Here is a 345084-nt window from a genome sequence, read left to right as displayed (position 1 = left end):
TATTTTTGAGGAATTTAAAACCGTTGTTATTGAGTATTTTACAACCGTTGATTACATCTGTAGATAAAAAGTATTTAAAAAGCTAATTTACATAGAAGAAGATTATTCGTAAATGAAGGTGTCCTTTTGTTTTTAAACTTGTACTTCACTCATCAATGCATGAATAGGATCTTCTGTACCTTTAAAAAATACTATCCACGTTTCGGTTTGTCCCATTTTCGCTACCACATGCGGTTCATCAATAAAGATAACGCCTTTACCTACGAATTGTTCGCAAGTATCTTTAATATTCTTGACTTAAAAATAAAGAGCGAAGCTGGCATGGGCGAACTTTTCTTTTTGACGAATTGTTAACATGGATTCTTAATCCACCCCATTCGAAGAAAGCCATATTGTCAGTATAAAATAAAAGAGAGAAACCAAGATTCTCTTTATAGAAATCCACTGCTCTATGTGACTTTGTAACAGGTACCCCAATTTGTCCAACATGCTTAACCATTGTAGAATCCACAAAACACTTCTTCCTTCATACCTTATATTACATAAATAATAGTATAAAATTGGAGGATAAACTAAAATGTTTTACCATTCTTCTGAACAATACTAATTAACTGCATAGCCTTGAGTTATACAAAGTGAATACATTTGTCACGAATTAATCGTTTAATTTGTTTAGCTTAGGAATATTCTCTTGATAGATGGACGGATAATGAGAGAAAATAAGAGTAGGTGGATAAACTGAGTGGTATCGGACACTAGTTGTTCATTTGATAAATATTAACATGTTTTTATGTTTGAAAATCATGGAGTAAGCATGATATAAGATAAAAGAAGTAGAACATTTGGCTTTCTGTTTTCTGACCAAGTGTTTGAAGTTGTATTTAATATGAGAGGAATTGAGCTAGACATGATAGATAATTTCTGGCGTGATTTACCGCGACCATTTTTTGTATTAGCACCAATGGAAGATGTGACGGATGTGGTGTTTCGTCACGTTGTTAGCAAAGCAGGGCGCCCTGATGTTTTCTTCACAGAGTTTACAAACTCCGATAGTTATTGCCATCCAGATGGTATCAACAGTGTGCGCGGCCGTCTACTTTTCACAGAGGACGAGCAGCCAATGGTGGCGCATATTTGGGGAGATAATCCTGAATACTTCCGCCAAATGAGTATCGGCATGGCCGAGTTAGGGTTTAAAGGAATTGACATCAACATGGGCTGTCCTGTGCCGAATGTAGCAACCAGAGGGAAAGGTAGCGGCCTTATCCTTCGTCCCGACGTTGCGGCCGAGCTCATTCAAGCAGCAAAAGCAGGCGGCCTCCCTGTCAGTGTAAAAACCCGAATCGGCTTTCATAAAATTGATGAGTGGAAAGCATGGTTAACACACGTGTTACAACAGGATATTGCCAACTTGTCGATTCATTTACGTACAAGAGATGAAATGAGCGACGTTCCTGCGCATTGGGAGCTCATTCCAGCTATCAAGGATTTACGTGATTCTATTGCACCTGATACACTATTAACGATTAATGGTGACATCCCTGACCGTCAAAAGGGCCTTGAACTTGCTGAGCAGTATGGCATTGATGGCGTCATGATTGGCCGAGGCATTTTTAAAAATCCATTTGCATTTGAAAAAGAGCCAAAAGAGCATAGCAGCCAAGAATACTTGGATTTGTTAAGACTTCAGCTCGATCTTCAAGATCAATATTCGGAAATTGTGCCACGGCCGATCACAAAGCTTCATCGCTTTTTCAAAATTTACGTAAAAGGATTCCGTGGAGCGGGTGAATTGCGAAATCAGCTGATGAGCACGAAATCAACAGATGAAGTGCGTGCATTGCTTGACCGCTTTGAAAGAGAAGTGTGAGTTATATCTGTGTAAAAGGAAGGCGATAATAAGTAAATAAATGGTACTACTTTTAAGAAGCGTCAAGGCATCAGTCATGCCTTTGACGCTTTTTTCAATGGATGAATCTTGATGCTCTATAGAAATGAAGAATTTTTTGTATTTGATAGTCATAGATCTTACGAGTTCTGTCTTTACAATCAGGGTACTTATGGGTTCTTCACTCGATCTCTACATGCAACTGAACGTATTCTCCAACCTCTTCTACTTTGCTTATGACAACCTCTTTTAATCTCGGGACATTCATGATAAAATTCATATGCACACAAACTCCAATCCTTGTACTTTTGTCTCGACAACTCAAGTATAAAAGAATTGGATACTTGTGTGCTTTTTAATTTCATTAATAGTTTCTTTACCAAAAAAAATATGATAGAGCCAAAAGAAAGGAGGAGAAGTGGTGGGGCTATTTGAGAAGCTGTATACAGTTTTGATTATCGTTTCTGTGTTGCTTGGCTTGGTCATCGGCCAAGTGAATGAAGTAGCGATGTATGCGGATCAATGGATTTTGCCATTATTGATGCTTATGTTGTATTTGACGTTTTTACAAATTCCCTTAAAGGATCTTAAACAGTCATTTTTAAATCGGACATTTACATGCGCAAGCATTGGAATAAACTTTGTGTTAACACCACTATTTTCCTGGCTTTTAGCAACGCTTTTCTTAGCCAATCAACCTGCGCTATGGCTTGGATTTATGATGTTAATGGTGACACCTTGTACGGATTGGTACATCATCTTTACAGGAATTGCGAAAGGGAATGTTGCATTATCGACGAGCATTTTACCTTTAAATTTAATTTTGCAGCTGCTGTTATTACCGGTATATCTGTATGTATTTTCTGGAACAGTGGGGGTTGTTGATTTTCAGCTTGTAATGAAGAGTATGCTTTTGGTGTTGGTGCTGCCTTTTGTATTAGCTGCCGTTACACGACATTATCTTTTAAAGTGGAACAAGGATGTTTTGATCGAAAAAGTTAGTTCGTTGCCAGTGATTTTTTTATGTCTGGCCATTTTAGCGATGTTTGCTTCTCAAGGGAGCTTACTACTAAATCACTTGGATTTATTTGTGCAGTTACTTTTACCGATTCTCACATTTTTCCTCATTACTTTTCTAATCGGGCGTCTAGTTGGAAAAGGTCTTGCATTTACGACACCTAATATTGCGAGTTTACATTTAACGACGTTAGCTCGGAATTCACCAGTAGCCTTAGCGATTGCGATGACGGCTTTTCCTCATGAACCACTGATTGCGTTAGTATTAGTCATGGGTCCGTTAATTGAGTTACCGTTATTGTCACTTATTTCTTATATCATTTTAATTCTAGATCAACACCATACAATAAGTGGAAGGTCGTAAAAGTGATGAAGAAAAAGTATTACACAGCGTTAGTCGCGCTTGCACTTCCAGCTATTATGGAGCAAGCGTTGCAAAGTATGGTTGGCTTTATTGATATGATTTTTATTTCAAAGCTAGGTTTAAATGAAGTGGCCGCTGTCGGTGTAACGAACACCATCCTCCAAATTTATTTTGCTGTGTTTTTAGCATTAGGTGTATCATCTACTGTTTTCGTGGCGCGTTATACGGGGGCCAAGCAAGAGGAAAAAGCAAAAATGGTAACACATCAATCTATTGTGCTAAGCTTAATCATTGCATGTTCTTTGGGGATTATTTCTATGTGGTTTGGAGAACATCTTTTCCGATTGTTAGGTGCAGACGAGGATGTTGTTTCACATGGTTTGATTTATTTTAAAATCATTGCAATTCCATCTGTACTTATCTCCTTGATGTTTACGTTTGGAGCGATTTTTAGAGGATATGGAGATACGAAAACACCACTTAAAATAGGTATTCAAATAAACATCATTCATGTTGTCTTGGATTATGTCTTGATTTTTGGGGTGTTCTTTGAAGGTTTTGGTCTCATGGGAGCTGCTATGGCAACGGTTATAGCAAGATTCATTGGTGTGAGCTTATTTATTAAGTACATGCTGAAACGAGATATGCTTTCTAGAGCTAAAGAGGCTTGGAGAATCAACAAGGAAGAGATGAGCGGGCTCATACGTATAGGCGTCCCTGCTGGGTTAGAACGATTGTTTATGAGGTTTGGTCAAGTGATTTATTTTGGAATGATCGTGAGGATGGGAACAGGTGTATATGCTGCTCATACATTAGCCGGCAACTTTACCATTTTTGTATCAGTCATTGGCTCTGGCTTCGCCATTGCGACAACGACTCTTGTTGGAAAGAGTATTGGAGCAGGAGACTTAAGTGCAGCGAGGGTCTATAGTAAATGTTCAATGATGTTAATGGTAGGAATCATGACGCTTGTCAGTGTGGTAGTTTATTTGCTTTCTCCTTACGCTGCCTCTTTTCTTGTTCATCAATCATCTGTTATCACTTTAATTGTTACCGTTCTTGCTATCGATATAATTGCGCAACCTGCAACCGCCCTCGTATCGAGTTTAACCGCTGTCTTACAGTCCGGTGGCAGCACAAAATTCCCTATGTATGTCACAGCGCTTGGCATTTGGTGTATTCGCACACTTGGTGTTTATGTATTAGGAGTATCGCTTGGCTTTGGATTAGTTGGAGTTTGGGTGTCAATCGCGCTAGATAACTATGTAAGGGCGACAATCTTGATGATTAGATATCGGCGAAATGGTTGGATTAAACAGTTAGCCTAATCACAACTACATAGAGATAAAAGGGATTGGAACATAACCTAGTGATTCTTTCTTAAAGGCGAACAATGACCTTTTGATTATCGTTGCGCTTTATTGTACTACGGCCATTCGTTTTGTGCGAGGAGGAAGCTAATTTTCTTTCCTGTTGAGTATCACCCTCTTTGTGTTCACTTTTCTTTTAAATGGGAAATATGATTTGTCTACGATATGAGTTAAAAAATAGCCGATACCAAGTCAAATGGTATCGGCTATTTTGCATTGAGAGGCTAGCCTCTCAATGCATGATTAGTTACGGATCAGATAATCAAAAGCGCCTAATGCGGCTGTTGCACCTGATCCCATGGAGATAATGATTTGTTTGTAAGGTGTGTTTGTACAATCTCCTGCAGCGAATACACCAGGGATGTTTGTTGCACCATGCTTATCAACCACAATTTCCCCAATACGTGTACGTTCGATGTCATCGCCTAACCAATCTGTGTTTGGCACAAGACCGATTTGAACGAATACACCTTCTAATTCAACGTGTTTTTCTTCCTCAGTCTCACGATCCACATACGTAATACCGTTTACTTTGTCTGTTCCGGTAATTTCTTTTGTTTGGGCGTTTTTAACGACTGTTACGTTTGGAAGGCTGTTTAGGCGCTCTTGTAACACGGCATCTGCTTTCAATTCAGGCATAAATTCAAGAACGGTTACGTGTTTAACAATTCCAGCAAGGTCAATCGCTGCTTCTACACCAGAATTTCCTCCACCGATAACCGCTACGTGTTTTCCTTCGAATAAAGGACCGTCGCAGTGTGGGCAGTAGGCTACACCTTTGTTTTTGAACTCTGCTTCTCCAGGTACCCCAACATTACGCCAGCGAGCTCCTGTTGACAGAATCACTGTTTTACTTTTTAGAACAGCACCATTTTCTAGTTCCAGTTCAATGAGGTCTTTTTTCTCCAAGCGACGAGCGCGAACAAGGTTCATTACATCAATTCCATAATCCTTCACGTGCTCTTCTAAGCTTGCCACAAGTTTAGGACCTTCTGTTTTCTTGACGCTAATAAAGTTTTCGATGCCCATTGTGTCCATCACTTGGCCACCAAAGCGCTCAGCGATGATACCTGTGCGAATACCTTTACGCGCTGCATAAATGGCAGCACTTGCACCAGCCGGACCGCCACCAACAACAAGTACATCGTAAGGATCTTTATTAGCAAACTCTGCTGCATCTGGGCCGCTACCCATTTTATTTAAAATTTCTTCAATTGTCATACGACCACTACCGAACTCTTCCCCGTTAAGGTACACAGTTGGTACAGCCATAATGTCTTTGCTCTCTACCTCGTCTTTGTAAGCAGCACCATCAATCATTGTGTGAGAGATGCCATCATTTAAGATACTCATAAGGTTAAGAGCTTGTACAACATCTGGGCAGTTATGGCAGCTTAAGCTGATATAAGACTCAAATGTATACTCTCCCTTGATGTTCTTAATTTGGTCAATCACTTTTTGATCTACTTTTGGTGCACGTCCACTTACTTGTAATAAAGCAAGAACTAATGAAGTAAATTCATGTCCTAAAGGGACACCAGCAAATGTTACACCTGTGTCTTCACCGATACGATTTACGCTAAAACTCGGTGTACGCTCTAATTCAGTATTTTCAATTTTAATGCGAGGCGACATTGTTGCTAGCTCATCGACAAGTAAAAGCATGTCGCGAGATACTTTGTCTTCTCCTGCGCTTACCTTTAGTACAATGTCACTTTCTAATAATTGAAGATACTGATCTAGCTGTGCTTTGATATTTGCATCCAATAACATATAATCAAACTCCTTAGATTTTACCTACAAGGTCAAGTCCTGGCGTAAGTGTTTCAGAACCCTCTTGCCATTTAGCTGGGCAAACTTCACCTGGGTTTTTACGTACATATTGTGCTGCTTTAATTTTATTAACAAGCGTACTTGCATCGCGGCCGATACCACCAGCGTTGATTTCAACTGCTTGGATTACGCCATCTGGATCGATGATGAATGTTCCGCGGTCAGCAAGACCTTCTTCTTCGTTTAGTACTTCAAAGTTACGAGAAATCTTTTGTGAAGGATCACCAATCATAATGTATTCGATTTTGTTAATTGTTTCTGAATGATCGTGCCATGCTTTGTGTGTAAAATGAGTATCTGTAGAAACTGAATATACTTCTACGCCTAATTCTTTTAATGCTGCGTATTGATCTTGTAAGTCACCTAATTCAGTTGGACATACGAATGTAAAATCTGCTGGGTAGAAGCAAACTACGCTCCATTTACCTTTGAAGTTTTCTTCTGTTACTTCAAGGAATTCACCTTTTTGGTAAGCTTGTGCTACGAATGGTTTTACCTCTGTTCCGATTAATGACATATTAAAATTCCTCCTTGGAAGTTTATAATAATTCTAATTCGATACTCATTATCATATAAAACACATTGTTTTGTCAAAGGAAATGTGGTTACTTTTTAAAAAAAGTTGTCGAATTTTCTTATTTCCTTTGAAAATCAAGCGTTTATCGAGTGTTTTCTTCTATATTTTATCACTCCTTTGTGCTTTTTATCTAATAATATGATTGTATAAACTGGAAATAGATAAATGTATTTTAATTGACGTGGAGGAGAGAGCTATGAAAATCAGGGGTTTGCATTGAGAATAATGGAAGTCTAGTCATCAAACAGTTCAAGTTTGGTATCGCGAGGCAAATAAGAGATAATACATCTATCAAAGGCGGAAAAGGTGATCGTGATGCATGATGTAATTGTAGTTGGAACTGGTTTTGGTGGATTAACGTCCGCTGCGTTGTTAGCAAAAAGAGGAATGCGCGTGTTAACACTTGAAGCCGCAAATGAGCTCGGTGGCAGTGCAGGAAAGTTTGATCGACAAGGATTTCGGTTTGCGGCTGGAGCGACAGTTGGCATGGGCTTTGAGAAAGATGGCTTGTTGACAGAGTTGTTTCATGAGCTAGAGATGAATCCTCCTTCAATGCAGCAGTTGGAGACAATTATGAATGTGTATTTACCAGATCGACATGTGATGTATTTTGCACAAAAAGAGCGATGGTTTGAGGAAGCCGGGCGTGTGTTTGAGAAGAGTGAGCGCATTCAAGCGTTTTTTCATGAGGTGTTTTCTGTTGCAGAGAAGCTGTATCGTTTTGTGAAGCAGAAGATAATCTTTCCACCGGTAACAATTCGAGAGTGGAAAAATTTTCTACAAGCCATAGACGTGTCCATTCTTTCATTAGCACCTTATTTGCATCAATCTGTTTATGATCGGTTACGTAAATATGAGCTACACAATGACAAAGCATTTATGACATTTTTAAATGGTCAGTTGATGGATAGTGTGCAAACAACGGCTGAATATAGTCCGTCGTTGCTTGGATACATGGCGTTAAGTGTGTTTCACCGCGGTGCTTTTTATGTTCATGGCGGGTTGGCTTCTGTGATTGAGGCGCTGTCGGTTTCGTTTCAGCAAAATGGTGGAGAGTTGAAGATGCGCTCAAAGGTGATTTCCCTGAAAAAGAGTGGAAATCATTGGCGTGTGGAAACGAAGCGAGGCGATATGTATGAGGCAAATCAGCTTATCGTCAATGCCCCAATTCATAATATCTTTGAACTGTTAGCAGATCAAGAAAGAAAAGCGCTACCGATTAAGCAAGAAAAAGAAGAACAACAAACGTCATGGGGTGCGTTTACATTATATGTGGGAGCGAAAGAAGGCTTTTTAGATGAAAAAAGCTTCTTTACCCCGTTTCATCAATTTATCGGCACATACGACCGTCCTTTGTCAGAGGGAAATCAATTTTTATTTTCGGTTTCAAGTCCAGACGATGATACATTTGCGCCAGATGGAAAACGAGCAATTACTATCTCGACCCATACAGAAGTAAAGCAGTGGTGGAACAAGGAAACGTACGAAGGGCTGAAAGACCGGTATGTGAATGACATTCTTTATCTTATTGAAAAGAGATTTAACGGGTTTTCAGCACATACCGAGGTGCTACTGCCAGGAACCCCTGTGACGTTTCAGCGATTTACACAGCGTAAGCATGGGTTAGTTGGCGGTTATGTACCGACAAGTAAATATAGCTTGTTTAAAGCCTATTCACCAAACGCACGAATTGAAGGACTGTGGTTCTGTGGAGATACGGTCTTTCCTGGAGCGGGCTCGTTAGGGAGTAGTTTGAGCGGGTGGACAGTTGCGAATGAGTTGATTCAAACATACAAGTAGAGGTGCTTGTGTTTAATCGTTATACGTATCTTTTGATTGTAGAGTCATCAATGTGAGCGTTCTTGTTCTTTTTTCTCTATAATATGTAGTTTGTATTGTGAACCGTTGCTATGACAATGGTGACTCGTTTATGTCTCCTTTTTTAGAGAAGGCACTTTAGTCATTTAGGAAATGAAAATTATTCCATAAAACCTTCTTCAACAAACTTCTCCCTTTTTAACAAACTCTAAATAGTTTATAATTATTAGATAAGAAGACATTTTCTGAAAACTAAAGGGTGTAAGGATGGGAGAAATGAGCAACAGAGACCAAAACACGGATGTGATCTTAATTGGCGCAGGTATCATGAGTGCCACATTAGGAGCACTCTTAAAAGAATTAGTACCACAGTGGAATATAAAAGTATTTGAGAAGCTTGGAAGTACAGGTGAAGAAAGCTCAAATGAATGGAATAATGCAGGTACGGGGCATGCTGCGTTGTGTGAGTTAAATTACACAAGTGAACGACCAGATGGTTCTGTGGATATTAGTAAAGCAATTAAAGTAAATGAGCAGTTTCATGTATCGAAGCAGTTTTGGTCGTATCTTGTAAACAACCAACTGATTCGTAATCCGCAAGATTTCATTATGCCATTGCCTCATATTAGTTTAGTACAAGGGGAAAGCAATGTGGCATTCTTAAAGCGACGTTTTGATGCCATGTCTAAAAATCCGCTATTTGCAGAGATGGAATTCTCTGACGATCCGAAAAAATTAAAAGAGTGGATTCCGTTGATTATGCAGGATCGTATATCAACTGAACCGATTGCGGCGACGAAAATTGACGCAGGAACAGATGTAAACTTTGGAGCATTAACTCGTATGTTGTTTGACCACCTAACAAGTAAAGGGGTGGAAATGCACTATCATCATAGTGTAGATAACTTAAATCGTACAAGTGATGGCTTGTGGGAGCTAAAAATACGAAATGTCCAAAACGGTCAAGTTGAACGCCACACAGCGAAGTTTGTTTTTATTGGAGGCGGTGGAGGAAGTCTTCACTTACTTCAAAAGTCAGGCATCCCTGAAGGAAAAGGCATTGGGGGCTTCCCAGTAAGTGGACTCTTTATGTCTTGTACGAACCCAGAGGTGATTGCACAGCACCATGCAAAAGTATACGGAAAAGCTCCTGTTGGGGCTCCACCGATGTCGGTTCCGCATTTAGATACACGCTATATTGATAACAAAAAATCGTTATTATTTGGACCGTTTGCAGGCTTTTCACCAAAGTTCTTGAAAACGGGTTCTATGTTTGATTTGATTACATCTGTTAAGCCTGATAACGTATTAACAATGTTAGCGGCAGGAGTAAAAGAAATGTCGTTAACAAAATATTTAATTCAGCAAGTCATGTTATCAAAAGAGAAGCGTATGGAAGCACTGCGAGAATTTATTCCAAATGCGAAAATTGAAGATTGGGATTTAGTCATAGCGGGCCAACGCGTACAAGTGATTAAAGACACCGTTGAAGGCGGAAAAGGAACGCTGCAATTTGGAACAGAAGTGGTTAGTGCATCTGATGGCTCGATTGCGGCATTACTAGGTGCCTCTCCGGGTGCTTCAACAGCTGTTCACGTCATGATTGAAGTGATCAAAAAGTGTTTTCCGCAACATATGAAAGAGTGGGAGCCGAAGATCAAAGAAATGATTCCATCATACGGTGTGTCATTGATGGAAAATCCCGCACTCATTAAAGAAATTGAAGCATCAACGGGTCAAGCGCTTGGTTTAAACGAAAACGAGCCTGTTTGTTGCTAGTATAGTTGTTTAATAGAAAAAAGGTTGCTCATTTGAGCAGCCTTTTTTTGGAAACGTAGACGTTAATTGTTGTTTGGAGCTTCTAGCTTTTCACTTAATGTGTAATTGACACGTACAATGATGTTATTGGTTTCATTTCTTACTTGTGTATAGAGCTGTTGAAACGCTTCTTGATTATTTTTTGGATCGTTAAATTGACCGAGCTGTCCCCACATGGCTTGAACCATTTTCATATTTTCAAATAGTTGTAGGTCGAGTGGTGTTTGAGGAGCTGGAACCATCACGCTTGGTGAACCTAGTTTTTCAAAATCTTCTAGCATAATCTTAAATGCTTCATTTTCGTAATCATTTTGTTGTGAGAAGTAGCCAATGCTATTGAGTGAAGGGGCCATCAAGTAAATCATCTGCATGATTCCTCGTTCTAAATTTGTTGCTTCTTCCCACGTTCGGTATTCTGAAGGGTCTTTTCCAGCTAGCTCCGCTGGTGGATTCGTGATAAAGAGTTGATAAGCGCTATCCATAGCTGGTTGGTTAGAGAGCCCATAGGCTTCTGCTTCCATCATATCAATGAACGTGTCACCGTAGTTTGTCACGTTTGTGATGTTGCCGTTTTCACCACTTGTGATGCTTCGGATAGGCTGTTCATCTAAATTGAAATAAATTCTGCCGCGTTCGTCCATGTATTCTTTTACAAATTCAATTTCATCATGTTCAAATTTAATATTTCCGTCTTCGTCAAACGGTGACTCGATCGGTGTAGTTGGAATCTTTAATAGTGCAATCTCAGCCTTACTTAAACTCGGCTTTGAGACAGGCTGATCAGCTTGCTCGGTGCTTGGATCTTGTGTGGCTATTTCTTCTGTGGGTGTTGGGTCTTTCTTCTTTGGTTCTTCTTCACTCTGCTTGCTGTTACAGCCTACTAAAAGACCACAAGTGAGTAAGATGATTACATATTTCTTCATACATGAAACAACCTTCCATTTGTTAGTTATTACCTTTTCTTGGTTATGATAGCACAAATAGAAATGGTTGTTTGTGAAAACAAACACAAAGCGAAAATAGAGCTAACTAAAAATGGAAAATCGTAATAAATGCCTAGTTAGTAAGAGGGCTACACGTATGAAGAAAGAATGGTTTTATAAAAAAAGCTTCTTGCTGAAGTCAACAAGAAGCTTTTATCATTATTGCCAATTCGTATGGAATGTTCCTTCTCGGTCATTACGCTCATACGTATGTGCGCCGAAATAGTCACGTTGTGCTTGTAAGATGTTTGCATTTGACTGTCCTGTTCGGTATCCGTCGTAGTACGTAACCGATGTACTTAAGCAAGGGAAGGAGATACCAGAGAAGATACCTTCACATACCACTTTACGCAATCCTACTTGATAGTTCTTTAACTTTTCTGCAAAGTATGGATCAAGTAGAAGGTTCGCTAAGTTTGGTTGCTTGTCATACGCTTGACTAATTACATTTAAGAATTGTGCACGAATGATACAGCCACCACGGAAGATAAGTGCGATATCTTTAAGCGGTAAGTTCCAATCATACAATTCAGATGTTGTTTTGTATTGATTAAAGCCTTGTGCATAGGCACATACTTTCCCCATGTAAAGGGCTTGTCTTACATATTCAATCCACACGTCTTTGTCTAGTGGCTGTTTGTCCGTTTCTGGTCCAACTAATACGTCAGAAGCTGCAACACGCTCTTCTTTTAAAGCGGAGATGTAGCGTGCAAATAAAGACTCAGTGATGATAGAAGACGTAATGCCATTGTCGATTGCTTGCATACTCGTCCATTTTCCTGTTCCTTTTTGGCCTGCTTTATCAAGAATGACGTCAATGATTGGAAGACCTGTTACGTCATCTTTCTTTCGTAAGATATCCGCTGTAATTTCCATCAAATAGCTTTGTAGTTCGCCTTCGTTCCAAGTTTCAAAAATATCAGCAACCTCATCTACAGATAAATGAAGTCGTTCTCGTAAAAACGTATACGCTTCTGCGATTAGCTGCATATCTGCATACTCGATTCCGTTATGTACCATCTTCACAAAATGACCTGCTCCTTTTGGTCCGATGTACACACAACAAGGATCGTTATCAACTTGAGCCGCAATCTTTGTAAAAATAGGGGCTACTTGTTCATACGCTTCTTTGTCGCCACCTGGCATAATAGAAGGGCCTTTTAACGCACCAACTTCACCACCCGAGATTCCCATTCCGATGTAATGAATGCCTGCTTCTTTTAATGTATCGTATCGACGCTCTGTATCTTCATAATGAGAGTTTCCACCGTCCATGATGATGTCGCCTTTTTCAAGAAGTGGAGTGAGTAACTCAATCACAGAGTCGATTGGTTTACCAGCTGTCACCATTAAAAACACTTTACGAGGTGCTTGTAATGATTGTACAAACTCTTGTAACTCATAATAAGGATGAAGTGCTTTGTTTTCACTTTGTGTTTCCATTAACTGATCGGTTAAGTCTCTTGTGTAGTTATAAACGGCTACTTGTTCGCCTTTACTTGCCATGTTTAAAGCAAGATTACGACCCATAACACCTAACCCAATCACACCAATTGTATTTAACATGTTTCGAACTCCTTTTTTATCAGATCAAAAGGTAGTATATCCTTACACATACGCTGTGGCAAGGGTATACTACCTGCTTTTTCATTTGTAAACGGTTAAATTTTATCAAACCACTAGGCTTAATAAAAGAACAAATGCTAATCCAACAACAGAAATGATTGTTTCTAGTAATGTCCAAGTTGCGAACGTTTCTTTCATGGTTAACCCAAAATATTCTTTAAACATCCAGAAACCAGCATCATTGACGTGTGAAGCAATTAAGCTTCCGGCACCGGTTGCAAGTACAACTAATGCGAGATTGACATCGGATTGTCCGAGCATTGGAATGACTAAGCCGGCCGTTGTTAATGCAGCTACCGTTGCTGATCCTAATGAAATACGTAAAATCGCTGCGATGATCCATGCAAGTAGAATGGGAGATAGAGATGTACCGTCGAATAAGTTGGCCACATAATCCCCGACACCACCATCAATTAACACTTGCTTAAAGGCTCCACCGCCTCCAATGATTAAAAGCATCATTCCAATTTGATGAATCGCTGTTGAACAAGAGTTCATCACTATTTTCATCGGAATGTTACGAGCAATTCCCATTGTGTAAATCGCAACTAAAAGTGATAATAGCATTGCAGTTGATGCATCTCCGATAAAACGAATCCCAGATAGAAAAGCATTGTCATCTAAACCGGTTGTTTTTTGAAGTAACGTGATAACGGTTGCAATCGACATTAAAATAACAGGAAGCATCGCTGTAAAAACACTAATACCAAAGCCGGGTGTTTCTTCAAGTTTAAATGTCTTTTGTTCACCTAAAGAAGCAATGTTTCCTGTTTTTGTAAATGATTGAGGTACAAGCTTCTTTGCGAGTTTTGTAAACAGCGGTCCTGCGATGATGACCGTTGGAATCGAAACGATGAACCCGTAAAGCAACACTTCACCAAGGTCAGCGCCGTACTCACCTGCGATAACAGTCGGGCCTGGATGAGGTGGTAAAAAGCCATGTGTCACCGATAATGCAGCAACCATCGGAATACCTAGGTGCAAAATAGATACCTTCAATTCTTTTGAAATCGCAAACACAATTGGAATTAACAACACAAGTCCAACTTCAAAGAATAGCGCAATTCCGATGATAAATGAGGCAGCAACGACCGCCCATTGAATGTTTTTCTCACCAAATTTGTTCACAAGTGTCATCGCGATGCGTTGAGCACCTCCTGCATCTGCGATAAGCTTCCCTAACATCGCCCCTAGACCGAAGATTAATGCCAGGTGACCAAGTGTACCACCTAATCCTGCTTCGATCGTTTTTACGATGCTGTCAAGTGGCATTCCAAGCACTAATGCGACACCAAAAGATACGATAATCAAGGAAACAAACGTATTGAGTTTGAATCCCATGATCAAAATGAGTAACGCTAAAATCCCAAGGGCTACAATAAGTAATGGCATGTGAATCCCTCCATGTTTTTTATCTTGTTGTGTTCGTTAAGTTTCTTTGATACGTTGCAATTCTTTCATAATCACTTTCTAGTACTCTCGATAAATGAATAAAAATAGGGAGTAACTGTTGATATTCATTTGTCGCTTCTTTGTTTGGTGTATGCCTATACGTCTCTCCAATCATCTCTGAAACCACATCAAAAGAATCAATCTTTCCAGTGGCATAAAGCCCTAATATGCATGCTCCTAGGCAAGAGCTTTCATAGCTTTCTGGAACGACAACGTCTGATTCAAAAATATCGGACATCATTTGACGCCATACGTGAGAGCGAGCAAAGCCTCCCGTTGCTTGAATACGAGTAACCGAACAATCCATGCATTCAATTAAGGCTAAAAACACCGTATATAAGTTGTAAATGACACCTTCTAATGCTGCTCGGATCATATGCTCTTTTTTATGGGCCATCGTTAAGCCGAAAAAGGAGCCACGTACATCTGGGTTCCATAATGGAGCACGCTCACCTGCAAGATAAGGGTGAAAAAGGAGTCCGTCAGCACCAGGCCTAACACGTTCTGCAATTTTCGTTAACACTTCGTATGGATCAATACCGAGTCGTTTTGCCGTTTCCGTTTCAGAAGAAGCAAATTCATCTCGAATCCAACGAAGGACCATGCCGCCATTATTGACAGGGCCACCAATTACCCAATGATTTTCCGTTAAGGCGTAGCAAAAAATTCGTCCTTTTTCATCTGTTTGTGGCTTATCGATGATAGTACGAATCGCACCACTTGTCCCAATCGTCACCGCAATTTCACCTTTTTGAATAGCGTTTACCCCTAAATTTGAAAGCACACCATCACTAGCACCAATCACAAAAGGTGTTTGTGGATCAAGTCCAATTTGAATTGCCAATTGTTCGTCACAATTCGTAAACGTTTGCGTTGTCGGTACCAGCTCAGATAACTGATCACGTTTAATGCCTGCAACGTGTAACGCTTCTTCATCCCAATCAAGGGTATGGAGATTCATCATGCCCATCGCTGAAGCTAACGAATGATCGACAACATAGTGGTCAAAAAATTTCTTAAATACGTATTCTTTAATTCCGATGTACTTTTTCGTTTTAGTAGCGATGTCAGGGTGTTCATTCACGAGCCACATAATCTTACTTAAGGGAGACATCGGATGAATTGGTGTGCCTGTGCGTTTATAAATGTCATGTCCATTGCAGTCATTCTTTAGTTTGCGTGTCCATGCTTCGCTTCGGTTATCTGCCCACGTTATACATGAAGTAAGTGGTTGGTCGTATTCATCCATCGCAATGACGCTGTGCATGGCACTACTAAATGAAACAAAAGAGATATTCTTTTTGCCGTGCTTTTGCATAATATTTGTCATTGTCTGTAAAACTGCTTGAAAAATCTCTTCAGGGTCTTGTTCAGCCGTTGAAATGGTAGGTGTATAAAGGGGATACCCGACATTCTCTTTGTGGATGACTTCCCCTTTTTCGCTAAACAGAACCGCTTTTGTACTAGTGGTCCCTATATCGACTCCTATCATGTAGTTAGTCATGGTCTTGTTCGACTCCTTTGGATAGAATTTGTTGCGACATCCAGAGGTCTTCTACTTTTCCTTGAACATCATCAAAGTTTTGATGCAATGACTCAATCATTCGCTCTCGATTTTTTGTTCGAATCGCTTCAACATATAATTCATGATTGCTCAAAATGCGGTTAAAATCATCGAGCTTTTCTTTAAAACGCATTCTCATCGATAGAAGAATGAGACTTTCCATCGTTGGCTTTAAATTACTCCAAATCATTAGGATGTGCGAGTGGTTGATAGACCGAATAATGGTTTCGTGAAATAACACATCTTGAAACGAAAACTCATCAGCATCTTCATATTTAATCGCGACCTTCATCATCTCAAGTATTTTACTAAGCTCTGTTACAAGCTCCGTTGTATCCATTTTGACAAGACGCTCAAATACAAATGTCTCAATAAGTAGACGTACATCATAAATTTCTTCAATTTCTTTTTCTGTTAATCCAACGACAACCGCACCCATGCGTTCTAAACGAATCATGTTTTCAGATGCGAGGATTTTTAATGCTTCACGCACTGGTGAACGACTTACAGCAAAATCGGCAGCAATTTTATTTTCTGACAACTTGGTACCGCTCTCAATTAAACCAGAAATAATACGCATTCGAAGCTCAGACGCCACGCGATCACCAGAAGAAGCTTTCAATAACCACTTTGTAGGATATAAAAATTCAGTTGATTCAGCCATACATTCACCTCTTTTGTCAATCAAGTATACTTGTATACAAGTATTATAATATAATGAATCCATTTTGCAAGTGCTTTCATTTTTCTATTAAAAGAAATAGTCAAAGAGTAGGAATAAAAGTAGAAAGTAATACACTAGGTGTTGCGCTCTATGACTGCATGGTTAGCTCTTCCGATGTGTAACCTAACAGATAGGGTAAACAGAAATATGAATAAAAAACGGAACTGCTTTGAGGACTATTCGTAAGAAAGAGAGGAAGAAACAATAAAAATCAATTATGATAGAACAAAGCTATTCAGTAAACAGTAGGAGGTTTTTGTGATGTCAACATCTAAAACCATGAAATTAATTACAGGTGGATTGGAAGCATTCTGGGGTATTCCCATTCTAGGAGGAGCCATTATTCTGGGTCTTTCATAGACGCCTTTAGTTTTTATGCTTGCTCTACACATTGTGACGCTTGTTTTCACAAAGAAAGATGGCGGCGCTTCAGCAGGAAGTATTTTAGGAATTGTTACATCATGTATTGGCTGGATTCCATTTGTCGGCATGGTGATGCATATTATCACCGCTGTTTTCTTATTCATTAATGCTTTTCAGTCAGATCGCCATGTTGTGACGAACCGCTCTGACATTTAATCATTAATTCCAGCTTGGAAACTCTCATCATTTCCATGTCGCTTCTCAAACAAAAGTAAAGGCAATTACTCATAGAAAAAAGCTCAAAGCAGATCACTTTGAGCTTTTTTATGTTTATTCACCTAAATCTACATTGTGATACACACGTTGAACATCTTCTAAGTCTTCAAGGGCGTCAATTAGCTTTTCAAACTGTGCTTGTGCATCTTCTGGTAATTCGACATCGTTTTGAGCAAGCATTGTTAACTCTGCCACTGTGAAATCTGTAATACCAATTCCTTTGAACGCTTCTTGCACCGCGTGAAATTGATCAGGTTCTGCATAGACAATTACTGCTTCTTCTTCTTCTAATACGTCGCGCACATCAATGTCTGCTTCCATTAATAATTCTAATACGTCATCTGCTGTTTTTCCTTCTATACCAATTACAGCTGTTGCATCAAACATGTAGGCAACAGAACCACTCACACCCATGTTTCCGCCATTTTTACCAAAGGCAGCACGTACATTTGAAGCGGTACGGTTTACATTATTTGTTAGTGCGTCAACAATGATCATTGAGCCATTTGGTCCAAATCCTTCGTAGCGCAGTTCGTCGTAACTTTCCTCACCGCCACCTTTTGCTTTATCAATGGCACGATCAATAATATTGCGTGGTACGTTATATGTTTTCGCACGTTCTAGCACGAATTTTAAAGCTTGGTTTGACTCTGGATCTGGTTCACCTTGTTTGGCAGCTACATAAATTTCAAGTGCAAACTTCGAATACAAACGACTTGTATTTGCATCTTTTGCTGCTTTTTTTTCTTTAATATTATTCCACTTACGACCCATTCTATTTCACTCTCTTTCAATTGTGAATCTATTTAAAATCTACTCTCTATTATAACGCAAATGAGAACCAGTTTACGAGTATCTAGTTTAAAAAGGCATATGCTATCTTATATACCTAGATAAGATAGTACAATTTGTTCATTTATTGTAAAAATTTAGTGAATTATATGTATAAAGTCATTATAATACAAATATAGGTAATTATCCCTCTTATTCCACTGCTTTAATAGGAGGAATGAATACGTGTCATTTTATAGTTTGTTAGTGTTGATTCATGTGATTGCAGCAGTTGTTGGATTAGGAGCTAGCTTTGGAATGCCTGTAGTCGCAAAGTATAATGCGAAGTCGGTTTCGAATGCAAAGTTGTGTTTTAAAAATTAATAAAAAAATTGAGAAGTTTGCGAAAGCAGGCTCACTTATCCTACTAGCAACTGCCATCTTAATGGGAGTTATCAATCCTAACCTATGGACACAAGGCTAGTTCATTGCTTCTCTTGTCATCTACTTTCTAATTCAAACAGTTGTTGCGGCTATGATTCCAAAAACAGTCGAGAAGCAAGTGCAAATTGTAATGGATAGTAAAGGTGATTCTTTGTCAGCTGACTATCATAAGTTAGATAAGAAAATTGCCAAGTTAAACATGGTCGCACACGCCGCGGCCATTATCTTAATTGTTTTGATGTCAACAAAACCATTTTAAGTTAAAAGAGAAAGGGTGTTACACGTGAAACATGAAAAACCGGTCTATTTTGATGGCAGTGGAATTGGAAAGAAAGAAGTAAAATCATCCTCTTCAACGAAGTCCAAACAAGTCGTTATCACAGAAGACATGCGAAAACAACTAAGTGGAAATCCTTATGTAGCAAAAAGTTTTTGAAGGAGCAATCGTAGGTTAATAATTTTCACGAAATAAAAAATCCTTACCTATTATCTAGAGGGTATTCTAGATTCAATAGGTAAGGATTTTTCATTATTTAACGCCTTTCATCAGTTCTTGAATTTTCGGCGATAACGCAAATAAGATGATACTCAATATGATGGATGCTCCACCGATTGAACCGAAGTATAAGATCTCATTTTCAGCGTTATAAAATTTAACAAGTTGAGCGTTAATAGCTTGAGCTGCCGCACTCGATAAAAACCATAAGCTCATCGTTTGTGCAGAGAACGCAGCGGGTGCTAATTTTGTTGTTGCAGATAACCCAACAGGAGATAAACATAATTCTCCAAGAACAACAATGAAGTAGCTAAGAACGAGCCATAATGGATTCACAAGTGAGTCACTACCACCAAAGTACGCAGGTAATAAAATCACAAGGAACGATAAGCCGGCAAATAATAGAGAAAGCGAGAACTTTTTCGGTACAGATGGCTGACGGTCACCAAGCTTTACCCAAAGCCATGCAAACACAGGTGCAAGCACAATAATAAATAATGGATTTAATGATTGAAACCAAGCAGGTGAAATGGTGATGCCTGCAAATTCTAATTGTGTACGCTTATCTGCATAGTTAGCTAAAATGGTAGAACCTTGTTCTTGAATCGCCCAGAACATAACAGAAGCAATGAAGAGCGGGATATATGCGATAAGACGCGAACGCTCTACATCTGTTGTTTTTGGACTGCGGTACATGACAGTAAAATAAATCGTTGGAATTAAAATACCTAAAATACCAACAAGTCCAACAAAGACATTCAAAGTTAAGATACCCATTGAGATTGTAACAGCGATTAAAACAGCTAGAATAACTGTAGCAACCCCAATTCTTGTAAATACCTTTTTCTTTTCATCTGGTGCTAATGGATTTGGCACATACGTACCTGCAAGACCAAGGTTTTTCTTCTTTGTTAAAACGAAAACAAGTAATCCTAAAAACATTCCAACAGCCGCTAAACTAAACCCTAAGTGAAAGCTCACTTCTGTCCCAATTGTTCCAACTGTTAACGGAGCAATGAAAGCCCCAAGGTTAATTCCCATATAGAAAAGACTAAACCCAGCATCACGACGATTATCATTTGTGCTATAAATGTCTCCGACTACACTTGAAACGTTCGGTTTTAATAAACCAGTACCAAGAACGATAAGAACCATTGATACGAAAAACAATGATAAACTACCTGGAAATGCTAAGGCGATATGACCAAACATAATCAGTACTCCACCGTAAAAGATGGCTTTTGACGTTCCGAAAATACGATCGGCTAGCCAACCACCGATAATTCCGGACATATAAACGAGTGCGCCGTAGATCGACATAATGGATAGAGCTGTATTCTCATCCAGTCCTAATCCACCTTTTGATACTTCATAGTACATATAAAAGACAAGGATCGCTCTCATTCCATAATAAGAGAAACGTTCCCAAAATTCTGTGAAGAAAAGCGTGAAGAGTCCCTTAGGGTGTCCAAAGAATCCTTTTTGGGGAACGCTTGACACAATTTTCTGTTTATTAAAATCTGACATAGGGTAACCTCCTTATTCTTTTAATATAATACTTTTAGTTGTGATGTGTTGTCAAAGAAATATTTGGAAAAGTAATAATAAAGGGTTTTTAAACAAATTTTAGATAAATTGTATAGGTTATACAATTTACTAAAATAGTAAAACATTTAGGTGTAAAGGAATGCGCATCTTTAGAGTTTTGAATAAATTTCTAATTAAAAGAAACAATAGGTGATAAATAAGTATTTTTATAGACTTCAGAATTAAGAAGAAACTGAAGAGAAAGTAGATATCTGTTATAGTTAGAAGATGTGCAAACGTCCCATTGGGCAAAAAATGAGAGATAGGATGAAACGAATGAGCGTAGAAGTAACGCTACAAGTGAATGAAACATTTAGTAGTAAGTATAAAGAGGGATATCCTCTTATTCATAAAGAAGCATTAAAGAACAGTAAGGGTCTTGATTCAGAAGGAACGATTGTGACACTAGTAGACGAAAATAAGAAGTTTATCGGGAAAGGATATTATGGTCGACAAAATAAAGGGTATGGATGGGTGATTAGCTACAACCGAAACGAGTCATTTAACCAGGCTTTTTTTAAACAAAAGTTAGCAGCAGCCATCCAGGCGCGTTCTTCTTTTTATCAATCGACAGATACAACGGCTTTTCGTGTGTTTAACGGAGAAGGAGATGGAATTGGCGGATTTACGTTAGAGTATTTTGATGGGTACTATTTGTTTAATTGGTACAGCAAAGGCATTTATACATTTCAGCCATTGATTATTGAAGCATTAAAAGAGCTTGTTGAATTTAAGGGGATTTATGAAAAGAAACGTTTTCATACAGGTGGTCAGTATATTGAAGATGATGAGTTTGTAGCTGGAGAAAGAGGTGAGTTCCCACTCATCGTTAAAGAAAATGACGTGAATTTCGCGGTGTATTTTAATGAAGGGGCCATGGTAGGTGTCTTTTTAGATCAACGCAACGTTCGTCAAACAATTTTAGAAAAGTATTCAAAAGGAAGAACCGTTCTGAATACCTTTTCCTATACAGGTGCCTTTTCTGTATTTGCCGCATTAGGTGGAGCAGCTAAAACAACGAGTGTAGATTTAGCAAATCGAAGTCTGAATAAAACAATTGAACAATTTAGCATGAACGAAATTGATTACGAAGCACAGGATATTATTGTGGAAGATGTGTTCAAATACTTTAAATATGCAGTAAAAAAAGAGTTAACCTTTGATACGGTTATCCTAGATCCACCAAGCTTTGCACGATCAAAAAAATTCACGTTTAGTGCGTCAAAAGGCTACAAAAACTTACTAAAAGAAGCGATTGCAATCACAGAAAATGGTGGAACAATTGTTGCTTCGACAAACTGTAGCTCCTTTGGTATGAAGAAGTTTAAAGGATTTATTAAAGATGCATTCAAAGAGATGAAAATGAACTATCAGCTACTTGAAGAGTTTTCATTGCCATCAGACTTTAAAACGATTAAAGAGTTCAAAGAAGGCGATTACTTGAAGGTTGTTTTTATTAAAAAAATCGACAAGTAAAAACAAGTGATTGTGTCGTGTTTTGTCTAGTTTTATCACCTAGGAAATAAAAAAAGAAAAGAAGAGGTGTCTTATTTGCAAGACTTTTTACAGTTAGGAATTGACCAAGAATTAAACCGAGCATTAAGAGAGAACGGAATTGCCCAACCAACACCTGTGCAAGAAGCGTCCATTCCGCGTTTACTTGAGGGGAAAGACGTTGTTGCTCAAGCACAAACCGGTACAGGGAAGACGCTCGCGTTTGCACTGCCGATGATTCAAAGGATAGATACACATAAGGCTGAAGTGCAAGGGTTAATTGTTGCTCCAACAAGGGAGTTAGCGCTTCAAATTACAAATGAAATTAAGAAAGTTCTCGCCTACAAGAAGGATGTTAATGTACTTGCTGTATACGGTGGACAAGATGTGGAACGACAAATTAAGAAGTTAAGTGGAGGTGTACATCTTGTCATTGGAACACCTGGTAGAATTCTTGATCATATGAGAAGACAAACCCTTGACCTTTCCACAGCAACTCACCTTGTCTTAGATGAAGCTGATCAAATGCTTCACATCGGCTTTTTACATGAAGTAGAAGACATTATTAAGGCAACAAGCTCACATCGCCAAACGATGCTGTTTTCAGCAACGATGCCGAATGAGATTCAGCGTTTAGCAAAAGCCTATATGAACAAACCTGAAAAAGTAAAAGTAGAAAGTACACAAATTACCCTGACAGATATTAAGCAATCTGTTATTGAAACGACCGATCGAGCAAAACAAGCCTCACTGTTTCACGTTCTTGATATGTATCGACCGTTTTTAGCTGTCATTTTTTGCCGTACAAAGCGACGTGTTAGTAAGTTGTATGAGGCATTAAAGCAACATGGTTATAATGCTGATGAGCTTCACGGTGATTTATCTCAAAATAAGCGTGAAAAAGTAATGGAACGCTTCCGTTCAGCTGACATTCAATTTCTAGTTGCGACAGACGTAGCGGCTCGCGGACTTGATGTTGAAGGAGTTACCCATGTGTTTAACTATGACATTCCAGAAGATGTGGAAAGTTATATTCATCGTATTGGTCGAACGGGTCGCGCCGGCGGGTCAGGAGTAGCTGTTACATTTGTTGCGCCGAAAGACCGAGGATACCTTCAACTTATTGAAAAGGGAATCGAGCAGACGATTAAGCGAAAAACGATTGAACTCGAAACAACGAATGAACAACATGCACCAACAGAAAAACAACACCAACGTGAAAAGAAAGAAAGCAAAAGCCACACGAGTAGAGGCGGTCAGAAACGAAAAGCCAAGCCAAGCAATGAAAAGTCTTACTCAAGTCAAAAGCGATCAGCCACCTCAAAACCAAAACGATCGTCTCGTCCGAAACGCCACTCACAATAACGTGTGAAGCCACTCTTTTACAAGTCAACCTGTAGAAGGGTGGCTTTTTGTTTATGATATGAAAGAGGTGTAATCACTATTTTCAAGCATAACGAACAAAGGTGAAAAAGGATTTATACTAGAAGTTATAACCTTCACTTAGAACCAAGTAATAAAATTAATTGACAACTATGAAAATCTATTGATAACATAATAGTTGTGGTTAGAAGTAGGTACTAAATGTTGAGATGAATGATTAACATGTTGCACGTTCGCGTCTTAAATAGTTAGAAAATTCGAAACGATAAAATGAATGGTTTCTTCATTTTCAGCAACATGAGTGGATGTCATAGTCATTGAGAGTAATAGGAGTTGAAAATGGAAGGAGCTAATAGAATGAAAGAGTTAAAAACATTTGGATGGTATGCAGCGAGAGTTGCTCCTCACCTTCCTAAAAAAGCATTTAAGCCTGTCCCCACTCGTCTTCTAGGAGGGCTTGCTTATCTTCTGGTGGTAATTGGGGGATTTTTGACAATTGGATTACTAGAATTAAATTCATGGATTAGCCTGGGCATATCCGTTATTTTAGGTTCTAGCTTTGCTGCAATGGGGTTTTTAGGACACGAAATTTTACATGGTACGGTTGTGCGAAAAGCATGGCTTCGTGACTTTTTAGGAGCTGTTTCGTTTTTCCCGTTGAGTGTTGGACCTCGACTGTGGAGAAAGTGGCATAACATGAATCACCATATTCATACGCAAGATGAAGAGAAAGATCCAGATGCATGGCCAACGGTCGATAAAATTGCTAGAAGTCGATTTTTACGTTGGGTCTATCGCATTCCGCATTCATTTCGAGCGTTTGCGAGTTTTTGCTTTTTAGCGATCTCGTTTTCTCTTCATTCTACGAAAATGTTTAAGCTTTACATCAGTGAATTTAAGCCTACAAAACGTCCAGGGGTTTGGCTTCAACTGATTCTTCCATGGGCAACGTGGATTACTCTGCTATTTATCATGGGGCCGACAAAGTGGTTTTTCGCATTTTTATTACCGTTACTAATTGCAAACTTTATTGTCATGTCTTACATTGCAACCAATCACCGCTTAAATCCATTAGTTCCGGTTAATGATCCATTAGCAAACTGCTTAACGGTCACTGTACCGAAGTGGGTAGATGTTCTTCACTTTAACTTTTCGTATCATACAGAGCACCACTTATTCCCAGGAATGAACCCGAAATACTATCCGTTAGTGAAACATCATATTAAACGAATGTGGCCAGACCGCTATCATGAGATGTCATTTATGAAAGCGATGATTGCACTTTGGAAAACGCCGCGCGTCTACTATCAAGGAAGCGAACTAGTCGACCCGTATCAAAATAAAATGTATGGTTCACTCGGTCACGGCCTTGACCCCCAAAATATTAAATATCGAGTAGAAGAACTAAAAGACCAAGTGCTTCCATCTAAAAAGAAAAAAACAATGTAGAAAGTAAAATATCCCCCTGTTATAAAAAACAGGGGGGTATTTATGTCGTTAAACGTTGGCATTGTTTTTTTGTTTCGTCAACCATCTGTAACTCAATCCGTAACTCAGTGAAATGAATAGAAATGTCATAAATCCCGGAGAGATAGATTCTGGAATGGTAAAGTATAAAATGATTCCGATAAATAGATGAAAAAATGCGATTTTATTCATCGATCGATTTTTTTGAGTGAGAGATATTAAGTCAATTTGCTTCTTTTTTATCCATAAAAAGTCTGTGACAATGACGGCTGAAAGCGGAATAATAAAGGCTCCCAGTAACGCAATGTATGTTTTCGCTTCATTCACAAGTTGTGGAAGCATGCTTAAAATGAGCGCAAACACTCCAAATAAAAGAGCTGCTTTTATTCTACCTAGAGCTGGAAAGCTATTTAATAAACTAAGGCTACCCGTATAGGCATTGCTTAAGTTAATCGAAATCATCGATAAAAGCGTACATAGTAAAATAAACGCAATGAGCCACTTTGACGTCGTCAGTGACATAGCTGCGACATACGGATTGACATGTTGAAAAAGGACTGCACTAAATGCACCTAAAACAGCTGTGACAAGAAATCCCCATACATTTCCAACTAAAACGCCATAAAATCCATGTTTTGTGGATTTGGCGTACCGCGTCATATCAGAAGCAGCACTTACACCTGATACATACTGCATAAATGCTAAACTAGCAAAAAAGCTCATCGTTAAAAAGGACGACGATGTGCTAGAAGAAAGATCTGTCGTCGTAAATGCATCAGACTGAACAAACAAAATAATCATCACGACTTGCCCGATTAATAAAACGGGAAAGAACTTTCTGGTGACGCTTTTAACCGCATCAAATCCAATGAGAGAGAGTAAAATCATGATGCTACTAAGTAATAACGTGATAAGTGCAAATGGAACATACCATCCAAATGAGTGTACGACTACCTCTTGTACAACGTAGGCTCCGCCAATGACTTGAACACTAAACCAATATAAAGATGTAATGGAGCGGATGGGAGATGAAACCCATTGTGTACCTTTTATCCCTAAAATGGACCGAATGGCAAATTGAGCAGGAATACCATGCTGCGCCCCTGGCAGTGATAAAAAAGAAACGAGCCAAAAAGCTAGTGTGGCTCCTATTGTAGTGGAGACAATTGCAGACATAACCGAAAGGCCACCTTGTAAAACGGCGAAAGCAGGTACGAGAAAATTACCAGCATTGACAGCAAAAGCGGCTTGTAAACTCGCATACTCATACCATTTTGTTTGCCGAAGCTCTTTTGGGACCGCTTCTAATCCGTACCGCTCGATTTTAAATTCTCGTTTTTCGACACTTGTATTCATAGAAATCTCCTTCTAATTTGTTCCTCTTTTTATTATAGCTTTACTGGTTAAAATGAGAAGGATGAAAGATAGGACTATAGTCTCCAAAATGAAAAATTCAAATAATTTTATTGTGCAAACGTTTCCATTTTTTATATAATAGAGTTGTTCTTTACTAGATTAAAGAGGGGATGGGGTACCGTGAGAGCAAAACGTTGGTTTGCGATAGTAACGGTGCTTGCAATGATTGCATCTATTTTTTCGAGTTTTCCAATGCAAACGCTTGCAAGTGCAACAAAAGTGATTATTCATTATCAGGAGAAGCCTGAAAATACAAAAGACTGGAATTTATGGGTATGGCCAGAAGGCGGGGATGGGAAAGCCTATGAGTTTACAGGGGAAGATGCATTTGGCAAATATGCTGAAATTGAAGTACCAGGAGATGTGAAACGTGTCGGATTTATTGTCCGTACAGATACATGGGAAAAAGATGGAGAAGACCGTTGGATTAACATTCAAAATGGTGAAGGAGAAGTATGGATAAAAGGTGGAGATACAACGACGTATACAGAGCCACCAGATGGAGAATATCGTGATTTCCCATCATATGAAAAAGTCAAACTGACAATCCATTATTCTCGTTATGATCAAAACTACGACGGCTGGAACCTATGGATGTGGCCAGAAGGAAAAGATGGACAAGCTGTTCAATTTACGGAAGAAGATGAGTTTGGAAAAGTCGCAACCGTCGAGTTGTCAGATCCAGAAGGCATCAAGAAAGTTGGGTTTATTGTTCGCCAAAGTGTAGAAGGCAATGAGTGGGCAAATAAAGAGTTTAATGATCGTTATGTGACAAAGTTTAATGAAGATGGTTCTGCTGAAATTTGGATTGCACAAGGAATGGAACGAGTGTTTTACGATCCATCTGTTATTGATCGTAATCCAAAAGTTGTAAAAGCAGCCATTGATAAAATGAATGAAATTACGTTTGAAACGAATGTGCCTTTTAAGGTAAATGAAGGTACAAATGCTGGTATTACATTGAAAGGTGCTGAAATTAAAGAAGTCGTACCTTTTAACGGCAAAGATGAAACGACCAATAAAGTTCGAATTATGACAAAAGAAAACCTTGATTTAACGAAATCATATACGGTTTCAAAAGCGTTATTTGGAGAGGCCACTGTAGAAGTAGGAGCAGCTGTACGTTCAAAAGAGTTTGACGAGTTGTTTTATTATCAAGGCAACGATTTAGGAAATACGTATACAAAAGAAAAAACAGCCTTTCGTCTGTGGGCCCCAACAGCAAGTGAAGCAAAACTTGTTACATATAAAAAGTGGGATGACACGACAGGCACAGAAATCGACATGAAACAAACTGAAAAAGGAACATGGACAGCAGAATTAAAAGGTGACCAAGATGGTCTCATTTACACGTATAAAGTAAAGATTGGCGACAAGTGGAATGAAGCAGTCGATCCGTATGTTCGTGCTGTAACAGTAAACGGTGACAAAGGAGCCGTTGCGGACTTAAGCTCAACGAATCCAAAAAAGTGGCCGGCGAAAAAGCCAGCTTTACAAAAGCCAGAAGATGCGATTATTTATGAATTACACGTTCGTGACTTATCTATTCATAAAGACAGTGGCATTCAACATAAAGGGAAATTTTTAGGGGTAACGGAAGAAGGAACGAAGGGTCCAGGTGGTGTGAAGACAGGATTAGACCATATTAAGGACTTAGGTGCAACACACGTTCAGTTTATTCCAATCTACGACTATCGTACAGTTGATGAAACAAAGCTAGATCAACCTCAATACAACTGGGGGTATGACCCTAAAAACTACAATGCACCAGAAGGTTCTTATTCAACCAATCCATACGAACCCAAAGTGCGTATTCATGAAATGAAGCAAATGGTGCAATCGCTACATCAAAATGATTTACGTGTCATTATGGATGTTGTGTACAACCATATGTATGCAGTAAACGAGTCAAACTTTAATCAGCTTGTTCCTGGCTATTACTTCCGTTATAACGAAGACGGAACATTAGCAAATGGAACCGGTGTTGGAAATGATACGGCTTCAGAGCGCAACATGATGCGCAAATTCATTGTCGATTCTGTTACTTATTGGGCAACTGAGTACAATTTAGATGGATTTCGCTTTGATTTAATGGGAATTCATGATGTTGAAACAATGAATGAAGTTCGCAAAGCATTAAACAAAATTGACCCAAGCATCATCATTCTAGGCGAAGGTTGGGACTTAAATACCCCACTCCCTGCTGACCAAAAAGCCAATCAAAAAAATGCAGGCAAAATGCCAGGTGTGGCACACTTTAACGACACGATTCGTGATGGATTAAAAGGAAGCGTGTTCTATGATGAGGAAAGTGGCTTTGTCAATGGCAAGCAAGGCATGGAAGATATCATGAGGAAAAGCGTAGTAGCTGGTCTTGACTATAATGCTGCTACTGCGACGTACAAAGACCCTGAACAAGTCGTTACGTATGTGGAAGCGCACGATAACCACACATTATGGGATAAGTTACTTTTAACAAACCCAGACGCAACAGAGCAAGAGCGTAAGCAAATGCATAAATTAGCATCATCGATCATTTTAACATCACAAGGAATGTCATTCATTCACGCTGGTCAAGAGTTCATGCGCACAAAAGGCGGCGACCATAACAGCTACAAATCACCTGATGCGGTCAACCAATTAGACTGGGTGCGTCGAGGTGCGTTTAACGAAGAAGTCGAGTACATGAAAGGTTTAATTGAATTACGCAAACAGTATCCGGCATTCCGTATGGCGACTGCTGAAGAAATCAAACAACATGTATCGTTTGTTCAAGCGCCTAAAAATGTCGTAGCGTACACGTTAACAGATCCAGCGAAAAAGAATGCAGCAAAACAACTCGCAGTCATTCACAATGCAAACAAAGAAGCAATGACAATTACGCTTCCTGGTAAAAGTGATTGGTCATTGCTTGTGAACGGAGAAAAAGCAGGTACAAAAGCAATCAAAAAAATAAAAGGAAATGTCATAACAATTCCAGCTCTTAGCACGTTCGTGTTAGAAGGAAACACAGGTTCAAATCAAGGGAAATTCCCGTTCAACGATGTACCAGCTGGCTACGAGTGGGCAAAACCTTACATTCAAGAGCTTGTTGATCAAGAAGTGACAACAGGGGTTACACCGACTGAATTTCAACCAGGAAAATCTGTCACACGCGCTCAGTTTGTCACGATGATCGGACGAGCGTTGAAAGTTGAAGCAGCAGCATCTAACGAAACGTTTAAAGATGTAAAACAAGGCGAGTACTATACGCCTTATGTATTAAAAGCAGCAGAGATGGGGCTTGTAAAAGGAGACGATGGCTTTTTTAAACCAAACGCTCCGATTACACGTGAGCAAATGGCTCTTATCATCACAAGACTTTATGATCACCAAAAAGTAGAGGTTCCAACAGGTGACTATAAAGCATTTAAAGATTATGATAAGATCTCTCCCTATGCGCGAGAAGCGATTGGAGCATTAAAAGCGTTAAATATTATCTCTGGCAAAGCCAATGGAACTTTCGCACCGAGAGAGCGTTTAACACGAGCACAATCTGCGAAAGTATTAGTCGAATCACTTCAACACGTTAAGTAAACAAAAAAAGCCTGCGATTTTAGATACGTCTAAAATCGCAGGCTTTTTTATGTTCATACTCATTCTCTTGAATCACCCCAACAAGTGTAAAGAAAGGGTCTTCCGTTATGGCTAGGGGTGTAAGTACGTCTCAGGTCTTAGTTGAAAATAAAACTCAGGCTCGTTATGGCGATTTTTATTTATAGATAGAATAAAGACATGAAGAAACGAAAGGAGGAAATAGAACGTGAAGAAATTTGGATTGTTTATTCTAGGAGCTGTCGCAGCGGTGGTGTTACTAGCGAATTTAGGCCCGATGATTGCACTAGCCATTAGCTTAGCGATTCTGTACTTTGTTTTCAAAGAATTTGTAAAAGCACATACAACAGGTAAGAAAGTGTTATGGGTTGGAATTGGCTTAGTTGTGGTAGCCGCTTCAATTTCAAATATTCCAGCTATTGTCGGTGTCATTGCCGCTTATGTTTTATACGTTATCTATAAAAAGTGGAACGAATCAAAAGATGTGGTAGGAGACACAACAGATCCGTTCATGAGCTTTGAAAAAGAATGGTCTCAATTAAAACAAAATCGATAAAAAGGGAGAGAATAAAATGAGTAACTTATTTACACGTATGAAAGATTCAATTATATCCGATTTACATCAATTACTTGATCAAAAAGAACAAAAAAACCCACTTGGCTCGTTAAATCATTACTTACGCCAATGTGAACAAGAAACAGAAAAGGTTCGTAAATTAGTCGAGCGTCAATACTTGTTAAAAGAAGAATTTACTCGTGAATATCGTTATGCAAAAGACATGGCTGAAAAGCGTCAATATCAAGCAACGATTGCAGCAAAAGCGGACGAAAGAGAGCTTCATGACTTCGCAATGCAAGAGCAAGTTCAATACGAAGAGCGCACACGTCACCTGCAAGAGGCAGTGCAAAAAGCAGAGCAGCAATTAGCGGAACTTGAGCGAAAATATGAAGAAATGAAGCATAAGTTAAAAGATATGCACATTAAGCGTATGGAACTGATGGGACGTGAAAACATTGCACGTGCACATCATCGTATGAACAAAGTGTTAGAAAATAACGCATATTCGACTAAATCATTTACACGCTTTGAAGACATGGAAAGTTACATTGATCGCCTTGAACATCAAGTAAACAATGACTATCACCGAAGCACGATTGATAGTCGTATTGCTCAATTAGAAAAAAATGACAAAAAGGAAGAAGCGCCTGCTATTTCATAAGTACAAAACATGGTATGCTAAGAAAGACGTACACAGTTGCGTCTTTTTCGTATATTCTCAGCGACCAACGACGAAGGGAGGAAAAGCAATGAAGATAAACAAAACAGACTATATGAATTGGATCTTACTAGTAGGGGTTGTTTTGCTTTTACTAGAGCTTTCCTTTTTTAATGGAGGGCTCATCTTTTCACTTCTCGTGGCCGCTGGTTGTATTTATATAGGCCGTAGACGCCTCCCAAAACAATCAGGAAAGCTCTTGTTTTGGGGTGGAGTCATTGCATTTGTTTTTCAAATTTTAAACATGATGACGTTTCAGTTTTTTTTACTCGCTGTTTTGATTCATCTCGTGTTGAAGTTTGTGCAAACAAAGCGTACACCAACGCTGATTAAGCCAACTATAACAGAACCATCGATTACAAATGGTGAAGTCTTTAAAAAAGCGCCGCTGTTTCAAAATACCTTATTTGAGCGTCAAAAAACGCCAGAACATGTGTATGAGTGGAACGATATTAACATTCAAAGTGGCATTGGCGATACGGTGATTGACCTTAGCTATACCGTTCTACCTAAAGGAGAAGCTGTGATTGTCACTCGTCATCTCATTGGAAACGTACAAATCCTCGTTCCTTATGAAGTAGAAGTCTCAGTTCGTCATTCAGCGATTGCAGGGAACGTAAAAATTTTTGAGCACGAACATCCGAAATTTTTTAATCAAACGATCTGTTTTCAAACGGCTCAATACGAAGAAGCTTCGCAAAAAATAAAAATTGTAACAGCTATGATGACAGGTGATTTAGAGGTGAAGCGAATATGAGTGCGATTCAACGTCAACTCTTATGGGGTATCTCTTTATCACTGTTGCAGTTCTTTACACTCATGATCCTCTTTTTTACTACTTTTCCATTGTCAGACTGGCGTCTTCTATGGGAACTTGAGATCTTTGATGTGCCATTTATTGTCCTTTCACTTAGTGTGAGTTTAACAATTGGTCTGTTGGCAGGAGTTGTGAACGGGTTTGTGTGGCGTAAGCAGTTACGAGTCGTGTCAAATATGCTTCACGATGTTGAACTAGGTAAAAGTAGTTCTGTTCCAGACGGGGCACTTACACATGAGTTAACTGCAATGACAAACCGTGTGACGAACATTCATAAGCAAATGACAGAGCAAACGAAAATCTCACAAAAAATGGCGAATGAAAAAGTAGAAGATCAAGAAAAGCGAATTCAAGAAATCGTTTCTCAAGAACGCAACCGTTTAGCACGAGAATTACATGATTCAGTGAGTCAGCAACTTTTTGCTGCTTCGATGCTAATGTCAGCGATTACTGAAACGAGGGAAGAAATAAATTCATCGGAAACAAAGCAATTAAAGATGGTTGAAGAGATGATCAATCAATCGCAGTTAGAGATGAGAGCTCTACTTTTACACTTACGTCCGATAGCATTAAAGGGAAAATCCTTACAAGAAGGAATGAAAGAGCTACTAATCGAACTGTCTCAAAAAGTACCAATGGATATTACGTGGAAAGTCGAACATATCTTATTAGATAAAGGTGTAGAAGATCATTTATTCCGCATTCTCCAAGAGTCTGTCTCCAATACACTTCGACATGCAAAAGCGACAAGCTTAGACGTATTACTTGTCCAACGAGATGATTTAATTATTTTACGAGTTGTAGATGATGGAAAAGGATTTGATGTCGAAACGGAAAAAGCAGGATCTTATGGGCTGCAAAACATGTATGAACGAGCGTTAGAAATTGGTGGCATGATGAAGATTGTGAGCCTAAAAGATAAAGGGACACGACTAGAAGTAAAAGTACCATTCGTAAAAGGAGAGGGTGAAAGCGATGATTAGAGTGTTATTTGTAGATGATCATGAAATGGTAAGGATTGGAGTGTCTTCTTATTTATCCGCGCAAGCAGATATTGAAGTGGTAGGAGAAGCATCAAATGGTAAAGATGCGATAGAGCTTGCATTGTCGTTACGCCCTGATATCATTTTAATGGATTTAGTCATGGATGGAATGGACGGAATCGAGGCAACGAAAAACATTATTGAAAGTTGGCCAGAAGCCAAGGTGATTATTGTCACGAGTTTCCTTGACGATGAAAAAGTCTATCCGGCTTTAGAAGCAGGTGCAGTTAGCTATATGTTAAAAACGTCAAAGGCAAGCGAAATTGCAAATGCTATCCGTTCGACGTATGAAGGGCAATTTGTCTTAGAACCTGAAGTAACAGGAAAGATGATGATGAAGATGCGCCAAAAGCCGATGGTACACTTACATGAGCAACTAACAACCAGAGAGATGGAAATTTTATTATTGATTGCTGAAGGAAAAACGAATCAAGAAATTGCTGATGAGCTATTTATTGCGTTAAAAACGGTCAAAACACATGTAAGTAACATTTTAAGTAAGTTAGAAGTTCAAGATCGTACGCAAGCTGTAATTTACGCGTTTAAACACAATTTAGCTAAATAAGGAAATAATCATGGTCTTTGTACCTACATGTCGCTCAACTCATAAGTCTAAACCACCCCTGCCAAATAACCAATAAATGTCTTCTTTTGTCGAAACGGTAGAAATAAGCCTTTCGCTTCCCTATGATGAACAAGGTATAAAAAATCAAAGAGGAGCGATACATAGTGAATGACCAACATACATCAAGAGCAGAAGCTGGTGCTACGATCGAAACGGAACAAACACCAAAGCGTGTTCCGAAGAAATGGATTGTAGCGGCGGCTCTTATTTTTGTACTCATCGGCGCATCTGTGACGTTCGGTGTGTTCTTCAGTAAGTCTGCAAAAGATATTTATTTACTCTCCGAATATAATGCCTATCAACAATTATCAAAAGAAATACATAACAAATACGGTGATCAACTTGCGTTTCAAGAAAAAACATTTGAAAAGCCATCAAGCACAGACATGAAGATCAGTGGAAATGTCGACATGGAAATGGCACAAGGAGATCCCAATTTAGAAATGTTACAAAAGATTTTAAAAGAAACAGCCATTACCGTTAAAACGGAGCAAGACCCAAAAACGGCAGTGAGTGCTAGTAGTATCTTGTTAAACTCACAAGGTACAAAAGTGGGCTTTGACATGTTTTATTCAGAAAAACAAGCAGGTGTGAAAGTACCACTCATTTATGATGATTATTTTTATTTGAATACGAATGACTACGGAAACTTGATGCGTATGTTTGATCCGTATTACACAGGAACAGAAACATTAGAAATTGATTACTTTGAGTGGAAAGATGCTAAGTTAACAGAGGTAGAACAAGCGCATTTAAAAGAACACTATGGAACATTCATGATGGACCAACTAAAAGAAGAATATTTTACAAAAGAAAAAGGAATTGCGTATAAACATGAAGGAGAAGAAATGAAGCTAACAAAAGTAACGTTAGCGATGTCTCCAGAAGAAATAAAAACGTTTTTATCTAACGTTGTAGGTCGAATGAGTGAAGATGAAAAGCTCATTGATATGTTAACAAAGCGTATGGTAAGTATGGCCAAAGCTTCTTCTATGAATATACAGCCTCAAATGGAAGCTGATTATACAGATCCTAAAGTAGCAAAGAAAGAAATTGAACAGGGTCTAAAAGAAATGAAACAAGATATTAAAGATGCTCAATATCCGAAGGGCTTTACATCAACGCTATTGGTCACAAAAGAAGATGTTGTCATTGAGCGCAATATGCAACTGGCTGTTCAGCCAAAAGATCATATCGAAAGTGAAGAAGCAGTCGAATTTTTAGTAGAAACAAAGAATGTTCCTGTTGGTGAGAATAAAACAGATAAAGCATTTAAATTTGAAGCAGGGACAAAGGGGAAATCAGACTCGTTCCTTTCTTTTGAATCAACAAAAGCAATTGAAAAACAAAAAGAAAGTCGTGTAGAAAAACGCACGTTAAACCTTCTGCTTGAAGAAAAAGGAGCTGAACCAACGAATGTTGGGTTAACAGTTGACTCAACATTTAAAGAGGCTGGTAAAGTGGAACGTGAATTCTCGTTACAAGCGGATGAAGGGATCCCAGCTATAAATGGAATGTTGATGCAAGAGCAAGATATTAATCTTGAAAAAGAATATGCGAATTATGTCTTTGATATCGAACTTAACGTAGAAGATGGTCAAGAAGCGGGAACACTATTCTTAAACGTAGATTCTAAGACAGAATTAAAAGACAAAGTAACGATGCCTAAAATGAACACAAACAGCGCAATCAATGTGTTAGAGATGACTGAAGAAGATATGTATGCTGTACAAGAACACGCAGCATATCGCATTCAAGCCCTAATGCAAGAATTGAGCAATAAGTATTATTAAATATAAGTGGATCTGAGAGCAAAGAAGCAACTGCTCATCGGTAACTCTGTCCTAAAAGAACTCCTTGTTCCTAACCTCCATTCACATAAATGGATACATGAGCAAGGAGTTTTTTCATTATTTTTTAGCCTTATCCTGTCTCACTTCTTATTAGGTATTCACCCATTTTGATGTGCGTTCATATGTTAGAACATGTGACATATTTTCTTTCAACTAAGGGAGGATTATCATGGCTGGAAACGTGAAAAACTACTATGCAGCTGGTAATACAGCGAGAGGGTTTCATAGCTTGTTTGATTCCAATTTACAAGGGTTAGACCGTTTATTCATTTTAAAAGGCGGACCTGGCACAGGGAAATCCACTTTAATGAAACAGATTGGTCAAGAGTGGAATGACAAAGGTTTCGATGTAGAATACATTCATTGTGCATCGGACAACGGTTCGATTGATGGTGTCATTATCCCTGCATTAAAAGTGGGGATTGTCGATGGGACGGCTCCTCATGTTATTGAACCAAAGGCACCAGGGGCAATTGAGGAGTATGTGAATTTAGGAACGGCGTGGGATTCCGCACAGTTAGCTAGTGAAAAAGAAGTGATTGTCACGCTTTCTAATCAGATTAGTCAATCATTTCAAGCGGCGTATCGTCATTTTGAAGAAGCATTGCGCGTTCATGATGAGTGGGAGAAATTCTATATTGAAAATATGGATTTTCAAAAAGCTAATGAGTTAACTACTAATTTAATTGCTTCTTTATTTCAAGGGAAATCATCAAACAAAGCGGCCAATGTTCGCCATCGCTTCCTTGGGGCTGCCACGCCAAAAGGGGCCGTTGACTTTGTGCCTAACTTAACAGAAGGGCTAGCAAAGCGCTATCTCATTAAAGGTCGTCCTGGATCTGGGAAATCGACAATGCTTAAAAAGTTGGTGACGGCCGCTGAGCAACGAGGCTTTGATGTAGAAGTGTATCATTGTGGGTTTGATCCAAACAGCTTAGACATGGTCATTGTAAGAGAGCTTGGATTCGCGATCTTTGATAGTACGGCTCCTCATGAATATTTCCCAGAACATGATTCAGATGAAGTGGTAGATATGTACGGAACGGTGATTGCGAGTGGGACAGACGAGAAATACGAAGAGGAATTAAAAGACGTGGCGGCAAGATACTCAACAAAAATGAAAGAAGCGATTGCTTGTCTAGCTCAAGCAAAACAACTTCACGACCAGCTTGAACATTATTACGTCGAAGCGATGGATTTTACAAAGATTGATGCGTTTCGTCAGCAGTTAAACGATGAAATCAACAAGTTAACGTATTAAAAAAGCACGGCCTGATGGCCGTGCTTACTTGCGTATGTTAACTTCTACACCAAAGTGATCAGAGACAACAGGCTTATGTTCACCATTAAAGATAACGGCCGACTTCGCCACGGCTACTTCTTTGCTTGATAAAATAAGGTCGATACGTAAATCCTGTTTGTTTTGATCCCACCCAGCAATTTTACCTTTAACCGTAATGCCGCTATCTTTCTCATCAGCTAACTGATACGTATCATAGAGGTTGTGGCTCATGAGATAATCGTAGCCTTCGTTTCGAATATAAGCATTATTGTTAAAGTCACCCATCAAGAAAAATGGCTTATCTTTTGGAACGTGAGCAAGCAGTGCGTCGATTTGTTCTTTCACTGGCTCTTCCTCATCGTTCCACCAGCCAAGATGACAAGAGTAGAACGAGAGCTCTTCATTGTCATAAGCAATCGTTGCACCAACAATGCGACGTGTTTTCCAAAAATCTGTGTCCTTGCTTTGCGAGATGAAAAATGAATGACTTTCAACAATCGGATGTTTTGTTAAAATGGCTAAACCTTCTTCATACACATCGTACCCGATATGAGCAAAGTCCCAAACAAGGGAATACTCGTCAATTCCAAGCTTTTTCAATTCCTCGACTAAAACAAGTCCATAGTTTCCTTCTTTTACGTTGTCATAAACAAGCGGCTTTTCAATGAGTTGACTCACTTCTTGTAAAGCAATGACATCGTACCTGTTTTCTTTGATAGTCTCAGCTAGAGATTGAATTTTCTCTAGCTGATTTTCTTCTTGCCATGAGTGGCAATTGAGTGTTAAAAGTTTCATGTAATTACGCTCCTAACAAGTCCTGAATATCTGATTTTAATACATCAGCTTTTGGACCGTAAATAGCTTGTACACCTTTATCTTTTACGATTAACCCTAATGCACCGTTTTTCTTCCAATCCGCTTCGCCTGCAACAAACGACGTATCTTTTACTGTTACACGTAAACGAGTCATACACGCGTCAACGTCTTGGATATTTTCTTTCCCACCTAGTAACTCAATGATTGTTGGAGCAAGTGAATCTGTTTTCACAGCGTTCGATCCGCCAGTGCTTGCTTCATCTTCAATGTAGTTACCGTTACGACCCGGAGTTGGGAAGTTGAATTTCTTAATCATAAAGTTTGCAACTGTAAAGTTTAAACCGAAGAATACTAAACATGCTACAACAAAGTTTACTAAGTCTAACCATAAACCTGCTTTTACGATCATTGGTGTACGAGTTAATAACTCAATTACACCGAATGCGTGAACACGTACATCTACTAAATCAACAACCGCAAACGCTAAACCAGTCATAACTGCATATACAACGTATAGTACTGGAGCAGCAAACATGAACATGAATTCGATAGGCTCAGTTACACCTGTTAAAAATACAGCTAAACCAGCTGAGAAGAACATTGATTTGTACTTTGCACGCTTATCTTTGTCTACGTTACGGTACATGGCATACGCGATACCAATTAATGATGCACAAGACAAAATCATTTGACCTACTTTAAAACGAGCAGGTGTTACATCATTTAATAATTGATTGTAGCTAGCTGTGTCGCCAGCTGCAAGGAAGTTATTTAAGTCTGCAATCCAAGCTAACCATAAAGGATCTTGTCCAGCTACTGTTGAGCCAGCGCCAGAACCTGTAAGAATTTGATACGTTCCACCAAGTTCTGTATAGTTCATCGGAACCGTTAACATGTGATGTAAACCAAAAGGTAGTAATAGACGCTCTAATGCACCAAAGATGAATGGCGCAATAATTGGCGCTGTGTTACGAGATGTTGCAATCCATTGACCGAAATCGTTAAGCAAGCCTTGGATAAACGGCCACACTAACGACATAATAATAGCGGTTACAATTGATCCACCAATTACAACGAATGGAACGAAACGTTTCCCGTTAAAGAATGATAATGCATCTGGTAATTTATCGTAGTTATAGTATTTGTTGAAAAGATTTGCACCTAAGAAACCTGAAATAATACCGACGAATACACCCATGTTTAAAGCAGGTGCACCTAATACAGATGTGAAGTAATCTGCTACAACTAACTCTTGACCGAATAATGAGTTCACCGTTGCTTCTGGGTCTGCAAGCATTGCCCCATTTACACCGAAGATTGCACCAGTGATACGGTTAATTAAAATAAATGCGATTAATGCTGCGAAAGCACCGCCTGCACGTTCTTTCGCCCATGAGCCCCCGATGGCTACTGCAAATAGAATGTGAAGATTTGTAATAACACCCCAACCGATGTCTTCCATCACACGTGCAATCGTTTGCACCAATGTGATGTCTCCACCAGTCATCGCCACTAACTTACCAAGGGAAATCATAATCCCTGCTGCTGGCATAACGGCTACAACAACTAATAACGCTTTACCGAACTTTTGCCAAAAATCAAATGAAAATAATTTTTTCATAACGTTAGCTCCCTCCCCTATGTATGGGTTTTCATTATTTTTAAAAAGAATTGTTTAAAAGAACAAGATTTGAATGCAACTTTTGTGCAACTCAGTGCAACCGTTTGCATGAACCTATTGTAATAAAAGTGCTTACATAATGCAATAGTATTATTTGCTATTTTACTATTTTTTTATTTTTTCTTTTTTTAGGTATTAAAAAGAGGAGCAGTTTAACAGCTTCGTCACAGCTTTTTACGCTATTATTGTGCTAAAATAAATGGAAAGAAAGAGGGGAGAATGCATGAAAGCCGTTATCTTTGATTTAGATGGAGTGATTGCAGACACGGTACATTTATATTACCTTGCCAATAAGCGTATTGCTGATGAAGTAGGGGTTGCGTTTACAAAAGAATGGAATCAGCAGCTTCAAGGGATTAGTCGAAAAGAAACAATTGAAGCATTCATTCGTCAAAGTTCTCAATTTTATACAGAAGAAGAGAAAGTCCAGCTAGGTGAGAAAAAGAATGCTTTTTATCAAGAGTCTATTCAACAGCTTACTCCAAAAGATTGCTTACCAGGTATTCGAGAACTGTTAGCTTCTTTACAAAAAGAAGGAATAAAGACGGCTGTTGCCTCTTCTAGCTCAAATGCACAAGCTGTTCTTCACAAATTAGAGTTGTCTACGCTCTTTGATCATGTAGTGGATGTGAAAACGATTAAGTATGGAAAGCCTCATCCAGAGATTTTTCTAACCGCAGCAGCATCGCTAAACGTGAAGCCACGTGATTGTGTAGCAATCGAAGATGGTGAAGCAGGTTTACAAGCGATTCAGCAAACAGACATGTTTTCAATTGGAGTCGGTGCACATGAAGCGATGGAACATGCAGATTGGCATGTAGAATCCACAACGGAACTAACACTTACACACATACAAAAGAAATTCGCAGAGAGAGGTAGAGAGTAAATGAAAAAATGGTTGATGATAGTAATGACTATGAGCATGGTTGGACTGTTAGCCGCATGTGGCAGTACAGAGAAGCAAGAAAACAGTGCGGGAAATGAGGAGTCAGTGCCGGCAACAGGTGAAGTAAAAGAAGTGACGGTTGTTGGGAAAACAGGAGATAACCCTGAAGACTTTACGTTTGAGCCAGCAGAGGTTGTGGTCAATAAAGGAGATACGGTTCAATTAACATTAGATAGTGAAGGCGGTGTTCCTCACGGGCTGTTGATTCCTGGATTAAATGTGAAGGTGGAAGAAAATCAAACAGCTGAATTTGTGGCATCGCAAGCAGGTGAATACCTAGGTAAATGTACCGTACTGTGCGGAGTAGGTCATGCAACTATGCCGTTTAAAATCATTGTAAAATAAACCAAGACATTAACTACTTACTCAAATAGCGCGATATAGATCGTTTCTTTAAGTGAGTAGTTGTTTTTTTATGAGTTCAAAAGGGTATGTTTCATATAGGTGAGGATAAAGATAAGAAACAAGACTTTTACAAAAAGCATATAAAAGGTCAATGTGTACCTGTTACGATAAAATGAACAACAAGGACTTACATAAAAGGAAGGTGTCGTCACACGTTATGAAATGTATTGCGATTGACATGGATGGAACATTAGTAAACAGTGAACAAGTAGTCAGTAACGAAAACGCAGATGCGATTCGAGCAGCTCAGCGTGCAGGCATAGAGGTTGTCATTGCAACAGGGCGATCTTACGCAGAAGCAAAGTATGTGTTAGAAGAGGCAGGGATTGATACGCATATTATTTGTGTAAACGGATCGGAAGTTCGAACACCAAAAGGAGAAACGCTTTCTTCTGTTGGATTAGATGCCACCCATATTAAACAGGTACAACAAGTATTTCAACAGCATGACTTGTACTTTGAAGTGTATACAAACGAAGGAACGTATTCGAATGATTATGACAAAGCATTAGCCGTTGTTATGGATATCTACATGAGTGCAAGCCTTAAAAATGACTATGAAAAGTTGTTAGAAGGAGCAAAAGAGCGCTTTGAAAAAGGAAATGTGAAGCTTATTGATGAGTATGACGTCCTTTATAATGATGATCGCATTTCAATTTACAAACTTCTTGCGTTTTCATTTGATGAAGAAAAGCTTGAAAAAGCCAAAGTGGATTTAGCCGACCTTGAAGGCATTGCAGTGAGCTCATCAGGTAAAGAAAACATTGAGGTCAACGATTTTCGTGCACAAAAAGGACTAGCTCTCGAACAATACGTAAACGAGCGTAACATCGATTTAAAAGATACAATGGCCATTGGCGATAACTACAATGATGTGTCAATGTTCAAAAAGGCAGGAAAAGCAGTTGCCATGGGGAACGCACCTGATGGCGTGAAAGTCTATAGTGATGAAGTGACGGGAACAAACGATGAAGATGGTGTTGCACAAGCGGTTTTAGCTGTTCTTTCCACACACATGTCAAAAAAGTAGCGCCCGTAAAGGACGCTACTTTTTTTATGCGTTAACTGTTTCTTTTTGACGACGGTATGCACCGTGGTTTGTTGGACCAACGTATTGGTTTAGCGGGAATGAGTGACGAATCGCTTCTGTAATAAATGCTTTAGCTGTTTCAATCGCTTCTTTCACGTCTTTTCCTTTTGCTAGTTCAGCTGTAATCGCAGCTGAGTATGTGCAACCAGCTCCATGTGTATACGTTGTTTCAATGCGATCAGACTCTAAAAGGTCGAATGTTTGTCCATCGTATAGTACATCAACCGCTTTTTCATGAGCTAATTTACTTCCACCTTTAATAAGGACGTATTTCGCACCTAATTCATGAATTTTAACTGCTGCTTCTTTCATCTGCTCAATCGTTTTAATTGGATCTAATCCACTTAATTGACCAGCTTCAAATAAGTTAGGTGTGACAACTGTTGCTTTTGGCACAAGCACATCACGTAAGCTAACTGTTGTTTCAGGGTGTAGCACTTCATCTTCCCCTTTACACACCATTACTGGGTCTACAACAACATTCTGTAAATTGTGTTGCTCAATTGTTTTGGCTGCAAGCTCAATGACTTCAACAGAACCAAGCATGCCCGTTTTTAAAGCTGTTACGCCGACACCTTGTACAATTGTTTTTAATTGCTGTTCGACTGTTTCTACCGCTTGAGGAAACACGCCGTGAGACCAACCATTTTCCGGATCCATCGTTACGATTGTTGTTAAAGCAGTCATACCGTAAACGCCTAGCTCTTGAAACGTTTTTAAATCAGCTTGAATACCAGCACCACCGCTAGTATCTGAACCCGCAATTGTTAAAGCTTTATACATTGTCATGAAAATCCCCCTCATCATTCTATCTTTTCCGATAGAATTTCATGTGTTTCCTCTATTATAGCTTTTATTTCAAAAATTGTAAGGTGATTGAATGATTCTCTAGTTTTTACCTGGTTTATACATACGAGGTACGCGCTTTCCGATTAAACAAACAACTTCATAATTAATGGTACCCATGATTTCTGCTACTTCATCTACTGATTGAAATGAGTTGTCATCGTATCCGAAGATTGTTACCTCATCCCCGATGTTAATATTATCAATTTTTGTGACATCAATCATCGTTTGGTCCATGCAAACTCTTCCAACGATTGAAACTTTTTGTTCTTTTATTAGCATGTGTCCTTTATTAGATAACAGTCTCGATAATCCGTCTGCGTATCCAACCGGTAATGTAGCAATCGTACTCGTTTCTTTCGGAGCATACGTACACCCATAGCTAATCGGTTGCTCAGCTTCAACTTCTTTGATAAATGCAACAGATGTTTTAAAGCTCATTGCCTGCTTCAATTGAATGTCGTGATGCTTTAAACTATCGTCCGGATATAACCCATACAGCCCAATACCCACTCGAACCATATCTAAATGCATTTTTTTAAAATTCATTGTTCCTGCAGTATTGCAACAATGTTTTATTGGTATAGTAATATCATTTTTGTGCAAAAACTCGATAATTGACGAAAACGTTGAAAATTGTTTTTCGGTATAATAAGAATCCGTGCTGTCTGCATGTGCAAAATGAGTGAAAATGCCTTCAAGCTTTACCCAAGAAGCCGCTTGTAATTTCGTAGCTAGTTCATAAGCCTCTTCACTTGTTCTAACACCGACCCGTGACATTCCTGAGTCAATTTTCACATGCACGTTCACCATTTTCTTTGCTTGTTCAGAAGCAGCAATGATTGCATCGGTCACTTCATGATCAAAAACGGTGAGTGTAACATTCGCTTCTATTGCTTTTTTAATGGCATGAGGAGCCGTGTAACCAAGAATTAAAATTGGCACATCAATGCCCGCTTCTCGTAGTTCTAGTGCTTCATCTAATAACGCAACGCCTAAATAAGTAGCGCCTCCTGCTAATGCTGCTTTTGCTGCTGCTACGGCACCATGTCCGTATCCATCTGCTTTTACAACGGCCATTAGTTGAGTAGAAGGTGCGACATATCCTCGGAATTGTTCCATGTTAAATTGAATGGCATGTACATCAATTTCTACCCATGTATCACGGTAACTTGTTGTTTTCATGTTAACATCCCCTATAGTGTGTGTATGAAAAAGAGGCTGATCCGCTCATGTTCAGCTTCTCCATGTTACATTCTATATTGTACTTATATCCAACTAAGACACAATATATTTGTATGGAGGTGCTAAACACTCGTTTGGATCAGCCTCTTGGTGTGTGTAAATTAGATTGCTGCTAATTCTTTTTCAAGTGCTTTTTCAACTGATACATACTCATAGCCAAGGTCGCGTGCCACTGCTTCATATGTTACAGCGCCGTTTGCTACGTTTACACCTAACTTCAGTGCTTCGTTTTCTGCAATTGCTTTGTGAGCACCTTTGTTAGCGATTTGAAGTGCATATGGAACCGTTACGTTTGTTAATGCAATGGTTGATGTTCTAGGAACCGCACCAGGCATGTTTGCAACTGCATAGTGAACAACACCGTGTTTATCATATGTTGGGTTGTCATGAGTTGTAATGTGGTCGATTGTTTCAACAACACCACCTTGGTCAATTGCTACGTCTACGATAACAGAACCTGGCTTCATTGCTTGAACCATTTCATCTGTTACAAGTTTAGGCGCTTTTGCACCAGGAATTAATACAGCACCAATTAAAAGGTCTGCTTCTGCCACTGCTTCTGCAATGTTCATTGGATTAGACATTAATGTTTTAATTTGGTTACCGAAAATGTCGTCTAATTGACGTAAGCGGTCAGCGCTTAAATCGATAATTGTTACATCTGCACCTAAGCCGATTGCCATTTTCGCAGCATTTGTTCCTACAACACCGCCACCGATGATTGTTACTTTACCGCGGTTAACACCTGGAACACCTGCAAGAAGAATTCCTTTTCCGCCGTTTGATTTTTGTAAGAATTGAGCACCGATTTGAGCAGCCATACGACCTGCAACTTCACTCATTGGTGTTAATAATGGTAGTGTACGATTCACTGCTACTGTCTCGTAAGCAATAGCTGTTACACCTTTTTCAGTTAAAGCTTGTGCTAAAGCTGGCTCTGCAGCTAAGTGTAAATATGTGAAAAGGATAAGACCTGGACGGAAGTAATCGTATTCACTTGGTAGTGGCTCTTTTACTTTCATTACCATGTCAGCTTGTGCCCATACGTCAGATGCAAGTTCGATAATCTCAGCACCTGCTACTTTGTAATCTTCGTTTGTAAAACCGCTTCCCATACCTGCATTTGTTTCCACTAATACACGATGGCCCGATCCGATAAATGAAGCAACTCCAGCTGGAGTAATTGCAACGCGGTTTTCATTATTTTTAATTTCTCTAGGTACACCAATAATCATGGTAAAAATCCTCCCTTTGAAAACGTTTAACGTTTTGTTGTAACTACAGTATAAAAAACTTTTTTTTGTTTTTCATTGTCTAGAAAAGAGAATCGATTCTCATGTTTTTGTGAAATTCCACAAAAGAAAGCGTTTACTATTTTGTTGAAAATGTTCATTTGTCAGGTAAAATGACAAAAGACTTGAGTGTAATAAAAAAGTGTGAGTGATAAGCACCCACACGTTGGACTAATTTGCTTTTAGCTTCATTAATTTAATATCGATGTAAAGTGTTATTTTTTGGTTCGGATCACGCAAGTCAATATCGCCAATTTCTGAAATTCTTTTTAATCGATAACTTAATGTATTTGTATGAACATTTAATTCTTTTGCGGCTTCATTGATGTTATGATCTTTGTTTAAAAATACTTCTAATGTTTCCACTAAGTTACTATTGTGGCGTTCGTCATAATCGACAAGCTTTTTCAATGAGTAATTTTCAAATTGATCAAGCTTTCGCTTTTCTAGAATCACATCAAGTAATTGATAGATGCCAAGTTCTTGATAGCCTAGAACATGAGCTGTTTCATCTGGAAATGTCTTTTTAATCTTTAAAACGGTTAACGATTCTCCGTAACTCTTTTCAATTTGCTTATACGTGGAGTAAATGCTACTAAAGCTTGCTTGAATTTGATCAACACCAAATCGTTCTTTCATTTTTTTCGTGAAAGATTCTACGAATTGTTTTCGCTCTTCCGTCGGTTTTTCGATACCATCAAGAGAAATCAGTAAAATGAGATCATTGCAATCAATCGTATACAACACAAGTTTCAATCGCTGCATCGTTTTTAAAATATAGGAGATTTGTCGTTCGGCTTCTGGCGTAATATCTTCCTGAAAGCGAAAAATGGCAATCGAAAAAGAAGAAGGAGGCGTAATGTGAATGTCATGGAACTTTTCGACAATTTCTTCGTGCGATTTGATATGACCGGTTAAAAGTCGCCAGAAAAACTCTTGAAATCTCTCTTCTTTCTTATATTTACGTACTTGTAATTGTAAAAGTTTATTTTTAACAGCGTTTGCTGCTTGTTTTAAAAGTGACAATTCTTCTTCATTTAACGTTTTATCAATTTCAATGGCCCAAATAAACCCCAACACTTCTTCGTTTTTCCAAATCGAAATCGCCACACGATCTCCAAGACCAATTTCATCAATGTTTTTTACCCGAACAGGTTTGTCTGTTTCAAGCAAGGCAGGAATGGTGCCTTCTTTCCATAAATTATTGATCACTTTTTCAGGTACGCGACGGCCGATAATGGTTGCAATTCGCGCTTGGTCTGTACGTTCGTCGTGCGTACTATACGCAATTAGGCGATGATTCGCATCTTCAATTGTAATTGGACATTGTAATACTTCACTAATTCGATCGGCAAACTCATCTAATGTATCTAAATTTCCTTTAAATGGGTCTATGTTCATAGCGCTCATTTTTAGCTCCTCTTTATTAAAATAATACATGTTGATTTATCATAAATGTTTTGGTACTCTGTTGACTATTGAAAAAAAGTATTTTGTGAAAATAAACAAAAAAAGCTTTCCTTTTTTTTATATTTTAACAAAAAAACTTGTTCACAAAAATGTTAATATTATAGCAACGGGACTATTGAAGCGCTTACATTAACTGTAAGCGTTAACAAATAGGGGAGGAACTACAAATGGATTTACTAGACATCTTAGGTAAAATCAACGGGGTGTTATGGGGAACACCTAGCTTAATCTTATTATTTGGGACAGGGCTATTTTTAACCGTTGTATTACGAGGTTTACAGTTTAGAAAGTTAATCTATGCGTTTAAATTAGGTTTTACAAGAGAAAAAGAAGAAGATGCAAAAGCTGAAGGAGACGTAAGTAATTTTAAAGCACTTATGACAGCTCTTGCTGCAACAATTGGAAATGGTAACATTGCAGGAGTTGCAACCGCTATTACAGTGGGTGGTCCAGGAGCGATTTTCTGGATGTGGGTTGTTGGCCTTCTTGGGATGGCTACAAAATATGCAGAAGCATTATTAGCGATGAAATATCGTGTTAAAAATGATAAAGGTGAATATTCAGGCGGTCCGATGTACTATGTTGAAAAAGGGCTTGGACCAAAGTTTAAAGTTTTAGCGTTAGCGTTTGCGCTATTTGGAGCATTTGCGGCGTTAGGAATTGGAAATAGTGTTCAATCAAATACAATTGCAAGTGTAATGGATAAAAGTTTTGGTGTAGGAAACTTAACAACAGGTATTGTACTAGCTGTTTTAACAACATTGATTATCTTTGGTGGTATTCAACGTATCAGTACAGTAGCAGGATTTTTCGTACCATTGATGGCGTTTTTATACATCGGAGGCGCACTTGTCATTATTGGGTTAAATCTTGATCAAGTACTTCCAGCATTTTCATTGATTTTTGAATATGCGTTTAGCCCAATTGCTGCAACAGGTGGATTTGTGGGAGTAGCGGTTTCAGAAGCGATTCGAAGTGGTGTATCACGTGGGATTTTCTCGAATGAAGCTGGTTTAGGGACAGCGGCATTAATCGCAGGTAACGCACGTGCTGACCATCCCGTTAAGCAAGCGTTAGTAGCGATGACAGGTACATTTATTGTGACAATTATTGTTTGTACAATGACAGGTCTTGTCCTTTTAATGACAGGTTTTTGGGATCCGACAGGTGGGTTGCTTTCAGGTGTAACACATGATCCAGGTTTAGATGGTGGAGCGTTAACATCGGCAGCATTTGCTTCATCGTTAGGGTTTGTTGGAGAATACATTGTTGCTTTCTCGGTTATTTTCTTCGGATTCTCAACGATTGTTGGCTGGTATGTATACGGAGAGAAATGTTTCGAATACTTATTTGGTACAAAGTTAACAAGCTTATATCGTGGGATTTATGTCTTTGCTTGTGGATTAGGTGCTGTTGCAAACTTAACAGTTGTGTGGGCTTTCGCAGATATGGCAAACGCACTGATGATGATTCCAAACTTAATCGCATTAATCTTACTTTATAAAGTCATTGTAGGAGAAACAAACGATTACTTTGAAAATCACTATAAAATGACAGAAATGAAAAAAGCAAGCTAATAGAAAAAGGGTGTCGGTTCAACATGCCGACACCCTCTTTCTATTAAGCTACTTTTGAAGCAATGACGATCACTTTGCCACGGTCTAATTGCTCTTCATATTGTTCTGCTTCAGGTTTTGACAGCCCGAGTGATGTCATTTTTGATCGTAATTCATCACCACGTGAGCGGAAAATATTTGCCATAGAATCAAACAAACCTTGTTCAGATACACCAATATTATTGATATTAATAGCTTTTTCTAAGTCTTCTGAGCGTGTTTTGTCATGTGCTAACAAGTAAATTTCTTTCATTGTGAATCCACTACGTGCAAATTGCTCAACAACTTCCTTCGCTTGTACACCATTCTCCACTACTTTTACGTTTACCATCATAAAAACCTCCTAATGTTTTTTCATCTCTTTTTCCTTATACATTTAAACGTCATATGAGGTTGTAGCTACAACTTTGTTTCTTGCTTACTATATAGCCTGTCTTTTACAGGTTAAAACCACATCTTTCAAAAAAAACAGAAATGAATGTTCATACTAAACAAAACATAAATGACCATGTTTGTTAGATACTACAAGAGAAGACTCAATGGTTTCGGTAGGATTGCATCTAACTTGAAAAACTTGTCTTTCTTATGTTATTTTCAAGAAAGTATTAAAAGCTTAGGCGACTGAACATGTTTGCGAAGTCCCATAAATTAAAGAAGGGAAGAAAGCATATGTCAAAACAACAAATCGGTGTAATTGGTTTAGCAGTAATGGGTAAAAATCTTGCTTTAAACATTGAAAGCCGAGGGTATTCTGTTGCTGTATACAACCGATCATCTGAAAAAACAGAAGAATTTTTAAAGAACGAAGCAGAAGGTAAAAACTTCGTTGGTACATACAGCATTGAAGAGTTTGTTCAATCGTTAGAAACACCACGTAAAATTTTATTAATGGTAAAAGCGGGTGCGCCAACAGACGCAACGATTGAGTCATTAAAACCTTATTTAGATAAAGGTGATATTTTAATCGACGGTGGAAATACACTATTTTACGATACAATTCGTCGCAGTGAAGAGCTTGCTGAAGCTGGCTTAAACTTTATTGGTACAGGTGTATCAGGTGGAGAAGAGGGAGCACTAAAAGGTCCTTCTATTATGCCAGGCGGTCAAAAAGAAGCATATGAGCTTGTAGAGCCCATTTTAAAAGCCATTTCTGCTAAAGTGGATGGTGATCCTTGCTGCACATACATCGGACCAAATGGAGCAGGCCACTATGTGAAAATGGTTCATAACGGGATTGAATATGGAGATATGCAATTAATTTCTGAAGCATATTTCATTATGAAGCACGTACTAGGATTGAGTGCACAAGAATTACATGAAGTGTTCGCTGAGTGGAACAAAGGTGAGCTTGATAGCTACTTAATCGAGATTACGGCTGATATTTTCACAAAGGTAGATGATGAAACAGGTAAACCACTTGTTGATGTCATTTTAGATACAGCTGGTCAAAAAGGAACAGGGAAATGGACAAGTCAAAGTGCATTAGACTTAGGTGTACCACTTCCAATTATCACAGAATCTGTTTTTGCACGCTTCATTTCAGCAATGAAAGACGAACGTGTAAAAGCAAGCAAAGTGTTAAGTGGTCCTGAAGTAAGCGCATTTGACGGTGATAAGAAAGAAGCAATCGAAGCGATTCGTAAAGCATTATACATGAGTAAAATTTGTTCATACGCGCAAGGGTTTGCACAAATGAAAGCAGCTTCTGAAGAATATGATTGGAACTTGCGTTACGGCGATATTGCGATGATTTTCCGTGGAGGGTGCATCATCCGTGCGCAATTCTTACAAAAAATCAAAGAAGCATACGACCGTGATGCAAACTTAACGAACTTATTATTAGATGAATACTTCAAAGATATTGTAGAAAACTATCAATCTGCATTACGTGAAGTCATTTCGCTTGCGGTTCAACGTGGAATTCCTGTACCAAGCTTCTCAAGTGCACTTGCATACTATGACAGCTACCGTACAGAAACGTTACCAGCAAACCTTTTACAAGCACAACGTGACTACTTTGGCGCGCACACGTATCAACGTGTCGACAAAGAAGGTATCTTCCATACAGAGTGGTTGAAGTAATAAAGAAAAGAGGAGGGCATTCCCTCCTCTTTTTTACTTACTTAATCCATTTTATGACGTCTTTTTTATCTTGGCGTACTTTAGGACGTGGGTCGTGAGTGCGATAACCGAATGCAGCCATAACGGCTACGTCGAAGTTTCCACCTTCTAAAACACCTGCTTGTTCTAAAATATCATGCACTTTTTCTTGATCAAACCCTTCGATTGGACAAGAGTCGATGCCGATTTGAGCCGCAGCTGTCATCATATTGCCTAGAGCGATGTATACTTGCTTGGCAGCCCAGTCAAACATTGCACGGTCGTTTCCAACAAGTTTGAAGTCTGATTCTAAAAAGGTTTGATAGAAACTGCTAATGGCATTGTATGCTTCTTCTGGAAGTTGTTTGACATCTTTCTTCATATGTTCGATGTAATCAGAGTTGTACATCATATCATCTGCAGTACGCGCGAGTATGACAACGTAGTGACTAGCAGTTGGAAGCTGCTTTTGTGCTCCCCACGAAACGGGCTTTAATTGTTCACGAAGTTCTTCATTTTGAATGACTACAAAGCGCCAAGGCTCAAATCCAAATGAGCTTGGAGATAGACGTCCAGTCTCTAAAATAAATTCAAAATCTTCGTCAGAAATTTTCTTTTTCGGATCAAATTCCTTTGTCGCATGTCTGAATTGGTAAGCTTCTAAAATTTCTTGTTTTTTTGCTTCTTTATTCATGTTCATCACTCCTTTGATGTTTAGTTCTATAAGATGAAAGATTAGTTGTTTGTCTTTATACGTTATATTATAAGAGTAGCCACAAAAAATAAAAGTACGCACATTTTTGTAATATAGTATCATTTTTTATACTAAAGGAGAGGATTGAGATGGTAGCTAAAATTAATCTTTCCAACTGGGAGCCTCACGGATATTCCTGCCCAGTTGAAGCAACCCTTGATATTATTGGTGGAAAGTGGAAGAGTGTTATTCTTTATCACTTAACAGATCAAACATTACGTTTTAACGAACTTAAACGACTTGTTCCTGGTATCACTCAACGCATGCTGACATTGCAGTTACGTGAACTAGAAAGAGATGGAATTGTTCACCGTGAAGTCTATAAGGAAGTTCCGCCGAAAGTAGAATATTGCCTTACAGAGTTTGGTCAAACACTTATACCTATTATTCAACTTATGTTGAAATGGGGCATTGAAAACACTAATAAAATTGTTCAGCATCGGGAACAAGCTGAAGGAGAGTAAAACGAAAGCTCAGAATGCTTTGGTTTTTGTTTATAGAACTAATGAAGTAGTGATTGGATAAAAGTTTAAAATATGAAAATAAGACCGTCAACGGACGGTCTTATTTTCAATAGGTTATCTTGAAAAAGTCATTTCTCTTCTTAAGACAACCTTCTTTATTCAGTTTCTAACGTATGATTCGTACTTATGTTCCACCATTGGAATCCATCTTTTCCTAAAAGCGCGTCAGAAGCTTTTGGTCCCATTGAACCGGACTCATAGTTCGGGAAGCTTTCTTCTTTTGTGCTTGCCCACGCTTCTGAGATTTTATCAACAAACTCCCATGAAAGAGATACTTCATCCCAATGTGTAAAGTTCGTTGCATCACCACGCATGCAGTCATAAATAAGACGCTCATATGCTTCAGGTGTATTCATTTTATCTCCACAGTTGTTGCAGTAATCCAGTTTGATTGGAGTAGATGTTGCACCGCCGTCTGCTTTGCGAGCATTTAAGTGCAGCGTAATGCCTTCATCCGGTTGAATATGAATCACTAATAAGTTTGGATGAATGTTCTTCCCTTTGTTAAAGTATAGGTTCATTGGCAAGTCTTTAAATTGAACAACAATCTCCGTTGATTTTGCACTCATACGCTTTCCTGTACGAATGTAAAACGGTACACCAGCCCAGCGGAAGTTATCAATTAAAAGTTTACCTGACACAAATGTTTCTGTATTCGACTGCGGATCGACAGAAGGCCCTTCTCGGTAGCTGTCTACTTCTTTTTCTTCGACGATTCCTTTTCCATACTGTCCACGTACGAAATAATCTTTTACTTCGTCCACTTCAAACTTACGAAGGGCGCGTAGTACTTTCACTTTTTCACTGCGAATCTCTTCTGGTGTTAATTTAATTGGTGGTTCCATCGCAAGTAAAGCGACCATTTGTAACATATGGTTTTGGACCATGTCGCGCAGTGCACCAGACGATTCATAATAACGCCCGCGGTCTTCCACCCCTAGTACTTCACTTGATGTAATCTGAATGTTTGAGATGTATTGGTTGTTCCACATTGGTTCAAACAATGCGTTGGCAAAGCGAATGACTTCGATATTTTGAACCATTTCTTTCCCTAAGTAATGGTCGATACGATAAATTTGGTCTTCGTTAAATGCTTCACGAATCTGTTCGTTAAGCTGTTGCGCTGAAGGATGATCGTGACCAAATGGCTTTTCAATCACGAGTCGGCTCCATCCACTTGTTGATGTGAGACCTTCATTTTTTAAATTAGATGCAATGGTGCCAAAGAATTCCGGAGCCATCGCTAAATAAAAGATACGATTACCTGGAACGTTATATTGTTGATCTAGATCACTTAGTAAATGATTCAACTCTTGATAAGATGCAATATCTGTCACATCAAAAGGCTGGTAGTAAAAATGTGAAGCGAACTTTTCTACATCAGCGTCTCCGCTTTGTAACTTTTCGACCGATTGTTTGACGTTGCTACGAAGCTCGTCATTTGTCCAAGGTCTTCTTGCTACACCTACTACAGCAAAATCTTCTGATAGCTTATTTTCTTTGTATAAGCGGAAAATAGAAGGGAATAATTTGCGTTTTGCTAAATCACCGGTAGCTCCAAAGATTACAATAATGGATTTCGGTTGTGTATTTGTCATCACTTACAGGACCTCACTTTGTTGTAATACGTTTACTCTTCGTTATGTACATGTTGTTGTTGCAAAAGCAACAGATGTAAAAGTTTAAAGTAAATAATAGACGTTTTGTTGTTATTATTCCATGTTTTTGCTCACTTTAAAAGCATTTTATTCGATATTGTACAACACATAACCAAGGTTAGTGTTTACTAAAGAGCTATCTTCATTCTATGAAAGGAACAAAAAAAGGAGTTCATTTTCTTCGATAGCCGCTTGTTTGCTATCTTAAAAAAGGAATCTCCTATGTGTATATCGATACATATACTCGTTGATTGTTGTTTTTCACTCATAACGTCCTTTACTTGTAGGTTGATAAGTAACCAATTTGTTCAACCCCATTTAAAGATGGATAATGCGAATCAAAATGAATATAAACAGGGCATTGCTCTAAAAACGGGTGTGTGCTAAAAAATGTTTGGTCACCTTGATGCATCGCTTTTAGGGCAAGAGGGATTTGTTTTGAAAACATGTCATGACGTTTACGAGCTGTATGAAAATCTGCTTTCTCACTAATATAACAGTATAGATAAAGAAAATAATGATGACGATGAAATTTAAAAGATGCTAACAATTCATCTCTCGATTGCTTCATTTGATCGTAAGCATATTCTAAGCCTACAATCATGGTAATGATTGAGTTGTTTGAAACAGGAAGAAACGTGTACTTACGTGGAACGATTGGTTGTGTTGGTGTAGTACCTAGTTGGTATTTGATATCAACTTTGTCGGGATTTAAAATAAGCATGGTAATCCCTCCTTGAATTGAAAATCTTCTCTTTATTATCTTATACAAATAAAAGCAGAACATGACAATGAGATGTTGAACAGTGGTTGAGAGAGCGTAATTAGGGTATTCTAACTGTATCTATTATTGAAATAAAGGTGTGAGACGATGTCAGTTTTAAAGAATGATTGGGCTCCGTTATTAGAAGATCAGTTTCATGAGCCTTATTATTTAAAGTTAAGAGATTTCCTTGTTGAGGAGTATAATAATCAAACGATTTATCCAGATAAATATGATATTTTTAATGCGCTACATTTAACGAGTTATGAAGATGTAAAAGTCGTCATTCTTGGTCAAGATCCCTACCATGGTCCAGGACAAGCTCACGGGTTAAGTTTTTCAGTAAAACCTGGCATTAAAACACCTCCATCACTTGTGAATATATACAAAGAATTGCAAGCGGAATTGAACTGTCACATTCCGAACAATGGTTACTTAGTGAAATGGGCAGAGCAAGGCGTCTTACTGTTAAACACCGTTTTAACCGTGAGGCGAAGTAACCCAAACTCCCATAAAGGGAAAGGGTGGGAACAGTTTACGAATCGAGTAATTGAGTTAGTTGCTGAAAAAGAAGAACCAGTTGTCTTTATGTTGTGGGGGAGACATGCGCAGGAAAAGAAGACGCTTATTAACAGTAGTCATCACCTCATACTTGAGAGTCCTCATCCAAGTCCCTTTTCAGCCAATCGAGGTTTCTTTGGAAACGGTCATTTTTTAAAAGCCAATCAATTTTTAGAGAAAAATGGCCGCAAACCGATTGACTGGCAAATTGACAACATTGAATGATAGCTTGTCTTTTCACCTTTTGTTAAAATGATGAAGAGATAAAAAGGCTTTAAAGGAACGAAGAGGTGACAATGAGTATGGATATTACAATTGCTCGTTTGCTTGATAAGATGAGTGAAGAAGTGGGGAAGGCAAAGCAAAAAGCAAGCTCTTCTCAACAAGCTCAAGTTCGCGATCAGCTTATTGCGATTAAAACATTGTGCGAACTAGCGCTTGATCAACAAAAAGGACAAGTACAACAATCCGTAAGTACACCTTCAACTCAAGCGATTCAGTATGTACAGCCACAAATGATGCAACCAGGACCTTCTCAACAAGAAGGGAAAAAGTACGTATCTGATGATGCTAATGGTGATAGTCTTTTTGATTTTTAAGTAAAGGGTAGGGGAGAACGGTATGAAGATTTTTCTCATCTTAGGAGCCATTAACGCGCTTTTAGCAGTGGCATTAGGAGCATTCGGTGCTCACGGTTTAGAAGGTAAAATTTCGGCAAAGTATTTAGAAGTGTGGAAAACAGGCGTTCTTTATCACATGTTTCATGCGCTCGGCTTGTTTGTTGTGGCATTTTTAGCAGGTCGCTTTCCTGAATCATCACTCGTTCAAGCTTCAGGATGGATCATGTTGGTAGGAATTGTCTTATTCTCAGGAAGCTTGTACGTATTGAGTACATCTGGCATTAAAATTTTAGGCGCAATTACACCGTTTGGTGGCGTTGCTTTTATCGTTGCATGGATTCTAATTGTAATTGCAGCGATTAAATGGTTATAAAAAAATCGTTGAAAAGCCCTAAACACCTGTTACATAACGGGTGTTTAGGGCTTTTTTTAACGCGGAGAGTAATTGCTGAGCTGTGGTTGAGCACCGTTAAACGGATAGTTGTAATTAATTTCTTCATCAAATGTAATGTAGTCTAAGTATACCATTAACAACAAGTATCGCTTTCCTGTTTGCGGATCACTTAAAATTAAATGGTCACGTCCAGCGGCTTCAATGACACCTTTAAACACTTTCGCATTCCATTGGTTGTTATTTTCAAATGTCATATACACCGTTGCGATTTTTCCACGATTCAAACGTAAAATATTTTCAATGTACGACTCTTCAATAGGCAGCATGGATGAATCTTGAGGAGCGCCTGAACCTCCAGCTGGAATTTGTGGAGGCATTTGCATCTGACCCCCTTGCTGTCCTTGGCCTTGATAAGGACTGTTATAGTATGGATAGTTATAACTCATGTACGGGTTTTGCATGTAAGCTTGTTGCTGTTGTTGCTGCCCTTGACCTGATTTTGGTTTTTTCATGATAGATAAAACCTCCTTTTAACTAATACACTTGAGGACAATCTGCACGTGTTGGAATATAAAAACAATGCGATTTAAACCGTCCGCTATTGTTTTGGTTATACCATTGAGCGGGACAACTTCCACTAGGCTTAAAAAACCATAAAGAATTTCTAGCAGGGTCAAATCTCTCACCTCGTAGAACTCGTCTTGCAAGTGCGATCTCTGAATCCCTAGCTCGTTGATAAAAATAGCCTTTTTGAGTTGCTTCAAATCCACCAGGACTTTGAAACACCATCTGTCTAATGGTTCGAATATTCTTAAAGTCTAAGCAAGTTGCTCTGGCTCGGTTCACTCCAGTATTTCCTACTAGCAGCATTCCTTGCTTACCCTCGCCTTCAGCTTCAGCGCGTAGGAGTCTGGCTAGAAGCTTTACATCTTCTTCGTTGTGTGCAACTACTGCCATCTTCTCACCTCGCTTTAACACTCCACTATTTCATAAATATGAGGAGCAACATAGAATATGCTTTGTTTACACAAAAAAAGCTCTCACTGCACAAAAGGCAATGAGAGCATTAATTACACATGAAGAAATTGCTGAATGCGCTCTTCAGGAAGGATATTTCCAACAAAGAAGCTACCAAATTCTCCATAACGAGCGCTTACTTCGTCGAAGCGCATTTCATAAACTAATTTTTTGAACTGTAGAACGTCATCAGCGAATAATGTAACGCCCCACTCGTAATCATCAAATCCAACCGAACCAGTAATGATTTGTTTTACTTTTCCTGCATATTGACGTCCAATCATACCGTGACTACGCATTAAATCGCGACGCTCTTCCATCGGAAGCATGTACCAGTTATCGTTTCCTTGACGACGCTTATCCATTGGGTAGAAACAAATATGCTTTGCTTTTGGTAATGTTGGATATAAGCGAGCGCGAATTTGAGGATTTTCATATGGGTCTTCTCCGGCAGGTAGGTAGTTACTTAACTCTACTACGGATACATACGAATATGTAGGAATTGTATATTCTGCTAATTTCGTTTTATTAAACTCTAGTTCAATTTCGTTTAACTCTTCCATTGTTGGACGTACGAACATTAAAATAAAGTCTGCTTTTTGGCCAACAACTGTGTATAACGCGTGGCTTCCTTGCTGTTCTGCTTCTGTCTTCTTCCATTTTTCCATTAATCCTAAAAATTCATGAATGGCCGCTTGACGTTCATCGCTAGATAAGCGCTTCCACGCACTCCAGTCAATTGAACGTAAATCATGAAGAGAATACCATCCGTCTAGTGTTTGAGCAGCTTCTGCCATTATTTATTCACTCCTATTAGCACAATTTGTTGAGATCTTCTTTTACTATATCACAGTTTAACCGAATCACCTTAACGAAAAACCCTCAAATTTGTGACTAAAGGAAAGAAAGGAAGTTCATATTATAAAGAGATGTTTAAGAGTTGTTATTTGTGGAAAATTAGCAATTGAAAGACTTTTTACCGGGTGAAAAATATTAAGGTAGATTCCTTTGAATTTCACAAAAAGTAAAGTATCCTATTATGATGAAAGCTTTTTTACATATTAAGGAGGATTCACCGTGAGTGATTTATTTACAGGACTAAAGAACAAAGTATCTGAAAAAGACATTAAAATTGTCTTTCCAGAAGGATTAGATGAGCGTATTTTAGGAGCGGTAAGACGCTTAGCAGGTGAAAATATCTTAACACCAATCGTAATTGGAAGCAAAGAAGAAATTGAAACGAAAGCAACTAATTTAAACGTAAGCCTAGATGGCGTTGAAATTTATGATCCAACAAACTTCCCTGCATTTGATGAAATGGTTGCATCATTCATTGAGCGTCGTAAAGGGAAAGCGTCTGAAGAAGATGCTCGTAAGATTTTACTAGATGAAAACTACTTCGGTACGATGCTTGTTCATATGGGCAAAGCGGACGGACTTGTAAGTGGAGCAGCCCATTCAACTGCAGATACAGTACGTCCAGCTCTACAAATCATCAAAACAAAAGAAGGTATAAAGAAAACGTCTGGTGTATTCATCATGGTTCGTGGCGATGAGAAATACGTATTTGCAGATTGTGCAATTAACATTTCACCAGATAGCAATGACTTAGCAGAGATTGCGATTGAGAGTTCTCGTACAGCGTCCATGTTTGATATTGATCCACGTGTTGCGATGTTAAGCTTCTCAACAAAAGGTTCAGCAAAATCTCCTGAAACAGAAAAAGTAGCAAAAGCTGTTGAGATTGCGAAAGAGAAAGCACCAAGCCTAACACTAGATGGTGAATTCCAATTCGATGCAGCGTTTGTTCCATCTGTAGCAGAAGCAAAAGCACCGGGTTCTGTTATTAAAGGGGATGCGAACGTATTTGTTTTCCCTAGTTTAGAAGCAGGTAACATAGGCTATAAAATTGCACAACGCCTTGGAAACTTTGAAGCAGTGGGACCAATCTTACAAGGTTTAAACAAGCCTGTAAATGATTTATCTCGTGGCTGTAACGAAGAAGATGTGTATAAACTAGCTCTTATTACAGCAGCTCAAGCGCTGTAAAATCAATAAAAGCTGACTCGAGTAAAAGAGTCAGCTTTTTATTTGTAGAATTCACCTAGTGCCTTTTCATTTCGATCATACATGCGCTGTAAATTTTGATTGAAAAGTAATCCCTCTTGTTCGTTAAGCGCAGAAGGTGTGAGGGAAGACCCAAACTTTTGCAAGGTTTGATACAGTGAAAGCATGACAGAAGCGACCGTTATGTCATCACCTACTAGTTCTGTCAACGATGCCATTGTTTCTGGAACAATTGTTGGATAAGTGAATTTTGTTTGTTCACCTTGAAGAGCGAGTGAGTAAAACTCTTTAATGAGCTGTGCTCTTTTTGCGCCACTTCCTGATACACATAAATAAATCTGAACAGCGACACCACCACGTACACGACGTTGCGAGATGCCTGCAAATTTTTTGTTTTGAATGCTTAAATCATAGCTTCCGGGACAATAAGATCCGACAATTTCTTTTGCTTCGATTTTGACATCATAAGATTGAAAGACTTCTTTAATCAACATCCACATCGCATCATATCCGCGGTCAATATTAATTCCTTTGTCCGTATCGGGGAAAATTAGCGAAAGGTTTAATACTCCTTCATCTAATACAACAGCCAGTCCACCAGAATTGCGAACGATGGCGCGGAACCCTTGTTCACGTAAAAAAGAAACGCCTTGTTCTAGGTAAGGAAGGCGCGCATCTTGAATACCTAATACAATGGTTTGGTGATGAACCCAAGAGCGAATGGTAGGAAGAGATTCTTTCTTTCCAACAGATGTACAAAGCGTATCGTCAATGGCAAAGGATTGAAGCGCATCAAACTGAGGTCCAAGGCTAGATTGATCGATCAATCGCCATTGCGGCTGAATTAAAAGTTCAGAGGTCATAGAATCCACACGAGTTAACTCCTTTTATCTAATAAAATTGTTCTCAATATATAAGCCGAACATATTATAGCACATTCTGAAAACAGAAAAGACGAACCACTCAAAAGAGTGCTCGTCTTTTCATCTATAGAATAGGGGGATGGGATTCCTACTTTTAGTATGTCCATTTCTTCTTATCTTATTCAGCTACTTTTTCTAAATTTCCATTTCGATCCATCTTAAACTTTGTGGACGGTCTTTCTTCATCATCAAGCAAGACAAATTTTCGTGCGCGATTCATGATCTGCATTAATGTTTCATAGTCTTCTTGAATAGTAGTAGCGTTCGCCTCGAGTAATTCGACTTTCTTCATTAATTCTTGATTCTTTCGCTTAAGCTCTTGATTTTCTTGTGCAAGACTCAAGTTTTCATTAAGCACTACGTGAAGATCACCAGCTTGAGAGCGTAAGGTTTGTAAATATTGAATGACACCATCTAACGTAAGGTTTGCTGTAGTCGTCGGTGTGGTAGCAGGTATACTGGTGTACATGCTCGGTTGAGTTTGAATCACTTCACTCTGTACAGAGATTACCTCTTCTTCTTCAACTGAATCTATCATCTCTAAATTAGGTGTAGGTGGTGTATACAGTAACTTCTTTTTGCCTTGGGTTTGTCCAAGTGCGCGCATCCGCTGCTTTCGTTGCTTTTTAGCTAACTGTAATGCTTTTTCGTACTGATGTCTCACGACGGCATTCCATCGAAATCCACATGCAGCCGATGTACGGTTTAGTTCATCTCCTACTTCTTCAAATGCATTTAATTGTGTGCTTCCTTCACGTACATGGCGAAGGACCGTCTCTGCTAATAACAAATCATTTTCTTCTGTCCAAGCATCTTGTCTATCTTTCATTTTATTCACTCCTTGCGGCTATTTAATAGAGAAACTTCGTTACTATCAGCATGGACAAAAGGAAACTAGTTTATACCAAAGTACTAATATATATAAATCGATTCTAGAAACTGAGCCATGACGGAAGGGCTGTCATGGTTCAGTTTCTAGACCTAAGTGAATGATGCCCCCCTTGCGGGGTTGTCATCATTCACTTAGGTGGATCTTTGAGGGTTTATTCAAGGGTGTCTAGGTTGTAGGTGTTCTTTTTGTCTTATTTCCAACTACCCTAGCTTGCATTGATGGTTAAATAAATGTAAAATACCCTTTAGGTTAAAAAGGATTTGTTGAACGAATTTTGAAAGGGTTGTATGAGAATGGCAAATGAGTTTCGAGTTTGTGATGATTGCCAGGCTACAAACTTAAAAACATTATTACCGAAGTTACAGAAAGTAGATGCAGAGGCGAAAGTCGAGATTGGTTGCCAGTCATATTGTGGACCAGGTCGTAAGAAGTCGTTTGCGTTTGTCAATAATCGTCCGGTTTCAGCTCTAACTGAGGACGAGCTTATAGATAAGATTGAAAAAAAATTAAACAAATAACGTGAAACAGCGATTTCAACATGAGGTCGTCAGTTGAGCGGATTGAGATAAAGTCACCTTTGTTTTTTATAGAAGGTGATTTTTTATTCGTGCTTCTCACTAGGAAAATCTCTACTAGATGTAGAAAGTAATAGCAACAAGTATAAAAAATAGAGAGGTATGTAGTAGATGGCATATCCTAACGAAAAGTTAAGTGAAGAAAAAGTATTTAAAGATCCTGTTCATCGATATGTTCACGTTCGTGATAAAGTAATTTGGGACTTAATTGGTACGGCAGATTTTCAGCGATTACGTCGAATTCGTCAGCTAGGAACGACATATTTAACGTTTCACGGGGCAGAACACAGTCGATTTAATCATTCCCTTGGGGTGTATGAAATCATTCGTCGTATTATCGATGATGTGTTTCAGGATAGAGAGCATTGGAATAATGAAGAGAGGCTTTTATGCCTTTGTGCCGCTTTGTTGCATGATTTAGGTCACGGCCCTTTTTCGCACTCGTTTGAAAAGGTCTTTCACTTAGATCACGAGCAGTTTACGCAAGCGATTATTATGGGTAACACAGAAGTGAATCACGTGCTAAGAAAAGTAGCAGAAGACTTTCCAAAAAAAGTAGCAGAAGTCATTGCGAAAACGTATAAAAATAAGCTTGTTGTGAGCTTAATCTCAAGTCAGATCGATGCAGATCGAATGGATTATTTGCAGCGTGATGCTTACTATACAGGCGTTAGTTACGGTCATTTTGACATGGAGCGTATTTTACGTGTAATGAGACCGAGAGAAGATCAAGTCGTCATTAAAGAGAGTGGTATGCATGCGGTTGAAGACTATATTATGAGTCGTTACCAAATGTATTGGCAAGTATATTTTCATCCAGTCACACGAAGTGCAGAAGTGATTCTAACAAAGATTTTACACCGCGCAAAAGAATTACACCAAGGGTATTATCCATTTAAGCAACAACCTGTTCATTTTTACTCAATCTTTGAAGATGAAGTATCTGTTGAAGAATACTTAAAACTAGATGAATCGGTTGTGTTGTTTTATTTTCAAGCGTGGCAAGGCGAAGAGGATGAGATACTGTCTGATTTATGTCGTCGCTTTCTTAATCGGAAATTATTTCAGTATATTGAATTTAACCCAAATTCACAAATGAAAATGTGGATGGAGTTAACACAGCTCTTTAAAAAAGCAGGGATTAATCCAGACTATTACCTCGTAGTAGATTCTTCAAGTGATCTTCCTTATGATTTTTATCGTCCAGGCGAAGAAGAAGAGCGTCTTCCGATTCATTTGTTAATGCCTACTGAAGAATTAAAAGAGCTTTCTCGTCAGTCTGAAATTGTCGAGTCTATCTCTGGTAAGAAACGAACCGATCATAAGCTTTACTTTCCGCAAGAATTAATTGATCAGTTATCGTCTAAGAGAAAAGTGAAAGAGCAAATTTTAAACTTATTAAAAAACAGATAAGAGTTCAATAGTATAGGAGTTGAAGGGGCTTTGCTGAACGATCATGCAAAAATTGTAAAGGTATTTGCGGCAGCTGGAGAAGTTGTGGGGCGAAAAAAGCTGCAAAAAATGATTTTTATTGCAAAAAAACTGAGGTTTCCTTTTTATGAAAAGTACAATTTTCACTTTTTCGGACCGTATTCTGAAGAATTAACACTTCGTATTGAAGAACTGTGTAACTTAGGATTTTTAAGTGAAGTAAAAGAGAAAAAGGGCGGCTACATGCAATATCGTTATAACTTAACAGAAGAGGGGAAGGGGTTTCTTAGCCACTATGAGCTAGAGTTACCCAATCTAGAAGGTTGTATGACGAACATGAATGACCGAAGCTCTAAGTTTCTTGAGCTCGTATCGACTGTGCTGTACTTTGAAGATTTATCAAAAGAAGAAGTAAAAGAAAAGGTATTTACGCTAAAAAGCAAGCAGCGTTATACAGAAGAAGACATTGAAGAAGCATATGACTATATTGAAGAACTGAGAAAAACGATGACCATTCAAGGGACAGAGAGGTTCATTCACTAATCGTATTTATGCTTTTTGAAAAGGTGGAGAGCGACCTTATACGTTGAACGCTGAATTCTGAGGTCGCTCTTACCATCTTTGTTAGTGTTATGTACACCTATTCTTGGTCGCTTAGGCGCTTCCCACCTACACCATAGTGGTTTTTAGACATTTCTTCGATAAATACTGCAATTTTCTCAGAAGGTGCACCTGTTGTTTCAGAAACAGCTGCTGTTACTTTCTCAACAAGCGCTCGTTTTTGATCTTCTGTACGCCCTTCAAGCATTTTAACGGTTACATAAGGCATTAAAATCGCTCCTTTCATTCATAAAATCTACTGTAAAGATAACTAGGTTCACAGCACAATGCGAACGTGTTTCATCTCTACATCTATAGTATACTTGTAAGACAGTGAAAACAAAAATAAAGGAGTTATGATGTGGATCAATTTTTAGCGTTTCCTCTTTCAACCATTCCTTATGTCGTGATTACCTTGTTAATTGCTTTTACATTTCATGAGTTTGCACATGCCTATGTTGCGTATAAATTTGGTGATCCAACGGCTAAGAATCAAGGGCGTTTGACACTTTCTCCGCTCTCTCATCTCGACCCGTTTGGAACACTTTTAATTATCATTGCGGGGTTTGGGTGGGCACGTCCTGTTCCTGTAAACCGTTTCTTCTTTAAAAATCCGCGTTTAGCAGGCATTCTTGTTTCAATTGCAGGGCCAATCAGCAATTTTATACTCGCTTTTCTAGGAATGGTAATTTGGTATTTATGTATTCGCTTTGGTGTTGATGCAGGAACAAGTCAATGGCTATATGAGTTCTTTAATATGTTCATTGTCATTAACATTGTGTTGTTTTTATTTAACTTGTTGCCATTTCCGCCTTTAGATGGGTATCGTATTATTGAGGATTTAATGCCAGCAGATCTTCGGGCGAAAATGACGCAGTACGAATCATGGGGTATTCTCATTTTCCTTGTTATTGCGATTACGCCACTTAGCAATTACATCATTGCACCCATCTATAACGTCGGAGTCCAATTTTTTATGACGATGTTTGAACAATTACTAGATCCAATCATACACGTAACGATAGGAGGATTATTATGACAGATCAACCAAAAAAGAAAAACATTGGTTTTAATATTATTAAAAATGATCCAACAGATGGACATGGAGGATTTGGTGTTGGTGCGTTAAGTTTAGATAACATCTCTCCTGTATTTGTTGATCCGGCAGAAAAGGAAGCATTTGTCGACATCGGTGCGATGCATGCGCGTAGTGTTGTGGAAAAAGGAATTAAATTTCTTCCAAACAAAGAAGAAGTACCAAACGGCAAATTGTACTGGCTTGTGTGGGTAACGATTGATCGCAGAGAAGAAGGGCCTTATTATGCAGGTGTCACGGCATGTGAAATGACGGTAGACCGCGAAATCCGTAGAGGATACAAATCTTTGCCAGAACATGTAAACAAAATGGATAAATCACTAAAACGCCACATCATGGTAGACCATATGGATGAAACATCAAAGCACGTTTTAAAAGAATTTTTAAAAGGACACAACCCGAACATGTGGGATGCTTCTGAAACGAAATTGAAAGAAGATTTATTAGATAAGTAATCGAAAAAAACGAACGAAATGTGTCTAAATTGTGACGGTTGTCTTTTAGCTACTTGAGGTTTTCTCACAAAATAAGTAAACTTAAAATAATTATGGATATTTTATAGAACTAGGACACTAGAAAAGCCGAAGGGGAACTTTCCCTTCGGCTTTTCTAATTGAACCAAGGCAACCATCGTTTGTACCATTTTGGTTGGTGTGGTAATTCTTTTTTACTTGGAGTGACTTCGTCATTGTTGTGCAAATGGGCCGTACATTGTTCAGTGGGTTCTGTGCCACTAAGGTAATAAGCGGTATGTTTGATTGGACAATTTTCTGTCGCTAATAAGCCGTTTTCTGGGTTAATTTCCGCTTTCTTTACACCTTTAGGTAACTCAAATGAAGAAGCAGGTTGGTCACGCAATGCTTCTTCCATAAATGTGACCCACATTTTCTTCGCGTAAGAGCGTTCTGGCACCGAGTCAATCGACTTTCCTTTGTCGTAACCTGTCCAAACCCCTGATACTAATTCATTAGAATAGCCAATCATCCAACTATCCGTAGCCGTCGTACCAGACTTACCGGCATAAGGACGAGAAGTGTACTTTAAAATGGGTTTTCCTGTAATGGTTGTGTAGCCATTTAAACTTTCATCAAACATGCCAGTCATTAAGTGAGTCATCACAGATGAAAGGTCTTCATCTAGAATTTGCTTTTTTTCGTTCTTTGCTTCATACAATAAGTCTCCATCATAGGTTTCTACTTTTGTAATAAATGTTGGCTTAACTTCTTTTCCTCCATTTGCCAAAATGCTATACGCATTCACCATTTCAATCACTTTGACTGGAGATGTTCCTAAAGCAAGGGAAGGGACAGGTTTTAGCGCAGTGGTAATACCCATTTCTTTCGCTGCCTCAATTAAACGGTTTTGACCAATAAATAGGTGGGTTTTCACCGCATACACATTATCTGATAAAGCAATAGCTTGTGCGAGTGTGATCGGCCCTTTTGCGTAGTAGTGATTAAAGTTACTAGGCGTATAGGTAGATACCCCGTCATCAAACGTAAACGTCGTACGTTCACTTCTCATTAAGGTTGAAGGGGTAAACCCGTCTTCGAGTGCTGCATAGTACAGTAATGGCTTCATCGTTGAACCAGGCTGTCGAACCGCCTGCGTCGCTCGGTTAAATGGACTTTCTTCGTAATCTCTCCCACCAATTAATGCTTTTACTTCTCCATTGTTAGGGTTCATGGCGACAAAAGCAGCTTGAATGGAAGACTCTTTTGCAATGGTGTCATGCATTTTCTCTTCTGCAATTTTTTGTAGCTTTGGATTCAGGGTTGTGTAGACTCTTAACCCTTTTGTTTTAATCATCGTTTCGTCAATCTGAAGTTCGTCTTTTAACTGTGACATCGCAGCAGCTACAAAGTAAGGAGCGATTGGTTCCTTCGTGTCAAGAGGTGCTGAAGCAAAGGTGATATTTTTGTTGTGGGCCTGATCTGCTTGTTCTTTTGAGATGAATCCATCTTCTATCATCATGGTTAAAATAATACCCTGACGAGTTTTCGCATGATCAAAATGAACAAGAGGAGAATAGTAACTAGGTCCCTTTGGTATCCCTGCTAATAGTGTTGCTTCGCTTAGTGTTAGTTCACTTGCTGATTTGCCAAAATAAGTTTTAGAGGCTGCTTCAATGCCGTAAGCTCCGTGTCCGTAGTAGATTGTATTTAAGTAACCTTCTAAAATGCGATTTTTATCATAATTTGCTTCTAAACGTATCGCATAGAACGCTTCTTCAAGTTTGCGTTTCCATGTTTTGTCATGCTCTAAAAATAAATTTCGCGCGTATTGCTGTGTGATTGTACTAGCACCTTGTACTTTCGACATCGCTTTTATATCTGCGAGCACTGCACCGGCAATTCGTTTGTAATCAAAACCATGATGTTGATAAAATCTCTTATCTTCAACCGCTAATGTTGCTTGTAAAAGAAATGGAGAGATCTCATCGATGGGAATCCAATATCGTTTTTCACCGTGATGAACTTCATCGAGGACCTCTTCCCCATCATCTGTATAAAAGATAGCTGTCTGAGGAACAGTGAGAGGGGGAGGACCTTGTATTTTGGCGTAAAGAAAAATGCTTGCCACGATAAAAAGAAAGAAGATTAATAGGATAAAGGCAATAACGGCTATCATGCGCAAATATTTACGTGCTCGTTTTAGTTGTTCAATTCGTACAGCTTCCATCGTTTTCACCGTCCTGTTATTCACTCTTCAACAGTATGAAATGGAAACTACTTTTTTAAACGTCATTCATATAAATATTAAAAAATTTACTTGCATTTTTGCTAGATTCCTCTATACTTTTTTCATGTTTGTATAAATTATGTTAGGGTAATCTATGGATAGGTCTAATACAAAATAGAAGGGAAGAACACAAATGGAATTATGGTTCACTGAAAAACAAACGAAGAATTTCGGTATTACGGCAAAAATTAAACGTACTTTACATACAGAGCAAACTGAGTTTCAAAAATTAGATATGATTGAAACAGAAGAGTTTGGTAACATGTTAGTGTTAGACGGCATGGTTATGACAACACAAAAAGATGAGTTTGTGTATCATGAAATGGTTGCACACGTGCCTTTGTTTACACACCCTAATCCTGAAAACGTCCTTGTAGTAGGGGGCGGAGACGGTGGAGTTATTCGTGAAGTATTAAAGCACCCAAGTGTGAAAAAAGCGACACTAGTTGAGATTGATGGAAAAGTAATTGAGTACTCAAAGAAATACTTACCTGAAATTGCAGGTAAGTTAGAAGATCCACGTGTAGAAGTAAAAGTAGATGACGGTTTCATGCACATTGCACAAAGTGAAAATGAGTATGATGTGATTATGGTTGACTCAACAGAACCTGTTGGACCAGCTGTTAACTTATTTACAAAAGGGTTCTATGCAGGAATCTCTAAAGCATTAAAAGAAGACGGTATTTTTGTTGCGCAAACAGATAATCCTTGGTTCACACCAGAGCTTATTACAAACGTACAACGTGACGTAAAAGAAATTTTCCCAATGACACGTCTTTATATCGCAAACATCCCAACATACCCAAGTGGCATGTGGACATTTACAATCGGCTCTAAAAAGCACGATCCATTAGAAGTAAGCAGCGAGCGCTTCTTTGATATTGATACAAAGTATTACACGCCAGAACTACACAAAGCTTGCTTTGCTCTACCTAAATTTGTATCTGATTTAATTAAATAATAAACGACTCATCATGAAACAAGGCAGAAGTACGTTCACTTCTGTCATGTTTCATGTGTATAGACAAGGAGGATTTCACCATGCGTTTTGATGAAGCTTATTCAGGAAATGTGTTCATTAAAAGCCATCCAAGCTTTGAAGAAAGTGAAGCGGTATTATATGGCATGCCGATGGACTGGACAGTAAGTTACCGACCCGGTTCTCGCTTTGGCCCAACACGTATTCGTGAAGTGTCAATTGGTTTAGAAGAATACAGTGCGTATTTAGATCGTGAATTAGAAGAAGTAAAATACTTTGATGCAGGTGACATTCCACTACCATTCGGAAATGCACAACGCAGCTTAGATATGATTGAAGAGTACATTGATCAATTATTAGCTGCAGGGAAATTCCCTCTAGGGATGGGTGGAGAGCACTTAGTATCTTGGCCAGTAATGAAAGCTATGTATAAAAAGTACCCAGATTTAGCAATTATCCATATGGACGCTCATACAGACTTACGTGAAGAGTATGAAGGAGAGCCTTTATCTCATTCAACTCCTATTCGTAAAATTGCTGAATTAATTGGTCCTAAAAATGTATATTCATTTGGTATTCGCTCAGGTATGAAAGAAGAGTTTAAATGGGCGAAAGAAAATGGCATGCGCATTTCAAAATTTGAAGTGCTAGAGCCATTAAAAGAAGTATTGCCTCAATTAGCAGGTCGTCCTGTATATGTGACGATTGATATTGATGTATTAGACCCTGCGCATGCACCTGGTACAGGTACAGTTGACTGTGGAGGCATCACATCAAAAGAGTTGCTTGCGTCAATTCATGCGATTGCTCATTCAGATGTGAATGTAGTGGGAGCAGATTTAGTAGAAGTAGCACCAATTTATGATCCGTCTGAGCAAACAGCGAATACGGCTAGTAAGTTAATCCGCGAAATGATCCTAGGCTGGGTGTAGGATTGATCTAGCAAAAAAGGACATCACGGAAGGGCTGTGATGTCCTTTTTTGCTAGACCCAAGCGATGGATGCCCCCCTTGCGGGGGTGGCATCCATCGCTTGGGTGGACCTTTTAGGGAGTGTTCGAGGAGGTCTGGGTGGCAGGTTGAGAGTGGTTTTTTAGTTTGGTGAGGTTATTCAGTTGATGTGGAGATGTGTATAGATGGATTTAGAAAGAAAGGGAATAACGGAAGAGCTGTTATGCCCTTTTTTGCTAGACCTAAGCGATAGATGCCCCCCTTGCGGGGTTGGCATCCATCGCATATGTGGACCTTTTGGGGAGTGTTCGAGGAGGTCTGGGTGGCAAGGTTAAGAGGGTTTTTTAAGTTTGGTGGAGGTTGTTTAGTTTATGCAGGTAAGGCTGTGTAGAAAGAAGATAGCGGAGCCTTTTAGCTTATAAAAACAAAACAGAGGTAAGCGCGCTTACCTCTGTTTTGTTTTTGTTATTCAAATGTCCCTTTGATAAGAGCTTCTTTTTCTTTCACCATGCAGATACCTTTAGCAAAAACAGTGTCAATTTCGAGTGTGTTTTTATCCACTAGCACTAGATCTGCATCTCTACCTGTTTGAACTCTACCTTTTTGATGTAGTTTTAATAACTGGGCAGGGTTTGCTGTGATGACGCGGATAGCTGTTTCGATTGGTACGTGTTCCTCTAGGATAGCGTCTTTTACTTCGCGATAAAGCGAAGATACTCGCCCGATTTGAAGACCTAGTAGCTCACCTTTTTCGTCAAAGTCAGGTAAGCTTGCTTGACCGTCAGATGTAAAAGTGATTTGCTCAATCGCTACTCCTGCGTCTAGCATTCGTTTTAACCCTTCGCTACATTTTACTTCGCCCATCTCTAAAAAGCGTGGGATGGTACTGGTTGTGAAATCCACATACCCACCTTTTTTCGCAAATTCAATCCCTGCTTCAAATAAGTAAGGGTTGCGGTTAATGTGAGTAGGGTGAAACGTGCGAATGGGAATATCCGTCGTTTCGACGACTTCTTCTAACAGTGATAGCTTCGAATGACTATCTCCTAAATGAACATTGACAATGCCGGCTTTTCCGGACAACATGCCTCCGATTCGAGTAGCAGAAGCAATTTTCGCCATTTCTTCAACAGTTGGTTGCGAAGAGCGATGATCACTAATGGCAATTTCGCCTGTTCCAATAATTTTATCAATTAAAATTAAGTCATCTTCAATCTTTCCAGTGAGAGTTTTCACAGGTACTTGGTAGCTTCCTGTATGCACATAGCATGTAATCCCTTCTTCGTCTAACCCGCGAGCTTTTGCAAGAAGGGCACTCATTGTGCGTGTTGTACCATCTGTCCCAATGACACCAACTACAGTTGTAATTCCAGATGTGGTCGCATCTGTAAGCATCATTTCAGGAGTGCGGGTTTTATAACTTCCTTCACCGCCACCTCCCATAATATGAACATGTGAATCAATAAAGCCAGGAAATAAAAGTTTTCCTTCAGCATCAATGGTTTCTGCTACGAGTGTTTCATCGATTTGGATGGAATCACGAATGTATCCAATTTTATCTGATACCACGAGCACATCCTTTTTACCAAGATAGTCTGGGCTATATATTTCTGCGTTTTTAATTAATGTAAGCATATCTAGAACTCCCTTTACCGAAATTGAACGTGTCGCTCTTAGAATGCGATTAAAGCACCGATAATAACAAAAATACTAGAAAGAACGAACAATAAGATTTGAAACTTAAAAATAAACTTAAACCAAGTTCCCCAGTCGATACGAGCTGCACCTAACGTTCCCATTAATGCTGCTGACGTTGGAACGATAATGTTTGTTAAACCGTCACCTAATTGGAAGGCAAGAACGGCTACTTGGCGCGTCACTCCTGCTACGTCCGCTAATGGAGCCATTAAAGGCATTGTGAGAGCGGCTTGACCTGAACCTGATACAACAAAGAAGTTAAAAATGGATTGGAATGTTAACATAAACCAAGCTGATAAAGCGGCTGGCATGTTGTCTGTTAAGCCACCTGCATGATATAAAATCGTGTTTAATACAGAAGGAGCATCAGGTGAGTCGCCACCTAAAATTAACACAATTCCCTTTGCCATACCGACCACTAATGCTGCAGGTAACAAATCTTTTGCACCTTGTGTGAAGCTTTCTGCAATGCTGTTTACTGTCATGTTATTTAACTTGAAGATAACTCCGATAATACCAGCGATAAACCCGATGATAAAGAACTGTGTAGCAATTTCCGGGATATAATAAGCATGTTTGACAACTCCCCATACAATCCATACAATCCCGAGTACAAGTGTGAGGACAACTAAGCTATGCCCTAATCTAAAATCTGCTTTTAATTCTTCTTTGTCTTGTTGTTTCTTGAAGTATTCGCTCGTGCTGTATGCTAATGATTTTGTAGGGTCTTTACGAATTTTTGAAGCATACCACATTGTATAGGCAACACCTACTGCTGTGAAGACAATCCACATGACGATACGAAAAGGCGCACCCGATAAAACCGGTACTCCCGCAACACCTTGAGCAATGGCGACACCGAATGGATTCATCCAAGATGCGGCGAATCCAATTTGAGTGGCAACGTACGTAATCATAACCCCTGTAATCGCGTCATAACCAAGTCGAATCACAATCGGTACAAGAATCATCGCAAATGCAATCGCTTCTTCTCCCATTCCAAATACAGCTCCACCAAGTGAGAAGAGAAAGAACATTAATGGAATTAATAAGATTTCTTTTCCTTTTGTTTTATCAATCATTGATAGCAAACCATGGTCAATGGCTCTCGTTTGCATCACGATACCAAACGCTCCACCAATAATTAAAATAAAGGCAACTACTCCAACGGCAGATCCCCATTTATCTCCTGATACAAGACCTTCAAACACATAGTTTAAAATACCAACTTCACCAAACGGTTCGAATAAACTGACCCCTTCTTTAACAGCATTTCCGCTATCATCTGTTTCGTATTCAAAGCTGTCAGGAACCAGAACGGTTTTGGTGACTTCGCTTCCCTGATCGGAATACGTAATTTCCTCTGTTTGGAACATCCCTTTTGGTACTAAATAAGTAAGTAAAGCTGCAAATAGTACAACAAAAAAGATAATGACAAAAGTGTGTGGCATTGAAATCGCTTTCGGTTGCTTTTTTTGCTCTTCTTTCATAACTGGTATCCCCTCTCTACTTTTGCTTTTTATTTATCTACTACATCATACATGCAAGAAGTGTGCCAACATACTCAAATTGTTATTATCAGTTTTTTTAGAAATCTTTTTTGTGAATTGGATGTAAATGAGGTTCTTTTGGTTGTTATAATAGAACCAATTAGGGGGAGGTTCAACATGAGAAAGCATTCGTTGACATTAATTGCAGGTACCATTGAAACAAAAGATGCATTAACGAAGCAACTGCATCATTTAATGGGAGAGTTTTTACATATTCATAGTTTTGCAGTAGACGAAGGGGTGCCGAGTAAGATTGATGGAGATACCATTTTGTTGTCATCTAATCATGTTCTACATGAAGTGAAAGAACGATTATCTACGCAATCGAACGTCATGGTGGCGAATCGTACGGTCAATCATGAACAGCTAGATAAATTATTAAAGCTTGAAAAAGGAAAAAGAGTGTTAGTTGTGAACGATTTTAAGGAAACGGCTCTAGAGCTCATTGACACACTTCTTGAAATTGGCTTGCAGCACCTAGACTACATTCCTTATGATTCAAACAAACGCTATTACAACGATATTGAAATTGCTATCACTCCTGGTGAGATGAATATTATTCCAAAGTATATTCCTCAGAAAGTCGATATTGGAGTGCGGTTATTAGATGTGTCCACTATTTTAAAGCTCGTTAATCATTATTCGCTAACGTACATTGCAACTGTGGTGTCACAGCGTTACATCCAAAGCTTTATTCATTTAAACCAAAAGCTCTTGTATGCAGAAAAACAAGCAGATAAGTTACGTCTACATCTAGAGAACGTGGTAAATGCTGTAGATGAAGGAGTTTTTGCATTAAACGAAAAGAAAGAAGTAACCGTTTATAACGAATTTGCAGCGAAAGTATTTGGTCTTCCTCAGCAAGAAGTCATTGGTAAAAGACTAGAAGAGTTAAGAATCCAAAAAGACGTTGTGGCGTTTATTCAAAGAAAGCAAGGAGAAGATGGTTTATTTACGATTAATGGGATTGATGTCGTTGTGCATCCGCTAGAGCTTGAACAAGAAAAAACGGTTGTCGTGACAATTAAAAATGTCAATCAAGCCATTGAAATTGAAAAGAAAGTAAAGAAAGAACAATTAAAAAGTGGGCTTGTTGCGAAATATCAATTTACTCATATCATCGGTTCTCATCCTACCATCAAAGAAACGAAGAAAATTGCCAGGAAGCTCGCTCAATCAGAACTCCCAGTCTTAATTCAAGGGGAGACTGGGACAGGGAAAGAGCTATTTGCTCATGCTATGCACCATTCGTCGTTTCGAAATAGCGGCGCTTTTTTAGCAGTGAACTGTAGTGCGATTACGGAAACGTTACTAGAAAGTGAACTGTTTGGGTATGAAGAAGGAGCATTTACCGGTGCGCAAAGAGGTGGAAAGAGAGGGTTATTTGAATTGGCTGATGGTGGTACCATTTTCTTAGACGAAATTGGTGATATCAGTCCAAACTTACAAGCACGATTGCTTCGTGTATTACAAGAAAAAGAAGTAAGAAGAATTGGTGGAGAAAAGCTAATCCCGATTAATGTAAGGGTCATTGCCGCCACGAATAAAGACTTACAAGCAAAGATTTTAAAAGGAGAGTTTCGTTCTGATCTCTACTATCGCTTAAATGTATTAAGCCTTCAGCTTCCGAGTTTAACAGAAAGGAAGTCAGATATTCCATTATTGGTCGAGCATTTTATGAGTCAAAGCAATCAAACAGTTGAAATAGAACATGTAGTCATGGATATGCTTATTCAACATAAATGGGAAGGGAATATTCGTGAATTAAAAAATACAATTGATTACATGTTGACGGTTTGTGATGGAGAGCGGTTAACGCTGCGAGACATCCCTAAAAACTGGTCGTCTATTACGCATTCAGTAGAAGATGTGTTTCATGTGAAACAATCTCATTTAACGCTAATGGAGAAAAAAGAGTATGGGCTTATTCTAGACATTGTAAGACGCTACAATGAAGAGGGGCAAACGGCAAGTCGAAGAATCATTGTGGAAGAACTGGCGCGTACTCAGCACTTCTTAACTGATCAGCAAATTAGACATCGCCTTGATTTACTAGAACAGCAGTCACTTGTTACGAAGGGAAGAGGAAGGGCTGGAACGAAGATTACGATACAAGGAATTAGTTTCTTGCAATCGCTACAAGAAAACAGGTAAGAGAAACTAATCATGTTTACATTGACAGCTTGTTGAATTCTTGTTCTAGAATGTTTATACTAGTTAGGTTATAACCATATAGGTAAACTGAATTGTTTAATAAGGAGTGTTTTTTGATGGAACATGATTCATCAGAAAAGAAGTCCGTTCATATTCGTATTGTCACAGACATTCGAGATGGTCATCGTAAAGAAACAACGGCGATGGATGCAAAAGGAATGTATTATAAAAAAGGTGAAACCATCTACTTACTGTATAAAGAAAAGCAAGAAGTTGGTGAGATCCAAACGATTGTAAAAGTAGCGCAAGAAGAAGTGAGTGTAACACGATCTGGTGCTGTCAAAATGAAACAAGTGTTTCGAAAGAAAGAGTCCTTAGGGAGTACATACATCAGTCCGTTTGGGCGTATGGACATGGAGACACTTGCCCATAACATTGAATATAAACAAATGAATAAAAAAGGAAGATTGTTTATGACGTATGATTTACATATGCAAGGAGATTATGCAGGTAAATACGCGTTAACAATCACTTTTAAGGAGGCGTAACGTCATGAATATAGTGGAAAAAGTTCAATTGAACCTAAAAGAAGAAGTGAAACAAGCGGTTTTAAATGCAGGACTGGCGAAAGAAGAAGAAATTCCAGATGTCATTTTAGAAACACCAAAAGATAAAGCGCACGGTGACTATTCAACAAATATGGCGATGCAATTAGCTCGTGTGGCAAAGAAAGCTCCTCGTATGATTGCAGAAGAGCTCGTTAGTCACTTTGATAAAACAAAAGCATCGATTGAAAAGATTGAAATTGCTGGCCCAGGATTTATTAACTTTTATATGAACAACTCATACTTAACAGGCCTTATTCCAACGATTCTAGACGCAGGTGAAGCGTATGGAGAAACAAACACAGGAAACGGTGAAAAAGTACAAGTAGAGTTTGTATCGGCGAATCCTACAGGAGACTTACACTTAGGTCATGCGCGCGGAGCGGCTGTGGGAGACTCACTTTGTAACGTCTTGGCAAAAGCAGGATACGATGTGTCACGTGAATACTACATCAACGATGCTGGAAACCAAATTAACAACTTAGCCAAATCAGTTGAAGCTCGCTACATGCAAGCATTAGGTAAAGAGCAAGCAATGCCTGAAGATGGGTATCACGGTGAAGATATTATTAACATTGGAAAAGAGCTAGCAAATCAACACGGTGACCACTATGCAAATGTATCAGAAGAAGAGCGTTTAGCGTTTTTCCGTCAATACGGACTAGAGTACGAGATGGAAAAATTGAAGCGCGACTTAGAAGAGTTTCGTGTGAAATTTGATGTTTGGTATTCAGAAACGTCTCTTTATAAAAACGGAAAAATTGAAGAAGCACTTTCAACGTTACGTGAGCAAGACCATATTTTTGAAGAAGAAGGTGCAACTTGGTTCCGCTCAACAACATTTGGCGACGATAAAGACCGCGTATTAATTAAAAACGATGGTTCTTATACGTATTTAACACCAGATATTGCATATCACCAAGATAAAATTAAGCGTGGGTTTACCAAGTTAATTAACATCTGGGGTGCTGATCACCATGGTTACATTCCACGTATGAAAGCAGCAATTCAAGCGCTTGGATACGAAAAAGATACGCTTGAAGTTGAAATCATTCAAATGGTACAACTTTATCAAAATGGTGAAAAAATGAAGATGAGTAAGCGTACAGGTAAAGCTGTGACAATGCGTGATTTAATTGAAGAAGTAGGATTGGATGCAACACGTTACTTCTTTGCAATGCGCAGTGGTGATACGCACATGGACTTTGACTTAGACCTAGCCGTATCTCAATCAAATGAGAACCCAGTTTATTATGCACAATATGCACATGCTCGTATTTGCAGTATCTTACGTCAAGGTGAGGAAATGGGTATTTCTCTAGATAACGACTTCGTATTAAGCCATATTAGTGCCGAAAAAGAAATGGATCTATTAAAGAAAGTGGGAGAGTTCCCTGCAGCAGTAGCAGAAGCTGCAACAAAACGTATTCCACACCGTATTACAAACTATGTGTTTGATCTTGCTTCAGCGCTTCATAGCTTCTATAATGCTGAAAAGGTATTAGATAGCGAGAACGTGGAAAAAAGTAAAGCTCGCTTAGCTCTAATTAAGTCTGTGCAAATTACTCTTCAAAATGCATTAAAACTAATTGGTGTATCTGCACCAGAAAAAATGTAAGAAGATAGAACATCAGGTAATAAAGGAAAGTAAAGGAAATTTGAAGGCCGAGTCAATAGGGATGCTTTTTTGTCCCATTTGACTCGGTTTTTTTAATAGCGAATGGTAGCCCCACCAATTCGCTTCACACCGCGTACTTTCGTAATGTCTTCTACTAGCTTTAACAACGCCTTATCTTTTAATTTTGCTTCAATCATCACATCGAAATCTTGATTTAATTCTTTAGCCATTTCAAGAAACGGATGAATAAACTCAAAAGAAACATAATCGGCATGACTACGAAAAGCTTGTTCAGACTTAGGAGAAGAGAGATGTACTTTTGGTTTTAGTCCAATGTGTTTCCATGTTGCGAATATCTTTGGAAGTAGCGTTTCTAAAGGTGTTTCGCAAGGATTGGCTTGATGGTGATGATAATCAAAAAGAAGCGGAATTTTTTCTGCTTCACAAACGGCTAGTGTTTCTTCTGTGGTGTACGTTTTATCATCATTTTCAAGTGTCATCCGTTTTTTAATAGGTAACGGAAGCTTTTGAATGTTGTGGTGAAATCGTTCAATCGCTGTTGTTTTGTTCCCATATGCACCTCCTACGTGGATATTAATAAGGGATTGATCTGCCACGCCCATCGATTCTAACATGTCATAGTGATAGGTCATATCAACGACTGCATTTTCAGTAATATGCTTTTTATCACTTGTAAACAGAGTGAATTGATTAGGGTGAAAGCTGACACGGAGGTGGTGTTTTTTAATTAACTCTCCAAGCTCTCTCCATTCATCTCTAAAAGCCGAAACATAATCCCACTGTGCTTCGGGATGAGTAGCGAGTGGGACAAGTGAAGAAGATAGGCGATAAAGGTGAATTTCGTGTGCAATATTAAAATGTAAAGCTCGTTTTGTATGGTGTAAATTTTGTCTAGTCACGTCCAGTAATTTATTAGTTCGCTCTTCTTTGTCCATTTTGCTCCATCTTGTAAACGTGAGTGTTTTAGCCGGAGAGCAATCCCAAAGTGACAGAGCGTGAGACACATAGCCAAATCGAATATCCATGTAGAAATCCTTTCTTTGTGTTAGGTTATTTTCTAACTAGAGTTCTTAATTAAAAGCTTAAGTTGGGCGCAACCACTCTCTTTTACGATCTCTTACAGCAAAACCCTTAACCTTGTTACAAAAGAGGAGAGATGAATGTTGCAACAGCTTGTTTTAACTGATCAATTCTTGTTCGTTTCTCCAAATCTTTTATCTTTAGCTGTTTTGAGTCTTCTAAGCTCTTGTAGAATGTTTCTTTTGCTTGGCGAATAAATGCTGGGTCATAAATGTAACAATTCACTTCTTGGTTTAAGAATAAACTCCGTCGATCAAAGTTTCCTGTACCAATGTCACAAATCTTATCATCAACAATGATCACCTTTGCATGATAGAAACCGTAATAATATTCGTACACGAACCCACCTGCTCTTAAAAGTGTAGGAATATAAGCAAAAGCTGCATCACGTACAAAGGGGTGATCGGCTCGCATTGGAATTAACACACTTACTTTCACCCCGCGTTTTACCGCTTTTAATAGTTCATCAAATAACTTTTCACTGGGAATAAAATAAGGGGTACCAATAAGAAGTTCACGCTCTGCTTTTTGAACGAGCACTAAAAAATCTCGTTCTAATGTATTTCCTTCAGTTGCTTTCAGTTGAACGGTTGCCGTACCTGTGGGCTTAGCTGAAAAATACCTTGATTCATGAAGTAAATCATTTTTTGTATTTGCTTTCCAATCTGTTAAAAATTGTTGTTGCAAGTCATTTACAATCAACCCATGAAGTTTTAGATGATAGTCTTTCCACTTCCCCAATGTAGGGTCAAGCCCTAAGTATTCTTGCCCAATGTTAAATCCACCAACGTATCCTGCTTTCCCGTCAATGATAGAGATTTTTCGGTGATTTCTTGAGTTGATGGTATAAAACAAAAAAGGCAAGCGAGGCATTTGGCTGTAGGAAAATTGAACGCCATGCGTTTTTAAAGAAGAAATATCTTTTTTTCGTACTTTTAAACTTCCGATGCGATCAATCAATAGCCGAACTTCCACACCTTCACTTGCTTTTTTCTCTAAAAGCTCAAAAAACTGCTGACTAATGTTGTCTCGTTTAATAATGTAAAACTCAATGTGGATATAGTGATCGGCTTGCTCGATTTGTGCAAACAAATCTTTAAAAAGATCGGTCCCATTTGTAAACAATTGAATATGTGCATCATGCTTAGAAAAGGTTTGTTCTTTTTGCTGTTTCAGGTGTGCTTTTTTTCCAAGTGAAAAATCGAGTGCAAACCAAGCGATAAGAATGATAAAGAGCAAAATCATCACGAGAGTAGCTAACAAATGTAACTCCTCCTTTTTCTTTTTATTAGTTTCACCTTCTTTACCAAGAATATGAAAAGAAGTAAAAAAACCTGTTGACTGAATGCTCATTCATAATTACAATAAAACTAACAATATTATCTGAAAATTTATTATAGTCAAACACCTAAGAGCCGACTATAATGAGGATGAAAGGAGTTTTCAGCGTGGATGTTTTAGTATGGATCAACCTCGTCTTATTCCTAATTGTAACCGCTTACGCATTATCGTTGTTTGTGTACCTGATCAAAACCCGTATTGCGTATATTCAGTTAGGAAAGAAAGTGGAGTTTGACCGCAAATTTAAAGAGCGTCTTGATAAAGTTTGGGTGAACGTTTTTGGACAAAAGAAGTTATTGAAAGATAAAAAGAGTGGCATTATGCATGTCATGTTCTTTTACGGCTTCATCCTTGTACAATTCGGTGCCATTGATTTTATTTTAAAAGGACTTATTCCAGGGGCTCACTTACCATTAGGCCCGTTATATCCTGCATTTACTTTCTTCCAAGAGATTGTCACACTCACCATCTTAGTTGCTGTTATTTGGGCATTTCACCGTCGTTATGTTGAAAAATTAGTTCGTTTAAAAAGGGGCTTTAAATCCGGACTTGTTTTAATCTTCATTGGTTCATTAATGTTATCCGTCTTATTTGGAAATGGAATGTCAATCATTTGGCATGAACATAGCTTAACGTGGACAGAGCCTGTTGCATCTGCTTTTGCTTTCCTATTAGGTGGCATCAATGAAACAGTTGCCATTGCTTTGTTCTATGTATCATGGTGGATTCACTTACTAGTTTTGCTTGCATTTTTAGTGTATGTACCACAATCAAAGCACGCACATTTAATTGCAGGTCCAGCAAACGTCTTTTTTACTCGCTTATCCAATCCTGGAAAGCTTGAAAAGATTGATTTTGAAGATGAATCTCAAGAATCTTTCGGTGTTGGGAAAATTGAAGATTTTACGCAATCGCAATTAATTGACCTGTATGCTTGTGTAGAATGTGGACGATGTACAAACATGTGTCCTGCCACAGGTACAGGAAAAATCCTATCACCGATGGATTTAATTGTTAAACTGCGTGATCACTTAACTGAAAAAGGAGCAGTCGTTACATCAAAAGCTCCTTGGGTACCAACATATGCATTTGCAAACACAAAAGGAAATCAGCTAGCTATGATGGCTGCTGGTAGCGGAAGTGTTGAAGCAGCTGCGACAACTGAGTACAATCCTTCTTTAATTGGTGATGTTATCACAGAAGAAGAAATTTGGGCATGTACAACATGTCGTAACTGTGAAGATCAATGTCCAGTTATGAATGAACACGTTGATAAAATTATTGATCTACGTCGTTTCCTTGTTTTAACAGAAGGGAAAATGGACGCAGATGCTCAGCGTGCAATGACAAATATTGAGCGTCAAGGTAACCCGTGGGGATTAAACCGTAAAGAGCGTGAAACTTGGCGTGAAGCACGTGAAGATGTGCATGTTCCAACGGTAAAAGAAATGAGTAAAGCTGGCGGAGAATTTGAGTATTTATTCTGGGTCGGTTCAATGGGTTCATATGACAATCGCAGTCAAAAGATTGCACTATCTTTCGCGAAACTATTAAACGAAGCTGACGTGAAATTTGCGATTCTCGGTAATAAAGAGAAAAACTCAGGAGACACACCGCGTCGCTTAGGAAACGAATTCCTATTTCAAGAGCTTGCAACAAAGAATATTGAAGAGTTTGCAAAAAATGATGTGAAGAAAATTGTCACGATTGATCCCCACGCATACAACATCTTTAAAAATGAATACCCAGACTTTGGTTTAGAAGCAGAAGTCTATCATCATACGGAACTATTAGATCAGCTTGTGAAAGAAGGCAAGTTGAAGCCAACATTTGAAGTAAACGAAACGATTACCTTCCATGACTCTTGTTATTTAGGTCGCTATAACGAAGTGTATGACCCACCACGTGAGATTTTAAAATCCATTCCGGGTGTCAAGCTCGTCGAAATGGAACGTAAGCGTGAAACAGGCATGTGTTGTGGAGCAGGTGGGGGCTTAATGTGGACAGAAGAAACCACAGGTCAACGTGTGAATGTTGCACGCACAGAGCAAGCATTAGCAGTTAATCCAAGTGTCATTAGTGCAGGATGTCCGTATTGCTTAACAATGTTAAGTGATGGAACAAAAGCAAAAGAAGTTGAAGAGCAAGTATCCACATACGATGTAGCAGAGCTTCTAGAAAAAGCCGTATTCGGTACACAACAAGAATTAGTGTCTTAATCGTTGAAAGGAAATAGGTGCGTATGCACTATTTCCTTTTGTCTTTAGATGGTGTCGAGCGAGCGTTCAGTCAAAATCATAGGGGAGGAATTTGGTATGAGTCGAACAGTGATTTTAAGTGGTGTCCGTACACCGTTTGGAAAATTAGGGGGAAGTATCAGTTCACTAAAAGCAGCTGAACTAGGTGGAATTGCCATTGAAGAAGCACTAAACCGAGCTGGTGTTGCGAAAGAAGCAGTGGAAGAGGTATTAATGGGGTGTGTGCTACAAGGAGGACAAGGTCAAATTCCTTCGCACCAAGCGAGTCATTACGCAGGTCTTCCTTCACATGTAAAAACAGAGACCATTAACAAAGTGTGTGCATCTGGACTACGTAGTGTCACGATTGCTGATCAAGTGATTCGAGCTGGAGATGAAGAGGTGATTGTTGCAGGTGGTATGGAATCAATGAGCAATGCACCTTATATGCTTCCGAAAGCTCGTTGGGGACTACGAATGGGCGACGGTGCTGTGAAAGATTTAATGATTCATGATGGCTTAACATGTAGCTTTACAGGCGTGCAAATGGGTACGTACGGCAATGATATTTCAAAGGAAATGGATATCTCAAGAGAAGCGCAAGATCAATGGGCGTTTCGTAGTCATCAACTGGCGGTGGCGGCTCATGAAGAAGGAAAATTTCGTGATGAAATTGTGGACGTGAAAGTGCCACAGCGTAAAGGTGAGCCACTTGTTGTGTCAAAAGACGAAGCACCAAGAAAAGATACATCGATTGAAAAGTTATCGACCCTTCGACCAGTGTTTGGTCAATCTGGAACCATTACGGCAGGGAACGCGCCAGGAGTAAACGACGGAGCGGCGGCGCTTGTTTTAATGAGTGAAGAACGAGCATTAAAAGAAGGCAAAAAGCCACTTGCGACTATTTTAGGTCATGCATCGTTAGCAGGAGAGCCGAAAGACTTCCCGAAAACACCAGGACTTGTCATTACAAAACTATTAGAGAAAACAGGTAAAACAGTCGCAGATATTGACCTTTTTGAGATTAACGAAGCGTTTGCGGCTGTAGCCTTAATTAGTATGAAGTTAGCAGATATTCCAGAGGGGAAAGTTAATGTAAACGGTGGAGCTGTAGCACTTGGACATCCAATTGGCGCAAGTGGTGCACGTATCATTGTCACACTCATTCATGAGCTGAAGCGTCGTGGCGGCGGCATTGGCATTGCATCGATCTGTAGCGGTGGCGGCCAAGGTGACGCGATTATGATTCAAGTAGATTAAGAGAGAAACAGGGGGATGAATATGAACATAAAAAAAGTAATGGTTATAGGGGCAGGACAAATGGGGTCTGGTATTGCACAAGTGTTTGCAATGGCTGGATATGAAGTGAAACTTCAAGACTTACAAGAAGATTTTTTACAGCGTGGGATGAACACGATTGAAAAAAATTTAAACCGACAAGTAGAAAAAGGAAAGTTATCAAGTGATGACCGAGATCAAATCTTAAGTCGTTTACAGCCAACTGTGGAAGTAGAAGCAGTAAAAGAAGTGGATTTAGTCGTTGAAGCCATTGTTGAAAACATGGATGTGAAAACGAAGTTGTTTGCAAAGTTAGACGAACTAGCGCCTGCACATACCATTTTAGCATCAAATACATCTTCGTTACCAATTACAGAAATTGCAGCTGCAACAAACAGACCAGAACAAGTCATTGGCATGCACTTTATGAATCCAGTTCCTGTTATGAAACTAGTAGAGATTATTCGTGGGTTAGCAACGAGTGATGATGTGTATCAAGCGATTTATGATACAACGAACGTCTTAAATAAAGTTCCAGTTGAGGTAAATGACTTTCCAGGCTTCGTTTCAAATCGTATTTTAATGCCAATGATTAACGAAGCAATCTATACATTGTACGAAGGGGTAGCAACGAAAGAAGCCATTGACGATGTCATGAAACTTGGAATGAACCATCCGATGGGGCCGTTGACGCTTGCTGATTTTATTGGGCTTGATACGTGTCTGTATATTATGGAAACACTTCACGAAGGATTTGGCGATGATAAATACCGACCATGTCCACTTTTGCGTAAATACGTAAAAGCAGGTTGGTTAGGAAAGAAAACAGGCAGAGGCTTTTATCAATACGACTAATCTCTTAGGGGGGACAACATGATTCCATTAACAGAAGAACAAAAGATGATGCAAACAATGGTAAGAGACTTTGCCATAAATGAAATTGAACCGTTTGTTGAAAAGATGGAACAGGGACAGTTTCCACGTGACATCTTGAAAAAAATGGGTGAACTAGGGTTGATGGGAATTCCAGTATCAGAAGAGTATGGCGGTTCTGGCATGGACTTTTTATCTTATATCATTGCGATTCATGAGATCTCAAAAGTAAGTGCGACAGTCGGAGTGATTTTATCGGTTCATACATCAGTTGGCACGAATCCTATTTTGTACTTTGGAACAGAGCAACAAAAACAAAAGTACGTACCTAAACTAGCGACTGGGGAGTATTTAGGAGCGTTTTGTTTAACTGAACCACAAGCAGGATCAGACGCAGCAAGCTTAAAAACTAGAGCGCGTAAAGAAGATGATGCGTATATCTTAAATGGCTCAAAAGTCTTCATTACAAATGGGGGCGAAGCGGATACGTATATCGTCTTTGCTACAACAAACGCAGAGTTAGGCAGTAAAGGGGTTACTGCGTTTATTGTTGAAAAAGAAATGGCTGGTTTCCACATTGGAAAAGACGAACAAAAAATGGGCTTATATGGTTCAAGAACGGTTCAAATTACTTTAGAAGATGTACGTGTTCCGCTTGAAAACCGTTTAGGAGAAGAAGGCGAAGGGTTCAAAATCGCGATGGCGAACTTAGACGTTGGAAGAATTGGAATTGCCGCACAGTCGTTAGGCATTGCTGAGGCAGCTTTAACGAAAGCGACGCAATACGCAGAAGAGCGGCATCAATTTGGAAAACCAATTTCAAGGCAACAAGGAATTGCCTTTAAGTTAGCTGATATGGCAACAAGTGTAGAAGCTGCAAAACTATTAACCTATCAAGCTGCTTATTTACGTGCAAACAACATGCCATGTGGTAAGCAAGCATCGATGGCAAAATTATTCGCCTCACACACGGCTATGAATGTGACGACAGAAGCCATTCAAGTATTTGGAGGTTACGGTTATACGAAAGACTACCCAGTTGAGCGTTATTTCCGTGACGCTAAAGTGTGTGAGATTTACGAAGGTACAAGTGAAATTCAACGAATTGTCATTAGTAAACATTTATAAAACGGGGGATGAAATTATGTATTTTAAACTATCAGAAGAGCATGAAATGATTCGTAAAATGGTGAGAGACTTTGCAAAAAATGAAGTAGAACCAACAGCGGCAGAGCGTGATGAAGAAGAGAGATTCGATCGTGACATTTTTGATAAAATGGCAGACCTCGGACTAACTGGTATTCCTTGGCCTGAACAGTACGGCGGAATTGGAAGCGATTACTTGGCTTATTGTATTGCGGTTGAAGAGTTATCACGTGTCTGTGCATCAACAGGGGTAACGTTATCTGCTCATACGTCATTAGCAGGTTGGCCGATTTACAAATTTGGTACAGAAGAGCAAAAGCAAAAGTATTTAAAACCGATGGCACAAGGAAAAAGCATTGGAGGATATGGCTTAACAGAGCCAGGTTCTGGTTCAGATGCGGGTGGCCTACGCACAACAGCTAAAAAAGATGGCGATGATTACATTTTAAATGGGTCAAAAATCTTTATCACGAATGGTGGAATTGCTGATTTCTATGTTGTCTTTGCATTGACAGATCCAAATCAGAAACAACGTGGAACGACTGCATTTATCGTTGACAAAGACATGAAAGGTTTTTCAGTTGGGAAGAAAGAAAGCAAACTTGGTATTCGCTCATCACCAACGACAGAAATTATGTTTGAAGATTGCCGAGTGCCGAAAGAAAACGTGTTAGGTGAAGAAGGCGACGGCTTTAAGGTAGCCATGATGACTTTAGACGGCGGCCGCAACGGCATTGCTGCTCAGGCCGTTGGGATTGCACAAGGAGCGCTTGATGCGGCCGTGGCTTATGCGAAAGAGCGTCATCAATTTGGCAAGCCGATTATTGCGCAACAAGGAATTGCCTTTAAATTAGCGGATATGGCGACAAGCATTGAAGCGGCACGTTTATTAACGTACCAAGCAGCTTGGTTAGAATCAGAAGGTCTTCCTTACGGTAAAGAATCTGCGATGTCGAAGCTTTATGCAGGGGATGCAGCCATGAAAGTCACAACAGAAGCGGTTCAAGTATTTGGTGGCTATGGCTATACAAAAGACTATCCTGTTGAGCGCTTTATGCGTGATGCAAAAATCACTCAGATTTATGAAGGAACACAAGAAATTCAACGTCTTGTGATTTCTAGATATTTAGGAAAGTAAAATTTAGCTGTTAAATGAGGTGGAGGGTTTGAAGAAACGAGAAGTACCGGCTTCTGTCAAAGATGAGCGTTTAATAGAGAAACGACGTAATGAAATGGTCAAAGGAGCGGTAAATCTTTTTAAAGAAAAAGGGTTTCATCGTACAACGACAAGAGAAATTGCGAAGTCTTCAGGTTTTAGCATTGGTACCTTATACGAGTATATTCAAACGAAAGAGGATGTCCTCTACCTTGTTTGTGACAGTATCTATGACCAAGTTCGCCAACGCTTAGAACAGGCCATTCATACAGAGCAATACACCTTAAGAAATTTAGAGAAAGCAATTGAAAACTATTTCAAGGTAGTGGATGAGTTACAAGATGAGGTCCTTGTCATGTACCAAGAGGCAAAGTCGTTATCAAAAGATGCACTGCCCTACGTCTTAAATAAAGAAGTTGAGATGGTCGGTATGTTTGAAACGATTATTCAAGGTTGTGTTCTAAATCATGAGTGTTCGTTAACAGAAAAAGAAATTCAATTGCTGGCTCATCATATTTTTGTTCAAGGTCAAATGTGGGCGTTTAGGAGATGGGCTTTGCATCGTCTATATAGTCTTGAAGAATACACAAAGATGCAAATCAAATTTTTATTACAAGATTTCTCGCGTCAAACGACGTGTTAACAAGGGGGATTTTACGTGTCGGGGTATAAATTAAAAAATCATGTACGTTTTGTGACAGCTTCTAGTTTATTTGATGGTCATGATGCTTCTATTAATATTATGCGTCGTATTCTGCAAGCTGGCGGGGCAGAGGTGATTCACTTAGGTCATAACCGTTCGGTTGAGGAAATTGTGAATGCAGCGATTCAAGAAGATGTGCAAGGAATTGCCATCTCTTCGTATCAAGGTGGTCATGTTGAATACTTTAAGTACATGTATGATTTGTTAAAAGAAAGAGGCGCCTCACACATCCGCATCTATGGTGGTGGCGGTGGTGTCATTATTCCGCGAGAAATTGATGAGCTTCATGAATATGGGATTGCACGCATTTTCTCACCGGAAGACGGAAGAGAGTTAGGATTACAAGGGATGATTGATGTCATGCTTCAAGAGTGTGATTTTACAACGATTCAACATCTTGAAAGTGATGTAGCACACTTGTCTCCTTCAAATCATCTCTCCATTGCACGCCTTATTAGTTTAGTAGAAAACGCTCACCAATTAGTGGATGAACATGCGGCTACGTTAGAAGAAGTGAGAACGAAGAGTAGCGAGGAAAAGAAGGTAGCTCCTGTCATTGGGATTACAGGCACAGGGGGAGCAGGTAAAAGTTCATTAACAGACGAGTTAGTAAGACGCTTTTTAACAGAAGTAAAAGATATTCACATTGCGGTCCTTTCTGTTGACCCAACGAAACAAAAAACAGGGGGCGCTTTGCTGGGTGACCGCATCCGTATGAACTCTGTTTCCTCCTCACGTATCTATATGAGAAGTTTGGCGACGCGTCAATCAGGAACAGAGTTATCAACAGCTATTAAAGATGCCATTTCAATTGTACGAAAAGCAGGCTTTGACTTGGTTATTGTTGAAACGAGTGGGATTGGGCAAGCTGATGCACAAATTAAGGACATTTCAGATGTGTCTCTTTATGTGATGACAAGTGAGTTTGGAGCACCATCTCAATTAGAAAAAATTGAAATGATTGACTACGCAGACTTTGTTGTCATTAACAAGTTTGAAAAGAAAGGTTCGTTAGATGCGAAACGTCAAGTTCAAAAGCAATATCAACGAAATCATGTTTTATTTGAAAAAAACATTGATGAAATGCCTGTATACGGAACCATCGCGAGTCAATTTAATGATGTTGGGACGAATACATTCTTTGCTAAGTTGTTAGATCGTGTGAATGAAAAGTTCGAATTAAATTGGCAAACGACATTAGAAGTAGCAGCCATAGTTGAAAAGCAAAACATCATCATTCCAAATGAAAAACAGCAATACTTACGAGAGATTTCAGATACGGTTCGTACGTATCATAAGCATGCTGAAGAACAAGTTGAAATCGCGCGCAAGTTTTATCAACTTGAAGGGGCGTTAGAAGAAGTTCGTGATGAACCAGTCGTTCAAACGTTAACATCTGTAAAAGATCAGTATGAAGAAAAGTTGACGCAAGAATCAAAACACATTTTAAAGACGTGGGATGAAACAAAGAAAGCATACAGTGGTGACAAGTTAATTACAAAAGTTCGTGACAAAGAAATTGTCACGGTTCTTCGTACTGAAACATTATCAGGACTATCTATTCCGAAAGTTGCATTACCAAAGTTCAAAGAATACGGAGAGATTTTACGTTGGGTGTATCGAGAAAACGTTCCTGGAGTATTCCCATTTACAGCGGGAGTGTTTCCATTTAAGCGCGAAGGAGAAGATCCAAAGCGACAATTCGCGGGTGAAGGAACGCCTGAGCGTACAAACCGACGCTTCCATTACTTATCAAAAGATGATGATGCAAAGCGCTTAAGTACAGCATTTGACTCGGTTACCCTTTACGGAGAGGATCCAGATTACCGTCCGGATATTTTCGGAAAGATTGGTGAAAGTGGGGTCAATGTTTGTTCTCTTGATGATATGAAAAAACTCTATAAAGGCTTTGACTTATGTGCACCATCTACATCAGTTTCCATGACGATTAATGGTCCCGCACCTATTATTTTGGCGATGTTTATGAACACAGCGATTAGTCAGCAAATCGAGAAAAAAGAAGCTGAGTTGGGGCGTATACTAACGTTAGAAGAATATACAGAGGTGAAGAAGCGTACGTTGCAACAAGTGCGTGGAACGGTTCAAGCGGATATCTTAAAAGAAGATCAAGGTCAAAATACATGCATTTTCTCAACCGAATTTGCGTTAAAGATGATGGGGGATATCCAAGAGTATTTTATTGGAAATCAAGTGCGTAATTATTACTCTGTCTCCATTTCGGGATACCATATTGCAGAAGCAGGAGCAAACCCAATTTCACAGCTTGCTTTTACATTAGCAAATGGGTTTACGTATGTAGAGTACTATTTAAGTCGCGGGATGAACATTGATGATTTCGCACCAAACCTTTCATTCTTCTTCAGCAATGGCCTAGACCCAGAATATAGCGTAATTGGCCGTGTAGCACGTCGCATTTGGGCTGTTGTGATGCGAGATAAATACGGAGCGAATGAACGTAGTCAAAAGTTAAAGTATCATGTACAAACATCAGGTCGCTCGTTGCATGCACAAGAAATTGACTTTAATGACATTCGTACAACGTTACAAGCCTTAATGGCGTTGCATGATAACTGTAACTCTCTTCATACAAATGCCTATGATGAAGCAATTACAACACCAACGGAAGAATCCGTTCGTCGTGCGATGGCCATTCAGATGATTATTACAAAAGAACACGGATTAACAAAGAATGAAAATCCACTTCAAGGAGCTTTTATCATCGAAGAGTTAACAGACTTAGTAGAAGAAGCGGTTTTACAAGAGTTTGAGCGAATGAGTGACCGTGGTGGTGTATTAGGAGCCATGGAAATGCAATATCAACGTGGTAAAATCCAAGACGAATCCATGTATTATGAAATGAAAAAGCATACAGGTGAACTTCCGATTATTGGTGTCAACACATACCTAAATCCAAATCCGCCTTCAAAAGAAGAATTGAATGAAATTGAATTAGCGCGTGCTTCAAACGAAGAGAAGACGTATCAAATTAAACAGCTTCAACAATTCCAAGAGCAGCATCGTCATGAAAGTGATGAAGCGCTTGAAAAGTTAAAAGCCGTCGCTAAAGCAAATGGAAATATCTTTGAAGAGTTAATGGAAACGGTAAAGGTAGCAAGTCTTGGTCAAATTACAAAAGCACTTTATGAAGTAGGCGGTCAATACCGTCGTAACATGTAAAAGAAAAGAAGCTGAGAAAACAACCTTGTTTGGCTCAGGCCACAACAACCCTTGCCCACAAAATCCTGTAGTAGTAGCAATGGATAGAGAGGCAGGGGTTGTTGCATGTACATGTTCTTTTTTAGCTTTCGCTACTTCTGTCTTAAACTCTTTCTTTCTACACATAGTTTTTTAAAAGGAACACTAGCATAAATGTATTGAATTTGTTTATAATGAATGGTATGTATTTATTCATTTCCATCATTTTGCACGTATGATGCACGTATGAAATAGATTTTATGTATACATAGAAAGGATGTGCCTAATTTGAGTCTAGCACAATACTCAAACAAGCAATTAAAAGAGATGTCAATGATTGGACTAACTTATACGCTTCTTTCTGAGAAAAAAGACCGTACACCAATGTCTTTTCAAGAAATCATGGAAGAAGTAAAAACCATCTTAGAATTGACTGATGAAGAAGTAAAAGCGAAAATCGCACAATTTTATACAGATTTAAACATTGATGGTCGTTTCATTTCTGTGGGAGAGAATCGCTGGGGTTTACGCAGCTGGTACCCATACGATCAAATCGATGAAGAAGTACTTCCAGTTGCAAAGCCAAAGAAGAAAAAGGCAAAGAAAGCTGTGGCTGAAGACATTGAAGACTTTGATGATTTAGATGAAGAAGATCTAGATTATGAAGATTTAGATGTCCTTGATGATGACGACGATGAAGATGAAGAAGAATTTGAAAGCATTGATGCAGACGAATTTGACGATGAATCAATCGAAGATGAAGAAGAAGACTATGATTTAGAGGACGAAGAACTAGAAGATGATTTAGATTACGAAGAAGAGGAAGAAGAAGATAAATAATCGTCTCTTGACTTTTTAGGTTGAAATGGGTAGAATCTTTTTTGGGCTCTTCAAGTAAGGATTCTAGTAAATAGAATCTACGTATATAGATAATTGCTCCCAATCCTTTTAGGTATTGGGAGCAATTTTTTTGTTTTTCACCAACATAAAACGGTTATTTTAGAGGCTTTCATGAATGAATGACAATGGTTTATGTGAACACTTTTAATATTGTATTACTTCAATTTTGAGGGGGAAGAAAAAATGACAAAATATATTTTTGTAACAGGTGGCGTAGTGTCATCTTTAGGAAAAGGAATCACAGCAGCATCATTAGGACGTTTATTAAAAAACAGAGGATTAAATGTAACGATTCAAAAGTTTGATCCATATATCAACGTAGACCCAGGTACAATGAGTCCTTATCAACATGGTGAGGTATTCGTAACTGACGATGGTGCTGAGACAGATTTAGATTTAGGTCACTATGAGCGTTTTATCGATATTAACTTAAACAAGTACAGCAACGTTACAACAGGTAAAGTATATTCAACAGTTTTACGTAAAGAGCGTCGCGGTGACTACTTAGGTGGTACAGTGCAAGTAATTCCCCACATTACAAATGAAATTAAAGAGCGTGTATTTCGTGCTGGTAAAGAAACAAATGCAGATGTGGTTATTACAGAAATCGGTGGAACAGTAGGGGATATTGAATCATTACCATTCTTAGAAGCGATTCGCCAAATTAAGAGTGACATCGGAAGAGACAACGTGATGTACATTCACTGTACGCTTGTTCCTTACATCAAAGCGGCTGGTGAAATGAAAACAAAACCAACACAGCATAGCGTAAAAGAATTACGCAGCTTAGGTATTCAACCAAATGTTATTGTTGTTCGTACAGAAATGCCAATCTCTGATGACATGAAAGACAAATTGGCTTTATTCTGTGACATTGACTCAAAAGCAGTTATTGAGTGTCGTGATGCAGAGACATTATACGAAGTACCTTTAGCGTTACAACAACAAAAACTCGATCAAATTACATGCGACCACTTAAAATTAGATTCTAAAGAGCCAGACATGGCAGAGTGGACAGCGCTAGTAGAAAAAGTGAAAAGTTTATCAAAAACAACAAAGATTGCGCTTGTTGGTAAGTATGTAGAACTGCAAGATGCATACATTTCAGTTGTAGAAGCGTTACGTCATGCTGGATACGCGTTTGATGCAGATGTAAACGTGAAGTGGGTTAACTCTGAACACGTGACAACTGAAAACGCAAAAGAATTACTATCAGATGTTGATGGGATCTTAGTTCCAGGTGGATTTGGCGATCGTGGTGTTGAAGGTAAGATTGTTGCAACACAATATGCACGTGAAAATAAAGTGCCTTTCTTAGGGATTTGCTTAGGAATGCAACTGGCTTCAGTTGAATATGCACGTAACGTATTAGGTTTAACAGACGCTCATTCAGCTGAGCTTAACCCTGAAACAACAAATCCAATTATTGATTTATTACCGGAACAAAAGGATGTAGAAGACTTAGGTGGAACATTACGTTTAGGTTTATATCCTTGTAAATTAACAGAAGGTTCATTAGCGTATGAAGCATACCAAGATGAAGTGGTTTATGAGCGTCATCGTCATCGTTATGAGTTCAACAACGAGTATCGTCAAGCGATGGAAAAAGAAGGATTTATCTTCTCGGGTACAAGCCCAGATGGTCGTTTAGTTGAAATTATTGAATTAAAAGATCACCCTTGGTTTGTTGCATCACAATTCCATCCAGAGTTTAAATCACGTCCGACAAGACCTCAACCTCTATTCAGAGATTTTGTTCGCGCGTCAATTGAACTTGGTGAAAATAAATAATGATCATAAAAGCCGTCCCAATTGGGGCGGCTTTTGTTGTTATTCGTATTCTTCAATCATTTCTTTCATCGTAAATGCTAAGCCATGGTAAGCGTATAACGCAGTCATTGTTGCAGGAAACCCAAAGCGTATTCCATCTTCACCAGGGATTAGTGGTTTTAGAAGTTTTGTGTCAATGTGTACATCTGTTATAGAATGAACAGATTCACTTTCAACCTCTTTTGGAATCGTCCCAATACTAACAGTCGGAATGCCCTTTTCCTGTAATTGTTTTGCAACCTTGATAACTTTTTCATTCGTTGAGAAGCGAGAAACAAGTAGTACGCGATCAACAGATGTGATGTCATCAGAGGATACAAAAGGTTTTGCATAAGGAAGCGGCTCTTCGCTTATGGTTGCTTCTAATGTAACAGCCTCCATCTCTTCAACTCCATAGACATAAATGATACCGTCTCCTACCGCTGCTTGTGCTAATACACGTGCACCATCTTCTATATTCAATTCTTCTTTTTCATCAATTCGCTTAAATAACCCTGTTAGTTGCGTTGTGAAAATTTTAAGCATGTTGTTTGTCACCTTTCTCTTTTTTCATTCTGTTAGTCATTATAACGAAAGTGCATACACAAAGAAAGGAAACGAACGAGACCGAATGTAGACAAACAAAAGGTTTTATTCATTATGTTACTATATAAAATGGACGCTTCCTCCTTGTTCGAATGAACGGATTAAAATGGGGTATTTTTACTAAATTGTAATAAAATAGAACCTTCTTATTAGTAAAGAAACGAATCATTTATAGATAGACTATTTTTAAAAGAGATGAGCTATTCAGACAATCCTTGTAGCATTTTGTTAGAAAAGAAGGGATTTTATTATTCAAGTCGAAATATAGAAATAGTTATGTTTAAGAGGGATTTCTTATAAAAGGTGGGGTTACATTGAAAGAGAATATTTTAATTGTTGACGATCAGTACGGAATTCGGATTTTATTAACCGAAGTCTTACAAAAAGAAGGATATAATACATTTCAAGCTGCAAATGGATTTCAAGCAATTGAAATTGCACAGAAGCAAACACCAGATTTAGTGTTATTAGACATGAAAATTCCTGGGATGGATGGAATTGAAATTTTGAAAAGGCTAAAAGAACATGACCCTGATATTAAAGTGATTATCATGACCGCTTACGGTGAATTAGATATGATTCAGGAGTCAAAAGACCTAGGTGCTTTAACGCACTTCGCCAAGCCGTTTGATATTGATGAAATACGCCAGGCTGTTAAACAGTATTTACCAGTTAGGGCAAATGAAGCGTAATCATTTTTAAAAAGCCAAACATTTTTTGAATATCTGCTCAAAAATGTTGCTGTTTTGCTTTATAGTTGGTATCCTAATTACTGTGATTGACTATTCGACAAGTTTAGATATTATAGTCTCATTACATGAAAGTTTCATTCAGGAACATACTATGTACGTCAAGCTTTTCGAATAGTACTGATAATGGCTTATCTCAAGGAGGATTTATCATGCCTTTAGTATCAATGACAGAAATGCTAAATAAAGCAAAAGCAGAAGGTTATGCAGTAGGTCAATTCAACTTAAATAACTTAGAATTCACTCAAGCAATTCTTCAAGCTGCACAAGAAGAAAACTCCCCAGTTATTCTTGGTGTATCTGAAGGTGCTGCACGTTACATGGGTGGTTTCAAAACAATCGTAGCATTAGTAAAAGCTTTAATGGATGAGTACAAAGTAACTGTTCCAGTTGCAATTCACTTAGACCACGGTTCAAGCTTTGAATCATGTGCAAAAGCAATTCATGCAGGTTTTACATCTGTTATGATCGATGCTTCTCATGACCCATTCGAACAAAACATTGCAACAACTTCTAAAGTAGTAGAGTTAGCTCACTTCCACGGTGTATCTGTTGAAGCAGAGTTAGGTGTTGTTGGTGGACAAGAAGATGATGTAATTGCTGATGGTGTTATTTACGCTGATGCAAACGAGTGTGAAGAACTTGTTAAACGTACAGGTATTGACTGCCTAGCACCAGCGTTAGGATCTGTTCATGGTCCTTACAAAGGTGAACCAAACCTAGGTTTCGCTGAAATGGAAGACATCGGTAAGCGTACAGGTGTACCTTTAGTACTTCATGGTGGTACTGGTATCCCAACAAAAGATATCCAAAAAGCGATTTCTTTAGGAACAGCAAAAATTAATGTAAACACTGAGAACCAAATTGCTTCTGCTAAAACAGTTCGTGAAGTATTAGCTGCACAACCAGAGCAATACGATCCACGTAAATACTTAGGGCCAGCTCGTGATGCAATCAAGGAAACGGTACAAGGTAAAATGCGTGAGTTCGGTTCTTCTAATAAAGCGTAATAGAAGTCTTTCTTCTATTAAAGCTTCATTCAGAAACCGCCTTATGAGTAGGGCGGTTTCTCTTTAATCAAAAAAAGTAAGCGTTTCCTTTTGGGAGATATAGTTATCATAAATTGTTTAAAGGAAACAGAAGGCATCTTAAAAATATGGGATATTCATCAAAACAACGGGGGAATGGACGATGAAATTTTTTATTGATACAGCTAACTTAAGCGAAATAAAAGAAGCGCATTCATTGGGTCTATTATCAGGGGTGACGACAAATCCAAGTCTAGTAGCAAAAGAAGGGGTTAAGTTTGAAGATCGCTTAAAAGAGATTACTAGCTTTGTGTCTGGTTCTGTTAGTGCTGAAGTCATTGCGACAGATGCAGAGGGTATGATTTCAGAAGGAAAAGAACTGGCAAAAATCGCACCGAACATTACAATTAAAGTACCGATGACGCCAGAAGGACTAAAAGCCGTAAATGTCTTTGCTCGCGAAGGCATTCAAACAAACGTAACGCTTGTCTTTTCTGCGAACCAAGCGTTGTTAGCTGCACGAGCAGGGGCTACATATGTATCACCATTTTTAGGTCGCTTAGATGATCTTGGTCATAATGGTATACAACTAATCTCTGAAATTGCTGACATCTTTTCAATCCATCAGCTTTCAACAGAAATTATTGCAGCATCTATTCGTCATCCGATGCATGTAACAGAAGCAGCATTAAATGGTGCGCATATCGCAACAGTTCCTTACAATGTGTTGATGCAACTATTTAAGCACCCGTTAACAGATTCTGGAATTGAAAAGTTTTTAGCAGATTGGGAAAACCGTAAAGTCTAACATTAAAACAATGTTCTCCTTTCTATTCCAATGTTAACAAGAGATAAAACCGCAATATATGGTTGAGGTTGGATCAAAGAGATTAAATAGCTTCTTTGGCTCAACCTCCATTTTTCTGTAAAATTTACGATTTTATACATGAAAAAATTTTTTTCGTGTAAACTAGTAGGTAATAAGGAAAATAACCATTCTTTTGTTTATTTGATTTCCAAATTATTCCTTATATAATGGATAGGGAAGATAATAGGCATCTTCGCTAGAAAGGAGAAGTAAATGGAAAAATTAAAAATACAAGGTGGATTCACACTTAGTGGAGAAGTTCGGGTGAGTGGAGCGAAAAATAGTGCGGTAGCTCTTATACCTGCAACTATTTTAGCTGAGTCACCAGTAACAATAGAAGGATTACCAGATATTTCTGATGTGCAAATACTAAGTGACTTAGTAGAAGAGATTGGTGGACAAGTAACATATGAAAATAACGAATTGACTGTTGATCCATCAAGAATGGTTGCGATGCCTTTACCGAGCGGAAAAGTAAAAAGACTACGTGCTTCTTATTATTTAATGGGTGCGATGCTAGGACGTTTTAAGAAAGCGGTTGTAGGTTTGCCTGGAGGGTGTCACCTAGGTCCTCGTCCTATCGATCAACACATTAAAGGGTTTGAAGCGCTTGGTGCGACTGTAACCAATGAACAAGGAGCTATTTATCTACGTGCAGATGAGCTTAGAGGAGCACGGATTTATCTAGATGTTGTGAGTGTAGGAGCTACGATTAATATTATGTTAGCGGCGGTTCGCGCCAAAGGTCGTACAATCATTGAAAATGCAGCAAAAGAACCAGAGATCATTGATGTCGCTACGCTATTAACTAACATGGGCGCAAGGATTAAAGGAGCTGGAACAGACGTTATTCGTATCGATGGTGTAGATGAACTAAAAGGATGTCGTCATTCCATTATTCCAGATCGTATTGAAGCAGGTACGTATATGATTATGGGTGCAGCAATGGGGAAAGAAGTAATCATTGATAATGTTATTCCTCAGCATTTAGAATCAGTTATTGCCAAGCTGAGAGAGATGGGCATTCGGATTGAAACGAGCTCAGACCAGATTCTTATTGCGACACAACCTACTTTAAAAGCAGTTGATATTAAAACATTAGTATATCCAGGGTTTCCAACAGACCTTCAACAACCTTTTACGTCACTCTTAACTAGTGCGACGGGGACAAGCATGGTTACGGATACTATATATGGTGCGCGCTTTAAGCATATTGATGAATTAAGACGAATGAATGCATCGGTAAAAGTAGAAGGACGAGCAGCCATTATTAATGGACCTGTTCAGTTGCAAGGTGCACGTGTGAAAGCATCCGATTTACGTGCGGGTGCAGCGCTTGTAACAGCTGGATTAATGGCAAGAGGAATTACAGAACTTACAGGATTAGAACATGTAGATCGTGGTTATAGCCATCTCGTTGATAAGTTATCAAACTTAGGTGCAATGGTTTGGCGTGAACGAATGACTGAGCTTGAAATTGAGCAATTTCAAAATTCATAATACACATAAATTAGAGCTGTTTGATTGACAACAAGGGGGAGAAGTCAGATGGAACGAAGTTTATCAATGGAGTTAGTACGTGTAACAGAAGCAGCTGCTTTAGCTTCAGCTCGCTGGATGGGTAGAGGAAAGAAAGACGAAGCCGATGATGCAGCTACTTCTGCAATGCGTGATGTGTTTGATACGATTCCAATGAAAGGGACAGTTGTCATTGGAGAAGGGGAAATGGACGAAGCGCCGATGCTTTATATTGGTGAAAAATTAGGGACAGGCTATGGACCGCGAGTAGATGTAGCGGTGGATCCCTTAGAAGGCACAAGTATTGTGGCATCCGGTGGTTGGAATGCGTTAGCTGTTTTAGCTGTGGCAGATCATGGAAACTTGTTACACGCACCTGATATGTACATGGATAAAATTTCCGTTGGACCTGAAGCTGTTGGTCAAATCGATATTAACGCACCTGTTATCGATAATTTAAGAGCGGTGGCCAAAGCGAAGAACAAAGACATTGAAGATGTTGTTGCCACGGTCTTAAATCGTCCAAGACATGAGAAGATTATTAGTGAATTGCGCGAAGCGGGTGCTCGTATCAAATTAATCAATGACGGAGACGTAGCAGGTGCAATTAATACGGCATTTGATCATACAGGTGTTGATATTTTATTTGGATCAGGTGGTGCACCTGAAGGCGTGATTGCAGCTGTTGCTTTAAAATGTCTCGGTGGAGAGTTACAAGGAAAGCTTCTTCCACAAAGCGATGAAGAGTTACAACGTTGCTTAAAAATGGGGATTACAGATGTGAACCGTGTATTATACATGGACGACCTTGTAAAAGGGGACGATGCCATTTTCTCAGCGACAGGTGTAACGGATGGTGAACTTCTAAAAGGTGTTCAGTTTAAAGGGTTAACGGGTACAACTCAATCCATTGTTATGCGTGCAAAATCAGGGACGGTTCGTTTTATTGATGGCAAACATAGCCTGAAGAAAAAACCAAACTTAGTTATTAAACCTTAATCAAGCATCTGAGAACGTTTGGAGTGATAACCACAATGGTTTTCGCTCCTTTCTGTTCTTGTATATTTTACCTATTTCTAACTCGTAACCTTATAATCTAGCAAAAATCAGCGTTCTATGTTTTAGTAGAACGTGGGCTAGAGAAAAAAAGATTGATTAAAAAGATAGAAAAGGGGTAGAATATAAATTGCTACGTTAACTTAATTATTTGTGTAAACGGAAATAGGAAGTTCTATCTTTTAAATGACTTGTCTGAACACATCTAAAAGATTCTACTTATGCATACTTCTAGACTACCTTCTCCATCTTCAATTATACATTCCATCCATATCATATCTCATGTAAACGGTTGAATTTAATATGGGGGAAATCAGAAATTATTTCATTAAATAAAGAGTGGTGTTCCCATGAGTTTGACATTATCGAATTTAGAAAATATGAAATTAAAAGAGTTATACGAACTTGCACGGGAGTATAAAATTTCATACTATGGTAAATTAACAAAAAAAGAGCTTGTATTTGCAATTCTAAAAGCACAAGCAGAACAAGACGGTCTTTTATTTATGGAAGGTGTATTAGAAATTATTCAGTCAGAAGGGTTCGGATTCCTTCGACCAATCAACTATTCACCTAGTTCGGAAGATATTTACATTTCAGCTTCGCAAATTAGACGTTTTGATTTACGTAATGGAGATAAGGTTTCAGGTAAAGTAAGACCACCGAAAGAGAATGAGCGTTATTACGGATTGCTTCATGTAGAAGCAGTCAACGGTGACGATCCAGAGTCGGCAAAAGAACGTGTCCATTTCCCAGCTTTAACGCCAATTTATCCAAATCGCCAAATGGTTTTAGAAACAACTCCACGCAGTTTTTCGACAAGAATCATTGATTTAATTGCACCGATTGGATTTGGTCAAAGGGGCTTAGTTGTTGCACCCCCAAAAGCGGGTAAAACGATGTTGTTAAAAGAAATTGCTAATAGCATTACAACGAACCATCCAGAGGCAGAGCTAATTGTACTGTTAATTGATGAGCGTCCAGAGGAAGTAACGGACATTGAACGTTCGGTTGCAGGTGATGTTGTAAGCTCGACATTCGACGAAGTACCAGAAAATCATATTAAAGTAGCGGAGCTTGTGTTAGAGCGCGCGATGCGTCTTGTTGAACATAAGAAAGACGTAATCATCTTAATGGATAGTATTACACGTCTAGCAAGAGCATATAACCTTGTCATTCCGCCAAGTGGTCGAACGTTATCTGGTGGTATTGACCCAGCTGCGTTCCATCGTCCAAAGCGCTTCTTTGGAGCTGCGAGAAACATTGAAGAGGGCGGAAGCTTAACAATTTTAGCAACGGCACTTGTTGATACGGGATCACGTATGGATGATGTCATTTACGAAGAGTTTAAAGGAACGGGTAACATGGAGCTTCATTTAGACCGTTCGTTAGCAGAGAAACGTATCTTCCCAGCAATCGATATCCGTCGTTCAGGTACGCGAAAAGAAGAGTTACTCATTCCAAAAGAGCATCTTGATCATTTATGGGCGATTCGTAAATCAATGACGGACACACCGGACTTTGTTGAAAAGTTTATGAAACGATTAAGACAAACAAAAACAAACCTTGAGTTTTTCCAAATGTTAGATGAAGAGCGAAAGGCATTGCTTGCTTCGAAAAGGTAATTTATAATGGGTGGCAGTGTGACGTAAAATCTACATGATGAAAGATTGAATGATTGTCAAAACAGGTGGTTGCAAAACGTTAGAACCCTTGTTATAATTTCATCATGTGTGTTGATAAATTACAGTATCAAGTAGTACAAACTATGGATGCTGACGTTTATCGATAAACTCTGTTTCAAAAATGATTCAGGGCGGAAGGAGATGAAAAGAATGAAAGCAGGAATTCATCCAAACTACAAAAAAGTTATGGTGAAATGTACTTGTGGAAACGAATTTGAAAGTGGTTCTGTAAAAGACGAGGTGCGCATCGAGACTTGTTCTGAGTGTCATCCATTTTACACTGGCCGTCAAAAATTCGCTGAAGCTGGTGGACGTGTAGATAGATTCAACAAAAAGTACGGTATTAAATAATCAACATTGTTTAAAGGAACAGGCAAGTAAATTTACCTCTTGCCTGTTTTTTTACTTGTAAAAGCCTTTTTTACGCGAAAAGCATGATTCATGAGAAGTCCAATTTGGACGAACATTTCATATAAATCGTATCATCTACATAAATAGGTAGGTTATACAAAGTAGCGGTTCGCTCAATGATAATGATAAAGACAGAAGGGAGAGACCCGCAACATGTACGTAATGAAACAAAGTGGTTGGATTGAAGTAATTTGCGGTAGTATGTTTTCTGGTAAATCAGAAGAATTAATTCGTCGTGTACGTCGTACACAATTTGCAAAGCAGGCAGTTGAAGTATTTAAACCTGCTATCGATAATCGATATAGTGAAGAGGCAGTTGTGTCACACAATGGTACGTCTGTGATGGCTCAGCCTATTTCTGATTCGTTGACAATCTTAGACAAAGTGTCTAAAGAAACAGACGTCGTTGCGATAGATGAAGTTCAATTTTTTGATGATAATATTGTAGAAGTTGTCCAGAAATTAGCGAACAGAGGATATCGTGTGATTGTAGCGGGTCTAGACCAAGATTTTAGAGGTGAACCGTTTGGACAGGTTCCGCGCTTAATGGCAATTGCTGAATCTGTTACAAAGCTACAAGCGGTTTGTGCATCATGTGGTTCACCAGCAAGTCGAACACAACGCCTTATCGATGGGGAGCCAGCTTCCTATGATGATCCGATTATTTTAGTTGGTGCGTCAGAATCGTATGAGCCGAGATGCCGTCACTGTCACGTTGTCAAGAAGAATCGAGTTGGTCATATGAAGATGACAAGTGAAACAACAAAGTAAATCATAGCTTCCATAGAAAGCACCGGAAAAAGTATAGGTGGATATACTTTTTCCGGTGCTTTCTTTTTTACGTAAATTTTAAAAAAGTGTGGGAAAGCTAAGAGGAGGAGGTGTATAAAATGAAGAAAATTCTTCTTCTATCAATCCTGTGCTTAGCAGCTTGTTCGAATCAGTCAAATCAAGCGAACGAGCGTCAAAATGAAGATGGCTCTAAGTTAATGACATACACAAAAAGTGAAAAAGAAGTGAAACGAGAAACAGAAAATTATTTAGAGTCCACAGATCAAAATCCAAACTTTCCCAATACAACGCCTATTCGTTCAGAATCAACCAATAACAATAAAAAGTTTCAAGAGATTATTCATGCAAAGACGCCTTATGAAGTAGGTAACGTTGTCGTAAATGGTCGAGATGCCTGGATAACGGTGCACACAGGACAAGAGATGACAAAATCTCAACAAAAGAAAACGACAGAAGAAGTTACGGGCATTTTATCAGAAGGATTACCGCGTTTGCATTTTCATGTAAATGTAAAGCCTTAACGATTGTTAGCACGTTATTGACCGTAGGCAATTTGCTTTTGACTCAATTTGTGACCTATACTATAATTAGAATGTTATGGGTAAAAAGCAACTTCTTATTGAATAGAACAGCGATGTTCTAGCACATATAAGAGGTTAAATGAATAGAAAAGCAATGATTGTGTTTGTAGAGAAAAGTGAAAAATGAGGTGAATAACGTGTTTGATCGTTTAGAAGCGGTAGAGGCTCGTTATGAGAAGCTAAATGAGTTTCTTAGTGACCCGGAGATTGTGAATAATCCTTCTAAGTTAAGAGAGTATTCAAAAGAACAATCAGATATCCAAGAAACTGTAACAGCTTATCAAGAATATAAAGAAGTAAGTGAACAGCTAAAAGAAGCAAAAGCGATGCTTGAGGACAAGCTAGATGCAGAGATGCGTGAAATGGTGAAAGAAGAAATTAACGAGCTAGCAGATCGTGAAGAAGATCTAGTAGAACGTCTGCGTGTACTATTGTTACCAAAAGATCCGAATGATGATAAGAACGTTATTATGGAGATTCGTGGAGCAGCGGGTGGAGATGAAGCAGCTCTTTTCGCTGGTGATTTGTATCGCATGTATTCTCGTTATGCAGAAGCACAAGGTTGGAAAACAGAGGTAATGGAAGCAACATCAACAGGTGTTGGAGGGTACAAGGAAATTATCTTTATGATCAACGGTAAAGGTGCTTATTCAAAAATGAAATTTGAAAATGGTGCTCATCGTGTTCAACGCGTACCAGAAACAGAATCAGGGGGACGTATTCATACGTCAACGGCGACAGTTGCATGTTTACCAGAAGCTGAAGAAGTCGAAGTGGATATACATGAAAAAGATATTCGTGTTGATACATTCGCATCAAGTGGCCCTGGTGGACAAAGTGTTAATACAACGATGTCAGCTGTGCGTTTAACTCATCTTCCAACAGGTACCGTAGTTTCATGTCAAGATGAGAAATCACAAATTAAAAATAAAGAAAAAGCAATGAAAGTATTACGTGCTCGTGTTTATGATAAGTTCCAGCGAGAAGCACAAGCAGAATACGATGCAACTCGTAAACAAGCGGTTGGTTCAGGTGATCGTTCAGAGCGTATTCGTACATACAATTTCCCGCAAAATCGTGTAACTGACCATCGCATCGGTTTAACGATTCAAAAGCTTGATCAAATCCTAGAAGGAAAAATGGATGAGATTATTACCGCTCTTATCATGGAAGATCAAGCATTAAAGATGGAGCAAGCAGACTAACATGTCACAAAAAGTATTTGAAGCCCTTAAATGGGCTTCTTCTTTTTTAAAGTCAGCAGGTCGCGATGAAAATGCTGGGGAATTATTGTTACGTTATCATATGAATATGAGTCGAGCGCAATTGTTGAGTTCATTTCGGGATGAACTCAATGAAGACATCTTTAAAAAGTTTGAAGAAGATGTAAAAAAACATGTAGAAGGTATTCCAGTTCAACATTTAATGGGGTATGAAGAATTTTATGGTCGACGTTTTTATGTCAATAAAGAAGTTCTCATTCCACGTCCTGAAACGGAAGAGTTGGTAGAGGGCATCGTCAGTCGTGTTCAACGTATCTTTCCACACGATTCCATCGAGGTTGTAGATATTGGAGCAGGTAGTGGTGCGATTTCAATTACATTGGCATTAGAGTTACCATCTGCATCTGTTACAGGGACGGATATTGCACAACAGTCATTAGATGTAGCAAAGAAAAATGCAGAAGCATTACAAGCGAATGTGTCCTTTATTCAAGGTGACTTACTACAACCATTTATACAACAAGGAAAGAAAGTGGATGTGCTCGTCTCAAATCCACCTTATATTCCTGATGAAGATGCGGCGGCACTATCTACAGTAGTTAAAGACCATGAACCAAGTCGAGCGTTATTTGGTGGACAAGACGGGTTAGATTTTTACAGGCGTTTCATGGAAGAACTACCGCTTGTCATGAATGAAAAAGGAATTATTGGCTTTGAAGTTGGAGTGGGACAGGCAAAAGTAGTCGCACATATGCTTCAACAAACATTCACTCAAGCCAAAGTCGAAGTCGTCTACGACATAAACGGCAAAGACCGAATGGTTTTCGCTGAACTATAAAAATCGATTTACAGACATAAGGTGGTTCGAAATCCTTAGTTGAATCTTTGCTAGAGGATTCAAGAGATCTAGGTGACTGCTTGATAAGGGAATCATGCTGACTTATTTAATTAGATTTAGATCATACAGGGGAATGCCCTTCAATTTCCCTGTATGATCTAACATCGATTTTTTTAAGATTGGTAGTTTAATATGGGAATCCACTGTCCATACTGTTTGATGAGGGGATGGTGGAGAACATGAAAAAACAAGTAATCATTTATTTTATCTTATTATTAATAGGAGCTCATACGCACCTTTTATATACAAGTCAAGAAGTGCAAGCAAATGAACCAATGGTGATTCCAGACGAGGCAATTCGATTACGGATTCTTGCAAATAGTGATGCTGATGAAGATCAACATGTAAAGAGATTAATTCGTGACCGTGTGAATGCTGAAATCACAGAGTGGGTACAAGAACTAACATCGGTTGAAGAAGCGCGTCGTATTATTCGTGGAAATCTAGATGAAATTGAAAGCATTGCACAGCAAGTATTAAAAGAAGAAAATGTAAATCAATCCGTTACAGTTGACTTTGGTAAAGTAAGCTTCCCGACAAAATTATATGGACAGTTTTTATATCCAGCAGGTGAATACGAAGCAATCTTAATTTCGTTAGGAGAGGCAGAAGGAGCGAATTGGTGGTGTGTACTGTTTCCGCCACTTTGTTTCTTAGACTTTTCAAACGGTGAAGCAGTTCAAGAGCCATTGAATGAAGAAGAACAAGCTGAAGTTACTGAGGAACCACAAGTTCAACAACAAGAAGTTGAGGTTAAATTCTTTCTAGTAGAATGGTTTACGAAAATCTTTTCATAGAGAATGTTTTTCTAAAAGGTCGTTGTTTTCAAGCGAACCAATCGCCACACTTAGCTCACTAGCAAGAAGTTTGCAGATGCAACCTACTTTTATAAATGTGACTTCATAAAAAATGCTAGGAAGCAGTTCTAATTCTCTCAATCGCTCATAGATTAGTTACTAGAAAACTAGTCGAGGTGATAGGAGAATGAACGAATTGATTCGAGTAGCCCATGTAAAAGATGTACGGAAAGTGAAGACTTTTCTAGAGAAAGCTTGTGTGAGCGTAGAAGAACTAGAGTCGAACATTGAGCACTTTGTTATAATGGAAAATAGTGAAAAAGAAGTAGTCGCAACAGTGGGGTTTCAAAAAGATGGACATGCTGGGTTGTTACGGTCACTTGTGATCGTACCAACATTAACGCAAGATAAAATCTTAATGTTATTTAAAAGTGTAGTTCGTTTAGCAAAAGAAAGTGATATTGACCAATTGTTTCTTGTAACGAATAAAGAAGCTTCTCTCTCTTTCTTTGAATTGCTACACTTTCAAGTGGTTCCGAAAGACACCGTACCAGCGGGTCTACAAGAACAGTCAGCTCTTTTACAAACGGACAATGTGGATAAGTTATACGTAATGTGTTATCAAGATTGAAGGTTTAGTATCCACAAACTTACCCACAAACAAACAAGCTTTATCCACAAAATGTGGATAAAGCTTGTTTGTTGATAAAATAGAAGAATAATTACCATAATAAGAAGAGGTAAAACCTTGATATTTCAGTTTTTTTATAAGTAGAAATAAAAAACAAAGGGAGTGGAATAAGTTGGATACAACAATATGGACTGTGGATAATAATGTTGATGAAAATAAAAGTTATCTACAAATAAACGAAGCGGCTAAGCGATTACGCGCAGGTGAAGTAGTAGCTTTTCCTACTGAAACCGTATATGGATTAGGTGGAGATGCAACTTCAGATCAAGCTGTTGATAAGATTTTTTTAGCAAAAGGAAGACCTAGTGATAATCCACTTATTGTCCACATTGGGCATAAAGAGCAACTTCATAGCATTGTCGCAGACATTCCTGCAAAAGCTGAAAAACTAATTGAACAGTTTTGGCCTGGTCCTCTAACCGTGATTTTACCGAAAAAAGCTGGGTTATCAGAGAAAGTAACAGCTGGTTTATCAACAGTTGCTGTGCGAATGCCTGCTCATCCTGTTGCACTGGCGCTTTTAAAAGAAGTGAACCTTCCCATTGCTGCTCCGAGTGCGAATTTATCAGGAAAGCCTAGTCCTACGTTAGCTAAGCACGTAATGAATGATTTGAACGGTCGAATTAGCGGTATTGTGGATGGAGGCCCAACAGGGGTCGGTCTAGAGTCAACCGTATTAGACTGTACAGGAGAGGTTCCAACCATTTTAAGGCCAGGTGGTGTGACAAAACATCAGTTAGAGCGTGTCATTGGTAACGTACATACTGATCAAGCTCTAGTGGATGAAAAGCAAGCACCTAAATCTCCGGGAATGAAGTATACACACTATGCACCTGATGCTTCATTAATAATTGTGGAAGGCTCCAAACAGTTTTTACAAGAAAAGATAGTAGAATATCAACGACAAGGGAAAAGAGTAGGGGTTTTGACAACAGTTGAAAATGAATCCTTTTATCAAGCAAATGTCGTACTTTCTTGTGGAACAAAGAAGAACTTAGAAACGGTTGCAAGTCATCTTTATGATACATTACGAGCATTTAATGAATGTGAAGTTGATATTATTTTAAGCGAAAGCTTTTCTTCTGATGGCGTTGGACAGGCTATTATGAATCGATTAGAAAAAGCAGCAGGTCATCAAATCATTTCAGAATAACGGCTAGAAGAGCATTGAAAAACTTATTCTAAACACCCTTGTACATGCATATGGTGAAATAGGCAAGTCCGAGGGGGAGAGGGATGAATTTTTCTGAGATTGTTAGTGAAATGATTACACTAATTATTATGGCATTTGCATTAGGACTCGATGCCTTTTCAGTAGGGCTAGGTATGGGACTTATAAAACTTCGGTTAAAACAGATCTTTTATATTGGTGTGATCATTGGCTTCTTTCATCTATGGATGCCTTTATTAGGGATGTCCATTGGTAAATTGTTATCAGACAAATTAGGGAATATCGCTTCTTATGCAGGTGGTATTTTACTCCTTGCTCTTGGTGTGCAAATGATCTATTCTTCTTTTAAAAAAGAAGAGGATTCATTTATTAAACCAGTGGGCTTTGGACTATTAGTTTTTGCGTTGAGTGTGAGCTTAGATAGCTTTTCAGTTGGGTTAAGTCTGGGGATTTTTGGTGCCCGAACACTCATGACGATTGTAGTATTCGGCATTGTAAGTATGATTTTAACATGGATGGGTCTGTTACTTGGTAAGAGAGTTCAAGGCTGGATTGGTTCTTATAGTGAAGTGTTAGGTGGTAGCATTCTTTTGGCTTTTGGAATTAAACTCTTATTTCCTATATAATAAAGCTATGTTAAAAAGTATAGTGGGTTGAAATGACGCTTCTTCTTATGCGACGTACTAAGTTGCATAAGAAGAGTGTCATTTTTTGTATAAAAGATTATGAACATGTTGTGAAAAGGATTATACGAGTGGGTATTATCACTTATAATAGGTAAAAAGGAGGTCTTTTTGTGAAGCATGTTTTATTTGTTTGTACAGGAAACACATGTCGCAGCCCGATTGCTGAAGCGCTGTTAAAGGCAAGGGGCGTAAAAGGAGTAGAGGTGAAGTCAGCGGGTGTCTTTGCTTCACCCGGAAGCGATGCTTCTTCTCATGCAAAGCAAGCGCTAAAAGAACGAGGAATTAAACATCAACATGTAGCTAGTTTATTAGATGAAGAGTTAATTCAATGGGCGACTCACATTTTTACTATGACAGATACTCATAAGCAATTTGTGATAGATCGTGTACCAGAAGCGATAGATAAGACATACACCTTAGGGGAATTTGTGGGAGATCGTAAAGATGTGTCAGATCCATTTGGTGGGTCGTTATCGGTCTATCGGGGTACTTTAGAAGAAATTGATTCATTTATAGAGAAACTTGTCAATGAATTAAAATAAGTAGGAGGCCAATATGGGGGAGAAATCGCATTATCGGTTTGGTTTAAGAGTAAAGCTTGTTGTGTTTATCTCAATTTTAGCTATTATTACGTATTCTACAAGTGCATTCTTTATTTACTTTATCTATCCTTTTGTCGAAGGGTATATGAATCAGCACACCTTTACAATTGGCACGCTTTTTCTAGGAATTTTTTGGTCTGGCTTATTAGCTTATCTAGCTGCGGGTTTTATTATTAGACCTCTTCAGGAGTTAGAGATTGTAGCTAAAAAAGCAGCAGAAGGGATTCTGACCGAAGAAGTAAACGTTTCAAAGTCGGATGATGAGATTCGTGCACTGGGACTTGCATTTAATCAAATGCTTGAAAATGTGAAAGGAATCATTCATAGCATCAATCAAAACTTTGAGAAAACGAATGACGGAGTGATTTCCATTTCGGTTTCTTCGAGTGAAGCCGCTGTGCAAGCAGAAAACATCGCTCGTACCATTGACGAAATTTCTAAAGGGGCAGAAGGGTCTGCTGTATCCATTCAAGAAACATCAGAGTCTGTTGATGAAGTCATTGTCATTGCCGAACAAGTACAACAAAAAGCGTATACCTCCATGGAACTTTCAAAGGAAATGGTTGGAACGTTACAAACGAGTAAAGAGGCAACTACTTCGCTAATTGATGGAATCCGTGTATTAGCTAAAAATAATGAGCAATCGCTCAATGCCGTTCAACGACTTGAGAAGCATGCGAAAGAAGTTGAGTACATTATTTCACTGGTTGGAGATATTGCAGGCCAAACCAATTTGCTAGCGTTAAATGCGTCCATCGAAGCGGCAAGAGCAGGTGAACAAGGAAAAGGGTTTGCAGTGGTTGCGGAGGAAGTAAGAAAGCTAGCTGATGAAAGTGCAAAAGCTGTGCAAGGTATTACAAGTCTCATTCAAAATATCCAAGACGAAGTGACAAATGTTGTCGTACATATTGAGAAGCAAGTGACCATTGCAAGACAAGAAGCAAATAAAGGAAATGAAACGACAAAAGAAATGACAACGATGACACATTCTGTTCACCAAGTAGTAGAAGCAGTAAAAGATATTACGGATCTTGTCGAACAGCAAATGGAAAGCATCCGTCACACGGCTCATCAATCGCAAGAAGTGGCCGCCATTGCCGAGCAAACATCAGCAGGTGCGCAAGAAGTCAATGCGGCTACTCAACAACAAAGTGCACTCATTGACCAAATCGATGAAGCGTCAAAACAGCTATCGTTCCAAGCCAAACAACTACAAGAGACGATTAACAAATTCATTATATAGGTAGAGACAAAAACAATTTCTTTTGAATCAGTTTGTAACATCCCTTGCCAATTAAGTCCAGTAGCAACATGGATATACAGGCAAGGGATGTTATATATAAAGATTCTTTATGTGTCTTTTCCATCTTTAAAGTGACCACAAAGAAATTCTGTTTCAGTATGTATAGCTAACTCACAAACTTAGCTTAATTTGTAAAAGAGAGATAGTTCTAAATGTGGCTTTCGAGACCGCTTGAATTTTCTAGATACATTTATATATTTTTGCGTTTAAATGATGTAACATTATGATAATTGATTTTAGTTAGTCCGAGTCTTTTTTCTATAGGATGGTTGTTTTTAAGTTTGTTTTTTGGAAGGTCGTGTTTTAAGGTTAATTGAAGCGAAAGGTGCGAGTCACCCTAAGGAGAAATTTCTCTTCCTTTCAACTACTTGTTAAACGGCAACAGAGTCTATAGAAATAGCCAGACAAAAAGAAGCAAGAGGAGGATATTAGAACATGAAAGTAGCAATTGCATCTGATCATGGCGGTGTAAATATTCGCCAAGAAATTATTGAATTAATGAAAGAACTAGACATTCAGTACGAAGATTTAGGGTGTGAGTGTGGGACGTCTGTTGATTATCCTGACTATGCAATTCCAGTAGCCGAAAAGGTTGCAAGCGGTGAAGTAGATAGAGGGATTTTGATTTGTGGAACAGGCATTGGAATGAGTATTGCGGCAAATAAAGTCAAAGGTATCCGTTGTGCGCTTGTTCACGATACTTTTAGTGCAAAGGCAACGAGAGAACACAATGATAGCAACATTTTAGCGATGGGTGAGCGTGTTATCGGTCCAGGTCTTGCTCGTGATATTGCGAGAATTTGGTTAACGACTGAGTTTGAAGGTGGACGACACGAAAACCGTGTGAATAAAATTAAGCAGTACGAAGGGTAAATTAGCTTTTTATTGAAAAGAAGGTGTCCAAATTGTCTATTCTACAGTGGCAAGAAGAGCTTCAAACGATTCTGCATGATTTTCACAAGCAAATAAACATCACGAGAGGTCAACTAATGGTGATTGGTTGCAGTACAAGTGAAGTGGTAGGGGAACGTATTGGTACAGCTGGAACGAAAGAAGTAGCAGAGATGCTTTTTCGGACGTTCACGCACTTTCAGCAAGAAACAGGTGTTTCATTGGCGTTTCAATGTTGCGAGCATTTAAACCGAGCCCTTGTTGTGGAAAAAGAAGTAGCGGAGAAGCGAGGACTTGAAGTTGTTTCGGTTATCCCTATTCGTAAGGCAGGAGGCGCAATGGCTACGTATGCGTATCACCATTTTAAAAACCCTGTTGTGGTGGAGTTTATAAAAGCTGATGCAGGAATCGATATTGGGGATACATTTATCGGAATGCATCTAAAGCATGTGGCAGTACCTGTTCGTTGTTCAATAAAGCAAATTGGAAATGCACATGTGACATTTGCGACAACTCGGCCAAAATTAATTGGAGGAGTTCGGGCTGTTTACGAACAATCTGAAGAAAACGAAGAGTGTTAGAACGTTTTTAGTTTCAAAAATCCGTTATATCATGTTACAATGTAACTGAATTTTATAAAAAACGAACGTTATCATCGTGAGGAGGATTTTGATGGAGAACCGATTAATGCAGCAAGATCCAGAGATTTACAAAGCAATACAAGAGGAATTAGGAAGACAACGTACAAAAATTGAGTTAATTGCTTCTGAGAACTTTGTAAGTGAAGCCGTAATGGAAGCACAAGGCTCTGTTTTAACAAACAAATATGCAGAGGGGTACCCTGGTAAACGTTACTATGGTGGTTGTGAACATGTAGACGTAGCCGAAGATTTTGCTCGTGATCGTGCAAAACAATTATTTGGTGCAGAACATGCGAATGTACAACCTCATTCTGGTGCTCAAGCAAATATGGCTGTTTACTTTACTGTGCTAAACCCTGGTGACACGGTTTTAGGTATGAATTTATCACACGGTGGTCATTTAACGCATGGTAGCCCTGTTAACTTCAGTGGTGTTCAATATAATTTTGTTGAGTATGGTGTCGATGAGCAGTCTCACCGCATTAACTATGAAGATGTGTTAGAGAAAGCTCGCTTACATAAGCCAAAGCTCATTGTGGCCGGCGCAAGTGCGTATCCTCGTGAAATTGACTTTAAACGTTTTCGTGAAATCGCAGATGAAGTAGGCGCTTATTTAATGGTTGATATGGCGCATATTGCTGGATTAGTAGCAGCTGGTCTTCATCCAAATCCAGTTCCTTACGCAGACTTTGTGACAACAACAACACATAAAACATTACGTGGACCACGTGGTGGAATGATTCTTTGTCGTGAAGAGTTTGCAAAGAAAATCGACAAATCAATCTTCCCTGGGATTCAAGGTGGCCCACTTATGCATGTGATTGCTGCCAAAGCTGTTGCATTTGGAGAGGCGCTACAAGATGATTTTAAAACGTACGCACAAAACATCATTGATAATGCAAAGCGTTTAGCAGAGTCGTTAAAGAAAGAAGGCTTTACGCTTGTTTCGGACGGAACAGATAACCATCTTGTGTTAATCGATGTTCGTTCAATGAATCTAACGGGTAAAGTGGCTGAAAAAGCTCTTGATGATGTTGGAGTAACAGTCAATAAAAATACGATTCCGTTTGATCCTGAAAGTCCATTTGTTACAAGTGGTATCCGTATCGGGACAGCAGCGGTGACGAGTCGTGGTTTTGGATTAGAAGATATGGATGAAATAGCTTCGATTATGGCACTTACATTAAAGAATGCAGATAATGAAGAAAAGTTAGAAGAAGCAAAAAAACGTGTTGAAACGTTATCAGCAAAGTTTGAGCTATACCCAACACGTTAAGTAAGGTAAAGGGACCATCTTAGGAGATGGTCCCTTTTGACGAATATAACAAAATCCTAACAATCCTTGTCATTTTACTGATAACGCTTGAACTCAATTTTCTTTTTCTGTAAAATAGACGCAATGCCTAAAACGGTATCGTATTATTTTTAAGTAAGTGGCTGACAAAATGAAAGAGCTGAACTATTTCGATTTATTCGTTCGTTTCTTTATAAGAAGGGGATACTAACGAAAAAGAAAGGTAAGCTTTTATGAGTCAGCCACTTCCATGTGTCTAAGTTTTGAATCAAGTCGCATTGCGACAATTAGTTCCACTTTTATTTAAAGGAGAGATATAAATGGCTAAAGTATATGTGTTTGACCACCCTCTTATTCAACATAAGCTAACGTACATACGTGATATTAAGACAGGTACAAAAGAATTTCGCGAGTTAGTAGACGAAGTAGCAAGTTTAATGGCATTTGAAATTACACGTGATTTACCTCTTGAAGAGGTTGAAATTGAGACACCTGTATGCAAAACAACGTCGAAAGCGTTAGCAGGTAAAAAGCTTGGTATTGTGCCAATTTTACGTGCGGGAATTGGAATGGTAGACGGAATCTTGAAGTTAATGCCAGCTGCAAAAGTTGGACATGTTGGTTTATATCGTGATCCTGAAACATTACAACCTGTTGAATATTATGTGAAATTACCAAACGATGTAGAAGAGCGTGATTTTATCGTTGTTGATCCGATGCTAGCAACAGGTGGTTCTGCCGTTGAAGCAATCAATTCTTTAAAAAAACGTGGAGCGAAAAACATTAAATTTATGTGTTTAATTGCTGCTCCTGAAGGGGTAGAAGTTGTGAAAGAAGCTCACCCTGATGTGGATATTTACATTGCAGCATTAGATGAAAAGTTAAATGACCATGGTTACATTGTGCCAGGTTTAGGAGATGCAGGAGACCGTTTGTTCGGTACAAAATAATTTGATAAGTTCAGGTGATAGAGAATGAAAAAACCAATCAAAGTAATGACAATATTTGGAACTAGACCTGAAGCAATTAAAATGGCGCCTCTTGTATTAGAGTTAAAAAAGCGTCCGGAAGAATTTGAAGCAATCGTAACTGTAACTGCACAGCATCGTGAAATGTTAGACCAAGTACTAAGCATCTTTGAGATTACACCAGATTATGATTTAAATATCATGAAAGATCGTCAAACATTAATGGATGTGACAACAAGAGGATTACAAGGGTTAGATGATGTGATGAAAAAAGTACAACCTGATATTGTCCTTGTGCATGGTGATACAACAACAACGTTCATTGCAGGTTTAGCAGCCTTTTATAATCAAATTGAAGTAGGCCATGTAGAAGCAGGGCTTCGTACGTGGAATAAATACTCGCCGTATCCTGAAGAAATGAACCGCCAGTTAACAGGCGTGTTAGCCGACCTCCACTTTGCACCAACGGAAAAGTCAGCGGGTAACTTACTAGCTGAAAATAAGCCGGAGGAAGCGATCTTTATTACTGGAAACACAGCGATTGATGCATTAAAAACAACGGTCAAAGAAGAATATTCACATTCCGTATTAGACCAAATTGGTAATGATCGTTTAGTTCTTTTAACTGCGCACCGCAGAGAGAACTTAGGCGAGCCGATGAAAAACATGTTCCGAGCGGTAAAGCGAATTGTTGATGAACACGATGACGTTCAAGTTGTGTATCCAGTTCACTTAAATCCGGTTGTACGTGAAACAGCAGCCGATATCTTAGGGGATGACCCGCGTATTCATCTCATTGAACCACTTGATGTGATTGATTTTCATAACTTTGCCGAGCGAGCGCACCTTATCTTAACCGATTCAGGTGGTGTCCAAGAAGAAGCGCCTTCTTTAGGTGTTCCGGTATTAGTGTTACGTGACACAACGGAGCGACCAGAAGGAATCGAAGCTGGAACGCTTAAACTAGCAGGAACAGAAGAAGAAACAATCTATTCGTTCGCGAAAGAACTATTAACGAATCAGCTTGCTTACGATGCAATGTCCAAGGCGTCCAATCCATACGGAGACGGATTAGCTTCAAAGCGAATTTGTGATGCGATTAGTTATCACTTTAAGCAGCGAAACGAGCGACCGGAAGAATTTCGTCCTTTAACTTAAAAGGTTGATTCGTAAAATGAACACCTCTTCACATGAAATGTGCTCAATTGAGACACGCTAAAGTGAAGGGGTGTTTTTTATGTTTTTATCAAAGTGGATGCTATCATTATTTCTTTTCCTCTCAACAAGTCTTCCTTCCGCATTTGTCTTTCCAAATCGTCCTTCTATTCAAGATGTTAAAGTAGACATCGAAGAAACAAAAATTATCGTATTGGACGATCAGAATGTGAAGCGTGTAAAAGAAACCGTGAAAAGGAAATATCCAACCTTACAAGTACAAGCTACGTTTGAAACTGCTTTTTATGGATTATCCATTAAAGGAACGCATGCAGAATTAAAAAAATTAGAAGAAGAACATTTTGTGGAAAGTTCCCATTCGCTTTCTGAATATAAAGTAACGATGAATGAGAGTGTTCCGTTCATTGGAAGTGAACAAGTGCGGGGGATTTTCGATCAAGATAATAAGCGTTTAACAGGTAAAGGAATCAAAGTCGGTGTCATTGATACTGGAGTCGATTTTACTCACCCTGATCTGCAACGTAATTACATTGGGGGTTATGATGTCATTGATAAAGACTATAAACCGATGGAAACGAGAGAAGGGGAGGGGGATCCGACTGTTCACGGTACGCATGTAGCAGGTGTGATTGCAGCAAACGGCAAAATGAGAGGGGTTGCACCTGAGGCAGAAATCTATGCATATCGCGCGCTCGGCCCAGGTGGCGTTGGAACATCAGAAAGTGTCATTTTAGCAGTTGAAAAAGCCATTCAAGATGGAGTCGATGTCATCAATTTATCACTTGGTAACGAAGTAAACGGCCCGGATTTACCAACGAGCCTTGCTTTAAATAAAGCATCAGAAAAAGGGATTGTGACGGTGACATCAAGTGGAAACTCTGGTCCTGAACTGTGGACGGTAGGATCACCAGGTACCGCATCCAAAGCTATTTCAGTAGGAGCCTCACTTCCTCCTGTGAAATTTCCTTACCTTCAAGTTGGTTCTCACTCCAAAAAGATAGAAGTAAACCCACTTCAAGGGTCAGTTCCTTGGTCATTTCGTCGAGGTTATCCAATTATAGCGGGTGGGATAGGCAGAGAGAATGAAATCAAACATGCATTGGGGAAAGTGGTGCTAGTCGAAAGAGGGGGATTGTCTTTCACACAAAAAGCATTAAACGCAGAGAAAGCAGGAGCGGTTGCGTTAATCATTGCGAATAACTTAAAAGGTAGTTTTTTAGGAGCGTTAGAACAAGAAATAAGCATTCCGGTTGTTTCAATGAGCAAAGAAGATGCACAAGCGTTAAAAAAAGGGATGCAATCGAATGAACTTTTGTACACGCATCATAAAGTTATTCAAGACTTTTTAGCCTCTTTTAGTTCGAAAGGACCAGTGACATCAACGTGGGAGATTAAGCCAGATGTTGTCGCGCCAGGATATAGCATCGATAGCACAATACCAGGAGGTTATGTCTCGATGCATGGAACCAGTATGGCCGCTCCTCATGTAGCGGGTGCTTGTGCTCTCTTATTACAAGCTCATCCTGATTGGTCACCGGAACAAGTGAAAGCAGCACTTATGAATACAGCCAAGCCATTAGTGAAGCCTAATGGTACACGGTATGCGCCATACGAGCAAGGAACGGGAAGAATACAAGTAGATAAAGCGATAAAGTCAACGTCTCTCGTTTACCCAAGTGCACTATCTTATGGTGTTTATAAAAAAGAAGAATCTTCTCGCTTTATTAAAAAAGTCATCACATTTGATAATCAATCGACTCGCACTCAGCAATATACCATTGAGTTTCCTCATTATGAAAAAGGGTTAAAGTGGGATGTTCCACTTTCTGTTACAGTAGCGCCTAAGCAGAAGAAACAAGTGGAGATAGGGTTAGAAGTAGAAGCTGATAAGTGGGAAGCGGGGATGCATCATGGTGCTTTACTCGTTCAATCCGGTCAAGAAGTCATCGAAATTCCATACTTATTTATTGTTGAAGAGCCAAATTATCCGAGAGTAATGGGTTTTCAATTTGTCAAAGGTGATGAAGAAGAGGTATACATGTACGAATTATTTTTACCAGAAGGTGCAGATGAAGTAGGGATTGCCCTTTATGATCCAGATACGTTAAGGTTTGTTACGTATGTCGGTGTGGAGGAAAATGTCGAAAGAGGGACTATACGTCGTATACTTGAAATAAGTAAGACAATTCCACGTGGAATGTACAAAGCGATTGTATTTGCGAAAAAGAATGGTCACGAAGATACAATGGATGTTACAATTGAAATACAATAAAGAACTCTTTAGTCTAGCTTTCTAAAGAGTTTTCTTTATGGTATGACAAATTTGTGAACAACACTTGACAGTTTGTGAAGTTTTTGGCTCAAAGACATTGACAATAAATAGTACCTATTGTATGCTTACAGGGGATATAAATGGTAAGGTTTTCAATGTTGAAAAATCAACGTTTTTGCCATAATTTTTCGACAATATTTTACCCTCTTTTAGCAATATTTTCACATTGTATATACATATAATGGAGTAAAGAAAAATATTTCGAATAGATGAAATATTTGCTAAAAAGGAGTGGGATAAATGAGTCGAAAACAACGTCACCCTTTACAAGCAATGGCGCTTATGACAGCCATTCTTTCGCAATTAGCGGGGTCAGTCTTAATAGGGCTATTTTTAGGGAAATGGCTCGACGAAAGATTTGTAACCGAACCACTGTTTTTAATTATTGGCCTTCTATTAGGGCTTGCAACAGGTGTCTATGCCATGTTGCGATCAGTCCGACATTTTTTCTCAGGAGAATAATCCTATGCAAGAATTGCACCAAATGTTTCCACGACTTCGTTCATACATGTTCAATTTACTAGCTTTATACGTATTAGGATGGGGATTTACTAGCTATCAGTCTGTCTTTTTAGGGTTGATTTTAGGAACATCACTCAGCTTGTACAGCCTTTGGGTGCTAGTGAAAAGATCAAAACAGTTTGGACAAGCGTTAGAAGAGGGGAGAAGACCCCGTTCAGTAGGAACGTTTGCACGGTTTGCTACTGCTGCATTAGCAGTCATTGTTGCAATGCGTTATCCAAATCATTTTCATATCATTAGTGTTGTTTTGGGATTAATGACATCCTATCTTGTCATAATCATAGATTTAGTTGTTCAAAATTTACGTAAGAGATGGGAAGAGAGGTGAAAACAGTTGGGTCACGAATCGCCAACTACGGAGTTTTTAGGTCTTACCTTTAACTTAAGTAACGTCTTAATGATTACAGTAGCTTCTGCCATCGTATTTCTTATTGCTGTCATAGCCACTCGTTCTTTAGCTATGAGACCAACGGGTATTCAGAACTTCATGGAGTGGATTGTTGATTTTGTGAAAAACATTATTAACAGCACGATGGACTGGAAAACAGGTGGAAGATTCTTAACACTTGGTATGACATTACTAATGTATATTTTTGTATCAAACATGTTAGGTTTACCATTCGCAATCATTGTAGATCACAATTTATGGTGGAAATCACCGACTGCCGACCCAGCGATTACTTTAACATTGGCAGCCATGGTCGTTGTGTTATCACATTACTATGGAATTAAGATGAAAGGTTTCGCAGAATACGGGAAGGACTACTTTAGACCAATGCCTTTCTTATTCCCACTTAAGATTATTGAAGAATTTGCGAACACATTAACGCTAGGTCTTCGTCTTTTCGGGAATATCTATGCTGGTGAGATTTTATTAGGTTTACTAGCAGGTATGGCAGCAACTGGCTTTATGGGCGTACTTGGAGCAGCAATTCCAACGCTTGTATGGCAAGGATTTAGTATTTTCGTAGGTTCAATCCAAGCATTTATCTTTACAATGTTAACAATGGTTTATTTGGCACACAAAGTGAGTCAAGACCATTAATTTATACACCTTTTTGTTCAAATACCCATTTTGAACAATCTGAAACTTTGTTGAAAAAATTCTACATACATTAAGGGAGGACTTTATACAATGGGTTTATTAGCAGCTGCAATTGCAATTGGTTTAGCCGCACTAGGTGCAGGTATTGGTAACGGTTTAATCGTATCTAAAACTGTAGAAGGTATCGCTCGTCAACCAGAAGCTCGTGGTACTTTAACAACAACTATGTTCATCGGGGTAGCATTAGTAGAGGCGATTCCTATCATCGCTGTAGTTATCGCGTTCATGGTACAAGGTCAATAATAGTAATTTAACAACGTTCAAAAATGGCGAAGATCATTCGAAAAGAACCTTCGCCATTGCTTTATGTTTTTAATGAACAAAAATTTGTCTTACATTCACATATGTTGAATCTCTGAAGGGAGTGAACATGGTCGTGTCAAATATGTTTGTAGTAGGAGCTGCTGGTCTAAATACGGGAGATATTCTTTTCCAATTAGTCATGTTCCTTATCTTATTAGTATTACTTCGTAAATTCGCATGGGGTCCATTAATGGGCATCATGAAAGAGCGTGAAGACCATATCGCAAACGAGATTGCTTCAGCAGAAAAACAAAATGCAGAAGCGAAAAAGCTGATGGAAGAACAACGTCAAGCAATGAAAGAATCTCGTCAAGAAGTACAAGCTTTAATGGAAAGTGCAAGAAAGTCTGCAGAAGACAAGAAAGAAGAAATCATGGCTACAGCTCGTGCTGAAGCTGATCGTATGAAAGAAGCAGCAAAGAAAGAAATCGAGCAAGAGAAAGAGCAAGCTGTTGCAGCTTTACGTGAGCAAGTAGCGTCATTATCTGTTCTTATCGCTTCTAAGGTAATTGAAAAAGAACTTTCTGAACAAGATCAAGAAAAATTAATCAATGAGTACATTCAAGAGGTAGGGGACGCGCGATGAGCAACGAATTAGTCGCAAAGCGCTACGCACTCGCTCTTTTTCAATTAGCAAACGAACAGAACATGGTCGATCAAATTGAAGATCAGTTACTTGTTGTGAAACAAGTGTTTGTAGAAAACAAAGACTTATTGGAGCTATTAACGCACCCAAAAGTTGAGTTAGAAACAAAAAAACAAATGGTTAGTTCAGCTTTTGCAGGATTAGTACCGTTTGTACAAAATACACTCTTCTTACTATTAGAGCGTCATCGCGTTCATAGTACAGTAGGTGTAATCAATGAATATGTAACACTAGCGAATGAAGCGCGTGGGATTGCTCAAGCAACTGTGTATTCTGTAAAACCTTTAAGTGAAGATGAAGAAAAGGCATTATCAGGAGCATTTGCACGTAAAGTTGGTAAGCAATCATTACGTATTTCAAACGTTGTAGATAAAAGTTTAATTGGTGGCGTGAAGCTTCGAATCGGTAATCGTATTTATGATGGTAGTATCCACGGTAAACTAGAGCGTATCCATCGTGAGCTTCTAGCGAACAGATCGTAGATAGGGGTGAAATGCATGAGCATCAAAGCTGAAGAAATTAGTGCGCTTATAAAAAAGCAAATTGAAAACTATCAGTCTGAAATTAAAGTGAGTGATGTAGGTACAGTTATTCAAGTTGGTGACGGTATCGCACGTGCTCATGGCCTCGACAATGTCATGGCTGGAGAACTTGTTGAATTCTCAAATGGTGTCATGGGTATGGCACAAAACCTTGAAGAAAATAACGTAGGTATCATTATCCTTGGTCCTTATACAAGCATTCGTGAAGGTGACGAAGTGCGCCGTACGGGTCGTATCATGGAGGTACCAGTTGGTGAAGCATTAATCGGTCGTGTTGTAAACTCATTAGGTCAACCAGTAGACGGTTTAGGTCCTATTGAAACAACAAAAACACGTCCAATTGAAAGCCCAGCACCAGGTGTAATGGATCGTAAATCTGTACATGAGCCATTACAAACAGGTATTAAAGCGATTGACGCACTTGTGCCAATCGGTCGTGGTCAACGTGAGTTAATCATCGGTGACCGTCAAACAGGTAAAACATCGGTTGCAATTGATGCAATTCTTAACCAAAAAGGTCAAGATATGATTTGTATCTATGTAGCAATCGGTCAAAAAGAATCAACAGTACGTAACGTAGTAGAAACACTTCGTAACCACGGTGCATTAGATTACACAATCGTTGTAACAGCATCAGCTTCTCAACCAGCTCCATTATTATTCTTAGCACCTTATGCTGGGGTAACAATGGGTGAAGAGTTCATGTATAACGGCAAGCACGTTCTTGTTGTATACGATGATTTAACGAAGCAAGCAGCGGCTTACCGTGAGCTTTCATTATTACTACGTCGTCCTCCAGGTCGTGAAGCATATCCTGGTGACGTATTCTACTTGCATTCTCGCTTACTTGAGCGTGCTGCAAAATTATCAGATGCAAAAGGTGCAGGTTCTTTAACAGCACTTCCATTCATCGAAACACAAGCAGGTGACGTATCTGCTTATATCCCAACAAACGTAATCTCGATTACAGATGGACAGATCTTCTTACAATCTGATCTATTCTTCTCGGGTGTACGTCCAGCGATTAACGCCGGTCTTTCTGTATCACGTGTAGGTGGTTCAGCACAAATTAAAGCAATGAAGAAAGTATCTGGTACGCTTCGTCTAGACTTAGCATCATACCGTGAGCTTGAAGCATTTGCACAGTTTGGTTCTGACTTAGATCAAGCAACACAAGCGAAACTTAATCGTGGTGCACGTACAGTAGAAGTATTAAAGCAAGGCTTACATAAGCCACTTGCTGTTGAAAAACAAGTTGCAATCCTTTACGCGTTAACACGTGGCCATTTAGACGATGTTCCTGTAGCGGATATTACACGTTTTGAGGACGAGTACTTAACATGGTTAGGTTTAAACAGTAAAGAATTACTTGAAACAATTCGCACAACTGGTGGGTTACCAGAAGATGCTGATTTCGAAGCAGCAATCGCAGCATTTAAGAAAACGTTCGTTCCATCTGAATAATAAATAAAAATGAAGGTGAGCATGACACCATTCTGTTCACCTTCCATTACCATGTGATCTTCTGAAAAAAGGTGGTGAAACCTTTGGCATCATTACGTGATATAAAAACAAGAATCACATCGACAAAAAAGACAAGCCAGATTACAAAAGCAATGGAGATGGTTTCAGCTGCCAAGCTTAACCGAGCAGAGCAAAATGCGAAATCATTCGTTCCATACATGGATAAAATCCAAGAAGTTGTAGCAAGTATTGCTGTTGGTAGCAAAGATGCATCTCATCCAATGCTTGTATCACGCCCGATTAAAAAGACAGGTTATCTTGTTATTACATCGGACCGTGGTCTAGCAGGAGCTTACAACAGTAACGTATTACGTACGGTTTATCAAACAATTCAAAAGCGTCATAAGTCAACAGATGAATATGCAATTATTGCCGTTGGTCGTGTAGGTCGTGATTTCTTCAAAAAACGTCAAATTCCGGTGTTTTTAGAAATTACAGGTTTATCTGATCAGCCAACATTTGCTGACATCCAAGGCATTACCTCTCAAACAGTGAATATGTTTGGAGATGGAACGTTTGATGAACTTTATATGTTCTACAACCACTTTGTAAGCGCAATTTCACAAGAGGTAACGGAAAAGAAATTGCTTCCATTAACAGACATTGCTTCTTCAACAAAGCTTATGTCGTATGAATTCGAACCATCACAAGAAGAAATTCTTGAAGTATTATTACCACAGTATGCAGAAAGTTTAATTTACGGTGCATTACTAGATGGTAAAGCAAGTGAGCACGCTGCTCGTATGACAGCGATGAAAAGTGCTACAGATAATGCAAAAGAACTTATTAATTCACTTACTCTATCTTATAACCGAGCTCGTCAAGCTGCAATTACGCAAGAGATCACAGAGATTGTCGGCGGTGCAGCTGCATTAGAATAGAAAATAACTGGTTCTATATCATAGAGAAGCAAGTTAGGAGGGAACACGATGGCAAAAGGACGCGTTACTCAAATCATGGGTCCTGTTGTAGACGTAAAGTTTGACAGCGGACACCTTCCTGAAATTTATAACGCCCTTAAAATTTCTCATAAAGCGAACACTGAAAATGAAGTAGGCATCGAATTAACACTTGAGGTGGCGCTTCACTTAGGTGATGACACAGTTCGTACAGTAGCAATGTCTTCTACTGACGGATTAGTTCGTGGTTTAGCAGTAGAAGATACTGGTGCACCAATTTCTGTTCCTGTTGGTGATATAACATTAGGACGCGTATTTAACGTACTTGGTGAAAACATCGATCTAGATGCACCAATTGAAGCGGGTGCTCGTCGTGACCCAATTCACCGTCAAGCACCAAAGTTTGAAGAATTATCAACACAAGCAGAAATTCTTGAAACAGGTATTAAAGTAGTAGACTTACTTGCACCATACATCAAAGGTGGAAAAATTGGTCTATTCGGTGGTGCCGGTGTAGGTAAAACGGTATTAATCCAGGAATTAATCAACAACATCGCTCAAGAGCACGGCGGTATCTCGGTATTCGCAGGTGTTGGTGAGCGTACACGTGAAGGTAACGACCTTTATCATGAAATGACTGATTCAGGCGTTATTAAGAAAACAGCGATGGTATTCGGTCAGATGAATGAGCCACCTGGAGCACGTCAACGTGTTGCATTAACTGGTTTAACAATGGCAGAATATTTCCGTGATGAGCAAGGTCAAGACGTATTATTCTTCATTGATAACATTTTCCGCTTCACGCAAGCTGGTTCTGAGGTATCAGCATTACTAGGTCGTATGCCATCAGCCGTAGGTTATCAGCCAACGTTAGCAACAGAAATGGGTCAATTACAAGAGCGTATTACGTCAACAAGCGTAGGTTCTGTAACATCAATTCAAGCGATTTACGTACCAGCCGATGACTATACGGATCCAGCTCCAGCAACAACTTTCGCTCACTTAGATGCAACAACAAACCTTGAGCGTAAGCTATCAGAGATGGGTATCTACCCAGCCGTGGATCCTTTAGCATCAACATCTCGTGCGTTATCACCTGAAATCGTTGGTGAAGAGCATTATGCAATTGCTCGTCAAGTACAGCAAACATTACAACGCTATAAAGAGTTACAAGATATTATCGCGATCTTAGGTATGGACGAGCTTTCTGAAGAAGATAAGCTTGTTGTACAACGTGCACGTCGCGTTCAATTCTTCTTATCTCAAAACTTCCACGTGGCTGAGCAATTTACAGGTCAAGCAGGTTCATATGTACCTGTAAAAGAAACAGTTCGCGGCTTCAAGGAAATCCTTGAAGGTAAGTATGATCATTTACCAGAAGATGCATTCCGTCTAGTAGGACGCATCGAAGAGGTAATTGAGAATGCGAAGCGTATGGGAGTAGAAGTTTAATTTAGGGACATAGGAGGTTTTTTAAATGAAGACGATCCATGTCAGTGTAGTCACTCCTGATGGCCCGGTTTATGAATCAGATGTGGAAATGGTAAGTACTAAAGCTCAAAGTGGTGAGTTAGGTGTTTTACCAGGACATATCCCAATGGTTGCTCCTTTACAAATTGGAGCTGTCCGCTTGAAGAAAGGAAGCAGCACAGAACTTGTGGCTGTTAGTGGAGGCTTTCTTGAAGTAAGACCTGACAAAGTGACAATTTTAGCACAGACTGCTGAAAAAGCTGAAGATATTGATTTTGTTCGTGCTGAAGAAGCGAAAAAGCGAGCAGAAGCAAGATTAAACAGTAAACAAGATGACGTTGATTTCAAACGTGCAGAACTTGCACTAAAGCGTGCGATTAACCGTATTGAGATCACACAATATAAATAAAAAAACTTGAGGGCTATCCCTCAAGTTTTTTTTTATTAGCAAATTAGAGAGGTAACAATTGAAATTATTTGTTAATTAAGGAATAATATAAAAGGTGTGTAAAAAGACCCAAATGAGGGGGTTAAGGTCTCAAAAGACGGATAAATAGCTTGAAAAGCAACTTGTGGTTATACAACAGGTAGTATAGGGACGAAAGGTAATCGTAACGTAGAAATATAGAGGAACAGTCCATAGGACGGTACAGAATGGGAAGGGTAGTGGAGATGAAAAGCATTAAGGGGAAAATATTAATCGGTTTTTCAATCGTGTTAATAATGTTTGCATTGTTAAGTACATATAGCTATGTAACCATTCGTGCTTTATCAAAAGAATTAGATGAAATTGCTTCTCATAATATTCAAGTGTTAGAAGCGACAAATGCTATGTCATTTAGTGTAGCGAACCGAGCGAAGCTAGCAAGGGACTACATTTTGTTTGATCGTGACGAATCCAAAGAACAATTTATTCAAGAAACGGAAAAAGCAATTGAACAAGAAAAACGACTATTTGAATTGAGTAAACAGGGAGAGGCTGAAACCGTTCAACAGCGCGAATCTGCTTTGCAAAAGGCGCAAGCAGAGACAGCGAAATGGTTAAATCTTGTCATACAGGAAATTATTCCAATGTATGACGCTGGGAAGACAGAGGAAGCGCTTAAGTTAATGGAAGTGAAATGTTTGCCATATAGTGAAGCTGCCATTAATGCTTGGATCGAGGTGGTTAACCTACAAGATCAGGCAACGAATAAGCAGGTAGATGAAATGGAGAGTGAAGTTGCACAGTCAAGAGTGGTGTTGTCAGTTGCTTCACTTATTGCGATTTTGAGTGGTATTTTTATTGCTATCTTTCAAGCTCGTCGCATCTCCTCTGGTATTGAACTTGTAGTAGGTCGCCTTGAATCAGTCGCAAAGGGTAATCTTCAGCAAGAACCATTGAAAGTAAAAACAGAAGATGAAGTAGGTCGATTAATGTATGTATTAAATGAAATGACACAAAAACTTCAATATTTAATCGGCCAAATTAGTCGTACGTCTCGTCAAGTGGGAGAGTCAGCATTAGATTTAAGTGAAACAGCTGAGCATTCTTCGTATATTTCTAAACAAGTGACATCTTCTATTCAGGAAATTGCCTATGGAGCTGAAACATCTTCACAAAGTGCAAAAGAATATGTAACGGCAATGGATAGTATGTCTATTCAAGTTCAACGAATTGCGGAGTTTTCTCTTGATATGGCGAATGAAGCTCATAAAACATCGGAGCAAGCAGGAGAAGGTGACAACTTTGTTCAAAAAGCCATTTCTCAAATGAACTCAATTGAAGAGTCCGTTGGTGTATCTGGAGAGTTGGTAAGTCGATTAGGCGAACATTCAAAAGAAATTGGACAAATTGTAGAGGTCATTACAGCCATCTCAGGGCAAACCAATTTACTTGCTTTGAATGCAAGCATTGAAGCAGCTAGAGCTGGGGAACATGGTCGTGGCTTTGCTGTTGTAGCTGAGGAAGTGCGTAAATTAGCCGAACAATCTAAACACTCTGCTGATCAGATTACACAGTTAGTAACAAGTATTCAAGTGGATACAATAAAAGCGGTTGAATCGATGTCAAAAGGCAAGCAAGATGTAGCTGAAGGAATGTTACTCATTAATAAAACAGGTGAAGTTTTCCAGACTATTTTACAGTCTATTCAGAACGTCTCGGAAAAAATGGAAGAAGTTTCTTCTTCTACTGAACATATAGCTGGCACTGCGGAAGAATTAAATTCAACAGTTGTGGCACTATCCCAAATTTCCGATCAATCTTCTGAGCATTCAAAAGGAGTGTTGACAATATCCGAGCAGCAATTGCAATCCATGAAGCACGTAAATGAAGCTGCGGCAACCCTTACCGCTTTATCAAAAGAATTGAATGAAGAAACGACAAAATTTACGTATTAAGATGTGGATACCTATAGTCTGTTCAAAATGAGTCAAAGCCCTTAAAGAGCAACATTTTTAGACGTGTTTTTAGTTAAAGGGTAGATAAAATATAGATACTAAACCATTATTTTCTTAAAATAAATGTTTTTCATAAAAATCCTTGGGTATAAAACAAGTAAACAATAAAGAAACTTATACATAAGGAGTGATGATAAAATGTTATGGACAATTATTGGAGTTTTATTATTAGCATGGTTACTAGGTGTAGTCTTCGACGTAGGTAGCTTAATTCATGCACTACTCGTTATTGCTCTAATCGTTCTAGTTGTTAAATTAATTAAGCGTGCTTAACGAAATAACCGCTCTTTTTCAAAAGAGCGGTTATTTTTTTGTAGCTTATTTACTACATATAGTAGAGACAGGTTTGCAGTCTTAATTTTGTCGACACTATTAACTAGATTTGTTATAATGATAGCGATTACATTTAGAAAAATCAGAAAATTAGGCAGGAGGTGGGTAAGTGAACTTCCAAAATGTTTATTTTAATAATTATGTCATTGTATCAGCTTTTTTACTGATTGGTATTTTACTTCCGGTTGTTGCGTTGACGATTGGAAAATGGTTGCGGCCACATGCGCCAACGAAAGGGAAGCAAACAACATATGAAAGTGGTATTGAACCGTTTCACGATGCAAGAATTCAATTTAACGTAAGGTATTACATCTTTGCGTTATTATTTGTAATCTTTGATGTCGAAGCGGTTTTTTTATACCCATGGGCAGTAGCTTACAACGAGCTTGGTTTATTTGCACTCGTTGAAATGCTTATTTTTGTGGCGATGCTATTAATTGGTCTTTTATATGCTTGGAAGAAGAAGGTGTTGAAATGGAATTAAACATGAGTAACATCTCAAAACAAGAATTAGAAGAAATGCAAAAAAACATCTTTTTAACAACACTTGAACAATTAAAGGCATGGGCAAGAAGTAATTCCCTATGGCCACTTACATTCGGACTGGCTTGCTGTGCCATTGAAATGATGGGAGTAGGATCTTCTCACTACGATTTGGATCGATTCGGTTCTTTCTTTCGGACATCGCCTCGTCAATCTGATGTGATGATTATCTCAGGAACGGTAACAAAGAAGATGGCCCCAGTTGTTAAAAGGCTGTATGATCAAATGCCTGAGCCAAAATGGGTCATTGCGATGGGTTCTTGTGCAACCGCTGGAGGACCATATGTGAAGTCATATGCTGTTGTAAAAGGTGTGGATCAAATCATTCCTGTTGATGTCTATATCCCGGGGTGTCCACCAAATCCAGCTGCTTTAATTTACGGTATTAATAAGTTAAAAGAGAAAATAAGATACGAAGCGAAGACAGGAAAGCGAGTGATGTAGTCGATGAGTGAAGACAAATCACTAGAGGAAGTAAAAAGGGAAGCGGCAAGAAAAGCAAAAGCAGCCGCAGCAGCGAAAGCGAAGGCCGCCGCCAAAGCAAAAGCAGTCCATGAAAGTGAATCTAACCATCAACCACAACAAGAAGAAAAACCATCTCCTAATCAATCATTTCTAGATAAATATGTAACGGTCATTCAAGAGCATTTAAATGAATATGCCATCCACGATTACTATATTAATCGTCTCTCAAAACACGTACCCACTATCGTAGCCAACCATGATACATACTTCCAAGTTGCGCAATTATTACAAACACATGAAGAATTAGCGTTTGATTATTTATCTGATTTACACGGAACGGATTTTCAGACACATTTTGAGATCTATGTACATTTATTTTCATCTCAACATAAACAATCTGTTGCGTTAAAGGTGAGAGTAAATCGAAATCATCCTGTCGTTTCATCCCTGCAACCCGTTTGGCCTGGAGCTGATTGGCCAGAGCGCGAAACGTTTGATTTATTAGGAATCTCTTTTACTAATCATCCAAACTTGAAGCGAATTATGCTATCAGATGATTGGGTTGGTCATCCTTTACGAAAAGACTACGAAGCTGATGATGTGGAGGTGTAGCGAGTGATTCGTACAGAAGAAATGCTTTTAAATGTCGGTCCGCAACACCCTAGTACACACGGCGTGTTTCGTCTCGTTTTAAAAATTGATGGCGAAATCATTACGGAAGCTACACCTGTAATTGGATATTTGCACCGAGGAACAGAAAAATTAGCGGAAAATCTTCAATATACACAAATCATTCCTTATACCGATCGTATGGATTATTTATCAGCAATGACGAACAATTATGTATTATGTCATGCGGTCGAAACAATGATGGACATTACATTGCCTGAGCGAGCTGAATATTTGCGTATCCTTGTGATGGAGCTAGGTAGAGTAGCAAGCCACCTTGTTTGGTGGGGAACATATTTACTTGATATTGGTGCAGTTAGTCCATTTTTGTATGCGTTTCGTGAAAGAGAAATGATTATTAACTTACTAAATGAATTATCAGGAGCACGTCTCACCTTTAATTATATGCGTATAGGGGGAGTGAAATGGGATGCTCCAGAAGGGTGGATTGAAAAAGTAGAGGAGTTTGTTCCGTACATGAGGGAGCAGTTAAAGGGTTACCACGATCTTGTATCAGGCAATGAAATCTTTTTAAATCGTGTAAAAGGCATCGGCATTTACTCAAAAGAAGAGGCTCTGCAATATTCACTAAGTGGGGCGAACTTACGGTGTACAGGAATGAAATGGGACCTTCGGAGAGCTGAACCTTATTCGATCTATGATCGTTTTGATTTTAACATTCCTATTCGTGAAAAGGGAGATGCCTTTGCGAGATACGAGTGTCGACTTGAAGAAATAGAAGAATCACTCAAAATTATTGAACAAGCGGTTGAACAAATGCCAAGGCACGGAGACATTATGGCAAAAGTACCAAAAATCATTAAGCCGCCTAAAGGAGAAGTGTTTGTTCGAATTGAATCGCCACGAGGTGAAATTGGCTGCTACATTGCCAGCGAAGGCAAAAAAGAGCCTTACCGATTAAAGTTTCGTAGACCCTCTTTTTATAATCTACAAATCTTACCGAAATTGTTGAAGGGAGAGAACATTGCAAACTTGATTACGATCTTAGGCGCCATTGACATTGTGTTAGGGGAGGTCGACGGTTAATGATTGAGAGTTTACTGCAATCATCTCCTAGTTGGATGAACTTTTTTGTGTTTTTTGGATTAGCCACTTGTTTTTTATTTGTAGTTTTAGGGTTCGTTACGTACGGCATTCTAGCTGAGAGGAAAGTCATGGGATTTATGCAAGGAAGGTATGGGCCGAACCAAGTTGGTGGACGATGGGGATTGTTACAAACAGTGGCGGATGTATTAAAGCTTCTTTTAAAAGAAGATACAATCCCGAAAGTGGCCGATCGTCCGTTGTTCATCTTGGCTCCAGTGTTGGCATTTACTCCAGCGTTTATGGTGTTAGCGACGATTCCTTTTACAGAGCAGCTTCAGTTTGCCGATATCGGTATTGGTTTACTTTATTACATTGCGATTTCAGGATTATCAACGGTGGGGATTGTTGCAGGGGCTTGGGCATCGAATAATAAGTATGCACTTTTAGGAGGAATGCGTGCAGCGGCGCAAATGATTTCGTATGAAGTGCCCCTTGTCATGTCCATTGTTGGAGTTGTCCTTTTAACAGGCAGTTTAAATTTAAATGAAATTGTGTACGCACAACAAGATGTATGGTATATCTTTGTGCAGCCTATAGGATTCATTGTTTTCTTTATTGCTTCTGTAGCAGAGTTAAACCGAACACCTTTTGATTTACCAGAAGCGGAGTCTGAGCTTGTTGCGGGATTTCATGTTGAATATTCAGGGTTCCGCTGGGCGTTCTTTATGCTTGCTGAGTACGTTTACTTTTTTGCGATGGCATCATTAACAACGGTTTTATTTTTAGGAGGATGGCATCCTGTTTTCTCGTTAGACTTTATTCCAGGAGCCGTTTGGTTTGCGTTAAAGTTTAGTGTAGTTGTGTTTGTGCTTATTTGGTTCCGTGTCTCATTTCCACGTGTACGTGCAGATCAACTCATGGAATTTGGGTGGAAAGTGTTGCTTCCGGTGGCATTAGCCAATATCTTTATCACCGCTCTTGTGAAGGAACTATTCTTTTAATGATGTAAGTAGAAAGGAAAGGGTGAAGAATATGCTTGGTTTAGCAAAAGGATTAGCTTATACACTTAAAAACTTAACGAAGAAAAAAGTCACATACGACTATCCAAATGAACCTTTACCGCTTCCAGATCGCTTTCGAGGTATTCAAAAATTTTATCCTGAAAAATGCATTGTGTGCAATCAGTGCGCCAATATTTGTCCAACTGACTGCATTACATTAACAGGTAAAAAACACCCCGATCCAACGAAAAAAGGGAAAATCATTGATACGTATGATATAAATTTTGAGATTTGTATTTTATGTGATTTGTGTACAGAAGTTTGTCCGACAGAAGCGATTGTTATGACAAGCAATTTTGAATTAGCTGAGTATAGTCGCGATGCGCTGTTTAAAGATATGAAGTGGCTTGATGAAAATAATCAACACGTGCGAGAGGAGAATAAAGCATGATGTTCTCAGGTGAATACATCATCTTTTTATGTCTTGCTCTTATTGCCATCGCAGGGGGCATTTGCATGTTGAGATTGTCTAAAGTGGTGCACATGGTCGTTGCCCTTGTTTTTACATTTGTCAGTATCGCTGGTTTATATGTGTTGTTATCAGCAGAATTTGTCGCTGCTGTGCAAATTCTCATTTATTCAGGTGCGATTACCATCATCATGTTATTTGGAATTATGCTTACTAAACACAATGACCAAACATTTCCTCATATAAAAAGGTGGAAAAAGGCAATCATCCTTGCATCCATTCTTTTATTTGCGATGGTGATGTTTTCTGCCATTAGTAACTTACCACTAGAAGGTGAAGCCACTTCACTACATGAAGAGAACACAAAACAGATTGGAATTGCATTGTATTCAACTTTTATTATCCCATTTGAATTAACGTCTGTCTTATTATTAGTAGCACTTATTGGAGCTGTTATTCTAGCTAAGAAAGAAGATAAGGAGGCGGAAAACAGTGAGTAGTAATCCGTTATCGTCGTATCTGGTGTTAGCACTTATTCTATTTTGTATCGGCTTATATGGTGCGCTTACAAAGCGTAATGCAGTCATTGTGCTTATTTGTATTGAATTGATGCTAAACGCGGTAAATATCAATTTAATCGCATTTAGTAAATATGGAATGGATGCGAATATAACAGGTCAAATCTTTTCGTTGTTTACCATTACTGTAGCAGCGGCAGAAGCAGCGGTCGGCTTAGCTATTTTAATTGCGCTTTATCGCAATCGTAAAACGGTAAATGTGGATGACATGAACGCATTAAAGAATTAAGAGAGAACCTTTCATTAAAAAAGGGGGGACAAATCGATGATGGCGAATGCTTGGTTGATACCACTCTTTCCACTTGTCTCGTTTATTTTACTGCTAGTTATAGGAAGAAAGTTAAAAGAAAAAAGTGCATATGTCGGTATTCTTTTCACTTTTGTTTCTGTGGTTTTTTCAGCCCTTGTGGTTGTTGACCGTTTCTATATGCCGACACTTAAGCAAGAAGGTACATGGTTTACGATTGGTGATGTGTTGGTCCAATTTGGGTTTGAAGTCACACCGTTAAATGCGCTAATGCTTATCATTGTTTCAGTGGTTAGCCTGCTTGTACATATATATGCGAATGCTTATATGAAAGGCGAAGAGCGATTATCAACCTTCTATGCGTACCTTGGTCTATTCACCTTTGCTATGCTCGGCCTCGTTTTATCGCCTAACTTGCTGCAACTTTATCTGTTTTGGGAGCTAGTCGGACTTGGCTCATTTTTGCTTATCGGATTTTATTTTCAAAAAGAAGAAGCAAAAGCCGCTGCTAAAAAAGCGTTTATCATGACACGCATTGGAGACATTGGCCTTTTTATTGGTATCATTCTATTATTTTGGGAGGTTGGTAGTTTTAATTATGAAGACATCTTCACCGCCCTTAATGGTGAGACCCTTTCACCTACAATGATTACACTAACAAGCATCCTTATCTTTATCGGAGCGATTGGAAAATCAGGTCAATGGCCACTTCATTCATGGCTGCCCGATGCAATGGAAGGTCCCACTCCTGTTTCAGCTCTGATCCATGCTGCGACGATGGTTGCTGCAGGTGTATACCTCGTTGCTACAATGTTTCCGTTATTTTTAGAGAGTAAGCTTTCTTTAACAATTGTTGCAACAGTCGGAGGATTAACAGCTCTATTTGCTGCATCGATTGCGTTAGTGCAAACAGATATAAAAAGAATCTTGGCGTATTCGACGATTAGCCAACTGGGGTATATGATGCTTGCGTTAGGATCAGCAGGCTATGTGGCGGGAGTTTTTCACTTAATGACACATGCATTTTTTAAAGCGCTTCTCTTTTTAGCAGCAGGGAGTGTCATTCATTCCATCCACGTTCAACATGTTGAAAAACTCGGTGGACTTTGGAAGCCGATGAAAGTGACAGCTCTCTTTTTTCTAATCGGCACGTTAGCCATTAGTGGTGTACCTCTATTTTCAGGCTTTTTTAGTAAAGAGGAAATCTTAATCGCTACATGGAATGACGGTCGATATGTTTTGTTTATCTTGGCACTTCTCACCGCTTTTTTAACAGCATTTTATATGTTCCGCTTATTTTTCCTTGTGTTTGCTGGTAAATCTCAAGCACCTATTCCTAAACAATCCGCTACATCTCTATACATGACGGTTCCTATGGGGGTATTAGGCTTTTTAGCTATCTTTAGTGGGTATGTTCATACACATTGGTTTGGGACGTTTTTAGGTGATTGGCTCATTAGTGATCGTCCGTCATTGCAAACTTCTCACGCTGAAGGACCTCTTTGGATCATGGTTGTAACAGTCATGCTTTCACTACTTGGAATTGGTTTAGCTTATATCGTATATAAAAGGGAGGTTATCTCTCGGAGTTGGTTGAGTAATTCGTTTCCAACTACCACAAAAGTACTTGTTCACGGCTACTACGTAGATGAGCTTTACAAAGCAACGATTGTAAAGGGCGTCTTACTGATTTCTCTCCTATTTAATTATATTGAAACGTTCCTTGTTAAAGGGGTGCTAAATAGCATTGTGAGTACGGTTGTAACTTTAAGTAAGTTAGGTTCTCACAGTCAAAACGGTCAAGTTCAGCGCTATGGGTTTGTTGCCTTTATTGGATTGGCGTTGCTGATGTTGTTATTCGTTTTGAAGGGAGGCGTATAATATGTTGCTTACGTTTTTAATTTTCTCCCCGCTTCTTGGTTTACTTGCATTGCTTTTTTTAAAAGAAAAGAACAAAAAGCGAACACGATGGAGTGGAGTCCTTTCCACACTCACTCCACTCATATTGGCATGGACAACATATATACAAGTACGAGCAGGGCGATCTTATACATCGTTTTCACAACAGCATGAATGGTTTCGTTTTGGATATGTAGAAAATCCAACCAACTTGTATGCCATTCAGTATGAGGTTGGAATTGATGGGTTTTCGCTTATTCTTCTCGTATTAACGGCCACTCTGTCGACATTGGCAGCCATTGCTTCATTATCGATTCAAACGGGGGTAAGAGCTTACTTTTCTTTATTTCTACTATTAGAAGTAGGGATGCTCGGTGTATTTACAGCTCAAAACCTCATTTTGTTTTTCATCTTTTTTGAGTTAACACTCATCCCGATGTTTTTGTTAATTGGTAAATGGGGTGGTTTTCAACGGGAAAAAGCAGCTTACACTTTTCTTCTATACAATGGAATCGGATCGGCCATTTTATTAGTTGTCATTATGACATTATTTGCGAAAACAGGTACGTCGAATTTTAATCTTTTAACAGATATATTAACAAATGAAACGATAACCGTCTTATCACCGAAAGAAAAGTGGGGAGTTTTCCTTGCGTTACTCGTTGCCTTTGCAGTTAAGTTACCGGTATTTCCTCTTCACACGTGGATGGTACGCGTTCATGTGCAAGCACCACCGCCAATTGTGATGCTTCATGCCGGTGTTTTATTGAAAATTGGTGCGTTTGGGTTCATTCGATTTGGAATGGGGTTATTTCCAGAAGAGTTTGCATCGATTGCCATGATCATTGTGGCATTGGGAGTTGTGAACGTCTTATACGGTGCATTCTTAGCTTGGAGACAAGATGATTTACGAAAAGTACTTGCTTATTCAAGTATTTCTCACATGGGGATTGTGTTAATAGGGCTAGGTGCTTTAAATAGTGCCGGTATTCAAGGAGCGATGTTTCAAGTCATTTCTCACGGATTAATTTCGGCTTTGTTGTTCTTCCTTGTCGGTCTTTTGCTAGAGCGAGCAGCAACGACAACAATCTCAAAGTTAGGTGGAGTAGCAAGCTCAATGCCTATTTTTGGTGGCGTACTACTAACAGGTGCAATGGCTTCGTTGGGCTTACCTGGCTTATCAGGATTTATTAGTGAATTTATGGCCTTTTTAGGGGCATTTAAGCAATTTCCTTGGTTAGCGACTGTTGGAACGATTGGGCTTATTATGACCGCTGTTTATATGTTAAGAGCGGTATTGAGTATCACATTTGGTCGATTAAATGTATCGCTCGTTCATCAGACAGATATGGCTAAAACAGATATAATGGTCGCCTCTATCTTTCTCTTCTTCATTATAACAATTGGTGTATACCCGAACGTACTAATAAGCGTTATTCAACCATCGTTACAAGTTATACTAGACGGGTTAGGGGGTGGATGATGTGAACATGGAGACGTTATTAAGTTATCAGTGGGGAGCTATGGTACCAGAGTTTATTATTTTAGGAGTCGCAACATGTTTGTCGCTTCTTGATTTATTTGCTTCAAAGAATGTGAACCGGCGATGGTTTGGTTATATCGGAATAGTTGGAATTGCACTCGCATTTGTTTCACTTCTTACATTATTAAATGAACCACCTATTACGATTTTAGAAAATACGTTTCGACTTGATGGGTTTGCCAAAGCATTTAAACTTCTTTTATTAGTAGGTGGCGCGATTGTCATGATGTTAGCTATTCAATACGAACCAAAAGAGAGGATAGACGATAGAGGGGAGTTTTATTATCTTTTCTTAACCGCGTTACTAGGAGCGATGTTCATGACTTCTAGCGGTGATCTTATTACATTGTTTATTGGGTTAGAACTTCTGTCTCTTTCTTCTTATATTTTAGCAGGTATTAGAAAAAAACATCTTCCATCGAATGAAGCGGCGATGAAATATGTCATTAACGGTGGTATTGCAACGGCGATTACGTTATTTGGGATAAGTTATGTATACGGATTGACTGGATCAACGAACTTACTGACGATTGCGTCAAAAGTCACCTTTTTAGATGGCCAGTCTTATGAGCAAATGCTGTCGCTTGCTTTTATGCTTATGCTTGTGGGCCTATCCTTTAAAGTAGCGACTGTACCTTTTCACATGTGGGTACCTGATGTATACGAAGGCGCTCCGACACCTGTCACCGCTTTTTTGAGTGTTGTGTCAAAAATAGCAGGATTTGCTCTTTTACTTCGTTTGTTTTTAACAGTTTTTGCAAGTGCTCCAGCACAACAAATGACAACATCAATCTTACAGTCTATGCAAAGTTACATTGGAATCATAGCGGGAGTGACGATGATCGTTGGTAATCTCATTGCATTGAGGCAACAAAATATAAAGAGATTATTTGCCTATTCCAGTATTGCTCATGCAGGTTACTTATTTGTGGCATTTACTGCGTTATCACCTTTTATGTTAGATGCAATTTGGTTTTATTTATTAGCCTATGTGTTCATGAATCTAGGTGCATTTGCTATTATTCAACTTGTAGCGAGTTCGAGTGGTACTACAAAATTAGAATCGTTTACGGGGTTATATAAGCGATCGCCGTTTCTGGCAGTGAGTATGACAATCTTCTTGCTTTCTTTAGCGGGAATACCAGGTACGGCGGGTTTTATTGGTAAGTTAAATATTCTTGTGGGTGCACTATCTGTTTCTGCTACTCATTATGTGCTCGTAAGCATTATGATTATAACGACTGTCATTTCTTACTACTATTATTTTACAATATTTGTTTACATGTTCTTTCGGGGTGGTGATAGAACCGAACCCTTTAAGAAGCCGAGTGGGTTCGTTTTATCAATTGGTTTTTGTGCATGTATTACGGTTTTGTTAGGAGTAGTACCAAACCTTGCTTATTCGTTCTTCTTCGATCAGTTTAGTGGTTTTACAGATTTTTTCTCCTAAAGTGATATTTACGTAAGAACAGGTAGTGTGCTTTAATAAGTGGAAGACGAAAAGGATTGACAAGAGAATTTAGCTTGTCAGTCCTTTATGTGTGAACTTGAAGTGTTAGAAAAATGAGGGAGTGAATATTATATGATGATACCAGGAGCTGGGCCACAAGCTTTGTTAGCCATTATTTCTCATTTATTATTCATGATTATTACTTGGTATGCATTGCAAGGGTTCCAACTTGAGAAATTGATGAAACCAAATCGGGTACTGCAAGCAAGAGTAATGATGATTTTATTAACAATTGCAATTGGATCGGCCGTTAGCAATTTCTTTTTAGATTACTTATTCTGGTCTCAACGTATTTCTTCATTATTTTAATGACGTTTTTATCTCTTTAATTGTGAAAGATTGAACATGCAAAAATGTCGCTTCTCTGTCTAAATGTGACGACCATTTTCATGTATGCCACTTTTTATTCTGGAAAAAATGAGGATAAGGAGAGGGAGTGGCAAAATGAATAAAAAAATTAGTGTCTTTTTAGCTATTTTCATTCTAGCTTTATTCATATATCATGGAAATTATGTGAGTCAAGCACAAAGCAACGATAGGACGATTGTGCAATTGGCTCAAGTTCTTCAACAACAAGAGATTGATGTAGACGAATGGTCGTTATATGCAAAGGAAGAAGTAACATCGATTCAAGATGAAGATGACTTTTACAAAAAAATAAATGAGCTTAAACGTGTATTTAGTGGTTTCAATTGGGAGTTAAAGAGGGAAAGAGAAGTGTGGAAAGCCGTTGGTCTAAATGTAAGTGGCTCAATCACAGAGAAAATTACCTTTGCTTATACACCCACAAAAAAGATGAAGCATGCGTATATACTATATCATGTGACAGGCATAGGCTGGAGCAACGATAAGTGGCGTTCTTATGAAGAGATGTTTCAAGCACGTTATGACAAGCTCTTTTTATCAAATCCCATAATTTTCTCTTGTATAAAAGGTGAATTAGATGATAAGATGGAAAGTGTTTTGTCTTTGGAAATTGATCATTTATTAAAAGCTTTTCATGCAACACCGGTTGAATCGATTACCGAAGAGTCATTCGTATCAGTGTCGGCATATACTGAATTGTGGGAAAACGCAATTTCGACAAAAGAACAGCAGATGAATTTACAGATAGCACTACGAGAGACAGGATTGGGCGGTCAAACAACCCTAGTTGTTGGCACACCCATCATCACGTCTGAATATTAATATATAGAAAATGGACGCGGAGGGGAATACCTTGGAAAAAATCATCGTCCGCGGCGGAAAAAGGTTAAACGGTACTGTAAAAGCAGAAGGTGCTAAAAATGCCGTGTTACCTATTATCGCTGCAACTTTATTAGCTAGTGATGGAAAAACAGTTCTAAATGATGTACCAGCTCTCTCCGATGTATTTACAATTAGCGAAGTTTTACGTCATCTTAATGCAGAAGTAGACTTTGGGACAAATCGTGTTGTTGTAGATGCATCGAGAGAATTAAAAACAGATGCACCGTTTGAATATGTAAGAAAAATGCGCGCATCCGTTCTTGTTATGGGTCCACTACTAGGACGCACAGGAAAAGCACGCGTTGCATTACCAGGTGGCTGTGCAATTGGCTCAAGACCGATTGATCAGCACCTTAAAGGCTTTGAAGCAATGGGAGTTAAAGTGAAAGTCGGAAACGGATTTATTGATGCAGAAGTAGACGGTAAATTACGTGGAGCTAAGATTTATCTAGACTTCCCAAGTGTTGGTGCAACAGAGAATATTATGATGGCAGCAGCATTAGCTGAAGGAACAACCATTATTGAAAATGTTGCAAAAGAACCAGAAATTGTCGATCTAGCAAACTTTCTAAATGCAATGGGAGGTAAAGTGCGAGGTGCTGGTACAGGTACAATTCGAATTGAGGGTGTTAAGAAATTATATGGTGCAAACCATGTAATTATTCCAGACCGTATTGAAGCAGGAACATTTATGGTAGCTGCTGCAATTACAGGTGGAAATGTACTTGTGCGCGGTGCTGTAATGGAGCACTTAAGCTCACTTGTTGCCAAAATGGAAGAGATGGGTGTTAAAATTACTGAAGAGGAAGATGGCCTACGTGTTATCGGTCCTGAAAAGTTAAAAGCAGTGGATATTAAAACAATGCCACACCCAGGCTTCCCAACTGATATGCAGTCACAAATGATGTCATTATTGCTAGCAGCTGAAGGTACAAGTATGATTACTGAAACTGTGTTTGAAAATCGTTTTATGCACGTTGAAGAGTTCCGTCGTATGAATGCCGATATTAAAATCGAAGGACGTTCTGTGATTATTAATGGACCTTCTAAGCTTCAAGGTGCAGAAGTAGCAGCAACAGATCTTCGCGCAGCAGCAGCTTTAACATTAGCTGGTTTAGTAGCAGATGGATATACACGCGTAACGGAACTAAAACACTTAGATCGCGGTTACGTCGATTTCCATGGTAAATTACTTGCATTAGGTGCCGATATTGAACGTGTAAACGAAGCAGTTGAAACAAATGATGAAGCAAAGCAAGTCTCATCTGATATAAACTAATTTTTCGATAAAAAGTCGTCCTTGGGTTTCCAAGGGCGACTTTTTTATTTCAGTCATAAAAGGTTGTCCATCTCCATACAAATGTTATGAAGATCATTCTTATCCTAAACAGGCAATGGAGGTTCAATATTGATGAAGCATCTAAAACCAGTAGTCCTACTCGTCTCAGCTTTCTTTTTTATTGTATTAATGATTCCCACGTTACTTGTCATTCCTTTTGGTGATAAAACAGGTGGTGAGCTTACAGAACAACCTTCATCGGTCAAGCAACAGACAGAAGCGAAAGTAGGTCCTAAAGTCGAAGTAGCCGTTTATAGAATGAAAACAAAACAAGTTGAAAAGCTACCATTAGAAGATTATGTTGTTGGCGTAGTGGCATCTGAAATGCCAGCTAATTTTGAAATAGAAGCGTTAAAGGCACAAAGTTTAGCAGCTCGAACTTACATTGTACAAAGAATGTTAAATGGTGATATTGGTACAGAACTTCCTGAAGGAGCCAATATTTCTGATACCGTGACTCATCAAGTGTATAAAAGTCCAGATGAACTAAAGCTTCAATGGAAAGGTGATTACAAAAGAAACATGGAGCGAGTCACCAAGGCTGTGCAAGAAACGGCAGGACAAATTTTGACATTTGAAGATCAACCTATTAGCGCACAATTTTTCTCAACAAGTAATGGATATACAGAGAACTCAGAAGAATACTGGTCAAATGCTCTTCCATACTTGAAAAGTGTAGAAAGTCCATGGGATAAAAAATCACCAAAATTCACAGATCAAAAAGTGATGTCATTAAAAGAATTTGAACAACGTCTAGGGGTAAAATTTCCGACAGATGGTTCGCTAGGTAAAGTCGTTTCTCGCACAACAGGAAAGCGAATTGCAACGGTTGAAATTAGTGGTAAAACATTAACAGGAAAAGAAATTCGAGACAAACTAAGTTTAAACTCGGCAGATTTTAATTGGGTAAAGAAAGGTAACCAAATTGTCATCACAACAAAAGGTTCAGGTCACGGTGTTGGAATGAGCCAATATGGTGCAAACGGGATGGCAGCAGAAGGAAAATCCTATCAAGACATTGTTTCGCATTACTATAAAGGAGTCGTCATTGCATCACCCGATCAATACGCGTCAAAACTAACTGCGAAACAATAATAGAATCGATGCAGGCGTCGTGCTTGCATCGATTTTTATTTGTTGGAATAGGGTAGGTAATTGATGTCATTTTTCCTTCAATTAACGTAGTCAATGTTATCTTAAAAGAGTAGTATCCTTAAATGAGGTAATCTCATTTAAGGGGTAGAAGAGAAGGATAGAAACCAATAAGGGATCAACAATGAGGACGTCTATTTTATCTTCTATGGAAGGCGAGCTATCTTCAGTGAAAATTAATCGGTTATTGTTTTCTAGCGACTTAATCAAAGTTCGTCATATCAACTTGTATAATCCTGCAAACTTTGTCGAACAATAATCTAAAAAACTTTTTTTCATGTGTATATATTTAACAGATTCTGTTCACAATGATTGCAGAGGTGATTATAAATGAGAGAAGAAGAAAAGAATCGAGTTTCTCAATCGTCAAAATTACAAAAGGTTTTAAGAAAACGTTGGGTATTTCCGGCAATTTATTTAATGAGTGCAGCAATCATTCTTACAGCAGTCCTTTGGTTTCAAGCAAATGGCCCAGAAAATGCACAAGATAAAAAGAATGATGCTTCAGAAGGTACAGCATACGATCCTAATCAAGATGCAGTAGAAGTAAACAGTGCAATGGAAGAGTTAGTAATGCCTGTAGCAGAAGAAGTAGAAACAGTGATTCAAAAGCCATTCTACGATAGCAAAGCTTCAAAAGAAGAACAAGAAGCAGCGCTTGTATTCTACAACAATACGTATCATCCAAATACAGGAATTGATATTGCTGCAAAAGATGGTAGTGCATTTGAAGTAGTTGCTGCAGCTAGTGGTTCGGTTGTTAATGCTGAAAAAGATCCTTTACTTGGATATGTTGTCGAAGTAGAGCATGCAGATGGTGTCGTTACAAACTATCAGTCGCTAGAAGGTGTGAGTGTAGAAGTGGGTGACACAGTTACACAAGGTCAAGTGATTGGACAAGCTGGTCAAAATATCTACAATCAAGAAGCAAAAACGCATGTCCACTTTGAAGTACGTAAAGATGGCGTTGCGGTTAATCCAGATAGTTATTTTGGAAAAACATTATCATCGATTAAAGTAGAGGCAGAAACACCAGCATCTGAATCAGATAAAGAAGACGCTGAGTCAGGTGAAAAAGAAGAAAGTAAACCTGAATCAGATGAACCATCAACTGATAAAGACAAACAGTCTGAAACAGAAGGTTCTTCAGATGAAGAAAAAGATGTGAACGATGTAAAAGAAGAAGATTCTTCTACATCTCTTAATAAAACAGCATAATGAAGAAGAAGTCGAGAATGACTCGGCTTCTTTTTTTTTTTTGACTCATCAGTTAACAGGTTATCTTATAAGCGAAAAGACTCATATTCCAATTATATGAGAACAAGTATTGACGAATGGATAAAAAAATGTAATATTTTACTTATTAGAATATTCTTAAAATTAATAGTTGTTTCGTTAGAACAATATTGATAACGGTTACAAAAGAGGAGGGATAGCATGCTGGTGTTGAGTTTACTCGTTATCATTACACTAATTAGTATTTTTTTGGGATTACGGAAACGAAAAACATTCTTCTTTGCCGTTCCATTTTTAAGTTTATTTCTTTATTTTGTGGTTGAAGTTGCACTTGTACCAGCTCCATTCTTTGAAACAGTTAAATTTATTTTTAGTTTGCAGTAAAAAATATGTTCACCTCTAGTTTAGACACCTCGTTCTTTACCTTACAGCAAGAATTCACATTTTGGATATTCATTCATTTATCACCTATCTCAACAAAGTAATAAGGAAACCACCACTTGTTCTTGTACACCACTGTATCGTTTTAACTACCTATCGATTTTTTTCTATCAAGTTCTTTTTTTAGATCGCTGTTTTTTATTATTTAAGGATGAGCAAAGCAGAAATGAACGCTTTGTCGTTTTTATCAACATGTAATTGTGTCCTCAAGTGACGTCTCTTTCATTTCTGTTATTTTTTACTTTGAAAGGATGTGATGCGTATCAATTAATGCATAGGAAAAAGTTGTGTGGAAATAAAAAGCTTTCAACATTTTTTGGGGGTGGAACAATTGAAAAAAATTGATAAAAAAATTGCTGATTCTTATTTTCGTGAGCGAACAAAGCTCATTGCTGTTTGCTTAGTTATTTGGTTCATCGTATCATTTGGCGTCGTTATGTTTGCGGAATCATTAATGTTTACGTTCCTTGGTTTTCCGTTTCACTACTTTATGGGAGCGCTAGGGTCTATTTTGGTCTTTATTTCTTTACTATTTGTGAATGCAAAAGTCAGTGATTCAATCGATGCCAAATATGGAATTGATGAAGCGAAAAACAAGCAGTTGTCAGAGGGGAAAGTGTTCGATCATTAATTAAGATAAGACGGGGATTAGAGAAACACGCTCAAATAAAGGGGGAAACGTGAATGGATACGCAGTTTTGGGTCTCATTTTCTATTATTATTGTTACGTTTGCATTATATATCGGAATCGCTATTTATAATAAAGCACGTGCGACGTCTGAGTTTTATGTAGCCGGTCGGGGGATCCCAGCTATTTATAACGGAATGGCAATTGGAGCAGACTGGATGAGTGCAGCATCGTTTATCGGTATGGCTGGAACCGTTATGTTAATGGGGTATGATGGACTAGCTTACATTATGGGATGGACAGGCGGTTATTTACTCTTAACATTTTTATTAGCACCACAACTTCGTAAATATGGCCGATATACAGTACCTGAGTTTATTGGTGATCGATTTAATAGCCACCCAGCGCGTATTATCGCGGCGATTTGTACGATTTTAATTAGTTTTACGTACTCCGTAGGACAGCTATCAGGGTCTGGGGTTGTAATTGGTCGTTTATTTGAAATCGATGCAAAAGTAGGAACAATGATTGGGGTTGTCCTTATTGCCTTTTATGCGTCATTTGGTGGAATGAAAGGGATTACATGGACGCAAGTAGCTCAGTATATTATTTTAATCATTGCATATTTAATTCCAGTGATTTTTATGTCTCTTCAATTAACGAACAATCCAATTCCTTGGTTATCATATGGAAAAATAGTGTCTGAATTAGGAGAACTTGACCGCGCACTAGGTATCTCTGAATACTTTGCGCCTTTCACAGTCGATACGAAATGGCAGTTCTTAGCTCTTATGTTTACGTTAATGGCAGGTACAGCAGGCTTACCACACGTAATCGTACGTTTTTATACCGTGTCAACGATGAAAGCAGCAAGATGGTCAGGAGCATGGGCTTTATTGTTTATCGGTTTGTTATATATTTCAGCTCCGGCATATGCGGCATTTTCTCGTTTTATTTTAATGAAAAATGTAGCAGGAAGTGATATTAATAATTTACCAGCGTGGACAGAGTCGTGGGTTAACACAGGTAAATTACAATTAGCAGATGCAAATAGTGATGGAATTTTACAATGGTCAGAACTGATGATTGATAAAGATATTGTCGTAATGGCGACGCCTGAAATCGCGAATCTAGGTGTATTTGTCATTGGATTAGTAGCAGCAGGGGCGATGGCAGCAGCCCTTTCAACAGCCGGTGGATTAATGATTGCCATTTCGTCTTCGTTCGCTCATGACATTTACTATCGTGTATTAAAACCAGATGCATCTGAAAAGAAACGCTTATTTATGGCTCGTCTATCAATTGCATTAGCGGCTCTTTTTGCAGGATTAATTGCGTTAAATCCTCCAGGAGCGATTACACAAATCGTCGCGTGGGCATTCGCCATTGCATCGGGTACATTCTTCCCAGCGCTTTTATTAGGAGTATGGTGGAAGCGTTCAAATGCACAAGGCGTCATTGCGGGTATGCTTGTTGGGTTGTTTGTGACGTTAGGTTATATCATTGCAGCAAAATACGGTGGCTTCACAATTGCAGGTGTTATTGATACAGGTGCGGGTGTGTTTGGAGCGTTAGCGGCTATTTTAGCAAATGTTGTGGTTTCACTTGCAACGAAAGCACCTTCACAAAAAATTCAAGAAGAAGTGATGGATCTTCGTTATCCTGAACAGATGACCTATAAAGACGGTGAGGTTTGGATGAACGATGGAACAGACAAACAAATGTAAGCAACAAGCGCTGTTAAAAGTAGAACATCATCCATTGTTTCAAGGATTAACAAACGAAGAGATTTCGTCACTTTTACAATCATGTCAGTTAAAAAACTATCAATCTCATCATAATATATTGTTTGAAACGAAGCAGCAAAAGGGTCTCCTTTTGCTGCTTCATGGCATTGCAGAAGTATATATTAAAGATTCACAACATGAGCGTGAAGAAGTACTAGAAGTTGTGAGAGACGGACAACTTATCGGGTTTCCTACACTAGCTAATTTTCTAACAGAGACAGAAATTACTTCGCATGAAGATAACTTAGAAGTTCGCACATTAACAGAAGTAGAAGCAATACTTGTGCCACTTTCAGTTGTTGAAAGTAGGCTGCAAGATGAACACGTCAAACATTATTTATTAACACAAGTGTCTATTCGATTAAAGGGAGTTTATCAATCATTAGCGGACCAAATTGACTTAGCCAGTTCATTTGGCGAGAAGGATTCCATCATTTTACGTGTTCAAGAAGTCATGTCTCGTGATGTCGTTTCAGCGTCGTCTAATACGTCTATTTACGAAGTATCAAAGCGGATGATTGACCGCAATATTAGCTCGGTTGTTGTCATCGACCAACATGAGCTAGTCGGCATTGTGACCGAAAAAGACTTGGTGAAGCGAGTTGTTGCAGAAAAAAGAGATGTAGAAGATCCTATCGCAACGATTATGACACCACAGCCTGTTACGGTATCTCGTTTTTCTTATTACTATGAAGCGCTCGCGATGATGTTACTAAGAGGAATCAAGCATCTCCCCGTAATTGATCAAACGCAAGTAGTAGGGGTTGTCTCTTTATCTGATTTGTTACGTAAGAAAAATGAGAATATGATGAAGGTCATTCAAAAAATTGATCAAGCAGATGCATCTACTCTACCAGTCGTGAAAGAAGCAGCTTACGAAGTGCTCCAAACACTCCTTCGGCACCAAGTACCCGTTCTCAGTTTATTAGATATTATAACGAAACTTTATGATCGCCTCGTTACCCGTTGCATCGAGCTAGCTTTACAAGATTTAGAGAAAGAAGGACAGCAGCAACCGGCAGATTTTTGCTTTTATCAAATGGGAAGCAGTGGTCGCAAGGAACAGTTTCTCTTAACCGATCAAGACCATTTTTTAGTCTATGAAGGAGACAACCATGATTATTTTATGTTGTTAAGCAAGCGAATTGTAGAGTTACTTGAACAAGCGGGCTATGAGCGTTGTAAAGGTAACATGATGGCAAGTAATCATTACTGGAGAGGATCTGTTGAACAATGGAACAATCGTCTCCATTCTTGGACGCTTCAATCAACGAATGAAGTGATGTTAAATGTGCAAAACTTCTTTTCGTATCGCTTCTTGTATGGAAATGAATCGGTTCATCAATTGTTTGAATCTCACGTTCAAACACATATGAAGAGAGGCCAAATCTTATTATATCGATTAGCTGAACAAGAGAAGACAAAATTAATCCCGTCTATTCAGCAACGCTTTCGTTCCCTGCTACACCTTGAACGAAAACAAATTGATTTAAAAAAAGAAGTGTTGTTTCCGTATCATCATTCACTACAAATTTTAGCGGCTACTCATCAGATGCTTCAAGGCTCTTCGATGGACCAAATTGATCGACTAGTTCAACAAGGGGTGTTTACTGCTTCTTTTTCACAAGATATTAAAAAAGCGATTGAAACAATCCTTGAACTCTATATGCAATTAAAGTGGCGGCAACATGTCAATCATGAAGAGAAAAGCTCTGTGTTATCTTTTCAGACATTAACACTTCGTCAAAAGGATGAACTCATCTGGAGCCTCAAAACATTAAAGGAACTACAAACTAAAATGTTCCTACACTTCTCATTGTGAAGAGAAAGGGGGTAACGTGTGTTTTTTACAAGAAAACCATTTCCTGTTCAATTACATGAGCAACTTCCGCTCAACACAAGGATTGAAGATGTTGTATTTACAGTGTTTGACACAGAAACGACTGGATTTCAAATTGCATCGACAGACCGGTTAATTGAAATGGCAGCGGTGACCATAAAAGGGTGTGAAGTTCAACAGTCTGACACATTTCGATTATATGTGAACCCAGAACGACAAATTTCTCAGGAAATAACGGATTTGACAACCATCTCAAATGAACATGTTGCGGGTGCACCACTTTCCTTAGAAGCAATTGAACAGTTCTTTCATTTTGTTCAGAAGCATGGCACCACTTGTCTTGTTGGTCACTATGTCGCATTTGATATTCTTGTTTTGAAAAATGAGCTAAAACGGAATAAGTTTCATTTGAAGAAACTCCAACATCTCGATACACTCGACTTAATTGGTTTCATTGCTCCTTCTTTTGACATGAGAGATCTTGAAAGATATGCTCAAGTATTTGGTACGCGGATTTATCCTCGTCATCAAGCAATGGGAGATGCATTAACCACTGCTTATCTATTTGTGGAATTATTAGAGCATTTCAAAGATCGAGGCTACTCAACATGGGGAGATCTTCTACAAGTGACTTATTCGCCAACGCGGTATTTGTCTTTTTAAATCAGCTTGTTACTCAATATGTCGAACACCAAAAAAAAAATCAAAAAAATATGATAAAATCCTTGTCCCTCTTGACTTTTCTAGCATATATCCTCACCCAAGCTAATAAAATGTTACAAACCTAACAAAGAGAGTGTTTGAGGTGAGGCCGTAAACGAATCATTTCCTTTTGGAAAAGTCAGTCTCATTTCACACTTCTCACATCCAATTTGGGGAGGGCGAGTGGTGTGCACGATTACATCAAAGAGAGGACTATCAAGATTGGAAAGTATATCGTGGAGACAAAGAAAACCGTTCGTGTGATTGCGAAAGAATTCGGTGTTTCCAAAAGTACTGTCCACAAAGATTTAACTGAGAGGCTACCAGAAATAAACCCTGAATTAGCAAATGAAGTAAAAGAAATTCTCGATTACCATAAATCCATTAGACATCTACGCGGAGGGGAAGCAACAAAGTTAAAGTACAAAAAAGAAGAATTACAAGAGGAGCCTGTCAAATAAACCCGACAGTCAATTATGAAAAATCCAATCAACATAGTAAATAAAGATCAGGAGCAAACGCAACATGAGCGCTCCTGGTCTTTGTTTGTTTTTAGACGCAACCTCTTAGCCACCTACATATCTTAGATACTCGCTAAATAATCTTCCTCAACACTCCATAAGGGGGTATCCTACACTGAGATTTATTTTTGTAATTATCTACATGTGAAACCAATTTATGATAAAATAGTAAATTAGGGAAAAAAGATTCATCTTCCTATATAGAATGGTTAAATGGAAGGAGATTGTAAGTATGTTAGCTAAGGATATTGGTATCGATTTGGGTACCGCTAACGTCTTAATTCATGTAAAAGGAAAAGGAATCGTGTTAAACGAACCTTCAGTTGTTGCAATAGATAAAACGAATGGGAAAGTTCTAGCGGTTGGAGAGGAAGCTCGCCGAATGGTAGGGCGTACTCCAGGTCATATTATTGCAATTCGTCCATTAAAAGATGGGGTAATTGCAGACTTTGAAATTACAGAAGCGATGTTACGACATTTTATTAATAAGTTAAACGTAAAAGGCTTGTTATCAAAGCCTCGTATTTTAATTTGTTGCCCAACGAATATCACATCTGTTGAGCAAAAAGCAATTCGTGAAGCAGCCGAGAAAAGTGGCGGAAAGAAAATTTATTTGGAAGAAGAGCCAAAAGTAGCGGCAATCGGCGCTGGTATGGATATTTTCCAACCGAGTGGAAATATGGTTGTCGATATTGGTGGAGGTACAACAGATGTTGCTGTACTATCTATGGGAGATATCGTGACAGCTTCTTCAATTAAAATGGCTGGCGACAAGTTTGATAACGAAATTTTACAATATATCAAGCAGAAATATAAATTGCTGATTGGTGAGCGTACTGCCGAGGAAATAAAAATTAAAATTGGAACAGTATTTCCTGGTTCACGTGAAGAAGGGCTAGAGATTCGTGGACGTGATATGGTGTCAGGCTTACCACGTACTGTGACTGTTCATTCTCACGAGGTAGAAGAGGCGTTACGTGAGTCAGTGAGTGTGATCGTTCAAGCATCTAAAAGTGTATTAGAGCGTACACCACCAGAACTTTCTGCCGATATTATTGATAGAGGTGTTATTTTGACAGGTGGAGGCGCGCTGCTTCACGGGATGGATCAATTATTAGCAGAAGAGCTAAAGGTACCGGTTTTGATTGCTGAACATCCAATGGATTGTGTAGCGATTGGAACAGGTATTATGTTAGATAATATGGACAACCTTTCTCGTCGTCAGCTCATCTAATACACCTTTTTCGATAGATTATTGATGATAAAAAGAGGTGACTACTTTGTTTAAAGGCTTTTATACAGCAACAGCCGGTATGATTGCACAGCAAAGAAGAACAGATTTGTTAACAAACAATCTGGCAAACGCAAATACACCTGGATTCAAAGCAGATCAATCGTCACTACGAGCTTTTCCTGAGATGTTATTGCAACGTTTGGAATCCAAAGACGTCCCTGTGCAAAATGCCTTTCGTTTGCCAATGCAACAAACGGTTGGGTCTATACACGCAGGGGTTTATATGCAAGAAACGATACCTAATATGGCGCAAGGAGACATGCAACAAACAGGTCGCTTAACCGATATAGCCCTACTAGAACGTGCTGTGCCAGTAGATGAAAGTGGGCAAAAAGGGGCATTGTTTTTTGCGGTAGAAGGTAACAACAATGAGTTGAATTATACTCGAAATGGTAACTTCACAATTGATGCAGCAGGTTTTTTAACAACAACAGATGGACGTTACGTCTTAAGTGAGACAAACGAACGTATTCAATTGCAAGGTGAAAATATTCGAGTGAACGAAGCCGGAACGATCTTTGAAGGTAATACTCAAGTGGCACGTTTAAACGTGGCATATGCAAATGATTTATCAAATATCGTCAAGCGCGGAAATGGTCTCTATCAAACAGAAGATGGGCAACCATTGCCCTCTGCTATCGGAAATAATACGATTGCTTATGATATTCAGCAAGGCTTTTTAGAGCGATCAAGCGTCGACACTTCTCAAACGATGACAGAGATGTTAACTGCTTATCGTGCGTTTGAAGCAAACCAAAAAGTGATGCAAGCCTACGATCGAAGTATGGAGAAGGCTGTAAGTGAAATTGGGAGAGTTCGCTAAGAACGTTTAGGGGGATTATGAATGAATAGATCAATGATTACTGCCGCTAATACAATGAGCCAACTACAGCAACAATTAGACCTTATTAGTCATAATGTAGCTAATGTGAACACCGTAGGATACAAAAAAAGAGATGCAACGTTTAGTGAGATGCTGTATCAACAGTTTACGAATCAAAACATGGAAAGAAATGAAACGAATCGTCTTACACCCCCGGGTATTCGTCAAGGCGTCGGTGCAAAGTTAGGTGAAACGAAGCTTGTACTTACTCAAGGGGTGATTCAGGAAACAAGCAGAGATTTAGACGTTGCATTTTCGAAAGAAGGAATCTTCTTACAGGTTCTTGTAGAACAAAATGGTCAACGTGAAGTTCATTATACACGAGGTGGAAATCTTTATGTTAGATCAAGTGGTGAAGATGAAGCGATGTTAGTGAACGATAGTGGACACCCAGTTCTTGATGTCAATGATAACCCGATTGTGTTTTCGAACAACCCAAGAGACATTATCATTACACCAAGTGGAGAATTTGTCATCAAACCCCTTGACGAAAGTCTTCCAACACAAATCTTTGAATTGGGACTTGTTAAAGTCAATCGTCCGCAATTGTTAGAAGGTCGTGGAGGTAACCTCTTTACGTTATCTCTTAATAATGCAGAGGGTGCTGTTGAATCGCTTATAGGGCGAGAGCGTGAGCAAGCAGGGTTGCAACAAGGCGCACTTGAACAATCGAACGTAGATGTAAGTAAAGAGATGACGGACATGATGGTTACTCAACGGGCTTATCAATTTAACTCCCGTGCAATCTCGATTGCTGATCAAATGATGGGGCTTGTAAATGGTATTCGCTAATAATGGTACTAGTTTTTAGTAGTTGGTCATAAAAAATGATTGCACCATTGACAAGCATTCGGTATAGTTAAAGTAACTTATGCTTTTATCCGAAAGGAGACTACACTATGCTTGATATCCAACAAATTAAAGACATTATTCCACATCGCTATCCATTTTTACTAGTGGATCGAATTTTAGAAATTGAAGAAGGCAAGAGTGCCGTTGGAATTAAAAATGTTTCTGCAAACGAAGAATTTTTCAACGGACATTTTCCAGACTATCCAGTTATGCCTGGTGTACTAATTGTGGAAGCGTTAGCTCAAGTTGGTGCAGTTGCCATGCTGAAAAAGGAAGAAAATCGTGGTCGTTTAGCTTTTTTTACAGGCATTGATAATTGTCGTTTTAAAAAGCAAGTGAGACCAGGTGACCAACTACGTTTAGAAGTTGAAATGGTTCGCGTCAGAGGTGCAATTGGAAAAGGAAGAGGCATTGCCACTGTAGACGGAGAACTTGTTTGTGAAACAGACATTATGTTTGCATTAGGTGAAAAAAACGAATAGTTCATTTTATGATAAAAGTTGCTTCAGGAGTGAATGGAAGCAGCTTTTTTGTATTGGTGTAAGGGATATGAATATTTCGTTAATCAATGGGTAATCTATACACAGACCGCTGCAATTTGTGGTCATACATACAAGAGAAAGGAGACGAACTGATGAAGAAACTATCTTTGATGGTAACAGCATTACTTTTATCGGCAATGGCGTTAACAGCTTGTAATAATCAAGAGCCTCCACCAGAAGAAGATCCAAACATGGAACAAGCTCCTGAAGATAACAACGGTGAAAACGACATGGCGCCAGAAGAAGATCAAGCTCCTGGTATGGAAGAAAATGATTCAATGGGCGACGATGAGAACATGGAATCAGATGGTGAAGACATGATGGAAGACCCGGAAGATATGGGCGATAAAGACAAGAAAGACGAATAATAGGTAAACACCAATCCCTTTTCTTAAAGCTTTTTTAAGAAAGGGATTTATTTTTGATTAAGTCAATTTATCTCCTAATAGAGAAGGATTAGTACGGATAAGTATGGATAAGTGAAAAAGAGTGATAGATCGACCTCAACTCTGATGGAAGATGACAGTCTTTGTAAAGTTTGATAAAATTATTAAATATGGAAACTAGATGTTGGAGGTACTTTCAATAAATGTTAAAAAATTTATCGCCTGGCACCAAGAGTAGTATTACAAGATCAATTGCTACAACGTTTAAAACGTATATGAGCAACATTGAGTGGAACGAGGAGCAATTTAAGTTAGAAGACTTTATTCAGGAATGGAAGCAGTATATTGCAGAACATGCATCTTGGTATAAGAACCTTGATGAAGAAATAAAGGTCAATCCCACGTTTCATGAGGAATTAGCAGGTAAAATTAATGAGACAATTGACAAAGTGTTAAAGGAAAGTCCGACTGAAGAGCAGATTGAATTAGTAGAAGCTCTTTTAAAACAACACAATATGACTCATATTCATTATTCGTGTAAAGAAGAAGCGCGTTTCTGGATTGAGAAGCTTCAAAGTAAGGGATAAAGTAGAGTAAAGGATAAGTAGACAGAACGGAAAAAACCTTCACATTACCGCTCACTACATGTTTAACGATCGGTTAATAACAAGCATGCAATTTCTTGTCGAAAGAAATGATAAATGAAAAGATGTTGTTCTCAAAAAGCAATGAAAAAACGAAATGTCATCTCGTTTTTTCATTGCTTTTTAGTCATTTAATTCCGCTAATTGTGTAATGAATGAGGTTATCAGTGGAACACGATTTTTTTGTTTGACTAAGGATAAATGTGTGAGCTTATGTAAGGAAAATTGTAAAAGAGGATAGTTTGTAAGTAATTCCACAACCTCATATAATCCTGCATCTAGTACAGGTTGGCCGACTTGGTAAGATGATCGTCCTTCTGATAAGGTTTGCATTTTTGAAAAGTCTCTTCCGACAAGGTAATCAAGGCTAATATTAAAAAAATCACAAATTGTTGTTAGATCTTCTAAAGAAGGAGATTGAGTGTTAATCTCAAACTTCGCTAACTTTGAACGTGACATCTTTATTCGATGAGCTAATTCGTTTTGTGAAAGTCCAGCTTGTTTCCGCAAAGATATTATTTTTTCTCCAATAGACTTCATGGATAAACACTACTTTCTAAGAAATTTGTCACATTTTTTACTACCAAAAGACAAAAAGAACACTTTTTTAAATTTGTTCGTATTATGAACAATATTAGGTTTTTACGTAAAAAACGATCGAGGTATGACATCAACGAATTTCTTATTAATTAAGAGAACAAAAGGAAAAAAGTAAGTTAACTAGATTTGTATAGTGATAATCTTATTAATAAGTAAAGCTGATTAAGATGAATAAAATAAGATGAAAACCTTCGTGTTTTGCGTTTCTAACAAAATAAAAAACGTGTTGTAATTTGGTAAAAAAGGTTTATTATTACAATTGTAACATGTAAAAAGGAGGGGGAAAATGGCGAAATATTACCTACGAAAGCCACATAGACATAAAAGAGATGTAAGATTAAATCGAGACGCCCATTTATTTTTAGGAAAGCGACAGCCGCATTCTGTATTCGATCCACTTCAAAACTATTCTCTTCAGCAATGCTGCGTTCAAAAAAAGGAAATAAATCAACCATCGAAATTTGTTTCCATACTTCCTAACTCTCCACCTTAAATGATCACTGTATAGTTAATTCGTTACTGTGCTGATGGACGTGTTGTCTTTTTATCTTGTAGATGCAATCTGAATTGGGTTAACAGTTGTGGACCGCTTAAACCTTTTTCAATTAAATCAGCTAATACGATCTCTGACATATTCGTTCTTCGCTCCGTTAACAATCCATCCATTAATACGCTAATTCGATTACCAATTGTGGTAATATGTGTGACAACTGCAGACAGTGTTGCTGGATCATTACTCTTTTTTGAAATGGTTGCGTACACTTTAAACGTTTCCTTATTCATCATTAATCTTTGAAACATAACTTCATATTCCTTATCAAGCAAAGCTTCTAAAACCCAATGGTTTTCACCATCTTCTTTATTGATAATCAATCCATCTAGTAACGTAACAGGCTGAGGTTTATCGTGTTTATCAGCAAATTGAAGAGCCACTAATTTAAAGGTTTTCATAATTGAATCCTCCTTTACAATTAATTGGAAGCTTTCATGTGAACCATTATAACATACGAACGAGTTAATTTTCACATTATTCTTTCTAGTTGAAAGAGCGGCCAGTATGATGTCAGATGAACAGAAAGGTTGAGAGAATGTGATCAATCAATTAGTTCTTGTCGGTCGATTAACAAAAGATCCAGAGCTTCGTTATACAAATGAAGGAATTCCTTTTTCACATGTGACTCTTGCGGTTAGTCGCCATTATCGCAACTCAGATGGAGAAGTAGAAGCTGACTTTGTAAATGTCACGCTGTGGAAGAAGCAGGCTGAAAATACGGTTAGTTATTGTAAAAAAGGCGCCCTTATAGGAGTGACAGGTAAAGTACAATCCAGGTCATTTGAAAACCAACAGCAACAACGCGTCTACGTAACTGATATTGTAGCTGATTATGTGAAATTTTTAAGTAGTAAACGTGAAATGTAATTAAAGAAAAAGAAAGGGGGTGGTGAGTGAGATGCAGTACTTGATGTGGAAGGGGGCGAATTGGAATAAAAGGGACGATAACAAAAAGGTAACGTAACTGTCATTATAATCATTCATTAGCAACTTTCTATGTTGTACATGTTCACATGCGAATATAAAAGAAAAACCTCTAAGGTGCTGAAAAGAAGCACTGTCCTCTCAACAACGAGTTTAGTCACTAAACTCTCTCCAAAACGCTGTTCCAAAGATAAGAAATAATCCGCTTATATGATGCACGAAAGTGCCCTCTACTTATTGAACTGTTGAAACATTGTTTTCAACAGTCTTTTTTTGGGGAGAGAAGATATATAGGCCACGTTACATTTTTCAGTGATACCATGTAACGTGACCTTTTGGATCAGTATGTTATTCGTAAAAGAGGTTACTAGAGGAGTTTATCTAGTAACCTCGTAAGTATCTATCTAAATGGTAATTAGGATTGAGTATAGCGTTTTGCACCAAGGTAACGTGCTTTCCAGTAACTATTGTCTAGGTTTGTAATGGTAACACCAGTGGATGATCCTGCATGAATAAAGGAGTTGTTACCAACATAGATCCCCATGTGAGACGGCCCTGCTGCATAAGTAGTGAAAAAGACAAAATCTCCTGGCTGAAGGTTTGTGACAGGTTGTGATGCATTCCAGTAGCTAGCTGTATTTACTCGCTTTGCATTAGGTTGCTGTTTATTTAACACATAATAAATAAAGCCACTGCAATCAAAGCCTTTTGGAGTAGAACCTCCCCACTGATAAGGAACTCCCATCAAGGATTTTGCATCGTCAATCAATGTCGTGACATTGACACGATTAGGTGTAGGTGTATTTTCAACAGGAGTTGGCCTCGGTGACTCGTTTCCACCTTTAATCGTCAACTCTTGACCGACACGAATCGTATCAGAACGCAGTAGATTAAGTGCTTTAATGTCTTGAACTGATAGGCTAAAACGTTGTGAAATGCCCCATAATGAATCGCCACTTTTCACTACATACGTAGTTGGTTCAGCCTTAACAGGTTGTGGAATAGGGGGAGTAGGTGGTGGAGTCGCGACTACATTACCTGTAGAGGAAGAGGGAATGACTAACTGTTGTCCAATATAGATTGTATCTGAAGTTAGATTATTCTGACTTTTTAAGTCTGCAACTGATACTTGATAAGTGCGTGCAATCCCCCATAGTGAATCGCCGCTTTTAACCTTAATGGTTTCTGTCGAGGCTGCCGCTGACGACTGAAACAAAAAAGTACCTCCAATTAAAGCTCCAAATGTAACCGCCATCCTTTTTTTGTTCATGCTTTTTTCCTCCTAATTTGTAAAAGATAATTGAAACCTAGTTATCTACTAACTAAGTATGTTTATGTATAAATGATTTAATAGTCTGATAATAATCTTTTGAATGGATAAAAACGATGTAAGTATCATCAATTATTCATGAAAAAAGAGTATTTTCCTGCTAATTATTCCAATTTGTTACGTGTTTTTTCAGAAATCTAGCAAATCTGACATCTATTTTCTCTATTATGTCGCATTTACTAGATTGAGCCATATATATGTATAATATGATAGAAAAAAAAGAAAAAGTAAAGAGTCCGAACTAGGACTTTTTAACTTTTTCTTTTAAAATCTTGTAAAATGTTGTCCATTTCTCTGATTTTTTAGTTGTTTGGACTTGGTTCTTTTGAATCTGTTGCGCCTTCTTTGTGATAAGTCAACAACTCCTTTAGATCATCAGTAGATAGATCGGTTATCCACTGATTTTCCCCGATAATCTGTTCATTTAATGCTTGTTTGTCGCTCATCATTCTGTCAATTCTTTCTTCGATTGTTCCAACTGTCATCAGCTTGTGAACGTGAACAAATTTTGTTTGACCCATTCGATACGCTCGATCGGTTGCTTGATTTTCAATCGCAGGGTTCCACCAGCGATCGACGTGAATGACATGGTTTGCCGCTGTTAAGTTAAGACCCGTGCCCCCGGCTCGTAACGAGAGAATAAAAATAGATGCGTTTCCTTCTTGAAATGTTTCGACCATTTCGTCTCGTTGTGTTTTAGAAAGTCCTCCATGTAAAAATAGAGCTTCTTCGTTTCTTTCTTTTTTAACCATTCGCTCAATCATCATGCCCATTTCCACATATTGAGTAAAAATGAGACAGCTTTCACCATGCGCTCGAATTTCGTTTATTAATGCTAGTAATGTCTCTAGTTTGTGAGAGCGTTGAATTGTTTGTTTTGTGACAGGTTCTTTTAGATAAAGAGCTGGATGATTGCACAGTTGTTTTAATTTAGTTAACATCTGTAAAATAAAACCTTTTCGCTCAAACGATGATCGCTTTTCGACTTCTGTTAATGTATCTTTTACGAGCTGTTCGTATAAAGAAGCTTGCTCAATTGTCAGTGGAATGTAGTGCTTTTGTTCACTTTTACTTGGTAAGTTCAGCTGGACTTGCTGATCTTGTTTGGTGCGTCGCATCATGAATGGCTGAATGAATCGCTGCAGCTGTGTCACTTTTTGTTCATCTTTTTCTTTTTCAATGGGTGTAACAAATGTTCGTTGAAAAGCCGGCAATGTTCCTAAATAGGTTGGGTTTATAAAATCGTAAATGGCCCACAGTTCTGTTAAACGATTTTCCATCGGTGTCCCAGTTAGGGCAATTTTATGTGTACCCATTAGCTTTCGAATCATACGAGATTGCTTCGTGTAAGCGTTTTTTATATGCTGTGCTTCATCTAAGCAAACGGTAGACCAATGAAGAGAAGACAACATGTCAAAATCAAGAACGGCCAGTTGATAAGAGGTAATAACGATATCCGCCTTCTTCGCTTGAGTGTGAAACGTTTCCTCACTTGCTCGCTTTGCCCCGTAATGTACGTAAATGTTTAACGAAGGGGCAAATTGTTTGAATTCACGTTCCCAATTGCCAATTAATGATGTTGGACAAATAAGCAATGATGATTTTGCATCTTTTTGTTTGTGTACATGAGTGAAATATGCAATAAGCTGAATCGTTTTTCCAAGTCCCATATCATCGGCTAAGCAGGCGCCTAGACCGTGTTGGCGTAAAAATAAAAGCCAATCTACTCCTTCTTGTTGATAAGGTCGAAGCTTACCTTGAAACGAAGAAGGAACACCATGTGTTGCTAATGGCTTTTTCCTATTTAAATGTTGAATGAACTCTTTGAATGACTGTGATAAGTCAATGGAAACAGAAGAGCGTGATGCTGTGTCATCTTCTGATTGAATCATTTCGTGAGAAGAGCGATTTAGCTCAGTTGAAAGCACATCCCGCACATGAATGCCACGTTTCGTTGCTTCACGCAAAAGTGACTGTGCTCGTTTGATAAAGTGGGGATCTAGTTTGATCCATTGTCCATCAACATAAAGCAAGCGGCGCTTTTGCTCAACAAGACGTTGAAATTCTGCTTCTGACAAAGATACACGACCTAACGAAAACTTCCACTCATAATTGACAAGTGATTGTAAGCCAAAAAATGACGTGCCTTCATGACTTGGTTCATCTGTCAGTGATACACTCATCTTCATATTTAACTTATTGACTGCTTGCCACCAAGCTGGTAAGTGAATATCAACACCTGCTTGTAGCAATGTTTCACTTTCATTTGTCAAAAAAGTCCATGCTTCTTCTTCTGTTAACCATTCATTGACCCACACTGATTCACCGTCTAAAATAGGTGCAAGCTTTTTCCACTTTGCATGTTGTCTTGCAATATAAGATGTGTGTTGATCCCATTCATGAGGCAGGGAGCCATGAAAGATAAATGGCTCTTTGTTCTCATGATGTGGAAGGATCAGTGTTTGTATGTGCCATAGACCTCCGTCTTCATCAGGCTCCATAAGGCGTAAAATGAGTTGAAAGGGCACATCTACTTCCTGAAGTCCTCCTTGCTCCAGCCAATCCTGCTTATCGACAATAATGGAGTCAGATTGGAAGGATGCATGTTGAGTGGTGATGTCATTCCAAGCGACTCTCACTTGTTCATCTTCATCAATCAGCTCATTCACCACATGAGAAAGTAAATACGTTGTTTCTACGTCTACATAATCAATCGTTGCTTCCCATTGAAGGGTTCCATTTTCCCAACCCGTCAAGCTTGGAATAAACTGTTCACGTTCAATTAACTTTTCCACGTCTTTTGCTCGGTTGACCCACTTTTCTGTCTCAGTTGAAAGAGACAATTGCAGAACAGATTCACCCCATGATTGTTTCAGTAAGCAAAAAGCCTCCCACGGCGACAGTAAGATACCTTCCTTATCATGAAGTGTTGTCGTTTGAACGAGTGTTCCATAATACGTCGGCTGATGCCACAAAAGGACAGCTTTTTTCCATGAGTCCACTTTGATTCCATCACCTTGCTTTGTGGTGCAATAAATGAAAAATTGGTGACTTGGTTGTAGGTCTACATGTAAGGTCATATCAAATAAATCAAACATGAATCAGCTTTCCTTTCTGCAATGCTTGTTGAAACGCCCGTAGCGATTTTGTTGATGCTGTTAGTTTTTTTAAAAAAATATCATACTCTTGTTGTTCATTTAGAGATACATACAATTCTTTTAATTCACATAGAACATGAACGGCTTCTTCATAGCTCTTTCGATTTCGCTGCTCAATAAGGTGGTGAATGGATTGGTGATAAATCGGTAACAGCCATCGAAGGTTTTCCCTTTTTATCACGGCTAACACGTCTTTTTCGTACTCAATCATGTTGTATTGAAAAGAGGTTTGCAGTTCAATCCATTGCTTTAACTCTGCTCGTTCATATAAAAAGCGACTATATTCAATAAAACTGTACGGAAGTAATTGACGCAATGCTCGCACATAAGAGTGTTCGTCGTACGATTCTGCTACTGTTAAAATCATTGCCACCATATTTCGGCTGCCTTGGTAAGAAGGGATACTTCGGATATAAGCGCTCATCTGTTTCTCGATATACGTCATCCATTTCTGTGCACGTTTTTTTTCTCCACTCATCACAACAGAAGTAGCCCATTTCATGGCATGAAGAAACGTGACAAGAGGTTGAGATTTGATACAAGTAATGGCTTTGACATCTTTTTGTTGCAAGAAAAATAAATGAGCTTGAGCAACCGTTTGCTCTAATGAATCTCCTTTAGTGTGTTGTTGTTCACGTTGAATCCATTCAGGTTTTGCAAACAAGTTCGACCATAGCATTTGATAAAGCTCGAGCTTTTCATTTTGCAACACGGTTGATGGATGCAACAATGTACGTACGTGCGACATACTAGAGAGAAGAAGCGTTTCCTCATAAGGAGATAAATCTTGCTCGTGTAGATGAGAAAGATGAAGATCAACCTCTTCTAACAATGAATAAACATACGGGCGTACAAATGAATCTAAGCGCTGTGACGTGATGTCTTGAGTCGCAATCAACTCTCCTACTTTTAAAAATAGATACACGCCACCGTAAATAATATAAAGCTCTCGTAACGGTGAAGAAGTAGGAGCTTGCTTTTTGACTTTGTGATGATAGTGGCGATATAACTTCTCATAAATGGTAAAATCAACGGTTGAATGCTGCTCGATAAAAGCCTCGTACTGTTGTTGAAATTCTTCGTTCCAATGTGCAAAAGAGTTAGATATTTTTGATTGAGATGAAGGTTTTAACGCTGATAATGAAAGGAGCGGTTTTGTTTGCTCCTTCCATGCACGAATGAATGCCATAATGTCATGTTGTGACGCATAGTGATGAAAGCATGCAGCAAAAATGTGTTCACAAGGAAAAGGCTTGCCACAAGAACATGTGCAGTTTTGTAAGTACTGTTCATGAAAGTGAACTTGTTCATTTTCAACAAAGGTGCGCTCTAACGCGTCTTTTACTGTTACTTGTCCCGAACGATATAGCTGAAGTCCAGTTAATGCCGCTTTTCTAGTCGTCACATCGTCATATGAAAATAATTGAAAAAATTGCTCCTTCATCGTTGACTAATCCTTTCGTTCTAAGCCTAAGAGAGAGTTTGTGTTTTCTTGGCTGATGATGTACCTCTCTTTTTTTGAGTAAAGTGGTTACATCGTTTAAATATCTATCAAAAAATTATAAAGGAATGCAGATAGAAAATCTAATGGGCAAGTTGCATAAACATTCTTTGTAAAACGAAAGAGAGGCGAAACATAAGATTTATGCAAATTTATACGAGTTAAAACACTTCAATATTTTCCACCTTTTGTAAAGAAGATTCGCGTTATATTTACGGAATAGAAATAGAATTACCCTACCCATTTTGGTATGATAAGGATGAAAAGAACGAGATGAGCGATCCTTTAGCATGAAAAAGCGCTTCCTTACGATAAGATAGCTCTATAAGCGATATAGAGGATAGGGGGACAATGAATGAAAATACGTAAAGCCATTATTCCAGCTGCGGGATTAGGGACGAGGTTTTTACCTGCGACAAAAGCGCAGCCAAAAGAGATGTTACCGATTGTTGATAAACCAACCATTCAATATATTGTAGAAGAAGCAGTTGCATCAGGAATTGAAGATATTATGATCATTAGTGGTCGAGGTAAACGTGCGATTGAAGATCATTTTGATAAATCTTATGAGTTAGAAGAAACGTTAGCGCAAAAAGAAAAATGGGATTCTCTTGAAGAGATTCAAGCGATCTCAAACTTAGCGAACATTCACTACATTCGCCAAAAAGAGCCGAAAGGGCTAGGGGACGCTATTCATTGTGCACGAAGTTTTATTGGCAATGAGCCTTTTGCTGTGATGTTAGGCGATGACATTGTACAATCAGATGTGCCGTGTTTACGTCAATTAATGGATGTGTACGAAGAGCATCGCTGCTCGGTTGTAGGTGTGCAAGAAGTAGCCGATGAGGATGTTTCAAAGTATGGAATCGTTGCTCCAAAAGAATCAACGTTACATAATCGGATTTTAACGGTTCAATCACTTGTTGAGAAGCCTTCATTTGAACAAGCTCCTTCAAACTATGCGATTATGGGACGTTATATATTAACACCTGAAATTTTTCATATTCTTCAGGAGTTACCTCCAGGTACAGGGGGAGAAGTACAGTTAACCGATGCGATTCGACAGTTGAGTGAATTTCAATCTGTCCTTGCTTACTATTTTGAAGGAGTGCGCTATGATGTCGGAGATAAGTTTGGTTTTATTAAAGCAACCGTTGATTTTGCACTAAGACGAGAGCATCTTCGAGATGAGTTATTGGCGTATTTTGATGATATTATGAAGCAAGGGTAAGCAAGGGATCACTCACATTTTATAAAGTCGATTATGGGACATATGTAGGTTTTGAAAAAGTGAGATAGATTGTAGATGTGTGGAGGTAGTTTTGTGGAAATTTCAATTGCAGGAACGGGATATGTAGGCCTTGTGACAGGTGTTTGTTTGTCTGAGGTCGGCTATCATGTGACGTGCTATGACATAGATGAAGAGAAAGTGCAACGCATGAGAGATGGTGTTTCACCAATTTATGAGCCAGGCCTTGAAGAGCTAATGAAAAAGAACATTGAAGCAGGTCGCCTTCACTTTACGTCATTAGCAACCGAAGCGTATAAAGATAAAGATTTCATTTTTATTGCCGTAGGAACACCTGAGCGAGAAGATGGGTCAGCGAATTTACAATACGTAGAGGCGGTAGCCAAAGCCATTGCGACGCATGCAACAAAAGATACGATTGTCGTTACGAAGAGTACGGTACCCGTTGGAACAAATGAACATGTAAAAGCGATTCTAACAAAGGAAAATAAGCATGATGTTCAGTTTTACATTGCGTCAAATCCAGAATTTTTACGAGAAGGTTCTGCTGTCTATGACACATTCAATGGTGATCGAATTGTCATTGGGGCAGAAAATGAAGAAGTAGCATCGAAAGTAGCGGCTTTATATGAGCCGTTTCGTTTACCAATGGTGAAAACGAGCATTCGCAGTGCTGAGATGATTAAATATGCAGCGAATGCATTTTTAGCTACGAAAATTAGCTTTATTAATGAAATGGCCAACATCTGTGAGCGAGTAGGTGCGAACATTGATGATGTGTCATCAGGGATTGGCATGGACAAACGCATTGGAAAAGAGTTTTTACGTGCAGGAATTGGCTATGGTGGCTCTTGCTTCCCTAAAGATACAAAAGCACTGCTTCAATTAGCGAGTGAACAGGATTACACGTCTCCGATGCTTCAGTCTGTCATTGAAGTGAACGACAAGCAGCGAGTTGTGCTTTATCAAAAAGCCATTGAAAGACTTGGCTCATTAGTAGGAAAACGCGTAGCCGTACTAGGTCTTGCTTTTAAGCCGAACACAGATGATATCCGTGAAGGAGCGTCTCTGTTGTTAATTGATGCCTTATTAAAAGATGGCGCACACGTATCTGTGTATGATCCAATTGCGATGCCACATGTGGAGAAGTTATTTGGTGAAAAGCTTCAATATGCCGCATCTCCAGTTGATGCCATTACTGAAGCAGATGTTGCGTTTATCGTAACAGAGTGGAACGACATAAAGAGCTTGCCACTAACGACTTATCTCGAAAAGATGCACACACCAATCATTTTAGACGGACGAAATTGTTATACCATAGAAGAAGCGAAGAAACATCCGATTACGTACGTATCAATCGGTCGAGAGTCCATCGAACAAAGTCGCTTATAAGCGACTTTTTTGTTGTGTGAAATGATAATAAGAATAAACCTCTAAACAAATAATAAGGATACTCAACTTTTCTTTTTAAATAGGTAGGAATTGTTACCTCCTGTTTTTAAGTTTCTTCAGTCTTTTTATTAGGAAGTAAGGTTTGTTTTTTATGTATCATGATAGAAATATGCACAGCCCATTGAGGCGGCAAGAGATAAATTCTTTTCATGTTTTTCGATAAATGCTATCATGATTTTGTATTTTTCGATATAATATCATGTAGGTTAAAATTACAAAGGAAGTCATACAAAGGAGATTTTCTGCAATGACAAAGAAGTTATGCGTAGTTGGCTTAGGCTACATTGGACTACCAACAGCTGTGATGTTTGCAAACCATGGCTTAATGGTTCATGGTGTAGATGTAAATGAAAGAGCAGTTGAATTAATTAATAAAAAACAACTTCACATAGAAGAGAATGGATTACAAGAACGCTTAATATCAGCGGTTGAAAGCGGAAACTTTACTGCTTCAACGAAACCGGAAGAAGCGGACGTATTTATCATCGCCGTTCCCTCTCCAATTAATGCGGATAAAACAGCAAATTTAAATTACGTGCGTGAAGCAACGAAATCGATTGCTCCATTTGTTCGTAAAGGCAACTTAGTGATTTTAGAATCAACTGTTCCTCCTCGTACAGTAGAAGATGTGATGCTACCTGTATTAGTAGAAACAGGCCTTGAGATTGGAACAGACATTTTCGTTTCGCATTCACCTGAGCGCGTGATTCCAGGTAAAGTATTTGAAGAGTTAATTAACAATGACCGTATTGTTGGTGGAATTAATGAAGAATCAAGTCGCCTAACTGTTGAACTTTACCAAACATTTGTTAAAGGAAATATTCATGTAACGGATGCGACAACAGCCGAAATGGTAAAAGTAATTGAAAACACGTACCGCGATGTGAATATTGCTTTTGCAAATGAGTTGGCTAAAATCAGTGAAAAAATTGGAGTGAATGCTTGGGAAGCGATTAAACTTGCCAACTATCATCCACGTGTAAATATTCATTTACCAGGCCCTGGTGTAGGTGGTCACTGTATTGCGGTTGACCCATGGTTCTTAGTAGAACTTCAACCTGAGTTAGCGAAGATTATTTCATTGTCTCGTCAAACAAACGACTCGATGCCAGAATATACAGCATTAAAAGCAAAGAGCATTATTGAGCAAAAAGGGATTCAGCATGGTCGTGTAGCCGTACTAGGGTTAGCGTTCAAAGGAAACATTGATGATATGCGTGAAAGTCCTTCAACAGAAGTGATTCATCACCTAGAACAAGCTGGCGTAGACTATACAGCTTTTGATCCACATATTAAAGAGAACAAGTTAGCGCGTCAAACACAAAGCTTAGAAGAAGCGGTTTCTCACGCAGACTTAATTCTCGTTTTAACAGATCACAATGAATTTAAAGAATTAAGTCCTAAAACAGTCAAAGGATCTATGCGCACACCAGTTATTTTTGATACGAAAAACTGCATTGATCGTCAAAAGTGGGAATTAGCTGGATTCGACGTTGTTTCATTAGGTGATTCCAAAAACTCATCTTTATAAGGTAAGGGAGCAAAGATGGGCAATTTGCCCGTCTTTCTCCACTTCTTTTTATACCGCTTCTTCGTTATAGTGCGGCCCAAATAGATTGTATGTAGTTTGAGCGATAAGTGCTCAAGAACTCTTTTGAATAGGTGATTTGATGAAAGAAAACATCTTAGGGGTAGATGTTTGTAGCGATACATATGAACAATTAGCCGGAAAATTGTTAGAGGATATCGAACATGGGCGAAAGTCATTTATTGTTGCAATCAACCCGGAAAAAATAATGAAAGCACAAGAAGATGAAGAGTTACATTATCTTTTAAATCAAGCCACGTACCAAATTCCAGATGGAATCGGTATTCTTTTGGCTTCGATGTTAAAAGGTGGAAAGATTCGTAATCGTGTAACAGGAATTGATATGATGCTTCATCTTTGTAAAGAAGCAGCTATTCATCAAAAGAAAGTTTTCCTGTATGGAGCAAAGCCAGGCATTGCTGACGAAGCAAAAGCAAAGCTTGAGGAAATGTATCCTGGTATTCAAATTGTTGGCACATTAAATGGATATGAAAAAGATGAACAGGTCATTCAATCCCGCATTAATGAATCACACGCAGATATTATCTTTGTCGCACTCGGAAGTCCATCACAAGAAAATTGGATCATCGCACATAAGGACAAGCTTTCTCCTTCTGTGTATCAAGGTGTAGGTGGTTCGTTTGATGTGATTTCAGGTCGTTTAAACCGTGCACCTGCTATTTTTCAACGTTTCGGATTAGAGTGGTTGTATCGATTATTAAAAGAGCCATGGCGTTGGAAGAGACAGCTTGTGCTACCAAAATTTCTAATTAAAGTATTAAAAGGATAGAAGGGGTTGCTATGTCAAAATTAAGGTTTGCAACTCTTTTATTTTTTGTTTCCACTTTTGTTCTGAAATTTTCGAGTATGATACGTGAAGTAGTCATTGCAAACTACTTCGGTTCAACGGCTATGGCCAGTGCTTATTTTGCTGCCATGACGATTCCAAATGCGTTTATTTTATTTATGTTAACGGGAATGAAAGAAGCTTTTTTACCTAGCTACTATAAATTTGAAGCAAAGGGAAAAGGTTTTTCGCACTTAACGAACATTTTAAAAGGAACGTTTTGGATTTCGTTAGCTGTATCGATTATTGGCATCGCTTTATCACCTTTTTTAATGCCTCTGATTTACCCGAAATGGGCAGGGGAAGAAGAAGTCATCCAAGTGGCGATTTGGACATCCATCATCTACTTCGGCTCTGTCTTTTTAGTCGGCATTAATGCTGTCTACGAAGGGTACTTTGACTCTCAGAAGAAGTTCTCATTTTCAACCTTTTCTCAAACGATTGTCGTTCTTTGTACGATCGGTGGTGCAATGTTGCTTCATACGTCATTAGGCATTTATTCCGTACCACTTGGTTATTTGATTGGAACGGTCTTATCGTTCTTAATCAAGTTAGTGTACGTAAAACCAAAGAATTTTCTCGATTGGAAGCAATCAATCGATCGAAAAGAAGTCTATGCATTCTATTTAATCTTCTTACCGGTTGGACTGACGATTGCAGTTGGGCAAGTTAACTTGTTTGTTAACACGCTATTCTCTGCTCAATTAGAGGATAAAACGGCTTTAGCAAATTTAAACTATGCGTTTCGTCTAGTGAACATTCCACAAGCGGTATTTGGAGTGACCATTGCTACGATTATCTTTCCAATCATTGCTCGTGCGAAGACGGAAAATAACATGGGTTTATTTAAGCGAGGAATTGAAAAGGGACTTTCCTTTATGTTCTTATTGCTAGCGCCAACGGTTGCAGGAATGATCTTTTTAATGCAAGAAGTCGTTCAGATTGTATACCAGCGAGGAGCATTTGGAGCAGATGCAGCCTCTGAAACAGCGAAATATGCTGTTTTGTACACAGGTTCTGTGGTCTTCTATAGTATTCAAGCTGTTATTGCAAAAGGGTTTTATACACTTGAAAAAGGACATTATATGCTTAAGGTCGGTATTATTTCGATCATTTGTAATGTCATCTTAAATGCGATTCTATCCAAAACAATGGGAGCATCAGGTCTAGCTCTTTCCTTTTCACTTGTTGGCTTTATTTATTCTGCAATCACATTCACAACCCTATATCGGATGATTGAGGGCTTCAGTTTGCGTTATGTCGGTTCAGAATATATGAAAATGACGATTGCAACAGCGGGAATGCTAGGAGTACTCTGGGTTGCAAAAATGGAATTGCCACTTCAACAGCTTCATGTGTATCTTTATGTAGCTATTATGGGAGTAATCGGTGCACTCGTTTACTTTATCCTTTTATGGTTCATGAAATCACAATCCGTGCGAGAGTTAATCAACCTTAAAGAATTTAGACGCCAAGCGCGTGAAGGGAGGTAAGTGGGGATTAAACGTAAGTCGTTTTTTACCCTGAAAAACAATATGTTTAAAAATAATCGCCTCATTCAGGCTATTAACAAGCATGACGTATTTTCGCCTTATATATTCTTTCCTGCGATTTTAGTTATTTACTTCTTTTTAAGTATTTTTGACTTTGGTCGAATTGAGTACTTTGAAGCGCATAAGAATATTTTATGGCCGATTTTAGTTGGATTAGCTGCTTACTATTTAGCGGTATACGCGATCCAGCGATTAGGTTGGACGTTTCCAGCGTTTGGACTTGGCTTCTTAAAAGGAAAAACGATTTATTTCTTATATTTATTAGGGATTATCGGGCTTGTTAGTTACATCATTATGTTAGCCACAGGTCAAATTGGCATTACAGATGAATCAGTTCGTCGTAACTTAGATCCAAAACTAAACTTTTTAAGCTCATTTTTATGGTTTGCGGTTATTTTCTTAATTTGTTACCGCGTGATTAAAGAAAAAGAACTAACATCAAAACGTAAATTATTTTACTTGATTTTACTTGCATTCGTATTCGTTGCATTCATTTTAATGGGATATCGTACACCGATTGCGGTTATGTTCTTTACATCTTTAATTGTTTTCCACTACATTGTGAAACGAATTAAAACATCTTGGCTTATTTTGTTTATGGTTATTATCGGGGTATCATTTTCTCTATTTGGTTTGTTCCGTATTGTAACTGAAGATACAACACAAAAGTTTAACAGTCGTGAAGGCCCGAAAGTAGAACAGCCTCGTGAACAAGAAGAGGTATCAAAAGATTTAGAGCTCATCCGTAAAATAAATAGTACGCCGAAGTGGGTACGAGCAATGACGGGTGAAATGGTAACAGGACGTATCGTTGTAAGTAAAATCATAGAGCATACAGAAGAGAGTGGCTACATGTATGGCCGTTTGCACACAGGCATTTTCTCAACGGTGTTACCAGGTGAACAGACGTCACCTCGTATGATGATTACACAGGTTGTTAATGAACGAACAGTCGATGAAGGCAAGTATGTGACACGTCCTGGGCGTACAACGACACCAACCATCATTGGTCAATTCTTTATCGAAGGTGGCTATATTGCCATTGCACTTGGTTTTGCATTATATGGAGCTGTTTTATCAATGATCTATAACCAAATGCAGCGCACAGGTGTGAAATCGTATCAATCACTTGCTTATGGCTTTGTCCTGACAATCTTTGTTATTTCAATTCATACAGGCTTGTTAGACCTCGTCTTCTTGTTGATGATTGCGTATGCAATTGCCTCAACAAGTATTGAGCAAGAGCGTCAAAAGGTAAAAGCCTCGACATAAAAACGCCCATATTTTTGTAACTGAGGCTCGTAAAGTATGACTAAAAATAATTAAAGAAAAACAAAAAAACCAATTGTCCAATTGAGGTTTCGGTGATAGAATAGAAGCAGAGAGAAATATTTCCTTCTTTTGAAATAATAACCTCGGTTGGTAGCCCAATGAGAAAAACGCCTAATAGATTAGGCGTTTTTCTCATTTCAGTTTGACGAAAAGGTAGAAGACTTTGCGTCAAACTGACTTATTTTATAATGTAATTACTAAGATAATAGAGAAAACGTAACAAAATAGCCCATGACCCAACTGCTTTGAGGTCGTGGGTTATTTTGTTGGATGTTGACCATTGTATAACAATAAATCGAAAAAAAGATACAAAAAAGCTGTTGAGAGATGAAGTCTCAACAGCTTTGTTTAGTTCTAAAAGAATTATTGTTTCGCATATGCTCGCCATTTGCTTAAATCCACTTCTTCTTTTTGAACAAGTTCAGCAGGAAAGATGAAGGTCCATGGCTTTGTTGTATGTGCTTTTACCATTAGATTATCTAATGTAAAACCACCCGTTGCCACAACTTCACCTGTTGCATCTTCAACAAAGAGAGGAAGTTGCTGCAATGTTAAATCCTTGTCACTACCATTTCGAATTAAAAGAGTGATGTGCAAACTTTTATCTTCTGGACGATTCGCTTGAAGGCCTGTGAAGTTCACTTCTCCTTCTTTTAATGGTGGTAATTTTGTTTCAACAAGCTCTTTTAATGATGCTTGCTGATCAGGAGTTAATGACTTTTTCCAAGCTTCATCTAAATCAAGTTGATGAGATGGTTTTAATTGAAACGCCAACTTCCACTCGTTTTCTGGCAATTCTGCTGCTAGAATTGTTTCTTTTTCGAATACAAACTGCCACGGGCGACTTGATTTGGCTGGAATTTCTCCGATTGCTGCTAAATCAAATGTTTTCTTTGCGAGTATTTCATTGTTTGGTCCAATTAACACGAGCGGAGCAGCTTGTAGTTGAATCGTTTGTGAAAGACTGCTACGTACAAGCGCTGTAACGGTGATACTTCCTATACCTTCTTCGCGATGCAAATCAAGACCTGATAAAGAAAGTTGATTTGGCTTTAATGGATCGCAGCTATTATGCATAAATTGATAAATGTAACGATCTTCTTCTGATACATTCCAATCAGGATGAATGGATAACGTTGTTTGTACTTCTTCTTCAGCAGCTGCTTCTTCAATATCGACAATCTCTTTTGATTCAACTGTGCTATCTAACCCTTGCTTCTCAGGGGTTTTTCCTCTTCGTTTGAAAAATGAAAGCATGTGTAACCTCCGTTGTTATGATAAGTTTCCTTGTCGCATTTCTTCTGTTGCTTCGATAAGGCTCGAGAGTTGTTTCACCGCGACTTTTTCTAATTCGTGATAAGAAATCGTAAATAATTCTAATCCTTCACGTTGATATTGGCGCATCGGATCTTCTTGACTATATCCACGTAAACCAATGCCTTCTTTTAAGCGTTCCATCGCTTCAAGGTGCTTAATCCACTCTACATCAATCGCATTTAAAAGAAGGGGCTTTAACGAACGTTGAAATGCTTCGTCTTCTTTATAAAGCGTTAGCTTCTCCACATAGTGCTCGATCGCAGGTTTCACAGCTTGATCAATTTCATCACGGTCATGTACAGTGTGGGTAAATGAAACAGCTTTTTCACCAAGTAGTGCGTTTACTTCCTCTGCTAACGCTTGAACATCCCACTCTTCTGGAAGCAACTCTTCTGGGCAATAATCGTTCATTGCATAGTCGATACAAGATGAAACCATTGGTTCAATCACAGATAGACTGTCATCACCCTCAAGCGTCTTATCACGAAGAGAGTAAATCACTGAACGTTGCTCGTTAATCACATTATCTAGTTTTAAGTTGTACTCACGAACTGCATAATTACTACCTTCACAAATGCGCTGTACACGATCAACAAATTCTGTAAGTTTAGTATTTAAGATTAATCCTGTTTCGTCTGTTTTAAGGTTCTTCTCAAACTTTTCCGTTTCTTCTTTTGCAAATCGGCGGAACATGTCATCTTCAATTGAAATGAAGAATTGAGAGCGACCAGGATCACCTTGACGACCAGAGCGACCTTTTAATTGATTATCGATACGGCGAGACTCATGGCGCTCTGTTCCAAGAACAAATAAACCACCTAGCTCTTCCACACCTTCACCAAGCTTAATATCTGTCCCGCGTCCAGCCATATTTGTTGCAATGGTCACTTGATGTTTGTGACCGGCAAGTGAAATAAGATCTACTTCTTGTTCTACACTTTTCGCATTAAGCAATTGATAAGAGAGGCCGATTTCTTTTAGGTAATCCGCTACTTTTTCAGATTGAAGAATGGAGGTGGTACCAATTAAAATAGGTTGCCCTGTTTCATGAATACGCTTTGCTTCAATTGCCATCGCTTTATATTTTTGATCAATCGTTGCATAGACACGATCGGTTTGATCTTCACGTTGAATCGGACGGTTCGTTGGAATTTGAATAACATCCATTCCGTATAATTCTTGAAACTCTTTTTCCTCTGTTTTCGCTGTACCAGTCATACCAGAAAGGGTTGGGTACAGGCGGAAGTAGTTTTGAATCGTAATGGACGCTTGTGTTTTGTTTTCTTCAGTAATTTCGACGCCTTCTTTTGCTTCAATTGCTTGATGAAGGCCGTTACTTAATGTACGTCCTTCCATTGGACGCCCTGTAAACATGTCGACTAATAAAATTTTGTTGTCTTGCACGATATAATCGACGTCACGCGTGAACATTACATGTGCACGTAACGCTTGAATCATGTAATGATACAACGTTTGGTGCTGAAGGTCATAAAGATTATCGATAGCAAATCCTTTTTCGATTTTCTCAATGCCTTCTTCTGTAAAGCTTGTGGCTTTCGTTTCTTCGTCAAAATGATAGTCCACATCACGTTTGAATGTCTTTGCAATACGCGTACATAGTTGGTGGAAGTTTGCGCTTACGCCACTTTTACCAGCAATAATCAGTGGTGTTTTTGCTTCGTCAATTAAGACACTATCGACTTCGTCAACGATGGCAAAATGATAAGGACGTTGTACACGCTGGCTTTTTTCGTAGACCATGTTGTCACGTAGGTGATCAAAGCCAAATTCATTTCCAACTCCGTATGTAATGTCTGCTTGATAAGCTTTTTGCTTTTCTTCTAATCCCATCATTGGTAGGTTCAAGCCGACGGTTAAGCCTAAAAACTCATGAATTTGTCCGATGAGTTCACGGTCACGTTTGGCTAAGTAATCATTCACGGTAATGACGTGTACGCCTTTTCCTTCTAACGCTCGCAAATAACTAGGAAGAGAAGCAACGAGTGTTTTTCCTTCCCCTGTAGGCATTTCGGCAATGTTTCCTTCTGATAAAACAAGACCTCCAATAAGTTGAACGTCAAAGTGTCGCATGTTTAAAACGCGTTTTGCAGCTTCACGTACTGTCGCAAATGCTTCGGCACGGATATCAAAAATGGTTTTCCCGTTCTGTAATTGTTTTTTAAATACGATCGTTTTATGTCGTAGCTCTTCATCTGAGAGCGTCGCAAACTGTTCTTCAAGAGATTGAATCTCTTCAACTAATTTATAGTATTTTTTAATGCGCTTTTCTTGGTTGTCACCAATCATTTTTTTGATGTAAGATAACATCTTTCTTCTCCTGGCCTTTCTAACTAATTTTCTAGGTTTAGTATAGCACTGTTCAATTCCACTTTCATCTTAAATTGGTAGAGTCTCTCTTTTATTCCATATCCAATTTAAGGAATTTGATAATTAATAGTTCTATTTAACTATTAATTAGAAAATTATAGTTTTATATGAAACTTTTACCTGCATTCAGCCGTCTTATATATTGTAGGTAAAATTCAGGTAATAACAGGGGGCTTTTAAAAGATGAAGAATTGGAAAAAGAAAGCGGTTGTTGCTAGTATTGCATCTTCACTCGTCATTCCGACTGCTGTATCTGCAGCACCAGCGAATGTAGAGAAACCAGAATACGATGCAAAAGAGCGATTGGGATTATCTTCAAAAGAAAAAACGAAGTTACTGTACAAACAAAAGCAAGAAGAAATGAAAAAATATAGCCAAGACACGATTGTTGTGAAGTATAGTAAAAAGCTATCAGCTGCGGATCATCGTCGTCTTGGTGGGCAGGTCATTCGTACGTATCCGGAGTTTGGATACGATGTGGTGAAGTTGCAAAAGGGAAAGAAGCTTGAAGATGCGCTACGGGCCTACCGTCAATTAGGAGGTGTGGTATCTGCTACACCGAGTGTGAAAGTCGAAAAATTTGGTGGACAAGCAGATCCGAAAATGAAGGAGATGTATCACCTTTCGCTCTTAGAAATTGATAAAGCATTGACGCTAGCAGGGAATCATAAGGTAAAAGTAGCGGTAATTGATACAGGAATTGATGTTAATCATCCTGAATTAAAAAATAAAGTATTGGCTCCATATAGTGTAAATGATCCAGCGAACCCAGGGCGTCCCGAAGAGCACGGAACACATGTAGCAGGTATTATTGCTGGTGAAGCCAATAATGGAATCGGTGGAAAAGGTGTGAATCCAAATGCGACTATTTTACCGATTGACGTGTTTGGTGGCATGATGGGAGCAACTGATTACTCTGTTGCTGATGGAATTTTATATGCTGTAGAGCAAGGTGCAAATGTAATTAACATGAGTATAGGTAGCTATTATGAATCGCCAATTATTAAAGATGCTGTAAAAAAAGCAGTAGACAAAGGAATTGTTGTTGTAGCGGCAGCGGGTAATGGTGCTGAGATGAATTATGAATATCCTGCTTCGTTTGATGGTGTCATTAGCGTTGGTGCAACAAATGACAAAAATGAAAAAGCTTACTTTTCAACATATGGTCCAAGTATTGATGTAGTAGCGCCTGGAGAAAATGTTTATTCATCTCTTTATACACCATTTAAAGGATCGACGTTTGCGAACATGAGCGGTACATCAATGTCATCACCGATTGTGGCGGGTGTGGCTTCATTAATTAAATCAAAATATCCAGACTTAAATTCATATCAAGTCAATTACATTTTACAGCAAACAGCGAAAGACTTAGGGAACAAAGGGTTTGACCTTGATTATGGTCATGGATTAGTTGATCCGGTTGCGGCATTAAAGATGGATGTGAAAGACATTCCTTCGTTTAAAGAGAAAACAGCTTCAGAGGTGTTAAAAGCAGCCGTAGCTATCGATGCTGCAAAGCAAGGTGCGACGAAAACAGGTTCGTTAAAAGCAATGAAGCAAAAAGATTGGTATAAAGTAGATGTGAACAAAGGTGACTATGTTCAGTCTATTTTAGAAGGAGCGGCCAACTACGACTACAAGCTTGAGTTACGTTTTTATCCAGAAGGAAAAACAGAAAGTGCAGAGCCTGTTCAAGTTCAAACAGTTAAACAAGGCGAAGTAGAAGGTTATTTATACAAAGCCGACAGCAAAGGAACGTTAGTCATTGGTGTAGCAGATCGAAATGAAAACTACAGCAAAGAGGGAAAATCAACGTATCAATTAAAAGTGATGAAAGATCAGCCAAATCAAGAGTTAAAAGCAACAAAAGAAGAGCCAATTCCAATTGCATCGCTTCCGTTTAAACAATCAGATTTACAATTATTAGGTGAGAAAGATGCAGCAGGTAAACACTACTACACGTTTACATTTGATGAACCAACAAAGCTAAATGTGGATTTATCTGCTCTTCCTGGCTTAGATACAGAGTTAAAAGTGTATACAGCTGATATGTTTAACGAAGAGCCGCCCGCCGATTTACCGGAGTGGGAAAAAGATATGTGGCCTCACGCTGAGTTTGTGAGCAATAACTACGGCTACAGCAAAGGAGAATCACTTACATTTGAAGCTTCACCTGGAATGCAGTATATCCTTGAAGTGTCTTCTGAGGCATCGTCATATTCTTCTATTTTTGACTTTTTGTTTGGTGGGCCAATGAGTGCAACATCAAATGTAAAATCAGCAGGTTCTTTACTACCTTATGAGCTCAATGTGACGACGAAGGAATTACCAGAGGATGAAGATGGCTTCCCAGTTTATGAACAAGAGCCGACACCGGAAGAACTAGAAGAAATGATGAAAGAAATGAATCCACAAGCTCGATTCTCTCGTAAATCTAGCTTATTAGCAGATACGTACGATATGAATTTCTTCTTCGGATGGTCTGAATATGGAAAAGAAGAAGTCGCTCTTATTAAAGAACGTGCACAAGAGATGAATATCAGTGAAACACAAAAAGGCTACTTCCAAGTGATGGGTGATCAAGATTGGTTCAAGCTAAATGTAGATGAATCAGCTATTTATCAATTTGCGATGGGTAAGTCAAAAACCTTACAGCCGAACATAGGTATCTACGAGTATGATCCTAAAACAGATACGTTGTTCGAAGTGACGAATTCTTGGTTTGAAGATCATCCAGCTCTTCATACAGATCGCGAGCAAAAAGCGTATGCAACGCTACATCTAGATAAGTCTAAGCATTATTTTGTGAAAGTAGAGAACGGAGGCTACCTTTCATTTGATGCCTATCAACTAACATCAAAGAAAATCAAAGACGATATTGTAGACCAGAATGAAAACAACGATACTGACATTAAGTCAAAGGTGTTAAAAGCGGGGAGTAAAGTGAAAGGAAACTTTATGAAGCAAAATGATGTAGATATGTTCTACTATAAGCATCGTCAAGCTGATGGATTATTTGGTTTCTATGTTAACCCACTACAAGCAACAGCATCTGAAAAATCAGGGTTACCCCTTCACTTGACATTACCGTTAGATCCACTTGCAGTAATTGTCGAAGATACAAACGGCAATATGCGAATGGACGGTAGTGAAATTAATAGTGCGATGTTTTACGACTACGGTTGGGGAAATGAACCTGAAGTAGGTTCATTTAAAGCGAAAAAAGATGTGGGCTACTTCTTTATTTTAGAAAGCTGGACAGGCTCTAACGTAAATGGCTATGAACTCTCACTAAATGCCTTAAATACAAAAGATGAAGACGCTGATTCTAAAGTAGTGAACAACGTTCCATCAAAGCCACTTTCATTGAAGAAAGTCAATGATAAGAAATGGGAAGCGAAAGGGTTGTTAAATGCAGGCGTCCCATTTGGCGATAAAGATTACTATCAATTGGATGTTGCGGCAAAAGGGAACTATACGTTTACGTTCAATGCACCAGTCGAGTTAGATGGTGTAGTGACGATTTATAATGCGAAAGGTCAATTAGTGAAAAAGATGGACCACTACATGACAGGTGATCAAGAAATTGACACATTATCATTGGACAAAGGTAAATATTTTGTTGAAGTAAGAGATGCTGATATGCGTTCAAGTAGTAACGCTTATGCATTAACGATTGAAAAGAAGTAACAGAAGTTAAGGTGTAAGTGAGTTAAATCGCATAGGCCGCTTTCATTGCTCATCTGTTCGTTCATAGGAATGAATGATGACGCAATGAATGGTCCAGGATGAGTCGAAAAAGTGCGATTTTTCGACTCATCCTTTTTGTTGTCTTCTTCTCCTTCTTAAACGGTTGTTTATGATAAAATTTAGTAGACTTTACGTCTAGTAGTGTCATAGAGAAGGAGGACATGTATGAAAGCATTTATAAGGTCTCTTATTTTGGTGGGTGTACTTTTCTTTTCTGTGCAAGCGAGTGACGCGTATGCACAGGTCGTAGACGAAACCAAGGTGAAAAGTGCCCAGTCTAGTTATGAAGAGTATTATCAACTGATCGCTACATATAAAGGGGAAAGTGGTGTGACCGTTAAGAGTTACAGCTCGAAGTGGAACACAGCGAGTAAGTTAAAAGAGCTTGAACAAGAATTGTTGCGTAATAAACATGGAAAAGAACTCTCTCTTTTAAAAGAAGTAATTATTTTTCCCAACGCCCCCGCCGGCAAAGGGGTATTAGGTCAGTATTTTGCTGAATATGACCTTCGACAAAAGAAGTTATTACCAGGACGCAAAATCCATCTATATAACGGAAATACGAATGAAACGGTGGACGCACTTGCCCTCACACTGTCTCACGAGTATGGCCATCATTTTACATTTTATCATCTATTAAACAATGAACGATTGTTACCAGACGACTGGCTAAAGTCGAAGTATGCAAAAGTACGTGAGCTCGATCAGTATTCGAAGGTAAATACAGGAGATGGCGACTATCTGTGGATGATTCCAGAAATTTTAGCGGAAGATTATGTGCAATTATTTGGATCTGAAAAAGCCCTCATGCAGCATATGCAAATGAATGCACAACTGCCAACGGCCTTTGAAACAAGCGGACTACAAGCCTATTGGCAGCAGCATCTGTCATCGCCTGACTATCAAATTCAAATACCAATCGTCGTAAACTTAACTCAATATCGATTGAACCGCATAGACAATCAATACGTTGACCTTCAGTTGTTTTCTCAACATCTACAAAATAAAACAACACATATTTTAGGGCAAGATTATGAAGGAAGATATCTTCCTGTACTATTTGGTTCTGTTAAAAGTGGAGATGATGGCGAACAGTGGTTTGAACAAAGTAATCTTCGTACAAATAAATGGTTGTTAAACAAAAGTGAGATTGATCAAGTAAGTCTTCAAGCTGTTCAACACGCAGAGAGAGGATTTAATCGTGGCTCTGCACGATTACATTTGGCATACGATCACCTTGATGATGCAAAGCGAGATAAAGAAGAGCTCATAAGAGAAGAACGTGAGCGTACTTATTATCTCGGAGAAATGGTGTACATGAAAAAAGCTGCGCCCTATGTAAGTGGAATAAACGGAAAAGAAGTCACAATGCTTCCAATGTATACACCGCTTCAAGTGATGAGTGGACCATATAAGCAATCCGATTCGACGTTTATGTATGAAGTAAAGGGCTATAACTTTGAAGGGTATGTAGAGCAGTCCTATCTCCAAAAAGGAGACCTTCACTTCTTTTACGACATTACAGGTGAAGACCGAGAACTCGCTGCAGCAACCGCATATTTACAGCTCAATCGCATTATTAAAGGTTACGATGATGGAACATTCAAACCGCGAAATGTCATTCAGCGTCAGCATGTAGCGAAAATGTTAGTCGATGCGCTCGGTTTAACGTTACCTGAAGGGTATAAAGTAAAATCGACTGATATTAAACCAACAGACCTTTATTATCGTCAAATGGCAACGGTCGAAGCACATGGATTGATGGGAGTAGGGGGGAAGTTTCAACCGACTGCTAATTTAAGTCGTTCTCAAATGGCATCTATTTTAACAAGAGTCTACAAAGACACATACAGTCCTGCTTCAACAGAGCGAACATTTAAAGACGTTCCGGTGTCTTATCACAGTTATGACGCGATTAATCAATTAGCGGCTAACAACATCACAGTTGTAACTGACTATTTTAGGCCCACTCAATCTGTTTCGCGCGGACAATTTGCGTTGTTTTTAACGCGATCTGTACAATTAAAGCCTTAAACAACAAGATCCTACGCGCTTCAGCGTAGGATCTTGTTGTTTATCTTATAAACCTCGATATAAGAAAGTAGCAAATTGTGCACGGTTTACTTTCGTTTCCGGCCTAAATGAGCCATCGTCATAACCCGTTGTAATACCTGATGCAGCCAGTTGGTTTACATAGTCATTTGCCCAATGAGTAGAAGGTACATCTGTGAAAGTAGTTGCTGTTGTTTTTTGTAAATGAAATGCTTCTACTAATACTTTCGATAGTTGCGCGCGTGTTAAGCGATCATTCGGTCGGAAGTTTCCGTTGTTATCTCCGTTCATAATGCCTTTTGCGTGAAGGGCATTAATGGCACCGACAGCCCAGTGATTCGTTGGAACGTCTTTAAACGTTTGCTTTCGATTTGACATTGGTAAGTCGAATGATTTAGCAAGCAGAGCGGCTACTTCCGCTCTTGTAATTGTATCATGTGGCTTAAAATAGCTCCCTTGATAGCCTTGTACAATGTCATTATTCGCAAGTGTTTTAATTTCATGATGCGCCCAGTAAGATGTGTTAATGTCTTTGAACTGTCCTTGTGCTAACGGATAAGAAAGAACGCGACGAGCGCCTATGTATTTCTTGCCCCAATAATAAGGGTCGTTAAGGTTAGAGATACTAATGCCTTTTGAAGATGAAGAATGAATGAATTCATTATCTCCTATGTAAATACCCGCATGAGAAGGGATGCGTCCGGTTGTATTAAAGAAAACGAGATCTCCTACGCGTAAATTTGCTTTTGAAACGGCTTGTCCCACTCTATACATGTCAACCGTTGTGCGAGGTAGTTTAATACCTGCTTCATTGTACACATATTGAATGTAACCAGAGCAATCAAACCCAGTAGGAGCAGTCCCTCCATACCGGTACGGAATGTTCATGTACTTCTTAGCGGCTGGGATAATTTTATCATAGTTCACTAATGATGTAGTGGCATGTACATTTATGGGTTGATAGGTAAATAAAACTATAAATAATGATGAAACGATTCCGACTATTAAACGTCTAATCATATGTACACCTCGTAATATAATCGATATTATCGAATTTTGTATGTATTTAAAGTATTTTCTGAAAATAGTCTATCATAAAAAAGAGGGGGATTATTTTACAATTGTGTAACAAAAAGAAAGAATAATTAATTCTATAGTCTCATATTGTAAAATTGTTGACTTCTTAAGTTGTGAACATAAAAACCTATTTTTCTACAAAGTTATGTAAAAAAGTATTGAAACTTCCCTAGAAACATGTAGAATAATAGGTATAGTTTGTTAATTAATCATGTAAATGGTAAATAAAAAGAGAAAAAAAGTATGTTTAAACCATTTATGAAAAATATTGACAATAAAACTAGTAATTATTATACTGTAATTTGTTAACAGCTAGTATTAAGGATTATAGATACATATAGTACAAATCTCTTAATGTTAGTCTAAATATTTTATTTTTTACACAACCAAGGGAGGAAATAATTCAATGGCTTACCAACCAAAGTCTTATCGTAAATTTGTAGCAGGTACTGTTACAGCAGCAGTAGTTGCTTCTGCACTAGCTCCAGTAGCAAGTGCTGCAGAAAAAACATTCCCAGATGTACCAGCAGGTCATGAACACGCTGAAGCAATCTACTCATTAGTAGAAAAAGGTATCATCAAAGGTTTACCTAATGGAACATTCGCACCGTATGCAGAAATCACTCGTGCTCAAGCAGCAATCATGATGGCTCGTGTACTTCCTGGCGAAGGTAAAGTTGAGCAAGTATTTGAAGATGTTCCAGTTACTGCAGATGAAGAGTTAGTGAAAGCTGCTTACGAAGTATTCCATGCAGGTGTTATGACTGGTTCAGAAGGGAAGTTAAATATTCAAGGTAAAATTACTCGTCAACAAATGGCGAAAGTTCTTGTTGAAACTTTTGGCTTAGAGCGAGTTGAAGGTAAAGAAAGCAAAGTGAAAGATTTAGATCTTGCTTTTGAAGGCTTCCGTGAATACATTGAAATTCTATCTGAAAATGGAGTAACTGTAGTAGAAAACTTTAACCCTCGTGGTAACATTTCTCGTGCTGCGTTTGCTTCAATGGTATACCGTGCACAAGCTTCTACTAAAGAGACTATCGAAAACGTTGTTGCAACAACTGCAGACGAAGTAACAACTGTAACTGCAGATGTACGTAACGCTGAAAAAGCAACTGTAGAAGTATTCGCTAACGGCGACACTACTAAAGATGCAGCTGCTAAAAAAGAAGTAGAAGTAAAAGGCGGTAAAATTTCTACTTCATTTGAAAAGCTTCCAGCAGGTAAGCACGTTGTACGTGTAACAGCTGGTGAAGCTAAAAAAGAAGCTGAGTTTACTGTTGTAGCTGTAAATCCAGAAGTTACTTCTGTTAGTGCGGTTAACCTTAAGCAAGTTGTAGTAACTTTCAACAAAGATGTTGACTCAACTACTGCTGGTTCAACAGGTAACTATACGTTTGCGTCTGGTAGCGGTGTAACTGTTACTGCTGCTGAAGTAAACGGAAAATCAGTAACATTAACTGTTTCTGGTACTTCTCAACAGCAATCTGCTGATTTAACAGTTGAAGGTGTTAAAGTAGCTGATGGTACAGTTGTTGCAAAAACAACTAAATCAGTGAAATTCGTTGATGCTGTAGCTCCAGTTGTTTCATCAGTTGATGCTATTGGACCAAAAACTATCAAAGTTAAATTCTCAGAACCATTACAATCTGCTCCAACTTTCTCTCTAAATGATGGAACAATTGCGATTGTTACAACTGCTTTCACAGCTGGTTCAAGTGAAGCTACTTTAACTTTAGGAACAGCACCAGCTTCTGGCACGCTAAAACTAAAAGTCAAAGATGGTCTTGATTATGCTGGATTCAAAATTGATGAAGTTGTTAAAGAGTTCACATTTGCGGTTGATACAGTTGCACCTGTATTAACAGTTAAATCTGCATCTCCTACTCAAATCGTACTTTCTTCAAACGAAGATTTCACAGGAGTTGCTGATAACAATGTAGAGTTTTTCCACACTTATAATGGAGTTGCAGCTTACAAAGCTACTAAATCAGTTAGCGGTAAAGAAATCACTCTATCATTTGCTAACCCACTTCCAGAAGGTACATTCAAGTTATTCTTGAATTATGCTGTGGATAATGGTACACAAATTGCTGACCTTTGGGGTAACAAAGTCGCTGAACAAACACTAACTGGTACAGTTGTCTCAGATACAGTAGCTCCAACTGTAACAAAAGTAGAAGTAGATGGAAATACAGCATTCAAAGTAACATTCAGTGAAGCTGTATCAGGTGCTACAACTGCAGCTAACTATGAAATCAAAGATGCAAGTGGTAACACAGTTTCAGTTAATGGGACAATTACAAATGTAAGTGGTAACACATATTCGATTCCTGTTGCTGCTTTAAACGGTGGTTCTTATACATTAACTGTTAAGAACATTAAAGATACATCAATTAACCAAAATAAACTTGCTGATTACACTACAACTGTAGCTATTAAAGACGTAGTTGCTCCAACAATTACTGACCTTGATACAGTTACAAGCGGAACTCAAGCTCAGCTTTTATCTTCTAAGAAAGTTAAAGTTGTATTCAGTGAAGCAATGGATAGAGCTTCAATTGAAAATAAACTTAACTACTTATTTGGTGGAGTTGCGTTAGACAGTAAAGTAACTGTTACTGCTGTTGATAACAACAAAGCAGTAATACTTGACTTCACAGATGTAACAAGTGGTCCACAAGCTACACCTGCTTCTGCAACTTTACAAGTGCTACGTGTTGCTGACGCTGCTGGTAACCCAATTGCAGTTGCTTCAACTAACGTATTAGTACCTGCAGGAGTTACTGCTCCATTATTTGACAAAGCAGAAGTAACTGGCAAAAATACTATTAAACTTTACTTCAAAGAACTAATTACATCTGCACAAGCTGCTGACTTCTTAGTATCTAATGACAATGGTTCTAGCTATTCAGCTGCTGGAAGTATTTCAAATGAAGTAGTTGACGGTAAGTCGGTAATTACTTTAACAACTTCACAAGACCTTCCAACTACTGCTGCAAACGTATTAGTTAAGACTACTGGTTCAGTAAGTGCTAAGAACGGTTTCGGTACTGCTGTAAGCTTAAATGCAACATCAGCTGCCGATAAGTATGCTCCAATGGCAACTGTTGCAACAGCTATTGATAACGATGGTGATACTTTCGTTGACCGTTTCACTGTACAATTCAGCGAAGCGCTTTACGTAGCATCTGTTCAAGACGGTGATTTTACAATTGAAGGATACGAAATTACAGGCGTTTCTGTAAGTGGAGATACAGTAACACTAACTGTAAAAGAGAAAACTACTAATGATTTAGCTGCAACACCTAAAGTAACTTTAGTTGGTACTGTTGAAGATGCTGCTCGTAATGCTCGTACAGGTCAAGATGCGTTAACAGCTGTTGCCGCTCAAGTAGCTATTGATGCTCAGGCACTTGCTGCCTCTAAACTAGCACTAGGTAATGCAGTAACTGCTGCCCAAGCTAAACATGATGGAGCTGCTCAAGGAAATTATGCAGTAGGTTCAAAAGCTACTCTTCAAACAGCGATTAATGCAGCTAAGGCTGTACACGACAATGCGGCTTCTACAAAAGCTCAACTTGACCAAGCGAAAGCTGATTTAGATGCTGCTGTAAATGCATTTGAAGCAGGAAAAGTTGCTTAATAAAGGAAAATGGGAAAAGGGTTCATAAAATCAGTCACAGTGACGCCCCGAAAAATCTTGTTTCACAAGACGTTTCACGGTTGAGTGATTGATTGTATGAAAGGAAGTTCTGTGGAGAGAGATCTCTGCGGGGCTTTCTTTTTTGTATCAATTTGTATAAGAAAGGCCCTGCATCTATCTTTGCAGGGCCTTCTTTGATTAACGATAACTCCATGTAGGAATGGAGGTTGATAGGCGATTGTAGAAGCGGATATATTCGTGTGCTTCTTTTGTTTTAGGGTAAGATGTGTTTTCAAAGTACATATAAGGGTGTTCGCCTGGCGTTTGCATCACGTATGTGTAGGAGGAGCCTTTGGCGATGACAACTGCATCCGGACCAAAGAATGGCTCGACATATTGGGAACGCACGCGGGATACGCCACTTATCCATACTGGCTGTTTGGCTACGGATGTGTCGTTGTAATAAAAGCTAACGATATCTGCTTTTACACCATACGTATCTTCATGTGTATGTTCTTTGATGATTAATTTGTTTTTCATATAGTTTGGTAAGGTCATGTTTACATTTAGTTTCGAGCTTGTATACGTATAGGTTTTAAAATCATTGTTTAAGGATCGTGAGAGAAATACACTAAATTGAGCGCGTGACACTTTGTTTTTAGGGCGAAACGTTTGATCGCTGTAGCCAGTTGTAATGTTGTTGGCAGCAATTTTTGTGATGTATGGATAGGCCCAGTATTGTTTTGGTACATCTTTAAAGGTTATTTTGCTTTCTCCTTTTAAGTCAAAAGCCGTTGTAATCATTCTAGCCATTGTTTCACGAGACATGGGTTCGTGTGGATGAAGGTAGGTTCTACATAGCTTGCTTTAGCATGGAAGTCAGTCATTCTTTGAAACAGCATAAACCAAAAAATGGCCTACTCTTTTTTGACAAGTAGGCCATTCTTTAGGTAAGAATTTATACTCCATGCAGAGAGAGTCTGGTAATGTGCTAGATGAATGATAAACCTACAATTACCCAGTTCCTTTTTGATAATAAGGATCCACGGCAGGAATATGTAAAGAGCGTGCTAGTATGCGGGCGCCTTTGTCGTGAGAAGCAAATACTAACAGCGTACCTGCTTTGACTTCACTCGCGATCCCCATAACGATGCGTTGATCAGCATCTTTAATACGAGAGTCTTTCCTCGTCCATTGTAGTCGGTGCGCTTTTTGGTAGAGTTCTAAAATATCAAATCCAAGTTGTGCTGCATTTCTGGTGTTCCAATCAGAGCTTTTCTTTAGTCCTTCTAGTTCCCCAAAGACTGTTGGATGAAGGTAAAGATCAAAGCGAGCTTCTTGATAAAGTTGAAACAACACTTGGTGATAATGCATGAGAAAATTAGTATCTACAGCCACATGATAACCTCTTTGGACATGCTCGAGTAAGCCGTGACGATAGGCATTCATGATTTCGCTCATTTTCTCTTCTCGTTGTTGTTGCTTTTTTTCTTTTTCTTTTTGATGAATGCGACGACGAGCTTGGTTGGCATAATGAGCGCTTCCGAAAGCAGGAATGAGAAGTGAGGCTAGAAATATGAGTGCTTTCATATCGTCTGAATGAATGAGAAGCATACTAATTAGCGCACATACAAAGAGTCCAATGTTAATCCAAGAATAGACCACAGCAGATGCATAAGCATAACCACTTCCGGGAGAAATGATTTGTAGGAAGAAAGCTAATCGAGCACTTCGACTTTTGTCTTTCAACCACTTTCCTATATAGATAAACAAAACATTGATTGTACATACAGCAAATGTGTAAATAAATAACAGTGCGATATTACTGTCTGCTAAATCTTTGAGCAAATTTATAATCATCTTCAGAACTCCCTTTATAGTTATTTAGGCTCAATGAATGTATATATGTAGTAATTATTATAAGTTAAAATAACTACTTTTTGAAGGTTTACTATAAAATTCGTCACAGTGACGTCCCGAAAAATCTTGTTTCACAAGACATTCCTATCTCTTTTTCTATCATTTTCCTAATAGTTATGGATGATAAGACGATATACCTAGTAGAGAGATGTGAAGAATTTTCCAATAGAGGTGAGATGATTGAGTAGGAAGCAATGTGTTGTGTTGGTTGTTATGGTGACACTGTTAACGGGTCTTATTGTCACTCAGACAACATCGGCTAGTACACTTGTAAAAGGAACGTTTGTTGATGTGACGTATGAAGAGGTACCAGTGGACAATGAGCAAACAGAAAAGAGACTAGCAAGTATCACGATTAAAAATACAGAAGGTAGAATGACGACGCTTCGTATGGATTCGACAGCGGTTTTGTCGATTAATGGACTGCTCGTTTCAATTAATGCATTTAAAACAGGGATGGAAGTCGAAGCGGATGTGCAGTTTCGACGTGTAAGTGAATTGCGCGGAACTTCCGCTGCGACTCCTGGAGCCATCAATTCGCGAGAAAAGGTCGTGACAGGTACGGTCAATCAGGTTGATAAAAGTGGAAAGTACTTGTCGCTTCGACTGGATCAAGGACAGGAGCGAACCTATTATTTAAATGAAAAAACAGAGATTTTTAAAGGAACGAATTTATCTGATTTGAGTGTTCTTTTTGAAGGAGATCGAGTGAAGTTAACGTTTTCTGAGTATGACACAAACTTTATTGATTCCATTGAAGTAAACGAACAAGGAACGCACATTCAAGGTCTATATAAAGGAACAATTCAACAGATTGATCCGATAAACCGCAAAATCATTCTAAAGAATCAAAAGATGTTTTTAAATTGGTTGTGGCAGCCGTTGCAGGCAAATAGTATCAGTAGCTACACGTATTCTTCAAAAATACCGATTTATGTAGGGGATCAGCAAATCGATCGTGATCGCTTACGCCATTATGCCAATCATGAAGTGTACGTTGTGACGGTCAACCAATTTGGCAAAGAAATCATTGAAAAAATGGTGATTAAACGAACCAACGAGCGAACCTTTTATGAATCGATGCGTGCGGTTAACTCAGCAGTAAAGTGGGTTGAATTAACGAATGCAGGCAAACTGCGCTATCACGATGGGACCATTCTAATTCGTAACGGACGCATTGTCGATTCAAAGAGTTTGTATGCAAGTGGGACAGCTTTTGTCGTGACAGATGGGGTGACAAAAAGTCAGTATGCCAATGTCGTTCATGTATCAAACGACGGCTTTCAAAGTCCGAACTTAGCTAATCATCAACTCTATTATGGCAAGGTGTATGCGACATCACCGTATAAAGTAATGCTTAGTCACGCAAAAGTATTATCCAATAACTATTGGCAAAATGTATCCGCTCCATTGCTTACGTTTAGCAATGATACAACAGTTGTTGAAGATTCAAGGAATTCTGTCTTAAAAGTGTTACCTAGTGAAAATGAAGTAAGTGACCGAGTTGGTCAGTATGGTTATTTTTATGTAGCGAACGGTCACATTAGGGCGCTTCATATCATCGGGAAAGATTTGCCAGCGACATTAGTATCTGTAGGGCGTGTAGAAAGTGTGCAACGATTCAATCCAGCTGTCATTTCTGTTCGGAATGTCAGTCAATGGCAGCAAGAATCTTGGCGTGAAACAGGCAGCATTTCAAGTATGAACATTGAACAAGCAACGATTATAAAAGCAGGAAAAATCATCTCACCGAAAGATTTGCAAGTGGGTGATCGTCTGTACTTACTGCATGAATCACATGTAAAAGGGCGCGTTTTGTTGGTTGATTAGGATCATCATCAATAGGGGGTTATTGAAATCCCCTGTTTTCTTTTTGAAGAGGCAACCAATCGTACTCAGATAGGAGGAATCACAATCGTGATTATAAAATTACGACAAGGGGTAGTGATGACAACGTTTATGTTTCTCGCCTTTTTTCTAGCTACTATCCCTTCAGTCGAAGCAAAAGTGCTAGATGTTCATGGTGGTGTGCAAAATGAATACGTCTACGAAGAAGTCTTTTTTCTAACAGGTAAGCCAATTAAATTCACAGGTAAGGCAACCGTTACAGAGAGAGAAAGTAAAGATAGGGTAACAACCACTCATAAATTTTCGTTAACGAGTGGGACAGATGATAAGTTAACACGTACAGTCATGTATGAAACAGTGCGTACGACACGAGATGATAAAGGACAAACAACTTCATCAACATCTGTGAAAAGCTTCTCAGAGAAAGTGACCATTGGAAAGATGTCTTATACGTTGGACGATTATCAGCTTTCTCAGGCTTCAATTAGTGATAACCGACCAGCATCTGACTTTTATTCTGGTAATCTCGTTGGTCGTAAAATTTATAAAGTGAATAATACAAATGAATTAGTAACAGTTCATTTGACTGGTCGAAACATGGGGTATGAAAACTTTTGGGGTGCTACGGAAACGCAGTTAGTTGATTATGAAATTGAGTCTGCTTTAGGAAAAGCATTTATCAAAAGTAAAGTATCTGACAGTAAGTCGAAAACACTTCAATATGAGCCTCATATGCCAGACTTATCAAGCTTTGTTGGTGGTTATGTGGCGATTAATAGCTCAAATACGATTGGCGAATATACATATGACATCCCTTATGGAAGTGGAAAAGGAACCGTTCATCTTTCCAAAGAAAACGTGCCAATTATTGAGCGTTTGATTGTACCGAAGTTTCGAGACTTATCGGGGAATTGGGCAAAAGACCATATCGAGCGTTTATATTCGTTAGGAATTTTTGAAGAATCGTCGCCATTTTTTGCACCGAACGTACCGATGAATCGATATGAATTCACAGTGGGTGTGTTAAAAGCAGTGAATTTACGTGTACTTGAGCAACCAAAAAATCAAAAAGTACCAAGAACACCTATTTTTAAAGATTTAGATCCGAAAGATCCCGATTACTTATTGATTGAAAGTGCAGTGGAGAAAGGGATTATTAAAAAAGGAGACTACTTTAAGCCAAAGGCATCACTAACTCGTGTGCAAGCGACAGCCATTCTTATTCGTGCATTAGGAATGGAAGGGCGTGCACCAAGTCCAGGCTATCAAACTCGCTTCCTTGATGATAGTCAAATTGAAAGTTGGGCGAAAGATAGTGTGTACATGGGGAGTGAACTAGGACTGATTCAAGGGAGTAATCACTATTTCCTTCCTTACAATCCGTTAACAAGAGCACAGGCCTCAGCATTAATCATTCGCTTCCTCGATTTTATGGAAAATGATTTAAAGCAGAATTATCGTGATGATGTTCTCTTTTTTAACTAGGAAAGGACGGCGCACAGGATGTCGATGACGAAAAAGTTTGTTCTTTTTTTAATGATGATGTTTTTGTTTTTAGGAAATAGTTCACTTACAGCAAGTGCTGCGAGCCCTTTTAAAGATGTCAAAACAACTCATTGGGCTTATTCATCCATTGAATGGGCCTTTCAAAAAGGGTTAATTAAAGGGTATGCAGACGGAACTTTTCAACCAGAGCGTCCTGTAACGGAGTCTCAATTTGTTGCAATGCTCATTCGGTATGATTGTTCATCTCAGAATGGCTTCCCTGCCAAAGTAGGTGAACATAGTGCTTCAGGAAACTATCGTTATTTAATCAATAAACATATCCCGCTAAATGGATACACAAACGCCTCTTTACGTGATAAGCCGATTACAAGAGGACAAGTTGCGAAAGTGATTACCGCTTTTAATGGACTTGATTTAAGTACGCCTCATGCTGCGCAGTATCTGTATATGCAAAATCTTTCAAGTGGTCAAACAGGAAAGAGAGATTATGCAGATTTTGGTGTCGACCGTCCCATGACTAGAGCGCAAGTTACGGCATTTTTTCAGCGGCTTTCAAAACAGGGAAGTTGCCAAATGAAAGGTTTAAAGCAGAAAGCAACGGGAAAAGATGATGTTCAAATTCCATTGCCACTCCACTTCATGGGAGAAGAAACGGTCAAATTTCCAGACCCTGAAAAAGAAAAGCCCTCTTCACCACCATCTAAACTCTCAAATGTAGAGATCAAAGTTGAAAAGCCTTCATTGATTGCCAATGGAGTCGATTCAACATTTATTCATCTAACATTAAAAGATTGCAATGGTAGGGAGATTCCTTATGAACAGAATCATCTCTTCAATGTTACATCGAGAAATGGTGCAATGATTAAAGACGAAGACAATGATTATGATAAAGTAGGTTTGGGTTATCAACTTTCTGGTTCTAGTTCGACTGAAACAGATGGTCCTGATTTGAGTGTGGAAGTGGTTGCGCCTAAAACGAGTAAAGAAGTAACAGACAAAATTTCGTTTCAGGTAGCAAATGGTGCAGCGAATATGGCTTGTTATAAAACGCCTATTGACGTGAATTTGACTTATGCTCCTCAAGCAGAAGTCAGAATAGAAGTGGACTATGAAACGAGTAAGTTGAGTCCTAAAGTACTACCGATGAATCAAAGTGCATGGGTAAGAGCCACGATTGTTCGTCCTGGTGGGCAAACAGCGTACAATTTTAATGGCCGTATTGCTTTTCGGTCGTCTAAAGGAGCTTCATTAGGAAGTTCAGAAGTGAGCGTGGTCAATGGAGTAGCCAGTACATATCTTTATCCACTCTCGTCTGAAAGTCTTGTAGATGATACCATTACCGCAGAAATTGTTCAGATGGATTCACGTTATGAAAATGAATTATCTTCTTTGGTGAATAAACGATATGTCTTTGAAGTGGCTTATGAACCATCTTTGACGATTAATAATGCGTGTAATCGTGAAGAAACCGAAGTGGCAGTTGTAATTGATTCTTCAGGAAGCATGAAGCAAAACGACCCAGAGCGGTTACGCGTTTCTAAATCAAAAGCCTTTATTCGCACTTTGAATGCAACGCAAAACATTGCTACGCACTTTAATTCCCAAGGATATCTTCTAGACACAGGGTTACCGTATCCAGTGAGTAATCGTTTAAATGGAGTTCGACAGTCGGGTGGGACGAATATTGCACAAGGATTAGAGAAAGCTTTTACGCATTTTACCGGCAATCAAAAAAAGGTGGCCATTCTCTTAACAGATGGCAAATCAAATGAAGTAAAAGTGTTACAAATGATTGATCGAGCGAAGCGAGAAGGCATTACCATCTATCCAATTGGACTAGGTAAGAAACAACAATTAAATGAAGCTCTTTTAGAAAAAATTGCGTATGAAACAGGTGGGCACTATTACCATATTGAACAAAATATCCATATTGGATCTGCGTATCAGTCGATTTTGGATCGTATCAACTGTGGGACTCCACCTAACAGTTGTCTGTTACCTAGTTATGTATTCGACACACCGGTTTTAGAAAAGAAAAATAATCATGTGTACATGAATACGTCTATCAATTCAAGTATTTGTGGAGAAGTAGAAAGAGTTGTTGTCCGTTTCCGCTCAATAGACGGAGATGTGGACTACGAGTTAGTATATCGCGGGCAGGATTATTTTGCCCTTAAGAAAGAAATTGCTGAAATTAAAGGTTATACCTTCTATACAGAAGCGGTGTTTTTAGCTTTTAACGCTGAGGGTCAGAAAGTCGGGGAAAGAACCGTTGTAGAGACGTTACATGTTTACTGAAATTTGTCCAAACAAAAGCTATTTTTATAGGTCCTCCTTTAATTGTTAATGATCCATGAGACGCGGAGAGGTAGCGATTGGGCGACTGGAGAGTATCATTTTGGCTACCTTTACTCCCTTTAGTTTTGTGCCTCCATTCTCAATGAGTTTGCTTTTTCGCAGACTTATGTGATTGTTTACATAGTACTAGATAACAGGTGGTAACTAATAGGTAAAAAGACACTTAATTCGAGATTTTTCGACTTTTTTAGATCTTTTTCATCATCAACTATTCAAATGAAAGGATAAGACGAGTTCATTGTCTTTTTACTTTGTTTGTTTACTTTAAAGCCTTTACTCTTCTAGTTTTAAGCCTCTTTTTAGGTTAAAGTAATTTGTTACTAGCTTGATAGTGATTAAGAATAAATGACTAATTTGTGTATAAATAGACATTTTCTTTGAAAACTATTAAGACTTGAAGTGACAGGTAGTAGGTAACAGACTATAATAAAAAAGTATGGAATTTATATGAAAATACTTTTAATAAATAGAAGAGGTGCTAGTACATGGAAAGTCCGCAAGTGAGGGCTGAACGTAAATGGAGTAAGAAGTGGATTGTGAGTATTGTGGTTGGTTTGTTCGTACTTGCTGCGATTGGTGGAGTAATCGCTGCGCAGGTAACAAGTCAGCCAAAGCTTCAATTTAATACAATTGCCAAGCCTGAAAAAAATGAAGTGAATACGCTAAAAGGACAAGTAGTTCCAAGCGATGTTCAAGTGGTATATGCTGATTCAAAAGAAGATGGTGTTCAAGAAATAGCGGTTGAAGAAGGACAAGAGGTTGCGGCAGGAGATTTGCTTTTTACGTATGAGAACACAGAAATCGATCGTCTACTAAGTGAAAATGCAGTGAAGCAGGAGATGGCACAGCTGCGTATTTCTCAAGCAGAAAAAGCAGTTAGTGAGATTCGAAGTGAAATAGCAATAATTGAAAATAATACGTTAATCGAATCAGACTCAACGATGGGCGCATTTGTGTTAAAAAGAGAGTTAGATGATAACGAAAACAATAAAGAGCTTGCGCAATTAGAGCTTGAAAAAGCGAAAACAGAGCAACAAGTGTTAGAGTCAGAGAAAAAAGAGTTAGAAGTGACAAGTAAGATAGATGGAATTGTTACACATATCGAAGATCCTGCGAATGCTAGTAGTGAGAAACCGCTCATAACGATTCTTTCTAAGGAACCTTATCAAGTTCAAGGTGTTTTAACGGAACGTCAGCGCAGTGAACTCGAAGAAGGATTTCCTGTTAAAGTCACATCAAAATCGGCTCCTGGACAACTATGGTCAGGTAGCTTTGCAACAATCGATGAGTATCCGCAGCTAGATCAGCTTCTTTCAATCGTAGGAGAGCAAAAGAAGAAAGAGAAACAAGTCTCAACGTTTAACTTCCGTATTGCACTTGATTCAGCGGATAAACTTTATTTGGGTTATCCAACTGACATTCGTGTTGAAATTCCGTCTGAAATGGAAATCACGATTCCGAAACAAAGTGTAAGAGAAAAAGAAGAGAAGAAGTTTGTCTACGTCGTTAGTCAGGGCAAATTAAAAAATCGTGAAGTCGTTCTTGAAGAAGTAGATGAAAAAACTTATCGTGTGATAGAAGGATTAAAACATGGTGAAACGTATTTAGTGAATCCAAAAGCTTCACCAGAAGTAAAATCAGGATTAAAAGTCAAAGTGAAATAAATAAAGAGCTAGGTCAAAAGGGGTAAAGAACACCCCGGCTTGACCCAACCGGCAAAAATCCTTGCCCCAACAATCCAATTGTATTAATGGATAGAGAGGCAAGGATTTTTGTATGTCTACGTTCTTTTTTCATCTTTCGCTACTTATGTCTCAACCTCTTGGTCATTATGGGATAAGTTATTCCTCGGTCGATGATCGTTTTTGATGCTTCATTTCATTTGTAAGATCATCAATGCTATGGCGAATGTTGCCTTTGCCAGCATAGTTTTCAATAAGTTCTTTAACATCAATGCCAGAAGAGGCTTTTAACGATTCTTGAAGAGTGGACATCAAATTGGTTGCATAACCCGTTACTTTGTTTGCGCCACCATTTTCACTCGTGCTTCCTGTATCTACAACCGTAATTTTATCAATGTTAGCTAGAGGACTCGCTACTTGCTTGGCGTACTCTGGAAGCATTTTAATAATCATATCAAGGACGGCCGCTTGGCCAAACTGTTCGAATGCTTCGGCGACCTTTTGTTTCGCTTCAGCTTCCGCCAGACCTTTTAAACGGATAATGTCGGCTTCTGACTCACCTTGCGCGCGCTGGGCCTCAGCCTTGGCTAATCCATCAACACGGACGCGCTCGGCTTCTGCCTTCGCCATCGCTTCAATACGGTACTTATTGGCATCGGCTTCCGCTAGTTGCTTCGCTTTGTCGGCTTCTGCTGATTGCTCAACAGCATAGCGGTCTGCATCTGCTTTTTTCTTTACTTCGGAGTCATACTGACGCTCACGACGTAAAATTTCTTTTTCTTCAAGCTCAATTTGTTTTTGACGTTCAATGATTCGAATTTGCATTTCGTGCTCTGTTACTTCTTGTTTTGCGCGAGCTGTTTCCAAATCATACGCCTGGTCAGCACGTGCTTTTGCGATATCTTGCTCGCGACGATACTCGGCTGTTTTTAACTGATTCATCTTTTCAGCTTCCGCAATCTCCGTTTTGCGCTCTAACTCCGCTTTTTGCGCTTCTTTGTCAGCTTCCGCCCGTTTAATGCGTGTTTCTTTCTCCGCTTCTGCTGTTGCGATGTCAGCGTCACGCTTCACTTGTGCGATACGTGGTTTACCGAGAGAGTCTAAGTAGCCGTTTTTATCACGTACATCTTTAATCGTAAAAGAAACAATCACAAGCCCCATTTTAGCCAAGTCTTGCGAAGCCACACGCTGAACTTCTTGCGAGAACTTTTCGCGATTTTTATAAATTTCTTCTACTGTCATCGAACCAAGAATAGAGCGGAGGTGCCCTTCTAATACTTCACGTGCTTCAGTTTCACGATCAGCTTTCGTTTTACCTAAAAATTGCTCGGCCGCTGTGGCGATTTCACCAATTGAGCCACCGATTTTAATAATAGAGACCCCATCAGCCATTACGGGTACACCTTGTTCTGTATACACTTCAGGAGTAGAAACCTCTAATTTACTAGACAGAAGGCTCAGTGGTTCCGCTTGTTGAAAAACAGGTAAAACAAACGTACCACCACCACGAACGATCTTAATCCTATTACCCGATTCATCGATATGCACATTTTTATTTCCTAAATAACTGCCTGTGACAATTAACGCTTCATCAGGTCCTGCTGTTCGATATTTCATGACAAACACGGCTACGAATGCGATCAGTAAAAAGAAAACAAATCCAATAATAATAAATGATAATGTACCCATTCTATCTCCTCCTTTAAATTACGTTTCATATGGGACAACAGCTACATTTCCTTTTTCAGCTTCAATGATTAATACGTTTGTATCAGATGGAATCGGAATGTGTCGATAGCTGAAAGCGGGTTTCGAAATGGTTCCACTTATTCCTTCAATGACCACTTCACCAAACCCATCTTCAGGAATAGAGATAATGACTTTTGCGACACGTCCTCTTAATGACTCTTCCGTGAACGCAAGTGATTCTTCAGCTGACCTTAACGGTACAAGAACGAATAAATGAAGAATAGTCACAAGAACAAGTGCCATGATAAACGAAATAGCCATAATGAGTACGGTTGACAATGAGCTAGTTGTTTCAAATAAATAACCACTCGCACTAAAAATCGTTAAAAAAGGAAAGATGAGGGCGAGATTAAAGAGAGGAATGGCTTCGAATAGTCCGTCGAATAGATCACCAAATAAAATAAATAAAAGCGTCATACTGCCACTAATGATGAGAACATAAAGGTAAAATGTTTGAATGGGTATTCCGAATAATTCCACTACATCACCCCCTTTTCTAAGTACTCTTATTTATTACATGCGCTCCTTTCTCTTTTATGATGATTTCTATGTAATACGGATTATAAGGAAAAAAGTTTCTTTTATTCTGAAATTTCTTTTATTTATATTTATAACTATAAATGACATCATTCATTTTACAATGAGGTGGAATGATAAAATGATTATAATAGAAACTTAAAACTGTTATTATTAGAATAAATAGAAATATATATTAATATAATTTTTATACATAAATATGTTTAAATATGTTATGATATTTCTGTTCTCGAAAGGAATATGATAGAATTCTAGTAGAGTATAAAAACAAGAAGAGAGAGGAGAGGTGTCCATGAATCAAAAAAAATGGTCCCTTTTGTTGGCGTTTACACTTGTGGTTTCACTTATCTTACCGAACTTTGTAAGTACCGCAACTGCTGATGCCACAAAAACATCAATGACAGTGAGTCAATCCTTATTGTCTATGACAGAAGCGCGTGATGTAGAAGTTGAAGTAGAGTTAGGTTACAAAGCAAACCTTAAACACTTAACGTGGACGTTTGGAGGAAAGACGTTCGATGAGTGGAAGAAGTGGAATAGTAAAGCGGGAGATTTTACGGGTGATCCGTATATTACCTTTAAAGAAGAGCCTCACTATGTCAAAGGAACAAAAAAAATTAAAGCAACGGTTCGTTTTGATTTGTTATTCAATACAACGGATTTATCACCACGTTCTATTCGCACGAAATACCCTCAATTCCTAAATAACTATGAATTAGCTGTAACAGACGTAAAAAAACAAGAAAAAGCTAGTGCTTCTTTAAAGCTTAATGTCTATGATAGCTATCGTACATACGATGAAATCAAAAAAGAGATGGACGAGCTTGTTGCGAATCCTTCAAAAGGTCGTTACATTGAATATCAATCACTTGGTCAATCAGTCCAAGGAAGAGATATGCACTTTGCTATTTTAGCAAAGGACAAAGAAGCCATTGAACGCTATCAAAAAGACATTTTACCAAAAGCGTTAGAAAATCCAGCGCAATTGCAAAAAGACATTAAATCTGGAACGTTAACAGACTATCAGATTCCAATTTGGTTCAACAATATTCATCCAGACGAAGCACCAGGTGTCGATGCGATGATGGATATTTTAAAGCAATTCGCAACAGAAGATGAGATTACGTATAAAGCAACAAACAAAGAAGGAAAAGAAGAGGAAGTCAGCATCAACGTAGAAGAAGCGTTGGATCAGTTTATTTTCATCTTTAATCCCGGTCATAACGCAGATGGTCGCGTAAACAACACACGTCAAAATGCAAACGGTTTTGACTTAAACCGCGATAATGGATACCAAACTCAGAAAGAGTCTGTCATCGTAACAGAAGAAATTGCAAAATGGACACCGCTTTCCTTTGTTGATCTGCATGGATTTGTAAAAGACTTCTTAATTGAGCCTTGTACACCCCCACATAACCCGAATTTTGAATATGATTTATTAATGGATGGCATGATTGAGCATGCTCATGCGATGGGGAATGCAGGTATAGCGAACACTACTTACGACAGCTATAAAATTCCACTAGAAGACTATGAAAATGGGTGGGATGATGCAACGACTGCTTATACAGCGATGTATGCGATGTTCCATGGAGCAATGGGTCATACAGTTGAAATTCCTGACTTAAACGAAGAATCAAACAAAGCGTTAGTCTATGCAAGTCTAGGGGCGATTAAGTATTCGTTAGACAACAAAGAACGTCTCTACACAAATCAATTGGAAATCTTTAAGCGTGGAATTGAAGGAACAGAAAGTAAAGAAGTGGATAAATGGTTAGTGAACCAAAAAGGTGATGTTGTTGGCCGTGATTACTCAGAGAGCGGACAATTCTTCCCGGATTATTACGCGCTACCAATCGATCAGTCTTTACAAAAAAATAAGTTAGAAGTCTACAACATGATTGACTATTTAATTCGTAACGGAGTAAAGGTAGAAGAAACGACAAAACCGGTCAAAATCGATGATGTCACCTATCCAAAAGGCACATTCATTGTTCCGTTACACCAAGCAAAACGTGGGTTAGCCAATGCAGTATTATCCGATGGTGAAAATGTATCAGATTGGGATGCTATGTATGATTCGGTCATTACGAACTTCCCAGATTTAAGAGGATTTGACCGTTATGCGATTTACGAAAAGGGAGCATTTGCATCTGATGTAAAAGATGTAAATGATGTGAAGCAACTAGTAACGAATACAAAGTTCCAACAAGCCGATTTAATTGTCCCGAACACAAATAACGATGTCATTCGTGTAGTAAACCAATTACTAAAAGATGGAAAACCAGTACAAGTCATTACAGAATCTGGAGATGGATATAATAAAGGCGACTTTATCTTAAAGCGTATTTATCTTTCTCACTATAAAAAGGATTTCTTTGTTGAAACGAAGCCTAAAAAAGGGAAAGTACCAACTGTTGCCCTTAAAAAGCCAATCGTTTCAGCGAATGGTAGTGCCGCATTAAAATATGCGTTAAAAGACTTAGGTTTTGAATTAGGAGAAGCAAAAGACAGTGTAGTCATTGTGGATGATCAAGGACGAGTGAAGCCTGAAAAAGGGAAAGCTTACATTTACGCAGGTGGAAGTGCAGCTCAGTTCTTAACGTCACAAGAGGTAGTGCCGAACTTAAAAGCAGAAACAACTGATTACTATCATGAAGGTATTTTAAAAGTGAATGTCAAACCTCATCCATTAACGAATGGCTATAAGTCAACAGAATGGCTGTACACAGGATCAGGTACATGGTTCACAAGTGTTCCGCAAAATGGCGAAGTCTTACTTCAAGTAAGCGATGATGCAGATTTTTATAAAGCTGGCTGGTGGCCGGGACAGGAAGCAGTAAAAGGAAAAGACCTTGCATTTACATGGTCAGAAAACGATTATCGTATTACTGCTTTTGCAAATGATTTAACGTTCCGTGCTCACTCACAGCAAAGTTATCGATTATTAGCAAATGCTATCTTTGAGCATTCAGTAAAATAAAAGGCCGAGACAAAAGGGAGAAAAACACTCCTGTTTGACTCAGCCTACAACAACCCTTGTCACGAATCTAGTTATTGAAGTGCACCCCAAATGTTAGACACCGAATCTAACATTTGGGGTGCTTTCTTATGGATAGAGAGGCAAGGGATGTTTCATGTCTACGGTCTTTTTTATTTACTTACGTCCCACTCTTTTTACGATGGTTGTGCCGCGATATGTTGTTGTGCTCTTATTAACATCGCGCAAAATTGAGCGCGGGTTAAGGAAGCATTTGGGTGGAACATGTCTTGTTTTGTAATAATGTTTAACTTAACTAACTGTTGAATGGCATGATAGGCATCGTGTGAAGAGGGAACATCCCGAAACGTATGAACTGCTAACGATTGATTAACACTTACTTGCAATGAGCGTGCTAATAGGATGGCCATTTGAGCGCGTGTTAAGCGCCGTTCAGGACGGAATTCTTGTCCGTACCCTGTTACAATCCCTTGATGATACGTAGATAAAATAGAAATAAATCCAGGTGTCTTGATCGTGATATCCTCAAAGGGTAGTTCGAGTGACGAAGGTAACGGCCATTGAAATAAGCGATTTAACATCATCACGCTATGTCGTCGAGTAATGGATTCCATGGGCCGAAACGTCCCGTCTTCATATCCATTTATTAGTTCTGCCTCATGTGCTTTTTTTATCTCTTCATAGCCCCAAAATGATGGGGGAACATCTTTTAATGTACGAGTTGCTTGAACTTGGTGATGTTGAACAGGAAAATGAGTAGTAGATAAAATATGCCTGCTTTGATCAACGAGTAGCGTGTGTACATCTACTTTTTTCTGACTAGACTGTACAACTGGAAAAGTGAAAAGTTGCAACGAGTCTTCGATTGTTCTACGCTCAACAAGTGATTCGTTTACAAATAGCAACGCATCTTTTTGGAGGAGAGATGGGCTTGTGCCTAGTAGGTAGCTACCACCTTTACGCAATGGTTGATTCGGTTTTAGATTTACCCATTCCGCAGCGTAAGTGGGTGGTTTTTGTGATAGCACTTTGTCGACTTGTACAATACCTCTACCTGTCCATTGATCGTATCCTCTGTCTTTTATATCAACGGCTGTGCGTAATAAGTGTTGTCGTATTGTGATTGCATCGAGGTGAGGGTATGTTACTTTTAATAACGCAGCCGCACCTGACACAAAAGGAGTAGCCATCGACGTACCTCGCATTGTTTTGTACTGGTTGTTTAGGTGAGTGCTTAAAATAGAAGCACCTGGAGCACTAATGTCAACAGCCCAGCCGTAATTAGCTATTGCAATAGGTACATTTGTTTGTTCAGTACCTGTCACAGTTAAGACACCTGGATAGGAAGCGGGATAAATGTGATCCGTTGGTACGTGCTGATTACCAGCTGATGCTACAATGAGAATGTTCTTTTTAAAAGCGTTCATCACAGCTTCTCTTAGCACGGCCGTTTCGCCTTTGCCGGCCAAACTCATGTTAATAACATCTACATCCATTTTTGTAGCGTCTTCAACAGCTTGGCTAATCTCAAAGTCTGTTCCATTTCCAAACTCATCAAGCACTTTCAGTGGAATAATATCAATAGGTGCGTTACCAATGATACCCGTCATTCCTTTTTCGTTATGACCACAAGCAGCTAAAATACCCGTAACGTGAGTACCATGTCCGAATTGATCTCTCGCATAAGGAAGCTTTTCTCTGTAATCTTTTCCCAGACTGATTAATAGGTTGTCGCAAAAGTCTTCATGTGGTATCACACCAGAGTCAACCACTGCAACGCGAGCATGATTGACGCCTGTCACTCGTTTAATCGTAGGTGGAGACGTCCATTTTTCATCTGTAATAAGTTTCATTCGTAATACAGTGTACGTTCGATTCTTTGGTACTAACACATCGAGTGTTGGTAAGTCGCCTTTATTTTGACCGATTAATTGGTTATGTTCGTCGTATACCTCAATGGACCATAAAGCATGTGTGTTCATTAATGTAACGGAAATTCGTGATAATGGTCTTTCTTTTCCACTTAGTGTAAAATGAGAAGTGGTGAACGGTTGCTCTTGATACGTCATCTTTTGGCCAGACGGTTCAAGCGTTAATTGCGTTCCTTTTAAGGCATTAACTTGTTTATCGCGATATCTTTTCAATGTGTGAAGAGCATCCAATTTGGATAAAGCCCATTGTTGAGAAAATAATGGATCATTATAGGGAGCTGTTTGAGCGGTTGCGCTTTTTGTGTAATTTGGCTCTACATTCTTTACAAAGGGTAATTGCTCAACTTTGTCTATAAAAGAAAGAGAAGCAGAAAAGCTAACAATGCGATTTTCTGTATCAAAAATTGTGGATGGATAACGCTCAAGGAATTGACTCATATGATGCGTAGAATCAAAGTAAATAAGCCAGTCTTTTTTGTTGTCTTCCGCTGCATAGATTGTGGGCGAAAAAAGAAAAAACACGAATAAAAAGGCAATCGACATGCTTCTCATTGACATCATCCATTTTCTCCTTGTTTAAGAATGTTATTATCTATCATTTTACTATAGTTGTTTGAAAATAAAACGGAAATTCAATAGAATATATGTACGTAAAAAAGGTTAAAAAAAGAGGGCTTTCTCCAAATGAGAAGCCCTACACACACATGGTTTACCAACCAAAATCTTATCGTAAACGTATTATACGAAAAATCGCTTTGAATTGCATGTTGATAAATATGGAATTATGTCTATTTATTTCATTAATATATAAAAAATGTAAAACAGAGGGAGATAAGTCTTGATCATAAAATGAAATAAATTAAGACTTAGTAACTGTTTTTTAGAACAGCAGATTTTACCGGTTGAATCTATACCGTTTTCATATTACAGTAGATATACCAACCGAGGTTGAATATAAATATTTGACCTCACTTAGCAAATAATCAATTTGACTATTTGCTTTTGAGCTGCTAGCACTATGCTAGCAGCCTTTTTGCTTTTTAAGGCCTTTATTGATGGATTTAGATGCTTTTATCATGTGTGTAAGTAATAATTCGTCTATGAGGTGTTCACCAACGCTCCTATGTTTCTTTTATTTTACCGGTGATCATTGCTCTCGTACACTTGTTGAAGAAAATACGAATAGGACTTTGGATTTAAAGTGCGCTTCTTTCACAAAATGGTTCATTGGATATAGAAAAGGTTAACTTCAAAAATAAGTGGAAATAAAAAGAAAAAAATTATCTAAAACCTGCCTCATAACCGACATTTGTCATAAATACCACGCCTTTATTCTCCTCTTTAAGACTTATCTGTCTAAATGAATAGTCCTAAATTCGTGAATAACCCCCATAAAACCAAAATGGCTTTGTTATAATAGAAACAATAAAGGTAGATAAGAAAATCAATAGGTAGGCAGAGGTGAAATGAGATTGAACCGATTTATTAGCTTAGTAATCATGATGTCTATCATATTAGGTTTTACAGGGAATCACTCTCATGATGCACATGCTAACAGTGCCTTATACTATCGAGACTTTGTAGAGGAAGCCTACTGGGCTGATTCAATGAAATGGGCTGTTCGTGAGCAAATCATTACAGGTGATGAAAATGAACGAAAACTGAAGCCGGATGCTACTTTAAGTGAAGTCCAATATTTACGTATGATTACGCACTATTTATCTCCTGACAGTTCGAACGACATGGATACAAGCGATGTTTCTGCATACTATACGTTAGCCAGTCAGTATAACCTTCATGTAAAAGGTAATCGAGACAAGGGCTTTGATCAGCCGATACGTCGAGGAGATGCCGTTAAATTACTTGCAGAAGCGATAACTGGTAAAGAGATGACAGAGAAAGAAGCTGTTCAATGGGTATACGACCACGAGTTATTCGCGACAGTGAAGAACAATTCGAAAACCTATCGCGCATTTAAACCAGATGCATCGTTAACGAGAGCAGAAGGAGTCACGCTTTTATATCAGCTTCATAAGAGTTCTCTTCCAAAAGAAATGAAAAAAGTGCAAAAAGAAAAGCCTTACTCAATTAAACGTATTGCCATTGGTGACCGCCAAGAAGATGTGGAAGAAGCATTTGGTGCTTCGAAGCGAACATCGTTAAATGAATACGGAACCTACTGGCATACATACCACAAAAAGTACAATCAGTTCTTTATGGTGAGTTATGTACACGGAAAGGTCATGGGGCTTTATACTAATCATGATTTATTTAGTGGTGTAGAAGGAGTGACGCTAGGTTCTACAAAAGAAGAAGTTCATAACCAATTAGGTGAACCCATCACTTCGATTGAAAAACAAACCGGTCATTATGTGATTGAAGATGAGCAATACGATACGTATTTAGTGGAAAACTTTTACGTGACGTTCTTTTATGACATTCATGATGAGAATAAAGTAACGGCTGTTCAACTCATTGATAAAGAGATTGAACAAAACAAACAAGGCTTTTATGGGGTGAAAAGTGAAGAACTTCGTCAAAGTTTTGAAGAACAACTGTTTGACCTTGTCAATGCTTCAAGAATGAAGCATGGATTGTCTGTATTAAAATGGGATGAACCTATTTCAAGAACAGCTTTTCAACATAGTAATGATATGGCAACAAATGAGTATTTTGATCATACAAATTTGGAAGGAAAGTCTCCATTTGATCGTATTCAAGAAGATGGGATTCCTTACATGATGGCTGGGGAGAACATTGCGATGGGGCAGTTTAGTAGTATATTTGCACATGAAGCCTTACTAAACTCATTAAGTCATCGTCGCAATATTTTACAGCCGAAGTGGAAGCGCCTCGGTGTAGGTGTGGCTTTCGACGCTACGAACGTCCCTTATTTTACACAAAACTATTATACTCCTTAAGCGACTGCTGTCTGAGCAGTCGTTTTTTTTATCGATAATTGTTCTTGTGCTTTCATCAAACATCTATTTATGCAAAGGCTTCATTTTTCCTTTCTCTAGCTCGTGTAGCTCCGAAAGCGCTCCTCATGTTGGATAAGATGTGCCTTTTAGACAAAAACAAACAAAAAATGTAATTTTTTGTTAAGATGTTCAACTTTAAGTCCGATATATTATAAGTGTTCACATTTAAACGAGATTAGAAGGAATGAGCGTTATGGTTAAACAGGTAGTACTTATAGTAATCGCTTGGATTATATTGTTTGTAGGTACGGGAATAGATGTTACGGCAAAAACAACAACCTTTTTAGTGAAGCAAGATGTTGTAATTTTTAAAAGTGAAAAAGGTGTGTTAAAAAGTGTTGGTTTATTGAATAAAGGACAAAGTTTTCAAGCAGTGGGGGAAACGAAAAGTCATTATGCCATTCAATTAGGTGAAGAAGTAGGATATGTTGCAAAAAGCGCTAGCACTCCCACAACCATGAATATTCATTCAAATGTAACGACTCAAACGGCTTTGACCACAACGACCACCGTCCATATTTATATAAACAAAGAGGGAACTTTAATCCAAATTGGTGCACTTCATCCAGGTATTCGCTATTCAATTATTTCTGACTACGGAGTCAATTGGTATAAAATTCATTTTGGAGGTCAAGAAGCTTTTGTACCTAAAAAAGGTGTGACTACTAAGGCATCTTCGACATTAGAGTCAGTGAAAGAAACAACGCCTATCAATCAGAAGGGCAGTGAGGTGTCACCGCCTATTGAAAAAAAGCCAGTTCATGAGCGAGTGGTTACCACTAAGCGTGCAACTGTGTATGTAAATCGAGCGGGAGCTTTAGTAGAAGTTGGTATATTAGAAAAAGGAACGCGGTATAAAGTGAGACAAGATTACGGCCCAAATTGGTATGAAGTTGAGTATGACAATCAAAAAGCATTTCTTTGTAAGTGTGCGGTGAATCCTGATAAAGGCATTCCTGTTTTGATGTATCATCATATTTTAACCGCGGAAGAGAAAGCTGAATCTATTTATGCGAATGCTAGCACAACCGTGACGGATCAAGAGTTTTATACGCAGATGGATTATCTGAAAGAAAATGGATTTAAATCAATTACAGCACAAGAATTATTTGACATCGTTACAGGGGAGAAGGAACCACCAAGTAAAGCGGTACTCATCACATTCGATGATGGGCTAAATAGTGTCTTAGAATACGGATATCCGAAGCTAAAAGAACATCAATTTAAAGCCATACAGTTTATCATTTCTGGACGTATCCCTGCGTCTTCACAACCGTTTCATCCATTTTCATTGCGATTTCTTAGTATGCAGGAAATGAATCAAATGTCAGATGTATTTGATTATGGAGGTCACACTCATCAGTTACATAACCTTGTAAATAATCAATCTGAATTTGTATCAAAGTCGCATGCTCTAGTTATGGAAGATTTGCGGAAGAATAGACAAGAAATTACTGACACTACTTTTTTCGCTTATCCATTTGGTCAATATACAACGGAACAAATCAAACAAATTAAAGAAGCCGGATTTACGATGGCTTTTACAACGAAAAATGGAAGAGTTCATCCGCATGACGATATCTACCAATTGAAACGTCAAAACGTAAATCCTGGGATCACCCTTGAACAATTTGCACAGATGGTAGAAAACTAACAACATGAAGTCACGAGATCACTTCCACTATCTTATTAAAAATATCATGAAAACTTCTAATTCCCTTTCACAGAGTTTTAACAAGTCTATTAATCAAATCTTTTCAAGGTAGTATCACTCAATTAAGTGTAATAAAACCCCTCTGATAGCATTATCAGGGGGGTTTAGTAAATAGAATAATTTTCTATGGTTTATAAGTTAATATCATCCTATTAAACCTATCATTACCTAATAGTCTTATAGTATTATACAATAGTACGACAAAATAAGGGTTTTATTGTAAAAATATGATGGGAAGCCAAATTTTATCATCATATTTTCATAGATGGAAATAAGGAGTGTAGTAGGAGAATGAAGTTTACAAAAGCGTTACTTGCATCGTTACTTGCTGTTCAAGTCTTGGCGGTTGGTTTGCCTCCTGAGCAAGCAGAAGCGAATGTATCGACTGGAACGGTGAGAGAAACGATTCAAGTAACACCGGGAGTGAAGTATCAAGATATCCGTCATGGAGGATCGATGCCACAAGCTGTGCGAGTCATGGAGATGAATTTAGCAGATTCGTACACAAAAGTAGAGCTAGGAATCAATAATCCAGTGACAAAACGCTCAACAGTTACAAATTTAGCAAAGTCACAAACGTATGCGAATCATTCAGTGGTAGGAGCTATTAATGCTAGCTTCTTTCATATGAGTAGTGGATTACCAGCATACTTATTATCTGTCAACAATGTCATCGTCAATTTAGGGGTCATTTCAACAGGATTTGATGAGTACATGAGTGTGCCTACAGCGTTCGGGATTGCAAATGACGGAAAGCCGTTAATTGACCGTTTTGCTTATGAAGCAACATTCACGTATAACAATAAGCCGCTACGAGTTTCTTCTATTAATAAAGCACGTAGCGCGAGTGAAGTTATTGTGTATACACCGCAGTTTAGTTATCCAAGTACACGAACGAATACATATGGCATGGAAGTTGTCGTCACAAATGTATCAAAGCCTGTAGACCAAGGGTTGAAATTCGGAGAGAAAGTAACTGGTACGATTCAATCTGTTACTCCGTACGGCCAAGGAAATTCAACGATTCCAGAGAATGGATTCGTGCTATCTGTTCAAGGAGGCGCATTGGCTACTACTCTTAGTGGAATGAAAGCGGGAGATCCCATTCAGTTAACTATTGATATGGAACCAAAGTGGAAAAATGCAGAATATATTTTAGCAAGTGGTCCTATTCTTGTCCAGGATAGCAAAGTATCCATGACAATTGATCCAAATAGCCCTCGTGCAAGAGAGCGTCATCCTCGTACAGCAGTAGCGATTGATCAAAGTCGAAACAAAGTATTCTTTGTTACCGTAGATGGTCGCCAATCTGGTTATTCAGCAGGCATGACCTTATCTGAGTTCGCGAATTACTTAGTTAGTTTAGGTGTGGATCGTGCGCTTAATCTGGATGGTGGCGGTTCAACAACGATGGCTGTACGTAAGGTAGGAAGTCAGTATGCGACACTTGCAAATAGCCCATCTCAATTGACAGAACGCGCAATTTCAACAGCGCTACATGCTGTAAGTACGGCCCCAACAGGAGATGCGGTACGATTTAAAGCCACACTCTCACAAGCAAGTCCATTAACACTTGGAAGTGCAGTGGATGTTCGCATTAGTGATGCTTTAGACAGTTACAATAATATCGTACCAATTGATGTATCGAAGGTAACCCTAAAGACAGAAGGCAGTTTAGAGGGTACATTTAACGGACTGCAATTTACGCCAACAAAAGCGGGCGAAGGTTCAATTGTTGTGATGTTTGGGAAAACAGCAACCCGAATTCCGTTAAAGGTAGTGGATTCAATAAAGGGTATTTCAGTGAACCCCAATCGTCTCATAATCGGTGAAGGTGCTTCTGTACAACTAATGCCAGCAGGTGTAGATGCACAAGGTAAGTCTGTACCTCTTGGTTCATCGCTTGTAAAGTGGAGTACACCAACGAATATTGGAACCGTTACAGCTAATGGCCAATTTAAGGCGAGCACTTCACCAGCCACAGGTACAATTACAGCAGCATACGGAGATCATACTGCTTCTACTTCCGTTACAGTAGGCAGTCAGCCGACTACTGTGTCAACGTTTGACGATGTTTCACACTGGACAAGCTCAGCAGCGCGTGCCACAGCTTCTATTGGAAATAGTGAACAGGTGACAGAAGGAAAAGGTGCTGTGAAATTACAATACGATTTTACGTCGGCTCAAGGTGAAATTGCAGCAGCATATGTCAATGCAAAGCAACCGGCAGCCATTCAAGGTGTTCCTTCTAGTTTAGGATTATGGGTGTACGGAGATGGTGGAAAACATTGGCTGCGCGGTAAGATTGTTGATAGAAACGGCAATGAACATACGATCAACTTCACTGCAGAAGGTGGACTTGATTGGACAGGTTGGAAACATGTTCGTGCTACACTTCCAAGTAACTTGCCACTTCCGTTAACATTTAAGCAAATTTATGTAGCGGAAGCTTACGAAGATCGTCAAGGAAAAGGAGCCATTACATTTGACTTTCTTCAAGCGTTTTATCAGCAAAACCCAACGGTCACAAAACCTGAAGGAACACCTGTAGTACCAATAAACACAACATTTAAAGATGTCCCTGCTGCTCACTGGGCGTATGAAGAAATTAATCACTTAGTAAAAAAAGGTGTGATTACGGGTTACAACAATCAAACGTTTAAACCAGAAAATTCGTTGACTCGTATGCATGCAGCGTTGCTGTTAGCGAAGGTGTTAAACCTAGATACAACGAACCCGGTTAATCCAAACTTTAAAGACGTTTCGTCCTCACATATGTACTACAACGTCATTGCAACGGTAGCGAATAAGGGTATTATGAATGGTAAAAATAGCGAAACGTTTGATCCAACTGGAACATTATCACGTGCACAAATGGCCGCTATTTTAACTCGTGCCTACAAACTAACCGGAGAAGTACCAAAAGACTTCAATGATGTACCTGCTACACATTGGGCATACAAAGAAATTTCAGCTCTTGCAGCAAATAAGGTGACAACGGGTTATGAAGTAGACCATACGTTTAGACCTCAAAACTCTGTATCACGTGCGCAGTTTAGTGCTTTCTTATATCGTATCAACCAATAAATAATCTGAACAGAAAATCAATTACACCCCTGTCTACGATCTCTACTAGCTTAAAGAGGCAGGGGTTCAGTTTACGTAGGTTAAAAATGGTTCTAAATTGGTAAAACATAGATGTTTTTTCCTATTTATCAATAGATGATGCATTTTCCTTTAATATTGTCTCCATTGTCCGATACATAAAGTGGTAGAAATGACCGAAGAAGTCTGCGCTCATTCTTAGAAAGAGATGAAAAGCGAATACATAGATTCTAAAAATTACATGTTCTAAATGTCTTTCAGTAGAGAATCTTCATTCATTTGGCAAACGTAGAGTCATTCATCCTAAAGATAGTAATAGAAAATCAGTACTTATATTTTATAGAAATAAAGGAAGATATTTGCTAATCTAGTAACATAGTGTGTTGGAAGGAGTCGGAAAATGATGTTGAAAAAGGTATTATCGTGTGCGATAGCAGGAGCGATTGTCGTTAGTTCTCCTATTGCGGTGATAAAAGATAGCGTAGAAGCTTCAAGTGTAAGCTTTCATGATGTTTCGAGCAGTCATGTGGCATATGACGAAATTGGGTACTTACGTTCAAAAGGGATTGTGAGTGGATATGAGAGCACAAGTGGAGATTATTTTGCACCTAATCGATCTGTCACTCGTGCTCAAGCAGCTAAAATGCTGTTAACTGCAATTGGTGAGAAAGAAGCGACTGTGACCACTCAACGATTTTCAGACGTTCCTAAAGGTCACTGGGCAGCAGGGTGGATTGAGCGTGCAGTACAATTAGGAATCTTTTCAGGAAACGCAAATGGTACATTTAGTCCGGAAAACACATTAAATCGTGCTCAAATGAGTAAGGTGTTGGCTGAATCATTCGATATAACAGGTGACAAGAGCTTAGGAGAGCCGTTCGACGATGTTTGGGTAAATCATGATTTCCGTGAACGTGTCATTGCATTGTATTGGGAAGGCATTACAACAGGTGTGAAACCGAATCGTTATCAGCCATGGGGCAATGTCACTCGTTCACAAATGGCCATGTTCCTAGCACGTGCAATGGAGCCTAAATACCGTGTCAAAGTCTCACAAGGTGAGCCTGAACCAACTCCAGAACCAACACCAGAGCCTATTAAAACAAGTACAGAAGCGGTTATTTTAACAAATGGTTTAAATGTTCGTTCTGCACCGTCGACAACAGCGCCTGTAATTGGAACCTTATCTAAAGGGCAAAAAGTTGCAGTGCATTCAGTGGACAACTATTGGGTAAAAGTACAATACGGCAGTCAAGTTGGATATGTACATAAGCTGTATACAAAGTTACGTAATCTATCCGGAACACCTGTGGCAAACCGTATCATTGTTATCGACCCAGGGCATGGTGGGAAAGATCCAGGTGCTGTGAGTGGTGGCTCAACAGAAAAGGCTATTGTACTAGCTGTGTCTCAATCGTTAGAGAAGAAATTAAAAGCTGCAGGTGCATCGGTGATGATGACTCGCGCTAGTGATACATATCCAGCGTTAGCAGATCGTGTAAACTTCGCGAAAAAGAATTATGCTGATATGTTTGTAAGTATTCATGCAAATGCAGCCGCTGCATCTGCAAACGGTACAGAAACGTTCTATGACACATCTTCCAACTTGAACGGAGAAGAAAGTAAGCTACTCGCTGCTGAAATCCAAAAGCAAATTGTTGCACTTTTAAATATGAGAGATCGTGGTATTAAAGACAACGGATTTTATGTGATTAAAAACAATGACATGCCAAGTGTACTCGTTGAACTTGGTTTCATTACAAATACAAGTGATCGTGAAAAAATGTTAAAAAATCAAGACTTATTCGCAGAAGCTATTTATCGTGGTATTTTAGAATACTATAAAAAGTAAGGTTTAAGTTCAAGTATGCTCGTCACAACATAGTGGCGAGCATTTCTTTATCTAATAATGATGAAGTGAATTTCTAGAAAGCGGGCTATTTAAACTTCAATCAATCGGACAAGCCGATGTTGAAATCGCCGCATTTACTACTGATTCATGAAAACCTTTTATTACTCTATACCACGTTATCCAAAAGATAAACGCTCTCTTTTCATCCAAGGTAAAAAATTGATATAATGCATAAACAATGGTTTAATCATTGTTATAACAGTAGTATAATGAAAAAGTTGATGTTTCGTAACGTGAAGCAAAAAGAACGTATTACGTAAAGAATAGGTGTGTCTCATGAACGTAGGCATAATTGGAAATTATGGGCACGATAATAATGGTGATGAAGCCATCTTATCGGGCATCTTAGCTCAATTAACAGAAGAGCTTTCAATCAAAAAAGAACAAATTATTGTATTCAGTAATAACCCTGAGAATACCGTCAATCGTTATGGTGTTCAGTCAGTAAGGTTACTTCATAAAAAAGGAAGTTTTGCAAAGTCTATTTTAGCAACTGTGAAAGAAAGCTATGTGACGATGAAACAGCTCGATTTGCTCATTATTGGTGGCGGCGGGTTGCTAATGGATATGTACAAACGTGATGCTCCGCTTTATAGTACACTAGGATTGCTAGGCTATTTTGCAGGTTGTAAAGTAGTGATCTATGGCGTAGGCGCAGGTCCTATTACAACCAAGCCAGGTACATTCTTTATTAAAACGCTTGCTTCGAAAGTTCATTCGATTTCTGTTCGAGATGAGCAATCAAAAGCGTTATTGAAGTCTATTGGAATCAAAAAAGATGTACAGGTCATCGGAGATCCTGCTTTTTTTGTTCCAACGGTGAAGGAGAAGCGTCGCACAGCTTCTATTAAGAAAGTTGCGGTGACAGCCGTTCCTTATTTTAGTCAGCAATATTGGCCTTCTTCAAACGAAGAAACTTACCAATCCTATATTCGTGGGATGGCTCATAACTTAGATGAATTGGTGAAGCAAAAAGGAATTGAGATTACCTTCTTTTCAACAAAGTATCCTCAAGATATTGAAGTGACAAAAGATATTACTCAATTGATGGAGGAAAAAGAAGCTGTAACGGTTTTAGAAGAAAATTTATATCCAGAGAAAATTGTAGAGATTTGTGGAGAACATGATGTGGTGATTGGGACACGCTTGCACTCTCTTATCTTGTCAGTCGTTGCAAAAACACCAATTCTAGGTATAGGATATCATCGTAAAGTGAAAGATTTTATGAAAACCATTAATCAAGTGGCGAATTTTGTAGAAATTGATAGGCTTCATCAGAGTGATCAGCAGTTTGTCTCTCTTATTAAACAAATGGAAACAGAGTGGGATAAGACGAATGAGACATTTGGGAATCTATCCGCTCAATTTCGACAAGAAGCTGCCAAAGGGTTAAATCAGTTAACGAAATTAATGTAAGCATGGTGAAGAGGAATGAAGACACGTAAGCTACTCGTACTTAGTAATATGTATCCAAGTCAAGAAGCAAAGACATTTGGTATTTTTGTGAAAAACCAAGTCGAAGCATTAAAAGCAGCAGGGATGGATGTAGATGTCGTTGCCGTTCAAAATCCAAATATGGGAAAAGCAAATGTCATCAAGAAATATAGTGCGTGGCTTCTTCAGACCTTTTCTAATCTGTTATTGAAAGGGAAGTCGTACGATGTTGTTCATGCACATTACGTCTTTCCAACAGGTTTGCTTGCGTTAGCCTATAAAAAGTGGTTCGGTAAACGAATGATTGTAACAGCACATGGTGGAGACATTGATAAAATGGCGAAAAAATCACCACGTATTCGTCGCTTAACGACACAAATCTTGCAACAAGCTGATCATGTCATTGCGGTGGGGCATGAGCTTCATCAAACAATTCATGAAGAGTTTGGCGTACCGAAAGAAAAACTATCCATCATTAACATGGGAGTCAACCGAAAGGTCTTTGCGCCAATGGATAAGCAAGAAGCTCGTCGTACGTTAGGTGTGTCACAGGATGAAAACATTATGTTGTTTGTTGGGAACTTAATTCGACAAAAAGGTCTTGTGGAGCTTGTCGAAGCGTACGAAAAAGTAAAAGAGCGGAAGAGAGAAGCTTCCTTGTATTTAATTGGTGCCACAAAAGACGTTCGTTTTCGCCAAAAGTTAGAACAAATGATTCAAACAAAAGGGTTAGAAGACGTACACATCATTGACGCGTTGTCACAAAGTGAAGTGGCCACTTGGATGAATGCAGCAGACTTATTTGTGTTACCTTCTCATATTGAAGGATTTGGTCTCGTTGCACTTGAAGCGATGAGTTGTCATACACCAGTTGTCGGAACACGTGTTGGTGGTTTGCGCTATCTACTAGCAGATGATGCAGGTGTACTTGTTGAACCACAAAATGCGCATTCTTTATACGAAGGAATAATGAGTGTGTTAGAAAACGACACGTTTGTGGAACACTTAATACAAAACGGTGAGCAACAAGCCCAGAAAAACGACCAAGAACAGTTAATACAACGAGTATTGGAAGTTTATTCTCCTCTTGGAGGGTAGAAGCATGAAAAAGAATAACAAGAAAAAGAAGAAAGTATTATTTATCGCATCACTTGGGGGACATTTGACGCAATTGTTGCAGTTAAAACCACTTTTTTCTGAATACGATTATCATATTATTACCGAGAAGTCTGTCATTACAGAAGCGTTAAAAGAAGAATATAACATGTCTTTTCTCGTATACGGGGCACGCAATTATTTGTTTCGTTACTTGTTTAAATTTACATATAACACGATGAAGTCACTGTATTACTTTTTACGAGAGAGACCGGATGTGATTGTCACAACAGGGGCTCATACTGCAGTTCCGATGTGTTATATTGCAAAATTGTTCGGGAAAAAAGTTGTGTTCATTGAAAGTTTTGCGAAAACGACAACTCCGACGATTTCAGGTAGAATGGTGTATCCTATTGCTGATTTATTCATCGTGCAGTGGGAATCAATGAAAGTACATTATCCAAAAGCTGTGCATGGAGGGTCAATCTATTGATTTTAGTTGTGTTAGGTACTCATGAACTACCGTTTACTCGGTTGCTAAAAGCGATTGATGAGCAAATCAAGCGTGACACCATTCGCGATGAGGTGGTTGTACAAGTTGGACATACACCATTCAAATCAAAGCACATGAAGTTAGTGAAATTTACGAGTTATGAAGAGATGGACCGTCTGTATGACGAAGCTGATTTTATTATTACACATGGTGGAACAGGCTCCATTACAACGGGTTTGAAAAAAGGAAAAAAGATGATTGCTGCACCTCGTCTTGTTAAATATGGAGAGCATAATGACAATCATCAACTAGAGATTGTCAATCAATTTGAAGAGACAGGACATCTCGTTGCGTGGCATGATGGGATTGACTTAAGTGAAGCCCTCTCAAAAATGCCAACATTTCAACCTGAACCTTTTCAAAGTGGTAAAAAGCAAATTATCTCCATTTTACGAGAGTTTATTGATAAGTAAAACAAGAGGTGGAGAGAGGACTAGAACCCTCTCCTTACGTCTTTTACCATTCATACCGTTAGATGAATACATAATCTCCATGTGGCTTTTCGTTAGAGAGTAGCGGTTAGACGGTTTAACACCGTCTTTTTTTGTGTAGAAAGTGAAGAGGTGAATGAAGTGGCTAAAAAATCTTTGTTTGCAATTATAGGGATTGTGACAATTATCAACGTCGTATCGCGCTTGTTCGGCTTCATTCGTGAGGCTGTTATTGGTTATCACTTTGGTACGTCATCACAAGCAGATTCTGTCATATTAGCTTATACCATTCCGACGTTTCTTTATATGGTTGTCGGAGGTGCCATTACGACTGCTTTTATTAGTATTTATAAAAAAATAGATAGACCGGAACAACAAAAACAATTTAAAGAGCTAATTTTGACCTATACGGTACTCATCATGGGCTTATTATCGATTGTTTTTGTGCTGTTCGCAAAGCCGATTACGTCGTTTTTCTTTACAGGGTTATCAACAGAAGAAGCACGAGTCACGGCGTTTTTATTTGCAGTGATGGCGCCTTCAACTCTATTTCTAGTGACGTCTATGTGGCTATCAGGAGTGTTAAATGTACATGATCGCTTTTTTAGTCCTGCTCTTGCAACACTATTAAATAATGCAGGTTTTGTTCTGTTAGCCGTTCTTTTATATCCTGCTATCGGAATTCAAGCCTACGGTGTCGGTGCAGTGGTTGGAGCCGTAGGGATGTTTGTCTGGCTTATTTACGACGTGCGTAAAAATCGCTTGATGTCATTTCGTTTTCGTTTCTTTTTAGAGCAAAGTGAATATGTCAAAAGAATGTTAAAGATTGGGATTCCCATTTTGCTTGGTGGGGCGACTCTGCAGTTTTACTTCTTATTGCACCGCGTGTTTGCGTCGGAGTTAACAGAGGGGTTCATTGCAGCATTGAACTATTCGTCAAAGCTTGTGCAGTTACCTCAAGTTATTTTAATGACCGCTGTTACAACGGTGATTTATCCAAAGCTTGCAGGTCAAGTGGCGAAAAAGCAGTTTGATGAAGTGAGTATGATGTATGAAAAAGGAATTCGATTACTGTTTTTGTTTATTGTACCGGTGTCGATTTTCTTGTATTTCTATGCCGAAGATACGGTACGCTTTATTTTTGAATATGGTTCGTTTACCACGGAATCGACACGTATAACCGCCGAGCTATTGCAGTTATTTGTAATTGGTATGTTTGCACATGCAGCGAATGTGTATGTGACGCGCTTTTTCTACGCGATGGAGCATCCGTTGTATCCTGTCGTGAGTGGTGTGATCGCAGTATTTGGCCTTAATATTGCTTTAATCGTGCTTTTTATTGATTCATTTGGAGCGCATGCGATTGCTGCTGCTACGACCATTAGTGCATATGCACAACTAATTTTTCTATTCATCATTAGTCAGTTCGTGTTAAAATTAACAAGAAAAGGATTCCTGTTTTTATCAAAATATGTCATGTTATCCATTCTATTAACAGGTGGTATGTTCCTTTTTGTTGAGCTTATACCTAGTTCAGTTACACTTGTGAATTTAATGGTTGGATTTATAGGATTTATTGTTCTTTTTCTTGGGTTAGGTAAACTATGTCGAATCTCAGAAATTGAGATGATTTGGATGAAACTTACACGAAAGTGAAGCAATCTTGGGAGAGGTTGAGATGAAGTCGATGAAAAAATGGTTCGTCATGAGTATAGGATCGATGTTACTCCTATCTGCATGTAGTGAAAACGTGATCGAGCAGGAAACACAAGCACAAGAGAGCGTTGAGGTTGCAAGTACTGAGTGGGTAGATGACCAAATGAACACGGTTGATGCTAAAGCAACAGCTGTTCATACACGAGCGGATGCGTTACAAAAAGAAATTAACGTACTGCTCGCTTCAACAAATCGTTCGCTGTTTAAAGATGTATCATCAGATTACTGGTCTTATTCACATATTAAAAGCTTATATGAAAAACAAATTATTAGCGGATATCGTGATGGAACATTTAAACCAGAAGTGTCTATTACACGCTATCAAGCAGCAAGTATGTTAGTGAAAACATTCAATTTGCCGCTTTCTAATTCACCTTACATATTTAAAGATTCAGTCAGCGATAGTCGAGTACGCCAAGAAATGATGACTGCGTACGAAGCAGGCTTTTTCAAAGGAAACAATGGATACTTTGATCCTTCTAAGCCAATGAAGCGACACCATATGGCGATGGTGTTACAACGCGCCTTTAAGTTAACTGATAACGGAGTAGCTTATACGCCTTTTCCAGACGTTCCTCAAAATTTAGAAGCGTACGAAGCGATTAAAGTGATTACGCAGCATAAAATTTCTACAGGAAGTAAAGGAATGTTTCAGCCTGACAATGCGACAACACGAGCACAGTTTGCTGCATTTGTAGACCGAGCTTTACCCTATAAATAAAAAGGTTGAGTATCCCTTGTTACTCAACCTTTTTGTTTATTTTAATGCTTTGACTTCTGTACCTGTATAATAATGCTTTAAAATCGCATCATATGTGTAACCAGCTTCAGCCATGCCGTAAGCACCCCATTGACTCATCCCAGCACCATGCCCATTGCCGCTACCTGTAAACGTGAAGCTAACAGGGGAAGTTGGAACGAGCGTGCTACTGTTTTTCGTTTTTACTTTTAAGTTGACATCATCAACGGTTGTAACGGTACCATCTGCTTTTTGAACTTTGTAGCCAACAAGATAGTCCGTTTTTTGAACAGTGCCACTGCCAGTCATAATGGCATTTGATGTACTTGGTTGGACACTAAATCGACTGCTAGGTAGACTACGCTCCATACCGCTTTCCGTTGTTCGGAAAAAGCTACGATACGCATCTGGAGAGCGAACGTCGGACCCAAGAAGTGCTTTTCTCGATACCGTTTTTGTTACGCGATTAAAGATGACAGCTTCTACTTCTCGTGCATTTCCACCAACTGTCCGACTTTTGATTTCTAATCCAATTGCTAACTCGGAACTTGATAGTTTTAATCGTTGAGCGAGCTGTGCGTTACTTAATGTGCGATTCCAGTTGTAGTGTGTGTTCCGGGCGTGTTTATCATAAGGATCCTCGACTGAACGCATATAAGGAAGTGCTGAACCACCCCATACATCTTCAGAGTTCTCTGTGCGACCACCAGAGCTTGAATAAAACAACGTTTTGATTGGAGATCCGTTATAGGTTAAGTACACATTCTTTGTTGCTTCAACTGCTTTTGTTGTTTGATTATGTATCGCTACATTTTCTTTGCCTTTGTAAACTTGACTTTGTTCAGTCATTTCAATATAAGGTTTATTCTTCAAATCCACATGTGCAAAACTTCTCGCGACAATGGCTTGTGCTTTTAATGCTTCCATTGGAAAATAATTCGACATTTCATAAGGGACAACGCCTTTTAAGTAGTTTTGCATGTCCAACGTATTGACAACTAACAATGCCGCTCCACTTGGCTGAACGGTTAAAGATCCACGAACGGTCATGGTGTGATTCTCTACTTTTGCATTGGCGTGCATCCCGGTTAGCGTTAATTGATTTGCATCTTGATGCGTTGTTTCATGCAACATGAATCCTTTTGTGGAGACAAGCGCTTGTGTGCCAACTGTGATCATCACTTGTCCAGTCTTTGCTTCAAAACGTACAGATTTATTTGTGCCGAGATTAATCGGTGCGTTTGTATCTAGGTTAACGAGCGTGTATTGACCATCTATTGCCGTTGTAAACGTTGAATTGGTTAATAAACGAACATTTACTTCATTTTCATAAGAAATAGGTGTTGTACCTGCGAATGAAAGGTGAGGAAGTGAAAAGAAACAACCTATTGTGAATAAAATCATCCATACTTTTTTCATGTTCGTCACCTATTGATTCACTTGCTTTTTTAACTCTGCAACTTGAGCCTCAAGATCTTTCACTTTTGTTTCTAACTCTGTGACTTTTTTCGATAAAGGATTCATTTTACTGTTGACCCATTCGACACTCGCAAGCATTGTTTCGCTATTTGCAAATGTTTTAGGGACGGCAAAAGCGGATATAGAAATGATGGATGCAAGTACGATTACCGCTGCTTTTTTTCTCATTTTCATTATGAAAAGACCTCCTAATTTGGTTGGGAAATGTCAGTATTGATTTATCTAGCATTATATCAAAAATTTGATAGAATTTGACTTATTTTTGAATAAAAGCAGGAATTTTGGATGGAAGGTAGAAAAATACAATAGTCTGAAAGAGTTAGGAGGTTTTGAGAATAAATTTCTATTTAAGTCATAGAATCAATGTGTTATAATCCTCATTGTGTGAATAAAAAAACCGACATAACTTTTTATAAAATTCAGAAAAAAATAAAATGTAATAGTATCCATTTGATTCATACAGTATGCATTGTTGCATGTTTTGGTTAAGATAAACCTGAGGAGGGTCTATATGCTGTATTTGACCTTGTTTATTTGCTTCATCGCATCGATTTTATTAACGCCACTTGTGAAAAAGCTTGCGTTTAAAATAGGTGCAACGGATAAACCGAATCAACGAAAAGTCCATCAAAAAATCATGCCTCGCCTTGGAGGTTTAGCAATATTCATTAGCTTTTTGATCGGTTACGTTATTTTACAACCAGAAAGCACGTATGCGTTACCGATTGTTCTTGGAAGTTTTATCATCATTATCACTGGTGTATTAGACGATATGATGGAGTTATCGGCTAAAGTAAAATTAGGCGGTCAGCTATTGGCTGCATGTATCGTGGTCATCTATGGTGGCGTGCAAGTGCTATTCATTAACTTGCCATTTGGTCTCGTTCTTGAATTTGGTTACTTCAGTATTCCGTTAACGATTTTATGGATTGTTGGAATTACAAATGCCATCAATTTAATTGACGGTTTAGATGGCCTTGCAGCAGGTGTGTCATCCATTGGCCTTATTACGATCTCTGGAATGGCGATTATGATGGGCGATGCGTTTGTCGCAAGCATGGGCTTTATCATGTTAGGAAGCATCTTAGGCTTTTTAGTGTATAACTTTCACCCAGCGAAAATTTTCATGGGAGATACAGGAGCATTGTTTTTAGGCTACATGATTGCGGTGCTTTCATTGTTAGGCTTTAAAAACGTTACGCTTATTTCCTTTATCGTACCGGTTATCATTTTAGGTGTACCGATTTCAGATACGTTTTTCGCGATTATTCGTCGTATTGTGAAAAAACAACCGCTATCTGCACCGGACAAGTCACATCTACACCATTGTTTATTACGATTAGGGTATAGTCATCGCCAAACGGTATTAATTATTTATGGCATGAGTGCCATTTTCGGTCTAGCAGCTGTAATCTTCTCACAAGTCGAAACAATGTGGGGCTCATTTTTAGTCCTTGCCATTTTATTGTTTGCGATTGAGATCATTGTAGAAAAGATTGGACTTGTTGATAAAACATACCGTCCAATCTTGAATATGGTACGCGGATTCCGCGTCAGCCGATAAAAAAACATCCTCTTTAAAGAGGATGTTTTTTTATCAATGTTAACAATAAGCCTTATATGCAAACATCCCTTGCCGATCGATCCATTGTCGTACTGGATATCTCAGCAAGGGATGTTATTTATTCGCTTTTATTTGGATATTCGCCACTTTTTAGTTCGAGATGTGTACGTAGCGTATCCGAAATTTCTTCAACTGATTCTTCATCTAACTTGTAGTAATAGATTCCGTCATCCCGGCTATCTTCACCTTTAAGATTTAATGTTTGGACGTCAATGTTTGTACCTTGTGTACCGTAGTCATAGAACGAAAGCATTTCCCCAAACGTCAAGTTCGTTTTCATATTGTCGCCAACTGCTTCAATTAGGTTACCATACTTGGTAACAGATCCGATAGATGAAGCTTCTTTAACCATCGCTTCAATGATTTGCTGTTGGCGTTTTCCGCGTTCTACATCGTTATCGTACTTTCGTGTACGAGCTACCGCTAGCGCTTCTTCACCATCTAATGTTTGCATGCCTTTACTTAATACAACACCGTTGTGACGATCATTGGAATCTTTTTCTTTTAAGTCGTAAGGAACGTCGAATTTAATTCCACCTAACGCATCCACAATATCAATAAACGCTTTAAAGTTTACTTTGACATAGTAATCAACAGGGACATCAAACAAATATTCAACCGTTTCAATGGTTGCTTTTGTGCCGCCATACGCATGAGCGTGATTGATCTTACTTTCCGTGCTTCTTTCTGGAATATACACTTTTGAATCACGAGGAATGCTGACTAACTTCACTGACTTGTCTTTTTCATTCAGCGTTGCAAGTAAAAGCGCATCAGTACGAGACGCGTCGCCATACTTTCGATTGTCATTATCATCAATTCCCATAAATAAAACAGAAATGTTATCTTGTTTTGGATCAATTTTACCTTCACGCATCGGTGATGATTGACGATCAAGCTCTTCATAGGAACCTGATACGACGGACTTTGCTTTTGCAAATAAGTATGACCCATAAGCCGTGGCACTGAGTCCGACAATTAAAATAGGAAGTAAAATAAACAAAAACATGCGCCTTCTTCGCTTTCGTTTGTTCACTTTCTTTTGGAAACGTCTGTATTGCTGCATACGGTTTCTCCTTTTTAGCCATTTCGAGCATAAATAGTGTTGTTAGTATATGTAACTTCTGATGATGTATCAAATATTTGAGCTTTTATCGTTAAATGTTGTCTTTATTTTCGCTATAAAAAGCAATGATTCGAGCCATTGCGCTAAAATTCATTGTACCTTTTTTTGACGATTTCGTAAATAATCAGTTTACGTCTTCCTCTAAATAAGTGATTTCTCCTTTTGACAGTTCACATTGCCCGTTTGTTAACTCAGTCATCCATTCAGAAAAAGCATCTGCTTGATCTTCTTTTACATACACTTCAATGTCGACTTGATCAAGGTAATGAATGTTTTTTACTTGATAAACGGAGTTTCGCAGTTCGTTTTCCAGCTTTCCAAGCCATGTGTAGTCCACTTTTGTATGCATGACTTGCATTAACGTACGGTTTACAACACCGATAGCATTTAACCCTTCAGAAACGGATTTTCCGTATGCGCGAACTAAGCCGCCTCCACCGAGTTTGATGCCGCCAAAGTAACGAGTGACCACAACGACGGTGTCTTTTAAACCACGCTTTTTTAATACTTCAAGCATGGGAACACCAGCTGTTCCACTTGGCTCACCGTCATCGTTTGCCTTTTGAAATTGATCTCGTTCACCAATGAGATAAGCCGAACAGTTATGGTTTGCATCCCAATGTTTCTTTTTAATATCTTGAATAAAAGCTTGTGCATCTTCTTCTGTTGTTGCACGTTGAGCGTAACAAATGAATCGAGACTTTTGGATGACAATCTCATGTTCACCGTATTTTTTTACTGTATGGTATTGAGGTAGCATTTAAATAAACCTCCTAATTTAAAAAATAAGTTTATCTCACTAAAAATAAGGGTATGGCATGGAGATATGAAGAATGTTGTCGGGTTTTGATAAATCTCTTCATTTATTATAAAGTTTCAGCTTCTAGCCAGCAATTAATATTCCTTATCGAAAGAAAATGTTTCCATCATCATGAAAATAGGGCAAATGGACGGGTTGAATTTAGCTAGCAGATTGATTAAGCTTGGCTAATAAGTGTTTATTTATGGAATAATGAAAAGAAATGAGTTCTATCCTCAAAAAGAAATGAGGAAATACGAACTATATAGATGGATGTAGAGAAATACATGAGATTTACGGACTTACTTTGAGGTGAAGTGATGTCAAAAAATAAACTAAGCAGCAAGGCGTTAGATGAAATTTTAGAAAAAATCATTTTAACAGTGGATACGAGTAAAGGAGAAATTTATCAATTAGCGGAAGACGCGAGACAAGAATATGATAAAATTCTCGAAGAATTAGAAATACTAAAAGTGAAAGTCATTGACACCATTCAAGATGCTGAGAAGCTAGAGATGCAGTCTCGTGTGGCGCGAAAACGCCTTTCAGAAGTAAGTCGCCACTTTAAAATTTATTCTGAGCCAGAAGTAAAAGAAGCATACGAAAAAGCACACATGCTTCAAACAAAACTTTTGATGACACAACAACAAGAGTTCCAACTTCGTAACCGCCGAGATGAATTGGAGAGACGTTTACGTACGCTCCAAGAAACCATCCAACGTGCGGATCATCTTGTTGGTCAAATTTCAGTGGTGTTGAATTATTTAAATAGTGATTTAAAGCAAGTAGGGGAAATTGTCGAAGATGCGATTCAAAAAGAGTATTTTGGGTTCCGGATTATTGAAGCTCAAGAAGAAGAGCGGAAGAAATTATCACGTGAGATTCACGATGGACCAGCACAAATGCTTGCTAATGTGATGATGCGTTCGGAACTTGTTGAGCGAATTTACCGAGAGCGCAGCCCTGAAGAAGCCATGCAAGAAATTAGAGACTTACGTAAAATGGTTCGTTCGGCTCTATACGAAGTTCGTCGCATTATCTATGATTTAAGACCGATGGCATTAGATGACTTAGGATTAACACCAACACTCCGAAAATATTTAGCCACGATTGAAGAATACAATGACGGAAATCCACGAATTACGTTTATTTCCATTGGACAGGAAAAGAGAATTCCGTCAAAATTAGAAGTAGCATTATTCCGTCTCGTACAAGAAGCGGTGACAAATGCACTAAAACATGCGAAGTCAACGGAAATTCAAGTAAAGATTGAATTTAACGAAAAGCATGCTATTCTGATAATAAAGGATAATGGCCAAGGCTTTCATCCTGAAGAGAAAAAAGAAAACTCGTTTGGACTTATGGGAATGAAAGAACGAGTAGACTTACTAGATGGAACACTATCAATCCATTCAAAGATTGGGCAAGGTACACTTGTCATAATACATGTACCTATTATACATGTTCCAGATACGAAATAGAGAGAGAGAGAAAAGAATGTAAAGTAAAAGGGGTCAATATAGATTAACCACTTTGTTGTTTGATTTGGGGAGGCATAACAAATGAAAACAAAAATTGTTATTATTGATGACCACCAATTGTTCCGTGAAGGTGTTAAACGAATTCTTGATTTTGAAAAAGACTTTGAAGTTGTAGCAGAAGGTGATGACGGAAGTGAAGCGTTAGCTCTTGTTGAGCAGCACACACCAGATGTTGTCATTATGGATATTAATATGCCATCAGTAAATGGTGTTGAAGCAACTAAGCAACTAGTTGACGCAAACCCAGATACAAAAGTCATTATTTTATCGATCCATGATGATGAGACGTATGTAACACATGCGCTTCAAACAGGTGCACGTGGCTACTTATTAAAAGAGATGGACGCAGATGCGCTAATCGAAGCCGTTAAGGTTGTAGCAGAAGGCGGATCGTATTTACATCCGAAAGTGACGCACAGCTTAGTGAAAGAATACCGTCGTCTAGCATCTCAAGGTCAATCGTCATCTTATCCGAACGAGCCAATTGAAATTCGTCGCCCACTTCACTTATTAACGCGTCGTGAGTGTGAAGTTCTTCAATTATTAGCTGACGGAAAGAGTAACCGTGGCATTGGTGAAGCATTGTATATTAGTGAAAAAACAGTTAAAAACCATGTAAGTAACATTTTACAAAAAATGAACGTAAACGACCGTACACAAGCCGTTGTTGTGGCAATTAAAAACGGTTGGGTAGAAGTTCGCTAAGACAAGCAGAACCCCTTGACTAAAAACAGTCAAGGGGTTCTTTGTGTATGCGAGCTACTTACCGAAAGAGTGAAAGACATTTATTTCTTACTCTCTTCATCTGTCCGTTCTTCTATTCTACGAAAAAATAAAGATTCATTCAGATAAAATAAACCTTTTTTACTAGTTCTTTAGTCTATATAATAAACTTGTAGATTTATAGTTTAGTGAATGGGGTGTTTTTGTGGGTATTCATTGTAGTAGATGTAGAAGTGTTTGGTTGGTGTTGTTCGTCGTGTTTAGCATACTGTTGACAGCGGATGATGTTCAAGCGAGCGAGAAGTATGTGACGGTGACAGCAGAGCGGTTGTCGATTTATGAAAATCAAAACGGTCAATTAGTCGAAATGGGTCACCTGTTAAAAGGAATGGAGTATGGAGTCATAGCTGAGTCTGGCAACTGGCTAGAAATTCAGTACGGAGATCGTCGCGCGTATATTTTAAAAGCAGCGACAACGTCCTCAGATGGAAAAAGTATCATCAAAAAGAGTGGCAATAAAAAGGAAGTCGGAGCCATTGAGGTAACGGAGGATACAACCATCTATGATAATGCGACAGGTGCATTAATTCCTTTTGGTGTTATGAAAAAAGGTGTTTCGTATCCTGTGATCAACGATCTTGGTAATTGGCTAGAAGTTCATGTTGCAGGAAGAATCGGCTATATCCATTCTTCAACCACGAAAAAGATTTTCTCACCAGCAGACCGTTATTTTAAAGTGGTACGTGATAATGTCCCGATTTATGAGAATCGCAACGGAACGCTCATTGAAGTGGGGCGTGTTGTAAAAGGAATGGACTATGAACGTGTTAAAGATATCGGAAACTGGCATCAAATTGATTTCGGTGGCCGCACTGCTTTTGTGTTAAAACAAGCAACTGAACCATCGGCTGGAAAGGCTGTTACATGGCAAGGAAACGTCGCGGGTAAATATAGCTTACAAGCAAAAGAAGATGCGACCATCTACGATAATAGCACAGGAAAGCTTGTTCCATTTGCGACTGTTAAAAAAGGCATTAGTCTTAACGTAACCAATATGAGTGGCAATTGGATCGAAACCATTGTGGGTAATAGGAAAGGATACATCTATATAGGGAGTGTTACATTTTTACCTACTGACGTTGTGAATCCGAAAACTGTTTATACATACACACAAATGCAACGAGATTTAACGATTCTTGAAAAGATGTATGGTGACTTTCTTGAAGTACATACAATTGGTCAGTCGGTTGATGGGCGTCATTTGTATGCGGTGAAGCTTGGAAAAGGCAAAAAAGAAATCTTTATTAATGGTTCTCATCATGCACGCGAATACATTTCCACTAATTTAGTGATGGAGAAAATTGATCAATATGCATATTCGTATGCGCGTGGTACAAAAATTGGTGCTTACCATACACGAACGGTGTTAGATGATACAGCCATTTGGTTTGTTCCGATGGTGAATCCTGACGGGGTGTCGCTTGTTCAGCTTGGTCATAAAAGTGCGAAGCGACCACAAGACGTGTTAAAAATGAACGGTGGTAGCACGAACTTTGCTTCATGGAAAGCAAATGTTCGTGGTGTGGATTTAAATAAACAGTACCCTGCAAATTGGAACAATCTTTGTTGCAATGCGCGTTATCCAGGGCCTGAAAACTACAAAGGCACAAAAGCACTTAGCGAACCAGAAGCAAAAGCGTTGTATGATTTTACGTTAAAGCACAACTTCCGTGCAGCAATTTCGTATCATTCGTCAGGAGAAATTCTGTACTGGTACTTCAAACAACAAGGCAGTCAATTACAGCGTGATGAAAAGTTAGCTCGCAAAATTTCGAACACAACAGGGTATTCAATGGTTCCAAAATCAGCGAGTGGAACGGGTGGAGGGTATAGTGATTGGTTTATTAGCACGCAAAAAATGCCTGCATTTACACCTGAACTATCTCCTTACGCAGGAAGACAACCTGTACCGCTTAAAAACTTTGACCGAATTTGGAAGCAAAACGTTACCATTGGGTTGATGGTGGCAAGTGAAATGAAGTAAATAGGAAAGGTTGTGTAGAGGGGTTCCTTTTAGGTAGATAAGCCTAAGGGGAACCCCTTAACGATGTGTATCATCTAACCGATAAAGAAAGAAGAAACGGTGAATAAAAATGGAGGTTGGATTTTTTGCAGATTTATAATCAGTTAGGTGCGTATGCAAATACCGCCTCGCAAGCAATGGTTACAGCAAAACAAGGAATGCAAGTAACAGGGACAATTCAACATGTGTTTAGTAAATTTGAAGGCATCATGAACGTAAATGGAAAGATGATGCGCGTAAAAGTTGATCAGCCGATTGAAGCAAATCAAAAAATGACAATGGAGATTACGAATGTATCTCAGTCAGTCATCGAAGGAAAAGTCATAAAAGAAGCATTTCAATCTCCTTCAATGTCAAGCAGTCAGTCTGTTGATCAACTTTTGACGAACATTCCTGATCAGCAAGTTCGCGACGAAGTAAAGGAACTTGTTCGCACTTTAGAAACAAAAGGAGTATCTTTACGAAAAGAAGATGTTCAAAAGCTCGTTTCATTTGTTACGGAAACGAAAGGAACGATTGAGCAAAAGCTACAAACGATTGAAGCACTTATAGCAAAAAAACTTCCTCTTATGCCAGAACTACTAAAGCCTATTCACGAAGCACTTCACGGCCGTACGTTTACAGAGCTATTAAATGAGGTGGAAGTAAGTGAAGAAAACAATCGCTCTGTCTTAACCGACATAGTGACAGAGGTTCTTCAACAACTAGAACAAAGTCAAGGAAATGAAAAAGCAATGGAACAAGCTGATCTTTTACTAAATGATGACACAAACCTTGAGAAAGGACACGCAGAGGGTATCCGATATAAAGGAGACATTCAACCACCTTCGCCTCCTTTTCAACAGCCGGTTTCTGGTTTATTGAATGAATCAAAGCAAGTCATTGTCAACGTCGTTACAGAGAAGCTTGCAGCATTAACGAATGAATTTACCGATGCAAAGCGTGTTCTCTTTAAAAATGTGCAAGCACTTGCTGACTATGTCGTGCCGCAAAAGCCAATAGCAGAGCAAGCACATAAATGGTTAGAAGCAGCGATTAAAAAAGTTGATGATTTGTTGTTAAAAAGTGATGTCATGCTGTATGCAGATATGAAGACAGAAAAGCAACTGTTAGAAGTGAGCACAAATTTGCAGCAAGCGAAAAAGCATCTTGCCAATGGACAAGTAAAAGAAGGGGCAGAAGTAATCAAACAAGTAAAAGCTCTTTTAGAGGAAATCGACTACAAGCCATCGGTCACGAAAATGGTCCACGTTGTAAACAATGAACTTCTAGTTGGACAGAAGGTTACTTCTTTTCAAAGTGCAAATATGCAAGGGGCGATGGCTGGGCCAAAAAGTCATGATACGAAGATGCCTTCCGCTGTTATATCGCAAATGCAGAAAGTGTTAATAGAAGCAGGAGAACAACCGTCAGGGCGACAAGTGTTAGAAGTGTTAAAAAAGCTAGGGGTTGGTCATGAACGTGAAGTTGTTCGTTCTTTGTTTTTTCAAAAAAACAACCAACCGACTGCTGTTCAAAATGTAAAAGAAGCACTGTTACAAAGCATTCAAACATCGCCAAACGGAAAAGTACCGATTGGAGTGGAACAAGCGCTCAACAACTTAACGGGTCAACAATTGTTAAGTAAGCCAGAACACGGAACAAGCTTGCAAAGTTTATTCTTTCAACTGCCCTACATGTTAGAAAATCAAATTAAAAGTGTGAACGTGTACATTCAATCGCAGAAACAGAAGGAAACGATTGATTGGGAAAATTGTCGTTTGTATTTTTTGTTTGAAACAAATAAGCTTGGGCCGATGGGGCTGTTATTAACAGCGGTCGAGCGGAAGCTGATGTTAACGTTTAAAAACAATGATAAACAGTTTGTCGAAAAAGCAGCACCTCTTGTAGAATGGTTAAAGGAGAAAGTGCAGGCTGTTGGTTTTCGGATTGAAGGAGTGAATTACCAATCGCTCACTCCATCTTCATCACCTGAACCACAACAAACAGAGGTCGTCGCGTCATCTGCTGAGGCTACGAAGGAAGGGTTTGATTTTTCAGTATGATTTATGAACATGTTAACCAACTTAATCGTAAGAAACACTCGGCAAAGAAAGCGATGATGATTCGTTATGAAGAACATGCTGATCAACAACCACAAGTAATCGCACAAGCAACAGGATTAGCGGCTCAACAATTAATGGAACAAGCTCGGCAACAAGAGATTCCAATCGAAGAGAATATGGTGTTATTGCATAACTTGATGGATCTCGATTTAGGGGAAAACGTTCCACCTCAGCTATACGCTGTCATTGCGGAAGTGTTAATGTTTATTCAAGAAATTGAAAAGCAGTAAGGAGGTCAAAAAGATTTGGAAATCCAGCGATTGCAACAAGCATCTCTTCAAAAGATGAAAGCATCAGACAAGGGTGTAACGGCTTCAACAACGTTTACGGAAGTGATGAGGCAAAAGAAACAAGATATCACGTACGAACGATTACACAAGCTGATGGAACAAATTGAACGTCAAGGAGAAGTGTTAGCGAAGCATCGTTCCATTGATGGACTTCGCCACTATAAAAAACTGGTTAAACAGTTTATGGACGATGTCGTGAAAAACGGGTTAGATCTTGATCAACAGCGTGGCTTTAACAACCGTGGCTCTTATACGACGTACCATACCGTACGAGAAGTGGATCATCGTCTGCATGAACTAACCGAAGCGGTGCTTCATAAAGAGCGAGGTCAATTAGACTTACTGCAAACCATCGGGGAAATTCAAGGGTTGCTTGTGAACATGTATGTCTAGTTAATATGCTTTGGTTGACTTGCATCTCGCTCAAGGGATTCGATAATGCAAACAAATTGAAAATGGTGTACAATAAAGAAATTGATATGAACCTATGTCACCACTCGTTTAAAGAGGTTTAGAAAGGTGCAAATAGGTCAGTTGTACAAACACAACGCTACTTTATTTACATGTACAAAAAATTTTCAAAAAAACAAAAGGATGGTTCCTTTATGAAAACGGCAATTATCACGGATAGTACGGCTTATATTGACCACTCAGTACTCAATAAGCTCAACATACATATGGTTCCACTTAGTGTGATTTTCGGTCAAGAAACGTACCGAGAAGAAGTGGACATTACAGCAGAACAATTTTATGAACAAGTACGTCAAGCAGAAACACTTCCGACGACATCACAACCACCTATTGGGCAATTTGTTGAATTATTTGAACAGCTAAAAAGCGAAGGGTACGATGCAGCGGTTGTCGTGACGTTATCAAGCGGAATTAGCGGCACGTATCAAGGTGCCATTACAGCAGGTAGCATGGTCGATGACATCGATGTGCGCGTATATGATTCAGAAATCAGTTGCATGATTCAAGGATTTTACGTCATTGAAGGAGCGCAAATGGCAAACGAAGGAAAAGGACCGGATAATATTTTAGCTCGTTTAGATGAAATGAAACAATCGATTCGTGCATACTTCATGGTTGATGACTTGTCTCACTTACAGCGCGGTGGACGATTAAGTGCAACGCAAGCGTTCGTTGGAAGTCTTCTTCAAGTGAAACCATTGCTTCACTTTGTAGATACGAAAATCGTTCCGTTTGAAAAAATTCGCACACGCAAAAAAGCGATTAAGCGCATTGTTGAACTCCTTGATCAAGACGCAGCTCATAACGAGCCAATGAAAGCAGTCGTGATTCATGCGAATCGTCATGAAGAAGCAGCAGAGCTAAAAGCAGAGCTTGAAAAAGAATACCCACAAATTGAATGGGGCATTTCACATTTTGGTCCAGTTATCGGTACGCATTTAGGTGAAGGGTCAATGGGCATTGGTTGGTACAAACTATAAATCATAGCAGGAGAGTTCGTTTACGATGACGAACTCTTTTTTGTATGCTTTTACATGAAAGGAATGATGCAATGAAATTCTTCGTTTCAAATGATTTGCTTGTGTTAAATCGTGACAAAGGCTACCCTTTTTCACACTGTGACACATGGAAAACACCCCCTTTAAATCCCACCTTTTCTTACTCGTTGGACCTTCAACAGCTTTTAAGTGGAAAGCAACTTCTCTTCGATGAAATTTCTTTTCCTGTTGACATGATTCATGAACATTATAAACAAGGGTATATCACGTACCGTAAAGGAATTGTTCAGCATCCTTTTTTAACATGTCAGCGTTGTGGTAACGAAGATGTTCAGCGGTTTTCTTCATTTGATTGTGCGCGTTGTGGACAGCACTGCCAATATTGCCGGGCGTGTATCATGATGGGACGAGTAAGCGAATGCACACCGCTTATTAGTTGGTGTGGGCCGTTCGTTCCACATAATGAAGATGTTCATGAGCTTCATTGGAAAGGGGAATTGTCACCTGCTCAACAAGTCGCTTCTGATGCTGTTGTGGTAGCGATTGAGAAAGCTGAGAGCTTGCTCGTGTGGGCGGTATGTGGTGCAGGCAAAACGGAATTGTTGTTTCAAGGTATTGAATCAGCACTTCAAAAAGGAAAGCGAGTATGCATTGCGACGCCTCGAACCGATGTCGTGTTAGAGTTAGCCCCGCGTATTCAGCAAGCTTTTCCCCATGCGAATGCAATTGCGTTATACGGCGGTAGTCCTAATCGTCACGTGTACGCCCCGCTTGTCATAGCCACTACGCATCAACTATTTCGCTTTTACGAAGCATTTGATGTTGTCATTGTCGATGAAGTCGATGCGTTTCCGTATTCAATGGATCACACCCTTCAATATGCCGTTCAACATGCACAAAAAACGAAAGCAACTGTCATTTACTTAACTGCAACACCAAATGAAGCATGGCAAAAAGAAGTGAACGAAAACAAGCGAAAAGCGGTCACAATCCCTGCTCGTTATCATCGTCATCCTATCCCTGTGCCAGAGTTTGTTTGGTGTGGGAACTGGCGTAAAAAAGTGAAAAAGGAGTGTCTCCCCACGGCGCTTGAACGGTGGCTTCAAACACGCATTCACGAAAACAAAGCCTGTTTTGTATTTGTTCCGCGCATTGATGTACTAGATGCTGTTGTTCAGCTTATAAAGGTGATGGGTGTGACGAGTGAAGGCGTGCACGCAGAAGACCCGAATCGAAAAGAGAACGTACAAAAATTTCGCAATCGTCAAGTAGACGTGCTCGTGACGACGACGATTTTAGAACGAGGTGTGACCGTACCGAACGTTGATGTAGCGGTGTTAGGGGCAGAAGATGAGATTTTTACGGAAAGTGCGCTCGTTCAAATTGCAGGGCGCGTCGGACGCAGTGCAGACTATCCGACGGGAGATGTCACATTTTTTCATTACGGCAAAACAAATGAAATGGTCAAAGCGAAGAATCACATTCTCAATATGAACGAACTCGCAAGAAAGCGAGGGTTGATTCATGACTAATTGTCTTTATTGTGAAGAACCACTTGTTGTTTCAGTTAGTTGGGAAGGGTTATTTTCACCAACTAAACGAAACGTTCTTTGTGAAGCTTGTCAGCAACAACTGGTTAAAATTCAAGGGAATCTGTGTCAAAAGTGTGGAAGGTCTCTAGCGACGTTATCTCCTGAACATTATGAAGGAGAGATGTGTACTGATTGTCAAATGTGGCAATGTTCTGAGTGGAAAGGTGTGTTATGTCAAAATCGCTCGCTTTATCACTACAATGATTTTTTAAAAGCATGGATGGCTCAATTTAAATTTCGCGGTGATTACGCACTAATTGAGGCAGTGAAAAACGACTGGTGTTCATTGTTTCAGAAGACATACTCTTCTAAACACCTTATTGTCCCTATTCCGCTTAGTGATGAACGATTATATGAGCGAGGCTTTAATCAATCAAATGTTCTTGCAAACATGCTTTCAAATGACGTATATGATGGGTTGTATCGAACGAATCATGAAAAACAATCGAAAAAATCACGAGCAGAGCGTTTACAAGTGAGAGATTTTCTTGCAGTAAAAGAACGTGAGAAAGTGGCAGGAAAAGAGATTCTCTTAATTGATGATATTTATACGACAGGGATGACGCTTCATGTGGCAGCGAAGCAGTTAAAACAAGCAGGTGCTACTTCTGTTCAATCTTTCACACTCATAAGAAGTTAATACTTTTGAAAGTGAGACGATATAATGAGTAAATCGTCATAGATGGAGGATTAAAGATGGGAGATATTATAAACTGTCCAAATTGTCATAGTATTTTTAGAAAAAATGCATTTCGCGAAGTGTGTGATACTTGTTTCAAAGATGAAGAGCGTCAATTTAATTTAGTGTACAACTTCATTCGTCAACGTCAAAATCGAACAGCTACACTTCTTCAAGTAACAAATGCAACAGGAGTATCTGAGGCTCTGATTTATAAATTCATTAAACAAAAGCGACTACAAATCTCACAATTTCCGAATTTAGGCTATCCGTGTGAACAATGTGGAGAGCTTATCCAAACAGGAAAAATATGCGGAGGTTGTCAAGCGAGATTTAATAAAGAATTGAGCAAATTAAAAGAAGCGGAACAGCGTCAACAACACCCAGAAGTGAAAACGAATCGAACGTATCATACGTTCGATGGGGGTAAGAAGGAGTTATAACGACTCCTTCTTTTAAACTTGAATGTTTAGTTTCTAGGTCTCATTTTTGATTGTGTATCGATAGGTCAAAAAATCTATCATTTGAACAGCTTTGTGCTATTTGAATCATCTTTTGTGAAAAAGTTAATTTTTTGTGAAAAAAGCCGATAATAGAAGTAATGAAACGTGAAGCGAAAGGATGAGAAGATGAAAATCAATCGATACGGATCGTTTAGTGTGAACCCATATAAGAAACAAATGGATCAACAACAAAAAGCGAATGTTATAGATCATAAAAAAGATAAAGTGGAAATTTCGTCACAAGGAAAAGAAATGCAACATGTGAACGCTTTTTCGACAGAACGTCAACAAAAAGTAGAGGAATTAAAGAAACAAATTCAACAAGGAACGTATAAAGTAGAACCTCAAGATGTAGCCAAAAGCATGATTGATTTCTACACGAAAAATAAATAGAGAGTTGGATGAACGTGTCAATGCAAACTCTTATTAGCTTGTTAACCAAACTTTTAACCTTACATCAAAGTCTGCATCAGCTTGCAGAACGGAAAACAGAAATCGTAAAAGAAGGAAACCTTGAAGCGTTAAACACATTAATGAACGAAGAACACGTACACATTACGGCCATTGCCAAAGTAGAAGAAGCACGAAATGAAGCGGTCATTCGTCTACTAAGCGGTCAAACCATTCAAGGAAATTCTCCTACGTTACAAGATGTGATTAATCATGCGAACGAAGAAGAGGGAAAACAGTTAACTCACCTACAAACAGAGCTAATAAGCTGTCTCACTCATTTAAAGAAACGAAATGAACTGAATCAGCAACTAATCTATCAATCGCTACAATTTGTGAACGTGACAATGGACCTTGTACGTCCTCAAGCGAAGTCTTATAACTACGAACGACCAACTCAGCTAACACAGCCAACACCAACAGCTTATTTTCATTCAAAAGCATAAGAAAAAGGAGGAACATAGATGCGCTCAACATTTCACGGTCTTGAAGTAGCGAGACGAGGCATGACGACACAACAAGCGGCACTTTATACAACTGGCCATAACATTGCCAATGCGAACACACCAGGCTATACACGTCAGCGCGTGAACTTTGTTCAAACCGAGCCTTACCCTGCACCGTCACGAAATCGTCCTGAAATACCGGGTCAAATGGGAACGGGTGTTGAAGCAGGAAGCATTCAGCGTGTACGTGAAGGGTTCTTAGACGTGCAATACCGCGGAGAAAACCAAAAGTTAGGGTATTGGGAAGCAAGAAGCAATAACATTTCACGTATGGAAGACATTTTTACCGAAATCGGTGGAAGTGGTTTGTCAAAAGTAATGGATGAGTTTTGGCAGTCGCTTCAAGATTTAAGTGTGAGTCCGGAAAACGAAGGAGCACGTGCGGTTGTTAGACAACGTGGTATCGCCGTAACGGATACATTTCATTACTTGTCTGACTCATTACATCAAGTGCGAACGGAAATCGGAAGTCAAATTGGGGTTTCAGTTAATGAAGTAAACGCCATTTTAGAACAAATCGCCAAAGTAAATGCGCAAATCAACGAGATTGAGCCTCACGGTTATTTGCCAAACGATTTGTATGACAAACGCGATCAATTAGTGGATGACCTATCGAAACATATGGCCGTAAAAGTAACAGCAGTAAAGCTTGATTCAGAGAAAACAAACGCGTCACCAATGGCAGAAGGATCGTACACCATCTCATTTATACATAGTGGAACAGAATACAAGTTGGTGGAAGGAACTCAATTCGACAAAGTGTCAGTCGAAAATGGGCAAGATTTGGACGGAGACGGTGTGACGGAAACACCCGGTGAGAGCTTCACAGCATTTCAATTGACAGGTGCGTTAAACGGAGGAGTGACGATTACGGCAGGTTCGGGCAACGAAGCTGCTTTTCCGATGGGGAGACTCAAAGGGCTAGTCGAGTCATACGGATATGGAACGACCGATCCACAACAAGGACTGTATCCACAAATGTTGAATAACATCGACCACCTAGCGTATTCATTCGGTACGTTATTTAATGAGGTTCATAAACAAGGTCACGGAATTGGTGATGATAACACCAATAAGTCATTCTTTGATGGACTAAACACAGGCGGTACTCCTCCTCACAAAGGAGCGGCCAAAGCAATTGTGTTACATAACGACATTGAAATTGACTTGAAAAACATTGCTGTATCGACTGAAAAAGGAGAGACAGGGAACGGGCTTCATGCGCTTAATCTCGCAAACTTAAATAGTACGAATTTAGCAAATGGATCAATGAAACTAGTTGGCTTGCCTGACCTGGCCTTACCTAATGATATTTTAACTAGTGGGACATTAAAAACGAACTACGGTGGTTGGATTGGAAAGCTTGGGGTAGACGGCCAACAAGCGGTGCGTATGCAGCTAAATACAAATACGTTACTGCAATCGGTTGAAACGAGAAGACAATCTGTCAGTGCGGTATCACTCGATGAAGAAATGACCAATATGGTAAAGTTTCAGCACGCGTATAATGCAGCGGCACGCAACTTAACGGTTATTGACGAAATGTTAGATAAAATCATTAACGGCATGGGCGTCGGAGGAAGGTAGGAGAGATTAATGCGTGTGACACAAAGCATGCTCGCAAACAACATGTTGCGTAATTTAAGTCAAAGCTATGCCAACATGGGTAAATACCAAGATCAGCTCGCAACAGGTAAAAAAATTAACCGACCATCTGACGACCCTGTTGTCGCGATGAAAGGCTTAACATACCGAACAAACTTAATGGAAGTCGAACAATACAAACGAAACTTCTCAGAAGCCTATACATGGACAGAGAATACAGACGCAGCGCTCGATAAAGCGACTCAAGCTCTACAACGTATGCGTGAATTAACCGTTCAAGCAAGTAACGGCACGTATGAAGGCGATCAGCGTAAAGCGATTGAAGAAGAGATAAAACAGTTAAAAGAACATCTCGTCACAATCGCGAATAGTAAAGTTGGCGATAAATACATTTTTAACGGAACGAATACATCGAACGAGCCTGTCACAGTCGGAGCCGACGGTAAAATTACTACCACGTCAACGAATGCGAATGAAGTGAAAATCGAACTATCAAAAGGCATTTACATCGGTGTAAACGTACCTGGAAATAAACTGTTTAATGCTGACTTCTTCAATCGAATTGAAGCGCTTCAAGATAAACTCACAAGTAACGGTGAGGATATTAGCGACTCGTTAAAAGAGTTAGATGCCAACTTAACGGCGATTTTATCGGTACGGGCAGAAATTGGGGCACGTCAAAATCGCATCGATATGATGGAGTTACGCATCGACGAACAAGAAGTAATTGCGAATCGGATTTTATCGGATAACGAAGATGCCGATATTGAACGAGTTATCACTGACTTGAAAACACAAGAAAGTGTCCATCGTGCTGCACTTGGCGTAGGGTCACGTATTATTCAGCCGACCTTAATGGACTTTTTAAGATAAAGATACTTGTCACAAACACATTCATTACAATCACTGTCACATTGTTCATTTTTTACGTGAACATGCATCGACAGTGATTTTTGTTAGGGAGGGAAGGAAATGCGCTTACCGCAAATTCGGTTAGAGTCCACGTCGGCAAAAGTGAATGTACAAACCGTACCCGCTAAAATGGAACAAAGTCAACCAGCTGCTGATTTGTCGATTCAACAGCCACAAGCCGAAATGACGATTGAGCGAACACCGTCTCAGTTAAGCATTGACCAAACAAAAGCGTGGGAAGACATGGATTTAAAGCACATTTCAAGACGTGTGGAAGAAGCAGTGGATCAAGGCCATGAAGATTGGCTAGCTGGAATCGCTCGACGTGCACAAGAAGGAGAAGATCTCATGCGAATTGAAGACGGAGGAAACCCGATTCCAGATCATGCGAAACAAAACAGTGAGTCGCCAACGTACGACTTTAACATCGGCTGGATTCCGTCGCCTGGTGGTGTAAAGATTGGCTACACCCCTGGTAAAGTAGACATTCGTTGGAAAACGAATGCGCCAATTATTCAATCATCAATCAATAAGCCTGTCTTAAATTATGAACCAGGAAAAGTGAATGTTAGTATGGCGCAATATTCGTCGTTAAAAATTGACTTTGAACATCTTTATTACCGAGGAACAAACTACGAACAAAAAATATAAGGTTGTGAACATATGAACATTAAAACGAAATACCACGGAAGCATGGAAGTAAAGAAACAAGACATTCTTCACTTTCATGACGGACTGCCTGGATTTGTAGAAGAAAAAACATTTATCGTCTTACCACTTGGAGACGACAACGTGTTTTACTTTCTGCAATCGACGCAAACACCCAATCTCGGATTTGTGATCACGAATCCGTTCCTATTCTTTAAAGAATACGACTTTGAACTAGACACGTCACATCTTCAAAAGTTAGAGATAAAAGATGAGGAACACGTAGCCGTCTACACCATCTTAACGATGACGGACCAAATCGAACAGTCAACCGCAAACCTACAAGCACCAATTGTCATCAACACAAAAACAAACAAAGCGAAACAAATCATCTTAACCAATACAAGCTATAAAACAAAACACTCACTCGCAAAACAATCAATCAAGTAAGGAGGGAGGAGCATGTTAGTTCTCACACGAAAAACGAACGAATCGATTCAAATTGGTGACGATATCGAAATCACGATCCTAAAAGTCGAAGGCGATCAAGTCAAAATCGGCATCAACGCACCAAAGCACATCGACATTCACCGAACCGAAATTTACGAAGCCATTCAACAAGAAAACAAACAAGCATCCGAAACAACGATAAACTTGTTTCAACAACTAAAAAAGTTACAAAAAGAGAAATAAATTCACTAAACAACTCCTCCTCCATGACGATATAACTAGTGTAAAGAATGAGTCAAAAGGCGGCCGACTTCGAGACTCATTCCCAAACCATCCACAAGGACGTGGAATCGATACTCAAGGAGGAAAAAGGAAATGAGAATTAATCATAATATTGCGGCGCTTAATACTTATCGTCAGTTGAATAGTGCTACAGGCGCTCAATCTAAATCAATGGAGAAATTATCTTCAGGAATGCGTATCAACCGTGCAGGTGATGATGCAGCAGGTTTAGCTATCTCTGAAAAAATGCGTGGGCAAATTCGTGGATTGGATATGGCTGCTAAAAATTCACAAGATGGAATTTCTTTGATTTCAACTGCTGAAGGTGCATTAAATGAAACTCATGCTATCCTACAACGTATGAGAGAGTTAACAGTTCAATCTCAAAATGATACAAATACAGATGATGACCGTACAGCTTTAAACATGGAATACCAACAGTTATCAACTGAAATAACTCGAATTGGGAATAATACTGAATTTAACACTCAAAAATTGTTAAATGGCTCACTTAGTTCAAGTGTTGCAAATACTGGTTCAGATTTGACAACAGCTAATGGTATTGTAGGTATCAAGTCAAATGGTGCAGAGGTACTAACTGGATATAGTATAGATATTGATACTTCTGCGGGAACAATTACATTAGATAATGGAGCTGGTAAGTCTGAGACCATTAATTATGGTGGTGCTCCTACTGGTTTTGATACGAAAGAGGTTAACTTTGGGTCATTAGGTATTAGTGTTGAGATTAATAGTAGCATCGCAGATGTCTCTTCAAACAATACTTTTGATGTTACGTCAACAGGTTCTATTGACTTACAAATTGGTGCAAACAGTGGGCAAAAAATGAATATAGCTATTTCAGATATGCGTTCTACTGCACTTGGTGGAGCTACTAAAGTTAGTGCTACAAGTATTGATACTAAGGCAAATGCTAACACTGCACTTGATGTACTAGATAATGCAATTAAACAAGTTTCTGATGAACGTGCAAAGTTAGGTTCTTACCAAAATCGTCTAGAGCACACAATCAATAACTTAAGTACATCTTCTGAAAACTTAACTGCTGCTGAATCACGTGTTCGTGACGTAGATTATGCTTTAGCTGCATAAGTAGAAAGCGTAGCTAAGCACAGTCGTCCTAGTTGGTAACGACTAGTGATAATTATCGGGTGAATTGCTGGAAACCCCTTAGAGCTTTTCTTACCACAACGTAGTTGGAAACGACAGGCGTGATGGTTTGAAAAAAGAAAAGATGTGGGCAATCAGCAGCCAAGCTCCTGTCTCGAAAGAGTGGAGAAGGTTCAACGACTAGGATAGACCATCTAAGGCCAAAGCTATGATGATGAAATCCATAGGTGAAACAATGTCCATCAGCATTGTGAATCTGAAGTGCCCGACCCCTCCTAGAATGCTAGAGGGTGAAGATATAGTCTGGTCATTTATGAAAGTAAATGTTCGCACGATGGCGAAAGAAATGATGGAACAAACTAAGAATTCTATTCTTTCTCAAGCAGCACAAGCGATGTTGGCTCAATCAAATCAAATGCCTCACGGAGTATTACAACTCTTGAGATAATTGATTAGAAGGGCGTCTTATCTGGTAACGGATAAGAGGATAACTGGGTGAATTGCTGGAACTTCCTAAAGCTTCATCAACCACAACGTAACCGGAAACGGTCAGCGTGAAGGTATGAAAATGGTGAAGATGAAACAATGGATAATCAGCAGCCAAGCTCCTGTGAGGAAACTCTGGAGAAGGTTCAACGACTAGAGAATACGGTCTAAGGCGAAAGCTATGACTATGAATCTCGTAGGGCAGCACAAGCTGTTCGAAGTGCCCAGCTCCATGACAAACATGGATGAAGATATAGTCTATTCTGTAATCGAAAGATGCAGTCGCAAAGCAAGCGAACCAACAACCACAAGGAGTTCTACAACTTCTTCGTTAATATTATTAAGCAAATCAGGGACTCTAGCATTGCTAGGGTCTCTTTTTAATAGGAGGTTTAGATTTTATGCTTCATACAGAGCTAATTCGAAGTTTTCCGAGTAATTCACAGGAAAAGGTAAGAATTGAGATTGGTGTAATTGAGGACTTGGTTATACGCAAACCAACTGAGACGTTTAATCTTACTCTGGATATAAATCAGTACGTTACCTTTGTGGAGAAGAAAATAGATATGATGAACCATGTTCCTACAGTTAAGATAATCTATCCTTTTGGAAGTCCGCTTATTATTGAAGGTGATAAAACTGTAATGTATGAAAAAAACTATATTGAAATTAAATTCCTGTAATCATTACTCATAAAAATGATTAGAAAAAATAAGCATATATCATAATATTGAGCATTTATGTACAGGATGTTCGTCAAACTGGGCTTCTCTCTTCGGAGGGAAGTCCTTTTTCAATTGAAGGAGGAGAAAAGATAATGCATTTAGACTGGTTTATAGGAACAATGAAAAAGACGTTTAATATCCATGTCAAAAGAGAGGAGGTAGGTTATGAAGCCTATGATTTCTATCATGAAGAACTGGATGATTTGCTCATTCCAGCGGCACACTTAGAAAAGCTACCTAACCCATTGCTCATTGAAACACTTTCGTATGTGGATGATAAAGGGTACGAGTGGATTGCTGGTTATGTATTGGAAGAGGAAACGAGAAAGAAGTTGTACGAAGTATGGATAAAGAATGGGGAACAAATTGCTTATGAGATTTATGCTGACTAAATGGGATTCACGACATTTCTTACTGCAATCTTACGACAAAACTAAAAGGAATAAAATCATGTTTTGCAGAATGTATGAGTGACAAAGAAATGGAATGGTATCTGTATGAAAAAACTGCCGACATTATTATATAACTGTCGTGAGCGGACTAGAAAGGGACTGGAAAATGAATAAAAAGAAAACGTAAAAGGCTATTGGTGTATAACTGCGTACATCAATAGCCTTTTTTCATTTTTGGAGGTGAATCAATCTTGGAAATAGCTGAGTTTAAGCAATGGCTATTTGCAGAGGGCAAAGCAGCTAAAACAATCGAGTCCTATGTAAATGATGTGAAAGGGTTCCAATCATATTTGCAAGAGAAATTGAAGGATATTCCAGTCCTATCCCGCTTCTCATTTGTTAGGTACAAGGAACATTTGATGAAGGAGGGCTATGCTGTTTCAACGATTAACAAAAAGATTAATAGCCTAAAAGTTTACAACGATTTTCTAAGAACCAAAGGAATTATAAGTAAATCATTCATCCAGTTGAAGCGAGATAGAATTAAAATTGCCGCTGGCAGTGAGGACAATGTGGAAGCTTTATCAGATGAACAGGTGGAACAGTTACTTTTCTATGTTGAAAACAGAAACAAGGTAAGCGTTCGTAACAAGCTGATTGTATATTTACTGCTTTATACGGGTGTAAGGGTTAGCGAACTAGTCGGAATCAAGATTACAGACATTGATTTTCTAACGAATCAATTGACGGTGATTGGAAAAGGCGGAAAGAGACGTGAAATCGGGCTTAGACAGGATGTGCTTCAATTAGTAAGGGACTACATGAAGGAAGAGCGTTCTGAGTCTAATTTCCGTCATAGCGACTATCTATTAGTAAGCCAGCGAGCAGAAAAAATGCATCGTGATGCTGTAAGGGATTGGTTAGCAAAGATTTCAAAGGAACTAGGGTTTAAATTACATCCTCATTTGTTTCGTCATACATTTTGTACAAGGCTATTGAAAAAGGGTGTAGACCTTACAACCGTAAGCAAGCTGGCAGGGCATTCCACTGTAAGTATGACAGCAAGGTTCTACATCCAAACAACCAAGCAAGAGAAGATGGATGCGGTTAATCTACTATAAGGATGGTGGAAAAATGTTTGAAAAAGAAAAGCCAAGATACGCAACACGCCAAATAGCATCTAACGTGAGTGTTGAAATACAAGTACTTCTTTGGACGATAATAGACAACCAAAGGAACAATCAAGAACCATTAGACTATTTACAAATGTTTCATCTTCAAAGAATCAGTGATATGCAAATGATTACCAACAAGCAGGAACAGCCGCCAATGGAAATGGTAGTCCGATTAGACCTCAAAGAAAGTCAACCTATTGATACAACCATTTGGATTATTGATGATGGTTCCCATTGTATCATGCTGTTTCCTAATGAATACTGATTGAGGTGAAAAAGATGGATACTAAGCAAGTTCTTATCATTAAAAAAGTAGTATGTGCTATTCTTACGATTGCTTTAGAAGAACTGTCTAAGAAAAATAGAAAATAAATGAGTCACATTTGTACAAACGAATGAACAAGAATCCGTTGTGGTTCTTGTTTTTTTTTTGGCAATTCAATTTGAATTCCTAATGAAGGGTCAGAAGTGTAAGTAGCAACAGTTTGACGCTACTGACGCTATTCTAGTAAAGCTTGTGAAATCCTATTTCTTAATTTTCTGCTAAGAATGATATGATAAAGAAAACGAATAATGAAGGTTGGTCAGGAAAAATGAAAAAGGAGCAGCATAAGCGTAAGAATAGTAAAAAAGAGAAAACAAAGCAGTCCTATTCCCTTAGGGAACTTGTCCCTAAAATAACAGGAGTAAAAAAAGACGATTATAATTTTGATGCTGAATATAAAGCTGTACAGCGAATAGTCCAAGTGATGAGAAACATAACGGGGAACATCGAAAGTAACAAACGAATTCCACAAGATGAAAAGGATTCGTTTGTTATAATAACGAGAAATTTGTACAACTTGGTAAAAAATGAACAGTCGGGGCAAGGACAAGAACTATTTGCAAGAATGGCAGCAGGAGAAACATTAACTGCAAAGGAATATGAATTGTTAATTAAATTATTCAAAGAAGGATTTGAAGCAAATCCTGAACTACCATTACATAAGTTATTGCTTGAGCGGGTTAATAGCGAGAACCGCTTCTATCAATTACAAGATGAGATAGAGCAGTTAGTGCAACAAGACATTAATCTTCTTATCGATTTAGAACTCTTTTCTATACGGGAGCAACGGGCAACGGAATATCTTTCATTACTGAGAGATTCATCGCATATGAATACATGGAGAGCAAATGTACATACAGACCTAAGGGGAGAGATATTCAAGAAAAAGATGATTGCGATTGCAAACGAAAAAGGGTTAGATGTTCAAAAGGTTTTGGAAGGAAAAGACCACAACCTATTAGAAGAAGTCATAAGTGAAATGATTAGAAGAGATGTGGATACATATCTAAAAAATACGGATGGAACAGACAGTTGATGATTGTCTGTTTCTTTTTTTTGTTAGGAAGTCCAATAACTCAAAAGTTGTCAAGCTTAATCCATTCAATTTTTGAGACAAAATTGCTCTGTTTTGTGTCCCACTTTTTGTTATTGTTTGCAATTAAAATAAACGTGTGAAGGGTTAGTACTGAAAAAGGCTAATCAATTAGTTAATAGCAAATGGAGGTTCATTAAAAATGAATAAATCAAAATTAGTTCGTCCGTCTAACAAGAATGTTTTAGATGAAGGGGCACAAAAGGGGAAAATCTTTTCGGTGGAAATTAAAGAGTTTGATAGTATCTATCACGCTTCAGGTAAGCGGGATGCGCTTAATCTTAAAGTAGAATTTATTAAACCGAACGGTGACCTAGTCTACTTGTTTTATGCACCAACCATTACATGGTCACCAAAAGGAAAGTTTATGAAAATGCTACATGACCTAGATAAAGTTCCAGCTATGGGTGAAGAACTAGATATTAATTCACTGGTCGGTATGAATGTGACAGCTACGATTGAAAACGTGGAACGTGACAATGTTGTTTATAGCAATATTGTCAGAATCCAGAAAAGAGCAACTAGCATTCCAGTTAAGCCATCGAATGAAGAAGATAGTGAAATGATGGATGAATTGTTCAATGTTGATGACATCGACTTTGATGACATGTAATCACCCTAACAAAGCAACAGTACCGACTATAGTGACCAGAGTTCCTATAGTCCCTACTGACGCTACATGAGACAAAAAAAGACAAAAAGGAGACTACTAGAATGACACACACAGAAGTTAGAACAACGGAAGAATCGCTTTCTATTATTAAATCAGATGGAGAGGTATCGGAAGTGCGCATCTTAAAAGCGCAAAGAGGTGCAATTAGCGGCTATTTTGATGATTACCAAAGGTTAGCGGATGTTGTAGCGGAATATGATGGGAAGGTTCCAGCAATCTATTTCACATTAAATCCAGTAAAGCCCGATTTGCTTTCAAGAGCGGCAAATCGTATTGTGCAACGAGCAAAAAATACAACCGCCGATGCTGACATTGAATGCAGACGTTGGCTTCCAATAGATTTTGACCCTGTACGTCCATCAGGTATTTCATCAACTAATGAAGAACACCAAGCCGCACTGACAATGGCAAAAGAAGTGCATCAGTTTTTGTCGGAAAGGGGCTGGAGTGAACCTATTTTTGCCGACAGTGGTAACGGTGCCCATCTATTATACCCTATTGACCTTCTAAACGATGATGAAAGTACAATGCTTGTCAAACAGGCATTGGAAGCATTGGACTTCCAATTTAGTAATGAATCGGTCAATGTCGATAGAAGTGTATATAATGCGGCTCGCATTTGGAAGCTTTATGGAACGATGGCTTGCAAAGGTGACCATACAGAAGAACGACCACATCGGCTATCCAAAATTTTGACATATCCAGAAGAGCTAAAAGAAGTATCAGTAGAACAGCTGAAGACATTAGCAGATTTATGCCCAACGATGCAGACCAAAGGGAAATCATCTTCCAAAAAGAGCAACACAGAAACAGGATTCAATCTAGAGGAATTCATTGAACAACATGAATTGGATGTATCTTTTTCTGCCCCATGGCAAAAAGGTGCAACAAAGTATGTATTGTCAACTTGCCCTTGGAATGAGAATCATACGAATAAAAGTGCGTTCATCATTCGATTTGAAAATGGAGGGATTGCCGCAGGTTGCCACCATAATAGTTGTTCGGAAGAAAGCTGGCAGACATTACGGAAGAAACTTGACCCAAGCTGAGAACCTTTATCTCAAGAAAAATCAAAGGGTGAATCACAAGCAGACATTTTGTTGCGGGTAAGTGATGAAGCCGAGTTCTTTCAAAATGATTTGGGTGAAGCTTTTGCTGGGGTAACCATCAATGGTCATAAAGAAGTGTTAAAAGTGAAAAGTAAGAAATTCAAAATGTGGCTAACGAAGCAATACTATGATGCTACGAAAAAAGCACCGAGCAGTGATGCCATGAATCAAGCACTAGGTGTCGTGGAAATGAAAGCTGCCTTTGATGGGGATGAACATCGCCTGCAGTTACGAGTAGCAGAAAAAGATGGTGTCTTTTATTATGACCTAGCGAATGAAGATTGGAGTGTAGTGAAGATTGAACCGAATGAATGCCAAGTATTGAATGAACCTCCAATTCTGTTTACTCGCAACAAGAATACGAAAGCACAAGCTTTGCCTGATTTCGCTGGTGACTTGAAGCTATTACTAAATCACATACGAATCAAAAATGAAGATGACCAAATTCTTTATCTCATTTATATTGTGACGTGCCTTATTCCGAGTATTCCGCATGCTGTACTCGTATTCAGTGGAGAAAAGGGAGCGTCTAAATCCACCTCTATGCGATTGACTAGACAAGTAGTTGACCCTGCCGTACAAGATTTGTTAACAATGCCAAACGGTATGCAAGACCTGGCGCTTTCATTGTCTAACAATTACATGCCTTCTTTTGACAATTTGGATGGGTTGTCGGCTGAAAAAAGCGACCTATTATGTATTGCTTCTACAGGCGGGGGATTTAGTAAGCGAACATTGTTTACAGACGAGGATGAAACGATACTCGACCTCCGAAGATGTGTTGGATTGACAGGTATCAATGTAGTCGTTACAAGAGCGGATTTGATTGACCGTTCCATTATCATTGAACTTGACCGTATTCCAGAAAATGAACGAAAAGAAGAACGTGAAGTATGGGAGGCATTCGAAAAAGACAGAGGAAGCATAATCGGAGGGGCTTTGCAGGTTTTGGCAAAGGCAATGGCAATCTACCCGAATGTAAAGTTAGACAAGCTTCCACGTATGGCAGATTTCACCCGATGGGGCTATGCCATTGCAGAAGTCATAGGGTTTGGAGGAGAACGGTTTTTACAAGCCTATCGCAGAAATCGTAATCAATCGAACGAAGAAGCCATTTCCTCACATCCAGTTGCGGCAGCGGTTGTTGCCCTAATAAGAGAAAATCACTCATGGTCGGGTTCTGTCGCAAGTTTGTTGAATGAACTTGAACGAGTAGCCTTCCAAGAAAAAATTAATACCAATCTAAAATCATTCCCGAAAGCGGCTCACATTTTGAGCAGAAGGCTAAAAGAAGTGAAGTCCAATTTGGAGGATGTGGGGATTACATTCGACATCCGACATGCAGGGGATTCGAAAAAGATTTCCATTCAAAGGTCTAGCGGTAATGTTGTTCCAATTCGTCCACAACAAGGAACATTGAAACTGACGGGAACCGATTCAAATGAAGCCACAGACATTGAACTGTCGGAAGATTACGATGAATTTGCGGGATGGTAATCATTCCTTTGTACCAACAGTAGTGTCAGTAGCGAAAGAAGGGTTGCTACTGACGCTATTGGAGGCACTTCCTACCCGAATCAAAACAAGAATCCAAAATTATATTATTACCTTGTATGAATTAGAAAGGGGATATTGGCATGTTATTCATGGAATCAGTCGAACTGTTTGGGAGGTACCAAGGGAATATTGAGCGGAGTCCAGTTACCATTAAAGCATATCGTGAAGATTTATCACTATTGAATCGTTATCTTGAAGAGAAATACAACAGTCCAGTTTATTTGGAGGACATTACACAAGAAGATGTTGAGGAGTATCTTTATTATCTAAAGGAAGTTAAAGGTCACCAACCCATTAGCAGGAAACGTGTGTTAGGGAGCATGCGGTCATTCTTCGGCTATGCATACAAGAGTGATTGGTGCGACAAGAATGTGACAGTAAGGTTGGAGCCAATCAAATGCCAGCAAAAGGAGCGTCAGTATCTTTCTGAGGAGGAGGTTAATCAATTTGTGAATGCCATTCAACATGACCTTGCACGTTTAGTCGCACAAACGCTTTATTACACTGGTATGCGGATTTCTGAGTGCCTAAATCTTCAAGTGGATGATGTAGATTTGGAAGAAAATCTAATTCATATTAGGCATGGAAAGGGCAACAAAGACCGCTTTGTTCCAATTAATTCAAAATTGAAGGAGTTGCTGGTGGATTATGTGGAGAACTGGAAGGTGAATTCTGACTATTTCTTTGCTACTAGAAATACGGGGATGTTTTCTAAAACTAGAGTATCAAAGATTTTCAGGGATACGAATCTAGCATTGGGGTGGAAAAAGAACGTGACTGCACATATCCTGCGCCACTCCTTTGCTTCTAAGCTAGTAAAAAACGATGTTCATTTGGTCAAGATTTCGAAGCTACTTGGGCACAGCAGCCTGAAAACAACCAGCATTTACGTTCACAGCAACATGGATGATTTGATGGATGCCGTTAATACAATGTAAAGGGGAGAGGAATCAATGGCGAAGATAGAAGCAATGCAACCTGTTTATGATGATAAGGTTAAAGGAATTTTGAAATTGTTAGGGGAGGGTTTTTCAAGGGAAGAGGTAGCTGAACAGTATCGCTATTCAGGTTATCGTTCGATGGAAAGCTTTATGAGGCGTAAAAACTTTGTTTGGGATAAGCAAAAGGGGAACTATGTACCAGCGGATGCCTTAAAAGCTTCATTAGAAACAATGGTCAATTTCCCATCAGACAGAGTACGAAGAATTGTGATGGAATTGAACAAGGAAGGAGCGGATTTGAAGAAAGTTGCATTGAAGGTAGGGTTTGAAAATCATTTGGAAATGGCAAGCTACATGAAATCAAAAGGCTTTGAGTGGTCGCAGGAAGCAGGGAATTACCTCTCAGCTTCCCCGACTATGCCGAATGATGAGGACGGGATTTCTTCTGCCAGTAGTGACGCTTCATTGGAGGGTTCTTTGTCCATCGGAAATGGTGGTGGTATCGAACAATTTCTACCTTTACTTGGATGGTTAGCTTCGAACAAGGAGGGCTTGCAAAGTCTTTTAGAAGCGTCAGTAGCGTCAGGACAAATTCCCCGCTTTACCCTTCAAGGTCTATTTGTGACAAAATCAGTCCACATGACGAACACCCTTGACCAAATGGTTCGAGATTTCAGCAAGGAAAAGAACATCAATCAGCGGGAAATCTTTGAGGTTGCATTGATTGAGTTCTTTCAGAAATATGGCTATGAGCGAGAAGTTGAGACATTGTTACAACAAAATGCCTAGCCAATGGATTTCTAATGGAAGAAATGACAAACAGTTCTAATGGTTTCCTAATGACCTGCTGTTTTTCGTTCTTCCATTTTTTTATGATTTCCTAATGTTTTGGAACGAGTTCTTTCCATTCTATTTGGTTTTCCTAATGATGCAACTTCACTTTCTGCAAATTCTTTGAGTTACATGGGTTTCTTGGTTAGGGAGATTTTTGATTTTTGAGGTTACTTTTCGTCAGTTGAATAGTGCTTCAGGTGCTCAACAAAAATCAATGGAAAAGTTATCTTCAGGTCTTCGTATTAACCGTGCTGGTGATGACGCTGCTGGTCTTGCAATCTCTGAAAAAATGCGTTCACAAATCAAAGGATTAGACATGGCATCAAAGAACTCACAAGATGGTATCTCTATGATTCAAACAGCTGAAGGAGCGTTAAATGAGACTCATGACATTCTTCAACGTATGCGTGAACTAGCAACTCAATCAGCAAATGATACAAATACTACAGATGACCGTAAAGAAATACAAAAGGAAATTAACCAATTAACTTCAGAAATCAATAGAATTGGTAATACAACAGAATTTAACACTAAAAAATTGCTAAATGGTGATGTTAAAGGTACTGGTGGTGCTGGAGCAGCTAATGCATCTGCAACTTTTGACTTTGGTGTTTCTGCTGGTACAACTGGTTCTACTGTTTTATCAGTTGGAGGAACTGATTATACAATCAATTTCCAAGCTGATGCTGACTATGTAGCTGGCACAACTACTTTCAATGCGACAACTAAAACTATCAACATTAAAACAGGAAATAGTATGGGTACTAACACTGCGCCAACAGCTCAGCAATTAACGGACGATTTAGTTCGTGCTTTCTCAGATATGAGAGGTGCAGACCCAACGCTTTCTTTAACTGAGTTTACTTTTACAAATGATACAGATAAATTAAAGATTACAGCTAATTCAGCGGGTAACTATGCTGGAACAGCTGGTAAAGATAGTATTGATTTTAAATCAGGGCGTTCGGTAACAATTACTGGTCAGGTTGAAGGTTCAAACGGAGCAAGTGGAGCTGCACAATTACAAATTGGAGCAAATAATGCACAAGCATTCGTTATTTCAATTAATGATATGAGAGCTGCGTCACTTGGTATTGCGGGAACTGCTGGTGGAACTGCAAACGGTGTAACTAATATTGAAGGAGGAGTTACTAACGGTTCTGTAGGAGCTAGTTTTACAGCTGCAGACGGAGTAACAAATGGTACATCAAATACACCTGGTGAAGCTGGACTAGATGTATCTACTCATGATAAAGCAACAAAGGCAATTGAAGTTCTTGATAATGCTATTAAAAACGTTTCAGCAGAACGTTCAAAACTTGGTGCATATCAAAACCGTTTAGAACACACAATCAACAACTTAAACACATCTTCTGAAAACTTAACAGCTGCGGAATCTCGTATCCGTGACGTAGATTATGCTTTAGCTGCGTAAGCAGTGACAAGCACAGTCGTCCTAGCTGGTAACGGCTAGAGATCATTATCGGGTGAATTGCTGGAAAACCCTTAGAGCTTTTCTTGCCACAACGTAGTTGGAAACGACAAGCGTGATGGTTGGAAAAAAGAAAAGATATGGGCAATCAGCAGCCAAGCTCCTGTTCCGAAAGGATGGAGAAGGTTCAACGACTAGGATAGACCATCTAAGGCGAAAGCTATGATGATGAAATCCGTAGGTGAAACAATGGTCATCAGCATTGTGAATCCGAAGTGCCCGGCCCCTACTAGATTGCTAGAGGGTGAAGATATAGTCTGGTCATTTGTGAAAGCAAATGTTCGCACGATGGCGAAAGAAATGATGAACCAAACAAAGAATTCTATTCTTTCTCAAGCAGCACAAGCAATGTTGGCTCAATCTAATCAGTTGTCTCAAGGAGTATTACAACTTTTGAGATAATTGATAAGAAGGGCGTCTAGCTTGGTAACGAGCTAGAGGATAACTGGGTGAATTGCTGGAACTTCCTAAAGCTTCATCAACCACAACGTAACTGGAAACGGTAAGCGTGAAGGTGTGAAAATGATGAAGATGAAACAATGGATAATCAGCAGCCAAGCTCCTGTTCCGAAAGGATGGAGAAGGTTCAACGACTAGAGAACACGGTCTAAGGGAAAAGCTATGACTATGAATCTCGTAGGGCAGCAAAAGCTGTTCGAAGTGCTCAGCTCCATGAAAAACATGGATGAAGATATAGTCTATTCTGTAACTGAAAGGTGCAGTCGCGAAGCAAGCGAACCAACAACCACAAGGAGTTTTACAACTTCTTCGTTAATTTTAAATGATATAAAAAGGCTCTAGCGTGGCTAGAGTCTTTTTTCATGAACAGATACTAGTTCTATTCATCTATCTATTTAATGAGAGGAGAAACAAGGTGAATTCAAAAGATCCAGAACATCAACAATTTCTAGAACAGCAACTCAATTGGTGCAAGGAGCAAGATGATATTTTAGAAGCAATCGAAGTGAAGCTTCATGAGATGAGAGATATTGTAATGTATGCTTTAGGTTATGAATTGACTGCTTTTGACACAAGAGATTTAAATAGGCGGCTAAACGAATTAAAATATGAAGTAGACTTTTTAGAAACACATTTGCGTCCTGTTAATCATTAATTTAATTGTTTGTTAAAGAGTATCTACTATTTTATCAAAAAACAAAGGTAAGTAATTTGGCTATAGTTAAGTCCGGTAAATATTTTAATCTTGTATAAGCCTTGTAAAGTACGTGGACTTAACTGAATTTGATAGCCGTTTGTTTCGGATTTTTTTGTGTTTGTAATGATCGGAAAGTAGCTTTGAAACAAATTTTCGTACATATTGCGATTCGATATTTTTTCTTGGAGGATAGGAAGTAGCTTTAAAGTGTTTGTTATCTCTTTTGTGGGTTCGTTTATTTCAATGTGAATTGGTAGATAAATCGTTGTACGTTTAGCTGTAGAGAGTGTTGGGATGTGTTGTGACATCACCATTTGTTTTCGATTCATGCTGTTGTGAATAAACGGCTTGATTAAGTGAAGGAAGTAATACATTTGTGGCTGGTCATAAAGAAGTAAACGATTTTGACCGTCAACTGAAAATGTTAGTTGAAATTTATCGTATAATAGTTTAGTAAGCTTTGTATTTTCGTCTTTTGTAAATGCGTCAGTTGATAACACAACTTTTTTTACGATACCTTTTTCCCTCTTTAAGTGTCCGTCATCTTGATACCACCAGGCAAGAGCTTCTCTAGAAAGATATTGGTTTAACAGTTCAAAAGGAATCGTTTTCGAGTTGTTAGGATACCAACTTTCTTTTAGTAAATCAATCACCTCACTTGTTCTTGATTGTACGTAATATTTTTCTGTGTACCCTTTACTTACACGCTTGTCCATTACCTTCGTGTAAACGGGAGCAGGAACTGGAATATAGTCTTTTAGTCTTGTGTAACAGTAATAACACCATTCTCGATCTGCTGCACAGTGAGAAAAGTAGAGCCGAGGTCGCTTCTTCTCTTGAATATTGAGGTTTGCATCTCCTAGCAACTTTCCTATTAATAAAGAAATTACATCTTTAGGCAAGAGTGTTGATAGTAATTCTACTTGCTTCATACATATGTAACTCCTCTCAAACATTCTATATTTGTTAATTTTTATTATATTTATTTCGCTAAAAAATGTAAATGTAATTGACACTGTTTTTTGTCTAAAACCTCCTCCTATTTCCCTATTCAAATTTCCTCACCTCATCCGATAAACAAAGTAAAAGGGTTGGGAGTTGAGGAGATGGTTGATCGCATTTCTTCAGTATCAAGAGATTTATACAACTCAGATTCTATCAAGAAAGTCTCAACAGGTGAACGTTCACAAGAACGAAAGGTTTCATCTGAAGTGAAACATGAAGAGCGTTATCAAAAAGAACAGTTAGAAAAAGCAGTAGAGGAATTAAATGCGTTTTTGGAACCAACGTTTACTGCGGTACATTTTGAGCTTCATGAAGAAGCGAAGCGGTATTACGCCAAAGTGGTTGATGTGAAAACACAAGAAGTAATTCGGGAAATTCCTCCTAAGAAGCTGATTGATATGTATGTAGAGATGAACCGGTTTCTCGGTTTGTTGTTTGATTATAAAGTGTAACGGTGGTGAGTGTGATGGTACGGATTGGTGGATTAGCAAGTGGAATGGACATCGATTCGCTTGTGAAAGATTTAATGAAGGCAGAGCGAATGCCATTAGATAAATACAAGCAAAAGAAGCAAACGTTAGAGTGGAAGCGTGATGATTATCGCTCAATGAACACGTTAATGCTTTCGTTACGAGATTTATCATTTGATATGAGGTTAAGTTCTAATTACCGCGCAAGATCAGTGAGTTCGTCGAATGAGTCAAAGGTTACGGCTACTGGAACAAGTGCTGCGGCGTTATCGTCATATACTGTGTCGAGTATTGAACGTTTAGCAACGGCAGCGACTAAAATTAATAAAGAATCAATCTCAAAATCAACTACGTCTAAAATCGATCAAACGAAGAGTTTATACGAAATCAAAGATACCTTTAAAAACGACACATTCGGCTGGAAACGTGGAAGTTTAGAAACGGAAACGATAACTGCAGCTGAGAGTGGGGCTACGTTTAATTTGAAAGTTCCAACGGGTGTTACTGTAAAGGCAGATCTTGCTGGGATGTCTGTAAAAGTAAACGGCACGTCTTTTAAAGTGGTAGACGGCACTGCGCCACTTGAAAAAGGGCAAGTCATGATTGATTCAGCTGGTAAGCTCACGTTCGGTGAAACGATTGCCAAAGGGAGCACCATTAAAGTTGATTATGCAGCCAATAAAAAAATTGATACGTTTCAGTCTTCAACGCCACTGAAAGAGTTACAACTAACAAAAGGTTCAGTTTACGCAGCAGAAGGTTCTGTAACCATTGAGGTAGCTAGTAAAACGTATACAAGTAATGTTGCTGGTGAAATCAAAGATGAAACTGACATCGTTGTTGGAAACATCGATTATGCGACAGGTAAAGTAACGTTTAATGCTGGAAAGGAGCTTCCAGCGAATGAAGAAGTGAAAGTGTCTTATCAACAAAATTACTTTACAATTGCATTAACCACTCATAATGCCAAGGGGCCTGTCGAAGAGAAGTTTAGTGTAGCAGGAACAGAGTCACTAAACAATGTGTTAAGTCGCATCAACACCTCTCAAGCAGGCGTGACGGCGTTTTACGACTCGTTTACTGACCAAGTAACGTTAACGCGCAAAGAGACAGGTAACTTCAATGAAGCTGGTGCTGAAATTACGACAACGGGTAGTTTCTTAAATCAAGTGTTACAGTTTGGGGGTACAACGGAAACGGGTGGTGAAAATGCTCGTTTTACCGTGAACGGACTCACAACAGAGCGTACGTCTAATACATTTGAAATGAATGGTGTGACGTTAACGTTAAAAGATACAACGTTACCAGGAGATTCACCGATTTCATTGAATGTATCGAACAATACAGATGCCGTGTTTGAAAACATTAAAAAGTTTGTAGATAAATATAATGAAGTGATTGGAACGCTTCAAAAGAAGTTATCGGAAGATGTGTATCGTTCATATAAACCGTTAACTGATGAGCAAAAAGAACAATTGTCAGATAAGCAACAAGAGCAATGGGAAGAAAAAGCAAAAAGTGGATTGCTTCGACGAGATCCGATTTTATCTGGTGTATTGAGTCAAATGCGTCTTGATTTTTATACGCCAGTTAAAAATAGCCGAAATGCAGAATCGCCGTTTCAACAGCTTGCATCAATTGGGATTAAGACGAGTAACAACTATCTTGAAGGTGGAAAGTTAACAATTAACGAAGCTGAATTAAAGAAAGCGATTCAAGAAAATCCAACAGCGGTTGAGCAATTGTTTTCGAGTTCTGGTGACACGTACGGTGAAAAAGGAATCGTAAACCGCTTATACGATAGTCTCCAAAAATCAATTGGTGATATTCGTGCAAGAGCAGGAAGTAGTTTATCAACGAATACTCAATTTACGATTGGGAGAGATTTGAATAATGTGGATAAACAAATTGGTTCATTCGAATCACGCCTTTTACAAATCGAAGACCGCTACTGGCGTCAATTCACGGCAATGGAAAAAGCAATTCAACGTTCAAATGAGCAAGCGATGTTTATGATGCAACAATTTGGTGGGTAATAGTAAAGGAGTGAGTGGAGATGGCAGTGAATAATCCATATCAAGCGTATCAACAAAACAATGTCAATACAGCGTCACCTGGACAATTGACGTTAATGTTATATGAAGGATGTTTGAAGTTTATTAAGCTTGGAAAGTTAGCCATTGAGCAAAAAGATATTTCAGCGAAAAATACAAACTTATTAAAAGCACAAAAGATCGTTCAAGAGTTAATGGTGACGTTAGATAAAAAATATCCCGTGTCAGAGCAACTATTAGTGATGTACGATTATTTAAACAATCGTTTGATTGAAGCGAACATCAAGAATGACATCGCGATTTTAGATGAAGTCGAGGGCTATGTGATCGAATTTCGTGATACGTGGAAACAAGTGGTTCAACTGAGTCGCCAGCAATCACACGGTCAAGGTGGGCAAGCGTAGTGAGTGTGTTTCAAACGCTCTATGATCTCACAAAATCGTTACATACACACGTGGGGACGACACCGTTAGAAGAAGAACGCGATGAGTACATCGCTCGTGTTGATGAGTTATTAGAAGCTCGTCAAGCACTCCTTCCTCATATCGTCGCACCTATGTCGGTTGAAGAGAAGAAACAAGCACAAGACATGATTAAGATGAATCACGAGATTGATCAAGCACTTGTGATAATCAAAGAGCACGTTGCCATTGATATTCGTAAATTAAAAACGAAAAAAACACAAGCAGATCGTTATGTAAATCCGTACGTAAACGTATCATTTGACGGTACATTTTACGATAAAAAGAAATGAGTGAAATTATGACATCCGTAGCTAGTCAACAAGATGTATTCAAAACGTATTATGAACTTCTACAAACGATTGAAGAAGGGCTTCTTTATGTGGAAGCAAGCTTTGATGATGAAACCAAAACAGAAGCTGACCGTATTTTAAGTGATGTGCTAGCTGCGTTTAGTCAGCTCACTCATACAAATGAGCAGCTCCAGAAAGACTTTGCTGAAAACAAAACCATGATGACAACGGTTGATCAGTATGAAACGGTGTTACGTGCGGTTCTTCGATTAGAAGGTCACATGAACGATTATTATATGAAGCAACGTATTCTAATTGGAGATATTTTACCAACATTCGAGAAGTGGAAAACGCGAATGGAACAACAACTTCATCCACAGTTTATGCATTAATCAACAAAACTCCTTGTTTTTATGCTCATTCATAGTGAATGACTTGAAGAAGGAGTTTTTCTTTTTCATGAAAGGAATTGTTCGTGACATATAATGGTTGTGGAGCACAGAGACACTCCGATAGCTGTGTCTTACATACTCTGCTTTTTCTAGAAAGAACGTTCTTCGGTTGTCTTGTAATCATGAGTGAAAAACAGCTTATACTTAGGCTGAAATGTTTGAAAAGATCGTTAAAAAAGAACGAGGTGTCAATGATGAAGGTAATGGAAACAGAGCGGTTACTTCTTCGCTGGCTTGAGCTTGAGGATGCAGCATTTATTTTTCAACTGCTGAACGAGCCAGGATGGTTGCGGAAGAATATATGTTATATGCGCTTACTCTTTAGTGGAAATGTTAAGGGGTTGTTTGAAAGTGTAGCAACCACGATTATTACCAGTGCACGATGTGACGTTTCATGGATACTGATTGTAAAGAAATAAACGCTTGATCTCTTCTTTGTTAGACGCATTTTTTCCTTTTTATTCTCATACTATTTTCTAAATACATTGCCATACTAAAGGAGTGAAAGTGAAGAAAAGATATATTCACAAAATTTTCACATAATTTATTGGTTTAAGAAGGAGATGTGTCGGGTATTGTAGAAATATAGATACATACCTTGGATTAAAGGAGGAGTTCAAACATGATTTACAACATTCGCGGTGAAAACATTGAGGTAACTCCAGCGATAAAGGATTACGTGGAGAAGAAGTTAAGCAAATTAGAAAGATATTTTGATGAAACTCCGAAAACAGATGCGTATGTAAATTTAAAAGTATACAACAACAATCAAAAAATAGAAGTAACCATTCCGATGACGGATTTAGTTCTTCGTGCAGAAGAAACACATGGAGATCTGTACGCAGCGATTGACCTTGTGGTTGATAAGCTAGAGCGTCAAATCCGCAAACATAAAACAAAAGTAAACCGTAAGCTGCGTGAAAAAGGCGCACCGAAATATGTATTCGCACAATTAGAAGACGAAGCAGCGGCAACAGCGATTGCGACTGAAGAGGAAGAAGACTTAGAATTAGTTCGTACAAAGCGCTTTAACTTAAAGCCAATGGATAGTGAAGAGGCGATTCTTCAAATGAACATGCTTGGTCACAGCTTTTTCGTCTTCACAAACGCAGAAACAAACGTAACCAATGTCGTTTATCGACGCAAAGACGGAAAGTACGGCTTAATTGAGCCAAGCTAATCCGATACATAAAGGCTGACGCATTTTCGCGTCAGCCTTTTATCGTTTCGCCGATTCCCTTCTAGTACGTGAGGGGAGGCCGGTCTTATCTACCTTCGAATTAAGACAATGATTTAATAATCGTCGTGTTCATCGATTGACGCAAATCAATCTCAAATAGAAGAAATTCCTTTTTTCTTAAAAGGTTAATGACGATATCCGTTAGTTTCGTTCCTTTTTTCAAAAGCACGCTATTGTTCGATCCATAGATATGATTACCTAACGTATCCCCCGCTTGAGCCTCCATAATTGAGATTCTTTTCATCTACCTGCCCTCCATTTGTCTGTATATAACGTCACTTATCTAGTAATTTAACTATATCATAAACACATGAAGAATATGTATAATTTATGAGTCTTTAGAACTAATAATCAGTAGTGTCAGACGAACCCTCATAAATAACCTCCCCGAATCCTCCCAAAAAGATCTACCTAAGCGACTGATTCCAACCCCGCAAGAGGGAATCAGTCGCTTAGGTGTAGTGGGCATGACGAGGCATCTTTACCGTCTCGTCATGCCCACTACGTCGATTATTTGTCATGGTTATCCCATGAATGTTACAATTTTACTGATAATCATATATAATAGAGAAAACAAATACGCTTATGAATCATTCAGCGTGTGAAAGTGATGTAAACTAAACTTTAAAAGTGAGAATTGTTTATAAAAGAGTTGATTGAAACGGAAGGTGCGAGACTCCAGCGAGACAGGTGAGGCCCCGTAGGAGCGTTGCGACGAGGAGGCTTACTGCTCGAACCGCGACCTAAGGAGGAAATGAATTTCTCGTTCAAAGAGCCGTCAATCAGCTACTAGATAGATGTTGAATTGAATTCATTATAAATAGAGGAGCGTTTTAGATGCTTGGATTATTTAAGAAAGTATTCGATGGCAACCAACGCCAAATTAACCGTTATGAAAAGATGGCCGATCAAATTGATGCGTTAGGATCACAAATGGGTGGACTAACAGATGATCAATTGCGTGAAAAAACAGCAGAGTTTCAACAACGTTTTCAAGCGGGTGAAAAACTCGATGATATGTTAACAGAAGCTTTTGCGGTTGTACGTGAAGCGGCGAAGCGTGTATTAGGGATGTATCCGTACAAAGTACAGCTTATGGGGGGGATTTCCCTTCATGAAGGAAACATTTCTGAGATGAAAACAGGGGAAGGTAAAACGTTAACAGCGACGATGCCTGTTTATTTAAATGCGATTACTGGTAAAGGTGTTCACGTTGTCACAGTCAACGAATACTTAGCAAGCCGTGACGCGACTGAAATGGGACGCTTATATGAGTTTTTAGGTTTAACTGTTGGTTTGAATTTAAACAGCTTAACACGTGAAGAAAAGCAAAAAGCGTATGCAGCTGATATTACGTACAGCACAAATAACGAACTTGGCTTCGATTATTTACGTGATAACATGGTTCTTTATAAAGAGCAAATGGTTCAGCGTCCGCTTCACTTTGCGGTCATTGATGAAGTTGACTCAATTTTAATTGATGAAGCGCGTACGCCATTGATCATTTCAGGTACGGCTCAAAAGTCAACGGCGCTTTACATTCAAGCGAATGCGTTTGTACGTACGTTGAAAAAAGAAGATGATTTCACGTATGACGTGAAAACGAAAAGCGTGCAGTTAACAGAAGACGGAATGTCAAAGGCTGAAAAAGCATTCGGCATTGAGAATCTGTTTGATATTGCTCATGTTGGGTTAAATCATCACATTAACCAAGCATTAAAAGCACATGTGACGATGCAAAACGACGTAGATTACGTAGTTGAAGAAGGAAAAGTAGTTATCGTTGACCAATTTACAGGTCGTTTAATGAAAGGACGTCGCTTCAGTGAAGGTCTTCACCAAGCCATTGAAGCAAAAGAAGGCGTTGATATTCAAAATGAAAGCATGACGCTTGCGACGGTTACGTTCCAGAACTACTTCCGTATGTATGAAAAATTATCAGGTATGACAGGTACAGCGAAAACGGAAGAAGAAGAGTTCCGTAACATTTACAACATGCATGTTGTCGCAATTCCAACGAATAAACCAATCGCACGTGATGATCGTGCTGATTTGATTTATAAAACGATGGAAGGGAAGTTCCTTGCAGTCGCAGGAGACATCGTCGAGCGCCATAAAAATGGACAACCTGTACTTGTTGGTACGGTTGCGATTGAAACGTCTGAACTTTTATCGGCGCTATTAAAGAAAAAAGGTGTGCCTCATCACGTGTTAAATGCGAAGCAGCATGAGCGTGAAGCGGAGATCATCGAGAACGCTGGTCAAAAAGGAGCGGTAACAATTGCGACAAACATGGCTGGTCGTGGTACGGATATTAAACTTGGCGAAGGTGTACGTGAAGTAGGTGGACTTGCGGTTATCGGGACAGAGCGTCATGAGTCCCGCCGTATTGATAATCAGCTTCGTGGACGTGCAGGTCGTCAAGGTGACCCAGGGGTGACGCAATTTTATCTTTCAATGGAAGATGAGTTAATGCGCCGCTTCGGTTCAGATAATATGATGGCGATGATGGATCGTCTCGGTATGGACGATTCACAGCCAATTCAAAGTAAAATCGTCACGCGTGCCGTTGAATCTGCGCAAAAACGTGTCGAGGGTAACAACTTTGATGCGCGTAAACAGTTACTTCAATATGATGACGTTCTTCGTCAGCAACGTGAAGTGATTTACAAACAACGCTTTGAAGTGTTAGATTCCGATAACCTTCGTGAAATTGTCGAGCGTATGGTTCGTTCAACGATTGAACGTGTGGTGGAAGCCAATGCACCACGTAAAGAACTTGAAGAAGAGTGGAACTTAAAAGCAATCGTTGATTACATGGCAGCGAACATGTTAGAAGAAGGAGCTCTTTCTGAAAGTGACCTTCGTAACAAAGAACCAGAAGAAATGGTTGAGATGTTAGTTGAAAAAGCGAAAAAACGCTACGATGAAAAAGAAGAGCAACTGCCAGAAGAGCAAATGCGTGAGTTTGAAAAAGTCGTTGTACTTCGTGCTGTTGACTCAAAGTGGATGGATCATATCGACATGATGGATCAGCTTCGTCAAGGGATTCACCTTCGTGCATATGGTCAAACAGATCCGCTTCGTGAATATCAATTCGAAGGCTTTGCGATGTTTGAAACGATGATTGCAAGCATTGAGGAAGAAGTCGCGAAGTATATTATGAAAGCAGAGATTCATAATAACTTAGAGCGTCAAGAAGTTGCAAAAGGGCAAGCGGCTGTTCATCCGAAAGAAGGCGGCGAACCGGTAAAGAAAAAGCCAAAAGTAAACGCAATTGAAGTTGGACGTAACGATGCGTGTATTTGCGGAAGCGGTAAGAAATACAAAAACTGTTGCGGACAGCAAGCGTAATCTCTCTTGTTAAACAGGTAGAGAGGTTAAAGAAGCAACATTTAGTTGTAGCAACTCTTACACGGTGTAATATGCTACAATAAAAGGCAGTCAACTGAAGAGTAACCATCACAAGGAAATGGGGGATTCCTCATTTCTTTTGTGTGTATAACATGAATGAAACTAACAATAGAGGTGTGTTAAACATGGAATTAGTAGAAATTAAGCAAGAACTTGATAGAACAGCTAAGCGATTAGCGGACTTTAGGGGGTCTCTTTGACCTCGATAACAAACAAGCTCGCATTAATGAGTTAGACGAGCAAATGGCAGACCCAAGCTTCTGGGATGATCAACAAGCAGCACAAACGGTTATTAATGAAGCGAATGCATTAAAAGATGCGGTCAATCAGTTCAACCATTTAGATGAAATGTATGAAAACTTACAAGTATCGTATGAGCTTGTAAAAGAAGAATACGATGAAGATTTAGCAGAAGAGCTTGTTTCTGAGTTGAAACAACTTACAAAAGGCATGAACGAGTTTGAATTAGAGCTATTATTAAGTGAGCCTTATGATAAAAACAATGCCATCTTAGAGCTTCACCCAGGTGCAGGTGGAACAGAGTCTCAAGACTGGGGGTCCATGCTTTTACGTATGTACACACGTTGGGCAGAGAAAAAAGGCTTTAAAGTGGAAACGATGGACTATCTTCCTGGTGATGAGGCTGGAATTAAAAGTGTTACATTGTTAATTAAAGGTCACAATGCGTATGGGTACTTACGTGCAGAAAAAGGCGTACACCGTCTTGTTCGTATTTCGCCGTTTGATTCATCAGGTCGACGTCATACGTCATTCGTATCGTGTGAAATCATGCCAGAATTCAATGACGAGATTGAAATTGATATTCGCACAGAAGACTTAAAAGTTGATACGTATCGTGCAAGTGGTGCCGGTGGTCAGCATATTAATACGACGGACTCAGCTGTTCGTATTACCCACCTTCCAACAGGTGTAGTGGTATCGTGCCAAACGGAGCGTTCACAGATTAAAAACCGTGATCAAGCAATGAAAATGTTAAAAGCTAAATTGTACCAACGTGAAATTGAGAGACAACAAGAAGAGTTAGCTGAAATTCGTGGAGAGCAAAAAGATATCGGATGGGGAAGTCAAATTCGTTCGTACGTGTTCCATCCGTACTCAATGGTAAAAGATCACCGTACAAACACAGAAGTTGGTAACACCCAAAGTGTGATGGACGGCGACTTAGATCCATTTATCGATGCGTATTTACGTTCAAAGATTTAATTTGCTTTGAACATGGTGAATCAACGTTAATCAAAAGGTGGGTGACTCTAGCGGAAGTCAATGACGTTCTTAGCGAGCACCACATCCATTTAAAATAAGAGGAAACCAGGCCCGTGCATAGTTGTATGCATGGGCCTGGTGATTTTGTGGGAACCTTTACTAAGGTAAATAAATGCAGAAGTAGAGTGGAGGCGCGTATGAGTCGCAGGCAATTGTATGAAAAATTAGGTCCTTATCGTCGTATCATCAACATCTTATATGTGTTAATTGGTTCAGCCATTGTGGCGATTGCATTTAATTTATTTTTACTACCTAACCGCGTGGCATCTGGTGGCGTAAGTGGGATTAGTACGATTTTAGATTCGTTGTTTGGGTGGGAGCCAGCCTATGTACAGTGGGCATTTAACATTCCACTCTTTATTGCAGGTATTCTCTTACTAGGATGGCAGTTTGGGGTAAGAACGTTAGTCGGCACGGTCTTTTTACCGATGGTTGTTTTTCTGACAAAAGATATGGAACCTGCGACGACCGATCCGTTGCTAGGTGCACTCTTTGGGGGAATTGGTGTTGGTCTTGGTTTAGGTCTTGTGTTTAGAGGGCGTGCATCTACGGGTGGAACAGATTTGGCAGCACAAATTGTTCATAAATATTTTGGGATGTCTCTAGGTGTTTGTGTCGCGATTATTGACGGACTCATTGTGCTAACAGCAGCGATTGTGTTTGACATTGAACTTGGATTGTATGCGCTCATTGCGTTATACGTCACAAGTAAAACGATTGATATCGTGCAAGTCGGTGTAGGTCGCTCGAAAATGGCACTCATCATTACAAACAAAGAAGAAGAGATTCGTGAAGCGATTTTACATAAAATTGACCGTGGTGTGACCAAGCTATCGGCATATGGAGGCTACACAGATAGCGAGCGTCCAATTTTAATGGTTGTGGTTGATCAAGCAGAATTCACAAAATTGAAACAAACGGTTCAAAGTATTGATGCGGCTGCATTTGTCATTGTAGCGGACGCATCAGAGGTACTCGGTAAGGGTTTTAAACAATAAGAAGTAGGCTATAATAAGATAGATATGGAAAAATTTATTAGATAAGGGGGACCTTATAGTGAAAAAACGATTAGTCGCACTATTCATGGGAACATCACTTGCATTAGCTGCATGTGGTGGAGGTGACGATACAGCAAAAGAGCCTGCAGAGAACGAAGCGGCGCCTGCAGGTGAAACGGCAGATGGTGGTGAAGCTGAAAAGTTGTTTCAACAAAGCTGTGCGTCTTGCCATGGAAACAATCTTGAAGGTGGAGTTGGACCAAACCTTACAAAAGTAGGAAATAAGTATTCAGAAGATGAGATTGAAAATATCATCATCAATGGTCAAGGGTCCATGCCTAAAGGATTGTTAAAAGGGGAAGAAGCAACAAAGGTAGCGGAGTGGTTAGCGACTCAAAAGTAATGGATTTCTTTTTACAAGTGAATCAGAGAGTCATACGAGCAAATACGACATATGTATTTGCTTTTTTTATGTTTTGTTGTTTTTTGGGAAATGATGTTTTTATGTCGAACAAGTGCCATTTAGTTTATTTTACGAGATAAAGATATGGTTTTTTATGTAAAAACAACATACTTTTGACACTGTTGAAATGAAATTGTAATATTTTTAGGGCTTATATTGTAAAAAAGAGATGTTATAATGGTAGAGCGTGTGAAAGTAGAGAGCGGATTTTTTGTTGGAAAAAATATGATTTTGTTGATAAGCGTCGAACTATCATTTCAGTATTCTCAACAAGACAATCAATTAGGTGGTTATCTATGATCGAAATGCAAGAAGTCTATAAAACATATCCAAATGGTGTTCGTGCCATTAATGGAATTACAGTAAAAATCAATCAAGGCGAGTTTGCCTACGTGGTTGGGCCAAGTGGTGCAGGTAAGTCTACATTTATTAAAATGATGTACCGCGAAGAAAAGCCGACATCAGGAAGTATCATTGTAAATGGTATTAATCTTGCAAAGTTGAAAAACAGCAAGGTACCTGTTTTCCGTCGTAATATCGGCGTGGTCTTCCAAGACTTTAAATTACTTCCGAAGTTAACGGTGTATGAAAATGTTGCATTCGCACTTGAAGTAATTGAAGAACATCCTGAGAAAATTAAACAGCGAGTAATTGAAGTTCTTGACCTCGTTAAGTTAAAACATAAAATGCGTTCCTTACCAGATGAACTGTCGGGTGGAGAGCAGCAACGTGTATCTATTGCTCGTTCGATTGTCAATAAACCAAAAGTGGTTATTGCCGATGAGCCGACAGGAAACCTCGACCCTGAAACATCATGGGAGATTATGGACATTTTTGAGGAAATCAACAAAGCAGGCACAACGGTTTTAATGGCAACACATAACCGTGAAATCGTTAATACCATTCGCAAACGTGTTATCGCAGTTGAAAACGGTAAGATTGTTCGCGATGAAGTGAGAGGTGAATACGGTTATGAAGGCTAGAACATTAGGACGTCACTTCCGAGAAGGAACGAAAAGTCTTGGACGTAACGGATGGATGACATTTGCTTCAGTGAGTGCTGTAACCGTTACCCTTTTATTAGTTGGTGTTTTCCTTGTGTTAATGCTAAATTTAAATCATTTTGCGACCGTTATTGAAGAAGACGTAGAAGTTCGCGTACATATTGATCCAGCCGCAACTGAAGCAGATCGAAACGCGATGGAAGCAAAAATAAAAGCGATTAAAGAAGTAGATACGGTTACATTTTCTTCAAAAGAACAAGAGCTTAAAAGTTTAATTGAGAGCTTGGGAGATGAAGGAAAAGCATTTGAACTGTTTGAGCAGCAAAATCCATTAAATGATGTATTCGTCATTAAAACGGACAAGCCAACAGACGTGTCAAAAGTTGCGAAACAAATTGAAAAGTACCCATACGCTGCGAAAGTAAAGTATGGTCAAGAGCAAGTCGAAAAAATGTTCAAAGTATTAAGTGTCTCTCGTAACATTGGACTTGGTTTAATTATTGGTCTTCTGTTTACAGCAATGTTCTTAATCTCAAATACAATTAAAATTACGATTGTCGCACGTCGCGAGGAAATTGAGATTATGAGATTAGTTGGAGCAACGAACTCCTTTATTCGCTGGCCATTTTTCTTAGAAGGATTATTTTTAGGATTACTTGGTGCAGTCATTCCAGTAGGGATTGTCATTGCTTCATATAGCTTTGTTGTTGATAACTTTGATCCCAAATTAGAAGGGCTATTTGAATTATTACCGAAATTCCCATTCACGATTCAAGTGTCATTATTACTCGTGTTACTTGGAGCATTTATCGGAATTTGGGGAAGTATGTTGTCGGTTCGTAAGTTCTTAAAGAAATAAGTTTTATAGATACTATAACCTGGTTACGTACGGCTTAAACGTCGTACGTAATCCTTTATACATATTAGACGATAAGCAACGATGAAAAGTTTCAAAAAAGTGAGGAGAAATGAAAAATGAAGCGGAAATGGTTAACAGTTACGACAGCCGCTGTAATCGGTTTAAGCGGTCTGTTTGCCGGAGCAGGGGACACAGCACAAGCTAGCACGATTAACAGTCGAATGAGTGATGTTCAGCAGAAGCGCTCAGACGTAAAAGATAACATGAACGAAAATCGTTCAGAAATTGAACAATTAAAAGCGAAGCAACAACAAGCTGAAGCGGAAATTGAAAAGTTGGATGCGCAAATTTCGGAAACGAACGGAAAAATCCGTGACCGTGAAATAGAAATTAAAACAACGGAAGAAGAAATTGCACAGCTGAAAAAAGAGATTGAGATTTTAACAGAACGTATTAATAAACGAAATGAATTGTTAAAAGATCGTGCTCGTTCATTACAAGAAAGTGGCGGCATGATTGATTACATGGATGTGTTATTAGGAGCGCAAAGTTTTAGCGATTTTATTAGCCGTGTGAGTGCGGTCAGTACAATCGTTCAAGCAGACCGTGACTTATTAATGCAACATGAAAATGATAAAAATGACAAGCAAGAGAAAGAAACACAAGTAAACGATAAACTCGATTCATTGAAGCGTGCATTAGCTGAACTTGAAACGTTACGTGCAGATTTAGAAAAGCAAAGTAACGAGAAAAATGAGTTAATGAAACAACTTCAAAGTCAAGAGCAAGCAGCTCATGATGAATTAGTTGGTTTAGAGCAACAAGATGCGACGCTTGCAGCTCAAGAAAAAGCGATTCAAGCGGAATTAGCAGCTTGGGAGAAGCAACAACGTGAGCTTGCAGAGCAACGTAAACGTGAAGCGGCAGCAGCAGCGGCGCAACAACGTGCATCAAAACCAAGTTCTAATAGTTCTAATTCAGGTGGTTCAAGCAGTAGTGAGCCACAAGATTCAAAGCCACCAGTTACAAGCGGTTCGTTTATGAGACCAGCAGCTGGACCTGTTACATCTGAATATGGATATCGTCCAACATTTGGCCGTATGCATTACGGAATTGATATTGGAAAACGCGGCGCGAATGTACCAATTGTTTCTGTAGCAGATGGTCGTGTGTTCCGTTCTTACTACTCATCTTCGTATGGTAACGTAGTGTATGTAACGCATAACATTAACGGTCAAGTATGGACAACGATTTACGCTCACTTAGAAAATCGTGCAGTATCCGAAGGTGAAACAGTGAAAAAAGGCGAGTTCCTAGGGTACATGGGGAACACAGGTCGTTCATTCGGTGCTCATTTACACTTTGAATTACACAAAGGCACTTGGAGAGGAAGTAGTTCTGCTGTAAATCCAAGAAGCTACATTAATTTCTAATCATCACTTTTTTGCATACATCGTACAAGCTTATCATAAGAATGTAATAAAAAGGCATCACACAATCAAGTGTGATGCCTTTTGTTACAAATTACGTAAACATCCTTTTTATTACATAGTTTGTCCACTATCTACTATAATAAAAAGAGATGGGTCAGGGTTGAGGAGGATGAAACGTTTTGAATCGAAAAATCGTTGCAATGTTAATGGTACTTGCACTAGCAGTCGGAGCAGCTGGAACGTATGTAGGACTTCACTTTTTTGGTGGAGGCGTCGGGGGGACACAAAGCTTATCACTAGCGGACACAGGTGATCAATCTGTAAACGTCGATGCAGAATTCGATAAAATTAAACAAGCGTACGAATTGATTTCAACACAGTACTATGAAGATGTGAATGAAAAGCAATTACTTGAAGGTGCGATTCAAGGGATGGTGGAAACATTAAAAGACCCTTACTCTGTGTATATGGATAAAGACACTGCACAGCAATTCACCCAATCTCTTGATTCTTCATTCGAAGGAATCGGTGCAGAAGTAAGCATGGTCGATGGCAAAGTAACCATCGTCGCACCGTTCAAGTCGTCACCAGCAGAAAAAGCAGGCTTAAAGCCAAACGATCAAATTTTAAAGATTGATGGAAAAAGCATTGAAGGTCTTGATTTGTATCAAGCCGTGCTAAAAATTCGTGGTGAAAAAGGAACAACGGTTGAGCTAGATGTTCAACGCCCTGGTGTGAAAGATGTCATGACAGTCAATGTTGTGCGCGATGAGATTCCGATTGAAACCGTTTATTCATCAACAAAGAAAGTCGATGGTAAAACGGTCGGATACATGGAAATCACATCATTCTCTGAATCCACTGCAAAAGAATTTAAAGAGCAGTTAAAAGCACTAGAGAAAAAAGATATTGAAGGCCTTGTACTTGATGTGCGTGGTAACCCAGGTGGTTATCTACAAAGTGTCGAAGAAATTTTAAAAGAATTAGTAACAGATGAGAAGCCTTATGTTCAAATTGAAAAACGAGATGGTGAAAAAGATCGTTTCTTCTCTTCGTTGAAAGAGAAAAAGGATTATCCAATCGTAACGCTGATTGACCGTGGAAGTGCCTCTGCGTCTGAAATTTTAGCTGGTGCATTAAAAGAAGCGGGTGGCTATGAAGTTATTGGGGAAAAATCGTTCGGAAAAGGAACAGTTCAACAAGCAGTTCCAATGGAAGACGGCAGTAACTTAAAATTAACGTTTTATAAGTGGTTAACACCAGACGGTAATTGGATTAACGAAAAAGGTGTAGAACCAACAATTAAAGTAAATCAACCTGATTATTATTATGCAAACCCGATCCAAGTAGAAGAAAAGAAAGCATTAACACGCGATATGAATGATAACCAAGTGAAAAATGCACAAGTGATGTTAAAAGGTCTAGGATTTGAACCTGGTCGTGAGGATGGTTATTTCAGCCTTGAAACAGAAACAGCGGTAAGGGCCTTCCAAAAAGCCAATGACCTTGAAGTAACAGGTAAAATTGATGGTGATACAGCTGAGTTGCTACAAGCAAAATTGCTTGAAAAAGTGCAATCAGATGACACAGACATTCAATTAAAATCAGCATTAAAAGTAGTAAGTCAATAACAATGAAAGCACCTCTGTTTGCAAACAGAGGTGTTTTTTTATAAAAGTTCGACGGGTGGATGTAATATGAAAAATTATCCATAAAACGACATTGTTCTTTAATCCATTCATTTGCTAAAATAGGAGATATAAGCGTATGACGCCCCCCTGCGGGAAGACTCATGATGTTTACGTGACTGTTTGTGGAGTGTCTTCCTGTTTGACGAGCTCTATTAGATTGTTTAGTAGAATATATAAATGAATCAATGTATTCGATGTTCTGCTAGCTTAAGTAAAAGAGCAATACGTGTGGTAAATGAGATTTTAAAGATACATAAAAAGAGTTTGATAACGTTATTTTTAATAAACAGTAGATGATTTGAATAGGTGGTGGATAGGTTGGATGTTGTTGTTGAAGGACTTAGAGGCTTCGGGCGTTTGTTTTTACATCCGTTAACGTATGTGTTTATTATGGTTGCTTATTTTGTTGGATTAGCCCGTGTGAAAAGGGAACGGAAACATTTTCACATTCGAGTGTTTGATTTTATTCTTGAACTCAAGTATTTGTTCTTTCCTGGTATTTTAATTGGACTTGTGCTATCTGTTTTCACGATATTACTAGGTACATATTTATCACTAGGTACGATTGCGTTAATTGGTGTCATCACGTTTCTATTAAGTGGACCGTTTACGTTTAGGTGGTTATCACCTGTATTTGTACTTGGATTTGCGATGATTGCCGCACTGCTCATTCCTCAGGATGGATTGGGATCGGGAATGGTAGCTAATCTTGTCATGGAAGCGAAGGATATGCATTTACCGTCAGTGGTTGTCTTAATGTCGCTTTTATTACTAGCAGAAGGATTTTTAATTTGGAAGTATGGTCATAAAGGCACGTCACCGATTATGGTAACGAGTAAACGTGGACAAGAAGTAGGCGCGCATTTCTCCCAAAAGCTATGGGTCGTGCCGGTATTTACACTTATTCCAGGTGATGCGATTACGAGCATTTGGTCGTGGTGGCCAGTTTTAACGGTGAATAACGCGACGTTCAGTTTATGTCTTGTGCCATTTGCGATCGGGTTTTCACAGCGCGTAAAGGGAATGTTGCCAATTCATTCTATCAGTTTCACAGGAAAGCGTGTGTTAGGACTAGGTGTGTTTATTACACTAGCGAGCATTGCTGCCTTCTTTTATCCACTTGTGTCCATTTACATCGCTGTCATTGCTATCTTCATCCGTGAATTTATTACCATTCATCAGCGCATGACAGATGAGCGTGCTCCGGTGTTCTTTTCAAAAAGAGATAGTGGCCTTGTCATTTTAGGAATTATCCCAATGTCACCGGCAGAAAAAATGTCGCTTCGAGTTGGAGAAGTCATTACGAAGGTAAATGGTCTTCCTGTTTTACATGTTTCAAGCTTTTATGAAGCATTACAAGCCAATAACCGCGCGTATTGTAAATTAGAAGTGGTGGATGAAAATGGAGAAGTTCGCTTTGCGCAGCGAGCGCTTTATGATAACGAACATCACGAATTAGGTATCATTTTCGTACAAAATTACCAAAAACGTGAATCAGAAGTAGACGTAGGATAATGAAAAAAGGTAGAGACTGAGACAAAAGGGGTAAAAAAACATCCCTATTTGACTCAGCCCCTACCTTTTTATGTTTAGATATAGAAGATTAACTAGATCTCCTTTCGCTATGTAAGACTGTTTCCACTAAGATTGATTACGGCGTTCTTTTTCCGTTGCAAGACTCATAATCTAGTAAAAACAAGTTTACTAGAGAAGCGGAAGGGGTTCGTGTTAATTGATGAAAAAATGTGTGTGGGTGATGGTTAGTTTTATGCTGTTCGTTTCATTAAACACTGTTCAAGCTTCAAGTTCGTTCACAGATGTTCCTCAGAATCATTGGGCGAATAGTGAGATTATGTATTTGGCTTCACGAAATATCGTGTCTGGCGTCAACCAGCCATTTGGAGTGAATGACTTGATCACGAGAGAGCAAACGGCTGTTATCCTAGCAAAAGCCTTGCAGGTCAATCTTCAAAAATCGTATACCACTCCTATTCAAGACGTTCCTTCTACTCATCCTTCTTACTCTTCGATTGCGGCGTTAATGGAGATGGGCATCTTTCAAAAATCTTCTACGTTTCAGCCTGATCAACCACTATCACGTGCACAAATGGCGAAAGTGTTGGTAGCTGCTTTTAAACTAAAGGGAAGTCAATCATTTAGTTTTCGTGATGTCCCATCTATCCATTGGGCTTACCCATATGTTACAGCAATGACTGCTAATTTTATCACACTTGGTTATTCAGATGATACATATCGACCTGAGCATAAAGTGACTCGGTCGCAATTTGCGGTGATGCTAGCACGTATGTTGCATCCTCCATTTCGTGACGAAGTAAAGGCAGAATGGCAAGCAAGAAAAGAAAAAGTGAGTTATATTCCATCTATCGATAAGCCGACAATGATTCGCTCCGTACCAAAAGGGTATGTCGCCTTAACCATCGATGACGGTCCTACTGCGCAAACAGTCAAAATGCTTGATATTTTAAAAGCTTACAACGTTCCGGTTACGTTCTTTTTTCTTGGAGACAATGTAGGGAGGTACCCAGCTGCTGTTCGGCGTGCTGCAGAAGAAGGGCATGTTATTGCTCATCATTCAAACACACATCCAGACTTTAAAAAGCTATCTGCTACACAGCAAGGTCAAGAGTTAGATCGCGGCTTACTTGCTTTGTCAAAAGTGACGAAGCAAAAGATTACGTTGTTTCGTCCGCCTTATGGGAGTTACAATTCCACGACGTTATCTCAATCTTACGCGCGTGGTATGCATGTCGTTTTGTGGGATACGGATCCTCGTGATTGGGATACAAGAGATGTCTCAACAGTTAAGACGAGAGTACTCAATCAAGTTAAATCGGGAAGTGTGATTGTTATGCATGACCGTCCAGCCACCATTGAAGCGCTTCCAGCTATCATTGAAGGTATTCGTAAAAAAGGATATACCCTCGTTGCATTGAGGTAGATGTGTCATTTTGCTGTCCTTGTCTTTTTAACAGCCAAGGCTTTTTCGTATGTGTTTAATTGACTTTAATGTAAAAGAAGTGCTCAAGTGATCATGTCGACCGTTTCATTTCGGATTCAATCGCTTAGGTTTAGAAATTGTTTTTCAAATAGTAAAATGATAAAATACGAATATCAGTTCGGTCTTTGTTTCTTTTTTCCCTTATAGTGGTAAGATAAGAATATCATTTGTTAGAAATGGGGTTTTTTGCTTGAAAGATCAGTTTGAATTAGTATCGGCCTATGAACCACAAGGTGATCAACCGAAAGCAATTGAAAAAATTGTGGAAGGAATCCAGCAAGGCAAAAAGCATCAAGTATTACTAGGAGCAACGGGAACAGGTAAAACTTTTACCATCTCAAATGTCATTAAACAAGTAAATAAGCCTACGCTAATTATTGCGCATAACAAAACGTTAGCGGGTCAATTATATAGTGAGTTTAAAGAGTTTTTTCCAAATAATGCAGTCGAATATTTTGTTAGTTATTACGATTACTATCAGCCAGAAGCGTATGTACCTCAAACAGATACATTTATTGAAAAAGATGCAAGTATTAACGATGAAATTGATAAACTTCGTCACTCGGCGACATCTTCTTTATTTGAACGAAATGATGTCATCATTATTGCCAGTGTATCGTGTATTTACGGATTAGGTTCACCAGAAGAATACAAAGAGCTTGTTGTGTCTCTTCGAGTAGGGATGGAAAAGGAACGCAATGCACTTTTACGTGAGCTTGTCGATGTTCAGTATGAGCGTAACGATATTGACTTTAAGCGCGGAACGTTCCGTGTACGTGGAGATGTGGTTGAAATCTTTCCAGCCTCGCGTGACGAGCATTGTATTCGTGTGGAGTTTTTTGGTGATGAAATTGATCGTATTCGTGAAGTAGACGCATTAACAGGTGAAATATTAGGCGAGCGTGAGCACGTTGCCATCTTCCCAGCATCTCACTTCGTTACACGTGAAGAGAAAATGAAAGTTGCCATTCAAAATATCGAAAAAGAATTAGAAGAGCGCTTAGCAGAACTTAACGAGAACAATAAGTTGTTAGAAGCACAGCGGTTAGAACAGCGCACGCGTTACGACTTAGAAATGATGCGTGAGATGGGCTTTTGTTCAGGAATCGAAAACTACTCTCGCCATTTAACGTTGCGTCCAGCTGGTTCAACACCTTATACATTGTTAGATTTCTTCCCAAAAGACTTTTTAATTGTTGTTGATGAGTCCCATGTAACGATGCCACAAGTTCGAGGGATGTACAACGGTGACCAAGCAAGAAAGCAAGTCCTTGTTGACCATGGCTTCCGTCTGCCTTCAGCACTTGATAACCGTCCGTTAAAGTTTGATGAATTTGAGCAACACATTCCACAAATCATTCATGTATCAGCTACACCAGGCCCTTATGAATTAGAAAAAGCACCAGAAGTTGTGGAACAGATTATCCGACCAACAGGACTACTAGATCCAAACATCGAAGTGCGACCAATTGAAGGACAAATTGATGATTTAATTGGAGAAATACACGAGCGGATTCAGAAAAATGAACGTGTGTTAATTACGACACTGACAAAGAAAATGTCTGAAGACTTAACCGCATATTTAAAAGAAATCGGAATTAAAGTTCAATACCTTCACTCGGAAGTAAAAACGTTAGAGCGGATTGAAATCATTCGAGAACTTCGACTTGGGAAGTACGATGTATTAGTCGGAATTAATTTGCTGCGTGAAGGGCTCGATATTCCAGAAGTATCGCTTGTTGCCATTTTGGATGCAGACAAAGAAGGCTTCCTTCGTTCTGAACGTTCACTTATTCAGACGATTGGACGTGCAGCTCGTAACTCCAACGGTCACGTTATTATGTATGCAGATAAAATGACAAAATCAATGGATATTGCGATTAGTGAGACGAAGCGTCGTCGTGAAATGCAAGAAGCATATAACGAAAAACACGGAGTGATTCCACAAACGATTAAAAAAGCTGTTCGAGAGTCGATTCGTGCAACGGTTGTAGCCGAAGATACCGAAACGTACGACCAGGCACCAGCTTATGGCAAGTTAAACAAGAAGGAAAAAGAAAAGTTGCTAGTTGAGATGGAACAAGAAATGAAAGAAGCAGCGAAAGCACTTAATTTTGAACGTGCGGCTGAGCTGCGTGATTTAATTTTAGAGTTAAAAGCGGAAGGGTGACAAAGAGATGGCGATGGAGAAAATCGTTGTAAAAGGAGCAAGAGCTCATAATTTAAAAAATGTTGATGTCGAGATTCCGCGCGATAAACTTGTGGTGTTAACAGGTTTATCTGGTTCGGGAAAATCATCGTTAGCATTCGACACGATTTATGCAGAGGGGCAGCGTCGCTATGTCGAGTCGCTGTCTGCTTATGCACGACAATTTCTAGGGCAAATGGACAAGCCAGATGTTGATTCAATTGAGGGCTTGTCGCCTGCGATTTCAATTGATCAGAAAACAACGAGTCGAAACCCACGTTCGACAGTCGGAACGGTCACAGAAATTTACGATTACTTACGTCTTTTGTTTGCGCGTGTTGGACATCCAACTTGTCCACAGCATGGCATTGAAATTTCATCACAAACCATTGAACAAATGGTAGACCGCATCCTTGAGTATCCAGAGAGAACAAAACTGCAAATTTTAGCACCGGTTGTGTCAGGACGAAAAGGAACACATGTAAAAGTGTTAGAAGATGTGAAAAAACAAGGATATGTACGTGTACGTGTGAATGGAGAAATGATGGAATTAACAGACGAGATTGAGCTTGAGAAGAACAAAAAGCATTCCATTGAAGTCATTGTCGACCGTATTGTGGTGAAAGAGGGAGTCGCAACTCGTTTATCGGATTCACTTGAAACCGCACTAAAACTTGGTGATGGCAAAGTCATGATTGATGTGATTGGTGAAGAAGAACTGTTATTTAGTGAACATCATGCTTGTCCACACTGTGGATTTTCAATTGGTGAGCTAGAGCCGCGCATGTTTTCATTTAACAGCCCTTACGGAGCGTGTCCGTCTTGTGATGGACTTGGCTCAAAGCTAGAAGTAGATGTAGATTTAGTGATTCCAAATGATGAGTTATCCCTAAACGAGGGAGCCATTGCACCGTGGCAACCAACGAGTTCACAATATTATCCACAGTTGTTAAAAGCGGTGTGTGATCATTATGGAATTGATATGGATGTACCAGTTCGCGATCTTCCGCAACATTTATTAGATAAAGTGTTATACGGAAGCAAAGGAGAGCTCATTTATTTCCGTTACGAAAATGATTTTGGACAAGTACGTGAAAATCACATTGATTTTGAAGGAGTTATCTCTAACGTTGAACGCCGTTATCGTGAAACCAGTTCGGATTACATTCGTGAACAAATGGAAAAATACATGGCGCAACAACCGTGTCCAACGTGTAAAGGAAATCGTTTAAAAAAAGAAAGCCTAGCGGTGTTAATCGATCAAAAGCATATTGGGGATGTAACGCGTCTTTCTGTCGAAGAAGCACATGCATTTTTCACCACTCTTCAACTTTCTGAAAAAGAGATGAAAATTGCTACTATGATTTTACGTGAAATTAAAGAACGTCTTAGCTTTCTTGTAAATGTAGGACTTGATTATTTAACGCTAAACCGCTCTGCTGGTACGTTGTCAGGAGGAGAAGCGCAACGTATTCGCCTTGCGACGCAAATCGGTTCGCGTTTAACAGGCGTGCTTTATATTTTAGATGAACCATCCATCGGTCTGCATCAACGAGATAATGACCGACTGATTCGTACGATGCAAGATATGCGCGACATCGGAAATACACTTATTGTCGTCGAGCATGATGAGGACACGATGTTTGCAGCGGATTATCTCATAGATATTGGACCAGGAGCAGGTGTACACGGCGGATCTATTGTTTCAAGTGGTAAGCCAGAAGAAGTCATTAATGATCCAAACTCACTGACAGGTCAGTATTTGTCGGGTAAAAAGTTCATTCCACTTCCAACCGAACGTCGACCGATGGATAAAGAACGCATCATTGAGATTGTAGGCGCAAAAGAAAATAACTTAAAAAATGTCAAAGTAAAGCTTCCGCTTGGAACGTTTATTTCGGTGACAGGCGTGTCAGGATCCGGTAAAAGTACGCTCATTAATGAAGTACTCCAAAAATCACTTGCCCAAAAGCTTCATAAAGCGAAAAGCAAGCCGGGTGATCATAAAGAAATCAAAGGAATTGAGCACCTCGATAAAGTGATTGATATTGATCAGTCACCAATCGGCCGTACACCTCGTTCAAATCCAGCGACGTACACAGGTGTATTTGATGATATTCGAGATGTATTTGCACAGACAAATGAAGCAAAAGTACGCGGTTATAAAAAAGGACGTTTTAGTTTTAACGTAAAAGGTGGGCGTTGTGAAGCGTGTCGTGGGGATGGAATCATTAAAATTGAAATGCATTTCTTACCTGATGTCTACGTTCCATGTGAAGTCTGTCATGGAAAGAGATACAACCGTGAAACGTTAGAAGTAAACTACAAAGACCGCAACATCTCAGACGTACTAGATATGACAGTCGAAGATGCATTAAAATTCTTTGAAAACATTCCAAAAATTAAGCGAAAGCTTCAAACAATTTACGATGTAGGTCTTGGATACATTACGCTTGGTCAACCGGCGACAACGTTATCAGGTGGAGAAGCGCAACGAGTAAAACTAGCGTCTGAACTTCATCGTCGCTCAACCGGCCGTACATTCTATATTTTAGATGAGCCAACGACAGGTCTGCACATCGACGACATTTCGCGTTTGTTGAAAGTGTTACAGCGTCTCGTGGAAAATGGAGATACCGTACTCGTCATTGAACATAACCTTGATGTGATCAAAGCCGCTGACTATCTTGTAGATTTAGGGCCAGAAGGTGGCGATAAAGGTGGTCAAATTATTGGAACAGGAACACCTGAACAAGTAGCAGAAGTGCCAGAATCATACACAGGACGTTATTTAAAACCAATTTTAGAGCGTGACCGCCAGCGAATGGAAAGTCGTTTAGAAGAAGCGGTGACAAAATAGGAATTGAGGCAAAAGGGACAGACAAAACTCCTGTTGGCTCAATCTACAAGACCCCTTGCACCCAAAGTCCAGCAACCATCAATGGATAGAGAGGCAAGGGGTCTTGCATTTGAAGTTCCTTTTTACACTTTAGTGATGTGTCTCTTTCTTTGAATATATAACGAAACATCGGCCAAGAAGCCTTGATAAAAGAATTGTTTTTCGGCATTTCAAAGCGGCTAACCTGATATATATAAGTCTAAGTAAATGACTGAACGCGATTTTTAGAAAGAAACGTGCTTTTAAAGCAGTCACCGAGTCTCTTTAGATTTCCTCGTAAGGGTCCGCTAATTAATTATGATGAAACCTTTTTGATAATGAAGCGTACTAAAAGACAGAAGGAAGTGATGACATGGAACCTAATAAGATTATTGCGTCATTGTGTTATTTTAGCGTCTTTTTTGCTCCTTTTCTTGTACCGATTGTTATTTATTTTATAACGGATGAGCGAGAAGTGAAAAACCATGCCAAAGCGGCACTGTGGTCACACGTCTTGCCAATTGTTCTTATTCCACTCTTTTTCCTCTTATTATTACCGAGTCTTCATGTGTCTGAAGGGTTTGCTTTAGTATGGGTGTTCTTATCTGTTGGTGTGAGTATTCTTTTAAGCTTTGGAATTGTTGTTTGGAACGTGATTAAGGGAATTCAAGTGTTAGGTTCTTAATTGTCACGCTTTTTATCTAAAATAGGCGAGAAAACTCCCATCTTCAAGGAATGTGAAGGGCGAACCCCAATGAGTAAGTCGGGGTAGTTCAAAAAGGGATTTCATGTGATGTGGAGAAAGTAAAAGTTTGGGATCTTTTAAGCTTTTTGTGTAGATGTTTACGATAAGGAGGCTTTTTTATGACAACAAAGCGTAAAGAAATTTTACAAATGGTAGAAACGGGTAAGTTAACAGTCGATGAAGCGCTGATTTTACTAGAGTCGTTAGACAAAAATTCAACACAGCCAACTGAATTTAATACAGAAGTGATTCAGGATGTTTCAACATATGTGGTTGATACCAATAAGAAAGTAGAAGGAAATACGTATCAATCTCCACAATCTTCTTTTAAAGATAAACTTTTCTCATTCGTTGATCAGACGGTTAAGAAAGTAAAAGATAAAGATTTAGACTTTAACTTTGGGCCATCGGTTGAGATTCAGCATATTTTTCAGCAATCAGATGTATCGGTGAATGAAGTGGACATCGATGTTGCTAATGGAAGTGTCCTGTTGAAACCATGGAATCAGCAGCAGGTTCGTGTTGAATGTGAAGCTTCTGTTTATAAAGTGACGACACAAGATGAGGCGCGTCAATTGTTTTTACAAGATGTTTCGTTTTCAGTAGAAGCAGGGAAAATACGCTTTAACGTACCGAAGAAGCAAGTAAAGGTAAAAGCGGTCATCTATGTGCCACAAGTCAGTTACGATCGCGTAAAAGTGCGTATGTTTAACGGTCCAATTGAAGGAGACCAGCTAACGGCTAGAGAGTTGAAAGTGAAAACAGCACATGGTGGCATTAAATTAAACAATATGCAAACACAAGAGTTAGAAGCAGAAACAGCCAATGGAGTTATTGATCTAATAAATGTAGATGCAGCCAAATGTGAAGTTGAATCACTAAATGGTGCGATTCGTATGATGGGTGAATATGAGAAGGTGGATGTGCAAACATTCAACGGAAACGTGACGTGCCATTTACAAGGTGAACAAACTGAAAAAGTATTTCTTAAAACAACAACAGGAAGCATTGATGTCGTTGCGGCACCGACTGTGTTTATCGATGGAGATTTAAAATCAAATCTCGGCAATTTTACATGTACAGTTCCCAATATGGAAATCATAGAAGAAAAGAATGAAACGATTCAAAAGCACCTTCGGTTTAAAGCGAACGGCACACAAGTTAGAGGATTTAAATTATTTGCTGAGTCAAAAACAGGTTCAGTTTTTATTAAAAACTAGTAAGGAGGAAACGCAATGAGAAAATTATATCGTTCTCGCACGAACAGGCAACTAGCTGGTGTGATCGGCGGAATTGCAGATTACACTGGCTGGGATACATCGCTATTGCGGATTTTATTTGTACTTGGTCTCATTTTCGGTTTCGGTTCGTTAGGTCTCGTCTATTTAATTTGGATTTTTGTGGTGCCAAATGAAGAGGTGAAGTATTAACGATGATCCTTCGCTGGCTTACGAGCATTTTAATTAATGCACTTGTTTTAGTGGTGATTGCGGGCTATTTTAGCTCGTTTCACTTAGAATCAGTTGGAGATGCGATCATTGCAAGTCTCATCTTATCGATTTTAAATGTATTTGTAAAACCGATTCTCGTATTATTAACACTTCCTGTGACAGTATTAACGTTAGGATTGTTTCTCTTTGTTATTAACGCCGTTACGCTTATGATTACGGATGAAATCATGGGAAGTGCGTTTGAAATTGATGGGTTTGGTATGGCGATTCTAGCTGCAGTTGTCATATCTATCTTAAATGCCCTTATTCAAAAAGTAATTGTTGAACCTCTCCAAAAGCGAAAAAGATAACAGCCTCATTGAATCCGGTAAAATGGATTCAGTGGGGTTTTTGTTTTGAAATAAGGGCAAAATATTTTATCGCGCTCATTTGCGATGTTTCACTTTATCAGGTAATTAGTGCTAAAATAAGAAAAGGCTTAAGAAAGTGCCAAAGCAAAGGAGGACGTATCGTGGTTAAAGTACGGACAAAAGACATCATTGAAAAATTCAACTTAGAGCTAGTAAGTGGCGAAGAAGGGATTAATCGTCCAATTTCAACAAGTGATTTGTCACGACCTGGAATTGAAATGGCCGGTTATTTTACATATTATCCAGCGGAGCGTGTTCAATTGCTCGGTAAAACGGAGATTTCTTTCTTTCAGCAATTAGATGATGAACAAAAGAAAATTCGAATGGAAAAGATTTGTACAGATATTACGCCAGCCATTATTGTTTCACGTGAAATGGAAATTCCAAAAGAGTTAATTGAAGCATCGGAACGTGAATCTGTACCTGTGTTGCGTTCGCGATTAAAAACAACGAGATTAACGAGTCACTTAACAAACTTCCTTGAAAGTAAATTAGCACCAACCACGGCGATGCATGGCGTGTTAGTCGATATTTATGGCATTGGTGTATTGATTACAGGTAAAAGTGGAGTTGGGAAAAGTGAAACAGCTCTAGAACTTGTAAAGCGCGGACATCGTTTAGTAGCAGATGATTGCGTAGAGATTCGCCAAGAAGATCAAGATACCCTTGTTGGAAACGCACCAGGACTTATTGAGCATTTACTTGAAATTCGTGGGTTAGGGATCATTAACGTCATGACGTTATTCGGTGCAGGTTCTGTTCGTAGCTATAAGCGCATTTCATTAATTATTAACCTTGAAATTTGGGATCAACATAAACAGTACGACCGTCTCGGACTAGAAGAAGAAAAAATGAAAATCATTGATACAGATGTAACAAGAATTACGTTGCCGGTTCGCCCTGGACGAAACTTGGCTGTTATTATCGAAGTAGCAGCGATGAACTTCCGTTTAAAACGAATGGGAATCAATGCAGCAGAACAATTTTCAAGTCGCTTAACAGATGTAATTGAAGATGGAGATCGTGAAGACATTTAAAGAGAGGGTGTAACAAACGTGGGAACGGAGATTCAACCGCTAGATCGTGTGTTTTTAGAATTAGGGCCCATTACGATTTATTGGTACGGACTGATTATCGGTGCAGGAGTGCTTTTAGCTCTTTATGTCGCAACCCGAGAAGGAGAGCGTCGAGGTGTTCCGAAAGACACTTTTATTGACTTAGTCCTCTTTGCAGTACCGATTGCCATTATTTCAGCTCGTATTTATTACGTACTATTTGAATGGGACTACTATTCGCAAAATTTAAATGAGATTCCGCAAATATGGCAAGGTGGCATTGCCATCCATGGTGGACTGATTGGCGCTATTGTCACAGCGGTTATTTTTTGTAAAATTAAAGGCTTGTCATTTTGGAAGGTAGCAGACATTGCAGCACCTAGTATTATTCTTGGGCAAGCAATTGGGCGCTGGGGGAACTTCATGAATCAAGAAGCGCACGGTGGACCTGTGACGAGAGAATTTTTAGAAGGACTGTTTTTGCCAGATTTTATTGTGAATCAAATGTATATTAATGGTACATATTATCACCCGACGTTTTTATACGAATCCATTTGGAACATCATTGGGTTTATCCTTCTTATTTCCCTTCGTCGTGTGAACTTAAAACGTGGTGAACTCTTCTTATCGTATGTCATTTGGTACTCAATCGGCCGCTTCTTCATTGAAGGATTGCGAACAGATAGCTTAATGCTGACAGAGACGTTGCGTATCGCTCAAGTCATTTCACTTGTACTTATTGCCTTAGCTGTCGTGTTAATCGTTTTCCGTCGTAAAAAGGGGTTAAGCAAAGAGCGTTATTTAGAAAGTGAATAAAAGCCACAAGGGGGAGAGTTTGTGGGAGAGTCCATTAAAAAAGGCTTTTTAGTTGGATTAAAAACAACATGGTCTTTGGGGAAAATTATTTTCCCCATTACGTTAATTGTGTCGATTCTGCAGTACACACCAATTCTTGAAGGCTTTGCGAATCTCATTGCACCGCTGATGAAATTAATTGGTTTGTCTGGTGATGCAGCCATTCCGTTAGTTGTGGGGAACTTTTTGAACTTATATGCAGGGATTGGAGCCATTTTATCACTCGACTTGACCGTTAAAGAAGTGTTTATTTTAGCGGTTATGCTTTCGTTTTCTCATAACTTATTAGTTGAAACGGGTGTGGCATTAAAAGTTGGGGTGAAACTATGGGTTATTTTAACCGTTCGAATTGGACTAGCAGTGGTTTCTGCGTTCTTCATTAATCTACTGTGGAGCGGTGGATCAGAGCAAGCGCAGTACGGCTTTCTTGCATCAAATACGGAAGAAGTAAGCGGGTGGTTAGCCATCTTTATGCAAGGAGTCGAAAAAGCAGGATTAGGTGTTCTTCAATTAGCATTGATTGTTATCCCAGTCATGATGGGGATTCAAATTTTAAAAGATTTACATTGGCTTGATGCGTTTTCAAAGCGAATGGGACCTATTACAAGAGTATTAGGAATGAAAGAAAACACATCAATGACACTCGCGACAGGTCTCCTTATCGGCTTGGCTTACGGTGCAGGTGTCATGATTCAAGCAGTAAAAGAAGACGGTGTCGACCAAAAAGACGCAACACTCGCTTTTATTTTTCTTGTTGCTTGTCATGCTGTCATTGAAGATACGTTAATTTTTATTCCATTAGGAATTCCTGTTTTACCTCTTCTCCTTATTCGTGTTGTTGTCGCTATTATACTCACCATGGTTATTGCGCGAATTTGGAACCGAGTAGAAGTAACCAATAGAAAGGAAGCCACTTATGAACGTTAACACTATTCTTTTTGATTTAGACGGAACACTTATTGACACAAACGAATTAATTATTTCGTCATTTATGCACACGTTGGATCATTTCTACCCAAATCAATACACACGTGAAGATGTTCATGCATTTATGGGTCCACCTTTATACGATACGTTTGTAAAAATGGATAAAGATCGTGTCGACGAAATGGTTCAATATTATCGTGACTACAACATTAGCAATCACGATGTATTTGTAACAGAATTTGAAGGCGTGATGGAAGCTGTTCAATGGCTGTACGAACAAAACTACAAATTAGGGATTGTCACAACAAAGCAACGAAACACGGTGATGATGGGCTTAAAGTTAACAAAGCTTGATCAGTTCTTTGATGTGATTGTGACGATTGATGATGTGGAACATGCAAAGCCACATCCTGAGCCGATTGAAAAGGCGCTCATTCAGTTGAATGCAAAGCCTGAGGAGACGTTAATGATTGGCGATAATCATCACGATATCGTTGGAGGGCAAAATGCTGGAACGAAAACAGCAGGCGTTGCATGGAGTGCAAAGGGTCGCGAGCACTTAGCTCATTACAACCCAGACTTTATGCTTGAAAACATGAGAGATTTAATTGATATTCTCGGAGGAAAATGAGTGTGAGAAAGACGACACGTTATCCTGTTGAAGGAGCGAATTCCCTTTGGCATGTGTATAAAACCGTTCCGTTTTGGAAGGTTGTTAAAAACTTTGTGGTCATCCAACTCGCAAGGTATACACCGTTTTTATCCATGAAAAATTGGCTCTATCGAAAGTTACTGCGAATGGACATTGGTTCTCAAACCTCTTTTGCGCTTATGGTGATGTTAGATATTATGTTTCCCGAAAAAATAAAAGTGGGTCGAAATACAGTGATTGGTTACAACACGACTATTTTGGCTCATGAATATTTAATTACAGAATATCGGCTGGGCGACGTCATCATAGGAGATGAGGTAATGATTGGTGCGAACAGTACGATCTTACCTGGTGTGGTGATTGGTAATGGAGCCATTGTTTCAGCAGGAACACTTGTACATAAAGACGTCCCTGAAGGAGCGTTTGTTGGTGGAAATCCAATGAGAGTTATTTACACAAAAGAAGAAATGCAAGCCCGTCATCAAGAAGAGCTACAACTTCATAAGTGAGTTGTAGCTCTTTTTATATGGATAAACATGTGAAAAGACATTCTTTTCTCTTTTAAGACAAGCTCATCTGTTGACGATTATTGGGAACCGTTGTAAACTACATATAACTTTAATTTGCTATTTCGCTAATACATTAGTGTGATAAAGTGAAACGAGAAACTTTACAGATTGAACCATACTTAAATAAATAAGCTCTTGAAAACAGTTGATAAATAGATATTTTTTTAAAATAGATTTTGTTTTCAAATTGATAGTTGAAGATTGAACGGTGTGAGGTTGACTGCAAAGACAAACAAACAGTTCATAGTGAAAATCGATCACCACTCTTTACTTAGTAAGAAAAACGGTTAAAAAACGAAGACGAAAAGGACGTGTAAAGATGTCAAAGTTATTCATGTTTGAAAAACCACTTGGAATGCGTGATACATTACCAGCTCTTTTTGATCAAAAAAAGCAAGTGAAACAACAATTAGCCCAGGAAATTTCAGGATGGGGTTATCAATACATGGCCACACCAACGCTTGAGTATTATGAAACAGTTGGTCATGCATCAGCCATTTTAGATCAACAATTGTTCAAACTTTTAGATAAAGAAGGCCATACGCTTGTATTAAGACCCGACGTGACAACACCGATTGCGCGTGTTGCAGCGTCAAAACTACTGAAAAACATTCCTCTTCGTCTGGCATATGAAGCAAATGTGTTTCGTGCACAACAACGTGAAGGTGGAAGACCAGCGGAGTTTGAGCAAATTGGTGTTGAACTGATTGGAGAGAAAACAAGCAGCAGTGATGCGGAAGTTATTGCACTTATGATTGGTGCCTTAAAACGAACAGGTTTAAAATCATTCAAAGTAGCGATTGGTCATATTGGGTTTGTTAATTCACTTTTCTTAGAGATTGTTGGGAATGAAGAGCGTGCAAATGTGTTGCGTCGCTTTTTATACGAAAAGAACTATGTAGGGTACCGCAACCATGTAAAGAGCTTAAATTTGTCATCAATTGATAAGCAACGTTTACTTCAACTATTAAACTTACGTGGAGATGAGCTGAAAATCACTGAAGCAATGGAGCTTGTTGAAAATGAAGTTGGAAAGCAAGCGGCAGCTGAACTTCAAAAGTTATGGCAAATGCTCGATGCATACGGCGTAACGGAAGAAATCAAAATTGATTTTAACTTAGTGAGTCATATGAGTTATTACACAGGTATTCTATTCGAAGTGTTTGCCGAAAACGTTGGCTTCCATATTGGAAACGGTGGACGTTATGACAAATTACTTGAAAAGTTTGAATCAAAAACACCAGCAACAGGATTTGGGATTCAGTTAGATCGTTTAATTGAAGCATTAGGCGAAGAGAACTATCAGCCTGAGCCTGTGTATTGCATTTTATACAGCCAAGAACGTTTAGAAGAAGCGTTACTTGTTGCCAAAGAAAAACGAACAGAAGGCAAACGAATTGTCATGCAAGATATTGTCGGTGTCGATGATGTGGACACATTTACAGAGCCGTTTGAAGACGTCACATACTTAATCGGTAAAAAAGGAAAGGGGCAGAATAAATGAGTGAGATGTTAACAATTGCAATGCCAAAAGGGCGTATCTTTGAAGAAGCAGCTGAGTTGTTACGAAAAGCAAATTTTCAACTGCCACCTGAATTTGATGATTCTCGCAAATTAATCATTGATATTCCAGAAGAGAATATGCGCTTTATTTTAGCAAAACCAATGGACGTGACAACGTATGTAGAGTATGGTGTAGCGGACTTAGGAATTGCAGGTAAAGACGTGATGCTTGAAGAAGAACGTGATGTGTACGAGTTACTTGACTTAAAAATTAGCAAATGTTACTTAGCGATTGCTGGACTACCCAATACGACGACATCAATGGTCGCTCAAAAAGTGGCAACCAAGTATCCAAACATCGCCTCTACGTATTTCCGTGAACAAGGAGAGCAAGTAGAAATCATTAAGTTAAACGGGTCTATTGAATTAGCGCCTTTGATTGGATTAGCAGATCGTATCGTTGATATTGTGTCAACTGGCCGCACGCTAAAGGAAAACGGACTTGTTGAAATGGGGCATATTGGTGATATTACATCACGTCTCATTGTAAACCCCGTAAGTTATCGCTTAAAAGATGAGCGCATTGATGATATTGTGAACCGACTAGCAGAAGTAGTTGAGCAACTATAAAACGAGGTGAGAAGCGGTGAAGATTGAACGTATAACAGAAAACGTTAGCCTAAAACGTACGATTGACCAAGGGACGGACGAGCAGCGTCAAGCAGTGCTGACGATTTTAGCAGATGTAAAAGAGCGTGGAGATGAGGCAGTGCAACAGTATACGCAACGCTTTGATGGTGTTGAGCTTTCTTCGTTACTAGTAACCGACGAAGAGAAAAAAGCGGCGTATACAGAAGTAAGTGACGAGATGTTAGCAATTATTCGAGAAGTAGCGACAAACATTCGTGACTATCACGAGCGTATGGTGCAACAATCTTGGATGGTAACAAAAGAAGATGGCACGATCCTTGGCCAAAAAGTCACGCCTCTTGATGCCGTCGGTGTTTACGTGCCAGGTGGACTTGCTGCCTATCCTTCGTCGGTATTAATGAATGTCGTTCCTGCTCAAGTAGCAGGTGTTAAGCGAATTGTGATGGTTTCACCACCGCAAAAAGATGGCTCATTACCTCCAGGTGTTCTTGTCGCAGCAACAGAGTTAGGTGTACAAGAAATTTATAAAGTAGGTGGGGCACAAGCGATTGGAGCTCTTGCTTACGGTACAGACACCATTGAAGCGGTTGATAAAATTGTCGGACCAGGGAATATCTTCGTTGCGTTAGCAAAACGTGAAGTATACGGGTTAGTCGACATTGATTCAATTGCCGGACCAAGCGAAATTGTTGTACTAGCTGATGAGACTGCAAAAGCAAATGAAGTTGCAGCAGACCTTTTATCTCAAGCAGAACATGATGCGCTAGCATCTAGTGTACTTGTGACGCCGTCTATGACGCTAGCTGAAGCTGTAAAAGATGAGGTGGAAACACAACTATTGACGCTTCCACGAAAAGACATTGCTGAAAAATCTGTGCGTAACTACGGAGCAATCTATGTCACTGAAACACTTGATGAAGCGATTGAAGCGGTTAATGCATTAGCTCCTGAACATTTAGAAGTGATGACAGAAAATCCGATGGAACTTGTGGGGTCCATTCGTCACGCAGGAGCAATCTTTTTAGGAAGATATAGCTCAGAGCCGGTCGGAGACTACTTTGCAGGACCAAACCATGTTCTTCCGACAAATGGAACAGCGAAATTTTCGAGCCCATTGTCAGTGGATTCATTTGTGAAGAAATCAAGCATTATTTCTTATAGCAAACAAGCATTAGAACGAGACGTTCATAAAATTGCAGCTTTTGCACGATTAGAAGGGTTAGAAGCCCATGCACGAGCAGTCGAAGAAAGATTTAAAAAATAGCAGAGCTTTTTTAAACGAAAGCTTTTAAAAAATAACGATGAGTTACACGAGGAGGTACATCAAGATGAGAGAATCAAGCATTAAGCGTACAACGAACGAAACAGACATTCAGTTAGCAATCGGTATTGATGGAGAAGGGAAAGCATCCATTGATTCAGGTGTACCATTTTTAGATCATATGCTTGACTTGTTTACAAAACACGGTCAATTTAATTTGGATGTAAAAGCAAACGGTGATTTAGAAATTGATGGTCACCATACAACAGAAGATATTGGTATTTGCTTAGGGACAGCATTAAAAGACGCGTTAGGTGATAAAAAAGGAATCAAGCGTTACGGGAATGCATTTGTTCCGATGGATGACGCACTAGCACAAGTCGTCATCGATTTAAGTAATCGCCCACACTTTGAATTTAAAGGTGACATTCCAGCGAGCCAAGTTGGTACGTTTGATACAGAGCTTGTGTACGAATTTTTATGGAAGTTTGCGCTTGAAGCACGTATGAATCTGCATGTTATTGTTCACTACGGTCGCAACACACACCATATTATTGAAGCAGTTTTCAAAGCACTTGGTCGAGCATTAGATGAAGCAACAACGGTCGACCCTCGTATTAAAGGAGTTCCATCTACGAAAGGAATGTTATAAATGATTGGCATTATCGATTATGGAATGGGTAACTTATACAGCGTAAGTAAAGCGCTTGAACGTTTAAATTATGATTATTTCATTTCTGAAGATGTAAATGAGCTGAAAAAAGCAAAAGGTTACATTTTACCTGGCGTTGGTTCGTTTAAAGATGCAATGGAACAGCTACATAAAACAGGGTTAGCAAGCTTTATCCAAGAAGAAGCAGCGAACGGCAAGCCGTTATTAGGCATTTGTCTTGGTATGCAATTGCTTTTTGAAGAAAGCGATGAAAATGGTGTCACAAAAGGGTTAGGTCTGCTGCAAGGACGAGTGGAACGTATTCCTGGTGTCAAAGCATCAGGTGAAACGTACAAAGTTCCTCATATGGGATGGAATTCGTTAACGTTCCATCACGAATCACCATTGTTACAAGGTGTGGATAACGGTCATGTTTATTTTGTTCACTCTTATTATGTAAAAACAGGAGACCAAGAAGCGGTATTAGCAACAAGTAGTTATGATGTACAAGTTCCTGCTGTTGTCGGGAAAAACAATGTGTTCGGTACACAGTTTCACCCTGAAAAGAGTAGTGCACTTGGCATGAGCATGTTACAGAACTATGCAAATTTTGTAGAGAAAAGAGGCTAAGAACGATGAGCAACTTCACAATTTATCCAGCAATTGATATGCGCGGCGGAAAATGCGTTCGTCTTCTTCAAGGCGATTACAACCAAGAAACGGTGTACGGTGATTCTCCAGTTGATATGGCGACGCAGTTTGCAAATGAAGGAGCAAGCTGGATTCATATGGTTGATTTAGATGGAGCAAAAGAAGCAAAGCGTGTGAATGATCGTTTTGTATTAGACGTGAAAAAGAAGCTAGGTGTGAACGTTCAAATTGGTGGAGGTATTCGTTCAGAAGAAGATGTAGCATACTACTTAGAAAATGGGATTGATCGTGTCATTTTAGGAAGTGCTGCTATTTCAGATCCAGCGTTTGTGAAAAAGATGCTTCGTGAATACGGATCGAAAATTGCGATTGGAATTGATGCACGTGATGGGTACGTTGCAACAGAGGGGTGGCTACAAACATCAACGGTAAAAGCAACTGAGCTTGGTCAAGAACTAGCAAGTGCAGGAGCAGAAACATTCATCTTCACCGATATTTCAACAGATGGTATGCTGTCAGGCCCAAACGTCGAAGGAATTGTTGAAATGGCACGCGCAACTAAAAGAGGTGTCATTGCATCAGGTGGTGTCAGTGCTCTTCATGATTTACGTGCGCTACAAGAATACGCATCAGAAGGTGTAATCGGTGCTATTGTTGGAAAAGCACTTTACACAAACAAGTTTACGGTAACAGAAGCGCTTAAAGAGGTGAGTGCTCCATGATTACAAAACGTATTATTCCGTGCCTTGATGTGAAAGAAGGTCGTGTTGTGAAAGGTGTTCAGTTCGTAGAGCTACGCGATGCGGGCGACCCAGTCGAGTTAGCTAAATTTTATGATAAAGAAGGAGCAGATGAGCTCGTATTTTTAGATATTTCGGCTTCACACGAAGGACGTAAAACGATGGTGCACGTAGTGGAAGAAGTGGCTTCTCAATTGGCTATTCCTTTTACGGTCGGTGGAGGAATTAATTCATTAGAAGATATGAAGCGTATTTTGCGAGCTGGAGCGGATAAAGTATCACTAAATACAGCTGCTGTTTTAAACCCAGGGCTCATTACAGAAGGAGCTGATTTCTTTGGTACGCAATGCATTGTTGTAGCCATCGATGCCAAATATGACGATAAGCTCGGTTCATGGCGAGTTTACACACATGGTGGACGCAACGTAACAGACTGGGAAGTCATTGAGTGGGCAAAAGAAGCGGTGAAACGTGGTGCGGGTGAAATTTTATTAACGAGCATGGACCGTGACGGAGAGAAAAGTGGATTTGATGTACCACTCACAAAAGGGGTGAGTGAAGCCGTAACGGTTCCCGTTATTGCTTCAGGTGGTGCTGGGAACGGGCAGCACTTTGTAGATGCTTATGTTGATGGGAAAGCTGACGCAGCGCTAGCGGCATCTATCTTTCACTACAAAGAAACGTCTGTAAAAGAAATTAAAAACTACGTAAGAACGCAAGGAGTGGAAGTACGATGAATATCGAGAAAATTCAATTTGATGAAAAAGGTCTTGTTCCTGCGATTGTCCAAGATGCAGGTAGCAAAGAGGTACTAACGCTTGCTTACATGAATGAGGAATCGTTGAAAAAATCAATTGACACAGGTGAAACATGGTTTTACAGTCGTTCACGCCAAGAGCTTTGGCATAAAGGGGCAACGTCGGGTAACACACAAAAAATTGTGAGCATGACATATGATTGTGATGGCGATTCAATTGTTGTGAAAGTAGACCCAACTGGTCCTGCGTGCCATACAGGCGCTTATAGTTGCTTTAATGAGCCGTTAGTTGGTGACGTAAAGCAAGCAGATAATGATCGATTTGCGATTTTACGTGTATTAGAAGAGTTAATTGCCAAGCGTGAAGTCGAGATGCCAGAAGGTGCGTATACAACGTACTTATTTGAAAAAGGCGTGGATAAAATCCTGAAAAAAGTCGGGGAAGAAGCAGGAGAAGTCATTATCGCTGCTAAAAACCGCGACCACGATGAATTAAAATGGGAAGTGGCTGATTTACTTTATCACGTACTTGTTCTTCTTCGTGAGCAAAAACTGCCGCTTGATGACGTACTAGCTGTTTTACAGGAACGCCATAATAAATAAGTCGAAGTGTACTTAGGCGGAGACACAAGCGGAAAAGTGTCCCTTGTGTCTTCACTCGCAACAGCATTTGTGAAAACAGTCTTTACGAAAGAGAATAAACTTGTCGAGTATTGCCAGTTTGCTAGCTTTAAGGAGTTAGTGAGCTGGCAATTTGTCTTAAAATAGGTGTGTGAATCGAAGTGGGAAGTATGATATACTACGAACGTTGAAATATCGACTATTTGGAGGATTTAATGGGAAAACACTCAAATGCCAAAAACAGAGTTGCGCAAGTCGTTCCGTTTTTACAAACCGGTGATTATTACTTTGAAAAAGCTTTAAAAGCTTATCGAAAACAAGATTTGTACAAAGCGAAAAGATATTTAGAGCGCGCGATGGAATTAGACCCGAAAGATCCAATTATTGTTTGTCAATTGGCTACTGTTTTAACAGAGTTAGGTGAATATCAACAATCAAATCAATTGTTGTTTACTATTGTTGATGAGATGGATGAAGAATTAGCGGATTGTTACTACTTTATTGCAAATAACTACGCACACCTTGGGTTGTTTCAAGAAGCACAAAAGTATGCAAATCGCTATATGGATAAACATGAGGATGGCGAATTCCTAGAAGATGCAGAAGATTTATTAGATCTGCTTTCCATCGAAGTGGAAGATGAGGAAGACGACTTTCATCAACAAGATGACCTTCTGATCGTCAAACAAGAAAAAGCAAAGCTACTGTTAGAACAAACGAAATTTGAAGAAGCAATGGATCTTTTAAATGAGATTATTACGGATTATCCTGAGTTTTGGTCGGCTCATAATAATTTAGCGCTTACTCATTTCTATTTAAATCAAGTAGATGAGGCAATGGCAATCTTAGATGACGTGTTACAAAAAAGCCCTGGCAACCTCCATGCTTTATGCAATAAATTAATCTTTTATTATTACTGTCAACAAGATGAACAAGTGACGGATTTAACAAACCAACTTAAACTTGTTTATCCTATCTCGATTGAACATCGTTATAAATTAGGAGCGACGTTTGCCCTTATCGGTCAATATGAGCTTGCATATAAATGGCTTCGACAGCTGTACAAAACTGGATTTGAAGGGGACGGCAATTTCTATTATTGGTTATCTCATTCTTCTTACCACATCGGCAATGAAACATTAGCGAAAAACGCTTGGATTCGTACAATGGAGGAAATGCCAGAAAAAGAAGGAGAAGAGCCGTGGTTAGTAGCGAAAACGTCTTCTGATTATGATCAAATGAAACTTGTTGAGCAAATCAAACAAAAATGTAAAAACTCTTTGATTGAAGAGCAATTACATGGCCTTTATTTAGTTACACGTTTAAAGGAGAAAGAGCGATTTCTGCTTTTAGAACATGTGCGCTTATCATTACAAAGTCACCCTCTTATTGAAGAGGTCTATTCATACGTATGGCAAGATAAGCAGCATGTTGTTTTTGAAGTAGCAGAACTAATAAAAGCGGAAGTTGGTCATAATAAACAACTTCATGATTTACTTTCTTTTTGGTTCTTTGTGTTTACAAAAGTAAAGGAGCATCAAGTTGATTTTCAGCATGTCAATGTAAATGGCTGGGCTTCAGCTGTTACGTACTGGTGGAAAAAGCAGCAAAATGAAAAAGTGACACAAGCAAATATAGCTGCGCTTTATTCGATTTCTACGTCTACTGTTGCGAAATATGTGAAAACGGTGCATATGCTTTTACAATGAGCAAAAAAATAGACGGTAGAAACAACAAATTATAGGATAGATGTAGAGACAAATTTCCTAGACATGAAAAAAGGAGTGCGTAAAAATGACAGAAGAAAAAGTGTATGATGTCATTATTATTGGAGCAGGTCCAGCCGGTATGACAGCCGCTGTTTATACTTCTCGTGCAAACTTGTCAACATTAATGATTGAACGTGGAGTACCAGGTGGGCAGATGGCCAATACAGAAGAAGTGGAAAACTATCCGGGCTATGATCATATTTTAGGGCCAGACCTATCAAATAAAATGTTTGAACATGCGAAGAAATTCGGAGCAGAGTATGCTTACGGTGATATTAAAGAAGTTGTTGATGGTGAAGAATATAAAACGGTACGTGCAGGAAGCAAAGAATTCAAAGCGCGTGCTGTCATTATTGCAACTGGTGCGGAGTATAAGAAGATTGGCGTACCAGGTGAAAAAGAGCTTGGTGGTCGTGGGGTTTCTTATTGTGCAGTATGTGACGGAGCATTCTTCAAAGGCAAAGAGCTTGTCGTTGTCGGTGGAGGAGACTCAGCAGTTGAAGAGGGTGTTTATTTAACACGTTTTGCTTCAAAAGTGACAATTGTTCATCGTCGTGATCAATTGCGTGCCCAAAAAATTCTACAACAACGTGCATTTGATAACGAGAAAGTAGAGTTTATTTGGAATCACACAGTAAAAGAAATCAAAGAGCAAGACGGCAAAGTAGGAAGTGTCACATTAGTGAGCGCTGAAAACGGTGAAGAAACAGCGTTCAAAACAGACGGTGTATTTATTTACATTGGTATGGTTCCATTAACAAAGCCATTTGAATCGTTAAACATTACGAATGAAAATGGCTATATTGAAACAAATGAAAACATGGAAACAAAAGTACCAGGCATTTTTGCTGCTGGTGATGTGCGTGAAAAAGCATTGCGTCAAATCGTGACAGCAACTGGTGATGGGAGTATTGCCGCTCAAACAGCACAACATTATGTAGAAGAGCTTGTTGAAAAGTTAAAAGCAACAAAATAATAAGAAGTATGTCGAAGAAAGGGGCTTCTTTCCTGTTTCGTAGTGGGACAAATAGCCGTTGATTAAAACGTAATTCGGTTTTAATTGTTCTGTAACACTGTTGAAACATTAATAAGGTACTATGTAAATAGTAATTGACCCCCTTTTATAAAATATATTTGTTTGGAGCACAGGAATGATATCTGTGCTCCTTTTTTTTAGATTTGACAGGTGGTTTTGTTGTCAGAAAAGTGCGAAAGAGATTGTCGTTTACGTTGAGTCTCCCAATCAGTTCATAGTATAATAACTATACATCGATTTAGAAGGTGGGACATCACGGAAGAGCTTGTGATGTCCAATCTTCTAGCCCTTTTATGTTAAATTCAAGAGGCTGAGTAATCGTCTTTATTTCATTCATTTATTGTAGAAGAGATAATAGGTTATGGAGTAGGGACATAGTTTGGATAGTAAAGAAGAATCGTTTCTTCTTTTAGTTATAAAAAATGATTGCTGTTTTTAAAGGATTGTTGCATGTAGGTAGAGGACACTGAAACTCTGCTTGTTCCTTGAGGTTTTTGTTTCAACAACGTTTGTAAAAATAGCTAAACATATAGAGGTGGAAAAGATGCAAAGGGTCACAAATTGTGTAGTAGTAAAAGACAATAAAGTGTTATTGCTTCAAAAACCACGACGTAATTGGTGGGTGGCCCCAGGAGGCAAGATGGAGCAAGGGGAATCCATAAAAGATTCCGTTGTACGTGAATATCGTGAAGAAACGGGAATATATTTAAAAAACCCTACGATCAAAGGCGTGTTTACCTTTACAATGAAAGAAAATGACCAAGTGACATCAGAGTGGATGATGTTTACTTTTTTTGCTACAGATTTTGATGGGACAAATGTGCTAGAATCAGAAGAGGGAAAGCTGGGCTGGCATGACTTATCGGGTGTCAGTGAGCTACCGATGGCACCAGGTGATTATCATATTATTGATTATGTAGCTAAAGGATCTGGAGTCATTTATGGAAACTTTACGTATACAACGGATTTTGAATTACTATCATATCGAATTGATCCGTGTTAAAGGTTGATTGACCAGTGATTGTAAAATCAAAATCGACACATAAAGTGGTACAGGATTCATGATCTATTTTAAGGTGTAATAGGGGGCAAAAGAAATGAGTGTTGGTGCTGTAAACGATATTCAACTCGTCATTATTACAGGAATGTCAGGGGCAGGGAAAACCGTTGCCATTCAAAGTTTTGAGGACTTAGGCTTTTTTTGTGTAGACAATCTTCCCCCAACGTTATTGCCCAAATTTCTTGAACTAATGAAAGAATCAGGAAACAAGATGAATAAAGTCGCACTTGTGATGGATTTGCGTGGTCGTGAGTTTTTTGAAAGTTTGTTTGAAGCGTTAGATAATATGGCTGAAACAACATGGATTACACCACAAATTCTATTTCTTGATGCGAAGGATAACGTACTTGTGACGAGATATAAAGAGACGAGACGTTCACATCCATTAGCGCAAGCAGGTTTGCCGTTAGATGGCATTCAAACAGAACGAGAGCTACTTGAAGAGTTAAAAGGAAGAGCGCAGATGATTTATGATACATCTGACTTAAAGCCACGTGAGCTTCGAGATAAAATTATTGAGCAGTTTTCAAGTCATGCCTCACAAGTGTTTACATTGAATGTCATGTCATTTGGTTTTAAATATGGACTTCCGATTGATGCTGACTTAGTCTTTGACGTTCGATTCTTACCTAACCCGCATTATATTGATCATATGAGACCAAAAACAGGCTTAGAAGAAGAAGTATCAACATATGTATTAAAGTGGAATGAAACGCAAAAATTCCTCGAAAAAGTGTTGGATTTACTTACATTCATGTTGCCTCAGTACAAGCGAGAAGGAAAAAGTCAACTTGTTGTAGCCATTGGTTGTACCGGAGGACAGCATCGTTCTGTTGCTTTAACTGAACATATTGGCCGTCACTTTCAAACAGAATATAAAACCCATATTTCTCATCGAGACATCGAGAGGAGAAAGGACAAATATAGATGACAAATGAACAACAGCCTAAGGTTGTCGTCATTGGGGGAGGAACGGGACTATCTGTCTTATTAAGAGGGTTGAAAAATTACCCTCTTGATATTACAGCGATTGTAACCGTTGCAGATGATGGAGGAAGTTCAGGTAGATTAAGGGATGAGTTAGAAATTCCTGCTCCGGGAGATATTCGAAATGTACTTGTGGCGCTATCGGATGTTGAGCCACTTGTAGAAGAGCTCTTTCAGCATCGTTTTGGAGCGGGGAATGAGCTAACAGGTCATTCCTTAGGTAACCTACTTCTCGCTGCAATGACCTCCATTACAGGTGATTTTGTACACGCCATTCGTGAAATGAGTAAAGTATTAAACGTACGCGGAAAGGTGTTACCTGCTGCAAATCGAAGCGTTGTTCTTCATGCAGAGATGATGGATGGCTCAATTGTGAAGGGAGAATCAAAAATCCCTAAAGCTGGGAAGCAAATAAAGCGTGTGTCTTTATCTCCACCTGATGTGAAACCGTTAGTTGAAACGATAAAAGCAATTCGACGTGCAGATTTAATTATTTTAGGTCCGGGCAGTTTGTATACAAGTATCTTACCTAATCTACTTGTACCAGAGATTGCTGAAGAGATATGTAAGGCAACTGCGAAAAAAGTGTACGTTTGTAATGTGATGACGCAATTTGGAGAAACAATGGGATATAAAGCAAGTGACCATGTGAAAGCACTTTATGCTCACATGCCATCTGCATTTCTTGATGCCATTATTGTCAATAACGGTCCTATTCCGTTAAAACTAAAGCAACGATATGAAGTTGAACAAGCACAACCTGTTGAGTATGATCAAAATGAATTGCTTAAATTAGGGTTACATGTCATGGAAGATCATATTATTCAATACGATGGAAATGTGATTCGGCATAACACAAAAAAAGTCGCAGAGCTTATTTTTTCTTCCATCGAATCTTTGGGTGAGAAGTACGAAAAAGAATAACCGAGTGCAAACGCGTGCACCTCAAGCAAATGAACTTTATAATAGACGTTACGTCTACTTTTATAAAAATTTTGCCCTAACATATAGAAGAATTTTAGTAGTGAACGGAGGTGCGAAATTGTCATTTGCATCAGAAACAAAAAAAGAATTAACGAATTTAGAAGTGAAAAGTTGCTGTGCGAAAGCAGAGTTGTCTGCCTTGATTCGAATGAATGGATCTCTATCTTTTTCAAACAGGAACTTAACTGTAGATGTTCAGACGGAGAATGCAGCGATTGCACGGAGAATTTACACGCTGTTGAAGAAAAGTTATGAAGTGTCTGTAGAGTTACTCGTTCGAAAAAAAATGCGTCTAAAGAAAAATAACGTCTACATTGTTCGTTTAATTGAAAAAGCCCGCATGATTTTAGAAGATTTAAAAATCTTGAATCAGGACTTTACGTTTATTCGTTCAATCTCGAACGATCTTATTAAGAAAAAATGTTGTAAGCGTTCTTATTTGCGAGGTGCGTTTTTAGCTGGGGGATCTATTAACAATCCAGAAACATCATCTTACCATGTAGAGATTTTTTCTTTATATAGTGAACACAATGATTCTTTATGTGAATTGATGAACGTTTTTGATTTGAACAGCAAAACGCTAGAACGCAAAAAAGGATTTATCACGTACTTGAAAGAAGCTGAAAAAATCACAGAGTTTTTGAGTATTATTGGCGCTCATAGTGCTCTTCTTCGTTTTGAAGATGTACGAATTGTTCGTGACATGCGTAACTCTGTTAATCGACTTGTTAACTGTGAAACAGCGAACTTAAATAAGACAATTGGTGCTGCCATTCGTCAGGTGGATAACATCCGTTACATTGAAGAAACAGTGGGACTTGATGTTCTTCCTGATAAGTTGAAAGAAATTGCTCGACTACGTGTTGAGTATCAAGACGTGACATTAAAAGAGTTAGGTGAAATGGTGTCGGGTGGAACGATTAGTAAGTCAGGTATTAACCATCGCTTGCGTAAAATTGATGAAATTGCTGATAAGTTACGAGCTGGTCAACCCGTTTAACAAAAGGATTGGCTGTTCATTTATAAAAGATAAATCAGGGGTAGCATAGAGGAGGAATTTTAAATGGTTGAAAAACAAGTGGATGTATTATTAAAGTCAGGATTACAAGCACGCCCAGCTGCTATGTTTGTACAAGAGGCAAATCGCTTCACATCAGATGTTTATTTAGAGAAAGATGGTAAAAAGGTAAATGCAAAAAGCATCATGGGGCTGATGAGTTTAGCAATAGGAGCAGGCTCAACTGTTACGTTAATTGCTGACGGAGCTGACGAACAAGAAGCGCTTGAAGCACTAGTGAGCTACGTTCAACAAGAAGCATAAGAGTGTGGTATTCATAAATCTGGTGATAGAGTTTTTGAGTAAATAAAAAAGGAGTGCGAGAGCACTCCTTTTTATTTACTTATTTAGGGTCATTCGCTAACACTTTGTCGATTAAACCATACTCTAGTGCTCGTTCAGCCGTCATGAAGTTATCGCGATCTGTGTCGCGCTCAATCACTTCGATTGGTTGACCTGTACGTTCTGCTAGAATGGTATTTAACTTTTCGCGTAAGAAAAGAATACGCTTTGCAGCGATCTCAATTTCAGTTGCTTGACCTTGTGCACCACCTAATGGTTGGTGAATCATGACTTCACTGTTTGGTAATGCGAAACGCTTACCAGGCTCACCAGCAGCAAGTAAGAAAGCACCCATTGACGCTGCCATACCAATACAAATTGTTGATACTTTTGGCTTAATAAATTGCATTGTGTCGTAGATTGCCATACCTGCTGTGATAGAACCACCAGGGCTATTAATATATAAAGAGATGTCTTTCTCTGGATCTTCAGCTGCTAAAAATAGAAGCTGAGACACAATTGAGTTTGCCACATTATCATCAATTGCGCTACCTAGCATGATGATGCGGTCTTTTAATAAACGTGAATAAATGTCGTAAGCACGTTCACCACGGTTTGTTTGTTCGATAACTGTAGGAATTAAATTCATTAAAATTCCTCCTCAACAAGAATAATTTGTTATGTAACTTTATAATACATCTAAGGTCAATAAAGGTCAAACAAAAGAGGTTACTTTACATGTATTCGCTCTCTTTAATATGTATTCCTTTTATCACATAATAAAAGTTTTTCCCTTGTTTTGCTAAAAATAAACGTCTTACTCACTTGAAAAGATTTTGTTTGTTGCCTATAATGTTGAGTACAATATTAAAAATAGGCCCTCGTAGTGTAGTGGATAGCACAAGAGATTCCGGTTCTCTTAGGGTGGGTTCGAATCCTGTCGAGGGCGTCTTTCAATGGTTGTGTACATCGTGCACAACCACTTTTTATGTATATTTCTAAGAGTAATGAAAATTTTTCATGATTATATAACATTTTTATTATTTCGTCCGACCTATACAGTAGGTGGCGTATTACATTGGGCATACTTGCCAAATAGGAAAGAATGATTTAAAACAAAAGTAGAAGGAAAATGACAGCTAGGGAGGAAGAAACATGAAATCGTTTAATAAATTTTTTATTATCAGTACGTGCTTAGCTTTTCTTTTAACTGGATGTGGGACAAGTAGCCAATCAAATGGGTCGACTCAGCCTGCAGAAAACAACAATAAGACAACAGAAGAAACAGCAGATCAGTCTGTAGAAAATGGTACTGCGGGCGAAACGGTAGACGAACAAGAGAAAGAGAATACTTCAGAAACAGTAGAAGAATCAACAGAAGAATTAACACAAGAAGAAAACACTTCTGTTGAAACAAGTGAGCAAACGACTGAGAAAATTGGAACTGTTGCAACGAGCGATAATCAAGACTATGCAATTCAACTATTAGATGGATATGAATTAATTGAAGAAGAACCGAGAAAAGATATTATCACACGTTCAGACGATGAGCATACATTCATGCGTATTGAAATGATTCCTGAAGATATGACCATTGAAGAAGTAGAAGAAAACATGAAACAAATGGCCATCGCTATTGATCCGAATGCCAAGCCACGCGAAGATATCGATCAAGAAGAAATGCTTCAAGATGCTGTATGGTATGAATCATATACAGAGGAAGATGAAGTTCATTCGATCTTAGTGAAAGGTGAAACACCAATGCAACTTACAATTTACATAAAAAAAGGTAGCGATGATGTAGCACCATTCTTAGAAATGGCACGTACAATTAAAAAATAAAAAAACACACATAAAAGCTTCGTAACTTACCTGTTACGAAGCTTTTATGCATACAATGATAAAAAGCTCAGCTTGCCGAAACTGAGCAGAAAGTTGGTGCGGTGCTTGCCCGCTATTTAAGTACATCTTATCATACGAACAACCTCTTTTATACAGGTAGTTGTTCCCTCTGTATGTAAATCATGCTGCTATCTGCTTGTAGCGCACAGGTTTGACACGACCAAAAACCTCCACTGACGGAAGAGTTGCTTTATAGTACAATGGAAAAAAGGGGAGAGAAAAAATGCAAATTGGTTTATTTCAACACCAGTCGCTTCGGTTAGCGATGTCTAAAGAATTATCACAAGCTATTTCTTTGTTGCAATATTCGTCTCTTGAAGTGCTTGCTTTTCTTCAAGAACAAGCACTACATAATCCTCTCATTGATTTTCATGAACCTAACTTTTCCATTCAACGAAATCATCAACATCAGTCGAAAGTAAGCCCCAATTATCAAGAGATAGGATTTAAAGAAAGAGAAACGTTAACTGATCATCTCATGCTCCAACTTATGCTTGTTAAGATGAATGAAGATGAACGAGTGTGCGTGGAGTATTTAATTCACAGCTTAGATGATAACGGTTATTTAACAGAAGAGATTGATGAAATTGCTCAATCTTTAAAAAAGCCGAACCATGTAGTAGAAAAGATGTTGGATATTCTTCAACAATTAGAACCAGCTGGTGTCGGCGCACGTAGTTTGCAAGAGTGTTTACTTCTTCAGTTAAAGCGTAAAGATCGCTTAACACCAGAAGCAGAATTGATACTAACACAATACTTTGAGGACTTCGCTTATAAAAAATGGCCTCAACTAGTAAAGAAATTAAGCGTCTCACTTATGCAGTTAAAACAAATTCACGATGACCTTTTTATGTTAAATCCAAGACCAGGGCTGTCATATGTTCACGATCACGAAAAATTCATTGTTCCAGACTTTATTGTTAAGCGTGAACACAATCAAATTATTGCATATGCAAATGAAGATGTTGAACTTAACATAAGCATTAATAATCGATATGAGCAGAGTTTATCAGATCAACATCACCCAGAGGTTGTTTCGTACTTACAAGAAAAGTACCGAGAAATTCAATGGATTGTTAAAGGGCTTTCTACACGAAAAAAGACATTAAGAGATATTATGGATGCGTTATTAATCGAGCAGCATACGTTTTTTGAAAAAGGCCCGCGTTACTTGAAGCCTTTAACAATGAAAGAATTGGCATCGATAATCGATGTGCATGAGTCAACGATTAGTCGTGCCACAAAAAATAAGTATGTTCAAACGCCATTTGGCATGTTTGATATGAAGTCATTTTTCACTAATAGTATTCAATCAACAGTTGATGCAGATACGTCTACTGCGTACGTTAAAACATTGCTTCAGCAATATGTAGATCAAGAAGATAAAAAAAGCCCATATTCCGATCAGAAGCTAGTTGATTTGTTAGACAGTGAACATAACATTGTGATTTCACGGCGAACAGTTGCCAAATATCGAGATCAATTAAAGATTCTATCCTCGTCTAAAAGAAAAACCTTTTAAATGAGTCGTTCAACAAAACAATCCCCTATGTTGCTGCTTTATGACTGAGCAGCAACGTGTCCATATGGCATCATGTAAGGGAAAAGGAGAATAGAAATGAACATGATTTTGTACACACGAAAAACATGCCCCCTTTGTGACAAAGCAAAGGTGGTTATTGAGGAGCTTCAAGAAGAGTTTGCGTTTTCATTTAACGAGCAAGATATTTATGAAGATGATCAATTATTAGAGAAGTATCAACTAATGATTCCAGTGGTTGAAATCGATGGAATAGAGGTTGCGTACGGCCAAATTAAAAAAGATTTCATAAGAAAGCGTTTACTTGAAAAAATGGGTGTTTGATGAGTTGAATAACTGATTCACTCCTGTTAGAATGAGTTTGTAGCAGGGTGAATTTTTTTTACGCAAGGTGGGACATAATATGTCTATGCGGGACAAATAAAGTCCAACTAGTATACACCTTAAGGGGATTTTTACATGCACTCTTTAGTAGAAGTACAACAAAAATTATTACCTGATCTTCTTTCTGTTATGCAGAAGCGTTACCAAATCTTGCAATACATACGTCTCATGCAACCAATTGGTCGAAGAAATCTATCTACTAGTTTAGGTTTAACAGAACGAGTGTTGCGAAGTGAAGTGACATTTTTAAAGGAACAAGATTTAGTTGAGATTCATTCTTCAGGTATGACGCTTACTCATGATGGAGAAGAACTTCTTATTAAGTTAGAAGAAGTGATGAAAGAAGTTTCAGGACTACGTTTATTGGAAACAACATTAAAAGAGGCGTTTTCCTTATCACATGTGATTGTCGTTCCTGGAGATAGCGATGAATCATCATGGGTGAAGAAAGAGATGGGTAGGGCATCTGTTGCATGTATAAAAGAAAGACTTATTGGTAAAAAAAATATCGTCGCTGTTACAGGTGGAACCACGCTAGCTGCTGTAGCTGATATGATGACACCAGATCCTAAACAACGCGATGTCTTGTTTGTGCCAGCACGAGGAGGACTTGGAGAAAATGTTCAAAACCAAGCAAATACCATTTGTGCGAAAATGGCAGAAGGGTCATCGGGGCAATATCGTCTTCTACATGTACCTGATCAATTAAGTGATGAAGCTTACAAGTCAATTGCTGGAGAACCGTCCATCAAAGAAATGATGCATTTAATCAAGTCCGCGGGTATGGTTGTTCATGGGATAGGAGATGCTATGACAATGGCAGAGCGTCGTAAAACGTCCCCTTTAGATTTGAAGAAAATTGAAGAAGGTCATGCGGTAGGAGAAGCATTTGGCTACTACTTTAACCAAAGTGGGGAAGTTGTTCATAAAGTCAAAACAGTAGGCATACAACTGGACGATTTAAAGAACAATAAATGTGTTATTGCTGTCGCAGGTGGTTCATCAAAAGCAAAAGCAATTAAAGCGTTCATGCAACAAGCGCAAGATTCAATCTTAATCACAGATGAAGGCGCCGCAAAAGAGTTAGTCAGGGGTTTTAATTAATCCCTTATATAAAACTAAAAAAACACTTTTTACAATCAAGGAGGAAATTCTCATGGCAGTAAAAATTGGTATTAACGGTTTCGGTCGTATCGGTCGTAACGTATTCCGCGCAGCTTTAAAGAATTCAAACGTAGAGGTAGTAGCAATCAACGATTTAACAGATGCTAACATGCTAGCTCACCTTTTAAAATACGATTCTGTACACGGTAAATTAGATGCAGAAGTTACTGTTGACGGTAACAACTTAGTAGTAGAAGGTAAAACAATTCAAGTTTCTGCTGAGCGTGACCCAGCTAAATTATCTTGGGGAGCTCTTGGAGTAGATATCGTTGTTGAATCTACTGGTTTCTTCACAAAGCGTTCAGATGCAGCGAAACATTTAGAAGCAGGTGCTAAAAAAGTTATTATCTCTGCTCCAGCAACTGACGAAGATATCACAATCGTAATGGGTGTTAACCATGACAAATACGATGCAGCTAACCACAACGTTATCTCAAATGCATCTTGTACAACAAACTGCTTAGCGCCATTCGCTAAAGTATTAAACGACAAGTTCGGTATCAAACGTGGTATGATGACAACTGTTCACTCTTACACAAACGACCAACAAATCTTAGACTTACCTCATAAAGATTACCGTCGTGCTCGTGCAGCAGCTGAAAACATCATCCCAACTTCAACTGGTGCTGCAAAAGCAGTTTCTCTAGTATTACCTGAATTAAAAGGTAAATTAAACGGTGGAGCTATGCGTGTTCCAACTCCAAACGTTTCTTTAGTAGACTTAGTTGCTGAACTTAACACTGAAGTAACAGCTGAAGATGTAAACGCAGCTCTTAAAGAAGCAGCTGAAGGCGATCTTAAAGGTATCCTTGGTTACAGCGAAGAGCCACTAGTATCTGGTGACTACAACGGTAACGCAGCTTCTTCAACAATCGACGCATTATCTACAATGGTAATGGAAGGTCAAATGGTTAAAGTTATCTCTTGGTATGACAACGAGAGCGGATACTCTAACCGTGTAGTAGACCTAGCTGAATACATCGCAGCTCAAGGACTATAAGAAAGCGGAACAAGCGCGTTCAGCCTCATAGGACATTGGAGCTCCTGAGAAGAAGTCGCTCTTTGACTTCGTAGGAAGGAGTGAAATGACCGTAGAGGCTAGCTAGACAGTAAGAAAAGCGGAACTATGTTTTAGTTATCATTGGATATCTAAACGTAGAACCACTATAATGAAATTGCCAAGGGGGAGTGGGGAATAAACCCCCTCCTCCTTTATTTATTTTTTATGGCTAACAGGGGCACCAATAAGAAGCATGAACGATGCAACTTATCCTTAACAAAAGCCATATTGCTTTATTGCTTAGTTCCACAAATAAAAAGGAGGCCTTTTGAAGATGAACAAACAAACTTTAAAAGACATCGATGTAAAAGGAAAACGAGTATTTTGCCGTGTTGACTTTAACGTACCAATGAAAGATGGAAAAGTAACAGACGAAACTCGTATTCGTGCAGCTATCCCTACTATTCAACATTTAGTAGAACAAGGTGCAAAAGTAATTTTAGCGAGCCACCTTGGACGTCCGAAAGGCCAAGTAGTAGAAGAGTTACGTCTAAATGCAGTTGCAGAGCGTTTACAAGATCTTCTTGGTAAAAGCGTTGCAAAAGCAGACGAAGCTTACGGGGAAAATGTAAAACAAATCATCAGTAACATGAACGAAGGGGACGTATTAGTTCTTGAAAACGTTCGTTTCTATCCTGGTGAAGAGAAGAACGATGCTGAGCTAGCAAAAGCATTTGCTGAACTAGCGGATGTATACGTGAATGATGCATTTGGTGCTGCTCACCGTGCACATGCGTCTACAGAAGGAATCGCCCATCACTTACCAGCTGTTGCAGGTCTATTAATGGAAAAAGAGCTTGATGTATTAGGTAAAGCTTTATCTAATCCAGATCGTCCGTTTACAGCGATCGTTGGTGGAGCAAAAGTAAAAGACAAAATCGGTGTAATTGATCACTTACTTGATAAAGTAGACAATTTAATCATCGGTGGTGGTCTTGCTTATACATTCATCAAAGCAAATGGTCATGATGTAGGTAAGTCACTTCTTGAAGAAGATAAAATTGACCTTGCGAAATCATTCATGGAAAAAGCAAAAGAAAAAGGTGTTAACTTCTACATGCCAGTAGATGTAGTGGTAGCAGATGATTTCTCTAACGATGCAAACACACAAGTGGTATCAGTTGATAGCATCCCTAGCGATTGGGAAGGTTTAGACGCTGGTCCGAAAACTCGTGAAATCTATGCAGATGTTATTAAAAACTCTAAGCTTGTTATTTGGAACGGGCCAATGGGTGTATTTGAATTAGACACATTTGCTAACGGAACAAAAGCAGTAGCAGAAGCTTTAGCAGAAGCAACTGATACATACTCTGTAATCGGTGGCGGAGACTCTGCAGCAGCAGTTGAAAAGTTCAACCTTGCTGACAAAATGAGTCATATCTCAACAGGTGGCGGAGCGTCACTAGAATTCATGGAAGGCAAAGAACTTCCAGGAGTAACAGCATTAAACGATAAGTAAGAAAAGTGTAACAAGCTCGTTCAGCTTCATAGGACATTGGAGCTCCTGAGAAGAAGTCGCTCTTTGACTTCGTAGGAAGGAGTGAAATGACCGTAGAAGCTAGCTTGCGGAACTAGACAGTAAGAAAAGTGTAACAAGCTCTGAGGCATAACGAATAGACAGATTTGAAGAGGACTAGCTACTGTCCCTTCTACAGCACCTTCTGTTTGTTTTTTGTAGTAGCTCTCCTTGTAACATGTGTAGGACGAACCAATGCAAGTATAGACTTGTAGTCTTCACAGCACACTTAAGAACACTTTTTATACAAACCATAAAAAGGATGATAATCATGCGTAAACCTATTATTGCAGGTAACTGGAAAATGCATAAAGTTCTTTCTGAAGCAACTAGCTTTGTTGAAGAAGTAAAAGGACTTGTGCCATCAGCTGATAGTGTAGATGCAGTTGTATGTGCACCGGCATTATTCTTAGATCGTTTAGTAGAAGCAACAAAAGGTACTGATTTAAAAGTTGGTGCACAAAACATGCACTTCCAAGAAAGTGGAGCATTCACAGGGGAAGTAAGTCCTGTAGCGTTAAACGACCTTGGTGTAAGTTATGTAATTTTAGGTCACTCTGAGCGTCGCGAAATGTTTGCAGAAACTGACGAAACAGTAAACAAAAAGACAATCTCAGCATTCAAACACGGATTAACTCCAATTGTTTGTTGTGGTGAAACAAATGAAGAGCGCGAACAAGATCAAACAAAAGCAGTTGTTGCTAGTCAAGTGAAAAAAGCGCTAGAAGGTTTAGATGAAACTCAAGCGAAACAAGTTGTTATCGCATATGAGCCAATTTGGGCAATCGGTACAGGTAAATCTTCAACAGCTGAAGATGCAAATGAAGTTTGTGCTTACATCCGTAGCGTTGTAGCTGAGCAATTCTCACAAGAAGTTGCAGAAGCAGTACGCATTCAGTACGGTGGAAGTGTAAAACCAGCAAACATTAAAGAATACATGTCACAATCTGATATTGACGGTGCATTAGTGGGTGGCGCAAGCCTTGAAGCACAGTCATTCTTACAGCTTTTGGAGGCAGGTAAATAATGAGTAAACAACCAGTTGCTTTAATCATCTTAGATGGTTTTGCATTACGTGAAGAAGATAAAGGTAATGCGGTTACTCAGGCTAACAAGCCAAACTTTGATCGTTACTGGAATCAGTATCCTCATACTTCTTTAACAGCTGCTGGTGAAGCAGTTGGTTTACCAGAAGGGCAAATGGGGAACTCAGAAGTAGGTCATTTAAACATTGGAGCAGGTCGTATCGTTTATCAAAGCTTAACACGTGTTAATGTTGCCATTCGCGAAGGTGACTTTGAGGAAAACGAAACATTCTTAGCAGCGATTAACCATGCGAAAGAAAAAGGCACAGCGCTTCATTTGTTTGGCTTACTATCAGATGGTGGCGTGCACAGTCACATCGAGCATCTATATGCATTGTTACGTCTTGCGAAAAATCATGGCGTAAACAAAGTATATGTGCATGGCTTCTTAGATGGCCGTGATGTAGCACCACAATCTGCTAAGGGGTATATCGACGAGTTAAATGCGAAAATGGACGAGTATGGTGTAGGAGAGATTGCAACTCTTTCTGGACGTTATTACTCAATGGACCGTGACAAGCGTTGGGAACGTGTTGAAAAAGCATACCGCGCAATGGTGTACGGTGAAGGTCCAACGTATAAAGACGCGTATGAATTAATTGATGATTCGTATGGGCATGGCATCTATGATGAATTCGTTCTTCCTTCTGTTATGACGAAAGAAGACGGTTCACCAGTTGCAACAATTAAGGATGAAGACGCAGTTATTTTCTATAACTTCCGTCCTGACCGTGCAATTCAAATCTCAAATACATTTACAAACGACGACTTCCGTTCATTCGATCGTGGCGAAAAGCATCCGAAAAACTTGCATTTCGTATGTTTAACACACTTCAGTGAAACGGTTGATGGATATGTTGCGTTTAAACCAGTGAACTTAGACAACACACTTGGTGAAGTTTTATCACAAAATGGATTAAAGCAGCTTCGTATTGCAGAAACAGAAAAATATCCTCACGTGACATTCTTTATGAGTGGTGGACGTGAAGAAGAATTCCCTGGTGAAACTCGTATTCTAATCGATTCACCAAAAGTAGCTACTTATGATTTACAACCAGAGATGAGCGCTTATGAAGTGACGGACGCGTTACTAAGCGAGATCGAAGGGGACAAGCATGATGCAATTATTTTAAACTTTGCAAACCCTGATATGGTTGGACATTCAGGTATGCTTGAGCCAACAATCAAGGCAGTCGAAACAGTAGACGAATGTTTAGGAAAAGTTGTCGACGCAATCATTGCTAAAGGTGGAACAGCCATCATCACAGCAGACCATGGTAACGCTGATGAAGTGCTTACACCAGAAGGCAAACCAATGACAGCACACACAACTAATCCAGTTCCAGTCATTGTTACAAAAGAAGATGTTGAACTACGTGAAGACGGTATCCTAGGAGACCTAGCACCGACAGTACTAACACTGCTAAACGTAGATCAACCAAAAGAAATGACAGGAAAAACACTTATTAAGTAAGAAAAGCGAAGGCGACTGTTTAGGCATGAGAGTCGTTGGAGCTTCTGGTAGGGAAACTGCTTTTTAGTTTCAATAGCAGAAGTGAAACGGCCGAAAGCCTAGAAGCCGCAGCTAGACAGTAAGAAAAGCGAAACAAGCTCGATTATGTCCATAGGATGTTGGAGGTCCTGAGAAGAAGTCGCTTTTTGACTTCGTGGGAAGGAGTGAAACAGCCGTAGGACATAGCTTGTGCAGCTAGACAGTAAGAAAAGCGAAACAAGCTCGATCAGCTCTAGAGTATGAAACAATTAAAACGAATTCGTAAATAATAAATATTTCACATTTAAAGGAGAGAATTTAACATGTCAATTATTGTTGATGTATACGCACGCGAAGTATTAGACTCTCGCGGTAATCCAACTGTAGAAGTAGAAGTATATACAGAATCAGGCGCTATGGGTCGCGCTTTAGTACCAAGTGGAGCATCTACTGGTGAGTACGAAGCAGTAGAATTACGCGATGGTGACAAAGATCGTTACCTTGGTAAAGGTGTATTAAAAGCTGTTGAGAACGTAAACGAAGTAATCGCTCCAGCTATCATTGGTTATGATGTATTTGATCAAGTTGTAATCGATCAAGCGTTAATCGAACTTGATGGAACTGAAAACAAAGGTAAATTAGGTGCAAACGCAATTCTAGGTGTATCTATGGCAGTTGCTCGTGCAGCAGCAGATTACTATGACATGCCTTTATACCAATACCTTGGTGGCGTAAATGCAAAAACTCTTCCAGTACCAATGATGAACATCATCAACGGTGGAGAGCATGCTGATAACAACGTTGATATCCAAGAATTCATGGTAATGCCTGTAGGTGCTGAAAACTTCAAAGAAGCTTTACGCATGGGCGCTGAAATCTTCCATAGCTTAAAATCAGTATTAAAATCTAAAGGTTACAACACAGCTGTAGGTGACGAAGGTGGTTTCGCACCAAACCTTGGTTCAAATGAAGAAGCACTTCAAACAATCATCGAAGCAATCGAAAAAGCTAGTTACAAACCAGGTGAGCAAGTTATGTTAGCAATGGACGTTGCATCTTCAGAGCTTTACAGCAAAGAAGACGGAAAATACCACTTCAAAGGCGAAGGTGTTGTTCGTACGTCTGCTGAAATGGTTGACTTCTACGAAGAGCTTGTTTCTAAATACCCAATCATCTCTATCGAAGACGGTTTAGATGAAAATGACTGGGATGGTCACAAACTTTTAACTGAGCGTATCGGTACAAAAGTACAATTAGTAGGTGACGATCTATTCGTAACAAACACGAAGAAACTTGCTGAAGGTATTGAAAAAGGTATTTCTAACTCAATCCTAATCAAAGTAAACCAAATCGGTACATTAACTGAAACATTTGATGCAATCGAAATGGCAAAACGCGCTGGTTATACAGCTGTTATCTCTCACCGCTCTGGTGAAACAGAAGATAGCACAATTGCTGACATCGCAGTTGCATTAAATGCTGGTCAAATCAAGACTGGTGCTCCATCACGTACTGACCGTGTAGCAAAATACAACCAATTACTTCGCATTGAAGATCAATTAGGTGCAGTTGCTAAGTACGATGGTTTAAAATCTTTCTACAACGTAAAAAACTAATGGTTTAATAAAGAGGTGGACTCTATGCAGTCCACCTTTTTATGTGCTTATTTCTAATGCTATCTTGTACATGACACCATTTTATGATAAATTAATTTTAAGATAGTGTGCGTATTTACAGGAGGTGTATGGCATGCATGCAGTACTAATTACGTTACTTGTAATCGTATCGATTGCATTGATTATTGTTGTATTACTACAATCAGGAAAAAGCGCGGGTCTTTCTGGAGCAATCTCAGGTGGTGCGGAGACATTGTTTGGTAAGCAAAAAGCACGTGGAATTGATTTAGTATTACACCGAGTAACCATTGTTTTATCTGTTTTATTCTTCGTTTTAACCCTTGCAGTATCATACTTTAAATTCTAAAGGCGAGCTCACGGAGCTGGTCTTTTTTTGTCGCTTTTGAAAACGTTCTTTTTTGATTAAGAAGGTAATTTGGTTCTCTTCATTTTGTCATAGTGATATAATGAACATTTACCGGAAATTTTACCAACTACGTGCTAAATAAACGTTTGTTTAACTAATCGCTAACGTTGGTAAATGAAGAGATGAAAGAGATTTAAACGAACGTTTGATTAAAAATCATTCTTCGTTACAACATAAGAAAAGAGATATTTTATTGTTTTTCTACTGTACTAAAAATAGTGACAAATTGTTGTGAGAATTAAAGGAGTGAAAGTGATGAAAGTTGCAACACCAAAACCATTTACATTTGAGGGTGGGGAGCGAGCAGTCTTACTATTACATGGCTTTACAGGTAATTCTGCCGATGTACGAATGCTTGGTCGTTTCTTAGAGAAAAAAGGGTACACATGTCATGCACCTCACTATAAAGGTCATGGTGTTCCACCGGAAGAACTTGTACATACAGGTCCAGAAGATTGGTGGAAAGATGTGATGGAAGGATATCAATTCTTAAAAGATCGTGGACATGAAAGTATTGCCGTAGCTGGTTTATCTCTAGGGGGCGTATTTTCTTTAAAATTAGGTTACACTGTACCTATAAAGGGTATCGTGCCTATGTGTGCTCCTATGTACATTAAAAGTGAAGAAGTGATGTATAAAGGTGTTCTTGAATATGCAAGAGAATATAAAAAGCGAGAAGGAAAAACAGCAGAACAAATTGAAAAAGAAATGAACGAGTTTCAAAAAACACCGATGAATACATTAAAGGCACTTCAAGGGTTAATCTCAGATGTACGTGAATCCATTGATATGATTTATGCACCAACATTTGTTGTACAAGCTCGTCATGATCATATGATTAATACAGATAGTGCAAATATTATCTATAATGGTGTCGAATCACTAGTAAAAGATATAAAGTGGTATGAAGAGTCGGGTCATGTCATTACATTAGATAAAGAGCGAGAGCAGTTACACGAAGATGTCTATCAGTTCCTTGAATCACTAGACTGGTAAGACATAAAGGTGTAAGCACATTATTAATAGAAAACGAGTAGAGAAAAGGAGGGAGCGTTTCATGGAACAAGAAATCCAACAACATATCGATCGTTTACTTTCTTTTATGAAAGAAGAGAGCTATAAGCCCTTAACGGTACAAGAATTAGAAGAGGCATTTGGTATTAAAGATTCTGCTGATTTTAAAGAGTTCGTAAAAGCGCTTGTCATAATGGAAGAGAAGGGTCTTGTTATGCGTTCACGCAGCAATCGTTACGGGTTGCCAGAAAGAATGAATTTCGTGCGTGGAAAATTAACAGGTCACGCAAAAGGATTTGCATTTGTTGTACCGGAGGATAAAGAAGCAAGTGATATCTTTATTCCGCCTACGGAGACAAATAATGCAATGCACGGTGATATTGTACTTGCTCGTGTCGTATCAGAGTCTTCAGGTGCTCGCCGTGAAGGAACAATTGTTAAAATTATTGAGCGTGGTATGCAAGAGGTTGTCGGGACTTATTCACAAAGCAAGAGCTTTGGATTTGTAATTCCAGACGATAAAAAAATTGCAAGTGATATTTTTATCCCTAAAAATGCCTCTAAAGGTGCAATTGATGGACATAAAGTGGTTGTGAAATTAACAAGTTATCCAGAAGGGCGTATGAGTGCTGAAGGAGAAGTTGTCACCATTTTAGGCCATAAAAATGATCCAGGTGTGGATATTATCTCTGTCATACATAAGCATGGTTTGCCTCAAGCTTTCCCTGCGGATGCGTTAGAGCAAGCAAATGACACACCAGAAACGATTAGTGAAGCTGATTTAAAAGGTCGTCGAGATTTACGAGATGAAGTCATTGTCACGATTGATGGCGCTGATGCAAAAGATTTAGATGACGCTGTGACAGTGAAGAAGTTAGAGAATGGAAACTACAAACTAGGCGTTCACATTGCCGATGTGTCTCATTATGTGACAGAAGGATCGCCAATTGATGTGGAAGCGGCAGACCGTGGTACGAGTATTTATTTAGTCGATCGCGTAATTCCAATGATTCCTCACCGTCTATCAAATGGTATTTGTTCATTAAATCCACAGGTAGACCGCCTTGTCCTTTCATGCGAAATGGAAGTGAATGCTCAAGGTGAAGTGGTATCGCATGAAATTTTCGAAAGTGTCATCAAAACGACGGAACGCATGACTTATTCAGATGTGAATAAAATTCTTGTGGATAAAGATGAAGAGGTTCTTGCAAGATATGAACAACTTATCCCCATGTTTGAATTAATGGGTGAATTAGCATCTGTCCTACGTACGAAGCGTATGGGGCGTGGAGCCATTGATTTTGATTTTAAAGAAGCGAAAGTATTAGTGGATAAAGAAGGTCATCCTTACGATGTAGAGCTACGTGAGCGTTCAGTAGCAGAGCGTTTAATTGAAGAATTTATGTTATTAGCGAATGAAACAGTAGCAGAACATTTCCACTGGATGAACGTGCCGTTTATGTATCGTATCCATGAAGAGCCGAACGCGGAGAAGCTAAATCGTTTCTTAGAGTTTGTCACAAACTTTGGGTATGTCGTAAAAGGAACGGGTAATGACATTCATCCACGTGCTCTTCAAGATATTTTAGATGCGGTGCAAGGAAATCCAGAAGAAATGGTTGTATCAACGGTCATGCTTCGTTCCATGAAGCAAGCTCGTTATGAAGCGGAAAGCTTAGGGCACTTTGGGTTATCAACAGAGTTTTACACACATTTCACATCACCGATTCGACGTTATCCTGACTTAATTGTCCACAGGTTAATTCGTACGTACTTAATCGAAGGAAAAGTTGATGCAGATACACAAGCAAGATGGAAAGAAGACTTACCAGATATTGCGGAACATTCTTCTAACATGGAACGCCGTGCTGTGGATGCAGAGCGTGAAACAGATGATATGAAGAAAGCCGAATTTATGGCAGATAAGATCGGTGAAACGTTTGAAGGTATTATCAGCTCTGTCACAAACTTTGGGATGTTTGTTGAATTATCCAATACGATTGAAGGTCTTGTACACGTGAGCGACTTAACGGACGATTACTATCGATATGATGAGCGTCACTATGCGATGATTGGGGAGCGCACAGGAAACGTATTTCGTATTGGAGATGAAATTGAAGTAAAAGTAGTTGATGTGAATAAAGATGAACGTTCAATTGATTTTGTGATTGTCGGTATGAAAGAGAACCGCAAACGTATCGCAAAAGACCGCCCAACTGTCATTAACACAAAGAAACGTGACAAAGATAAATCTTCTTCTAAATCAAAAGATGGTTCGAGTCGCAAGAAAGATAACACTGTGGACGGTTGGACAACAGAAAAACCAAAGAAAAAGAAGAAAAAACGATTTTTCGAAAATGCTCCAAAAGCGAAGCGTAAAAAGAAACGAAAATAAAGAATGCGTTTCTTTTAACGGAGGTCTTACTCTACGGTAGTAAGGCCTGCTCGTTTCCATTTGAGTCATTTTATCGAAGAAAGGTAACTGTAGGGAAAGGGGAAGTACAAATGCCAAAAGGTGAAGGAAAGTTAATCGCGCAAAATAAAAAAGCGCATCATGATTACTTCATTGAAGAAACATATGAAACAGGAATCGTGTTGCAAGGCACTGAAATTAAATCGATTCGTAACGGTCGAGTCAATTTAAAAGATGCATTCGCTCGTGTTCAAAATGGCGAAGTGTTTTTACACAACATGCATGTTAGCCCTTATGAACAAGGTAACCGCTACAATCATGATCCGCTTCGTACACGTAAATTGCTGCTTCATAAGCGTGAAATTAGCAAGCTAATTGGGTATACGAAAGAAACTGGTTATTCGCTTGTACCTTTAAAAATTTACTTGAAAAATGGCTTTGCAAAGGTTTTGTTAGGGCTTGGTAAGGGTAAAAAGAAATATGACAAGCGTGATGACTTGAAGAAGAAAGAAGCAAAGCGTGACATTGAGCGTGCATTCCGTGATCAACAAAAGGTTTAGTTTTACAGAAACTTACAATTGCAAAATCTCTATTTTGTGCTATAATAAGAATTGTTGTTAGCCAGTTACAACGTTAACTTTTGCTTAACGAACATTTTCCTAGTAACCCTTTTATATGGGGACGTTACGGATTCGACAGGGATAGTTCGAGCTTGAGTTGCGAGTCGAGGAGATGGCCTCGTAAAAACATCAACGCCAATAATAACTGGCAAATCTAACAATAACTTCGCTTTAGCTGCTTAATAACAGTTTAAAGCGGTTCCTCCCTCCATCGTCCATGTGGTAGGATCAGGGACTCACTTTTAGTGGACTACGCCGGAGTTCGCCGTCTGAGGACGAAGGAAGAGAATAATCAGACTAGCGACTTGGACGCCTGTCGGTAGGCAGAAAAGATCGCGAATTGCTAATATGCCGACTACACTCGTAGAAGCTTAAGTGCCGATATGTCTGGACGTGGGTTCGACTCCCACCGTCTCCACCAAATACATACTTTGGTGGCTACATACGATTATGACACGGACTTACCCATTGTGGTAAGTCCGTTTTTAGTTTGAAAATATTCAAAATAGATCATAAAAGAAGTCTGAAAAATTTTATACATTTGAAAAATTTTATATTGCCTATGTAAAATGACTGCGCTATAATAAATTTATCGAAAGCGCTTTCGGAATAGAGGAGATAAGAAATGATTACAATCTATGATGTTGCAAAAAAAGCTGGATTTTCAAGTACTACCGTATCTAAAGCTCTTAACAACTACTCCGATGTTAGTCAAAAGACAAAGCAAGAAATTTTGAGAGTGGCAGCAGAAATGGGCTACTTACCAAATGCACACGCTCAATCACTTTCTACAAAAAAGTCTTGGACAATTGGTGTCATGTTTTCAGAGGCAAATGGAATAGGGATGAAGCATCCATTTTTCAATGCCATTATTGAAAGCTTTCGAAAATGTGCGGAAAAAGAAGGATACGATCTCATTTTTGCTTCAAGAAACTTGCGAAATCGTGATATTAGCTACTTAGAGCATTTTCAATATCGAGCTGTAGATGGGATTGTTGTAATCTGTTCAGATTCCAAGGATGCTCAAGTTCAAGAGATGATTAACAGCCAACTTCCGATTATTGTGATTGATATGATGGATTCAAATTGTAGCGTTGTTCACTCTGATAATGTTTTAGGAGCTAGTTTAGCGGTCAATTATTTGCATTCATTAGGTCACACAAAGATTGCTCATATTGCGGGAGATCCTGAAACAGATGCAGGAGCAGCAAGGGTTAAAGGGTATACAGATGCGATGAAGAAGTTACATCTTCCTATTCCAGAACAATACTTGATTAATGGTGGGTTGTTCTCCATTCAAGAAGGAAAACAAGCAATGAAACAGCTATTGTCTTTGAGTGAGCCACCAACAGCTGTATTTACAGCAGGTGACCACATGGCAATCGGGGCAATAGAAGCCGTGAAAGAAGAGGGCCTATCTGTACCAGACGATATGTCCATTATTGGGTTTGATGATATCGAAATGGCAAGCTATATTACTCCAAAGTTAACGACGGTTAAGCAGGATACGGAATTGATTGGACAGAGAGCTGCAGAGTTATTATTTAATCAAATAACGAAAAAGCAGAAGGAAATCACATCAGACATTATTCCTGTAGAGCTAATGATTCGAGAGTCATGCAAACCAGTAAAGTAAAAACAAAAAAATAAGGCATTATTTTTTTAAAGCAATTCGAAACCGATTTCGTTTTGTTTCATTTTTCAGTAAAATCGAAAGCGGTTTCTTAACGCGATAAAGATGAGGGGGAGAGAAAAAGATGAAGAAATTAGTCAGTATTGCAATGACAGCTGTATTGTCAGTTGGTGTGTTAGCTGGTTGTTCTAGTAATCAAGAAGCAGGCAGTAAAAAAGACGTTGATTTGAAAGTTTGGTCATTTACAGATGAGTTAAAAAAACCAATCACAAAATTTGAAGAAAAAAATGGTGTGAAAGTTGAATTAACGATTGTGCCAATTGCCGATTATCCAACGAAACTAAAACCAGTACTTGAAAGCGGAGTTGGAGCACCTGATGTATTCACTGGGGAACTTGCATTTATTAAGCAGTGGGTTGACGCAGGATACTGGGAGAATTTATCTGAAGCTCCTTACAATGTAGATGAGAAAGCAGACAAGTATGTTCCTTATGTATTTGATTTAGGAAAAGATAAAGATGGAAATGTAAGAGCGGTTTCATGGCAAACAACGCCAGGAGGTATTTTCTACAAGCGTAGCATCGCAAAAGAAGTACTTGGAACAGATGATCCAGCAGAAGTAGGTAGCATGCTTAATTCGATGGAAAACGTATTTGCAGTGGCTGAAAAAATGAAAGAAAAAGGGTACAAAATGTTCCCTGATGAAGGATCTATTCGCTGGTTCGCACAAGGTGATAACCCTCAGCCATGGGTAAACGGTGATAATGAGTTACAGTTAACGGATGAGAGAATCAATTTCATGGATTATTCAAAAGAGTTAAGAACAAAAAATTATACAGCATTAGCTCCTGAATGGTCACCATCTTGGTTTGAAGCAATGGATAAGTCCGTTAAAGTAAAAGAAAACGGTAGTGAAGTAGATGCACAAGTATTCTCTTATGTTTTACCAACTTGGGGACTACATAGTGTCCTTAAAACGAATGTAAAAGAGTCTGTAGGAGATTGGGCATTAACAAGTGGGCCAGCTTCTTACTTCTGGGGTGGTACTTGGTTAGGTGTATATGGTAAGTCAAAAAATAAAGAGCTTGCGTATGATTTTGTAGAAATGATGACACAAGATGATGAGTTCTTAACAGATTGGGCAAAAGAAACAGGAGATGTTCTATCATATCTTCCTGTAACAGAGAAAATCAAAAGTGACTTTAGCGAAGAGTTTCTTGGTGGTCAAAACAACTATGAGTTCTTCTTAGAGCAATCTGAAAAAATTCAACCAGGTATTGTTACAAAATACGATCAGCAAATTGATACGCTATACGGAAACGCAGTACAGCAATATGTAGAAGGTAAAAAATCAAAAGAAGAAGCGATTAAAGAATTTTATAGCAAAGTAAAGAATGCTTATCCAGATATAAAAGTACCTAATAAATAATTTCTTACAATGTGTTACGAGTGACGTAAATCCATGAGGTCACTCGTAACCATTCACTTTTTAGAAAGAGGGCGGAAACATGAAAAATCTAAACCGATATGGGTACCTTTTTATTGCTCCATTCTGGCTTATTTTTGGCATATTCAGTATTTATCCTGTCGGGCTTACCTTTTACTACAGCTTCACTAACTATACAGGGAGTGGTGTAGCAGAGGTTGTTGGTCTAGAGAACTACAAGAGATTGTTAACCGATACATACTTCGTTGAAGCATTTTTTAATACGTGGAAAATTTGGGGAGTCAATTTCGCGTTACAAATGAGTTTGGCGTTGTTGTTAGCGATGATTTTTTCTGATATGAGAGTCAAGCTAAAGGGACTTGCCTTTTTTAGATCGATTTTTTATCTTCCTAACCTGATCACCATTAGTTCTGTTGCCTTATTGTTTGGTATTTTACTAGATTGGCAACATGGATCATTGAATATGGTGTTAATGAATATCGGGCTTATATCAGAACCGATCAACTGGCTGAATGAGCCAACTTCAGCCCAACTTTCTGTATCACTCATTTTGACATGGATGTGGTTTGGACATTCATTTATTGTCGTGATGGCAGGAGTATCTGGGATTTCAAAAGACTATTATGAAGCAGCGTTAATTGATGGTGCGAACCGTTGGCAAACGTTTACTAAGATTACAGTTCCTTTATTAAAGCCAATCTTGCTTTACATCATGATTACGTCATTAATTGGTGGTCTTCAGTTATTCGACTTACCAATGCTTTTAACAGATGGGATTGGTTCACCAGATGGAGCGCTAAACACGATGGTGCTTTACTTATACAACCAAGCATTTAAATACAACAATTACGGTTATGCATCAGCGGTTGCATACGGTCTATTTGTTATTACACTGATCTTTTCAGCCTTCGTATTTAAAGGGATGTATGGAAATGAACGCAAACAAGGAAGGAAGGTGTAAACCATGTTAGAAAAAGCAACGGTGGAAAAACACGAGAAAAATCAAAAGCAACATGTGCCATTGTCACTAGAGAAGCCTCATAAAAAGGGGCCAAGCATCGTAAAGATCATGATTTATGCATTTCTTATCTTGCTGGCAATCGTTTGCTTTATTCCATTTCTAATGATGATTGTTAATGCAACGCGATCGAATGAAGAAATTTTAACAGGTTTTCAGTTGCTTCCGGGTACTTCTTTAGTTGAAAACTATCAAACGATGATGAGCTACATTAACATTTGGGCAGGCTTTAAAAATAGTTTAATTATTTCTGTTCTTGTGACAGTTTTATCTGGTTATTTTTCAGCATTAACAGCATATGGATTTGCCTTTTACACGTTTAAAGGAAAGAATTTCTTGTTCGTCTTTATGTTGATTATGATGATGGTACCAGGACAACTAGGGTTAATTGGATTTTATGAATTAAGTAAAAATTTAGGTATTTTAGACACGTACATTCCATTAATCGTACCTGCAATTGCCAGTCCCTTTGTCGTATTCTTTTTACGCCAGTACATTCAAACAACGCTTCATCCGAGTTTAATTGAAGCATCTCGAATTGATGGGGCAAGTGAATTTAAAATTTTTCACACGGTTGCGATTCCAATTATGATGCCGGCTATCGCGACAATGTCGATCTTTACATTTATCGGATCTTGGAACAACTACATCGTTCCATTGGTCGTTTTATTCTCACCAGAAAAATATACGTTACCAGTTTTAATGGGCTTCTTAAAAGGTTCACAAGTCGCTCAAAACTTAGGTTCTATGTATCTAGGTATTGCGATATCGGTTGTGCCAATTATGGTTGCATTCTTATTCCTATCTAAATATATCGTTAACAGCATTTCAGCAGGGTCAATCAAAGAATAGAGGAGAGAAAAGACATGACATTTACGAAAGAATTTACATTTGGAACGGCAACATCTTCTTATCAAATTGAAGGAGCGTATGCAGAAGGCGGACGAACAGCGTCTATTTGGGATATGTTTTGCGATATTCCAGGAAGAGTATACAAGCAACATAATGGAGATGTTGCTTGTGACCATTATCATCGATTTGAAGAAGACATTCAGCATATTAAAAATCTAGGTGTAGACACGTACCGCTTTTCTATTGCATGGCCGAGAATATTCCCTCAAAAAGGCGTGTTCAATGCGGAAGGAATGGCATTCTATAAAAAATTAACATCTCGTTTGTTAGAAGAAGGCATCAAGCCAGCTGTTACGCTTTATCACTGGGACCTTCCGATGTGGGCACATGAAGAGGGGGGCTGGACGAATAGAGAGTCAGTTGAATGGTTTGCCGACTACGCAAAAGTGTGTTTTCAAGAATTAGACGAATATGTTGATTCTTGGATTACACACAATGAGCCATGGTGTGCTGGATTTCTAGGTTATCATCAAGGTGTTCATGCTCCGGGACATCAAAATTTAGAAGAAGCATTAAAAGCGGTTCACCACATCCTTTTATCTCACGGGAAAGTGGTACAAATACTGAAGGAAACGTTCCAATCTAAAACACCAATTGGGATTACACTAAATCTTTCTCCAGTGTATGCAAAAACAGATTCAACAAATGATCAATTAGCTGCTAACAATTCAGACGGATATTCAAATCGTTGGTTTTTAGATCCAGTGTTTAAAGGGCAATATCCAACAGATATGATGAATTTGTTCTCTAAGTATGTACATTCTTACGATTTTATCCAATCAGGAGATTTGGATTTAATTTCAATTGATTGCGATTTCTTCGGGATTAACTTTTATAGCCGTGGCTTAGTAGAGTTTAACGCAGCATCAGACTTTATGTATCAAGGCGCATATTCCGATTATGAAAAAACAGGAATGGGCTGGGATATTGCACCAGAAGAGTTTAAGGACTTAATTCGACGTTTAAGAAACGAGTATACAGACCTGCCAATTTATATTACAGAAAACGGAGCAGCGTTTGATGATGAAGTAGAAAATGGACGAGTACATGATGTGAAGCGTGTTGACTATGTGGAGAAGCACCTACAAGCTGTTTCTGAGTTAAATGAAGAAGGCATGAATATTCAAGGTTATTATCTGTGGTCATTGCTAGATAACTTCGAATGGAGTTTTGGATACGATAAGCGATTTGGAATCATTTACGTAGACTTTGATTCACAAGAACGAATCTGGAAAGATAGTGCGTATCGTTATGCTGAAATTATTAAGAATAGAAGTTTAAAAGTACCTTCAACAACTGTTGAGTAAAAAGGGGTAATCGGTGTGAAAACAAAAGAGATTCAAGTTATTCAAACGGCTAAAGACACAGATGATCGCTTATCAGCAAAAGAGCCTCTATCTTTTCAATCGAATGCATCACTTGGAGAAACAGTGATTACACTAGATGAGCACCAAACATTTCAAACGATGTTAGGGTTTGGTGGAGCTTTTACAGAGTCATCAGCTCATGTATTATCTCAAGTGAATCCTGAACTGCGTAATCAGGTCATCAACCGTTATTTTAATCCTGCCGAGGGACTTGGTTATCGATTTGGTCGTACGCATATTAATAGCTGTGATTTTTCTCTTGGTAATTATACGTATGTAGATGAACATGATGAGTCGCTAGCTAGCTTTTCAATTGAACGAGAAACAAAACTCGTGATTCCGTTCATAAAAGATGCGATGAGGGTTGCAGGAGAGCCATTATCTATTGTGGCTTCTCCTTGGAGTCCGCCACCATGGATGAAAGATACGAACGAAATGAATAACGGTGGAAAGCTGTTACCTGAATATCACTTAGCTTGGGCAGAATACTATGCGAAATACATCAAAGCGATGGAAGAAGAGGGAATCGACATATGGGGAGTCACCATTCAAAATGAGCCTGAAGCAAAACAAGTATGGGATTCTTGTTTATACACAGCGGAGGATGAGAGGGACTTCATTAAGTATTATTTAGGACCAGCTCTAGCCGAGTCAGGATATGAAGATAAAAAAGTGATTATATGGGATCACAATCGAGACAACATCTATGAACGAGCAAAGGTCATCTTAAGCGATGAAGATGCCGCTAAGTATGTATGGGGTACAGGTGTTCATTGGTACGTGTCAGAAGAATTCGAGAACTTATCAAAAGTTCACGATGCATTCCCTGACAAACATTTAATCTTTACAGAAGGTTGTGTTGAGGGTGGTGTTAAGCTAGGTGCTTGGCATACAGGTGAACGATACGGCCGAAACATCATTGGAGATTTAAACAACTACCTTGAAGCTTGGATTGACTGGAATCTAGTTTTAGATGAAAAAGGTGGCCCAAACCATGTTGGGAATTATTGTGATGCTCCTGTTATTGTAGATGTAGAACAACAACAAGTTCATTACAATAGTTCGTATTATTACATTGGTCATTTCAGTAAATACATTCAACCAGGTGCAAAGCGTATCTTGTGCAATGTATCTAGTGACAACGTTTTAGCAACAGCATTTAAAAATGAAGACGGTACGATTGTAGTTGTACTGATGAATGAGCGAGATGATGCACATACGATTACATTATCTATGTCAGAACGAAGTACGACTACGACAATCCCAGCTCATTCTATTTCTACATTTATTTTATAAAGTGTGAGACTCACAGGTACTCGTTTCATGTCCTGTGAGTTTATTATGACTACTTTAGAAAGCGGTTTCAAAAAATAAAAGAAAGCGAGTGTAGATAGTGAGAAGTTATACGTTTAAGAAATCCATTTCTACTATTTTAATTAGTTCAATCATGTTAACTTCTTTCTTCACTAGTGTTTCTGCTGCAGAGGGTAAGGTCATCGACGTGAAAAAAGATTCAGAGGTACAGGCAACTGTTAAAAAAGATTATCGTCAAAAACCCACAAAAGAAATGTGGACGCAAGTTTGGGGAGATGAATTCAATGATGGACAAATCGACTCTTCTAAATGGACATTTGATTTAACAAATGGCCATTCAGTTGGATTACCTGGATGGGGAAACAATGAGTTACAGTATTATACAAATCGTGTTGAAAATGTAAGAGAAGAAGATGGAAATTTGGTCATCGAAGCACGAAAAGAAGAGTATGAAGGATTTGGTTACACATCTGCTCGTATTAAAACAAAAGGGTTGTTTAGTAAGAAGTACGGTAAATTTGAAATTCGTGCAAGTGCTCCGACTGGAAAAGGATATTGGCCTGCGATTTGGATGCTTCCTGAGAAAAATGTTTACGGAGGATGGGCTGCCTCTGGTGAAATTGATATTATGGAAGGTTGGGGAAGCAGACCACATACAATTGCTGGAACAATTCACTATGGTCAAGAATGGCCGAATAATGGATACAGTGGCGCAGAATACGAGTTTACAGATGGGAGTACAATTGAAGACTTTCATACGTATGCAGTTGAGTGGGAGCCAGGTGAGATTCGTTGGTATGTAGATGGAGAGTTGTATAGCGTAAAGAACGATTGGTATAGCCAAAGTCCAGGTCAACCAGCGAATAATGCCTATCCAGCTCCGTTTGATGAAGAGTTCCATCTTATTATGAACTTAGCTGTTGGTGGGAATTTTGACGGGAATCCGGAAGCTGACACAATGTTTCCAAAATCAATGAAAATTGATTATGTGCGTGTATACGAACTAACGGGGCGTGAATACCGCGAGCCAGTACCGCCAACAATTGAAAAAGAAGCATATTTGCCAGGTGCGAAGCTTCCACAAGAGGATGGGAACTTAATTTATAATAATCGTTTTACTGAAGATGTAGAAGGAGATGCTGGTATGGGTATTCCTAGAACAGCTCATTGGGCACTCTTTGAAGAATATGGTACGAGTAACAATGCTAAGGTGTCTATTGAAGACATTGATGGTGATCCATTCTTAAAAGTGGACATTAAAGACGCTGGTGGTCAGGTCTATTCTGTGCAGCCGCAAGCGATTGTTTCGCTAGCGAAAGGTCGATTTTATAAGCTCACCTTTGATGCGAAAGCAGAAGACGTAAGAAAGATGATTGTGAAAGTAACAGGTGGTGAATCCGTCGGCTATGCAAGCTATTCACCAAGTTTAGTCGCACATGTAACCGAAGAAGTGCAAAGATACGAAATTCCATTTCAAATGAAGAGTGCCTCTGATAATGCTGCTCGAGTTGAGTTTAACTTAGGAACAGACAGCAAAACGACATGGATCGGAAATGCCCGATTACAAGAAGTAGAGGATATTCCGTTTAATGATGATGTGTTGAAGACACCGCTAGCTGATGGAAATCATCTGTACAATGGTAGCTTTGATATCGGAGAAGCGGACGGAATGAGCTATTGGCATTTAGTACACAATGGTAAAGCTGTCCCTTCTAGTAGCGTTGATTCAGAAAAACGTGAATTAACAATCGATATTGGAAAGCCTGGTAAAAAAGTAGAGGATATTCAGCTTGTACAAAGAGGCATCCTTATTTCAAAAGATGATCGTTATAACGTTAGCTTTAAAGTAACTTCTTCTCATGACAATAAGGTAAAAGTGAAGATTGCTAACAAAGACGGAGAAGCGTATGCAAGTGAAGAAGTTAAATTGTCAAAAGGTGAGCAAATGGTTACATTACCTTTTGAAAAACTATCAGATGATTCGAATGCACAGTTTATTCTTGAACTAGGACATGCGAAAGGTACAATCAAGTTAGACAATATGAGATTAGCGCGTAAATTTTCACAGAATAATAGCTAATTAAACTAGGTGAATTCATTCTCTCTGAATGTTTCCTCAACGTAAAAAAATCCGACATGACCGTCCTGCTGTCATGTCGGATTTTTTTAAAATTTATTAACAATACTCGTTTTTGTAATAAAAGTTTAAAATTGTCAGTCATCTTGTTATGATAAAATAGTAAAAATAACAAACGGGGGAGGACATACAAATGTTTAAAAAGATAGCTTCAGACGCATTAGGGTTATCAGATATCGGGAAAATTATCAGTCCAGCTGATTATGATAAAACAGATGCAGATGATTACGTGATGCATGAAGATGGGGAGAAGATTTACTTCCTAATCAAAACGAAAGCTGATGAATATTGCTTTACAAATTTAGCGGTTATCCATGTAGACGGTGCGAATGCTGTCTCTTCAAAGCGTGTTCTTAAGCGCTATCCGTATTCTCAACATAAAATCTCAAACGTGTTTCTTGAAACAGCTGGTAAAATCGACATGGACGTTGAAATTAAGTTTATGTTAGGAAATCAACCATTTGACATTGATGTGCATAAAGAGCAAATCGAACAATTAAAAGACTTATACAAAGCACTTCTTCGTATTGCAGAAATGACGCATGAAAATCAAATTTATATGAAGATGGCTTCTCAAAGCTTAGATAAAGCGGTTAACATTTTACAAAATGCTAGAACAGACGATAACAAGTTAGCCGTGACATATCGTGAACTAACAGACTTTGGCTTTACATGGCTAACATCTGTTCATGACCAATACCACGTAAAAGATTTTGGCGATGTATTTGAAAAATACATTAATAACTAATAAAAAGCATCAAGCTGTTTTATCCACAGCTTGATGCTTTTTACTTGCTCGCTTCTACGTTAAAGGAATGAGTTGAGCGTAGCTGACGATATTTTGTATAAAAGAGGGTTGTCATGAAAATAGATACTGCTCCAAACAGGACCGTCATTAACTGTAAACCGATTGCGTCCAATAAAAATCCTGTAACGAGTAAAACAACTTGGAAAATAAGACGGTCAAGCATGTTTCGAAACGAGAAAAAGCGTCCATGAAACTCTTTTGGTACTTTTGTTTGAAAAATAGTTGCAGCTGTTGGAAAGAAGCAACCTACTGCAAAACCAAAGATAGCAAAAGCTAAAACAGATAAAAATGGGATATCTGCGAGGTAGAGAAGTAATTGAGAAAATCCAATGATAAATGAACATCCAAATAAAATTTTATAAGGTGATATTTTTTCTTCCATCTTTTTCACAAAAAGTGTTCCTAAAATAAACGTAATTCCTTCTGCTGTATATATCCAGCTTTTAATGGCTGAACTATCTTGCAACTCACTGATATTAATTACCATTAAATTGAATCCACCAATAAATAAAAGCGGAATCAATGTCATAACCAATGTCATAAACACAATCGGAAGTCCTTTAATAATTGGAAATACTTCTTTAAATCCAGCTTTGGAAACTTCGCCGTCTTTTGTCTCTTTTTCTTGTTTCGTCTCATCAATGGTTAAAAACCACGTTAAAATAAATAATCCAAGATAGGCAATTAAGGAGGTGATGTAAAGCATTGATAAAGACATCACTACTAAAAAGATACCAGCAACAGCTGTTCCTAAGATACGCGATAACGTCGAGACATTCATATAGATACCATTTAGCTGTAATAAATCTTTTTCCTCTACTACAAGCGGAATCGCTGCTTGAAGAGCAGGGAAGTAAAAGGCAGCCGATATTTGAATACAAATAAGAAAGACAACCATCCACCAAACAGATCCTGTCTCAATGGCAATTAACATAAAAACTACACTGAAACTGCGTGTGAATCCAGAAATAAGCATAACCGTTTTCTTATTTGCTTGATCCGTAAGTCGACCCGCTAACGGTCCAAATGCAATACCTGCTAGAAGTCCAACAGCTAAAATGACCGACTTTAAAAAGTCAGAGGGTACTTTTTCTTGCATAAATTCTAAGTTTCCAATGATACCAAGCCATAAGCCAAGTCCTGCGATAAATTCTCCTGCTAATAGAATCCATACATTTTTGTTTTTCCACATGTGCATAAGCCTCTCTGTTAAAATTATTTCGTTTTCCTAAATATACTTCACTTTTTTATATTTAGGAAACTATTTTTCAATGATTTTAGGAAAAAATACCTTTTTTTAATATTTTAATTGAAAATGATAATCTTTATCAACTATAATAACATAAAACAATCAGTTAAAGGAGAGATTATTTATGTTTGTGCAATTAAAAACGATTCTTGTGACGGAAGGACATGCTGAAGAAATGGTCGAACGTTTTGCCGCAGAAGGGATTATCGAACAACAACCGGGCTTCCTAGATTTAAGTGTATTGAAAAAGAAGCAGCGAAAAGGGAACGAAGAAGTGTTAATTATGATTCGTTGGGAATCAGAAGAAGCATGGAAGGCATGGGAAACAAGTGATGTTCACCTTGCTGGTCATCGTGCGAATCGAGGTAAGCCATCTCCATCATTTATTTTAGAAAGTCGTCAAGATGTTTTTCACGTTTTAGGACAGAAGTTTTATACAGAGCCAACTCTTCGTTAAGAATGAAGCATTTGGACATAGAAGTGACGGAGAAGGAAGGTGTTACAAATGGGTGGTCTTCATTCATTTCACTCAACTTCGGTATCTTGTTTAACGATACGAGCAGGAAAAACACAATGGATTAATGACGATGAGAAGCAATTAATGCTTTTATATATCGCCTCAGGTGATGGTCAGCTTTCAACAGAACAAGAACGAATTCCCTTAGTAGAAGGAAAATGTTATTGGGTGACAAAATCAAGTATGCTTGTCGCGTCTGCTAACTTGTTAACAGTGTACACGATGTCTTGGATTGAAGATAAACTAACAAATAATTGGTTAGGTGAGTTGCAAAAAATTCCACTTGCTAGTCAGTCGCCAGCTAGAGTGATTCCTCTGTATGAGGATTTGCTTCTTTTGCAAAATAAGCCTTCTTTTTCAGAGAAATGTCGGTTTCAAGCCACTGTATGGAATGTGATGTCAGCTTTAACAGATGTAACGGAAGTGGACAATATGGAAGAAGCGGTATCGTTTATTCGCCAAAATCTCTCACAACCTTATTCCGTTACCGAGCTTGCTGCACGAGCAGGAATGACACCAACCTCATTTTCAAGAGCGTTTCGCAAAAAAGTAGGAATGTCTCCAAAAGAGTTTTTAAATGAAGAGCGAATAAAAGTGGCAAAAGAGTTGATGATTCAAAAAAAAGGAATGACAACAAAAGATATAGCGCACCATGTTGGAGTTCAAGATGAATTCTACTTTAGTCGTTTGTTTAAGAAAAAAGAAGGAGTGCCGCCTACTATTTATATGAAGCGAGCAGATGAGCGCGTAGCGGTTATCAGTCAGATGTTCCTTCAAGACCATCTGTTGTCTTTAGGTATTCAACCAGTAGCAGCGCCTGCTTATCCATCGTTATTTCCATTGACAAACGGTGTTCCATCTTATCTGTCCAAACAATTAGAAGGAACGTTTCTGTTGAACGCTGAACAAGGAATTGAAAAATATGAAGTTCTACATACAATGCCTGACCATATTATTAAAACGCCTTTGCATCATAAAGAGCAATCAATCTTATGGGGGCGTGATTCAAATGTACATGCTATAGACGTTCAAGAAACATGGGACGGGTACTTGCAACAACTATCCGTCTTATTCAATAAGGAATGTCATGTAGAAACCGTGATGGAAGAAATACGTATGATTGAAAACCAAGTAAAAAATCAGATTTGTTCTACGATTAAAACAGGAAAGTGGGCCGTTTTGTGGATTCGCTCTGATGAAATTCGTTTATATGGTTATTCTGGTCATGCTTGTATCGATTTACTTTTTACAAGGTTAGAGTTTGAGCCTCATCCATCTTTACCGAAAGAACAATATCAAATCGTAGAAGTAGAAGACCTTGTTTTGCTGAATCCAGACAAGGTGTTAATTTTGTGGAGTCATGAATCAGATGTGTTGAAAGTATCAAGCTCTCCACAATGGTCGTTTATTAAGGCTGTACAAACTGGAAACGTTTACTGTCCAAATAGTATAGAGTGGGATCCATGGGGTCCGATTGGTCGAAAGCATATGCTACAAAGTTTAGTCTCTTTTTTTGAAGGTAGCGCGTAATATTCAACGTGACAGGATAAAAAAGAAACCAAGAGAATTATTTGTCCATATAATATGTTCGAAATTTCTATGTTCAGTTTAATTGATAATATTTATCATTGAGAATGAATTTCAATATTAGTTACTTTTTAGATAAACCTTATTAAATAAATAAAAATTGTTCGGGTCATCGAGCAATTTTTTTAAAATCAATTGAGAATGATTCTCTTTTGTTAGGACGATCGAATCAAGGAAGGATGGAATTATGGTTCAGATAGCTAAACAGATAGCAGAAAATGCCTCTTTTCAAGCGTTTGTAAATAGTTACATACGTGAGGTCAATGAAGGCCATTTAGTGGAGACAGAGGAATGGATGCGAGAACAAGCATTAACGTATCTTGTAACGGGTGGGCATGTGCTTGAACTGCATTTGCCGCATCAATCGCTTCGTTTAGCGCTAGAAGTCGACTATTTATCGTTAGTGGGTAGGCACTCTTTTGGTTTTATTTTTAAATATGACGAGCGTAACAAGTCATGGCAACAGGAAGGTCGGTTATCGGTCATGATGATGTTAACACAAGAGTTACATTTACAAGCAAAATCTAATGGCTGCTCATCACTTGCTTCTCATTACGATGAACTTCTTCTTCGTTTAATTGAAAGCTATCATACGATGACAACATATGTTGAAAACCGAAGCAAAGAGGCGGAGAAGCTGTATTCAGGAAGCAGTCGCTTTATTGACACGGAACAGTCTTTGCTATTTGGACATTGGCTACATCCTACCCCGAAAAGCCGACAAGGGATGGCGAGTTGGCAACATAACAGTTATGCACCAGAACTTTGCGGAACCTTCCAATTGCATTATTTTAGTGTGAATGCCGCTTACGTTCAAGAAGCCTCTGTTCTAAAAAAAAGTGCAACAAATTTAATAAAAGAAGAGCAACCACTAGTGAAAGTGAAAGAAGGGCACCATCTCATTCCAATGCATCCACTTCAAGCACAATGGTTGTTACAACAAACATATGTAAAAGAAGCGATGAAAGAAGGAATCATTGAAGATTTAGGTACTCTTGGTAAACAGTTCACGCCTACTTCTTCTATTCGAACAGTTTATAACGAACATGGAAAATGGATGTACAAATTTTCAATTCCGGTAAAGGTAACCAATTCTTTACGGGTAAACCGTCTTCATGAATTAAAGGCCGGTGTGATCATGGCAGGCTTGCTAAAGAAGGGAGATTTCTTGAGAAAACATCCAACATTTCGTGTAATGGATGACCCTGCTTATGTAACCGTTACGCTACCTAATCAAAGTGAGGAAACAGGCTTTGAAGTTATCGTTCGCTCTAACTCGTTCCCAAAAGGAAAAGATGAGGGAGTAACTTCGATTGCTGCTCTTGTTCAAGATCCATTACCAGGTAGTCAATCTCGACTGAAAGAGATTATTTTACATCTTGTAAAGTCAGAATCGCGTTCGAAAGAAGAAGTTAGTCTAAAGTGGTTTCGAACGTATTGGGAATGTTCAATTGATCCGCTGATTCGCCTTTTTGATGAGTACGGGATTGCATTAGAAGCTCATCAGCAAAATAGTGTCCTCAATGTATCGGCAGGTTACCCGACAGCTTATTATTACCGTGATAATCAGGGCTTTTATTTATCATCGACTTATCGAAATCAATTGCTTTTTCAGGAAGAAAACTTAAAAGATGCACCTGAACTTTTTTATGAAGATCATGTGATAAAAGATCGCTTTGCTTACTACTTGTTTATGAATCAATTATTCTCGATTATTCATCGATTTGGGGTAGACGGTCTTTTAGAGGAAGAAAAGTTAGTTGAAGAAGTCATAAATAAGCTGAACGAGCTTCATCGAGAATTAAGCGGCGTCGGAAAAGAGTTTGTAGACATGATGCTTCACCAACCAGAGTTAGCATGTAAAGCGAACTTATTAACTCGCTTTCATGATGTAGATGAGTTAGAAGCAGAGCTTGAACAAGCTGTCTACACAACGGTATCAAATCCATTTGTGGAATATAAAAAATGGCTTCAGGGAGAGGAAAACTATGCTTCAGCACTTATGCTCTAAAACAGAATTGAGAGTGAAACGTCAATTACTTGAAGCCATGCTGTTTGAACAGTTGCTTCCGTATGATCGTGAAGGGGATACGTTTCGTCTATATGGGAGCTATGGCACTTATGAATGCAAAGGGAAACGAGGAGCTTTTAATCGCTTTCGTATACAAGAAGAGTGCATGTATCAAATTGAGAAAGATGGTTCATTGGTGGAGATTGCACTTGAACAGTTGGTGGAGGAATTAACGTCTGAACAATCAACGAAAGCGCGATTATTAAACGAGCTTGAACAAACAATTCGTTTAACAGAGTGGAATGAATTAAACCTCGCTCCACCTCTTGGATCGAGAAGAGAGCTCTCTTATGAAGAGTTAGAATCTGAAATTATAGAAGGACACCCGTATCACCCTTGTTTTAAAGCCAGAACCGGCTTCACGATTTCAGACCATCAGCGATTTGGGCCAGAAGCAAAGCAATCTTTTGCTCTTCAATGGCTCGCTGTTCGTCGTAAAGATATAAATTTTTCTTTTCCTTATGAAGAATGTGATTTTTGGAAGAATGAAGTGGGTGAAGAGGCATGGAATCGCTTTATTATTCAATTGAAGCAAGTTGATAAACAAATCAGTGACTATACATTTTTACCTGTTCACCCTTGGCAATGGTCCTCCTTAGTCAAAAGTAAAATGCTTGACCAAATGCTGAAAAATGAAGACATCATTCCTTTGAAATATAACGGAGATTTATATCGAGCAACGCAATCTGTGCGTACGTTATGGAACGACACACAACCTGAAAAGGCACATGTGAAACTGTCTATGAACATGGTGAACACGTCATCTCTTCGAACACTTGCTTCACATTCTGTTTGTACAGCTCCTCACCTTTCAGCGTGGCTAAACCGAATTGTTGAAGGGGATTCATATTTACACTCATCACTCATTTTGCTAAAAGAGTACGCAGGAGCAATTTATGAGCCGAAGGATGAGCAAGTAAGAGAGAAAATGGACGGACAGCTTGGTGTCATATGGCGTGAAAACATTCGAACGTATATGAAAGAGGAAGAAAAAGCCGTTCCTTTTACAGCTCTTCCGTTGTTAGAAAGAGATGGAGAGCTTTTCATCACACCATGGTTAAGGAAATACGGCATAGAGAAATGGATCGAACGCTTTGTAGAAGTAGCGATTCTCCCCGTTTGGCATCTTCTAGTTGCCCATGGGGTAGGAGTAGAAGCGCATGCACAAAACATGGTGCTATTACATGAAGATGGGTGGCCAACTCGAGTCGTTCTTCGCGATTTTCATGAAAGTGTGGAATATGTAGAGTTCTACTTAACGAGCCCCGCTATTCTTCCAGACTTTCAACGTTTGCATCATTCTTATAAAGAGGCTCCAAACAATCAATATTATTGGATGTCTTCTGTAGAGGGGTTAAGGGAGCTTGTGATGGATACGTTGTTTGTTTTTCATTTAAGCGATTTATCATTTGCTCTTGAAGCATATGAAGGGTACAAAGAGCACTTATTTTGGACACGAGTCCATACAAGCATCGAGAAACACCTCGAACGTTTTCCTTCTTTACGAGAGCGTCATGAACAGCTTCGGATGAATCAACCGCGTATTTATACAGAATCACTATTAATGAAAAAAGTAAGTGCGAAAAAGCAAGAGAGTTATCGCCATCTCGTAGTCAATACGCTGGCAATGATTTAAAAGAAAAAGGAGATCGTTATCATGTTTTTTGTGAATGATCAGTACTACACGAGAAAAGATGTAGAGAAGCAACATAGGAAGTTTGCAGAGATGGCTATTTTACAAAACGTTGAACATAAACGAATCGCTGTTTGTCTTCCTAATACATTTGAGTGGCTAGCATTTTGTTTGTATATGAAAGAAAAAGGCGGTTCAGTTGTTCCTATTCACCCTGCAACTCCGAAAGAAGCAGCACTTCGTTTTGCGAATGCAACATCTAGTCACGTTTTATTTTTTGAATCACTTGAATTCCCAATCGAGTTATCACAAACAAGAAATGATCGAGAAGGTGTACTCGTTCAAATGAGCTCTGGAACAACAGGGAATCCGAAATGCATCGAACGATCATGGGAATCGATTGAAGAAGAGCTTGAAAGTTATGTATCCGTTTGGCCCATCGATAAAGGTGCGACATCGATTATCGCTTGTCCTGTTACTCATTCATATGGGTTAATTAGTGGGTTCTTATCTTGCTTAGAAAGAGGGGCGGAACCAGTCGTTGTGACAAATTTAAATCCTAAGTATGTGATCAAAAAATTAGTTCAACAGCCTGTTCATATTCTATATGGAGCTCCAGCACTTATTTATACACTGATACGTCTGTTACCTAAAGAACAACGATTACATGCTGTCATGACTTCAGGAACAGTGATCCCTGCGAGTTGGTTGTCACTTTTACAAGAAGTATCCGATTATGTGTTTCAACAGTATGGATGCTCAGAGGCAGGTTGTGTCGCGTTTCATCCTCGTGTAGAAGCACCTGAAGAAATGGGATATGCACTGCCACATGTAACGGTACAAGCAGGAAAACAGAAGGAACAACCAGGGGAAATCATCCTTCGCACATCTTCACGTGTTATTTCGACGAAGGACTTAGGCTACATGAAAGAGGACGGGACGTTGTGTTTCGTGTCACGGATGGATGACACCATTAATGTAGCGGGGTTAAATGTATATCCTCAAGAAGTCGAACATGTTCTAATGGCGGAGCCAAGAATAGACGAAGCGGTTGTTTACAAAAAACAAGATGTCTATGCAGGAGAGCGTGTATGCGTACAATTTGTTGCAAGTGAAGCGGTAGAAGAACAGGCCTTAAGACAATGGTGCAAAGGGCGATTGTCACCCCACCAAGTACCAGTTGAATTTGTTCAAGTGAAAGAAATTGCGAAATTACCAAATGGAAAAGTGAGCAGAAAGTTACTAGGAGGAATACTAGTATGACGAGAGAGCAATTACTGCAAAGCGTGTATGACATCATGAAAGATAAATTAGAACTGCCAACGTTATCCTCATTTAACGAGAGTGCCCGTTTAAATGAGGATTTGTACATGGACTCTATTATGATTCTTCAACTTCTTTTACATGTAGAGCTCGACTTAGGGATTGGTGTTCCTGATGAAGTACTTTCGCCAAAAGAACTTCACACTGTTCGAACATTAATTGACTTTTTAGATCGTCTTCAAAAAGCGGAGGAACATGCATGATTAAAGTACATTGTTTTGTGAGTTGTGTATGTGAAGTCATTAAAAAGGCGTCAAATGTGGATCATCGACCGTATTACTTTGGCGTATGGGATGCAGATTTTGATGTGCTTGAAGGGGCGGTATTAAGTTATCATTCCGAACGAATTGATCACGATTTTTTCAAGAATTGGTATGAGTTATTATATGGAATTCAGCTTCATCAATGGTACGACGAAGAGCAGTCTAAAGAGGAAAACGTACAGCGTATGCTTGAGCTAATTGAAAATAAGCCTAATTATCGCCATGTGATGGTGATGATTGATCTTTCCATGTTACCAGAACGAGAAAATAAGTTTCATCAGCGTCCTTTTCCACATTATGTCATGTTAGATACGACAGAAAAAGAAGATGAATGGTTTATGTTTGATCCTGATTTTCGTTGGAAAGGTGTTTTACCAAAAGATAAAATTTTAGGTGCGATACGTGAACCATCTGTAAAAGGTGGCTATTATTTTGATGCTGATCATATTACGCCAACATCATCTGAGACGATTGAAGCTTATTTTAAAACATGTTTAAAGCATCATGAAAACCCAATGACCGATGCTGTTCGATTCATCGTAAAAGAATATACAACAGGTAATGAAAAACACCGATTATCTGAATTAACAACAGCCTTAAAACAACTACCGGTTCTTGCGATTCGAAAATATGCGTATGAGCATGCTTATGCGTACTTTTGGGAGTTACTTGGTTATGAGGAAGATGACTTTGAAGCATGGTGTGACGAGATTGAACTGCTCGTAAAAGGTTACACAACGGTTCAATATCGTGCCATGAAGCTTGCGTTGACCGGGAATCTTGAGGATGCAAAGGGAATTTATGAAAAGTTAGATGAGCTAGATGAGCGAGAGTTTACGATTAAACGTGGACTACAGAAATGTTTTGATGAGTGGTGTCAGCAGCGGGAACAGCGCGTGCTGATTTCGAGTTACTATTGAAACGAGAGACGGAGGAATTAATCAATGAACCTTTCTATATGTACCATTTCATTTCGTCATCATCTTCATTCACTAGATCATCTAGCACAATGGGCGAAAAAGCAACAATTTCAAGGGATTGAACTTTGGGGAATTCATGCGAAACATTTAGCAGATGACCTTTCCTATCATGCAGAGTGGCTACAATCATATGGGCTGTACGTCAGTATGCTGAGTGATTATCTTCCGTTAGAGGCATCATCACTTGAGATGGTCGATGCTGTGCAAACATTATCATCTCTTGCACAGCGATGGGGAACGAACAAAATACGCACATTTGCTGGGCAAAAAGGAAGTAGAGAAACAGGTCGAGAAGAACGAACGTATCTTGTGAATCAGCTTCGTCTCATTTGTGAGCACCTTTATGAAAGAGGTCAATACGTGCTTGTAGAAATTCATCCTAACACGTTAACAGATACACTTTCTTCTACGGTGCAATTTTTAGAAGAAGTCGATCATCCAGCTCTACGTGTAAACTTTGATGTTCTTCACATGTGGGAATCAGGTGCTGACCCAATCGAGGCAGCTCAAGTGCTTCGTCCGTTTATTTCGCACTTTCATTTAAAAAATGTTGCATCACGTGATGATTTATCTGTTTTCGCACCTCAAAATGTGTATGCTTCGGCAGGCTCAAGAGAAGGAATGGTACCGTTATTTGATGGAGCCGTTGATTACCATGCGTTTCTATCATCCATTGCTCCAATTATGAAGATAGATGCATCTCTTGAATGGTTTGGTCCAAACGTGAAAGAAGTGTTAGCTAGCGACAGAGAGCAAATAAATCGCACCATACATGCAACGAATATTCACCTATCTTAACGAAAACCTCTTATGACACCGTCTTTCGATGTGTGTAGTAAGAGGTTTTATTTATAAGAAATGTCTAAGTCGTTGCATGATCGTTATTTTCTTTCCTAACAGAAACAAGTGACAACAAAAGTAGTAAATTTTTACAAAAAGGGTAATAGAATAAGGGGAAATGGACCACGACATGAGTGAACAGTTGACGTGAACATATAAACACTCTGGTGACATGCTTTCAAGATTGTCACAAGAGCTTTACGAAACATGGAAAGTGTAAGGGTCTTTTTAACGCAGGAAAGGGGGAGGGGACGGTGTATCAAAAAGAATTATTTGTGTTTAACGACGATCAACCGGTCTCAGCAATCATACGTAACTATGAGAAAGAAGATTTTTCAGCGTTAATAAGGGTTCAACAAGAAAGCTTTCCACCTCCGTTTCCACCTGAATTATGGTGGAATACAGAACAGTTAGCAAACCATGTAAATCTATTTCCAGAAGGGGCACTGTGTATCGAAATCAATGGAGAAATCGTCGGTTCGATGACAGGATTACTCGTAAACTTCGATCCGAATCATCCAAATCATTCATGGGAAGACATCACGGATAATGGGTATATCAACAATCATGAGCCCAATGGGAATGCGTTGTATGTTGTTGATATTAGTGTATGTCCTTCGTATCGAAAGCTTGGTCTTGGTAAATGGCTGATGTTGTCAATGTACGAAGTGGTCGTTCAGCGAGGTGTAGAACGATTACTAGGTGGAGGGAGGATGCCAGGCTATCATAAGCAAGAAAGGAATATGACAACAGAGCAATATATACATGCTGTCATGAAAGGACAATTAAAAGATCCGGTTATCACGTTTTTACTTCGGTGCGGACGTACACCCGTTAAAGTGATAGCTAATTATTTAGAAGATGAAGAGTCTCGTGATTATGCTCTGTTAATGGAATGGAAGAATCCATTTTTAACAAGGAATAGCTGATAGAAAGACCACGATTGTTGACAGTGAGTAATCGTGGTCTTTTGCCGATTCAGCTTATCTTGAGCTTGTAGCAAAGAGTGTCTTGTACTATGAACCCGTTGTGTAATTTAAATCCCAAATAACCCCAAAATTATCTGTTACTTTTGCAAATTTTGCACCCCAAAATGTATCTTGAAGTTCCATTAAGACAGTACCTTGAGCAGAAAGACGGTTATAAAGCTTTTTAATTTCTTCTTCGGATCCTAACTCCAGTGCTAATGAGATATTATTCCCAACTGTTACATTCTGATTTAGAAATGCATCTGATACCATGAAGAATAATACGTCTTTTTTAAATTGAGCATGCATAATGTGTTCGTCGACTTCTGGAGGAGTTGGAAAGTTGGCTTCTCCAAATGTTTGAACGTTTAAGATTTCACCTTCAAATACGTCCTGGTAATAGTGTAGAGCCTCTTTTGCATTTCCATCGAATGTAAGATAAGGGGTTGCTTGATAGTTCACTCGTATCAATCCTGCTTCATTTTAATGAAAGATTTTTGTATATTTCCATTATAATGAAGGGTGAAGTGATTGTAAAGAACGTTTGTTCTTGTTTTTATTGGAGTTGCAAATCTCCACTTGATACATCAACTTTAATAGAATGTTTACCAGATCCGTGTGTTCCTTCAATTGTTCTTTTCTCTTGTTTCGAATCGTCAAGAGGAAAATGATTGGTTATATCACCACTACTCACATTGCCGCGAAGTGTAAAATCGGCATTATCAGGAAGGTCGATGGTGGCTTCACCTGAGCTAACATCTACATCAATGGCATCAACAAGTTCATCCATTTGTACGAAAAAGGCCCCAGATGATACATTGGCATCTAATCTTCCTTTATACTGATGAACATTCACTTCACCAGAACTCACATCAAATTTTCCTACATCGGTTGTAATGGATTTCATCGTCACGTCTCCTGAAGCAATATTTCCTTTGAATTGATTCATCAATACATTCTGCAGTTGGACATCACCAGATCCAACATTTAACGTAAAATTATTTAAGTGAAAGGGTTTTTTAGGGGACAAGATGACATCACAAGATCCCAATGAAATCTTCATATCACGATGATAATCTTCTGGGATGTAAATGAGCAGTTCAGATTGTTCGAATGAAGAAAACCAATCAAATGGTTTTCGTTTATATTTGATGGTAATTGTATCTCCACGTTTCGTCACCTCTACTTTCCCTTTTCCTTTTAAGTCTGTTTTTACATCTTCTCGTTCTTCAGGAATAATGGTTGTCTTGATACTTGTTAATTCCATATGAATAGAGTCGATTTTGGTTGTTACATCTGCCGCTTTTCCCGAAGTAGCAAACGGTAAAAATGACAGAGATGGAAGGGTAGAGTATAAAAGAAATCCCCCAATTAACATGAAAAAAATAATGAAAATACGTTTCATAGGATTACCTACTTTCTATAATGGCTGATTTAATTGTAAATAAAATCCAATATTTCCACAATGAACGTAAGCATTATTTTTACATAAGACTTGAGACGTATGAATAAAAATCATGAAAATGAAGTGATTAGTATTGTGAAAGACAGCAATCTATATTATCCTTTTAATTGATAAAGATTATCAATGTCAACTAATTTAGGAAGGTTGCTAGAAAAGATGAGAGAGATCAACCAAACTTCTGATCGTATGAAAGAAATGGAGGAAAGTGAATTACATCAAATAAAATCAAGGCCAGTGGTTACCTCAATCGTGCTCATTGGTGGACTAGTTGCACTGTTTTTAAGCATGGGAGCGTCGATATCGGTAGGAGCAGCTGATATTGATCTCATGACAGTCTGGCAAGGAGTATTTTATTTTAATCCTGAGTTTACGTCTCACCAAATCATTCAAGAATTGCGTATGCCTCGTGCGATCACAGCTGCTTTAGTAGGAGCGTTTTTAGCGATATCAGGAGCGATTATGCAAGGGATGACTCGTAATCCACTTGCTTCACCTTCAATTATGGGTGTAACGGATGGCTCAGCCTTTGCAATTGCATTGGCCTTTGCATTCTTTCCTGGAACGTCTTATGTGGGATTAATGATATGGTCTTTCGTAGGAGCAGGAATCGGTGCAGGCCTTGTTTTCACAATCGGTGCACTTTCAAAAGGAGGACTGACGCCCGTTAAGCTTGCGTTAGCTGGGGCAGCAGTAGGAGCTCTATTAAGCTCTTTTTCTTCTGCAATTGCTATTCACTTTCAAGTGGCACAAGATATTAGTTTTTGGTATGCAGGTGGGTTAGCAGGTACAAAGTGGATGAGTGTAAAGCTGGCATTACCGGTTGCGATAGTAGGGATTGCACTTGCCATTATTCTATCTCGTTCTGTTACCATTTTAAGTCTAGGAGAAGATGTGGCTAAAGGGTTAGGTCAACGAACGGTTATCGTAAAAATATTAGGAACTGTTGTCGTTCTTTTACTAACGGGAGCAGCTGTATCTATAGCAGGTTCTGTTGGATTTATCGGATTAGTAATTCCTCATATTACACGCTTTTTGATCGGAGTGGACTACCGAATGATTATTCCGTGTTCTGCGGTGCTAGGTGGACTTTTATTAGTATGGGCTGATATTGGTGCACGAATGATTAACCCCCCATTTGAAACTCCTGTGGGAGCCGTTACTGCTATTATTGGTGTGCCTTTCTTTCTTTATTTAGCGCGTAAAGAAGGGAGAGGGTTATCATGAACAACTTGAACAGAAAAGCGCTGATGAAGATGGTCATCATCTTCAGTTTAATTGTTGTTACGTTTTTTATTAGTTTAAATTTAGGTGTTATTCGTATCGCCCCTTTAGATGTAATTCGAACATTTATGGGGGTTGGAACGGATCGAGATCATTTAGTTTTATTTGAATTTCGGTTACCACGTATGGTCATTGCGTTATTAATTGGAGCGGGACTAGGTGTTTCAGGTGCTATTTTACAAGCTGTTTCACAAAACGGATTGGCTGACCCAGGTATTTTAGGGATTAATGCAGGTGCTGGATTAACGGTTGTGATTTTTATCTTTCTGTTCCAAGGTTCGATGACAGGATTAGGAACATTGTCTGTTTTTACGTTACCGTTGTTTGCGCTAATTGGTGCATGTTTAGCTGCTTTTCTTATTTATTTACTAGCATGGAAAAGTGGTGTGACACCTGTTCGGCTTATTTTAGTTGGTATTGGAGTAAATGCGGCGTTTGGAGCAGCATTGATTATCTTTCAATTAAAAATGAATCCAAGAGATTTTATGCAAGCGACCATTTGGTTATCTGGAAGTATATGGGGAACGAATTGGAAGTTTGTCTTCGCAATGTTACCATGGATTTTCGTGTTTCTTCCTCTTACTTTGTATAAAGCACGGTTTTTAAATGTGATGAATCTAGGTGATCAGCTCGCAACAGGGCTTGGTGTGAGAGTAGAGAAAGAGAGAAGAGTTCTGTTATTTTACGCAGTAGCATTAGCAGGATCATGTGTAGCTGCAGGTGGAGGCATTGCGTTTCTTGGTTTAGTTGCTCCTCATTTAGCACGGAGAATTGTCGGGCCGAGACATGAAGTACTGATTCCTGCCACTGCTTTAGTTGGTGCATTTCTACTTCTGTTAGCTGATACAATTGGTCGAAATTTATTAGCTCCTTCAGAAATCCCGGTAGGCATTGTTGTATCAGCGCTAGGAGCTCCGTACTTTATTTACTTATTAATTAAAGCAAATTGACGAGGAGAGGATAGAGATGGCATCACTATCAACAGAGAAGTTACATATCTCGTATGGAGATGTTGAGATTGTAAAAGAACTAGATCTAAATATTCCTAACGGTAAAATTACGACAATCATTGGACCAAATGGATGCGGGAAGTCGACTATTTTGAAGACAATGTCTCGCATAATCAGTCCGAAAAGTGGTTTTGTTTACTTAGATGGAAAAGCGATACACAAAGCATCAACAAAAGAGATTGCACAAAAAATGGCTGTTTTACCTCAATCACCTGAAGCACCCTCTGGCTTAACTGTGAAAGAATTAGTTTCGTACGGTCGTTTTCCTCACCAGAAGGGGTTTGGCAGATTAACGAATCATGACCGAGAAGTCGTTCAATGGGCATTAGAGGTAACGGGGATGTTAGAGTTTCAAGAACGAACGGTAGATGCATTATCAGGTGGACAACGTCAACGAGTATGGATTGCGATGGCCTTAGCCCAAGAAACAGATTTACTCCTTTTAGATGAACCGACCACGTATTTAGATTTGGCTCATCAACTAGAAGTATTAGAGCTATTAGAGAAATTAAATAAAGAAGAAGGACGAACAATTGCCATCGTTATTCATGATCTGAATCATGCAGCAAGGTTTGCGCATCATATGATTGCCCTTCGCTCAGGTCAAATTATGAAAGAAGGTACACCAGAGGAAGTGATGACACCTTCTATATTAGCGAAAACATTTAACATTGACGCTGAAGTCGTCAAAGATCCTCGCACAAATCGACCTGTTTGTATCACGTATGACTTAATGAAAAGTGAAAAGAAAGCTGAAAAAGAAGTAAGCTTAGCAAGGTAATAGATTCCGCTCTCTAATAGGGCGGAATTTTTTGTTCATTCATTAAACTACAATACGTGTGGAAGTAACCTACACGTTACTTTTAAAAAAGAATGATGAAGTGTGCGAAGAAGATGAACAATTTGTCCAGCTAAAAAGATTCATTTAGTCATAGTCAATTGAGAACATTATCATTACAATTGATAATGAATTTCATTATTAATAACGGGGGACAAACAGATGAAAAAGCATATTTTAATGTTCGTACTATTGTTAAGCTTTGCATTTGTGTTAGGAGCTTGTTCAAGTTCAACAAACTCAGATGCGAAAAAAGAGAATAAAGTAGAAGAAAGTACAAAAGAAGATGTGAAAGAACACAATAAAGTAGAGGAAACACGTGTTGTTGAACATTTTAAAGGAAAAACAGAAGTACCAGCGAACCCTAAAAAAGTGGTTGTATTATCACACGTTTCTTGGGAAGGGTCGTTAGTATCAGTTGGTGTTAAGCCACATGCCATTATGGCATATGACGGAGAATTTCCTCCCCACTTAAAAGAAGAATTACAAGGTGTTGAACCAATTCCATATGCAGATGAAATCAACCCTGAAGAAATTGTGAAATTAAACCCAGACTTATTAATTATTAGTGATCGTTATGAAAAAATTTATGACCAACTTTCAGCAGTTGTTCCAACGGTTGTTGTAGAAGTTGGAGGAGACTGGAAAGAAGATCATTTAAAAGTAACAGAAGCAGTTGGAAAGCGTGAAGAAGGTCAAAAAGTTATTGACGACTTAGCGAAAAAAGCAGAAGAAACTGGACAAGAAATTAAAAAGACAATTGGTGATAAAAAAGTAATGGCTGTGTCTATTAACAAAAAAGACATTCGCGTATTTGGCCGTACGGACCACGCCTTAAACGAACTATTATTTGAAGATTTAAAATTAACACCAGCAGAAGGGTTACCAGAAGGCTTTGGTGAAAACATCTCAATGGAAGGTTTATCAAAGTATAACCCAGAGTTTATTATCGATGTGACGTACTTTAATAGTGGTGACTATTACAAATCAGTCATGGAAGGCGAAGTATGGAATAGCCTAGAAGCTGTAAAAAATAATCAAGTATATACGTTAACAACAACTTGGGGCTTCTGGGATCCAATTGAGCGTGAAAAAGGAATCGACGAATTAAAAAAACTAATTGTAAAATAATGATAGGTAAGATACATCAAAAAGGAAAGCTGTCCGCTATTGATAGTGTACTTTGTCTAAAATAGGAAGTGCAAATTAGGCTGTTGAGAATACGTTTCCCAACAGCCTAATTTTTCGTAAAAGTACTTCCTTTTTTAGAAAAAATCTTTATAATTGAAAATGAATATCAATATCATCTTAGTGTTAGATAAAGTTATTTATTTTATTTTAACGAATACATACAGAAAGTAGGAAGACAGATGAAGAAAAAATCATGTATCCTAGGCCTCATTTTTCTTCTTCTTCTAGCAGCTTGCTCAAATAATGAATCTAAGCCTAGTAAAGAAGAGAACGCGATGAAAGTGGTTGAGCATGACGGTGGAAAAACAGAGATACCAACGAATCCTAAGCGAATCGTTTCTATGTACTATGTAGGACACTTATTAACACTAGGAATTAAGCCAGTTGGAACGTTAAAAAGTGAATTAGAATCGCCATTTCTTCAAGGCAAAGTAGACGGTATTGAAGACGTTGCGGGTGATCCGATTGCAATTGAAAAAGTGATTGAGTTAGAGCCAGATCTTATTATTGCAGCGGATGAAAGATCAGCGGAAGAGCTATCAAAAATTGCACCAACTGTTGTTATTGAATATGGAAAACGCCATGCAGTCGATGAGTTGAAAATGCTCGGTGACATGTTAGGGAAAGAAAAACAAGCAAATGATTGGCTTGCTTCTTATGAGGCAAAAGCAGAAGAAGCAAAAGAGAAGATTTCAAAAGTGATTGGCCCAGATGAGACGGTGACCGTATTAGAAGTGTGGGCCAAGAATTTATATGTTTATGGAAACAAGTGGGGAAGGGGAGGTTATAATCTTTACAATGCGCTAAACTTAACACCTCCTGCACTTGTAAAAGAAAACTTAATTGATAACGAACCTTATTTAGAAATTTCACAAGAAGCATTGCCAGATGTAGTAGGTGACCATGTGTTCTTATCTGTATATGCAGATAATGGTGGAGATAAGCGAGCAGAAGAACTCCAAAATAGCGGACTATGGAAGCAACTACCTGCTGCTCAAAAAGGAAATGTCTATGAGATTGAACTAGATGAATTCTTTAACTTCGATCCTATTTCACTAGAAAAGCAATTAGATATTCAAACAGAGTTAATTCTTTCAAAGCTTACTAATTAATAAAAAACGAGGAGAGTGACGTCTCCTCGTTTTTTATGCTTAAGATTGAACAGCGTGCTCTTTTACATAGCGGTTATGAGGATGTTCTTTACACTCAGAACTGCAAGAGCGTAGGTGTTCATGCTCACACTCCTCACAAAGAAGAAGATGGTCGTTACAATCTGGATTGCCACACTTTACATAACGCTCTTCAGGCTCTCCACAGTAATAACATTTTCCAACAACGGTTGCTTCTTCTGTACGATTAACAGGCACGGAAATACGTTCGTCAAACACATAACATTTTCCATCCCATAAACGTCCTTTTACTTCTTCATCATAGCCGTACGTAATAATGCCTCCATGTAATTGAGAAACGTCTTCAAAGCCTTCATCGACAAGGAATCCAGAAAACTTCTCGCAACGAATTCCGCCTGTACAATACGTTAACACTTTTTTATCTTTATGTTCACTTAAGTTTTCACGAATCCAGTTGGGCAACTCACGGAACGTTTCAATATCGGGACGAATGGCATTTTTAAAATGACCTAAATCATATTCATAGGTATTTCTAGCGTCTAAGATGAGTACATCATCTTGTTGCATCGCTTCATAGAATTCTTTCGGTGAAAGATGTTTGCCTGTTGTTGCGTTTGGATTTACATCCTTCTCTAAACTTAAGTTCACAATCTCTGGTTTTACTTTCACTTTTAACTTTTTGAATGCATGTTCATGGTACGGTTCAATCTTAAAGATCATATCTGAAAAACGCGGGTCATTTTTCATCGCCGTCATATATGCTTCGGTTTGCTCTAGTGTACCAGAGACTGTGCCATTCATTCCTTCATGAGCAATTAAGATACGACCCTTTAGTCCAAGCTCTTCACAAAAAGCAAAGTGCTCATCACGAAATACAGCAGGGTCTTCAATTGTGACGTATTTATAATAAAGTAATACTTGATAATCCATGTTTTCTTCACCTATTCCTTATCAAACTTTCCTATTTATCATAACAAATTTACGCAGGCTAAAGAAGTGGCGGTTAAATATAACAGTCGTACACCACTTCTTTACTTTTATCTATAATAGGCGAAAACCGCCATCTGCAAGGAATATGAAGGGTAAAGCTCAATGAGTAAGTGAGGGGAGTTTAAAGTACTTTTACTCCCATGAGCTTTGCGATTTGAACTCGGTGTGATTGAACCGCCTCAATTTCTTTAAGATTTGCTAGCATTCCTTGAATGAGTGCGTGCTTAGGTTCTTCTTTTTCCAACTCTTCTTTTAAAATATCAAAGCTTACATGAAGATCTTCTTCAAGATTAGGCAGTTGATCGAGTGTTACTTTCATGTCTTCTATAATGTCGTGAAGAGAGGCAGAAGGCTTCTCGTGATAACGGTGATCTAATTCATACATGTTTAAAAAGGAAGGTGGTAAAATCGGTTCTTCCTTGCTTTTTAGTAAACCTTCTACAATGTTATCAACACGATTTAAGATGTATCTTACTAGCTTTTCAAAATCAAGAGAATAGTGGTTAAAAATAATCACTTCTAAATAAGAGTGGTAAATTCCTTCGACTGTTTTCGTTATATCAGCAATGTATGGAGTGACTCCATCTCCATAGATGGTTAATAAATTTTCTTGATGCAACCGTACATTTTCTCGTTGAATACGGTGGATAAACTGTTCAATTTCATCATTAAACGGAATTGACTTTTCACGTATTTGCATGATAATAAAATTTTTATTTTCACTAATGAAATTATAAAACACTTTCAATTGAGCTTTATAATTCTCACGTGGTTCGAGTTGTTGTTGTTTAATCTCAACTAATTGTGTAGCAATCTTATCGTGATAGTAGTTAAGAATGGATAAAAGCAGGGCATCTTTCGATTTGAAATAAATGTAAAAAGAGCCCTTCGAAATGTTACATAGCTCTACAATTTCTTGAACAGATGTAGAGTTAAAGCCCTTTTTGGCAAATAGTTTAATGGCAGCCTCAATAATGAGTCTTTCTTTTTCTTTCAAAGTATTCATCCTTCCATTTTGCACATGTGACCTTGCTTCTAGCCAAACGTCCTTCTTTGTTTTGTAACTCTAGTATAATACACATTCTACCTGGACTAAACACCAGGCATGTGGTTTCGATATGTTGAGAATAGAACTGACCAGTTAGTCATACTTTTAACAAAACGTTCATAATAAAATGATTGACACTGACTGACTGGTCATTTATATTTTATTTTATCGTGACTAGTCAGTCAATATGAATGATGAGGAGTGCTTTATTTGGAGAAAGTGATTGCATTTTCATTGAAAAATAAGTTTGTAGTATGGTTGTTAACCATTTTTGTCATCATTGCAGGTGTGTATTCTGGTTTAAATATGAAACTAGAAACCATTCCAAATATCAATACACCGATTGTGACGGTGATGACAGCTTATCCAGGTGCAACGCCAGAAGAAGTTGCAGATAAGGTAAGTAAGCCCATTGAACAAAAGGTTCAAGGATTGGCAGGAGTCGAGGTAGTTAGTTCGTCTTCTTATCAAAACATGTCTGTTGTACAAGTCGATTATTCCTTTAGCAAAGACATGAAGGAAGCGGAGGAAGACGTTCGTCGGTCGTTACTAAACATAACGCTTCCCGATGCTGTTCAAGATCCTACCGTGTCACGTCAAAGTATCAACGATTTCCCAATCATGTCACTTAGCCTTTCACATGAAAAGGAGTCATTAGATGAACTAACAAGAATGATACAAGAAGATGTGTTACCTGAACTAGATAAACTAGCAGGGGTGTCATCTGTTAGTACGTCAGGGGAGTTAGTTGAAGAAGCAGAGCTTGTTTTTAACGAAGAGAAGTTAAAAGAGTTAGGTCTTAAGGAAGATACAGTCAAACAGCTTATTTCGGCATCTGATGTGACGTTCCCACTCGGTCTTTATACGTTAGATCAAAAACAGAAGTCTGTCGTTATAGATAGTAACATTTCAACAATTGAAGACTTAGAAAACATTGAGATCCCTGTTGTACCAAGTCAAACAGCTCCAATGACCCAACAAGGAACGACAAGCGATTTAGGGGGATCAGCGACTCCTGGACAAGTGCCAAGTACTGGTGGAGGAGTACCAAGCGGAATTCCAACTGTAAAGTTAAAAGATTTAGCGGATGTAGAAGTGAAAGGAAATATTGAATCCGTTTCACGAACAAATGGAAAAGAGTCCATTGGTCTTCAAATTGTCAAATCAACAGATGCAAATACAGTTGATGTTGTAAATGCGGTGAAAGAAAAAGCAGAAGAACTAGAAAAACAATATGATGGCTTAACAATTGTAAACACATTTGACCAAGGAAAGCCGATTGAAGAAGCAGTAAGCACAATGCTAAATAAAGCACTCATCGGTTCCGTTTTTGCTGTTATCATTATTTTGCTGTTTTTACGAGACATTCGTTCAACGATTATCGCAGTCATCTCTATTCCGCTTTCACTATTAATGGCTATTTTAGCGCTAAAGTACATGGACATTTCGTTAAACATCATGACGCTCGGAGCGATGACAGTTGCGATTGGACGTGTTGTAGACGATTCAATCGTTGTAATTGAAAATATTTACCGTCGTATGTCGAAAACAGATGAAAAGCTATCTGGTGGTGAATTAATTGTTGCGGCCACAAAAGAAATGTTTGTGCCAATCTTGTCATCAACTGTTGTGACAATTGCAGTCTTCTTACCGCTCGCTCTTGTTGAAGGACCTGTAGGAGAGTTGTTTTTACCGTTTGCGTTAACGATTGTGTTTTCGCTACTGGCTTCTTTACTTGTTGCGGTTACAATCGTTCCGATGCTTTCAGATGTTTTATTTAATAAGAATTTAAATCATAAAGAAGAACGTCCTAGTAAGTTAGCTCACGGATATAAAAGGGTCTTAAATTGGTCTTTAAATCATAAGTTTATTTCGTTTGGGCTTGCTATGCTTCTTCTAATCGGAAGTTTCTTCTTAGTGCCACTTATTGGCGTAAGTTTTTTACCTAGTGAGGAAGAGAAAACGATCATTATTTCTTACTCTCCGGAACCAGGACAAACAAAAGAGGAAGTAGAAGAAGTAGCTGCTTCTGCAGAGAAGTATTTTATGAAGCGAAAAGATGTGAACATGATTCAATATTCACTAGGTGAAGGCAATCCATTTAACCCAGGAAGTTCAAATGGTGTCCTTGCTTTTGTTGAATATGAGGAAGACACAAAAGAATTTGAGAAAGAAAAAGAAACAGTTTTAGAAGATTTAAAGAGTGATACAGAAAAAGGCGAGTGGAGTACCATGGATATGGGTACAGGAGGAAGTAATAACACACTCAACTTATATGTATACGGAAACACCATTGACGAGATTAAACCGTATGTGAATGATATGCAAGAACTCTTGAAAAAGCAAGGTGACTTAGAAAATGTAAGCTCAAGCTTAGCTGAAACGTTTGAAGAGTATACACTCGTTACAAACCAAGAAAAAGCAACGTCATTTGGTTTATCCGCTGCTCAAATTGGAATGGAGCTATCAAATTTAGGTGAGCGTGAAGTATTAACGACGATTCAAAAGGACGGTAATGAAATAAATGTCTATTTACCAAAGGATAAAAAAGATTTCTCTACTCTTGAAGAGTTAAAGAATACGAAAGTGACAACGCCGATGGGGATAGATGTACCACTAAGTGACCTTGTTGAGATTAAAGAAGGGGAAACATCAGATACGATTACGCGCCGAGATAATCGTATTTATGCGCAAGTAACAGCTGATATTAAGAGTGATGATGTAAGTAAAGTATCATTGGCTGTTCAAAAAGAACTTGATCAATTAGAGTTGCCTAGTAGTATCGATATTAATTTTGGTGGGGTAACTGAGCAAATTACCGAATCGTTTACGCAACTAGGACTTGCAATGTTAGCGGCAATCGGAATTGTGTACTTCGTTCTCGTTCTTACATTTGGTGGGGGGCTCGCGCCGTTTGCAATTTTATTCTCCTTACCATTTAGCATTATTGGTGGCCTCGTTGGGTTACTTATTGCAGGTGAAACCATTAGTATCTCTGCGATGATTGGTGCTCTTATGTTAATAGGAATTGTTGTGACCAATGCTATTGTGTTAATTGATCGTGTAATTCATAAAGAAAATGAAGGGTTCTCGACACGTGAAGCATTGCTAGAAGCAGGAATGACGCGTTTACGACCAATTCTAATGACCGCTATTGCGACGATCGGTGCTTTACTACCTCTTGCATTTGGTTTAGAAGGTGGCGGGTTAATTTCAAAAGGTTTAGGTGTAACAGTTATTGGAGGATTAACAAGCTCTACATTATTAACACTTATTATTGTTCCTGTTGTGTATGAGTTTTTTATGAAGTTCAAACGTAAAAAGAGAAAAGAAGCATAACTCGTTTTCTCTAAAACTTTTCAAAAGGTGTGTTATACATGAAATCGATTGATGCGATGATCAAAGCACTAGCACGAAAAGGAATTAATGCACAAAAAGTAAAAGTGAAGAAAGAAAAAAGAGAATTACTATTACTACAATCGTATAAACAAGAGTGGCTTCGACATTCTAATATGTAAAAAGCAAGGGATTCGTGAACTGCACCCCAATTGTTAGACACTGGTCTAACAATTGGAGGTGCAGTTTTTTAT

The 345084-nt window shown here is 38.8% G+C and carries 306 protein-coding genes, 1 tRNA gene, 1 other RNA gene and 7 pseudogenes; 257 read left to right on the top strand and 58 right to left on the bottom strand.

Translation table 11 applies throughout. The features are described 5' to 3' along the window. Nucleotides 1-132 precede the first annotated feature (132 nt). A pseudogene (locus tag DIS06_RS08015) lies at nt 133-499 on the bottom strand (VOC family protein). Between the two features lie 408 nt (nt 500-907). Between DIS06_RS08015 and DIS06_RS08010 the strand changes: the two are divergent. From DIS06_RS08010 to DIS06_RS08000, 3 genes are all read left to right on the top strand, one after another. Beyond that, entirely contained in the window at nt 908-1870 is a 963-nt protein-coding gene (locus tag DIS06_RS08010) for a tRNA dihydrouridine synthase (protein ID WP_162595918.1), read from the top strand. Nucleotides 1871-2309: 439 nt separating this feature from the next. Then, nucleotides 2310-3269 carry an arsenic resistance protein gene (locus tag DIS06_RS08005; protein ID WP_110112715.1) on the top strand — a complete coding sequence of 320 codons (960 nt, stop codon included), beginning with the start codon at nt 2310-2312 and terminating at the stop codon, nt 3267-3269. Between the two features lie 5 nt (nt 3270-3274). Continuing rightward, complete coding sequence (locus tag DIS06_RS08000) at nt 3275-4597, top strand: MATE family efflux transporter (protein WP_110112740.1); 1323 nt, start codon at nt 3275-3277, stop codon at nt 4595-4597. Nucleotides 4598-4882: 285 nt separating this feature from the next. Here DIS06_RS08000 and ahpF read toward each other — a convergent pair whose 3' ends face one another. Beyond that, a complete protein-coding gene (ahpF, locus tag DIS06_RS07995; protein ID WP_110112714.1) occupies nt 4883-6412 on the bottom strand; it encodes an alkyl hydroperoxide reductase subunit F in 1530 nt (509 codons plus the stop codon). 13 nt (nt 6413-6425) lie between these two features. After that, the gene (ahpC, locus tag DIS06_RS07990; RefSeq protein WP_110112713.1) at nt 6426-6989 is read right to left on the bottom strand and encodes an alkyl hydroperoxide reductase subunit C; all 564 of its coding nucleotides are present in this window, start codon (nt 6987-6989) and stop codon (nt 6426-6428) included. Nucleotides 6990-7364: 375 nt separating this feature from the next. On the opposite strand from ahpC, the gene DIS06_RS07985 reads away from it, so the two are divergent. Both DIS06_RS07985 and DIS06_RS07980 read left to right on the top strand, forming a co-directional pair. Beyond that, nucleotides 7365-8849: a phytoene desaturase family protein gene (locus tag DIS06_RS07985; RefSeq protein WP_110112712.1), complete on the top strand. Its 1485-nt coding sequence runs from the start codon at nt 7365-7367 to the stop codon at nt 8847-8849. A 294-nt stretch (nt 8850-9143) separates the two neighbouring features. Beyond that, nucleotides 9144-10646: a malate:quinone oxidoreductase gene (locus DIS06_RS07980; RefSeq protein WP_110112739.1), complete on the top strand. Its 1503-nt coding sequence runs from the start codon at nt 9144-9146 to the stop codon at nt 10644-10646. Between the two features lie 62 nt (nt 10647-10708). Here DIS06_RS07980 and DIS06_RS07975 read toward each other — a convergent pair whose 3' ends face one another. The 5 genes from DIS06_RS07975 to DIS06_RS07955 form a co-directional block, all read right to left on the bottom strand. Further along, nucleotides 10709-11608 (bottom strand): hypothetical protein, encoded by a 900-nt coding sequence (locus DIS06_RS07975; protein WP_110112711.1) that lies wholly within the window; start codon nt 11606-11608, stop codon nt 10709-10711. A gap of 219 nt (nt 11609-11827) precedes the next feature. Then, nucleotides 11828-13234: a decarboxylating NADP(+)-dependent phosphogluconate dehydrogenase gene (gnd, locus tag DIS06_RS07970; RefSeq protein ID WP_110112710.1), complete on the bottom strand. Its 1407-nt coding sequence runs from the start codon at nt 13232-13234 to the stop codon at nt 11828-11830. A gap of 105 nt (nt 13235-13339) precedes the next feature. After that, entirely contained in the window at nt 13340-14686 is a 1347-nt protein-coding gene (locus tag DIS06_RS07965) for a GntP family permease (RefSeq protein WP_110112709.1), read from the bottom strand. Between the two features lie 19 nt (nt 14687-14705). Further along, nucleotides 14706-16250 (bottom strand): gluconokinase, encoded by a 1545-nt coding sequence (gntK, locus tag DIS06_RS07960; RefSeq protein WP_110112708.1) that lies wholly within the window; start codon nt 16248-16250, stop codon nt 14706-14708. Beyond that, nucleotides 16243-16974: a GntR family transcriptional regulator gene (locus DIS06_RS07955; protein ID WP_110112707.1), complete on the bottom strand. Its 732-nt coding sequence runs from the start codon at nt 16972-16974 to the stop codon at nt 16243-16245. The genes gntK and DIS06_RS07955 overlap by 8 nt, the downstream gene beginning before the upstream one ends. 321 nt (nt 16975-17295) lie before the next feature. Here DIS06_RS07955 and DIS06_RS07950 point away from each other — a divergent pair. After that, nucleotides 17296-17613, top strand: a pseudogene (locus tag DIS06_RS07950) (hypothetical protein). 114 nt (nt 17614-17727) lie between these two features. On the opposite strand, the gene DIS06_RS07945 reads toward DIS06_RS07950, so the two are convergent. Next, the gene (locus tag DIS06_RS07945) at nt 17728-18447 is read right to left on the bottom strand and encodes a YebC/PmpR family DNA-binding transcriptional regulator (protein ID WP_110112706.1); all 720 of its coding nucleotides are present in this window, start codon (nt 18445-18447) and stop codon (nt 17728-17730) included. Between the two features lie 243 nt (nt 18448-18690). Between DIS06_RS07945 and DIS06_RS20120 the strand changes: the two genes are divergently transcribed. The 3 genes from DIS06_RS20120 to DIS06_RS20110 all read left to right on the top strand — a co-directional run bounded on the left by DIS06_RS20120 (nt 18691) and on the right by DIS06_RS20110 (nt 19324). Then, nucleotides 18691-18828, top strand: coding sequence for a hypothetical protein (locus tag DIS06_RS20120; protein ID WP_162595917.1), 138 nt, complete (start codon nt 18691-18693; stop codon nt 18826-18828). 151 nt (nt 18829-18979) lie between these two features. Then, entirely contained in the window at nt 18980-19147 is a 168-nt protein-coding gene (locus DIS06_RS20115) for a hypothetical protein (protein WP_162595916.1), read from the top strand. A gap of 24 nt (nt 19148-19171) precedes the next feature. Next, a complete protein-coding gene (locus DIS06_RS20110) occupies nt 19172-19324 on the top strand; it encodes a hypothetical protein (RefSeq protein ID WP_162595915.1) in 153 nt (50 codons plus the stop codon). A gap of 93 nt (nt 19325-19417) precedes the next feature. Here DIS06_RS20110 and DIS06_RS07940 read toward each other — a convergent pair whose 3' ends face one another. Further along, the gene (locus tag DIS06_RS07940; RefSeq protein ID WP_110112705.1) at nt 19418-20911 is read right to left on the bottom strand and encodes a peptide MFS transporter; all 1494 of its coding nucleotides are present in this window, start codon (nt 20909-20911) and stop codon (nt 19418-19420) included. Between the two features lie 336 nt (nt 20912-21247). Here DIS06_RS07940 and DIS06_RS07935 point away from each other — a divergent pair, with 336 nt between their 5' ends. The 3 genes from DIS06_RS07935 (at nt 21248) to desB (ending at nt 25297) form a co-directional block, all read left to right on the top strand. After that, a complete protein-coding gene (locus tag DIS06_RS07935; protein ID WP_110112704.1) occupies nt 21248-22447 on the top strand; it encodes a class I SAM-dependent rRNA methyltransferase in 1200 nt (399 codons plus the stop codon). A gap of 66 nt (nt 22448-22513) precedes the next feature. Further along, complete coding sequence (locus DIS06_RS07930) at nt 22514-23830, top strand: DEAD/DEAH box helicase (protein ID WP_110112703.1); 1317 nt, start codon at nt 22514-22516, stop codon at nt 23828-23830. Nucleotides 23831-24205: 375 nt separating this feature from the next. Further along, a complete protein-coding gene (desB, locus tag DIS06_RS07925) occupies nt 24206-25297 on the top strand; it encodes a Delta(10) desaturase DesB (protein ID WP_110112738.1) in 1092 nt (363 codons plus the stop codon). A gap of 48 nt (nt 25298-25345) precedes the next feature. Here desB and DIS06_RS07920 read toward each other — a convergent pair whose 3' ends face one another. Then, nucleotides 25346-26671, bottom strand: coding sequence for a purine-cytosine permease family protein (locus DIS06_RS07920; RefSeq protein ID WP_110112702.1), 1326 nt, complete (start codon nt 26669-26671; stop codon nt 25346-25348). Nucleotides 26672-26893: 222 nt separating this feature from the next. Between DIS06_RS07920 and pulA the strand changes: the two are divergent. The 9 genes and pseudogenes from pulA to DIS06_RS07880 all read left to right on the top strand — a co-directional run. Then, nucleotides 26894-29734: pseudogene (pulA, locus tag DIS06_RS07915) on the top strand (type I pullulanase); the annotation flags it as partial. Then, nucleotides 29726-30307 carry an S-layer homology domain-containing protein gene (locus DIS06_RS20595; RefSeq protein ID WP_239421950.1) on the top strand — a complete coding sequence of 194 codons (582 nt, stop codon included), beginning with the start codon at nt 29726-29728 and terminating at the stop codon, nt 30305-30307. The pseudogene pulA and the gene DIS06_RS20595, both read left to right, overlap by 9 nt. 226 nt (nt 30308-30533) lie before the next feature. Continuing rightward, nucleotides 30534-30881, top strand: coding sequence for a lmo0954 family membrane protein (locus DIS06_RS07910; RefSeq protein WP_110112700.1), 348 nt, complete (start codon nt 30534-30536; stop codon nt 30879-30881). 16 nt (nt 30882-30897) lie between these two features. Continuing rightward, on the top strand, nt 30898-31545 hold the full coding sequence (locus DIS06_RS07905; RefSeq protein ID WP_110112699.1) for a PspA/IM30 family protein: 648 nt from the start codon (nt 30898-30900) through the stop codon (nt 31543-31545). Nucleotides 31546-31633: 88 nt separating this feature from the next. After that, nucleotides 31634-32359: a cell wall-active antibiotics response protein LiaF gene (gene liaF, locus DIS06_RS07900; RefSeq protein WP_110112698.1), complete on the top strand. Its 726-nt coding sequence runs from the start codon at nt 31634-31636 to the stop codon at nt 32357-32359. After that, the gene (locus DIS06_RS07895; protein WP_110112697.1) at nt 32356-33402 is read left to right on the top strand and encodes a sensor histidine kinase; all 1047 of its coding nucleotides are present in this window, start codon (nt 32356-32358) and stop codon (nt 33400-33402) included. The genes liaF and DIS06_RS07895 overlap by 4 nt, the downstream gene beginning before the upstream one ends. Beyond that, complete coding sequence (locus DIS06_RS07890; protein WP_110112696.1) at nt 33395-34027, top strand: response regulator; 633 nt, start codon at nt 33395-33397, stop codon at nt 34025-34027. Before DIS06_RS07895 ends, DIS06_RS07890 begins: the two co-directional genes overlap by 8 nt. A gap of 164 nt (nt 34028-34191) precedes the next feature. Then, nucleotides 34192-35880: a DUF6583 family protein gene (locus DIS06_RS07885; protein WP_110112695.1), complete on the top strand. Its 1689-nt coding sequence runs from the start codon at nt 34192-34194 to the stop codon at nt 35878-35880. A gap of 229 nt (nt 35881-36109) precedes the next feature. Further along, nucleotides 36110-37201 carry a PRK06851 family protein gene (locus tag DIS06_RS07880; protein WP_110112694.1) on the top strand — a complete coding sequence of 364 codons (1092 nt, stop codon included), beginning with the start codon at nt 36110-36112 and terminating at the stop codon, nt 37199-37201. A 24-nt stretch (nt 37202-37225) separates the two neighbouring features. Here the strand turns inward: DIS06_RS07880 and DIS06_RS07875 are convergent, their stop codons facing one another. Beyond that, complete coding sequence (locus DIS06_RS07875; RefSeq protein ID WP_110112693.1) at nt 37226-38017, bottom strand: endonuclease/exonuclease/phosphatase family protein; 792 nt, start codon at nt 38015-38017, stop codon at nt 37226-37228. A 4-nt stretch (nt 38018-38021) separates the two neighbouring features. Continuing rightward, entirely contained in the window at nt 38022-39659 is a 1638-nt protein-coding gene (locus tag DIS06_RS07870) for a PTS transporter subunit IIBC (protein WP_110112692.1), read from the bottom strand. Nucleotides 39660-39942: 283 nt separating this feature from the next. On the opposite strand from DIS06_RS07870, the gene pgmB reads away from it, so the two are divergent. From pgmB to DIS06_RS07855, 3 genes are all read left to right on the top strand, one after another. After that, a complete protein-coding gene (gene pgmB, locus DIS06_RS07865; RefSeq protein ID WP_110112691.1) occupies nt 39943-40605 on the top strand; it encodes a beta-phosphoglucomutase in 663 nt (220 codons plus the stop codon). Next, on the top strand, nt 40606-41010 hold the full coding sequence (locus DIS06_RS07860) for a cupredoxin domain-containing protein (protein ID WP_110112690.1): 405 nt from the start codon (nt 40606-40608) through the stop codon (nt 41008-41010). A 217-nt stretch (nt 41011-41227) separates the two neighbouring features. After that, a complete protein-coding gene (locus DIS06_RS07855) occupies nt 41228-42100 on the top strand; it encodes a Cof-type HAD-IIB family hydrolase (protein WP_239421944.1) in 873 nt (290 codons plus the stop codon). Nucleotides 42101-42124: 24 nt separating this feature from the next. On the opposite strand, the gene pdxK is transcribed toward DIS06_RS07855, so the two are convergent. The 4 genes from pdxK to DIS06_RS07835 form a co-directional block, all read right to left on the bottom strand. Continuing rightward, nucleotides 42125-42949, bottom strand: coding sequence for a pyridoxine/pyridoxal/pyridoxamine kinase (gene pdxK, locus DIS06_RS07850; RefSeq protein ID WP_110112688.1), 825 nt, complete (start codon nt 42947-42949; stop codon nt 42125-42127). A 99-nt stretch (nt 42950-43048) separates the two neighbouring features. After that, the gene (gene alr, locus DIS06_RS07845; RefSeq protein WP_110112687.1) at nt 43049-44191 is read right to left on the bottom strand and encodes an alanine racemase; all 1143 of its coding nucleotides are present in this window, start codon (nt 44189-44191) and stop codon (nt 43049-43051) included. A 161-nt stretch (nt 44192-44352) separates the two neighbouring features. Continuing rightward, entirely contained in the window at nt 44353-45486 is a 1134-nt protein-coding gene (ald, locus tag DIS06_RS07840) for an alanine dehydrogenase (RefSeq protein ID WP_110112686.1), read from the bottom strand. A 228-nt stretch (nt 45487-45714) separates the two neighbouring features. Further along, on the bottom strand, nt 45715-46944 hold the full coding sequence (locus tag DIS06_RS07835) for a PucR family transcriptional regulator (RefSeq protein ID WP_275425420.1): 1230 nt from the start codon (nt 46942-46944) through the stop codon (nt 45715-45717). Between the two features lie 236 nt (nt 46945-47180). Between DIS06_RS07835 and DIS06_RS07830 the strand changes: the two genes are divergently transcribed. Next, nucleotides 47181-48590 (top strand): alanine/glycine:cation symporter family protein, encoded by a 1410-nt coding sequence (locus DIS06_RS07830; RefSeq protein WP_110112684.1) that lies wholly within the window; start codon nt 47181-47183, stop codon nt 48588-48590. A gap of 43 nt (nt 48591-48633) precedes the next feature. On the opposite strand, the gene DIS06_RS07825 is transcribed toward DIS06_RS07830, so the two are convergent. Next, the gene (locus DIS06_RS07825; protein WP_110112683.1) at nt 48634-48960 is read right to left on the bottom strand and encodes a YflT domain-containing protein; all 327 of its coding nucleotides are present in this window, start codon (nt 48958-48960) and stop codon (nt 48634-48636) included. A 338-nt stretch (nt 48961-49298) separates the two neighbouring features. On the opposite strand from DIS06_RS07825, the gene gndA reads away from it, so the two are divergent. Next, on the top strand, nt 49299-50711 hold the full coding sequence (gene gndA, locus DIS06_RS07820; RefSeq protein WP_110112682.1) for an NADP-dependent phosphogluconate dehydrogenase: 1413 nt from the start codon (nt 49299-49301) through the stop codon (nt 50709-50711). A 37-nt stretch (nt 50712-50748) separates the two neighbouring features. Here the strand turns inward: gndA and DIS06_RS07815 are convergent, their stop codons facing one another. Further along, nucleotides 50749-51423 (bottom strand): NAD(P)H-dependent oxidoreductase, encoded by a 675-nt coding sequence (locus tag DIS06_RS07815; protein ID WP_110112681.1) that lies wholly within the window; start codon nt 51421-51423, stop codon nt 50749-50751. A 149-nt stretch (nt 51424-51572) separates the two neighbouring features. Between DIS06_RS07815 and DIS06_RS07810 the strand changes: the two genes are divergently transcribed. Next, a complete protein-coding gene (locus DIS06_RS07810) occupies nt 51573-51947 on the top strand; it encodes a winged helix-turn-helix transcriptional regulator (RefSeq protein WP_110112680.1) in 375 nt (124 codons plus the stop codon). Between the two features lie 155 nt (nt 51948-52102). Here the strand turns inward: DIS06_RS07810 and zwf are convergent, their stop codons facing one another. Further along, nucleotides 52103-53605 carry a glucose-6-phosphate dehydrogenase gene (zwf, locus tag DIS06_RS07805; protein ID WP_110112737.1) on the bottom strand — a complete coding sequence of 501 codons (1503 nt, stop codon included), beginning with the start codon at nt 53603-53605 and terminating at the stop codon, nt 52103-52105. A gap of 337 nt (nt 53606-53942) precedes the next feature. After that, nucleotides 53943-54389 carry a staygreen family protein gene (locus DIS06_RS07800; protein WP_162595914.1) on the bottom strand — a complete coding sequence of 149 codons (447 nt, stop codon included), beginning with the start codon at nt 54387-54389 and terminating at the stop codon, nt 53943-53945. Nucleotides 54390-54536: 147 nt separating this feature from the next. On the opposite strand from DIS06_RS07800, the gene DIS06_RS07795 reads away from it, so the two are divergent. From DIS06_RS07795 to DIS06_RS07785, 3 genes are all read left to right on the top strand, one after another. Beyond that, nucleotides 54537-55214: a uracil-DNA glycosylase gene (locus DIS06_RS07795; protein ID WP_110112678.1), complete on the top strand. Its 678-nt coding sequence runs from the start codon at nt 54537-54539 to the stop codon at nt 55212-55214. A 77-nt stretch (nt 55215-55291) separates the two neighbouring features. Further along, nucleotides 55292-55588: a YwdI family protein gene (locus DIS06_RS07790; protein ID WP_110112677.1), complete on the top strand. Its 297-nt coding sequence runs from the start codon at nt 55292-55294 to the stop codon at nt 55586-55588. A gap of 22 nt (nt 55589-55610) precedes the next feature. After that, the gene (locus tag DIS06_RS07785; protein WP_110112676.1) at nt 55611-55982 is read left to right on the top strand and encodes a DUF423 domain-containing protein; all 372 of its coding nucleotides are present in this window, start codon (nt 55611-55613) and stop codon (nt 55980-55982) included. 56 nt (nt 55983-56038) lie between these two features. Here the strand turns inward: DIS06_RS07785 and gerQ are convergent, their stop codons facing one another. The 3 genes from gerQ to hemQ all read right to left on the bottom strand — a co-directional run bounded on the left by gerQ (nt 56039) and on the right by hemQ (nt 57817). Continuing rightward, entirely contained in the window at nt 56039-56515 is a 477-nt protein-coding gene (gene gerQ / locus DIS06_RS07780) for a spore coat protein GerQ (protein ID WP_110112675.1), read from the bottom strand. 22 nt (nt 56516-56537) lie between these two features. Next, nucleotides 56538-56960 carry a cell wall hydrolase gene (locus DIS06_RS07775; RefSeq protein ID WP_110112674.1) on the bottom strand — a complete coding sequence of 141 codons (423 nt, stop codon included), beginning with the start codon at nt 56958-56960 and terminating at the stop codon, nt 56538-56540. Between the two features lie 113 nt (nt 56961-57073). Next, entirely contained in the window at nt 57074-57817 is a 744-nt protein-coding gene (gene hemQ, locus DIS06_RS07770) for a hydrogen peroxide-dependent heme synthase (RefSeq protein ID WP_110112673.1), read from the bottom strand. A gap of 280 nt (nt 57818-58097) precedes the next feature. On the opposite strand from hemQ, the gene pta reads away from it, so the two are divergent. Then, the gene (gene pta / locus DIS06_RS07765) at nt 58098-59069 is read left to right on the top strand and encodes a phosphate acetyltransferase (RefSeq protein WP_110112672.1); all 972 of its coding nucleotides are present in this window, start codon (nt 58098-58100) and stop codon (nt 59067-59069) included. 38 nt (nt 59070-59107) lie between these two features. Here the strand turns inward: pta and lipL are convergent, their stop codons facing one another. Then, nucleotides 59108-59950, bottom strand: a complete 843-nt coding sequence (gene lipL / locus DIS06_RS07760; protein ID WP_110112736.1) for an octanoyl-[GcvH]:protein N-octanoyltransferase — start codon at nt 59948-59950, stop codon at nt 59108-59110. 178 nt (nt 59951-60128) lie between these two features. Further along, nucleotides 60129-60839: an RsfA family transcriptional regulator gene (locus tag DIS06_RS07755; protein ID WP_110112671.1), complete on the bottom strand. Its 711-nt coding sequence runs from the start codon at nt 60837-60839 to the stop codon at nt 60129-60131. A gap of 356 nt (nt 60840-61195) precedes the next feature. On the opposite strand from DIS06_RS07755, the gene DIS06_RS07750 reads away from it, so the two are divergent. From DIS06_RS07750 to DIS06_RS07740, 3 genes are all read left to right on the top strand, one after another. Then, nucleotides 61196-61420, top strand: a complete 225-nt coding sequence (locus tag DIS06_RS07750) for a YuzB family protein (protein WP_110112670.1) — start codon at nt 61196-61198, stop codon at nt 61418-61420. Between the two features lie 168 nt (nt 61421-61588). Next, nucleotides 61589-62890 carry an HD domain-containing protein gene (locus tag DIS06_RS07745; RefSeq protein ID WP_110112669.1) on the top strand — a complete coding sequence of 434 codons (1302 nt, stop codon included), beginning with the start codon at nt 61589-61591 and terminating at the stop codon, nt 62888-62890. 30 nt (nt 62891-62920) lie between these two features. Continuing rightward, complete coding sequence (locus tag DIS06_RS07740; protein WP_110112668.1) at nt 62921-63451, top strand: YwgA family protein; 531 nt, start codon at nt 62921-62923, stop codon at nt 63449-63451. Between the two features lie 97 nt (nt 63452-63548). On the opposite strand, the gene DIS06_RS07735 is transcribed toward DIS06_RS07740, so the two are convergent. Next, complete coding sequence (locus DIS06_RS07735) at nt 63549-63737, bottom strand: 2-hydroxymuconate tautomerase (protein WP_110112667.1); 189 nt, start codon at nt 63735-63737, stop codon at nt 63549-63551. A gap of 132 nt (nt 63738-63869) precedes the next feature. On the opposite strand from DIS06_RS07735, the gene DIS06_RS07730 reads away from it, so the two are divergent. Both DIS06_RS07730 and DIS06_RS07725 read left to right on the top strand, forming a co-directional pair. Further along, the gene (locus DIS06_RS07730) at nt 63870-64547 is read left to right on the top strand and encodes a site-2 protease family protein (protein ID WP_110112666.1); all 678 of its coding nucleotides are present in this window, start codon (nt 63870-63872) and stop codon (nt 64545-64547) included. Beyond that, nucleotides 64544-65059, top strand: coding sequence for a YwhD family protein (locus tag DIS06_RS07725; protein ID WP_110112665.1), 516 nt, complete (start codon nt 64544-64546; stop codon nt 65057-65059). Before DIS06_RS07730 ends, DIS06_RS07725 begins: the two co-directional genes overlap by 4 nt. A 154-nt stretch (nt 65060-65213) precedes the next feature. On the opposite strand, the gene DIS06_RS07720 is transcribed toward DIS06_RS07725, so the two are convergent. After that, nucleotides 65214-67286, bottom strand: coding sequence for a transglycosylase domain-containing protein (locus DIS06_RS07720; RefSeq protein ID WP_110112664.1), 2073 nt, complete (start codon nt 67284-67286; stop codon nt 65214-65216). A 193-nt stretch (nt 67287-67479) separates the two neighbouring features. Between DIS06_RS07720 and speE the strand changes: the two genes are divergently transcribed. Then, nucleotides 67480-68307, top strand: coding sequence for a polyamine aminopropyltransferase (gene speE, locus DIS06_RS07715; protein WP_110112663.1), 828 nt, complete (start codon nt 67480-67482; stop codon nt 68305-68307). A gap of 80 nt (nt 68308-68387) precedes the next feature. Further along, on the top strand, nt 68388-69257 hold the full coding sequence (speB, locus tag DIS06_RS07710; RefSeq protein ID WP_110112662.1) for an agmatinase: 870 nt from the start codon (nt 68388-68390) through the stop codon (nt 69255-69257). 483 nt (nt 69258-69740) lie between these two features. Here speB and iadA read toward each other — a convergent pair whose 3' ends face one another. Further along, nucleotides 69741-70910 carry a beta-aspartyl-peptidase gene (gene iadA / locus DIS06_RS07705; RefSeq protein WP_110112661.1) on the bottom strand — a complete coding sequence of 390 codons (1170 nt, stop codon included), beginning with the start codon at nt 70908-70910 and terminating at the stop codon, nt 69741-69743. A 38-nt stretch (nt 70911-70948) separates the two neighbouring features. After that, nucleotides 70949-72463, bottom strand: coding sequence for a putative basic amino acid antiporter YfcC (yfcC, locus tag DIS06_RS07700; RefSeq protein ID WP_110112660.1), 1515 nt, complete (start codon nt 72461-72463; stop codon nt 70949-70951). A gap of 177 nt (nt 72464-72640) precedes the next feature. Here yfcC and DIS06_RS07695 point away from each other — a divergent pair, with 177 nt between their 5' ends. The 3 genes from DIS06_RS07695 to argS all read left to right on the top strand — a co-directional run bounded on the left by DIS06_RS07695 (nt 72641) and on the right by argS (nt 76900). Further along, a complete protein-coding gene (locus tag DIS06_RS07695; protein WP_162595913.1) occupies nt 72641-74677 on the top strand; it encodes a sigma-54 interaction domain-containing protein in 2037 nt (678 codons plus the stop codon). Nucleotides 74678-74793: 116 nt separating this feature from the next. After that, on the top strand, nt 74794-75225 hold the full coding sequence (locus DIS06_RS07690; protein WP_110112658.1) for a YwiB family protein: 432 nt from the start codon (nt 74794-74796) through the stop codon (nt 75223-75225). Nucleotides 75226-75229: 4 nt separating this feature from the next. After that, nucleotides 75230-76900 (top strand): arginine--tRNA ligase, encoded by a 1671-nt coding sequence (argS, locus tag DIS06_RS07685; protein WP_110112657.1) that lies wholly within the window; start codon nt 75230-75232, stop codon nt 76898-76900. A 92-nt stretch (nt 76901-76992) separates the two neighbouring features. On the opposite strand, the gene uvsE is transcribed toward argS, so the two are convergent. Further along, nucleotides 76993-77946: a UV DNA damage repair endonuclease UvsE gene (gene uvsE / locus DIS06_RS07680; RefSeq protein ID WP_110112656.1), complete on the bottom strand. Its 954-nt coding sequence runs from the start codon at nt 77944-77946 to the stop codon at nt 76993-76995. A gap of 115 nt (nt 77947-78061) precedes the next feature. Then, nucleotides 78062-79264 (bottom strand): cardiolipin synthase, encoded by a 1203-nt coding sequence (gene cls / locus DIS06_RS07675; RefSeq protein WP_239421942.1) that lies wholly within the window; start codon nt 79262-79264, stop codon nt 78062-78064. Between the two features lie 185 nt (nt 79265-79449). On the opposite strand from cls, the gene DIS06_RS07670 reads away from it, so the two are divergent. From DIS06_RS07670 to DIS06_RS07630, 9 genes are all read left to right on the top strand, one after another. After that, a complete protein-coding gene (locus tag DIS06_RS07670) occupies nt 79450-81561 on the top strand; it encodes a (Fe-S)-binding protein (RefSeq protein WP_110112654.1) in 2112 nt (703 codons plus the stop codon). Between the two features lie 96 nt (nt 81562-81657). Next, nucleotides 81658-82839: an acetyl-CoA C-acetyltransferase gene (locus tag DIS06_RS07665; RefSeq protein WP_110112653.1), complete on the top strand. Its 1182-nt coding sequence runs from the start codon at nt 81658-81660 to the stop codon at nt 82837-82839. Between the two features lie 21 nt (nt 82840-82860). Continuing rightward, nucleotides 82861-83712 (top strand): 3-hydroxybutyryl-CoA dehydrogenase, encoded by an 852-nt coding sequence (locus DIS06_RS07660; RefSeq protein WP_110112652.1) that lies wholly within the window; start codon nt 82861-82863, stop codon nt 83710-83712. Between the two features lie 18 nt (nt 83713-83730). After that, nucleotides 83731-84858: an acyl-CoA dehydrogenase gene (locus DIS06_RS07655; RefSeq protein ID WP_110112651.1), complete on the top strand. Its 1128-nt coding sequence runs from the start codon at nt 83731-83733 to the stop codon at nt 84856-84858. A gap of 16 nt (nt 84859-84874) precedes the next feature. Next, on the top strand, nt 84875-86014 hold the full coding sequence (locus DIS06_RS07650) for an acyl-CoA dehydrogenase (RefSeq protein WP_110112735.1): 1140 nt from the start codon (nt 84875-84877) through the stop codon (nt 86012-86014). A gap of 28 nt (nt 86015-86042) precedes the next feature. Then, nucleotides 86043-86675 (top strand): TetR/AcrR family transcriptional regulator, encoded by a 633-nt coding sequence (locus tag DIS06_RS07645; RefSeq protein ID WP_110112650.1) that lies wholly within the window; start codon nt 86043-86045, stop codon nt 86673-86675. A gap of 15 nt (nt 86676-86690) precedes the next feature. Next, the gene (gene icmF / locus DIS06_RS07640; protein ID WP_239421940.1) at nt 86691-89933 is read left to right on the top strand and encodes a fused isobutyryl-CoA mutase/GTPase IcmF; all 3243 of its coding nucleotides are present in this window, start codon (nt 86691-86693) and stop codon (nt 89931-89933) included. A gap of 306 nt (nt 89934-90239) precedes the next feature. Next, on the top strand, nt 90240-90791 hold the full coding sequence (rpoE, locus tag DIS06_RS07635; RefSeq protein ID WP_110112649.1) for a DNA-directed RNA polymerase subunit delta: 552 nt from the start codon (nt 90240-90242) through the stop codon (nt 90789-90791). Between the two features lie 243 nt (nt 90792-91034). After that, complete coding sequence (locus tag DIS06_RS07630) at nt 91035-92642, top strand: CTP synthase (protein WP_110112648.1); 1608 nt, start codon at nt 91035-91037, stop codon at nt 92640-92642. A 39-nt stretch (nt 92643-92681) separates the two neighbouring features. Here DIS06_RS07630 and DIS06_RS07625 read toward each other — a convergent pair whose 3' ends face one another. Next, nucleotides 92682-93206 carry a DUF2529 domain-containing protein gene (locus DIS06_RS07625; RefSeq protein WP_110112647.1) on the bottom strand — a complete coding sequence of 175 codons (525 nt, stop codon included), beginning with the start codon at nt 93204-93206 and terminating at the stop codon, nt 92682-92684. A gap of 374 nt (nt 93207-93580) precedes the next feature. On the opposite strand from DIS06_RS07625, the gene DIS06_RS07620 reads away from it, so the two are divergent. The 64 genes and pseudogenes from DIS06_RS07620 to DIS06_RS07310 all read left to right on the top strand — a co-directional run bounded on the left by DIS06_RS07620 (nt 93581) and on the right by DIS06_RS07310 (nt 151822). Beyond that, a complete protein-coding gene (locus tag DIS06_RS07620; RefSeq protein WP_110112646.1) occupies nt 93581-93958 on the top strand; it encodes a response regulator in 378 nt (125 codons plus the stop codon). A gap of 209 nt (nt 93959-94167) precedes the next feature. Continuing rightward, a complete protein-coding gene (locus tag DIS06_RS07615; RefSeq protein ID WP_110112645.1) occupies nt 94168-95025 on the top strand; it encodes a class II fructose-bisphosphate aldolase in 858 nt (285 codons plus the stop codon). Between the two features lie 181 nt (nt 95026-95206). After that, the gene (gene fsa, locus DIS06_RS07610; protein WP_110112644.1) at nt 95207-95851 is read left to right on the top strand and encodes a fructose-6-phosphate aldolase; all 645 of its coding nucleotides are present in this window, start codon (nt 95207-95209) and stop codon (nt 95849-95851) included. A gap of 273 nt (nt 95852-96124) precedes the next feature. Further along, nucleotides 96125-97411, top strand: coding sequence for a UDP-N-acetylglucosamine 1-carboxyvinyltransferase (locus DIS06_RS07605; RefSeq protein WP_110112643.1), 1287 nt, complete (start codon nt 96125-96127; stop codon nt 97409-97411). A 48-nt stretch (nt 97412-97459) separates the two neighbouring features. Next, nucleotides 97460-98428, top strand: a complete 969-nt coding sequence (gene glpX, locus DIS06_RS07600; RefSeq protein ID WP_110112642.1) for a class II fructose-bisphosphatase — start codon at nt 97460-97462, stop codon at nt 98426-98428. 407 nt (nt 98429-98835) lie between these two features. Beyond that, nucleotides 98836-100110 (top strand): transcription termination factor Rho, encoded by a 1275-nt coding sequence (gene rho, locus DIS06_RS07595; RefSeq protein WP_110112641.1) that lies wholly within the window; start codon nt 98836-98838, stop codon nt 100108-100110. A gap of 210 nt (nt 100111-100320) precedes the next feature. Next, nucleotides 100321-100521, top strand: a complete 201-nt coding sequence (gene rpmE, locus DIS06_RS07590) for a 50S ribosomal protein L31 (RefSeq protein WP_110112640.1) — start codon at nt 100321-100323, stop codon at nt 100519-100521. 213 nt (nt 100522-100734) lie between these two features. Next, nucleotides 100735-101352 (top strand): thymidine kinase, encoded by a 618-nt coding sequence (locus DIS06_RS07585; RefSeq protein ID WP_110112639.1) that lies wholly within the window; start codon nt 100735-100737, stop codon nt 101350-101352. 119 nt (nt 101353-101471) lie between these two features. Then, on the top strand, nt 101472-101894 hold the full coding sequence (locus DIS06_RS07580) for a hypothetical protein (RefSeq protein ID WP_110112638.1): 423 nt from the start codon (nt 101472-101474) through the stop codon (nt 101892-101894). A gap of 197 nt (nt 101895-102091) precedes the next feature. Beyond that, nucleotides 102092-103159: a peptide chain release factor 1 gene (gene prfA, locus DIS06_RS07575; protein WP_162595912.1), complete on the top strand. Its 1068-nt coding sequence runs from the start codon at nt 102092-102094 to the stop codon at nt 103157-103159. A 1-nt stretch (nt 103160) separates the two neighbouring features. Continuing rightward, entirely contained in the window at nt 103161-104015 is an 855-nt protein-coding gene (prmC, locus tag DIS06_RS07570) for a peptide chain release factor N(5)-glutamine methyltransferase (protein WP_110112636.1), read from the top strand. A 239-nt stretch (nt 104016-104254) separates the two neighbouring features. After that, nucleotides 104255-104872: a stage II sporulation protein R gene (spoIIR, locus tag DIS06_RS07565; protein WP_110112635.1), complete on the top strand. Its 618-nt coding sequence runs from the start codon at nt 104255-104257 to the stop codon at nt 104870-104872. A 187-nt stretch (nt 104873-105059) separates the two neighbouring features. After that, on the top strand, nt 105060-105503 hold the full coding sequence (locus DIS06_RS07560) for a GNAT family N-acetyltransferase (RefSeq protein ID WP_110112634.1): 444 nt from the start codon (nt 105060-105062) through the stop codon (nt 105501-105503). 172 nt (nt 105504-105675) lie between these two features. Further along, complete coding sequence (locus tag DIS06_RS07555) at nt 105676-106716, top strand: L-threonylcarbamoyladenylate synthase (protein WP_110112633.1); 1041 nt, start codon at nt 105676-105678, stop codon at nt 106714-106716. An 83-nt stretch (nt 106717-106799) separates the two neighbouring features. After that, nucleotides 106800-107360 (top strand): manganese efflux pump MntP, encoded by a 561-nt coding sequence (locus DIS06_RS07550; protein WP_110112632.1) that lies wholly within the window; start codon nt 106800-106802, stop codon nt 107358-107360. Between the two features lie 170 nt (nt 107361-107530). Next, nucleotides 107531-107962, top strand: coding sequence for a low molecular weight protein arginine phosphatase (locus DIS06_RS07545; protein ID WP_110112631.1), 432 nt, complete (start codon nt 107531-107533; stop codon nt 107960-107962). A gap of 13 nt (nt 107963-107975) precedes the next feature. Beyond that, nucleotides 107976-108323 (top strand): annotated as a pseudogene (locus DIS06_RS20940) (HAMP domain-containing protein); the annotation flags it as partial. Continuing rightward, on the top strand, nt 108318-109265 hold the full coding sequence (locus tag DIS06_RS07540) for a methyl-accepting chemotaxis protein (protein ID WP_481746850.1): 948 nt from the start codon (nt 108318-108320) through the stop codon (nt 109263-109265). The pseudogene DIS06_RS20940 and the gene DIS06_RS07540, both read left to right, overlap by 6 nt. A gap of 495 nt (nt 109266-109760) precedes the next feature. Continuing rightward, nucleotides 109761-110198, top strand: a complete 438-nt coding sequence (gene rpiB, locus DIS06_RS07535; protein WP_110112629.1) for a ribose 5-phosphate isomerase B — start codon at nt 109761-109763, stop codon at nt 110196-110198. A gap of 32 nt (nt 110199-110230) precedes the next feature. After that, nucleotides 110231-110797: a TIGR01440 family protein gene (locus tag DIS06_RS07530; RefSeq protein ID WP_110112628.1), complete on the top strand. Its 567-nt coding sequence runs from the start codon at nt 110231-110233 to the stop codon at nt 110795-110797. A gap of 106 nt (nt 110798-110903) precedes the next feature. Continuing rightward, nucleotides 110904-112133, top strand: coding sequence for a serine hydroxymethyltransferase (glyA, locus tag DIS06_RS07525; protein ID WP_481746849.1), 1230 nt, complete (start codon nt 110904-110906; stop codon nt 112131-112133). Between the two features lie 338 nt (nt 112134-112471). Next, the gene (gene upp / locus DIS06_RS07520; protein ID WP_110112626.1) at nt 112472-113101 is read left to right on the top strand and encodes a uracil phosphoribosyltransferase; all 630 of its coding nucleotides are present in this window, start codon (nt 112472-112474) and stop codon (nt 113099-113101) included. A gap of 24 nt (nt 113102-113125) precedes the next feature. Beyond that, nucleotides 113126-114277 carry a non-hydrolyzing UDP-N-acetylglucosamine 2-epimerase gene (gene wecB, locus DIS06_RS07515; RefSeq protein WP_110112625.1) on the top strand — a complete coding sequence of 384 codons (1152 nt, stop codon included), beginning with the start codon at nt 113126-113128 and terminating at the stop codon, nt 114275-114277. A gap of 79 nt (nt 114278-114356) precedes the next feature. Further along, a complete protein-coding gene (locus DIS06_RS07510; RefSeq protein WP_110112624.1) occupies nt 114357-116567 on the top strand; it encodes a S8 family serine peptidase in 2211 nt (736 codons plus the stop codon). 300 nt (nt 116568-116867) lie between these two features. Next, nucleotides 116868-117089 (top strand): AtpZ/AtpI family protein, encoded by a 222-nt coding sequence (locus DIS06_RS07505; RefSeq protein WP_110112623.1) that lies wholly within the window; start codon nt 116868-116870, stop codon nt 117087-117089. 4 nt (nt 117090-117093) lie between these two features. Next, nucleotides 117094-117477 (top strand): ATP synthase subunit I, encoded by a 384-nt coding sequence (locus tag DIS06_RS07500; RefSeq protein ID WP_110112622.1) that lies wholly within the window; start codon nt 117094-117096, stop codon nt 117475-117477. Between the two features lie 6 nt (nt 117478-117483). After that, complete coding sequence (gene atpB, locus DIS06_RS07495; RefSeq protein ID WP_110112621.1) at nt 117484-118194, top strand: F0F1 ATP synthase subunit A; 711 nt, start codon at nt 117484-117486, stop codon at nt 118192-118194. Nucleotides 118195-118284: 90 nt separating this feature from the next. After that, complete coding sequence (atpE, locus tag DIS06_RS07490) at nt 118285-118497, top strand: F0F1 ATP synthase subunit C (protein ID WP_025908757.1); 213 nt, start codon at nt 118285-118287, stop codon at nt 118495-118497. 127 nt (nt 118498-118624) lie between these two features. Then, nucleotides 118625-119143 carry a F0F1 ATP synthase subunit B gene (locus DIS06_RS07485; RefSeq protein WP_110112620.1) on the top strand — a complete coding sequence of 173 codons (519 nt, stop codon included), beginning with the start codon at nt 118625-118627 and terminating at the stop codon, nt 119141-119143. After that, nucleotides 119140-119685 (top strand): F0F1 ATP synthase subunit delta, encoded by a 546-nt coding sequence (locus tag DIS06_RS07480; protein ID WP_110112619.1) that lies wholly within the window; start codon nt 119140-119142, stop codon nt 119683-119685. Before DIS06_RS07485 ends, DIS06_RS07480 begins: the two co-directional genes overlap by 4 nt. Nucleotides 119686-119700: 15 nt before the next feature. Then, nucleotides 119701-121209, top strand: a complete 1509-nt coding sequence (gene atpA, locus DIS06_RS07475; protein ID WP_110112618.1) for a F0F1 ATP synthase subunit alpha — start codon at nt 119701-119703, stop codon at nt 121207-121209. 83 nt (nt 121210-121292) lie between these two features. Beyond that, nucleotides 121293-122150 carry a F0F1 ATP synthase subunit gamma gene (locus DIS06_RS07470; RefSeq protein ID WP_110112617.1) on the top strand — a complete coding sequence of 286 codons (858 nt, stop codon included), beginning with the start codon at nt 121293-121295 and terminating at the stop codon, nt 122148-122150. 48 nt (nt 122151-122198) lie between these two features. Next, a complete protein-coding gene (atpD, locus tag DIS06_RS07465; RefSeq protein WP_110112616.1) occupies nt 122199-123620 on the top strand; it encodes a F0F1 ATP synthase subunit beta in 1422 nt (473 codons plus the stop codon). A gap of 25 nt (nt 123621-123645) precedes the next feature. Further along, nucleotides 123646-124047, top strand: a complete 402-nt coding sequence (locus DIS06_RS07460) for a F0F1 ATP synthase subunit epsilon (RefSeq protein ID WP_110112615.1) — start codon at nt 123646-123648, stop codon at nt 124045-124047. Nucleotides 124048-124292: 245 nt separating this feature from the next. Continuing rightward, nucleotides 124293-126020 (top strand): methyl-accepting chemotaxis protein, encoded by a 1728-nt coding sequence (locus DIS06_RS07455; protein ID WP_110112614.1) that lies wholly within the window; start codon nt 124293-124295, stop codon nt 126018-126020. A 198-nt stretch (nt 126021-126218) separates the two neighbouring features. Continuing rightward, entirely contained in the window at nt 126219-126353 is a 135-nt protein-coding gene (locus tag DIS06_RS07450) for a lmo0937 family membrane protein (protein WP_110112613.1), read from the top strand. Nucleotides 126354-126522: 169 nt separating this feature from the next. Beyond that, nucleotides 126523-126897: an NADH-quinone oxidoreductase subunit A gene (locus DIS06_RS07445; protein ID WP_110112612.1), complete on the top strand. Its 375-nt coding sequence runs from the start codon at nt 126523-126525 to the stop codon at nt 126895-126897. Beyond that, entirely contained in the window at nt 126888-127400 is a 513-nt protein-coding gene (locus tag DIS06_RS07440; RefSeq protein WP_110112611.1) for a NuoB/complex I 20 kDa subunit family protein, read from the top strand. The genes DIS06_RS07445 and DIS06_RS07440 overlap by 10 nt, the downstream gene beginning before the upstream one ends. A gap of 3 nt (nt 127401-127403) precedes the next feature. Then, nucleotides 127404-128033, top strand: coding sequence for an NADH-quinone oxidoreductase subunit C (locus tag DIS06_RS07435; RefSeq protein WP_110112610.1), 630 nt, complete (start codon nt 127404-127406; stop codon nt 128031-128033). Nucleotides 128034-128036: 3 nt separating this feature from the next. Next, nucleotides 128037-129137 carry an NADH-quinone oxidoreductase subunit D gene (locus DIS06_RS07430; protein WP_110112609.1) on the top strand — a complete coding sequence of 367 codons (1101 nt, stop codon included), beginning with the start codon at nt 128037-128039 and terminating at the stop codon, nt 129135-129137. After that, nucleotides 129137-130138: an NADH-quinone oxidoreductase subunit NuoH gene (nuoH, locus tag DIS06_RS07425; protein ID WP_110112608.1), complete on the top strand. Its 1002-nt coding sequence runs from the start codon at nt 129137-129139 to the stop codon at nt 130136-130138. The genes DIS06_RS07430 and nuoH overlap by 1 nt, the downstream gene beginning before the upstream one ends. 31 nt (nt 130139-130169) lie before the next feature. Next, on the top strand, nt 130170-130589 hold the full coding sequence (gene nuoI / locus DIS06_RS07420) for an NADH-quinone oxidoreductase subunit NuoI (RefSeq protein WP_110112607.1): 420 nt from the start codon (nt 130170-130172) through the stop codon (nt 130587-130589). Further along, nucleotides 130586-131107, top strand: a complete 522-nt coding sequence (locus DIS06_RS07415) for an NADH-quinone oxidoreductase subunit J (RefSeq protein WP_110112606.1) — start codon at nt 130586-130588, stop codon at nt 131105-131107. The genes nuoI and DIS06_RS07415 overlap by 4 nt, the downstream gene beginning before the upstream one ends. Then, nucleotides 131100-131414 carry an NADH-quinone oxidoreductase subunit NuoK gene (gene nuoK, locus DIS06_RS07410; protein ID WP_110112605.1) on the top strand — a complete coding sequence of 105 codons (315 nt, stop codon included), beginning with the start codon at nt 131100-131102 and terminating at the stop codon, nt 131412-131414. The genes DIS06_RS07415 and nuoK overlap by 8 nt, the downstream gene beginning before the upstream one ends. A 36-nt stretch (nt 131415-131450) precedes the next feature. Then, a complete protein-coding gene (gene nuoL, locus DIS06_RS07405; RefSeq protein ID WP_110112604.1) occupies nt 131451-133313 on the top strand; it encodes an NADH-quinone oxidoreductase subunit L in 1863 nt (620 codons plus the stop codon). 1 nt (nt 133314) lies between these two features. Beyond that, nucleotides 133315-134814 carry a complex I subunit 4 family protein gene (locus tag DIS06_RS07400; RefSeq protein WP_110112603.1) on the top strand — a complete coding sequence of 500 codons (1500 nt, stop codon included), beginning with the start codon at nt 133315-133317 and terminating at the stop codon, nt 134812-134814. Between the two features lies 1 nt (nt 134815). Then, nucleotides 134816-136324, top strand: coding sequence for an NADH-quinone oxidoreductase subunit NuoN (gene nuoN / locus DIS06_RS07395; RefSeq protein WP_110112602.1), 1509 nt, complete (start codon nt 134816-134818; stop codon nt 136322-136324). 135 nt (nt 136325-136459) lie between these two features. Then, nucleotides 136460-136693 carry a DUF1146 family protein gene (locus DIS06_RS07390; protein ID WP_110112734.1) on the top strand — a complete coding sequence of 78 codons (234 nt, stop codon included), beginning with the start codon at nt 136460-136462 and terminating at the stop codon, nt 136691-136693. Nucleotides 136694-136828: 135 nt separating this feature from the next. Continuing rightward, nucleotides 136829-137572, top strand: coding sequence for a YwmB family TATA-box binding protein (locus tag DIS06_RS07385; RefSeq protein ID WP_110112601.1), 744 nt, complete (start codon nt 136829-136831; stop codon nt 137570-137572). A 31-nt stretch (nt 137573-137603) separates the two neighbouring features. Further along, complete coding sequence (gene murA, locus DIS06_RS07380) at nt 137604-138911, top strand: UDP-N-acetylglucosamine 1-carboxyvinyltransferase (protein WP_110112600.1); 1308 nt, start codon at nt 137604-137606, stop codon at nt 138909-138911. Between the two features lie 132 nt (nt 138912-139043). After that, nucleotides 139044-140066: a stage II sporulation protein D gene (gene spoIID / locus DIS06_RS07375; RefSeq protein ID WP_110112599.1), complete on the top strand. Its 1023-nt coding sequence runs from the start codon at nt 139044-139046 to the stop codon at nt 140064-140066. A 387-nt stretch (nt 140067-140453) separates the two neighbouring features. Then, nucleotides 140454-141341 carry a stage II sporulation protein SpoIIQ gene (gene spoIIQ / locus DIS06_RS07370; RefSeq protein ID WP_110112598.1) on the top strand — a complete coding sequence of 296 codons (888 nt, stop codon included), beginning with the start codon at nt 140454-140456 and terminating at the stop codon, nt 141339-141341. Nucleotides 141342-141560: 219 nt separating this feature from the next. Then, complete coding sequence (locus DIS06_RS07365) at nt 141561-141743, top strand: hypothetical protein (protein WP_110112597.1); 183 nt, start codon at nt 141561-141563, stop codon at nt 141741-141743. Nucleotides 141744-142131: 388 nt separating this feature from the next. Beyond that, nucleotides 142132-142431 carry a DUF4212 domain-containing protein gene (locus DIS06_RS07360; protein ID WP_110112733.1) on the top strand — a complete coding sequence of 100 codons (300 nt, stop codon included), beginning with the start codon at nt 142132-142134 and terminating at the stop codon, nt 142429-142431. 53 nt (nt 142432-142484) lie between these two features. Continuing rightward, the gene (locus DIS06_RS07355) at nt 142485-144155 is read left to right on the top strand and encodes a sodium:solute symporter family protein (RefSeq protein WP_110112596.1); all 1671 of its coding nucleotides are present in this window, start codon (nt 142485-142487) and stop codon (nt 144153-144155) included. Continuing rightward, entirely contained in the window at nt 144133-146037 is a 1905-nt protein-coding gene (locus DIS06_RS07350) for a DUF294 nucleotidyltransferase-like domain-containing protein (RefSeq protein ID WP_110112595.1), read from the top strand. Before DIS06_RS07355 ends, DIS06_RS07350 begins: the two co-directional genes overlap by 23 nt. An 18-nt stretch (nt 146038-146055) precedes the next feature. Next, nucleotides 146056-146718 carry a 3'-5' exonuclease gene (locus DIS06_RS07345; protein WP_110112594.1) on the top strand — a complete coding sequence of 221 codons (663 nt, stop codon included), beginning with the start codon at nt 146056-146058 and terminating at the stop codon, nt 146716-146718. Between the two features lie 227 nt (nt 146719-146945). Then, nucleotides 146946-147218 carry a sporulation transcriptional regulator SpoIIID gene (gene spoIIID / locus DIS06_RS07340; protein WP_110112593.1) on the top strand — a complete coding sequence of 91 codons (273 nt, stop codon included), beginning with the start codon at nt 146946-146948 and terminating at the stop codon, nt 147216-147218. A 292-nt stretch (nt 147219-147510) separates the two neighbouring features. Then, a complete protein-coding gene (gene mreB, locus DIS06_RS07335; protein ID WP_110112592.1) occupies nt 147511-148512 on the top strand; it encodes a rod shape-determining protein in 1002 nt (333 codons plus the stop codon). A 46-nt stretch (nt 148513-148558) separates the two neighbouring features. After that, entirely contained in the window at nt 148559-149395 is an 837-nt protein-coding gene (locus DIS06_RS07330) for a flagellar hook-basal body protein (RefSeq protein WP_110112591.1), read from the top strand. A 21-nt stretch (nt 149396-149416) separates the two neighbouring features. Next, nucleotides 149417-150247 carry a flagellar hook-basal body protein gene (locus tag DIS06_RS07325; protein WP_110112590.1) on the top strand — a complete coding sequence of 277 codons (831 nt, stop codon included), beginning with the start codon at nt 149417-149419 and terminating at the stop codon, nt 150245-150247. Nucleotides 150248-150354: 107 nt separating this feature from the next. Then, nucleotides 150355-150789 (top strand): 3-hydroxyacyl-ACP dehydratase FabZ, encoded by a 435-nt coding sequence (gene fabZ, locus DIS06_RS07320; protein ID WP_110112589.1) that lies wholly within the window; start codon nt 150355-150357, stop codon nt 150787-150789. Between the two features lie 152 nt (nt 150790-150941). Next, a complete protein-coding gene (locus tag DIS06_RS07315; RefSeq protein WP_110112588.1) occupies nt 150942-151217 on the top strand; it encodes a hypothetical protein in 276 nt (91 codons plus the stop codon). Between the two features lie 221 nt (nt 151218-151438). Beyond that, a complete protein-coding gene (locus tag DIS06_RS07310; RefSeq protein WP_110112587.1) occupies nt 151439-151822 on the top strand; it encodes a hypothetical protein in 384 nt (127 codons plus the stop codon). A gap of 180 nt (nt 151823-152002) precedes the next feature. Here the strand turns inward: DIS06_RS07310 and DIS06_RS07305 are convergent, their stop codons facing one another. Continuing rightward, nucleotides 152003-152419, bottom strand: a complete 417-nt coding sequence (locus DIS06_RS07305) for a helix-turn-helix domain-containing protein (protein WP_110112586.1) — start codon at nt 152417-152419, stop codon at nt 152003-152005. 346 nt (nt 152420-152765) lie between these two features. Here DIS06_RS07305 and DIS06_RS07300 point away from each other — a divergent pair, with 346 nt between their 5' ends. Continuing rightward, nucleotides 152766-152972, top strand: a complete 207-nt coding sequence (locus DIS06_RS07300; RefSeq protein WP_110112585.1) for a hypothetical protein — start codon at nt 152766-152768, stop codon at nt 152970-152972. A 23-nt stretch (nt 152973-152995) separates the two neighbouring features. Here the strand turns inward: DIS06_RS07300 and DIS06_RS07295 are convergent, their stop codons facing one another. Next, nucleotides 152996-153430, bottom strand: a complete 435-nt coding sequence (locus tag DIS06_RS07295) for a YwpF-like family protein (RefSeq protein ID WP_110112584.1) — start codon at nt 153428-153430, stop codon at nt 152996-152998. Between the two features lie 139 nt (nt 153431-153569). Between DIS06_RS07295 and ssb the strand changes: the two genes are divergently transcribed. Further along, nucleotides 153570-153899 carry a single-stranded DNA-binding protein gene (ssb, locus tag DIS06_RS07290; protein WP_110112583.1) on the top strand — a complete coding sequence of 110 codons (330 nt, stop codon included), beginning with the start codon at nt 153570-153572 and terminating at the stop codon, nt 153897-153899. A gap of 472 nt (nt 153900-154371) precedes the next feature. Here the strand turns inward: ssb and DIS06_RS07285 are convergent, their stop codons facing one another. The 3 genes from DIS06_RS07285 to DIS06_RS07275 form a co-directional block, all read right to left on the bottom strand. Further along, nucleotides 154372-155226 (bottom strand): C40 family peptidase, encoded by an 855-nt coding sequence (locus tag DIS06_RS07285; RefSeq protein ID WP_110112582.1) that lies wholly within the window; start codon nt 155224-155226, stop codon nt 154372-154374. A 362-nt stretch (nt 155227-155588) separates the two neighbouring features. Then, nucleotides 155589-158384 carry a DEAD/DEAH box helicase gene (locus tag DIS06_RS07280; protein WP_110112581.1) on the bottom strand — a complete coding sequence of 932 codons (2796 nt, stop codon included), beginning with the start codon at nt 158382-158384 and terminating at the stop codon, nt 155589-155591. Further along, nucleotides 158377-159888, bottom strand: coding sequence for a PMZ-type zinc finger domain-containing protein (locus tag DIS06_RS07275; RefSeq protein ID WP_110112580.1), 1512 nt, complete (start codon nt 159886-159888; stop codon nt 158377-158379). Before DIS06_RS07275 ends, DIS06_RS07280 begins: the two co-directional genes overlap by 8 nt. Before the next feature lie 412 nt (nt 159889-160300). On the opposite strand from DIS06_RS07275, the gene galU reads away from it, so the two are divergent. From galU to DIS06_RS07245, 6 genes are all read left to right on the top strand, one after another. Next, entirely contained in the window at nt 160301-161176 is an 876-nt protein-coding gene (galU, locus tag DIS06_RS07270; protein WP_110112579.1) for a UTP--glucose-1-phosphate uridylyltransferase GalU, read from the top strand. A gap of 93 nt (nt 161177-161269) precedes the next feature. Further along, a complete protein-coding gene (locus DIS06_RS07265) occupies nt 161270-162586 on the top strand; it encodes a UDP-glucose dehydrogenase family protein (protein ID WP_162595911.1) in 1317 nt (438 codons plus the stop codon). Between the two features lie 307 nt (nt 162587-162893). Then, nucleotides 162894-164177, top strand: a complete 1284-nt coding sequence (locus DIS06_RS07260; protein ID WP_110112577.1) for a nucleotide sugar dehydrogenase — start codon at nt 162894-162896, stop codon at nt 164175-164177. A 139-nt stretch (nt 164178-164316) separates the two neighbouring features. After that, a complete protein-coding gene (locus DIS06_RS07255) occupies nt 164317-165024 on the top strand; it encodes a WecB/TagA/CpsF family glycosyltransferase (RefSeq protein ID WP_110112576.1) in 708 nt (235 codons plus the stop codon). Between the two features lie 11 nt (nt 165025-165035). After that, nucleotides 165036-166574 carry a murein biosynthesis integral membrane protein MurJ gene (gene murJ, locus DIS06_RS07250; protein ID WP_110112575.1) on the top strand — a complete coding sequence of 513 codons (1539 nt, stop codon included), beginning with the start codon at nt 165036-165038 and terminating at the stop codon, nt 166572-166574. Then, nucleotides 166575-167906 (top strand): oligosaccharide repeat unit polymerase, encoded by a 1332-nt coding sequence (locus DIS06_RS07245; RefSeq protein WP_239421938.1) that lies wholly within the window; start codon nt 166575-166577, stop codon nt 167904-167906. Nucleotides 167907-168329: 423 nt separating this feature from the next. Here DIS06_RS07245 and DIS06_RS07240 read toward each other — a convergent pair whose 3' ends face one another. Together DIS06_RS07240 and secA2 are read right to left on the bottom strand one after the other, a co-directional pair. Continuing rightward, on the bottom strand, nt 168330-169223 hold the full coding sequence (locus DIS06_RS07240; protein ID WP_110112574.1) for an accessory Sec system S-layer assembly protein: 894 nt from the start codon (nt 169221-169223) through the stop codon (nt 168330-168332). A 15-nt stretch (nt 169224-169238) separates the two neighbouring features. Then, nucleotides 169239-171611 (bottom strand): accessory Sec system translocase SecA2, encoded by a 2373-nt coding sequence (gene secA2 / locus DIS06_RS07235; protein ID WP_110112573.1) that lies wholly within the window; start codon nt 171609-171611, stop codon nt 169239-169241. 243 nt (nt 171612-171854) lie between these two features. On the opposite strand from secA2, the gene DIS06_RS07230 reads away from it, so the two are divergent. Continuing rightward, nucleotides 171855-175361, top strand: coding sequence for a S8 family peptidase (locus DIS06_RS07230; protein ID WP_110112572.1), 3507 nt, complete (start codon nt 171855-171857; stop codon nt 175359-175361). Between the two features lie 225 nt (nt 175362-175586). Beyond that, entirely contained in the window at nt 175587-177455 is a 1869-nt protein-coding gene (locus DIS06_RS07225) for an S-layer homology domain-containing protein (RefSeq protein ID WP_110112571.1), read from the top strand. Between the two features lie 45 nt (nt 177456-177500). Here DIS06_RS07225 and DIS06_RS07220 read toward each other — a convergent pair whose 3' ends face one another. Beyond that, the gene (locus tag DIS06_RS07220; protein ID WP_110112570.1) at nt 177501-178493 is read right to left on the bottom strand and encodes a C40 family peptidase; all 993 of its coding nucleotides are present in this window, start codon (nt 178491-178493) and stop codon (nt 177501-177503) included. 463 nt (nt 178494-178956) lie between these two features. Here DIS06_RS07220 and DIS06_RS07215 point away from each other — a divergent pair, with 463 nt between their 5' ends. Continuing rightward, on the top strand, nt 178957-182193 hold the full coding sequence (locus DIS06_RS07215) for an S-layer homology domain-containing protein (protein ID WP_110112569.1): 3237 nt from the start codon (nt 178957-178959) through the stop codon (nt 182191-182193). 198 nt (nt 182194-182391) lie between these two features. Here the strand turns inward: DIS06_RS07215 and DIS06_RS07210 are convergent, their stop codons facing one another. Further along, nucleotides 182392-183006: an S-layer homology domain-containing protein gene (locus DIS06_RS07210; RefSeq protein ID WP_162595910.1), complete on the bottom strand. Its 615-nt coding sequence runs from the start codon at nt 183004-183006 to the stop codon at nt 182392-182394. Between the two features lie 201 nt (nt 183007-183207). Next, entirely contained in the window at nt 183208-184053 is an 846-nt protein-coding gene (locus tag DIS06_RS07205; protein ID WP_110112567.1) for a PIN domain-containing protein, read from the bottom strand. A 240-nt stretch (nt 184054-184293) separates the two neighbouring features. On the opposite strand from DIS06_RS07205, the gene DIS06_RS07200 reads away from it, so the two are divergent. The 4 genes from DIS06_RS07200 to DIS06_RS07185 all read left to right on the top strand — a co-directional run bounded on the left by DIS06_RS07200 (nt 184294) and on the right by DIS06_RS07185 (nt 191489). Next, entirely contained in the window at nt 184294-185943 is a 1650-nt protein-coding gene (locus tag DIS06_RS07200; RefSeq protein ID WP_204166772.1) for a hypothetical protein, read from the top strand. Nucleotides 185944-186030: 87 nt separating this feature from the next. Further along, nucleotides 186031-187446: an S-layer homology domain-containing protein gene (locus DIS06_RS07195; RefSeq protein ID WP_239421936.1), complete on the top strand. Its 1416-nt coding sequence runs from the start codon at nt 186031-186033 to the stop codon at nt 187444-187446. Nucleotides 187447-187464: 18 nt separating this feature from the next. Continuing rightward, on the top strand, nt 187465-189765 hold the full coding sequence (locus DIS06_RS07190; protein ID WP_110112565.1) for an S-layer homology domain-containing protein: 2301 nt from the start codon (nt 187465-187467) through the stop codon (nt 189763-189765). Between the two features lie 545 nt (nt 189766-190310). Next, on the top strand, nt 190311-191489 hold the full coding sequence (locus DIS06_RS07185) for an efflux RND transporter periplasmic adaptor subunit (RefSeq protein ID WP_110112564.1): 1179 nt from the start codon (nt 190311-190313) through the stop codon (nt 191487-191489). Nucleotides 191490-191666: 177 nt separating this feature from the next. On the opposite strand, the gene DIS06_RS07180 is transcribed toward DIS06_RS07185, so the two are convergent. Continuing rightward, nucleotides 191667-193196, bottom strand: coding sequence for a flotillin lipid rafts scaffold protein FloT (locus DIS06_RS07180; protein WP_110112563.1), 1530 nt, complete (start codon nt 193194-193196; stop codon nt 191667-191669). 18 nt (nt 193197-193214) lie between these two features. Next, nucleotides 193215-193736, bottom strand: a complete 522-nt coding sequence (locus DIS06_RS07175; RefSeq protein ID WP_110112562.1) for an NfeD family membrane protein — start codon at nt 193734-193736, stop codon at nt 193215-193217. A 349-nt stretch (nt 193737-194085) separates the two neighbouring features. On the opposite strand from DIS06_RS07175, the gene DIS06_RS07170 reads away from it, so the two are divergent. Beyond that, the gene (locus DIS06_RS07170) at nt 194086-196776 is read left to right on the top strand and encodes a M14 family metallopeptidase (protein ID WP_110112561.1); all 2691 of its coding nucleotides are present in this window, start codon (nt 194086-194088) and stop codon (nt 196774-196776) included. 194 nt (nt 196777-196970) lie between these two features. Here the strand turns inward: DIS06_RS07170 and DIS06_RS07165 are convergent, their stop codons facing one another. Beyond that, on the bottom strand, nt 196971-199286 hold the full coding sequence (locus tag DIS06_RS07165) for a S8 family peptidase (protein WP_110112560.1): 2316 nt from the start codon (nt 199284-199286) through the stop codon (nt 196971-196973). A 911-nt stretch (nt 199287-200197) separates the two neighbouring features. On the opposite strand from DIS06_RS07165, the gene DIS06_RS07160 reads away from it, so the two are divergent. The 10 genes from DIS06_RS07160 (at nt 200198) to DIS06_RS07115 (ending at nt 214387) form a co-directional block, all read left to right on the top strand. Beyond that, nucleotides 200198-201646, top strand: coding sequence for a CAP domain-containing protein (locus tag DIS06_RS07160; protein ID WP_162595909.1), 1449 nt, complete (start codon nt 200198-200200; stop codon nt 201644-201646). Nucleotides 201647-201899: 253 nt separating this feature from the next. Next, complete coding sequence (locus DIS06_RS07155) at nt 201900-203360, top strand: polysaccharide deacetylase family protein (RefSeq protein WP_162595908.1); 1461 nt, start codon at nt 201900-201902, stop codon at nt 203358-203360. Nucleotides 203361-203711: 351 nt separating this feature from the next. Continuing rightward, nucleotides 203712-206507 (top strand): S-layer homology domain-containing protein, encoded by a 2796-nt coding sequence (locus DIS06_RS07150; RefSeq protein WP_110112557.1) that lies wholly within the window; start codon nt 203712-203714, stop codon nt 206505-206507. Between the two features lie 418 nt (nt 206508-206925). Continuing rightward, nucleotides 206926-208377, top strand: coding sequence for an N-acetylmuramoyl-L-alanine amidase (locus DIS06_RS07145; RefSeq protein ID WP_110112556.1), 1452 nt, complete (start codon nt 206926-206928; stop codon nt 208375-208377). A 336-nt stretch (nt 208378-208713) separates the two neighbouring features. Continuing rightward, nucleotides 208714-209853 carry a polysaccharide pyruvyl transferase family protein gene (locus DIS06_RS07140; RefSeq protein WP_110112555.1) on the top strand — a complete coding sequence of 380 codons (1140 nt, stop codon included), beginning with the start codon at nt 208714-208716 and terminating at the stop codon, nt 209851-209853. Nucleotides 209854-209868: 15 nt separating this feature from the next. Then, nucleotides 209869-210969, top strand: a complete 1101-nt coding sequence (locus tag DIS06_RS07135) for a glycosyltransferase (protein WP_204166771.1) — start codon at nt 209869-209871, stop codon at nt 210967-210969. A 4-nt stretch (nt 210970-210973) separates the two neighbouring features. After that, entirely contained in the window at nt 210974-211459 is a 486-nt protein-coding gene (pssD, locus tag DIS06_RS07130; RefSeq protein WP_110112554.1) for a PssD/Cps14F family polysaccharide biosynthesis glycosyltransferase, read from the top strand. Beyond that, nucleotides 211456-211932 carry a PssE/Cps14G family polysaccharide biosynthesis glycosyltransferase gene (gene pssE, locus DIS06_RS07125; protein ID WP_110112553.1) on the top strand — a complete coding sequence of 159 codons (477 nt, stop codon included), beginning with the start codon at nt 211456-211458 and terminating at the stop codon, nt 211930-211932. The genes pssD and pssE overlap by 4 nt, the downstream gene beginning before the upstream one ends. Before the next feature lie 159 nt (nt 211933-212091). After that, on the top strand, nt 212092-213606 hold the full coding sequence (gene murJ / locus DIS06_RS07120) for a murein biosynthesis integral membrane protein MurJ (RefSeq protein WP_110112552.1): 1515 nt from the start codon (nt 212092-212094) through the stop codon (nt 213604-213606). A 22-nt stretch (nt 213607-213628) separates the two neighbouring features. After that, a complete protein-coding gene (locus DIS06_RS07115) occupies nt 213629-214387 on the top strand; it encodes an S-layer homology domain-containing protein (protein WP_110112551.1) in 759 nt (252 codons plus the stop codon). A 36-nt stretch (nt 214388-214423) separates the two neighbouring features. On the opposite strand, the gene DIS06_RS07110 is transcribed toward DIS06_RS07115, so the two are convergent. Together DIS06_RS07110 and DIS06_RS07105 are read right to left on the bottom strand one after the other, a co-directional pair. Then, nucleotides 214424-215824, bottom strand: coding sequence for a SpoIID/LytB domain-containing protein (locus DIS06_RS07110; protein WP_162595907.1), 1401 nt, complete (start codon nt 215822-215824; stop codon nt 214424-214426). 9 nt (nt 215825-215833) lie between these two features. Further along, entirely contained in the window at nt 215834-216058 is a 225-nt protein-coding gene (locus tag DIS06_RS07105) for a hypothetical protein (RefSeq protein WP_239421934.1), read from the bottom strand. 337 nt (nt 216059-216395) lie between these two features. Here DIS06_RS07105 and DIS06_RS07100 point away from each other — a divergent pair, with 337 nt between their 5' ends. Then, nucleotides 216396-217448, top strand: a complete 1053-nt coding sequence (locus tag DIS06_RS07100) for a glycosyltransferase family 4 protein (RefSeq protein ID WP_110112550.1) — start codon at nt 216396-216398, stop codon at nt 217446-217448. A 118-nt stretch (nt 217449-217566) separates the two neighbouring features. On the opposite strand, the gene DIS06_RS07095 is transcribed toward DIS06_RS07100, so the two are convergent. Then, nucleotides 217567-218574: an LCP family protein gene (locus DIS06_RS07095; protein WP_110112549.1), complete on the bottom strand. Its 1008-nt coding sequence runs from the start codon at nt 218572-218574 to the stop codon at nt 217567-217569. Nucleotides 218575-218758: 184 nt separating this feature from the next. After that, a complete protein-coding gene (locus tag DIS06_RS07090; RefSeq protein ID WP_110112548.1) occupies nt 218759-219394 on the bottom strand; it encodes a YigZ family protein in 636 nt (211 codons plus the stop codon). A 359-nt stretch (nt 219395-219753) separates the two neighbouring features. Between DIS06_RS07090 and DIS06_RS07085 the strand changes: the two genes are divergently transcribed. The 33 genes and pseudogenes from DIS06_RS07085 (at nt 219754) to DIS06_RS06930 (ending at nt 248318) form a co-directional block, all read left to right on the top strand. Beyond that, nucleotides 219754-220914 carry a sensor histidine kinase gene (locus DIS06_RS07085; RefSeq protein ID WP_110112547.1) on the top strand — a complete coding sequence of 387 codons (1161 nt, stop codon included), beginning with the start codon at nt 219754-219756 and terminating at the stop codon, nt 220912-220914. Between the two features lie 81 nt (nt 220915-220995). After that, complete coding sequence (locus DIS06_RS07080) at nt 220996-221679, top strand: response regulator (protein ID WP_110112546.1); 684 nt, start codon at nt 220996-220998, stop codon at nt 221677-221679. Between the two features lie 274 nt (nt 221680-221953). After that, nucleotides 221954-223741 (top strand): M14 family metallopeptidase, encoded by a 1788-nt coding sequence (locus DIS06_RS07075; RefSeq protein WP_110112545.1) that lies wholly within the window; start codon nt 221954-221956, stop codon nt 223739-223741. Nucleotides 223742-223866: 125 nt separating this feature from the next. Further along, nucleotides 223867-225825 carry a hypothetical protein gene (locus DIS06_RS07070; RefSeq protein WP_110112544.1) on the top strand — a complete coding sequence of 653 codons (1959 nt, stop codon included), beginning with the start codon at nt 223867-223869 and terminating at the stop codon, nt 225823-225825. After that, nucleotides 225822-226115 (top strand): EscU/YscU/HrcU family type III secretion system export apparatus switch protein, encoded by a 294-nt coding sequence (locus DIS06_RS07065; protein ID WP_110112543.1) that lies wholly within the window; start codon nt 225822-225824, stop codon nt 226113-226115. Before DIS06_RS07070 ends, DIS06_RS07065 begins: the two co-directional genes overlap by 4 nt. 15 nt (nt 226116-226130) lie before the next feature. Continuing rightward, nucleotides 226131-226568, top strand: coding sequence for a YaaR family protein (locus DIS06_RS07060; RefSeq protein ID WP_110112542.1), 438 nt, complete (start codon nt 226131-226133; stop codon nt 226566-226568). A 212-nt stretch (nt 226569-226780) separates the two neighbouring features. Next, complete coding sequence (locus DIS06_RS07055) at nt 226781-227626, top strand: DegV family protein (protein WP_110112541.1); 846 nt, start codon at nt 226781-226783, stop codon at nt 227624-227626. Nucleotides 227627-227697: 71 nt separating this feature from the next. Beyond that, complete coding sequence (locus DIS06_RS07050) at nt 227698-229176, top strand: ATP-dependent helicase ComFA (RefSeq protein WP_110112727.1); 1479 nt, start codon at nt 227698-227700, stop codon at nt 229174-229176. Continuing rightward, complete coding sequence (locus DIS06_RS07045) at nt 229169-229876, top strand: ComFC family protein (RefSeq protein WP_110112540.1); 708 nt, start codon at nt 229169-229171, stop codon at nt 229874-229876. The genes DIS06_RS07050 and DIS06_RS07045 overlap by 8 nt, the downstream gene beginning before the upstream one ends. A gap of 56 nt (nt 229877-229932) precedes the next feature. Continuing rightward, nucleotides 229933-230358, top strand: a complete 426-nt coding sequence (locus DIS06_RS07040; RefSeq protein ID WP_110112539.1) for a TIGR03826 family flagellar region protein — start codon at nt 229933-229935, stop codon at nt 230356-230358. 165 nt (nt 230359-230523) lie between these two features. Further along, entirely contained in the window at nt 230524-230811 is a 288-nt protein-coding gene (gene flgM, locus DIS06_RS07035) for a flagellar biosynthesis anti-sigma factor FlgM (RefSeq protein ID WP_343287488.1), read from the top strand. Nucleotides 230812-230831: 20 nt separating this feature from the next. Further along, entirely contained in the window at nt 230832-231314 is a 483-nt protein-coding gene (locus tag DIS06_RS07030; RefSeq protein WP_239421932.1) for a flagellar protein FlgN, read from the top strand. A gap of 18 nt (nt 231315-231332) precedes the next feature. Beyond that, on the top strand, nt 231333-232961 hold the full coding sequence (flgK, locus tag DIS06_RS07025) for a flagellar hook-associated protein FlgK (RefSeq protein WP_110112537.1): 1629 nt from the start codon (nt 231333-231335) through the stop codon (nt 232959-232961). Nucleotides 232962-232970: 9 nt separating this feature from the next. Continuing rightward, nucleotides 232971-233852 carry a flagellar hook-associated protein FlgL gene (flgL, locus tag DIS06_RS07020; RefSeq protein WP_110112536.1) on the top strand — a complete coding sequence of 294 codons (882 nt, stop codon included), beginning with the start codon at nt 232971-232973 and terminating at the stop codon, nt 233850-233852. 99 nt (nt 233853-233951) lie between these two features. Beyond that, nucleotides 233952-234542 carry a DUF6470 family protein gene (locus DIS06_RS07015; RefSeq protein ID WP_110112535.1) on the top strand — a complete coding sequence of 197 codons (591 nt, stop codon included), beginning with the start codon at nt 233952-233954 and terminating at the stop codon, nt 234540-234542. Between the two features lie 12 nt (nt 234543-234554). Next, a complete protein-coding gene (gene fliW / locus DIS06_RS07010) occupies nt 234555-234989 on the top strand; it encodes a flagellar assembly protein FliW (RefSeq protein WP_110112534.1) in 435 nt (144 codons plus the stop codon). Nucleotides 234990-235001: 12 nt separating this feature from the next. Beyond that, the gene (gene csrA / locus DIS06_RS07005) at nt 235002-235232 is read left to right on the top strand and encodes a carbon storage regulator CsrA (RefSeq protein ID WP_110112533.1); all 231 of its coding nucleotides are present in this window, start codon (nt 235002-235004) and stop codon (nt 235230-235232) included. A 132-nt stretch (nt 235233-235364) separates the two neighbouring features. Next, a complete protein-coding gene (locus DIS06_RS07000; RefSeq protein ID WP_110112532.1) occupies nt 235365-236384 on the top strand; it encodes a flagellin N-terminal helical domain-containing protein in 1020 nt (339 codons plus the stop codon). 349 nt (nt 236385-236733) lie between these two features. Next, a pseudogene (locus DIS06_RS20845) lies at nt 236734-236850 on the top strand (flagellin); the annotation flags it as partial. 439 nt (nt 236851-237289) lie between these two features. After that, nucleotides 237290-237571, top strand: coding sequence for a hypothetical protein (locus DIS06_RS06990; protein ID WP_110112530.1), 282 nt, complete (start codon nt 237290-237292; stop codon nt 237569-237571). Between the two features lie 134 nt (nt 237572-237705). Continuing rightward, complete coding sequence (locus tag DIS06_RS06985) at nt 237706-238005, top strand: hypothetical protein (protein WP_239421930.1); 300 nt, start codon at nt 237706-237708, stop codon at nt 238003-238005. Nucleotides 238006-238253: 248 nt separating this feature from the next. Further along, nucleotides 238254-239126 carry a tyrosine-type recombinase/integrase gene (locus DIS06_RS06980; RefSeq protein ID WP_110112529.1) on the top strand — a complete coding sequence of 291 codons (873 nt, stop codon included), beginning with the start codon at nt 238254-238256 and terminating at the stop codon, nt 239124-239126. Next, a complete protein-coding gene (locus DIS06_RS06975; RefSeq protein ID WP_110112528.1) occupies nt 239107-239445 on the top strand; it encodes a DUF960 family protein in 339 nt (112 codons plus the stop codon). The genes DIS06_RS06980 and DIS06_RS06975 overlap by 20 nt, the downstream gene beginning before the upstream one ends. Before the next feature lie 328 nt (nt 239446-239773). Further along, nucleotides 239774-240541, top strand: coding sequence for a hypothetical protein (locus DIS06_RS06970; protein ID WP_110112527.1), 768 nt, complete (start codon nt 239774-239776; stop codon nt 240539-240541). A 199-nt stretch (nt 240542-240740) separates the two neighbouring features. After that, complete coding sequence (locus tag DIS06_RS06965) at nt 240741-241211, top strand: hypothetical protein (RefSeq protein WP_110112526.1); 471 nt, start codon at nt 240741-240743, stop codon at nt 241209-241211. Between the two features lie 101 nt (nt 241212-241312). Then, nucleotides 241313-242320, top strand: a complete 1008-nt coding sequence (locus DIS06_RS06960; RefSeq protein WP_110112525.1) for a hypothetical protein — start codon at nt 241313-241315, stop codon at nt 242318-242320. 51 nt (nt 242321-242371) lie between these two features. Further along, a complete protein-coding gene (locus DIS06_RS06955) occupies nt 242372-243877 on the top strand; it encodes a hypothetical protein (protein ID WP_110112524.1) in 1506 nt (501 codons plus the stop codon). 140 nt (nt 243878-244017) lie between these two features. Next, a complete protein-coding gene (locus DIS06_RS06950; protein WP_110112523.1) occupies nt 244018-244875 on the top strand; it encodes a tyrosine-type recombinase/integrase in 858 nt (285 codons plus the stop codon). A gap of 15 nt (nt 244876-244890) precedes the next feature. Next, on the top strand, nt 244891-245667 hold the full coding sequence (locus DIS06_RS06945; protein ID WP_110112522.1) for a hypothetical protein: 777 nt from the start codon (nt 244891-244893) through the stop codon (nt 245665-245667). A gap of 259 nt (nt 245668-245926) precedes the next feature. Further along, nucleotides 245927-246205 (top strand): annotated as a pseudogene (locus DIS06_RS20935) (flagellin N-terminal helical domain-containing protein); the annotation flags it as partial. 780 nt (nt 246206-246985) lie between these two features. After that, nucleotides 246986-247135 (top strand): annotated as a pseudogene (locus DIS06_RS20930) (flagellin); the annotation flags it as partial. Between the two features lie 234 nt (nt 247136-247369). Then, a complete protein-coding gene (locus DIS06_RS20925; RefSeq protein ID WP_481746848.1) occupies nt 247370-247606 on the top strand; it encodes a flagellin in 237 nt (78 codons plus the stop codon). Between the two features lie 472 nt (nt 247607-248078). Beyond that, the gene (locus tag DIS06_RS06930; protein ID WP_110112521.1) at nt 248079-248318 is read left to right on the top strand and encodes a hypothetical protein; all 240 of its coding nucleotides are present in this window, start codon (nt 248079-248081) and stop codon (nt 248316-248318) included. A 26-nt stretch (nt 248319-248344) separates the two neighbouring features. On the opposite strand, the gene DIS06_RS06925 is transcribed toward DIS06_RS06930, so the two are convergent. Beyond that, the gene (locus DIS06_RS06925) at nt 248345-249292 is read right to left on the bottom strand and encodes an endonuclease (RefSeq protein WP_162595906.1); all 948 of its coding nucleotides are present in this window, start codon (nt 249290-249292) and stop codon (nt 248345-248347) included. A 174-nt stretch (nt 249293-249466) separates the two neighbouring features. On the opposite strand from DIS06_RS06925, the gene flaG reads away from it, so the two are divergent. The 7 genes from flaG (at nt 249467) to hpf (ending at nt 254275) form a co-directional block, all read left to right on the top strand. After that, the gene (flaG, locus tag DIS06_RS06920; protein WP_110112519.1) at nt 249467-249817 is read left to right on the top strand and encodes a flagellar protein FlaG; all 351 of its coding nucleotides are present in this window, start codon (nt 249467-249469) and stop codon (nt 249815-249817) included. Between the two features lie 14 nt (nt 249818-249831). Then, nucleotides 249832-251871 carry a flagellar filament capping protein FliD gene (gene fliD, locus DIS06_RS06915; protein WP_110112518.1) on the top strand — a complete coding sequence of 680 codons (2040 nt, stop codon included), beginning with the start codon at nt 249832-249834 and terminating at the stop codon, nt 251869-251871. Nucleotides 251872-251891: 20 nt separating this feature from the next. Continuing rightward, nucleotides 251892-252293 carry a flagellar export chaperone FliS gene (gene fliS / locus DIS06_RS06910; RefSeq protein ID WP_110112517.1) on the top strand — a complete coding sequence of 134 codons (402 nt, stop codon included), beginning with the start codon at nt 251892-251894 and terminating at the stop codon, nt 252291-252293. Next, complete coding sequence (gene fliT, locus DIS06_RS06905) at nt 252293-252643, top strand: flagellar protein FliT (RefSeq protein WP_110112516.1); 351 nt, start codon at nt 252293-252295, stop codon at nt 252641-252643. The genes fliS and fliT overlap by 1 nt, the downstream gene beginning before the upstream one ends. Further along, nucleotides 252640-253035, top strand: coding sequence for a DUF8042 domain-containing protein (locus DIS06_RS06900; RefSeq protein ID WP_110112515.1), 396 nt, complete (start codon nt 252640-252642; stop codon nt 253033-253035). The genes fliT and DIS06_RS06900 overlap by 4 nt, the downstream gene beginning before the upstream one ends. A gap of 251 nt (nt 253036-253286) precedes the next feature. Then, nucleotides 253287-253514: a hypothetical protein gene (locus DIS06_RS20385; protein ID WP_204166770.1), complete on the top strand. Its 228-nt coding sequence runs from the start codon at nt 253287-253289 to the stop codon at nt 253512-253514. Between the two features lie 203 nt (nt 253515-253717). Then, nucleotides 253718-254275, top strand: a complete 558-nt coding sequence (gene hpf, locus DIS06_RS06890) for a ribosome hibernation-promoting factor, HPF/YfiA family (protein ID WP_110112514.1) — start codon at nt 253718-253720, stop codon at nt 254273-254275. Between the two features lie 100 nt (nt 254276-254375). On the opposite strand, the gene DIS06_RS06885 is transcribed toward hpf, so the two are convergent. Then, a complete protein-coding gene (locus tag DIS06_RS06885; protein ID WP_110112513.1) occupies nt 254376-254579 on the bottom strand; it encodes a hypothetical protein in 204 nt (67 codons plus the stop codon). 593 nt (nt 254580-255172) lie between these two features. On the opposite strand from DIS06_RS06885, the gene secA reads away from it, so the two are divergent. The 37 genes from secA to DIS06_RS06705 all read left to right on the top strand — a co-directional run bounded on the left by secA (nt 255173) and on the right by DIS06_RS06705 (nt 294223). Continuing rightward, on the top strand, nt 255173-257689 hold the full coding sequence (gene secA, locus DIS06_RS06880) for a preprotein translocase subunit SecA (RefSeq protein ID WP_110112512.1): 2517 nt from the start codon (nt 255173-255175) through the stop codon (nt 257687-257689). 185 nt (nt 257690-257874) lie between these two features. Continuing rightward, nucleotides 257875-258973, top strand: a protein-coding gene (prfB, locus tag DIS06_RS06875) for a peptide chain release factor 2 (RefSeq protein ID WP_239421928.1) whose coding sequence is annotated in 2 segments (ribosomal slippage) — nt 257875-257937 and nt 257939-258973 — 1098 coding nt in all. Because the reading frame shifts where the segments join, the coding sequence is not laid out codon by codon here. Between the two features lie 197 nt (nt 258974-259170). Continuing rightward, complete coding sequence (locus tag DIS06_RS06870; protein ID WP_110112510.1) at nt 259171-260031, top strand: YitT family protein; 861 nt, start codon at nt 259171-259173, stop codon at nt 260029-260031. 58 nt (nt 260032-260089) lie between these two features. Beyond that, nucleotides 260090-260434 carry a cytochrome c551 gene (gene cccB / locus DIS06_RS06865; protein WP_110112509.1) on the top strand — a complete coding sequence of 115 codons (345 nt, stop codon included), beginning with the start codon at nt 260090-260092 and terminating at the stop codon, nt 260432-260434. 237 nt (nt 260435-260671) lie between these two features. Beyond that, complete coding sequence (locus DIS06_RS20720) at nt 260672-260794, top strand: hypothetical protein (RefSeq protein WP_275425418.1); 123 nt, start codon at nt 260672-260674, stop codon at nt 260792-260794. After that, nucleotides 260791-261477, top strand: a complete 687-nt coding sequence (ftsE, locus tag DIS06_RS06860) for a cell division ATP-binding protein FtsE (protein ID WP_110112508.1) — start codon at nt 260791-260793, stop codon at nt 261475-261477. The genes DIS06_RS20720 and ftsE overlap by 4 nt, the downstream gene beginning before the upstream one ends. Continuing rightward, the gene (ftsX, locus tag DIS06_RS06855; protein WP_110112507.1) at nt 261467-262357 is read left to right on the top strand and encodes a permease-like cell division protein FtsX; all 891 of its coding nucleotides are present in this window, start codon (nt 261467-261469) and stop codon (nt 262355-262357) included. Before ftsE ends, ftsX begins: the two co-directional genes overlap by 11 nt. A gap of 116 nt (nt 262358-262473) precedes the next feature. Further along, nucleotides 262474-263790, top strand: coding sequence for a murein hydrolase activator EnvC family protein (locus DIS06_RS06850; RefSeq protein WP_110112506.1), 1317 nt, complete (start codon nt 262474-262476; stop codon nt 263788-263790). Nucleotides 263791-263969: 179 nt separating this feature from the next. Continuing rightward, a complete protein-coding gene (locus tag DIS06_RS06845) occupies nt 263970-265421 on the top strand; it encodes a S41 family peptidase (protein WP_110112505.1) in 1452 nt (483 codons plus the stop codon). 378 nt (nt 265422-265799) lie between these two features. After that, nucleotides 265800-266996: a PDZ domain-containing protein gene (locus DIS06_RS06840; protein ID WP_110112504.1), complete on the top strand. Its 1197-nt coding sequence runs from the start codon at nt 265800-265802 to the stop codon at nt 266994-266996. Between the two features lie 220 nt (nt 266997-267216). Continuing rightward, nucleotides 267217-268440 carry a polysaccharide deacetylase family protein gene (locus DIS06_RS06835; protein ID WP_162595905.1) on the top strand — a complete coding sequence of 408 codons (1224 nt, stop codon included), beginning with the start codon at nt 267217-267219 and terminating at the stop codon, nt 268438-268440. Between the two features lie 250 nt (nt 268441-268690). Beyond that, nucleotides 268691-270670 (top strand): excinuclease ABC subunit UvrB, encoded by a 1980-nt coding sequence (gene uvrB, locus DIS06_RS06830; protein ID WP_110112502.1) that lies wholly within the window; start codon nt 268691-268693, stop codon nt 270668-270670. A 7-nt stretch (nt 270671-270677) separates the two neighbouring features. Then, the gene (uvrA, locus tag DIS06_RS06825) at nt 270678-273548 is read left to right on the top strand and encodes an excinuclease ABC subunit UvrA (protein WP_110112501.1); all 2871 of its coding nucleotides are present in this window, start codon (nt 270678-270680) and stop codon (nt 273546-273548) included. Between the two features lie 391 nt (nt 273549-273939). Further along, a complete protein-coding gene (locus DIS06_RS06820; protein ID WP_110112500.1) occupies nt 273940-274251 on the top strand; it encodes a magnetosome magnetite crystal formation protein family in 312 nt (103 codons plus the stop codon). 179 nt (nt 274252-274430) lie between these two features. After that, entirely contained in the window at nt 274431-275531 is a 1101-nt protein-coding gene (locus DIS06_RS06815; RefSeq protein WP_110112499.1) for a DUF4097 family beta strand repeat-containing protein, read from the top strand. A gap of 15 nt (nt 275532-275546) precedes the next feature. After that, nucleotides 275547-275741 carry a PspC domain-containing protein gene (locus DIS06_RS06810; RefSeq protein ID WP_110112498.1) on the top strand — a complete coding sequence of 65 codons (195 nt, stop codon included), beginning with the start codon at nt 275547-275549 and terminating at the stop codon, nt 275739-275741. Between the two features lie 2 nt (nt 275742-275743). Beyond that, nucleotides 275744-276112, top strand: a complete 369-nt coding sequence (locus DIS06_RS06805; RefSeq protein WP_110112497.1) for a phage holin family protein — start codon at nt 275744-275746, stop codon at nt 276110-276112. A gap of 161 nt (nt 276113-276273) precedes the next feature. Further along, on the top strand, nt 276274-277209 hold the full coding sequence (gene hprK / locus DIS06_RS06800; protein ID WP_110112496.1) for an HPr(Ser) kinase/phosphatase: 936 nt from the start codon (nt 276274-276276) through the stop codon (nt 277207-277209). 18 nt (nt 277210-277227) lie between these two features. After that, nucleotides 277228-278043, top strand: a complete 816-nt coding sequence (gene lgt, locus DIS06_RS06795) for a prolipoprotein diacylglyceryl transferase (protein WP_110112495.1) — start codon at nt 277228-277230, stop codon at nt 278041-278043. 21 nt (nt 278044-278064) lie between these two features. Next, a complete protein-coding gene (locus DIS06_RS06790; RefSeq protein ID WP_110112494.1) occupies nt 278065-279009 on the top strand; it encodes a nucleoside recognition domain-containing protein in 945 nt (314 codons plus the stop codon). Next, entirely contained in the window at nt 278999-279640 is a 642-nt protein-coding gene (gene ppaX, locus DIS06_RS06785; protein WP_110112493.1) for a pyrophosphatase PpaX, read from the top strand. The genes DIS06_RS06790 and ppaX overlap by 11 nt, the downstream gene beginning before the upstream one ends. Before the next feature lie 2 nt (nt 279641-279642). Further along, on the top strand, nt 279643-280170 hold the full coding sequence (locus DIS06_RS06780; protein ID WP_110112492.1) for an acyltransferase: 528 nt from the start codon (nt 279643-279645) through the stop codon (nt 280168-280170). A gap of 379 nt (nt 280171-280549) precedes the next feature. Continuing rightward, on the top strand, nt 280550-281734 hold the full coding sequence (locus DIS06_RS06775; protein ID WP_110112491.1) for an ATP phosphoribosyltransferase regulatory subunit: 1185 nt from the start codon (nt 280550-280552) through the stop codon (nt 281732-281734). Then, on the top strand, nt 281731-282363 hold the full coding sequence (gene hisG / locus DIS06_RS06770) for an ATP phosphoribosyltransferase (RefSeq protein ID WP_110112490.1): 633 nt from the start codon (nt 281731-281733) through the stop codon (nt 282361-282363). The genes DIS06_RS06775 and hisG overlap by 4 nt, the downstream gene beginning before the upstream one ends. 16 nt (nt 282364-282379) lie before the next feature. After that, nucleotides 282380-283648, top strand: coding sequence for a histidinol dehydrogenase (gene hisD, locus DIS06_RS06765; RefSeq protein WP_110112489.1), 1269 nt, complete (start codon nt 282380-282382; stop codon nt 283646-283648). Between the two features lie 64 nt (nt 283649-283712). Next, complete coding sequence (gene hisB / locus DIS06_RS06760; RefSeq protein ID WP_110112488.1) at nt 283713-284297, top strand: imidazoleglycerol-phosphate dehydratase HisB; 585 nt, start codon at nt 283713-283715, stop codon at nt 284295-284297. Beyond that, complete coding sequence (gene hisH, locus DIS06_RS06755) at nt 284298-284927, top strand: imidazole glycerol phosphate synthase subunit HisH (protein ID WP_110112487.1); 630 nt, start codon at nt 284298-284300, stop codon at nt 284925-284927. Nucleotides 284928-284932: 5 nt separating this feature from the next. Then, entirely contained in the window at nt 284933-285670 is a 738-nt protein-coding gene (hisA, locus tag DIS06_RS06750) for a 1-(5-phosphoribosyl)-5-[(5-phosphoribosylamino)methylideneamino]imidazole-4-carboxamide isomerase (protein ID WP_110112486.1), read from the top strand. Continuing rightward, entirely contained in the window at nt 285667-286425 is a 759-nt protein-coding gene (hisF, locus tag DIS06_RS06745) for an imidazole glycerol phosphate synthase subunit HisF (protein WP_110112485.1), read from the top strand. The genes hisA and hisF overlap by 4 nt, the downstream gene beginning before the upstream one ends. Continuing rightward, nucleotides 286422-287048: a bifunctional phosphoribosyl-AMP cyclohydrolase/phosphoribosyl-ATP diphosphatase HisIE gene (gene hisIE / locus DIS06_RS06740; RefSeq protein ID WP_110112484.1), complete on the top strand. Its 627-nt coding sequence runs from the start codon at nt 286422-286424 to the stop codon at nt 287046-287048. The genes hisF and hisIE overlap by 4 nt, the downstream gene beginning before the upstream one ends. A gap of 233 nt (nt 287049-287281) precedes the next feature. Further along, on the top strand, nt 287282-288775 hold the full coding sequence (locus tag DIS06_RS06735) for a tetratricopeptide repeat protein (RefSeq protein WP_110112483.1): 1494 nt from the start codon (nt 287282-287284) through the stop codon (nt 288773-288775). 85 nt (nt 288776-288860) lie between these two features. After that, nucleotides 288861-289811 (top strand): thioredoxin-disulfide reductase, encoded by a 951-nt coding sequence (gene trxB, locus DIS06_RS06730; protein ID WP_110112482.1) that lies wholly within the window; start codon nt 288861-288863, stop codon nt 289809-289811. A gap of 604 nt (nt 289812-290415) precedes the next feature. Further along, the gene (locus tag DIS06_RS06725) at nt 290416-290874 is read left to right on the top strand and encodes an 8-oxo-dGTP diphosphatase (protein ID WP_110112481.1); all 459 of its coding nucleotides are present in this window, start codon (nt 290416-290418) and stop codon (nt 290872-290874) included. Nucleotides 290875-290968: 94 nt separating this feature from the next. Beyond that, nucleotides 290969-291862: an RNase adapter RapZ gene (gene rapZ / locus DIS06_RS06720; RefSeq protein ID WP_110112480.1), complete on the top strand. Its 894-nt coding sequence runs from the start codon at nt 290969-290971 to the stop codon at nt 291860-291862. Next, nucleotides 291859-292842: a gluconeogenesis factor YvcK family protein gene (locus DIS06_RS06715; protein WP_110112479.1), complete on the top strand. Its 984-nt coding sequence runs from the start codon at nt 291859-291861 to the stop codon at nt 292840-292842. The genes rapZ and DIS06_RS06715 overlap by 4 nt, the downstream gene beginning before the upstream one ends. Nucleotides 292843-292960: 118 nt before the next feature. Beyond that, nucleotides 292961-293902, top strand: a complete 942-nt coding sequence (whiA, locus tag DIS06_RS06710; protein WP_110112722.1) for a DNA-binding protein WhiA — start codon at nt 292961-292963, stop codon at nt 293900-293902. A gap of 63 nt (nt 293903-293965) precedes the next feature. Continuing rightward, nucleotides 293966-294223, top strand: a complete 258-nt coding sequence (locus tag DIS06_RS06705; RefSeq protein ID WP_110112478.1) for an HPr family phosphocarrier protein — start codon at nt 293966-293968, stop codon at nt 294221-294223. Nucleotides 294224-294302: 79 nt separating this feature from the next. Here DIS06_RS06705 and clpP read toward each other — a convergent pair whose 3' ends face one another. Beyond that, entirely contained in the window at nt 294303-294890 is a 588-nt protein-coding gene (gene clpP, locus DIS06_RS06700; protein WP_110112477.1) for an ATP-dependent Clp endopeptidase proteolytic subunit ClpP, read from the bottom strand. Nucleotides 294891-295118: 228 nt separating this feature from the next. Between clpP and DIS06_RS06695 the strand changes: the two genes are divergently transcribed. The 23 genes from DIS06_RS06695 to DIS06_RS06585 all read left to right on the top strand — a co-directional run bounded on the left by DIS06_RS06695 (nt 295119) and on the right by DIS06_RS06585 (nt 321050). Further along, a tRNA-Arg gene (locus tag DIS06_RS06695) sits at nt 295119-295190 on the top strand. Nucleotides 295191-295396: 206 nt separating this feature from the next. Continuing rightward, a complete protein-coding gene (locus tag DIS06_RS06690; protein WP_110112476.1) occupies nt 295397-296083 on the top strand; it encodes a hypothetical protein in 687 nt (228 codons plus the stop codon). 283 nt (nt 296084-296366) lie between these two features. Beyond that, nucleotides 296367-297665 carry an RNA polymerase factor sigma-54 gene (gene rpoN / locus DIS06_RS06685; RefSeq protein ID WP_110112475.1) on the top strand — a complete coding sequence of 433 codons (1299 nt, stop codon included), beginning with the start codon at nt 296367-296369 and terminating at the stop codon, nt 297663-297665. A 96-nt stretch (nt 297666-297761) separates the two neighbouring features. Further along, nucleotides 297762-298007 carry a glutaredoxin family protein gene (locus DIS06_RS06680; RefSeq protein WP_110112474.1) on the top strand — a complete coding sequence of 82 codons (246 nt, stop codon included), beginning with the start codon at nt 297762-297764 and terminating at the stop codon, nt 298005-298007. A 135-nt stretch (nt 298008-298142) separates the two neighbouring features. After that, a complete protein-coding gene (locus DIS06_RS06675) occupies nt 298143-299171 on the top strand; it encodes a sugar-binding transcriptional regulator (protein WP_110112473.1) in 1029 nt (342 codons plus the stop codon). 52 nt (nt 299172-299223) lie between these two features. Then, nucleotides 299224-300231 (top strand): type I glyceraldehyde-3-phosphate dehydrogenase, encoded by a 1008-nt coding sequence (gap, locus tag DIS06_RS06670; protein ID WP_110112472.1) that lies wholly within the window; start codon nt 299224-299226, stop codon nt 300229-300231. A 334-nt stretch (nt 300232-300565) separates the two neighbouring features. Further along, nucleotides 300566-301750 (top strand): phosphoglycerate kinase, encoded by a 1185-nt coding sequence (locus DIS06_RS06665; protein WP_110112471.1) that lies wholly within the window; start codon nt 300566-300568, stop codon nt 301748-301750. Between the two features lie 328 nt (nt 301751-302078). Continuing rightward, complete coding sequence (gene tpiA / locus DIS06_RS06660) at nt 302079-302834, top strand: triose-phosphate isomerase (protein ID WP_110112470.1); 756 nt, start codon at nt 302079-302081, stop codon at nt 302832-302834. Further along, the gene (gpmI, locus tag DIS06_RS06655; protein WP_110112469.1) at nt 302834-304366 is read left to right on the top strand and encodes a 2,3-bisphosphoglycerate-independent phosphoglycerate mutase; all 1533 of its coding nucleotides are present in this window, start codon (nt 302834-302836) and stop codon (nt 304364-304366) included. The genes tpiA and gpmI overlap by 1 nt, the downstream gene beginning before the upstream one ends. A 341-nt stretch (nt 304367-304707) precedes the next feature. After that, nucleotides 304708-306000 (top strand): phosphopyruvate hydratase, encoded by a 1293-nt coding sequence (gene eno / locus DIS06_RS06650; RefSeq protein ID WP_110112468.1) that lies wholly within the window; start codon nt 304708-304710, stop codon nt 305998-306000. 133 nt (nt 306001-306133) lie between these two features. Then, nucleotides 306134-306367 carry a preprotein translocase subunit SecG gene (gene secG, locus DIS06_RS06645; protein ID WP_110112467.1) on the top strand — a complete coding sequence of 78 codons (234 nt, stop codon included), beginning with the start codon at nt 306134-306136 and terminating at the stop codon, nt 306365-306367. Nucleotides 306368-306682: 315 nt separating this feature from the next. Next, the gene (locus DIS06_RS06640; protein ID WP_162595904.1) at nt 306683-307423 is read left to right on the top strand and encodes an alpha/beta hydrolase; all 741 of its coding nucleotides are present in this window, start codon (nt 306683-306685) and stop codon (nt 307421-307423) included. Nucleotides 307424-307484: 61 nt separating this feature from the next. After that, nucleotides 307485-309836 (top strand): ribonuclease R, encoded by a 2352-nt coding sequence (gene rnr / locus DIS06_RS06635; RefSeq protein WP_110112465.1) that lies wholly within the window; start codon nt 307485-307487, stop codon nt 309834-309836. A 110-nt stretch (nt 309837-309946) separates the two neighbouring features. Further along, entirely contained in the window at nt 309947-310414 is a 468-nt protein-coding gene (smpB, locus tag DIS06_RS06630) for an SsrA-binding protein SmpB (RefSeq protein ID WP_110112464.1), read from the top strand. A gap of 117 nt (nt 310415-310531) precedes the next feature. Further along, nucleotides 310532-310895, top strand: a transfer-messenger RNA (tmRNA) gene (ssrA, locus tag DIS06_RS06625). Between the two features lie 204 nt (nt 310896-311099). Then, entirely contained in the window at nt 311100-312110 is a 1011-nt protein-coding gene (locus DIS06_RS06620; protein WP_110112463.1) for a LacI family DNA-binding transcriptional regulator, read from the top strand. A 121-nt stretch (nt 312111-312231) separates the two neighbouring features. Beyond that, nucleotides 312232-313536, top strand: a complete 1305-nt coding sequence (locus DIS06_RS06615) for an ABC transporter substrate-binding protein (protein ID WP_110112462.1) — start codon at nt 312232-312234, stop codon at nt 313534-313536. Between the two features lie 79 nt (nt 313537-313615). Next, on the top strand, nt 313616-314515 hold the full coding sequence (locus DIS06_RS06610) for a carbohydrate ABC transporter permease (protein WP_110112461.1): 900 nt from the start codon (nt 313616-313618) through the stop codon (nt 314513-314515). Nucleotides 314516-314623: 108 nt separating this feature from the next. Continuing rightward, the gene (locus DIS06_RS06605; protein ID WP_110112721.1) at nt 314624-315424 is read left to right on the top strand and encodes a carbohydrate ABC transporter permease; all 801 of its coding nucleotides are present in this window, start codon (nt 314624-314626) and stop codon (nt 315422-315424) included. 14 nt (nt 315425-315438) lie between these two features. Next, nucleotides 315439-316791 (top strand): GH1 family beta-glucosidase, encoded by a 1353-nt coding sequence (locus DIS06_RS06600; RefSeq protein ID WP_110112460.1) that lies wholly within the window; start codon nt 315439-315441, stop codon nt 316789-316791. Nucleotides 316792-316806: 15 nt separating this feature from the next. Then, nucleotides 316807-318147: a glycoside hydrolase family 30 protein gene (locus DIS06_RS06595; protein WP_110112459.1), complete on the top strand. Its 1341-nt coding sequence runs from the start codon at nt 316807-316809 to the stop codon at nt 318145-318147. 97 nt (nt 318148-318244) lie between these two features. After that, nucleotides 318245-320245 (top strand): family 16 glycosylhydrolase, encoded by a 2001-nt coding sequence (locus DIS06_RS06590; RefSeq protein ID WP_239421926.1) that lies wholly within the window; start codon nt 318245-318247, stop codon nt 320243-320245. Between the two features lie 190 nt (nt 320246-320435). Continuing rightward, entirely contained in the window at nt 320436-321050 is a 615-nt protein-coding gene (locus DIS06_RS06585) for a PH domain-containing protein (RefSeq protein WP_110112458.1), read from the top strand. A gap of 40 nt (nt 321051-321090) precedes the next feature. Here the strand turns inward: DIS06_RS06585 and DIS06_RS06580 are convergent, their stop codons facing one another. Further along, the gene (locus DIS06_RS06580; RefSeq protein WP_239421924.1) at nt 321091-322302 is read right to left on the bottom strand and encodes an MFS transporter; all 1212 of its coding nucleotides are present in this window, start codon (nt 322300-322302) and stop codon (nt 321091-321093) included. Nucleotides 322303-322483: 181 nt separating this feature from the next. Between DIS06_RS06580 and DIS06_RS06575 the strand changes: the two genes are divergently transcribed. From DIS06_RS06575 to DIS06_RS06535, 9 genes are all read left to right on the top strand, one after another. Further along, nucleotides 322484-322816: an antibiotic biosynthesis monooxygenase family protein gene (locus tag DIS06_RS06575; protein WP_110112456.1), complete on the top strand. Its 333-nt coding sequence runs from the start codon at nt 322484-322486 to the stop codon at nt 322814-322816. A gap of 48 nt (nt 322817-322864) precedes the next feature. Beyond that, a complete protein-coding gene (locus DIS06_RS06570; RefSeq protein ID WP_239421946.1) occupies nt 322865-324406 on the top strand; it encodes an AraC family transcriptional regulator in 1542 nt (513 codons plus the stop codon). Nucleotides 324407-324650: 244 nt separating this feature from the next. Next, nucleotides 324651-326474 (top strand): IucA/IucC family protein, encoded by a 1824-nt coding sequence (locus DIS06_RS06565; protein WP_110112455.1) that lies wholly within the window; start codon nt 324651-324653, stop codon nt 326472-326474. Further along, nucleotides 326452-328170 (top strand): IucA/IucC family protein, encoded by a 1719-nt coding sequence (locus tag DIS06_RS06560; RefSeq protein WP_110112454.1) that lies wholly within the window; start codon nt 326452-326454, stop codon nt 328168-328170. Before DIS06_RS06565 ends, DIS06_RS06560 begins: the two co-directional genes overlap by 23 nt. 21 nt (nt 328171-328191) lie before the next feature. Further along, nucleotides 328192-329430 carry an AMP-binding protein gene (locus tag DIS06_RS06555; protein ID WP_110112453.1) on the top strand — a complete coding sequence of 413 codons (1239 nt, stop codon included), beginning with the start codon at nt 328192-328194 and terminating at the stop codon, nt 329428-329430. Beyond that, nucleotides 329427-329693, top strand: a complete 267-nt coding sequence (gene asbD / locus DIS06_RS06550; protein WP_110112452.1) for a petrobactin biosynthesis protein AsbD — start codon at nt 329427-329429, stop codon at nt 329691-329693. The genes DIS06_RS06555 and asbD overlap by 4 nt, the downstream gene beginning before the upstream one ends. Further along, nucleotides 329690-330673, top strand: a complete 984-nt coding sequence (locus DIS06_RS06545) for a DUF6005 family protein (protein WP_110112451.1) — start codon at nt 329690-329692, stop codon at nt 330671-330673. The genes asbD and DIS06_RS06545 overlap by 4 nt, the downstream gene beginning before the upstream one ends. 24 nt (nt 330674-330697) lie before the next feature. After that, nucleotides 330698-331531 carry a sugar phosphate isomerase/epimerase family protein gene (locus tag DIS06_RS06540; protein ID WP_110112450.1) on the top strand — a complete coding sequence of 278 codons (834 nt, stop codon included), beginning with the start codon at nt 330698-330700 and terminating at the stop codon, nt 331529-331531. 296 nt (nt 331532-331827) lie between these two features. Next, nucleotides 331828-332502, top strand: coding sequence for a GNAT family N-acetyltransferase (locus tag DIS06_RS06535; RefSeq protein ID WP_110112449.1), 675 nt, complete (start codon nt 331828-331830; stop codon nt 332500-332502). An 87-nt stretch (nt 332503-332589) separates the two neighbouring features. Here DIS06_RS06535 and DIS06_RS06530 read toward each other — a convergent pair whose 3' ends face one another. Continuing rightward, a complete protein-coding gene (locus DIS06_RS06530; protein ID WP_110112448.1) occupies nt 332590-333003 on the bottom strand; it encodes a VOC family protein in 414 nt (137 codons plus the stop codon). Nucleotides 333004-333097: 94 nt separating this feature from the next. After that, complete coding sequence (gene liaG / locus DIS06_RS06525; RefSeq protein ID WP_110112447.1) at nt 333098-333946, bottom strand: LiaG family protein; 849 nt, start codon at nt 333944-333946, stop codon at nt 333098-333100. Between the two features lie 246 nt (nt 333947-334192). Here liaG and DIS06_RS06520 point away from each other — a divergent pair, with 246 nt between their 5' ends. The 5 genes from DIS06_RS06520 (at nt 334193) to DIS06_RS06500 (ending at nt 339438) form a co-directional block, all read left to right on the top strand. Beyond that, nucleotides 334193-335230 carry a FecCD family ABC transporter permease gene (locus DIS06_RS06520; protein ID WP_110112718.1) on the top strand — a complete coding sequence of 346 codons (1038 nt, stop codon included), beginning with the start codon at nt 334193-334195 and terminating at the stop codon, nt 335228-335230. Continuing rightward, complete coding sequence (locus tag DIS06_RS06515; RefSeq protein ID WP_110112446.1) at nt 335227-336237, top strand: FecCD family ABC transporter permease; 1011 nt, start codon at nt 335227-335229, stop codon at nt 336235-336237. Before DIS06_RS06520 ends, DIS06_RS06515 begins: the two co-directional genes overlap by 4 nt. A gap of 16 nt (nt 336238-336253) precedes the next feature. Further along, complete coding sequence (locus DIS06_RS06510) at nt 336254-337078, top strand: ABC transporter ATP-binding protein (RefSeq protein WP_110112445.1); 825 nt, start codon at nt 336254-336256, stop codon at nt 337076-337078. Between the two features lie 219 nt (nt 337079-337297). Further along, the gene (locus tag DIS06_RS06505) at nt 337298-338266 is read left to right on the top strand and encodes an ABC transporter substrate-binding protein (RefSeq protein ID WP_239421922.1); all 969 of its coding nucleotides are present in this window, start codon (nt 337298-337300) and stop codon (nt 338264-338266) included. A gap of 239 nt (nt 338267-338505) precedes the next feature. Beyond that, nucleotides 338506-339438 (top strand): ABC transporter substrate-binding protein, encoded by a 933-nt coding sequence (locus tag DIS06_RS06500; protein ID WP_110112444.1) that lies wholly within the window; start codon nt 338506-338508, stop codon nt 339436-339438. Nucleotides 339439-339477: 39 nt separating this feature from the next. Here DIS06_RS06500 and trhO read toward each other — a convergent pair whose 3' ends face one another. Both trhO and DIS06_RS06490 read right to left on the bottom strand, forming a co-directional pair. Further along, nucleotides 339478-340386 (bottom strand): oxygen-dependent tRNA uridine(34) hydroxylase TrhO, encoded by a 909-nt coding sequence (trhO, locus tag DIS06_RS06495; protein ID WP_110112443.1) that lies wholly within the window; start codon nt 340384-340386, stop codon nt 339478-339480. Nucleotides 340387-340567: 181 nt separating this feature from the next. Then, nucleotides 340568-341443, bottom strand: a complete 876-nt coding sequence (locus tag DIS06_RS06490; protein WP_162595903.1) for a TetR/AcrR family transcriptional regulator — start codon at nt 341441-341443, stop codon at nt 340568-340570. Between the two features lie 261 nt (nt 341444-341704). Between DIS06_RS06490 and DIS06_RS06485 the strand changes: the two genes are divergently transcribed. Continuing rightward, the gene (locus tag DIS06_RS06485; protein WP_110112441.1) at nt 341705-344833 is read left to right on the top strand and encodes an efflux RND transporter permease subunit; all 3129 of its coding nucleotides are present in this window, start codon (nt 341705-341707) and stop codon (nt 344831-344833) included. Between the two features lie 38 nt (nt 344834-344871). Beyond that, a complete protein-coding gene (locus tag DIS06_RS20105; RefSeq protein ID WP_162595902.1) occupies nt 344872-345012 on the top strand; it encodes a hypothetical protein in 141 nt (46 codons plus the stop codon). Nucleotides 345013-345084: the final 72 nt, after the last annotated feature.

The sequence above is a fragment of the Bacillus sp. CGMCC 1.16541 genome (assembly GCF_003184905.1).
Classification (GTDB): Bacteria; Bacillota; Bacilli; order Bacillales; family Bacillaceae_H; genus Priestia.
The sequence above is the reverse complement of the archived record's forward strand: the minus strand, read 5'-3'. Positions and strand labels throughout refer to the sequence as shown.

What these genes read in the sequence shown, in the direction of transcription:
- DIS06_RS08010 (WP_162595918.1), top strand. Translation starts at nt 908, where the DNA reads ATGATAGATAATTTCTGGCGTGATTTACCGCGACCATTTTTTGTATTA.
- DIS06_RS08000 (WP_110112740.1), top strand. Translation starts at nt 3,275, where the DNA reads ATGAAGAAAAAGTATTACACAGCGTTAGTCGCGCTTGCACTTCCAGCT.
- ahpF (WP_110112714.1), bottom strand. Translation starts at nt 6,412, where the DNA reads ATGTTATTGGATGCAAATATCAAAGCACAGCTAGATCAGTATCTTCAA.
- ahpC (WP_110112713.1), bottom strand. Translation starts at nt 6,989, where the DNA reads ATGTCATTAATCGGAACAGAGGTAAAACCATTCGTAGCACAAGCTTAC.
- DIS06_RS07985 (WP_110112712.1), top strand. Translation starts at nt 7,365, where the DNA reads ATGCATGATGTAATTGTAGTTGGAACTGGTTTTGGTGGATTAACGTCC.
- DIS06_RS07980 (WP_110112739.1), top strand. Translation starts at nt 9,144, where the DNA reads ATGAGCAACAGAGACCAAAACACGGATGTGATCTTAATTGGCGCAGGT.
- DIS06_RS07975 (WP_110112711.1), bottom strand. Translation starts at nt 11,608, where the DNA reads ATGAAGAAATATGTAATCATCTTACTCACTTGTGGTCTTTTAGTAGGC.
- gnd (WP_110112710.1), bottom strand. Translation starts at nt 13,234, where the DNA reads ATGTTAAATACAATTGGTGTGATTGGGTTAGGTGTTATGGGTCGTAAT.
- DIS06_RS07965 (WP_110112709.1), bottom strand. Translation starts at nt 14,686, where the DNA reads ATGCCATTACTTATTGTAGCCCTTGGGATTTTAGCGTTACTCATTTTG.
- gntK (WP_110112708.1), bottom strand. Translation starts at nt 16,250, where the DNA reads ATGACTAACTACATGATAGGAGTCGATATAGGGACCACTAGTACAAAA.
- DIS06_RS07955 (WP_110112707.1), bottom strand. Translation starts at nt 16,974, where the DNA reads ATGGCTGAATCAACTGAATTTTTATATCCTACAAAGTGGTTATTGAAA.
- DIS06_RS07945 (WP_110112706.1), bottom strand. Translation starts at nt 18,447, where the DNA reads ATGGGTCGTAAGTGGAATAATATTAAAGAAAAAAAAGCAGCAAAAGAT.
- DIS06_RS20115 (WP_162595916.1), top strand. Translation starts at nt 18,980, where the DNA reads ATGATTCCAAAAACAGTCGAGAAGCAAGTGCAAATTGTAATGGATAGT.
- DIS06_RS07940 (WP_110112705.1), bottom strand. Translation starts at nt 20,911, where the DNA reads ATGTCAGATTTTAATAAACAGAAAATTGTGTCAAGCGTTCCCCAAAAA.
- DIS06_RS07935 (WP_110112704.1), top strand. Translation starts at nt 21,248, where the DNA reads ATGAGCGTAGAAGTAACGCTACAAGTGAATGAAACATTTAGTAGTAAG.
- desB (WP_110112738.1), top strand. Translation starts at nt 24,206, where the DNA reads ATGAAAGAGTTAAAAACATTTGGATGGTATGCAGCGAGAGTTGCTCCT.
- DIS06_RS07920 (WP_110112702.1), bottom strand. Translation starts at nt 26,671, where the DNA reads ATGAATACAAGTGTCGAAAAACGAGAATTTAAAATCGAGCGGTACGGA.
- DIS06_RS07905 (WP_110112699.1), top strand. Translation starts at nt 30,898, where the DNA reads ATGAGTAACTTATTTACACGTATGAAAGATTCAATTATATCCGATTTA.
- liaF (WP_110112698.1), top strand. Translation starts at nt 31,634, where the DNA reads ATGAAGATAAACAAAACAGACTATATGAATTGGATCTTACTAGTAGGG.
- DIS06_RS07895 (WP_110112697.1), top strand. Translation starts at nt 32,356, where the DNA reads ATGAGTGCGATTCAACGTCAACTCTTATGGGGTATCTCTTTATCACTG.
- DIS06_RS07890 (WP_110112696.1), top strand. Translation starts at nt 33,395, where the DNA reads ATGATTAGAGTGTTATTTGTAGATGATCATGAAATGGTAAGGATTGGA.
- DIS06_RS07880 (WP_110112694.1), top strand. Translation starts at nt 36,110, where the DNA reads ATGGCTGGAAACGTGAAAAACTACTATGCAGCTGGTAATACAGCGAGA.
- DIS06_RS07875 (WP_110112693.1), bottom strand. Translation starts at nt 38,017, where the DNA reads ATGAAACTTTTAACACTCAATTGCCACTCATGGCAAGAAGAAAATCAG.
- DIS06_RS07870 (WP_110112692.1), bottom strand. Translation starts at nt 39,659, where the DNA reads ATGAAAAAATTATTTTCATTTGATTTTTGGCAAAAGTTCGGTAAAGCG.
- pgmB (WP_110112691.1), top strand. Translation starts at nt 39,943, where the DNA reads ATGAAAGCCGTTATCTTTGATTTAGATGGAGTGATTGCAGACACGGTA.
- DIS06_RS07860 (WP_110112690.1), top strand. Translation starts at nt 40,606, where the DNA reads ATGAAAAAATGGTTGATGATAGTAATGACTATGAGCATGGTTGGACTG.
- DIS06_RS07855 (WP_239421944.1), top strand. Translation starts at nt 41,228, where the DNA reads ATGAAATGTATTGCGATTGACATGGATGGAACATTAGTAAACAGTGAA.
- pdxK (WP_110112688.1), bottom strand. Translation starts at nt 42,949, where the DNA reads ATGACAATGTATAAAGCTTTAACAATTGCGGGTTCAGATACTAGCGGT.
- alr (WP_110112687.1), bottom strand. Translation starts at nt 44,191, where the DNA reads ATGAAAACAACAAGTTACCGTGATACATGGGTAGAAATTGATGTACAT.
- ald (WP_110112686.1), bottom strand. Translation starts at nt 45,486, where the DNA reads ATGATTATTGGTGTACCTAGAGAAATTAAAAATAATGAAAACCGCGTT.
- DIS06_RS07835 (WP_275425420.1), bottom strand. Translation starts at nt 46,944, where the DNA reads ATGAACATAGACCCATTTAAAGGAAATTTAGATACATTAGATGAGTTT.
- DIS06_RS07830 (WP_110112684.1), top strand. Translation starts at nt 47,181, where the DNA reads ATGGATTTACTAGACATCTTAGGTAAAATCAACGGGGTGTTATGGGGA.
- DIS06_RS07825 (WP_110112683.1), bottom strand. Translation starts at nt 48,960, where the DNA reads ATGGTAAACGTAAAAGTAGTGGAGAATGGTGTACAAGCGAAGGAAGTT.
- gndA (WP_110112682.1), top strand. Translation starts at nt 49,299, where the DNA reads ATGTCAAAACAACAAATCGGTGTAATTGGTTTAGCAGTAATGGGTAAA.
- DIS06_RS07815 (WP_110112681.1), bottom strand. Translation starts at nt 51,423, where the DNA reads ATGAATAAAGAAGCAAAAAAACAAGAAATTTTAGAAGCTTACCAATTC.
- DIS06_RS07810 (WP_110112680.1), top strand. Translation starts at nt 51,573, where the DNA reads ATGGTAGCTAAAATTAATCTTTCCAACTGGGAGCCTCACGGATATTCC.
- zwf (WP_110112737.1), bottom strand. Translation starts at nt 53,605, where the DNA reads ATGACAAATACACAACCGAAATCCATTATTGTAATCTTTGGAGCTACC.
- DIS06_RS07800 (WP_162595914.1), bottom strand. Translation starts at nt 54,389, where the DNA reads ATGCTTATTTTAAATCCCGACAAAGTTGATATCAAATACCAACTAGGT.
- DIS06_RS07795 (WP_110112678.1), top strand. Translation starts at nt 54,537, where the DNA reads ATGTCAGTTTTAAAGAATGATTGGGCTCCGTTATTAGAAGATCAGTTT.
- DIS06_RS07790 (WP_110112677.1), top strand. Translation starts at nt 55,292, where the DNA reads ATGGATATTACAATTGCTCGTTTGCTTGATAAGATGAGTGAAGAAGTG.
- DIS06_RS07785 (WP_110112676.1), top strand. Translation starts at nt 55,611, where the DNA reads ATGAAGATTTTTCTCATCTTAGGAGCCATTAACGCGCTTTTAGCAGTG.
- gerQ (WP_110112675.1), bottom strand. Translation starts at nt 56,515, where the DNA reads ATGAAAAAACCAAAATCAGGTCAAGGGCAGCAACAACAGCAACAAGCT.
- DIS06_RS07775 (WP_110112674.1), bottom strand. Translation starts at nt 56,960, where the DNA reads ATGGCAGTAGTTGCACACAACGAAGAAGATGTAAAGCTTCTAGCCAGA.
- hemQ (WP_110112673.1), bottom strand. Translation starts at nt 57,817, where the DNA reads ATGGCAGAAGCTGCTCAAACACTAGACGGATGGTATTCTCTTCATGAT.
- lipL (WP_110112736.1), bottom strand. Translation starts at nt 59,950, where the DNA reads ATGACCTCTGAACTTTTAATTCAGCCGCAATGGCGATTGATCGATCAA.
- DIS06_RS07755 (WP_110112671.1), bottom strand. Translation starts at nt 60,839, where the DNA reads ATGAAAGATAGACAAGATGCTTGGACAGAAGAAAATGATTTGTTATTA.
- DIS06_RS07750 (WP_110112670.1), top strand. Translation starts at nt 61,196, where the DNA reads ATGGCAAATGAGTTTCGAGTTTGTGATGATTGCCAGGCTACAAACTTA.
- DIS06_RS07745 (WP_110112669.1), top strand. Translation starts at nt 61,589, where the DNA reads ATGGCATATCCTAACGAAAAGTTAAGTGAAGAAAAAGTATTTAAAGAT.
- DIS06_RS07735 (WP_110112667.1), bottom strand. Translation starts at nt 63,737, where the DNA reads ATGCCTTATGTAACCGTTAAAATGCTTGAAGGGCGTACAGAAGATCAA.
- DIS06_RS07725 (WP_110112665.1), top strand. Translation starts at nt 64,544, where the DNA reads ATGACAGATCAACCAAAAAAGAAAAACATTGGTTTTAATATTATTAAA.
- DIS06_RS07720 (WP_110112664.1), bottom strand. Translation starts at nt 67,286, where the DNA reads ATGGAAGCTGTACGAATTGAACAACTAAAACGAGCACGTAAATATTTG.
- speE (WP_110112663.1), top strand. Translation starts at nt 67,480, where the DNA reads ATGGAATTATGGTTCACTGAAAAACAAACGAAGAATTTCGGTATTACG.
- speB (WP_110112662.1), top strand. Translation starts at nt 68,388, where the DNA reads ATGCGTTTTGATGAAGCTTATTCAGGAAATGTGTTCATTAAAAGCCAT.
- iadA (WP_110112661.1), bottom strand. Translation starts at nt 70,910, where the DNA reads ATGCTTACATTAATTAAAAACGCAGAAATATATAGCCCAGACTATCTT.
- yfcC (WP_110112660.1), bottom strand. Translation starts at nt 72,463, where the DNA reads ATGAAAGAAGAGCAAAAAAAGCAACCGAAAGCGATTTCAATGCCACAC.
- DIS06_RS07695 (WP_162595913.1), top strand. Translation starts at nt 72,641, where the DNA reads ATGAGAAAGCATTCGTTGACATTAATTGCAGGTACCATTGAAACAAAA.
- DIS06_RS07690 (WP_110112658.1), top strand. Translation starts at nt 74,794, where the DNA reads ATGGAACATGATTCATCAGAAAAGAAGTCCGTTCATATTCGTATTGTC.
- argS (WP_110112657.1), top strand. Translation starts at nt 75,230, where the DNA reads ATGAATATAGTGGAAAAAGTTCAATTGAACCTAAAAGAAGAAGTGAAA.
- uvsE (WP_110112656.1), bottom strand. Translation starts at nt 77,946, where the DNA reads ATGGATATTCGATTTGGCTATGTGTCTCACGCTCTGTCACTTTGGGAT.
- DIS06_RS07665 (WP_110112653.1), top strand. Translation starts at nt 81,658, where the DNA reads ATGAGTCGAACAGTGATTTTAAGTGGTGTCCGTACACCGTTTGGAAAA.
- DIS06_RS07660 (WP_110112652.1), top strand. Translation starts at nt 82,861, where the DNA reads ATGAACATAAAAAAAGTAATGGTTATAGGGGCAGGACAAATGGGGTCT.
- DIS06_RS07655 (WP_110112651.1), top strand. Translation starts at nt 83,731, where the DNA reads ATGATTCCATTAACAGAAGAACAAAAGATGATGCAAACAATGGTAAGA.
- DIS06_RS07650 (WP_110112735.1), top strand. Translation starts at nt 84,875, where the DNA reads ATGTATTTTAAACTATCAGAAGAGCATGAAATGATTCGTAAAATGGTG.
- DIS06_RS07630 (WP_110112648.1), top strand. Translation starts at nt 91,035, where the DNA reads ATGACAAAATATATTTTTGTAACAGGTGGCGTAGTGTCATCTTTAGGA.
- DIS06_RS07625 (WP_110112647.1), bottom strand. Translation starts at nt 93,206, where the DNA reads ATGCTTAAAATTTTCACAACGCAACTAACAGGGTTATTTAAGCGAATT.
- DIS06_RS07615 (WP_110112645.1), top strand. Translation starts at nt 94,168, where the DNA reads ATGCCTTTAGTATCAATGACAGAAATGCTAAATAAAGCAAAAGCAGAA.
- fsa (WP_110112644.1), top strand. Translation starts at nt 95,207, where the DNA reads ATGAAATTTTTTATTGATACAGCTAACTTAAGCGAAATAAAAGAAGCG.
- DIS06_RS07605 (WP_110112643.1), top strand. Translation starts at nt 96,125, where the DNA reads ATGGAAAAATTAAAAATACAAGGTGGATTCACACTTAGTGGAGAAGTT.
- glpX (WP_110112642.1), top strand. Translation starts at nt 97,460, where the DNA reads ATGGAACGAAGTTTATCAATGGAGTTAGTACGTGTAACAGAAGCAGCT.
- rho (WP_110112641.1), top strand. Translation starts at nt 98,836, where the DNA reads ATGAGTTTGACATTATCGAATTTAGAAAATATGAAATTAAAAGAGTTA.
- rpmE (WP_110112640.1), top strand. Translation starts at nt 100,321, where the DNA reads ATGAAAGCAGGAATTCATCCAAACTACAAAAAAGTTATGGTGAAATGT.
- DIS06_RS07585 (WP_110112639.1), top strand. Translation starts at nt 100,735, where the DNA reads ATGTACGTAATGAAACAAAGTGGTTGGATTGAAGTAATTTGCGGTAGT.
- DIS06_RS07580 (WP_110112638.1), top strand. Translation starts at nt 101,472, where the DNA reads ATGAAGAAAATTCTTCTTCTATCAATCCTGTGCTTAGCAGCTTGTTCG.
- prmC (WP_110112636.1), top strand. Translation starts at nt 103,161, where the DNA reads ATGTCACAAAAAGTATTTGAAGCCCTTAAATGGGCTTCTTCTTTTTTA.
- spoIIR (WP_110112635.1), top strand. Translation starts at nt 104,255, where the DNA reads ATGAAAAAACAAGTAATCATTTATTTTATCTTATTATTAATAGGAGCT.
- DIS06_RS07560 (WP_110112634.1), top strand. Translation starts at nt 105,060, where the DNA reads ATGAACGAATTGATTCGAGTAGCCCATGTAAAAGATGTACGGAAAGTG.
- DIS06_RS07550 (WP_110112632.1), top strand. Translation starts at nt 106,800, where the DNA reads ATGAATTTTTCTGAGATTGTTAGTGAAATGATTACACTAATTATTATG.
- DIS06_RS07540 (WP_481746850.1), top strand. Translation starts at nt 108,318, where the DNA reads ATGCTTGAAAATGTGAAAGGAATCATTCATAGCATCAATCAAAACTTT.
- rpiB (WP_110112629.1), top strand. Translation starts at nt 109,761, where the DNA reads ATGAAAGTAGCAATTGCATCTGATCATGGCGGTGTAAATATTCGCCAA.
- glyA (WP_481746849.1), top strand. Translation starts at nt 110,904, where the DNA reads ATGCAGCAAGATCCAGAGATTTACAAAGCAATACAAGAGGAATTAGGA.
- upp (WP_110112626.1), top strand. Translation starts at nt 112,472, where the DNA reads ATGGCTAAAGTATATGTGTTTGACCACCCTCTTATTCAACATAAGCTA.
- wecB (WP_110112625.1), top strand. Translation starts at nt 113,126, where the DNA reads ATGAAAAAACCAATCAAAGTAATGACAATATTTGGAACTAGACCTGAA.
- DIS06_RS07510 (WP_110112624.1), top strand. Translation starts at nt 114,357, where the DNA reads ATGTTTTTATCAAAGTGGATGCTATCATTATTTCTTTTCCTCTCAACA.
- DIS06_RS07505 (WP_110112623.1), top strand. Translation starts at nt 116,868, where the DNA reads ATGAGTCGAAAACAACGTCACCCTTTACAAGCAATGGCGCTTATGACA.
- DIS06_RS07500 (WP_110112622.1), top strand. Translation starts at nt 117,094, where the DNA reads ATGCAAGAATTGCACCAAATGTTTCCACGACTTCGTTCATACATGTTC.
- atpE (WP_025908757.1), top strand. Translation starts at nt 118,285, where the DNA reads ATGGGTTTATTAGCAGCTGCAATTGCAATTGGTTTAGCCGCACTAGGT.
- DIS06_RS07485 (WP_110112620.1), top strand. Translation starts at nt 118,625, where the DNA reads ATGGTCGTGTCAAATATGTTTGTAGTAGGAGCTGCTGGTCTAAATACG.
- DIS06_RS07480 (WP_110112619.1), top strand. Translation starts at nt 119,140, where the DNA reads ATGAGCAACGAATTAGTCGCAAAGCGCTACGCACTCGCTCTTTTTCAA.
- atpA (WP_110112618.1), top strand. Translation starts at nt 119,701, where the DNA reads ATGAGCATCAAAGCTGAAGAAATTAGTGCGCTTATAAAAAAGCAAATT.
- atpD (WP_110112616.1), top strand. Translation starts at nt 122,199, where the DNA reads ATGGCAAAAGGACGCGTTACTCAAATCATGGGTCCTGTTGTAGACGTA.
- DIS06_RS07460 (WP_110112615.1), top strand. Translation starts at nt 123,646, where the DNA reads ATGAAGACGATCCATGTCAGTGTAGTCACTCCTGATGGCCCGGTTTAT.
- DIS06_RS07455 (WP_110112614.1), top strand. Translation starts at nt 124,293, where the DNA reads ATGGGAAGGGTAGTGGAGATGAAAAGCATTAAGGGGAAAATATTAATC.
- DIS06_RS07450 (WP_110112613.1), top strand. Translation starts at nt 126,219, where the DNA reads ATGTTATGGACAATTATTGGAGTTTTATTATTAGCATGGTTACTAGGT.
- DIS06_RS07440 (WP_110112611.1), top strand. Translation starts at nt 126,888, where the DNA reads ATGGAATTAAACATGAGTAACATCTCAAAACAAGAATTAGAAGAAATG.
- DIS06_RS07435 (WP_110112610.1), top strand. Translation starts at nt 127,404, where the DNA reads ATGAGTGAAGACAAATCACTAGAGGAAGTAAAAAGGGAAGCGGCAAGA.
- nuoH (WP_110112608.1), top strand. Translation starts at nt 129,137, where the DNA reads ATGATTGAGAGTTTACTGCAATCATCTCCTAGTTGGATGAACTTTTTT.
- nuoI (WP_110112607.1), top strand. Translation starts at nt 130,170, where the DNA reads ATGCTTGGTTTAGCAAAAGGATTAGCTTATACACTTAAAAACTTAACG.
- DIS06_RS07415 (WP_110112606.1), top strand. Translation starts at nt 130,586, where the DNA reads ATGATGTTCTCAGGTGAATACATCATCTTTTTATGTCTTGCTCTTATT.
- nuoL (WP_110112604.1), top strand. Translation starts at nt 131,451, where the DNA reads ATGATGGCGAATGCTTGGTTGATACCACTCTTTCCACTTGTCTCGTTT.
- DIS06_RS07400 (WP_110112603.1), top strand. Translation starts at nt 133,315, where the DNA reads ATGTTGCTTACGTTTTTAATTTTCTCCCCGCTTCTTGGTTTACTTGCA.
- DIS06_RS07390 (WP_110112734.1), top strand. Translation starts at nt 136,460, where the DNA reads ATGATACCAGGAGCTGGGCCACAAGCTTTGTTAGCCATTATTTCTCAT.
- DIS06_RS07385 (WP_110112601.1), top strand. Translation starts at nt 136,829, where the DNA reads ATGAATAAAAAAATTAGTGTCTTTTTAGCTATTTTCATTCTAGCTTTA.
- spoIID (WP_110112599.1), top strand. Translation starts at nt 139,044, where the DNA reads ATGAAGCATCTAAAACCAGTAGTCCTACTCGTCTCAGCTTTCTTTTTT.
- spoIIQ (WP_110112598.1), top strand. Translation starts at nt 140,454, where the DNA reads ATGAGAGAAGAAGAAAAGAATCGAGTTTCTCAATCGTCAAAATTACAA.
- DIS06_RS07365 (WP_110112597.1), top strand. Translation starts at nt 141,561, where the DNA reads ATGCTGGTGTTGAGTTTACTCGTTATCATTACACTAATTAGTATTTTT.
- DIS06_RS07355 (WP_110112596.1), top strand. Translation starts at nt 142,485, where the DNA reads ATGGATACGCAGTTTTGGGTCTCATTTTCTATTATTATTGTTACGTTT.
- DIS06_RS07350 (WP_110112595.1), top strand. Translation starts at nt 144,133, where the DNA reads ATGGAACAGACAAACAAATGTAAGCAACAAGCGCTGTTAAAAGTAGAA.
- mreB (WP_110112592.1), top strand. Translation starts at nt 147,511, where the DNA reads ATGTTAGCTAAGGATATTGGTATCGATTTGGGTACCGCTAACGTCTTA.
- DIS06_RS07325 (WP_110112590.1), top strand. Translation starts at nt 149,417, where the DNA reads ATGAATAGATCAATGATTACTGCCGCTAATACAATGAGCCAACTACAG.
- fabZ (WP_110112589.1), top strand. Translation starts at nt 150,355, where the DNA reads ATGCTTGATATCCAACAAATTAAAGACATTATTCCACATCGCTATCCA.
- DIS06_RS07315 (WP_110112588.1), top strand. Translation starts at nt 150,942, where the DNA reads ATGAAGAAACTATCTTTGATGGTAACAGCATTACTTTTATCGGCAATG.
- DIS06_RS07310 (WP_110112587.1), top strand. Translation starts at nt 151,439, where the DNA reads ATGTTAAAAAATTTATCGCCTGGCACCAAGAGTAGTATTACAAGATCA.
- DIS06_RS07305 (WP_110112586.1), bottom strand. Translation starts at nt 152,419, where the DNA reads ATGAAGTCTATTGGAGAAAAAATAATATCTTTGCGGAAACAAGCTGGA.
- DIS06_RS07300 (WP_110112585.1), top strand. Translation starts at nt 152,766, where the DNA reads ATGGCGAAATATTACCTACGAAAGCCACATAGACATAAAAGAGATGTA.
- DIS06_RS07295 (WP_110112584.1), bottom strand. Translation starts at nt 153,430, where the DNA reads ATGAAAACCTTTAAATTAGTGGCTCTTCAATTTGCTGATAAACACGAT.
- DIS06_RS07285 (WP_110112582.1), bottom strand. Translation starts at nt 155,226, where the DNA reads ATGAACAAAAAAAGGATGGCGGTTACATTTGGAGCTTTAATTGGAGGT.
- DIS06_RS07280 (WP_110112581.1), bottom strand. Translation starts at nt 158,384, where the DNA reads ATGTTTGATTTATTTGATATGACCTTACATGTAGACCTACAACCAAGT.
- DIS06_RS07275 (WP_110112580.1), bottom strand. Translation starts at nt 159,888, where the DNA reads ATGAAGGAGCAATTTTTTCAATTATTTTCATATGACGATGTGACGACT.
- galU (WP_110112579.1), top strand. Translation starts at nt 160,301, where the DNA reads ATGAAAATACGTAAAGCCATTATTCCAGCTGCGGGATTAGGGACGAGG.
- DIS06_RS07260 (WP_110112577.1), top strand. Translation starts at nt 162,894, where the DNA reads ATGACAAAGAAGTTATGCGTAGTTGGCTTAGGCTACATTGGACTACCA.
- DIS06_RS07255 (WP_110112576.1), top strand. Translation starts at nt 164,317, where the DNA reads ATGAAAGAAAACATCTTAGGGGTAGATGTTTGTAGCGATACATATGAA.
- murJ (WP_110112575.1), top strand. Translation starts at nt 165,036, where the DNA reads ATGTCAAAATTAAGGTTTGCAACTCTTTTATTTTTTGTTTCCACTTTT.
- DIS06_RS07240 (WP_110112574.1), bottom strand. Translation starts at nt 169,223, where the DNA reads ATGCTTTCATTTTTCAAACGAAGAGGAAAAACCCCTGAGAAGCAAGGG.
- secA2 (WP_110112573.1), bottom strand. Translation starts at nt 171,611, where the DNA reads ATGTTATCTTACATCAAAAAAATGATTGGTGACAACCAAGAAAAGCGC.
- DIS06_RS07230 (WP_110112572.1), top strand. Translation starts at nt 171,855, where the DNA reads ATGAAGAATTGGAAAAAGAAAGCGGTTGTTGCTAGTATTGCATCTTCA.
- DIS06_RS07225 (WP_110112571.1), top strand. Translation starts at nt 175,587, where the DNA reads ATGAAAGCATTTATAAGGTCTCTTATTTTGGTGGGTGTACTTTTCTTT.
- DIS06_RS07220 (WP_110112570.1), bottom strand. Translation starts at nt 178,493, where the DNA reads ATGATTAGACGTTTAATAGTCGGAATCGTTTCATCATTATTTATAGTT.
- DIS06_RS07215 (WP_110112569.1), top strand. Translation starts at nt 178,957, where the DNA reads ATGGCTTACCAACCAAAGTCTTATCGTAAATTTGTAGCAGGTACTGTT.
- DIS06_RS07210 (WP_162595910.1), bottom strand. Translation starts at nt 183,006, where the DNA reads ATGGCTAGAATGATTACAACGGCTTTTGACTTAAAAGGAGAAAGCAAA.
- DIS06_RS07205 (WP_110112567.1), bottom strand. Translation starts at nt 184,053, where the DNA reads ATGATTATAAATTTGCTCAAAGATTTAGCAGACAGTAATATCGCACTG.
- DIS06_RS07190 (WP_110112565.1), top strand. Translation starts at nt 187,465, where the DNA reads ATGTCGATGACGAAAAAGTTTGTTCTTTTTTTAATGATGATGTTTTTG.
- DIS06_RS07185 (WP_110112564.1), top strand. Translation starts at nt 190,311, where the DNA reads ATGGAAAGTCCGCAAGTGAGGGCTGAACGTAAATGGAGTAAGAAGTGG.
- DIS06_RS07180 (WP_110112563.1), bottom strand. Translation starts at nt 193,196, where the DNA reads ATGGGTACATTATCATTTATTATTATTGGATTTGTTTTCTTTTTACTG.
- DIS06_RS07170 (WP_110112561.1), top strand. Translation starts at nt 194,086, where the DNA reads ATGAATCAAAAAAAATGGTCCCTTTTGTTGGCGTTTACACTTGTGGTT.
- DIS06_RS07165 (WP_110112560.1), bottom strand. Translation starts at nt 199,286, where the DNA reads ATGATGTCAATGAGAAGCATGTCGATTGCCTTTTTATTCGTGTTTTTT.
- DIS06_RS07155 (WP_162595908.1), top strand. Translation starts at nt 201,900, where the DNA reads ATGGTTAAACAGGTAGTACTTATAGTAATCGCTTGGATTATATTGTTT.
- DIS06_RS07150 (WP_110112557.1), top strand. Translation starts at nt 203,712, where the DNA reads ATGAAGTTTACAAAAGCGTTACTTGCATCGTTACTTGCTGTTCAAGTC.
- DIS06_RS07145 (WP_110112556.1), top strand. Translation starts at nt 206,926, where the DNA reads ATGATGTTGAAAAAGGTATTATCGTGTGCGATAGCAGGAGCGATTGTC.
- DIS06_RS07140 (WP_110112555.1), top strand. Translation starts at nt 208,714, where the DNA reads ATGAACGTAGGCATAATTGGAAATTATGGGCACGATAATAATGGTGAT.
- DIS06_RS07135 (WP_204166771.1), top strand. Translation starts at nt 209,869, where the DNA reads ATGAAGACACGTAAGCTACTCGTACTTAGTAATATGTATCCAAGTCAA.
- pssD (WP_110112554.1), top strand. Translation starts at nt 210,974, where the DNA reads ATGAAAAAGAATAACAAGAAAAAGAAGAAAGTATTATTTATCGCATCA.
- DIS06_RS07115 (WP_110112551.1), top strand. Translation starts at nt 213,629, where the DNA reads ATGAAGTCGATGAAAAAATGGTTCGTCATGAGTATAGGATCGATGTTA.
- DIS06_RS07110 (WP_162595907.1), bottom strand. Translation starts at nt 215,824, where the DNA reads ATGAAAAAAGTATGGATGATTTTATTCACAATAGGTTGTTTCTTTTCA.
- DIS06_RS07105 (WP_239421934.1), bottom strand. Translation starts at nt 216,058, where the DNA reads ATGAAAATGAGAAAAAAAGCAGCGGTAATCGTACTTGCATCCATCATT.
- DIS06_RS07100 (WP_110112550.1), top strand. Translation starts at nt 216,396, where the DNA reads ATGCTGTATTTGACCTTGTTTATTTGCTTCATCGCATCGATTTTATTA.
- DIS06_RS07095 (WP_110112549.1), bottom strand. Translation starts at nt 218,574, where the DNA reads ATGCAGCAATACAGACGTTTCCAAAAGAAAGTGAACAAACGAAAGCGA.
- DIS06_RS07090 (WP_110112548.1), bottom strand. Translation starts at nt 219,394, where the DNA reads ATGCTACCTCAATACCATACAGTAAAAAAATACGGTGAACATGAGATT.
- DIS06_RS07085 (WP_110112547.1), top strand. Translation starts at nt 219,754, where the DNA reads ATGTCAAAAAATAAACTAAGCAGCAAGGCGTTAGATGAAATTTTAGAA.
- DIS06_RS07080 (WP_110112546.1), top strand. Translation starts at nt 220,996, where the DNA reads ATGAAAACAAAAATTGTTATTATTGATGACCACCAATTGTTCCGTGAA.
- DIS06_RS07065 (WP_110112543.1), top strand. Translation starts at nt 225,822, where the DNA reads ATGATTTATGAACATGTTAACCAACTTAATCGTAAGAAACACTCGGCA.
- DIS06_RS07055 (WP_110112541.1), top strand. Translation starts at nt 226,781, where the DNA reads ATGAAAACGGCAATTATCACGGATAGTACGGCTTATATTGACCACTCA.
- DIS06_RS07050 (WP_110112727.1), top strand. Translation starts at nt 227,698, where the DNA reads ATGAAATTCTTCGTTTCAAATGATTTGCTTGTGTTAAATCGTGACAAA.
- DIS06_RS07045 (WP_110112540.1), top strand. Translation starts at nt 229,169, where the DNA reads ATGACTAATTGTCTTTATTGTGAAGAACCACTTGTTGTTTCAGTTAGT.
- DIS06_RS07040 (WP_110112539.1), top strand. Translation starts at nt 229,933, where the DNA reads ATGGGAGATATTATAAACTGTCCAAATTGTCATAGTATTTTTAGAAAA.
- DIS06_RS07030 (WP_239421932.1), top strand. Translation starts at nt 230,832, where the DNA reads ATGCAAACTCTTATTAGCTTGTTAACCAAACTTTTAACCTTACATCAA.
- flgK (WP_110112537.1), top strand. Translation starts at nt 231,333, where the DNA reads ATGCGCTCAACATTTCACGGTCTTGAAGTAGCGAGACGAGGCATGACG.
- flgL (WP_110112536.1), top strand. Translation starts at nt 232,971, where the DNA reads ATGCGTGTGACACAAAGCATGCTCGCAAACAACATGTTGCGTAATTTA.
- DIS06_RS07015 (WP_110112535.1), top strand. Translation starts at nt 233,952, where the DNA reads ATGCGCTTACCGCAAATTCGGTTAGAGTCCACGTCGGCAAAAGTGAAT.
- fliW (WP_110112534.1), top strand. Translation starts at nt 234,555, where the DNA reads ATGAACATTAAAACGAAATACCACGGAAGCATGGAAGTAAAGAAACAA.
- csrA (WP_110112533.1), top strand. Translation starts at nt 235,002, where the DNA reads ATGTTAGTTCTCACACGAAAAACGAACGAATCGATTCAAATTGGTGAC.
- DIS06_RS07000 (WP_110112532.1), top strand. Translation starts at nt 235,365, where the DNA reads ATGAGAATTAATCATAATATTGCGGCGCTTAATACTTATCGTCAGTTG.
- DIS06_RS06990 (WP_110112530.1), top strand. Translation starts at nt 237,290, where the DNA reads ATGCTTCATACAGAGCTAATTCGAAGTTTTCCGAGTAATTCACAGGAA.
- DIS06_RS06985 (WP_239421930.1), top strand. Translation starts at nt 237,706, where the DNA reads ATGCATTTAGACTGGTTTATAGGAACAATGAAAAAGACGTTTAATATC.
- DIS06_RS06975 (WP_110112528.1), top strand. Translation starts at nt 239,107, where the DNA reads ATGCGGTTAATCTACTATAAGGATGGTGGAAAAATGTTTGAAAAAGAA.
- DIS06_RS06970 (WP_110112527.1), top strand. Translation starts at nt 239,774, where the DNA reads ATGAAAAAGGAGCAGCATAAGCGTAAGAATAGTAAAAAAGAGAAAACA.
- DIS06_RS06965 (WP_110112526.1), top strand. Translation starts at nt 240,741, where the DNA reads ATGAATAAATCAAAATTAGTTCGTCCGTCTAACAAGAATGTTTTAGAT.
- DIS06_RS06960 (WP_110112525.1), top strand. Translation starts at nt 241,313, where the DNA reads ATGACACACACAGAAGTTAGAACAACGGAAGAATCGCTTTCTATTATT.
- DIS06_RS06950 (WP_110112523.1), top strand. Translation starts at nt 244,018, where the DNA reads ATGTTATTCATGGAATCAGTCGAACTGTTTGGGAGGTACCAAGGGAAT.
- DIS06_RS06945 (WP_110112522.1), top strand. Translation starts at nt 244,891, where the DNA reads ATGGCGAAGATAGAAGCAATGCAACCTGTTTATGATGATAAGGTTAAA.
- DIS06_RS20925 (WP_481746848.1), top strand. Translation starts at nt 247,370, where the DNA reads ATGATGAAATCCGTAGGTGAAACAATGGTCATCAGCATTGTGAATCCG.
- DIS06_RS06925 (WP_162595906.1), bottom strand. Translation starts at nt 249,292, where the DNA reads ATGAAGCAAGTAGAATTACTATCAACACTCTTGCCTAAAGATGTAATT.
- flaG (WP_110112519.1), top strand. Translation starts at nt 249,467, where the DNA reads ATGGTTGATCGCATTTCTTCAGTATCAAGAGATTTATACAACTCAGAT.
- fliD (WP_110112518.1), top strand. Translation starts at nt 249,832, where the DNA reads ATGGTACGGATTGGTGGATTAGCAAGTGGAATGGACATCGATTCGCTT.
- fliS (WP_110112517.1), top strand. Translation starts at nt 251,892, where the DNA reads ATGGCAGTGAATAATCCATATCAAGCGTATCAACAAAACAATGTCAAT.
- DIS06_RS06900 (WP_110112515.1), top strand. Translation starts at nt 252,640, where the DNA reads ATGAGTGAAATTATGACATCCGTAGCTAGTCAACAAGATGTATTCAAA.
- DIS06_RS20385 (WP_204166770.1), top strand. Translation starts at nt 253,287, where the DNA reads ATGATGAAGGTAATGGAAACAGAGCGGTTACTTCTTCGCTGGCTTGAG.
- hpf (WP_110112514.1), top strand. Translation starts at nt 253,718, where the DNA reads ATGATTTACAACATTCGCGGTGAAAACATTGAGGTAACTCCAGCGATA.
- DIS06_RS06885 (WP_110112513.1), bottom strand. Translation starts at nt 254,579, where the DNA reads ATGAAAAGAATCTCAATTATGGAGGCTCAAGCGGGGGATACGTTAGGT.
- secA (WP_110112512.1), top strand. Translation starts at nt 255,173, where the DNA reads ATGCTTGGATTATTTAAGAAAGTATTCGATGGCAACCAACGCCAAATT.
- DIS06_RS06870 (WP_110112510.1), top strand. Translation starts at nt 259,171, where the DNA reads ATGAGTCGCAGGCAATTGTATGAAAAATTAGGTCCTTATCGTCGTATC.
- DIS06_RS20720 (WP_275425418.1), top strand. Translation starts at nt 260,672, where the DNA reads ATGGTAGAGCGTGTGAAAGTAGAGAGCGGATTTTTTGTTGGAAAAAAT.
- ftsE (WP_110112508.1), top strand. Translation starts at nt 260,791, where the DNA reads ATGATCGAAATGCAAGAAGTCTATAAAACATATCCAAATGGTGTTCGT.
- ftsX (WP_110112507.1), top strand. Translation starts at nt 261,467, where the DNA reads ATGAAGGCTAGAACATTAGGACGTCACTTCCGAGAAGGAACGAAAAGT.
- DIS06_RS06850 (WP_110112506.1), top strand. Translation starts at nt 262,474, where the DNA reads ATGAAGCGGAAATGGTTAACAGTTACGACAGCCGCTGTAATCGGTTTA.
- DIS06_RS06835 (WP_162595905.1), top strand. Translation starts at nt 267,217, where the DNA reads ATGAAAAAATGTGTGTGGGTGATGGTTAGTTTTATGCTGTTCGTTTCA.
- uvrA (WP_110112501.1), top strand. Translation starts at nt 270,678, where the DNA reads ATGGCGATGGAGAAAATCGTTGTAAAAGGAGCAAGAGCTCATAATTTA.
- DIS06_RS06820 (WP_110112500.1), top strand. Translation starts at nt 273,940, where the DNA reads ATGGAACCTAATAAGATTATTGCGTCATTGTGTTATTTTAGCGTCTTT.
- DIS06_RS06815 (WP_110112499.1), top strand. Translation starts at nt 274,431, where the DNA reads ATGACAACAAAGCGTAAAGAAATTTTACAAATGGTAGAAACGGGTAAG.
- DIS06_RS06810 (WP_110112498.1), top strand. Translation starts at nt 275,547, where the DNA reads ATGAGAAAATTATATCGTTCTCGCACGAACAGGCAACTAGCTGGTGTG.
- DIS06_RS06805 (WP_110112497.1), top strand. Translation starts at nt 275,744, where the DNA reads ATGATCCTTCGCTGGCTTACGAGCATTTTAATTAATGCACTTGTTTTA.
- ppaX (WP_110112493.1), top strand. Translation starts at nt 278,999, where the DNA reads ATGAACGTTAACACTATTCTTTTTGATTTAGACGGAACACTTATTGAC.
- DIS06_RS06775 (WP_110112491.1), top strand. Translation starts at nt 280,550, where the DNA reads ATGTCAAAGTTATTCATGTTTGAAAAACCACTTGGAATGCGTGATACA.
- hisG (WP_110112490.1), top strand. Translation starts at nt 281,731, where the DNA reads ATGAGTGAGATGTTAACAATTGCAATGCCAAAAGGGCGTATCTTTGAA.
- hisB (WP_110112488.1), top strand. Translation starts at nt 283,713, where the DNA reads ATGAGAGAATCAAGCATTAAGCGTACAACGAACGAAACAGACATTCAG.
- hisH (WP_110112487.1), top strand. Translation starts at nt 284,298, where the DNA reads ATGATTGGCATTATCGATTATGGAATGGGTAACTTATACAGCGTAAGT.
- hisA (WP_110112486.1), top strand. Translation starts at nt 284,933, where the DNA reads ATGAGCAACTTCACAATTTATCCAGCAATTGATATGCGCGGCGGAAAA.
- hisF (WP_110112485.1), top strand. Translation starts at nt 285,667, where the DNA reads ATGATTACAAAACGTATTATTCCGTGCCTTGATGTGAAAGAAGGTCGT.
- hisIE (WP_110112484.1), top strand. Translation starts at nt 286,422, where the DNA reads ATGAATATCGAGAAAATTCAATTTGATGAAAAAGGTCTTGTTCCTGCG.
- DIS06_RS06735 (WP_110112483.1), top strand. Translation starts at nt 287,282, where the DNA reads ATGGGAAAACACTCAAATGCCAAAAACAGAGTTGCGCAAGTCGTTCCG.
- trxB (WP_110112482.1), top strand. Translation starts at nt 288,861, where the DNA reads ATGACAGAAGAAAAAGTGTATGATGTCATTATTATTGGAGCAGGTCCA.
- DIS06_RS06725 (WP_110112481.1), top strand. Translation starts at nt 290,416, where the DNA reads ATGCAAAGGGTCACAAATTGTGTAGTAGTAAAAGACAATAAAGTGTTA.
- rapZ (WP_110112480.1), top strand. Translation starts at nt 290,969, where the DNA reads ATGAGTGTTGGTGCTGTAAACGATATTCAACTCGTCATTATTACAGGA.
- DIS06_RS06715 (WP_110112479.1), top strand. Translation starts at nt 291,859, where the DNA reads ATGACAAATGAACAACAGCCTAAGGTTGTCGTCATTGGGGGAGGAACG.
- DIS06_RS06705 (WP_110112478.1), top strand. Translation starts at nt 293,966, where the DNA reads ATGGTTGAAAAACAAGTGGATGTATTATTAAAGTCAGGATTACAAGCA.
- clpP (WP_110112477.1), bottom strand. Translation starts at nt 294,890, where the DNA reads ATGAATTTAATTCCTACAGTTATCGAACAAACAAACCGTGGTGAACGT.
- DIS06_RS06690 (WP_110112476.1), top strand. Translation starts at nt 295,397, where the DNA reads ATGAAATCGTTTAATAAATTTTTTATTATCAGTACGTGCTTAGCTTTT.
- rpoN (WP_110112475.1), top strand. Translation starts at nt 296,367, where the DNA reads ATGCAAATTGGTTTATTTCAACACCAGTCGCTTCGGTTAGCGATGTCT.
- DIS06_RS06680 (WP_110112474.1), top strand. Translation starts at nt 297,762, where the DNA reads ATGAACATGATTTTGTACACACGAAAAACATGCCCCCTTTGTGACAAA.
- DIS06_RS06675 (WP_110112473.1), top strand. Translation starts at nt 298,143, where the DNA reads ATGCACTCTTTAGTAGAAGTACAACAAAAATTATTACCTGATCTTCTT.
- gap (WP_110112472.1), top strand. Translation starts at nt 299,224, where the DNA reads ATGGCAGTAAAAATTGGTATTAACGGTTTCGGTCGTATCGGTCGTAAC.
- DIS06_RS06665 (WP_110112471.1), top strand. Translation starts at nt 300,566, where the DNA reads ATGAACAAACAAACTTTAAAAGACATCGATGTAAAAGGAAAACGAGTA.
- tpiA (WP_110112470.1), top strand. Translation starts at nt 302,079, where the DNA reads ATGCGTAAACCTATTATTGCAGGTAACTGGAAAATGCATAAAGTTCTT.
- gpmI (WP_110112469.1), top strand. Translation starts at nt 302,834, where the DNA reads ATGAGTAAACAACCAGTTGCTTTAATCATCTTAGATGGTTTTGCATTA.
- eno (WP_110112468.1), top strand. Translation starts at nt 304,708, where the DNA reads ATGTCAATTATTGTTGATGTATACGCACGCGAAGTATTAGACTCTCGC.
- secG (WP_110112467.1), top strand. Translation starts at nt 306,134, where the DNA reads ATGCATGCAGTACTAATTACGTTACTTGTAATCGTATCGATTGCATTG.
- DIS06_RS06640 (WP_162595904.1), top strand. Translation starts at nt 306,683, where the DNA reads ATGAAAGTTGCAACACCAAAACCATTTACATTTGAGGGTGGGGAGCGA.
- rnr (WP_110112465.1), top strand. Translation starts at nt 307,485, where the DNA reads ATGGAACAAGAAATCCAACAACATATCGATCGTTTACTTTCTTTTATG.
- smpB (WP_110112464.1), top strand. Translation starts at nt 309,947, where the DNA reads ATGCCAAAAGGTGAAGGAAAGTTAATCGCGCAAAATAAAAAAGCGCAT.
- DIS06_RS06620 (WP_110112463.1), top strand. Translation starts at nt 311,100, where the DNA reads ATGATTACAATCTATGATGTTGCAAAAAAAGCTGGATTTTCAAGTACT.
- DIS06_RS06615 (WP_110112462.1), top strand. Translation starts at nt 312,232, where the DNA reads ATGAAGAAATTAGTCAGTATTGCAATGACAGCTGTATTGTCAGTTGGT.
- DIS06_RS06610 (WP_110112461.1), top strand. Translation starts at nt 313,616, where the DNA reads ATGAAAAATCTAAACCGATATGGGTACCTTTTTATTGCTCCATTCTGG.
- DIS06_RS06605 (WP_110112721.1), top strand. Translation starts at nt 314,624, where the DNA reads ATGATTTATGCATTTCTTATCTTGCTGGCAATCGTTTGCTTTATTCCA.
- DIS06_RS06600 (WP_110112460.1), top strand. Translation starts at nt 315,439, where the DNA reads ATGACATTTACGAAAGAATTTACATTTGGAACGGCAACATCTTCTTAT.
- DIS06_RS06585 (WP_110112458.1), top strand. Translation starts at nt 320,436, where the DNA reads ATGTTTAAAAAGATAGCTTCAGACGCATTAGGGTTATCAGATATCGGG.
- DIS06_RS06580 (WP_239421924.1), bottom strand. Translation starts at nt 322,302, where the DNA reads ATGTGGAAAAACAAAAATGTATGGATTCTATTAGCAGGAGAATTTATC.
- DIS06_RS06575 (WP_110112456.1), top strand. Translation starts at nt 322,484, where the DNA reads ATGTTTGTGCAATTAAAAACGATTCTTGTGACGGAAGGACATGCTGAA.
- DIS06_RS06570 (WP_239421946.1), top strand. Translation starts at nt 322,865, where the DNA reads ATGGGTGGTCTTCATTCATTTCACTCAACTTCGGTATCTTGTTTAACG.
- DIS06_RS06565 (WP_110112455.1), top strand. Translation starts at nt 324,651, where the DNA reads ATGGTTCAGATAGCTAAACAGATAGCAGAAAATGCCTCTTTTCAAGCG.
- DIS06_RS06560 (WP_110112454.1), top strand. Translation starts at nt 326,452, where the DNA reads ATGCTTCAGCACTTATGCTCTAAAACAGAATTGAGAGTGAAACGTCAA.
- DIS06_RS06555 (WP_110112453.1), top strand. Translation starts at nt 328,192, where the DNA reads ATGTTTTTTGTGAATGATCAGTACTACACGAGAAAAGATGTAGAGAAG.
- asbD (WP_110112452.1), top strand. Translation starts at nt 329,427, where the DNA reads ATGACGAGAGAGCAATTACTGCAAAGCGTGTATGACATCATGAAAGAT.
- DIS06_RS06545 (WP_110112451.1), top strand. Translation starts at nt 329,690, where the DNA reads ATGATTAAAGTACATTGTTTTGTGAGTTGTGTATGTGAAGTCATTAAA.
- DIS06_RS06540 (WP_110112450.1), top strand. Translation starts at nt 330,698, where the DNA reads ATGAACCTTTCTATATGTACCATTTCATTTCGTCATCATCTTCATTCA.
- liaG (WP_110112447.1), bottom strand. Translation starts at nt 333,946, where the DNA reads ATGAAACGTATTTTCATTATTTTTTTCATGTTAATTGGGGGATTTCTT.
- DIS06_RS06520 (WP_110112718.1), top strand. Translation starts at nt 334,193, where the DNA reads ATGAAAGAAATGGAGGAAAGTGAATTACATCAAATAAAATCAAGGCCA.
- DIS06_RS06515 (WP_110112446.1), top strand. Translation starts at nt 335,227, where the DNA reads ATGAACAACTTGAACAGAAAAGCGCTGATGAAGATGGTCATCATCTTC.
- DIS06_RS06510 (WP_110112445.1), top strand. Translation starts at nt 336,254, where the DNA reads ATGGCATCACTATCAACAGAGAAGTTACATATCTCGTATGGAGATGTT.
- DIS06_RS06505 (WP_239421922.1), top strand. Translation starts at nt 337,298, where the DNA reads ATGAAAAAGCATATTTTAATGTTCGTACTATTGTTAAGCTTTGCATTT.
- DIS06_RS06500 (WP_110112444.1), top strand. Translation starts at nt 338,506, where the DNA reads ATGAAGAAAAAATCATGTATCCTAGGCCTCATTTTTCTTCTTCTTCTA.
- trhO (WP_110112443.1), bottom strand. Translation starts at nt 340,386, where the DNA reads ATGGATTATCAAGTATTACTTTATTATAAATACGTCACAATTGAAGAC.
- DIS06_RS20105 (WP_162595902.1), top strand. Translation starts at nt 344,872, where the DNA reads ATGAAATCGATTGATGCGATGATCAAAGCACTAGCACGAAAAGGAATT.